General features: G+C 59.1%; 462 protein-coding genes, 3 tRNA genes and 13 pseudogenes (1 of these 478 only partly in view). 230 read left to right on the top strand and 248 right to left on the bottom strand.

From position 1 onward, the window contains the following. The 4 genes from ACN2TU_RS04365 to hpt form a co-directional block, all read right to left on the bottom strand. A protein-coding gene (locus tag ACN2TU_RS04365; protein ID WP_435153275.1) for a hypothetical protein crosses the window boundary here: on the bottom strand, window positions 1–238 show its 5' portion. The gene continues 140 nt to the left of window position 1, outside the view; only the first 238 of its 378 coding nucleotides appear in the window; it begins with the start codon at window positions 236–238; its stop codon lies off the left edge, out of view. A 153-nt stretch (window positions 239–391) separates the two neighbouring features. After that, a complete protein-coding gene (locus ACN2TU_RS04360) occupies window positions 392–643 on the bottom strand; it encodes a hypothetical protein (RefSeq protein ID WP_435153273.1) in 252 nt (83 codons plus the stop codon). A gap of 45 nt (window positions 644–688) precedes the next feature. After that, window positions 689–1,033: a hypothetical protein gene (locus ACN2TU_RS04355; protein ID WP_435153271.1), complete on the bottom strand. Its 345-nt coding sequence runs from the start codon at window positions 1,031–1,033 to the stop codon at window positions 689–691. 1 nt (window position 1,034) lies between these two features. Next, window positions 1,035–1,601, bottom strand: a complete 567-nt coding sequence (gene hpt / locus ACN2TU_RS04350; protein WP_435153269.1) for a hypoxanthine/guanine phosphoribosyltransferase — start codon at window positions 1,599–1,601, stop codon at window positions 1,035–1,037. 535 nt (window positions 1,602–2,136) lie between these two features. On the opposite strand from hpt, the gene ACN2TU_RS04345 reads away from it, so the two are divergent. The 3 genes and pseudogenes from ACN2TU_RS04345 to ACN2TU_RS04335 all read left to right on the top strand — a co-directional run bounded on the left by ACN2TU_RS04345 (window position 2,137) and on the right by ACN2TU_RS04335 (window position 3,675). Continuing rightward, window positions 2,137–3,075: a homing endonuclease associated repeat-containing protein gene (locus ACN2TU_RS04345; RefSeq protein ID WP_435153267.1), complete on the top strand. Its 939-nt coding sequence runs from the start codon at window positions 2,137–2,139 to the stop codon at window positions 3,073–3,075. Between the two features lie 15 nt (window positions 3,076–3,090). Beyond that, window positions 3,091–3,213 (top strand): annotated as a pseudogene (locus ACN2TU_RS04340) (homing endonuclease associated repeat-containing protein); the annotation flags it as partial. A 24-nt stretch (window positions 3,214–3,237) separates the two neighbouring features. Next, window positions 3,238–3,675, top strand: coding sequence for a homing endonuclease associated repeat-containing protein (locus tag ACN2TU_RS04335; protein WP_435153658.1), 438 nt, complete (start codon window positions 3,238–3,240; stop codon window positions 3,673–3,675). Window positions 3,676–3,695: 20 nt separating this feature from the next. Here the strand turns inward: ACN2TU_RS04335 and ACN2TU_RS04330 are convergent, their stop codons facing one another. Continuing rightward, a complete protein-coding gene (locus tag ACN2TU_RS04330) occupies window positions 3,696–4,172 on the bottom strand; it encodes a type IV pilin domain-containing protein (protein ID WP_435153265.1) in 477 nt (158 codons plus the stop codon). 632 nt (window positions 4,173–4,804) lie between these two features. Between ACN2TU_RS04330 and mbhE the strand changes: the two genes are divergently transcribed. From mbhE to mnhG, 7 genes are read left to right on the top strand one after another with little or no spacing between them, the layout of a single operon-like run. Then, the gene (gene mbhE, locus ACN2TU_RS04325) at window positions 4,805–7,165 is read left to right on the top strand and encodes a hydrogen gas-evolving membrane-bound hydrogenase subunit E (protein WP_435153657.1); all 2,361 of its coding nucleotides are present in this window, start codon (window positions 4,805–4,807) and stop codon (window positions 7,163–7,165) included. Further along, window positions 7,162–7,626, top strand: coding sequence for an MnhB domain-containing protein (locus ACN2TU_RS04320; RefSeq protein ID WP_435153264.1), 465 nt, complete (start codon window positions 7,162–7,164; stop codon window positions 7,624–7,626). The genes mbhE and ACN2TU_RS04320 overlap by 4 nt, the downstream gene beginning before the upstream one ends. Beyond that, window positions 7,623–7,982 carry a sodium:proton antiporter gene (locus tag ACN2TU_RS04315; protein ID WP_435153262.1) on the top strand — a complete coding sequence of 120 codons (360 nt, stop codon included), beginning with the start codon at window positions 7,623–7,625 and terminating at the stop codon, window positions 7,980–7,982. The genes ACN2TU_RS04320 and ACN2TU_RS04315 overlap by 4 nt, the downstream gene beginning before the upstream one ends. Further along, window positions 7,979–9,547 carry a complex I subunit 5 family protein gene (locus ACN2TU_RS04310; RefSeq protein ID WP_435153261.1) on the top strand — a complete coding sequence of 523 codons (1,569 nt, stop codon included), beginning with the start codon at window positions 7,979–7,981 and terminating at the stop codon, window positions 9,545–9,547. The genes ACN2TU_RS04315 and ACN2TU_RS04310 overlap by 4 nt, the downstream gene beginning before the upstream one ends. Beyond that, window positions 9,544–10,191, top strand: a complete 648-nt coding sequence (locus tag ACN2TU_RS04305) for a Na+/H+ antiporter subunit E (RefSeq protein WP_435153260.1) — start codon at window positions 9,544–9,546, stop codon at window positions 10,189–10,191. The genes ACN2TU_RS04310 and ACN2TU_RS04305 overlap by 4 nt, the downstream gene beginning before the upstream one ends. Continuing rightward, window positions 10,181–10,474, top strand: coding sequence for an MrpF/PhaF family protein (locus ACN2TU_RS04300; RefSeq protein ID WP_435153259.1), 294 nt, complete (start codon window positions 10,181–10,183; stop codon window positions 10,472–10,474). Before ACN2TU_RS04305 ends, ACN2TU_RS04300 begins: the two co-directional genes overlap by 11 nt. Beyond that, the gene (gene mnhG, locus ACN2TU_RS04295) at window positions 10,471–10,812 is read left to right on the top strand and encodes a monovalent cation/H(+) antiporter subunit G (protein ID WP_435153257.1); all 342 of its coding nucleotides are present in this window, start codon (window positions 10,471–10,473) and stop codon (window positions 10,810–10,812) included. Before ACN2TU_RS04300 ends, mnhG begins: the two co-directional genes overlap by 4 nt. Here mnhG and ACN2TU_RS04290 read toward each other — a convergent pair. The 3 genes from ACN2TU_RS04290 to ACN2TU_RS04280 all read right to left on the bottom strand — a co-directional run bounded on the left by ACN2TU_RS04290 (window position 10,809) and on the right by ACN2TU_RS04280 (window position 15,022). After that, window positions 10,809–11,834 (bottom strand): NAD(P)H-dependent flavin oxidoreductase, encoded by a 1,026-nt coding sequence (locus ACN2TU_RS04290; RefSeq protein ID WP_435153256.1) that lies wholly within the window; start codon window positions 11,832–11,834, stop codon window positions 10,809–10,811. The two genes, mnhG and ACN2TU_RS04290, sit on opposite strands and share 4 nt — an antisense overlap. 62 nt (window positions 11,835–11,896) lie before the next feature. Further along, on the bottom strand, window positions 11,897–13,066 hold the full coding sequence (gene coaBC / locus ACN2TU_RS04285; RefSeq protein ID WP_435153254.1) for a bifunctional phosphopantothenoylcysteine decarboxylase/phosphopantothenate--cysteine ligase CoaBC: 1,170 nt from the start codon (window positions 13,064–13,066) through the stop codon (window positions 11,897–11,899). Between the two features lie 33 nt (window positions 13,067–13,099). Next, on the bottom strand, window positions 13,100–15,022 hold the full coding sequence (locus ACN2TU_RS04280; RefSeq protein ID WP_435153253.1) for an ABC transporter ATP-binding protein: 1,923 nt from the start codon (window positions 15,020–15,022) through the stop codon (window positions 13,100–13,102). Window positions 15,023–15,144: 122 nt separating this feature from the next. Here ACN2TU_RS04280 and sugE point away from each other — a divergent pair, with 122 nt between their 5' ends. Then, entirely contained in the window at window positions 15,145–15,471 is a 327-nt protein-coding gene (sugE, locus tag ACN2TU_RS04275) for a quaternary ammonium compound efflux SMR transporter SugE (protein ID WP_435153656.1), read from the top strand. A 252-nt stretch (window positions 15,472–15,723) separates the two neighbouring features. On the opposite strand, the gene ACN2TU_RS04270 is transcribed toward sugE, so the two are convergent. Then, window positions 15,724–16,461, bottom strand: coding sequence for an FAD-binding protein (locus tag ACN2TU_RS04270; RefSeq protein WP_435153251.1), 738 nt, complete (start codon window positions 16,459–16,461; stop codon window positions 15,724–15,726). A gap of 76 nt (window positions 16,462–16,537) precedes the next feature. Next, on the bottom strand, window positions 16,538–16,807 hold the full coding sequence (locus ACN2TU_RS04265; protein ID WP_435153249.1) for a C2H2-type zinc finger protein: 270 nt from the start codon (window positions 16,805–16,807) through the stop codon (window positions 16,538–16,540). A gap of 115 nt (window positions 16,808–16,922) precedes the next feature. Between ACN2TU_RS04265 and ACN2TU_RS04260 the strand changes: the two genes are divergently transcribed. After that, on the top strand, window positions 16,923–17,453 hold the full coding sequence (locus ACN2TU_RS04260; RefSeq protein WP_435153247.1) for an SRPBCC family protein: 531 nt from the start codon (window positions 16,923–16,925) through the stop codon (window positions 17,451–17,453). Window positions 17,454–17,685: 232 nt separating this feature from the next. Here ACN2TU_RS04260 and ACN2TU_RS04255 read toward each other — a convergent pair whose 3' ends face one another. The 3 genes from ACN2TU_RS04255 to ACN2TU_RS04245 all read right to left on the bottom strand — a co-directional run bounded on the left by ACN2TU_RS04255 (window position 17,686) and on the right by ACN2TU_RS04245 (window position 20,911). Beyond that, complete coding sequence (locus ACN2TU_RS04255; RefSeq protein ID WP_435153246.1) at window positions 17,686–19,032, bottom strand: alkaline phosphatase family protein; 1,347 nt, start codon at window positions 19,030–19,032, stop codon at window positions 17,686–17,688. 60 nt (window positions 19,033–19,092) lie between these two features. After that, window positions 19,093–20,205 carry a DHH family phosphoesterase gene (locus ACN2TU_RS04250; RefSeq protein WP_435153245.1) on the bottom strand — a complete coding sequence of 371 codons (1,113 nt, stop codon included), beginning with the start codon at window positions 20,203–20,205 and terminating at the stop codon, window positions 19,093–19,095. A 172-nt stretch (window positions 20,206–20,377) separates the two neighbouring features. Then, window positions 20,378–20,911 carry an inorganic diphosphatase gene (locus tag ACN2TU_RS04245; protein ID WP_435153244.1) on the bottom strand — a complete coding sequence of 178 codons (534 nt, stop codon included), beginning with the start codon at window positions 20,909–20,911 and terminating at the stop codon, window positions 20,378–20,380. Window positions 20,912–21,126: 215 nt separating this feature from the next. Between ACN2TU_RS04245 and ACN2TU_RS04240 the strand changes: the two genes are divergently transcribed. Further along, window positions 21,127–21,483, top strand: a complete 357-nt coding sequence (locus ACN2TU_RS04240) for a PadR family transcriptional regulator (protein WP_435153242.1) — start codon at window positions 21,127–21,129, stop codon at window positions 21,481–21,483. On the opposite strand, the gene ACN2TU_RS04235 is transcribed toward ACN2TU_RS04240, so the two are convergent. Next, entirely contained in the window at window positions 21,464–22,027 is a 564-nt protein-coding gene (locus tag ACN2TU_RS04235; protein ID WP_435153241.1) for a DUF7108 family protein, read from the bottom strand. The genes ACN2TU_RS04240 and ACN2TU_RS04235 overlap by 20 nt on opposite strands. After that, on the bottom strand, window positions 22,020–22,613 hold the full coding sequence (rnhA, locus tag ACN2TU_RS04230; RefSeq protein WP_435153239.1) for a ribonuclease HI: 594 nt from the start codon (window positions 22,611–22,613) through the stop codon (window positions 22,020–22,022). The genes ACN2TU_RS04235 and rnhA overlap by 8 nt, the downstream gene beginning before the upstream one ends. Window positions 22,614–22,742: 129 nt before the next feature. Here rnhA and ACN2TU_RS04225 point away from each other — a divergent pair, with 129 nt between their 5' ends. Further along, window positions 22,743–23,708, top strand: coding sequence for a transcription initiation factor IIB (locus ACN2TU_RS04225; protein WP_266076485.1), 966 nt, complete (start codon window positions 22,743–22,745; stop codon window positions 23,706–23,708). A gap of 73 nt (window positions 23,709–23,781) precedes the next feature. Here the strand turns inward: ACN2TU_RS04225 and ACN2TU_RS04220 are convergent, their stop codons facing one another. Further along, window positions 23,782–24,375, bottom strand: coding sequence for a hypothetical protein (locus ACN2TU_RS04220; RefSeq protein WP_435153237.1), 594 nt, complete (start codon window positions 24,373–24,375; stop codon window positions 23,782–23,784). Window positions 24,376–24,524: 149 nt separating this feature from the next. Here ACN2TU_RS04220 and nreA point away from each other — a divergent pair, with 149 nt between their 5' ends. Next, window positions 24,525–25,784 (top strand): DNA repair protein NreA, encoded by a 1,260-nt coding sequence (gene nreA / locus ACN2TU_RS04215; protein ID WP_435153235.1) that lies wholly within the window; start codon window positions 24,525–24,527, stop codon window positions 25,782–25,784. A gap of 121 nt (window positions 25,785–25,905) precedes the next feature. On the opposite strand, the gene corA is transcribed toward nreA, so the two are convergent. The 7 genes from corA to ACN2TU_RS04180 all read right to left on the bottom strand — a co-directional run bounded on the left by corA (window position 25,906) and on the right by ACN2TU_RS04180 (window position 30,721). After that, window positions 25,906–26,886, bottom strand: a complete 981-nt coding sequence (gene corA / locus ACN2TU_RS04210) for a magnesium/cobalt transporter CorA (protein ID WP_435153233.1) — start codon at window positions 26,884–26,886, stop codon at window positions 25,906–25,908. Then, a complete protein-coding gene (locus ACN2TU_RS04205) occupies window positions 26,883–27,053 on the bottom strand; it encodes a hypothetical protein (RefSeq protein ID WP_435153232.1) in 171 nt (56 codons plus the stop codon). The genes corA and ACN2TU_RS04205 overlap by 4 nt, the downstream gene beginning before the upstream one ends. A 61-nt stretch (window positions 27,054–27,114) precedes the next feature. Continuing rightward, window positions 27,115–27,750 carry a DUF6517 family protein gene (locus ACN2TU_RS04200; protein ID WP_435153231.1) on the bottom strand — a complete coding sequence of 212 codons (636 nt, stop codon included), beginning with the start codon at window positions 27,748–27,750 and terminating at the stop codon, window positions 27,115–27,117. A gap of 74 nt (window positions 27,751–27,824) precedes the next feature. Beyond that, window positions 27,825–29,318: a cysteine--tRNA ligase gene (gene cysS / locus ACN2TU_RS04195; protein WP_435153229.1), complete on the bottom strand. Its 1,494-nt coding sequence runs from the start codon at window positions 29,316–29,318 to the stop codon at window positions 27,825–27,827. Between the two features lie 43 nt (window positions 29,319–29,361). Beyond that, window positions 29,362–29,859, bottom strand: a complete 498-nt coding sequence (locus ACN2TU_RS04190; protein ID WP_435153227.1) for a DUF7523 family protein — start codon at window positions 29,857–29,859, stop codon at window positions 29,362–29,364. A gap of 76 nt (window positions 29,860–29,935) precedes the next feature. Further along, the gene (locus ACN2TU_RS04185) at window positions 29,936–30,502 is read right to left on the bottom strand and encodes a DUF7524 family protein (protein WP_435153225.1); all 567 of its coding nucleotides are present in this window, start codon (window positions 30,500–30,502) and stop codon (window positions 29,936–29,938) included. A gap of 33 nt (window positions 30,503–30,535) precedes the next feature. Further along, on the bottom strand, window positions 30,536–30,721 hold the full coding sequence (locus tag ACN2TU_RS04180; RefSeq protein WP_435153223.1) for a methytransferase partner Trm112: 186 nt from the start codon (window positions 30,719–30,721) through the stop codon (window positions 30,536–30,538). Between the two features lie 100 nt (window positions 30,722–30,821). Between ACN2TU_RS04180 and ACN2TU_RS04175 the strand changes: the two genes are divergently transcribed. Next, window positions 30,822–31,238, top strand: a complete 417-nt coding sequence (locus ACN2TU_RS04175) for an EamA family transporter (RefSeq protein WP_435153222.1) — start codon at window positions 30,822–30,824, stop codon at window positions 31,236–31,238. Window positions 31,239–31,262: 24 nt separating this feature from the next. Here ACN2TU_RS04175 and ACN2TU_RS04170 read toward each other — a convergent pair whose 3' ends face one another. Then, on the bottom strand, window positions 31,263–32,576 hold the full coding sequence (locus tag ACN2TU_RS04170; protein WP_435153220.1) for an adenylosuccinate synthase: 1,314 nt from the start codon (window positions 32,574–32,576) through the stop codon (window positions 31,263–31,265). A gap of 233 nt (window positions 32,577–32,809) precedes the next feature. Between ACN2TU_RS04170 and ACN2TU_RS04165 the strand changes: the two genes are divergently transcribed. Beyond that, window positions 32,810–33,109, top strand: a complete 300-nt coding sequence (locus ACN2TU_RS04165; protein ID WP_266076468.1) for a hypothetical protein — start codon at window positions 32,810–32,812, stop codon at window positions 33,107–33,109. Here ACN2TU_RS04165 and ACN2TU_RS04160 read toward each other — a convergent pair. From ACN2TU_RS04160 to ACN2TU_RS04140, 5 genes are all read right to left on the bottom strand, one after another. After that, complete coding sequence (locus tag ACN2TU_RS04160; protein WP_435153218.1) at window positions 33,106–35,073, bottom strand: DUF7527 domain-containing protein; 1,968 nt, start codon at window positions 35,071–35,073, stop codon at window positions 33,106–33,108. The two genes, ACN2TU_RS04165 and ACN2TU_RS04160, sit on opposite strands and share 4 nt — an antisense overlap. Before the next feature lie 56 nt (window positions 35,074–35,129). Next, a complete protein-coding gene (locus tag ACN2TU_RS04155; protein ID WP_435153216.1) occupies window positions 35,130–35,918 on the bottom strand; it encodes an MBL fold metallo-hydrolase in 789 nt (262 codons plus the stop codon). Window positions 35,919–35,936: 18 nt separating this feature from the next. Next, on the bottom strand, window positions 35,937–36,215 hold the full coding sequence (locus ACN2TU_RS04150; protein ID WP_435153215.1) for a UPF0058 family protein: 279 nt from the start codon (window positions 36,213–36,215) through the stop codon (window positions 35,937–35,939). Window positions 36,216–36,285: 70 nt separating this feature from the next. Further along, window positions 36,286–36,501: a ribbon-helix-helix domain-containing protein gene (locus ACN2TU_RS04145; protein ID WP_066142210.1), complete on the bottom strand. Its 216-nt coding sequence runs from the start codon at window positions 36,499–36,501 to the stop codon at window positions 36,286–36,288. Between the two features lie 180 nt (window positions 36,502–36,681). Next, window positions 36,682–36,972, bottom strand: coding sequence for a hypothetical protein (locus ACN2TU_RS04140; RefSeq protein WP_435153212.1), 291 nt, complete (start codon window positions 36,970–36,972; stop codon window positions 36,682–36,684). A 181-nt stretch (window positions 36,973–37,153) separates the two neighbouring features. Here ACN2TU_RS04140 and ACN2TU_RS04135 point away from each other — a divergent pair, with 181 nt between their 5' ends. From ACN2TU_RS04135 to ACN2TU_RS04115, 6 genes and pseudogenes are all read left to right on the top strand, one after another. Beyond that, the gene (locus tag ACN2TU_RS04135; RefSeq protein ID WP_435153210.1) at window positions 37,154–37,750 is read left to right on the top strand and encodes a sulfite oxidase-like oxidoreductase; all 597 of its coding nucleotides are present in this window, start codon (window positions 37,154–37,156) and stop codon (window positions 37,748–37,750) included. A 33-nt stretch (window positions 37,751–37,783) separates the two neighbouring features. Then, window positions 37,784–39,112: an isochorismate synthase gene (locus tag ACN2TU_RS04130; RefSeq protein WP_435153209.1), complete on the top strand. Its 1,329-nt coding sequence runs from the start codon at window positions 37,784–37,786 to the stop codon at window positions 39,110–39,112. Then, on the top strand, window positions 39,109–40,860 hold the full coding sequence (gene menD, locus ACN2TU_RS04125; protein WP_435153207.1) for a 2-succinyl-5-enolpyruvyl-6-hydroxy-3-cyclohexene-1-carboxylic-acid synthase: 1,752 nt from the start codon (window positions 39,109–39,111) through the stop codon (window positions 40,858–40,860). Before ACN2TU_RS04130 ends, menD begins: the two co-directional genes overlap by 4 nt. A 62-nt stretch (window positions 40,861–40,922) precedes the next feature. Then, window positions 40,923–41,081 (top strand): hypothetical protein, encoded by a 159-nt coding sequence (locus ACN2TU_RS04120; RefSeq protein ID WP_435153205.1) that lies wholly within the window; start codon window positions 40,923–40,925, stop codon window positions 41,079–41,081. Continuing rightward, window positions 41,018–41,234 (top strand): annotated as a pseudogene (locus ACN2TU_RS26935) (DUF7522 family protein); the annotation flags it as partial. The gene ACN2TU_RS04120 and the pseudogene ACN2TU_RS26935, both read left to right, overlap by 64 nt. A 129-nt stretch (window positions 41,235–41,363) precedes the next feature. After that, entirely contained in the window at window positions 41,364–41,813 is a 450-nt protein-coding gene (locus tag ACN2TU_RS04115) for a DUF302 domain-containing protein (protein WP_435153203.1), read from the top strand. 74 nt (window positions 41,814–41,887) lie between these two features. Here the strand turns inward: ACN2TU_RS04115 and ACN2TU_RS04110 are convergent. The 4 genes and pseudogenes from ACN2TU_RS04110 to ACN2TU_RS04095 form a co-directional block, all read right to left on the bottom strand. After that, a pseudogene (locus tag ACN2TU_RS04110) lies at window positions 41,888–43,105 on the bottom strand (tripartite tricarboxylate transporter permease). 118 nt (window positions 43,106–43,223) lie between these two features. Beyond that, window positions 43,224–43,556: a 50S ribosomal protein P1 gene (rpl12p, locus tag ACN2TU_RS04105; RefSeq protein ID WP_435153201.1), complete on the bottom strand. Its 333-nt coding sequence runs from the start codon at window positions 43,554–43,556 to the stop codon at window positions 43,224–43,226. A 6-nt stretch (window positions 43,557–43,562) separates the two neighbouring features. Beyond that, window positions 43,563–44,591, bottom strand: a complete 1,029-nt coding sequence (locus ACN2TU_RS04100; protein WP_435153199.1) for a 50S ribosomal protein L10 — start codon at window positions 44,589–44,591, stop codon at window positions 43,563–43,565. 1 nt (window position 44,592) lies between these two features. After that, window positions 44,593–45,231: a 50S ribosomal protein L1 gene (locus ACN2TU_RS04095; protein ID WP_435153197.1), complete on the bottom strand. Its 639-nt coding sequence runs from the start codon at window positions 45,229–45,231 to the stop codon at window positions 44,593–44,595. Window positions 45,232–45,397: 166 nt separating this feature from the next. Between ACN2TU_RS04095 and ACN2TU_RS04090 the strand changes: the two genes are divergently transcribed. Further along, on the top strand, window positions 45,398–46,108 hold the full coding sequence (locus ACN2TU_RS04090; RefSeq protein ID WP_435153195.1) for a hypothetical protein: 711 nt from the start codon (window positions 45,398–45,400) through the stop codon (window positions 46,106–46,108). A 21-nt stretch (window positions 46,109–46,129) separates the two neighbouring features. Here ACN2TU_RS04090 and ACN2TU_RS04085 read toward each other — a convergent pair whose 3' ends face one another. Then, on the bottom strand, window positions 46,130–46,606 hold the full coding sequence (locus tag ACN2TU_RS04085) for a 50S ribosomal protein L11 (RefSeq protein ID WP_435153194.1): 477 nt from the start codon (window positions 46,604–46,606) through the stop codon (window positions 46,130–46,132). Window positions 46,607–47,176: 570 nt separating this feature from the next. Further along, a complete protein-coding gene (locus ACN2TU_RS04080) occupies window positions 47,177–47,380 on the bottom strand; it encodes a VNG_1110C family protein (protein WP_435153192.1) in 204 nt (67 codons plus the stop codon). A gap of 111 nt (window positions 47,381–47,491) precedes the next feature. On the opposite strand from ACN2TU_RS04080, the gene ACN2TU_RS04075 reads away from it, so the two are divergent. From ACN2TU_RS04075 to ACN2TU_RS04060, 4 genes are all read left to right on the top strand, one after another. Continuing rightward, entirely contained in the window at window positions 47,492–48,601 is a 1,110-nt protein-coding gene (locus tag ACN2TU_RS04075; RefSeq protein ID WP_435153190.1) for an OBG GTPase family GTP-binding protein, read from the top strand. Beyond that, entirely contained in the window at window positions 48,598–49,056 is a 459-nt protein-coding gene (locus ACN2TU_RS04070; RefSeq protein ID WP_435153189.1) for a TIGR04206 family protein, read from the top strand. Before ACN2TU_RS04075 ends, ACN2TU_RS04070 begins: the two co-directional genes overlap by 4 nt. 109 nt (window positions 49,057–49,165) lie before the next feature. After that, window positions 49,166–49,924, top strand: a complete 759-nt coding sequence (locus ACN2TU_RS04065; RefSeq protein ID WP_435153187.1) for a VOC family protein — start codon at window positions 49,166–49,168, stop codon at window positions 49,922–49,924. 473 nt (window positions 49,925–50,397) lie between these two features. After that, window positions 50,398–52,350: a DUF7827 domain-containing protein gene (locus tag ACN2TU_RS04060; protein ID WP_435153186.1), complete on the top strand. Its 1,953-nt coding sequence runs from the start codon at window positions 50,398–50,400 to the stop codon at window positions 52,348–52,350. Window positions 52,351–52,523: 173 nt separating this feature from the next. Here ACN2TU_RS04060 and dph5 read toward each other — a convergent pair whose 3' ends face one another. Beyond that, window positions 52,524–53,330: a diphthine synthase gene (gene dph5, locus ACN2TU_RS04055; protein WP_435153184.1), complete on the bottom strand. Its 807-nt coding sequence runs from the start codon at window positions 53,328–53,330 to the stop codon at window positions 52,524–52,526. A 77-nt stretch (window positions 53,331–53,407) separates the two neighbouring features. Then, window positions 53,408–54,145 carry a hypothetical protein gene (locus ACN2TU_RS04050; RefSeq protein WP_435153183.1) on the bottom strand — a complete coding sequence of 246 codons (738 nt, stop codon included), beginning with the start codon at window positions 54,143–54,145 and terminating at the stop codon, window positions 53,408–53,410. A gap of 370 nt (window positions 54,146–54,515) precedes the next feature. Here ACN2TU_RS04050 and ACN2TU_RS04045 point away from each other — a divergent pair, with 370 nt between their 5' ends. The 3 genes from ACN2TU_RS04045 (at window position 54,516) to ACN2TU_RS04035 (ending at window position 56,110) form a co-directional block, all read left to right on the top strand. Further along, window positions 54,516–55,496 (top strand): class I SAM-dependent methyltransferase, encoded by a 981-nt coding sequence (locus tag ACN2TU_RS04045; protein ID WP_435153181.1) that lies wholly within the window; start codon window positions 54,516–54,518, stop codon window positions 55,494–55,496. Window positions 55,497–55,644: 148 nt separating this feature from the next. Next, a tRNA-Thr gene (locus ACN2TU_RS04040) sits at window positions 55,645–55,719 on the top strand. A 145-nt stretch (window positions 55,720–55,864) separates the two neighbouring features. Continuing rightward, the gene (locus ACN2TU_RS04035) at window positions 55,865–56,110 is read left to right on the top strand and encodes a hypothetical protein (RefSeq protein WP_435153179.1); all 246 of its coding nucleotides are present in this window, start codon (window positions 55,865–55,867) and stop codon (window positions 56,108–56,110) included. 39 nt (window positions 56,111–56,149) lie between these two features. Here ACN2TU_RS04035 and ACN2TU_RS04030 read toward each other — a convergent pair whose 3' ends face one another. Next, window positions 56,150–57,289, bottom strand: a complete 1,140-nt coding sequence (locus ACN2TU_RS04030; RefSeq protein WP_435153177.1) for a GNAT family N-acetyltransferase — start codon at window positions 57,287–57,289, stop codon at window positions 56,150–56,152. Between the two features lie 201 nt (window positions 57,290–57,490). Here ACN2TU_RS04030 and ACN2TU_RS04025 point away from each other — a divergent pair, with 201 nt between their 5' ends. The 3 genes from ACN2TU_RS04025 to ACN2TU_RS04015 all read left to right on the top strand — a co-directional run bounded on the left by ACN2TU_RS04025 (window position 57,491) and on the right by ACN2TU_RS04015 (window position 60,495). After that, the gene (locus tag ACN2TU_RS04025) at window positions 57,491–59,035 is read left to right on the top strand and encodes a class I adenylate-forming enzyme family protein (RefSeq protein ID WP_435153175.1); all 1,545 of its coding nucleotides are present in this window, start codon (window positions 57,491–57,493) and stop codon (window positions 59,033–59,035) included. A gap of 106 nt (window positions 59,036–59,141) precedes the next feature. Continuing rightward, window positions 59,142–59,855, top strand: coding sequence for a DUF2270 domain-containing protein (locus tag ACN2TU_RS04020; protein WP_435153173.1), 714 nt, complete (start codon window positions 59,142–59,144; stop codon window positions 59,853–59,855). A gap of 256 nt (window positions 59,856–60,111) precedes the next feature. Beyond that, entirely contained in the window at window positions 60,112–60,495 is a 384-nt protein-coding gene (locus ACN2TU_RS04015) for a hypothetical protein (RefSeq protein WP_435153171.1), read from the top strand. A 19-nt stretch (window positions 60,496–60,514) separates the two neighbouring features. Here ACN2TU_RS04015 and coxB (ACN2TU_RS04010) read toward each other — a convergent pair whose 3' ends face one another. After that, complete coding sequence (gene coxB / locus ACN2TU_RS04010; RefSeq protein ID WP_435153169.1) at window positions 60,515–61,303, bottom strand: cytochrome c oxidase subunit II; 789 nt, start codon at window positions 61,301–61,303, stop codon at window positions 60,515–60,517. A 142-nt stretch (window positions 61,304–61,445) separates the two neighbouring features. On the opposite strand from coxB (ACN2TU_RS04010), the gene ACN2TU_RS04005 reads away from it, so the two are divergent. Both ACN2TU_RS04005 and ACN2TU_RS04000 read left to right on the top strand, forming a co-directional pair. Beyond that, entirely contained in the window at window positions 61,446–63,710 is a 2,265-nt protein-coding gene (locus ACN2TU_RS04005) for a DUF6789 family protein (RefSeq protein WP_435153168.1), read from the top strand. Beyond that, window positions 63,707–64,264 carry a hypothetical protein gene (locus ACN2TU_RS04000; RefSeq protein WP_435153166.1) on the top strand — a complete coding sequence of 186 codons (558 nt, stop codon included), beginning with the start codon at window positions 63,707–63,709 and terminating at the stop codon, window positions 64,262–64,264. Before ACN2TU_RS04005 ends, ACN2TU_RS04000 begins: the two co-directional genes overlap by 4 nt. 3 nt (window positions 64,265–64,267) lie before the next feature. On the opposite strand, the gene ACN2TU_RS03995 is transcribed toward ACN2TU_RS04000, so the two are convergent. Both ACN2TU_RS03995 and ACN2TU_RS03990 read right to left on the bottom strand, forming a co-directional pair. Then, entirely contained in the window at window positions 64,268–65,107 is an 840-nt protein-coding gene (locus ACN2TU_RS03995; protein WP_435153165.1) for a cytochrome c oxidase subunit 3, read from the bottom strand. 67 nt (window positions 65,108–65,174) lie between these two features. Continuing rightward, a complete protein-coding gene (locus tag ACN2TU_RS03990) occupies window positions 65,175–65,954 on the bottom strand; it encodes a GHMP family kinase ATP-binding protein (RefSeq protein ID WP_435153163.1) in 780 nt (259 codons plus the stop codon). A gap of 179 nt (window positions 65,955–66,133) precedes the next feature. Between ACN2TU_RS03990 and ACN2TU_RS03985 the strand changes: the two genes are divergently transcribed. Then, window positions 66,134–66,328 carry a DUF7501 family protein gene (locus tag ACN2TU_RS03985; RefSeq protein WP_435153161.1) on the top strand — a complete coding sequence of 65 codons (195 nt, stop codon included), beginning with the start codon at window positions 66,134–66,136 and terminating at the stop codon, window positions 66,326–66,328. 28 nt (window positions 66,329–66,356) lie between these two features. Here ACN2TU_RS03985 and ACN2TU_RS03980 read toward each other — a convergent pair whose 3' ends face one another. Together ACN2TU_RS03980 and ACN2TU_RS03975 are read right to left on the bottom strand one after the other, a co-directional pair. Next, window positions 66,357–66,995 carry a hypothetical protein gene (locus tag ACN2TU_RS03980; RefSeq protein ID WP_435153160.1) on the bottom strand — a complete coding sequence of 213 codons (639 nt, stop codon included), beginning with the start codon at window positions 66,993–66,995 and terminating at the stop codon, window positions 66,357–66,359. Between the two features lie 66 nt (window positions 66,996–67,061). After that, entirely contained in the window at window positions 67,062–67,403 is a 342-nt protein-coding gene (locus ACN2TU_RS03975; protein WP_435153159.1) for a DUF7344 domain-containing protein, read from the bottom strand. A 99-nt stretch (window positions 67,404–67,502) separates the two neighbouring features. Here ACN2TU_RS03975 and ACN2TU_RS03970 point away from each other — a divergent pair, with 99 nt between their 5' ends. The 4 genes from ACN2TU_RS03970 (at window position 67,503) to ACN2TU_RS03955 (ending at window position 70,343) form a co-directional block, all read left to right on the top strand. After that, window positions 67,503–68,345 carry an ArsR/SmtB family transcription factor gene (locus ACN2TU_RS03970; RefSeq protein ID WP_435153157.1) on the top strand — a complete coding sequence of 281 codons (843 nt, stop codon included), beginning with the start codon at window positions 67,503–67,505 and terminating at the stop codon, window positions 68,343–68,345. 56 nt (window positions 68,346–68,401) lie between these two features. Then, window positions 68,402–68,686, top strand: a complete 285-nt coding sequence (locus tag ACN2TU_RS03965) for a hypothetical protein (RefSeq protein WP_435153155.1) — start codon at window positions 68,402–68,404, stop codon at window positions 68,684–68,686. 298 nt (window positions 68,687–68,984) lie between these two features. Beyond that, window positions 68,985–69,299 (top strand): spore germination protein GerW family protein, encoded by a 315-nt coding sequence (locus ACN2TU_RS03960; protein ID WP_435153153.1) that lies wholly within the window; start codon window positions 68,985–68,987, stop codon window positions 69,297–69,299. A 96-nt stretch (window positions 69,300–69,395) separates the two neighbouring features. Continuing rightward, entirely contained in the window at window positions 69,396–70,343 is a 948-nt protein-coding gene (locus ACN2TU_RS03955; protein WP_435153152.1) for a phytoene/squalene synthase family protein, read from the top strand. A 15-nt stretch (window positions 70,344–70,358) separates the two neighbouring features. Here ACN2TU_RS03955 and cruF read toward each other — a convergent pair whose 3' ends face one another. The 3 genes from cruF to ACN2TU_RS03940 are packed head-to-tail and all read right to left on the bottom strand — an operon-like array spanning window position 70,359 to window position 73,517. Then, window positions 70,359–71,192 (bottom strand): bisanhydrobacterioruberin hydratase, encoded by an 834-nt coding sequence (cruF, locus tag ACN2TU_RS03950; RefSeq protein ID WP_435153150.1) that lies wholly within the window; start codon window positions 71,190–71,192, stop codon window positions 70,359–70,361. Beyond that, window positions 71,185–72,012, bottom strand: a complete 828-nt coding sequence (locus tag ACN2TU_RS03945) for a prenyltransferase (RefSeq protein WP_435153149.1) — start codon at window positions 72,010–72,012, stop codon at window positions 71,185–71,187. Before ACN2TU_RS03945 ends, cruF begins: the two co-directional genes overlap by 8 nt. A 23-nt stretch (window positions 72,013–72,035) precedes the next feature. After that, the gene (locus ACN2TU_RS03940) at window positions 72,036–73,517 is read right to left on the bottom strand and encodes a phytoene desaturase family protein (RefSeq protein ID WP_435153655.1); all 1,482 of its coding nucleotides are present in this window, start codon (window positions 73,515–73,517) and stop codon (window positions 72,036–72,038) included. Window positions 73,518–74,025: 508 nt separating this feature from the next. On the opposite strand from ACN2TU_RS03940, the gene ACN2TU_RS03935 reads away from it, so the two are divergent. Then, window positions 74,026–74,181 (top strand): hypothetical protein, encoded by a 156-nt coding sequence (locus tag ACN2TU_RS03935; RefSeq protein ID WP_435153147.1) that lies wholly within the window; start codon window positions 74,026–74,028, stop codon window positions 74,179–74,181. On the opposite strand, the gene ACN2TU_RS03930 is transcribed toward ACN2TU_RS03935, so the two are convergent. After that, on the bottom strand, window positions 74,165–75,427 hold the full coding sequence (locus ACN2TU_RS03930; RefSeq protein WP_435153145.1) for a heme ABC transporter ATP-binding protein: 1,263 nt from the start codon (window positions 75,425–75,427) through the stop codon (window positions 74,165–74,167). The genes ACN2TU_RS03935 and ACN2TU_RS03930 overlap by 17 nt on opposite strands. After that, window positions 75,424–76,533, bottom strand: a complete 1,110-nt coding sequence (gene btuC, locus ACN2TU_RS03925) for a vitamin B12 ABC transporter permease BtuC (RefSeq protein WP_435153144.1) — start codon at window positions 76,531–76,533, stop codon at window positions 75,424–75,426. The genes ACN2TU_RS03930 and btuC overlap by 4 nt, the downstream gene beginning before the upstream one ends. Window positions 76,534–76,596: 63 nt before the next feature. Here btuC and ACN2TU_RS03920 point away from each other — a divergent pair, with 63 nt between their 5' ends. Genes ACN2TU_RS03920 through ACN2TU_RS03910 form a run of 3 tightly spaced genes read left to right on the top strand, consistent with a single transcriptional unit; the run spans window position 76,597 to window position 78,225 of the window. Then, window positions 76,597–77,676 carry a PGF-CTERM-anchored ABC transporter substrate-binding protein gene (locus tag ACN2TU_RS03920; protein ID WP_435153142.1) on the top strand — a complete coding sequence of 360 codons (1,080 nt, stop codon included), beginning with the start codon at window positions 76,597–76,599 and terminating at the stop codon, window positions 77,674–77,676. 40 nt (window positions 77,677–77,716) lie between these two features. After that, the gene (gene srp19, locus ACN2TU_RS03915; protein ID WP_435153140.1) at window positions 77,717–77,998 is read left to right on the top strand and encodes a signal recognition particle subunit SRP19; all 282 of its coding nucleotides are present in this window, start codon (window positions 77,717–77,719) and stop codon (window positions 77,996–77,998) included. After that, window positions 77,998–78,225, top strand: coding sequence for an H/ACA ribonucleoprotein complex subunit GAR1 (locus ACN2TU_RS03910; protein WP_435153138.1), 228 nt, complete (start codon window positions 77,998–78,000; stop codon window positions 78,223–78,225). The genes srp19 and ACN2TU_RS03910 overlap by 1 nt, the downstream gene beginning before the upstream one ends. A gap of 501 nt (window positions 78,226–78,726) precedes the next feature. Here ACN2TU_RS03910 and ACN2TU_RS03905 read toward each other — a convergent pair. From ACN2TU_RS03905 to ACN2TU_RS03885, 5 genes are all read right to left on the bottom strand, one after another. Beyond that, entirely contained in the window at window positions 78,727–79,026 is a 300-nt protein-coding gene (locus ACN2TU_RS03905) for a hypothetical protein (protein ID WP_435153136.1), read from the bottom strand. A 40-nt stretch (window positions 79,027–79,066) separates the two neighbouring features. Next, on the bottom strand, window positions 79,067–80,047 hold the full coding sequence (fen, locus tag ACN2TU_RS03900) for a flap endonuclease-1 (RefSeq protein WP_435153134.1): 981 nt from the start codon (window positions 80,045–80,047) through the stop codon (window positions 79,067–79,069). 41 nt (window positions 80,048–80,088) lie between these two features. Further along, a complete protein-coding gene (locus tag ACN2TU_RS03895) occupies window positions 80,089–80,703 on the bottom strand; it encodes a YIP1 family protein (RefSeq protein WP_435153132.1) in 615 nt (204 codons plus the stop codon). Between the two features lie 93 nt (window positions 80,704–80,796). Beyond that, window positions 80,797–81,783, bottom strand: a complete 987-nt coding sequence (locus ACN2TU_RS03890) for a DsbA family protein (protein WP_435153130.1) — start codon at window positions 81,781–81,783, stop codon at window positions 80,797–80,799. A gap of 87 nt (window positions 81,784–81,870) precedes the next feature. Next, the gene (locus ACN2TU_RS03885; RefSeq protein ID WP_435153653.1) at window positions 81,871–82,386 is read right to left on the bottom strand and encodes a GNAT family N-acetyltransferase; all 516 of its coding nucleotides are present in this window, start codon (window positions 82,384–82,386) and stop codon (window positions 81,871–81,873) included. A 174-nt stretch (window positions 82,387–82,560) separates the two neighbouring features. Here ACN2TU_RS03885 and ACN2TU_RS03880 point away from each other — a divergent pair, with 174 nt between their 5' ends. Continuing rightward, window positions 82,561–82,974 (top strand): DUF3054 domain-containing protein, encoded by a 414-nt coding sequence (locus tag ACN2TU_RS03880; protein WP_435153128.1) that lies wholly within the window; start codon window positions 82,561–82,563, stop codon window positions 82,972–82,974. Here the strand turns inward: ACN2TU_RS03880 and ACN2TU_RS03875 are convergent. Beyond that, the gene (locus ACN2TU_RS03875; RefSeq protein ID WP_435153127.1) at window positions 82,964–83,605 is read right to left on the bottom strand and encodes an SdpI family protein; all 642 of its coding nucleotides are present in this window, start codon (window positions 83,603–83,605) and stop codon (window positions 82,964–82,966) included. The two genes, ACN2TU_RS03880 and ACN2TU_RS03875, sit on opposite strands and share 11 nt — an antisense overlap. Before the next feature lie 394 nt (window positions 83,606–83,999). Here ACN2TU_RS03875 and ACN2TU_RS03870 point away from each other — a divergent pair, with 394 nt between their 5' ends. From ACN2TU_RS03870 to ACN2TU_RS03840, 7 genes are all read left to right on the top strand, one after another. Further along, on the top strand, window positions 84,000–84,215 hold the full coding sequence (locus ACN2TU_RS03870) for a DUF8015 family protein (protein ID WP_435153125.1): 216 nt from the start codon (window positions 84,000–84,002) through the stop codon (window positions 84,213–84,215). A gap of 50 nt (window positions 84,216–84,265) precedes the next feature. Beyond that, window positions 84,266–85,264 carry an ornithine cyclodeaminase family protein gene (locus ACN2TU_RS03865; protein WP_435153123.1) on the top strand — a complete coding sequence of 333 codons (999 nt, stop codon included), beginning with the start codon at window positions 84,266–84,268 and terminating at the stop codon, window positions 85,262–85,264. Window positions 85,265–85,909: 645 nt separating this feature from the next. Next, a complete protein-coding gene (locus ACN2TU_RS03860; protein ID WP_435153121.1) occupies window positions 85,910–86,944 on the top strand; it encodes a presenilin family intramembrane aspartyl protease PSH in 1,035 nt (344 codons plus the stop codon). 93 nt (window positions 86,945–87,037) lie between these two features. After that, window positions 87,038–88,360 carry an ATP-grasp domain-containing protein gene (locus ACN2TU_RS03855; protein ID WP_435153119.1) on the top strand — a complete coding sequence of 441 codons (1,323 nt, stop codon included), beginning with the start codon at window positions 87,038–87,040 and terminating at the stop codon, window positions 88,358–88,360. Window positions 88,361–88,414: 54 nt separating this feature from the next. Beyond that, complete coding sequence (locus ACN2TU_RS03850) at window positions 88,415–88,678, top strand: hypothetical protein (protein WP_435153117.1); 264 nt, start codon at window positions 88,415–88,417, stop codon at window positions 88,676–88,678. 157 nt (window positions 88,679–88,835) lie between these two features. Beyond that, window positions 88,836–89,069, top strand: a complete 234-nt coding sequence (locus ACN2TU_RS03845) for a hypothetical protein (RefSeq protein ID WP_435153115.1) — start codon at window positions 88,836–88,838, stop codon at window positions 89,067–89,069. Window positions 89,070–89,175: 106 nt separating this feature from the next. Beyond that, on the top strand, window positions 89,176–89,421 hold the full coding sequence (locus ACN2TU_RS03840) for a BolA family protein (protein ID WP_435153113.1): 246 nt from the start codon (window positions 89,176–89,178) through the stop codon (window positions 89,419–89,421). A 19-nt stretch (window positions 89,422–89,440) separates the two neighbouring features. Here ACN2TU_RS03840 and ACN2TU_RS03835 read toward each other — a convergent pair whose 3' ends face one another. From ACN2TU_RS03835 to ACN2TU_RS03820, 4 genes are read right to left on the bottom strand one after another with little or no spacing between them, the layout of a single operon-like run. After that, entirely contained in the window at window positions 89,441–90,598 is a 1,158-nt protein-coding gene (locus ACN2TU_RS03835) for an ABC transporter ATP-binding protein (protein WP_435153111.1), read from the bottom strand. Between the two features lie 39 nt (window positions 90,599–90,637). Next, window positions 90,638–91,573, bottom strand: a complete 936-nt coding sequence (locus tag ACN2TU_RS03830; protein ID WP_435153109.1) for a carbohydrate ABC transporter permease — start codon at window positions 91,571–91,573, stop codon at window positions 90,638–90,640. A gap of 25 nt (window positions 91,574–91,598) precedes the next feature. Next, window positions 91,599–92,597 (bottom strand): carbohydrate ABC transporter permease, encoded by a 999-nt coding sequence (locus ACN2TU_RS03825; protein ID WP_435153107.1) that lies wholly within the window; start codon window positions 92,595–92,597, stop codon window positions 91,599–91,601. 19 nt (window positions 92,598–92,616) lie between these two features. Next, on the bottom strand, window positions 92,617–93,948 hold the full coding sequence (locus ACN2TU_RS03820) for an ABC transporter substrate-binding protein (protein WP_435153105.1): 1,332 nt from the start codon (window positions 93,946–93,948) through the stop codon (window positions 92,617–92,619). Between the two features lie 232 nt (window positions 93,949–94,180). Here ACN2TU_RS03820 and ACN2TU_RS03815 point away from each other — a divergent pair, with 232 nt between their 5' ends. Then, window positions 94,181–95,593, top strand: a complete 1,413-nt coding sequence (locus tag ACN2TU_RS03815; protein WP_435153103.1) for a class II fumarate hydratase — start codon at window positions 94,181–94,183, stop codon at window positions 95,591–95,593. A 57-nt stretch (window positions 95,594–95,650) separates the two neighbouring features. Here the strand turns inward: ACN2TU_RS03815 and ACN2TU_RS03810 are convergent, their stop codons facing one another. Then, the gene (locus ACN2TU_RS03810; RefSeq protein WP_435153101.1) at window positions 95,651–96,583 is read right to left on the bottom strand and encodes a hypothetical protein; all 933 of its coding nucleotides are present in this window, start codon (window positions 96,581–96,583) and stop codon (window positions 95,651–95,653) included. A 177-nt stretch (window positions 96,584–96,760) separates the two neighbouring features. Here ACN2TU_RS03810 and ACN2TU_RS03805 point away from each other — a divergent pair, with 177 nt between their 5' ends. Together ACN2TU_RS03805 and ACN2TU_RS03800 are read left to right on the top strand one after the other, a co-directional pair. After that, window positions 96,761–97,222 carry a PH domain-containing protein gene (locus tag ACN2TU_RS03805; RefSeq protein ID WP_435153100.1) on the top strand — a complete coding sequence of 154 codons (462 nt, stop codon included), beginning with the start codon at window positions 96,761–96,763 and terminating at the stop codon, window positions 97,220–97,222. Next, window positions 97,219–98,697: a PH domain-containing protein gene (locus ACN2TU_RS03800; protein ID WP_435153099.1), complete on the top strand. Its 1,479-nt coding sequence runs from the start codon at window positions 97,219–97,221 to the stop codon at window positions 98,695–98,697. The genes ACN2TU_RS03805 and ACN2TU_RS03800 overlap by 4 nt, the downstream gene beginning before the upstream one ends. 10 nt (window positions 98,698–98,707) lie before the next feature. On the opposite strand, the gene ACN2TU_RS03795 is transcribed toward ACN2TU_RS03800, so the two are convergent. After that, window positions 98,708–99,877: a PAS domain-containing protein gene (locus ACN2TU_RS03795; protein WP_435153098.1), complete on the bottom strand. Its 1,170-nt coding sequence runs from the start codon at window positions 99,875–99,877 to the stop codon at window positions 98,708–98,710. A 290-nt stretch (window positions 99,878–100,167) separates the two neighbouring features. Here ACN2TU_RS03795 and gatE point away from each other — a divergent pair, with 290 nt between their 5' ends. After that, the gene (gatE, locus tag ACN2TU_RS03790; RefSeq protein ID WP_435153096.1) at window positions 100,168–102,036 is read left to right on the top strand and encodes a Glu-tRNA(Gln) amidotransferase subunit GatE; all 1,869 of its coding nucleotides are present in this window, start codon (window positions 100,168–100,170) and stop codon (window positions 102,034–102,036) included. A gap of 16 nt (window positions 102,037–102,052) precedes the next feature. Here the strand turns inward: gatE and ACN2TU_RS03785 are convergent, their stop codons facing one another. The 5 genes from ACN2TU_RS03785 to ACN2TU_RS03765 all read right to left on the bottom strand — a co-directional run bounded on the left by ACN2TU_RS03785 (window position 102,053) and on the right by ACN2TU_RS03765 (window position 105,796). Beyond that, entirely contained in the window at window positions 102,053–102,613 is a 561-nt protein-coding gene (locus ACN2TU_RS03785) for an HPP family protein (protein ID WP_435153651.1), read from the bottom strand. A gap of 243 nt (window positions 102,614–102,856) precedes the next feature. After that, the gene (locus ACN2TU_RS03780; protein WP_435153094.1) at window positions 102,857–103,231 is read right to left on the bottom strand and encodes a DUF389 domain-containing protein; all 375 of its coding nucleotides are present in this window, start codon (window positions 103,229–103,231) and stop codon (window positions 102,857–102,859) included. A 421-nt stretch (window positions 103,232–103,652) separates the two neighbouring features. Continuing rightward, window positions 103,653–104,411, bottom strand: a complete 759-nt coding sequence (locus ACN2TU_RS03775; protein ID WP_435153092.1) for a phosphatase PAP2 family protein — start codon at window positions 104,409–104,411, stop codon at window positions 103,653–103,655. 114 nt (window positions 104,412–104,525) lie between these two features. Next, a complete protein-coding gene (locus ACN2TU_RS03770) occupies window positions 104,526–105,275 on the bottom strand; it encodes an RNA methyltransferase (RefSeq protein ID WP_435153090.1) in 750 nt (249 codons plus the stop codon). Next, window positions 105,272–105,796, bottom strand: a complete 525-nt coding sequence (locus ACN2TU_RS03765) for a DUF8114 family protein (RefSeq protein WP_435153089.1) — start codon at window positions 105,794–105,796, stop codon at window positions 105,272–105,274. Before ACN2TU_RS03765 ends, ACN2TU_RS03770 begins: the two co-directional genes overlap by 4 nt. A gap of 175 nt (window positions 105,797–105,971) precedes the next feature. On the opposite strand from ACN2TU_RS03765, the gene ACN2TU_RS03760 reads away from it, so the two are divergent. From ACN2TU_RS03760 to ACN2TU_RS03715, 10 genes and pseudogenes are all read left to right on the top strand, one after another. Next, entirely contained in the window at window positions 105,972–106,322 is a 351-nt protein-coding gene (locus ACN2TU_RS03760; RefSeq protein WP_435153088.1) for a hypothetical protein, read from the top strand. Then, window positions 106,301–106,846 carry a methyl-accepting chemotaxis protein gene (locus ACN2TU_RS03755; RefSeq protein WP_435153087.1) on the top strand — a complete coding sequence of 182 codons (546 nt, stop codon included), beginning with the start codon at window positions 106,301–106,303 and terminating at the stop codon, window positions 106,844–106,846. Before ACN2TU_RS03760 ends, ACN2TU_RS03755 begins: the two co-directional genes overlap by 22 nt. A gap of 98 nt (window positions 106,847–106,944) precedes the next feature. Beyond that, window positions 106,945–107,640, top strand: coding sequence for a DUF7504 family protein (locus tag ACN2TU_RS03750; protein ID WP_435153085.1), 696 nt, complete (start codon window positions 106,945–106,947; stop codon window positions 107,638–107,640). Continuing rightward, a complete protein-coding gene (locus ACN2TU_RS03745) occupies window positions 107,637–107,912 on the top strand; it encodes a hypothetical protein (RefSeq protein WP_435153084.1) in 276 nt (91 codons plus the stop codon). Before ACN2TU_RS03750 ends, ACN2TU_RS03745 begins: the two co-directional genes overlap by 4 nt. A 134-nt stretch (window positions 107,913–108,046) precedes the next feature. Next, entirely contained in the window at window positions 108,047–109,741 is a 1,695-nt protein-coding gene (locus ACN2TU_RS03740) for a hypothetical protein (protein ID WP_435153082.1), read from the top strand. 39 nt (window positions 109,742–109,780) lie between these two features. Continuing rightward, window positions 109,781–110,593, top strand: a pseudogene (gene folP / locus ACN2TU_RS03735) (dihydropteroate synthase); the annotation flags it as partial. Between the two features lie 8 nt (window positions 110,594–110,601). After that, a complete protein-coding gene (locus ACN2TU_RS03730; protein ID WP_435153081.1) occupies window positions 110,602–111,291 on the top strand; it encodes a 6-hydroxymethylpterin diphosphokinase MptE-like protein in 690 nt (229 codons plus the stop codon). Between the two features lie 71 nt (window positions 111,292–111,362). After that, window positions 111,363–111,927, top strand: a pseudogene (locus ACN2TU_RS03725) (sugar O-acetyltransferase). A gap of 82 nt (window positions 111,928–112,009) precedes the next feature. Continuing rightward, complete coding sequence (locus ACN2TU_RS03720) at window positions 112,010–113,419, top strand: FAD-binding oxidoreductase (protein WP_435153080.1); 1,410 nt, start codon at window positions 112,010–112,012, stop codon at window positions 113,417–113,419. A gap of 242 nt (window positions 113,420–113,661) precedes the next feature. Further along, window positions 113,662–114,312, top strand: a complete 651-nt coding sequence (locus tag ACN2TU_RS03715; protein WP_435153078.1) for a class I SAM-dependent methyltransferase — start codon at window positions 113,662–113,664, stop codon at window positions 114,310–114,312. Between the two features lie 23 nt (window positions 114,313–114,335). On the opposite strand, the gene ACN2TU_RS03710 is transcribed toward ACN2TU_RS03715, so the two are convergent. Then, window positions 114,336–116,021, bottom strand: coding sequence for a thiamine pyrophosphate-binding protein (locus ACN2TU_RS03710; protein WP_435153076.1), 1,686 nt, complete (start codon window positions 116,019–116,021; stop codon window positions 114,336–114,338). 166 nt (window positions 116,022–116,187) lie between these two features. Between ACN2TU_RS03710 and ACN2TU_RS03705 the strand changes: the two genes are divergently transcribed. The 3 genes from ACN2TU_RS03705 (at window position 116,188) to ACN2TU_RS03695 (ending at window position 117,620) form a co-directional block, all read left to right on the top strand. Continuing rightward, window positions 116,188–117,177, top strand: a complete 990-nt coding sequence (locus ACN2TU_RS03705) for a DMT family transporter (RefSeq protein ID WP_435153074.1) — start codon at window positions 116,188–116,190, stop codon at window positions 117,175–117,177. Between the two features lie 69 nt (window positions 117,178–117,246). Beyond that, complete coding sequence (locus ACN2TU_RS03700; protein WP_435153072.1) at window positions 117,247–117,390, top strand: hypothetical protein; 144 nt, start codon at window positions 117,247–117,249, stop codon at window positions 117,388–117,390. Continuing rightward, window positions 117,390–117,620 (top strand): hypothetical protein, encoded by a 231-nt coding sequence (locus ACN2TU_RS03695; protein WP_435153070.1) that lies wholly within the window; start codon window positions 117,390–117,392, stop codon window positions 117,618–117,620. Before ACN2TU_RS03700 ends, ACN2TU_RS03695 begins: the two co-directional genes overlap by 1 nt. A gap of 16 nt (window positions 117,621–117,636) precedes the next feature. On the opposite strand, the gene ACN2TU_RS03690 is transcribed toward ACN2TU_RS03695, so the two are convergent. The 3 genes from ACN2TU_RS03690 to ACN2TU_RS03680 form a co-directional block, all read right to left on the bottom strand. Next, window positions 117,637–118,044 (bottom strand): luciferase domain-containing protein, encoded by a 408-nt coding sequence (locus tag ACN2TU_RS03690; protein ID WP_435153068.1) that lies wholly within the window; start codon window positions 118,042–118,044, stop codon window positions 117,637–117,639. Then, window positions 118,041–118,361, bottom strand: a complete 321-nt coding sequence (locus tag ACN2TU_RS03685; RefSeq protein ID WP_435153066.1) for a 2Fe-2S iron-sulfur cluster-binding protein — start codon at window positions 118,359–118,361, stop codon at window positions 118,041–118,043. The genes ACN2TU_RS03690 and ACN2TU_RS03685 overlap by 4 nt, the downstream gene beginning before the upstream one ends. A gap of 232 nt (window positions 118,362–118,593) precedes the next feature. Next, window positions 118,594–119,595, bottom strand: a complete 1,002-nt coding sequence (locus ACN2TU_RS03680; RefSeq protein ID WP_435153649.1) for a TIGR04024 family LLM class F420-dependent oxidoreductase — start codon at window positions 119,593–119,595, stop codon at window positions 118,594–118,596. A gap of 96 nt (window positions 119,596–119,691) precedes the next feature. Between ACN2TU_RS03680 and ACN2TU_RS03675 the strand changes: the two genes are divergently transcribed. After that, the gene (locus ACN2TU_RS03675) at window positions 119,692–120,036 is read left to right on the top strand and encodes a hypothetical protein (RefSeq protein ID WP_435153065.1); all 345 of its coding nucleotides are present in this window, start codon (window positions 119,692–119,694) and stop codon (window positions 120,034–120,036) included. A gap of 123 nt (window positions 120,037–120,159) precedes the next feature. Here ACN2TU_RS03675 and ACN2TU_RS03670 read toward each other — a convergent pair whose 3' ends face one another. Next, a complete protein-coding gene (locus ACN2TU_RS03670) occupies window positions 120,160–120,939 on the bottom strand; it encodes an SDR family NAD(P)-dependent oxidoreductase (RefSeq protein WP_435153063.1) in 780 nt (259 codons plus the stop codon). A gap of 313 nt (window positions 120,940–121,252) precedes the next feature. Here ACN2TU_RS03670 and ACN2TU_RS03665 point away from each other — a divergent pair, with 313 nt between their 5' ends. Together ACN2TU_RS03665 and ACN2TU_RS03660 are read left to right on the top strand one after the other, a co-directional pair. Further along, entirely contained in the window at window positions 121,253–122,206 is a 954-nt protein-coding gene (locus ACN2TU_RS03665; protein WP_435153061.1) for a DUF7504 family protein, read from the top strand. A 75-nt stretch (window positions 122,207–122,281) separates the two neighbouring features. After that, the gene (locus tag ACN2TU_RS03660) at window positions 122,282–124,348 is read left to right on the top strand and encodes a hypothetical protein (RefSeq protein ID WP_435153059.1); all 2,067 of its coding nucleotides are present in this window, start codon (window positions 122,282–122,284) and stop codon (window positions 124,346–124,348) included. Here the strand turns inward: ACN2TU_RS03660 and ACN2TU_RS03655 are convergent. Then, window positions 124,345–124,485, bottom strand: a complete 141-nt coding sequence (locus ACN2TU_RS03655; RefSeq protein ID WP_435153058.1) for a DUF7503 family protein — start codon at window positions 124,483–124,485, stop codon at window positions 124,345–124,347. The two genes, ACN2TU_RS03660 and ACN2TU_RS03655, sit on opposite strands and share 4 nt — an antisense overlap. 295 nt (window positions 124,486–124,780) lie before the next feature. On the opposite strand from ACN2TU_RS03655, the gene ACN2TU_RS03650 reads away from it, so the two are divergent. The 4 genes and pseudogenes from ACN2TU_RS03650 (at window position 124,781) to ACN2TU_RS03635 (ending at window position 128,612) form a co-directional block, all read left to right on the top strand. Beyond that, window positions 124,781–125,179, top strand: coding sequence for a DUF7344 domain-containing protein (locus ACN2TU_RS03650; RefSeq protein ID WP_435153056.1), 399 nt, complete (start codon window positions 124,781–124,783; stop codon window positions 125,177–125,179). A gap of 124 nt (window positions 125,180–125,303) precedes the next feature. After that, window positions 125,304–126,489, top strand: a pseudogene (locus ACN2TU_RS03645) (lactate 2-monooxygenase). 37 nt (window positions 126,490–126,526) lie between these two features. Further along, entirely contained in the window at window positions 126,527–127,486 is a 960-nt protein-coding gene (locus ACN2TU_RS03640; RefSeq protein ID WP_435153054.1) for a PrsW family intramembrane metalloprotease, read from the top strand. 49 nt (window positions 127,487–127,535) lie between these two features. Then, complete coding sequence (locus tag ACN2TU_RS03635) at window positions 127,536–128,612, top strand: YihY/virulence factor BrkB family protein (protein ID WP_435153052.1); 1,077 nt, start codon at window positions 127,536–127,538, stop codon at window positions 128,610–128,612. Window positions 128,613–128,634: 22 nt separating this feature from the next. On the opposite strand, the gene ACN2TU_RS03630 is transcribed toward ACN2TU_RS03635, so the two are convergent. Continuing rightward, window positions 128,635–130,188, bottom strand: a complete 1,554-nt coding sequence (locus ACN2TU_RS03630) for a long-chain-fatty-acid--CoA ligase (RefSeq protein ID WP_435153051.1) — start codon at window positions 130,186–130,188, stop codon at window positions 128,635–128,637. Between the two features lie 121 nt (window positions 130,189–130,309). Between ACN2TU_RS03630 and ACN2TU_RS03625 the strand changes: the two genes are divergently transcribed. The 3 genes from ACN2TU_RS03625 to sod all read left to right on the top strand — a co-directional run bounded on the left by ACN2TU_RS03625 (window position 130,310) and on the right by sod (window position 133,449). Then, a complete protein-coding gene (locus ACN2TU_RS03625; protein ID WP_435153049.1) occupies window positions 130,310–131,707 on the top strand; it encodes a cryptochrome/photolyase family protein in 1,398 nt (465 codons plus the stop codon). A 409-nt stretch (window positions 131,708–132,116) separates the two neighbouring features. Continuing rightward, window positions 132,117–132,719 (top strand): superoxide dismutase, encoded by a 603-nt coding sequence (locus tag ACN2TU_RS03620; RefSeq protein ID WP_435153047.1) that lies wholly within the window; start codon window positions 132,117–132,119, stop codon window positions 132,717–132,719. A gap of 118 nt (window positions 132,720–132,837) precedes the next feature. After that, entirely contained in the window at window positions 132,838–133,449 is a 612-nt protein-coding gene (gene sod / locus ACN2TU_RS03615) for a superoxide dismutase (RefSeq protein ID WP_435153045.1), read from the top strand. A 61-nt stretch (window positions 133,450–133,510) separates the two neighbouring features. On the opposite strand, the gene ACN2TU_RS03610 is transcribed toward sod, so the two are convergent. Then, on the bottom strand, window positions 133,511–133,948 hold the full coding sequence (locus tag ACN2TU_RS03610) for a DUF7522 family protein (RefSeq protein ID WP_435153043.1): 438 nt from the start codon (window positions 133,946–133,948) through the stop codon (window positions 133,511–133,513). 136 nt (window positions 133,949–134,084) lie between these two features. Between ACN2TU_RS03610 and ACN2TU_RS03605 the strand changes: the two genes are divergently transcribed. Together ACN2TU_RS03605 and ACN2TU_RS03600 are read left to right on the top strand one after the other, a co-directional pair. Continuing rightward, entirely contained in the window at window positions 134,085–134,351 is a 267-nt protein-coding gene (locus ACN2TU_RS03605) for a DUF5827 family protein (protein WP_435153042.1), read from the top strand. Next, window positions 134,348–135,136 (top strand): ATPase, encoded by a 789-nt coding sequence (locus tag ACN2TU_RS03600; protein WP_435153040.1) that lies wholly within the window; start codon window positions 134,348–134,350, stop codon window positions 135,134–135,136. Before ACN2TU_RS03605 ends, ACN2TU_RS03600 begins: the two co-directional genes overlap by 4 nt. A 25-nt stretch (window positions 135,137–135,161) precedes the next feature. Here ACN2TU_RS03600 and ACN2TU_RS03595 read toward each other — a convergent pair whose 3' ends face one another. Both ACN2TU_RS03595 and ACN2TU_RS03590 read right to left on the bottom strand, forming a co-directional pair. After that, a complete protein-coding gene (locus ACN2TU_RS03595; protein WP_435153038.1) occupies window positions 135,162–135,740 on the bottom strand; it encodes an MBL fold metallo-hydrolase in 579 nt (192 codons plus the stop codon). 67 nt (window positions 135,741–135,807) lie between these two features. Then, window positions 135,808–136,293, bottom strand: a complete 486-nt coding sequence (locus ACN2TU_RS03590; RefSeq protein ID WP_435153036.1) for an Lrp/AsnC family transcriptional regulator — start codon at window positions 136,291–136,293, stop codon at window positions 135,808–135,810. 250 nt (window positions 136,294–136,543) lie between these two features. On the opposite strand from ACN2TU_RS03590, the gene ACN2TU_RS03585 reads away from it, so the two are divergent. Beyond that, window positions 136,544–137,443 (top strand): DMT family transporter, encoded by a 900-nt coding sequence (locus tag ACN2TU_RS03585; RefSeq protein ID WP_435153034.1) that lies wholly within the window; start codon window positions 136,544–136,546, stop codon window positions 137,441–137,443. A 42-nt stretch (window positions 137,444–137,485) separates the two neighbouring features. Continuing rightward, a complete protein-coding gene (locus tag ACN2TU_RS03580) occupies window positions 137,486–140,590 on the top strand; it encodes an FAD-binding and (Fe-S)-binding domain-containing protein (protein WP_435153032.1) in 3,105 nt (1,034 codons plus the stop codon). On the opposite strand, the gene ACN2TU_RS03575 is transcribed toward ACN2TU_RS03580, so the two are convergent. Next, on the bottom strand, window positions 140,591–141,331 hold the full coding sequence (locus tag ACN2TU_RS03575; protein ID WP_435153030.1) for an SDR family oxidoreductase: 741 nt from the start codon (window positions 141,329–141,331) through the stop codon (window positions 140,591–140,593). Between the two features lie 110 nt (window positions 141,332–141,441). Between ACN2TU_RS03575 and ACN2TU_RS03570 the strand changes: the two genes are divergently transcribed. The 4 genes from ACN2TU_RS03570 (at window position 141,442) to ACN2TU_RS03555 (ending at window position 145,341) form a co-directional block, all read left to right on the top strand. Then, a complete protein-coding gene (locus tag ACN2TU_RS03570) occupies window positions 141,442–142,593 on the top strand; it encodes a metal-dependent hydrolase family protein (protein ID WP_435153648.1) in 1,152 nt (383 codons plus the stop codon). 51 nt (window positions 142,594–142,644) lie between these two features. Continuing rightward, window positions 142,645–143,802: a helix-turn-helix transcriptional regulator gene (locus ACN2TU_RS03565; protein WP_435153028.1), complete on the top strand. Its 1,158-nt coding sequence runs from the start codon at window positions 142,645–142,647 to the stop codon at window positions 143,800–143,802. Window positions 143,803–143,931: 129 nt separating this feature from the next. Continuing rightward, window positions 143,932–144,006: transfer RNA gene (locus ACN2TU_RS03560), tRNA-Glu, on the top strand. 375 nt (window positions 144,007–144,381) lie between these two features. Beyond that, complete coding sequence (locus tag ACN2TU_RS03555; protein ID WP_435153026.1) at window positions 144,382–145,341, top strand: PDDEXK family nuclease; 960 nt, start codon at window positions 144,382–144,384, stop codon at window positions 145,339–145,341. 169 nt (window positions 145,342–145,510) lie between these two features. On the opposite strand, the gene ACN2TU_RS03550 is transcribed toward ACN2TU_RS03555, so the two are convergent. Continuing rightward, a complete protein-coding gene (locus ACN2TU_RS03550) occupies window positions 145,511–146,620 on the bottom strand; it encodes a mechanosensitive ion channel family protein (protein ID WP_435153024.1) in 1,110 nt (369 codons plus the stop codon). Window positions 146,621–147,868: 1,248 nt separating this feature from the next. Here ACN2TU_RS03550 and ACN2TU_RS03545 point away from each other — a divergent pair. After that, window positions 147,869–148,150 (top strand): annotated as a pseudogene (locus ACN2TU_RS03545) (glutamine amidotransferase-related protein); the annotation flags it as partial. 403 nt (window positions 148,151–148,553) lie between these two features. Next, the gene (locus ACN2TU_RS03540; protein WP_435153022.1) at window positions 148,554–148,871 is read left to right on the top strand and encodes a DUF7718 family protein; all 318 of its coding nucleotides are present in this window, start codon (window positions 148,554–148,556) and stop codon (window positions 148,869–148,871) included. 28 nt (window positions 148,872–148,899) lie between these two features. On the opposite strand, the gene ACN2TU_RS03535 is transcribed toward ACN2TU_RS03540, so the two are convergent. Both ACN2TU_RS03535 and ACN2TU_RS03530 read right to left on the bottom strand, forming a co-directional pair. Further along, the gene (locus tag ACN2TU_RS03535; RefSeq protein WP_435153021.1) at window positions 148,900–149,226 is read right to left on the bottom strand and encodes an HVO_A0114 family putative DNA-binding protein; all 327 of its coding nucleotides are present in this window, start codon (window positions 149,224–149,226) and stop codon (window positions 148,900–148,902) included. A 465-nt stretch (window positions 149,227–149,691) separates the two neighbouring features. Next, entirely contained in the window at window positions 149,692–151,758 is a 2,067-nt protein-coding gene (locus ACN2TU_RS03530; RefSeq protein WP_435153019.1) for a pentapeptide repeat-containing protein, read from the bottom strand. An 87-nt stretch (window positions 151,759–151,845) separates the two neighbouring features. Here ACN2TU_RS03530 and ACN2TU_RS03525 point away from each other — a divergent pair, with 87 nt between their 5' ends. After that, window positions 151,846–152,340 carry a hypothetical protein gene (locus tag ACN2TU_RS03525; protein WP_435153017.1) on the top strand — a complete coding sequence of 165 codons (495 nt, stop codon included), beginning with the start codon at window positions 151,846–151,848 and terminating at the stop codon, window positions 152,338–152,340. Window positions 152,341–152,644: 304 nt separating this feature from the next. On the opposite strand, the gene ACN2TU_RS03520 is transcribed toward ACN2TU_RS03525, so the two are convergent. The 5 genes from ACN2TU_RS03520 to ACN2TU_RS03500 are packed head-to-tail and all read right to left on the bottom strand — an operon-like array spanning window position 152,645 to window position 155,909. Continuing rightward, window positions 152,645–154,711, bottom strand: a complete 2,067-nt coding sequence (locus tag ACN2TU_RS03520; RefSeq protein WP_435153016.1) for a minichromosome maintenance protein MCM — start codon at window positions 154,709–154,711, stop codon at window positions 152,645–152,647. Then, window positions 154,708–155,283 carry a hypothetical protein gene (locus ACN2TU_RS03515; RefSeq protein WP_435153014.1) on the bottom strand — a complete coding sequence of 192 codons (576 nt, stop codon included), beginning with the start codon at window positions 155,281–155,283 and terminating at the stop codon, window positions 154,708–154,710. Before ACN2TU_RS03515 ends, ACN2TU_RS03520 begins: the two co-directional genes overlap by 4 nt. Next, window positions 155,276–155,641, bottom strand: a complete 366-nt coding sequence (locus ACN2TU_RS03510; RefSeq protein ID WP_435153012.1) for a hypothetical protein — start codon at window positions 155,639–155,641, stop codon at window positions 155,276–155,278. The genes ACN2TU_RS03515 and ACN2TU_RS03510 overlap by 8 nt, the downstream gene beginning before the upstream one ends. Next, the gene (locus ACN2TU_RS03505; RefSeq protein WP_435153010.1) at window positions 155,638–155,781 is read right to left on the bottom strand and encodes a hypothetical protein; all 144 of its coding nucleotides are present in this window, start codon (window positions 155,779–155,781) and stop codon (window positions 155,638–155,640) included. Before ACN2TU_RS03505 ends, ACN2TU_RS03510 begins: the two co-directional genes overlap by 4 nt. Beyond that, window positions 155,778–155,909 (bottom strand): AbrB/MazE/SpoVT family DNA-binding domain-containing protein, encoded by a 132-nt coding sequence (locus tag ACN2TU_RS03500; protein ID WP_435153008.1) that lies wholly within the window; start codon window positions 155,907–155,909, stop codon window positions 155,778–155,780. Before ACN2TU_RS03500 ends, ACN2TU_RS03505 begins: the two co-directional genes overlap by 4 nt. 70 nt (window positions 155,910–155,979) lie before the next feature. Here ACN2TU_RS03500 and ACN2TU_RS03495 point away from each other — a divergent pair, with 70 nt between their 5' ends. Further along, a complete protein-coding gene (locus ACN2TU_RS03495) occupies window positions 155,980–157,323 on the top strand; it encodes a hypothetical protein (RefSeq protein ID WP_435153006.1) in 1,344 nt (447 codons plus the stop codon). 29 nt (window positions 157,324–157,352) lie between these two features. Here ACN2TU_RS03495 and ACN2TU_RS03490 read toward each other — a convergent pair whose 3' ends face one another. Both ACN2TU_RS03490 and ACN2TU_RS03485 read right to left on the bottom strand, forming a co-directional pair. Then, window positions 157,353–158,546, bottom strand: coding sequence for a tyrosine-type recombinase/integrase (locus tag ACN2TU_RS03490; protein ID WP_435153004.1), 1,194 nt, complete (start codon window positions 158,544–158,546; stop codon window positions 157,353–157,355). Between the two features lie 218 nt (window positions 158,547–158,764). Further along, window positions 158,765–159,388, bottom strand: a complete 624-nt coding sequence (locus ACN2TU_RS03485) for an STAS domain-containing protein (RefSeq protein ID WP_435153002.1) — start codon at window positions 159,386–159,388, stop codon at window positions 158,765–158,767. Between the two features lie 204 nt (window positions 159,389–159,592). Here ACN2TU_RS03485 and ACN2TU_RS03480 point away from each other — a divergent pair, with 204 nt between their 5' ends. The 3 genes from ACN2TU_RS03480 to queC are packed head-to-tail and all read left to right on the top strand — an operon-like array spanning window position 159,593 to window position 161,531. Further along, window positions 159,593–160,030, top strand: coding sequence for a 6-pyruvoyl trahydropterin synthase family protein (locus ACN2TU_RS03480; protein WP_435153000.1), 438 nt, complete (start codon window positions 159,593–159,595; stop codon window positions 160,028–160,030). Between the two features lie 2 nt (window positions 160,031–160,032). Further along, window positions 160,033–160,797: a 7-carboxy-7-deazaguanine synthase QueE gene (locus ACN2TU_RS03475; protein WP_435152998.1), complete on the top strand. Its 765-nt coding sequence runs from the start codon at window positions 160,033–160,035 to the stop codon at window positions 160,795–160,797. Window positions 160,798–160,808: 11 nt separating this feature from the next. After that, window positions 160,809–161,531 carry a 7-cyano-7-deazaguanine synthase QueC gene (queC, locus tag ACN2TU_RS03470; protein WP_435152996.1) on the top strand — a complete coding sequence of 241 codons (723 nt, stop codon included), beginning with the start codon at window positions 160,809–160,811 and terminating at the stop codon, window positions 161,529–161,531. 56 nt (window positions 161,532–161,587) lie between these two features. On the opposite strand, the gene ACN2TU_RS03465 is transcribed toward queC, so the two are convergent. The 3 genes from ACN2TU_RS03465 to ACN2TU_RS03455 form a co-directional block, all read right to left on the bottom strand. Further along, window positions 161,588–162,553, bottom strand: a complete 966-nt coding sequence (locus ACN2TU_RS03465) for a DMT family transporter (RefSeq protein WP_435152994.1) — start codon at window positions 162,551–162,553, stop codon at window positions 161,588–161,590. A gap of 76 nt (window positions 162,554–162,629) precedes the next feature. Beyond that, window positions 162,630–163,286 (bottom strand): CPBP family glutamic-type intramembrane protease, encoded by a 657-nt coding sequence (locus ACN2TU_RS03460; protein ID WP_435153646.1) that lies wholly within the window; start codon window positions 163,284–163,286, stop codon window positions 162,630–162,632. Between the two features lie 26 nt (window positions 163,287–163,312). Next, window positions 163,313–163,603: a DUF5789 family protein gene (locus ACN2TU_RS03455; protein WP_435152992.1), complete on the bottom strand. Its 291-nt coding sequence runs from the start codon at window positions 163,601–163,603 to the stop codon at window positions 163,313–163,315. Between the two features lie 492 nt (window positions 163,604–164,095). Between ACN2TU_RS03455 and ACN2TU_RS03450 the strand changes: the two genes are divergently transcribed. Both ACN2TU_RS03450 and ACN2TU_RS03445 read left to right on the top strand, forming a co-directional pair. Next, window positions 164,096–164,458: a cell division protein CdpA domain-containing protein gene (locus ACN2TU_RS03450; protein ID WP_435152990.1), complete on the top strand. Its 363-nt coding sequence runs from the start codon at window positions 164,096–164,098 to the stop codon at window positions 164,456–164,458. 76 nt (window positions 164,459–164,534) lie between these two features. After that, window positions 164,535–165,266, top strand: a pseudogene (locus ACN2TU_RS03445) (cell division protein CdpA domain-containing protein); the annotation flags it as partial. A gap of 28 nt (window positions 165,267–165,294) precedes the next feature. On the opposite strand, the gene ACN2TU_RS03440 reads toward ACN2TU_RS03445, so the two are convergent. From ACN2TU_RS03440 to ACN2TU_RS03430, 3 genes are all read right to left on the bottom strand, one after another. After that, window positions 165,295–165,672, bottom strand: a complete 378-nt coding sequence (locus ACN2TU_RS03440; protein WP_435153645.1) for a Mut7-C RNAse domain-containing protein — start codon at window positions 165,670–165,672, stop codon at window positions 165,295–165,297. Between the two features lie 68 nt (window positions 165,673–165,740). Next, complete coding sequence (locus tag ACN2TU_RS03435) at window positions 165,741–167,480, bottom strand: helix-hairpin-helix domain-containing protein (protein ID WP_435152988.1); 1,740 nt, start codon at window positions 167,478–167,480, stop codon at window positions 165,741–165,743. Beyond that, window positions 167,477–167,914, bottom strand: coding sequence for a DUF5788 family protein (locus ACN2TU_RS03430; RefSeq protein ID WP_435152987.1), 438 nt, complete (start codon window positions 167,912–167,914; stop codon window positions 167,477–167,479). The genes ACN2TU_RS03435 and ACN2TU_RS03430 overlap by 4 nt, the downstream gene beginning before the upstream one ends. 117 nt (window positions 167,915–168,031) lie before the next feature. Between ACN2TU_RS03430 and ACN2TU_RS03425 the strand changes: the two genes are divergently transcribed. From ACN2TU_RS03425 to ACN2TU_RS03400, 6 genes are all read left to right on the top strand, one after another. Continuing rightward, complete coding sequence (locus ACN2TU_RS03425) at window positions 168,032–168,721, top strand: class I SAM-dependent methyltransferase (protein ID WP_435152985.1); 690 nt, start codon at window positions 168,032–168,034, stop codon at window positions 168,719–168,721. Between the two features lie 70 nt (window positions 168,722–168,791). After that, entirely contained in the window at window positions 168,792–169,232 is a 441-nt protein-coding gene (locus ACN2TU_RS03420) for a hypothetical protein (RefSeq protein WP_435152983.1), read from the top strand. A 58-nt stretch (window positions 169,233–169,290) separates the two neighbouring features. Beyond that, window positions 169,291–170,196 (top strand): rhomboid family intramembrane serine protease, encoded by a 906-nt coding sequence (locus ACN2TU_RS03415; RefSeq protein WP_435152981.1) that lies wholly within the window; start codon window positions 169,291–169,293, stop codon window positions 170,194–170,196. Further along, window positions 170,196–170,996 carry an endonuclease V gene (locus ACN2TU_RS03410; RefSeq protein WP_435152979.1) on the top strand — a complete coding sequence of 267 codons (801 nt, stop codon included), beginning with the start codon at window positions 170,196–170,198 and terminating at the stop codon, window positions 170,994–170,996. Before ACN2TU_RS03415 ends, ACN2TU_RS03410 begins: the two co-directional genes overlap by 1 nt. Before the next feature lie 25 nt (window positions 170,997–171,021). Then, a complete protein-coding gene (locus ACN2TU_RS03405) occupies window positions 171,022–171,873 on the top strand; it encodes an SDR family oxidoreductase (protein ID WP_435152976.1) in 852 nt (283 codons plus the stop codon). Continuing rightward, the gene (locus ACN2TU_RS03400) at window positions 171,870–173,195 is read left to right on the top strand and encodes a glycerate kinase type-2 family protein (protein ID WP_435152973.1); all 1,326 of its coding nucleotides are present in this window, start codon (window positions 171,870–171,872) and stop codon (window positions 173,193–173,195) included. Before ACN2TU_RS03405 ends, ACN2TU_RS03400 begins: the two co-directional genes overlap by 4 nt. A gap of 74 nt (window positions 173,196–173,269) precedes the next feature. On the opposite strand, the gene ACN2TU_RS03395 is transcribed toward ACN2TU_RS03400, so the two are convergent. Together ACN2TU_RS03395 and ACN2TU_RS03390 are read right to left on the bottom strand one after the other, a co-directional pair. After that, a complete protein-coding gene (locus ACN2TU_RS03395) occupies window positions 173,270–174,307 on the bottom strand; it encodes an ArsA family ATPase (RefSeq protein ID WP_435152970.1) in 1,038 nt (345 codons plus the stop codon). A gap of 786 nt (window positions 174,308–175,093) precedes the next feature. Next, complete coding sequence (locus ACN2TU_RS03390) at window positions 175,094–176,194, bottom strand: pyridoxal phosphate-dependent aminotransferase (protein ID WP_435152968.1); 1,101 nt, start codon at window positions 176,192–176,194, stop codon at window positions 175,094–175,096. Between the two features lie 74 nt (window positions 176,195–176,268). Here ACN2TU_RS03390 and ACN2TU_RS03385 point away from each other — a divergent pair, with 74 nt between their 5' ends. The 3 genes from ACN2TU_RS03385 (at window position 176,269) to ACN2TU_RS03375 (ending at window position 177,720) form a co-directional block, all read left to right on the top strand. Beyond that, window positions 176,269–176,628: a nuclear transport factor 2 family protein gene (locus tag ACN2TU_RS03385; protein WP_435152966.1), complete on the top strand. Its 360-nt coding sequence runs from the start codon at window positions 176,269–176,271 to the stop codon at window positions 176,626–176,628. Window positions 176,629–176,698: 70 nt separating this feature from the next. After that, on the top strand, window positions 176,699–177,202 hold the full coding sequence (locus ACN2TU_RS03380; protein ID WP_435152964.1) for a CinA family protein: 504 nt from the start codon (window positions 176,699–176,701) through the stop codon (window positions 177,200–177,202). A gap of 41 nt (window positions 177,203–177,243) precedes the next feature. After that, the gene (locus ACN2TU_RS03375) at window positions 177,244–177,720 is read left to right on the top strand and encodes a metal-dependent hydrolase (protein ID WP_435152961.1); all 477 of its coding nucleotides are present in this window, start codon (window positions 177,244–177,246) and stop codon (window positions 177,718–177,720) included. Between the two features lie 20 nt (window positions 177,721–177,740). Here the strand turns inward: ACN2TU_RS03375 and ACN2TU_RS03370 are convergent, their stop codons facing one another. After that, window positions 177,741–178,475, bottom strand: a complete 735-nt coding sequence (locus ACN2TU_RS03370) for a PHP-associated domain-containing protein (protein ID WP_435153643.1) — start codon at window positions 178,473–178,475, stop codon at window positions 177,741–177,743. Between the two features lie 109 nt (window positions 178,476–178,584). Between ACN2TU_RS03370 and ACN2TU_RS03365 the strand changes: the two genes are divergently transcribed. The 3 genes from ACN2TU_RS03365 to ACN2TU_RS03355 are packed head-to-tail and all read left to right on the top strand — an operon-like array spanning window position 178,585 to window position 181,596. Continuing rightward, a complete protein-coding gene (locus tag ACN2TU_RS03365; protein ID WP_435152959.1) occupies window positions 178,585–179,220 on the top strand; it encodes an HAD family hydrolase in 636 nt (211 codons plus the stop codon). A 47-nt stretch (window positions 179,221–179,267) separates the two neighbouring features. Beyond that, on the top strand, window positions 179,268–179,579 hold the full coding sequence (locus ACN2TU_RS03360; RefSeq protein WP_435152957.1) for a DUF7565 family protein: 312 nt from the start codon (window positions 179,268–179,270) through the stop codon (window positions 179,577–179,579). 46 nt (window positions 179,580–179,625) lie between these two features. Beyond that, window positions 179,626–181,596 (top strand): AMP-binding protein, encoded by a 1,971-nt coding sequence (locus ACN2TU_RS03355; RefSeq protein WP_435152955.1) that lies wholly within the window; start codon window positions 179,626–179,628, stop codon window positions 181,594–181,596. Window positions 181,597–181,682: 86 nt separating this feature from the next. On the opposite strand, the gene ACN2TU_RS03350 is transcribed toward ACN2TU_RS03355, so the two are convergent. Together ACN2TU_RS03350 and ACN2TU_RS03345 are read right to left on the bottom strand one after the other, a co-directional pair. Next, window positions 181,683–182,450, bottom strand: coding sequence for an aldo/keto reductase (locus ACN2TU_RS03350; RefSeq protein ID WP_435152953.1), 768 nt, complete (start codon window positions 182,448–182,450; stop codon window positions 181,683–181,685). Between the two features lie 48 nt (window positions 182,451–182,498). Next, window positions 182,499–183,203 (bottom strand): hypothetical protein, encoded by a 705-nt coding sequence (locus ACN2TU_RS03345; RefSeq protein ID WP_435152951.1) that lies wholly within the window; start codon window positions 183,201–183,203, stop codon window positions 182,499–182,501. A gap of 131 nt (window positions 183,204–183,334) precedes the next feature. Between ACN2TU_RS03345 and ACN2TU_RS03340 the strand changes: the two genes are divergently transcribed. Next, the gene (locus tag ACN2TU_RS03340) at window positions 183,335–183,652 is read left to right on the top strand and encodes a hypothetical protein (protein WP_435152949.1); all 318 of its coding nucleotides are present in this window, start codon (window positions 183,335–183,337) and stop codon (window positions 183,650–183,652) included. A 50-nt stretch (window positions 183,653–183,702) separates the two neighbouring features. Beyond that, the gene (locus tag ACN2TU_RS03335; protein WP_435152947.1) at window positions 183,703–185,142 is read left to right on the top strand and encodes a short-chain fatty acid transporter; all 1,440 of its coding nucleotides are present in this window, start codon (window positions 183,703–183,705) and stop codon (window positions 185,140–185,142) included. Window positions 185,143–185,472: 330 nt separating this feature from the next. Here ACN2TU_RS03335 and ACN2TU_RS03330 read toward each other — a convergent pair whose 3' ends face one another. The 5 genes from ACN2TU_RS03330 to ACN2TU_RS03310 all read right to left on the bottom strand — a co-directional run bounded on the left by ACN2TU_RS03330 (window position 185,473) and on the right by ACN2TU_RS03310 (window position 190,501). Then, on the bottom strand, window positions 185,473–186,114 hold the full coding sequence (locus ACN2TU_RS03330; RefSeq protein ID WP_435152945.1) for a cupredoxin domain-containing protein: 642 nt from the start codon (window positions 186,112–186,114) through the stop codon (window positions 185,473–185,475). Window positions 186,115–186,188: 74 nt separating this feature from the next. After that, window positions 186,189–187,334: a molecular chaperone DnaJ gene (gene dnaJ, locus ACN2TU_RS03325; protein WP_435152943.1), complete on the bottom strand. Its 1,146-nt coding sequence runs from the start codon at window positions 187,332–187,334 to the stop codon at window positions 186,189–186,191. 42 nt (window positions 187,335–187,376) lie between these two features. Next, entirely contained in the window at window positions 187,377–189,284 is a 1,908-nt protein-coding gene (gene dnaK, locus ACN2TU_RS03320; protein WP_435152942.1) for a molecular chaperone DnaK, read from the bottom strand. 168 nt (window positions 189,285–189,452) lie between these two features. Continuing rightward, on the bottom strand, window positions 189,453–190,121 hold the full coding sequence (locus tag ACN2TU_RS03315; protein ID WP_435152940.1) for a nucleotide exchange factor GrpE: 669 nt from the start codon (window positions 190,119–190,121) through the stop codon (window positions 189,453–189,455). A 32-nt stretch (window positions 190,122–190,153) separates the two neighbouring features. Next, on the bottom strand, window positions 190,154–190,501 hold the full coding sequence (locus ACN2TU_RS03310; protein WP_435152938.1) for a DUF7344 domain-containing protein: 348 nt from the start codon (window positions 190,499–190,501) through the stop codon (window positions 190,154–190,156). 313 nt (window positions 190,502–190,814) lie between these two features. On the opposite strand from ACN2TU_RS03310, the gene ACN2TU_RS03305 reads away from it, so the two are divergent. The 8 genes from ACN2TU_RS03305 to ACN2TU_RS03270 all read left to right on the top strand — a co-directional run bounded on the left by ACN2TU_RS03305 (window position 190,815) and on the right by ACN2TU_RS03270 (window position 196,445). After that, entirely contained in the window at window positions 190,815–191,189 is a 375-nt protein-coding gene (locus ACN2TU_RS03305; RefSeq protein ID WP_435152936.1) for a hypothetical protein, read from the top strand. 89 nt (window positions 191,190–191,278) lie between these two features. Further along, window positions 191,279–192,583, top strand: a complete 1,305-nt coding sequence (locus ACN2TU_RS03300; protein ID WP_435152934.1) for an MFS transporter — start codon at window positions 191,279–191,281, stop codon at window positions 192,581–192,583. 51 nt (window positions 192,584–192,634) lie between these two features. After that, entirely contained in the window at window positions 192,635–192,778 is a 144-nt protein-coding gene (locus ACN2TU_RS03295) for a hypothetical protein (protein WP_435152932.1), read from the top strand. 231 nt (window positions 192,779–193,009) lie between these two features. Beyond that, on the top strand, window positions 193,010–193,375 hold the full coding sequence (locus ACN2TU_RS03290) for a DUF7541 family protein (protein ID WP_435152931.1): 366 nt from the start codon (window positions 193,010–193,012) through the stop codon (window positions 193,373–193,375). Window positions 193,376–193,454: 79 nt separating this feature from the next. Continuing rightward, window positions 193,455–193,667, top strand: coding sequence for a DUF6684 family protein (locus tag ACN2TU_RS03285; protein WP_435152930.1), 213 nt, complete (start codon window positions 193,455–193,457; stop codon window positions 193,665–193,667). A 51-nt stretch (window positions 193,668–193,718) separates the two neighbouring features. Continuing rightward, a complete protein-coding gene (gene ctaD, locus ACN2TU_RS03280) occupies window positions 193,719–195,491 on the top strand; it encodes a cytochrome c oxidase subunit I (protein WP_435152928.1) in 1,773 nt (590 codons plus the stop codon). Window positions 195,492–195,755: 264 nt separating this feature from the next. Then, window positions 195,756–196,022, top strand: coding sequence for a DUF7520 family protein (locus ACN2TU_RS03275; protein ID WP_435152926.1), 267 nt, complete (start codon window positions 195,756–195,758; stop codon window positions 196,020–196,022). Between the two features lie 24 nt (window positions 196,023–196,046). After that, window positions 196,047–196,445, top strand: a complete 399-nt coding sequence (locus tag ACN2TU_RS03270; protein WP_435152924.1) for a universal stress protein — start codon at window positions 196,047–196,049, stop codon at window positions 196,443–196,445. Window positions 196,446–196,514: 69 nt separating this feature from the next. Here the strand turns inward: ACN2TU_RS03270 and ACN2TU_RS03265 are convergent, their stop codons facing one another. From ACN2TU_RS03265 to ACN2TU_RS03215, 11 genes are all read right to left on the bottom strand, one after another. Beyond that, window positions 196,515–197,174, bottom strand: coding sequence for a thioredoxin family protein (locus tag ACN2TU_RS03265; protein WP_435152923.1), 660 nt, complete (start codon window positions 197,172–197,174; stop codon window positions 196,515–196,517). Then, window positions 197,164–197,910, bottom strand: coding sequence for an ABC transporter ATP-binding protein (locus ACN2TU_RS03260; RefSeq protein WP_435152921.1), 747 nt, complete (start codon window positions 197,908–197,910; stop codon window positions 197,164–197,166). The genes ACN2TU_RS03265 and ACN2TU_RS03260 overlap by 11 nt, the downstream gene beginning before the upstream one ends. Then, the gene (locus tag ACN2TU_RS03255; RefSeq protein ID WP_435152919.1) at window positions 197,907–198,665 is read right to left on the bottom strand and encodes an ABC transporter ATP-binding protein; all 759 of its coding nucleotides are present in this window, start codon (window positions 198,663–198,665) and stop codon (window positions 197,907–197,909) included. Before ACN2TU_RS03255 ends, ACN2TU_RS03260 begins: the two co-directional genes overlap by 4 nt. Next, on the bottom strand, window positions 198,665–199,798 hold the full coding sequence (locus ACN2TU_RS03250) for a branched-chain amino acid ABC transporter permease (protein WP_435152917.1): 1,134 nt from the start codon (window positions 199,796–199,798) through the stop codon (window positions 198,665–198,667). Before ACN2TU_RS03250 ends, ACN2TU_RS03255 begins: the two co-directional genes overlap by 1 nt. Next, window positions 199,795–200,730 carry a branched-chain amino acid ABC transporter permease gene (locus ACN2TU_RS03245; RefSeq protein ID WP_435152915.1) on the bottom strand — a complete coding sequence of 312 codons (936 nt, stop codon included), beginning with the start codon at window positions 200,728–200,730 and terminating at the stop codon, window positions 199,795–199,797. The genes ACN2TU_RS03250 and ACN2TU_RS03245 overlap by 4 nt, the downstream gene beginning before the upstream one ends. 128 nt (window positions 200,731–200,858) lie before the next feature. Then, window positions 200,859–202,214 (bottom strand): substrate-binding protein, encoded by a 1,356-nt coding sequence (locus tag ACN2TU_RS03240; protein WP_435152913.1) that lies wholly within the window; start codon window positions 202,212–202,214, stop codon window positions 200,859–200,861. 163 nt (window positions 202,215–202,377) lie between these two features. Continuing rightward, a complete protein-coding gene (locus tag ACN2TU_RS03235; RefSeq protein ID WP_435152911.1) occupies window positions 202,378–203,988 on the bottom strand; it encodes a long-chain-fatty-acid--CoA ligase in 1,611 nt (536 codons plus the stop codon). Window positions 203,989–204,237: 249 nt separating this feature from the next. After that, on the bottom strand, window positions 204,238–206,211 hold the full coding sequence (gene acs / locus ACN2TU_RS03230; RefSeq protein WP_435152910.1) for an acetate--CoA ligase: 1,974 nt from the start codon (window positions 206,209–206,211) through the stop codon (window positions 204,238–204,240). 164 nt (window positions 206,212–206,375) lie between these two features. Further along, window positions 206,376–207,128: a competence/damage-inducible protein A gene (locus ACN2TU_RS03225; protein WP_435152908.1), complete on the bottom strand. Its 753-nt coding sequence runs from the start codon at window positions 207,126–207,128 to the stop codon at window positions 206,376–206,378. Between the two features lie 102 nt (window positions 207,129–207,230). Further along, the gene (locus ACN2TU_RS03220) at window positions 207,231–208,931 is read right to left on the bottom strand and encodes an acyl-CoA mutase large subunit family protein (RefSeq protein WP_435152906.1); all 1,701 of its coding nucleotides are present in this window, start codon (window positions 208,929–208,931) and stop codon (window positions 207,231–207,233) included. 62 nt (window positions 208,932–208,993) lie between these two features. Continuing rightward, window positions 208,994–209,509 (bottom strand): DUF8009 family protein, encoded by a 516-nt coding sequence (locus ACN2TU_RS03215; protein ID WP_435152904.1) that lies wholly within the window; start codon window positions 209,507–209,509, stop codon window positions 208,994–208,996. Between the two features lie 50 nt (window positions 209,510–209,559). Between ACN2TU_RS03215 and ACN2TU_RS03210 the strand changes: the two genes are divergently transcribed. Then, complete coding sequence (locus ACN2TU_RS03210; RefSeq protein ID WP_435152902.1) at window positions 209,560–209,826, top strand: hypothetical protein; 267 nt, start codon at window positions 209,560–209,562, stop codon at window positions 209,824–209,826. A 27-nt stretch (window positions 209,827–209,853) separates the two neighbouring features. Here the strand turns inward: ACN2TU_RS03210 and ACN2TU_RS03205 are convergent, their stop codons facing one another. From ACN2TU_RS03205 to ACN2TU_RS03130, 16 genes are all read right to left on the bottom strand, one after another. Next, window positions 209,854–210,606 carry a CBS pair associated ParBc domain-containing protein gene (locus ACN2TU_RS03205; protein ID WP_435153641.1) on the bottom strand — a complete coding sequence of 251 codons (753 nt, stop codon included), beginning with the start codon at window positions 210,604–210,606 and terminating at the stop codon, window positions 209,854–209,856. 183 nt (window positions 210,607–210,789) lie between these two features. Then, the gene (locus tag ACN2TU_RS03200) at window positions 210,790–212,277 is read right to left on the bottom strand and encodes a DHH family phosphoesterase (protein WP_435152901.1); all 1,488 of its coding nucleotides are present in this window, start codon (window positions 212,275–212,277) and stop codon (window positions 210,790–210,792) included. A gap of 310 nt (window positions 212,278–212,587) precedes the next feature. Next, the gene (locus tag ACN2TU_RS03195) at window positions 212,588–214,078 is read right to left on the bottom strand and encodes an NADH-quinone oxidoreductase subunit N (RefSeq protein WP_435152900.1); all 1,491 of its coding nucleotides are present in this window, start codon (window positions 214,076–214,078) and stop codon (window positions 212,588–212,590) included. Further along, window positions 214,078–215,628 (bottom strand): complex I subunit 4 family protein, encoded by a 1,551-nt coding sequence (locus ACN2TU_RS03190; RefSeq protein ID WP_435152898.1) that lies wholly within the window; start codon window positions 215,626–215,628, stop codon window positions 214,078–214,080. The genes ACN2TU_RS03195 and ACN2TU_RS03190 overlap by 1 nt, the downstream gene beginning before the upstream one ends. Beyond that, a complete protein-coding gene (gene nuoL / locus ACN2TU_RS03185) occupies window positions 215,629–217,662 on the bottom strand; it encodes an NADH-quinone oxidoreductase subunit L (RefSeq protein ID WP_435152896.1) in 2,034 nt (677 codons plus the stop codon). A 2-nt stretch (window positions 217,663–217,664) separates the two neighbouring features. After that, window positions 217,665–217,973, bottom strand: coding sequence for an NADH-quinone oxidoreductase subunit NuoK (gene nuoK, locus ACN2TU_RS03180; RefSeq protein WP_435152894.1), 309 nt, complete (start codon window positions 217,971–217,973; stop codon window positions 217,665–217,667). Next, window positions 217,973–218,329, bottom strand: coding sequence for a proton-conducting membrane transporter (locus ACN2TU_RS03175; protein ID WP_435152892.1), 357 nt, complete (start codon window positions 218,327–218,329; stop codon window positions 217,973–217,975). The genes nuoK and ACN2TU_RS03175 overlap by 1 nt, the downstream gene beginning before the upstream one ends. Further along, a complete protein-coding gene (locus ACN2TU_RS03170) occupies window positions 218,326–218,592 on the bottom strand; it encodes an NADH-quinone oxidoreductase subunit J (RefSeq protein WP_435152889.1) in 267 nt (88 codons plus the stop codon). The genes ACN2TU_RS03175 and ACN2TU_RS03170 overlap by 4 nt, the downstream gene beginning before the upstream one ends. Window positions 218,593–218,648: 56 nt before the next feature. Beyond that, window positions 218,649–219,110: a NuoI/complex I 23 kDa subunit family protein gene (locus tag ACN2TU_RS03165; RefSeq protein ID WP_266076142.1), complete on the bottom strand. Its 462-nt coding sequence runs from the start codon at window positions 219,108–219,110 to the stop codon at window positions 218,649–218,651. Continuing rightward, window positions 219,107–220,201, bottom strand: coding sequence for a complex I subunit 1/NuoH family protein (locus ACN2TU_RS03160; RefSeq protein ID WP_435152887.1), 1,095 nt, complete (start codon window positions 220,199–220,201; stop codon window positions 219,107–219,109). Before ACN2TU_RS03160 ends, ACN2TU_RS03165 begins: the two co-directional genes overlap by 4 nt. After that, entirely contained in the window at window positions 220,198–221,850 is a 1,653-nt protein-coding gene (locus ACN2TU_RS03155; RefSeq protein WP_435152884.1) for an NADH-quinone oxidoreductase subunit D, read from the bottom strand. The genes ACN2TU_RS03160 and ACN2TU_RS03155 overlap by 4 nt, the downstream gene beginning before the upstream one ends. Beyond that, window positions 221,847–222,551, bottom strand: a complete 705-nt coding sequence (locus ACN2TU_RS03150; protein ID WP_435152882.1) for an NADH-quinone oxidoreductase subunit B — start codon at window positions 222,549–222,551, stop codon at window positions 221,847–221,849. The genes ACN2TU_RS03155 and ACN2TU_RS03150 overlap by 4 nt, the downstream gene beginning before the upstream one ends. Continuing rightward, entirely contained in the window at window positions 222,548–222,955 is a 408-nt protein-coding gene (locus tag ACN2TU_RS03145) for an NADH-quinone oxidoreductase subunit A (protein WP_435152880.1), read from the bottom strand. Before ACN2TU_RS03145 ends, ACN2TU_RS03150 begins: the two co-directional genes overlap by 4 nt. A gap of 187 nt (window positions 222,956–223,142) precedes the next feature. Further along, on the bottom strand, window positions 223,143–223,763 hold the full coding sequence (gene purE / locus ACN2TU_RS03140; RefSeq protein ID WP_435152878.1) for a 5-(carboxyamino)imidazole ribonucleotide mutase: 621 nt from the start codon (window positions 223,761–223,763) through the stop codon (window positions 223,143–223,145). Continuing rightward, window positions 223,760–224,950, bottom strand: coding sequence for a 5-(carboxyamino)imidazole ribonucleotide synthase (locus ACN2TU_RS03135; RefSeq protein ID WP_435152877.1), 1,191 nt, complete (start codon window positions 224,948–224,950; stop codon window positions 223,760–223,762). The genes purE and ACN2TU_RS03135 overlap by 4 nt, the downstream gene beginning before the upstream one ends. Window positions 224,951–225,014: 64 nt before the next feature. Then, on the bottom strand, window positions 225,015–226,766 hold the full coding sequence (locus tag ACN2TU_RS03130; RefSeq protein ID WP_435152875.1) for a flippase activity-associated protein Agl23: 1,752 nt from the start codon (window positions 226,764–226,766) through the stop codon (window positions 225,015–225,017). An 81-nt stretch (window positions 226,767–226,847) separates the two neighbouring features. On the opposite strand from ACN2TU_RS03130, the gene ribH reads away from it, so the two are divergent. Both ribH and ACN2TU_RS03120 read left to right on the top strand, forming a co-directional pair. Next, the gene (gene ribH / locus ACN2TU_RS03125) at window positions 226,848–227,249 is read left to right on the top strand and encodes a 6,7-dimethyl-8-ribityllumazine synthase (protein WP_435152874.1); all 402 of its coding nucleotides are present in this window, start codon (window positions 226,848–226,850) and stop codon (window positions 227,247–227,249) included. After that, the gene (locus ACN2TU_RS03120) at window positions 227,249–228,397 is read left to right on the top strand and encodes a pyridoxal phosphate-dependent aminotransferase (RefSeq protein ID WP_435152872.1); all 1,149 of its coding nucleotides are present in this window, start codon (window positions 227,249–227,251) and stop codon (window positions 228,395–228,397) included. Before ribH ends, ACN2TU_RS03120 begins: the two co-directional genes overlap by 1 nt. Here ACN2TU_RS03120 and ACN2TU_RS03115 read toward each other — a convergent pair. The 3 genes from ACN2TU_RS03115 to ACN2TU_RS03105 all read right to left on the bottom strand — a co-directional run bounded on the left by ACN2TU_RS03115 (window position 228,394) and on the right by ACN2TU_RS03105 (window position 231,647). Next, window positions 228,394–229,734 (bottom strand): sodium:solute symporter family protein, encoded by a 1,341-nt coding sequence (locus tag ACN2TU_RS03115; RefSeq protein WP_435152871.1) that lies wholly within the window; start codon window positions 229,732–229,734, stop codon window positions 228,394–228,396. The two genes, ACN2TU_RS03120 and ACN2TU_RS03115, sit on opposite strands and share 4 nt — an antisense overlap. A 94-nt stretch (window positions 229,735–229,828) precedes the next feature. Then, the gene (locus tag ACN2TU_RS03110; RefSeq protein ID WP_435152869.1) at window positions 229,829–229,972 is read right to left on the bottom strand and encodes a hypothetical protein; all 144 of its coding nucleotides are present in this window, start codon (window positions 229,970–229,972) and stop codon (window positions 229,829–229,831) included. Window positions 229,973–230,456: 484 nt separating this feature from the next. Beyond that, a complete protein-coding gene (locus ACN2TU_RS03105; protein ID WP_435153639.1) occupies window positions 230,457–231,647 on the bottom strand; it encodes a threonine synthase in 1,191 nt (396 codons plus the stop codon). A 76-nt stretch (window positions 231,648–231,723) separates the two neighbouring features. On the opposite strand from ACN2TU_RS03105, the gene ACN2TU_RS03100 reads away from it, so the two are divergent. Both ACN2TU_RS03100 and ACN2TU_RS03095 read left to right on the top strand, forming a co-directional pair. After that, window positions 231,724–232,164: an NUDIX domain-containing protein gene (locus ACN2TU_RS03100; protein ID WP_435152868.1), complete on the top strand. Its 441-nt coding sequence runs from the start codon at window positions 231,724–231,726 to the stop codon at window positions 232,162–232,164. 171 nt (window positions 232,165–232,335) lie between these two features. Beyond that, entirely contained in the window at window positions 232,336–233,592 is a 1,257-nt protein-coding gene (locus tag ACN2TU_RS03095; RefSeq protein WP_435152866.1) for an NAD(P)/FAD-dependent oxidoreductase, read from the top strand. Between the two features lie 17 nt (window positions 233,593–233,609). Here the strand turns inward: ACN2TU_RS03095 and ACN2TU_RS03090 are convergent, their stop codons facing one another. Both ACN2TU_RS03090 and artA read right to left on the bottom strand, forming a co-directional pair. Further along, window positions 233,610–234,296 carry a metallophosphoesterase gene (locus ACN2TU_RS03090; protein ID WP_435152864.1) on the bottom strand — a complete coding sequence of 229 codons (687 nt, stop codon included), beginning with the start codon at window positions 234,294–234,296 and terminating at the stop codon, window positions 233,610–233,612. Further along, window positions 234,283–235,191 (bottom strand): archaeosortase A, encoded by a 909-nt coding sequence (gene artA / locus ACN2TU_RS03085; protein WP_435152863.1) that lies wholly within the window; start codon window positions 235,189–235,191, stop codon window positions 234,283–234,285. Before artA ends, ACN2TU_RS03090 begins: the two co-directional genes overlap by 14 nt. A 376-nt stretch (window positions 235,192–235,567) precedes the next feature. On the opposite strand from artA, the gene ACN2TU_RS03080 reads away from it, so the two are divergent. Further along, the gene (locus ACN2TU_RS03080) at window positions 235,568–236,350 is read left to right on the top strand and encodes a DUF7839 domain-containing protein (protein WP_435152861.1); all 783 of its coding nucleotides are present in this window, start codon (window positions 235,568–235,570) and stop codon (window positions 236,348–236,350) included. A gap of 29 nt (window positions 236,351–236,379) precedes the next feature. Here the strand turns inward: ACN2TU_RS03080 and ACN2TU_RS03075 are convergent, their stop codons facing one another. Continuing rightward, window positions 236,380–236,946, bottom strand: a complete 567-nt coding sequence (locus ACN2TU_RS03075; RefSeq protein ID WP_435152860.1) for a J domain-containing protein — start codon at window positions 236,944–236,946, stop codon at window positions 236,380–236,382. Window positions 236,947–237,170: 224 nt separating this feature from the next. Between ACN2TU_RS03075 and ACN2TU_RS03070 the strand changes: the two genes are divergently transcribed. Beyond that, window positions 237,171–237,698, top strand: a complete 528-nt coding sequence (locus ACN2TU_RS03070) for a DUF7344 domain-containing protein (RefSeq protein WP_435152858.1) — start codon at window positions 237,171–237,173, stop codon at window positions 237,696–237,698. Here the strand turns inward: ACN2TU_RS03070 and ACN2TU_RS03065 are convergent. From ACN2TU_RS03065 to ACN2TU_RS03045, 5 genes are read right to left on the bottom strand one after another with little or no spacing between them, the layout of a single operon-like run. After that, window positions 237,695–238,453, bottom strand: a complete 759-nt coding sequence (locus ACN2TU_RS03065) for a proteasome assembly chaperone family protein (protein WP_435152856.1) — start codon at window positions 238,451–238,453, stop codon at window positions 237,695–237,697. The genes ACN2TU_RS03070 and ACN2TU_RS03065 overlap by 4 nt on opposite strands. 5 nt (window positions 238,454–238,458) lie before the next feature. Beyond that, window positions 238,459–238,641 carry an RNA-protein complex protein Nop10 gene (locus ACN2TU_RS03060; RefSeq protein ID WP_435152854.1) on the bottom strand — a complete coding sequence of 61 codons (183 nt, stop codon included), beginning with the start codon at window positions 238,639–238,641 and terminating at the stop codon, window positions 238,459–238,461. Beyond that, window positions 238,638–239,438: a translation initiation factor IF-2 subunit alpha gene (locus ACN2TU_RS03055; RefSeq protein WP_435152852.1), complete on the bottom strand. Its 801-nt coding sequence runs from the start codon at window positions 239,436–239,438 to the stop codon at window positions 238,638–238,640. The genes ACN2TU_RS03060 and ACN2TU_RS03055 overlap by 4 nt, the downstream gene beginning before the upstream one ends. Then, window positions 239,435–239,608 carry a 30S ribosomal protein S27e gene (locus ACN2TU_RS03050; protein WP_076428182.1) on the bottom strand — a complete coding sequence of 58 codons (174 nt, stop codon included), beginning with the start codon at window positions 239,606–239,608 and terminating at the stop codon, window positions 239,435–239,437. Before ACN2TU_RS03050 ends, ACN2TU_RS03055 begins: the two co-directional genes overlap by 4 nt. 4 nt (window positions 239,609–239,612) lie before the next feature. Beyond that, on the bottom strand, window positions 239,613–239,894 hold the full coding sequence (locus ACN2TU_RS03045) for a 50S ribosomal protein L44e (RefSeq protein WP_435152850.1): 282 nt from the start codon (window positions 239,892–239,894) through the stop codon (window positions 239,613–239,615). Window positions 239,895–240,064: 170 nt separating this feature from the next. On the opposite strand from ACN2TU_RS03045, the gene ACN2TU_RS03040 reads away from it, so the two are divergent. The 5 genes from ACN2TU_RS03040 to ACN2TU_RS03020 all read left to right on the top strand — a co-directional run bounded on the left by ACN2TU_RS03040 (window position 240,065) and on the right by ACN2TU_RS03020 (window position 244,158). Continuing rightward, on the top strand, window positions 240,065–240,970 hold the full coding sequence (locus ACN2TU_RS03040) for a twin-arginine translocation signal domain-containing protein (protein ID WP_435152848.1): 906 nt from the start codon (window positions 240,065–240,067) through the stop codon (window positions 240,968–240,970). Between the two features lie 117 nt (window positions 240,971–241,087). Further along, on the top strand, window positions 241,088–241,987 hold the full coding sequence (locus tag ACN2TU_RS03035; protein WP_435152846.1) for an alpha/beta hydrolase: 900 nt from the start codon (window positions 241,088–241,090) through the stop codon (window positions 241,985–241,987). A gap of 66 nt (window positions 241,988–242,053) precedes the next feature. Then, complete coding sequence (locus tag ACN2TU_RS03030) at window positions 242,054–242,320, top strand: HAH_0734 family protein (protein WP_435152845.1); 267 nt, start codon at window positions 242,054–242,056, stop codon at window positions 242,318–242,320. Between the two features lie 303 nt (window positions 242,321–242,623). Further along, complete coding sequence (locus ACN2TU_RS03025; RefSeq protein ID WP_435152844.1) at window positions 242,624–243,790, top strand: thiolase domain-containing protein; 1,167 nt, start codon at window positions 242,624–242,626, stop codon at window positions 243,788–243,790. Then, on the top strand, window positions 243,787–244,158 hold the full coding sequence (locus tag ACN2TU_RS03020; RefSeq protein WP_435152843.1) for a Zn-ribbon domain-containing OB-fold protein: 372 nt from the start codon (window positions 243,787–243,789) through the stop codon (window positions 244,156–244,158). The genes ACN2TU_RS03025 and ACN2TU_RS03020 overlap by 4 nt, the downstream gene beginning before the upstream one ends. Here the strand turns inward: ACN2TU_RS03020 and ACN2TU_RS03015 are convergent. From ACN2TU_RS03015 to ACN2TU_RS03005, 3 genes are read right to left on the bottom strand one after another with little or no spacing between them, the layout of a single operon-like run. After that, the gene (locus ACN2TU_RS03015) at window positions 244,135–245,073 is read right to left on the bottom strand and encodes an alpha/beta fold hydrolase (RefSeq protein ID WP_435152841.1); all 939 of its coding nucleotides are present in this window, start codon (window positions 245,071–245,073) and stop codon (window positions 244,135–244,137) included. The genes ACN2TU_RS03020 and ACN2TU_RS03015 overlap by 24 nt on opposite strands. Window positions 245,074–245,131: 58 nt before the next feature. Beyond that, window positions 245,132–246,130 carry a methylmalonyl Co-A mutase-associated GTPase MeaB gene (gene meaB, locus ACN2TU_RS03010; protein ID WP_435152840.1) on the bottom strand — a complete coding sequence of 333 codons (999 nt, stop codon included), beginning with the start codon at window positions 246,128–246,130 and terminating at the stop codon, window positions 245,132–245,134. Next, a complete protein-coding gene (locus tag ACN2TU_RS03005; protein ID WP_435152839.1) occupies window positions 246,127–246,543 on the bottom strand; it encodes a cobalamin B12-binding domain-containing protein in 417 nt (138 codons plus the stop codon). The genes meaB and ACN2TU_RS03005 overlap by 4 nt, the downstream gene beginning before the upstream one ends. Window positions 246,544–247,043: 500 nt before the next feature. Between ACN2TU_RS03005 and ACN2TU_RS03000 the strand changes: the two genes are divergently transcribed. The 3 genes from ACN2TU_RS03000 (at window position 247,044) to ACN2TU_RS02990 (ending at window position 248,788) form a co-directional block, all read left to right on the top strand. Continuing rightward, the gene (locus ACN2TU_RS03000) at window positions 247,044–247,631 is read left to right on the top strand and encodes a DUF420 domain-containing protein (protein ID WP_435152837.1); all 588 of its coding nucleotides are present in this window, start codon (window positions 247,044–247,046) and stop codon (window positions 247,629–247,631) included. Between the two features lie 63 nt (window positions 247,632–247,694). After that, window positions 247,695–248,237: a hypothetical protein gene (locus ACN2TU_RS02995; RefSeq protein ID WP_435152836.1), complete on the top strand. Its 543-nt coding sequence runs from the start codon at window positions 247,695–247,697 to the stop codon at window positions 248,235–248,237. Next, complete coding sequence (locus tag ACN2TU_RS02990) at window positions 248,234–248,788, top strand: hypothetical protein (RefSeq protein WP_435152834.1); 555 nt, start codon at window positions 248,234–248,236, stop codon at window positions 248,786–248,788. Before ACN2TU_RS02995 ends, ACN2TU_RS02990 begins: the two co-directional genes overlap by 4 nt. A 13-nt stretch (window positions 248,789–248,801) precedes the next feature. On the opposite strand, the gene ACN2TU_RS02985 is transcribed toward ACN2TU_RS02990, so the two are convergent. Genes ACN2TU_RS02985 through cyoE form a run of 4 tightly spaced genes read right to left on the bottom strand, consistent with a single transcriptional unit; the run spans window position 248,802 to window position 252,619 of the window. Next, window positions 248,802–249,602 carry an ABC transporter permease gene (locus ACN2TU_RS02985; RefSeq protein ID WP_435152832.1) on the bottom strand — a complete coding sequence of 267 codons (801 nt, stop codon included), beginning with the start codon at window positions 249,600–249,602 and terminating at the stop codon, window positions 248,802–248,804. Beyond that, window positions 249,599–250,537, bottom strand: coding sequence for an ABC transporter ATP-binding protein (locus ACN2TU_RS02980; RefSeq protein ID WP_435152830.1), 939 nt, complete (start codon window positions 250,535–250,537; stop codon window positions 249,599–249,601). The genes ACN2TU_RS02985 and ACN2TU_RS02980 overlap by 4 nt, the downstream gene beginning before the upstream one ends. A 43-nt stretch (window positions 250,538–250,580) precedes the next feature. Beyond that, window positions 250,581–251,243 carry a DUF7546 family protein gene (locus tag ACN2TU_RS02975; RefSeq protein WP_435152829.1) on the bottom strand — a complete coding sequence of 221 codons (663 nt, stop codon included), beginning with the start codon at window positions 251,241–251,243 and terminating at the stop codon, window positions 250,581–250,583. Beyond that, a complete protein-coding gene (gene cyoE, locus ACN2TU_RS02970) occupies window positions 251,240–252,619 on the bottom strand; it encodes a heme o synthase (protein WP_435153638.1) in 1,380 nt (459 codons plus the stop codon). Before cyoE ends, ACN2TU_RS02975 begins: the two co-directional genes overlap by 4 nt. A gap of 106 nt (window positions 252,620–252,725) precedes the next feature. Here cyoE and coxB (ACN2TU_RS02965) point away from each other — a divergent pair, with 106 nt between their 5' ends. The 3 genes from coxB (ACN2TU_RS02965) (at window position 252,726) to ACN2TU_RS02955 (ending at window position 255,240) form a co-directional block, all read left to right on the top strand. Further along, entirely contained in the window at window positions 252,726–253,520 is a 795-nt protein-coding gene (coxB, locus tag ACN2TU_RS02965; protein WP_435152828.1) for a cytochrome c oxidase subunit II, read from the top strand. A 125-nt stretch (window positions 253,521–253,645) separates the two neighbouring features. After that, window positions 253,646–254,509, top strand: a complete 864-nt coding sequence (locus tag ACN2TU_RS02960) for a cytochrome c oxidase subunit 3 (RefSeq protein WP_435152826.1) — start codon at window positions 253,646–253,648, stop codon at window positions 254,507–254,509. A gap of 446 nt (window positions 254,510–254,955) precedes the next feature. Beyond that, window positions 254,956–255,240, top strand: coding sequence for a DNA-directed RNA polymerase subunit L (locus tag ACN2TU_RS02955; protein WP_435152825.1), 285 nt, complete (start codon window positions 254,956–254,958; stop codon window positions 255,238–255,240). 52 nt (window positions 255,241–255,292) lie between these two features. Here ACN2TU_RS02955 and hisF read toward each other — a convergent pair whose 3' ends face one another. Further along, window positions 255,293–256,108, bottom strand: coding sequence for an imidazole glycerol phosphate synthase subunit HisF (hisF, locus tag ACN2TU_RS02950; RefSeq protein WP_435152823.1), 816 nt, complete (start codon window positions 256,106–256,108; stop codon window positions 255,293–255,295). Window positions 256,109–256,851: 743 nt separating this feature from the next. Here hisF and ACN2TU_RS02945 point away from each other — a divergent pair. Then, window positions 256,852–257,016 carry a DUF7550 family protein gene (locus ACN2TU_RS02945; RefSeq protein ID WP_435152822.1) on the top strand — a complete coding sequence of 55 codons (165 nt, stop codon included), beginning with the start codon at window positions 256,852–256,854 and terminating at the stop codon, window positions 257,014–257,016. 46 nt (window positions 257,017–257,062) lie between these two features. On the opposite strand, the gene purL is transcribed toward ACN2TU_RS02945, so the two are convergent. Next, complete coding sequence (purL, locus tag ACN2TU_RS02940) at window positions 257,063–259,183, bottom strand: phosphoribosylformylglycinamidine synthase subunit PurL (protein ID WP_435152820.1); 2,121 nt, start codon at window positions 259,181–259,183, stop codon at window positions 257,063–257,065. 354 nt (window positions 259,184–259,537) lie between these two features. After that, window positions 259,538–259,828, bottom strand: coding sequence for a hypothetical protein (locus tag ACN2TU_RS02935; RefSeq protein WP_435152818.1), 291 nt, complete (start codon window positions 259,826–259,828; stop codon window positions 259,538–259,540). A gap of 5 nt (window positions 259,829–259,833) precedes the next feature. Here ACN2TU_RS02935 and ACN2TU_RS02930 point away from each other — a divergent pair, with 5 nt between their 5' ends. Together ACN2TU_RS02930 and ACN2TU_RS02925 are read left to right on the top strand one after the other, a co-directional pair. After that, window positions 259,834–260,520 (top strand): PHP domain-containing protein, encoded by a 687-nt coding sequence (locus ACN2TU_RS02930; RefSeq protein WP_435152817.1) that lies wholly within the window; start codon window positions 259,834–259,836, stop codon window positions 260,518–260,520. Next, complete coding sequence (locus tag ACN2TU_RS02925; RefSeq protein ID WP_435153636.1) at window positions 260,520–261,590, top strand: asparagine synthase C-terminal domain-containing protein; 1,071 nt, start codon at window positions 260,520–260,522, stop codon at window positions 261,588–261,590. The genes ACN2TU_RS02930 and ACN2TU_RS02925 overlap by 1 nt, the downstream gene beginning before the upstream one ends. A gap of 372 nt (window positions 261,591–261,962) precedes the next feature. Here the strand turns inward: ACN2TU_RS02925 and ACN2TU_RS02920 are convergent, their stop codons facing one another. The 3 genes from ACN2TU_RS02920 to ACN2TU_RS02910 all read right to left on the bottom strand — a co-directional run bounded on the left by ACN2TU_RS02920 (window position 261,963) and on the right by ACN2TU_RS02910 (window position 263,705). Continuing rightward, window positions 261,963–262,106 (bottom strand): hypothetical protein, encoded by a 144-nt coding sequence (locus ACN2TU_RS02920; protein WP_435152815.1) that lies wholly within the window; start codon window positions 262,104–262,106, stop codon window positions 261,963–261,965. Between the two features lie 51 nt (window positions 262,107–262,157). Continuing rightward, the gene (locus ACN2TU_RS02915; RefSeq protein WP_435152813.1) at window positions 262,158–262,652 is read right to left on the bottom strand and encodes an NUDIX hydrolase; all 495 of its coding nucleotides are present in this window, start codon (window positions 262,650–262,652) and stop codon (window positions 262,158–262,160) included. Window positions 262,653–262,721: 69 nt separating this feature from the next. Continuing rightward, a complete protein-coding gene (locus ACN2TU_RS02910; protein WP_435152812.1) occupies window positions 262,722–263,705 on the bottom strand; it encodes a transcription initiation factor IIB in 984 nt (327 codons plus the stop codon). Between the two features lie 282 nt (window positions 263,706–263,987). Here ACN2TU_RS02910 and gatC point away from each other — a divergent pair, with 282 nt between their 5' ends. Together gatC and gatA are read left to right on the top strand one after the other, a co-directional pair. Then, window positions 263,988–264,266, top strand: a complete 279-nt coding sequence (gatC, locus tag ACN2TU_RS02905) for an Asp-tRNA(Asn)/Glu-tRNA(Gln) amidotransferase subunit GatC (protein WP_435152810.1) — start codon at window positions 263,988–263,990, stop codon at window positions 264,264–264,266. Continuing rightward, window positions 264,263–265,531, top strand: a complete 1,269-nt coding sequence (gene gatA, locus ACN2TU_RS02900) for an Asp-tRNA(Asn)/Glu-tRNA(Gln) amidotransferase subunit GatA (RefSeq protein ID WP_435152809.1) — start codon at window positions 264,263–264,265, stop codon at window positions 265,529–265,531. Before gatC ends, gatA begins: the two co-directional genes overlap by 4 nt. A gap of 170 nt (window positions 265,532–265,701) precedes the next feature. Here gatA and ACN2TU_RS02895 read toward each other — a convergent pair whose 3' ends face one another. Together ACN2TU_RS02895 and ACN2TU_RS02890 are read right to left on the bottom strand one after the other, a co-directional pair. After that, window positions 265,702–266,052, bottom strand: coding sequence for a helix-turn-helix transcriptional regulator (locus ACN2TU_RS02895; protein WP_435152807.1), 351 nt, complete (start codon window positions 266,050–266,052; stop codon window positions 265,702–265,704). 25 nt (window positions 266,053–266,077) lie between these two features. Beyond that, window positions 266,078–266,779 (bottom strand): NRDE family protein, encoded by a 702-nt coding sequence (locus ACN2TU_RS02890; protein ID WP_435152805.1) that lies wholly within the window; start codon window positions 266,777–266,779, stop codon window positions 266,078–266,080. A gap of 108 nt (window positions 266,780–266,887) precedes the next feature. Between ACN2TU_RS02890 and ACN2TU_RS02885 the strand changes: the two genes are divergently transcribed. Continuing rightward, entirely contained in the window at window positions 266,888–267,484 is a 597-nt protein-coding gene (locus ACN2TU_RS02885) for a CHRD domain-containing protein (protein WP_435152803.1), read from the top strand. On the opposite strand, the gene ACN2TU_RS02880 is transcribed toward ACN2TU_RS02885, so the two are convergent. The 4 genes from ACN2TU_RS02880 to ACN2TU_RS02865 all read right to left on the bottom strand — a co-directional run bounded on the left by ACN2TU_RS02880 (window position 267,472) and on the right by ACN2TU_RS02865 (window position 271,934). Continuing rightward, on the bottom strand, window positions 267,472–268,980 hold the full coding sequence (locus tag ACN2TU_RS02880) for a class I adenylate-forming enzyme family protein (protein ID WP_435152801.1): 1,509 nt from the start codon (window positions 268,978–268,980) through the stop codon (window positions 267,472–267,474). The genes ACN2TU_RS02885 and ACN2TU_RS02880 overlap by 13 nt on opposite strands. 16 nt (window positions 268,981–268,996) lie before the next feature. Then, window positions 268,997–270,019: a mandelate racemase/muconate lactonizing enzyme family protein gene (locus ACN2TU_RS02875; RefSeq protein WP_435152799.1), complete on the bottom strand. Its 1,023-nt coding sequence runs from the start codon at window positions 270,017–270,019 to the stop codon at window positions 268,997–268,999. A gap of 1 nt (window position 270,020) precedes the next feature. Beyond that, window positions 270,021–270,962: a 1,4-dihydroxy-2-naphthoate polyprenyltransferase gene (locus tag ACN2TU_RS02870; RefSeq protein WP_435152797.1), complete on the bottom strand. Its 942-nt coding sequence runs from the start codon at window positions 270,960–270,962 to the stop codon at window positions 270,021–270,023. A 213-nt stretch (window positions 270,963–271,175) separates the two neighbouring features. Continuing rightward, on the bottom strand, window positions 271,176–271,934 hold the full coding sequence (locus ACN2TU_RS02865; protein ID WP_435152795.1) for a DNA-directed RNA polymerase subunit epsilon: 759 nt from the start codon (window positions 271,932–271,934) through the stop codon (window positions 271,176–271,178). A 322-nt stretch (window positions 271,935–272,256) separates the two neighbouring features. On the opposite strand from ACN2TU_RS02865, the gene ACN2TU_RS02860 reads away from it, so the two are divergent. Further along, a complete protein-coding gene (locus ACN2TU_RS02860) occupies window positions 272,257–272,406 on the top strand; it encodes a hypothetical protein (RefSeq protein WP_435152794.1) in 150 nt (49 codons plus the stop codon). 100 nt (window positions 272,407–272,506) lie between these two features. Here ACN2TU_RS02860 and ACN2TU_RS02855 read toward each other — a convergent pair whose 3' ends face one another. Beyond that, complete coding sequence (locus ACN2TU_RS02855; protein WP_435152792.1) at window positions 272,507–273,403, bottom strand: 1,4-dihydroxy-2-naphthoyl-CoA synthase; 897 nt, start codon at window positions 273,401–273,403, stop codon at window positions 272,507–272,509. Between the two features lie 134 nt (window positions 273,404–273,537). Here ACN2TU_RS02855 and ACN2TU_RS02850 point away from each other — a divergent pair, with 134 nt between their 5' ends. The 9 genes and pseudogenes from ACN2TU_RS02850 to ACN2TU_RS02810 all read left to right on the top strand — a co-directional run bounded on the left by ACN2TU_RS02850 (window position 273,538) and on the right by ACN2TU_RS02810 (window position 282,766). After that, on the top strand, window positions 273,538–274,701 hold the full coding sequence (locus ACN2TU_RS02850) for a pyridoxal phosphate-dependent aminotransferase (protein ID WP_435152790.1): 1,164 nt from the start codon (window positions 273,538–273,540) through the stop codon (window positions 274,699–274,701). 161 nt (window positions 274,702–274,862) lie between these two features. Next, window positions 274,863–276,212, top strand: a pseudogene (locus tag ACN2TU_RS02845) (DUF7286 family protein); the annotation flags it as partial. Continuing rightward, window positions 276,181–276,609 (top strand): DUF5791 family protein, encoded by a 429-nt coding sequence (locus ACN2TU_RS02840; RefSeq protein WP_435152788.1) that lies wholly within the window; start codon window positions 276,181–276,183, stop codon window positions 276,607–276,609. The pseudogene ACN2TU_RS02845 and the gene ACN2TU_RS02840, both read left to right, overlap by 32 nt. A 37-nt stretch (window positions 276,610–276,646) precedes the next feature. After that, complete coding sequence (locus ACN2TU_RS02835; protein ID WP_435152786.1) at window positions 276,647–277,498, top strand: SDR family oxidoreductase; 852 nt, start codon at window positions 276,647–276,649, stop codon at window positions 277,496–277,498. A 53-nt stretch (window positions 277,499–277,551) separates the two neighbouring features. Further along, a complete protein-coding gene (locus ACN2TU_RS02830) occupies window positions 277,552–278,733 on the top strand; it encodes a DHH family phosphoesterase (RefSeq protein ID WP_435152784.1) in 1,182 nt (393 codons plus the stop codon). A 66-nt stretch (window positions 278,734–278,799) separates the two neighbouring features. Further along, window positions 278,800–279,939, top strand: coding sequence for a DUF373 family protein (locus ACN2TU_RS02825; RefSeq protein ID WP_435152782.1), 1,140 nt, complete (start codon window positions 278,800–278,802; stop codon window positions 279,937–279,939). 37 nt (window positions 279,940–279,976) lie between these two features. Then, window positions 279,977–280,681 (top strand): diphthine--ammonia ligase, encoded by a 705-nt coding sequence (locus ACN2TU_RS02820; RefSeq protein ID WP_435152780.1) that lies wholly within the window; start codon window positions 279,977–279,979, stop codon window positions 280,679–280,681. A gap of 124 nt (window positions 280,682–280,805) precedes the next feature. Beyond that, a complete protein-coding gene (locus tag ACN2TU_RS02815; RefSeq protein ID WP_435152778.1) occupies window positions 280,806–281,792 on the top strand; it encodes an alpha/beta hydrolase in 987 nt (328 codons plus the stop codon). A gap of 8 nt (window positions 281,793–281,800) precedes the next feature. Continuing rightward, on the top strand, window positions 281,801–282,766 hold the full coding sequence (locus tag ACN2TU_RS02810) for an alpha/beta hydrolase (RefSeq protein ID WP_435152776.1): 966 nt from the start codon (window positions 281,801–281,803) through the stop codon (window positions 282,764–282,766). Between the two features lie 316 nt (window positions 282,767–283,082). Here ACN2TU_RS02810 and ACN2TU_RS02805 read toward each other — a convergent pair whose 3' ends face one another. Both ACN2TU_RS02805 and ACN2TU_RS02800 read right to left on the bottom strand, forming a co-directional pair. After that, complete coding sequence (locus tag ACN2TU_RS02805; RefSeq protein ID WP_435152774.1) at window positions 283,083–284,060, bottom strand: sugar phosphate nucleotidyltransferase; 978 nt, start codon at window positions 284,058–284,060, stop codon at window positions 283,083–283,085. Window positions 284,061–284,232: 172 nt separating this feature from the next. Continuing rightward, window positions 284,233–286,191: a bacterio-opsin activator domain-containing protein gene (locus ACN2TU_RS02800; RefSeq protein WP_435152772.1), complete on the bottom strand. Its 1,959-nt coding sequence runs from the start codon at window positions 286,189–286,191 to the stop codon at window positions 284,233–284,235. Between the two features lie 133 nt (window positions 286,192–286,324). Here ACN2TU_RS02800 and ACN2TU_RS02795 point away from each other — a divergent pair, with 133 nt between their 5' ends. Next, window positions 286,325–286,621 (top strand): transcriptional regulator, encoded by a 297-nt coding sequence (locus ACN2TU_RS02795; protein ID WP_435152770.1) that lies wholly within the window; start codon window positions 286,325–286,327, stop codon window positions 286,619–286,621. A gap of 31 nt (window positions 286,622–286,652) precedes the next feature. Here the strand turns inward: ACN2TU_RS02795 and ACN2TU_RS02790 are convergent, their stop codons facing one another. The 6 genes from ACN2TU_RS02790 to ACN2TU_RS02765 form a co-directional block, all read right to left on the bottom strand. Beyond that, entirely contained in the window at window positions 286,653–287,063 is a 411-nt protein-coding gene (locus ACN2TU_RS02790) for a Rieske (2Fe-2S) protein (RefSeq protein ID WP_435152769.1), read from the bottom strand. 36 nt (window positions 287,064–287,099) lie between these two features. Then, window positions 287,100–287,951: an aminotransferase class IV gene (locus tag ACN2TU_RS02785; protein WP_435152767.1), complete on the bottom strand. Its 852-nt coding sequence runs from the start codon at window positions 287,949–287,951 to the stop codon at window positions 287,100–287,102. After that, entirely contained in the window at window positions 287,936–288,547 is a 612-nt protein-coding gene (locus ACN2TU_RS02780; protein ID WP_435153634.1) for an anthranilate synthase component II, read from the bottom strand. The genes ACN2TU_RS02785 and ACN2TU_RS02780 overlap by 16 nt, the downstream gene beginning before the upstream one ends. 456 nt (window positions 288,548–289,003) lie before the next feature. Continuing rightward, complete coding sequence (locus ACN2TU_RS02775) at window positions 289,004–290,482, bottom strand: anthranilate synthase component I family protein (protein WP_435152765.1); 1,479 nt, start codon at window positions 290,480–290,482, stop codon at window positions 289,004–289,006. 7 nt (window positions 290,483–290,489) lie between these two features. Continuing rightward, a complete protein-coding gene (locus ACN2TU_RS02770) occupies window positions 290,490–291,167 on the bottom strand; it encodes a helix-hairpin-helix domain-containing protein (protein ID WP_435152764.1) in 678 nt (225 codons plus the stop codon). A gap of 26 nt (window positions 291,168–291,193) precedes the next feature. Then, a complete protein-coding gene (locus ACN2TU_RS02765) occupies window positions 291,194–291,991 on the bottom strand; it encodes a shikimate dehydrogenase (RefSeq protein WP_435152762.1) in 798 nt (265 codons plus the stop codon). A gap of 79 nt (window positions 291,992–292,070) precedes the next feature. Between ACN2TU_RS02765 and ACN2TU_RS02760 the strand changes: the two genes are divergently transcribed. The 6 genes from ACN2TU_RS02760 to ACN2TU_RS02735 all read left to right on the top strand — a co-directional run bounded on the left by ACN2TU_RS02760 (window position 292,071) and on the right by ACN2TU_RS02735 (window position 297,797). Next, window positions 292,071–293,036 carry a calcium/sodium antiporter gene (locus tag ACN2TU_RS02760; protein WP_435152760.1) on the top strand — a complete coding sequence of 322 codons (966 nt, stop codon included), beginning with the start codon at window positions 292,071–292,073 and terminating at the stop codon, window positions 293,034–293,036. A 46-nt stretch (window positions 293,037–293,082) separates the two neighbouring features. After that, window positions 293,083–294,360: a sodium:calcium antiporter gene (locus ACN2TU_RS02755; protein WP_435152758.1), complete on the top strand. Its 1,278-nt coding sequence runs from the start codon at window positions 293,083–293,085 to the stop codon at window positions 294,358–294,360. A gap of 61 nt (window positions 294,361–294,421) precedes the next feature. Further along, window positions 294,422–295,765, top strand: a complete 1,344-nt coding sequence (locus ACN2TU_RS02750) for a D-aminoacyl-tRNA deacylase (RefSeq protein WP_435152756.1) — start codon at window positions 294,422–294,424, stop codon at window positions 295,763–295,765. 135 nt (window positions 295,766–295,900) lie between these two features. Continuing rightward, complete coding sequence (gene ftsZ / locus ACN2TU_RS02745) at window positions 295,901–297,058, top strand: cell division protein FtsZ (RefSeq protein ID WP_435152754.1); 1,158 nt, start codon at window positions 295,901–295,903, stop codon at window positions 297,056–297,058. A 124-nt stretch (window positions 297,059–297,182) separates the two neighbouring features. Further along, window positions 297,183–297,350, top strand: coding sequence for a protein translocase SEC61 complex subunit gamma (locus ACN2TU_RS02740; RefSeq protein WP_266075971.1), 168 nt, complete (start codon window positions 297,183–297,185; stop codon window positions 297,348–297,350). A gap of 9 nt (window positions 297,351–297,359) precedes the next feature. Then, complete coding sequence (locus ACN2TU_RS02735) at window positions 297,360–297,797, top strand: transcription elongation factor Spt5 (protein ID WP_266075969.1); 438 nt, start codon at window positions 297,360–297,362, stop codon at window positions 297,795–297,797. A 124-nt stretch (window positions 297,798–297,921) separates the two neighbouring features. On the opposite strand, the gene ACN2TU_RS02730 is transcribed toward ACN2TU_RS02735, so the two are convergent. Both ACN2TU_RS02730 and lonB read right to left on the bottom strand, forming a co-directional pair. Continuing rightward, window positions 297,922–298,815, bottom strand: a complete 894-nt coding sequence (locus tag ACN2TU_RS02730) for a CPBP family intramembrane glutamic endopeptidase (RefSeq protein WP_435152751.1) — start codon at window positions 298,813–298,815, stop codon at window positions 297,922–297,924. A 288-nt stretch (window positions 298,816–299,103) separates the two neighbouring features. Further along, window positions 299,104–301,095: an ATP-dependent protease LonB gene (lonB, locus tag ACN2TU_RS02725; RefSeq protein WP_435152749.1), complete on the bottom strand. Its 1,992-nt coding sequence runs from the start codon at window positions 301,093–301,095 to the stop codon at window positions 299,104–299,106. A 166-nt stretch (window positions 301,096–301,261) separates the two neighbouring features. Here lonB and ACN2TU_RS02720 point away from each other — a divergent pair, with 166 nt between their 5' ends. Further along, the gene (locus ACN2TU_RS02720; protein ID WP_435152747.1) at window positions 301,262–301,780 is read left to right on the top strand and encodes a nicotinamide-nucleotide adenylyltransferase; all 519 of its coding nucleotides are present in this window, start codon (window positions 301,262–301,264) and stop codon (window positions 301,778–301,780) included. After that, entirely contained in the window at window positions 301,777–302,523 is a 747-nt protein-coding gene (locus tag ACN2TU_RS02715; protein ID WP_435152745.1) for an SAM hydrolase/SAM-dependent halogenase family protein, read from the top strand. The genes ACN2TU_RS02720 and ACN2TU_RS02715 overlap by 4 nt, the downstream gene beginning before the upstream one ends. 80 nt (window positions 302,524–302,603) lie before the next feature. On the opposite strand, the gene ACN2TU_RS02710 is transcribed toward ACN2TU_RS02715, so the two are convergent. From ACN2TU_RS02710 to thsA, 3 genes are all read right to left on the bottom strand, one after another. Continuing rightward, window positions 302,604–302,873, bottom strand: coding sequence for a hypothetical protein (locus ACN2TU_RS02710; protein WP_435152744.1), 270 nt, complete (start codon window positions 302,871–302,873; stop codon window positions 302,604–302,606). Window positions 302,874–302,911: 38 nt separating this feature from the next. After that, window positions 302,912–303,172 (bottom strand): DUF7520 family protein, encoded by a 261-nt coding sequence (locus ACN2TU_RS02705; RefSeq protein ID WP_435152742.1) that lies wholly within the window; start codon window positions 303,170–303,172, stop codon window positions 302,912–302,914. A gap of 96 nt (window positions 303,173–303,268) precedes the next feature. After that, a complete protein-coding gene (gene thsA / locus ACN2TU_RS02700) occupies window positions 303,269–304,831 on the bottom strand; it encodes a thermosome subunit alpha (RefSeq protein WP_435153632.1) in 1,563 nt (520 codons plus the stop codon). A 159-nt stretch (window positions 304,832–304,990) separates the two neighbouring features. On the opposite strand from thsA, the pseudogene ACN2TU_RS02695 reads away from it, so the two are divergent. Then, a pseudogene (locus ACN2TU_RS02695) lies at window positions 304,991–305,808 on the top strand (amidohydrolase family protein). 56 nt (window positions 305,809–305,864) lie between these two features. On the opposite strand, the gene ACN2TU_RS02690 reads toward ACN2TU_RS02695, so the two are convergent. Together ACN2TU_RS02690 and ACN2TU_RS02685 are read right to left on the bottom strand one after the other, a co-directional pair. Beyond that, the gene (locus tag ACN2TU_RS02690; protein ID WP_435152740.1) at window positions 305,865–306,773 is read right to left on the bottom strand and encodes a glycosyltransferase family 2 protein; all 909 of its coding nucleotides are present in this window, start codon (window positions 306,771–306,773) and stop codon (window positions 305,865–305,867) included. Window positions 306,774–306,819: 46 nt separating this feature from the next. Continuing rightward, window positions 306,820–307,527 (bottom strand): class I SAM-dependent methyltransferase, encoded by a 708-nt coding sequence (locus ACN2TU_RS02685; protein ID WP_435152738.1) that lies wholly within the window; start codon window positions 307,525–307,527, stop codon window positions 306,820–306,822. A 129-nt stretch (window positions 307,528–307,656) separates the two neighbouring features. On the opposite strand from ACN2TU_RS02685, the gene ACN2TU_RS02680 reads away from it, so the two are divergent. Next, a complete protein-coding gene (locus tag ACN2TU_RS02680; protein ID WP_435152737.1) occupies window positions 307,657–307,827 on the top strand; it encodes a hypothetical protein in 171 nt (56 codons plus the stop codon). A 14-nt stretch (window positions 307,828–307,841) separates the two neighbouring features. On the opposite strand, the gene ACN2TU_RS02675 is transcribed toward ACN2TU_RS02680, so the two are convergent. Then, window positions 307,842–308,240, bottom strand: coding sequence for a PPOX class F420-dependent oxidoreductase (locus ACN2TU_RS02675; protein WP_435152735.1), 399 nt, complete (start codon window positions 308,238–308,240; stop codon window positions 307,842–307,844). Between the two features lie 145 nt (window positions 308,241–308,385). On the opposite strand from ACN2TU_RS02675, the gene ACN2TU_RS02670 reads away from it, so the two are divergent. The 3 genes from ACN2TU_RS02670 (at window position 308,386) to ACN2TU_RS02660 (ending at window position 310,238) form a co-directional block, all read left to right on the top strand. Next, entirely contained in the window at window positions 308,386–308,637 is a 252-nt protein-coding gene (locus ACN2TU_RS02670; RefSeq protein WP_435152733.1) for a MarR family transcriptional regulator, read from the top strand. Window positions 308,638–308,773: 136 nt separating this feature from the next. After that, on the top strand, window positions 308,774–309,523 hold the full coding sequence (locus tag ACN2TU_RS02665; RefSeq protein WP_435152731.1) for an MBL fold metallo-hydrolase: 750 nt from the start codon (window positions 308,774–308,776) through the stop codon (window positions 309,521–309,523). A gap of 28 nt (window positions 309,524–309,551) precedes the next feature. Next, the gene (locus ACN2TU_RS02660) at window positions 309,552–310,238 is read left to right on the top strand and encodes a YkgJ family cysteine cluster protein (protein ID WP_435152729.1); all 687 of its coding nucleotides are present in this window, start codon (window positions 309,552–309,554) and stop codon (window positions 310,236–310,238) included. A gap of 34 nt (window positions 310,239–310,272) precedes the next feature. Here the strand turns inward: ACN2TU_RS02660 and ACN2TU_RS02655 are convergent, their stop codons facing one another. Together ACN2TU_RS02655 and ACN2TU_RS02650 are read right to left on the bottom strand one after the other, a co-directional pair. Beyond that, entirely contained in the window at window positions 310,273–310,704 is a 432-nt protein-coding gene (locus ACN2TU_RS02655) for a TRAM domain-containing protein (RefSeq protein ID WP_435152727.1), read from the bottom strand. A gap of 351 nt (window positions 310,705–311,055) precedes the next feature. Next, window positions 311,056–312,825, bottom strand: a complete 1,770-nt coding sequence (locus ACN2TU_RS02650) for a radical SAM protein (protein ID WP_435152725.1) — start codon at window positions 312,823–312,825, stop codon at window positions 311,056–311,058. Between the two features lie 282 nt (window positions 312,826–313,107). Between ACN2TU_RS02650 and ACN2TU_RS02645 the strand changes: the two genes are divergently transcribed. Further along, on the top strand, window positions 313,108–313,266 hold the full coding sequence (locus ACN2TU_RS02645; protein WP_435152723.1) for a DUF7559 family protein: 159 nt from the start codon (window positions 313,108–313,110) through the stop codon (window positions 313,264–313,266). Further along, entirely contained in the window at window positions 313,263–313,640 is a 378-nt protein-coding gene (locus ACN2TU_RS02640; protein WP_435152721.1) for an Hsp20/alpha crystallin family protein, read from the top strand. The genes ACN2TU_RS02645 and ACN2TU_RS02640 overlap by 4 nt, the downstream gene beginning before the upstream one ends. Before the next feature lie 27 nt (window positions 313,641–313,667). On the opposite strand, the gene ACN2TU_RS02635 is transcribed toward ACN2TU_RS02640, so the two are convergent. From ACN2TU_RS02635 to ACN2TU_RS02595, 9 genes are all read right to left on the bottom strand, one after another. Then, on the bottom strand, window positions 313,668–314,792 hold the full coding sequence (locus ACN2TU_RS02635; RefSeq protein ID WP_435152719.1) for an NAD(P)/FAD-dependent oxidoreductase: 1,125 nt from the start codon (window positions 314,790–314,792) through the stop codon (window positions 313,668–313,670). Further along, the gene (locus ACN2TU_RS02630) at window positions 314,789–315,553 is read right to left on the bottom strand and encodes a creatininase family protein (RefSeq protein ID WP_435152718.1); all 765 of its coding nucleotides are present in this window, start codon (window positions 315,551–315,553) and stop codon (window positions 314,789–314,791) included. The genes ACN2TU_RS02635 and ACN2TU_RS02630 overlap by 4 nt, the downstream gene beginning before the upstream one ends. Before the next feature lie 68 nt (window positions 315,554–315,621). Next, the gene (locus ACN2TU_RS02625) at window positions 315,622–316,404 is read right to left on the bottom strand and encodes a DUF7388 family protein (protein ID WP_435152716.1); all 783 of its coding nucleotides are present in this window, start codon (window positions 316,402–316,404) and stop codon (window positions 315,622–315,624) included. 297 nt (window positions 316,405–316,701) lie between these two features. Then, complete coding sequence (locus tag ACN2TU_RS02620; protein ID WP_435152714.1) at window positions 316,702–316,854, bottom strand: hypothetical protein; 153 nt, start codon at window positions 316,852–316,854, stop codon at window positions 316,702–316,704. A 233-nt stretch (window positions 316,855–317,087) separates the two neighbouring features. After that, the gene (locus tag ACN2TU_RS02615) at window positions 317,088–317,684 is read right to left on the bottom strand and encodes an NUDIX hydrolase (protein ID WP_435153630.1); all 597 of its coding nucleotides are present in this window, start codon (window positions 317,682–317,684) and stop codon (window positions 317,088–317,090) included. Window positions 317,685–317,708: 24 nt separating this feature from the next. Next, a complete protein-coding gene (locus ACN2TU_RS02610; protein ID WP_435152713.1) occupies window positions 317,709–318,191 on the bottom strand; it encodes a DUF7109 family protein in 483 nt (160 codons plus the stop codon). 26 nt (window positions 318,192–318,217) lie between these two features. Beyond that, window positions 318,218–319,321, bottom strand: coding sequence for a glycosyltransferase family protein (locus ACN2TU_RS02605; RefSeq protein ID WP_435152712.1), 1,104 nt, complete (start codon window positions 319,319–319,321; stop codon window positions 318,218–318,220). Between the two features lie 61 nt (window positions 319,322–319,382). After that, window positions 319,383–320,522, bottom strand: coding sequence for an MFS transporter (locus ACN2TU_RS02600; RefSeq protein ID WP_435153629.1), 1,140 nt, complete (start codon window positions 320,520–320,522; stop codon window positions 319,383–319,385). A 92-nt stretch (window positions 320,523–320,614) separates the two neighbouring features. Next, on the bottom strand, window positions 320,615–321,970 hold the full coding sequence (locus ACN2TU_RS02595) for a polysaccharide deacetylase family protein (RefSeq protein ID WP_435152710.1): 1,356 nt from the start codon (window positions 321,968–321,970) through the stop codon (window positions 320,615–320,617). Between the two features lie 214 nt (window positions 321,971–322,184). Here ACN2TU_RS02595 and ACN2TU_RS02590 point away from each other — a divergent pair, with 214 nt between their 5' ends. After that, window positions 322,185–322,328 carry a hypothetical protein gene (locus tag ACN2TU_RS02590; RefSeq protein WP_435152709.1) on the top strand — a complete coding sequence of 48 codons (144 nt, stop codon included), beginning with the start codon at window positions 322,185–322,187 and terminating at the stop codon, window positions 322,326–322,328. A gap of 5 nt (window positions 322,329–322,333) precedes the next feature. Here the strand turns inward: ACN2TU_RS02590 and ACN2TU_RS02585 are convergent, their stop codons facing one another. The 3 genes from ACN2TU_RS02585 to ACN2TU_RS02575 all read right to left on the bottom strand — a co-directional run bounded on the left by ACN2TU_RS02585 (window position 322,334) and on the right by ACN2TU_RS02575 (window position 325,795). After that, window positions 322,334–323,422 carry an aldo/keto reductase gene (locus ACN2TU_RS02585; protein WP_435152708.1) on the bottom strand — a complete coding sequence of 363 codons (1,089 nt, stop codon included), beginning with the start codon at window positions 323,420–323,422 and terminating at the stop codon, window positions 322,334–322,336. 434 nt (window positions 323,423–323,856) lie between these two features. Beyond that, window positions 323,857–324,873 carry a signal peptide peptidase SppA gene (gene sppA, locus ACN2TU_RS02580; RefSeq protein WP_435152706.1) on the bottom strand — a complete coding sequence of 339 codons (1,017 nt, stop codon included), beginning with the start codon at window positions 324,871–324,873 and terminating at the stop codon, window positions 323,857–323,859. Window positions 324,874–324,931: 58 nt separating this feature from the next. Next, a complete protein-coding gene (locus tag ACN2TU_RS02575) occupies window positions 324,932–325,795 on the bottom strand; it encodes a coiled-coil protein (RefSeq protein ID WP_435152704.1) in 864 nt (287 codons plus the stop codon). 413 nt (window positions 325,796–326,208) lie between these two features. Between ACN2TU_RS02575 and ACN2TU_RS02570 the strand changes: the two genes are divergently transcribed. The 3 genes from ACN2TU_RS02570 to ACN2TU_RS02560 all read left to right on the top strand — a co-directional run bounded on the left by ACN2TU_RS02570 (window position 326,209) and on the right by ACN2TU_RS02560 (window position 327,918). Then, window positions 326,209–326,370, top strand: a complete 162-nt coding sequence (locus ACN2TU_RS02570; RefSeq protein WP_435152702.1) for a hypothetical protein — start codon at window positions 326,209–326,211, stop codon at window positions 326,368–326,370. Window positions 326,371–326,396: 26 nt separating this feature from the next. Then, complete coding sequence (locus ACN2TU_RS02565) at window positions 326,397–326,813, top strand: DUF371 domain-containing protein (protein WP_435152700.1); 417 nt, start codon at window positions 326,397–326,399, stop codon at window positions 326,811–326,813. 301 nt (window positions 326,814–327,114) lie between these two features. Further along, entirely contained in the window at window positions 327,115–327,918 is an 804-nt protein-coding gene (locus ACN2TU_RS02560) for an endonuclease III domain-containing protein (RefSeq protein WP_435152698.1), read from the top strand. On the opposite strand, the gene ACN2TU_RS02555 is transcribed toward ACN2TU_RS02560, so the two are convergent. Beyond that, window positions 327,919–329,310: an NAD-dependent succinate-semialdehyde dehydrogenase gene (locus tag ACN2TU_RS02555; RefSeq protein WP_435152697.1), complete on the bottom strand. Its 1,392-nt coding sequence runs from the start codon at window positions 329,308–329,310 to the stop codon at window positions 327,919–327,921. It lies immediately after the preceding gene. Window positions 329,311–329,929: 619 nt separating this feature from the next. Here ACN2TU_RS02555 and ACN2TU_RS02550 point away from each other — a divergent pair. After that, on the top strand, window positions 329,930–331,156 hold the full coding sequence (locus tag ACN2TU_RS02550) for a cation:proton antiporter (protein WP_435152695.1): 1,227 nt from the start codon (window positions 329,930–329,932) through the stop codon (window positions 331,154–331,156). Window positions 331,157–331,186: 30 nt separating this feature from the next. Here ACN2TU_RS02550 and ACN2TU_RS02545 read toward each other — a convergent pair whose 3' ends face one another. Beyond that, entirely contained in the window at window positions 331,187–331,720 is a 534-nt protein-coding gene (locus ACN2TU_RS02545; protein ID WP_435152693.1) for a DUF7097 family protein, read from the bottom strand. Between the two features lie 153 nt (window positions 331,721–331,873). Here ACN2TU_RS02545 and ACN2TU_RS02540 point away from each other — a divergent pair, with 153 nt between their 5' ends. Next, entirely contained in the window at window positions 331,874–332,128 is a 255-nt protein-coding gene (locus tag ACN2TU_RS02540; RefSeq protein WP_435152692.1) for a DUF192 domain-containing protein, read from the top strand. Between the two features lie 16 nt (window positions 332,129–332,144). Here ACN2TU_RS02540 and ACN2TU_RS02535 read toward each other — a convergent pair whose 3' ends face one another. After that, entirely contained in the window at window positions 332,145–332,573 is a 429-nt protein-coding gene (locus ACN2TU_RS02535; protein WP_435152690.1) for a CopG family ribbon-helix-helix protein, read from the bottom strand. Window positions 332,574–332,612: 39 nt separating this feature from the next. Continuing rightward, complete coding sequence (locus ACN2TU_RS02530) at window positions 332,613–333,668, bottom strand: S66 family peptidase (protein WP_435152688.1); 1,056 nt, start codon at window positions 333,666–333,668, stop codon at window positions 332,613–332,615. 162 nt (window positions 333,669–333,830) lie between these two features. On the opposite strand from ACN2TU_RS02530, the gene ACN2TU_RS02525 reads away from it, so the two are divergent. After that, a complete protein-coding gene (locus tag ACN2TU_RS02525; RefSeq protein WP_435152686.1) occupies window positions 333,831–334,229 on the top strand; it encodes a hypothetical protein in 399 nt (132 codons plus the stop codon). Between the two features lie 366 nt (window positions 334,230–334,595). Here the strand turns inward: ACN2TU_RS02525 and ACN2TU_RS02520 are convergent. Beyond that, window positions 334,596–334,680, bottom strand: a tRNA-Ser gene (locus ACN2TU_RS02520). A 102-nt stretch (window positions 334,681–334,782) separates the two neighbouring features. On the opposite strand from ACN2TU_RS02520, the gene ACN2TU_RS02515 reads away from it, so the two are divergent. Then, entirely contained in the window at window positions 334,783–335,733 is a 951-nt protein-coding gene (locus ACN2TU_RS02515) for an AAA family ATPase (RefSeq protein WP_435152684.1), read from the top strand. Between the two features lie 46 nt (window positions 335,734–335,779). Here the strand turns inward: ACN2TU_RS02515 and ACN2TU_RS02510 are convergent, their stop codons facing one another. The 5 genes from ACN2TU_RS02510 to ACN2TU_RS02490 are packed head-to-tail and all read right to left on the bottom strand — an operon-like array spanning window position 335,780 to window position 339,776. Continuing rightward, a complete protein-coding gene (locus ACN2TU_RS02510) occupies window positions 335,780–336,307 on the bottom strand; it encodes a GNAT family N-acetyltransferase (RefSeq protein ID WP_435152682.1) in 528 nt (175 codons plus the stop codon). Window positions 336,308–336,362: 55 nt separating this feature from the next. Then, window positions 336,363–337,007: a DUF7519 family protein gene (locus ACN2TU_RS02505; RefSeq protein WP_435152680.1), complete on the bottom strand. Its 645-nt coding sequence runs from the start codon at window positions 337,005–337,007 to the stop codon at window positions 336,363–336,365. Then, on the bottom strand, window positions 337,004–338,275 hold the full coding sequence (locus tag ACN2TU_RS02500) for a DUF58 domain-containing protein (RefSeq protein ID WP_435152679.1): 1,272 nt from the start codon (window positions 338,273–338,275) through the stop codon (window positions 337,004–337,006). Before ACN2TU_RS02500 ends, ACN2TU_RS02505 begins: the two co-directional genes overlap by 4 nt. Next, window positions 338,272–338,841, bottom strand: a complete 570-nt coding sequence (locus ACN2TU_RS02495; RefSeq protein ID WP_435152677.1) for a DUF7269 family protein — start codon at window positions 338,839–338,841, stop codon at window positions 338,272–338,274. Before ACN2TU_RS02495 ends, ACN2TU_RS02500 begins: the two co-directional genes overlap by 4 nt. Beyond that, complete coding sequence (locus ACN2TU_RS02490; protein ID WP_435152675.1) at window positions 338,838–339,776, bottom strand: DUF4129 domain-containing protein; 939 nt, start codon at window positions 339,774–339,776, stop codon at window positions 338,838–338,840. Before ACN2TU_RS02490 ends, ACN2TU_RS02495 begins: the two co-directional genes overlap by 4 nt. Window positions 339,777–340,006: 230 nt before the next feature. Here ACN2TU_RS02490 and ACN2TU_RS02485 point away from each other — a divergent pair, with 230 nt between their 5' ends. Next, window positions 340,007–341,527, top strand: a complete 1,521-nt coding sequence (locus ACN2TU_RS02485; protein ID WP_435152674.1) for an Hvo_1808 family surface protein — start codon at window positions 340,007–340,009, stop codon at window positions 341,525–341,527. Here the strand turns inward: ACN2TU_RS02485 and ACN2TU_RS02480 are convergent. Next, entirely contained in the window at window positions 341,524–342,558 is a 1,035-nt protein-coding gene (locus ACN2TU_RS02480; protein ID WP_435152672.1) for a transcription initiation factor IIB, read from the bottom strand. The two genes, ACN2TU_RS02485 and ACN2TU_RS02480, sit on opposite strands and share 4 nt — an antisense overlap. 223 nt (window positions 342,559–342,781) lie before the next feature. Between ACN2TU_RS02480 and ACN2TU_RS02475 the strand changes: the two genes are divergently transcribed. The 4 genes from ACN2TU_RS02475 (at window position 342,782) to ACN2TU_RS02460 (ending at window position 345,368) form a co-directional block, all read left to right on the top strand. After that, on the top strand, window positions 342,782–343,999 hold the full coding sequence (locus ACN2TU_RS02475) for a polysaccharide deacetylase family protein (RefSeq protein ID WP_435152670.1): 1,218 nt from the start codon (window positions 342,782–342,784) through the stop codon (window positions 343,997–343,999). Window positions 344,000–344,132: 133 nt separating this feature from the next. Beyond that, a complete protein-coding gene (gene msrA, locus ACN2TU_RS02470; RefSeq protein ID WP_435152668.1) occupies window positions 344,133–344,666 on the top strand; it encodes a peptide-methionine (S)-S-oxide reductase MsrA in 534 nt (177 codons plus the stop codon). A 58-nt stretch (window positions 344,667–344,724) separates the two neighbouring features. After that, entirely contained in the window at window positions 344,725–344,916 is a 192-nt protein-coding gene (locus tag ACN2TU_RS02465; RefSeq protein WP_435152667.1) for a 30S ribosomal protein S17e, read from the top strand. A 38-nt stretch (window positions 344,917–344,954) separates the two neighbouring features. Beyond that, on the top strand, window positions 344,955–345,368 hold the full coding sequence (locus ACN2TU_RS02460; protein WP_435152665.1) for a hypothetical protein: 414 nt from the start codon (window positions 344,955–344,957) through the stop codon (window positions 345,366–345,368). On the opposite strand, the gene ACN2TU_RS02455 is transcribed toward ACN2TU_RS02460, so the two are convergent. The 3 genes from ACN2TU_RS02455 to ACN2TU_RS02445 form a co-directional block, all read right to left on the bottom strand. After that, window positions 345,306–346,598 carry an MFS transporter gene (locus ACN2TU_RS02455; RefSeq protein ID WP_435152663.1) on the bottom strand — a complete coding sequence of 431 codons (1,293 nt, stop codon included), beginning with the start codon at window positions 346,596–346,598 and terminating at the stop codon, window positions 345,306–345,308. The genes ACN2TU_RS02460 and ACN2TU_RS02455 overlap by 63 nt on opposite strands. A gap of 102 nt (window positions 346,599–346,700) precedes the next feature. After that, window positions 346,701–346,961, bottom strand: a complete 261-nt coding sequence (locus tag ACN2TU_RS02450) for a HalOD1 output domain-containing protein (RefSeq protein ID WP_435152661.1) — start codon at window positions 346,959–346,961, stop codon at window positions 346,701–346,703. 80 nt (window positions 346,962–347,041) lie between these two features. Next, window positions 347,042–347,689, bottom strand: a complete 648-nt coding sequence (locus ACN2TU_RS02445; protein ID WP_435152659.1) for a helix-turn-helix domain-containing protein — start codon at window positions 347,687–347,689, stop codon at window positions 347,042–347,044. Window positions 347,690–347,800: 111 nt separating this feature from the next. On the opposite strand from ACN2TU_RS02445, the gene ACN2TU_RS02440 reads away from it, so the two are divergent. Next, entirely contained in the window at window positions 347,801–348,775 is a 975-nt protein-coding gene (locus ACN2TU_RS02440) for a WD40/YVTN/BNR-like repeat-containing protein (RefSeq protein ID WP_435152657.1), read from the top strand. 1 nt (window position 348,776) lies between these two features. Here the strand turns inward: ACN2TU_RS02440 and ACN2TU_RS02435 are convergent. The 3 genes and pseudogenes from ACN2TU_RS02435 to ACN2TU_RS02425 form a co-directional block, all read right to left on the bottom strand. Beyond that, window positions 348,777–350,585: pseudogene (locus ACN2TU_RS02435) on the bottom strand (S9 family peptidase). Window positions 350,586–350,750: 165 nt separating this feature from the next. After that, a complete protein-coding gene (gene katG, locus ACN2TU_RS02430; protein ID WP_435152655.1) occupies window positions 350,751–352,922 on the bottom strand; it encodes a catalase/peroxidase HPI in 2,172 nt (723 codons plus the stop codon). Window positions 352,923–353,206: 284 nt separating this feature from the next. Further along, window positions 353,207–353,440, bottom strand: coding sequence for a hypothetical protein (locus ACN2TU_RS02425; RefSeq protein ID WP_435152653.1), 234 nt, complete (start codon window positions 353,438–353,440; stop codon window positions 353,207–353,209). 89 nt (window positions 353,441–353,529) lie between these two features. Between ACN2TU_RS02425 and ACN2TU_RS02420 the strand changes: the two genes are divergently transcribed. From ACN2TU_RS02420 to ACN2TU_RS02390, 7 genes are all read left to right on the top strand, one after another. Continuing rightward, on the top strand, window positions 353,530–354,417 hold the full coding sequence (locus tag ACN2TU_RS02420; RefSeq protein WP_435152651.1) for a sulfurtransferase: 888 nt from the start codon (window positions 353,530–353,532) through the stop codon (window positions 354,415–354,417). A 55-nt stretch (window positions 354,418–354,472) separates the two neighbouring features. Continuing rightward, complete coding sequence (locus tag ACN2TU_RS02415) at window positions 354,473–354,754, top strand: DUF8152 family protein (protein ID WP_472850200.1); 282 nt, start codon at window positions 354,473–354,475, stop codon at window positions 354,752–354,754. Window positions 354,755–354,820: 66 nt separating this feature from the next. Next, window positions 354,821–356,536, top strand: a complete 1,716-nt coding sequence (gene ilvD, locus ACN2TU_RS02410; RefSeq protein WP_435152648.1) for a dihydroxy-acid dehydratase — start codon at window positions 354,821–354,823, stop codon at window positions 356,534–356,536. A gap of 414 nt (window positions 356,537–356,950) precedes the next feature. Continuing rightward, on the top strand, window positions 356,951–358,279 hold the full coding sequence (locus ACN2TU_RS02405; protein ID WP_435152646.1) for a dicarboxylate/amino acid:cation symporter: 1,329 nt from the start codon (window positions 356,951–356,953) through the stop codon (window positions 358,277–358,279). A gap of 30 nt (window positions 358,280–358,309) precedes the next feature. After that, window positions 358,310–359,626, top strand: coding sequence for an aspartate aminotransferase family protein (locus tag ACN2TU_RS02400; RefSeq protein WP_435152645.1), 1,317 nt, complete (start codon window positions 358,310–358,312; stop codon window positions 359,624–359,626). Window positions 359,627–359,672: 46 nt separating this feature from the next. Beyond that, the gene (locus tag ACN2TU_RS02395; protein ID WP_435152643.1) at window positions 359,673–360,665 is read left to right on the top strand and encodes an ABC transporter ATP-binding protein; all 993 of its coding nucleotides are present in this window, start codon (window positions 359,673–359,675) and stop codon (window positions 360,663–360,665) included. Further along, window positions 360,662–361,447, top strand: a complete 786-nt coding sequence (locus ACN2TU_RS02390) for an ABC transporter permease (RefSeq protein ID WP_435152641.1) — start codon at window positions 360,662–360,664, stop codon at window positions 361,445–361,447. Before ACN2TU_RS02395 ends, ACN2TU_RS02390 begins: the two co-directional genes overlap by 4 nt. 152 nt (window positions 361,448–361,599) lie before the next feature. Here ACN2TU_RS02390 and ACN2TU_RS02385 read toward each other — a convergent pair whose 3' ends face one another. From ACN2TU_RS02385 to ACN2TU_RS02350, 8 genes are all read right to left on the bottom strand, one after another. Beyond that, window positions 361,600–362,580: an isocitrate/isopropylmalate dehydrogenase family protein gene (locus ACN2TU_RS02385; protein ID WP_435152639.1), complete on the bottom strand. Its 981-nt coding sequence runs from the start codon at window positions 362,578–362,580 to the stop codon at window positions 361,600–361,602. Beyond that, on the bottom strand, window positions 362,577–363,176 hold the full coding sequence (gene leuD / locus ACN2TU_RS02380) for a 3-isopropylmalate dehydratase small subunit (protein WP_435152637.1): 600 nt from the start codon (window positions 363,174–363,176) through the stop codon (window positions 362,577–362,579). The genes ACN2TU_RS02385 and leuD overlap by 4 nt, the downstream gene beginning before the upstream one ends. Then, complete coding sequence (leuC, locus tag ACN2TU_RS02375) at window positions 363,173–364,594, bottom strand: 3-isopropylmalate dehydratase large subunit (RefSeq protein WP_435152635.1); 1,422 nt, start codon at window positions 364,592–364,594, stop codon at window positions 363,173–363,175. Before leuC ends, leuD begins: the two co-directional genes overlap by 4 nt. After that, window positions 364,591–364,842: a DUF7989 family protein gene (locus ACN2TU_RS02370; RefSeq protein ID WP_435152634.1), complete on the bottom strand. Its 252-nt coding sequence runs from the start codon at window positions 364,840–364,842 to the stop codon at window positions 364,591–364,593. The genes leuC and ACN2TU_RS02370 overlap by 4 nt, the downstream gene beginning before the upstream one ends. Further along, on the bottom strand, window positions 364,835–365,869 hold the full coding sequence (ilvC, locus tag ACN2TU_RS02365) for a ketol-acid reductoisomerase (RefSeq protein WP_435152632.1): 1,035 nt from the start codon (window positions 365,867–365,869) through the stop codon (window positions 364,835–364,837). Before ilvC ends, ACN2TU_RS02370 begins: the two co-directional genes overlap by 8 nt. An 11-nt stretch (window positions 365,870–365,880) precedes the next feature. Further along, window positions 365,881–366,591, bottom strand: coding sequence for an acetolactate synthase small subunit (ilvN, locus tag ACN2TU_RS02360; protein ID WP_435152630.1), 711 nt, complete (start codon window positions 366,589–366,591; stop codon window positions 365,881–365,883). Then, complete coding sequence (ilvB, locus tag ACN2TU_RS02355) at window positions 366,588–368,396, bottom strand: biosynthetic-type acetolactate synthase large subunit (protein WP_435152628.1); 1,809 nt, start codon at window positions 368,394–368,396, stop codon at window positions 366,588–366,590. The genes ilvN and ilvB overlap by 4 nt, the downstream gene beginning before the upstream one ends. 424 nt (window positions 368,397–368,820) lie before the next feature. Further along, window positions 368,821–370,047, bottom strand: coding sequence for a LeuA family protein (locus tag ACN2TU_RS02350; protein ID WP_435153627.1), 1,227 nt, complete (start codon window positions 370,045–370,047; stop codon window positions 368,821–368,823). 476 nt (window positions 370,048–370,523) lie between these two features. Here ACN2TU_RS02350 and ACN2TU_RS02345 point away from each other — a divergent pair, with 476 nt between their 5' ends. Next, a complete protein-coding gene (locus ACN2TU_RS02345) occupies window positions 370,524–371,489 on the top strand; it encodes a S8 family serine peptidase (protein ID WP_435152627.1) in 966 nt (321 codons plus the stop codon). Continuing rightward, entirely contained in the window at window positions 371,423–373,426 is a 2,004-nt protein-coding gene (locus tag ACN2TU_RS02340; RefSeq protein ID WP_435152625.1) for a carboxypeptidase regulatory-like domain-containing protein, read from the top strand. The genes ACN2TU_RS02345 and ACN2TU_RS02340 overlap by 67 nt, the downstream gene beginning before the upstream one ends. A 119-nt stretch (window positions 373,427–373,545) precedes the next feature. Here ACN2TU_RS02340 and ACN2TU_RS02335 read toward each other — a convergent pair whose 3' ends face one another. Then, complete coding sequence (locus ACN2TU_RS02335) at window positions 373,546–374,907, bottom strand: hemolysin family protein (RefSeq protein WP_435152623.1); 1,362 nt, start codon at window positions 374,905–374,907, stop codon at window positions 373,546–373,548. A gap of 432 nt (window positions 374,908–375,339) precedes the next feature. On the opposite strand from ACN2TU_RS02335, the gene ACN2TU_RS02330 reads away from it, so the two are divergent. Then, window positions 375,340–375,798 carry a thiol-disulfide oxidoreductase DCC family protein gene (locus tag ACN2TU_RS02330; protein ID WP_435152621.1) on the top strand — a complete coding sequence of 153 codons (459 nt, stop codon included), beginning with the start codon at window positions 375,340–375,342 and terminating at the stop codon, window positions 375,796–375,798. An 18-nt stretch (window positions 375,799–375,816) separates the two neighbouring features. Here the strand turns inward: ACN2TU_RS02330 and ACN2TU_RS02325 are convergent, their stop codons facing one another. The 3 genes from ACN2TU_RS02325 to ACN2TU_RS02315 form a co-directional block, all read right to left on the bottom strand. Then, on the bottom strand, window positions 375,817–377,016 hold the full coding sequence (locus ACN2TU_RS02325) for an NAD(P)/FAD-dependent oxidoreductase (RefSeq protein WP_435152619.1): 1,200 nt from the start codon (window positions 377,014–377,016) through the stop codon (window positions 375,817–375,819). A 174-nt stretch (window positions 377,017–377,190) separates the two neighbouring features. After that, window positions 377,191–377,820, bottom strand: a complete 630-nt coding sequence (locus tag ACN2TU_RS02320; protein WP_435152617.1) for an SOUL family heme-binding protein — start codon at window positions 377,818–377,820, stop codon at window positions 377,191–377,193. Window positions 377,821–377,888: 68 nt separating this feature from the next. Beyond that, the gene (locus ACN2TU_RS02315; protein ID WP_435152615.1) at window positions 377,889–378,956 is read right to left on the bottom strand and encodes an ABC transporter ATP-binding protein; all 1,068 of its coding nucleotides are present in this window, start codon (window positions 378,954–378,956) and stop codon (window positions 377,889–377,891) included. Window positions 378,957–379,099: 143 nt separating this feature from the next. Between ACN2TU_RS02315 and ACN2TU_RS02310 the strand changes: the two genes are divergently transcribed. The 7 genes from ACN2TU_RS02310 (at window position 379,100) to ACN2TU_RS02280 (ending at window position 385,497) form a co-directional block, all read left to right on the top strand. Further along, window positions 379,100–380,260, top strand: a complete 1,161-nt coding sequence (locus ACN2TU_RS02310) for an ABC transporter substrate-binding protein (RefSeq protein ID WP_435152613.1) — start codon at window positions 379,100–379,102, stop codon at window positions 380,258–380,260. A gap of 3 nt (window positions 380,261–380,263) precedes the next feature. Continuing rightward, on the top strand, window positions 380,264–381,190 hold the full coding sequence (locus tag ACN2TU_RS02305; RefSeq protein ID WP_435152610.1) for an ABC transporter permease: 927 nt from the start codon (window positions 380,264–380,266) through the stop codon (window positions 381,188–381,190). Window position 381,191: 1 nt separating this feature from the next. Then, complete coding sequence (locus ACN2TU_RS02300) at window positions 381,192–382,073, top strand: ABC transporter permease (protein ID WP_435152608.1); 882 nt, start codon at window positions 381,192–381,194, stop codon at window positions 382,071–382,073. A gap of 142 nt (window positions 382,074–382,215) precedes the next feature. Then, entirely contained in the window at window positions 382,216–383,232 is a 1,017-nt protein-coding gene (locus ACN2TU_RS02295; protein WP_435152606.1) for an ABC transporter substrate-binding protein, read from the top strand. Window positions 383,233–383,274: 42 nt separating this feature from the next. Further along, window positions 383,275–383,991 carry an ABC transporter permease gene (locus tag ACN2TU_RS02290; protein ID WP_435152605.1) on the top strand — a complete coding sequence of 239 codons (717 nt, stop codon included), beginning with the start codon at window positions 383,275–383,277 and terminating at the stop codon, window positions 383,989–383,991. After that, window positions 383,988–384,767: an ABC transporter ATP-binding protein gene (locus tag ACN2TU_RS02285; protein ID WP_435152602.1), complete on the top strand. Its 780-nt coding sequence runs from the start codon at window positions 383,988–383,990 to the stop codon at window positions 384,765–384,767. Before ACN2TU_RS02290 ends, ACN2TU_RS02285 begins: the two co-directional genes overlap by 4 nt. A 22-nt stretch (window positions 384,768–384,789) precedes the next feature. Next, the gene (locus tag ACN2TU_RS02280) at window positions 384,790–385,497 is read left to right on the top strand and encodes a TOBE domain-containing protein (RefSeq protein WP_435152600.1); all 708 of its coding nucleotides are present in this window, start codon (window positions 384,790–384,792) and stop codon (window positions 385,495–385,497) included. 3 nt (window positions 385,498–385,500) lie between these two features. Here ACN2TU_RS02280 and ACN2TU_RS02275 read toward each other — a convergent pair whose 3' ends face one another. Together ACN2TU_RS02275 and ACN2TU_RS02270 are read right to left on the bottom strand one after the other, a co-directional pair. Next, a complete protein-coding gene (locus tag ACN2TU_RS02275; protein WP_435152598.1) occupies window positions 385,501–386,724 on the bottom strand; it encodes a glycosyltransferase family 4 protein in 1,224 nt (407 codons plus the stop codon). 149 nt (window positions 386,725–386,873) lie between these two features. Next, complete coding sequence (locus tag ACN2TU_RS02270; RefSeq protein ID WP_435152596.1) at window positions 386,874–388,145, bottom strand: hypothetical protein; 1,272 nt, start codon at window positions 388,143–388,145, stop codon at window positions 386,874–386,876. Between the two features lie 344 nt (window positions 388,146–388,489). Between ACN2TU_RS02270 and ACN2TU_RS02265 the strand changes: the two genes are divergently transcribed. Continuing rightward, on the top strand, window positions 388,490–390,016 hold the full coding sequence (locus ACN2TU_RS02265; RefSeq protein ID WP_435152595.1) for a flippase: 1,527 nt from the start codon (window positions 388,490–388,492) through the stop codon (window positions 390,014–390,016). Between the two features lie 75 nt (window positions 390,017–390,091). Further along, on the top strand, window positions 390,092–391,222 hold the full coding sequence (locus ACN2TU_RS02260; RefSeq protein WP_435152593.1) for an NAD(P)/FAD-dependent oxidoreductase: 1,131 nt from the start codon (window positions 390,092–390,094) through the stop codon (window positions 391,220–391,222). 13 nt (window positions 391,223–391,235) lie between these two features. Here ACN2TU_RS02260 and solA read toward each other — a convergent pair whose 3' ends face one another. Next, window positions 391,236–392,360 carry an N-methyl-L-tryptophan oxidase gene (gene solA / locus ACN2TU_RS02255; protein WP_435152591.1) on the bottom strand — a complete coding sequence of 375 codons (1,125 nt, stop codon included), beginning with the start codon at window positions 392,358–392,360 and terminating at the stop codon, window positions 391,236–391,238. A 112-nt stretch (window positions 392,361–392,472) separates the two neighbouring features. On the opposite strand from solA, the gene ACN2TU_RS02250 reads away from it, so the two are divergent. The 4 genes from ACN2TU_RS02250 (at window position 392,473) to ACN2TU_RS02235 (ending at window position 395,675) form a co-directional block, all read left to right on the top strand. Continuing rightward, the gene (locus ACN2TU_RS02250) at window positions 392,473–393,678 is read left to right on the top strand and encodes an outer membrane protein assembly factor BamB family protein (protein ID WP_435152589.1); all 1,206 of its coding nucleotides are present in this window, start codon (window positions 392,473–392,475) and stop codon (window positions 393,676–393,678) included. A 148-nt stretch (window positions 393,679–393,826) separates the two neighbouring features. Then, window positions 393,827–394,441: a cell division FtsX domain-containing protein gene (locus tag ACN2TU_RS02245; RefSeq protein WP_435152587.1), complete on the top strand. Its 615-nt coding sequence runs from the start codon at window positions 393,827–393,829 to the stop codon at window positions 394,439–394,441. A 79-nt stretch (window positions 394,442–394,520) separates the two neighbouring features. Further along, on the top strand, window positions 394,521–394,916 hold the full coding sequence (locus tag ACN2TU_RS02240) for a DUF7344 domain-containing protein (RefSeq protein WP_435152585.1): 396 nt from the start codon (window positions 394,521–394,523) through the stop codon (window positions 394,914–394,916). Between the two features lie 45 nt (window positions 394,917–394,961). Then, on the top strand, window positions 394,962–395,675 hold the full coding sequence (locus ACN2TU_RS02235) for a DICT sensory domain-containing protein (protein WP_435152584.1): 714 nt from the start codon (window positions 394,962–394,964) through the stop codon (window positions 395,673–395,675). Window positions 395,676–395,693: 18 nt separating this feature from the next. Here ACN2TU_RS02235 and ACN2TU_RS02230 read toward each other — a convergent pair whose 3' ends face one another. The 3 genes from ACN2TU_RS02230 to ACN2TU_RS02220 all read right to left on the bottom strand — a co-directional run bounded on the left by ACN2TU_RS02230 (window position 395,694) and on the right by ACN2TU_RS02220 (window position 397,766). Further along, on the bottom strand, window positions 395,694–396,917 hold the full coding sequence (locus ACN2TU_RS02230) for an RNA-guided endonuclease InsQ/TnpB family protein (RefSeq protein ID WP_435152583.1): 1,224 nt from the start codon (window positions 396,915–396,917) through the stop codon (window positions 395,694–395,696). Continuing rightward, window positions 396,918–397,061, bottom strand: a complete 144-nt coding sequence (locus tag ACN2TU_RS02225; RefSeq protein ID WP_435152581.1) for a DUF2080 family transposase-associated protein — start codon at window positions 397,059–397,061, stop codon at window positions 396,918–396,920. 222 nt (window positions 397,062–397,283) lie between these two features. Next, a complete protein-coding gene (locus ACN2TU_RS02220) occupies window positions 397,284–397,766 on the bottom strand; it encodes a histidine kinase (RefSeq protein ID WP_435152579.1) in 483 nt (160 codons plus the stop codon). 155 nt (window positions 397,767–397,921) lie between these two features. Here ACN2TU_RS02220 and ACN2TU_RS02215 point away from each other — a divergent pair, with 155 nt between their 5' ends. From ACN2TU_RS02215 to ACN2TU_RS02205, 3 genes are all read left to right on the top strand, one after another. Then, entirely contained in the window at window positions 397,922–398,299 is a 378-nt protein-coding gene (locus ACN2TU_RS02215; RefSeq protein ID WP_435152578.1) for a helix-turn-helix domain-containing protein, read from the top strand. A gap of 95 nt (window positions 398,300–398,394) precedes the next feature. Then, entirely contained in the window at window positions 398,395–399,816 is a 1,422-nt protein-coding gene (locus ACN2TU_RS02210) for an arylsulfotransferase family protein (protein ID WP_435152577.1), read from the top strand. 113 nt (window positions 399,817–399,929) lie between these two features. Next, window positions 399,930–400,709 (top strand): hypothetical protein, encoded by a 780-nt coding sequence (locus ACN2TU_RS02205; RefSeq protein ID WP_435152574.1) that lies wholly within the window; start codon window positions 399,930–399,932, stop codon window positions 400,707–400,709. 87 nt (window positions 400,710–400,796) lie between these two features. On the opposite strand, the gene ACN2TU_RS02200 is transcribed toward ACN2TU_RS02205, so the two are convergent. The 6 genes from ACN2TU_RS02200 to ACN2TU_RS02175 form a co-directional block, all read right to left on the bottom strand. Then, on the bottom strand, window positions 400,797–401,777 hold the full coding sequence (locus ACN2TU_RS02200; RefSeq protein WP_435152571.1) for an AbrB/MazE/SpoVT family DNA-binding domain-containing protein: 981 nt from the start codon (window positions 401,775–401,777) through the stop codon (window positions 400,797–400,799). A gap of 14 nt (window positions 401,778–401,791) precedes the next feature. Beyond that, window positions 401,792–402,697: a phosphate ABC transporter ATP-binding protein PstB gene (pstB, locus tag ACN2TU_RS02195; protein WP_435152568.1), complete on the bottom strand. Its 906-nt coding sequence runs from the start codon at window positions 402,695–402,697 to the stop codon at window positions 401,792–401,794. Beyond that, window positions 402,690–404,312 carry a phosphate ABC transporter permease PstA gene (gene pstA / locus ACN2TU_RS02190; RefSeq protein ID WP_435152565.1) on the bottom strand — a complete coding sequence of 541 codons (1,623 nt, stop codon included), beginning with the start codon at window positions 404,310–404,312 and terminating at the stop codon, window positions 402,690–402,692. Before pstA ends, pstB begins: the two co-directional genes overlap by 8 nt. Further along, on the bottom strand, window positions 404,309–405,373 hold the full coding sequence (pstC, locus tag ACN2TU_RS02185) for a phosphate ABC transporter permease subunit PstC (protein ID WP_435152562.1): 1,065 nt from the start codon (window positions 405,371–405,373) through the stop codon (window positions 404,309–404,311). The genes pstA and pstC overlap by 4 nt, the downstream gene beginning before the upstream one ends. A gap of 59 nt (window positions 405,374–405,432) precedes the next feature. Continuing rightward, entirely contained in the window at window positions 405,433–406,584 is a 1,152-nt protein-coding gene (locus tag ACN2TU_RS02180) for a PstS family phosphate ABC transporter substrate-binding protein (RefSeq protein ID WP_435152559.1), read from the bottom strand. A gap of 338 nt (window positions 406,585–406,922) precedes the next feature. Continuing rightward, complete coding sequence (locus ACN2TU_RS02175) at window positions 406,923–408,767, bottom strand: cation:proton antiporter domain-containing protein (RefSeq protein WP_435152556.1); 1,845 nt, start codon at window positions 408,765–408,767, stop codon at window positions 406,923–406,925. 486 nt (window positions 408,768–409,253) lie between these two features. Here ACN2TU_RS02175 and ACN2TU_RS02170 point away from each other — a divergent pair, with 486 nt between their 5' ends. Genes ACN2TU_RS02170 through ACN2TU_RS02150 form a run of 5 tightly spaced genes read left to right on the top strand, consistent with a single transcriptional unit; the run spans window position 409,254 to window position 415,315 of the window. Then, window positions 409,254–410,840 carry an ABC transporter substrate-binding protein gene (locus ACN2TU_RS02170; RefSeq protein WP_435152553.1) on the top strand — a complete coding sequence of 529 codons (1,587 nt, stop codon included), beginning with the start codon at window positions 409,254–409,256 and terminating at the stop codon, window positions 410,838–410,840. A 37-nt stretch (window positions 410,841–410,877) separates the two neighbouring features. Continuing rightward, a complete protein-coding gene (locus ACN2TU_RS02165) occupies window positions 410,878–411,876 on the top strand; it encodes an ABC transporter permease (RefSeq protein ID WP_435152550.1) in 999 nt (332 codons plus the stop codon). Between the two features lie 2 nt (window positions 411,877–411,878). After that, window positions 411,879–412,868, top strand: coding sequence for an ABC transporter permease (locus tag ACN2TU_RS02160; protein ID WP_435152547.1), 990 nt, complete (start codon window positions 411,879–411,881; stop codon window positions 412,866–412,868). 6 nt (window positions 412,869–412,874) lie between these two features. Beyond that, window positions 412,875–414,005 carry an ABC transporter ATP-binding protein gene (locus ACN2TU_RS02155; protein WP_435152544.1) on the top strand — a complete coding sequence of 377 codons (1,131 nt, stop codon included), beginning with the start codon at window positions 412,875–412,877 and terminating at the stop codon, window positions 414,003–414,005. Between the two features lie 5 nt (window positions 414,006–414,010). Continuing rightward, window positions 414,011–415,315, top strand: coding sequence for an ABC transporter ATP-binding protein (locus ACN2TU_RS02150; protein ID WP_435152541.1), 1,305 nt, complete (start codon window positions 414,011–414,013; stop codon window positions 415,313–415,315). A 21-nt stretch (window positions 415,316–415,336) separates the two neighbouring features. Here ACN2TU_RS02150 and ACN2TU_RS02145 read toward each other — a convergent pair whose 3' ends face one another. After that, window positions 415,337–415,810, bottom strand: a complete 474-nt coding sequence (locus tag ACN2TU_RS02145; protein ID WP_435152538.1) for a DUF7974 family protein — start codon at window positions 415,808–415,810, stop codon at window positions 415,337–415,339. A gap of 171 nt (window positions 415,811–415,981) precedes the next feature. Between ACN2TU_RS02145 and ACN2TU_RS02140 the strand changes: the two genes are divergently transcribed. Both ACN2TU_RS02140 and ACN2TU_RS02135 read left to right on the top strand, forming a co-directional pair. Continuing rightward, a complete protein-coding gene (locus ACN2TU_RS02140; RefSeq protein WP_435152535.1) occupies window positions 415,982–416,107 on the top strand; it encodes a hypothetical protein in 126 nt (41 codons plus the stop codon). A 94-nt stretch (window positions 416,108–416,201) separates the two neighbouring features. Then, window positions 416,202–416,834 carry a LysE family translocator gene (locus tag ACN2TU_RS02135; protein WP_435152532.1) on the top strand — a complete coding sequence of 211 codons (633 nt, stop codon included), beginning with the start codon at window positions 416,202–416,204 and terminating at the stop codon, window positions 416,832–416,834. A gap of 32 nt (window positions 416,835–416,866) precedes the next feature. Here the strand turns inward: ACN2TU_RS02135 and ACN2TU_RS02130 are convergent, their stop codons facing one another. Continuing rightward, complete coding sequence (locus tag ACN2TU_RS02130; RefSeq protein ID WP_435152529.1) at window positions 416,867–418,705, bottom strand: hypothetical protein; 1,839 nt, start codon at window positions 418,703–418,705, stop codon at window positions 416,867–416,869. A 228-nt stretch (window positions 418,706–418,933) separates the two neighbouring features. On the opposite strand from ACN2TU_RS02130, the gene ACN2TU_RS02125 reads away from it, so the two are divergent. The 3 genes from ACN2TU_RS02125 (at window position 418,934) to ACN2TU_RS02115 (ending at window position 421,123) form a co-directional block, all read left to right on the top strand. Continuing rightward, on the top strand, window positions 418,934–420,157 hold the full coding sequence (locus tag ACN2TU_RS02125; RefSeq protein WP_435152525.1) for an MFS transporter: 1,224 nt from the start codon (window positions 418,934–418,936) through the stop codon (window positions 420,155–420,157). 69 nt (window positions 420,158–420,226) lie between these two features. Beyond that, complete coding sequence (locus ACN2TU_RS02120; RefSeq protein WP_435152522.1) at window positions 420,227–420,496, top strand: hypothetical protein; 270 nt, start codon at window positions 420,227–420,229, stop codon at window positions 420,494–420,496. A gap of 372 nt (window positions 420,497–420,868) precedes the next feature. After that, entirely contained in the window at window positions 420,869–421,123 is a 255-nt protein-coding gene (locus tag ACN2TU_RS02115; protein WP_435152519.1) for a hypothetical protein, read from the top strand. A gap of 341 nt (window positions 421,124–421,464) precedes the next feature. On the opposite strand, the gene ACN2TU_RS02110 is transcribed toward ACN2TU_RS02115, so the two are convergent. Continuing rightward, on the bottom strand, window positions 421,465–421,674 hold the full coding sequence (locus tag ACN2TU_RS02110) for a hypothetical protein (RefSeq protein ID WP_435152516.1): 210 nt from the start codon (window positions 421,672–421,674) through the stop codon (window positions 421,465–421,467). A gap of 2 nt (window positions 421,675–421,676) precedes the next feature. Then, window positions 421,677–422,111 (bottom strand): annotated as a pseudogene (locus ACN2TU_RS02105) (oligopeptide/dipeptide ABC transporter ATP-binding protein); the annotation flags it as partial. Between ACN2TU_RS02105 and ACN2TU_RS02100 the strand changes: the two are divergent. Next, window positions 422,110–422,292 (top strand): annotated as a pseudogene (locus ACN2TU_RS02100) (amidohydrolase); the annotation flags it as partial. The pseudogenes ACN2TU_RS02105 and ACN2TU_RS02100 overlap by 2 nt on opposite strands. Window positions 422,293–422,315: 23 nt before the next feature. On the opposite strand, the gene ACN2TU_RS02095 reads toward ACN2TU_RS02100, so the two are convergent. Continuing rightward, a complete protein-coding gene (locus ACN2TU_RS02095) occupies window positions 422,316–422,747 on the bottom strand; it encodes a universal stress protein (RefSeq protein ID WP_435152513.1) in 432 nt (143 codons plus the stop codon). Window positions 422,748–423,287: 540 nt separating this feature from the next. Between ACN2TU_RS02095 and ACN2TU_RS02090 the strand changes: the two genes are divergently transcribed. Then, a complete protein-coding gene (locus ACN2TU_RS02090) occupies window positions 423,288–424,094 on the top strand; it encodes a tyrosine-type recombinase/integrase (protein WP_435152510.1) in 807 nt (268 codons plus the stop codon). Between the two features lie 411 nt (window positions 424,095–424,505). Here ACN2TU_RS02090 and ACN2TU_RS02085 read toward each other — a convergent pair whose 3' ends face one another. Beyond that, the gene (locus ACN2TU_RS02085) at window positions 424,506–424,877 is read right to left on the bottom strand and encodes a DUF7344 domain-containing protein (RefSeq protein ID WP_435152507.1); all 372 of its coding nucleotides are present in this window, start codon (window positions 424,875–424,877) and stop codon (window positions 424,506–424,508) included. A gap of 82 nt (window positions 424,878–424,959) precedes the next feature. Beyond that, entirely contained in the window at window positions 424,960–425,592 is a 633-nt protein-coding gene (locus tag ACN2TU_RS02080) for a helix-turn-helix domain-containing protein (protein ID WP_435152504.1), read from the bottom strand. Between the two features lie 337 nt (window positions 425,593–425,929). On the opposite strand from ACN2TU_RS02080, the gene ACN2TU_RS02075 reads away from it, so the two are divergent. Continuing rightward, window positions 425,930–426,406: a hypothetical protein gene (locus ACN2TU_RS02075; RefSeq protein WP_435152501.1), complete on the top strand. Its 477-nt coding sequence runs from the start codon at window positions 425,930–425,932 to the stop codon at window positions 426,404–426,406. A 194-nt stretch (window positions 426,407–426,600) separates the two neighbouring features. Here the strand turns inward: ACN2TU_RS02075 and ACN2TU_RS02070 are convergent, their stop codons facing one another. Beyond that, complete coding sequence (locus ACN2TU_RS02070) at window positions 426,601–427,023, bottom strand: hypothetical protein (protein WP_435152498.1); 423 nt, start codon at window positions 427,021–427,023, stop codon at window positions 426,601–426,603. Next, the gene (locus ACN2TU_RS02065; protein ID WP_435152495.1) at window positions 427,020–427,589 is read right to left on the bottom strand and encodes a hypothetical protein; all 570 of its coding nucleotides are present in this window, start codon (window positions 427,587–427,589) and stop codon (window positions 427,020–427,022) included. Before ACN2TU_RS02065 ends, ACN2TU_RS02070 begins: the two co-directional genes overlap by 4 nt. A 62-nt stretch (window positions 427,590–427,651) precedes the next feature. Between ACN2TU_RS02065 and ACN2TU_RS02060 the strand changes: the two genes are divergently transcribed. Next, window positions 427,652–428,053 carry a formate/nitrite transporter family protein gene (locus ACN2TU_RS02060; RefSeq protein ID WP_435152492.1) on the top strand — a complete coding sequence of 134 codons (402 nt, stop codon included), beginning with the start codon at window positions 427,652–427,654 and terminating at the stop codon, window positions 428,051–428,053. Between the two features lie 88 nt (window positions 428,054–428,141). Here the strand turns inward: ACN2TU_RS02060 and ACN2TU_RS02055 are convergent, their stop codons facing one another. Together ACN2TU_RS02055 and ACN2TU_RS02050 are read right to left on the bottom strand one after the other, a co-directional pair. Then, the gene (locus ACN2TU_RS02055) at window positions 428,142–429,290 is read right to left on the bottom strand and encodes an MBL fold metallo-hydrolase (RefSeq protein WP_435152489.1); all 1,149 of its coding nucleotides are present in this window, start codon (window positions 429,288–429,290) and stop codon (window positions 428,142–428,144) included. A 104-nt stretch (window positions 429,291–429,394) separates the two neighbouring features. Next, window positions 429,395–430,261, bottom strand: a complete 867-nt coding sequence (locus ACN2TU_RS02050; RefSeq protein WP_435152486.1) for an NmrA/HSCARG family protein — start codon at window positions 430,259–430,261, stop codon at window positions 429,395–429,397. Between the two features lie 335 nt (window positions 430,262–430,596). Between ACN2TU_RS02050 and ACN2TU_RS02045 the strand changes: the two genes are divergently transcribed. The 4 genes from ACN2TU_RS02045 to ACN2TU_RS02030 are packed head-to-tail and all read left to right on the top strand — an operon-like array spanning window position 430,597 to window position 436,228. Continuing rightward, window positions 430,597–432,528, top strand: a complete 1,932-nt coding sequence (locus ACN2TU_RS02045; RefSeq protein ID WP_435152483.1) for an asparagine synthetase B family protein — start codon at window positions 430,597–430,599, stop codon at window positions 432,526–432,528. After that, window positions 432,525–434,168: an alkaline phosphatase family protein gene (locus tag ACN2TU_RS02040; RefSeq protein ID WP_435152480.1), complete on the top strand. Its 1,644-nt coding sequence runs from the start codon at window positions 432,525–432,527 to the stop codon at window positions 434,166–434,168. The genes ACN2TU_RS02045 and ACN2TU_RS02040 overlap by 4 nt, the downstream gene beginning before the upstream one ends. Window positions 434,169–434,171: 3 nt before the next feature. After that, complete coding sequence (locus ACN2TU_RS02035) at window positions 434,172–435,188, top strand: GNAT family N-acetyltransferase (protein ID WP_435152478.1); 1,017 nt, start codon at window positions 434,172–434,174, stop codon at window positions 435,186–435,188. Further along, on the top strand, window positions 435,188–436,228 hold the full coding sequence (locus ACN2TU_RS02030) for a hypothetical protein (RefSeq protein ID WP_435152475.1): 1,041 nt from the start codon (window positions 435,188–435,190) through the stop codon (window positions 436,226–436,228). The genes ACN2TU_RS02035 and ACN2TU_RS02030 overlap by 1 nt, the downstream gene beginning before the upstream one ends. A 67-nt stretch (window positions 436,229–436,295) precedes the next feature. On the opposite strand, the gene ACN2TU_RS02025 is transcribed toward ACN2TU_RS02030, so the two are convergent. Continuing rightward, window positions 436,296–437,630: a sodium:calcium antiporter gene (locus tag ACN2TU_RS02025; protein WP_435152473.1), complete on the bottom strand. Its 1,335-nt coding sequence runs from the start codon at window positions 437,628–437,630 to the stop codon at window positions 436,296–436,298. 7 nt (window positions 437,631–437,637) lie between these two features. Between ACN2TU_RS02025 and ACN2TU_RS02020 the strand changes: the two genes are divergently transcribed. Continuing rightward, entirely contained in the window at window positions 437,638–437,784 is a 147-nt protein-coding gene (locus ACN2TU_RS02020) for a hypothetical protein (protein WP_435152470.1), read from the top strand. 4 nt (window positions 437,785–437,788) lie between these two features. Further along, complete coding sequence (locus ACN2TU_RS02015) at window positions 437,789–438,679, top strand: universal stress protein (RefSeq protein WP_435152467.1); 891 nt, start codon at window positions 437,789–437,791, stop codon at window positions 438,677–438,679. A 38-nt stretch (window positions 438,680–438,717) separates the two neighbouring features. Here ACN2TU_RS02015 and ACN2TU_RS02010 read toward each other — a convergent pair whose 3' ends face one another. From ACN2TU_RS02010 to ACN2TU_RS02000, 3 genes are all read right to left on the bottom strand, one after another. After that, the gene (locus tag ACN2TU_RS02010) at window positions 438,718–439,341 is read right to left on the bottom strand and encodes an archaellin/type IV pilin N-terminal domain-containing protein (RefSeq protein WP_435152464.1); all 624 of its coding nucleotides are present in this window, start codon (window positions 439,339–439,341) and stop codon (window positions 438,718–438,720) included. Window positions 439,342–439,576: 235 nt separating this feature from the next. Then, entirely contained in the window at window positions 439,577–440,827 is a 1,251-nt protein-coding gene (locus tag ACN2TU_RS02005; protein ID WP_435152461.1) for an MFS transporter, read from the bottom strand. A gap of 446 nt (window positions 440,828–441,273) precedes the next feature. Then, a complete protein-coding gene (locus ACN2TU_RS02000) occupies window positions 441,274–442,173 on the bottom strand; it encodes an alpha/beta fold hydrolase (protein ID WP_435152458.1) in 900 nt (299 codons plus the stop codon). A 198-nt stretch (window positions 442,174–442,371) separates the two neighbouring features. Here ACN2TU_RS02000 and ACN2TU_RS01995 point away from each other — a divergent pair, with 198 nt between their 5' ends. Then, on the top strand, window positions 442,372–443,037 hold the full coding sequence (locus ACN2TU_RS01995) for a sugar phosphate isomerase/epimerase family protein (RefSeq protein WP_435152455.1): 666 nt from the start codon (window positions 442,372–442,374) through the stop codon (window positions 443,035–443,037). A 24-nt stretch (window positions 443,038–443,061) separates the two neighbouring features. Here ACN2TU_RS01995 and ACN2TU_RS01990 read toward each other — a convergent pair whose 3' ends face one another. Further along, complete coding sequence (locus ACN2TU_RS01990) at window positions 443,062–444,870, bottom strand: IucA/IucC family protein (RefSeq protein WP_435152452.1); 1,809 nt, start codon at window positions 444,868–444,870, stop codon at window positions 443,062–443,064. A 2-nt stretch (window positions 444,871–444,872) separates the two neighbouring features. Continuing rightward, complete coding sequence (locus ACN2TU_RS01985) at window positions 444,873–445,097, bottom strand: hypothetical protein (protein ID WP_435152449.1); 225 nt, start codon at window positions 445,095–445,097, stop codon at window positions 444,873–444,875. Window positions 445,098–445,140 lie beyond the last annotated feature (43 nt).

Below are 445,140 nucleotides of genomic sequence, written 5' to 3'. Positions count from 1 at the left end.
ACCGAACGTGGGAATCGTGAATCGTCATAAGCCACTCGTTTGGCAGTTCATCGTGAGTGCCCTTATACGTCACCCGAAAAAGATATTTGAACGTTTCATCGGTTCGCCAACGGATATCCTCCCCGGCTTGTAGTTCGGGAAATTGCGGTGTCCCGAACAACTGCGTAAGACGGTAGTACGGAACACCGATGTTGTCGGTTTGTAGAGCGTCCGGATCGCCGCTAAGGTAGGCAACCACGTTTAGGTCGTCTCGCTCACGGACGTTATCTTCAACTAAAACCTCCCCGTCAGCCCTGCGTGTCTCGATTTCAGTTTAGGAAATCGGTTCGACAACGATGTCCTGTAGGTCGTCAAAATCCGGTGCGTCTGGATGGTTTCGAATGTCCATAAATTAGTACGCGAAGTAGTTGAAACCACGCCAACCGGCGTAGCCGGTAAGGACGAAAACGACTCCTCCAGCGATGACGATAAGCGATTCGGTGGTCGTCATCGTGCTTTTCATCTGTGGAATCAGTTCGAAATACAGCGATAGGCCGAACAGCAGATAGATATATCCAATGACGACACTGAGCAGTGCGACAACTATCGAAAGTAGTCCAACCGGACCGCGGAGCGATTTCGGGACACTATTCTTTAACGCCATGGTTTGTGCTAATGCGGCACAAGCATAAAAGTTCTGCAATGAGCGTTAGTTGTTTTCGTCGACTTCCCGCTCGCGCGCTTCGAGGTTTTCCATCGAATCGCTGGAGAGAGGGGACATGCGTTCGTCGAACTCCCCGTCCCCAGAGTCGTCGGATTTCGCCGCCGCTTCTCGTCCGGCGAAGTAGGCGGAGACGAATTTCTCGTGATTTTCTCGAAGGGTGTAACCCACCCAGATGAGCGCAATACCGGGAAGCACTCGAAGGACAAACGCCACCGACGTAACTCCGTACGTGCCCGTGACGACCGACCCATTGAGCGCGTCACCGACGAGGAGGGCACCCGTTACGAGCGTAAACGTCGAGACCATCGCCAGGAACTGACGGGAGAACATCTCAGCCGTCGCCGTGTTCGTCCTCAATGACGACTTCGCCGTCCTGAACGTCCACGTTGATGAGCGTCTTCACCTGATAGTCCGTATCGTCGAGTTCGTTCGCACCCACCTTTTTGATGACGGCACACACGTCCACGACGTCCGCACCGATGTATTCGAGCGCCTCGGTGACGGCTTTCATCGTCCCACCGGTGCTGAGCACGTCGTCCAGCAGGAGAACGCGGTCGCCCTCGTGGACGTTATTGATGTACATCTCGTTCTCCGAGTAGCCGGTCTGCTGGGAGAGTGCAACCTCACCCTCCAGGCCGTACTGGCGCTTGCGGATGACTACCAGCGGAATATCGGTCATCAGCGAGACGGCAGTCGAGATATGAATCCCCATCGCCGCGGGCGTGACGATTTTATCGACGTTTTCCAGATCCGCTTTGCGGATGATTTTGATAACGATTTCACGCAGCAGTGTCGGTTTGAGCATCGGAATCCCGTCGCTAATGGGATGAACAAAGTAGTGGTACCCGTCTTTCTCGATAATCGGAGCTTCGAGAAGCGACTGCTTCAACTGGTCCATGTTGGGGGTATTCAACCCAGCAGTAAAAGGTGCCGGTATTGTCGGCGAGGTAGGCACTCTCTGGCGTAACGTGGGCTTCGGAGCGGAAAGGTGGAAGAACGGCGGACGGAATCGAAACGGTGGCGAACGCCACGAGCAAGCAACGTCTTAAACGCGAGGAACCCTCATCGTTGTTACGGTGTACTGTGTTCGGTCATAGCAGTCACGTTTCGGTGCTGCCTCCCGACCGAACTCACTGGTACATCCGACCTTACCTCGCCACTTTCACTTTCACTGCGGATAAGGCTCATTTCTTTTACCATCCCGACCATCTGAGCAAATGCGGGTGGGAGAGACCCGCACCTCAGCAAATCGATTGCCAAAACCCTACTCAAACCCCAGCAAGGTTCGATTCGTTTCCAGCCCCCTTCCCGGGGGCAGCCCCTGAAATCATCGCTGATGGCTTTTTCGGTGAGTCGCGGTATTCGAGAGGTTCATTTTCCCCTCTTCGAGCGACAATTCAAATACGATAGTCGAAATAGTCACTAGTGACGATATGGCGAGCAAACTGTCCGCCGAACAGTTGATTTCGGATTTGCAAACGTTCGCGGAGAAATTGGGCGAGGTACCGAAACAGACTGCGATGAACGACCGAGGGCCACACTCCTCTACACTCTACTACAATCAGTTCGGGTCGTGGAACGATGCATTACGGGCCGCCGGATTCAGCACGAACCACGAAAACGGGATTTCAGAAGATGAGTTGGTTCTCGCTCTTCAGGAGTTAGCTGAGGAACTAGGTCGTCCGCCGAAGTTCGAGGAAATGAACGGGCATGGTGAGTATTCCGCTTTCCCGTACTTCCGGCAATTTGGTTCGTGGCCGGAAGCGAAGGAGGCGGCGGGACTTGATCCGAAAACGACGACGAGTCGAAGGATTTCGCGGGAGGAGTTGATTGATGCATTGTCTGAATTGGAACAGGAACTCGGGGAAACTCCTTCTCAAAAGGATATGTGTGAGCACGGTCAGTATTCACATAGGCCGTTCTATCGAGAGTTCGATTTATGGAATGAGGCACTCAAAGCTGCAGGGTTTGAAACAAATCATGAAAATGAGATTGCGAAAGAAAAGTTATTACAGGAAATGCAGAGGATGGTCGAAAAGTTCGGTCGCGCTCCAACAATGCAGGAAATGAGGGACGAAGGGCGATACTCGCCACGTCCCTACCTCCATGCTTTCGATTCATGGGTGGGGGCATGGAATGTTTCCGGACTCAAGTATCATGCAACACGACCCAATAATCAAATTGATTCAGGGGAATTGTTTGCAGCACTTCGAGAAATCGCTGACGAACTCGACAAGATTCCTTCGAAGATTGAAATGGAGCGATACGGTGCGTATTCCGCAGAACCCTTCAAACGTGAATTCGGGTCATGGAATGATGGATTGGAAGCTGCAGGATTCAGTCCCTCAATGGAACACGATATTTCCAAATAAAAACTCCTCAATGAATTACGCTCGTTAGCGGATGAGTTTGACCGTGCTCCAACGCAACCAGAAATGAACGAGTGCGGTCGGTATTATTCCACCACATACGAGACGAAGTTCGAATCGTGGAATACCGCGTTGGAAGAGGCAGGATTAGATGTGCAAAAGCACATGAACCTCTCCAAGGAGGAGTTGTTAGCTGATATCAAAAGACTTGCAGAGGAATTAGACCGACCACCAAAATGGTCGGAATATAGAGAGAAAGGTGAATTCTCCCACGAACCATTTATCAGTCGATATGGAACGTGGTCCCACTCACTTGTGGAAGCCGGGTTTGAGCCATTTCGACGAGGAACTGGTGAATCGGAACCCATCGATTACGGGCCGAACTGGGGAAGACAAAGAAAACGATTACTCGAACGTGATGGATTCGTCTGTCAAGACTGTGGATTATCGAATCGTGAGCACCTGAAAATGAACGAACAGAGTCTGCACGTTCACCATCTTACAAAACGTCATAGATTCGACAACTACGAGGAACCGAATCGGTTAGAGAATTTAGTAACGTTATGTCGGTCGTGTCACTACGAGTGGGAAAAATACAGTTAGAAGAAATCGAGTTAGTGGCGTTATGCCGTGATCTCAGTCCTGTAGATGACTTTTTGGCTATTCGTGTCTATAATTTTGACCTCGACCACATCACCTGTACTGAGAGCAGATAGCGTCCCTGATGCCGCACTGTTGGAATAATCGCTCCAAGCGTTAGAGGCAGGTAAATCGATTTTATCATTTGTGTCGTCAATTGTGAAGGTTGCACTTCCACCAACTGTTAAAGATGTACCCGTGCTTGCAGGAGCAATTTCTGTTTCTACTCCTGCAACACTAATTACTAACTTGGTACTGTCCGCGTGCAGTGCATCTCCACCATTGTGTTCAATCGTAATCGCTCCGTCGGTCGTTCCGTCATCCGCAGTAGCACTGACTCCAAGAGTTGCCTGAGGCCCTGACTCTCCAACCTGATTCCCAAGACCCATGACAAACGTCCCTATTACTTCGGCTAATATCACAGTAATGGCCATTATAAGAATTATACCGATGACTGCCAAAACAAACCTAATTTCTGAGTTTTTAACGTTGGATTTTTACTTGAGTGTCATATGTTGTGTTCTCCTGCGACGTGCATTATCACCGACAAGAATTGTAGGGATGCTAATTTTCTCGATAGATGCTTTCTAATGTCGAATTTAGCATGATTTCGTCCCCTGCTCAATTCTACTTTCTTCGAATGATGAGGGCGTTACAACAGGCTTTGATACTTATACCTAATAAAGATATAACTATATATATATATTCCTGTATCAGAATCGACAATTTATATAGAAATAATAAAATTTGAAATATAATTTCTGTGAAATTATTCGCTGTCATTAATCTCAAAAAATAGATACATATGTGTTGCCATTTCGGGCGTGAGAACTGGCTGGCCATCGCAGATCGACTGCGACCCGAATCGACCGCGGGTCGGGAACCGCTTTTCCGGTGGAATCGGCGACGCATCGAGACTATCGCACCGATTATTTTTATTTGGTCGTTTTTTAAGTGATTTACTGGACAGACATCCGGAAATTTTCGGTGCGGGAGTCGGAGGTATTGAGAAGCGTTAAGGTGAGTCCATCGCTCACATTCGAGTGTGCAATCACCATCTGACCCGGTAGCCGTGGTTGTGCTTGCGCTGGTGATGCTCCCCTTCGCGGCGGCGGCGCTGACGCCGCTGGTCTACCGCGTGTTGGGAGAGCGCACCGCCTACTACGCGTCGGCGGTGGCGCTCGCCTGCTTTGGGATGGTAGCAAGCCAGTACGGCACGCACGGCGCCGTTTCGTTCGAGTGGATACCCGCGCTCGAAGTCTCGCTCCGGTTCTACGTGGATGGGCTCGCGCTCCTCATCGGCTTTCTCGCCAGTGGGGTCGGCGTGCTCATCCTCGCGTACTCAGGCGCGTACATGCATGACGAACCGGGCAAGGCGAAGTACTACACCGCACTGCTGGCGTTCATGGGGTCGATGTTGGGGGTCGCGTTCGCGGCGGACCTCGTCTCCCTCTTCGTCTTCTGGGAACTGACGAGTCTGTCCTCGTTCATCCTCATCGGCCACTACACCGACCAGCGGTCGTCACAGTACGCAGCCCGAAAATCGATGATTATCACCGTCTCCGGCGGATTGTTCATGCTCATCGGCTTTCTGCTGTTGGCGAACACGGTGCCACAGCAACACGCCTTCGACCTCGCGTGGATGCTTGAACATCCCACGCAGGTACACGAAGGACTGGTGGACGCGGGCATGTTGCTTCCCGTCCTCGGCCTCGTCGCCATCGGCGCGGCGGCGAAATCCGCACAGGTGCCGCTCCACATCTGGCTGCCGAACGCGATGGAAGCGCCGACACCCGTCTCGGCGTTTCTCCACTCCGCGACGATGGTCAAAGCTGGCGTCTACCTCATCGGTCGATTCCGACCGCTTTTGCTCCCCGAAGTAACGGAAGGAGCACACGGGATTCCCGACTGGATGACGCTGTTCACGATACTCGGACTCGCAACGATGACCATCGCGGCCATCCTCGCCGTCGCGGCAACCGACATCAAGGAACTGTTGGCGTACTCGACAGCGAGCCACCTCGGCCTCATCGTCGCCGGATTCGGATTCGCGTCACATCTCGGGGCGGAGACCGGCGCGTTCCACATCCTCAACCACGCGATGTTCAAGGCTCCGCTGTTCCTCGTCGCCGGAATCATCGCCCACGAGGCCGGAACGCGGAAAATCAAACACCTCGGCGGGCTTCGTCACGACCTCCCGATTACCACCGCAATCACCGTGATTGCCGGATTGGGAATGGCCGGAGTTCCGCCGTTCAACGGATTTTACTCGAAGGAGTTCCTCTTCCACGCTGCGTACGAGGCCGCCCACGTTCACGGCGGCCTTACGTGGCTTTACCCGATTGTGGCCGTCTTCGGGAGCGTCTTCACGTTCCTCTACTCCATCAAGTTCGTGATGCTCTTCTTCGGCGAGAAGCCGAAAGGATTGGGACACGTCCATCGCCCACCTGCGATGATGCTGGTGCCGACGGCCATTCTCGGCACCGTCGCGGCGCTCATCGGACTCGGGGGCGTCGCCTCGACGCTCCACTTCGCGCCCGCGTCGCTCGACCATTTCGTCGCAGGGGTCATCGAGAGCGTCGTTCCGCCGGGTGCACACGGCGAAGGATTCCACTACGGCCTCCCGACGCATCTCAGCCCCGCCGCCATCATGAGTGCGACGACCATCGCAATCGGCGCGGCGGCCTACCCGTTCTACGACCGACTGCACGACGGCGTGAACCGCCTGCTCGCTATCAATCCGCTTCGTGCGAACTGGTGGTACGACAACACGGTGTATGGCCTGAACGACGTGAGCATCGCGATGGTGCCTCGCGTTCAAACCGGCCTGCTCCGAACCTACGCGACGTGGACGCTGGCAGCAGTTTCGGCCCTCGCACTCGGTGGTTACGTCGCCGCGGGGGTTTCACTGCCTTCGTTCGGTGGGTTGGCAATCACCTACCCGATGTTGCTCGTCCTGCTGGTCGCGGTCGTCGGTGCGGTAGCGGTGAGCATTGCCCCGTCGCACGTCGCAGGAGTGCTCACGCTCTCGATTCTCGGGTTCATGGTCGCCATTTTCTACATTTTGGCAAAAGCACCGGACCTCGCACTGACGCAACTCGTGGTCGAAACGCTCGTCCTCGTCATCTTCCTGCTCGTCTTGGACAGGCTTCCGACGTTCTACGGGGAGATGAGTCGCAGTCGAGCAGTCCGCGACGGCGTGCTGTCGCTCGCCGTCGGTGCAACCGTCTTCGTCACAGTGCTTCTCACGACGGCGGCGAATCCGAACTCGATTGCCACGTTCTTCACGGAGTACAAGAACACCGTGAAACTGGCAGGCGGTCACAACATCGTCAACGTCATTCTGGTGGACTACCGTGGCTTCGATACGATGGGTGAAATCTCGGTCGTCGCCATGGCTGCGCTGTCAGTGTTGACACTCATCGCCATGCGTGAACGAGGTGAGATACAATGACGACGGTCATCACGCGAACGATTACGCGCGCTGTGGTGCCGCTCATCTTCGTCACCGCGGTGGCGCTGATGTTGCAGGGCCACAACCTGCCCGGCGGGGGGTTCATCGCCGGCGTCCTGACAACTACCGCGTTCGCCCTCATCTACATCGTCTACGGGATGGACTTCCTCGAAGATGAACTGTTCCACAACGTCGTCCGCGGCCCGGTCGAGCATCTCCAACACGGCATCGTCGAGAACTACCGTGCGATGTTCGCAATCGGACTGCTCATCGCAGCGGGGTCGGGAATCGCGTCGATGGTAGCGAAGAAGAACTTCCTATACCAGACGTACACCATCTTGGAGGGCATTCCACTCTACCCGCATTTCGAGGTGGCGAGCGCGCTCGCGTTCGACACGGGGGTCTACCTCGTCGTCGTTGGCGCGCTCCTGACGATTCTCTCGGTGGTGGGTGCAGAATGAGCGAAACGGCCGCAGCACACCCCCAGTTCGTCCTCGCGGCGGTGCTGGGTCTGCTGTTCGCACTCGGCACGTTCCTCGTCCTGCGGCGGGACATCGTCCGCGTCGTTTGGGGAATCACCATCATCAGTCAGGCGACGAACGCCTACCTCGTCACGATGGGTGGCTTCGCGGGAAGCGTCCCCATCATCTCGGGGCACGGAGGTCACGGCAGCACAACCGACCCGCTCGTGCAGGCGCTCGTCCTGACAGCCATCGTCATCGGGTTCGGAACGACCGCGTTCGCGCTCGTACTGACGTATCGAGTCTACGAAGAACACGGAACTATCGACATGAACGAACTGGGTGAGTCCACATGAATCAGTTGGTCATCGCACCGTTGCTCGTCGCGCTCATGACGGCGATTTTGACGCTCGTCGTCCGGCGATTCCCGAACGTCCAGCGAGGTGTCAGCCTCCTCGGCGGCATCGCCTACGTCGTCTCAGTCGCTGCTCTCTGGACGGAGATCGACCCGCTCGGCGCGTCGAATGTCATCGCGTATCAGGTCGGGAACTGGAAAGCACCGTTCGGCATCACGCTGGTCGCCGACTCGCTTTCGATGTTCATGCTCGCGCTGTCGGCGGTCGTCTCGCTGGCCGCGCTCGCCTTCTCGGTGCAGTACGTGGACGAGTTCGGGCAGCGACTCTCCTACCACCCGCTGTATCACTTCATGCTGGTCGGCGTGACGGGAGCGTTCCTCACGGGCGACGTGTTCAACCTGTTCGTCTGGTTTGAGGTGATGCTCATGTCGAGTTACGTCCTCGTCGTTTTCTACAGCGGGCCACAGCACACCCGCGCGGCGCTCCAGTACGTCGTGCTCAACCTCATCGGAAGTGCGGTGATGCTCCTCGCAATCGGTGGCATCTACGCCACGACGGGAACGCTCAACATGGCGCAACTCGCGGAGCGACTCGCGACGGGTTCGGAGAACATAGCTCAACTTCCCGTTCTCGGGCTGTCAGCGTTGCTCTTCACCGTATTCGCGCTGAAGTCGGGCATCGCGCCCTTCCAGTTCTGGGTGCCCGCAGCCTACCGCGCCGCACCCGCACCCGTCTCCGCGATGCTCGCGGGCGTCGTGAAGAAGGTCGGGATTTACGCCATCATCCGCCTCTACTTCACCGTCTTCGCGGGGCTGACGATTCCCGGTGGACTCACGCTTCCCGGACTTTCGGGGAACTCCGCGCTCGCCTTTTTCGGACCGGTACTGTTCGTCATGGCCAGCGCGAGCATCCTGCTCGGCGGTATCGGTGCAGTCGGGCGAGACGATGTCGATGGCTTGCTCGCCTTTTCGAGCATCGGGCAGGTCGGATTCATTGTCCTCCCGCTGGCAATCGCGGCGACGGTGCCCGAAGTGCGAATCCTCGGGATTACGGCAGCCCTCATCTACTCGCTGAACCACGCGCTGGCGAAAGGACTGCTGTTTCTGGCCTCCGGGTCGGTGTTCTCGGCGGTCGGCACCGACCGATTCGCCGACCTTGGTGGATTGACACGAAAGACGCCCGTGCTGTCGGGTATCTTCTTCGTCGGCGCACTCTCGCTTATCGGCATTCCGCCGCTTTCGGGCTTCTTCGGGAAGTTCCTCGTCTTCCGAGTCGCGGGTGACGCCGGTGCCACGCTCGCGCTCGCCGTTGCTTTGGCGGGGGCGATTCTCACCATCGCGTACTTCTCCCGGGCGTGGAATCGCGCCTTCTGGGGGCCGGAAAGTTCGATGGTCGAACAGGGCGGTACGCCGACTGGAATCGTCGTCCTCGGCGCGTTGGCGGCGCTCGTTCTGCTGGTCGGCATCGGCTTCGACCCGGTGTATTTGGCCGCGGAATCCGCCGCACGGGCCGCGACGGAACCACAAACCTACATCAACGCGGTGCTAGGAGGTGCCGGTAAATGAAGAAATGGCCCGTCATCGGTGTCGTACTCGCTATCCTCTGGTTGTTCGTCAGAGGTGTCGTACTCGAACCGGTGGCCATCCTCGGCGAGTTCCTCATCGGACTCGCCTTCGGTCTGCTCATCGCGTTCACCTTCCGGAAGTTCTACACACCGGAGACGAACGTCGCACGGAGTCTCAAGGCCGCACCGTACGCGATTCTCTACGTCACAGTCTTCCTCAAGGAACTCGCGACGGCGAACATCGACGTGGCATACCGCGTGCTCGCGCCGAGCATGCCGATAGAACCCGGCGTCGTCGTCGTCCCGCTCCGTGTCAAAACGGACGGTGCGATTACGACGATTGCCAACAGCATCACGCTCACGCCGGGAACGTTGACTATGGATTACGACGACGAAACCAACGCGCTCTACGTTCACAGTATCGATGCCCGCAACCCCGACGCAATCGTGGAACCGATTCGGACGTGGGAGGACTACGCCCTCGTCATCTTCGACGAGGAGGGCAAACCCGGCGACCCGATTCCCGAGATTCCTCGGGAACAGCCGGAGGTGAGTTCGACGCAAAGCGAGAACAAACCACCACAAGAAGCGGAGCAACCGGACGGCGGCACACGACCCGAGGGAGGTGAGGGTCATGGCAACTGAGTCGAGCCTCATCGACCTCCATCTCGTCTATCTGGCGGGACTGATAATCGCCAGCGGACTCACCCTGCTCGCGGGCTACCGCGTCATCAAAGGACCGACAGTTCCGGATCGGGTCGTCGCACTGGACACCATTGGAACCAACGTCGTCGCAATCGCGGCGCTGTTCGCGCTGTATCGCGGCGAAGGACTGTTCGTGACGGTGAGCCTCGTCCTCGCCATCATCGGGTTCATCAGCACGATTGCGGTCTCGCAGTACGTCATCGAGGGGGACATTATCAAATGAGTACGATTCAACTGGTTCAGGAAGTCGTCATCGCACTGCTCGTCGTCGTCGGGAGTTTCTTCCTCGTGGTCGGGACGCTCGGCCTGCTGCGCCTCCCCGATGTGTACAACCGAATGCACGCCACCAGCAAGGCGACCACACTCGGGGCCGCTTCGCTGTTCCTCGCCCTGTTCGTCTCCCACGGTCCACAGGGGGCGGGACTCACCTCGTTGGTCGGCATCGTCTTCCTGTTCATCACCGCACCGACGGGAGCGCACATGATTTCGCGGTCGGCCCAGAAGATGGGCATCGAGTTCTTCGGCGACGCGGAGTGGCCGGAGGAAGACGGAGACGCTTAATCGACGCTCACCCGGTACCCGTCTACCCGTTCGAGTGCATCCATCGTTTCTTCGGACAGTGTCGCCACGAGTTCGTCCGCGGGTTGCACCGTCTGCGTCAAACCGACGCTCTGCCCTGCATAGAGTGGGAGGGCTTCGACATTCCCTTTCATGCCGGGTACTGCCAGCGAATCCTCGTATCGCCGGACGTCTTCTCCCGCCGCGGACTCCGCGACGATGTCTCCCTCTCCGGGGCGTTCGTCCGGTGGTCTGCCCGCGGCATCCCACTCCGCGACGGTCGAGTTTTCGATGACGCGGTGAGGAACGTCCGGCCACCCTTCGTCGAAGAGGGTAGAATAGATGGTTTCGGTCTCGCTCGCTTCGAGGACTCGACGACGGTAGCGTCGGTGTACGTGTGCTTCCTCCGTCGCGAGAAATCGCGTTCCGAGCCACGCGCCATCCGCGCCGAGGGAGAGCGCGGCCGCGATGCCCCGCCCGTCCGCGATACCGCCGGCGGCGATGACCGGTGTGTCGGAAACGGCGTCCGCGATGCGTGGTACCAACGGCATGGTCGCAACGTCGCTCTGAACGTGTCCGCCCGCCTCCCTCCCCTGTGCGACGACGATATCTACGCCGCTTTCCACCGCATCTTTGGCCTCTGTTGCACTCCCGACGGACTGCAGGACGATTCTCCCTTCGGCGTGAATACGGTCTACGAACGGTGCGGCCTCGCCGAACGAGAAGGAAAACACCTCGATGCCTTCGTCGAGACAACTATCGATGTGAGTGGTCGTCGGAATCCCCTTCGCGTTCGAATCCACGACGATGTTGACTCCGAACACGCCATCGGTTCGGTTCGCGGTTTCGACGAGCAGTTTCCGCGTCGTCGCTTCGTCTCGCCACGTCAATGCGAGCATGCCGAGCGCACCAGCATCGGCGACAGCGGCGGCGAGCGACGGACACGTCGCGCTCCCGACCGGTGCCTGAACGATAGGAACGTCGATGTCGAGAACGTCCGTAAGCGGTGTCGATAATCCGGACATTGGAATTCGAGTGCAACCACGGGCGAACGCGCTATTACTCTGGTGACGTGGTGTCGTGGCCATTACGAATCGTCCGCAAGTTCCTCGGCGAGTTCGGTAGCGACCTGCAATCCGAGTTCCGTCTTGCTCCCGCTGTACGTTCGAACGCTGTTCTCGCGGACGAACAGCGTTCTCGTCTCGTCTTCTCCCATCACGCTCGCGTCGTTTGCGACGACGAACGAGCACTCCGCACGCGAGAGCGTTTCGCGGGCTGCGGTCACCATCGCCGAGTCGTCTCCGCTCGTCTCGGCTTTGAAGCCGACGATTGGGAGGTCGGGATAGTCCGCCCGAACCGTGTCGATGAGCTTTCGCGTCGGTTGCAGGTCGAGCGAGAGGTCTCGTCCGGACCGAATCTTTTCTTCTTCGGTGTCTGCCGTGTAGTCGCTGATTGCGGCCACGGAAATCAGCGCATCCGCCGGGAACGCAGTCACGAGGTCGGTCACGGCGTTCGTCATTTCCTCGGCGGTTTCCACCTGCACGCCGGTCGCGTAGGGAACGTCCGGGGCGTCGTGGACGAGTGCGACGTTTGCACCCGCGATGTAGCAGGCGCGGGCGACTGCTCTGCCCGTCTTGCCCGAGGCGCGACTGGTCAGCACTCGCACGGGGTCGATGGGTTCGCTGGTCGCACCGCTAGTGACGACGACGCCCTTTCCGGCAAGTGGTTGGTTTCCGGTCGCTCGTGCCACATCGAGCGCGATCATGTCCTCGGTGGCGATTTTCGCCTTCCCCTCTTCGATTCGCGGTTCGACGAAATCGACTCCCCACGATTCGACGCGCTCGATTGCATCGAGGACGCCGGGGTGGTCGTACATCGGTTCATGCATCGCTGGTGCGACGACGACCGGAACGTCGGCACCGAGGGCTGTCGTCGCACAGGTCGTCACCGGCGTGTCGTCCACCGCACCGGCGATTTTGCCGACCGTGTTCGCGGTCGCTGGTGCGATGAGAAGCACGTCGGCCCACTCGCCACGACCACAGAGTTCGACGTGCTCGACTTTCCCCGTGATTTCGGTGACGACCGGGTTCTCGGTCGCGAACTCGACGGCCCACGGATGGATGATTCCCTGCGCACTCTTCGACATTACTGCCCGGACGTTCGCGCCCCGCCTGCGCAGTTCATGTGCCAACTCGACTACTTTCACCGCCGCGATGCTCCCCGTCACCCCCAACGCCACGTTCACTCCGCTAAGCATTACCCGCTACTGGGTGCGGTATCCCGTAAAAGGTCACGGGTTCGACCCGTAGGTTGGCTGACTCGCGCTCGCCCGTCGGGATGCTTCCTCCACGAACTCCTCTGAAAGCGCGTCGATTTCGCCCGCTTGCACCCGCCAGAGATCCGCGTACAACCCGTCGTTGTCGAGCAGCTCCTCGTGGGTTCCGCGTTCGACGATTTTTCCGTCCTCGATGGAGAGGATGGTGTCCGCGCCTTTCACGGTCGAGAGGCGATGGGCGATAATGAACGTCGTTCGATCCTCGGTGAGGCGGTCGAGGCTGCGCTGGATAAGCATCTCCGTTTCGGTGTCCACCGCGCTCGTCGCTTCATCCAGCACGAGCAGTTCGGGGTCGGCCAGAATCGTTCGTGCAATCGAGATTCGTTGGCGCTGCCCGCCGGAGAGTTTCACGCCCCGTTCGCCGACTCGGGTGTCGTAGCCTTCGGGCAGGTTGGTGACGAACTTGTGGGCTTCCGCGGCTTTCGCGGCGGCGACGATTTCCCCCTCGCTCGCATCGAACGACCCATATTTGATGTTCTCTTTCACCGTTCCGTCGAACAGGAACGTATCCTGTCCGACGTAGCCGATATGTTCGCGGAGGCTTTCGACGGTCAGGTCGCGCACGTCGGTTCCATCCACGCGAATTTCGCCGCCCGTCACGTCGTACAGCCGCGGCAGGAGTTTGCAGATCGTAGACTTTCCGGCACCAGTCGGGCCGACGAGACCAACCGTTTCGCCGGGGTCGGCGGTGAAGGTCACGTCATCCAGCACCTGCTCGCCGTCGTCGTAGGCGAAATTCACGTGGTCGTACTCTACTCTGCCTCCGACGGAATCGAGTGCGGTTGCGTCCGGACTGTCGGTGATGCTGGGCGGAATCGACATGAGGCCGAAGATGCGTCGGGTCGAAGCTTTCGCGTCCTCGTATCTGTCCACAACTTCGCTCATCTGCGTGAGCGGTTCGACCATTCGCTGGGTGAGGAGGAGGAAGATGACCAAATCCCCTGCAGAGAGGTCACCGGTGAACCAGAGCGGTGCTGGTTCGGTCAGAAGCCAGAAACCACCCGCGACGAAGGTGGCGATGAACGCGATTGAGGTGAGCAGTTGCAATCCGGGGCGGTAGATGAAGTTCATCCGGAGCGCCTTCCAGTCGCGTCGGAAATACTCATACGAGGCCTCTCGGACGCGCTCGTCTTCGTAGGATTCGGTTCCGGCGGTTTTGATGACTTCGACTCCGGCGAGGTTGTTCTCCAGTCGAGTGTTCAAATCACCGACCGACGACCGAATGTCGGCGTAAAACGCTTCGACTCGTCGCATGAACCACCACGTGAATATCGCCGAAACCGGAACGACGGCGAGCGTGACGACTGCCAAATCGGGATTACGCCAGAACAGAATCCCACTGATTCCGATGATGAGGACGAGGAGTTGAATCGCACTCCCCATCATGTTGTCGAGGAACAGTTCGAGGCGATTCGTATCGTTGTTCAGGATGCTCATGAGTTCGCCCGTCTTGTGGTCGTCGAAGAACTCCATGTCGAGTCTCTGCATCCACTGGTAGGTCGCCGTCCGAACCTCGTGTTTCACGCGATGGGAGAATAGATTCAGTGTCGATGAGCGCGCGAAGTTGCTGATTGCCGTAAGCACCATCGAGACGGCCATGATTTCCGCGGAGAACCAGAACTGCCCCATCGTCGTCTCCGGAATCCACGTCGCAGGAACGAGGGGAAGTTCGTAGCCCCGATTGTTATTGAACACCGAATCCAGCGCGACACCGAGGATGACTGGCGGGACGAGCGCGAGAAATCTGGCGCACATACTCGTCAGAACACCGATGATGAACCAATGCAGATGGTCATCCCCATATTCGGTAAAGAGTCGATACATCGGTCGTTCGACTGACTTCCCCAACTCGTCCGGGTCTACCTCGTCATCACTCATTTCTAACCCTATTCATTTCGTAGACGGTTCAGAAGGATTTGATAAAGAGACTTGGTTTTCGGCAGGGTGGGAAGCAAGGAAGTGAAAGCGGAACCCATTCCGTTTGTCGCTTCCAAAGCGAACTGAGGTCGTGGAAAATTCTGATTATTGCTGGTGTGTTCGAAGTCGCATGGGCCATCGGATTGGAATATTCGGATGGTCTCTCGAAGTTCTGGCCCTCTGTCGCCACCGTCATTGCACTCATTGTCAGCATGGTTTTGCTGGCTGAGGCCCTCAAAACGCTCCCCGTTGGAACAGCCTACGCAGTTTGGACGGGCATCGGCGCGGTCGGAACCGCAACCCTCGGCATTGCCCTGTTCGATGAACCCGCCAACCTACTCCGGATCGTCTTCATCGGCGTTATCGTTGTCGGAATCGTCGGTCTCCACATTTCGTCCGGTGGGCACTAATTCGAGCGAAGGATCGGTGACGGAATCGAACTACACCATCTCGGAGCGCGTTGGCATGGCGGCGAGGACAGCGCGGTTTCGGAGAAACCGCGAATGCGGTGCGGAGGCGGTTTTCATTGGAGCGGAAGATAAATAGTTACCGCTCACTCGCGTTATCGACTCCGTTCAGTTGTCTCTCCCGCGTTTCTCGCACGCGTCGAAACGAAATGTGTGATATTATGAAAGAGAACGTTCCTTGCCAACCCAGCCTCCTCACTCCATCTCTTCGAAAAAACTCGGATGCGGGACGGGAGTCTCGTCCTCCCACTCCTCGACATATTTCCGAAGTCGGTCGTGCGCTAGACGCGCGCGACGCTGGCGTTCGTCCTCCGATATCTCCTCACAGCCGACCGGTACCTCGCGGTCGCGGTTGGTGAAGTAGCCCTCCGGGGCGACCCAATCGTGGTAGAACTCGGGGGCGGCGTCGTGAACCACAGTAATCCCGACTTGCGACCCGTGGCCCGCGGAAACGATAGCTTGGTGATACTGCTCGGCGAGTCGCCCCGCGGCGTAGAGTCCCTCGACGCCGGTTTGCCCCGTCTCGTCCACGGACACGTACTGCTTGCTCCCAGACTCCTCGAAATCGAGGTCGAGGCCGTCGAGGTACGAGGAGTCGAACCACGATGCCGCGATAACTCGCTCGGCGTGAACGGTTTCATCGGGGGTTTCGACCGCGAATCCGTCGCCGTCATCGGCGTGGCTCACGTCCGAGACTTTGGCGTCGAGTCGGGCACATCCGGCGCGTTCGGCCTGCTCTTCGAGCATGAGACAGAACAGACGCGAATCGATTCCGGCCGGAAAGCCAGGGAAGTTTTCGAGAATCGCGTTTCGGTGGAGGATGGAAACCCCGTCGTTGACGACCAACGTGTCGAGGTCTGCGCGGGCGGTGAAGACGCCAGCGGAGAGACCCGCGACGCCGCCACCGACGATTACGACGTCGTAGCGTGTCATGGTCGAGGATTGCTCGTCGGCTGTATAAACTGCTGGTATTGGCGGCCGTTCGAGAGAAAGAACTGTTGTCGGTAATTTACGAATCTTCTTCGTCGGGACGAACGTCGGCATCGCTCTCGGATGGACCGGCGGCCTCGGACGGTTCCGCCGCCGAGGGCGAGTCGTTCGTCTCCTCGGTGATGGAACCAGTCGAACCGCTTGCGTCCGACCCTGCCGCTGCGGCGTCTTCGCTCTCCTCGTTCGGCGCGACCTCGTGAGCCTTCTCCATGTGTTCGTTCAACTGCTCGCGTCGCTCGAACGTTTCGTCGCACTGTTCGCACGTGAACTCCTCGTTTGGTTTCGCCATGCGACTCGGTTTTCGCGCCAGCGTTGAAAGGATTCTACTGGCGTATGCAACCTCCGCACCTGCACCCACACCCTTCGCCGGAATGTTTACTTTCAGCCACGCAAAACCGAAAGGCGTGGATTCAGTCGAACTCAGCACCGTCGTCTACGTGCCGCCGGAGGAGGCCTACGAGTTCCTCATCGACTTTCCGAATTACGCGAACTATTCGAAGCACCTCACGGGCGTCACACACGAGGGCGATGGTGGGCCGGGAACGGAGTACGACATTCACCTGCAATGGTGGAAGATTCAGTACACGGTTCGCTCCGAAGTGGTCGAACTCGACCGCCCGAATCGCATCGACTGGAAGATTATCAAGGATATCAACGCCCACGGCCACTGGCGTGTCGAGGAGGTACCCGAGGAAGCACCGGAGGGGGGAGAAACCGCCTCGCGGGTGTGGCTCTCCATTCAGTTCGATGCGGACTCGGCGGACTCCGGCATGCTAGACTTGCCGATGTTCGTCTCGCTTGGCTGGGTCGTGAACAAGGTGAAACCGCTCGTCCTTCGGGAAGCAGAGACCGTGGTGGAACGAATCGTCGCGGATCTGGAAGGCGAACCGCGCGACGTGAACCTCGTCATTCACGACAAACCAGATTCCGTCTGAGTATTGAGTTTCGTCTCGTTCGACCTGCATCATCATTATTCCCGTACGTATCGACCCGACTGAGACAACTACGAGCAGGACACCGACTCTCTCGCTCGTTTGTCCCGGGATTTGTAGGTGGGCGAAAAAATCTGCGAGCAGTAATCGGAGTTGTGTGGCAGTGTTCACTCGATATACACCAACGTCGCAGTCGCTCCGCGAACGTGTCTCCAAAAAAATCGAGTCGATATTTCTACGCCAGGCTTCGCCCGTCGAGTTCGCTCGCGGAGTACTCGACGTTCATCAGGTCGAGGATGGTCGGCGCGATGTCAAGCAGGTCAACGTCCTCCGGGACGGTCACGTCCGCGTCATCCACGAACAGCGAAGCGTTGTCGAAGCTATGCATGCCGTTTCGCGGGCCGACGCCGAACACGTCGTCGTGACCCTTGAATCCGGCCTTCAGGTCGAAGCCGTAGTTCGGGATGGCGACGAGGTCGGGTGCGATATCCTCGTGGTCGCCCTGGAAGGCGTCTTCCTTCTCGACGACTTGCGCACACACCTTCTTGCCGTTCGGCCCTTCGAGGGCTTCGAGTTTCTCCTTGAGTTCGGCTCGTTTCTCCTCGTATTCGTCCTCAGGGACGCTTCCGCGCGGCTCGCGCCCTTCGAGATTGATGTAGAAACGACCCGGAATGAGCGAGTAGGCAACGGTGTCGTCGGCGATGTCGCCGAGTTCCTCGTGGTCGTCATCCTCGTAGGAAAGCCAGCCTTCGTTTTCGAGCCATTGGTTGAAGTGAACTTCGTGGTCGAGGCTGGTGAAGCCGTGGTCGCTGGCGACGACCATCGTCACGTCGTCGGCGAGCGCGTCACGAAGCTTCCCAAGGTACTCGTCTACCTTCTTGTAGAAGTCGATGAACTCCTGTTTGTACTCCCCGTCCTCCTCGTAATGCTTGAAGAGGAAGTGGTTCACGCGGTCGGTCGTCATGAAGACGCCGAAAAAGAGATCCCAATCGTCCTGTTCGATGTAGTGGCGGAACGCCTCGTAGCGCGCTTTGAGCGTCTCGTGGGCGTTCTCCATGAACTCGGATTTGTCCTCTTTGTGTCCTAACTTCGCGTTCGCGTCGATGCGGTAGTCAATGGAGTTCAGGTAGTTTCGGAGTTCGTCGGGGTACGCCGCCTTGTCTACGCCCGGCGAGAGGAATCCAGAAACCATGCGCTGGACGTTTCGCTGTGGCGGGAACGTCACGGGGACGTTCATCACCGTCGCATTGCGTCCCGAATCCGCGACGCGGTCCCAGATTCGCGTGGCCTGTACGTCCCGGCCCATCGGAACGTAGGTGTCGTAGGACCCGACTTCGCGGTCTTGGAAGCCGTAAACGCCCGTCTCACCGGGGTTGACACCCGTGGTGAGGGCGGGCCAGCAGGCGGAAGACTCGGGTGGGACGATACTGTCTATCGCTCCGGCGCTCCCCTCCTTCGCGAGGGACGCGATGTTCGGGAACTCCGAGGCGTTATCTTTGAGAAAGCTGTACGGCACGCCGTCGATACCAAAGAAGGCTACCCGGGGGTCGTCATCTCCACGGAGCCTATCGAAGAGACCCATACGCGGCCCTACCACAGGCGGCTACAAGAACCTTCGTTTCCGTGCCACACAGTGTCGAACCTACGGCGTCTCGAACGCAGTGAAAAGTGCCTTGCGCGTACTCGCATCGATGAGCGAATCCAACGTGTTTGCATGTTTTCCATCGACTTGCGCGAAAATACCGAGCGGAACTCGCGCCGTCGCTGCATCCGTGTTTCCACCCGTGGTCGCGCTTGCATCGAACGCCCCATCGAGAATATCCATCGCGCTGGAGCGAACGTCTTCCGCCCGACAGGAGACGACGATGGTTTCCTCGTGAATGCCGAACACTGCCGCAGTCGAGACGCCTTCCAGCCGAAGGAGCGAATCCGCGGCTTCCTCCAATGCACTCACCGAGGGAACGATGCCGACGTTCGTCACGGCGAAACTGGCACGACGTTGCCTGTTGGCGATGGCTTCCCCGAGCACATCGAAAGTGTCGCCGCTGACCCCCGGCGACCGCAAATCCTCGATACGTCCGAGATCCGCGAAAGCGTGGAGGAATCCGGCCGTGCCGTAATCGTTTTTTCCGTTCGCGCGGCGGAACTCCCGAGTTCCAGCGCGGATGCCGTACAGGAGTGCCGTGACCACTCGTTGGTCGGGAATGAGCCCCGAATCGCGAACGAGTCCCGTGACGACGGTGGACGTTGCTCCGTCGTCCGTCCGCGTGACGGTCAAAATGTTCTCCTCCGCGGTGGGTCGATGGCGGATGACGCCGACGACCGGCGGATTGTTCGACAGTCGGGGAACTGCCCCGCCACCACCGATCGCGAGTGCGGCGTCACAGTCTTGCAGACGTTCGCCTCGCTCGTCGATGGTCGTCAAATCGATATCGAAGATGTTACAGAACGCTTTGCTATCCTTGCCCGTTACCTCGCCTTCTGCGGTGATTCGTCCCGCGATGCCCCAATCCTTACAGAGCGCTTGCAAACCGACTGCCGCGGCGAGCGAATCGATGCTCGCACCTTCCGGAAGGACGAGCGCGATTCGGTTCTGGCCGGCGACCGACTCCCGAAGCGAATCGACGGGTGCATTGTCGTTTCCGCGGCGTAGGGAGCAAAACTGAACGGCGTAGAGGACGCCACCGCCGGAAAGGACTAACACCATTGCTGTGAGCACGACTTGGCCATTTTCGGCGAGGAATCCGATTGGCATTGGAATCACGTGTTCGTGTCCATTAGTAAATATATGCGGCTGGATTACTGTAGCAGTTATAAGACACGTTCATCTCCACAAGGTAGCGACAGTGCTGATTTTGGTCGTGTAACTCGCGAACGACGACGGTTCGAAAAAACCGGTAGTTGTAGGAAACCGGACAGCGAGACGGTTAGGCGAAGTTCTCTTCGTACAGGTCTTGTGCGTGCTCGATTGCGTCGAGTGCGGATTGATTGTCCTCCCAACCCAGCGTCTCGACTTCCTTGTCCTTTTCGAGGTTCTTGTACGTCTGGAAGAACTCGTCGATTTCGTCCTTCTGCTGCTGGGTGATGTCGTCGACGTCCTCGATGTGGTCGAAGCGTGGGTCTTCTATGGGGACGGCGATGACCTTGTCGTCCTGTTCGCCGTCGTCATCCATCTTCATGAGCGCGACGGGGCGGACTTCGATGACGCAGCCGGGGAACGTGGAGTCCTCGACGAGGACGAGCACGTCGAACGGGTCTTCGTCGTCGTAGTAGGACTGCGGGATGAACCCGTAGTCACCGGGGTAGTGAACGTTGCTGTGCAGCACGCGGTCGAGCATGACGCCGGGGATGTCCTTGTCGTACTCGTACTTGTTCCGGTCGCCTTTGAGACACTCGACGACTGCGTAGATTTCTTCGGGGGCATTCGGTCCTGTTTCCAGGTCTTCCCAGAGATTCGTCATGGGTCGTTTGCGACTGCACGGGAAGACCAAAAAGTCCTTTCGGCATCGACTCAAACCCCCCTCTATCGCTCGATGAAACCACCCAAAATCGAAACACACCTCCGCAATCGACTAGTGGTGTTTCAACCGTAAAATCGAGCGAAAGCGGAGAGAAACACCAAGAAACTTGAGAAGGGTTAAATATCTCGGTTACATATTCCTTCCTGTCAAAGCCAATGTCAGAGGCACAAACACTCACCGAAAGCAGTACCGCCCGCGACCTCACCGCTTTCCAGCGTAACATCCTCATCGTCCTCACCGAGGAACCGATGTACGGTCTCGCTATCAAGCGTGAACTCGAAAACTACTACGACGAGGAAGTGAACCACGGTCGCCTATATCCCAACCTCGACACCCTCGTCGAGCGCGGACTGGTCGAAAAGAGCGAACTCGACAAGCGAACCAATCAGTACGGCCTGACCCAGGACGGTCTCGACGCGGTCGAAGACTCGTTCGCGTGGTCGCTCTCGAAGTTCGTTACCGACGACGAGCGCGCAGAACAGGTTCGTGCGCTTATCGAGAAGAACAGCTAACACAGTCGAACACGAGTTCGACCGACTGTTCTACGACCGTTTTTTGTTTATCACTCGGCCAGGCGTTCCGCGGAAAATACTCCGTACAGAACTCGGTGACTTCGTCGTCGGTCGCTGACTCTACCCGTCGGGCGTAATGGTTGCTCATGAAGTCGGCGAACGACTCGGCATTCGCACCGTGAACGTCGCCGTGATTCTCTCGAACTGCTGCCGCAACCGTTCGATTGTGCGCGTCTATCTCGTCCCAGTTGTCTGGGTCGCCGGGGCCGTCGAGTGGGATTTCGATCGCTCGTTCCGTATCCTCGATTCGTTCGACCCGAATCGTTCCATCTGCGAGCCACTCGTCGGGATGAAGGACGAGAACGGTTCGAGTATCGTCCTCCCGAGTCCGCGCGACAAAGTCATGCTCTGCGAGCAGTCTGTCGCGTTCGTCACGGTACGTGTCCGCCTCGTCGCCGTCAGCATCGCGTGCAAGGTGGGTCAGTCGCTCCGCTTCTTCGACGGTCTCGGTCGGTAGTTCGCGGTCGTCCGGCAGATCAACCATCGTCTAACGCCTCGTTTACGAGTTTGTCCGCGCGCTCGTTTACCTCCCGCGGAACGTGCTTGAGCGACCATTTGTTGAATCCGTCGAGCAGTTCGCGGACGCGAACCCGGCGCTCGCGAAGGTCGGGGTCGTTCGTCTTCCACGCGCCGGTGACCTGCTTGATGGCGAGTTGGGAATCCCCCTTTACGTCGATGGTGTCAAATCCGTAATCGCGGGCGGCTTCGAGTCCGGCGATGAGCGCGTCGTACTCGGCTTGGTTGTTCGTTGCGCGCCCGATTCGCTCGTTCCCCTCTCCGGCGATACCGTCGCTGGTGACAATGACCCAACCGATGGCCGCAGGGCCGGGATTGCCGCGACTTCCACCGTCGAAGTAGAGATAGGCGTGCCCGCCCGAATCGCGGAGAAGCGCTTCGATAGACTGCGGGTTTGACCCCTGAACCACGAGTTTGTCGTCGTATGCGATGGCGACGGCGTCGTCGTATCTGGCCCGCCAGTGCTCGTATTCGCTCTTTCCATCCGAGATGACCACCCCGGCGTCGGCGAGCGTCTCGCGCGCCTCGTCCACATCACACTCGATGACTGGCATTGCAAGGAAGTCGTCTGTGGGCGAGTAAACAGGTTCCGATATACGGGAAAAGTGTGGCACCGGTTGTCAAGTATATATGGCTTTTGCCCAAGGGTTTAAGTGAATCGAAGTTACTACTATAAAAGTGCGATGACACGGTCTACTCGCCAGCGTGAGCGCCAACTTGAAGGGGAGCAAACGGCGAATGAACGAGAGGGAGAGCGTGCTTGTCCTGAATGTGGGTCCGACAATTTAGTAAAGAGCAACGACCGCTCCGAACTCATTTGTGACGACTGTGGGTTAGTCGTCGAAGAAGAAAAGATAGATCCAGGTCCGGAATGGCGTGCGTTCAATCACCAGGAACGCCAGCAGAAATCTCGCGTGGGTGCGCCAACCACGCAGACGATGCACGACAAAGGGCTGACGACGACCATCGACTGGAAGGACAAAGATGCCTACGGTCGTTCTATTTCTTCGAAAAAGCGCAGTCAGATGCATCGACTGCGAAAATGGCAAGAACGTATCCGGACGAAGGACGCGGGCGAACGCAACCTCCAATTTGCCCTGTCCGAAATCGACCGAATGGCGTCCGCACTCGGTGTACCGCGGTCGGTACGGGAAGTCGCGTCCGTCATCTACCGTCGAGCGCTCAAGGAAGACCTGATTCGGGGACGGTCTATCGAAGGTGTCGCAACGAGCGCACTGTACGCCGCCTGTCGAAAGGAGGGAATTCCGCGAAGCCTCGAAGAGATTTCGGAGGTATCCCGCGTCGAACGAAAAGAAATCGGTCGAACGTATCGCTACATCTCACAGGAACTCGGCCTGGAGATGAAACCCGTCGACCCGAAAAAATACGTCCCGCGGTTCTGTTCTGAACTCGAACTCAGCGAAGAAGTCCAGTCGAAAGCGAACGACATCATCGAAACGACCGCCGAAGAAGGCTTACTCTCGGGGAAATCCCCAACGGGGTACGCCGCCGCCGCGATTTACGCCGCGTCACTTCTCTGCAACGAGAAAAAGACGCAGCGCGAAGTCGCGGACGTTGCACAGGTGACCGAAGTCACCATCCGAAACCGGTATCAAGAACAGATAGAGGCGATGGGAATCCACAGCTAATCACGCTTACTTTTTTGGCAGTCTGCTCCCCCGAGCGCCTGCTGTTTCCGAACCTCGATTCTCACAACCCACGCTATCGCGTGTAGATGTCTACCGGACAGCCGTTCACTTCTCCACCCCGCATCCCGTCCGCGACCCAGTAGATGGAGAGGAAAATCCACAGAAGGGCCACGACTGCGATACCGAGTCCGTCGAATGGGAACAGCGTCGCGGACGCGGTGACGCCGAATAGGGAGAGAACCCCCGCGAGGAGCACCGACCCGCAGGCCGCACAGCCTGCACCGAGAGTGCCAAAAACGATGCCGAGCGTTCCGGAACCACCCTGTTGGATGGAGATGCCGTGTTCGCGGAAATAATAGGCGACCATGGCGAGATTGACGCCGACCAGCACCGCGACGAGCAGGATGATGACGCCCTGTTCGACGGTGAAGTTCGTCCCGACGAACGGATACTGGTTGATGAGGATAATCACTCGATTTTCGAGCGGAATCGTCCCACGCAGGAGGAACTGGACAAGCGTCGGATTCTGCCCGAGTGAAAAGGTTGTCAGAGCAATCACTGCCGCAAGGAGCGCGATGACGGCGTACAGCGGAACCGTCAGCACGAGGCACGCGGTGCGACCCATCAGTCGCCAGTCCGTCGGTCGAATGGGTAATCGAATCGTCACCGGACGACACCGTCCCGTCGGTACGCGCTTCCCATGTGCAGTCCTCCGTCGGGAAATAAAATAAACGATTCCCGGTTGTGCAGGGACGGTACACAGGACATCGCACGGTGTCCGAACGTTGAAGCCATTCCCGTCCCTAACTCGACCGAATGCGGTTGGACGAGTACATCGATGACCTGCGGCCGGACGAGGAAGAGCGCCGCCGCCGTCTCGCCGAGGAGAAGTCATACGAGATTCTGGACTACGTTGACGACTTCGAAGACCGGTTTTCCGAGGTCGCACAAGGCGACTCGCTGTTCGGAAGCACCTCGCCCTCGGTGTTCGTTGGGCGGTCGTCGTACCCCAACGTCTCGACTGGGATTCTCTCGCCGGTTGGCGAAGAAGAACGCGCCTCGGAGTTCGCAACGAGCGGCGACTGGTACCAACGTGGCCTCGATATCGACAACGTCCTCCAGTACCGAACCGGCCTGCTGAATTCGAATCGCTCCGCGAAAGTCAACGTCGAGGACGTGTGGGACGGCTTCGTCGGCGTCCAGCGCGAAATCGCCATCGCCGACCGTCCGGTGGACGTGGAAATCGGGCTCACCGAGAAGCTCGATTTGGACGTGAACGTGGACGACATCGCAACGCCGACCGGCCCCTCAGCCCGGGCGTCCTCGGCGAATCTCGCGGAAAATCCCCACGTCCCGCGTCCAGTCAAGAAAACGCTGGAGGACGACGACTGGCAGGCACAGGGCGCGATGACCTATCTCTACCGTCGCGGCTTCGACGTATACGACATCAACAACGTCCTCTCTGCTGGGGCGCTCGGACAGGGACGAAACCGGAAACTCGTGCCGACGCGCTGGTCGATTACGGCGGTGGACGACACGGTCGGACAATACCTCCGCGGTCGAATCCGGAACACCCCGAGCATCGACGAGACGCAGGTGTGGGTGAACGAGTATATGGGCAATCGCTACTGGGTCGTCCTCGCACCGGGGCAATGGGAGTTCGAACTGGTGGAGATGAAAGCGCCGGGGAGCATCTGGAATCCATCCACGACGGGCGACATCTGGATGGGAAGCGCCCACGAGGGATTCGAGGGCCGAACGAAATACGTCGATGAGACGGCGGGCGCGTACTACGCCTCCCGACTCGGCGTGCTGGAACATCTGGAAGACATCGGTCGGCAAGCCAAAGCCCTCGTCCTCCGCGAGGTCAGCGACGACTACTGGGCACCCGTTGGCGTCTGGCAGGTGCGCGAGAGCGTCAGAAACGCCTTCGACGGCGAATTCGGCGAGTCCGAGTCGTTCCACACCGCGGTTCGAAACATCGTCCCCGAACTACCGATTTCGATGAACACGCTTCGGAGGAAATCCGAGATGGTCTCCGGCGTGCAGGCTAACCTGTCCGATTTCGGTCTGTAAAGCGGATTCGATCCGGGTTGAGACGAAGCTTCGCGGTTCGATGGCTGGCGATACGGTACTCGAACTGGGTGTTATCTCGTATCGACAACGGCTGGTAGGCGAATATTACGCCGAGTGCTCATCACAACCAGCCCTCCTTCCGGAAGTACGCCACCAAAATCACGGTCACGAACAGCATACCAATCATGACGGCGGGATAGCCGTACGTCCAGCCGAATTCCGGTATGTTGTACGGGCTATCCCGGAAATTCATCCCGTAGAGTCCGACGACGAACGTGAGCGGCAGGACGATGGTGGCGACCACGGTGAGCTTTTTCATCACCTCGTTGGTCGAGATGGAAAGTGAGTTGAGATAGATGTCGCGCGCGCCGCTGGCCAAGTCCCGATAGGTCTCGGTCAAATCGACGAGTTGCACGAGGTGGTCGTACACGTCGCGGAAGTATTTTTCCGTCTCCAAGCGCACTTCTTCGGGGTCTCCTCGGGACAAAGAGCCGACCGCCTCGCGGGTCGGCCACGCGAGTTTTCGAAAGGAGAGGAGTTCTCGCCGGACGCGGTTTATCGACTCCAACGTCTCGATGCTGGTGTCGGTGATGACCGCATCCTCCACGTCCTCGATTCTGTCTTCGATTTGGTCGAGCACGTCGAAATAGCCGTCCACGATGCCGTCACAGATTCGGTAGGCGGTGAAGTCCGACCCCCGACCGAGAACGCGCCGGTCACCGGCGAGTGCGGCTTGCCAGACTCGGTTGACGGCGTCCACGTCGTGTTCCGAGAGGGTGACGAGCCAATCCTCGCCAACGAATACGCCGACGGGTTTGACGCTGATTTCCTCTCGAAACGTCGTATCGCCGGAGACGAGTTCGGCGGTTTTGAGCAGTACGAAGGTATAGCCATCGAACTCCTCGGTTTTCGGACGAACCCCGTTTCGAATATCCTCGACCGAGAGGGGATGGATGTCGAACAGGTCGGCGACGGAATCGAGTTCCGCGGGGGTCGCATCGCTCGCACGCACCCACACCGTTCCGGGTTTTTCGTGGGCCGTTTCGATGGCGTCGAACGTCTCGACGGTTCCGTCGGAAAACGCGAGGGCTTCGACTGTCACGTCGATTCCTCCGGCTGCGTCGCGTTGCCGATGGCGATCAGCGTGATTCCGACCATCATTCCCGTAATCGAGAACGCTCGTCCCGGATACGGCGTGACAACCCCGATTAGATAGCCTAGCAACCCAAGAGCCGTGAGAATTATTCCAACGAGAGGGGTACGATTCATGCAGTTCATACCAGAAGCAAGAAGAAAAAATATTGCCCGGCAGTCGCTCGGCGTGGGGTGGCTACTTTTCGTGTTCGACGCCCTCGATGAGTCGATAGACGTTTTCGGTTTCGTCTAGCTGTTTCGGGTACACACCCATCACGACCACCACGTCGTCACCGTGTTCGACCTTCGTAACGTGGATGTTCACCTCGACCTTCGCGCCGTTCGTCTTCGCTTCAGCCGAAAACATCGAGACCTTGGTCTCGGTTCCGAGCATTGTCACGTTTTTCGCGCCGGTTTCCCGGACGTCGTTGACGTTGCCGTACTTCGAGACGAACTTCTCGACCAACTGTTTGTTGTTGTAGCGCGCAATCGGGTTTATTGGCTCGTCAGCGATTTCGAACGTTGGACTGCTGAGTACCGTGACTTGCGCCACTGTCCCCTCGGCAACGCCGGAAATGCCGATGGATTTCTCGTACTGGGTGACCCAGTTCGTCACCTTGACCTCGCGGCTCTCTCCCGCGACTTCGAACGACCGCTTCGTCTCCAGTTGCTTTTCGTTCGCCTTTTCGTACTTCGTATCCGAAAGCGTCCCGTCGCCGACAGTCGCTTTGTTGGCGCTGAACGCCAACGTATCTCCGAGAATAAATCCGAGACAGCCACTCGTGAGGACGAGTACTGCCAGAAACGTGCCAGCGAGTAGTTTGCGTGCCATGTCGAAACCCAGTACACAATCCCGGCGTATAAAACCGACGACTGTAGCGTGGGTTCGAGGTTGGGTTACGCCGATTACGGGAACGTAAACGACGGCCCTGAGTCGGTGTCCTGCACTTCGACACCCAACGCTTCCAACTCGTCTCGAAGCTCGTCGGCACGCTCGTAGTTGCCCGCACCGCGTTCCTGTTCTCGCAGGTCGAGGACGAGTTCCACGATGTCTTCCGCGAGTCGCACGTCGCCGTCCGTTTCGCTATCGAACGCGAATCCGAGGACGCCGCCGCCCAACTCCTCGAACGTCTCGACCGCTCGATTGAGCCCGTCGTAGTCGTACTCCTCGTGGTCGTCCACGTGGCGATTGACCGCTGTCACGAGTTCGAGCAGGGCCGCCAGCGCGCGACGAGTGTTGAAGTCGTCGTTCATCGCCGACTCGAACTCGTCCCGAGCGGTGTCGACTTCCTCGCGCAGGTCGTCGTCCTCGACTTTGGTTCGGGCGTCGGGACTATCGAGTGCGTCCACTGCGCGCTCGTAGCCGCCGGAAAGCCGTTCCCAACGGTCAACTGCCTCGCTCACCGTCTCGTCGTTGAACGTCTGTCGATTGGAGTAGGAGGTCGAGAGGAGGAACATCCGAACCGCGTTCGGGCCGATTTCCGACATCGCGCCACGAACTGTCGAGTAGTTCCCGAGACTCGAACTCATCTTCTCGCCGTCGGTTTCGAGCAGACGGACGTGAAGCCAGTACCGGGCGAACTGGTGGCCGGTGGCGGCCTCGCTCTGTGCCACCTCGTTCTCGTGGTGCGGGAAGACGAGGTCTTGCCCGCCGACGTGGATATCGATGGTCTCGCCGAGATGTTTCATGCTCATCGCCGAGCACTCGATGTGCCACCCCGGGCGACCTTCGCCCCACGGCGAGTCCCACGTCTGGCCCGACGGATTGGAAACCGCGTACTCCGTGTCCGCGTTTCGGTGTTCCTCAATAGACCCTTCGTCCACGCCGTTCGCCTTCCAGAGCGCGAAGTCCGCGGGGTTATGCTTCTCGCCTCGTTCGTCCGCTTCGTCATCGCCCTGCGATTCCATCTCCTCGACTCGCTGGTTCGAGAGTTTTCCGTAATCCTCGAACGTCGTCACGTCGAAATAGACCGACCTGTTCGATTCGTACGCATATCCTTTCTCGACTAGCGTCTTGATGAGGTCGATGATTTCCGGGACGTGTTCGCTAACCCGTGGATACACGTCCGCTCGCTTCAGGTTCAGGTCGCGCATGTCGCGGATGACTTCCGTCATGAAGGTGTGTGCGACTTCGCTTTCGTCGTCGCCGAGGTCATCTTCCCCTGCGCGTGCCGTGATTTTCTCGTTCACGTCCGTGAAGTTCTCGACGTGGCGCACGTCGTAGCCGAGGTGTTCCAACCAGCGATGCATCACATCGGTGTGAATCCATCCGCGAGCGTGGCCAAGGTGTGCGTAGTCCGAGACGGTCAACCCACAGTAGTAGAGGAGAACCGACTCGGGGTCACCCGGTTCGAACGATTCCCGCTCACCCGAGAGGGTGTTCGTTACGGAGAGTGTCATGGGAAAGCGTAGTATCAGCAACCGTTTTAAATCGTCGGAAGCGTCATCGTCCGCCGAGTTCCGGCACCGAGTCGAGTGCGAGTTCGACATCCCGAACCGCGTTTGCGCCGTCCCGTCGCTCGACGACCACGACGAGCGACTCCTCGGCGACTGCGGCCGCGATGACCGAAATACCGTCCGTTACGAGTCGTGCGAGGACGTGTGAGAGAGCTGCCGCATCGACATTTCCTGTGGCAATCACCGCGGTAAGCGACCCCGAATCCGGGGTAAATCCGGCATCCCCAACGACGAGCAGCGGGTCGTCGTCCGCCATTCCGAGCCCGCTCTGCATAACGACACGAACGTCTCGCTTCTCGGCGTGGAAGTCCGGAACGTCGTCCGCAAACCGCGTCAGTGCCGTCGAAATCGCGTCGGTGTCGTCGCCGACCTCGTCCGAAAGGAATCGGGCAGTGGCGGTGTAGTTCAAAATTCCAGCGCGGAGGGCAGAGTAGAGAAACGGCCGACTCCGAACCGCCTCCCGTGTGGTTTCGGCAAGTGACATTATCGACGTGCACGAAGGGAGCGTGCAAAAGGAATGCGATTACCGAAACGGTATATCGATGCCTCGGGAGGCACGATTATCGTGTTAGAAAGTACGTTGCCACGCCGAGACCGATCATCACCACGAGGCCGCCGAATAGTGCAACGCCGTTATCGACGAGGAATCCCGCGCCGACCACGAGCACCAGTGCAAAAAGGCCGAGAAGAACGAGCGGCAGGTTCTTCAGCGTGTCAGACTGCGTCGATTTCGATCCCTGCCTTGGTTCCGTGGGACGACCCCCCTGTGGTTTCGAGAGTGCCTCGTCTACCGGAATCGAACTGCTTCGTTCCTCGGGTTCGAGGATATTCGTGTCCACATACGTCGTTTCGGCCCCGTAACCGGTGACGATTTTGAGCTTTCCGTGAGCAGGAGCATCGTGGACCGTCACAGGGACGTGACGGATGTCTTTGGCTTTGACGTAGTGGTTCGTCGCACCTAGTGACGCGACTTCCGAGAGGTCGTCGTCGAGATGAAGATGGGCATGGATCGGTGCTCCGTGGTTTTTGAGCGCGATGGTGAACGAGCCGTCGGTTTCGAACGACTGCGCTACGTCGATATGATGGAGGCCATCGCGATTGACGTGAACCGATACCGTCTCAGACACGATACAGTCCTCTCTCTACCAGTACAAAAACGTTCAGGCTTCGCGCATATCCGGCGGAAGAAGGTTCGGAATTCCGTCTTCGATAGGGTACCGTTCGCCGCACTGGGTACAGGTAAGAGTCCCGAAGATGACCTCTTCGTCCTCTTCCTGTCGAGCGTCGAGTTCGAGTTCCTGTTTATCCAGCGGACAGCAGATGATGTCCATCAGGGATTTCTTCATATCCGGGTGGACGAAGGGATGGGGCAAAAGCGTGACGGGTTCGGTGGTTCGGGCTAGCCGGTTTCGAAACGATTCTCACCACTGGGACGAAATTCCTCCCATGAACTACATCGGTTGGGCGGTCATCGCCCTGATCGGTTACACAGCACTCCCGCCACTCGTCAGCACCGCGACGCAGGACATTCCGGATACAGTTGCCGCGGTGGTGGCGAACACGATGCTGGTTATCGCGGCCCTCGCCGTCACGATATACGAAGGCGAACAGATCGTTCCGTACCTCACGAGCGAGAAGGCACCGTACATGTATGGCGCGGGCGTCTCCCTCGCCATCGGTATCCTCGCCTACTATCGTGCGTTGTCAACCGGACCGGTCAGCATCGTCGTGCCGATTTTCGGACTCTTCATCGCGACGAGTTCCCTCATCGGAATCATGTTTCTGGACGAGCCGTTCACGGCGCGAAAAGTCGCGGGAATTGGCTTTGCACTCGCCGCGATTTACCTCACCGCGGTCGAATAGGAAAAACGGGACGATTGCGAGCGGTTATTCCATCGGGTTCGTCAGTACGATGGTCTCTTCTCGGCCCGGACCGACACCGACGGCGTAGACGGGCGCGTCGAGTTCGTCGCTGATGTAATCGAGGTAGGCACGTGCGTTGTCCGGAATAGCGTCGTAACCTTGCTCGACGACTTCGCTCCAGTCCACTTCCGGCCAGCCCTCGAAGCTCTTGAGATTCGGTTCACAGCGACCCCAGCGTTCCGTCGTGGAGGGCATCGTGAACAGTTCCTCGCCGTCCAACTCGTAGCTGTGGCCGACTTTCAGTTCGTCGATACCCGCCAACACGTCGAGGTGGTTGACGGCGATGCCGGTAAATCCGTTTGCACGTGCGGCGTGGCGGAGCATCGGCATGTCGAGCCAGCCGATTCTTCGCGGTCGGCCGGTGACGGTACCGAACTCGCCACCTTCCTCGCGGATGTATTCGGCCGTCTCGTCGTGCAGTTCGGTCGGGAGCGGTCCCGTACCGACGCGCGAGAGGTACGCTTTCACGATACCGACGACCTCACCCTGTCCGACGACGCCCGGGCCGAGACCGGTTCCGGTTGCCGCACCGCCAGCGGTCGGGTTCGAGGAGGTAACGTAGGGGTAGATACCGTGGTCGATGTCGATGGACGTTCCCTGCGCGCCCTCGAACATGATGTTCTTGCCGCCGTCGTTGTATTTGCCGAGGAAGTCGCCGGCGTTGACGGTCATGTCCTCGTCTTTCATGCGCTCGCCGAACGCTTTGTACTGCTCGTAGAGGGCGTCCACGTCGAACTCCTCGCCAGTTTCGATGCCGAACACGTCCTCGGCCAGCGCGCGCTTTTGCGGGACGACGTACTCCAGTCGGTCGCGGAGCACGTCGGGGTCGAGGAGGTCGCCGACTCGGATACCGCGTCGACCTGCCTTGTCCTCGTAGGTTGGGCCGATACCGCGGCCGGTCGTTCCCGCTGCGAGGTCGTCGTCTTTCTTTACGTCCTCTTCGATGCCGTCGAGAACGCGGTGATACGGAAGAATGACGTGTGCGCGTCGTGCGAGTCGAACATCCGGTTCGAGACCGCGCTCGCGGAGGGCGTCGATTTCACTGAACAGCGTTTCGGGGTTGACGACACAGCCGTTTCCGAGGACACCGACTTTCCCCCGAATGACCCCGCTTGGAACGAGAGAGAGTTTGTATTCGGTACCGTCCTCGACGACAGTGTGGCCTGCGTTGTCGCCACCCTGATAGCGAACGACCACGTCAGCGGCGTCGCCGTAGAGGTCGACGACGCGACCTTTGCCTTCGTCGCCGAGTTGCGAACCGACGATAGTTACGGTCATACCGGAAATCTCTTCTTGCGCACTTCCTAAACCGATTACGGTCTTCGAAGCAGGATAATACACGAACATGTATATCGACGAGTTGTCGATGGTCGATTTTTTGCAATTTCGGCGATACTCTCGTCCGAAAGCCGGAAGTGTTAACTCGTCTCACTGGAAAACCCTTCTCTGCACTTCTGCTTGCGATGCGGACAACAACCTTTAAAAGGTTCAAAGACAAGTTAACACATGCCATGATAGATCGACTGGAGAAGGAAGTCGATATGCTGGAACGCCACTTGCAGGTCCTGAAGATGGTTATCGAAAACGAGCCCATCGGCATCGTCAAGATGTCGAACGAGACGGGCTACCCACACCACAAGGTTCGATACTCTCTCCGTGTCCTCGAAGAAGAAAATCTCATCTCGCCCTCGAATCAGGGCGCAATTACGACTGACCGAACTGAGGAGTTCGTCGCCGAACTCGACGAGAAACTGTCGGAGATTACCGACAAACTCGACACGATGAAAATCGGCGAAAAACCCGAAGCTTAGAGTTCTGGAACAGTTAGGTGGAATTCGCCGTTACGCGATTCGACCAGACATAGGTGATATCCCCGCTTACGGGATAGCTTGACGAAACTTTCTCGTTTTTCACGCGTCAGCAGCCCGCCACTGGTTGCGTCCTCCGTCGTCTCCAACGCCGCCGGTTCGAAGAAACTCTTCGTGACCTGGAACGCCGCACTGAGTTCGTTGTTCGCGGTGGCGACGTCGCTCGACGCATCGACGAGCGACCCGAGCATTTCGCCGGTCGCCGGGTCGCGCGAGTCGTTGATGTTCGCAACAACGAGCGGGTTACCCATTCGGTCGCGAAGGATAACGTCGAACGACACCTCGCCCTCCTCGCCCTCCTCCGTTTCCGCGGTCAGGTTGCCGTGAAGTTCTGCTCGGTCGATTTGCTGAATCGCATCGAAGAGGTCTTTCAGTCCGCGCTGGTGGCCGGTCTCCAAGATTTCGTACAGCAGGTCGACGACGAGCCACGAGACGAACTGGTACTCCATCGACTCGTGGAGAAACGTCTCGTACTCCTGCCCATCGACGGCGACGCCCTCCACGTCGAACTGCGTGTGGTGTTCGAGTTTCAGGTTGGTTTCGACCGTCTCTCGGTCTGTGTCGCCCGCCGCCGCATCGGCCAGCGTCCCTTTTCCTTTCGACCCGTATCGAACGAACAGGTTCGTCTCCGAGAGCGCTTGCTGCGGCGTTATCTGTCGCTCCGCGGTCGCGCCGGGACTGTTTTGCTGAACCGTTTCGAGTTCGGCACGCAAACTTTCGAGTTCACTCTGGAGGCGGTTGCGTTCCTTTCTGAGTTCGTCACGTTCGACCTCGGTACTCTTGAGTTTCGTTTGAAGCGCTTCGATTTTCTCCGCACGTGCGGCGAGTTCGGCTTCCAACTCCTTCGACCGGGTCGAACCGTCACGAGCGCCACGGCTTTTGGGCTGTCTCTGTGGTGGCTGTCGCGTATTTCGTCGCTGTTTGACACCGGTTTCGCGCGATTTCGTGGAGCTACTTTTGTCCGGGTCGAGCGACGGAATCGTCGTCGTCTCCCGCCACTGTTGTTCGTCCGAGAACGTAACTGGCGTATCCTCCGTCTCGCTCTCCGACGTTGACGATTGTGGTTGTCGCGGAGTCGGTTCCGTTTCTTGCTCCGTCTCCGAAGCAGGCCGCTGACTCGGTGGCGCTTCGGAAGCGGTCGTCCCTGATGGAGTCGGCTCGGACGCTTGGGCCGATCGTGCTGGCTGGGAAGACTGGGTCGGCTGTCCCTCGCTCGGCGCGGACGATGCGGACTGTGGTTCTGCGTTCGCCGATTGACCCGCGCTTGGCGTCGGCTGTGAGACCTCCGACGCTTCTTGCGTCCAGTCCGCTGTCTCACCAGTCTCTTCGACCGGGGTCGGTGTCGGTTCCGGCTCGGACGGTGTTTCGGGTTCGGGAATGTCGATGATGTCCACATCCGCGGCGACGACTTCGTAAATGCCGACTTCGTCGTTCGCGCGTTCGAACGCTTCGTCGCCGGTTAGCAGCTTTTCGCTTTCGCCGACGTAGGCGACACTCATAGAGCGCCCGGAGTGATAGACGACGTAGTAGTCGCCGCTCAGGACGTTCTCGCTGAGTTCGACGTATCCCGTGAAGTTCTTCGAAGCAAGTGTGTCAGTCGCCTCGGCGAGGGGTGTATCGTTGGTGTAGTATTTCGCCTGCGTCTTCCCACCGTGTTTCTGCATACTGAACAACAGCGGAAGTGAGGGGTGTGGTGCTTCGAAGACTGTTCCATCCGAATCCCCGAAATCGGCGAGTTCGCCGTCATAAACGCCGACAACGCGGCCGTTCAACATGAAGAGCCACGCGCCGCCCGCTTTGACGGCACCGGAAAATTCGGCGTCGGCGAGATCTCGGAGTGCGTCGAAGCCTCCGTAGAAGGGACGTGAATCCCAATCGGTTATCTGTTCGACCGTGCGCGCATCCATATTTACGTCAAAACGGAATCCTCCTCAAATAGTTTCGGGTTGCCGTAGTACGTCCGTCAGATGCACCTCATCGAAATTACTTGTCCATCAATCGCGATGTTGAATCCAGCTTTGACCACGCTTCGGTGGGCCGACGAGGTCGAATTGGCGACCGGATTTGTGTGATTCAGATGCGTGAAATATAGCTCGGTGTCACAGCCCTCGAACCGCTTCATCGTCTCCGGAATCGGCGGATGGGGAACTTCCCTGCCATCGACTTCGCTCATCGAAAAGAACGTTCCATCGACCAGTGCAACGTCGCTTTCCACAACCATGCGCTCCGCTTTCGGTGTCCAGTAATCGATGTCCGGAATGTAGACGAACGACGAACCACCGTCTTCGAACCGTAATCCGACCGTGTCGGCATCTTCGTTCCGATGCGGGACGGAAATCGGGTGGCAGGTCACGCCGCCGACTTCGAACGAGTCGTCGGGAACGAACGGCCGCAGTTCGACGTTTTTGCGCGCGACGAGATGATAGTAGGCTTTGTTCCCGTCCCGAAACCAGTCGGCCATCGTTTCGGAGCAGTAGATCGGTTTGCGGTCAGTGTCGTATCCTTCCCGTCCGAGATAAAACAGGCCACCGTAATGACCGACGTGGGCGTGCGTCAGGACTATCGAATCGACCGTCGATAACCCAATCGCCCGCTTGATGTCGGGCGGTGCATCAACCAGAATCGTCGCGTCGTCCGCTTCGAGGCTGATTGCTGGTCCGTGGCGAACGACGCCCGATGTGCACTGATTGCACTCACAATCACATCTAGGGATACCTTCGTCCTGTGCCGTACCGAGAACTCGAATCTGCACGTCGCTACGCCCGAAAAATCAGATTTTGCTTTCGGCGTCGTCCGCGAGTTCTTCCATTCGCTTGCCGATTCGACCGGCTTCACTGAATTCGTCCTCGCTCATCACGCTCGCTAGCGAGTTTCCGAGCACGAAAACGGCGTGCTTGTGCTCGCTCTTGGATTTGTGTACGTGCGAGGGGTCAACGTCCAGTTGGTCGTACGCTTCGAACGAACCGTTCGGAATGTCGTTTTGCTCCTTGAAGTACTCCATGATGGTAACCATCTGTTCGTGAAGCTCAAGGAGGTCGTCTTTATGCATAATCGCGCATTGGTAGTTATTCGGTTTAAGAGTTTCTGAGAACTGTTCACACGTTGAGGCGAAAACGGCGTTAGAAGACGTACTCGTCTTCGTGCCCCATCATCCCCTCATCTTCGAGACCCGGTTCTCGGTCGTTGTCCATCGGCCCACTCGTCTTGTATGCCTTGAGACCGGTTGCGAGCAAGTCCTCGATAGCTTCTTCACGGTTGACGAACTCGCCCTGTTCGACCATCTGGGCGATTTGCATTTCGAGGTGCTCCGGGACGGTGATCTCTACCTTTGGCATTGGAACAGTTGCAGGCTTCGGGAGGGGTGTTCTTAAGTCTGACGGGTAGATAGTACGACGGTTGTGAAACGTAGCTTTTTGTTTTGTAAATTCATTTTTCGAGACCAAACAGAAATATCTGCATTTTTTGAAACCCCTCTGGGCGAGGGTATTGAAAAAAGGAAAATTTTCCGTTGGCGCTCACCGGTTACCGAACATCTGGTCGAGCGAGTCGATGATACTGCTAGGCTTCAGCGATTCGAGGCGCTGTTCCATCCGCTTCTGGTTGAAATAGCTGGCGAACGCGAGGATGGTCGGCGGCCACAGACCGATAAACAGACCGCGTTCTCGATTCCCTCTGATGAAAAATTGGTGCCATGCGAGAAGGACTGATACCCCGGACGCGAGTATCGCTACGTCTCGTGTCGATTCCTCTGCGGCTTCCATCGCTGGACGCTCCCGCATTCTCGTTTGTTGCTCTGTCTCGGACATGCGTCAGTCGATTACGCCACGCCGTTCTTTGTTATTCAGTGAGTACCGCCCTCTCGAAGCGAGATATGAAGATTACGCGCGGATAACCATACATTACTGGCACCACTTTCCGATTAGTTTTCCCTCCGCATACCTCTCCGCAGTCGTTAGACTGACGTTTTTGCTCACCCAGAGTTCGGACATGAGCGTTAGGGACGTTACGCATCTCCACGAAGAGTACGACGGCGAGCGATTGCCACCGGGACAGCGGGAGACGAGCAAGTTTCCCGTCCTCTCGAAAGGAAGCACGCCCGACTGGAATCCCGAGACGTGGGAGTTCTCCGTGACGGGCGCGGTCGAAACCGAGTTGACGTTCTCGTGGGACGGGTTCCGCGACCTGCCGAGCGAAACACAGCGACAGGACTTCCACTGCGTCACAGGCTGGAGCAAGTTCGACTGTACATTCACCGGCGTGACGTTCACCACCCTCGCGGAACTGGCGGGCGTGAAAGACGACGTGGTTCACGTAATGTTCTCCGCACTCGACGAGTATACGACGAACCTCCCGCTTTCTGCCTGCATGCGCGACGAAGTTCTATTCGCGTGGGGATACGACGACGAATCGCTTCCCCGGGAACACGGTGGCCCGCTTCGAGTACTCACGCCCCACAAATACGCCTACAAAGGGGCAAAATGGGTGAACGGAATCGAGTTCCTCACCGAGTCTGAACGCGGATACTGGGAAAGAAGAGGTTATTCTAATACGGCAAATCCATGGAATGAGGAGCGATATAGTTAGGCTGAAGGGTTATCGCTCCTGAGTTGTCTCTCAATGCCACCGCACCGTGACGGTCAACTGTCGGCGGGTACCTCTCTCGCAACCCGATCCTGCCGAATATCCGACGTTTCGTTTCGCTCGTTTCTCGCTGGGCGGCCGGCACCGAGAATCTACTGGACGACCCCGGACGGACTCGAAATCGCCGCGAGTGGTGCCGTCGCTCGCCTCACCGCCAACAGGGTATCTCGTTTCGACTCCGTCCGCGAGCAAGCGCGCGACCTGTTCGTGTCGCTCGATTCGGACGGAGGGCCCGAAGCTACACGCCCGCGACTGTTCGGAGGGTTCTCGTTTCACGCCGAACACGAACCGACACCGCCGTGGGATGGGTTCCCCGGCGCGGAGTTCGTCCTCCCACGCGTTCAGTTGACTCGAACGGACACCGAAACGTGGCTCACGGTTTCGTGCCGGGATGCGACGCGCGACGAAATCGAAACAACGCTAACCGACCTGCGAGCTGAACTGGCCGAACTGCCCGAGATGCGCCCGCGCGGCGAGGCACCGGGCGTCGAATCGACTCGTCACACCACTTCGCGGGAAGAGTGGGGCGAACAGGTGCGGCGAGCGACCGAGCGAATCCGGGCCGGGGAGCTACAGAAAGTCGTACTCGCCACCGCACTCGAAGTCGAACTGGAGAATCCAATCGCCGTGCTGGACACCCTCGAACGACTGCGAACGTCCTATCCGGACTGCTATCGATTCCTCTTCGAACCCTCCACTGACAGCGGATTTTTTGGCGCGCCGCCCGAACGTCTGGTTTCGCTCACAGGGCAGACCGTCGAAACGGAGGCGCTCGCCGGGTCGATTGCGAGAGGCGAAACCCCCGAAGAAGACGACGAACTCGCGGAACAGTTGGCCGACAGCGAGAAAGTCCGTGAGGAGCATGAACTCGTCGCCGAAACGATCCGCGACGGACTCGAACCCCTCGCTTCCTCTGTTCTCGTCGGCGACCGGCGGCTCAAACGCCTCTCGAACATCCAGCATCTGCAAACACCGATTTCGGCCGAACTCGACGGTGACAAACACGTTCTGTCGGTGGTCGAAGCCCTCCACCCGACGCCCGCTGTCGGCGGTCTGCCACCCGAAAATGCCAAACGAACCATCCGCGAGACGGAAACGTTCGACCGTGGCTGGTACGCCTCACCGGTCGGTTGGTTCGATGCGGACGGCGATGGGGAGTTCGCAGTCGGGATTCGCTCCGGCGTCGCCGCTGATTCGCGCGTGACGCTGTTCGGTGGCAACGGCATTGTCGCCGACAGCAACCCGGATGACGAGTGGGACGAGGTACAGTTGAAATTCCTGCCGATATTGGACGAACTCGAATGAGCCACCCGAACCGAAACACGCTGTGGGCCGATACGTTCGTGGACGAGTTGGCCGAAGGCGGCGTCGACGCGGTCTGTCTCGCTCCTGGTAGCCGTTCGACACCGCTAACGGTCGCGTTTGCGACCCACGACGACATCGAGGTGTTCTCGCATTTGGACGAACGCTCCGCGGCCTTCTTCGCGCTCGGTCGGGCAAAGCGAACCGGGAAACCGACGCCACTCGTCTGCACCTCGGGGACTGCAGCGGCGAACTTCCATCCGGCAATTATCGAGGCCGACAGGGCACGAGTGCCGATGCTCGTCTGCACGGCAGACCGTCCGCCTGAGCTTCGGGACAGCGGCGCGAACCAGACGGTTGACCAGGAGAAGCTGTACGGGGATGCGGTTCGATGGTATGCCGATATCGCAGAACCGGCGGCAGAACCACGAAAACTCCGATATCTCAGAACGACCGCCGCACGCGCACTCGGGTCGGCTACCGGAACACCGCCCGGCCCGGTGCACCTCAACTTCCCGTTCCGAAAACCGCTCGAACCGACCGAGGTTTCCGGCGACGTTCCCGACGATTTCGCGGACGAGCATCCACTCGCCGGGACGGGACGGGAGGGCCCGTTCGTCCACGTATCCCAAGGTGTCCCTGAACCGGATTCCGCATCGCTCGCCGAAATCTCGAACGCGGTTTCCGACGCGGAGCGGGGCCTGCTCGTCGTTGGTCCTGCCGACGCACCAATGCCAACACGAAGCGCGCTTTCGGAACTGGCGGACGAAACAGGATTCCCGATTCTCGCCGACCCGCTATCGGGCCACCGATTCGGTCACGACCGAACGGTCGTCGGTGGCTACGATTCCTACCTCATTTCGGACGTGACCGACGAGTGGCCCGACCCGGATGTCGTCCTTCGGTTCGGCGCATCGCCGACTTCGAAGGTGCTCCGACAGTATCTCGAACGAACTGCTGCGCGGCAGTTCCTCGTCGATTCGGCGGGTGGTTGGCGCGAAGCAACGTTCACGGCGACCGACCTCGTCGTGGCCGACCCGGCGCGGTTCGCCCGACGGTTGGCGGACGAACTCACAGGGCAAACCAAAAACGACGATTGGTTCGCTCGCTTCGAACGCGCAGAATCGTGCCACTGGAAACTGGTCGAAGGGACGAACGAGGATTTCGAAGGTGGCGTCCTTTCGTCGGTCGCCGAACTCGCCCCCGACCCGGCGACCCTGTTCGTCTCGAACAGCATGCCCGTTCGTGATATCGACCGATTCGGGAAACCGCGCTCCGCCGACGTGACGGTTCTCGGCAATCGCGGCGCGAGCGGTATCGACGGTATTACCAGTAGCGCGCTCGGGGCAGGTAGCGCGACGGATGACCCATTGGTGCTCGTCACTGGCGACATCGCCTACTATCACGATATGAACGGGTTGCTCGCACTCGCGCGCTGTGGCGTCGACGCAACCATCGTGGAAATCAACAACGACGGCGGGGGGATTTTCCACACGCTACCCATCGAATCGTTCGACCCGCCGTTCACCGGCCAGTTCAGGACGCCACACGGCCTCGATTTCGAAGCGACGGAGGGACTCTACGACCTCGATTTCGACCGTGTAGAGACGCTTTCCGAGTTCCGAGAACAGTTCCAAACGTCCCTCGACACCGCTGGAACACAGGTCATCGAAGTCATCACCGATGCGGAAGCCAGCCATCGGATACGGGAATCGTTGCAAAACACCCTCATTCGAGAGCTCTCGGACTGATTTTCATCTGGGATAATCTGAGGAAGATTAATGCTGTCGTCGTGCGAACACATGATATTCTCATGACCGGGACAGCCACCGAATCCAAAGAGTTGTTCACGTTCCTACTGGATCGAGTCGGTGACCACCTCGAAGCGTGCTGTACTACGACGACGAGGTGTCCGACTTGCTGTACATCCGCGATGACGTTGCTGACGCGTACGACGAACGAGAACGCGTGAACGTCCTTCGCGACGTGCGTCTCGAAGCTATCGGAAAAAGCCCATCAAGAAGTTCTCTACATTCACGGGTTGCTGGACTGTACAATTCGATGTTTCGACGACGCCGTCGAGATGCATTTCATCCACGGCGAGACGTGTGGAACCGCAGTCGCGCTGGACAGCCAAGTGTTTGCCGTACACAACACGTTCGTCGGCCGCTGCCTCGAAGTTATGGGCCAGTATTCGCCGAGAGTGCTTTTCGGACAACAGTCCTTTTATCAACCGCTGAGTATGCGATTTTGTATGAGCCTCGCAATCGATCCAGAGAAGTTGAACGGTGACGACATCGGCGAAAAGCGAACGACGTTGAACATGGAACACGAAGCAGCAGTCGAGCACGTCCGCGAGGCGTTCACGGACGCGGGGTTTGGCGTCGCGACCGAATTCTCCCCCTCGACATTGCTGGCGGAGAAAATCGATGCCGACCGGGACGACTATCACGTCCTCGGCGCGTGCAACCCGTCGATGGCGAATCGAGCGCTCGATGAAAGCGACCACCAAATTGGCGCGCTGTTCCCCTGCAACGTCGTTGTTTGGGAAGAAGAACCGGGCGTACAAACGGTGTACCACGTCAGCATCATGAAAATCGCTCGTCTCGTCGGGATGACACCCGACACGGAAGGATGGGCGGAAATCGTCGCAGAAACCGGCGACTACGTCGAGGACGCGTGGGCGAATCTCGACGCGGCCTAACCGCCGGTCTTTCTCCGCGACCTGTTCGCGCAATACACTCCTCGTGTGCCTTCCGCCACGGCTTTTTTCGACAGCTATCCGCCGAGAGCGAGCGGGCCCATCAACACGCCCATCACATGAACGCGACGACAACCGACTCGCGGCGGGAGCAGTCCGAGGAGCACGCTGACGAGGAAGATCCCGATACCGACGATACCCGCGAACAGGAACGACGCCACGACCAGCAGTGAGAGCACACCGACCGAGAGTTTTCGGTAATCCGCCCGTCCGACCGTTCGGAGGTAGGAGTCGCCAAGCACGAGAACGAGGACGAACCCGACGATTCCGGCAATCGCGACGCTAACGAGGAGCGTCGAGAAGTGAAGTGGCGTGTTCGTTTCTCGGAGAGCGACCATCACGCCGGTTCGCGGTGTGCCGAGGGCGACGAGCGCAAACAGCGCAAAAACTGTATTCGCCGTGTTGACGCCGCTCGTTGCGACGACGAATCCGCGTGCCCCGGTACGCCCGGGAACCAGTGCGAGCGCGATGACGGCGGCAATCGAGCTCGAAACGCCGGGGAGATAGCCGACGATTGCCCCGGCAATCGCACCGGCAAATACCGTCAGAACGACATCCACGCGTGCGGTGGCGAGCCCCGCATCTGACTGTTCCGGTATGCCCGCGCCATCCATCGCATCGACCAGTACCGGGGCACCGAACAGTCCGGCGAACAGCGGTGTCAGAACGCCACCCGCGTCCAGCGGTGCGGCGGGAGATAGGTCGAGCGTCACCACGCCGAGAACGACGCTCGCACAGAACGCGACGAGGCCACCGACTTTTCCACGCATTGCGGGTTCCGTAACGATGAGAAATCCTGCGACCCCGACGAGAACGAACGGCAGGTTTCGTCGAACGAACGGGTACGCCGTCGTCATCACCTTCGTCACCGGAATCGCAAGTGGAACCGCGAAGGCGACGGCCAGACAGGCGAATCGCCTCGCGGCCACGGCCTTCGATGACGAGTCGATGGGCGGGAAGCGCCGACACCGCGATCACCGGGTCTGGAACGCCGAGCGCAAGGGTCGGTATGACATCGAGAAACGAATGGACGACCCCCGCGGCCAGCATCGATGCACCGACGAATTCCAGTGATCCGGGTATCGCCGGGGCCGCCGATACGAGCAGTAGGGCGAGGTTGTTGACGTGAATCCCCGGCGTCAGTCCGCTCACCGTTCCGAGCCACCAAGAATGAACGCGAGTGCTGTCGCTGTCGTTGCCGGAGCTACAACGAATCGTGTTCCGAACACCTCCATCGAGGCGGACTAGTTCCGTATTCGTATTTAAACGTTTGTGACCTCTCGACAGTACCACCCCACAGCCGTCGCTGTCCGATTTGCACGCGAAAGAAAAAAACTGGTTTGATGTTGCCGTTTAACCAAAGAGTTCGCCGAGGCCTTCGCCGCCTGCCTCTTCGTCTTCGTCGTCGTCTTCTTCTTCTTCTTCAGCGGCCTCTTCCTCTTCGACACCTTCGTCGCCACTCTCGTCGCCACCTGCGGCACCGTCTGCGGCGGCTCCACCGGCGGGGACGGCTGCGGCCTGTTCGACGGCCTCGTCGATGTCGACGTCTTCGAGTGCGGCGACGAGCGCCTTCACTCGGGACTCTTCGACCTCGACGCCGGCGGCGTCGAGCACGTTGGTGAGGTTTTCTTCGTTCAGTTCTTCGCCCGATTCGTTCAGGATGAGTGCAGCGTAAACGTATTCCATTGTTAGTTATCCGAACATTGCGCCGAGGCCTTCTCCGCCTGCGTCTTCATCATCGTTGTCGTCGTCATCGTCGTCTTCGGGCTCGGCGTCAGTTGCTTCTTCGTCAGTCGATTCTTCTTCCTTAGCACCGCCCGCGGCAGGTGCTTCGATTCCGCGAAGCTCCTCGGGGAGTGCGTCTTCGTCGTCGATTTGTGCAGCCAGGGTACGAACCTGTGCGTCCGCCTTGCTCACGAGATCCGGAGCGAGATCCGGGCTCTCGATGGCGGCTTGAAGACCAAGGCTCTTGGCCTCGCCAGTCGCCTTCGAGACGAGCAGGGGAACGGTCTGTTCGGTCGGGTAGACCGCGTTGACGGAGAGGTTGCGACCGAAGGCGGCCGCTCGCTCGATGTCCGCGCGGTACTCGTCCACGTCGATGGCGAGTTCGTCCGACTCGAACATCACGCCGTCGGAGTAGACGGCGCGCAGGTCGAGACCGACCTCTTTCGGCTCCATGCCGAGTTCGGCGAGCACGTTTGCGAGTTCTTGGGAAACCTCGTCGCCTTCCTCCGCGACAAGGCTGTCCTCGGTCACGTGGATGGAGCCATCCATGATCCGTGCGGCGGCACCGGCCTGCTGGAGTTCACCAACGAATGGGCCGGGGTCGACGCCCGTGTCACCTTCCGGGATGGTGATTTCGTTCGGGGCGATTTCGCCCGCCGAAATCGGTGCCGGACTTTTCGATTCTTCGAGTTCCTTGTATAGGCCGAACGGGTTGTCGTTCGTTCCAATAAGGCCGACCTGTCCGGAGATGTACTCCTCTAGGTCTTCGAAGCCGCTTCCGACCGATTCGATCGCCCGTTCCACGAGGGTGTTTCGGCTGACGCGGAGTTCCGCGCTCCCGTGGAGACTGCGACGCATGTTCTGGAGCTGTTTGCTCGGGATGCCGGTGATGTTGACGACGCCGACACTGCTGTAGTTCTCGACGAAATCCGTCAACTCGGCGACTTCCGCGCGCTTCCACTCCGGAATCGTCTCGGTCTTCCGTTCTGCGGACATCTTAGGCCACCTCCACGGACGGTCCCATCGTCGTCTTCACGAAGACCGTATCGACGTTGAGCGGGCCTTTCTCCAAGTTGGAGTGAAGACGCCGGATGATAACGTCGATGTTGTCGGCGATTTCCTCCGCCGACATGTCTTCTGCACCGACACGCGTGTGGAACGTACGTCGGTCACCGCTTCGAAGCTGGACGGTGTTTTTCATCCGGTTGACGGTTTCGACGACGTCGTCGTCGGGTTGAAGCGGCGTCGGCATCTTACCGCGTGGACCGAGCACGGTACCGAGGTATCGACCGATGTCTTGCATCATCGACGCCTCAGCAACGAAGAAGTCGGTCTCGCCGGCAAGGTCTTTTGCCGCGTCGGTGTCGTCACCCAGCTCTTCCAACTCGTCGCCACCGAGAACGTCGTCCGCGACATCCTCGGCGCGGAGGGCGGTTTCACCCTCCGCGAACACGACGATTTGGGTTTCTTGTCCAGTTCCTGACGGGAGTACGATACTCTCGTCTACACGATTCGACGGATCGTTTAAATCGAGGTCGCGCAGGTTAATCGCGAGGTCAACCGTTTCGCGGAAATTCCGCTCCGGGGAGTCCTCGAGTGCGCGAGAGACTGCTTGCTCTATCTCATTATCTGCCATCGTTCACCTCCGTAGTACGCAGGAATGCTCCTACGGGTCAGTGAAACAGGCGATGCCTGTCTCACCGGAAATTGACGCATGTCGAACTTAAACCCGTCGAACCAGTACGCGTTGTGGTACTCACCGACACCGGTTTGTGTCATGCTATCGAATTAACCTATTCCATATGGTCTCCCTTTCGGGTCTGTTGGCGCTTCTCCTCGCGCTGGTACATCTCGTGGCAGGAAGCGTGCGGTCGTTACGTTCGAGTCCACGGAGTCGGTGGCTTTCCGTAGCGGGTGGCGCATCGGTCGCCTACGTTTTCGTCCACATCCTCCCTGAGTTGGGCGAAGGCGAGACGGTTCTCAAGTACGTCACCTTCTTGACGCAGTTTATCGAACGACACGTCTATCTCGTTGCACTGGTCGGCTTCATCTTTTTTTACGGATTGGAGCGCCTCGTGAGAGTGACCGAGGACAAACCCGAAAGGCAACAGAATGCGGTCTTTGTGATTCACATCGGTTCCTTCGCGGCTTACAACGGACTCATCGGCTATCTACTCGTGCATCAGGAGGAACCGGGGGCGGTAAATCTCGTTCTCTTTGCCGTCGCGATGGGTTTGCATTTCGTCGTCAACGATGTCGGGTTCAGAGAAGACCACGAGGAGAGTTACAATCGGCTCGGTCGTTGGTTGCTCGCCGGAGCGGTCATCATCGGATGGTCCATTGGATACGCCACGGAAATCGATGAGCCCCTCGTAAATACGTTGTTCGCGTTTTTGGCCGGTGGCATCATCCTCAACGTCATCAAAGAAGAACTCCCCGAGGAGCGCAAAAGTCGTTTCTGGACGTTTACAGTCGGCGCTGGTAGCTATTCGCTACTCCTGCTGTTCGTCTGACTTCGAAAGGAATAACCCGGATTAGGCTTCGAGTGCGTCGTCGTACTCGCCAGCGTCGACCTTCGCTTTGAACTCTCGCGCGTCGTCGCCTTCGATGGTGACGCCGAGCGAGGCACAGGTACCGACGACTTCCTTCGCCGCGTTCTTCGTGTCGTAGGCGAGGAGGTCGGGGTGTTTCTGTTCCGCGATTTTCTTCACTTGGTCGATGGAAAGGTCAGCGACGAAGTTCTTCTGCGGTTCGCCACTGCCTGTCTCGAATCCGGCTTCGTCCTTGATGAGCGCCGCCGTCGGCGGGACACCGATTTCGAGTTCGAAACTGCCGTCTTCCTCGATGGAGATGGTGACGGGAACTTCGGTGCCGTCGAATGCGGCAGTCTGTTCGTTGATTTCGTTGACGACTTCCTGCACGTTGACCGCGGTTGGGCCGAGTTCCGGGCCGAGCGGTGGGCCGGGGTTGGCCTGCCCTCCGGGTACGAGGACTTCGATTGTATCAGCCATACCCGAACGAAATCTCGCTGGAGTTTTAAGGATTTTCTTTTGCGGCGTTCAACGGCGGTCTGTGTGAACCATCGGGCGTGCCACTCGTTCCCGTTGCTACTCGTTCTCGTCGCCGAACCGGTTCGCTCATGTTTTCGCTAACGGTTCGTGACAGCCAGAACCGGAGTCATAAGGAGTGGCGTGAGTGAAATCGTCGCGTCGGGCGTTGCCTCGCCGTCAGCGTTTAGCGGTCGGAGCAAAGTAACTTATAATCTCCGCGCGTGGACGGGGAATTCCGGATGAACTCTCCCCAGCGTTCGCCGTTAACTTCTTTCGTGAGTTGACTTCTTTCATGAGTACTGTTTCCACGCGATGGCCGCAGAATACGCATTGCTCGCTCCCGCTCGTATTCACTCTCTCACTCATTACCAATAGTCGAACGCACGAACGGGAACGTGAAGAGCAAAAATGTGAAATACAGGACGAATCCGGCCAGTAGAAATCTCGTAACGGCAGTGACTCGACTCTACTATGTCGAAGACGCGGAACAACCCCGATTCCGGTCAGTCTACAACGGGTTCGATGCAGTGATTACGGCAAGCTCACGCCGTGGCGTCCGAGAAACTTGCTCGCCTGCTTGATTTCGACCGGGCTTCCGACGATACGGAGATATCCCTTCTCCAGCGGGACGATACTGATCATGAACTGGCGTTCCAGTTCAGCTCGAATCCCATTGAGGGCATCGCGGGGGAGGACGATTTGGGTGCTGTCGCGGAGGCGGGCGGGGTTCGGCATCACGTGTAGTCGTTACGATAGCCGAAACGTATTAACGTACCGAAATCAACGGCGGTGTTCCGTTGACGCGAAGGAACAAGTTTTTCGGCAGTCACGGCTGACGTGTTGCTAATGGGACTGGAGGAGGAAATCGAAGCACTCCGCGAGGAGATTACCAACACGCCGTACAACAAGTCGACCGAGTCGCACATCGGGCGACTGAAGGCGAAACTCGCGGAGAAAAAGGAAAAGTTGGAAAACCAGTCCTCTGCTGGCGGTGGCGAAGGGTACGCGGTCGAAAAAACGGGCGACGCGACGGTTGCGTTCGTCGGATTTCCGAGCGTCGGTAAATCCACGCTCCTGAACTCACTCACCGCCGCAGAGAGCGAGGTTGGCGCATACGAGTTCACGACGCTGAACGTCAATCCGGGCATGTTGCAGTACAACGGCGCGAACATCCAACTGCTCGACGTGCCGGGACTGATCGAAGGTGCGGCCCACGGACGCGGTGGCGGACAGGAAGTCCTCTCCGTCGTCCGTGCCGCCGACCTCGTGGTGTTCGTTCTCTCTGTCTTCGAGATCGACCAGTACGAACGACTCCGGAAGGAGTTGTACGAGAACAAGATTCGGCTGGATTCCACACCGCCGAGCATCTCGATTGCGAAGAAGGGACGAGGCGGAATTCGGGTCACGTCCAGCGCTGACCAGGATATCTCGGAGAACGTCATCAAAGAAGTCCTCCGTGAGCAAGGGTACGTGAACGCGAACGTGACGCTCCGAGAGAAGGTGGACATCGACCGTCTCATCGACGGCATCATGGACAACCGCGTGTACATCCCGTCGATGGTGACGGTGAACAAAGTCGACCTCATCGAACACGACTACGCCCAGAAGGTCAACGAAGAACTGCGCGACCACGATATCGACCCCGACGAGGCGGTGTTCATCAGCGCGGAAAAGGAGAAAGGACTCGATGCGCTGCGGGAGAAGATCTGGGACGAACTCGGGCTGATGCGCATTTATATGGATAAACCGGGGCGAGGCGTCGATTACGAGGAACCGCTCGTTCTTCCGTATGGCAGCACCATCGAGGACGCTTGTGACCGACTCGGCGGCGAAATGCGCGAACGATTCCGATTTGCGCGCGTCAGCGGCCCGAGCGCGAAACACGACGAACAGCAGGTCGGAGTGGAACACGAACTCGCCGACGAGGACGTTCTCAGGATGATTCTTCGGAAGTGAGCCCTGTTTTCGCGCGTTCTGTCTTCGCTTTTGCGACCAAACCTCGACGCCTCGTCCTGCTTTCGTTGTTGGTCGTTCCGTGGACCGTTCTCGCCACATCCGGTGGAACGACGCTGGTCTTCCCGTGGGGGCTAGCAAATCCGATAACGTTGCACGTCACGACGCTTCCCGAGTATCTGTATGCTCGAACTGCTGGGTTACCTGGACAGCTTCTCGCGTGGCCCCTCAGTGTGGTTTTCTATCTGCTCGCACTGATGAGTGCGTTCGCCGGTCGGTTCGAAGACCGACGGGTGACTGCTGGCCTCCTCGTATTGGCTGGAGTGACCCACCTGAACTTCACACTCAGGTTCGTGGGATACGATGGGTTGGTGGTTCCACTCGGTTCGATCGCGCTTTTCGCCGTCGTATGGTGGTTTCATAGGCCCGACGTGCGTGATTCGCTGAACCGGGAGTAAGGGTAACTACCGAACGTGCGTAAACTAACATATCGAAAGTCGTTTTCACGACTACACAACACTTCCGCGAACGGTACGTTTTTCGCTCCGGAGCGGGTTTTTCGAACGTATGAGCGGCACAATCGACCACGTGATGATGCGCGTAGAGGATTTGAACGAGACGCTCGACTGGTACGGCACGCACCTCGATTACGAGGAGAAAGGTCGATGGGAGGCGGACACGTTCACGAACGTCTACCTCGGCCCGGAGGACGTTCACAAGGAGGGTGCCGTCCTCGAACTCACGTACAATCACGACGACAGAACCTACGAGATGGGCGACGCGTGGGGGCACATCGCCGTCCGTGTCGAGGACGTGTACGATGCTTACGAGGAACTGATGGATGCTGGCGTCGAGGATTACCGCGACCCCGATTCCTGTGGCGGGCGTTACGCCTTCGTCAAAGACCCCGACGGCCACGAAATCGAAATCGTCCAACGAGACCACGGTGCCCGATGGAGCATCGACCACACGATGATTCGCGTTGAAGACGCGGACGAAGCGCTCGGGTTCTGGACGCGCAAGTTCGAATACGAACACACCGGTCGATGGGAATCAGACACCTTCGCCAACTACTTCATGAAACCCGAGGACGCCGCCGAGGAGTCGATGGCGGTCGAACTCACGTACAACTACGACGGTCGGTCGTACGAGATGAGCGATGCGTGGGGACACCTTGCCGTGCGCGCGGACGACCTCCACGACGATTGGGAGACGCTAATGGAGCGAGAAGCGACGGACTTCCGCGACCCGGAATCCTGCAACGACCGGTACGCGTTCACCAAAGACCAGGACGGGCACGAAATCGAACTCGTCGAGCGCAACTGAGCGAACGGCTGCGTATTTTAGCGGGAAATTTTGCCGTTAGACTGGCAAAGAGGACAGATATATAATTTTTCTTTCAATGATGTTTTGAAGTCATAGTCGACATGAAATCATATCTTCGCTCGGATTTGTTTTCCGATGCCACTTAAAGACTGGAACTGTGAATCTCCACGTTAATCCCCCTTTTCTCCGAGCGACCGATAGCAGCACAACCTAATTATAGTCTGTTTTCTTACCTATTTATTGAATCTCCCTGAAATGCTCTATTGCCTGAATACGCGCGCGAGAGTCCGCAACGACGGATTCACAGACCACAAAGAATTTATAATGATAGCATTACTTTCTTCCTGTTCCCCCTTCCCATGGTGACAGATGAAGTACCACATTCATCCCAAAATCGGTTTGGGTTGGACAAAACACGAAAGTGGTCGTGGGAAAGAAAATATCGCCGACCAAGAAACAACTAACGAGAAAGCATGACAGGAAATATCACAAAGGTTCGCAGCTTGCTCCTGACGGCGCTGATGGTTATCTCGGGGGTCGCCGGCGCAACCGCGTTCGCAGGTTCGGCTGCCACAGCCGATGTGGAAGTCGGTGTCGACTCGCCGATCTTCCAGGGCCAGGACGCGAAAGCGACTGGCTTCGCTAACGATTCGGATGTAACGCTCGAGAAGAAAGTAGACGGCAATTGGATCTACCAGGATCAGTACACCGCTGACGAGAACAGTACTATTGTTGACACTTCCGATCTCGAAGGGCAGTTTCAGCTTGACGACGGAAGCAGTACTGCGTCCTTCCAGGTCGTCGAACAGACGCTCGACATGAGCACTGACGCGACCGAAGTGAAGAATGCAGGTTCGGACTCCAAAATCATGTTCACGCTCGAAAACTCGAACCGAAACAACTTCGACGTCCACGCGACGTCCGAAGAAGCATTCGGTGAGGACGTCGGTACCTTCAGCGACGACGGTGACGAGGCAACTCTCGACTTCACTGACGTCGACGCAGGTACGTACAACGTTACTCTCTCCGTGAGCGACTCGGACGCAAGCGAAACCTTCGAAGTCACCGTCACGGACGCAGGCGACATCAGCGCGGACTTCGAGGAGTCCTCCTACAGTGTCCCACGCGGCGACATCGTCCCAATTACGGTCGACCTCGACAACACCGACTCCGCGACCGTTCAGGTCGGTAGCAACGAGTCGAACTTCAACATTTCCGCCGACGTGACGGACGGTTCCGGTGACGCTGACGACGGCAAAGTCACGTTCTACCTGAACACGTACAAAACGACCGACAACGATGCTGACAACGTTATCTACGCAGGCGCCGAAAGCGGCGACAGTGTCGACGCTACGTGGGTCACTGACAGCCTCGACGAGCCTGTTGCAGTCACCTCGGGCGACAACATCTACCAGCTCCGAGTCGACGCTGACGCCGACGGCACGCCGGAGAACGCCGCCGCGCTGAACGTCAACGGACGGAACACCGGTAGCGCCCAGACGTGGATCGCGCCTGCCAACCTCGACGCCGATAACCCAACGGATCTCATGGATGCAGTCACCCAGCGTAGCAGCGTCGCACACGGTGACTACGTTGTGGTTCAAATCAAGGACACGACGGGGATCTACGGTGCTGTCAGCGATGCTAGCGACCTGTCGAGCGTCAACGGTCTCTCGATGACGGTCACCGAGAACGACCCTGAGCCAAACACGAAGGCTGACTCGTTCGACACCACCAACTCGGGAGTTAAAATGATTGACGATGGTGCCAACGAGTCGCTCTACCTCCTCGTCGAAACCGATGCAGTCAATGGTATCGACAAGGACGACCTCATGGGCGAATGGACGGCAGAGTTCACTGTCGATTCGGATTACGCAGTCACGCCGGACGACGACCAGTCCGTCTCGACTACGTTCTCCGTCGAAGAACCGACCATCGAAGTGAACGACGGTAACGACGTCTCGGCCGCACCCTCCGACAACCAGTCCGTCTCGGGTACGACCAACTTCGCACCAGGCACCTCGGTAAGAATGCAGGTTAGCTCCGGTGTCTTCTTCAAGAACCTCAACGACCTGACGGTTGGCGAAGACGGTTCCTTCGAAGGCATGATGGACTTCAGCGAATACGAGAACGATACCGAATTCACGGTCAAAGCAATCGCCAACGGTCAATCGTCCTCCGTCGAGGGTGTCCTGAACCAGAACGCTCAGGAAGACCCAGAAACCACGACGACGACCACGATGACAACCACGACGACGACTACGTCCGAAGCAACGTCGTCCACGACGTCCACGTCCGACGAGCCAACCGACACCACGACGACCACGACGACCTCGAACAACGACGGTCAGCCTGGCTTCGGTGTCGCAATCTCCGTTGTCGCACTCCTCGCCGCTGCGCTCCTCGCGCTCCGCCGAGAGAACTAAATCAGATACGCGTCTGATTCCAACTGAATAATTCCTTCTTTCGCGCACTCGACCGGTGAGCGACAGCGCTATCCAAATCGAGTAGCGACGCTATGCAACGCGACTGACGACGCTATTCAATGCGAGTGACGATTCAACGAGGATACTGAAATCGCTGCGTGTCGAAAAAACGGCTATTCGACGCTGAGAAGCTCACTCGGAGCGCCCGCGAGAGATTCGAGGGCGTCCGCTTCGATATGATGTAGGTCGCCCGGAACCACGAGAAGGTGGAGCGGGTCGCCGAAATCGCGCGTTGCGAGTTCCGACAGTCGGTTGGCCTCGACCAACGGGTCGGGACTTCCTGCACGCGCGACGACGACGGCGAGCACGTCCTCGTATCCCTCGGCGAGCATTTCCGCAGCAACGTCGGCGGTCATGTACTCGTCCTCCGCATCGGCGTCCCCTTTTCCCGACGGGTTCCACCCGACCTTGATGTCCAGATAGATGAGCGTGTGGAGACCACGGTCGCGGTTTTCGTCCAGTACGTTAGTGACGCTGGCCGGAAGTCCGTCCGCGCCGTGGGCGTAGTCGAACGGCAGCGTCGTGGCTTTACCGAACCGATAGTTTTGGAGGCCGGTAAGACCGCTCGCCGCCGACTCGGCCGTCGGTGCGTGAATGACGCGGGTGTCGATACCGCGCTCCTCGGCGCGTAGTCGGAGGTCAACGTGCGTGGTGGAAATCATGGTATCGCCAGCGGTGAGGAAAACGGCGTGGCCGGATTCTGCGGCGGCGAGGATCTCCGCCGGATCCTGTTCGACGCCGGCACGGTCTCTGACTTCGATGTCTTTCCCGTGGAACGCTTCGAGGTCGGCAACGTCCGCGCCGATGAGTTTGCTGGTGTAGAACTCGGCGAACAGGTCGTCCGCGTCGGCGATTGCGTCGCGGCCTTCGACGGTAATAGAACGCTTGTCGTACAGGCCGAGACCGATGAAGGTGAGCATATCGACACTCCGCATTCCCCGGGGTTAAGGGGCGCGGAACGCCACGGTCAAAAAAAGACTCGTCAGTCGCGGTTCGTTCAGTACTGCTGGCCGGGGAACTGCCCGGATTGTTGCGTGCCGAACTGTTGACCCATTCCACCGACCTGCGAGCCCATCTGCCTGCCACTCTGCTGACCCATCAGTCCCTCGCTCCGTTGCCCCATTTGACCGCTCCCGTGGCCCATCTGTTCACCGGTTTGCTGGTCGCCAACGGACTGGAGCGCGGTGAGGCCCTTGTTGATGGAGTCGAGCGATTGTTGGACTTTTTCGATGGTGTCTTTCACCTCAGGCTCGTTCATATGCTGCTGTAACTGCTGCAAACCCTCTTGGATAACCTGCTGTGAGCACTGCCCAACGACGTGACTGAGTGGTGACTGGCGGATGATGAGTTTCTTCTGAAGCTCCGAAATCTCCTGAATGTCATCACAAATGGTCGCCACGCGGGGAAGGCCACGCTGCGTCGCCTTCATCTTCGCCCACTCGGCCGTCGTCGAGACTTTTTCTAAATCCTCGACGGCGAGACGAACTTCACTCGGAACCGATTCCTGGTACCGGTTGCGAATCTGCTGACCGATCTGTCCGGGCTGTTGCTGGAACTGCTGTGTTTGTGGCTGCTGTGTTTGCTGTCCCTGCGGCTGCTGGAACTGCTGTCCTCCTTGCGGCTGTGGCATCTGCTGTTGTGTTTCCTGACCGGACGGTCGGTATCGCTGTGGCTGTGATTGTGACTGCTGGCTTGTTCCGTACTGTTCTGGCCGTTGCTGGAGTTGTTGTGCCATGATTTTCCTCCGGCTCGACGAGAGCCAAGCGGCGCTACAGCGAGACCGGGAATAAAGTGGGGCCACCGTTTGGAATCGTTCATTTTCAGAATTCGATAACTGCGCCGTTGGTTCTCGTGATGAAACCGAACCGCACCCGGTTTTCGACTCGCGCGCTATTGGACGGCGAATCGAGAGTTACGTGTGAGGCACGGACGTTTCACCGTAGATGGAAGCGTCGTCGTTCAATTACCGTGTCAATAGTGAACACCCGGGAGGAGGGGCAAGCAGCTGTTTTCGATTCACAAGTGTTCGTTGGTGTGAATGAATTCGCTCGACGCTCGCGGCTGGAAGCGTCAGCGTTAACGCCCGCTTCCGGCAAGAAGGAAGTATGAAAGCGCCCTGCGTGCGCGTCGAGCGGGAACGAGGCGAGACGACGCGCCGCGAACTTGCGGAGTCCGATCTGATCGCGGACGACCTTGAAATCGTCGTCGAAGACGACTGGCTCTACGTTCCGATCACCGACCCCGATGCCGTTCCGGATGGGTTCAAAGTCGTCGAACACGACGTACCGACCCGTGAGACGCCGGACATGCCGGCCGATATCCTCGGATTCGAACCGACGTACGAGCGACTCGGTGATATCGTTCTCATCGACGAAGACGACGCCGAGCGCGCGCGAGACATCGCCGACGCAATCGTGGCGTCTGCATTTCCAGTCAAAACCGTACTCAACCGTGCATCGAAAATCAAGGGTAAAACCCGCGTGCGAGACTGGGACGTGCTCGCAGGAGATGTCACCGAAACGGTTCACCGAGAATACGGCTGTGAGTTCGCGCTCGACGTGGCCCGAGTGTACTTCTCGCCTCGCCTCGCCACCGAGCGCCACCGTGTCGCCAAACAAGTCGAACCCGACGAACGGGCCTTCGACATGTTTGCAGGTGTCGGCCCGTTCGTCATCCCGTTCGCGAAGCGTGATGCACGGGTCGTCGGGACGGATCTCAATGACGTTGCAGTCGAGTATCTTCGAGAAAATGCACGCCTGAACGGGGTCGAAGACCGAGTGACGGCGATTGCCGGAGACGTGAGAGAAACCACGTCGGAGTACGAGGATTGGGCTGACCGACTCGTGATGAACCTCCCGCACAGCGCGGACAAATTCCTCGATACCGCAGTCGCCCTCACGGGAGACGACTGTGTCATCCACTACTACGACATCCAACACGAAGACGATCCGTTCGGGCCGGGTGAAACGGCGATTCGCGCCGCGGCGGAACCGGAGTACGACGTATCGGTCGAGACGCGCCGAGACGTGCGCTCGTACGCGCCACACGAACTGAACGTCTGTTTGGACGTGCGATTAACGCGGTAGTTCGTGATGGATTAACCCGGAAGTCCGCAGGCATTTCGCAACCCTTATGCACTACGTGGTGTCTACAAATGAATGTAGTTAGAAGCCCTGTGCCGGCGTCCGACAGAGTGTCGCGGAGTCGGGCTCGGGACGCGAACGCAGTACGCGTGCCGGTGTAGCTCAGACTGGCTAGAGCGATTCCTTCGTAAGGAATAGGCCGAGGGTTCAAATCCCTCCACCGGCTTTTTGTCACGACTACTTCGAGAGTGACGATTTTGTTTTCGAAGTTTCAAACGGGAACGGACGGTCAGCGATTATTGAAACTTCTCGATGAAGCGGTACAACCGGTCTAAATACTTCCGTGCCCTACTACACTGTAGGTGATTTCGATGGAGGGACCGCTAGTTGGGAAACGACGCAGTCGGTTAGCCAAGGAGATAGAAGAACTCCAACGTGAGATCGAACAGCATCGAGAAGAATTATCCACGCTCGAACTGCTACAGAGAGAATCCAGAACGAGAGTCGTCCGTTTCGACGCACACGAAGGAATCTGTGTGAGTTGTGGCGACGGCATCATCCTGCGCACCGCAGACCGCCTCTCCTGCACGTCGTGTGAGTATCAACGATATCTCTAAACAGTGACAAAGATGCGGTAACAGTATCGTGGGTAACGGCTATCCGATTTCCAACTCACAGAATGACAGGTTCCAGCGTTCTTCCTCGGCCAACGGTTGTCCGTTCACGACCCACCGTTCGTCGGAGGTCTTTTTCGTTCCCGGCTTGACCAGTGGTCGCGCCGAGAACCAGTATGCGGAGGTAAGTTTCGAAAGTGGAAGTCGGTCGGTTCCGAAAAAGCCGTGTCGGGCCAATACCGACCGCGGAATCGTCGTTCCGGCGGCGACAATGACATCCGCATTCCGATTGTCGGCCACGATTCGACCCAGCAGTGCGGAAAACGCCTTCGTCCGCGACCGTCCCCCAGTCACCGGGAGTGCGTCCGAGAGATGAACGATGTTCGCGTCCGCGTTTAGCTGTTTCCCGACGACGATTGCGACCGGTCCATCTTTCCCCCGGAAGACGTAGGTCGTGTAGTCATATCGCGGGTTGGCGAAGCGCCACGCGAAAAACACCTCGTCGCGCACCGCATGGACGCGTGAGGTTCGGTGACAGGCAGCTATTTCTTCGAGAAGCGTCGCTGGAACGCCGGTATAGCAATCGGTTTCATCGTCGGGTGCGGCGGGTGCCATCCAGTCTCGGGAGGCGAGATACCCGCGAGCACCGGGCGCTGCGACCTTTCCGAGGACGGAGTCGGTCAGCGCTCGCGGATTCTGGACGCGATGAAACTCAGTGAACTCCGACATGATGCCGTCTCGGAGCGACAGCGTTTCGGCCATCTTTTCGAGGCCAGATTTCACGGCTTCGTTGGGAAAGCCGACGACGATCGATGGCTCACGCGGCCCGTAGTAGTCGTACACTTCCTTCGCCATTCGAGTGAACAGTCCTTGTCGGCGGTGGTCGGGATGTACCATCGGGTCGACCTGCACAAGTGCGAGTTCCCGCGCTCCGCCGACACATAGCGGAATCGGCAGACTCGGACGCGCACCGACGACCTGTCCGTCCTGTTCCGCGACGCAGATGGGAACGCGTGACCGATACGGATTGTCCGCGAACTTCCAATCGAACCAATCGCCGCGTCCTCGGCGGTTGTCGAAAACCGTCTCGTACAGCGCCAACACTCCCGCTCTGTCTCTGGGTTCGTACTGCCGAATCCGGTACGAATCAGCCGTGGATGCCCCGTACGTTCTGTCGGCCATCACGGGAGGGACGGCGACAAAACTCCTAAATAGCGGTGTTCGTTCGACCGATAAGCCGTGTCGGCGTGTCGCCGCAATAATCGACAAAAGTCGGTACGTCGGGCTTATTCGAACCGAAGCAACCCGCTAATCGGATAGTTCGACTCTGTGGAGAGTGAACGGTTTGCCGTATTTTTGGTTTCGACCGGCGGCACGGTTCACATGGAGCCCGACTCGTTTTCAGTCGCCGCCCGTTCGGGAAACGTCGCGCGACTGTACGACGAAACCGCGGAGACTCATCCGGAAAAACTCGCCCTCGAAATGAACGGGGAGCGATACACGTACGCCGAACTCCGCGACCGCTCCGCGCGCTTTGCTGGCGGCTTGCATGCCCGGGGACTGCAACCCGACGAACGAATCGCCCTGTTTCTACCAAACTGTCCGGAGTTCGTCGTTGCCGCACTCGGGGCGCTCAAAGCGGGAACGCCGTTCATCCCGATGAATCCGCAGTACCGCACACGGGAAGCTGTGTATCGATTAGCGGACGGCGACGCCGCGGCTATCGTGACTGACGAATCGCTCCGGGACACAGTCGAAGCCGCGGTGAACGAATTGGAACACGACCCACTGGTCATTAGCCGCGATGATGGATGGAATCACTCGTTCGAGGAAATCGACGACGACCCGATTCTCGTCGAGCGGTTGGACGATGATATCGCCATGCAACCGTACACGAGCGGAACGACGGGGAAACCGAAGGGTGTCCTGCTCACGCATCGAAACCTTCGGGCGCAGTCGTTCATGGGATTCGAACGGACGACCCTCGACGCCGAAGACGAACGGTTTCTGTCAGTGCTACCGCTTTCACACATCGCCGGATTCGTCAACCGGACGTGGCAACCGCTCATTCGTGGCGCGAGCGTGTATCTCCGCGACCCCGAATCGTGGAACCCGGAAGATGCCATGGCAACTATCGAGTCGAAACGAATCACGAAATTCGGTGCGGTCGCCGCGATGTACGTCGATATCATCGAACACGACAGCTTTGGCGAGTACGACCTGTCGAGTTTGCAGGAGTCGATGGAGGGCGGGACGACCATGCCGACCGCCGTACAGGAGACGTTCGAAGCAGTTGCGGGGCTGGAACTGTTCGAAGCCTACGGGCTGACCGAAACCGGCGGCGGAACGCATGCCGGAATCAACGCAACGTTCGGGCCGCGCTCCGGAACCATCGGACAGCCGTTCCGCGCGACCGATTGCAAGCTCGTAGACGAGGATGGTAACGAAGTCAAATCGGGTGAGTCGGGAGAGCTGCTCGTTCGTGGCCCACACGTGATGAAAGGATATCACAACTTGCCGGCAGAAACCGCCGAGGCGTTCACCGAGGACGGCTATTTCCGAACCGGCGACATCGTCCGTCGGGACGACGACAATTACTACGAAGTGCTCGGCCGAAAATCGGACGTAATCCTCACTGCGGGGTACAACGTCTACCCGCAGGAAGTAGAGGAGACACTCCACCATCATCCGACCGTCGCGGATGCCGCCGTGGTCGGTGAACCGGACGAGCGACGCGGCGAGACGGTCAAAGCGTACGTCGTTCCGAAAGCGGGTGAGACACCCGATGCCGACGAACTTCGGAAACACTGTTTGGAGACGATGGCGGCGTACAAACATCCGAGAGTCATCGAATTCGTCCGGACGCTCCCCCGAACGACGAGCGGAAAGGTACAGCGGTTCGAACTCGGCGCGCAGTCGGATGACTGACCGCCGTCGAATCGGCCCGAAATGCGGCGACCACCGATTTGCTCCGTTCTTCGAGCATCTGTAACCGAAAGACACAGTTAACCGCGCTGACCGACTACCTCGACTGATGGTCGATCAGGGGGAGGAGGGGTTCGACCCGACTGAGCACGAGGCACGGGAGGTTGCCGGGGAAGCGGCGGACGACCGCGAGGAGTTTCTCACGATGATGCCACACTTCTACCGCGGTGCGGTGTCCCAATCCGGCCGATACCTCGACCGACTCGACCTCACCGTCGACTGGGCGATTGCCCTCGTCACTGCCGTGTTGGCGCTCGGTTTCCAAAGTAGCGACTCGCCGCCGTATCTCATTCCAATCGGGATGGTTGCCATTTCGATGTTTTTGCTGTTCGACGTTCGGCGGTATCGGGCCTACGACGCCATCCGTGCTCGCGTCCGCCTCATCGAGGAGAACGTGTACGCAAACGCGTTGAATCCGGTCGGCGTGACGCTCAGTGAGTGGCGCGAAGAGTTGGGTGATGACCTTCGAACGCCGAAGCTCAAGGTGTCCTTCCGTGAGGCGCTTTCGCGCCGACTCAGACGGGTGTACTACCCGCTCTTTTTGCTGTTGGGGGTCGCATGGCTGTTCCGGATAACCATCTTCGTGCCGAACGAAACGTGGCTCGAGACTGCGTCGATTCCGGGCGTTTCCGGCGAGGTCGTCATCGGCATCGTCGGCGCGTATTACGCCCTAATGACGCTTCTTACCTTCTGGCCACAGGAGCGCGAAGCCAAGGGGGAGTTTCACGGCGAAGAACCGGGCGACTGGAAGAAAGACGACTGAGTGGGACGTCAGGCAGTCCATATCACACGTCTGGCTCCCCCTACGTCGTTGAAAACGATTCTAACGACCGATACGAGTAACACAATATTTTTACGCTCACTGCAACCACATCAGAATCGAGAAAAACAATTCTAACGAGTCCCGAACAATTGTTTATGTTTTTAGTGTACGATATAAACTTCCGATAATCCAGCCGAACCGCTCCCAACCATCTACCCGGTTTTTGGCGTTTCCGGCGAATGAAGATAACTGTATCATGCGAATATCATCGCGACGACTCGTAGCAAGCATGCTCGTCAGCATACTGCTTATCAGCGGCGGGTCGACCGTCGCACTTGCGGACGGACAGTCCTCTGGCGATTCGTCAGAAACCGCTTCTGACGCGGTTCACGAAATCGGCAGTCAGGAGATAACCATACAGGATGCGACCATAACCATCTCGGATACTACCGTGAAAGGGCCGGGGCTACCGGACGCCACCATCGAAGAACGGAACTACACCGTAGCGGAGTCCACGACGACTATCGAAGGACTCACGCTATCGATAAATGGAGAGACGTACGAAATATGTCGAATCACCATTTCCGTCGAGGAAGTCGGTCTAACGCTGGAAAACGTCGAACTCTCGAACGGTAGCTAACTCCAGCTTTTCTTTCCGCTCACCCGGTTACGACCCGTGAGCTCGCGGTTCCCTGCAGCGTCGAATTGGGAGGCCCAGCGGTCGCGTTTCCTCGGAGCCACTGCCGATACTCGTCCTTTGGAAGCACCCTGACGGTCGTTCGCATTCGCGCATGGCCTGCGCCACAGAACTCGGCGCAGTAGCCGCGATACGTTCCGGGTTCGTAGACACGCGTGTGAATGACAGTCGTTCGACTGGGGAATACGTCCTGTTTGAGGCCAAGTTCCGGGACGAACATGGAATGGATGACGTCCGCGGATGTCATTCGAACGTATACATCACGATTCGCCGGAACAACGAGTTCGTCCTGTGTCGTGCGGTTCGACTCCGGATACCGAAACTCCCAGCCCCACTGATAGGCGAGGCCGCGCACCGTCATCGCGTTCGACGCTGATGATTCGTTGCTACTGGTTGCACCTATATCGATCGGATCTCCCGGTTGATTCGGCGTGATGTACGGACTCGCGAGAACTGTGTACGCCGCGATACCGACGAACAGGAGGATGATTGCGGTTGCGATGGTCCACGTGATTTCGAGGGCCGGGTCTTCCGCCGTCGGGAGTGGGTCGTCGTTGTCCCGAAACCGGACAACAGCGTAGATGAGAATGACTTCGACGAAGAGCGTCAACGGGAGCGCCACGTAGATGAGTTGGAAGTTTAACTGGTCGATGAGCCGTTTGTTGACCGATTGTGCGGTCGCTGGCGTGACTGCGACGACTCCCACCGCGCCCAAAAGACAGGCAAATATCCACACGCGACGAAGTCGCATTGTACCGGAGTCAACTGACGCTCTGATATAGTTTATCGCTAACTCGGGGAATTTGTCAAATAGAATTTCTTTCTGTTCGGCCTTCGTATTTATCGTGCTGGCTCCCGACGCGAGTACGTACCATGTACGAGGGGTGGGAACCGTGAACCGCGCAGTAGTCGAGCTGACTATCCTCGGGGCGGTTCTCTGTGGCTGTTGGATGGTTTTCCGGCTGTCCCGCCGACGCGCCAGGAGGCCGGATGGGGGCTATCGGTCACGGCGTGAGTTCGATATCGATGTGACGACGCTCAGGAAAACGGTGGCACACTGGACGACGACCACGAACCATCGTGAAATCGGAATACTGTACATCCTCTTCGGGACGTTCGCCGCGCTCTGGGGCGGAACGGATGCGATGATGATGCGAACCGAACTGCTCACGCCGAACGCGGATATCTGGTCGGTGGAAACGTACAACGCCCTCTTTACGGCTCACGGAATCACGATGCTCTTCTTTTTCGTGACGCCGGTGTTTTTCGGCATCGCGAACTACTTCGTTCCGCTCCTCATCGGGGCCGATGATATGGCGTTTCCGCGACTCAACGCCATCGGTTTTTGGCTCCTGCCACCGTCGTTGCTCCTTGCTCGCGGCGGACTGCTCTCACAAGTTATCGGCCAGTTTCTCAACCTCTTCGGGATTCATGGCGATATTTTTCGGTTCTTTTGGACGCTTCGGGAACCGGAACTCGGGTGGACGCTGTACACTCCGCTCTCGATACAGTCGCCGAATCCACAGGTGAACTTCCTCCTCCTCGGGTTACATCTCTCCGGCATCGCGACGACGCTCGGAGCTATCAACTTCATCATCACAATCGTGTACGAACGCGGGAAGGGCGTCGGGTGGGAGAATCTCGACATCTTTGTGTGGAACATACTCACGACGAGCGGCATCATCCTGTTCGCCTTCCCACTGCTCGGGAGCGCACTCATCATGCTGCTGTTGGATCGTAACTTCGGCACGACGTTCTTCACGTCCGGCGGTGGCGACCCGATTCTCTGGCAACATCTGTTTTGGTTTTTCGGCCACCCGGAGGTGTACATCATCTTCCTCCCCGCAGCGGGATTGATGAGCTTTATTCTGCCGAAATTTGCGGGCAGAAAGCTGTTTGGCTTTACCTTCGTCGTCTATTCGACCCTCGGTATTGGCGTCCTTTCGTTCGGCGTCTGGGCACACCACATGTTCGCGACGGGTATCGACCCGCGCCTCCGAGCGAGTTTCATGGCCGTCTCTATCGCCATCGCTATCCCGAGTGCTATCAAAGTCTTCAACTGGATAACGACCATCTGGTCGGGGAATATCAGACTTACCGCACCGATGGTGCTCTGTATCAGTAGCATCGGACTGTTCGTCGTCGGGGGTGTAACAGGGGTGTTCCTCGCGACGATACCTGTCGACATTCTCTATCATGGAACGTACTACGTCGTCGGCCATTTCCACATGATCGTCATGGGAATCATCCCGTTCATGATGATTGCGGCGAGTTACTACTGGTACCCGATTCTCACCGGTCGGTTGTACGACCGCCAACTCGCGCTGTTTCAGTCGATTTTGTTGGTGTTCGGTTCCGTAGTGACGTTCGGGACGCTCATCCTGATGGGATTGCTAACCCTCCCGCGTCGGCACGCTATCTACCCTGCTACGTTCGCTACGCCCCAACGAGTGGCTACTATCGGTGCATTCCTCATCGGCCTCAGCGTTCTTCTGTGGCTGTACAACATGCTCTGGTCGTACTGGAGCGGAACGCCGGTTCGAACCGCCGACGTCTGGGGGTTAAAACGAAGCCAGCAGTTCACCCGGGAGTGGCAGTGGTTCGAGCGACGGTTGCAGGAGCGGTACGGCGTCGAACCGTCGGAACCGGAGATAACGTATCCGTCTTCCACGACAGTTCCCGGCGAAGGAAGCCCGACTATCCTTCGAACCGTCGAACCGCTGTTGACCGCTGTTCCACGAATCGCTCTGGCCGCCGGAACCGGCGGACTCGTGGGAACGACCCTGATGTCCGGCGTCCTGTTCACCGCGACGGTGCTGGGCGTGTTCGACCTCTCGTCGTTCTCCGAACTCGCAGAACTGGTCGGTGCGCGGGGCGTTTCCTTCGGCTACCTCCTCTTTCTCGCCGGGGGCATGACGACGTGGGCGCTCCTGTTCGCCGTGTTCGCGGAGTACCTACCGGGACGGCCGCGAATCATCACCGGACTCGCGTTCGCCACAATCATCTCCGTCGGGTTCGCGCTGGCGTTCTACACTGGACAGACCGGCCTCCAACTCCTTGGCTACGTCGTGTTCGTTCTCATCGCTCACTGGTTCTACGGCTTCGGATTGGCACTCACGTTCGAATACCTCAGTTCGCGTTGGCAGGTCGAAGGATGAGCGGGGACGAACGATACTCGAGTCCGCTGTCGGACGAGAATATGACCGGTTCCGTCGTGTTGACCTACGGTGCGCCGTTTCTCGGCACACTCCTCGTCGCCATCGGAATCACCGCTGGTGTGCTGAGTGGGTACGCCATCGCCCAGTCCGAATTAGGGTTGTGCGGGAATCCAACCATCGTCGTCTACTCGTCCGCAGAAACCGCACAGTACACGATTCCGGAGAGTCCAACGCTCGATAAACTCAGCACCGCGGAACTGACTCAGGGGGAACGGCGAGCGTTCCAGGAAGCCGTTCGGAGTCCAAGAGGAGTCGCAGACGTGCGGGGACGGTTCGTTCACCGTGGTGCGTTTCAGCGCGGCGTCCTCATCACGTCCGGCGGAACCGTTCGGTATGCGACCATCACCTCGGTGAATTCGTGTCTCACCATCGACCCGCTCCTTCTCCCGCTCGGCATCGTCTCCATCTTGCTCGGCATTCTTGGAATTCTCACGCCCCCACTGTACCGAAAGCTCCTCGAACGAGAAGAACGAGCGGGACGGACGTCACGGTGACCTTCACAGAGTCATCTCGGCACCGACGTACAGGACGAGAACGAGGAAGAGCCAAACGATATCGACGAAATGCCAGTAGTACGAAACCGTGGCGACTGACGTGTCTCGATCTGCGTCGTACTGGCCGCGCACACCCCGCCAGAGGACGATACCGAGCAGAATCACGCCGAGCGTGACGTGTAACCCGTGCAGTCCGGTCAGGCCGAAAAACGCGCTTCCGAAGATGCCGGATGCGAGCGTAAACCCTTCGTCCACGACGAACTCGTTGTATTCGAGAACCTGTCCCGCGACGAACGCAACTCCGAGAGCAATCGTTAGGCCGAGCAGAGCCAGAAACCGATTCCGACGCCCGTGTTCGAGCGCTTCGTGCGAGAAATGGAGGGTGAAACTGCTGAGGACGAGGAGTACGGTGTTGACCAGCACAAGCGAACTCACCACGTCGGGGAGGTTCGCCGGTGACCATCCGTCGATGCGGATGAAAAAGTAGTATGTGAATCCCGCGCCGAACGTCGCCAAATCCGTTATCAAGAACAGCCCCATCGTGGCACGATACGCCCGTCGCTGTCGGGTACTCACCTGTTTGCGCCAATATCCCTCGAGATAGGCTTGGTCGAGCCACCCGACCAATCCAGCAACGAACACACCGCCGCCACCGACCGCGATTACGAGACCGGCAATCGGCGGAACGACATCGGTAGCTCTTCCCAGGAGTGCGAGTGCGACGCCCGCGTAGAGCACTCCGGCCCCAACTGCCGAGACGACCGGCCATCGACTACGCTCGTGATGCGCCGACTCGTGTGCATCCGCGGCCGTCTCGTCGGTACCGGTCGCCGAGTCAGTCATGGCACCGATAGAGACAGTCCGTCGAGAGGCAAAAAGACGACGGGCGGACTAAGTGGCCCGACGACGACTACAAGCGATGTGCTCCGTGGTGTGACACGGTCGTCCTGTTCGGAAGGACACCGTCTACGCCCACGGCGAACACCGTTTCGCCGAGCATCGCCATGCTCGCCACGCCACCTTCCGCTTCGACTTCGAGGACGGTTTCCCGAACTCGACCGGTCGGGAGTTCCAGTTCGCGGGCGAACTCCCACGCATCGCGTGTCACTCGTTCGAGCGACGGGTTGTCGGGAAGCGACGTGAGGATTCGCCCTCCGACTGACCGGACGCGACCCATGAGTTCATCGTCGCCGAGGGCTTCGCTCGTGGAAACGCCACCGAACGAAACGTACTCGACGGCGTCGGTCGGTTTCCAGCGCCTTCGCCCCGACCCATCGTCCATTAACAGGCCACCTGCGGACTGAATGAACACGTCACCGAGGCCGGTGCCCGCTTCGACTTCCGCGACGTGCGAGAACCCAACCAGTTCGTCACGCGAGTGGCCGAGTTCGAACACCTCGTTGGCGGCAAGTGCGGTTGCGAGCGTTGCCGCGCCGCTCGCGCCGAATCCACATCCGATGGGGATGTCGGCATCGAGTTCGACGCGTGCCGTGACATCGAGTTCGGCGAGCACGCCCTCAACGGGTTCGAAGTTGGTACTATCACCGCCGAGCACAACCTCCGTTCGGCCGGCGGTCTGCACGTCGGAAACGATACCGTCCTCGATCGCCATACTAACGCCCCTCGATTCGTCGCCCGATTCGGTCGGTGCGAACACCGCCGTGACGCTTCCGGGTGCGAACGCTTTCATGAAACTATCGACGCGGAAACAGGCCTTCAATCCGCCGTCTGCGGTGTTGGTACCATGAATAGACGAACACTAACACGAATGCGAAATTTATGGACGTTTAGTCACAATAGGCCTAAGTAGATATTAGAATGTCCTCTTTGGCCCAAAATATTTTATAATATGTTGTTGTAGTGCTGTCCATGTCGTACCAAACGCAAACAACGGGAACGACTTCCTGGACGAATCCGGAGCGGTGTCCGTTCTGCGACGCCGGACTCGAAGACGGCGGATGGGGATTCATCGCTCACGTTCGAGCGAATCCACAGTGCAGCACCGAATACGATATGTGGCGCGAGCAAATCGCCGGCGACATGGGCGGCGAATGGGGCGGATAAGGGGGCGTCGCCCAAAAAAGAGGCTCAGCTAGACTCCACTCTCGGTGGTCGTCGTCGCACTCTCACTCGTAGTCGTGGTGTTTTCGTTTGTCGTTGTAGTGTTTCCGGGTGTCGTCGTAGTCGTCCCGCTTGTCGTCGTCTGAGTGGTCGTTGTTCGTGTCGTCGTAATCGTCTCGCTGGCGGTCGTCGTTTGCGTCGTCGTGCTCTCATTCGTGGTCGTCGTCCCGGTTCCGCCTTCGGAACCGTCTTCTTGCTCGTCTTCTCCTTCATCCTGGTCTTCCGAATCGTCATCGGTGTCCGAGTCGTCGTTGTTCCTCTCGTCTCCTTTTTCGTCGTCTTGGTTCCGTTCCTGGTCACTGTCTCCCGAATCGGATTCCGTTTCGTCGCCATTCCGGTTGTCTCCGTCGCTACTCCGCTCGTCGTTGTCTTTCGCTTCGCTTTCACCCGAACGCTTGTCGTTCGAGTAACTACCCTCGCCGTCCTGCGTCTCGTCGCCAGTGCTGGTCGAATCGTCCTGCCCCTGGTTCGCACTCGTCGAATCCGAGTCGATGGGGTTCGTGGCTTTTGCGTCGGTCGCTGGTGACCAAAGTCCTCCGGCAGTGACCGCAATGCCCGTTACGAAGAACGCGGTGCCAGTAACGAGAAGCACTTTCTGCATCCGATCCATTACGACCGACAGTTCATCGACTAGATGATTTATTAGTAAACGGGTAAATCCTGCAACGATGACGGATCAGCTTTCTTTGTCGTCGTATTCAAGGGTCACGTCGAGCAGGCTGCTCAACATCTCGGGGAACTGCACGACTTCTAGCCGCTCGTCATCTTCGTGGAGTTGAACGATTTCCGCGGCAGTGAGCTTCGGAATGTCAGTGTGGTGAAGTTCGGTATATATCTGGACATGTGCCTGCGCCGACAACGGTTCGCTTTGAACCGCGTCCATCCATCCCGCAACGTTATCCGCAAGCCGCGTTACCGTGGTTTCGTCGTGTCGCCGAAGATGATATAGCGCATATCGTCGCCGTGGCTCCGCGAGAATCTGTAGCAACGTTTGCAACGAATTCGACTCACCGTCCATGACTCGTCCTATCGGAACAGGCGTTTTCGCTGGGGGGTAATAAAACGCTGGGAAACCCCAGTCGGGCAGAGTTATTATCGCCGACTGAAATGGTAGGATATGGTCGACTTCTTGCCCTCCACCGTCGACTCCGTCGCGGACGAAGAGCGTGACCCGCGCGTCGTCGGCGTCGATAGCGAGGACGCCGACAAACTCGTCTCGGCGCTCTCCTCGGAAACCGGCCGGAACATCCTTTCGACCCTCTACGAGGAACCCGCAACGCCGGCAACCATCGCGGAGCGAGTCGATACATCCCTGCAAAACGTCCAGTACCATCTCGAAAAATTGGAAGAAGGCAACCTCGTCGAGGTCGCGGACACGGCCTACTCCGAAAAGGGCCGTGAGATGAAAGTGTACGCTCCGACGGCTGGGCCGCTCGTCCTGTTCGCCGGAAACGAGTCGGATACGGTTGGACTGAAATCCGCCCTCTCGAATTTACTCGGTGGACTGAGCGTTCTCGGCGTGGCGAGCCTCGTGGTTCAACGACTCTCCACGGGAAGCCTGCTTCCGTTCGGCACGACATCGAACAGTGATGGCGGTGGCGACAAATATTCTAGTGGAAATGGCGCCGGTGATGCCGCATCAGGCACGACTGCGAGCAGCAATTCGGGCAACGGGGCATCGACCACCGTAAGCGGTGATGGAGGGAACGGTGCGACGACGGAAGCCATGACGCGTTCCACCGAAACGACGACCCAAACATCGAGGGAAACCGCAACGACCGCTCTCGACCAGACCACCGACCTGATGCGGGAAAGCACGACGACAGCGGTTCAAACGGTTGCCGAAGGGTCTGCCAACGCTGGTATTCCACCCGGACTGCTCTTTTTCCTCGGTGGTGCTCTAATTCTGACACTTGGGTTCGCGGTCTGGTACGCCCGCGTCGGCCGAAAATCGGTCTGACGGCCGCGAGACAGCATTAAGTCTCATCACATGGTAGCATTTTACGAGGTGGATGCGTGGTCGAGCAGCGAACGATTCATACTATCGGCACGCTGTCAATAGCGTCGGGAGTGGCACTGTTCGCGCTCTCGATACCTGCAATCCTGGTTGGAACTGCCGAAATCGTTTCGCATACCACGACTCCGGGTGAAGCTGTGACGGTTCTCTTGCAGTCAATTCCGGCGGATGGGTTCGTCCTGGGGGAAACACGGACGACGCTCACGCTCGGCGTTCTCGGATTGGGCGTTAGCTGTTGGTTGGTCGGTATCGGACTGCTGTTGCAGGGACGAACCGAGCGCTAACTAGTTCGGATGCTCAGTACGGAGATGACGTGTGGCGCGGTGTGCTGGCTGGCGGAGTATGGATGACGTTCCAATGTATTGTCACGGCGACACCGCGTCGCGTCACGTTTCGACTACGGTAGTGGACGATCAAAAGCGTCGCTAATTGTCCTATATAAATATCCGTAGATAAACAGAAATCCGCCACAGTGGTCACTGCGACGCATATCCATCGGTCGCCGTTGCCGATTCGGTTCGACGGGAAAACCCATTCCCACGCCCCGAAAAATCTTGTCGCTGCTTGGCGTATTCGCGGGACATGGGCTCCTTCGAACGAATCGAATCGTTAACGGAGCGACTCCGCCGGAGTGCGACCGTCGAAACGGTGTACGGTGACCCGATTTCGGTCGGCGACAGAACCATCGTCCCGGTCGCGAGCATTGGGTACGGATTCGGTAGCGGGGGAGGTGAAGACGGCTTCGGGATGGGTGGTGGCGTCGGTGCGACCCCCGTCGGTGTGGTCGAAATAACACCTGACGAAACGCGATTCATTCGGTTCGAAGAGTCGCGTCGCGTCGGATTAGCGCTCGTCGTTGGTTTCATTTTGGGCGTACTCCTGAACGGACAAAAGTAGCACCTCGACCGACTGTCTGCACAAACGATTTATCAGGTAGGACATCGTATTCAGGTGCCACGAAGTCGCCGAACCTCGAAACCGGAGACTCACTGAATGGTCACAGAACGCCAAATTACTGCTAGCAAATCGATACATCGACGAACCGGGCGGACGTTCTACGTCGCGACTCGTCTCCTGCCGGAACGAGTGCGCCACCCGACCTACGTGTTGTACGCCTTCTTCCGAACCGCGGACGAAATCGTGGACGACGCGGCAGGTGTCCCACCCGACGAACAGTACGCCGAGTTGGAACGACTCCGAAACCAAGCACTCGGTCGTGAACCGACTGACGACGGCGTACTCGCCGCCTTTCACGAGGTCGCCAATCGACACGGCATCCCGGATGCCGAAATCGAGATGTTCATCGACGCCATGCAGATGGACATCGAAACGGCGCGATACGAAACGTACGACGAGCTGGAGACGTACATGCGCGGTTCGGCCGCCGCCGTCGGTCAGATGATGCTCGCGATTATGGACGCCGATGACCCCGAGCGCGCCAGTCCGCACGCGATAGCACTCGGGGAGGCGTTCCAGTTGACCAACTTCCTTCGCGACGTGCGCGAGGACATCGTGGAACGAAACCGCATCTATCTGCCACAGACGACGCTCTCACGCCATGAAGTGTCCGACAAAGCGATCGAAAATCTCGACCATTCCGAGGCGTTTTCCGCGGTGATTCGCGACGAACTTCGCCGCGCGGAATCGCTGTACTGGAAGGGAGTAAACGGTATCCAATATCTTCCCAAGGATTGTCAGTTCGCCGTCCTGTTGGCGTCGGTGCTCTACGCGGAGCATCACCGACTTATTCGAGGATGTGAGTACGACGTTCTGTCCGCGACGCCGCAATTGAGCCTCGCTCGGAGACTGTGGGTACTCATCAGAACACGCTGGCACTGGCGACTGACCAGCGACCCGGAATCGGTTTTCAGAGCGGTGAGCAGTATCCCCGAGGAAAACGGCCACCGAACCGGAACGGGGTCGCCGTCGCCGGTTCGCTGAGCGAAACACCGGGCCTCATCGGGGCGTTCCTCGCGCCGAGCGAGCGACGGCGAAGTCGAACCGGTCGATTCGACGGAGTCCAGCGAACAGAAACAGCGCAATCAGGACGGGAATCCAGTTCCCGAAGTAGGCGTTCATCGCACCCCAGAGGATGACGAAGCTGACCATATCGTCCAACATGAACTCACATCCGTCGAGACGGGTACGGAGCGCACGCCAGTCGAAACCGAGTTCGACCAATCCAACCGCGACAGCCCCACTCAAAACCCAGCCACGATAGTTCGAAAGTGGGACGCCGTAGTACACGCCGCCACCATCGTAGGCCCAGAAGCCGAGGGCGACCGCGGCGGGGTCTAAGACGAGGTCGATGACGAGAACGACGACGAGCGAGGCCGTAACGCGGGCGAGCCGAGAGTCCGCCCGCGGGCCGAGCAGCAGGAGACAGAGCAGATAGCTGTTCAGAACGAGCGGGAAAAAGAAGACGGGCAGACCCGCCGGAACCGTCCCGAACAGCATCGGCCCGAGTTCGAGTTGGTAGTGGAACTCGCCGTACGGAATCCCGGTCGTCACGCCGACGAACTCGATGGCGTAGGTGTACACTGCGAGTACGACGAGAGCGATTCCCGCCCGGCGGTCGATTTCCGGCACGAGTCCGGCGACGAGCGGCGAGCGCATGACGAGCGTCCCGAAGATGATGAGCACCGGATTTCGCGCCAGCCACGCCGGAAGCCATGCCTCGTGACCGGCCACGAACAGCAGAGCACCGACGAGTGGGAAGATGACGGCGATGGTAAACCGGTTCTCGCGGATGAGCGCCGACAGTTTCGCTTCGGCAGTCAGTCTATCCACGGAAGACCCTCCACAGTCCGCCAACGGTCAGAACCATTCCGATGGCAGTGTTGATGGCGGGATACCACCAGTAGGCCCGGTCGATGTCCACGTCGCGGACGACCCACGCCACGACGAACGCGGGATAGCAGAGCAACAGCACGCCTGCTCGCGGGTCGAGGAGGAAAAAGAGGAGTGCCGAACTCAACCAGCAAACGGCACAGTACGCGAGCGTTTGGCGCTCCCCGAGCATCGTTGCAGTGGTACGAATTCCGGCTCGCCGGTCGGGATCGATGTCCGGAATCGCGGAGAACGTATGCATCGCCATTGCCCAGAGCCATCCACCAACGACTGCGAGTAGGGGTGGACTGCTTCCGGAGAGTGCGGCGTAGGCCGCGGCACCCGGAAGGATATACAGCCCGTTCGAAACCGAATCGAGCAGTGGGGTCGTCTTGAATCGCAGTGGCGGCGCCGAATACTCCGCTCCGAGGATTAAAAACCCGATGAGCCACGGCCAAGCGACTCGGGGGATGATGGGGAGAAGCCCTACCCCGAGAAGCACGGAACCGGTGACCGCGATTGGCACGACTGCGCTCCCCCGATAGCGAACCTCTCGGTCGTCCTTTTTCGGGTTCTCCTCGTCAACGTCGGCGTCGAAGATGTCGTTGACGCCGTAGAGAAAGACGTTCGCCGGAAGCAGGAAGTACGCGAAGAGCGCGACTGCCGGAACGGAGAACAATTCGTCGAGACTCGTCGCCCCGTAGGCAACACCGACCAGTACCGGCCCCGCCAAGTAGAGCCAGAACCGCGGACGCGACAGTTTCAGCAGGTATCGAATCATCGTGTGTCGAATGAATTGCTGGTTTAGTGGTCTTCTAAAACGGCGTCGGCAGTGTGTTGCCCGCTGATGAGACACATCGGAACGCCGATTCCCGGCGTCGTGTACGACCCGGTGAAGTACAAGCCATCGACCTTCGGTGAGCGATGACTGGGTCGCATCGGCCCGGTTTGCAACAGCGTGTGCGCCAGTCCGAGGGCTGTGCCCTTCGTGCTGTTATAGCGGTCGGCGAAATCCGAGACGCAGAACTGCTTCTCGAAGACGATTCTGTCACGCAATTCGACGCCCGTGTTTTCGGCGATATCGTCCAAAATCTTCTCGCGATATCCCTCACGGATGGCTTTCCCATCCGGTAGTCCGGGGGCGATTGGGACGAGGGCGAACAGGTTGCTATGTCCGTCTGGGGCCACGCTATCGTCCGTTTTGCTGGGGACACAGAGGTAGTACGCCGGGTCGTCCGGCCACGCCGGATTCTCGAAAATCTGGTGGAAATGCTCGTTCCAATCGGTCGGCAGGACGAGCGTATGGTGGGCGAGTTCGTCAACGTCCCCCTCGACGCCGAGATACAGCAGGAACGCCGACGGTGCGTAGGTGCGTGACTCCCAATATTCGGCGTCGTATTTGCGCGCCTCGGGCGGCAGCAGTTCCTGTTCGGTGTGGGCGTAGTCAGCGTCGCTCACCACGAGGTCTGCGTACATTGAATCGGTTCCGCTGTGGACGAGGAAATCGCCCTCGTGTCCCGTGATTCCCGTCACTTCGTAGTCGGTGACGTATTCGACACCCAACTCATCGCCGAGTTCGACGATACCGTTCACGACGCCGCCGAGGCCGCCCTCGGGGTAGTACACGCCGAGATTGAAATCGACGTGGCTCATCAGATTGTAGATTGCGGGCGTGTTGTTCGGCGACCCTCCCAGGAAGACGAGCGTGTACTGCATTATCTGCTGGAGTTTCGGATGGTCGAAAAAGTCCTCGACGTGGTCTTGCATCGACCCCAGAAGGTTTAGCCCGCGGGCGTTTTTCGCCACGTCCCAGGAGACGTAATCCCGAAACCGGGAGCGGTCTGTGTAGACGAAATGCTCCATCCCGACGCCGTAGTTTTGCTCCGCACGGTCGAGATAGCGTAGCAGTTCCTCGCCCGCACCCGGTTCGTAGGATTCGAACAGTTCCTTGTTTCGTTCGAGGTCAGGAAGGATATCGACTTCGTCCCCATCCTTGAAAAAGATACGATAGTGTGGGTCGAGTCGTTCGAGGCTGTAGTAATCGCTCGGCGTTCGGTCGAAGTGGCCGAAAAACCGCTCGAACACGTCGGGCATGAGGTACCACGACGGCCCCATATCGAACCGAAAGCCATCCTGTTCGAGTTGGCTTGCACGTCCGCCGAGCTGTTCGTTTTTTTCGACGACCGTCACATCCGCACCCGCGTCAGCGAGATAGCAGGCCGTCGAAAGCCCCCCAAACCCACTGCCGACGACGACAATCTCCGCCTGATTCATACTGGTTGTCAGGGCGCGAACCTGATAAAAACGACTCCCCGACCTGTAGGGTTTTATCACTGGATAAGGTCGTCTCTGTGGTGGTTTAGCTGGCGTATAACAAAGGGGCCAGGGGTTCTTCGTCCAGATGCGCCTGCCTGACTCGGGCGCGCAAGCGTGCTAGTGTGAGCGTCGTATTCCGGCGGTGCCGGAGGCTCTGGCGGAAGGTTGGCCTCCTTCCAAAGTGTCACCAATCCTCCCACGAAAGTTCTCATCCCGGGGTACCACAATTCCCGCACTGCACTCCTTTACTTCGGAACGATACACGTGTCGTTCGGTAGACTTATGACATTACACGACAGGTTCACTGCCAACAGAGGCGAATATCGTGGAAGCCGTCGTATTCTCATTACTGCTCGGTGTCGCCTTCCTCTCGTTTCTCATCGTCCTCTCGCTCTACGTCGTCTGATCTCGAATCGTCGGTCTCGACCCGACTGTCGCACAGCGTTTCGTCTCCCTCACGAAGATAAAACGGTTCGCCATGGCGCTGCTGACCGGTGCATTCCTCGGAACCGGCGTCGTCGTCGCACCCTCGGTTCGTGTGGGGGTCGCGGCTATCGTCATGGTTGCGGCGAGCATCTTCGCCGCGCTGATGCTATTCGAATTGATGCAGTATCGGTCTACTGCCGACTCGTGACGTGATTTTCCCCAGCGGCGTCGAGCGCCTCCTCGACCGCCGACAGCAAACCTTCCGGCGAGACGACAGTCCCGCGTTCACACAGTTCTCGATAGCGAACCGCAGCGGTGCTTCCGGCGTAGTTTCGCGTTTCGAACGGACGTTCTTCGACGACGACGACCGAACCTGCGCCGCACGCGACTTCGAGGTTCGCCAGATTACCCGACCCGATTTCTACGTCTGCGAGAACGGTCAGGTCGGCCTCTCGAATTTTCGCTTCGAGCGCGTCCCGCGACTCGGAACTAATGGGTGCAAACGGTTCCTCGACGACCGTCTCCAGTCCGAGCAGTCGGGCGGTTTCGAGGTCGGAATCACCCTCGTTCAGGACGCCGACCGAAACCTCGTATCTCGCCACGGAGAGCAAGTAGAGAAGGCGTGAGACGGTTCCGCCGCCCCCGACGACGTGAATTTTCGCGTCGTTGTCGCGTCCGGTCGTCCGCTCCGGGAGGGCGGTCACATACGTCGAACCCGTGACAGGATGACTGGAAACGACTGCGCGGGCATCGAATGCCTCACGGAGGGTTTCCTCGGCCAGTACTTCCGTCGGCGTTCCGGCCGAAAGCACCGACCCGGAATTGAGAAGCAGGAGTTCGTCGCAGTAGTGTGCGGCGAGATTCAGGTCGTGAATCGCGCCGACAACGGTTTTGCCGTCGTGAACGAGTTCGCGGACGAGTTCGAAGGTTCGAACCTGATGGTTGATGTCGAGACTGGCGGTCGGTTCGTCCAGCAGAAGAACGGGCGTGTCCTGTGCGAGTGCGCGAGCGAGGAGGATTCGCTGGCGTTCGCCGCCGCTGACGGCGGTAATCGGTCGGTTGGCGAACTCTGCTACGTCGGTTCGTTCCATCGCCCGGTCTATCACGTCATTTTCATCGCCGTCGCCAGGGCCGAACCGTGACCGATAGGGATTTCGACCCATGGCCACCACGTCGCGCACGTGGAAATCGAACGAGAGGGTCGTGTCCTGCGGGACGGTCGCCACCCGGCGACTGGCGGCCTTCGAGGAGAGGTCGGCTATCGCCTCGCCATCGACCAGCACGCGGCCTGAATCGGGCGAGAGGACGCCGTTCATCGCCCGAAGAAGAGTGGTCTTTCCGGCCCCGTTTGGCCCGACGAGGCCGACGAATTTTCCGTCCGCAATGTGGGCGTTTACCCCGTCGAGCACCTGCGACTGGCCGAGTGTAATCGACACATCGTCGATTCGAATCACAGCGAATGCACCTCGCGTTTGCGGAGCAGGTAGAGGAAAAACGGCGCGCCGAGAAAGGCGGTGACGATGCCGACCGGAAGTTCGGCCGCACCCGTCGCAGACCGGGCGACAGTGTCGGTTGCGACGAGGAAAACGGCCCCCGCGAGGGCGCTGGTCGGGAGCAGGATTCGATGGTCTGGTCCGACCAGCAGTCGCATTACGTGGGGGACGACGAGGCCGACGAACCCGATGACGCCGGAGACCGAGACGGCAGCGGCCGTAACGACGCTCGCGACGGCGAGGAGGAGACGCTTGGTTCGTTCGACTTCGACGCCGAGGTTGTGGGCATCTTCCTCACCGAGGAGGAGGACGTTGAGTTCCTGTGCGAACAGAGCGAGGACGAAAAAGCCGAGGAGTGCTACCGGAAGGGCAATCCACACTTTCGTCCACGAGGCGAAATGGAGATGTCCCATTAGCCAGTAGACCGCCTCGCGAAGGCTCTTCCCGCTTTCGAGAAGGAGGTACGAAACGACCGCACCGAGGAGCGTCTGTATCGCTACTCCGGCCAGCAAGAGCGTGGCAACCGGTGTCCGGCCGTCTTGTGTAGCTAGCAGGTACACACCAAAGGCGGCGGTTATTGCGCCGACGAAGGAGAAGACGGGAAGCGCGAACGGAACTGAAATCGAGAAGGCGATGGTCGCCACCGCACCGACTGCGGCACCGGACGAAACGCCGATGATGGAAGGGTCTGCCATTGGATTCCGGAAGAAGCCTTGCATGACGACACCCGCTGTGGCGAGGGCAAACCCGACGACACCAGCGAGGACGATTCGCGGCATTCTGAGTGTTACGACGATCGTTTCGGTGGTTTGCGGAACTGGAAACGAAAATAGCGGCGTGTACGTGAATTCCGGCAATGGCACACCGACGGAGAGGACACCCGGAACGGAAAGCGTGTGCTCCGCAAGTCGGATTCCCGTCGGTGCTGCTATCTCGTTGAGCAGGGCTTTCGCGACGAGAAAGGGCGAAAGTGAAACCGATCCGGTCGCGGCACTAAGTAGTACGACAACGATGAGCGCCGCCACCAATCCCCCACACCACGTGGTTACGCGCGTCCCATATCGCATCGGTATCCAAGTCTGGTTGCTTTAGGTAAATATTTATTGAATACGCTCGACGTGCCGATTGTCATGAAACAGCTATTGTTGTCGGCGATTCTCGTCGTCGCAACGCTTTTCGGTGGTATCGCAGTCGGTTCCGTTGGGGTTGCAGGGGCACAGGAAACCTGCTCGTTCCCGGTAACGAAAACCGACGCGACAGGTACTGACGTGACGATAGAGAAGGAACCACAGCGCATCGTTACGCTCTCGCCGAGTGCGGCCCAGACGATGTGGGAAATCGGCGGAAAGCAGAAGGTCGTCGGCGTGACCAAATATTCGGCCTATCTCGACGGTGCGAACGGGAAGGCGAACGTCTCCGGTGCCGGAACGACCACCGTTGTCGCGGAAAAGGTCGTCGCACAAAACCCGGATCTCGTGCTCGCGCCAAACATCATTCCCGACCAGACCGTCCAGAAGTTGCGGGATGCAGGGTTGACGGTGTATAAGTTCCGCGAGGCGAAATCCCTCGAGGACATCTACGCGAAAACCGAACTGACCGGGCAGCTCACGGGTGAGTGCCAGGGTGCCACGGAAACCGTCTCGTGGATGAAAGACCGAATCCAAACGGTTCGACAGGCGGTCAAAGGCGAGGATCGCCCGAAGGCACTGTACGTCATGGGCGGCGGATTCACTGCTGGAGAAGGAACGTACATCGACACCATCATCCGGACGGGCGGCGGAACGAACGTCGCCGCGGAAGCCGACATTTCCGGTTACGAGCAGATAAGCAGTGAGGTCGTTGTCCAGCAAAAACCGGAGTGGTTCGTACTCTCAGGGAGTATGAAAGCGCCCGGCACGTACAGCGACACCCCCGCCGCCAAACGGAACCGGACGGTGTCTCTGAACCCGAACTACCTGAACCAACCCGCGCCACGGATCGTCTATCCTATCACGAAACTGGCGAAGACGTTCCATCCCGAGGCGTACAAGCAAGCGAATGTGACGACTACGACCGAGACGGACGAAACGATGACCACCACGACCGAGTCGATGAGTAGTACGACCACCGCGACTACCACGGAATCCGGTGGTCAACCCGGTTTCGGAGCGATGACTGCAACGTTCGCGGGCGCACTCGCTCTGCTCACGTTCCTCGCTCGACGGGAGTGACACGAAAAGGCGTTTAACGGGTCGCAACAGAGGGAGGAGTATGGTCGAAAAAGTCATCTGGCCCGCATACATCGACGCGGGGTTGACACGCGGTCAAGGACGGCGGGTACCGGAAGCTTCCGCCGTCGAGGAACCGACGGTTGACGAAATCGCTCGGGCCGTCCAACAGGTCGGCTACGACACCGTCATCGAACGCGACAAAGCCTATTCACGCGAAGGGTGGGAGGAGCGCGGCCGCGTACTCGTCAAGAATGCGGACGACGCGTCGAAAAACGACCTCATTCAGGCCGTCGCCGCATACGTCACGGCCATGCGCAACTGATGCGTCGGTTGGGGCAGGTCGTCCGGACTGCACAGGGTCTCGCAATCGTGCAATCGCCGAGCGAGGAGTACCCGGACATCGGAACCATGGTCGTCGATGAAAGCCTCCAGAGCGTCGGCAGAGTAGTCGACGTGTTCGGGCCGGTTTCGCAGCCATACGTGGCGGTGTCGCCCGACGACGACACCCGACTCGCGATGCTCGTCGGGTCGAAACTCTACGCTCGATAGCCACTAGCAACACGGTTTTGTCGATTATACGCAGTTTTCACAGTTGTTTGAACCGTAATCGAACATCGATCATTCACTGCTGACGACTTTGCTAGCAACAAAACCGTTCGAAAGCCCTCGCTGGCTACGCTTGCCCTTTCATCCCACCAGGCCGAGGGAAGGACGAGCGAGCGCGCCTTTCACATATGATTGGTGTAGACGCTTTTCGGCTGGTTGACCTACTGTCGCGGTGGCGCGCGAAGGCGAACCTCCGATAGAGGTTTGTCCGCGCGAGGTTGTCGTGAACGAAGTGAGCGACTGCTCGGAAGTCGCACGCCCGCGGAGCGAAGCGAGCAGGAACGTCTTCCGGTGGACGAAGTGACGAAGGAGTGAGGAGGGTAGGGAGGGTGTGATGCGGTTTCATTGGAGTCGCCAGTAGCTAACAACGCAGTAAAAAGAATCCACTGTGAGCGCAAATCGCACAAAAACAGTGCTGTCGAAACCACCAACCACAATCCCAAATTACCGACTTCGGAGAACGATCCGTTCCATTCGACCGACCGTCTGGGCCTCGGGTTCGTTACCGCCCGCTTCGCCAGCACTCACTTCAACCCGTTCCACCGGCGGTTTTCGATACTCGGTGTAGACGTTCCAGTTGGTTTCGTCGTCCCGTACTGTGAACTCCCGAACGTCGTCCTCGGGTCGCCATACACGCGTCACGGTTCCTTCGACGGTGCCGCCGGTTCCCGGTCCATTCGGTGCCCATTCGAGTTCGACGGTCATCCCCTCCGCCAAATCGTTCGGCGACAGTTCCTCGCTCATGCCTCCGGCTACCGCCTGGGATTCCGTCAACGTACCGGCCCTACGTCCACTGGTCGAGGCCGGTTTGTGTCACGCTCTCCTCGATTCGCTCGAACCCGCGCTCTACTTCGTCTTCGTGCACTTTCCACTCTTCCGTGACGTACTCGCGGGCAGCGTCGATATCGGGGTTCATCCCGGCATCGAATTCGTAGTCGTCGGTCACGTTCGGATCGAGGAACATCTCTCGAATTCGATCCGCGTATTCGATGTGATCGCCGCGCTCTTCGAGGACGCCCCAAAGGTCGCCGTGTTCTTTGACTCCCTTGAGGGCTGTCTTCGGGCCGACGCCGGAGATTCCCTCGTTGAAATCGGTGCCACAGAGGATGGCGATATCCACCAACTGTTCCCACGTGATGTCGTGTTCTTCGAGCGTCGCGTCGAAATCCATCAGTTCCGGATTGCCCTTGCTCGTGAGTTTGCGGAGCGTGAGCGGTGCCCCAAGGAGAAGGGCGTCGTAATCCTCGGTTCCGGCGTAATCGACCGCGCCAGTTCGGGCCATGTGCGCCGCCTGTGCTTCGCCCTCGGCGGGTGCTTCGACAATCGGTACGTCGAGCAGATCGAGCAGTTCGCGGGTCGTCTCCTGTATGACCGGCGTGAGTCGTTGCGTGCTCGCTTCGAGACGCGCGACTTCGATGGCGTCGCCCTCCTCGCGTGCGTCCTCCAGTTGGTCTTCCAGTTTTTCGCGCTGTTCGCGCCGACTCTCGATTTCGTCGCTCTTCAAGTCGGTGACGCTCCCGTCGAAGACGAAGACGGGAGTCAGGTCGTGTTCGAAGAATTTCGGTAATCCCTGCACCACGCCGACGAGGTTCGCCACTTCGGTTCCGTCCGCGGTGGTGTACACCTCGTCACGGGTCCATTTCACCGTCGTCGTGAGATAGCGGTAGAGCCAGTTGTGCGCGTCCACTGCAACCAGCGAGCCTTCCACGTCGTCGAAGCTGATGTCTTCGAGCGCCGCGAGTTGGCGGAGTGCGGAGTTTCCCATTTGCTGGCAGTAGGTCGTGCGGTGGCTTGAAGGCTCTCTTCCTACACCGGAAACGAGACACCGAGCAGACTCGGAATGATAACGATGGCGACCGGAATTCCGACCGAGACGATGGCCTGTCTACGAGTGACGTTGCGAACGTGTTGTACCCCCGCCACCCAGATGTAGGCTCGCCAGAGCGCGAACAGGAGGCCGACGAGTCGGAGGAGAAGGGAGCCAACCGCTCCTCCCGCAAGCATCTCCATCGTCGGCTGAGGGCCCGCAATTCCGGCACTCGATGGGTCGAGCTCGACGGCAACGACGACGAGCATCAACGCGCTGTGGATGATTGACGGGAGATACCCCCAGCCGGTAACCGCCATCGTGTCGCGCAGGGAACCCTCAGCATCGAACAGCGACGAGATGGCGTAAAACGCGACGCTGTAGAACAGCCACACGACGAACGTCAGTACGAATCCGACACCGACGACCGTCGGTAAGAAGTTCTTCGGGTCGTTCGCGTCGAGCACCACCATTGCAAGGAGCGGTTCCACAACGTCGAGGAGGCCAACGCACGCCACGACGAGGACGGGTAACACGAGCGCGGGAGCTGATTTCCGACGAGCAAAGAACGAGTCGGGAGAGAAGAGGACTGTTTGTATCGTGTGGAGGGTCATCGTTATAAAGTAATGTATTTCGTAATTTGATATAAATTCAACCCAATCGGCCAGTCTGAGGGAGCGGAGTCGCTTGAGAACACCGAACTGACGTTATCCGGAAGTCGTTGTCGTGGTAGTAGTGGAGTCTTTGCTGGTCGTGGTAGTGTCCTCGGAAGTCGTCGTTGTACCGTCGGTGGTACCGTCACTCGTCGTGGTCGTTCCGTCAGTTGTCGTCGTAGTTGACCCGTTATCCGTCGTTGTCGTTTCCGACCCCGATCCCTTTCCGAGGGCGGCATCCAGCTGTGCAATCGTCCGATCCGGATGTGCCGTGGGTGCCGTCGTCTCGCCATCGACGACAACCCGGGGGACGGCGGAGATGGGAATTTCCTGAACCTGCGTCATCGTTTTCTCGATTTGTTGCTGGTACTTTCCGCTCTCGATCTCCGAGCGAATCGTATCGAGGTTTTCCACACCCGCCTTCTCCGCGATTCGCATGAGCGTCTCCGTCGTGGCCCAGCCATCGACCCCGCTTCGGTTTTGGAACATGTATTCGAAGTAATCCCAGTACGATTCGGGGTCGTTGTTCCAGACTGCGAGTCCTGCTCGTGCCGCTCGGGGTTCGTCAGGGCCGTGGAACCCTTCGCCGTCCCTGTACGCAACTGCACGGAATTCGAGCGCCACGTCGCCGGGTTTGACGTATTTCTCGACGATGTCGCCCAAAAAGCCGAGCACAAATTTCTGTGTGTGTGGGCATTTCCACGCACCATAGACGGTTGCGGTGACGGGGGCGTCATCCGAACCCATTCTTGCGTAGGTAAATCCACTCGGGTCGCTCGGAACGGTCACCGAGTCGTAAAGCCCCTTCGGGGATTCGATTTCCTCGGGTTCCTCTTCCTCGTCCGTCGTTTCCTCAGTGGTCGTCTCCTCGTCGCCGATATCTACATCGGCCGTCGTTGTTTCTTGATCCACCGATGTTCCGCCCGGCGCAGAGGTTTCTTTCGGGTTCGAGCTGCTGTTCGAAAGGGCTGAACAGCCTGTCGTCCCGACTGACAGTCCCGCGCCGACAAGACCGAGTATTTTTCGCCGACTCGTCTTCATAGATGTATCTCATCGTACCCAACCTTCGTTAATCGGGTGTTAAAGGGTAAAACGAAGGGAACAAGCACGAGCAGAATTCGCTTCCGTTCAGCGTGGAGAGGGCGGTGCCGAACCGCGTTTTTCGGCTAAAAACGACTCCTCATCCGCCGAGAGGTCACGGTCGCGAAATACGTCTAGTCCGGATTGATACTTCATGGGAGACTGCGCCGCCGGATATTCCAACACGAGTTCCGCCAACCCGGTCTCCTCACCCGTCCAACTGAATCCCGCCCGGTAGAGTGCCTGATACGCGAAGGGGTTGTTTACCGCGATTCGAACGCGGCGGTAGCCTCGCTCGTGAATCCGCCCCGTGGTGAATCGGGCGAGTTCCGACCCGATACCGTCTCCCCGCCTGTTTATTCGAACCGTCACGTATCGAAGCCACATCGTCCCCTCGTCCGTTCGGTCTTCGTTGAACGCGATTGCGGCGAGGAGTTCGCCGTCCTGCCGAGCGACTGCTTTTCCCGAGTTCGACATCACGAACTTGCCCGCGTAACTGAACTCTTCGTGATCGAGGCGAAGGGTTGGCCCGTCCTCGGGCCAGCCCAGTATCGCATACTCCATAGCGATGATTTGGACGCAACCCACATCCATCCGTCGGGTGTCTCCCGCTGAGCATCCATCGGGCCTTTCTGGCTGAGTCATATCGCGCGTTCGAAACCGTGGATTCGACTGCACCGTTGCGGGCGTCAAACGCACATCGGGAACGACATAACCCCGGCGTCCTGAGTACACCGTATGAGCAGTGCCTTCGCCACCGGGCGCTTTGACCGCTCGCCAACCACGGCAGGATTGGGTATCGGTGATCTGCTGGTAATTCTTGGACTCCTTTGGATGGGAAGCCTCCGTCACAACGAGAATCCGATAGCGACACCGCTGCTGTTCGCGGATACGGTCGCTCCGTTTCTCATCGGGTGGATAATCGCGTCACTCCTCGTCGGAGCCTACAGCACGCAAGCGCGCCAATCGGTTCGTGACGCAGTTCGGTTCGGCGGCGGAGCGTGGATCATCGCATCCCTTATCGGAGCGGGGCTGAGAGCAACGTCGCTGTTTCACGGCGACGCACCGCTTTCGTTCGTCCTCGTCGTCACCGGAATCGGACTCGTTTTCTTGGTCACCTGGCGGGGACTGGTGGCGGCGGTTACACCGTAACGCGTCGGTATTCGACGTACGAGTATACGGTGAGGTAGATGGAGGTGCCGACCGCCGGCACGACCATGAAATATATCGCGTACACGGGGACGAACGCACCGAGAACCGCGATGATACCGGCGAATTTAAACAGCGTTCCGGCTCTACTATGCGTGTTTTTCCACACTTCGTCGTTCGAGAGCGTCCAGGGGGTTTTGACTCCGACGAACCAGTTGCGCTCGACGCGGTTCATCAACGTTCCGATGAAGTAGAACAGGACTCCCATCGCGGGTGCGAGCACCGTCGTGAATTCGAACCGATAGCCGAGATTCCATAGGATGACGAGCGAGTGGACGTACAACATGAACGCCACGAACAGGACGACGAACAGTTCGTACTGTTCGCGGAACATCTGGATGTTCTCACTCAACGGGTCGATTCGTGGAATCACAGCGAACAAGACGAGAAGCCCGGCGGTGAGGGTCGGGAGTAAAAAGAGGCCCCAAAGCTTCGACATCGTCCCGTCGGCATCGCCACTCGCGTTCCAGTGAGTGGCCATCCGGTCGGGCATCTGGGGATAAAAATACGCACTGACGCCGAAGGCAATGACGACGAGCAGGAGTGCGACGAGATACTGTGTTCGCACCTTCATACGTACACTTTAAGCTTTTATCCTTATAAACCTACGCGGAACGTCCAAAGGACAAACACGACTGACGTTCGGTTGTGGAAAACATAGGGTCGCAGATTTACCGCCGTCCAATGACGATTACTCGTGGGTATCTTCGACCTCTGCTTTCCGTCACCAACACCCGTGGTAATTATTGACAAGGGGTTTCGATAGGGGAAATAATTCTCAGTCATATCCAAAATTGGCTCAAACTGCTGTAAACTAAGGCCTCCTGCCCTGTATCCTCAGTTGATTCTCATAACTTATGAGAAAGCAATGCGTCAATGAGTCTGTGAATATAGAGTAGATACACAGAACGACTGGCTCTCATATGGGGAAGAGTTATATACCCTCCCCGCATATTCTATAATAGATTATGACTGGATACTACGACCTCATTTTGGGCCTGATTCCGCTCGCACTGGTAGGCGTAACTGGAGCACTCAGCGTTGCTGGACTCGCACTGACGACGGCAATTCCGCTCGGCGCAACCGCGTCGGTGCTCCTCATCGGCCACGCATTGTTCGTAAACGGCCCTGTCGATAACGCCCCACCTGCCCAGTCTTCTACCCCAGTCAACTCCGCAGATTAATCTTCTTCGTTTCCTCAACGGTTTTGTCGCTGGCTGTTTTCTTGCCAATCATGACAGATGCGCTGTTTCTGACGAGCGACGACGTTGCCGGACTGGCAACGCCGCATGAGCACGTTGAGGCTGTCCGTAAGGGCTACCGCCAGCGAGGTGCGGGCGCGCCCGCAAAACCGCGTACCACACTCCCGAACGGCGAACCAGCGGGGATGCTGACGAGTTACTCCGCGATTCTTCCCGAAACCGGGGCGATGGGCGGCTACATGTACTCCGCCGGGTTCGGTGCGGGCGATGCCTGGTTCATGACGCCCCTGTTCGATGCCGACAGCGGCGAACCCCTCGCCCTCATCGACGGTGCGAGCATGAATCCGTTCAAAACCGGCGCGGTGGGTGCGGTTGGCGTGGACGCACTCGCCCGGGAGGACGCGACGAAACTCGCCATCATCGGAAGCGGCGCGCAGGCGCGCGGGCAACTGAAGGCAGTAACAACCGTGCGCGACATCGAAACCGTCTCGGTGTATTCACCAACCAAAGAGAGTCGCGAATCGTTCGCTGGCGAGATGAACGAAGCACTCGATGCCTCGGTCGCCGCCGTGGCCAGCAGCGCCGCCGCAGTCGAGGACGCCGAAATCGTGATTACGGCGACCACGGCCAGCGAACCGGTGTTCGACGGCGACCTGCTCGAAGACGGTGCCCACGTTACCGCGATGGGACAGTACCACCCGAAAAAGCGTGAACTCGACGCGACAACTATCGAACGCGCGACGTACGTTCCCGATTTACGCAAACGAGCGACACAGGACGCCGGGTCCTTCCTCGCCGCGCTCGAATCGGGTGCCGTGACGGAAGACCACATTCACGCCGAACTCGGCGAAGTCGTCGCGGGCGAAGTCGTCGGACGGGAGTCCGAGAACGAAATCACCCTCTTCGACAGCGGCGGAACAGGAATCGAGACGGTCGCTTCGGCGTATATGTTGTACGAGAAAGCTCTCGATGAGGGACTGGGTTCGACGATTTCGCTCTCGCCTGCGAGTGAGGCGTTGACTGGGGAATAGCAAGTAACGTCGGTAGTTGCGGACGAGAAGTGATTCGAGCGGGTTTTAGTTTTGGGTGGTCGTTGAGTTGCTGTCAACAAATCACGACAACACATGTCCGCACCCGCGGGCTACACCCTCCCCAACCGATTCACTTCGTTCGTTGCACTCACTCCGCTCATCCCTTGCACGCTGTCAGCCCGATCCTCCGGGCGGTCTGCCCTCCGGAACGCGCCAGCGGGCGCCATGTGGAAAACGTAGGGTTCGGAAATCGACGCAAACACAGTGGCGCATGCGTTTGCAAGCCCGAGGACTTGTCGTCCGAAGGCTTGCGGGTTATCACGCGAGGGACGAGTGCGCGAACGAAGGTGAGCGCATGAGTCGGATGGGGAGGCATTTGGGCGATTGCGGTACGGTGGCGGGTTTTGGAGTCGTGACTTCGTTAAGACATCGTCAAAATACTATGAATAGCAACTCACGTACTCACCAAAGTCGGAGGACGTCAGCACTCCGACCACCAGTCACAAAACGTGCAGACTCGCCGACCAGCGAAAGCGCCATTCAGTCGAACGCAATCATGGGTACCGAATCGAAGAACAAACCACGACACTCCTCCAAAATGTCGAACCCAAAACCACAAAGAGGGGTCACTTCATTGCTTCGGCCATGAACAAACGAACGCGGGTGCTCTTTGCGTCCGGGTTGACCATCGCCATCTTCCTCGGGGTGCAACTCGGCGCGTTGGCGCTGGTCGAACCGTTCGAATCGGCGGGCTACCAGACGGTCGAAGACCCCTCCGATCCGACGAACAGTCTCGTTTACGTCGGCGTCATCCTCGTCTTCACGGCCGGAATGCTCGCCGTCATCAAACTCGGCGTCGAATGGATTCTACGGGCTGTCATCATCCTCACGAGCGGCATGCTCTCCCTGTTCGTCTTCAGCGTGGTCATTCCCTCGGTAGTCGAAGTGACGGTCGGCGGTGCACCGGTGAACGTCATCGCGTGGATTGCGGCGGGATTGGTCGCGCTTGCCCTCGCGGTTTACCCGGAATGGTACGTCATCGACACCGCCGGGGTCGTTATGGGAGCGGGCGCGGCGGGGTTATTTGGCATCAGTTTCGGTCTCCTCCCGGCAATCATCCTGCTCGCGGTGCTCGCGATTTACGACGCCATCAGCGTCTACGGCACCGAACACATGCTCACGCTCGCCTCCGGCGTGATGGATTTGAAAATCCCCGTCATTCTCGTCATTCCGATGACGCTCTCGTACTCCTTCTTGGAGGATACCGCACAAGCAACCAGTGAGGGTGCGGTCTCGCCGGACGAGGAATCGACCGAGGCGAGCAAATCGGATGCGACAAGCGAATCGGACGACCCCGCGGAAGCCAGCGAATCCGACGACGGTGAGGATGTCCGTGACGCCTTCTTCATCGGCCTCGGTGATGCCGTGATGCCGACCGTGCTCGTCGCTAGTGCGGCTTTCTTCTCGCCTGCCGACCCGCTCGTCTCGGGGCTCGCGCTCAACCTGCCCGCACTCACCGCGATGGTCGGCACGCTAGCCGGATTGGTCGTCCTGCTCTGGTTGGTGCTGAAGGGTCGTGCGCACGCTGGACTCCCGTTGCTCAATGGCGGCGCAATCGGTGGCTATCTCGTCGGCGCGCTGGCGAGCGGGATTTCCCTGGTTCAAGCGGTCGGATTGTAGTCGAAGCCGCCACTTTCGTTTTCCTCGATATCCACCTGCCGTACTGAATATACGTGGCGAAACCGACACGCTCGTTCCGCACCTAACGTATGTATGACCGTCTCGAGCGACGATTCCGTCCGGGTGGGTGTTCTGAGTTTTCACAACAGCAAGGAGACGAAGGCTATCTTGAACGCGGTCGAAGGACTGGGGCATACGCCCGTCTGGTTTCGGAAAGCGAACACACGCATTCGGATAATCGGCGACCAACCATCCCTCGTACCGGATGCGGACGTGCTCGTGAATCGACTTCTGTTGGCGACTATCGACGACCCGCTCGAAGAGCTAGAGATAGCCAATGTTCTCGCCGGTATCCGCCCGATGGTCAATCACCCTCGTGACGTGCTGACTGCGATACACAAGTACGCGACTGCTGTCCATCTTTCCAACCACGGCGTTCGGACGCCCGACTCCTATTTCGCCTTGAGTGGTCATTCGTTTGCAGACGGACGCGACCACATCGGGAGTCAGATGGTATTGAAAACGGGCATCGGAACGCACGGCGAAACGGCGTGGAAACTCCACGAAACAGAGCGGCCGAGTCATCTCGTCGGGCGACGGCACACGTTTCTCCAGCGGTTTCTCAGACAGGACGACCGACAGTGGGACGTTCGTGCGTACGTGGTAGGCGACGATGTCGTCGGGATGATGCGCCGTTCCGCCCCGAACGGTGACTGGCGAACAAACGTCGCTCGCGGTGGTGTCCCGGAGAACGCCACCGACGAACTGCCTAATGAGGTTCGAGCTATCGCCAGAAAAGCAGCACACGTCGTCGGTCTCGATATCGCCGGCGTCGATCTGATGGAGTGGAACGGAGACTGGTACGTCCTCGAAGTGAATCCAACCGCGGGGTTCACCGGCCTCTATCACGCTACGGGAACTAGCGCTGCACCCTTCATCGCACGACTCGCCATCGAGCGGGCAGGCGGGACGGTTTCGGACGAGCGAGTAAAAGTACTCGCCGAAACGCTCGACGATTCCGTCCCTGGCTGCAAGCCTGCGCGGGCACAGGCGAATCCCGGCAGTGGCCCCTTGACGGTCGGCTACACCGAACGCGTGCTGGTCAACGGATTGTTGGGAATCGAATCGGCCGTCGCCAAAGCCGACACTGGAGCGAAACGGACGAGTATCGGAATCGACCTCGCAGCGAAGGTGGGTGCCGGCCCGATAAAAAGCAGTACCACGGTCAGGTCGGGAAGTCGGCGGTCGAACAAAAAGCGCCCGCTGGTGGATGTCGATATCGTCCTCGGCGACAACTGGCATCGAACGACCGCCAGCGTGGTAGACCGCAGTCATATGCGATACCAGCTCATCATCGGTCGGGACGTGCTCGCCAACTATCCTGTGGATTTGAAGCGCCGAGCGGAAGAGGACTGACACGTTCGTTTCCGGCCGACAGACGTTTGTCGTTTCCGGGCACAGAAACGAACCATGCCAGACCCCGATCTCGGTACGGCGACTATCGTCTACGACGGCCCGGACGGAACCACCGAACGCGAAGTCGATAACGACGATATCGTCTATTTCGACGACCATTGGCTCGTGAAGGTCGGCGAGAACGACGACGGTGACGACATCGTCCGCCGGATTCCCCGTGACCGGGTGCAATACGTCGAACGCTCCATCGACGAACTGGAAAAGAAAGTCGAGGGAGCGATCGAACAGGCCAAAGAGCAGTTCGGCTGGTGGAGCTAGCGAACAGGAAAAGAGTGAATGTCGGTATTTTCGTTATCGCCACCGGTTGCTGTTTCATTGTTCCCGATGTGCTAGGTCTCGCCGACTCCAAATAACCGCCACCGTAAGCCGCCACGACCACCCCAACCGATTGCGTTCCTCGCTCCTTTCAGTCGCTGTGGTACTCATCCCTCACGCGACCCCAGACAGTCCGTCGGCGGTGAACGCCTCGGGCTTGCTGGGGAACGCGCCACAGTGGTTCGTAAAAATTTGTGGTTTGGGCGGGTCGCGTGGCGCGCGATGGCGCATCTCGTTGTTCGCCCGCGCGAGGGACGACCAGAACGAGCGTCAGCGAATGACAGGAGTCGGTTGGGAGGGTGTGATGCGGTCATGTGGAGTCGGCACCACCTAGCGCTCCTACTGAATACACGTAGGTTCAAATTTGAAGACGTACAAATCGAACTCTCCACGCATCCCGTTCCTCCGACTTTTTAACCCTTCACGCGATATCACCATCCATGAACGCGGACGAAGTCGCGGAACTCATCGAATCGGAACTCGAAGACGCCGACGTAACGGTTACGCACCCGCGCGGAGAGCACGATGAAGATCATCTCGCCGCACTCGTCGTCTCGCCTGCCTTCGAAGGAAAATCGCTGGTGCAACAGCATCAACTGGTGTACGACGCGCTGGGCGACCACATGACGACGAACATCCACGCGCTCGAACTGAAAACCTACACGCCCGAGGAGCACGAACAGTAGCGAGTCGTATCGAGGGAACTCAGCGGTTCGGAATCGATGCTTCGGCAAGGTCAAGCGTTCGATTTCGAAGCGCGTCTCCCGTCTCGGTGTCGAACAGGTGTATCGCGGTTTCAGGAATTCGCGCGACGACCTTGCTTCCTTCTTCCACCTGTTGCATCCCGCCGACCGTGACGACGAACGTCGGTCGCTCGTCTACCGGTCGGTCGTCCGCGGTCGAGAATCGGAGGTAGACGTTGTTCTCGTTGCCCATCGGTTCGACGACGTCGACGATGGTTCGAAACTCGTGGGATCCCTCGCCGCTGGACACGAGTTCGATGTCTTCCGGGCGGACGCCGAGCGTCACGCGCTCCGTGTCGCCGACTTCGTCGAGGGTTTCCCCGGAAAGCGGATACTCGAAGTTCTCGCCGACGAGCGTATCGCCGTCACGTCGCATCTCGAAGAAGTTCATCGAGGGGTCGCCGATGAATCCGGCGACGAATCGGTTCGCGGGCCGGTGATAGGCCTCGATGGGGGTGGCAACCTGCTGGAGTTTTCCGTCGTTCAGGATGGCGATTCGGTCGCCCATCGTCATCGCCTCGGTCTGGTCGTGTGTGACGTATACCGTCGTCACGCCGAGGTCTTCCTGCAAGCGTTGGAGTTCGGTACGCATCTGCGACCGCAGTTTTGCGTCGAGGTTCGACAACGGTTCGTCCATCAGGAACACCTCCGGGTCGCGGACGATGGCCCGACCGAGCGCGACGCGCTGTTGCTGGCCGCCGGAGAGTTCGCCAGGTTTGCGGTCGAGTAGGTCGGCAATACCCATCATCTCGGAGGTCTTTTCGACATGGCGACTGATTTCGTCGTTCGACAGGTCGGTCGACTCTTCCAGCCCGAAACTCATGTTCTCACGAACAGTCATGTGCGGGTAGAGCGCGTAGGATTGGAACACCATCGCGATATCCCGCGTCGTCGGCGGTTGGTCGTTGATAACCCGTCCGCCGAGGCGAACGTCTCCCTGCGAGACGGTTTCAAGTCCCGCAATCATCCGAAGCGTGGTCGATTTTCCACACCCCGAAGGGCCGACGAGGACGAGGAACTCCCCGTCCTCGATATCGACGTTCACGTCGTCCACGGCGACGATACGGTCGCCGTCGTCATCGAACCATTTGGTGACGCTGTCGAGCGTTAAGTTAGCCATCGTTCGTACTCCTCCGTCGTGTCGTGCATATTCCTATCATTAGCTTGCAACTCCTTTTGCGAACTGTTCCCCGAACGCGATGTAGACGATGAGCGTCGGCACCGCCGCGACGAACGCGCCTGCCATCTGGAGGCCGAACGACTGGATGATGCCGCCACTCAGGTTCGTCAGAGCGACCGTCACCGGTTCGCCCGCCCCGGCACCGCCGGGGAGGATGACCAGCGCGAACAGCAGGTCGTTCCACACCTGCGTGAACTGGTAGATGAGCGTTACCGCGAACATCGGCTTCGACAGCGGAAGCACGATGTTTCGGTAGATGCTGAACACGCTTGCGCCGTCGAGACGCGCCGCTTCCAGCATCTCCTCCGAGAGGTTCCGATAGTACGACCGGAACAGCAAGAACGTGATGGGAATCCCGTACGCAGTGTGTGCGATGATGAGATTCACGATGTTCGCGTAGTGGGCGTGCATCAGCGGCAGTCCCCACAGCGGCGAGAGGAGTGCCTGCGTGTCCACGATAGCGAACAGGCGCGACAGTGGCACCAGCACTGCCTGATACGGGATGAAGATGCCCGCGATGAACAGCGCGATAATCGGCATCTGGTACTTCCACTCGACGTTCGTGATTCCGTACGCCGCGAGGCTTCCCAACGTCGCCGACAGTATCGTCGCCGGAATGGCGAGGATGAGGCTGTTCACGATACCGTGCGTGAGTTTGTCTATCGCCACCCGCCACGGTTTGAGCGTGAAGCCGTCCGGCGCTGGCGGGACGAACGGAAGCGTCTCGTTGAACGCGCTGTTCGTCTTGATGGCGGTCATGATGGCGGCTTCCAGCGGAGCCAGATAGAACGCGACTATCGCTATCAGCGCCGCGTACAGCGCCAATCGCCGCGGCCCCGCGTTGCGGAACGCGGTGACTGCTCGCTCTCGGCGAGTTCGTCCGTCCGGTTCCGGCGTTGCAGATGGACTGCTCATCGATGCCTCCGTGTCGCTGTCGTATTCATAGTTCACCTCGTCTGTATTCGCTGTAGAGATACGGACCGACGACAGCGAGCGCCATCAGGAAGAGGATGATGGCGATCGCCGAACCGTACGCCCAGTGGTTGGATGCAAACGCTTCGCGGAACATCATCGTTGCCAAAATGTCCGCCGCCGGGCCTGGGTTCGTCCCGAACATCACGTACAGGAAGTCGAAGGCCTTGAGCGCGAACACCATCAGCACCACCGCCGCGCCCATCGTGGACGAGCGCAACTGTGGGATGATGACTCGACGGTACATGCGCCACGAACTCGCGCCGTCTACGCGCGCCGCCTCGTAGTGGTCGTCCGGAATCGCTCGCAGTCCCGCGAGGTAGACGACCATCGCGTACCCGCTGAACTGCCAGATTAACGCAAAAATGACCGCGGCGAGTTTCGTCGTCGGGTCGCTAATCCAGTGCTGAGCGAGTCCGCCCAGTCCGAACTGCCGAAGTGAGACGTTTATCATTCCGCTCTCGAAGTTGTACATCCACGCCCACACCTTCGCCGTCACAACGAACGAGAGGCTCATCGGCAGGAGATAGATGGTTCGGAATCCGTTCTCGAACCGGATTTCCCGGTCGATGAGGATGGCAAGTGCCAATCCGACCACGAGACAGAGCGTCGTGAACACGATGAGCAGAACCACCGTGTTTCGCGCCGCCGTCCAGAAGTTCGGGTCGTTTATCGCCTGCCGGTACATCTCCAAGTCGAACGTCGCCGGGTCGTAGGTCGGAAGCGTGAGCGAGGCGAAGTCGGTAAAGGAGATGACGAGGTTCCAGCCGATAGCGCCGTAGACGAAAAAGCCCATCAGCAGGAACGGCGGGAGCCAGAACGGAAGACTCTGGACGAACTCGCTCTGGAGTATCGACTGATCGGTCTCACGGTGCCGTTCGACCGTTTCGCCACCGTCGGCTCGAAGCTCCCCCTCACGATTCGACCCGCGTCTGCCGTTTTTCAGTAATTCGCGTATTCCTTGCATGGAAAGTCGGGCGTCGAAATCAGTTCGATTCGAACGCCTTGACGAACTTGTTGTAGGTCTTGTCCACGTTCCAACTGGAGTTGAACGACGTCGCGGCGTCCTTGAGCGCCGTCAGTGTCTCCGGACTCGTCGCCAGACCGTGCGTGATGGACGGAGGCTGTGATTTCGAGTTCTTGAACTGGTCCATCTGGCGCGAGAGGAACGGCCCGAACTTGTCCTTCGGAACGTCAGTACGCGGCGGAATGGAACCTTTCTTCGGGTTGAACCGCTCCTGTGCGTCCACGGAGCCGATGTACTGGAGGAATTTCTTCGTCGTCTCCGGCGTCGGGTTGTTCTTCGGGAACGGGAACGAGTCCATGACCAGCGTGTATTTCCCCTTCGTACCGGGGAACTGCACCATGTTCCACTGCTTTTCGAACTCGAAGCTATCCTGACCGCGATACATTCCGGCGGCCCAGTCGCCCTGATGGAAGAACGCGGCCTTGCCGTTGATGAGCTTCTTGTTCGCCTGTTGCCAGTCGAGCGAACCGGCGTCGCCGTTGAAGTGGTTGTGGTACTGCTTGACGATGGATAGAGAGTTCTTGACAGCCTGCTTGTTCGCCTTGACGTTCCCCTTAATGAAGCCGTTGTACGCTTGCTCGCCGTGTTCGCCGAGGAGAACCTGCGACCAAAGTTGGAGGGTCGACCAGCCGGATTTCGTCTGCTGGGCCATCCCCACAGCATCCGTTTTGTTCTCGACCGTTTTCATCAAGCCCACGAGGTCGCTCGGCTTCGAGATGCTTTTCGGGTCGACACCCGCCTTCTCGACGACTTTGGCGTTGTAAAAGAGGTTGTTCAGACGGTGGATGTTGAGCGGCACCGTCACGAACTTCCCGTCCGGTTTCGCGACGTCTTTCGGCCCTTTCAGGTAGGCGTTTTTCATGTCGTTTTTCGACCAGACGGAACTGCTGATGTCTTCCAGTTTGTCCGCCTCAACGTAGGGCTTGAGGTTCTTCCCCGGCCACGCCTGCCACGTGCTCGGCGGGTTGCTATTGAGCACACGCTTTTTGATGACGTTTTTCAGGTTCTGTCCCGCACCGCCGGAAACGGGGTTCGATTTGATTTTGATGTCGTGTTTCTCCTCGAATCCTTCGAACAATGCCGTGATAGCCGCGTTGCCGTCACCGCCCGTCCACCAGTGTTGGACTTCGACCTTGTTCCCGCCTTTGTTGTCGTTTCCGCCGTTATTTCCGTCTCCGCTTCCACCGCCGCCGAGACAACCGGCAAGCCCCGCGGTGCCAGCAACACCCGCAAGACCGGTGTATTTCACGTAGTCTCGCCGTGACAGCTCGTCATTTCCATTGTTTGTCATAGTCACACCTCGTAAGTGTGTCATAACTATGCGGAAAGACCCACTTAATTATTGTTAAGTTAATTCTCAGTCGAGTTAATTATTTAAAATAGGGAATGTTTGGCGTAACCACGCTCGAATCGATACAGCGACGGCGAGAACGTGTTGATATTAATACCGTATACTTATTACGAACCTGTTCGGCGACTCCGATTGAGCACATTATTTATTCGTGGCTGGAGACCCCACGCACATGAGCGACGAGGAATACCGAATCGAGGAGGACAGCCTCGGGAAGATGAAAGTGCCTGCTGACGCCTACTGGGGCGCACAGACTCAGCGCGCGGTACAGAACTTCCCGATCTCGGGAATCACGTTCGGGCGACGGTTCATCCGCGCCCTCGGCATCGTGAAAAAGGCGGCGGCACAGGCCAACCGCGACCTCGGAATGATCGAAGCGGACGAGGCCGAAGTCATCATTCAGGCCGCCGACGAAGTCATCGCGGGCGAACTCGATGACCAGTTCCCCGTCGACGTGTTCCAAACCGGCAGCGGCACGTCCTCGAACATGAACGCGAACGAGGTCATCGCCAACCGCGCCGCCGAAATCTACGGCAGCGAAGTCGGTTCGCGCGACATCCACCCCAATGACCACGTCAACTTCGGCCAGTCCAGCAACGACGTGATTCCGACCGCGATGCACGTGTCGGCGCTCGAAGCGGTCGAGAAGGACGTGCTTCCGGCACTCGATACTCTCCGTGAAGCACTCGCCGAGAAGGAAGAGGAGTATGACGATGTGGTGAAGACGGGTCGCACTCACCTACAGGACGCGACCCCGGTTCGCGTGGGACAGGAGTTCGGTGGCTATCGAACGCAAATCGAGAAAGGACTCGCCCGCATCGACCACACGCGCGACCACCTTGCCGAACTCGCCCTCGGCGGAACCGCGGTCGGAACCGGTCTGAACACGCACCCTGATTTCCCGGAACTCGCCGCGGAGTACATCAGCGAGGAAACCGGTATCGAGTTCCGCGAGGCGGACAACCACTTCGAGGCGCAGGCCGCCCACGACGCGATGGCCGAAGCACACGGTGCGCTTCGAACCGTCGCCGGGTCGCTCAACAAAATCGCGAACGACCTCCGCCTGCTGGCGTCCGGCCCGCGTAACGGACTCGGCGAAGTCGAGCAGCCGGAAAACCAGCCTGGAAGTTCCATCATGCCTGGCAAAATCAACCCCGTCGTCGCCGAGGCGGTCAACCAGATGCACAAACAGGTCGTCGGCAACGACACCGCCGTCGAATACGGCGCAGGGGAAGGACAACTCGACCTCAACCTCTACAAACCGGTGTTGGCGCACAACTTCCTCCAGTCCGCCGAACTCATCTCGAATAGCAGCACGGTGTTCGCGGAGAAATTCGTCCAGAAGCTCGAAGTCGATGCGGAACACTGCGAGACGCAGGTCGAACAGAGCATGGCGCTCGCCACCGCGCTCAACCCACACATTGGCTACGACAAAGCCTCGAAAGCGGCGAAGGAGGCGTTAAAAGAGGGTAAAACCGTCCGGGAAGTCGTCGTCGAAAAGGGCTACCTGAGTGAGGCAGAAGCCGACGAAATCATCGACCCCGAAGCGATGACGCACCGCGGTATCCTCGGACAGGACGAGTAAGCCGTTTCGCGTTTCGTTTTTTCGACCCATCGACTGCGACCGAAACCGTCGGCGGGGTCAGAACAGGCTGGTGAAAAACGACACCACCGAGTTCAGCACGGATGCGATACCGTCCCAGAGCTTGGCGAAGAACGATTTTCCACCGCTGTTCACGTCCGAGGGACTCGAAGTAGTCGTCGCTGGCGTCGTCGTCTCACCGCCGCCACCGTTCGTCGTCTTCTTCGCCGACGTCTTCGACGTGGTCTCCGAACTACAGCCTTTGCTCGTTATTTTGACTTCCTTGTTCATGTTCAGCTTCGTGCGCGTCGGGTTGTTCGGGTTGCCCGACAGCACTTCCCACTTCTTCACGTCACCCTGATATTCGCCGCCTTCGTCCGACAGAAGGGCCTTTTTGTTGAACTGGGGATGAATCGTGAACTCGAAATCGTTCCCCAGACCGCGGTACACAGCGCCGTCGGAGCGACCACCCTGCCACGTCCAGTGAACGACCGCGTTCGCGGATTTGTTTCCGTTCCAGTCACGGGTGACGGAGTAGTCGAACGTATCGCGGTTCGTCGATCCATCGTACTGGTCGTCCTTGATGATGAACTTTCCTTTCACCGGGAGGCTAGTGATACGGAACGAAGCGGCACCGCCGTCGTCGCTGTCCAGCTTGTCGTGAATCATGACGAGACTCAGTCCCTTCGGTCCCTCATAGAGGAAGAGGATACTGGTGTCGTCGCGCTGGAGATTTTCCGTTCCGAAGGAGGCGTACTTGTACGACATCGGGTCGGTATCGGGCGTCCGATAGTCGTAGAACTCCTCGACGGGAAGACCCGACAACGAGAGCGGTTCGATTGGAATGCACTTACCGTCCTGCTCGATAGCGAACTGTTTGTTACCGTCCGACTGAAGTGCACCTGCCGACGAGACGCCTCCGAGCACAGCTGTCGAGGCGATGGTCGCCTGAATGAATCGGCGACGGTCGATAGTGGGCGAGTTCTCGGTCATGCTGTCCACGAATGCTACGGTTTTCTGGTATCTTTGTTCCATGCCGACTGATTCGAATCAGAGCAAACCGAACGAAACGGTATGGGTGTCCTTCAAAGAGAGTAGGACGACAGTAGCACCGAACCACGAACCTATGCGACGCCTACTTTTATACAGCGCTGCTCCGGATATGCAAGCATGGAGACACTCAACTCCCGCGTCCGAATCGTCTGGTTCGCGGGTGTTCTCATCACGACAGCGCTCGTCGGGGGAGTACTGTTCGTGGCAGGCCGATTTGTGGTCGATAATGCAGTATGGCTCCCCGTCGTGGTCGCACTCGTGATACTCGCTTCCGGCGGCGCGTACGTCGTTCTCAAATATCGCTCGTGGCGGTTCGAAATCCGTGACGACGACCTCTATCTCGAACGTGGCGTGTTCACCCGTGTAACGACCGTCGTCCCCTTCGTCAGGGTTCAGCACGTCGATACACAACGTGGCCCTGTCGAACGTTTGGCTGGCCTTGGCAGCGTCGTCGTGTACACCGCCGGGTCACGTGGTGCGGATGTGACGATTCCAGGTCTGACGCCGGAACGGGCGAGCGACCTCCAGCGTCGTCTTCGGAACCTCGCAATCGAAAGCGAGTACGAGGATGCGGTATGAAACTCCACCCGCTCTCGCTTCCCTATCGACTGGTTACGCGGAGTATGAGCGTCGCGGTTTCGCTCTTTTTCGTCGGGACGACGCTCGCGGGCGCGGTGGAGTTCATCACGTTCGGTATCGCTTTCGTGCTCGTCGTCGCCGGACTCCTCGTCGCGGGACTTTGGGAACTCACCTATTATCGACGGTTCGAGTACATGCTCACCGACAATTCGCTCGACATCGATTCCGGCGTCATCTCGCGGCGACGACGGGAGATTCCGCTTCGCCGGATTCAGAACGTGGATATTCGGCGAAACGTCGTCCAGCGCTTCCTCGGAATCGCATCCGTAGGATTCGAAACGGCGGGTGGCGGCGAAACCGAAGCCAATCTCCGATTCGTCGCCTATGAGGAAGCGAGACGGCTTCAACGCGAGATACAGCGCCGAAAACGAGGTGCCGAGGAACGCGACGAGGGTGACGGCGAAATCCAACCGGATCTGTTGTACGAGATCAGTTCGCCAGAACTGCTACTGCTTTCCGCCATCTCGATAGAACCTCGCGTGTTCGGTCTGGTCTTCTTCGTCGTGCCATTTCTCACGAGCGCGAACGACTCACTCGGCGGCTTGTCGGTCTTGTTCGGCGTCGTTCAACTGTTGGTCTCAGCGCTAGTGCTCTGGGTTGCCAGCGCGATGGTGACGTTCGCGCGATATTACGATTTCACACTGCTACGCGTGGACGACGAGCTCAGATACGAACGCGGCTTGCTCCAACGGTACGACGGGTCGATACCCCTCGACAAGATTCAGACGCTCACGCTTCGGGAAAACCCAGTCATGCGACTCACGGGATACGCCACGCTTTCCATCGAAACCGCAGGATACGCACCCGGGCAAGGTCCATCCGGTGGGTCGGAGGCTGCGATACCCCTCGCGACTCGCGGTCGCGTCCGCAGGTTAGCCCACTCCATCGAATCCTTCGATGAACCGGAGTTCGTTCGGCCACCGAAACGAACCCGACGCCGGTACATCGTCCGGTACGTGCTGGTCGTTTTCGGTATCGCGGCTGTAGCATACGCCATCGACTGGTTCACCGGACTGCTTGGTTTCTGGTACGCCACGCTGGCGTTGCTCCTACTCGCACCGGTCGCCGGACAGTATCAGTGGAAACATCGCGGCTATTACGTCGGGGACGACCACGTCCAGACCCGAAACGGGTTCTGGCGAAGGAGAATTCACATCGTTCCCTACTACCGGGTGCAGACCGTCATCCAGCGCGAGACGCCGTTTCAGCGAAGGTGGGGACTCGGAACGGTTATCGTTGACACTGCAAGTTCAGTCGGGTTTGGAGGCCAGGAGGCTCACGCCGCTGACATCGACGTGGACGACGCAAGCGAGTTTCGGGAAATCGTCGTTCGACGACTCGGACGGCAGATTCGAAAACGGGCAGACTCCGCCCGTGGTGATGAAACCGAGTCGAAGCAGTTCCCCAGCGAATGAGCGGCGAGGCTCAAGTTTCGGAGACGGCTTTCACAGCGACGACGACACGTTCTAACTCGCCATCCTCGTCCTGGATGGGCGCCGCACTAATCGAGTACATTCCCCACTCACCACTGGGACTTTCGTAGCCGATTCGTTCGTCGTGAACGGGTTCGTTCTCCTCGAGCACTGGCCGCACCGGGTACTCTTCCCTCGGGAGAACCGTTCCGTCTTCGTCCGTAATCCGCCACTGAGAGGAATCGTACGGTCGGTTCGTGATTTTTTCCTCGTTGACTTCGAGCAGTTCGACGGCTCGATTGTTCGCCCGTGTGATCCCGCCGTCGCTATCGAGCACGAGAATACCGACCGGACTCGTCTCGAACACTCGCTCCAGTACCTCCTTCTCGCGCCGGTGTTCTTTCCGAATCCGGTTCCCAGCGGTGATGTCTCGGAAGAAGACGGACAATCCTTCCTCGGATGGGTACGCGTGAACCTCGAACAGCGTCTCTAACGGATCGAAATACGCCTCAAACGTCGTCGGCTCCTGTGTCTCCATCGCCCGACGATACTCCGATTCGAACTGCGAGTTGACGGCGTCCGGAAACACGTCCCAGACGTTCTTCCCGAGCAGTTCCGTCTCGGATCTATCCAGCAGTCGTTCTCCATGCCCATTGATGAACGTAAACTGCCAGTCGTCGTTGAGGGCGAAAAAGGCGTCAGTCACCCGTTCGTACACCGTATTCATCTGGCGCTGGTACGACGCTGCGGCCTTCTCTGCACGATATTGGCTGACGGCGTTTTCGATGCGGTTCGCGAGGACGGCGTAGCAGTGGGTTCCAGCGGATTTCTGAAGATAGTCGGTGACGCCGGCGGAAATCGCCTCGCTGGCGATTTCCTCGCTCCCCTTTCCGGTAAAGAGGATGAACGGAAGTTTCGGATACTGCTCGCGCACCGCTTCCAGAAAATCGAGTCCGTCCATCGAACCCATATCGAAATCGCTGACGATACAGTCCACCACGAGGCCCTCGTTGAGACGGGTGCACGCCTCCATTGGGTCGGATTCCGTATATATATTGATATCGGGAAGGTATTCCGTGAGTAACAGGACAGAAAGGCGTGTTCGTGCTGGGTCGTCGTCCACATGCAGGACGCGAATCGGCGTATTTTCTATGAGATTTCCTGGGCCGAGGAAATCAGTCATATCACCATATCTCTCGTCTTTAGATTTATATTTACGGTTTGTTCAAGAATCAACACTTTTCATAATTCATGGAAATCAGAACAATAATCAAGATAAATTCAAATTAAATGTGTTAAAATACTTGATTCCGCTGTATAATGGAGATGGATAAATATATCAAATATGTTGTATGACTGGCGATGGAACAGTCGGTATCCTTTCGCAGTGACTCCCCTTTCTCATCTGAGCGACTCCAATCGACCCGTGCGAACTGGACGGTTTTTTACCCTTCCGCGTCTCAGGTTCGACCAATGAGCGAGTACGACTACGAGGACCTCGGTCTCGTGGCAGGGCTGGAAATCCACCAGCAACTCGACACCGAGACGAAACTGTTCTGCAAATGTCCGACCGAACTGCGTGAACCCGAGGAGTCGTCCCGAACGTTCACTAGATTCCTTCACCCGACCCGAAGCGAACTCGGCGAAATTGACAAAGCCGCACTCGAAGAGAGTCAAATCGACCGCGAGTTCGAGTATCTGGCTTACGACTCCACGTGTCTCGTAGAGGAGGACGACGAACCGCCGCACCGATTGGACGAGGAAGCCAGAGAAGTCGTCCTCGAAATCGCCCAACTGCTCGATATGGACGTCATCGACCAGGCCCACCTCATGCGGAAAATCGTCGTCGACGGGTCGAACACCTCCGGTTTCCAGCGTTCGACGCTCGTCGCCACGGACGGCGAAATCCGGACGAGCGACGGCCCGGTCGGTGTCGAAGACCTGATGCTCGAAGAGGAAAGCGCCCAGCGCATCGAAGAGCGCGAAGACGGCGTCCTCTACAGCTTAGACAGACTCGGCATCCCGCTCGTGGAAATCGGGACGAAACCGGATATCAGCTCGCCGGAACAGGCTCGTGAGGCCGCCGAACGAATCGGCATGCTCCTGCGCTCGACCGGCCACGTAAAGCGTGGACTCGGAACCATTCGACAGGACGTGAACGTCTCCATCGCGGAGGGCGCCCGCGTCGAAATGAAGGGTGTGCAGAGTTTGGACGATATCGACGACCTCGTCCGCCACGAGGTCGGGCGACAGGTCGAACTTCTCGCCATCCGCGACGAACTCCACGACCGAGACGCGGAAGTCGGCGAGGTACAGGACGTGACGAGCGTGTTCGAGGACACCGACAGCGGCGTTATCCGCGGCGCGCTCGACAAGGGTGGCAAAGTTACGGCGGTTCCCCTCTTCGGCTTCGACGGTCTCGTCGGGCGGGAAATCCAGCCGGATCGCCGCCTCGGGACGGAACTCTCAGACCACGCCAAACGCCACGGTGCTGGCGGTATCTTCCACACCGACGAACTCCCGGCCTACGGCGTCACCGAGGACGAAGTCGCGGCACTCCGCAATGCCGTCGGTGCGGGTGACGATGACGCAGTCGCCATCGTCGCCGCGAGTCCGAACGTCGCCGATGGCGCGATTGCGGCCGCCGCCGAGCGCGCCGAAGTCGCGCTCGAAGGCGTGCCGGAGGAAACCCGCGGCGCGAAGGAGGACGGAACCTCGCGCTATCTCCGCCCATTGCCGGGTGCGGCGCGGATGTACCCCGAAACCGACGTTCCGCCGGTCGACCTCGACCCGACCGAAGTCGAGACGCCGGAACTGCTCACCGAGAAGGTCGAACGCTACCAATCCGAGTTCTCGCTCGGTGCGGGACTCGCCGAACAGGTGGCCTACGGTCGCCGGATGCCGTTGTTCGAGCGCGCAGTCGAAACCGGGGCAGACCCGACGTTCGTCGCCGGGCTGCTGGAAAGCACGGTGACGGAACTCCGGCGTGAGGACGTGCCGGTCGAGAACCTGACCGACGACCACTTCCTCGGCGTCATTGATCTCGTCACGGATGGCGACTTGGCGAAGGAGGGCGTCAACGACGTACTGACACTGCTCGCGGAGAATCCGGAACTGTCCCCCGAGGAAGCAGTCGAGGAAGCAGGCCTTGCTGGTGTCGGCGAGGATGAAGTCCGCGAAGCGGTCGTTACGGTCGTCAAGCGAAACGAGGAACAAGTCGAGGAAGAAGGCATGGGTGCCTTCTCCGGCCTAATGGGTGAATGCATGGGGCAACTGCGCGGAAAGGCGGACGGCGACCTCGTGAGTCAAGTGCTCCGCGAAGAGATCCAACAGCGCGCCTGAGGATCGACTTTCGCTTTCAATCGCTTTTCGGCCCCGTTTCTTCTCCAGCGTTCCCTCGGTAGAACACGTCGGGCGCTGGCGGCACCGTTTCGAGATACGCGAGCGCCTGTTGTACCGTGACCAGTATGACGATGGCGGTGATGACGACCACACCCTCCGCCGGTTTAGTGAGAAGGCCCAGCGCGACGATGAGCGTCGTCGCACACGCTGGCGGGTGTCGGAGGTCGGTGATGACCATTCCCGCCGTTGTCAACCCAACCGCGAGAATACCACTCAGCGACAGTCGGAGTGCCGCTATCGAGAACGGTGGTGAGGGTTGCATTACGGTGAGACCCGGCGCGACGAGATGGTAGGTAAGGAGTCCGAAGACGACACCGATGACATGTCCACCGACGACTCGTCGCGGTTCGCTCACCCGTTCACCGACCTTCGAAGAGAGCAAAAACGCCGACGGCCCGAGACTGGGGAAGAGAAACGGAAGCCCGCTGGCCCACGCGAGCGCGCCGAGAAGAACGAGGAGGATGCTCGCGACGAACGCTACGCGCGGCGTTTCTCCCCGTATCTTCAGTTTAGACATCGAATCCATAGGTGTCGATTTCGGAACCGCGTACAAGTGTTTGACCGTTTGTTACCGGAACGGATCGGACTGAATCGTCCCCGTAGTTCTGCTTTCGCCCGGAGCTCTCGTCCTGTTTCCCGGTTCCTTCGAAGGTAACGAAGTGAACGCTGACCTCCACGCGACCGTCAACCCTCTCGCTGACCCAAGCGTCCAGGGTTCGTGCTAACTACGGATAGTTCCGTTCGGACGTTCGGATGACGGTCACGGTGACGGATTTCGACCGCGGGAGCAACATGCCCTCGTTGTACTCGCCGCGATGGCGACTCCCGCGGACAGAAAGCTCGGTGTCATGAAAAGCGTGTACTGCGAACTCCGGGTTAGCACCATTCCGGGGGGAACGAACCCCATTTCACGGGCAATCACGGCGTACACCGCCGATCCGAGAACCGCGACAGAGACTCCGAAAAACTGCGAGCGGACGCCGTCGAAGAACAGCTTTTCCTCGCCACAGCAGACGCCAGCCGCGACCGAAAGTGCGGTACCGAAAAACGGGGCGATGACCATCGCCCCGACGATCGCCTCCGGCGAACTCCGCAGTAGTCCGGCGGCGGCGATGATCGTACTGAAAAACGTCATCGCGTAGTACGTCCGACTGTTCGGGTTCAGCGCTCGCGCCTTTGTGACGAGTTCTTCCTCCGGAAGCGTATCGTCGATTCGCTCGTCCGTCTCGGCGTATCGCTCCTCCAGTTCGTCTATGTTTTGCGTTGTCGCGGTTTCGGCGTCGGTGACGACGGTGTAGGCGTTTTTCCCCGATGTCGGCTTCGTCCCGGAGTTCGTCTAGGAGGTCATCTACTGCTTCCGTCGGCAGCGGAAAGTGAACGAGGGTGGACTCGTTGCGCTCTCCGGCCTCTTCGATGACGGCGTAATCCACATTGTGGTCGTCTAAGACCGTGAGCGCCGAGTCTCGATGCTCATCTGCAACGAGCAGTTGTATTAGCCGCACGGCAATACGAACGAATAGCTCGATAAAAGCAATGGTGGCTGAATATGCAGCGTTCTATCGGCCGGCGGTTCGGCGAACCGCGGCGAGTGCTTCGCGTGAGACGACCGACCAGCGCGGTTCGCTAACTCGCTGCGAGAGATAGTAGGCGCAGGCGACGAGGACGACAGCAAACACCGCGTCCGTTACCCAGTGAACGCCGAGGTATAGCGTCGAGAAGACGATGGCGACTGCGAGAACGCCGATGGTGTACGAGTACGCCGCATCCGCCTTTCGAGCGTACAGGGCCGCGAGGACGGACAGTCCGGTGTGAAGGCTCGGGAACGCCTTTACGAGCGTATCAGTCGAAAAAATACCGTACTTAATCGCGGGGTCGAGTTCGTACATCAAGGGTTCGACTGTCGTCAGATACAGCGACGATACCTTCACCGGGAAGAGAATGAAGAATGGCACCGCCAGCAGGACGAGGAAGACGTACGCCAGCGCGTACCGTTTCGCCTCTTCCTCGTCGTGTGCTTTCAGCTTGAAGTAGGTGAACAGTACGACGAATGGGAACCCGACGAGATACACCGCGGTGAACGCGAGCGTCAGCGGTGTCGAGGCGATTCCTTGAAACGTGGCGACCGTCGCGCCTTCGATGGCGTAGACGAACTCGGTGAACGTTCGCCCCGCGTGGAAGTGCAGTGCGAGAGTGTTCACGATGTTTGTGACGACCCACGCGACGCCAAGGTACTTCCAATCCGTCTTGAAGAAATCACGGAACAGGGTTCGGATACGAGCATCCGGAAGGAACACCTGTTTGCCGACGAGGAGCATTAGGACACTCGGAACCGCTACGATTAGCGTAAACTGAGTCCCGAGTGGAAGGGAATGAAAGTGGAGGGAGGACAGCATTGCTACCAGTTACTCTGACGACACGACATAAAGTAGTTACCTATCATTTCGGGTCGTTCGACGAGCGTCAGACGCCGTTGCGCGCTGGTTCGCTCGACGAACGATACCACGGAGTGTCGTTATTTCCCGTCCAGTGGGGTGTGCCCGTCCGATAACTCTGCGAATCATTCGCATCGCCTTGGGGCGTTTTTCCGCCGGATGCCCGCTGCTTTCGAGCAGGTCGGCGAACGTATCGTAAAAGCCTTCGATTTCCGATTCGGTCGCGCGTTCCCGCTCGACATCTGGCAGTTGGCGCTCCGTAACCGTCAAATCGCGGAGTTCGTAGAGCGTGACGGTGGCGGCTTGTCCGAGGTTTAGCGCGGGGTACTCAGCGCTGGCCGGAATCGAACAGAGTTCGTCTACGCGCGCTAGTTCGTCGTTCGTCAGACCGTTCGCCTCGCGTCCAAAGATGAGGACAGTTTTCGTCTCGACTTCGGCCAGGCTGTCGGCCAATTCGCGCGGCGTTTTGAACGGAAACCGGACGTGGCGACTGGCGTCCTCGTTCGTCGTCGCCGTCATGCCGACGGTATGGTAGTTTTCGACCAGTTCATCGAACGTCACCTCGTCGTGGTTTGGTAGGACGTCGTTTCGAGCCTGCGCGGCGAATCCATAGGCGTCGCCGTCACGCTCGATTTCCGGGGGATCCACGAGTTTTAGGTCGTCCATGCCGAAGTTTTTCATCGCACGCGCGATGGTTCCGATATTGCCGGGTGTCTTCGGTTCGACGATGGCGACTGCGGGTTTCATTTGGGATACTCTTGGGAGATGTCTACGTCTCGGAGGTCGATTTTCTCCTTTTCGTCCTCGGGCAGTTCGACGTTCATCGCTTCAAGGTCGGGTTCCGGCGGTTCCGGAAGGTCATCGGGGTCGGTATCGACGTGTTCCATCCCGCCGTAGCCGTCCGGTGCGCGTCCGCCGTCTGCAAACCATTCGTGGAACTCGTCTTGGAGTTCGTCTTCGCCGCGGAACCGTTCGCCGCCGTTTTCGAAATACCAGTAGAGGAAGTCCGTTTCGTGTTCGGAACAGACCGAGACTTCGGACAGTGGTTCGCCGTACACCACTTCGGTCACGTTACAGTCCGGGAGGTTCTCGTCGCCGTGAATCAGCCAACAGGCGTCACAGGGCGACCCAACGAGGGCCGACAACCGTCCAAGCCGCTTTTGCGTGTCGGCGGAAATCTCGTCCATCGGTCGGTAGTTCCCGTCCTCGGTGAACACCTCTTCTTCGTCGAATCGCCAGCCGCGAAGCCCGATACTCACTTTACCCATCACCCGTCCGTAGCGACTGGAAGGACAAAAAGAGCGTGTCTGTGCGGCGGCCGATTCGATCGGTCAACCACGTTTCGCGCTCGAAATGATCAATACAATATAATAATTTATACCGAACGGTACTCCTCCGATAATATATCTGATAAGATACACCATATGAGTAAAATACTACGCCATGGCACAACAGTTGGGGCGGGAAACGGCGGCGGTGGAACTCGATTCCGACATCGAAGACGAACTCCTCGAATCAGACTTCGAGGACGACGACGCGGACGAAGCACGCGAGGGACTGCTCGAACTGTACGAGTCGTCGGGAGAAATCGCGGAAGGCATCGGCGAGATTGCAACCCTCTCCGACGAACAGTCTACCGGAATGCGAACCGTTGCGACCGAAGTGTCGGAACTGAGCGCGGCCATTCAGCAAGTGGCCGCATCCGCCGAGCAGGTTTCAACGGCGAGCGAGCGAAGGACGGCCAAGATTACGCGGCGGACGTCGTCTCGGCGATGGAAACGATACAGGAGCTAACGGCGAACGTCAGCCGTGACGTGCACACCATTCGAGAAGGAATCGAGGAAATAGGTAAGATAACCAAGATAATCAACGCCATCGCCGACCAGACGAATCTCCTCGCGCTGAACGCTTCGATCGAGGCGGCGCGAGCGGGTGAAGCAGGGAGTGGGTTTGCAGTCGTCGCGGACGAAATCAAGGAGTTGGCGACACAATCACAGGAACAGGCCGGGGACATCGAGGAGATGGTCGACCGAATCCAGAACGACGCGGAAAGAGCAGTCACGCGATTGGACGAAGGAGAAGAACAGATAGACACGAGTATCGAGCGAGTTGATGTCGCGATGGACAGCCTCGACGAAATCGGCGAGCCGTCGAGGAGGCGTCGCTCGGTATCGAAGAGGTCGCGGATGCGACCGACGAGCAAGCCGCCAGTGCGGAGGAAGTTGCATCGATGGTCGACCAAACCGCACAGAACGCGAGCACGATCGGCGAGGAAACGAGTGATGTCGCCGCCGCCGTGGAGGAACAGACCATGGTGATTCGGGATATCAACGACGCGATGGACGACATGGCGAAGTAACGGTTTTCGAGACCATCCCAATTTTTATCTTCATTCGATTCCATCAGTTATCTAACAATGGGCTCCGCAGAGATTTCGTTCCGCGGCGGGGGTTCCTCGCCCGAGTTTCAGGATGTTCTTTCCGAGTTTAAGCGGCGAGGTTGTAATATTCTCGTCACGGGAAGGGTCTCTGAGACGACGACGAATCGGACGACGATTCAACTCCTCGGAGCCTCGACGGAAGAACGAAAGCGCGTCCTCGTCCTCACGGGAACGACGGCCCGATACGCGAATTCGAAACTGCCCGCCGGTACGACCACCGACGATCCAGACGTGTGGGTTATCGACTGGGGTGACGACGAACGTGCAATCATCGACGCGGTGCCAATGCCAACCGTCCCGAAGCCGACTTCCGGAGATGGGCTCCGCGAACTTCGCTCGGAAATCGTCACCGCCGTCAGTTTTTACGACGAGTGGGCCGATGGCCTTGGCTCGTCGGAACTACGCCTCTCTTTGGACTCCCTTACCAAACCGCTCGAACAGCACGAACAGCCCGCAGTCGAACGATTTCTCCGAACGGTTACGGCGCTCGTTCAAGGGGTTTCCGGAATGGCTCATTACCATCTACCGCTGCCTGACGACGCGGAAATCGTCCAGGAACTATCGCCGCTGTTCGACGCTCGTGTCGAACTTCGACAGACGGAGAGCCTCGTTCCGGAACAACGGTGGCACGTTCCGAAGTATGACCATATGACGAACTGGGTACGACTATGACGGACACGATGTTCACACTCGATGCAGGTGAATCACCCCGTCCGGAGTTCGAGACGATTACGAATCCATCAGGTGTGTTGGTGTACGACCCCATCGAGAACGTTCGATTCGAACTCCACACGCCAGATGAACCATCCCTCCGCTCGGAAGATGTCGAGAGGGTTCCGTTCCCGGTAACGGCAGCGACGACGTTCTCGGCCGAGACGATCATCGTTCCGAAGTTGCTCAACATTTATGTGAGAGACCGGAACTTCGACCTCGTCTTCAATTGATCCGCTAACTTGGGTCGTCCCCTCTCCTCCGGCGACGTCGCTCATTTGGAACTCGATATCGGCTCTATCAAGCTGTATCTCGCCGTCAACGTCCGGTTACGGTCTCTTCCGATGGCCCGAACACTGTCATCGAATTGGATTCGGAGACCCCCGTTACGCTCGGTGCACGGTCGCTCCACAAACAACCAGCGGGGACGATTACGGTACCGGACGACATCGACGCAACGATGGGTGCCGTTTCACTCCTCGGGTCGGCACTAAAGACGACCAGTCCGGAGCGGTCGTTTCCGAGTCTCCGTGGCCATCCACCAACCATCGAACGTGCGGACGAGTTCTCCGTATCCGGGGGTATCACACCACCGGACACGGGCGTCGAACTCGTCGTTCCGCCGACCCGCGAATACGTGTATCCTGCGACATCCCTCGCATACTATCTCGGTGCCGAGGTCGTTTCCGGAACCAATCCGCGCCTCGTCGTCGACGAGTTCGAACACTCGCTCGATGGGAAAGCGGGTTACGAAGTCACGGTCGGTCGCACACTTCAGCAGGTGTTTTTCCTCGATTGCCTCACACGAACGGAAGGGCTGTATCGGCCACGACTTCACGAGCGACAGCAGGTCGAATCGCGCGTCGACCTCGATTTTGCTGCGCTGTACGACACCCCGCTTGTGGAGCGATTGCGCGACTATCTGGCAGTCCCGTTCGAAACGCTCGAACCACACATCCCCGAGTGGCCGCTCACGACTGACGTGATTCCCACGCCCCAAAACGTCGAAATGCTGCCGTTCGTCGCGGACGACCTCTCACTCGTTCGCTGCCCGACGACGCCGACGAAAAAGCCGACTCGCCCGTCGCCCGCCACAATCGGAGAGTTCTGTCGGAGTTCCGCGACGGAATCGAGTGCGCCCACTCCCGGTCGGCAAGTCGTCGAGCCGAAGCCCGCCGAAACGATCGAACACGCGTGGGTCGGCGATGGCTGTCCACTCGGGAGCAACAAGGTGACCGTCGAATCGCGGCGTCGGCGTATCGAACGAACAGCACCCGAACAGTCGAATATTCAAATTCGCGTTGTTTGCAACGACGAGAACATGAAAGCGGAGGGTACCGTCAAAGAACTGTACGGCTTCCGTGAGTTGGTGGAGTACGATGTGGATATCGAATACGACCTCACGACGAACGAACTTCGCGACTTGCTAGCGAGACCGATCGATTTCCTCCACTATATCGGCCACGTCGATCACGAGGGAATCCAGTGTTCCGACGGGATTCTCGACACGCGCGATATCGATGACGTTGCGGTCAGAACGTTCCTGCTCAACGCCTGCCGGTCGTACGAACAGGGGTCCGAACTGATAGCGAAGGGAAGTCACGCAGGTGTCGTCACGCTCTCTGACGTCTCCAATCACGCGGCAACGAAAGTCGGTCGCACCCTTGCCCGCCTGCTGAACGTCGAATTCCCGCTCCGTGTCGCGCTCTCTATCGCTCGAAAGCAGATGCTCTCGGGCCATCAGTACGTTACTGTCGGCGATGGTGGAACGGCACTCTGCCAGCCACAGTCGGGGATGTGCTACCACGCTCACGTCACACGAAACGAGGAGTCGTATCTGTTCGACCTTCGTTCATACACGACTCAACTGTGCGCTATCGGCGCGCACACCGCCATCAACCTCGATGCAGCGGAGTATAAATATCTGAGTTCGGGAACGTTCGACACGTTTGAGCGGACGGCAGACGAACTGGACGGGTTCTTCGAACTGGAATCGATGCCGATAGAGTACGATGACACCCTATATTGGAGCGACGACATCGCCACGAGCGATCTCGCCTGAAAGGGCCGACTTTTATTCCTGCACTCCTCTGGTTCGAGTATGCAGAACGTCTCCGCTGGAGGGTTACAAATCGGGCCGGCACATCCACCCCGAATCATGGGCGTGTTGAACGTCAGCGAGGAGTCGCCATACGACCCGAGCGTGTACGACGATCCGGAAGCTGCCGCCGAATATGTCGATTCGGAACTCATCGGCGAAGGTGCGAATATCGTCGATATCGGGCTGGAATCGGCGAACAAGCGATTCGAAGTGCTCACCGCCGAGGAGGAACTCGACCGTCTCGACACCGCAATCGAAACCATCGAACACGCAGGCGATGCGGTTTTCTCCATCGAAACGCGCTATGCCACCGTCGCGGACGAAGCGCTTTCGCGTGGATTCGACATGGTAAACGACATCTGTGGCTTCGCCGACCCGGAGATGGCGGCCGTCTGCGAGCGCCACGACGCGGCCGTCGTGAAAATGGCCAGCCCATCCGATTTGCAACGCCCCGGCGCAATAGAGCGCGTTGACGACATCTACGACGCGTTGGCACGCGAACCGCTGACCGACAAAACCATCTTCGACCCAGCGTTCGGCGGGTGGAGCGAGGAAAAAACGCTGGCGGACGACAGGGAGACGTTCCACCGACTCGGCGAGTTCCGAGCGCTCGAACGACCGATTCTCGTCTCCATCAACCGGAAGAACTTCCTCGGGGAAGTCGTCGGCAGGGACACCGACGACCGCCTGCCAGCGAGTCTCGCGGCAACGGCGCTGGCGGTCGAACGCGGTGCCGACGTGATACGAACGCACGACGTATCGGAAACGCTCGACGCCGCGATAATCGGCCACGAGTTCGGACGCGAGCGTACGTAATTCACATGAACTTCAGCGATTGGAAACCGGTGTACGCCGAAATCCGCGAGGATTTCGGGTTCCCCCGAGCGGACGACGAACACGCCCGCGACGTGCTCGCCGACCTGGTGCGACCGTTCGACCATTCCCGGTTCGACGCGCTCGCTGGAGCGACGGTCGCCATCGCAGGTGCAGGGCCGTCGCTCGAAAGCGAACTCGACAGGGCGAGGGATGCGGACGTAGTATTTTCGGCATCGACTGCCACTGACGTACTCCTCGATGCCGAAATCGATGTGGACTGCATGGTGACTGATCTCGACAAAAATCCGACAACTGCCCGCGAACTGTCCGAACAGGGCGTTCCGGTCGCGGCGCACGCACACGGCGACAACATCCCGGCAGTCCGGAAATTCGTCCCGACGTTCGACGCGAATCACGTGTTGGCGACGACGCAGGCCGAACCTCGCGGCCCCGTCGAGAATTTCGGCGGGTTCACCGACGGCGACCGGGCGGCCTTTCTGGCCGACCATTTCGGGGCCGATGAACTCGTCTTCCTCGGGTGGGATTTCGACGACCCGGGCGTGGACGCGATGAAAGGGGAGAAATTGCAGTGGGCGGAGCGTCTGCTGTACTGGTTGGAAGGGCGACGCGGCGAGCGGTTTTCGATCCTCGACGGTCGGCGCGAGAAAATCGACACGGGGTGGATTCCGCGGTAGCGTCGTCGGATACCACCGCTGTCGGAACCACGCCAACGTATTTACCTTCGAACAGTAAATCAAACTGTAGAATGGTCTCCGAGAAGGAAAAGATGTTGCGAGGCGACCTGTACGACGCGGACGACCCAGCCTTGGAAGCGGAACACGAAGAAGCGAGGAAGCTCACCCGGGAGTTTAACGACACTATCGAAACCGAACATGAAAAAACGTCGGTCACTGTTGCGGAAGCTGTTCGGGTCAGCAGGGGAAACCGTCGAAGTAAAACCGCCCTTTCGGTGTGACCACGGCTACAACATTCACGTGGGGGACGGGTTTTTCGCAAATTTCGACTGCGTGATTCTCGATGTTTGCCGGGTGGAAATCGGTCGAAACTGCTTGCTCGGCCCCGGTGTCCACATCTACACCGCGACACATCCCATCGATGCTGAAACGCGAATCGAGGGGCCGGAGTACGGCAAACCGGTCACTATCGGGGACAACGTTTGGATCGGCGGACGAGCGGTCATCAACCCGGGCGTCACGGTCGGTGACAACGTCGTCATCAGCTCCGGCGCGGTCGTCACCGACGACGTGCCGAACGATGTCGTCGTCGGTGGAAACCCGGCGCGAGTCATCAAGGAGTTGGAAGCGGAGTAGCGTAGGGACTGTTCGAAACTGGAGCGATCCGACGGTTTTCCGGTCGAACAGTTTTATTTCACAGCACGACGAGTGCTATCGCATGACGCACGATTGCTCGTTTCTCCGCGACCTGACGCTCGGTGAGAACCAGATTTCGTTCGGCGACTCCCATCGCTCCGGACATGCGGGCGATTGGGGGACACCGGAGGACGAGCAGGTTCGGCCGGATGCGGTCGTCTGGCCGGAATCGACGGCGGATGTGTCGGCGGTGCTCGCGGCCGCGGACGAACACCGTGTTCCCGTCACTCCTTACGCCGCGGGGACGAGTTTGGAAGGCAACGCGACACCTTCGCGCGGTGGCATCAGTCTCGATGTGACGCGGATGGACGGCGTTCTGGACGTCCGTCCCGACGACTTTCAAATCGATGTGGAACCGGGAATCCTCGGGAAAACCGTGGACGAAACGGTTGCAAGGCATGGACTGTTCTTCCCGCCGCTTCCGTCGTCGGGCGATATCTCCACGGTTGGCGGGATGATAGCGAACGACGCCAGCGGGATGAAGACCGTGAAGTACGGCGAAGTGCGCGATTGGGTGCTTGAACTCGAAGCAGTGCTGGCGGACGGGTCGGTCATCACCGCGGGGAGCAAGGCGGTCAAAACATCCAGTGGGTACAATCTGAAAGACCTCATCGTCGGTAGTGAGGGGACGCTGGCAGTCGTCACGCGGGCGACTCTCGAACTCGCCGGACTGCCGGAACAGATTCGCGGGGGACGAGCCATCTTCGAGACCCTCTCCGACGCCGTCGAATCGGTTTCCGACGCAGTTCGCTCCGGTGTTGACGTGGCGACCATCGAACTCGTAGACGAGACGAGCGCGACGATGGCAAATGCCTACACCGGGTCTGCCCTGCCGGACGCGCCGATGGTGTTCGTGGAGTTCCACGCGAATCACGGCATCGAAGAGGAAATCGAATTCTGTCGGTCGGTGTTCGAGGCGCACGATGTCGCGCGGTTCGAGGTCGCGGAAGGCAACGAGATGGACGAACTGTGGCAGGCACGCCGGGAACTCGCCTTCGCGGTACAGGCCTACGACCCGGAACTCTCGCCGCTTCATCCCGGGGACGTGACGGTCCCTATCAGCCACTATCCCGATATGGTTCGGCTCGTCCGCCGACTCGCCGACGAACACGACCTGCTGATTCCCTGTTTCGGTCACGCCGGGGACGGCAACCTCCACTACTCCGTGCTGGTGGACGAATCGGACGACGACCAAATCGAGCGGGCGAAGGACGTGGGGATGGAAATCGTGGAGAAGGCGATCGAAGTCGGAGGCACCTGCACGGGCGAACACGGAATCGGGCGCGGAAAACGCGAGTATCTGGAACTGGAACATGGCGAGGAGAGCGTCGAAACCATGCGTCGGATAAAGCGCGCACTCGACACGAACGACACGCTGAATCCGGGGAAACTGTTTCCAGAAACGATAGATGGCGGCCGACTTCGGAACTGACGCTTCGATTGCTCCGCGTCTATCCGTCGATGTCGGCACCACACGCCGGACAGACGTGCGTTCCGTTACCGTCGTTTTTCGATCCGGTCCAACCGCATTCTGGGCACAGAAGGAGGTTCGACATTCCATCCCGATCTTTGGTATCCACCCAGTTAACGCTGGTTGCGCTTCACCCACGACATCCCGTCACGAATCGCGTATCCGTCGCCGGAGTTTTACGGACAGTCGCCATATCCATAGGAGTGGATTCAAATGAAGTCCGAAAACGATGGGCGGAACGGTCGGGGGAGTACTCGCCGGACTACTACGCCTACTACGGGCCGAACGAAACGAGTGACCTGATTCGCGAATATTTCGATTCTGCTCTCGGTTCAGATGCATCGATATTGGAACTCGGATGCAGTTCCGGACGACATCTCTCACATCTTCTCGATAACAGCTACGACGACCTGTCCGGCATCGAAATCAACGACGAAGCGTTCGAAGTGATGGATAACACGTATCCCGAACTCGCCGAACGAGGAACGTTCTACCACGATGCAATAGAGAACGTCGTGGATGACTTCGAGGACGGACAGTTCGACGCCGTGTTTTCCGTGGAGACGCTTCAGCATCTCCATCCCGACAATAAATGGGTCTTCGCTGAACTCGCCCGGATTACCGATGACCTGCTCATCACGGTGGAAAACGAGGGCGGTGAAGACAGTGACGCGGACGAGAACACCGATGGCTCGGAAGACGACCCAGAATCGCCGGAACTCGGCGTGAACTACATCAACGACGAATTTCCCCTCTACTACCGAAACTGGAACCGGATTTTCACCGACCTCGGCCTCGCCGAGATCGATTCCGAAGCGAGAGAACGGGACATGTTTCGGGTGTTTCGAAAGTAATCGACCGAGATACGAACGGAATTTCAGTCGTGAACCAGCACATCGATCACGCTCGGTCCATCCTCAGCGAGCGCGGTTTCGAGCGTTTCCTCGATGTCTTCGGCTGATTCTACGAGATAGCCGGTTGCGCCGTGGCTTTCGGCGTTCTTCGGGATATCGACCGGCGGGTCGAAATCCATGCCGACGAACTCGTGGTCGTCGTCCTCGCCACCGAACAGCTTTTTCGTGTTGTCCTTTAGAATGCGGTAGTTGCGGTTGTCCGAGACGACGACGGTCATATCCACGTCGTACCGAGCCGCCGAGTATAGCGAGTGTGGATAGTAGAGATACGACCCGTCGCCGATGAATCCGAAAACTTGCCGAGGATCGTCTTTCTCGGCCTCGGCCATGCCTGCGCCGACCGCGGCGGGCAGGCCGTAGCCCAGCCCACCACCCTTGTTCGAGATGTACCCTTCGCGCTCGAAGGGCCAGCGTGTGAGCATGGCGTACTTCGCGGTGACGCCCTCGTCCACGATATAGGGGTTCGATGCGGCGGTACGCAGGGTGTCCACGAGTTCGGCTTTCGAGGCGCGAGGATCGTCCAACTCGTCTTCCCCCATCGACGCCATCTTCTGCTGGGCGAACGTCTTGAACTGCTGGACGCGCTCCAGTCGCCCCTCTAACTCGTCGTTTCCGAGGTCAACTCCCTCGGCGATTGCGTCCATCACGAGTCCGAGGTCACCCGTCACCGCAACGTCCGCGGGAGTGTTTTTCCCGACCTGCCACGGGTCGTCGTTCAGGTCAAGAATCGTCGCGTGGTCGGGAACGAGGTCGCGCTCGTGGCGAGTGAGCGTCGTGTTCGTCGAACACCCCGCGAAGACGACCGTATCGCTGTTCATCACCGCCGCCGCGAGGTCTTCGTCCGGCGGAATATGGGACACCCACTGGTCGTGCGTTCCCGGGAAGGAGACTTCACAGGACAGGATTTCGGCGTGAACGCGTGCCCCCGTTGCCTCCGCCAATCCGACCGCCGCGTCCACCGGGTCGGTATCCGAGTGTGCACCGTGACGCGGGACGTGGTCGCCGACGACGAGCACCGGGTCGTCCGCTTCCGTAAGCAATTCGACGGCCTCGGAGATTGCGGCGGGGTCGCCAGCACCGACGTTCTGAATCCGACCGATTCGCTCGGGTTCGGCGTCCGTCTCGGTCATCATCACGTCAAGCGGGAGGGAGAGAAACACCGGGCCGGTCGGTGGCGTCTGGGCCACACGAAACGCCCGTCGGAGCATCGTCGGGAGCGTCGAAACGTCGGTCACCTCTGCACTCCATTTCGTGAACTGGTCAGTCATGGCGAGCAGGTCGCCCGATAGAATCGGTTCCTCGTGACGGAAATCGAGGCTGTGTGCCCCCGCCGTCACGACGAGTGGCGCGCCCGTCACCGACGCACCGTAGAGGTTCCCGAGTCCGTGTGCAATACCCGGCGCAACGTGGAGATTGACGACACCGACGGGACATTCCTCGTCCGGCTCGTACTGTCGAGTGCTGGCGTACCCTGCGGCCATTCCGACCGCGATATCCTCGTGGGGGGCGAGGACGTACTCCAACTCGCTGTCGCCCAGTGCGCGCATGACGGGCAGTTCCGTCGTTCCAGGGTTGCCGAAGACGTATCGGACGCCGTAGGACTCAATGGTCTCGGTGAACAGATCGCCCCCCGTGCGTGAAGTTGCCATAGCGATGACTGAACGCGAGGCATTAAAACCGTTTCCGAGGGGGCGATTTTATCATCATATTTGATGCATGTGTCTGTGTGAATTGGTATCGCGGTTCCGAGAATTTTGAAGTATCACAAGCTACTATCCGTATTCCCCAACCACAAGGAGTGTTTCACGACATCTAATGAATGTAGCACGCTATCGGAATACGGTTCTGTTCGTTCTCCTGTCGCTCATCTGGGGGTCGTCGTTCGTCGCCATCGAAACCGGCCTCCGCGCGTTTCCGCCGGTGCTGTTCGCAGCACTTCGGTACGACGTTGCCAGCGCGGTGATGCTGGCCGTCGTAGCCGGACTCGGCATCCGCCGCGACGACTTCCAGTGGCGACCAGCGATGCGCACCGACTGGCTCCTCGTCGTCATCGGCGGCGTCTTCATCTTCGGCCTCTATCTCGCGCTCATCTTCACCGGCCAGCAGTACGTCACGAGCGGCGTCGCCGCCGTCGTCCTGAGTTTGAAACCGGTCGTCACGCCGCTGTTCGCGGTCACACTCCTGCCGAACGAGCGATTCGGACGCCTCCAAGTCGCTGGCGTGCTGATCGCACTGCTCGGCGTCATCGTCGTCGCAAATCCGACGTCGCTCGGCGGCGGAACCGTCGGCGTCGGTTTGCTATTCGTCGCCGCGCTCGTTTTCGCCGTCGCGTCGGTGCTGACGCAGAAAATCGGAACCACGCTCCCGACACTGACACAGCAGGCGTGGATGATGGTCGTCGGCGCGCTCTTCCTCCACGCGACGAGCGCTGTGATTCGCGGGGTTCCGAGCGTGTCGCCGACGCCGTCCGCGCTCGTTTCGCTCGCGTATCTCGCCTTCGTCGCCAGCGTTGTGGGCTACTTCGTCTACTTTGACCTGTTGGAGCGAATCGGCGCGAGCGAGGCAAATCTCGTAAACTACGTTGTCCCGGTCGTCGCCACCCTATTCGGCTGGCTGCTACTCGGTGAACCCATCACCGACAGCACGATACTCGGCTTCCTCGTCATCGTCGCTGGATTCATCTTGCTGAAGTGGGCGACGTTAAAACGCGGCGTCGTCGCAGTTCGCAGACCGTCGCGCTCGGTTCCAGGTGGTTCTTCGTCCGATACGGTGGTCGTCTCGGGGAACGTCTACTATCGACGATAGTCGGCCATCGACGAAGGGGTTCGATACGTCGCCCTAACCTACAAGTCAAACAGCGTCGTCACGGTGTGCATGGCTATCTGTCCGCACTGCGAGTCCGACATTACCGACTGGGCACAGCGGCTCGAACGCGGGGCTGCGGCCAGCACGCCGAAAGTCTGGACGTGTCCCGACTGCGATACGGTTCTCGGCATCACCGATTGGGGGTCGTCGTAGTGCCGATTTCGGGATGGCGACGCCGGGAGGATTTGGAGGGGGGAAAGCAAATTCGAATCTGGCTCAGTGAGGACGGCAGCAAGGAGTTGTACGTCGAAAATCTCACCTACAGGGACGAAGGGTATGCGGTGTTCTCCTACGAGGTGCAAACCGACGAGTGGGAAACCATCGCCGAAACGGATTCGAGGGCCGACGCCGTGGAAAAAGCGACCGAGTGGGCCGAACGCTGACCGCGACGACACCCCGCTACAGCACTGCCCGCAGTTCCTCGCTCGGTTCGAGCGACGCGAGTTCGGAATCCACAGCGAGTCCTGAGAGCACGTTGTCTGTCACCGTCCGTTTCACCGCTTTCGCGTGGCTCAGATACGACAGTCGCAGCAACCAGAGCGCGTCTTCGACATCGTCTGCCTCCTCGATCCGAAACGTCGTCCATCCCGATTCGGGAAAGATGTGATGCGGTTCCGTCCTTCCCTCTTTCACCAACTGGTCGCGCACTCGGCGTGGAAAGGCAATGTCGAGGATACCCCACTGATGTACGTGACCGACTTCGCGCGGGCCGAGACGAAACTCGGCGCCGCCGAACCGGTGTTCTCCCGCTTCGATTCCATCCCACCCGGATACCTCCGTGACAATTATCTCGACTGTCTCATTCATCGGTTCACCTTCTGTCCCCAGAATCCGTCGTGTTTTTCGACAGCCACGTCGCCGAGAACACGGGTTTGACACGCGAGCCGAAGCCCGGATTCGAGGTTGTGTGGCGTTTTCGAGAGTCGATTCTCCTCTTTCGCGTTTCGGTCGCTCACCGAACCATCTAGTTCGACCGCGCAGGTTCCACAGACGCCGTTCCCACGGCAGTTCAGATGATGAGACGTGCCGTTGTGTGGCGTCTCACCCGCGTCGAGGAGCACGTTTCGGAGTACTGCACCTTCTTCGCACTCGATCGTTTTCCCACGAAATCGGACGGTCGGCATACGTGTGTTAATTGTGCGCAAGCGACTTCTCTTTTTCCGCAAAATCGAAAACCGGTCTCGCAACGGTCGAACTGGAGAATGGCGGGCAAGGCGGAGGTAGTCTACCGCCGAAGACTACCTCTCTCCCAGTCGTCGTGACTGTGCTCTGGTCGAATAGATGCGAAGGGGAATGCCCCGTTCACCCCCGGTACCCGTTTCGACCCTGCAAAAAATGTGTCTACGGCCTAACTCGTTAGGGAGACAGCGCGGCCATCGTCTCGCGGGCATCCTCAACCGTCGCACCGCGAGGGAAACCAACTGCGACCGCATCGACGCCGTCGATGTCTGCGAACTTCCGGAACTCCTCGCGCGCGCGTTCGGGCGTTCCCGCGGCACAGAGGTCGTCCAACAGGTCATCCCCGACGAGCTCGGTTGCCCGTTCCTTGTCGCCGCTTCCCCACGCCGACGAGATGTCGTTTGCGAGTTCCTCGTAGCCCTGCCGGGCCAGCGAATCGCGGTAGTAGGTACCCATCCCACCGATGTAGAAGGCCGAGTGGTGTCGAGCGAGTTTTCGTGCGCGCTCGCCGTCTTCCAACGCACAGCACGTCAGCGAGAGGGTTACTTGTACGTCGTCAGCGTCGCGGTCGCCGAGTTCGGCACCGCGGTGCAGGTCTTCGAGTCGGTCGCGCATTCCATCGGGGGTGAAGACGGTCGCGTGCCACCCGTCGGCGAATCGGCCAGCGAGTTCCACCGATTTCGGCCCCATCGCGGCGGCATCGATCGGCGGCGGGGTTTCGGGCGGGTCACAGCGCAGACGGAATCCGGCCAGCGTGAAGCAGTCGCCGTCGTAGTTGACCGTCTCGCCGGACAACACCGTGCGGACGATGTCGATGGTCTCGCGAGTACGCCGGAGTGGTCGGTCGAACTCCGCACCGTGCCACCCCTGAATGACGACCGGCCCGCTCGGACCGAGACCGATTCGAACACGACCGTCCGCAACTTCCTGGAGCGTGGCCGCGGTCTGGCCGATGAGCGCGGGTGACCGCGAATAGACGTTCAAAATCGACGGCCCGAGCCCGATTTCCTCGGTTCCGAGCGCCATCGCGGTCAAACTCGTTACCGCATCCCGTCCCCACGTTTCGGGGAGCCACGCATGTTCGTATCCTAACCGTTCGGCTTCCTGCGTGAGGTCTACGAGGGTTTCGACGCTCGGCTGTGCCGCGACCGGGAGGTGAACCGTTCTCTCTGCGGGCATATCGTAGTTGATGATTTTTGTGTGCAGGTTCCTATCAGTATCGGTGTTTTCGACGACGAAGGGATTCACGGGAGAATGGGATGTTGAGCGGTTTCGATGGTACAGTACGGTCAACAGCGGTCATTCAAACGGTCTGCCAGTGCTGTCAGCAATTCTCGACTCCAAATAACCGCCTCCGCAGTCTCCCCACTCCTCCCCGTGAGCGCAGGGTTGCGCTCGGTGTTCGCTTCACTCTCGACTCACGGCTTCGCCGTTGTCTCGCGGCATTGCCGCTCGACAGTCCGCAGAACTCCGTTCCGCGCTATTCGCTGTCGAGACGACGCCGTCGCCTCGCTTCCCCTGACGTTAATTGCGCCGCCGCAACCGTTCGGCTGGGTAGTCAAGCGAGGTGGCGCGCGCTGGCGAGGCTTCGAGGACTGCGCGGTTTCATTGCAGTCGTGACTTCCTACCTATCGCGTCACACCTTCCTCCTTACCGTGTGACACAGACTTCAGGGATAGACTAACGAGATGAAAAAACTGACGGCCAGTCATAAAACACCCGGCTCCTCGTACTGCACTTTCCTCAGAGTTCAGGCGATTCCATGATGTCGGGCACGCCCGCCGCGGTAATCGTCTCGCCGACGACGTAGGAGGAGGCTGGACTGGCCAAAAACTGCACCACGTCGGCGATTTCCTCGCACAGGCCAACCCGACGCTCTACCTCCTCGCGCTTCACGTCATCCGCGCTGATTCCCATCTGGGATTCCAGCCCTTCGGTGGCGACGAATCCCGGCGCGACGCAGTTCACCCGGACGCCCGACCCGGCCCACTCGAACGCGAGTGAGCGCGTGAGATTGATAACTCCCGCTTTCGCCGACCCGTAGTGGCTCATGTACGGCGACCCCTGCTGGCCCGCGACGCTGGCGATGTTGATAACCGACCCGCCGGTTCGTCCGCCCTCGGAATCCTTTTTAAGCGCCTCACCCGCCGCTTGAGTGCAGTGGTAGGTTCCGGTGAGGTTGATGTCCACGACTTTCCGCCACCCGTTCGGGCTGATATCGTCGAATCCCGCCATGAAACTCGCACCGGCGTTGTTCACCAACACGTCGAGTCCGCCGAACTCGGATATGGTGGCCGAGACGAGCGAATCTACCGCCTTGCGGTCGGTTACGTCGCATTCAACCGCGAAGGCGTTCTCACCGATTGCCTCGGCCACTGGGTCGACGTTGTCCTGTTCGCGCGAACAGACCACGACGTTTGCCCCGTCTTCGGCAAACCGTTCGGCGACGACCCTACCGATTCCACTGGATGCCCCGGTGACGATGGCTATCTTTCCCGTGACGCCGAACTGGTCGGTCGTCACCGTTGCTCGCCTCCTGCGCGGAGTGTGAACATGACTGTCGCTACCCGAGCCGAAACGAAAACTCTTGTCGTGTCGGAAGAGACGACGAGACCGCGATGAAGCCGTTGTTCGTGATCAAAAGTCGTGTTACGATGCGGTTTCGTCGGTATAGCCGTAACTTTCCCGTCCGTTGAAACGCATCCTTTGAAGACGGTAGACTATCGTTTGACGGCTGTAGACCCGATGAAACCGTTTTGAGACCGTACGAACGGGGACGAACGATTCAAAGAATAGGGAGAACTTATACGCCTGAATCCATTACGGGAAGAGAGATATGGGTAAAGAGGACAGTGACGGCCGGCCATCGACGACGGGTGTCACGAAAGTACACGAATCGAACGCATGGCAGGACGGGCGAATGCTTGGAACGACCGTCGTGGAGACCGTCGCCGAGGCAGCTGGGGTAGCCCCCTCGGATATTCAGACGTGTCTGTACGACATCATCGAGCCCGATGCTCTCGACGCGCTTTTCGCTCCGAAAGAGAACGGAGAGGAACGGGCCAACGGAACGGTTTCGTTCTCGCTTCACGGCCATTACGTGACCGTCTCCGCGGACGGTATCATCGAAGTCGAATCCGAACTCGCACGCATCAAAGAACGGGGCGGAAATCTCCTGTTGACGGGACTCGTCCCCGATTCCGTCATAGATACAGCGAGCACACGACTGTTGGGTGAAAACGGAACGAATAGAACACGCTTTATTGCCCTCCTCGACCGCAACGTGGAGACCGCGATGGCTCGGCTTCCGGCGACCGATACACCAGGGGAGGGGTTCGTACTCGACTTCGCCGCAACGGCTCGGTCGGCCGCGTCGCAGACACCGTCCGCGCCCATCGCGACCGACTACTCGGTGACCGATGTGGCCGGTGACCACTTCGATTTCCTGGAAGCGATTGAACGAACGCTGTGGGACGTCGTCTCGGAGCGAAAGGGGATGAATCCAGGGGAACTTCGGTTCTGCTTCGATTCCCTGCGACCACTCCTCGACGAACACGACGAGGACGATGTGAGACAATTCCTCGACTGCTGTTTCGACACGGTGTCGCAGTTCTCCGGAATGGGACACTACATCCTGTCGGCAGACCGCGATAGTGACGTGGTTTCGACCGTCGAACCACTGTTCGATGCGACTGTCGAACTCCGTGTCGGCGAATCGGGGCCGGAACAACGGTGGCACCTGCCGAACACGAAGTTTACGACGGACTGGTTCGCACTCGGTGTCGAATAGCGTGGTCGAGAGAGCCATGTCCGTCGGGGAATGTGCGGCCGATAAGCGCACGGACGCCGTATCGGGGGCCGACACGTGAATCCCACGTTTTCAGCGACGAAGCGGCCGGGAATTACGCTCTTTGACCCGATTCAAGACCGTCGGTTCGAGTTCGAAACGTCGTCTACAGTGCAACCGACTCCCGTCGACGACGACCGGTTTTTCGTCCCGACCGACGCCGCGGTCGGGATGGAAACGGCCGAACTGTTGCTCCCCTACTTCGTAGAAACGCACGTTCGACACGCGGACGGAGCGTTCGTGTTCGAAGTCGGGCGAAACGTTCGAGAGGAACTTCCCGAAGGGGAGTACTGCATCGAACTGCACGCACCGATCAAGATATATCTGAGCGTGGAAAGTGCGATGACGATTACAACATCGGTTGACCGCGTCGCGTTCGATTTCGACGGGAAAACGACCGTCCGAATCGGCGCGCGTTCGTACCACGAACGTCCCGCCGAGACGGTGACAACGACGGACGACCCAGCGGACGTGATGGCGGCCGTTTCGACGTTCGGATCGGCGTTGAAGACGACAAGCCCCGAGCGGTCGTTTCCGACGCTTCGCGGGCATCCACCCGCCGTCGAACTGGACGACGAATTGGACATTCCGGACGGTCTCACGACGCCCGAGACGGGTATCCGAATCGAAGTCCCCCCTCGACGGGAGTACGTCTACGTCGCCGCACCACTCGCATACTACCTCGGCGCAGAGATGGTCGGGGGAACACCCCCACGAATCGTCACCGACGACGGATTCGAACATCCACTCGACACTACGTGTGGATTCGACGCGGAGGTAGAGCGCGTGCTCAAGCAGGTGTTGTTCTTGGACTGTTTGGTTCGAACCGAGGGACTGTATCCGGTCGAACTCCACGAACTGTCGCTCGTGGGTGACGATATCGAACAGTCCCTTTCGAAGCAGTACGATGCACCGATTGCGGAGCGTCTCGCTTCGTACCTTGCGATACCGTTCGACTCGATTCGAACCGCGATTCCAACCTGGAGACTCTCGGTCTCCGTCACTCCGGAGGCGGAAAATGCCACACTGCTTCCATACCTCATCGACGAACTCGCGGTCATCAGTCGAGCAAATCCGTCTCCAAGCAAACGTCCGAATTCGACGCCGTCGTACGTGAACGACTTTGTCCGGTTCGCCGGAGAGCACCGTGGGGAAACCTCCGCGGAGGAACCATACGTCAATCCATCGGAAACCGACACGTTGGAGCAAGCATGGCTTGGAACTGGTCGCCCGTTCGGCGCGAACAAACTGCTCCGAAGCGCGTTCGACCACCGTCACGACCGACTCGCGACCGGGGGTGATATCGACATCGACATCGTCTGTAACGACAACCAGATGCGTGCGGAGTACGACGTTGACGACGGCGTTTTGTACGGTCAACGGGACGTGCTTCCGTTCGATGTCGATGTACACGAAAATCTCACGACCGCCGAGTTGGAGCGACTACTCGCGTCCGAGATGGACTTTCTGCACTACATCGGCCACATCGATGAACACGGATTCGTCTGTTCGGACGGGACACTCGACGCACAGTCGCTCGGCGAATCCAACGTCAAAACGTTCTTCCTAAACGGCTGTAACTCCTACCGCCAGGGACTCGGTCTCGTCGAAAACGGAAGCGTCGGCGGAATCGTCACACACGGCGATGTCGGAAACGACGGTGCAATCGCGGTCGGTCGTCACATCGCACGCCTGCTCAATGCTGGCTTTTCGCTTCGCTCCGCGCTGTCGGTCATGGAGGAGCGCCGAATCGTCGCGAATCAGTACCTCGTCATCGGTGACGGTGGCGTCGAGGTCGCACAGAGCGAAAGCGGTACGCCGACACTGTACCGACTCCGCACCACCGCTGAAGGCGATTACCGTGTCGAGATGATGACGTACCCGACAGCAAAACGTGGAATCGGCTCACTCTACGTGCCGTATCTGGATTCGGTCGATACGTACTTCCTCGGCGGTGGATCGATTCCCGAATTCTCCGTTTCGGCCACCGAGCTCGTCTCACTCTTCCAACTGGAACAGCTTCCCGTGGCCTTCGAGGGCGACCTTCGTTGGACGTCCGACCTTGTCTTCGACCTCCTGATTTAAGGTCCGCCGACGGTTCCGGCGTGGGCGGCAGCAGTGTTGCCAGCTTCTGCTAGTAGCAGCAGGACGGCGAACACGACGCCCATCATCTTGGGATTCTCTGCGAGATACGATTGTAACGTCTCGTTTCTATTCGACATTGCAGGCATACCTGGGTGGCAGGGGGGCATATATTTATCTTATGTATTAATACTCTGAAGTAATTGAGGCATGTCACCTCACGATACCGATAATCGTGCGTATGTTTACCGATATGGTCTGCTTATTCCGGGGAAATACTCCGTTTCGTGGTAACCGCCGGGGAAACGACCGATTACTTCACGACGACTCGCACTCATCGTTCATTCACGGCGACGGAAGGATGCTTTTTCGCGAATTTGTTTCAGACAAATCTAACGTGTAGTTTTACTCGTTGACCGACGAAGGGTGGATGCGATGTCCGACGATGGGTTCGAGTTACTGATCCGAAAGGAAGGAGCGATACGGCCACTCGACGAAGCGTCGCTCGATAGCGATCAGCCGATGAAGGCAATTCTAGAAATCCTCGCCAACGAGCGCCGCCGGTGCATCATCTACTACCTTCGAGAGCACGAGAGTGCGGTCGTCGACACACTCATCGACCACGTACGAGCGCACGAGTGGGGCGGAAGCCCGGTCAGTCCCGACCCATCACAGCGGGAACGGCTGCGCGTCGAGTTGCTCCACGCCCACCTTCCGAAACTCGAGAACGCCGGTGTCGTCGAATTCGAGCGAACGGGAGAATACGTCGAGTACGTCACCGCCTCCGAAACGTTCGAACTGTTCGTTCAACTCGCCGAGAGCGCCGAACGCTAGGACGGTATCGCATGAACGCGTTGTATCTCGACCGAATGACTGATGTCACAGCAGTTTACGGCGGCTGCGGGGTAATCGGAACGGTCGGAGAAAGCTATAATCGGCGTGCGACTGTTTCACACCCATGGATACGCCATCCGAACCGTTCGGCCCGAACCGCCAGAAAGAGGTGTAGCCAGTGGGATGCTCGCCGACCGGACGCCGAACCTTCCGACATCACCCGAAGAACTCGCTGAATTCGCCCACGAATCCCTCTCCCCGGAAGCTCACGCCTACGTGGGGGGTCGGCAGGGGGAGAAAGTACCGCCGACGAAAACCGCTGTGCATTCGACCGCTGGCGAATCGTCCCGCGGATGCTTCGCGACGTGGCCGAACGCGATTTATCCGTCGAACTGTTCGGACAGAATCTCCCGGTTCCGGTACTGCTCGCGTCAATCGGTGTCCAGTCCATCATCCACGAGGAGGGCGAGTTCGCCACTGCGCCAGTCGCCGCGGATTTGGACGTTCCGCTCGTCCTCAGTTCAGCATCCTCGGAGACGATGGAGGACGTGGCGGACGAACTCGGTGACACTCCCGGCTGATTCCAACTATATTGGAGCGCCGACCGCGACGTAACCGCGAGTTTCCTCCATCGAGCCGAAGAGGCGGGCTTCGAAGCAATCGTCGTCACCCTCGACACGCCGATAATGGGCTGGCGGGAGCGCGACGTGAAGCACGCCTATCTTCCCTTCCTCGACCGAGAAGGTGTGGCGAACTACTTCAGCAACCCAGCGTTTCGGGCATCGCTCGACGCACCGCCCGAGGACGACTCGACCGCCACAGTCTGGCAGTTCACCGAAATCTTCGGCGACACCTCCCTCACGTGGGACGACCTCGATTTCCTCCGCGAAGACACCGACCTCCCGATCGTGTTGAAGGGCATCCTCCGGGTGGAGGATGCCCGCGAGACGGTCGAACGCGGTGTCGATGGCCTCGTCGTTTCGAACCATGGCGGGCGACAGGTGGACGGTGCGATCGGCGCACTCGACGCACTTCCCGGCATCGTGGACGAAGTCGGCGACGATGTTCCCGTACTCTTCGACAGTGGCATCCGCAGGGGTGCGGACGTGTTTCGCGCAATCGCACTCGGCGCGGATGCGGTTCTGCTCGGGCGACCATACGTCTATGGCCTCGCAATCGACGGGGAAGACGGCGTTCGAGAGGTGCTTCGGAACTTCCTCGCCGACTTCGACTTGACGCTCGCGCTCTCCGGTCACGACTCGGTTTCGGATGTCGATCGGAGCGTGTTGGTTGATACGACCGAGTCGTGACCGAACCGATTTGCATCTGGCACACGTAGCATGGACGATGGACGAACAGGAGGACACGATTAACCCCCAAGAGGACTCCTATGACATCGAATCGTGGGAACCACGAACGATAACCGACCGACTCGCGCTTCGACTCTATCGGCTGCTCACGGGTGCGACTCGGGGGATGACGCTGGCTGTCGCGCTAACATTCGTTCTCATCGAGTTGGCGCTCGTCGGTGCATCAGTCGTCGAGCGCCCGCTGCTCGGGGTGCTCTCTTTCCTGTCGGTGATTCCGGCACTCCTGCTTGCGGCCTACATCTGGCGGGCCGACCCGACGGAACGGGAACCGCTTCCCACGCTCGTCATCACGTTTCTCCTCGGCGTGATTTTCGCCGCGTTCGCCGCGATATTTAACACCGTCGGAGGGTTCGTACTGTCGGGACTCGGCATCGGTGTTCTCGCCATCGTTCCGTTTTTCTTCCTCATCGTCGGACCGGTCGAGGAAACCGTGAAATGGCTCGCGGTGCGGTTTCACGCCTACCGAACCTCACACTTTCAAACGGCCGTCGATGGCGCGGTGTACGGCGCGATGGCCGGACTCGGCTTTGCGACCATCGAAAACCTGACCTACGTCGTCGGGTCGGTGGACGTGAACGGCGGTGTCGGAACCGCGGTTATGGTTTCGGGGGTCGCAGTTACGCGGGCAATCGTCGGGCCGAACCACGTCCTCTGGGCCGCCATCTCGGGCTACTACCTCGGGTTGGCGAAAATCGTGCCGTCCGATCGCGGGCCGATAATCATCAAAGGAATCACCATCCCCGCACTCCTCCACGGCTTTTACAACTCGACTGCCGGATTCGTCACCGAAACGATGGCCTCGATTACCGGGGCCGACCAACTGTTCTGGTTGCTCGTTTACGTTCTCGTTTTTTCGGGACTCGTCGGCGGGTATCTGTTCCGAAAGATTCGGCGGACGCGGGAGTATTACGAGGATCAGATTCGGTTGGGTTGGTAGGTGTTTCCCCGGCCACACCTATCTTTAGGCTTCTCGTTGATTGACTCCTATGACCAATCTCGACCGAGTGACCGCGACCGGACGTCAGGTCGCCTCCGACTTCTCGGAAAAGAACGTGACGCTCATGGCGGCAGGTATCGCGTACAACGCGTTCATTTCGCTCGCGCCGATTCTGTTGTTGCTCCTCATCGTCGTGAACGTGGTCGGTGGCGGCCTCGAAGATAGAATAATCGACGTTGCCAGCGGGTCGCTTCCACGCCCTATTTTCAACGTCATCGAGCAGGTGTTTCAGGGAGATTCCGCCGCCACCGGGGCCTCATTCATCGGACTCGTCGTCCTTGTTTGGGGGTCACTGAAGATATTCCGGAGCCTCGACACGGCTTTCTCCGAGATTTATGACTCCGAGGCGGAAAACTCCCTCACCGACCAATTGAAGGACGGCATCGTCGTCCTCGGTGGACTGACGTTCGCCATCATCGCCACGGTCGCCGTCAGTGCCGTGTTCAGCGCATTTTCGAACACGGTTCCGTATCTCGGTCTGCTGACACCGCTGGTGCTCGTCGGCGGATTGATTCTCGCGTTCTTCCCGATGTACTACCTGTTTCCGGACGTGGAACTCGATTGGAAACACGTTCTCCCGGGAACCGTCTTCGCGGCCGTTGGCTGGGCCGCACTCCAGGCGCTTTTTCAGGTGTACTTGACCTTCAAAGGCGGCGGCTCTGCCAGCCTGTTCGGCGGCGTCATCGTCATCATCACGTGGCTCTATTTCTCCGGACTCGTTCTCCTGCTGGGTGCGGTCATCAACGCCATCATCGGCGAGCACGCCGCACCCGTTTCCGGAACGGCCGACCGAAGCGCGACGAGTAGGCCCGTCGAACGCGAAACGTCCTTGACCAGCGACGAACTCGCCGAGTACCTCCGTTCTCTCCGCGAAGAACTCACCGGTCGCTACGAAGGAATGCGTCCGACCGGGGAGTATGCTGCTGACAGACTCCCCAAACCAAAGGGCAATGTCGAATTGGTCGAACAGTCATCCGAAACGGACGACGAATCGGAATGGACAGTAACGCTTCGGTGGCACGCATCCGAGGACACGGACGACGTGCCCATTGCGACCGAAAAATAAAATCTACCAGCGAACTCTCCGATTACGCCTGCTCTACCAACTCGAACTTCTGTACCTTTCCGGTCGTGGTTCGTGGCAGTTCCTCCACGAGCGCGATCTCACGCGGATGTTTGTACGCCGCGAGTTTGTCCAGACAGAACTCCTGAATCTCCTCGGGTGTAACGTCGGTATCCGGAACTGGTACGACGAAGGCTTTCACCGTCTCGTTCCGGCGTTCGTCCGGGATGCCGACCACTGCCGCGTCGGCGACCGCTTCGTGTTCGAAGAGGAGTTCCTCGACTTCGCGCGGATAGACGTTGTAGCCCGCGGTGTTTATCATGTGTTTCTTGCGGTCGACCACGTAGAAAAAGCCGTCTTCGTCCCAGTAGCCGATGTCTCCCGTGTGGAACCACCGGTCTCCGTCGGCCTCACTGAACGCGTCCGCCGTGGCATCCGAAAGCCCGGCGTAGCCACGCATGACGTTCGGCCCTGCGATGACGATTTCCCCGGTCACGTCGTCCAGTTCCGCGTCATCTTCGGCCAGCGGGCCTTCCTCGACCGGTGGCAGTTCTTCGAAATCGTCGTCCACGACGCGGGCACTGACACCCTGAATCGTCGTGCCGATACTGCCGACACGTCGCCCCTTCTCGGGTGTGTTGAAGTGCGTCACCGGACTCGTCTCGGTCAGACCGTAGCCCTCGTAGATTTTCGCGTCGTATAGCTCTTCGAACCGTCGGAGGACTTCGATGGGAATGCCCCCGCCGCCGACGCCAGCGAGTCGCACCGAGGAGAGGTCGAAATCCGCCGCATTGGGTTGGTTGATCACGTCGTTGTACATCGCGGGCACGCCATGCATCAGCGTCAGTTCGGCATCCTGAACCAACGAAAGTGCTTGCTGTGCATCCCACGTCGGGAGCGGATAGAACGACCCGCCGCGGAACAGGGTCGCGTTCATACAGACCGTCATTCCGTAGATATGGAACAGCGGGAGGACGCCCAACTGGGAGTCGTTTGGCGTGATGCCACCCGGAACGAGTTCCGCCGCGGCCTCGGCGTTCGTGGTGAGGTTTTCGTGCGTGAGTTCCACACCTTTCGGCGTCCCGGTCGTCCCGCTGGTGTACGGTTGGACTGCGAGGTCGTCGTCATCCCTGTCGGCGATTTCGCCGTCCCCCCGGGCGAGGAAGTCACCGAAGAAAATCCCGTCACCCTTGCCAAGCGTGACGACGTGTTCGACATCGGTATCCTCGCGAACTTCGTCCACGAACGGAACGAGGTCGGGAAGCGTCACGACTACTTTCGCGCCGCTGTCGGCGAGCAGGTGGCTGATTTCGCGCGCTCGATACTGTGGGTTCATCGGGACGACGACGCCACCAGCCATGAGCGTCCCGTGGAACGTGACGACGAACTGTGGCACGTTCGGGAGATAGATCGCGACTCGGTCGTCCTTCCCGACACCTCGCTCTGCTAATCCACCGGCAAACCTGCTAATTTGCGCCCACAGATCCTCGTACGATAGCGTTTGGTCTGCAGTGACGATGGCCGGTTTGTCCGGGTGCTTGCTGACCGTGTCTGCAACCGACGCGGTAAGATTTACCATGGTGGTTTGTAACGAGGGGTACCATCATAAAACATCACTGAAAACTGTGTCGGGAATCGTTGTTTGAGGAACCCCACAAAGTGGGTTTGGCTCTTAAGAGGCTGCTCGTCGTTTTCCAGGCATGAACCTTCATTGGCACCGCCGCGACCTTCGGGTCGAAGATAACCGAGCGCTCGCCTCGGACGACCCCGTCGTTCCTGTGTTCGTTTTCGACCGAGACGTGCTCTCCCACGCGGCCCCGCCGCGCGTCTCGTTTATGCTTTCGGCGCTCGAATCGCTCCGCGAGTCCTACCGCGAACAAGGCGGCGACTTGGTGGTCGTCCACGGCGACCCACGCGAGGAACTCCCACGAATCGCCCGAGAACTCGATGTCGAACGAGTCGTCTGGAACCGGGATTACTCTGGATTGGCAAAGCGCCGCGATACCGAGGTTCGGGACGCGCTGGACGAGGAGGGAATCGTGCATCAGAGTTTCCACGATTCCCTGCTTCATACACCCGGTAGCATAACCACGAATGAGGGCGACTACTACTCCGTTTTCACCTATTTCTGGAAGAAGTGGCGCGACCGGGGGAAGGACGATTCGTTCGACGCGCCAGGGGACGTGGTCGATACAGCGGACGTCGCAGCGGTGGATCCCGACAACCTGCCGACCCTCTCCGACCTCGGCTTCGATGAACCGGAAGCCGAGATTCCGCAAGCGGGCACCGACGCTGCCCGTGATTTGCTATCCGCGTTCTGCGAGGGTGATGTATATTCCTACGACGACGAGCGCGATTATCCCGCCCGTGAGTGCACTTCACTTCTCTCCCCGCATCTCAAGTTCGGCACCATCGGGATTCGTGAAGTGTGGAAAACGACGGAGCGGGCGAAAAACGATGCCGAGAGCGCGGACGATGCCGATTCGGTCGATGGGTTCCAGCGCCAACTCGCGTGGCGCGATTTCTACGCACACGTCCTCGACAATCAACCCGACGTCGTCGTGGAAAACTACAAGGACTACCAGTACGAAATCGCGTGGTACGACGACCCCGAGGGCGTCCAGGCGTGGAAAGACGGCGAAACGGGCTACCCCATCGTGGACGCTGGAATGCGCCAACTGCGCGAGGAAGCATGGGTTCACAACCGCGTTCGGATGATAGTCGCGTCCTTCCTGACGAAAGACCTGCTGGTGGATTGGCGCGAGGGATACGACTGGTATCGCCAGAAACTCGTCGATCACGACACCGCGAACGACAACGGCGGGTGGCAGTGGGCCGCTTCGACCGGCACCGACGCCCAACCCTACTTCAGAATTTTCAACCCGATGACGCAGGGCGAGCGGTTCGATTCCGACGCCGAGTACATCAAACGATTCGTTCCGGAACTGGAAGACGTTCCCCCGAAGAAGATTCACAAGTGGAACGAACTGGACGAGGACGAACGCAAAAGCCTCGCTCCGGACTATCCCGCACCCATCGTTGACCACTCCGAACGCCGCGAAGATGCGATTGCGATGTTCGAAAACGCGAAGGGATAGTCGGGAATTCGAGAATATTGGCTAACAGTTTCGTTTCGGAATTCTCGCAGGGAACTTGCTGTCCTGGTGGATGGAGGGCGAAGGAGGAAGCGTAAGTGGTGAGCGTCAGCGAACCACGAACCTACGACCAACTGAGGGCTCCGTTTGAACCAGCATCAGCTAGCGACACTGCGAGATTGTCAGAGACGAGTGTAACGATGACCGAGAGTTTCTGGTTCAAACGGAGCCCTCGGTCGGTTCTCGCTCCTTTCAGTCGCTCATCCCCCCTCGCCCTCCATCCACCAGGACAGCCCGTGGTCGGTGAAAACTCAGCAAGAAACGTGTTCGATAGGTGTGTCTCGGAACCCCTCTGACGTTCGCCTCAACACTTAACACCACCACCGTTGACCAGAGTTGACGGGGGTTAGCAATGGCAACCTACGAACTACCGGACTTACCGTACGACTACGACGCATTGGAACCGGCAATCGACGCGCGAATCATGGAGCTGCACCATGACATCCACCACCAAGGGTATGTCGATGGTGCAAACTCGGCACTCGACACGCTGGAGAGCATGCGAGATAACGACGAGTGGGGAGACGTAAAGGGTGTCGAGCGGAACCTCGCATTCAACCTCTCTGGCCACGTCAACCATTCCGTTTTCTGGGAGAACATGTCGCCGGACGGTGGCGGCGAACCCGACGGCGAACTCGCCGACGCGATGGACGAGCATTTCGGCGGCTTCGACCAGTTCAAAAGCCAGTTTTCGGCGGCATCCAAGGGTGTCGAAGGCTCCGGCTGGGGAATGTTGCTCTACGACCACGTCGCGGACATCCCAATCGTGAGCATGGCTGAAAACCACCAGAACCAATCACCACAGGGAACTACGCCGCTGCTCGTGCTGGACGTGTGGGAACACGCCTACTATCTCCAGTACGAGAACAAGCGCGGTGACTACGTGGACAACTTCTGGGATGTCGTGAACTGGGACGATGTGGCGGAGCGATTCGATGCCGCACAACGCATGTAAATCGCTCAAACCACCGCAAAGAGGCCTTTTTTGCCGGAACATCGTGATATGTGCTAGCGAACTTCTCCTCAAGGTTTAACAGCAAGTGGTGAGATGTATTCCACGGAGGTATACATTTATGCCAGAACAATCGAACGCGGAACTGCCACCACTTCCGTACGACTACGACGCGCTGGAACCCCACATCTCCGAGCAGGTGCTCGAATGGCACCACGATACGCACCATCAGGGCTACGTAAACGGCCTCAACAGTGCGGAGGAAACCCTCGCGGAGAACCGTGAATCCGGCGACTACTCCAGCACGGCGGGTGCACTAGGCAACGTCACCCACAACGGCTGTGGACACTACCTCCACACCCTCTTCTGGGAGAACATGGACGAGAACGGCGGCGGCGAACCCGAGGGCGACCTCGCAGACCGCATCGCCGAGGACTTCGGCTCCTACGAGGGCTGGAAGGGCGAGTTCAAGGCCGCCGCGAGCGCCGCAGGTGGCTGGGCGCTTCTCGTGTACGACCCGGTCGCAAAACAGCTTCGCAACATCAAAGTTGGCAAGCACGACCAGGGCGCACTCTGGGGTAGCCACCCGATTCTCGCAGTGGACGTGTGGGAACACTCCTACTACTACGACTACGGTCCAGACCGCGGCGACTTCATCGACAACTTCTTCCAGGTTGTCGACTGGGACGAGGTCGCTGACAACTACGAGAACGTCGTATCGCGGTTCGAATAAGGGCCGAATCAACCGATATTTTTCGCCGAGAAAGACGACAAGCGCCCGCTGTACCGAATCGCTATTCCAGTCCTACTTCGCCCGGTTCCACCGTCGGTACGTCGTACCCGGACGCGATGTCGGTCACGTGCCGAAAGAGCGATTCGTAATCGTGGCCGCCCGGTTGCAAGTCGAGGCTCGTGAACATTCCGACGTTTCGCTCGTCGTCCGCGAAGAACATCCGGAACTGCTCGAAATCGTCGAATCCCCGAACCGTGTACTGGTAGGACGCATAATACAACTGATCGTAGGTGTCCCGAGTGACGAACCCGAACCGTTCGTTATCGACGAATTTCGAGACGTTGATCTCTTCGAGTTTGTCCGAGACATCGTCTCGGAGATAGAGCATCTCGTAGTCGGACTGGCCGAACAGCCAAATGTCTCGGAGGTTTTCGCCGCCGAACTCGGCAAATGCCGACACGAGCGCCTCTTTCGCTTCACTCCCCTGTTCCCTGCGCATGTCATTTTCTATCTTTATCGCTCCATTACAAAAACTCGGTTATGATTATACCCCGTTATACTTAGAAAGAAATGGCGGAAATATTCTCCCACACCGATTCGTGAAGTTTTACGCCGAGACGTGCGTATCCGCTAGTATGCCGAGACCGAAAGACGACTTCGAGCAGCTATACCCCTGTGATTTTTACGAACCGGACGAACTGCTCGACACTGACTCGATGTACAGCGTGTACGAAATCGCCCGCCTGTTGCAGGGACTCGACTCCGACGCGGAAATCGATGTCGAGACCGAGGATATCCTCCTCGATTGGGCGATTCCGTGGATTATGCGCAACGCGGACGAACTCGTCGTCGCGGAACCGCCGAGCGAGGAGGAACCCGGCTACTACGGTCTGAAGACATGACGATACTCGTCGCAGGAAGCGACCGAGTGGACGCGGGCAAGACGACGTTCACCGTCGGACTGCTCTCGCATCTCGACGCCGTCGGGTTCAAACCACGCGCTGGCAACGACTTCTGGTTCGACCACGACGATGCCATGGCCGCCATATCGGAGGGACGACTGTACGGCAAGGACGCGGCCGGACTCGCGGACGCGAGCGCGGGCGACCATTCGCCCGAGGAAGTCAATTCCGTCCACCGTCTCTGGTGGCCTGCACCGGGGAAAGGAAAAGGCCTGTTGGGTCAAACCCATCGCGAGTTCCTCGTTGACCGCGTCGGCGAGAGTTTCGTCGTGAACGGAACGACTGACCTTCCGGAGACCGTCCGCGAAAATCTCCCTCTGTCGGATGCGGTTACCATCGAATCGGTGTCGGAACTGAACGACCAGACCGAACGGCGCTATCTGCCCCACTTTCGTGCACTGGCGGAACGAATCAACGACGCGCACCGTGCCGTCGTGGAATCCTACAGCGACATCGCACGACCGATACAGGGCGTCGAGTTCGACACTGTCGCCGTGGTCGAACCACGGCGATTCCGGGTGTACGACGGCGCGCGCTACGCGAAGGCCTGCGAAGTCGCGGACAGCAGCGCCCGCGATGGCTCACTGGAAAAGCGGGTGGAAGACGTGGTGAACCTGCTCGACCCTCGCGAAACGCACACGCTCGAACCGTTAACGGAAGCGGAGCGCGCCGACCCGGAAAAAATCGCAGCAGTGTACGAAAGTGCATACGAAGCACTTCGGTAACCCCGCAGGTCGGATTTCAATCGATTCAGTACATCCGGGCAGCTTTCGACGCGAGTTCGATGTCGTGATGCGGATTCGTCGTCACGCTTGGCCCGTGGCCGGTGTGCATCTCTTGTAGTTTCTCGTCCGTCGTGGCAGCCACGCGGTCGATGCTCTCGATAAGGGTATCTCGGTCTCCCTCTTCGAGGTCGGTTCGGCCGAAACTCCCGTTCTGGAAGATGAGGTCACCAGCGAACAGGACGTGGGCAGATTCGGAGTAATAACAGAGATGGTCGTTTTTGTGCCCCGGGGTGTGAAGCGCGAGGTAGTCGTTGTCGCCGAGCGTCACGGGTTCCTTGTCCGCGATTGCAAGGTCTACGCCGGGTTGGTCGGTGTCGAAACCGTATGCGTCCACCCCGAACGCGTCTTTCACGGTTTCGAGGTTGCCGACGTGGTCGGGGTGGGTATGTGTCAGAACAACCGCGTCGAGGCCGTCCGCTAGTTCCTCGATTTTATCCACCGCATCGAAGTTCGAACCAGTATCGACCAGCACACATCGTTCGCCAGTCACGAGGAACGCGTTGCTGGTGAACGACTGGACGCCCGCCGCGATGTTTCGAATCATGGCTGGTGGTACAACGAGGGTGGCTTTCCGGTTTTCGTTCCGCTCGTTCGCCTCCCCTGGGAACTCCCTACTCCTCGGCGAGCTCCTCGACCAGCGTATCGAGACTGTAGCTTTGGAGGACGCGATGGGAGTCCCGGAGCGTGGAGATGACGAACGTCGAGTTCGTCCGGTCTACTTCCTCGATGCTCTCGAAATCGCTAATGAGTCGTTCGACCATCTCGCGCCCACTCAGGTGTGCGATGACGATGAAGTCCGTCTCCCCCATCGTAAAATACGCCTGCGTGACGCCTTCGATTTCGAGGATTTTCTCACCGAAATCGGCGTACGACCCGGTGTAATCGGCGAACACTTCCACGACGACGGTGACGCCGAGACCGAACTCCTCCAAATCGATGTCGTAGAGGTCGTTCTCGATGACCCCCGCATCCCGGAGGTTGTTTAATCGATAGTGGATGGTCGAAACCGGGATGCCGGTTTCCTCGTGGAGTTTTTCGGGGCTTCCGGTTTCCAAATCCGAAATCGCCTTCAGCAGTGTAACGTCGCGCTCGTCCATTGGTCTGAATTATTGGTACCAATACTTAACAGCTGGATTTTTCCGAGAGAGCGAGTCACACTGACTCGCCAAATATTCCAGTATACCGTCAGTTAGAGAATTTTGATTCTACCTGTAGTTCAAATATTGTTTGTGATTCAGTATCGAACGATAATGTTGTAGAAACATTTAACAACCCGTGGAGAATAGGATTGGATAGAAATACATGATTGCGACTAAACTTGGTAGACAACTACCACGAACTGAGGTGATGTTCGTATTACTAGCCGGATTCTGGGGGGCATCGTTCCTCTCCATCGATGTCGGTCTCCACCACTTTCCGCCCATCCTGTTTGCGGCGCTTCGCTACGACGTGGCCGGACTGGCGATTCTCGGCTATGCAATGTTCACGACCGATAGCTGGAAACCGGAGAGCAGAGCCGACGTGCTGGCCATTTTGGCCATCGGCGTGTTCATCATCGCGGGCCATCACGGCTTTCTCTATCTCGGCCAGCAATACGTCCGAGGCGCGCTCGCGGCGGTTATCATCAGCCTCTCGCCCGTCTTGACTGCCGTCTTCGCGAGTGCGATGCTCGCAGACGAACACATCACGGCACTCGGCGTTCTCGGCTTCGCATTCGGTGTCGCTGGCGTCGCCATCGTTGCCGACCCGAACCCGGAAAACTTCCTTTCCGTGGGCGTCGTCGGAATCGCCCTCGTCTTCCTCGGTGCGGTGTGTTTCGCCCTCGGGTCGGTGCTTACCCAGCCACTCAAAACCGAAATTTCGCTCCCCGCGCTACAAGGCTGGGCGATGATTCTGGGCTCCGGTCTTCTCCACCTCCTCAGCTCCGCACGCGGTGAATCTCCCGCCGCAATCAACTGGTCGCTTCCGGCCATCGCCTCGCTGGTGTACCTGACCCTTATTTCGGGGGTCGTGGCCTTCCTACTCTATTTCCACCTGCTGGACGAAATCGGTCCGACGGAACTCAACCTCGTCGGCTATCTCGAACCCGTGGTTGCGACGCTCCTCAGTTGGGCGCTGCTCGGCGAACTCGTCGCGACGACCACCGTCGTCGGATTCGGCGCCATCTTCGCCGGGTTCGCCCTCCTGAAACGGAATACCCTGTTCGCAGTCGTGCGCTCGCTCTCGCCGACCGTGCGTCGGGCCTGAATCCCCACATCATTTTTCGCCCCCCTCGCCCTACGCTCTGGCATGGCAACACGCGACGCGGGCGAGGCGGATGACCCGTCCCGCGACGACCGGGCGAACTACGATTACCACGACGACAGTGTGACACGTCCCGGACTCGTCGCGGACCTCCGAAGTCGGGTGGAGGGAGCGGTTCGATTCGACGAGTACTCCCGGCAGTTGTACGCGACGGACGCAAGCGCCTACGAAGTGACGCCGATCGGCGTCGTCTTTCCGGCCTCGACCGAGGACGTCGCCGCGGTGATGACCTACTGCGCGGACCGCGAGATTCCGGTTCTCCCGCGTGGTGGCGGAACGAGCCTCGCCGGTCAGTCGGTCAACGAGGCCGTCGTGCTGGATTTCAGCCGACATATGGACGGGCTCCTCGATTTCGATTCCGAGAACCGAACCGCTCGCGCACAACCCGGAATCGTCCTCGGCGAACTGAATCGAACGCTTGCAGACCACGATTTGAAGTTCGCACCCGACCCCGCGTGGGGTGATAAAAGCGCCCTCGGCGGGGCAATCGGAAACAATTCGACTGGCTCTCATTCGCTGAAATACGGCAAGACGGACGCCTACGTCGAAGAGTGTGAGGTCGTCCTCGCGGATGGAACCGTGACGCGATTCGGCGAAATATCGATGGACGAACTTCGGGAGAAGGCGGATTCGGAGTCGTTTCACGACTCCGAATCAACGAGCGAAATGGACCTCGAAACCAGAATCTACACCGAAATCCTCCGAATCATCGAGGATGAATCCGACGCGATTCGGGACGTGTTCCCGCAGTTAAAGCGCAACGTTTCGGGCTACAATCTGGACAGGTTGGTGGAGGAGAGCGAGACGCGGAGCGCCTCGAATGCGAGTGGTGAAACCGCGAGCGAATCGGAAACCATCAACGCCGCCAGACTGCTCGCCGGAAGCGAAGGAACGCTGGCGATTATCACGGAAGCGACCGTCAGCCTCGAACCGATTCCGGAAACGAAGTCGATGGCACTTCTGACCTACGACAGCCTCATCGACGCGATGGCGGACGTGGCACCGATTCTCGACCACGAACCGTCCGCCGTCGAGGTGCTGGACGACGTGCTCATCTCGCTCGCCCGTGAAGCCGAGGAGTTCCACGACGTGGTGGAGATGTTGCCCGAGGGAACCGATTCGGTGCTGCTCGTGGAGTTCTACGCCGAGGACCACGAAGACGGCCGGGAGAAGGTCGCGAAGCTCCGGGACGACCGCGAGGGTAAATCCGCGCTCTCCGCGATGGAGGCCCACGACGAGGCCGACCGCGCTCGGTTCTGGAAACTCCGGAAATCCGGGCTTCCCATCCTGCTCTCGCGCACTTCCGACGCGAAACACATCTCGTTCATCGAGGACGCCGCGGTTCCCCCCGAGAACCTGCCCGAGTACGTCGGGGATTTTCAGCACGTACTGGAGGAAAACGACACCTTCGCCAGCTTTTACGCGCATGCCGGGCCGGGTTGTCTGCACATCCGGCCGCTCGTCAACACGAAGAGTCCGGCGGGCGTAAACCAGATGGAAGCCATCGCGGACGCCGTCACCGACCTTGTGGTCGAATACGGCGGCAGCGTCTCCGGGGAACACGGCGACGGCCGTGCCAGAACGCAATGGAACCGAAAGCTGTACGGCGACCACGTCTGGGGTGTATTCCGCGACCTCAAATCCGCTTTCGACCCCGATTGGCTCCTCAACCCGGGGCAGGTCTGCGGGGACGTAGATATGACGGAAAATCTCCGTTTCGACCCCGGATACGAGTTCGAGTCCGGGTTCGACCCCGTGCTCGACTGGGACAACGAGAACGGCTTTCAGGGGATGGCCGAACTCTGTCACGGCTGTGGTGGCTGTCGCGGCGGGCAGGAGACGACCGGCGGCGTGATGTGTCCGACCTACCGCGCGGCGGACGAGGAAATCACGAGTACCCGAGGCCGGGCGAACATGCTCCGGCAGGCGATGAGCGGGTCACTCCCCGAGGACGAGGCGTTCGACGTGGAGTTCATGCACGAAGTGATGGACCTCTGTATCGGCTGTAAGGGCTGTGCTCGGGACTGCCCATCGGGCGTCGATATGGCGAAACTCAAAGCCGAAGTCGAACACGAACACCACAAGCGACACGGTACGAGCCTCCGCGACCGACTCTTCGCGAACATCGACCGCCTCTCCGCACTCGGGAGCAAACTCGCCCCGCTCTCAAACTGGGCGACGAAACTCCCCGGTTCGCGCCTCGTCACCGAGAAGACGGTCGGTATCGCCAGCGAGCGAAGTCTGCCGACGTTCCACGCCGAAAGCCTCGAAGACTGGTTCGAGGCTCGCGGCGCGCGCGTGTCGAAGCAGGACGCGACTCGGCGCGTTCTGCTCTTTCCGGACACCTACACCAACTACAACCATCCTGCGGCCGGAAAGGCCGCAGTCAGAGTACTTGAAGCGGCTGGCGTTCACGTCCGGATTCCGGACGACGTGGCGGCGAGCGGACGACCGGCCCATTCGAAGGGGTTCCTCGACACCGCGCACGAGCAGGCCGAGACGAACGTCTCGGCGCTCGCTTCCTACGTCCGAGATGGCTGGGATGTCGTCGTCGTCGAACCCTCCGACGCCGTGATGTTCCAGTCGGATTATCTCGATTTGCTCCCCGCAATCGACGAATCCGGTTCGTCCAGCGGGCAGTACACCGAACCGCGCTCCGCCGATCCGGAAGCAGGTGGCCTCCGAACCGAGGCCGAACGACTCGCCGCGAACGCCTACGGGATTTGCGAATATCTCGATAGCTTCGACTTCGACCTTCCGTTCGGCGGAGCTGGCTCGCTGACCTACCATGGCCACTGTCACCAGAAAGCGACGAAGAAGGACGGCCACGCGGTTCACGTCCTGCGCGAGGCGGGCTACGAGGTGGACGCCCTCGATTCAGGGTGTTGTGGCATGGCAGGGAGTTTCGGCTACGAAGCCGAACACTACTCGATGAGCCGAGCAATCGGCTCGATATTGTTCGACCAAATCGTCGAGAGCGACGGAACCGAAGTCGTCGCGCCCGGCGCGTCCTGTCGAACACAGCTCGGAGACTGGCAGGGTGAGGAACCGGCCCATCCAATCGAGAAGATCGCCGACGCGCTCCGGTAATCAGAATCCCGAAAACTTGTCGCGGCGGTACACGTCGAGTTCGCTGATGGTCGAGTTCTCCATCGTCGCCGCAAAGGCGATGGCCTCCGCGACTTCCTCCGGTTCTGTCACCTCGCCTTCAGCGAATCGTTCTTCGAACGATTCGCCGTACACTGACCCGAACTCGGTACGAACTTCTGACGGGTTGACCACCGTAACCGCCACGTCATCTTCACCGACTTGTCCTTCGAGGCTGTGGGCGAATCCACGAACCCACCACTTCGTCGCGGCGTAGACGGGATTGAACGGGCGCGGATACTGCCCCGCGAAACTGCCGACGAAAATCAAGTTTCCCGACGATTCGCGGAGATGCGACAGCGCGGTTCTCGTCGCGAAGAAGACGCCATCGACGTTCGTCTCCTGCATCGTCCGGAACTCCTCGGTCGAGAGGTCATCGACCCGTTTGCCGCGAGCGAGTCCGGCGTTGTTCACGAGGATATCGAGCCCGCCGAATGCCGATACCGTCTCCTCGACCATCGACGCGACGGCGTCCTCATCGCGCACGTCCGTCGGGTGGACGAGCGTTTCGGTGCCGTACCTCGATTCGAGCGTTTCCGCGATGTCGTGCAACTTCCCTTCGCGCCGTGCCGAGAGCGCGACCTTCGCCCCGTCGCGCGCGAGGGCGTGTGCGGTCGCCCGTCCGATGCCCGAACTCGCACCCGTTATCAGCGCGTTCCGTTCGGAGAGTGGTTTCTCTGTCATATGCCCCATTCGTCCTCGGAGTGGTTCGTTCTTTCCCCATCTCGGCGTCCCCGACTTCGCTCCCTGCCGCGACCGCGATACTTTTCTTGTCAGGAGATCTCATGGCAGTAATGCTCGTACTCCGCGGTGCAGACGTGGTAGACGCAAACGGGATTCGCGAAGCTGATGTGGCGGTCGAAGGCGGTCAAATCGTTTCCGTGGGAGATGTGCCCGCCGCCGACGAAGAAATCGATGTCAGCGGGAAGTTTGTCGCACCGGGTCTTATCGACGCGCACGTTCACATGATGATGGATGGTCGCCCGGATGTCATCTCCGTCGTCAGCGAGAACGAAACCATGCTCGCCTACCGCGCGGCCGCAAACCTCAGGTCGGCACTGGAATCCGGCGTGACAGCCGTTCGTGACCTCGGTGCACCCACCTCGCTCGCCATCGACGCGCGAGACGCGGTCGATGAGGGGATTATCGACGGCCCGCGCGTGGTCGCCTGCGGTGAAAACGTCGTCATGACCGGTGGGCACGGCCATTGGTTCGGGCGTGAAGCCGACGGGCGTGCCGAGGTGAAAAAAGCAGTCAGGGAGCAACTCAAACGCGGTGCGGACGTTATCAAATGCATGGCGACTGGCGGCGTTCTCACCGAGGGTGCGATTACTGGTGCACCCGAGTTAGACGAAGGCGAACTCACTACACTCGTGGAGGCCGCCAGTGCGAAGCGCGTTCCGACCGCAGCGCACGCGCACGGAGCCGATGGTATCAAAAACGCCGTCCGGGCCGGGATTTCGAGCGTCGAACACGGAACGTTCATGGATAGGGAGGCGGCGGAACTGATGGCCGAACGGGGGACTTACTGGGTTCCGACCGTCAAAGCGTCGCATGGCATTCTGACCGAAGGTGTTGAGGCTGGAATCCCCGAATACGTCGTCGAGAAAGGCGAAGAAGCCGCAGATTCGATGGCGGATGCGTTCGAATACGCACTCGACGCAGGCGTGAAGATTGCGATGGGAACCGACGCCGGAACACCCTTTAACTTCCACGCCGATATTCCCGAAGAACTCGAATTGATGGTCGAATACGGGCTGACGCCGGAGGACGCGTTGGAAGCCGCGACGGTCAACGCCGCCGACTTGCTCGGATTTTCGGATGTCGGATCGATCGAAGAGGGGTATCGAGCGGATATCGTCGTCCTCGATGCAGATCCACGTGAGGACGTAACTGCATGGCAATCGCCAACACATGTCGTGTCACATGGGAACATTGTTCGTTGACGCGCGCACGTCACAAGGTCTTTTATATCCGGGCATGGACGAATAATGTACATGAGACGGCTCCTGGCTGTCGGCCTCATCGCGGTGCTGCTCATCGGGTCGTTACCCGCGCTCGGGGCGACTCAGAGCGATGCACCGACAACTCCACGGACGATCACCACCTCCCAGGAGTTCGACGATGTCGAGTTTCACATTTATGTCTTCGACAACGGTTCCGCTCAGTGGACGTTCCGGTACGAACGGACGTTGAACAACCAACAGGAACGGAACCAGTTCCAACAGTTCGCAAATGAGTTCAATAACTCGAAAACGGAACTCTATACGGACTTTCAAACGAATGCCGTCGAATTGACTGATGCAGGTGGGAACGCAACTGGGCGAGTGATGAAAGCCGAAAATTTCTCGAAAAATGCCTATATCGGCGGTCTGAATAAGAATCGCGGCGTGGTGGAGATGTCGTTCAAATGGACTGCCTTCGCCGCAAAGGACGACGGGTCTATCGTCATTGGCGACGTGTTCAAGGGCGGTCTCTACCTGGGAGAAAACCAAACACTGACCGTCGAGGCGCAGGAGGGGATGAAGTTCAAATCCGCGAAACCGATGAATCGGCTGAACAAAACCCACGATACCCTCCCGAAGAGCGACACCGTTTCGTGGAGCGGACCACGCGAGTTCAACGACCAACGGCCAATGGTGGAGTTCGCGGAATTCAAGGACAACCCGGCAGAAACCACCACGACGACGCCTCCCGGCGGGGCGTCACAACCGGGCGACGGCGAAAACCCGAACGCCGAATCACCGATGATGCTGTTCATCGCCGCCGTCGTCTTGCTCATCGGCTTGGCTGCGGTGTTCGCCTGGCGACAGGGGAACTTCGGCACGTTCTCGTCCGGTCAGAGCACGCCAGGCGGTGGTGGTGGGGCTGCAACGCCAACCGAGCCGAGTGCTGGCACGTCCAAACCGGCCGTGAGCGACGAAGAACTGCTCACCGACGAAGCACGCGTGAAGAAGCTGCTTCGCGAGAACGGCGGCCGGATGAAACAGGTGAACATCGTCGAGGAGACCGGCTGGTCGAAATCCAAAGTGAGTATGCTCCTCTCCGAGATGGAGGACGAGGGCGAAATCAGTAAGCTTCGCGTCGGCCGCGAGAACATCATCAGTCTGGACGGACACGAACCGGACGCAGCCGGGTCGCCGCTCGACCGATAGCGGTCGTCGTTTTTTACGGGCAGTCTCACTTCCGAGCCATGCGTGTTCGTGCTTCTGGATGTGTCATACCGGGCCACAGCGTGTCCGAAACGCAACTGTTAAACAGTCCGTGCGATTACTCAAAAATGCGCTCCGTTGGTGTAGTCCGGCCAATCATCTTGCCCTCTCACGGCAAGGACCAGGGTTCGAATCCCTGACGGAGCACTGCAACAAAGGGTTCAACGCCCGCTTCTGCGATTCCTACATTCCAATAGTGAACAGCCAGTCCACGGTTTTCATATCTGCAAGCAAGCGGGCGATGGCATACCGGTGTCCAGTTGTATTTCATCACACGCCATTCGGCGGGGGCTATCACGCACTGGTTACAGCAGGATGTACCCCTACGGGTAGTGAGCGACCGGGCGAACGTCTCCCAGACTGTTATTGACGAGCACTACGACCGGCGGATGGAGCGGGAGAAGATGGAGCAGCGACGATAGTTTCTGAATGACGTCCAAGCAAGCGGTCTTCAGCACAAATGAACGGCCAAAATGAGTTCTACACTCATTTTTTATCCAACGGGATTCCAGTAGTACATTCATGGAAGTCTATCGGATTGACGATGATAACTTGCATCGGATAGCCGAAACCGAACTCACCCGGGAGAAGACGTTAGAAAACTATCTTATCCGTGCAGATGGGGCGGTTATCGGCGGTATCGAAATTCTCTACATCGACCAACAGGGGAGTCCCGGCGAAGGCGGCATTTTTGATATTATCGGGCTCGACAGCAATGGAGACATAGTAATCATCGAACTCAAGCGAAACCGAACACCGCGTGACATCGTCGCACAGGCTCTGGAATATGCGTCGAGTATCCGAAACGAGCAGTACGAGGAGTTAGACGACCGGTATCGTAGCTTCATTGATGACGAGGGGGCATCACTCCGCACGAAACATTCCGAGTTCTTTGCGCGCACGGACGACCCCCTGTCGAAACGCGAGTTCAACACCGACCAGCGGCTGATTCTGGTCGGTCGTGAGTTCTCCGACCTCTCGCTCGAAATGGCTGATTTTCTCCGCGAGCACGGTATCGATGTTGTGTGTGTCACCTACAGTGCATTTGCGTCCGATGATGATGAGCTCCGACTCCTCACGACGGAGAACGTTCGTCGCCCGCTTTCTGAAGAACCCGAGACCGTCTCTGGGTCTGAATCCAGACCACGTGAGTGTACAGTTGACCTCCGCAAGGACGGAGAGGTCATCAAGACATTCGAGAAGGCTAACCAGAGTGATGCGATGCAAGCCGCCGTCGAATTCCTTATCGACGACTACCAACTTTTAGAGCGAATCTCGCTTCCATATCTTCCTGGAAGAGGGGACGGAGATCGGGCCTTACTGAACGACACACCGACTCACCCGAATGGCAACGAAATGATGGCCTATCGGGAACTGAAGACAGGACACTATCTCCTCACGAAATTAGGCGCATCTGCCAAGCGTCGATACTTGGACGAACTCGCCCGCCAGTGTGGACTGGAGGCTCACCTCTCCAGATAACTCCGCATAGTTCGTAAAATAAGCGTGATTATTTAAGTGCAATAATTGTGAAAACCGAAATATTACTCACCAACCGAATTTTCTGAGAGATGATTGACTATCACTATTTGTGATAGAGTTCACTTGTCGCTTCCGACTGGCGTGTATGCATCTCATCGAAATCAATTACTTAGTCATCACTGGGTTGGGCAGTCGACCCCCCCGGATCTTGTTGTCCTTGACCCATTAAATATTCAACATTTTCGGCTACGTAGACGTGGCTACCCCAACCAACCGCGATCCCAACCGCTATCCCGGCTGCGATAGCTATTCCCCAGACGAGAGCTCGAGCGAAGATATACAAAAGCTGAACATCGAAACCTATCGTGTCGAGTCCTATTACCATGACAGTAAAGTACAGAAATATACGAGTTCCTGCTGCAAACCATGCCATATAGTAAGATTGAGCTGCTGCACGTGTTCGCATGAGTAGGTCACCGATAAAGTCCGCCACATAGAAGCCGAACACGATAATGAATGATCCTGCAATCAATGCGGGGAAGTATGAGACGGCCATTGCAATCCATTCCGAAAGCACTTGAATTGCAAGCACATCTGCGGCCGTAAGAATTGCAAGTACATAGATAAACCATGCAGTGAGCTTCCCCAAGGCGTTCAGTATCGCACTCTCACTCCTGCCGATTACGCGACCAAATAAGGAATCAACGATGATGCGATCGAAATTGCTTTGGTCTGCGATACGACGAACGACGGTAGCAGTAACTCGCCCAAGAGCCCAACCCAACAGCAGGATTACTATTGCACCAGCTATACGCGGAAGTAGAGATTGAACTTCGGTCAGTGACATTAAGTACAGAAGAAAAATACTCGCTGCCAAGTAAGCTATAATAGCACTCCCGAATAAGAGCACAATTGGTGTGATGGATTTAATAAATGAATCTCTGATAGTTTCTTCGGTGCCAAGATGCTGTTCTCCACCATGCCGTTCTCCGCCACCCGGTCCCCCACCTGGGCCACCGTAGAATCCAGAGTAATCTAAAATAAGAACGGATAGGGAAATTCCAATAGCAAAAGGAGCGATTACAAATCCCCAAAAATGTAGTTCGGAAGGTGGAATTGCAGGGATTTTTTTAAGGGCATAAGCAAGTCCACCAGATGCACCAGTAATACCACCTATAATCTTGAGATAACTTTTTACCATTACCTCTTCCCTAATATAAATTATTCCAAGCAATACACCAATAGTAAATGTTCCAAAATGAATTCCCTCTATCTGCATTGTCCATATATATTGAAACATCGATTGCCATTCCCCCCCTGACCCAAATATTAGATACACTACACTGCCTATTAGCATTTTCCAAATGTCAATTACCAGCCATTTTGCCCTTACTCTTTGTCATCAATATTCAAATTGCTGATAAGAGATATTTTCAACGCGTTACTGGCAGCCCATCCGCACAATTCGGTTGAAAGTGGTCAGAGAACGTCGTTAGTGGCACTTTTAACTTCGATGATGAAGAGATAGAGATTCTGACGATTGGAAATGTCGCGAAGACGCTTGGGAAGTTCGCACTCATTGGTGGACTGGCCGCAGGAAGCACAATTGTCACCACTTCTGTCTATCCTCCGGGAGTCGTTGCAGGAGTTGCGGCTGGTGGGCTGGTAGCAGAGAAAGTCATTGTCTCAATCGATCCGTAACACCAGAACAATACCTGATTTTTGCCCGAGATGAGAATAATTCCATTATGCGAACGGGGTCTATACTGTCCTTTCCGGTTCCATCTGCTCTCATCATGACACGCGAATAAATACACGCTTGGCCGGTTCATGGTTTCACAGAAGAGGCAATTTGGTTTGCATCTCACCCTCACGTTTCCTGTCCTGATCCGACTGCGGAGTTTGCGTGTTTACTGTTACTATGAATAGAACCGACGATATTTGGATCGCTGACTACCACATGATATCAGAACGGAAACGGCCGTGTCGCCACTACGTTCCGATTGCGCCTTCGAAAATGGTTCATCGCGATCAGATGGTGCCACCGGTGGGCCATCGATATCGATGTTGTCACCGATACTGATGACGAAGCTACCGTTCGTACTGTGCCAATTCTGCTGTCCCACCTTCTGATACTGGCTGACCTCTGAGGTCGCTCATTGGGCGCGGGTCTGGCTTTGGTTCATGTCGCCCCTCCAGTATATTTCCCCGTTCGTGCTCGCCGTCAACCCTCATTTTGCGGAGGTTTTTATCTCGACGCTCTCTACAGACTGTTGTCGTGAAACGACCCCCGGTTAATGGGAATCGAGTTTCTGATACGATTCCCATTTTGTCCAACATATCTGAAGTATAGTGACGGACTCTGATGACTTCGACGCCGTGTGTGTTGCGTTCCCGACGGAAACATGGCCCAGTGCGCCGAATCTCCGGAAAATGGCGATGATCCACGACTCCAAAGAAAATCTATGAGGTGTTCGTCGGCGATGTCGGATACGTCTCGCGGATCGGCGTCGCCGACTTTGCCATCATCACGAAGCACGTCGAATCCGTTCGAGACGAGGTCTGCGACATGATGGAAGGCTTGTCGTTCATCCCGAACTCGCCCACGCTGATAAACGCTGGCGACGATCTCCAGCAGTTGTCCGCCTGTTTCGTTGACTCCCCGGGCGACGAACTGGTGATGGGTGTCCGCCACCGCGAATACCCGATCGAATGCGTACAGTTCCATCCGGAGAGCGTGCTCACGGCGTGCGGTCGGGAGATACTCGAAAATTTCTTGTCGCGCTACACCAGCACGCCCGCTGCGTAACGTGCGGCGACGACGACGAGGGCGAGCACCCCGAGACACCAGATGAGTTTGACGGTGAACCGGATGGCGAAGATGAGTAGGATGATTGCGACGATACCAACTGGTTCGATGGCGAGGTGGGTATTATTTGTGAAATGACTGCGTGCTGAATGGTAAACGTATCGGCAGTGTCAGGTTCACTTTTCCTGGTAATCGAAAGACGACGGGAGATTATCCACTCGTTACGGTGGGAGATTTCCCCATAACGATCACTTTCGCTCCGGTCTGAACACTCTTATATTACCCCGCGTATTAAGGTGAAGTAGGAAGGGAACGTTTTCCAGAGGCGTCACTATACAAACAAACTTGCGCTAAAGAAAGTAAACTTAATTGGGGTTGGGTCAAATGCATTCTTCAACAATAAATGAAGAAAATAGAATACGAATTAGACGGAGATTACAAAGGACGAACTTACCGACTAATGATTAGGTGCGACCCGAGTTATGATAATCCAGAGAGCTTCGCAGTTACAATGTACTATAAAAGTGCTGAAAAGGGAGAGTCAATACAAATCGTACGCATCGATAATTGCCATGGATATTCTCATATCGATGAGCTATATAAAGGAACAGATGACAGAAAACCAGAAGTAGAGTTGAATGTTTGGGAGGCCGCAAATTATCTGGAAAATAACTGGACGATATACGCACGAAAACACGAGGAAAATCGAGACAATATTTGATCTCTTGTGGTTTGATTTGGTTTTCTACTCAATCTACCACATCCCCATTAAATACAATTGGTTTGACGGCGATATTTTTGTGAGAGAGAATTGGCCGCTTCGACTGTCCTTTTGTTTCATATTCAATCACACCAGCTTCATAGAGAATGTCAAGGTCTCGCTTTACTATGCTAATATCCCGATCAACGTGGCGTGCAAGGTCGCGCATAGATTCGATATTGTTTGTTGAAATTTGTTCGACCAGTTCCATCCGTTTTTGCGTGAGTACGTGCTCAGCAGTTTCGCGCGAGAGTAGCAGGAGGTCATCTATGCCTGCTTCTGCGAGCCTCCGCATGTAATCAATTGACGTTGTCATAGTGTTGTAGGAGTGCTTTACCGTATTTAACTTGCAACACGTGAATATTTCATTGATAACCGATTACTCCAGCTGAACAATTATCGGTTCTCAAAGCTACTGTGATGACATAGAAGGTCAACACATATAATAATAACTGAAATCATCTTGACGGGGAACTACCATAGACTGTCACAACGCAATAGCACCAGAATATGTACCAGTGAATTAGGATATGAATTTAAGAGAGTAACTAAAATATTTTGTATGAGAGAGGTGATGAGCACTAATTATCTTGGTACAGACGTGCCAGCGGACAAGGACCCTACCAACTACACATACGTCGAGTGGAGAGCTGACTTACTTGACCGGATAGTGGCAGCAGTCTCCCGAAAGAACATCCACCAAGCCCGTCTCGCCAATGGCATACGGGCCCCTAAGACAGCAAATTTCCCCACAGTCATAGATATGTTTTGGAATTTGTAATCACCAAGTCGATCGCCGACCAAGTACAAATACAAAGAGTGCCAGCATAATTGCACCAAGTAATGATTCAATTCCGACAATAAATTTAGACAAATTCATAACTGGATACCAACTACTGGATCCAATCGAAGTGAAGGTGACAAGACTGAAATAGAAACTTTCAAACGACGCATTAATACTTCCTGGAAATTTAAAATATAATGTAGAACCATTCGTTGAGTTAGAAAGCTCTGTTAATGGATAGATTGATGAGAAGATGAGAACGAGAAACAGTGATGAACCAATGATTCGAATCGGGTTGTCACCGTATTCGAATATCATCCATGAAAATTCGTCCCAAAGATTATTAGGTGGATTTCTACTCTGTCGACGAATGTCCTTCTTCCGGAGGTAGTAAGTTCGCGCCTGATTAGGAAGATTATTCTTTTTTGTGAGCTCTTCGAGAATACCATAGACACTGCCAGTTTTCTCAAAATCAGTGACTGGATCTAACTTTCGTTGAGACCACCTTTTTTTCAGCTGACTGAATATAGTTTTCGAAGGGTCATAGACGCAATTCTTATCTTCATAGGGAAGGCAATCTCCAATGAGTTTTGTCTCCGAATTAAGTTGTGCGCCGTCAAAGGTTGTTCCGAATATCTTGGCATCCTGGAGATCCGTACCCTGTAAAGATATATTTTCCATCGCAGCATGCTCTAAGTTTGCTTGATTGAATGATGCATCTCTGGCATCACTATCCCGAAGTGTAGCTCCATCAAACTTGCAATTATCAAAGTTTGCCTGTCGAAGGATTGAACCAGTTAAATCCGCCATTGAGAAATGGGCATTCACATTTGTGTCGAATAAATTTGCCCGAGTTAGATTTGCCCGCCAAAAGCTCGTCTTATCTAATGTTGTTAATTCTAATGTAGATTTGGATAAATTGGCTTGCCCAAAATCTGTTTTAGATAAATCCGCGCCCAATAAATTCGCATCAGCAAAATTTGCTCGTGAACAAGTTGCATTTGTTAAGTCTGCATGTGTTACTTCTGCATGTGAAAAATCAGCATCGCTAAGATCACAATCAGTAAGATTAGCATGCTGGAGTTTTGAATCAGTAAGATTGGCACCTTGCATAGAAACACCGGTAAGCGTCCGCCGTTGAAGATTTGTTTTTTGTAGATTAGCTTCATCAAAAACCGCAGACTCGTTTATTGATTTCGGTAATTTAGCACCTCTGAGATTTGCGTGATTAAAGATAGTGTCTTCCAAATTTACTTCTGTAAATTTACAATTTTCCAAGTCACACCCGCTGAAATCTACGTTTGATAAATTCACATCCTCAAATGTACAGCCAGACAACTCAGCTACCGGGAACCTATGACTCGATAGATCACATTTGGAAAATGTACACTGACTAAAGTTGGTCTGTCCAAATTGATTTAAGACTATGAACTGAGTTTTGTCAAATCCACACCAGCTAAAAGACGCTCCTAAGAAATTTGTTCGATATAATGTAGTTTTATCAAATTCTACATATTGAAAATGTGCATTATGGCAATCTGCTCCCTTGAAGTTTGCTTCGTATCCAACGACAGCTACCAACTGAGCATTAATGAAGTCACTTCCTTCCAAGTCAGCACTTCTAATGGTCGCATCTATTAATTCACTATTAGTAAATTCGCAGTGAGAAGCCTTTGCTCCGAAAAAATTAATTTTAACAAGTTTTGCATTTTGTAACGACGAATTCCGCAAATCAGCCGATTGAAATTCAACCGAAGTAAGGTGAGAGTGGTCGAAACGAGCGCGACGAAGTGAGCAATTCTTAAACGTGATTTCTGATAAAGAGATGCCTGATAAAAATGCGCCATCGATCCGTTCTGGTGTCGATTTTCGGGCGTTTAGAAGATCTTCGGAGTTTTTATCAGATGTTTTAGCATGCCATACACAATGGTTATCGGGGCTTCTTTTCCATGGGGGACGCTGGCAAGTCAGTGTAGTTCCAGTTACGTTCCATTCATTCGTGGTATATTGATTCAATGACGTGGTGGGTACATTTATAGTATATCCACATATTCGTGAATTCATTTACCCTATTTGTAAATAGCAGCGATGAAATAGTTTGGGGTGTCAATCGAATTTTAATACCTCGCAATAGAATACTATTTTAGGAAAATGAGCGCGAACTACCTCGCCGCGAACGTACCACCAGGTAAAAATCCCGCCGACTACACATACGTCGAACGCCGAGCGGATTTACTTGACCGCGTGCTGGCGGCGGGCTCCCGAAAGAACATCCATCAAGCCCGTCTCGCCGATGTGTACGGTGTCTCCTCAGCCCAGATTTCGAAGGATATGGCGCGCATCGGTGACGAGGTGGCCGACCATCTTACGGACGATATCGAACTCCAAACCGTTGCGATGTACGAACATACGGTCGAACAGTTGCGTGCCGAGGGGCGCTACAAGGCGGCGTGGGACGTGCATATGGAATTTCTCGACTGGGTTGATTACTCACCCGAGCCACCAACCACCGAGACAGACACGACCGAAATGGTGCAGGACGACGTCCGCAAGCTACCGCCGGAAACCAAACGCCTCATGGACCAGTGGGCCGGTACCGACCACGAACCGCACGAGGAGACGAAACCACACGTCTCACAAGAGTAAATCTGCACACGGCAGATTAGTCGGAATTCTCGTCCTTCGGGGCAAATAAACCAGTAAAGGGTGGGCTTGGCGGAGAGAAAATTAACCTCACTTTCCCCTCAGTGACCGGCTGAAGTTCGGCACTATCGCTGTCTGACCAGATGAATAGAAAAAGAAGCCACACGATGCGAATGATATCATCGTGTCAATAATGATATCAGATTCTCGACGGTGGTACCGAGAAGGGCCAGTTCTTCGAGAAAGACATTCGAGCTGAACGGTACCAACGTACCAAAAATGGTACCATGGTACCAACGGTCCGTCCCTACTCTTTCGAGAGACGGAGAGCCTTGTCGGTGCCATATACTTTACCGTTGCTTCTCAGTTTTTGAATAGCGTGAGCCGCCGCTTCGTCATCGATTCCGTGTTTCTGGGCATCAATTAGGACATCGCCAATGTTCGCACCGTTGCCAGAGTCATTCTTACAGATAGCGTCTATGACGATGCGATAGCGTTCTCGTTGGGTTTTGGACGTCCCGGTTTCGATAACGTCTACGTCCATCTCTCCGGTGACAGGGTCGACTCCGACGTCTTCGAGTGACTTCTCAATCAGTCGGATTGCACGGGTGACGTCTTCGACTTCTACGGACTTTGAGAGTCGAATGCGGGCTGATGCTTCTGCCACGCGAATTATTGCTTCGAGTTTGCGAGCAGTTACCGGCACCGGGGCGTCTCTGTTCTTGTACCCCTTCTCTCGTATTCGCTTGTAGAAGTCGACTATGTGGTCGTTCGCCTCATCGGTTGCTACTGGTTCGATTGTCCGTTTTGCATGCGCAACCCAAGTACGAATGACTTCTGGCGAAACGGGTATATCGTCGACATCGTCTTCGCCCTGACGTTGTTTCCGCACTGCGTTTCGTTTTGATTCTAAGATATGCCGGGCGATATTCTCGTCTTTCGCTTCGCCGGGGGCGTCCTTGAGCGTGAACATGAGGTCAAACCGAGAGATGAGTGCCGGATCAAGGTCTATCTGTTCGATTTTGGGGTCATATTTATCAAACCGTCCATGTTTCGGGTTGCCTGCCGCGAGGAGTGAGGTTCGTGCTGGAAGCGTGGCGTTAATCCCGGCCTTGCTTACACTGACGGTCTGTTGTTCAAGTGCTTCGTGAATTGAATCGCGTGCGTCTTCACGGAGTTTGTCTAACTCGTCTACGGTTGCCAAACCGCCATTTGCTAAGACGAGCGCACCTGCTTGGAGTGACCATTCTCCATCGCCAAAGTCATCTTTGACTGCTGCAGCAGTAAGGCCGGCACGTGACGAACTTTCACCAGTCGAAACCGACCGCGGGGAAAGCTTTCTCGCCGCTTCGAGCAAGTTGCTCTTGCCAACGGCCGGGTCGCCAAGAAGAAAACAGTGAAAGTCGCCACGAATATGTGACCCATCGGCAGCAGTTCTGGGGACGCCACCAAACAACTGGAGGATAAGTGCCTTTTTGATGGCTTCATCACCGTAGTGTGATGTGGCGAACGAGTCGACCAACAGTTCATACGGGTCGCCGTGTTCGCCAGCTGCCAGCGCCTCTATCTCTTCTTTGTGCTTACTGATGTCGAGTTCCTCATAGTCCTGTTCTTCGACCTCTATCGACTCCGCATCGAGAAATTTGTCAAACGCACCCTTATGTTCTGAGTGCTCGTCGATTCGCAAGATACCGTTTACCGTCACACGCGCACCGGCACCGAGGTTACGGTCGGACACCCACTTCACCAGTTCGTCGGAAATGACGACGGGGATGGTTTCACCGGTTCCTCCAAAGGTCTCTTCGGGCGGTCGCTGGAGCTGCAGATACTGTTGGTCGCCGTGTTCGGAGTCTTCCCAGATGAGGTCGAACGGCCCTTGTCGGTCACATCCTTCGCATTGTTGTGGCTCTTGAAACGTCCCGAAGGACTGTGGGATGTGGTTGAAGGTTCCGCATCGCTGGCACTGAAATACGATTTCCGTCGGGACGACTTTCACGGCACTCGTCTTCGAGATTTGGCCGCGAACCCCGACGAAGTCCGTGACATCGTCTGCACGAGTCTCACCGACTCTGAACACCCTGTCGTCCGGGAGGTTATATATCCGGACGTCGATGTCGTTGAGGTCGATGTCGATCGGGTTATCGAAATTCTCGATAGCGTACTGAAATACCGTCGTGAACGTGGCATATGCATCCAGAACGTCGTCCGCGACGTTTGATTCCCATTGAAAGACATTTTGCCAATCGATCCAGAAATCCGATTTTTCGTTGGGATACTGCTGCAGCAGGTCACCCAACTCGTCCTCGCAGTATCGCCGAATGAACGTCTGCAGTTCACCGCCATATTCCCGATAGATGCTCTGGGGGTCGTTCATTCGTCGTCGTTCCCGAAGTCGTAACGGGATGTATTTATCGTCTGTTCATGCTCAACCGCACCGTCAGCAGCAACTGCCGGGGTATTTGCAGTTACACTACTTTGCAACTGATTGGATCGAATCTCGATTCCGTTTTCGCGGGCACGTGTGCGAATATCTGCGATAATGTCCTCACGGGAGTCTGTGACGCCCGTACGTGAGAGGAGATCGTTCATTTCGGAATGGAATCCCTCGATAGTCCGTTCTGGATTTGCGGCCATCTCATCAGCGATTTGGGCGACGATGGTGTCGTAGGACAACTGTTCACTCCGTCGATGTTCGAGCATCGTCGTGAGTTCATCGCGCCGTTTCTGTTTCTCCGCTATCTCTTCGTTCGCTGCTTTGCGGATGTCGTTGATGTCCGTGTCTACCTGGCGGATTTCCCGTTCGATGCCGGATTCGCTTTTCAGTCCCTGCGCATCAAGCCACATCCGCATCGCCTTCTCTACATTCTCGGTGTTCGTTCCGGGGAGGGCTTTGAATCTCGCGAGAAGTTCTTCCGACTGGCGAGTCTTGAACTGCTTCTTAGTCATCACTGTCTCTCCCGGTACGACGTGGTGATGGCGTCCTGTCTTGTCTGCTGGCTTCGTATTCGGCGACGATGGCGGTAAGACGAACGGGTCGGCGACCCCGAAATGCCGCAAGCCGTTTCCATCCGTCTGGTTCGCGTACCCATGCTCCGGTCCATCCGGCGTGGACAATTCCGAACGCGTCGAATGCGCCGGTCATATGGGGATCGACGGATTCCCATGTTGGTTCGACGCGAATGTCCTCAACGCCGTCGCGTGCGTAGAGGTAATCAAGTTCGAATGCCGATAGCGGACGGTTCGGAAGGGTAACTTCTGAGACAGACAATAAAGCGGTGTCGGGTGCATCACTCGGCACCGTCATTTGTTCTCCGTCAGTAGTCCTTCAAGGTAGTCGCGCTTATCCTCGTGTTCGGCGAGCTGGACGGCAGCGAGCCATCGGATAAGGTTACTACTTCCGTGGCGCGCAACGAGCGCCAAATCGTCAGCACTGGGGTCGGTCATTCGGCATCCTCCCGAACACGGCGAATATCCAGTTCCACGAGGTCACCGTCTTTTAGTTCCAGTTCTTCACGGATATGCGCAGGTATCGTGAGTTTTCCGCGTGCGAACAATTGTCTTGTGAGACGCATTGTAGTTACTACTGGGAACTGCTGATAACATTGAAGTACTCCGAAAGAGTACTCTATCTCGACTATAAATATGTCTTCGGACAATACTGACACGAAAAAGCGCGGGCGAAAGGCGTACCATCTCAGCGAAAGTCAGCGAGTCTACCTCGAGACCGGAGATACTGGCACATACCGAGAGTCGAGAGTTCGTGAGGATATTACCACAAAGGTAAACCGCCTGGCTACCCGCCTGAACCTCCTATGTGAGGATGTGAGACTCCTCGCCAACGGAGTTACTAATCTTGGATCTATGGATGCGGAACATGATGAGACAGACGAACACGTATTCGACGTGCGCGATGGATTCCTTACCCCAGACACATGGCTGGATGGATGGTTACAACTCCTTGGCATCGAGGGACGACCTTCGGCCGAGGAACTCGCTTCGGAGTTGACGAGCACACCAGCGCCGGGAGGGCAATCACGGGCGACCGTTTTCGGTGCGAAACTCGGAGCGATGGTTCGCCGAATGATGCTCTTTCCCAATATTCGCGACGTTGAACAATCAGATATCGCCGCGGATGTAATCTGGGGAGTATTCACGGGTCTCTGGTTAAATCAGTGGAAACTGGGAGAACGTACCGGGGAGCGAGTCCGCAACGAATCCACGATGCTCTTAGAGAAACTCGAAGAGCGAGCAGGCCAAAGTGTGATGCGCGCTGATGCCCAGCTCGATATGGCTGACCGTGAACTCGTCCAACCGATCCAACGAACCAATGAACGACAAGCAAAAATCCGTCAACATGTGGACAACATTCTCGACAGGAAGGAGCTTGCTTCATCGACGTGGATCGTTGAACAAGTTACCAACCATGTTTTGGAACAACTCGGCGAACGATATAACTTCGATATGGGGGCACCAAGTTCACCAGTGGTACTTACTGGGTTCGCGTCCGACGCGCAAGTCGAAAAAATTCTCACTGACAACCAACTGATAGAGAAGAATGAGATAAGACAGAGATTCGAGCAGGATATAGCATCCCTGAACAACAAAGAATGGCGAGGCGTTCCGGCCCGCGATGTCTTCGACAAAATTGCTAATCACGACGGGAGTATCTCTTCGTCAGAACTCGATTCGAAGGTTCGACGAGAACCAGATGACGAGAGGGCAATCACCCGGCTCGCCCGAGACTTTGCAGGTATCGATTGCGAGAAACGCCCAGAAAGCACCGCTACATGGACTGAAGTTCCGCTTGTTCAGGACGTTGAACCCAGACAGAACAAATCGCGGTGGACAACCACACTCTACGGTGATGCATTACACGCGTATCTCGAGCAAATCGAAGCACCATCTCTCCTTAGGGGTGGACGCGACATCCCCGCGGGGGTGAATCTTGAAGATGTATTGAAAGAAATCGGCGACAAATCCGTCTGAGACTATGGAGATAAACCCAGAACACCTCCTTATCGACCTACCTCTGCAAGGAAAGATTCGAGCGCGTCACGGTCGTCGGTCATGGCCTTGCTGAGCTTGAGAGCAAACTGGAGGTTTTCCTCACTCGTAGTCTCGACCCGCTCCACGGCGGTCTCCAGCTCTGCCGCGACATCTATATCAAGTGCTTGCCCGCACCGCGAACAAAACGACGCTTCGGGGGCGTTCAACTCCTCACAGCGGGGACACTGTTCAACTGTCTTTTCAGTCTCATCCTCTTCCGGGGAGCGCAAGCCATGGAGTTCGGTGTAGGCAGCGTCGATATCGCGCCCCGAAAGGTGGACGTACTTCGCCACCACGTCCGACCCCTGTACCCATCCAAACCACTCGCAGAGTTGGGCCTCGGTGAACTCGTTGGCGAGGTAGGTCGCGCGACTGTGCCGGAAGTGGTGGGGGTTTACCGGCTTCTCCAGTTCGGCACGCTCTTTGGCGCGTTCCAGCAACCGTTGGCGAATGTAGTTATAGCTCAGTGGGTCAGCGTCGTCCGCCTGCTGAATCTTACACCAGAGCGGCGCACCACGATTCGGCTGTGGATGCTTGTTCAACCAGTCGTTCAAATACGGAGTCGATTCCAGCAAAGGAAGGCGGCGTGCCCCCGTCTTGCCATCGATAACCAACTTCTTTCCGTGTTGATGGTCTTCGATACTTCCAACGGTAAGGTCAATCAGTTCGCCGATACGCGCCCCGCTCTCCCAGAGAAGCGCGATGAAGGCCGCGTCACGGGGATTTCGACACCCATCGAGCAGCGCACGCACGTCCTCTCGGGTGAGCAGGTCTTCCGGCAGTGTCTCACTGGTTCCGCGTGCACCGACCGTAATCCAGTCGGTCATTTCGGATGTCTCCTCGCCGTGTTGCCACTCCCAGAAGTTCTTGATTATCTGTTTGTAATCGCTGATAGTGCTCTCGGCGAGGTCACGGTCGTGCACCCATTCGACGAGTGATTTCACGTCGTCTTTCGTCATGTCGTCGAACGGCTGGTCAACATGTTCGGCGACGATTTTGAGGTGTGAGAACACTTTCTGTAGGCGAGCGTAACTCAGACCATCGAGTGTCCGGTCACGCTTGTAGTCGGTGAGTAGCCGTTTGTTTCGCGGGTGAATGTCGTCCGATGCCTGGATGTTTGCGAGGGTCTGTTTTACTCGTTCCTCGTAATTGGCGGTCGGCATACGTGCTAACATAGTGTTTAGACAATAATGAACTTTTGCATTGAACCCTTTGGTATAATGCACTGACGGAGCATACAACTTCTTCCCGTCTCCCAGTTTCGAGCGGTGGCAGTAGGTATATCACCAGGGCCCGGCAAGGGCAATCACGAATATTGCTCACCGCTCATCGACAATGGAGCTGATCGCCTCCCCCTCCCTGACATTCTTGATCGTCGTGTCTAGACCAGCCGACTCGAAGAGTTCGATGACTTGCGTGTCCGCGCCCGCGAATCGTAACTCGACATTGCGTGACGCAAGCGGACGTGGAGTTCCGCCAGCGTCTCCGCGGCACTTAGGTCAATCGTTGGAGAGGACGAGAGGTCGAACACTACGAGGTCGACGGGTCTGTCAAGCGCGTTGAGTCGGCCCATGAGATCCTCGCGGACGCGAGACGCGTTGGCGTAGAACAATTGGGCGTCAACGCGATAGACGAACACACCAGGCACCACTTCCGCCTTCGGATGGCGATCGATCGGCACGTACTGGTTGGTGCCTTGCATTCGGCCGAGTGTCTCGGTGTGAGGGTTACTGATCCGGCCAATAGTAAGCAGCGGCGAGAGTGTGATTCCGATGAAGATACCCCAGAGCATCCCCACAACCAGTACACCGAGAAGCGACGCCATCGCGACGGTGAACTCCATCATGCTCACGAGGTAGAGTCGCCGGAGTGCAGGGATGTCGACAAGATCCAAGCATGCGACGATGACGACCGCAGCAAGGGTAGCGTGGGGAAGTTTGGCGAATACGCCAGTCAGGAAGAACAAGACGGTTAGAAGTATCATACCAACGATTCCTCCTTGCATGTGCAACCACAACGAACAGTCTCTCCGCGACTAATTTCAAATCCATGCTGTCGATACTCACGCCAATCCGCTCGGTGCTCCGCTCGATAATCAACGTCGTCATCGCAATCATCACGCTGCCGCTTCGCATCCTGCGCCGACTGCTGTAGTCACTCACCGGCTCCGAGTGACACAGCTTAAGTATTCTCTCGATAATCTTCAGATATGCCTGAGTCTGTACTAGAATCATCTCCGAAACGAACGCTTCACATCGGACGCGACCGTCCGATCCGTATCAGTTCCGGTCATCGACTGCTTCACCACGACGGGAAATGCAGCCGACCGCACGGCCATAACTACGAAATCGAAGTGACCGTCACTGGCGAACTCACCGAGGAGGGGTGGGTCGTCGATAAGGGAGCGGTCACCTCGATAATATCCGAGTGGGATCATCGGTTCCTGCTGGAGGTGGATGACCCACTCATTGATGCCTTCGAACAAAGTGGCGATTCGGACGCCGTCGTCGTGTTCGATTCGCCACCGACGGCGGAAGTCATGAGTTTGGAACTCGAACGCCGACTCCGAGAGGAACTGCCGGACACCGTTTCGGCCGTGGAAGTGGCAGTCAGCGAAACCGCGGAACTCTGTGGCGGCCCGGTGTAATCATGCCAGTCAACGCCGATACGAGTGGTGATACGAACGCCGACGTCAAGTCGCTTCCCATCAACGAGTTGTTCTACTCGCTTCAGGGGGAGGGCAAACTGGCAGGAACGCCGAGCGTCTTCATCCGAACCAGCGGCTGTAACCTGCGGTGTTGGTTCTGCGATTCCTATCACACCTCCTGGGAGCCGACGCACGCCCGAATGACGCTGGATGAAATCGTCGAAGAAGTCGAATCCTACGGCGCGAATCACGTCGTCGTGACGGGCGGCGAACCGCTGGTTCACGACGAAACGTCTCGTCTGCTCGACCGTCTCGCGGAGGACGGATACCACACGACGGTCGAAACGAACGGGACGATTGTTACTGACGCGGCTATCGACCTGGCGAGTATCAGCCCGAAACTCGCGTCCTCGACGCCGACCGCCGAACGCGACCCGAAAGGGGACGGCGAGTGGGCGGAGCGCCACGAGGAACGTCGAATCGATATCGACGCCCTCACGGCGTTCGTTGACAGCGTCGAGACGCAACTGAAGTTCGTCGTCACGGACGAATCCGATTTGAACGAAATCGAAACGCTCGTCGCCGAGATTCGTGATGCCGCAGCGACCCCCGTCCGCGATACGGACGTACTCTTGATGCCGGAAGGCGCAACTCGCGAACGGTTGGACGAAAACCGCGAACGAGTCGCGAAACTGGCGATGGAATACGGCTATCGATACACTCCGCGACTGCACGTCGACCTTTGGAACGACGCACCCGGAACCTAACGACACAGGCTATGACACGAACTACTGCAACCGACACGACCGATGATGCATCGACGACGAAACGCGCCGTGATTCTCGCCTCCGGCGGGATGGACAGCGCGACTGCCGCATACGAAGCGCGTGAGCGAGGGTACGAGCCGTATCTCATGCACACGTCCTATGGCCAACGAACCGAGGGCAAGGAGTTCGACTGTGCGAGACGGCAGGCCGACGAACTCGGCGTCGAATTCCTCCACGTCGAAACAAGTCATCTCGCGACGATTGGCGGATCGAGTCTTACCGACGAGGAGATGGCCGTCGAAGACGCGGATTTGGACAGCGATGACGTGCCAGCCACCTACGTCCCGTTCCGCAATGCGAATCTCCTCTCAATGGCCGTTTCCTGCGCGGAAGCGAACGACTGTGACGCCGTCTTCATCGGTGCGCACAGCGAGGATTTCTCGGGATACCCGGACTGCCGTCCCGCTTTCTTCGAGGCGTTCCAACAGGTCGTCGATATTGGGACGAAAGACGACACGACCATCGAACTCGTCGCGCCTTTCGTCGAATGGAGCAAGACTGATATCGCCGAGCGAGGAGTCGAACTCGGCGTTCCGTACGAACACACGTGGAGTTGCTACCGCGAGGAGGAACCCGCCTGTGGAACCTGCGATGCCTGTGCCTATCGCTTGCAGGCGTTCCAAAATATCGGCGTCCGCGACCCGATTGCCTACGAAGAACGACCCGACTACTGACCGGGATTTCGGCGTTCGGATATTTGGTGTTCGGTGTTCGATTATTCGACTTTCGACTAGTCCGGGTTCTCCGTGGTTTCCTGTTTTACCTTCCGCTCGTTAGTTTCGACCGTTTCGTCCTCCGCAGTCGATGTGACGTAGATACCCGCGAGGACGACAATTCCCCCGAGAATCGTTGCGCTCCCCGGAACTTGGTCGAGTACGAAAAGCGCGAGCAGAGTGCTTCCAACGGGTTCACCGAGGAGTGAGACGCTGACGACACTTGATTCGACGTACTTCAGCGCCCAATTGATGACCGTGTGGCCGAAGATTCCCGGCCCGACCGCCATTCCGAGAAACAGAAGCCATTCCCGCGTTCCATAGGCAGTGAGTGCGACCTCCGCCTCGCTCGTTAGCGCAACGAAAAATAGAACGGCGGTACAGACGCTGTAGACGACGGTGACGTATGGGACGAGCGAGACACGCTGGCGGAGTGAGCGCCCCGCGAGAACGTATCCCGCCGCGGCGATTGCACCAATGACCGCCAGTGCGTTGCCGTAGAGCGGGTTCTCTCCGGCGACCACCGCACCCGAAAAGACATCTGCAAAGGACATTCCGACCATCCCGACCAGCGCAATGCCGATACCGATAACGGTTCGTCGAGTGACGCGCTCGTCCAACAGTGCCCACGCGCCGAAGGCGACGAACAGCGGTTGTGATTGTACGAGCGTCACGGAGGCGGCGACAGTCGTCCACTCCAAACTCTCGAACCACGTCACGAAATGGGCCGCAAGCGCGACACCGGTGACGATAGCAACGAAGAAATCCCGACGCGAAAAGTTTCGGAGATCGTCCCGATAGCGCGTAAGAGCGAGCGGAGCCAGCAGGAGCGTCGTGAACAGCACTCGGTACAAAGCCTTGATGATGCTGGGCGCGCTACTCAGTTCGATCAGAATCGCGCTCGTGCTCACGGCGACGATTGCGACGGCAAGCGCGGCCATCGGAGGGACTTCGTCCTCGATCTGCTCGGCCACATGTAACATTACTCGTCAACCAGTGGTTCCGGCATCCGATTTAACCTTCCGGGTGGAAACGGTATCGATGGGTCGGTTCCGTCTTCTACAGAGGAATCGGCAGCCACGAGAGCCAGTCGAGAACCGTCTCGGGTCGTATCAGTGGTTCGTGTAGCACCAACCAATCGAGCAAGATGAGTCCGAGTCCGTGCGCCACGACGGAGGGGAGAAGCGAATTACAGTCGTAATCCACCGCCCCGAACAGCACGTCGGTCGGTCCCGAAAGCATGAGTTCTATCGGCGGTTTGCCGAGATGGTGAAACGCATAGACGATCGGACTGATGAACACGCTCTTGAAACCGATTTTTCGAACGCCGACACAGAGCAGTCCCCTGTAGTACGTTTCGGCGGCGAGAACGACGATGAACTGCTTTGCCGCGTGGGGAACGAAACTCCCGAGCGCGGGTGATGCACCCCACATCGGATAGTAGGCACGAATCGACGGGAGCGACGACCCAACGACATAGAAAGGAATCACGATTGCGGCCAGAAGGAGGCTGTTGCGAATCGCTCGGCGGTCTATCCGATAGCCGAGGTGTCGCCCGTGGGTTACAGCCAGCAGGCCGGGAATGGCGATGTACAGCGTTACGTCGCGAACGAGTCGTGCGTTCAAATTCCCGCCCGGAACCGTCCACCACGACCATGCGACGGTCAGCAGTGCGCCGAGGAGAAGCGACAATTGCACCCACGTCAGTCCGAACATCCGCTCTTCGACCGACCGTGTGACGCTCACGAATCGTCCGCGGTCGGAATCGGGCCGGTGCCGATGGCGTCCCGGATGTTCGCGATGAACTCCTGTTCACTCTGGAAATACGTTTCCTCCACATCTTCCAGCACGTCGGCCAGCGTCCGTGGGCCGTCGGGCGTTCGAATCGTCTCGTCACCGTCCCGTCGGATGACTTCGCTCTTCTGAATGGGCCAGTACAGTCGGGAGGAGATACGTGCGACCGGAATACCATCGACAGGTTCGCGGTCACCGAGTTCGACGGCGGGACTCTCGTCCTCGTTGTCGTCAGCCATACCGGGGCGTTTGACAGCACGGGGATTATGCTTTTCGACACGACCTTTTACTACGGTCGCGGGGCAGGGCCAGCGCAATTTGCGCTGGCCCTGCCTGGCTCCCTGTAAAAGGTCGACCAAAAGCACCGTCAGAGACATGCTCTGACGAGCCATTCGTTCGCTTCGCTCACGATGACACTCCTCCCTCACTTCACTTCGCTCCGTTCAGTCGTCGGCCCGCTCACTCGTCATACCACTCCTCGCTCGCGGAGAGTGAACTTGTCTTGGCGGTCGTGTTGTTTGCTAAGTTCAAGTAAGCGTGGCGATGACGAAATTCGGCGGTTGGTTTGTCTGCTGATTTCCATCGTTGTCATGTTTTGCCAAAAGTATCGAAAATTCGACTTCAGTTTGAATCCCTTACGTCCGTCCCTTTTGCTCGTTTTTACCTAAAAACAATATATATGACATACATCTGACGCAGTAGTTCTGTATGAGTGGTTCAATGACGGACACATGACAAGCCTCGGGGAAACCTACCAAGGGCGTGACGGGGTCAAAAAGCGTCCGCGACGCCTCTATCTCGGCGTCGGCCTCTTCCTCGCCGGGTCATTGCTCGTCGTTGTCGGTATCCTCGCTGGAACGACGGACCTCTTTTCGGCAGTCGGACTTGACAAGTGGGGGTCTCTTGACATCCACCCCGCCTTCAAGGGCGAGGATTCCCACCGCCAGAGCCACAACAAAGGCGGCTGCGTTGGGAGTTTACGGTTCGCACACCGACGAGGTGCTGGCTCTGCCACGGAGCCGTTACTCCTATCTACCGTACTACTCACGCGCCCACGGGCGCAACAGTCGATTCGGAGGTACTTGGTTGTTTAACGTCGGTACCCAACCTCTCCCGAAGGGATACTTCGAGCCTCGGTTGGGAGGTCCGAATTTGTCCGATTGTCCCGGGATGGGCGCGGACAGGCCGCGTCGGATGGACATAGAGACGACGGGAGGGAACCTAAGATTTTACCGGACAGTGAAAGTGACCAAAGACGGCGATTCATCCCCGCCCGCAAGGGCGAGGCTTTCTCGCCTACAATTCCGTAAATTGGCAGGAATGACCGCTGGACTGGGTGTTCCGGCCGTGTTCGTCGGTATTTTCGCCGTCCTTCCGGCGACGAGCGACCGCATCCGCGCGGCAGTCGCCATCGGGTCGAGCATCTCCGTCTTCGGCGTCGCCATGTTTTGGTACGCCTACCCGTCTCACTGGGCCGGATACGGACAGAATCTCACCCTCCCGGTCGTCGCGGTGTACTTCGTCGGCCTCATCACCACGTTCTGTTGTCTGTTCGTCGCCGTCGTGAACTTCAAAACGCGCAACGACCCCGGCGGAACCGTCACGATGGGAGTGACGCGCAAGGGCGAGACGAAAATCGTCGAAGTCGAGCGCCAGCGCGGCCTCGGTAGCATCGGCGTCTTCGGCGACCACCCGGCGGACAGCGTGGACGCCGTGAGCGATGGCGGCGCGACGACGAACGATATTTCGTCACCCGCGGACCCGGAGCACGGCCAAACCACACCGACCGACACCTACTGCGGCAACTGCTCACACTTCGATTACGTCCCAACTGACGACGGAATGACCCCCTACTGTGGCTTCCACAACCAGCGAATGACCGACATGGACGCCTACGACCAGTGGCAGTCGAATCGCTGTTTCCGAATCTTCACAGCTCGGCGAGCGTCTGTTCGACTGACTCCCAGTGACTCCCTTTCCAGAAGCGCTTTCCACAGTTCTCACACCGCCAAATCCGTTTTCCGTCGGGTACGTGGTCGGGCGACTCGCCGTCATCCAGGGTCAATCGACCGTTGCACGACGAACAGCGCACGGGCTGAGACAGCGATAGCTCGAATCCTCGTTCGCGGAGCTCTCGCAGCTGGTCGGTCACGTCGAGCGATTCCAGCAAAATCGCGCCATCCACTCGTTTCGCGAGTCGTTCGTCGCGCGTGACGAGCGTTCTCCCTTCGTTTTGCGCCAGTTTCAGGATCCTATCATCGTCCTCGACACTTCTATCTAGCGCGTAGCCCGTATCGTAGCCACACATCCGCAGATAGGTCGTGAGTTTTCCCAACATCACGTCGAGAAAGAGCGCCGGTCGTGTCGAGGAAGCCATCAGTGAACGAAGTCGCGGACTTCCGCAGCCTCCCACGCGTTGAGCACGTCCACCGCTTCGGCCCATCCCCGGCGGGCAGTATGGACGCCGTACCGAACGTTTCGGTACTCTCCAGGGCTGTGGGCGTCAGTGTTGATAGCGATGGTCGCCCCCTCCTCGACTGCGACCTGCACCGCGGCCCCCCACAAATCGAGTCGGCTCGGATTGCTGTTGATTTCGAGCGCTACGTCGTTGTCAACTGCGGCCGTGGCGACTTCACGTACATCGAAGTCGAGTCCGGGTCGCTGGTTGATGAGTCGTCCGCTCGGATGGCCCAAAATATCGACGCTCGGGTGTTCGATGGCACGAACGAGGCGTTCGGTCTCGTCACCGTCGAGTCCGCTGTGTGGTGACGCGACGACGATGTCTAATTCGGCCAGCACGTCGTTCGGAACGCTGATTCCGCCATCGGCGTCGATGTTCGCTTCGACGCCCGCAAACACGTCGATTACAGCGTCGTCCGCAACAGTCCTGATTTCGCCGATTTGCTCGCGGAGTTCGTCGTCGTCCAGCCCGACGCCGCCGACCATTCCCGGCCCCGTCGCATGGTCGGAGATGGAGATGTAGTCGTGGCCAAATTCGATGGCTCCTTCGACCATCTCCTCGATGGTGTTGTTTCCGTCCGACCAGTTGGTGTGAAGATGAAGGTCACCGCGAATGTCGCCCTCCTCGATGAGGTCGGGGAGTTCCCCGGCGAGTGCGGCGTCGATTTCGCCGTTGTCCTCGCGCATCTCCGGTGCAATCAACGGAAGGCCGAGGGCTTCGTACATGCTTTCCTCGGTTTCGCTCGCGATTTTCTCGCCGATTCGCTGGCCTGCATCGGGGTCATCCACATCGGAAACGTCGAACACACCGTACTCGTTTACCTTCAAATCGCGCTCGATGGCGTGGTTTCGAAGCGTGATGTTGTGGTTCTTGCTTCCCGTAAAGTACTGGAGTGCGCTGCCAAACTCCTCGGGAACGACGACCCGAAGGTCGATTCGCATGTCCGAGACGCGAATCGCAGCCTTGTCGGTGCCCGCTTCGATGACTTCCGCCGCCCGTTCCCAGTCGGTGAACGCATCGATGACGGCCTGCTTGTCCTCGCTTTCCGCCAGCACGTCCACGTCGCCGATGGTTTCACACCAGCGGCGGATGGAGCCCGCGAGTTCACAGCGTCCGACGCTCGGCACGTCGGAGACGAATGTTCGCACCTGTTCACCGACCGGCCGGGCGTTTCCGAGCAGTTCCCGTCCTCGAACCGTGCGGGCGAACTCGATGCCATCGATGATGTTTTTCTCCGTCTTCGGTCCGAATCCCTTGATTTCCCGAATTTCACCGGCACGGGCAACTTCCTCCAAATCGTCCAACGTCTGCACCCCGAGTTCATCGTAAAGGGTTCCGACGGTTTTGGGGCCGACACCCTCGACGCGGGTTAGTTCCCCTATCCGGACGGGGAGGTTGGCGCGTTCTTCCTCTAGAGCGTCGATTTCCCCCGTCTCGAAGTATTCGACGACCTTTCCGGCGATGGAGTCGCCGACTTGCGGAATCTGCTCTACGGCTTCCGAGCCGTCCGCTGCCAACGCCTCGATATCCTCCGGATACTCTCGGATGTTGTCCGCGGCCCGGCGGTAGGACTGGGGCTTGTACTGTACGTCCTGTGCTTCGAGTAAGTTCGCGTACTCCTCGAACAGATCCGCGATTTCGGCGTTTCGAGTCATAATCGTGACCGTTTGCTGGCGTCTTTGTTACCCAGTGCTTTCTGAAGGAACGACATCCACCGTTTCTGGTCGGCGGCCTCCTTCGCTCGTTCCTCAGCTTCGAGATTCGTCGGCCCGAGGCTCTCAAGCGCGTTTAACGCCCGGTCGATACCGATAATGCTCTCGACCAGTCGTTCGCCCTCCTCGCTGGTGATGTCGTCTTCCTCAAGTTGCTGTTTTCGTTGGAGTCGCTCCCGTCTGAGGTTCGTCTTCGCCTGCTCCACCCGGTCGCGCTCGCCCGGTGGAATCGTATCCCGTCGCTTGATTTCGAAGACGAACTCGCGCAGGTCGATATCCTGTCCCTGAACCGTGATTTCCTCCGGAATGGACGCGCCGATAGTCGCCCCTTCGCGCTCGACGCGCTCCAGCAATCCTTTACGCTCGTACTCCTTCACGTCCAATACTCGTCGTCGTGGAAGCAAAAACCTCCTGCCCTATGCGCTCGGTGAATAATTCGCGGCACGGGAATGAGGCTTGAGAAAGCATTAACCGCTCGAACCACAACAGGAGGCATGAAAAAACCCGGAGAGGTCTTTGAGGACTCTCGCGTTTACGACCCCGGTATCGAAGCGATCGTTCCGCGGTACGACGAACTTCACGACGCGATTTTGAATGCGCCGCCACAGCAACGTGACGACGAGATTCATGTTCTCGAACTCGGTGCTGGCACCGGCGAACTCACCGCCAAATTGCTCACGCGGTTTCCCGAAAGCACCGTCCTCGCAGTCGACCACAGCGAGCGAATGCTCGCCGAAGCGAAGCGCAAACTGGAGACGTTCGGAGACCGCGTCCAAATCGAACAGAGGACGTTTCCAGACGACCATCCCGACGGTCACGAGGAGTTCGACCTCGTCATTTCCTCGCTCGCGGTTCACCATCTCTCGTCCGACGAAAAGCAAACTCTGTTCGGTGCTATCCACGAAGCACTCGTTCCGGGTGGCTGGTTCGTCAATGGCGACGTGATTCGATTCGACGCCGACCATCTGGAAACGCTTTCCGATGCGATGATCAAAAACTGGGTTCGCTCGAAAGGGTGGGAAGAAGAAGAGTTCATGAACCAATGGCAGGCCAGCGACGACTACGACGACCCCGACACGCTGACCGACCAACTGGTGTGGCTCCGCGACGCCGAGTTCGATTCCGTTGCCTCCCTCTGGCAGTACTACAATTTCGCCGTCTACGGCGGCCGGAAGCCGGAATAACCTTCAACCGCGTTCGTTTGACCGGCCGTAAACTGCTTTTAGGTGAACCCTCGAACTAGGCACAATTAGTATGGGTTCGCGCACTTCCGACGCAACGGCGACCGTGTCTCCGATGGTTCGAAACGAGACGATCAGCATCCTGTTGTTCGCCTCGGGGCTCGCACTGTTGACCCGTGGCATCGCCCCACCGTCCGCTGTCGATGGAATCGTGGGCCTGTTGGGAGTTCAGGTGAACTCCCTCACGGCTATCCTCGTGGCGTTCGCGTTCGTGGTAGCCGTCGCCCACGTGACCCATGGTGGGTCACCGCTGGACTGCTGGATTCTCACGACGGCACCGTGGGTCGGTCTCTTCCTCGCGGTGCCCGGCGGCGAGCAGGTGTCTGACCTTCGATTCGCGGCGGTGGAACCGTTCGGGGTCTGTCTCCTCGTCGGGACGATGTTGAGTGCGTTCGCGTATTTCACCGGACTCAGTGTTCCGATGCTCGTCGGCCGAAATCGAAGCCGAGCGTAACCGGCGACGGGCACGCTCACCCAAACCCATTTGACCTGTCGGTTCAAAAGTCGGAACAATGGCGCAATGCGACGAGTGTGGGGAGCACGAGAACATGCCGTACCAGTGTCGAATGTGCGGCAACACGTTCTGTGGCGACCACCGCCTACCGGAAAATCATTCGTGTCCGGGGCTGAACCAGTGGAACGACCCGAAAGGGGTCTTCGACAGTGGCTTCGACGATAGCGTGAACAACCAAAGCCGCAGTCGAAGTTTTGGCGTGGATACCAGTACGGGCGGGCCACTGGCGTACTTCCGCGGGAACATGACGTTCGTCTTCCTCGGCTTGATGTGGCTGACGTTTCTCTTCCAGTACGGTATCGTGCCGTTCCTGATTGGAATCCCGGCGTATTCGACCGAGTGGCTGAACATCTTTACGCTGAATACTGCACACCCCGAATACGTCTGGACGTGGTTCACGTCCATCTTCGCTCACGGCGGGTTCGGTCATATCGCCATCAACAGCCTCGTGCTGTACTTCTTCGGTCCCGTCGTCGAACGTCGTATCGGGAGCGAGAAGTTCACGGCCCTGTTCCTGATAACCGGCGCAATTTCCGGTCTCGCGCAGGTCTGGGCGACCATTCTCACCGAACCGGGCGTCTTGGTTCCCGTCCTCGGCGCGAGCGGTGCGATTGCGGCAATCATGGGCGTGTTGACGGTATTGAATCCGAACCTTCGCATCTACCTTTACTTCATCATCCCGATGCCGCTCTGGCTGGCGACGCTCGGCTTCGCCATCTACTCGGCGTTCACCAGCGTCCTCGGTGGTATCGGCGCGGGCGGCGTCGCACAACTCGCCCACCTGACGGGGCTCGGACTCGGCCTCCTCTATGGCGCGAAACTGAAGAAAGAAGGCGAGCGCGCCCCGCAACAGCTCGAATTCGGTGGCGGCGGACGCGGCGGCATGGGCGGTAAACGGTTCTAATGCGCGCCGTTCGTCCCGAATTCGCACCCGACGCGTCCCTCTCCCGCGAGGAGATGGAAGCGCTCCAGCACGAGGTGGCCGAAACCGCGATTTTCGAAGACCGGTTCGATTTCGACCCGAAGCGCGTTCGTGCCGGGCCTGTCGATGATGCTCAGTCGGAACTCCCAACCGGGAAAGCGGACGACGACCCGATTGTAGTCGGGGTTGACCAAGCCTTCGTCGGCGAGAAAGCAGTGAGTGCAATCGTCGCGGCCCGCGGCGGCGAGGTTATCGAACGAACCCACGCGGTGGTCGAGACCGAGATTCCGTACATTCCCGGCTTGCTGTCGTTTCGGGAGGGTACTGCGATTTTGCGGGCGTTCGAGCGACTTTCCCTCGAACCCGACCTCGCCATCGTGGACGGAAGCGGTCGAATCCACTACCGGGAGGCCGGTATCGCCACACACATCGGCGTCATGCTCGACCTGCCCGCGATTGGCGTGGCGAAAAACCTCCTCTGTGGAAAACTGCACGACCCGCTACAGGGCCACATGCGCAAAGGCGAGCGCGTTCCGGTTCTCGCGAACGAGCGCGTCAGCGCACCTGACGGGACGGTTATCGGATATGCGCTTCAATCGCGCCAGTACGACAACCCCGAAAAGCGCCACGTCAATCCCCTGTACGTCAGCCCCGGCCATCGCGTGAGCGCCGAGACGACTGCAGACCTCGTCTGGCAACTCTGTGCGGGGTACAAACTTCCGGAACCGACACGACGTGCGGACGCCTACGCTGACGAGGTGAAGGAAACCGTTGGTTCTTAGCCACCCCCGTTCGAAAGAAGGGCCAATGACTGAGACTGTGCTGATTACGGGTTGCTCGTCGGGAATCGGTCGGGAAACCGCGCTCTCCTTCCTCGCGGACGGATGGGACGTGTACGCGACCGCTCGCAACCCCGCGGATATCGAAACGCTCGGCGAGAAAGGCTGCAACATCGCTACCTTGGACGTAACCGAAGACGACGATATCGAGCGCGTCGTCTCCGAAATCGTGGACGACCACGGCCACATCGACTGCCTCGTCAACAATGCGGGCTACGCTCAACCAGGTCCGGTCGAGGACGTACCGATAGAACAGGTTCAGGCGCAGTTCGACGTGAACGTGTACGGCCCGCTTCGCCTCGTCCGGGAAGCCCTTCCGCACATGCGGGAACGTGGCAAAGGAACCATCATCAACGTCTCCAGCGCGGTGGGGCGTGTCTCGGTTCCAGGGATGGGTATCTACAGCGGGTCGAAGTTCGCGCTGGAAGGTATCTCCGACGCGCTTCGGTCGGAAGTCGACGAGTACGATGTCGATGTGGTGTTGGTCGAACCCGGCCCGGTCGATACGCAGTTCTACGACCGCGCGAACGGCGAAATCGAGGGTGTCGAACGCTCCGGTGCCTACGAACGATATTACGAGATGTACGGCGACCGACAGGCGATCGACGGCGGCATGCCCGGCGCAGTTCATCCGAAGGAAGTTGCCGACACGATTCTCGATTCGGCAAACGTCCAACACCCGAAGGCTCGGTATCCGGTCGGAACCGTGGCGGAACTCACCGACTACGCCCGCATCCTTCCCGCCGAATGGCTGGATAAAGTGTACGGGACGGTTTCCAACCTCACGTCCAGTGACTGGGCGAAGAAGCTCCTCGGATGATTTCGAACCGGGAAGCGCTCGCCACCACGCCCGCTCGCGAAACCGCACTGGCGTGTATCAAGGCGGGTATCGAAGCCGCTCACCCGAACACCGTTATCCGGGAAGCGGTAGAACTGGACGAGGATACCGACACCCTTCGAGTCGAAAATCGAGAGTACGACCTCTCGGAGTTCGACGAAATCGTCGTCCTCGGCGGCGGAAAGGCTGCTGCGCAGGTCGCAGCCGCACTGGAATCGCTGCTCGGCGATCACATCGACCGCGGAGCAGTCGTGACCAACGACTCCGAAGAAACCACGCGAATCGAGGTGCTACCCGGCGACCATCCCGTCCCGAGCGAGCGAGGCGTCGAGAGCACCCGGCGGGTGCTCGAACTCGCCGATTCCGCGGACGAAAACACGCTCGTTCTTGCGGCCATCACGGGCGGTGCAAGCGCGCTTCTACCTGCACCTGCGGAGGAAATCTCGCTGACCGATATACAGTCGGTCACTCGTAATCTCCTCGATTCGGGCGCAGACATCGACGACATCAATGCGGTCAGGAAACACTGCTCCGCGCTAAAGGGCGGACAACTCGCGCAAAAAGCAGCCCCCGCGACCGTCGTCGGCCTGCTGTTCAGCGACGTTGTCGGTGACAGTCCCGGCGTTATCGGAAGCGGGCCGACCGCGCCGGACGAAACGAGTTTCGCAGACGCTATCTCCGTTCTCGACCGATACGGCGTGGAATCGGACGAGGCGTCGGCGATTCGAACGCGATTGGAGCGCGGAAATAACGGAGAACTGCCGGAAACTCCCGACGCGGACGATTCGATTTTCGACCACGTCACGAACCACGTTTTGGCGACGACCTTCACCGCCCTCGATGCAGCACGCGAGACGGCGAAGCGACGTGGGTACGATGCGACGATTCTCTCCTCTCGGGTTCGGGGTGAAGCACGGGAATCGGTGAAAACGCACGTCGCCATCGCGGAGGAGATACTCGCAACCGGAAATCCGAGTTCCCCGCCAGCGGTTCTGTTATCGGGCGGCGAGACGACCGTTTCGGTTCGGGGAGATGGCTCGGGCGGCCCGAATCTGGAGTTCACACTCGGCGCGCTTCTCGAACTCGATGGAGAAATCACGGTCGCGAGCGTCGATACCGACGGAAAGGACGGCAGCACCGATGCCGCAGGCGCGCTGGTGGACGGGGAACTATCGACAGCAGGCGGTCAGGAAGCACTTCGGGAAAACGACTCCCACCGATTTTTGGATTCCGTCGGCGCACTCATCGAAACCGGAGCGACCGGAACGAACGTAAACGACCTCCGAATTCTCGTGGTCGAATAACCCCACTACAGAGACGTCGAAAAACAGATTCCGGATCGGAATTACGTTATCACGGGTTACGCTCCCGTTGAACCTTACTCCAGGCAGGCGGCGACGACTCGCAGCATTTCCTCGCCCCGCACCTCGTCGGCGAACAAGGGAACGCGCTTGATGTCGTGGCCGCGGAACACGTCCTGTGCTTCCCGCAGCGCACCCTGTTGGACGTCCCATCGCTTCTGGCAGAACTCACAACTGTCGAGATTCGGCGTGACGAACTGACTCGAATCGACGGCAGGTGTCACCTCGGCCAGATTCTCCATCACGCGATTGACGACCACGGTTCCAACGGGGATGTCGAAGTCGTCCAACTGCGCGAGCAGTCGCTTGGATTCGAACACGCTCATCTCCTCGGGAATCATCACGACGCGGAAATCCGTCTTGGATGGGTCGCGGAGGGTCGTTCGGAGGCGTTCGATTTGGGCTTTCATCGCGTCGAGGTCGTCGGTTCCTTCCACAGGGTCGTCTCCGCCGCCGAACATCCCCTTCACGCCGTCCATCATGCCCTGCAATTGTTGGCGGAGCGACACCATCCGGCCCATCATCGTATCCATGATTTCGGGCAGTTCGAGCAATCGAAGCGTATGCCCGGTTGGGGCGGTATCGACAACGACGCGGTCGAATCGGCCGTCATCCAGGAATTCGATGAGTTTCTGCATCGCGGCGGCCTCGTCCGCCCCCGGCATCGCACCGCCGAGCAGGGACGCCATCGGTCCGTCCTCCTCGTCGCCAAGCATTCCACCCAGCGGGCTGTCGCCGCCGAGCATTCCGGCTTGGTCTTCCAGCGCCGCGTCCGGGTCGATTTCCGCGGCGTACAGCGGAATTTCCTCCCGGATTCGCGTCGCTTCTGCCGGAATCTCACGTTCGAACGTATCCGAGAGCGAGTGCGCCGGGTCGGTCGAAACGACCAGCGTCCGGGTTCCGTCACGAGCGCTCGCAAGCCCAGTTGCGGCAGCACAGGTCGTCTTGCCGACACCCCCCTTGCCACCGTACAGTACGTACTCCGGTGCCTCGATACCCGCCGGAACGTCCCCCTCGTCGATGCGTTCGACGGCCTCCACGTCGATTTCGGCCATGATGAGGGGTATCGGGCGGAGGTTTGTGTACCTTCTGTATCTCTCGCCGTTGGGTGAGTCGTGTGAGAGTGGCGTGTAGTAGCGCCGACTTCACCGAAACCACATCCGTGACAGATCGTTTTCGGGAACTGCGAATTTTATTCGAGGTGTTGCTCGCAACTCACGACAACTAATACCGCCTCCGCAGTTTCCCCATTCCTCCCCGCCAGCGCGGGAGTGCATTCGCGGCTCGCTTCGTTCGTCGCTCAAGTGGACGCGCTGGCACATACATGTGACTAAGCCGTCAGGCGACGTGGCGCATGCTGGGCACGAGTCTGAGGACTTCACGTCCGAAGACTCGTGTTGAAGTCGCCCGAGGTCTTCGTGAGCGAACGCGAGCGAATGGCTCGTCGGAGTATGCCTCTGACGGTGGATGAGTACCGGAGCGAACGAATGTGAGTGAGGAACGCAGTCGATTGGGGAGGGCGTGGCGAGCGGCAACGCCGCGAGCAGGCGGTGCGGAGGCGGTTTCATCGGAGTCGTGATTCGTTCAAAAACACTGGAAAGCACCCTGAGCGAGCAACAGCGATTTCCGAACCAGTACAAATCCCGGTACTCCCCGTCAATCACACCCGAGAGTTCAAATACGAAGCCGAGACCAACCCCGGTGGACGTTTCCGGTCGGCAAACGCAAAATCCCCAAAACGCGTCTCAGACCGACAGTCTGTCTAACCCACCGTGCTGAGCTCTGATGGGTGCGCCAATTCAGAGTGGCGATGGATCAAAGAAATTCCTTCGAACCCGCCACTATTCGAAGTAGTCGGCGAGTCGCTCCGCCGCCTCCTCCACTCGTGGCGACACCAGCGCAAACCGAACCCAGTCGTCACGCGACGAGCCGAATGCTTCACCCGGCATGCCAGCCACGCCTCCCTCGTCGATGAGTTTCTCCACGTTGGAGAGCGTGCCGGGGAAGTCGGGGAAGCGCGCCATGACGTAGAACGCCCCGTCTGGTTGCGAGTAGTCCGCACCTGCGGCATCCAGGGCATTGGTAAAGGTCTCGACGCGCGATTCGAGCAGTCGGCGATTTTCATCGTAGTAATCCAGCGTGGTTTCGCGGAGTGCGTGGAGCACGGCGTACTGCGCCGGACGACTCGTCGCCACGTTCGTCAGCATATGCCGAGTCTTCGCCACGTCCACGAGTTCCGGCGGGAAGATGGCGTAGCCGACCCGGAAGCCGGTGATTGCGAGCGTTTTGGAAAACGAGTTCGTCACGATTCGATTGTCGGAGTCGAACGAGAGCGCGCTGGTGAACTTCCCGGAGAAGTCGAAGTGGTCGTACACCTCGTCGCTAATGAGCAGCGCGTCGTACTCCTCGGCGATACTGACGAGTTCGCGCATCGTCTCCTCGTCGTACACCGCACCCGTCGGATTGTTCGGCGAGTTCACGACGATTCCAGCGGTGTTCTTGTTCGCCTGTTCACGAACCGCGTCGGGGGCGAGCGTGCCGTCAGTCTCGGTAGCCACGAACCGTGCCGTCGCGCCGAGCATCTTCGTTTTCCCGGGATAGTAAGGATACACTGGATCGGTCAGGATGAATTCGTCGCCGGATTCCCGCTCCATTGCCCGAGCCATCGCCAGATAGTTCGCCTCGCCGCCGCCGCAGGTCACGATGACCTGTGATCTGTCAACATTGCGGCGGGCGGCGATTTCCTCGCGCAGTTCGAGCAGACCTTCGCTCGGCGGGTATTGGAAATCAGCACCGCCGAGGTCGGCATACTCGTGAAGCCCCTCGGAAATTCCTGGTGGCGACCCCCAATCGGGGTTTCCACTGACCATGTCGATTACATCGCGCTCGGCGTCCATCGCATACGACATCACGTGGAAGAACAACGGCGTATCGTAGTCCATACCGAGGGGTCGCAGTGCTGGCAAGTCTTTCTTTCGCCCGAACTCATTAGCCACCGGAAATCGCAATTTGCGGTATGCAAACGATAGTCAATCCGGATGCAGTTCGGTCGTACTACGACTATATCGACGCAGAAGCGTACGAAGACGTGTTCGCCCTCTTCGCGGAGGATATCGTTTACGAGCGACCGGGCCAACCGCCGCTTTCCGGCATGCCCGAGTTCCGCGAGTTCTACCTTAAAAATCGACCACTCGAAGACGGGAAACACGAAATCGAGCAGGTAGTCGTCGGCGACGATACCGTCGCCGTTCGGGGCCGATTCAGCGGAGTCCAGGACGGGAAGCGCGTTTCGTTCGGCTTTTCGGACTTCCACCGGTTCGATGCGGATGGCAAGATAACAGAGCGCACCACGTACACCGACCGCGATACGGTCTGACTGCGGAGACTATTGACGTATACTGCAATCGACCCGTACATTCTTTCTCACTCGTGGCGTTTTCTCTCCCATGAGCACCGATTCCGCGCCAATCGAGCGCCGACTTGGGGACGTCCTCCGTGATGCGGGCGCGACCATCGCAACCGCAGAATCCTGTACGGGCGGTCTCATCGGGTCGTTACTGACGGACATATCGGGGTCGAGTGATTACTTCGACCGCGGGTTCGTTACGTATTCGTACGATGCGAAGATGGAACACCTCGGCGTCACGCGCGAAGCACTGGACGAGCACGGTGCAGTGAGCGACCCGGTGGCCCGACAGATGGCCCGCGGCGTACGCGATGTCGCCGGAACGACGTGGGGTGTCGCGACGACCGGTATCGCAGGGCCGACGGGGGGGACACCGGAAAAGCCGGTGGGAACCGTCTTCATCGGAGTAGCCTTCGCTGACGAGTGGGAAAGCGGCGGGAGCTACGCGGTCGTCGAACGCTACGAGTTCGACGGAACGCGGGAGGAAATCAAAACGCAAATCGCTCGACAGGCGCTCGCCGACGTTCTCGCAGAACTGAGCTGAAAGGGAAAACCTTGATATTGCAGGGTGGGACGTGCAACCGAATGAATCGGAAAGAGCACGTCCTCAACGCCGCACTTCTGGCTATCGGACTTGGGTACGTTCTGCATCCGTCCGGCGATACGACGACGTTTTATACCATCATCGAGGTTGGAGTTCCCGTCATCCTCGGAGCACTCTTTCCCGACGTGGATACCGCCTTTGGCAAGCATAGAAAGACCCTTCATAACCTTCCGGTGCTTGGGCTGTTCTACGTCTTCCCGATGGTGTTCGGCAACCTCGAATTCGTCTGGATAGGCGTGTTGACCCATTACGCGCTCGATATGCTCGGGAGCAAACGCGGGCTCGCGTGGTTCTACCCGTACGAAAAGGAGTTCGGGGCACCGTTCGGTGTTTCGGTGAGTAGCAAACACGCGAGTATGGTCACGCTCCTCGTCACGGCGTTCGAGATCAGTGTCGCCGCTCTCTTCGTCCACCGGCAGTTTGTCGTGGATGCGAGCCTCTCAGCAATCGGGGTCTAACACGATACGGATTCATAGATTCAGTAGACGCTCACGTCGTCGAACCGGCCTTCATACGCGTCACGATCCGGGTGAGTCGGCTCCATTCCGGAGAGCACTAAGCGATGGAACTTTCCCCACGTATTCTCCCAGCCGAGGTGTGCGAACTCCGCTCGCCGTCGGAGTTCGTGGCCGCGCCCGGTACGATGGACGACGCGCATAATGCCCCCATCTCGGATTCGCTCGACCAGTTCTGCGGCGGTTTTGACGTGCGTGTCGAGCGTGCTCCACGCCTCGCCGACGCTTTGGCGAATATGTGCGTACGACGACCCGAAGGCTTGTTTGTCGGTGTCCTCGACGATTTCTTTCGCTCGATGGTTGTGTCGTCTGAGTTGTTTCGGGTTGTACGTTTCGACGGCGTGAACGACATCGCCGTGGACGCGAATGTCCGCTTCGGAAAGACCAACGTTCAAAAATTCAGGGTGAGGAATCAAGACGGCGGCACTTTGACGGTCGAGTTCCCGTATCGTCCCCGTAAGCGAGATGAAATCCGGAACGGGCTCGGTTAGCCCCACCGCGAGAACGTGCTTGCGGTTGCGCCACGTCCCGGTGAACACTTCACGTGCAGGGACGACGAGCAGTTCGTCGTCCGAAAACAGCTCTGCCTGCCGACGTATCTCCGGAAGGCGGACGAAATGCGGTGCGTACACCAGCGCATCGAGCCCACGTTTTTTTGCTCGTTGGACGACCTGTTCGTCCAGCACTTTCACGTGCATATCGACACGAAACTCGTCGCGGTCGGTCACGCCGTACTCTTCTGAGGGTCGGACGATAGTGGTTCTGGTTTCAGGAGCTAGAAGTAGCATTGGGCGAAATTTCATCCTGATGACCGCTCTGTACTTCGACCTCGACGGGACGGTGGCCCATCACACGATTTCGTTCGAAACGATGTTCGAGCGTGCGCGACGAGAAGTGAACGTCCCCGATTACGATGGGCTCCATAACACTTATGTGTCGAGTTTCCTCGACTATTTCGGGAATTGTCATTCGAAACCGTACCGGGCCGCGTTGGACGACCTTTGTGACGAGTTCGATATCGATATCGACGGTGAAACGTTCGCCGCCGCGCTCATCGAAACCGAATTGGAACACACCGAAGTCACCGACGGTGTGCACGAACTGCTCGCGTCGCTCGCAAACGACCATGTCCTCGGTATACTGACGAACGGTGCAGAACACGTCCAACGGGCGAAACTGGAACGACACGATCTCGACTCGTATTTCGATGCGACCGTCGTGTCCTGTGCGGTCGGCGTCGGCAAACCCGAACAAGGGATTTTCGAGATTGCGAGAGATGAACTGTCAGGAGACGAGTTCGTTTTCGTCGCGGACGACCTCGAACGCGATGTCCTTCCGGCCCAACGAGCAGGATTTACCGGGGTTTTGCTGTCGGAATCGGTGGATTCACGGGCTGAAATCTGCATTGAGGCGCTTTCGGATGTCCGGAGTATCGTCGGCTGACAAGCAGGAAAAGGTTTTATCATCGGGATTACAGAGTCAACACAAGAATGCCCGCCTGGGAATGTGACATCGACGGCTGTGGCGAACGGTTCGACAGCGTCGAGAACGCCATCGTCCACCAGACGACGGAGCACGAGCGCAGGGAGTGCAAGGTGTGCGGGACGGTCGTACCGGACGGCTATTTCGCCATCCGCCACGCCTTCGAAGAGCACTCGCGCGCGGAGTACGTCCGCGCGTACGACGCCGATTCGAGCGACGTTCGGTCGCGAGAGCGAATCCGAGATGAAATCGAAGAGTCCGCGGATCTCCAACACGTGGTCGAACGGCTCGACGAAGTGAAGGGCACCGAACTCCCGTAGCGGGACGAAGTAAACTATTTTGAGGCGGGTGGTCAATCGTTGGCATATGGATACGCTTGCGGACGTAAACGAAATCGTCCACGAACCCTCCGAGGAATTCGTGGAGTCCACGAACGTCTGGCAGTTCATGCAGGAACACGACATCGCGGACTACGACGAACTCATCGAGAGAACCTGTGGAGAGGTCGATTGGTTCTGGGATGAACTGGTCGACTATCTCGGTATCGAGTTCTACGAGGACTACGACACGGTTCGAGACGACACCGACGGGCCACAGTTTTCCGACTGGTACCCCGGCGGGAAAATCAATATCGCACATAACACGCTCGACCGTCACGCGCGAACCGACAGTCCGAACCGGAACAAAGTGGCCTGCATCTGGGAAGGCGAACCGGGTGACGTTCGGGAGATTACGTACCACGAACTCCACCGCGAGTCGAACAAAGTAGCTAACGCGCTGGAAGAGCGCGGTATCGGGACGGGCGACACTGTCGGTCTCTACATGCCGATGGTTCCGGAAGTCAATTCGATTCTGTACGGTATTTTCAAGGTCGGCGCCGTTGCGGTGCCCATCTTCTCCGGATTCGGCACCGATGCGACCGCAACGCGCATCGAAGATTCCGAATGTTCGGTGCTGTTCACCGGCGACGGCTTCTACCGCCGTGGAAGCGACATCGTCCTGAAAGACACGGCCGACGAGGCGATAGAAGCGGTCGGCCACGTCGAACACACTATCGTCTACGAACGGTTGGGGTCGGACGCGGATATTCCGTGGAACGACGAACGCGATGAACGCTGGGACGAGGCAGTTCTGACACAGGACGACGAGTACGAGACGAAGGAACTGGATGCCAGCGACGAGTCCATGCTGTTGTACTCCTCGGGGACGACGGGGAAACCGAAAGGTATCGTCCACACGCACGCCGGGCAGTTGCTGCAGTGTGCGAAGGAGATTTACTTCGGCTTCGACCACAAGGATTCGGATCGCTTTTTCTGGGTCTCCGACATCGGCTGGATGATGGGCCCGTGGACGCTCATCGGAAACCACGCCTTCGGCGGCACCGTCTTCATGTACGAAGGCGCGCCGGACTACCCGGAACCGGACAGGTTCTGGGAGATGATAGACCGTCACGGTCTGACGACGTTCGGTATCTCCCCGACCGCGATTCGAGCGCTCCGGCAGTACGGCGACGAATGGCTCGACGACCACGACCTTTCGTCGCTTCGCCTGCTCGGTTCGACGGGCGAACCGTGGGACCCCGAATCGTGGCAGTGGTTCTACGAAAACGTCGGCGGCGGCGAAGCACCAATCATCAACATCTCTGGCGGCACCGAAATCTGTGGCTGTTTCCTCATGCCGATGCCGATTCAGTCGCTCAAACCCTGTACTCTCGGCGGGCCGGGACTCGGTATGGACATCGACATCGTGAACACGCAGGGCGAATCCATCATGGACTCCCACGAACGCGGCTACCTCGTTGCACGTGATTCCTGTCCGAGCATGACCAAATCGCTCTGGTCGGGCGACGAACGCTATCTGAACACGTATTGGTCTACCTTCGAGGACATGTGGAATCACGGCGACTGGGCGCAGAAGGACGAGGACGGCTTCTGGTTCCTCCACGGACGCTCCGACGACGCCATCAACGTGGCTGGCCGGAAAGTCGGCCCCGCCGAAGTCGAAGGCGCGCTCATGGATCACGAGGGGGTAAATCAGGCCGCCGCAGTCGGCGTGCCGGACGACACAACCGGACAGGCCGTCGTCACATACGTCATCCTCGAACCGAACGTAACGGTCAGCGACGACCTTCGTGCGGAACTGCGCGAACAGGTCGGCGACGAACTCGGCAAACCGTTCCGCCCCCGCGAAATCCTGTTCGTGGACGAGTTCCCGAAAACCCAGTCGGGCAAAATCATCCGCCGGGCCATCGAAGCCAGTTACACGGGCGAGGATTTGGGCGATATGAGCAGTATCGAAAACCCGGATTCGCTCGACAAACTCGAAAAGGCGAAGTAGGAAAGTCGAAGGTCAGAGCGTCGAAAGCCGAAAACCGAACGGAGACGATTCAGCCGTCGTCGGCGGCTGAATCGCACGCTCTTTCCTTATTCGAACAGTTTCTTTTCGCGGTCGATGCCGTCGATTTGCGCCATATCCTCCGACGAGAGTTCGATGTCGGCCGCGGCCAAATTCTGGCGGAGGTGGTCGTCGCTGTTCGAGCGCGGAATCGGAACCGCGCCTTGCTCCACGAGCCACGCAAGGGCAATTTGTGATTCCGTCGCGTCGTGTTTCCCGGCGAGGTCAGTCAGTTCCGGCAGGTTGAACACTTCACCTTGTGCGATTGGCGAGTACGCAACGAGGTTCGTATCGTGACGACGAGCGTGGGAGAGGAGTTCGGCCTGCCGAAATAGGGGGTGCATCTCGACCTGATGGGCGAAAATAGGTGCGTCGAGAACGTCGCGCGCGGTGTCGAGTTCCGAGGGTGTGAAGTTGCTCACGCCGACGTGCCGAATTCGTCCCTGCTCGTGCAGTGCGTCGAAGGCCGGAAGCGTCTCATTGGGGTCGTAGGCGTCGATCGGTCGGTGAACGTAGAGCAGATCGACGGATTCCAAGCCGAGTTTGTCGAGGCTGGTTTCCGTGCTCACGAGCACGTCGTCGGGTGCGAGGCTATCCGCCCAAACTTTTGTGGCGACGAAGAGGTCTTCTCGCGGCACGTCGGCGAGTTCGATTCCTCGCCTGACGACTTCTTCGTTGTCGTAAATCTGTGCGGTGTCGAGGTGTCGATAGCCCATCTCGATGGCGCTGGCGATTCGCTGGGGCTCATCGATTCCCATTGTCCCGAGTCCGATGTCCGGAAGCGTGTTGGTCGGCATGACGGAGGATTCACGGGGCGGGAACCTAACCGATGTGGTTCCCGAAACTCACAGACGAACGTCGTCCAGCGCGATATCCGAGTCTTCCGGCGAGTCGTCGGTATCGCGGACGGAGAACGTACCGGTCTTGGCCGTGTCGAGGACGATTTCGGCACCGGCAGCGAGAGGTGCGACGATTCCGGCAGCGACCGCTCGCGGGTCGGAGAGCGGTGCACGAACGACGACGGAGTCGCCGGGGTCGAGTTCCCATCGTTCCGATACCCGTTCGCCTGCGGCGAGTAGTTCCCCGTGGGATACGTCCGTTTTTCCGGTCAGTGCGACCGTTTCCGGTGAGATGGGGGTTTCGGGGAACGTTGGATTTTCGCTCCACACGTCGGTTTCGAAGTGCGAAACGTTGGGGTCAGTCGGTGGTGTACCGTACGCGACACGTTGGCCGCCCGGCGGCAGTTCGTAGTCACTTACAGCCTCGGTTGGCGCGAGCAGTGCCCGAGCATCGATTTCTCTTAGCGGGTCGAATCTGACGGCAGATCCGAGGAGGGTTGCACCGAGGAAGCCGAGGATGGGTTGGGCGGAGGCCGACGTGACGATGCCGACCGTGACACCTTCTCGAATACCGAGATGGCGAAGGAAGTTCCCCGTCTTCCAGGCAGTCGTACAGAGGCGATGGTAGTCGTACCTCCCTGAATCGGGAACTGCCAGCGCCGGGTCGTCGCTCCGTCGCTCGCGAGCGACGAGATCGCCGAGTGCGTTCATGCCGAATCTCGTTCCGTTGCGCGCAAAAGTCCGACGGTTCGTTTGGTCGCCACACTTATTAAAATTGTCTAACTATTTTGTGAGGGGCACTCACAAACAAATATGCTGGCCGCCACGAATTGGCCGATTGAATGTCCTCATTTCTCGAATCGCTCTCATCGAAACTGCGGCGTTACGCCAAACAGTTCTTCGCACATCTCGTATTCGTCGTCACCACTGTCGCCGTCGTCGCACCGATTATCGTCGGGACGGGTACCGCGCTCATTTGGCTCGGAATCGAAAAGTTGGCGCTCGTCGGATGGATGTTGCCGGTTTATTTCGCCGTCGGATTTTTTCTTTGGATGTTCCAGTTCGCCGTTCTCAGACGAGCGATACTCGCGTGGGGAACCGTTGTCCACTATCTCCTGCTCGGACGCGAACCGGAATCCGGACGAAGGGTTCATCACTGAGCCATCTGGCAACGTTTATATTTCATTGCTAGACACACTCTGTCGAAGCCATGGCAAACGTAATTCGAAAAATGGCGGAAGGAAGTTCTCGAATCGTCGAGCGCTACCTTCCGGACGCATTTCTGTTCGCAATCATCCTCACGCTCGTCGCGTACGGGCTAGCATTTTTCACAGTTGACCCACAGGCCGGGTCTCTCAAACACGCTGAGAACATCCTCGTCACTGGATGGTACGGCGGATTCTGGGGACTGCTCACCTTCGCGATGCAGATGACGCTCATCCTGATGACCGGCTACGGACTCGCGAAGACTGACTTCGTGGACGGGTTACTGACCCGTGCGGCGGCCATTCCGTCCAGCGAACGGAGTGCTGTCGCGTTCGTTCCCATCGTTGCCGCACTCGCGTCGTTCGTTCACTGGGGACTCGGCCTGGTCGTCGGGGGAATCTTCGCCCGAAAGGTGGCCGAGGAGATTCGAACCATCGACTTTCCCATCATCGTTGCTGGCGCGTACTCCGGATTCATCGTCTGGCACGGCGGCCTGGCGGCGTCGATTCCGCTGAATCTGAACTCGACTGAAGGAGACGGGAACTTCCTCATCGCGAGCGGCGTTCTCAACGAGACGATCGGGACCAGCCAGACGATTTTCACGACGGCGAACCTCGTCCTGTTCGTCGTGGTCGGCCTCGTTTTCCTTCCGATTCTGTTCGTCTTGATGTACCCCGAAAGTGACGAGAAAAAGCGAACGATAGACCCCGCAAAACTCGAAACTGCGGCCGACGGAGGCGAGACGGAATCCGGAGGGAAAATGGTTGCCACCACCCAGACGACGTTCGCAGACCGAATCGAACATTCGGCTTTCGTCGCATGGATCATCGGTCTCGGTGGATTGCTGGCCGTTCTCGGCTACTTCTGGCGTGGTATCGCGGACGGGACGATGCCGTGGAACAACCTCAATCTGAACATCGTCAATTTCACGTTCCTTTTCCTTGGGTTGGTTCTCCACGGCACGCCCGCCGCCTACATCGGTGCGATGAAGGAAGCGGTCGAGAACGTCTGGGGAATCATCCTCCAGTTCCCGTTCTACGCCGGTATCATGGGAATCATGGGCTACGCACCCGAGGGTTCGACCAGCCTCGCCACGCAAATCGCACAGGGAATGGTGCAAGTGTCACCCGATGGAACGCTCCCAGCGGTGGCGTTTCTCACCGCGGGCGTCGTCAACTTCTTCGTCCCCAGCGGCGGCGGCGAGTGGGCAGTCGTCGGCGAAACGCTCGTGACGGCCGCACAAACCAGCGGCACCAGCGTTCCCCGCGTCGCCATGGCTGCCGCGTGGGGCGACGCGTGGACGAACATGATTCAACCCTTCTGGGCCATCCCGCTCCTCGCAATCAGCGGTCTCTCGGTCCGTGACATCATGGGCTACTGCGTGCTCGTCCTACTCGGAAGCGGAGTCATCATCGCAGTCGGAATCACCGTCCTTCCGATGTAGAACCAGCTTTTACCACGGTCGAGCGGCAGGGCCAGCGCGAATCGCGTTGGCTCTGCCCGTCTCCCTGTAAAAGCTGAACCAAAAGCACTCCTCGTTCCCGGTGGTCGCTCGTCGGCCCACTCGTTCGTCGTTACACTCCTCACTCGCGGAGAGTGTGCTGGCAGTCGAGCGGGTATGTGAATTCCGATTCTGACGGTTGTGTAACTCGCTGACTTCTGCTGTCAGTGAGAATTCGAGGAACAATTGTGGGAGTGTGGATTGTCGATTTCCGGCGGTTGGTCAACCTGCCAACCGCGCCCTCCTCTGTCGGTCGTCGTGCGCTTTTCTCGTTTAGTCGTTTCGCCGGAGCAGGTAGCCCAGTCCCGCGATACTGCCGAGTGCGGCAAGGAACCCGAATCCCGGCAGACTGTCGCCGTCGGTCGTCGTATCCGTGGTCGTTGTATTCGTCGGGTTCATCGACGTCGTGGTCGTTCGAATCGGCGTCGTGGTCGTCGCAATCGTCGAGGTTGTCGTGGGTGTGGTCGTGGCGGTCGTATTGTTGGTTCCGTTCATCGTCGTGGTCGCCGTGGTCGTCGGCTGCTTCACGACGATTTTCCCACGCATCGTCTCCTCATCGACTTGGGAGAAGTAGGTCGCCATCGCCGGTTTCGCGGTGAATTCGAGCGTCTGAACCTGCCCCTTCGTACTCACGACTTCGGTTTCCTCCATCACGTTGCCCTGCCCGTCCGCGATGGCGATGTTGTGCGGGTTTCCATCCGCGTTCTCCCATGCGATGACGTACTTTCTCCCGGCCACCATCTGAATAGTCGGATTCGTCTTGTCGGCAATCGGTTCGGGAGAGCGGCCGACCCACCCCGACAGCTGGCCGCCCAGTTCGAACGTCGCTGCTTGCCCTTGCGCGACGCCAACCAACGCGCTCGCTCCGACCACCGTCTGAATAAACCGTCTGCGGGAGAACTCAACGTGAGACATTCGTCGTGTGTTACCTATCTCTGGTCGTGCATATGCTTAGCTTATTCGGCTAAGATTAGATGGAAAGAGAGCGATTAGAAGCTGTTTTTGATGCGTTCGAAAAAGCCCTTGCCAACGTTCACGTTCTCGCCGCCAGCTTCCGCGAACGCTTCCAATGCCTCTTTCTGTTCGTCGTTCAGCGACTCGGGCGTGACCACCTGCACCTTCACGTAGAGGTCACCGTTACCTCGCCGCCGGAGATGGGGCATACCCTTCTCCCGCAGGCGGAACGTCTCGCCGCTCTGCGTGCCGTCCGGCACGTCCATCTCAACGGAACCGTCGAGCGTCGTGATTTCGATTTCGTCGCCGAAGACGGCCTGCGGGAACGAAATCGGCTTGCGATAGAAGAGGTCGGCCCCCTCCCGCTCGAAGTCCGGATGCTCGCGCACTCGAATCTCGATAAGCAGGTCGCCGTTCGGCCCGCCGTTCTCCCCCGGCGCGCCCTCACCTTCCATCTGGAGCGTCTGGCCGTCCGCGATACCGGCCGGAATATCGACGTTCAGTTTCGCCTGTCGGTGGACAACGCCGTCACCGCCACAGTCGGCACACGTCTCCTCGTACAGTTCGCCCTCGCCGTTACAGCGGCCACAGGTGCGCGACTGCTGGACGCGACCAAACGGCGTCTGCTGTACCTGTGTGACCTGTCCTTGACCCTGGCATTCCGGGCAGGTCTGTACGTCTGCTCCCTTGGGATGGCCCTCTCCATCGCAGGCCTCACAGTGCTCTGGTCGGCGAACCGACACCTGCTTTTTCGCCCCTTCGAAGGCCTCTTCGAGGTCGATTTCCAGTCCTGTTCGCAGGTTCGACCCCTGTCGCGGACGGTTCGGATTTCGGCCCCCACCGCCGCCGAAAAACTGCTCAAAGATGTCGCCCATACCGCCCATGCCACCGCCGCCGCCGAACGGGTTCCCGTCGCCAGCGCCGGCACCATTGCCGTCGAAACCGCCGCGTTTTTCGGCCTGTTCGAACCGGTCGTGACCCATCTGGTCGTAGGCGCGACGCTTCTCGTCGTCCGAAAGCACTTCCTTCGCCTTTTTGACCTGCTTGAACTTCTCTTCTGCGTCCGGGTCGTCGCTCACGTCTGGGTGGTACTCGGCCGCTTTCTTTCGGTATGCGCTCTTGATATCGCTCTCGTCGGCGTCCCGACTCACACCGAGCACGTCGTAGAAGTCCTCACTCATCAGTTATCCTCTCTAAAGTAGGGAAATACTTGAATCGCCCGTCTATTCGTCGTCGTCTACGTCTTCGAAGTCGGCATCGACGTATTCGTCCGCGTCCTGGCCGTCAGGACCCGCGCCCGCACCTGAACCGCCGCCCATGCCGCCGGGACCAGCACCGCCACCCATTCCGCCGGGGCCTGCGGCACCGGCCTGCTGGGCTTGCTCCTGTTGCTGGTACATCTGTTTCCCGATCTCTTGGAGCACCTTGCTCAGGTCTTCAGTCGCGGATTCGAGGTCGTCTTTCGTCGAATCCTCGTCTTCGAGCGCTTCCTGCACATCCTCGATTGCATCTCGGATGTCGGCTTCGAGATCCTCTTCGATGTTCTCCTCATTCTCCTCGAGGAGCGTTTCCGCGCGCTGAATCGAGCCTTCGGCGGCGTTGCGCGCTTCGATGAGTTCTCGTCGCTCCTTGTCCTCTTCGGCGTGCTGTTCTGCCTCTTCCTGCATCCGTTCGACCTCCTCGTCCGAGAGCCCAGCGCCACCTTCGATGGTGATTTCCTCGCTGTTGCCCGAACCGTGGTCTTCGGCGGAGACGTTGACGATGCCGTTTTCGTCGATGTTGAATGCGACTTCGATCTGCGGCGTTCCGGCGGGTGCTGGCGGGATGCCTGCGAGGTGGAACTCGCCGAGCAGCTCGTTGTCGGCGGCCATCTCGCGCTCACCTTGGAAGACGCGGACCTGCACCGAGGTCTGGTTGGCCGCGGCGGTCGTGAAGATCTTCGATTCTTCGGTCGGGATGGTCGTGTTCTTGTCGATGAGTCGCTCGAACAGGCCCCCCTTCACTTCGATACCGAGCGAGAGCGGCGTCACGTCGAGCAGCACGATGTCGTCCACGTCGCCGGAGAGGACGCCACCCTGAATCGCCGCGCCGAGCGCGACGGCTTCGTCGGGATTGACGTTCTTTTTTGGCTCCTGTCCGGTCAGCTCTTCGACCTGTTCCGTGACCTGCGGCATGCGGGTCGAACCGCCGACGAGGATGACTTCGTCGATGTCGCCCTTGTCGTAGCCTGCGTCCGAAAGCGCCTGCTCGGTCGGCTCGACCGTGCGCTCGATGAGGTCGCTCGTCAGGGATTCGAACTTCGCGCGGGTGAGGCTGTTCTCCAAGTGAACCGGACCGTCGTCCGTCGCCGTGATGAACGGGAGGTTGATGTCCGTCTCCTTTCGCGAGGAGAGTTCGATTTTCGCCTCTTCCGCGGCGTCTTTGAGTCGCTGGAGCGCCTGTCGGTCGTCGCGAAGGTCGATACCGTGGTTCGACTCGAACTCGTCCGCGAGGTAATCGATGATGTCGTGGTCCCAGTCGTCGCCACCGAGGTCGTTGTCACCGTTCGTGGCAACCACTTCGTAGACGCCGCCGCCGAGATCGAGGATGGAAACGTCGAACGTTCCGCCACCGAGGTCGTAGACGAGAACGGTCTGGTCGGACTCGTCGTCCAGTCCGTAGGCCATCGATGCGGCGGTCGGTTCGTTGACGATACGTTCCACGTCGAAGCCAGCGATTTCGCCGGCGTTCTTCGTCGCCTGTCGCTGCTTGTCGTTGAAGTACGCAGGAACCGTGATGACGGCCTTCTGCACGTCGTCACCGAGATACTCCTCGGCGTCGCGTTTGATCTTCTGGAGAATCATCGCCGAAACCTGTTCCGGCGTGTACTCCTCGTCGTCGATTTCGACGGTGTAATCCTCGTCGCCCATGTGCCGCTTGATGGACTGAATCGTCTTCTCGGGATTCTGGACGGCCTGGTTTTTCGCCGGTTTCCCGACGAGACGCTCACCGTCGTCGGAAAACGCGACGACCGACGGCGTGGTTCGGTCGCCTTCCCCGTTGACGATGATTTCGGGGTCGCCACCTTCCATGACCGCGAACGCGCTGTTCGTGGTACCGAGGTCGATACCGAGAATCTTGTTACTCGTCATTTGACGATATCTTGCGCTTTCGCTCCTTTAAACCTTGCTACACGGGACGAATCGGGGAACGAGCTCAATCGGATGCCTGCATGCGATTTCTGTAAAAACCGACACACGGAAAGGAGGGGTATATATATTGACCGCAATCAGATGGTTTCTGTACTACTCGATACGTTCCTAATCGCTCTCCTCGTTCTCCCCACTTCCGTCACTGACAGTGACTTGTGCGGCCTGCAAGACTTTATCGGCCATCTCGTATCCCGGTTGATACACGTCAGCGATGGTGTCTTCGGGATGGTCGCTCTCGACGCGGAGCATCACTTCGTGGCGCTGGGGGTCAACGTCCGCGCCGGGGTTGGGGTCGATTTCGGCAACGTTTTCATCCTCGAACACGCGGTCGAGTTCCTTTAGCGTGAGTTCGACACCACTGCGGAGACTCTCGACATTCTCGTGTTCCTCCTCGACGGCGCGTTTCAGGTTGTCACGCACGTCGATGAGACGGTCGATGACATCCTCGGTCGCGCGCTTTTCGAGTTGTTCCTGTCGCTTTTTCGCACGCTTTTTGTAGTTCTGGAAGTCGGCCTGTTTCCGCTTCAGTCGCGTTCGTAGGTCGTCCACTTCGGCCTCCAACTCTTGACGCTCCGATTGGATAGCGACGAGGTGTTCTTCCACGTCGGTAGCGAGCGTCTCATCAACAGCCGCAACCTCTTCGACAAGGGTCGTCCCTTGCGGGCCGAGCACGTCGTCCGCTGGTGTTTTCTCGTCTGGCCTTGTCTCGTCCGGCGTTTCCTCGCCCCCGTCTTCGACTTGCTCATCCGCTGCTGTCTGAGCAGGCTCTTCGGTCATACATACTGAAAGTCCTTGCGTGCGTTTAAGGGTTACAGAAACGGCCCGAGTTCGATTCGAGTCAGAAAAGATACAAACTGATTCGCTAGAAACGAGTATCGTGGTCGTCCGACCAGTCCACTGAGCGGGTCGTACTCGACCAACCCGCGATAGGAGAGGGCGGGCAAACAGTTTCGAGAAAGGTCGTCCAGTACCGCTTCGAACGCTTCATCGGGAACTGATTCGGGTGACATATCGTTCTCCCATCCGGCAACCTCCCCGGCGAGAACTTCCACCCCCATCGGCGCAGTTTCGGCATGTCTGGCGAGCGAGTACAACACATATCGGTTGCGGCGCTCGCCCAGGCTGACCAGCACTGAACCGAGGGACCCGCGAGCCATTGAAGTCCTTTCCAGAATCGTCACCGTCGAATTTTAACCCTGTCAACCGTTTCCATCGTTCAGCCCTCGTAACGTGAGGCGATTGCGGGACAACGACAGTCCTACCGGAGTGTTCCGAACTACGAAGTCGGATGTGGTTGTTTCGTCGGAACCGATTTGCCGGTAACGACCGCTTTAAGTGTATAAGCCAACGTTCGAGCCGCCGTTTCTGCCCGCGTTCAGTCGCTCGCTTCGAGTATTCACGGGAACCGTCGGTCAACTCGTGCCAGCATGGGACACAACCCTTTTCGGTCGTGCGGAAGAACGGTCGGGTATGGCAGACGAGGAAGCCAACGAAGACGAAAACGGAAACGACGGCGAAGAGAAATCGTTTCGAGAACGAGTCGAAGAAATCCGAGAAAAACGCGCAGAAGAGGGCGACGAAGACCGTGAAGAGCGCCTGAAAGAAGCCCTCGGCGGTGGCGGTCCCGGTGGTATGGGCGGCGGCGGCGGTGGCAACCCGTTCGCGCAGATGATGGGCGGCATGATGGGTGGCGGCCCTGGCGGTATGGGCGGTGGCCCGGGCGGTCGAGGTGGCGAATCCGCCGGAAACGAAGAACTCACGCGTGAGGTTCGACAGCTCCGAGACGAAGTCCGCGACGCGACGCGACAGCTTCAGCGCATCGCCGACGCGCTCGAAGACGACTAAACGGTCACAACTTGTCACCTATCTTTCGGCAATTCACGGACTAAAAACGGGGATTCTTATAGCTCGCTCACCTGTTTCGGTTCGTAACAGTGTCGAGTGAGACGAGTGGCGGTAGTTCACTCCGCCTCTTCAAAAACCGCGAGTTCATTGCACTGGCGAGTACCGCGTTTGCGCGGAGTCAGGCGTACTCGACCATCCTCATCGCGCTGGCGTTGTATGCCGATATGTTCCAGACGACGAGCACCGTCGAGGGGCTGTTCGGCACGGCGTTCGCAATCGTCCAACTGTTCATCGTCCTCCCGCTGGGTCGGTACATCGACACGCGAAATTCGAAGCGAATCCTGCTGTTCGGGCTCCTGCTCAACGTGGTCGTCTTTGTCGGCTTCATGTTCGTCGAAAACGTCACACAGGTCATTTTGGTCCGTGTCCTGCAGGGAACTGCCGCGAGCATCCTCTGGCTGACCGGAATGACCGTCGTCGGTGAAATCAGCGAGGAGAGCTCGCGTGGACTGTGGATAGGGACGTACAATCAGGTCGGTGCGCTATCGAGCCTCATCGGTGACATCTTCGGCGGGCTCCTGCTGTACGTGTACGGATTCCGTGAGACCTACATCGCGCTGAGCGTCGTGACCATTCTGGCGTTCATCTCGGTCCTCCTGTTCCTCCGGGACAACCCCGGCGGGAGAAAAGATCCCGAGGAATCTAGCGGTCGCGAGACCATCGAGATTCTTCTCGGACGGTCAGCCATCAAAGCCCTCGTCTTCTTCCGCCTCTCGTTCAGCGTCGGGAAGATGGCGGTCATCACCTTCCTTCCCATCTACGCCGTCACGGAGTTCGGCATCAACCCGTTCGTCGTTGGCGGCATCATGGCGGGCGGAAAGCTGACCAAATCCATTACCCAGGGAAAGGTCGGCTATTGGACGGACCGGGTGGAAAACATCCACCGGTTCATCCTCGCGGGCGCGTTGGTTTATGCATTAGGAACCGCACTCATCCCACTGGCCGGGTTCGCATACATCTTCATTCCGGATATGACCGTCAACGCCTTCGGCGAGGAGATGGCGCTCCCAGGTGCCTTTTTCGTCCTCTTTGCGGCCTATGCGGTGCTCGGAATCGGCGACAGCCTTCGACTCCCGGCGAGCATGGCCCTGTTCGTCGGCGAGGGCGAGCAGTTCGACGCCGTCGCGTCCAGCCTCTCCCTCCGTTCAATCGCGTGGAAAGTCGGGCAGGTCGGCGGCCCGGTGTTCATCGGCGTAATTTGGGACGCCACGACCGTCCTCGTCGCGTTCTGGGCGGCGGCGGCGTTCATCGTCGTTTCGTCCGTCGTGTTCGCGATGTTGTACAGTGCCGAACCTTCCCCCGGCGAGCAGGTCGATGCCGTCGGTAGCGACTAGAAGCAGTTCGGTGAGCACGGGGTTTTGCGCTTGCACTCCGCGAGCAGCCGATTGGTCTTCCACCACATATCGGGAGTCACGGTTCCGGAAAACGGCCGGTCGAATTGGGATTGGCCGGGCGCGCTGGGAGCGTCCGGCCTCCAGCGGCCTGGTGGGAACGGGCGAACAAAGAGCGAGCGACTGGAAGAAGCATGACAAATGAGGGCGCGGAGGAAAACTTCGAACTCCTGCGGCTGCGGAAGACAGTCCGTCTTCCGCGGGCGTGGCGTGTGTCTAGCAGTTGTGGTCATCTAGCAGTTGTGGTCACAGCTGTTTCGCCCTTTCCCCCAGTGTCCCATCAGAAGCAATCATTTTGTCTAGAAAACCACTTCTGAACGCGCTAGTCGAAGACGGAACGATGAAACCGCTGAAGCCCCAAGCTCGATTATGGACGAACAACCGGGGCTCTCCGACCAGTATCGAAAATCCAGTCCGTGGCCGCTGTTCGTCGCGTTCGGGTTAGCCCTGTTCGAAGTCGGAATCGTGATGGCCGAGTATCTCTTTCCCGTCGCCGTCGGTGGGATGTTGATGTTCGTCGGCAGCTGCGTTGGCATCCTTCGCGAGTCGGAATACATCCACAACCCGTGGAAAGGACTCGTTGTGTCGGCGGGCGTGGCCTTCGTGGTCGGGGGCGTCATCTGGGCATTTACGACCGGGTCGGTCAAACTTCGGGGGACTGCTATCCTGGTCGGTGGCGCTATCCTCCTCTTCGGCGGTATCGCAGGATCACTCTGGCAACCGGAACCGGTCTAATTGGCAATCGTTCGGGAACCATTCTTCCTACCACGAACCATTAACCTATTTGGTACCCCCTTCGTTACCTTCTCCTACTATGGCAGAACGCGTCTTCGACCGGGAAACGCTCCTCGACATCACGGTCAACGTCGTCCCACTCGGGATAATGGCATTTTTCTTCGTCCTTTTCCTCGCCTTCAGCCCGTGGAGTAGCGGCAGTTCCCTCGTCGGCCTCATCAGTTTGGGCCTCGTCGTTGTCCCCTTCATTGGGCTGGCATTGCTAACGTATCTCGCGGCGCGAGAAATCTAGCGCGAAGTCGTAACCTAACCTTTCTTTACCCCGCAGTCCTCACCTTATCGCATGGCAGCTACAGGGCAGATAGCACTCACCGTAGTTATGGGTGTGTTTTTGCTGGCGGTCGCCACGTTCCTCGCTCGAATCGAGGACTGGCGGTCTTACACGCCTCTCACTGGGGGAGGCTATGGGTATGCAGAACCGACCGGGCAGGCCCACGAAGAGAAACCTGCCGGAATCATTCGCTGGTTAACGACGGTTGACCACAAGGATATCGGCCTCCTATACGGTACGTATGGTATCATTGCGTTCGCGTGGGGTGGCATTGCCGTGCTTCTCATGCGCGCGGAACTCGCCGGGGCGGAACTCGACTTCATGAGCGGGAACCTCTACAACGGTCTGTTGACCACCCACGGCATCACGATGCTGTTCCTGTTCGGGACGCCCATCATCGCGGCGTTCGCGAACTACTTCATCCCGCTCCTCATCGGTGCGGACGACATGGCGTTCCCGCGTATCAACGCCATCGCATTTTGGCTCCTGCCACCTGCGGCCATGCTCATCTGGCTCGGCTTCCCGCTCGCGATGCTCGGGTTCAACGTCGAACCCGCTCAGTCAAGCTGGACGATGTACACGCCGATTTCCGCGGAGCGCGGGCTGTCGTCCAACCCGGAGATACTGAACCCCGGGATGGACTTCATGCTCCTCGGCCTGCACCTCTCCGGGGTCAGTGCGACGATGGGGGCAATCAACTTCATTGCCACCATCTTCACCGAACGTGGCGACGATGTCGGATGGCCTGACCTCGACATCTTCTCGTGGACGATGCTCACGCAGTCGGGACTCATTCTGTTCGCGTTCCCGCTCCTCGGGAGCGCACTGCTGATGCTCCTGTTCGACCGCAACTTCGGCACGACGTTCTTCGCCGCGGAGGGTGGCGGACCGCTGCTGTGGCAACACCTGTTCTGGTTCTTCGGCCACCCCGAGGTGTACATCCTCGTCCTCCCGCCGATGGGACTGGTCAGTCTCATCCTCCCGCGGTTCTCGGGCCGGAAACTGTTCGGGTTCAAGTTCATCGTCTACTCGACGCTCGCAATCGGTGTGCTTTCGTTCGGCGTCTGGGCACACCACATGTTCGCGACGGGTATCGACCCGCGCCTCCGAGCGAGTTTCATGGCGGTGTCGATGGCAATCGCGATACCGAGCGCCGTGAAGGTGTTCAACTGGATCACGACGATGTGGAACGGTCGGCTCCGCATGACTGCGCCGATGCTGTTCTGTATTGGCTTCGTCTCCAACTTCATCATCGGCGGCGTCACCGGTGTGTTCCTGGCAGCCATCCCGGTTGACCTCGTGCTCCACGACACCTACTACGTCGTCGGCCACTTCCACTACATCGTGATGGGAGCCATCGCCGTCGCAGGCTTCGCCGGTATCTACTACTGGTTCCCCATCTACACTGGTCGAATGTACCAGAAGACGCTCGCGCACATGCACTTCTGGCTCACGATGATCGGAACGAACGTCACGTTCTTCGCCATGCTGTTCCTCGGCTACGGCGGCATGCCGCGCCGATATGCGACCTACCTCCCGCAGTTCGCGACGTGGCATCAGGTCGCCACGGCCGGAGCGTTCATCATGGGAATCGGTCAGCTGATCTTCGTCTGGAACATCGTCCAGTCGTGGCTCGAAGGACCACACGCTCCTGCTGACCCGTGGAAACTCGGCGAAGACAATATGCTCTCGAAGGAATGGACCTGGTTCGAGAAGAAACAGGAAACGGCGCTTACGGACGGCGGTGAGCAAGCCGACGGTTCGCGAACCTCGTCGGACGAATAGTCCGACGTAAGTCGAGAATCGCACGGATTCTCGAAACAGAAGAAGAGCAGTAGTCAGCACTCTATTTTTCGTTCGTTTTTCATACCCTCAGTCGGCGGAATATCGAACGCCGTCTGTTCACGTCGTCGCGAGGATAATCCCCATCGCAAACATGAGTACGGCAATCCCACCGAGGACGAGCAACAGCAGTTCTTTTTCGGACATACTCGGACTAGGGACGAGTGGATGAAAAGGCTAATCCTTGCCCTGTCGCAAGGTTCGTTCGTGCCCTCTCGATTCAAAGGACGGTGGCTCGTCGTCGGCCTGTACGCCCTCATCGTTTCGTTTGCGGGGTTCGTCGGCGCCCTGCTCGGACTGTTCGGCCCGGACGATTTGACGGCGGTCAAACTGCTCGGCGTCGTCGAACTCCAACCGACACCCATCGGGCTGGCGATTTTTGGGATGGTCACTATCGGACTTTTCCTGGGGGTCCTGCTCTCCCTCGTCGTGTTCGTCTCGGAGCGATACGACGACGCTCACCCGAAGGGCTAAGCCACATCCGTTCGATGTGTCACCATGTACCACGTCTTGGTTGCAGTAGACGAAACCGAATCGCGCGCACTGGCACAGACAACCGCGGTTATCGACCTTCCCGAGTCGGCGACGGCGGTTCAAGTCACGCTTTTACACTCGTTTACGGACAACCCCAGCGGCGCGTCCGCCATGCAGGTTGCGGGCGTTCGGCGAGCGCAGGAAGCCCTGGAAGATGTCGGTATCGAAACAGATGTCGTCGAGACGAGCGGAAGCCCGGCGGATACCATCCTCGATATCGCTGAAGAGCGCGACGTCGATTGCATCTGTGTCGGCGGGCGCAAACGCTCGCCGGCCGGGAAGGCTCTGTTCGGGAGCGTTGCGCAATCGGTCATTCTGACGGCGAAACGACCCGTACTCGTCGCGGGCGAGGGACAACAGTAGCGCCTCGTCGTCCAAAAAACAGCGGAACGATGGGGTCAGGAGCGTTGGAGAAGGCGGGCAGTGACTATCTCAGGCGTACACCGCCCGAAGCGACTCGACGAGCCTTTCGGTTTCGGCAGTTCCCGACACCATTTCCCGGCACTCGCCGTCACGGAAACAGAGGAACGACGGGGCCGCCGTCACCTCGAACTCGCGCCGGAAGGCGACGACATCGTCCCCGTCGATGCCCGCGAACGCCACTCCGTCGGGGATTCCCGCCCGAATTTCTTCGAGGGTGGCGGCAATCGCCTCGCACGGTTCACAATCCCGTTTCCAAACGGAAACGATGCAGTCGGGATTCGCCGTGAGAAAGTCGATATACGTCTCGTCGGAGAGGGTCGTTATTTCGTCGGGAACCGGCGACGAGGGGCCGATTCTCGCGACCATCTCGGACATCTGCCCGAGTTCCGTGCCGGTGTACTCGCCCTCCAACTGCGCACGCAGCGCGAGGTAGTAGCTGAATCCCGCACGAGTTACCTCGCTGTGACGGGCTTCTTCGTGAGATATTTCGAACGTTTCGGCGACACTCTCCTCGAACGCCTCCGGCGTGATGCTCGCGTAGGTGTCGAGATATATCGACCAGCGATGCTCGAAATCGTCCGTGAGCGAGACGGTGCCGTTTTCGGTGACGACGCCCTCCTCGAGGAGGGCGTCGAACAGCACATCCGGGTCGGTGGACTCAGACGCCAAGGTATCGCTCCCTCGTCTCTTCGTCGTCACGGAGTTCGTCCGCCGTTCCGTCGAAGACTATGCCACCTTGATCGACAACGTAACACCGGTCAGCGAGTTTGATGGCGGCCGCTGCGTTCTGTTCGACCAGCAGAATGGTCGTTCCGGTCTCGCTGATTCGACGGATGGCATCCTCGACATTGGCGATTATCTGCGGAGCCAGTCCCTCGTACGGTTCGTCCAGCATCAGCAGGTCCGTGTTCTGTTTCAACGCTCTCGCGATGGCGAGCATCTGCTGTTCGCCGCCCGACAGCGTTCCGGCTTTCTGCGTCTGTCGCTCCCGGAGGCGCTCAAACTCTTCGTACACGTCTTCCGTCGTCATGCCGACGTGTTCGACCTGCGGTATCGAGCGTCCGACCGTGTTCGACTTGTTGTGAACGACCTCCGCGAGGTGGAGGTTTTCCTCGACGGTGAGGTTGGGGAACACGCGACGTTCTTCGGGAACGAGCGAGATTCCCCGCGTGGAGATGTCCTCCGGTTCCATGACGGTAATATCCTCGTCCTTGAATCGAATCGATCCGTGGCGCACATCCGGCGGTCGTGCGCCTGCAATGCTCCTGAGCGTCGTCGTCTTCCCCGCACCGTTTCGACCGAGGAGGGCACACACCTCGCCTTCCTCGACGCGCATCGTCACGTCTCGAAGGATGTGACTCTCGCCGTAGTAGGCGTCCACGTCTTCGAGGCTGAGCAGACTCATAGCTCGACACCTCCGAGATACGCCTCCTGAACCTCCGGATGGCCCTGCACCTCTTCGGGTGTCCCCGCGGTGATGACGCGCCCGCGATTCAGCACGACGATGCGGTCGGAGACGTTAAACACGATTTCCATGTCGTGTTCCACGAGCAGAATCGTGAGGCCGAGTTCCTCTTTGACGTGCTCGATGAGGTCAACCGTCGCGTGCGTTTCTTCGGGCGACATCCCCGCCGTTGGTTCGTCCATCAACAGCAAGTCGGGTTCGCTCGCCAGCGCGATACCGAGTTCGAGACGACGCTTGTCACCGTATGGGAGGTCTGCTGCGGGGACACCTCGCTGGCCGAGCAGACCGACCGAATCCAGCGTCTCGCGGGTCAGCGTATCGACTTCCGGATAGTCGCGCTGGTGCTTGAGGAAGTTGAACCGGAACGAGCCGTGTTCGGCGGCGAAGGCGGCGATACGGGCGTTCTCCTCGACGGTCAAGTCGGGGAAGATGGACGCGGTCTGGAACGATTTGCTGATTCCCGACTGGACGACATCGTGCGGTTCGAGGCCGGTAATCGACTCCCCTTTGAACCGAATGTCGCCTTCGGTCGGGTCGAGCATCCGCGTTATGAGGTTGATGAGCGTGGACTTCCCGGCCCCGTTCGGACCGATAACGCTGACGCGCTCGTCTTCGTGGATGTCGAGGTCAACGTCGTCTACAGCGACGAGTCCGCCGAACTCCTTGGTGAGACCGTTAATCTCCAGAAGCGCCATCAGTTACCACCTCCCTGCTTGGAATCTGGTGACGGCGTCGAGAGTTTATCACGCACTCGTCCGACGATTCCCCAGATTCCTTCGGGGAAGAGCGCGATAACGGCGACGAAGACGAGGCCGAGGATGAGATGCCAGTAGGGCTGAATCGCGGGATTGCCGCTGATGACGTTCTCGACGTACAGGTAGACACCGGCACCGACCATCGGGCCGACCATCGACCCGACGCCGCCGAGAACGGTCATGATGACGATTTCACCGCTGGTCGTCCAGTACAGCGATTCGACGGGAACGTACGACCCGTGAACGACGAACAGGCTTCCGGCGACACCGGCGAACGCACCCGAGAGGATGAACGCCATCAACTTGTATCGCCAGACGTTCAACCCGACGAACGATGCACGCTGTTCGTTCTCCCGAATTGCCTTGAACACTAGACCGTATGGGGAATGGAGGATACGAACGACCACTGCCACGCAGAGAACGGTGATGGCACCGACGAACACATAGAGCCAATCGCCGAGCAGCGGAAGCGGCGTTCCGAGCGGAATCGATTCGAACGCCGCGAATGCATCGAGGAAGCCAAAGAGATTGCCTACTGCCACGTCGGTGAACCCGTTTTCTCCGTTCGTCAACCCTTGCAGGGGTGAAAGCGCGAGATAGTAGGCCATCTGGCCGAACGCCAACGTCAGAATGGAGAAGTAGATGCCGCCACGCCGGAGCGAGATGAATCCGAGTATCCACGCCAGCAGCACGGCGAACAGCGTCCCGAACAGCACCACGAGTATCGGACTGCCACTGACGCTGGCGCTGAAGATACCGGCGGCGTATGCCGCGCCGCCCCAGAAGGCGGCGTGGCCGAACGACAACAGCCCCGTGTATCCGAGGAGCAGGTTGAAGCCGAGTGCGAAGATACCCCAGATGAGAATGAGCGACGCCAACGACTGATAGCCCTGTAACAGGTCGCTGATGACTGGTGCACGCACGAACAGCCACGGGAAGATGGCAACGATAAGCGCCGTGAGGCCGACGACGGAACGCTCGCTGTCGCCGATTCGTTCCCACGTCGAGACGTGACCCGATTCGATGAACGCACCGCCATCATCGGTCGGTTGGTCCGTCGCCTCATCGGTCATGGCGCCACCTCCTCGCTACCGAGCAAGCCCTGTGGTCGTGCCAGCAGGATGATAGCGGCGAGTACGTAGATGCCGACCTGCGACCACTGCGGCGCGACCGCGACCAGCGACGAGAGAGTGAGTCCGATGAGAACACCGCCGACGACCGCGCCCCGAATGCTACCCACACCGCCGATAACGACGACGAGGAAGGAGGGGACGAGCACTTCCATCCCGATGTTCGGGTTCACCGCGTAGAGCGTGCCGCCGACGACACCCGCGATACCTGCAAGTGCTGCGCCGACACCGAACACCATGAGGTACGGTCGCGTGATTTTCACACCGAGCAGGCGAACCATCTCCGCGTCACGGGTTCCCGCGCGCACGACGAGGCCGAAGTCGGTGTACTCGATGAGGAGGTACACCAACGCGACCAGTACGGCGGTGATGACAATGACGTAGAGCCGCCATTTTCCGATCGTTCCCACCAGCGGGAGTGCGATCGGCCCGGACGCCCATCCCGGCCGTGCGAAGTTGTAGCTCTGACCGCCGAACAGTATTTTGAACGTCTCTTGAACCACGATGGCGAGGCCGAACGTGAGAAGGATTTGATCCGTATCGGGGCGGTCGTAGAACGGTCTGGCGACAAATCGTTCCATCAGTAAGCCGACTCCGAAGACGACTATCGGCACGATGATGAGTGCGGGAAGAAATCCCCAGCCGAGACCGACCTGTCCGAAACCCCACTCGGCGAGTTTCCCGTCGCTGATATTGATGTTGAGTGTGATGAGGAGTCCGAGATACGTTCCGAGTAGATACAGCGCCCCGTGAGCGAAATTAACGAACTTCAGCGTCCCCAGAATTATTGACAGTCCGATGGCGACCAATACGTAAATCGCTCCCTGCTGAAGACCGTTCAGCAAGACCGTCGCTAGTTGCGAAACGATACTCACGCCTGTCCCTCCTTTCGATGCGTAGCTGTCATGTGTCTGTGATTTGTATCATCAATGGTAGTCATACTCTATCAAAGTAGTCACGCGCTACCGAATATAAGCGTTGGTGTGTATCCTGACCGAATCGATTATTTATAGGGCCCGAGGTCGCACTGCGCGGCCGGTCCCTGTCCGCATTCGTATCCGAGTTTGTCCCGGGAGGTGATCTGGACGATTTCGAAGTATTTACCGGACTTCTGCTCGGATTTCGGCAGCCCTTTCACGACCGGCACTGCGCGCTGTGCCTGGTGGTCGCATTTGCGCATCGTCTCCTGTTCCATTCCGAGGTTGTTGTACTCGTGACCTTCGAGCTGTTTGATGACCTCCGGGGGATAGAACGTCTCCGCCCGTTCGACTGCCGCTGCGTACTGGAGCGTCTGTGCGTACGCGAGTTGTGCTGGCCCCGAAGGAACCCGACCATTGTACTCCTCCCCGAAGAACTTCGTGAACGAGTTCGAGGGTTCGTTGTCGATTTGGGAGTCCCACGCGACGGTGCCGTAGATGCCCTCGATAGCGCCGCCCGCGGCCTGTGCCATCGGTCGGTTGTAAAGGGGCATCACGATTTCCATGTCCTGGTTCATTCCCGCTTGAATCGCCCCTTTCAGGGAGTTCGCACCGTCCAATCCGTAATGATTCAGGAACAGGGCGTCGGCTCCGGAGTTCGCCGCTTCCGAGAGATACGAGGAGTAATCTTTGGTTCCCAACGGCGTCGCGACGCTTTTGACCTGTGACCACCCCGCCTCCTCGAAGAACTTCTTCATCGATGCCTGCTGGGTTTTTCCCCAACTGTAGTCGGCGTATAGCTGGTAGAATTTGAGGTCTTTTCCGTACTCCTTGGTTACCACGGGCGCGAGTGCTTGTCCCGTCATGTAGGCGTTGAACATCTCACGGAAGCCGTATCGTTCACAGTCCTTCCCCGTCGTGTCGTTGGAGTGGGTCAGACAGGCCATGAACATCACCTTCTCTTTCTGACAGAGCCCTTGAACGGCGATGGCCACCGCGCTCGACGACCCGCCGGATATCATCATGACGTTGTCGCGGCTAATCATCCGCGACGCTTGCTTTCGGGCTTGGTCGGAGTCGGTGCCCGTGTCACCGGTGACGTAATCGACCTGTTTGTCGAGGACGCCGTTGCCCGAAAGGTCACTCCAGTTATCGACCCAGCCACCGCCGTTGTTCAGCTGCTTAACCGCGAGTTTGTACCCTCGAAGTTCGTCTTTCCCTTCCGAAGCGTAGGGACCGGACTGCGGAACGTTGAAACCGAACGTCACCTTGTCCCCTTGAACCGGATAGTTGCCGAGCGCCGGGTAATCTCCGTTACCACTGCCACCACCGCCGCCGCCACCGCTCAAACAGCCAGCGAGTCCGGCAATACCAGTCACGCCTGCTGCACCAGTCATCTTCACGATATCTCGACGGGTTTGGCCCGTGCCATCGTTTGCCATACTATGCAAAGTAGATTTAGGACTATTAATTGTTTCTATGTTATTTCATAACAGCTAGCAGTTAAAATATTTTTAATTCATAATGCCGAGCTATAATAAAACCTGGTAGTACATGATGACGAATCAAAAATCGATTCTGGCACAAGAAATCGATCGCGCCCGGTCAGCCCTGCCCAACCATCCTGTCCTCGTCGTCCCACTCTTGCTCGCGAAGTTCGTACTTCTGTACTTTACCGGTCGCGGTCGTCGGGAGTTCGTCCACGAACTCCACATGGCTGACCGCTTTGTACCCGGCCATGTGCTCCCGTGTAAACTCGCGGATTTCCTCCTCCGTAACGCCCGGTTCGTCGGGGTTCCCAGTCGCCGGAATGATGAACGCCTTCGGTGTCTCACCCCATTCGTCACTCGGTGCCGGAATGACCGCTACGTCGCTCACTTTCTCGTGGTCGAAGAGGGTGTCTTCTAACTCGATGCTGGAGATGTTCTCTCCCCCGCTGATGATGATGTCCTTCTTGCGGTCTTGAATCGACACCATGCCGTGTTCGTCAACGACCGCGAGGTCGCCCGTGTGATACCAGCCCTCTCGGCGATCGTTAAACGCCTCCTCGGTCGCATCCTGTTTCTCCCAGTAGCCTTCCATCACCTGATTGCCCCGGACGACGATTTCGCCGATGGAGGCGTCATCCCGCGCCACGTCCTCGCCATCCTCGTCCACGACGGCGATTTCGGTTCCGAGATAGCCGATTCCCTGTCGCTTTTTCAAGGAGAATCGCTCTTCTCCGTCACCTAACAGGCGTCTGGCGTCGGAGGTGGTGATGAGCGGTCCCGTTTCAGTTGCACCGTAGACGTGTTTCAGATACCATCCGAACTCGTCCTCGACGGTTCGGATGGTCGCTTCCGGCGGGGCGCTTCCGGCCGTGGCCACCCTGACATCATTCGTGCCGGTCGTCTCCGGGCCGTGTGACTCGTAATGGTCGATGAGCATGTTCAACACCGTCGGCGCGGCACAGAAGTACGACACGTCCTCCGCGACCACCGTCTCGAAAATCGCCTCGGCGTCGATGCCGCGGGTGCAGACGTGTTTCGCACCTATTCCGGTTATCGCGTAGATGTGCCCCCAGCCGTTGACGTGGAACATCGGGAGCGTCCAGAGGTAGGTGTCGTCGTCGCGGATTTCCTGATGGATCGTGATGAGATAAGCATGGAGCGTCTCGGTTCGATGGGTTCGCATCACGCCTTTCGGGTCGCCCGTCGTCCCCGACGTGTAGTTGATAGTGATGACCTCGTCTTCGTCCATCGCTGGGCGCTCGTAGTCGGGGTCCGTGTCCGCGATGATTTCGTCGAAATCCTCCCAGTCGCCCTCGGTCTTCGCCGCATCGTTACTAATGAACGTCCCTGTCGGCACTTCGTCCCGAACCGCCTCGATTTTTGGCGCGTACTCGTAATCCGCGATTATCGCGTCGACTCTGGCATCGTTGAGGATGTACTCGAAATCATTCGACGTGAGGCGGTAGTTGAGCGGCGTGTGAATCGCGCCCAACTGCATGATTCCGTAGGCCGATTCGAGGTGGTAATGCGTGTTCGGGTCGAGGACGGCCACCCGGTCGCCCTTCCCGATACCGCGTTCCGCGAGCGCCGTCGAAACGCGGTCTGCGCGGTCGCCCAGTTCGCCGTAGGTGTATCGCTCGCCCGTGGTCGCCACGACTGCTTCCTCGTCGTTGTAGTACTCCCGTGCTCGGTCGAGAAAATCGGTCACGAGTAGTTCCCGCTTCATACAGGGTTTTGCATCACAGTTCATGATATAGATTCGGGTTACAGGAAGATTTGCGGAACGATGGCTCGACATTGGTGACAACGACCGCTAGATGGAGTCTATTCCTTCGATACGTCGCGAAAACGCGTTTTGACGGGATAGCGATTACCGCTACTAGTTGGAAACGTCACGTAGTAATCACGCTCTCGACTCCACTCGTCGGGCGAAATCAATAATCGAGAAATACGGTTATTCGGGTCGTCTTCTGCGCTATTCGGTTTGAACCTTGTCCTGGATGTCTTCGACGACATCCGGATTTCGCAGGGTGGAGGTGTCGCCCAGTTCCTCGCCGTTGGCGATATCCTCCAGCAAGCGCCGCATGATTTTTCCGGAGCGCGTCTTCGGCAGCTCGGGCGTGAAGATAATGTCCTCGGGTCGCGCAATCGGGCCGATAGCGTCCTCGACGCCCGCGACGATTTCGTCGTGGAGTTCCTCGTCGCCTTCGGTACCTTCCTCCGTGATGACATAGGCGTAAACCGCCTCGCCTTTCACGTCGTGGTGACCGCCGACGACTGCGGCCTCGGCGACGCCCTCCACGCCGACGATGGCCGATTCGATTTCCATCGTGCCGAGACGGTGGCCCGAAACGTTGAGTACGTCGTCAACGCGGCCGAGGACGGTGATGTAGCCGTCTTCGTCCAGTTTCGCCCCGTCCTCGGGGAAGTACACCCACTCGTCCGCGTCGGGGTCGGAGTACTCCTGCCAGTACTCGGAGATGAAGCGGTCGTCGTTATTGTAGAGCGTCCGCAGCATGCCGGGCCACGGTTTCTGTACGGTCAAGTAGCCCGCACGTCCTGCGCCGACTTCATCACCTTTCGTATCCACCACCTTCGCGTCGATGCCGGGGAGCGGTGGGCCCGCACTTCCGGGTTTCATCGTCCCGATACCCGGCAGGGTCGTTACCATCATCCCGCCGGTTTCGGTCTGCCACCACGTGTCCACGATGGGGCATTCCTCATGGCCGATGTGTTTGTAGTACCACTTCCACGCTCGCGGGTTAATGGGTTCGCCGACCGTGCCGAGTAGTCGGAGCGACGAGAGGTCGTGTTTGTCAGGGTGCTGGTGTCCCCACTTCATGAACGCTCGAATCGCCGTCGGGGCCGTGTACAGTTGGGTCACCTCGTAGTTCTCCACGATTTCCCAGAGACGGTCTTTGTCCGGGTAGTCCGGCGTCCCTTCGTACATCACGCTCGTCGTTCCGAGCGCGAGGGGTCCGTAGACGATGTACGAGTGGCCGGTAATCCAGCCGATGTCGGCCGAACACCAGTAGGTATCCTCCGGTTTGACGTCGAGGACGGCGTGACTCGTCCACGCCACATACGACAGATAGCCCGCCGTGGTGTGCTTGACACCCTTGGGCTGGCCGGTCGTTCCCGAGGTGTACATCAAAAAGAGCATATCCTCGGCGTCGCGTTGAACCGGTTCGACCTCCGCGCCTTCTTGTTCGGTCACGAGGTCGTCGTAATCGAGTTCCCCGTTTTCCATCGGGTGGTCGTATTCGTCGCCGAGTCGGTCTACCACGACGACACTCTCTACGTCGTGACCCACGTTCGAGAGCCCTTTGTCGGCCTTTTCCTTGTGCTGAAGCGGGTCGCCACGGCGATAGTAGCCGTCACAAGTGACGAGGTATTTGGAGTCCGCACTCTCCATCCGGGTTGCAAGCGCGTCCGCCGAGAATCCGGCGAAGACGACGCTGTGGGGCGCACCAATGCGCGCACAGGCCAGCATTGCGATGGGGAGTTCCGGCACCATCGGCATGTACATCGTCACTACATCGTCCTCGCCAACGCCCTGTTCGCGGAGTGCGGCCGCGAATTCGTTGACCTCGCGGTGGAGGGATTCGTAGCTGTAGGTTCGTGTCTCGCCGAGTTCGCCGACCCACTCGATTGCCGTCTCGTCGCCTCGGTCGTCCAAGTGGCGGTCGAGGCAGTTGTACGAGGCGTTCAGCGTCCCGCCGGTGAACCATTCGTAAAACGGCGCGTTGCTGTCGTCCAGAACGGTGTCGTAGTCCTCGTACCAGTCGAGCAGATCACCCGCTTGTTCCCAGCACTCCGGCCAGTTTTCCTCGAACTCCTCGTAAATTCCTTCGTCGGCGACGTTCGCCTGTGCAACGAACGATTCCGGTGGCTCGAATGATTCCGCCTCTTCGAGCCGTGCTTCGAGTTCCACGGTATCGTCTGGCATATATCCATGCTAGCATGCTTTAACGAAGGTCATAAAGATATGCTATGTTCATCGACCATTTTCGGAACCGAAGTCGAACGATAGTTTATTTTATACGATAACGACTACTGGCGATCCGAATCCGTCACCGAACCCGATTCGGAATTCCTGTCCATCTTCTCATTTTATTTCATATCGGTATCTACCACATTAACCACCTCGACGTGGGTCCGTAACCATTCGACGGCGGCCGAAACTTCGTCCAAATCTGTCGATGTCACCTTCAGGCGACCTGGTGTGTCACCGCGTCCCGGATAGCTTCCGACCGCAACGTCGAACCGGTCTCGGACATCGGAGAGAACGCCTCCGAGCGCACCTTCTGGCGCTGGCGTGTGAATCGTCTCGGAGACGACCGCCCCATCGAACTCGTCCGCGACGAGTTCGAACATCGCTTTCATCTCACGCGGAATGCCAGGGAGGACGTAGACGTTCTCCACCGCACAACCCGGCGCCCACCCCGCATCGGTGAGGAGCGGTCGTCCCCCTGCCGGAAGTTCCGCGGCTTCGTCCAAATCCAGTTTGAGGTCGTACTCGTCGGTTAGTTCGGGGTTTTCCGTCGCGAACTGTCGCGCCTTCTCTTCGAGTCGCTCCCGTGTCTCCGTATCGACCACGGCGTTGCGGTCGAGCGCCATCGAAACGGCATCCATCGTCACGTCGTCCGGCGTCCCACCGAGTCCGCCGGTGACGACCACCGCATCGAACGAGTCGTGCCATTCGCGGACACGGTGGGCGATGATTTCGATGTCGTCGGGGAGTGTCAGGATTCTCCGCACCGACCCGCCGCGCTCGTGGATTTCTTCCGCTAACCACGCAGCGTTCATGTTCACGGTGTTGCCCGCGAGGAGTTCGTCGCCGACGGTGAGAATCGCGACCTGCATCGGAAACCGATAGTCGCTCCCTATCCATAACTGTTGAGGCGATGTACAAACTCTAAATCACAACTGCTAATTCACTGTCAACAGATCGAAAAGGAAATCGATTCAGGCCAGTCCGATTTTTTCCTGATAGCTTCCGTGTTCGGCCTCGAACACGTCCATGATTTCGCCCATCGTCGCGTAGGCTTTCACCGCATTGATGATGGCGGGCATGACGTTGTCGTCGTTCTGGATGGCGTCATCCAGTTCCGCCAGTGCGGCCTCGACGGCTTCGTCGTCGCGCTCCGCTTTGACCTCGGCGAGCCGTGCGAGTTGGCGGTCTTGGGTCTCCTCGTCCACCTTCAGAATCTCGGGTTTCGTGTCCTCCTCCATGTCGTACTTGTTGACGCCGACGACGATTTCCTCGCCGTCCTCGACGCGCTCTTGGTACTCGTAGGAGGCTTCCTGAATCTCGCGATGGAAGTAGCCGCGGTCGATGCCTTCGAGGACGCCGTCGCGAACCGAGCCGTCGCCCATCTCCTTGATTTCCTCGATGTAGGCCATCGTCTTCTCCTCAACTTCTTCCGTCAGGGATTCGACCGCGAAACTGCCGCCGAGGGGGTCGATGATGTCCGCGGCGCCACTTTCTTCGGCGATAATCTGCTGGGTTCGCAGGGCGACCCGAACCGCTTGCTCGCTCGGCAGTGCGAGCGCCTCGTCGAAGCTGTTCGTGTGAAGACTCTGGGTGCCGCCGAGGACCCCAGCGAGCGCCTGAATCGTCACGCGAACGATGTTGTTGAGCGGTTGCTGTGCGGTCAGCGACTGGCCAGCGGTCTGGGTGTGGAACTTGAGCTGTTTCGATTTCGGGTCTTCCGCACCGTACCACTCGTCCAGCACGGTCGAGTAAATTTTTCGGGCGGCGCGGAACTTGGCGATTTCCTCGAACAGCGAGTTGTGGGAGTTGAAGAAGAACGAAAGCTGTGGTGCGAACTCGTCAACGTCGAGGCCGCGCTCCATCGCATCCTCGACGTAGGCGAAGCCGTCGGCGAGGGTAAAGGCGAGTTCCTGTACGGCGGTCGAACCAGCTTCGCGGATGTGGTAGCCCGAAATCGAGATGGGCTTGATGTTCGGCGTCTCCTCCACCGCGAACTCCACGGTGTCGGTGACGGTGTGGAGCGACGGTTCGGGCGGGATAACCCACTCTTTCTGCGCGATGAACTCCTTCAGCATGTCGTTCTGGAAGGTGCCCCGGATTTCGTCGCGGGGGACGCCCTGCTGGTCGGCCAGCGCGACGTACATCGCGAAGATGACCGGCGCGCTCGGGTTGATGGTGAAACTGGTCGAAACTTCATCCAAGTCGATGCCGTCGAAGAGGATTTCCATATCGCGGAGGGTGTCCACCGCGACACCCTCCTTGCCGACTTCCCCGTCGGAAAGCGGGTCGTCCGAGTCCTTGCCCATCAAACTCGGCATGTCGAACGCCGTCGAGAGCCCCGTCTGTCCGTTGTCGGTGAGGTAGTGGAATCGTTCGTTCGTCTCCTCCGCCGTGCCGAACCCGGCGAACTGGCGCATCGTCCACGTTCGGCCACGGTACATCGTCGGGTAGACGCCGCGCGTGTAGGGGTCTTCACCGGGGAAGCCGAGGTCCTCCTCGTAGTCGATGTCGGCCACGTCGTTCGGGTCGTACAGGCGGTCTACTTCGAGATTCGAGACCGTCGCAAAGCGGTCTTTCCGCTCGCCGAACCGTTCCAGCACGGGCGAGAGGGTGTCTTCGTCCCACTCCTCTCGTTCCTGCTGAATCTTCTCCAAGTCGTCCTCGTCGTACATGTACGTCATTTCTTCCGGGCAATCCATTAAGGATTCGGTGGGTGATTTTTGAATCGGATCACTCAGCCCAGAACTGCGACTGCTACCCGGTGTCGCCCTGCCACCGTCTCAATTTCAGCAGTCTCTACGATATGCTCCCGAACCCCCTCGCGCCACGCTGACACCCCCGCCGTGTGGCGCTCGTGGTGTGCCTCCACGTCGTACTCGCCTGTGGAACCTCTCACGCTCGGGTCGGTGTCATCGACCTGTGGATACGGCGGTACCTCGGCGGTGACGAGCGTCCGCGGCGGGATTCGAATCGGGGCGGAACCACCACGGCCGTCGTCCGCCGGTTCCGTCGCCTGCACCACGTGGAGTCGGGCACGCACCCGTCCCGCGAACGGAGCCGTGATTCGAAGCACGGCCTCCCGGCCCCGTTCGGTCGCTTCGAGCGCGGTCACAACGTCGTCCGCATGAACCACGACGACGCGGATGACCGTCGGGTCGTCGCTCTCGCCGGGCATGGATTTCGATGGGTCGCCGAGCAAATTGTAGATGTCGGTGGACGGCGGAGAGGTCAGACGAACTCGCTTGTCCATGCCAAAACCCACCACAAAGCGTTTACCACGCTGAATGAAATCCCGAATCGATGACCTCCGATTCGAAGTTCCTCACCTTCTTCTGCTACACGTCGCTCGCCCTCGGCGTACTCACGGGATCCAACGCGATTCGGATTCTCGCCGAACTCCTCCTCTGGCCCTCGGCACCCTCCAGTTGGTACATCGCCGCCCTGCTACCGAACGCCTGCATCGCTATCATCGCGCTTAGTATCGGATTGATGGTTCGATATACGCTGAACAATCCACACTCCTACGGAGCCAGTGACACCGTTATCGGCAAGTGGAAACAGTGGTAGACCAGGACAGCAACAGGATAGAGCGAACTACTGCAATCGCTTGGTCGTCTCTACGAGCGGATGCCGGGCGTAATCGACCACCTGAATGTCGTCGATCGTTTCGAGTCCCTCTTTTTCGGCCGTCTTCGACATCCCGAGTTCGAGGCGATGGTCGGTAACGATGACGTAGGCGTCCATCTCTTCGATATCGAGGCGGTCTGCGGCTTTCGCGCGGTGGTGACCGTCCGCCAGTAGGAGGGTGTGGCCGTTCTCGATGACGACGAGGGGTTCTGCCAGTCCGCGCTCCATCTCGTATACGCGGCCCTCCAGTTCGTCGGCGTACACCTTCCCCTGTGTCGGCACGAGGTTGGCGAGTTTGATTTTCCGCCGTCGCTGTGAGACTTCGGTGTCGTGGATGGATTCGAGCGTCCGCATCAACTTGCCCACTTTTTCGGGTGTCACGCGCTCGATTTGACTCCGAATAACGTCCGTGTTGCTGATGATGCCGACGAGGTTGCCCGCGTCGTCAACCACCGGGAGTTTCTGAATCCCGGAGCGGAGAATGACGCGCGCGGCGTCGTTCACGTCCATGTCCGGATGGGCCACGATGAGTTCCTGGCTCATCACCTTGAAAATCGGCTCCTGGTCGTTTGCGAGCAGAAGGTCACGCGCACTGACGAACCCCTCGACGCGTCGTCCGTCGCAGACCGGAAATCCGTTGTGACCGTCGCTCTCCGCGATTCGCCGGGCAACCGATTCGACGGTTGCGTCGGGGGAAACGGTCGCCACGTCGCGCGTCATGTAATCCTTGACTTTCGCTTTGATACCCTCCGTTCCCCCGTCGGAGAGGGTACGAACCGTGGGTGACGTGCGGCGACCGTTTTCCTCCTCGGCCTCGTCCATGCAGAGTACCCATGCTGTGACGAGCAAAAAACTTCCCGACCGTCGATTCTGATTTGCCGAACCGGACTGATTGAACGGCCGCTATTCGTCGTCGCTCTCCGCGAGTTGAATGTCGAACGCGGCGACGTGTTCCCTGCCCGACTCGAACCCGTCGGAGTTGGGACGAGAGCGAACCGTCTCGAAGAAGCGATCCGTAACGATTTCGCCGACGATAGTCGAAAGCGACGCCTCCTCTTCGTCCTCGACTTCGCCCAGCAGGCCGAGCGGAATCTGTGCCCCGGCCATATCGGCGTGCCCACCCGCGCTCCCGATTTGACCGAATGCGGCCCGCATGGTTTCGCCGAGGTCAACGTCGGTACCACGGGCGCGTGCGGAAACGTACACAGTTCCATCCATAAAGCCGAAGACGAGCGTCACGTTGACGCCGTCCATGTTGAGCAGGCGGTCTGCGGCCTGTGCCAGCGCGTCCCTGTCCGAGAGCGCGCCGACGCAACTCGCCAGCACCGTCCCGTCGAGTTCGCGGTTTCGTATTGCCCGGGAAATCGTATCGAAGGTGTCGGGGGTGATGGACGGACTTTCGACGCGCTCCAACGTGCCGGTATCCGCGTGTGGGAGCAAGAACGCCGCGGCCTCGAAATCCGCTTCGGACACTTCCCGAGTGAAATCCTTGGTGTCCACACGAATTCCGTAGAGGAGACCAGTTGCGACCCGCTCGTTGGGGTCGATTCCGAGGTGTTCCAAGTGATCCGCGAGCAGCGAACTCGTCGCGCCGACGCGACTGCGCAGGTCGACGAATCGCGCCTCCACCGGGTGATTCGGCGGGTGGTGGTCGATAACCACGTCGACCGGCGTATCCTCGGGCAGTTGGTCGTTAACACCCGGACTGGAGTGGTCGACCAGCGCGATACCCGCGAACTCCGAGAGGTCGTCGTCCGGTTCCAAATTTCGAAGGTTCAGTTCGAGCAGGTTGACGAACGCCCGGTTCTCCTGATGGGAGATGGCGCCGTAGTAGCACGTTTCCGCTTCGGTGCCGACCGATTCCGCCAATCCCTCTAGCGCGACTGCACTGGCGATGGCGTCCGGGTCCGGGTTGTCGTGCATGAAAATCCCGAGTTTGCCGTCGATATCGCGGAGCACACGCTGAAGTTCGTGCGTACGAAACGCCGTCTCCCCGTCCGTCGTCGACAACACCTGATCGACGATGAGCGTACCGGGGTCGATAACGCGGTCGGCGAGGTCGGACAACTCCATAGACACCGTTTCCGACGGATTTTCACCCGCGTAGGCGACCAGATAGACGTTCGGGTATGCATCGCGAACGACGCGTGCCGAGTCCCGATTCAGTTCGGGGTCGTCACCCGCGACGAACGCGATATCGACATGCGGCCGTCCGGCAGTGACCGCCGGGTCGGCGGGGTCAGCGCGGGTCGCCGAGATGCCCTGGGTGCGGAGCGTTTCGACCCTGCTTTCGTTTTCGTCGACGACGACGAGGCTACCGGGCCACTCGGCCACCTCCTCGACGATTGCATGCCCGACGGAGCCACAGCCGAGCATGAGCCGCGAAACCATTCTACCACCGATTGCTAGTCGGAGACCTAAAACCTGTTGGGAATCCTTTGGAGTGTGTCAGTGGTTTAAATGGGCGCTCGTGATGGTTGGGGGAACGTCGTAGAGTGTGATTGCTACTGTGACGAACGTTCGCGGTGAGCGACTGATGACGGTCCTGCCTGGCTGACGTTTGTAGACTCAGAGATCTAAGCGCGCTCTCAAACCATCTCGGGGCGTCAGTTCTCATGTTGGTAACTCGATGAACGGCGTCTCTACTCCAAACGAAACGTCGTCAAAAAATCCGCAAAAATCGAATTCGGTTTCGCGGCGATTACCCGAGCAGCGTGAGCGCGGCGTTGATGGCCGTGTCGGCAACCGGGTTGAATGCCGGAAGCAGCAGAACTGTCGCGGCGGCCGCCGCGAGGACGGCAACGTAGAGTCCGGTTGGCGTGCTGCGAATCGTCAGTTCGGATTCCGGTTCCTCGATCCACATCGCCTTGACGACGCGGCTGTAGTAGTACAGCGACAGCGCGCTGTTCACGGCACCGACGGCCGCGAGCCACCAGAATCCGGCACCGACCGCGGCACCGAACAGGACGTACTTGCTCATGAACCCGGCACCGATCGGCAGGCCGGCGAGGTTGAACATGAACACCGTCATGGCGACACAGGCTATCGGGGCCTTCGTCGCCAATCCGTTGTAATCCTCGAACGTCCGACCGACGCCCCAGTTTTCGACCAGCGCAATGAACAGGAACGCGCCCGTGTTCATGAAGCCGTAGACGAGCAGGTGCATCATCGCACCGCCCATCACCCAATCGTCGTTGCCGCCGGTGAGGGCGGCGAGACCGATGAGCACGTAGCCCGCGTGTCCGATCGAGGAGTACGCGAGCATGCGTTTGACTTTGTCCTGCGTCGCCGCGGCGAAGTTCCCGAGCGTCATCGTGATGACGGCGAGAATCTGGAACGCCAGCACCCAGTCCACGGTGGCCGCCACGTCCCCGATCGGGAACGCGGTGACGAACACGCGGAAGGCAACGGCGAACCCGGCGGCCTTCGAAGCCGACGACAGGAACGCCGAGATGGGTGCGGGTGCACCTTCGTACGCCTCGGGTGCCCAGAAGTGGAACGGCACGGAAGCCGTCTTGAACGCGAACCCGCCGAGAACCATCAGCACACCGAGGCCGAGGATGCCGGGCAACGCTTCCACGTTCAGGTTGCTCGCAACCTGTTCGAGTTGCAGGTGTCCAGTGACACCGTACACGAGGCTGATACCGTAGGCGAAGATGGCCGACGAGAGCGCGCCGATGAGGAAGTACTTGAGACCTGCCTCAACGCTCCCGCGGTTTTTCTTCAGGATTGCGACCAGCCCGTAGGACGGAAGGCTGGCCAGTTCGAGGCTGACGAACACCGTCGCCAGACTGTTCGAACTCGCCATCAGCGTCATCCCGGTTGCCGCGAGGACGACCAGCGAGTAGAACTCGGCCTGATACGGCTGGCCTTTCATGTAGTCGTAGCTCGCAACACAGACCAACGCGGTGACGCTCGTGAAGATGAGCGTGAAGAACAGGCTCATCGTGTCCACGACGAGTGCGCCATCGTACAGCATAATCGCCTCTTCGCCCGTGCCGGAAACGATGGACAACGCGGCGAGGCCGCCCGCGATGACTGCACCGAGCGTCGAGATGCCCGCGAGGAGCGGACGGTTGCTCGTATCCGGGGAGACGCTGTCAACGACGAGCAGTATCAGTGCCGTCAGACCGAGGACGATTGCGGGAGCCATCGTGGTCCAGTCGGCACCTGCACCGAGTGCTTGTGCCATCAGTGACCACCTCCACTGCCGATAAGGGCCATGTCACCCACGGCGTCCTGAATCATCCCGTAGAAGATGTCCGGTTGGACACCCAGCAGGATGACGAGCAGGATGAGCACCACGAGGGGTGCCACGTCGTGGAAGTCGGCTCGCCCGACCTTGTAATCGGTTTCGAGGCGGAACGGGCCGAACAGGGTTCGCTGCATGGCGAACAGCAGGTAACCCGCGACGATGACGATACCGAACATCGCCGCGCCCGTGAACAGTGCAAGCGCGTTGCCCGGAATGACGGTGGACTGGAACGCGCCGACGAAGATGAAGAACTCCGCCGCGAAGCCAGCCATCAGCGGCAGTCCCATGTAGCCGAACGCGCCCGCGACGAACACCGCGACGGTAATCGGCATCTTGTCCGCGAGTCCGGACATGTCCGAGACCATGCGGGTGTGCGTCGTGTTGTAGATGACGCCGACCGCCATGAACATCAGTCCCGAGATGAGACCGTGGGCGATCATCTGGAACGTCGCACCGCCGACGCCGTACATGTTGTACGCGACCAATCCGAGGATGACGTACCCCATCGAGGACACAGAGGAGTACGCGACGATGCGTTTCAGGTCGGACTGGGCCAACGCGAGCATCGCGCCGTAGATGACGCTCACAACCGCCACGATGGCGATGATGAGCGCGAAGTCCTTCGCAACTCCCGGCAGCATCGTGAAGTTGAATCGCAGGAGCGCGTAGGTACCCATTTTCAGCATGACGCCCGCCAGCATAATGGACACCGGCGTCGGTGCCTCAACGTGAGCGTCGGGCAGCCACGTGTGGAACGGGACGATTGGAACCTTCACGCCGAAACCGGCGAACATGGCGAAGAACGCGACCACTTTCAGCGTGTTCGCGTCAATTCCGCCGAGGCCGCTAAGTTCGCCGTTGTTGAGCGCGCCCGTAATCGCTGGTAAATCGAGCGAGGTCACCGAATCACCCAGTCCGAAGACGAGGGCGATGAACCCGATGAACATCACCAGCGAGGCGACGTTCGTGTACACGAAGAACTTGATAGCCGCGTACTTCCGGCGTGGGCCGCCCCACACGCCGATAAGGAAGTACATCGGTACCAAGACCATCTCCCAGAAGATGAACCAGACGAAGAAATCGAGCGCCGAGAAGACGCCGAGTAGGCTCATCTCCATGAAGAGCATGAGACCGTAGAACTGGCTCTGGCGCGACTGCACCGGCGTCCACGCCGCCAGAATCGAGAGGGGCGTGAGCACCGTCGTCAGCACCAGGAGCGGCATGCTGATGCCGTCCAGTCCAACGTGCCAGTTGAGCGCGTACGGGCCGATAGCGACCCATTTTGCCATCGTTTCGAAAGCGAGGGTACCGCCCAACAGGGCGTTACCCTGCGCTCCCGTCGCCTCGAAAGAGCTGTACATCCAGAGGCTCCCGCCGAGCGGGAGCAGGCTCAGTACGAACGCGAGTTTCCCTGCGACCTTATCGGGCGCGAGGAACACCACGAACGCGCTGAGGAGTGTAACCGCGAGAAGTGCTTCGATCATCATCTAGAACCAACCTCCCGTAAAGCCGATGACGAGAAGCAGGACGAGGAACGACGCCGTGAGAAGCAGCGCGTAATTCGTCACGATGCCGCTCTGAATCCGCTTCATTCTGCTTCCGCCAAACAGGCTCACGCTGGAGATGCCGTTGACGACGCCGTCGATGACGCCGCCGTCGAACTTGTCCGCCGCCCGCGCGAGGGGGAGTGTGATGCCAGTTGCGAGCCAGACCTGCGACTCGTCGAGGTAGTAGTTGTTGAACAGCACCGTTTTCGCGCCACCGAGCTTGTCGGTGTGTGCGACGGGTTCCGGGACGTTGTAGAGCGTCCACGCGAGTCCCGCGCCCGCGAGGGCGAGGGCGAGCGACACCACTCCGGGGAGGAGCGGGCCGATGTTTTCTGCCGGTGCACCGTAGGCGAATTCCTCGATGAGGTGTTCGTAGTGGTGCGCGCCGGTTGCCTCGACCGGGCCGTTGAGCCACGAGTGGAGGAATTCGATGTTCTCCATGTGCAGGAGTTCCGCGACCGGCGTCATGTTGACCAGACCGGAAACGGCGGCGAGGATGCCGAGCACGACGAGCGGGAACTTGACGTTCCAGCCGACGCCGTGTGGGTTGCGCGCCGTTTCGCTCCGCGGCTTGCCGTGGAAGGTCAAAAAGACCATCCGGAACGTGTAGAAGCCGGTGAAGAACACCGCGATGAGACCCATCACGTATGCGCCGAGCAGGATTGGGTTTTCCACCCCGTGGATGAGCGCCTCGTAGAGCACCTCGTCCTTCGACCAGAAGCCGGAGAACGGAACAATGCCCGCGAGTGCGAGCGAACCTGCGAGGAACGTCCAGTACGTGACCGGCATTTTCTCTTTCAGACCGCCCATGTCCCACATGTTCTCGTTGTGGTGCATTGCGATGATGACCGACCCCGCTCCGAGGAACAGGAGTGCCTTGAAGAAGGCGTGGGTCATCAGGTGGAAGGTCGCCGCGACGTAGCCACCGGCGCCCAGTCCGAGCATCATGTAGCCGTACTGCGAGATGGTGGAGTACGCGAGCACCTGTTTGATTTCGCGTTTGACGACGCCCATCGTCGCCGCGAACAGTGCCGTGAACCCACCAATGAACGCGATGATGGCCAGCACCTGCGGGAGCAGGGCGTAGAAGCCGTACATGCGCGCGACGAGGTAGACGCCTGCCGCGACCATGGTCGCCGCGTGAATCAGCGCGGAAACGGGCGTTGGGCCTTCCATCGCGTCCGGAAGCCACGTGTGCAGGGGGAACTGTGCCGACTTACCGACGACACCGCCCAGCACCAGCAGGCCGACGATGGAGAACCACGCTCTCGGGTCGAGTCCGAACAGTGTGGTCACTTCGCCCTCGCCGCCTTCGGCGAGCGCCATTTCCGCCATGTGCGCGAACGAGTGGTCGCCCGCGAACTGCGCCGTCCCGAAGGTGGCGAACACCGCCACCACGCCGATGAGGAAGAAGTAGTCACCGAAGCGGGTGACGAGGAACGCCTTCTTCGCGGCGCTCGGTGGGCCGGGTTGGCGGAACCAGAACCCGATGAGCAGGTACGAACACAGCCCCACGAGTTCGAAGAACATGAACGCCATCAGCAGGTTGTCCGCGAACACGAACGAAAGCATGCTGAAGGTGAACAGGCCGAGACCGGCATAGTACCGTGGCAGGCCGGTTTCGCCCTCGTCGTTCATGTATCCGAGGCTGAAGATGTGGACGAGCACTGCGACAAGTGAGACGATGACCAGCATCATCGACGACAGCGGGTCGAGGAAGATGCCGAAGTGCAGGTCGAACGTTTCGAGCCCGTTCACCCACACGATGGTCTCGTGGTAGGACTCGCCGCCCGACACCGTGATGAACACCCACAGCGAGAGGGCAAGCGACCCGGCGGTCGCGAGAATACCCGGAAGCGCGCCACCTTTCGGAAGCATCTTCCGCGCGAACTCGCCGCCGAGCATTGCGATCAGGAACGATACGAACGGCAGGAGTGCGATTACCGGTGCCAGTTCGAATGCTGTTGCCGCCATTGTTACCACCTCATAGTCGTCGCTTGGGTTACGTCCACGTCCTTGAAGTTACGATACAGCACGAGGATGATGCCGATTCCCACCGCGACTTCCGCGGCACCCAGTGCCAGCGTGAACAGACTGAACGTCTGGCCGGTCAGGTTGCCGTGATAGTGTGAGAACGCGACGAGATTGATGTTCGCGGCGTTGAGCATCAGCTCGACGCTGATGAGGAACATCAGTGCATTCCGTCGCGTGAGGATGCCGAACAGTCCCGTGCAGAACACGGCGGCCGAAAGCAGCAGGTAGTATTGGACTGGAATTGCGGCCATTACTCGTCGTCACCTCCCGTATCTTTTCCTCCGTCCGTCCGGAGTGGCGAGAAGACGCCACCGCCTTCGCGGCGGGCCAGCATCACTGCGGCCACCAGCGCCGCGACGAGGACGAGGTCAATAATTTCGAACGCGATGAGGAACCCTTCGCTCGAGACGATATTCTGGCCCTCAACGCTGACGATGTTGAACATCGCGTAGCCGATGCTCGCGGTGATGTTTGCCCCGTTCTGGAACCCTGCTGGGTTTTGGAACGACGCGCCGAGGAACACCACGGCGAGGACGCCAAACAGCGCGACTGCGACGATGCCGGGAAGCATCGTCGATGGATCACGCATGCGTGGTCGCGATGTCATGCGTTAGTCACCTCCTCTGTACTTGTATGACGTGTGAGCATGACGGCGAACGTTATGAGGATGAGAACCCCGCCGACATAGACGAGGATCTGCATCGCCGCAACGAACTCCGCCTGCAACATAACGTAGTGGACTGCGAAGCTCAGTAATGAAACACCGAGCAACAGCGCCGCATGCCACACGTCCCGCACCAGGACAGCGCCCAAGCTACTCACCACTGTTACCGCGGCGAACAACCCGAACGCGATGGTTTCGTATGCCATTTCGGTTACCTTTGGGTTTGGATAAACGCCCTTTTAAGATTTCGAGACGGGCGCGTTTACTGGTAGTCTACTGCTCCCTCGCCCTCTCCGATCCACGCGGAACGGTCGGGTTCGCGCGATTCGAGCGGGTCGATATCTTTGTACCAGGGGACATTCTTCAACTGTTCTTTGTTGTAGACGAGATCGTCCTTCGTGTCACCCGTGAACTCGAAGTTCTGGGTGAGCAGGATGGCGTCAACGGGGCAGACCTCCTCGCAGAGTCGGCAGTAGATACACTGCCCGACGTGGAGGTTGTACTGCTCGCCGTTGCGCTGGTCGTCCTGAACGATCTGAATCGTGTCGTTCGGACAGACGTTCTCGCACTGGCGACACCAGATACAGCGCTCTTGGCTGAACTTGTGGATGCCGCGGAAGCGCGGACTGACTTCGGGTGCCACGTCGGGATATTCGACCGTGAACGTAGACCCGTCCAGTGCGTGCTTCATCGTCGTTGCCATTCCTTTGAGTAGTCCGATCATAGCATCACTCCCACGATAACGGCCGTGAGAACCAAGTTTGCGAACGAGAGCACGAGCATGCCCTTCCAACCGATTTCGATGAGTTGGTCGATACGAACACGCGGCACTGCCGAACGTGCCCACTGCGTGAACAGGAACACAGCCCAGATTTTGACGGTAAACCAGATGAAGCCGATCGACCCGGAAGCGGGGCCGTCGGGGCCACCGAGGAAGACGGTGGCGATGATGGCACCGCCAAGGAAGATGTGCAGGAACTCACCGAGGTAGAACAGCACGAAGTACACGCTGGAGTACTCGGTCTGGTATCCTGCAACGATTTCCGTCGGTGCTTCCGGGATGTCGAACGGGTTCCGGCCGATTTCGGCGAGGTTCGCCGCCATGAACAGCACGAACGCGAACGGGTTAACGAACGCGTACCATGCCGGGATGCCGAAGCCACCGATCGAAATCAGCGTCTCCTGCTGTTGGGCGACGATTTGGCTCATCTGAAGCGACCCCGTGAAGATGACGACGGAGGCCGCCGTCACGACGAGCGGAATCTCGTAGGCAATGTTCTGTGCCACCGCACGAAGCGCGCCGAGCAGCGAGTATTTGTTGTTCGACGCGTAGCCACCCATCGTCACGCCGAGCGTGGCGATGGATGCGACGGCAAACACGTACGCCAGCCCCGTCTCGGGATCAGCGAGTTGCAGATTGATGCCGAAAAGGGAACCCATCGGGATGACCGCGAAACCGAGCAGCGCCGACGACGCCATGACGATTGGCGCGAGGTCGTAGGCCGGACGGTCCGAGCCGTCCGGAATGATGAGTTCTTTGCCGAGCAGTCGCACTGCGTCCGCGATGATGATGAGCAGTCCGAACGGCCCGACACGGTTCACTGCAATCCGGTCGGTGAACGCCGCCGTGATTTTTCGTTTCGCCCACGGACCGGCGAACGCCGTCATCGTCATCATGATGGTGCCGATGATGGCCGCGCCGATGAGCGCCGATAGCAGTTCCTGCCACGCGGCAGGGTTGTTCCCGAACAGCGCGCGAGCGATCTGTTCCGGAAGAACGACCGGGCTTTGTCCCTGTAGCGGAACGAAGCTCATCGATCGACCTCCCCGAGAATTACGTCCAGGCTGCCGAGGGTGGCGACGAGGTCGGGGATGTACTCCCCATTGGACATCTCGCCGAGTGCCGACAGGTTACAGAAGCACGGACTGCGAATCTTGAACCGGCCCGGTTTGTCCGTCCCGTCCGCGCGGATGTAGATACCGAGTTCACCCTTCGCCGCTTCGACGGCGCGGTACACTTCGGTGTCCGCTTCCGGTTTGAGCGTCCGGGGCACGTTCGACTGAATCTCGCGTTCGTCTTCTGGCCAGTCTTCGAGCAGTTCGACACATTGCTCGATGATTTTCGCCGATTCCTCGACCTCGCGCATCCGAACGAGCAGTCGCGCGTAGTTGTCACAGCCGTCTTCGGTGACGACGTTCCAGTCGAGTTGGTCGTAATAGCCGTACGGGTCGTCACGACGCAGGTCGTAGTCGATGCCCGACGCTCGGGCAATCGGTCCGGTTGCACCGTACTGTTTGGCAACGTCCGGTTCGAGGACACCCGTGTCGATGGTTCGAATCTGGAAGATTTCGTTGCTCGTGATGAGGTCGTGGTACTCCTCGAGCGTTGGCGGGAGGTCGTTCAAGAAGTCGTGAATCTTCTCGAAGAACTCCTCGCGCGGCTCCGGAATGTCCCAGACGACACCGCCGAGGCGGAAGTAGTTGAACATCATGCGCTGACCGGTGAGGTCTTCCAGAATGTTCTGGACGATTTCTCGGTCACGCATCGCGTACATGAAGATAGCAGTGAAGTCGCCGTAGATGTCGAGACAGAACGTCCCGAGTGCCAGCAGATGCGATGCGATACGACAGAGTTCCGCACCCATCGTCCGGATAATTTGTGCGTACTCCGGCACGTCGAGGTCGTTCAAGTCCTCGGCGACGCGCGCGTACGCCCACTCGTTGAGCAGGCCGGCGGACGCGTAGTCCCAGCGGTCGGGGTACGGCATAATCTGGTGACGGTACGTTCCGTTCTGGGCCATCTGCTCCTCACAGCGGTGGAGATAGCCGATGTCCGGGTCAACGTCCGCGACCTGTTCGCCGTCGAGCGTCGTCTTCAGGTGTAACACACCGTGCGTTGCCGGGTGGTGTGGACCGATGTTGAGGAACATCGTGTCCGACTCCTCGTCGAGGTGGTCTTCCTGAATCGGATTTTTGTGCTCGTTGAACGAGACGATCTGTGGCTGGTCTTGGTCGTAGTTCCGCGACAGCGGGTGACCCTGCCACGTCTCGGGCAACAGAATCCGACGAAGGTCGGGGTTGCCCTCGTAGTCGATTCCGACGAGGTCGTACGCTTCGCGTTCGTGCCACTCCGCCGTGCGATATACGGGTTCCGCCGACTGGTGTGTCGGCGCGTCGAGCGGCGTCGGAACGACGACGCTCGCTTCCTGCGTCGGGTCGTCGTACTTTTTGAGGTGGTAGATGCTCTCGTAGCGGTCTTCGTAATCCTGTGCCGTGAGCATCGAGAGGTGGTCGAATCCAGCCTCGTCGCGGAGCGTTCTGAGTGCGTCTTCCACTTCGTCGGGGCGAACGACGAACCCGGGCGCGTTCAGATGTTCCTCGCGCCCGATGACGTGGTCACTGAGCAGTTCGGCGAGTTCGTCCCCATCGACGCCTTCGACTGCGGGAACTTCTTGCGAGCTCATGGTGAATCAGCCCAGTTATAGCGCATGACGAGGTCGTCCTCGTCGATTTCCTTCGACAACTTGTCGACGATTTCGTCTCGCTCCAAGTCGCCGAACTGCTCCAGTTCGTACGGTTTGACCGTCACCGGACTGGTTTCTCCGTTGGCGACGCGCTCTTGCAGTTTCACGACGCCGTAGACGAGTGCCTCCGGGCGTGGCGGACATCCGGGGACGTGAATGTCGATCGGGATGACCTCCTCCGCGCCCTTGATGACGTTGTATCCCTCTTGGAACGGACCGCCGCTGATGGCGCACGAACCCATGTTCACGACGAACTTGGGTTCCGGCATCTGGTCGTAGACGCGCTTCATCCGCGGCGCAAACTTCGAGACGATCGTCCCGGGGACGATCATCACGTCGGCTTGTCGCGGCGATGCGCGCGGCACACCTGAACCGAAACGATCCAAGTCGTGTTTGACCGCATAGGTGTGCATCATCTCGATGCTACAGCAGGCGATACCGAACTGTAGCATGAACATCGACGACCCCCGTACCCAGTTCATGAACTTGTCGAACTTCGTGAGGATGAACGGGGATGCGCCGAACGCTTCTCGAAGTTTCGAGTTGAAGCGGTTATCGACGCCATCGCCCATTCGGGCCTCACGAGTTTTGGTCTGGGGTGCTGTGCTACCCTGAATAAATTCCCGTGGTTCGTTGCTCATTGTTCCACTCTCCGTTGCGTTCCGCGGGGGCTCCGAACCCACCGCACCGCACCGTTACGCCAGGCCCAAACGAGGCCGACGACGAGAACCGCGATGAAGACCAACATCGGAGCGAGCACCGTCGCAAGGCTGACGCCACCTTCGATGGCGTTGCGATAGATGACCGTCCAAGGGAAGATGAGGACAGTCTCGATGTCGAAGACGACGAACAACAGCGCAACCATATAGTATTGGATGTTGAACCGAATGCGCGTCGTCCCGGTTGGAATTTCACCGCTCTCGTAGGTGGCGGATTTTCCCTGTTCTGGCACGGTTGGTCTGAGGAGACTCGAAACTACCATCATACTCAATGGAATTGCAAGTCCCACCAGAGCCAGCGCGCCAATGGCTACCCATGGATTCATACCGGTATTCTCCTAGCAGGCGGTGTTTTGTGAGCGCACCCCTATAAGCGTTGATTCTTGCGATTCCGGGCAGTCAGGGCCACTTTGAACCGTCTCGTGGCAACTGACGCTTTCTTTTCCGTAACGTCACGTTTCCTGCGACGGCCGAAATTCTCCACCGCTACGGAATAGACAGAAAAAGGGGAAGTTAGGATTCGTCCAGGAAACCCTGGGTTCCGCTTTCGTGCAGTTTTATCGATACCTCTCCGACGCTGGATTGTAGCTCGTCGTGATACGCAACCAACTGTTTCCGGATGTCGTCGTGTTCACGGGCCAGTATCTGCGCCGCCGAGAGACCGGCGTTGAACGACTTGCCCGCATCCACCGCGACGATCGGTGCGCCGGTCGGCATCCCGATGACCGACGAAACCGATTTTTCCTGTACTGGAACCCCAACGACCGGAAGTGGGTAAGCAAGCGACGCGGTCATGTTCGGCAGGTCGGCGGATTTGCCGCCCGCGCCCGCGATGATGACATCCAAGCCGCGGGCTTCCGCCGTCTTCGCGTAGGCGTACATCAAATCGGGCGTCCGGTGGGCCGAAACGACGTATGTTTCGAAGGTGAACCGTGCTTCCGGCGGGTCGTCGTAGTCGGTTGCTTCCTCGAACCCGAGCGCGGTGAGAGCGTCGTAGGCACCCGACATCACGTCCAAATCGGAGTCGCTTCCCATGATGATTCCGACCTCGGGGGTCGCTTCCGGGTCACGGTCGCGTTCCGCCTCGGCTTCGAACTGTTCGATGAGTCGCTGAACTGAGTCTGCGTTCTTCATTGGAATGTGAGTGTGTCTGTGAGCGAGCGTGCATCTGCGAGCAGGTCGGCAGTCGATGATTCGACTGCCGACGCCTCATCGGTCGGCGAGTCGTTCGCGAACGACCCGCCGACGAGGGTGACGTGGCCCATCTTTCGAAGCGGGCGAACCTGATGCTTGCCGTACCAGTGGAACGACGCGCCGTGAGTGGAAAGCACCTCGTCCACGCCGGAGAGGTCTGCGGGTTGGCTTTCCGCAACGTCCCCGAGGATGTTCGACATCACCACCGGACTTCGGAGGTCATTCGCCCCGAGTGGATAGCCGAACACACCGCGAACGTGCTGTTCGAACTGCGACGTCAGCGCACCCTCGATGGTGTAGTGGCCCGAATTGTGGGGTCGCGGTGCGATTTCGTTCACCGAAATCGCACCGTCCTCACCCTCGAACAGTTCGATTCCGTACACACCGCGTCCGGACAGCACCGACAGAACGTCGCGCGCGACGTCCTCCGCTCGCTCGCGCACCGGTTCCGATGCGCGAGCGGGAACCACGGTTTCGCGCAGGATTTCGTCCTCGTGGACGTTCTCACCCACCGGGAAGGTGGCAATCTCGTCGTCTCCTTTGACCGCGATTACCGAGAGTTCGCGCTCGAAGGGGACGAACTGCTCGACCATCAACTCGCCCGAGACTTCGTCGAGGACGGAATCCACGTCGTCCGGCGATTCGACGGGAACGTTTCCGCGCCCGTCGTAGCCGCCCTTTCGGGCTTTCAGCATCATCGGGTAGCCGAACTCCTCCCCCGCCGCCAACAGGTCGTCGCGGTCGTCCACGGGGCGGAAGTCGGGCACCGGAATCCCCTGCTCTTTCAGCGCGCGCTTCTGGACGAGTTTGTCCTGAATCATCCGCAAGGTGGCCGGGTCGGGATGCACCGGCACGCCGTACTCCTCCTCGACCGCTTCGAGAACATCCGGGTCGGCGAGTTCGATTTCGAACGTCAACGCGTCTGCCGTCTCCGCGAGTTCCCGAATCGCGTCCTCGTCATCGAAGCCACCGACGATCTGCTCCCGTGCGACCGAGGATGCAGGACAGTCCGGCGTCGGGTCTAAAACGACCAGTTCGACGCCGAGCGGGGAGGCAGCCTCCGCGAGCATCCGACCGAGTTGTCCGCCACCGACGACGCCGAGAATTGGCGGTGAAGCCGTAACCATGTCATCCGCGAGTTATGGCTGTGAGTGCATAAAATTTGCCAACCCCAACCGAGAATATGCACGATTATGCAGACATATCTGCGTTTCGGAGCGCGCTCTTTTTGATGTACACCGTCGTCTCGCTCCCGTACAGCGTGAGTTCGTGGTCGTACGCCACGTATCCGGGCAGATGTTTGTCGAGGTCGGGTTGCTTCTCGGTTCGGCTGATAACGACTGGGGGTTTTCGATTTTCGAGGGTTTCGTTCTGCATCGTGCTATCGACGTTCGCGTCCGCCAGTTCGGTGTACCACGGCAGCGGCAATCGATTGTACCACCCGTTTGCAGGTTTCCAGTAATCGTTGTCGCTCTCGTCGGGGACGTAGAAGATGTAGCTACTCTGTTCGTTGACGTAGCCGTAGTACAGCACGTCCGTCCCCTGCTGATTTGCCTTCGATACGGCCTGCATCTTCTCCAGCGTCGGGCCGATTCCGTCGGCCGGTTGGCCGAACTGCACGAGGTAGTTGTCCTGCTGGCCGCCGAACATGCCCGGAACCTGATGGTCTTGCGGGTGCATGTAGACGAAATTGACCGCTGGAAACGCGACTTGCGCAACCACGAGTAGGGCCACGAGCGCGGCGGCCGCGGTTCCCGTATCGTCGTCGTCTTCGTACGCTTCACGACCCCAGCGGTAGAGGAGCGCCACACCGACTGCCGCCGGGATGGCGAGAGGCGCGACGACGTGGGCGGTGACCCATCCCGCTTTGATGTCCGTCACGAGCGGGTAGCCGAGAATGCCGACTGCACCCCAGTAGAATGCGAACGAAACGAGGTCACGAGGTCGCTCGTCCACGTATCGTGCCGCGAGGAATCCGATCACCGCAAAGACGAGCAGTGGAAGCGCGCCCTGTTCGAGCACGGAAACGAAGTGTTCGAAGTAGGGAAGATAGGCGTGCCCTTGACTCTTGACCCATTGGTTATTGAGTTCCGCCCACGACCCCACCGTCGCTTCCGAGATGACCGCACCGAACATCGACGGATTGCCGACGGCCTTCCAGAGCCCCGGCCCTTCGACGCCGCGCGCCCGCGGTGCGTAGAAATAGACGATGATGGCGAAAAATTCGAATAGGCAGAGGAGGATGTGAGGCGCGAATCGCGAGATACCGCGTCCCGCCCGCTTTGCGTACTCGATGAATACGCCGGTCCATCCTCGTTCATGATTGCGCGCGAGGAACAGTCGGTGGTCGAGCAACAGCGCGCCCGCACCGACCCACGAGAGAAGGTAGAGCAGGACGTTCTCCTTCGTCGTGAACCCGAGTGCCATCGCCGCGGTTCCGGCGTAGAGGTAGCGAGCCTTTCCGGTCGCGTGCGCGCGAAGGAAAAATCCGAGCGCGAACAGCATGAACGCCGCGAGGAGCACGTCGTTCCGCATAAATCGCGAGTAGTAGAGCAGGATGGGATTCACAGCGAGAAAGAGCGCGAGGGCGACCATCTCCGATTCGCAGAGATGGTCGCGGTAGAGCCATGCGGCAAGCGGAAGCAAGCCGGTGATGAGCGCGACTGGAAGCCGCGCCATGAAGTCGCTCGCGCCGAACAACTGAAAGAGGATGCTGTTCACTTGGGGGAAAAACGGCCCGTGGATGACCGCGTGATACTCGAACACGCCGGTTTTCTGATAGCGGAGAATCCAATATCCAACTCGGGCTTCGTCCCAGTGAGCGACCCTCGAACCGAGACCGAAGAGGCGGAGCGCTATCGACAACACCGTGATAGCGAGAAGGCCGGAAAGCGCCCGGTTTCGGGGTGCCCACGCAGAAAAGGGGCGTTCGCCTAAACTCATTGTTTTTGCTCAATACGGGGGAGGGATACAAGCGTTGCGGAGAGCGGTAGTTCTTTTAGTCGCGCTGGCCTCCCGCCACACATGGTAACGCTCGGTCTCGTCGTCGCGGAATTCAACGCGACGGTCACGGAGCAGATGGAGGCGTCGGCACGCGAAGCTGCCGCCGAGCACGACGTAGAGATAGTCGAAACGCTACACGTCCCCGGGGCGTACGACTCGCCCCTTGCGGCGGACAAACTCGCCCGGAGGGACGACATCGACGCCGTTGCGGTGCTCGGAGCCATCGTCACCGGGGACACCGACCACGACCAGGTCATCGCAACCGCCGCCACGCAGAAACTAACCGACGTGAGCCTCGAACGTGACAAGCCCGTCACGCTCGGTATCATCGGCCCGGGGATGTCGGGAGCGGAGGCCCGCGAACGTATCGGCGCTGGCGCACAGGCGGTCGAAGGAGCAGTTGACCTCGTGGAGGAACTCTAATGACTATGAACTTTTCAGACCGAATTCAGCGCGTCGAACCCAGCGCAACGCTCGCAATCAGCAGTCTCGCCTCACAACTCGAAGCCGAGGGCGAGGACGTTATCGACCTGAGCGTGGGCGAACCGGATTTCCCGACGCCCGAAAACATCGTGGAAGCGGGCGAAGAGGCGATGGAAGACGGCCACACGGGCTACCCGCCGTCGAAGGGGGTTCCGGAACTCCGCGAGGCAGTCGCGGAAAAGCTCCAAGCCGACGGGTTGGAGTACGAAGCGGACAACGTCATCGTCACGCCCGGCGCGAAACAGGCGCTCTACGAAACCGTACAGACGCTCGTAGACGACGGCGACGAAGTCGTCCTCCTCGACCCGGCGTGGGTCTCCTACGAGGCGATGGTGAAACTTGCGGACGGCGACCTCACTCGGGTTGACCTCGCACCGCACGATTTCCAACTCGAACCCGCCCTCGACGACCTCGGCGATGCCATCTCCGATGACACCGAACTGCTCATCGTCAACTCGCCGTCGAACCCGACCGGAGCGGTTTACTCCGACACCGCACTGCAAGGTGTCCGCGATTTGGCGGTCGAACACGACGTGACCGTCATCAGCGACGAGATCTACGAGAAGATCACCTACGGCGTCGAACTCACGAGTCTCGCGACGCTCGACGACATGTACGAGCGCACGGTCACAATAAACGGCTTCTCGAAAGCCTACTCGATGACCGGCTGGCGACTCGGCTACCTCGCTGGACCGGAGGAACTGGTCTCACAGGCCGCGAAACTCCACTCACACTCGGTTTCCTCAGCGACGAACTTCGTCCAGCGTGCAGGCGTCGAAGCCCTTCGCAACACCGAGATAGAGGTCAGCGAGATGGTCGAGGCGTTCCACGAGCGTCGAGACCGCCTCGTCGCGTTACTGAAACAGAACGATGTTGACGTTCGAACACCCGATGGAGCGTTCTACCTGATGTTGCCCGTTTCCGACGACGACCAGCAGTGGTGTGAGGACGCGCTGGAAGAGGCCCACGTCGCTACGGTTCCAGGAAGCGCCTTCGGCGCGCCGGGCTACGCGCGGATTTCCTACGCGGCAGATCTCGGTCGAATCGAGGAAGCCGTCGAGCGACTGGTCGCAAACGACCTGCTCTAATCAGCCGACGAAACCGCTTCTTTCGTTCCGTCCGCCAGTAGTACGTGCCAACCGACAAGCGTCAGCGCTCCCACGCCGACACCGGCAATGGTCGGAGCGACGCCGAACGGACTCCCGGCGAGACGGAGGGCGACCCCGATGACGGTGCCGGACACCATCGACGCGACGAGCGCACTGCCCGCGACGCCGCGCCAGTAGAGTCCCGCGTAGACTGGAAGGAGGAACGCACACGTGAGCAGGACAGCCCGGAATTCGTAGAGGCTGATGATGGCTCCCGGCGGATTCACGGCGACGACGGTCGCCGCGAGACCAAAGAAAATCGTCGCGTAGCGCGACACGTCGAGTTGCTTCGATTCGGGCGCATCCGGGGCGAAGTAGCCGTAGATGTCGCGGGCCGTCGTGACGCCGGTTGCGTGAAGTCGCGTGTCCGTCGTCGAGAGGATGGCGCTCATCGCGGCGAGAATGATGAACGCGCCAACTTCGGTCGGGAGGTACTCCGTGATGAGCACCGGGAACGCACGGTCGGTGTTCTGAATCGCGAGTCCGACGTTGTGCAGCGCGACGCTCGTTGCACCGCCGAGGAGGACGAGGATGACCTCGAACGCGCCGAGCAAAACGCCCGCGGCGGCGAGGTGGAACTTCGCGGTTTTGATGTCCCTCGTCGCGTTGATTCGGATGATGTTGCTCTGACTCGTGAACACCGTTCCGAAGAAGGCGACCATGGAGCCGACGATGCCAACCACGGTGTACACGCCGTTTCCGAGGGGCGCGGTGTTCGCGGCGTCGAGCGCGGCGAATTGCGTGTTGATGGACGCGAGACCGCCGAGGTCGAAGGTGAGGTAGACGAGCGCCAGCACGACCATCGCGTACATGACGATTCCCTGCAGGAGATCGGTCCATGCGACACTCACCAAGCCACCCATGACGGTGTAGGCGATGAACACGAAGCCGAGAAACCACACCATGTAGCGGTAGGGGACGCCCGTGATGGTCGTCACGAGGATACTCGCGCCGACCAACTGCATGATGAGGTAGAGCCACGCGTTGCCGAGCAGAACGACGGCGGCGACCGGACGTGACCACTCCTTTCCGGTCACATCGGCGATGATGTCGGGGAACGTGACGTGGTTCAGTTCCCGAACCCGGTGGACGACGAAGTACAGACAGCTGATACCGAGCATGAGGCCGAACGAGATGCCAGCCATCACGGCGTAGCCGACGTCGTAAATCGCGCCGATGAATCCGACGACGGCGACCGCGCTGACGAAGTTGGCGACGTACGACCACGTGGCCAGCCACGATCCCAAGTCGCGCCCGTACACCCAGAAGTCCTCCACGTCGTTCGTCCGGGTGTAGCCTCACGCGCCGACCGCGAGAACGACGAGAAGGTAGGCGGCAAAGGTGACCAAATAAACGGTGTTGACCGCCATTCTATAGCCTCTCCGTCTCGTATCGGTCGAATGACTCGCCCCCGACGACGTGGACGGCGAGGTAATGAATCATTCCGATACTCCCGGCGACGAACGTTGCAACGAACACGAGAAACGTCGAGAGCGGGAGTCCGAGAACGCTCATGGATATCCTCCGATACTCGTCAAATCGTTCGGACGGTGGGTTTCGGGGTCGGATACGTGTCTCATCGTCCGTTCGTAGTCGCGTCGTCTGTAAACGGGAACCGCTGGAGGCGAATACTCCCGCACCCTCGGAGTAGTGGCAAAACGGGTCTGAGAACCAATTTCGTTCGGTTCGAGCGGAACGACTCGAATCGACCGTCCGAAACCGCGTCAGCGATCTCGGAAATACTTGCAAGAAGCACGAGACCATCGGGATTTGGGTGCCGCCACCCGTCGAAAACCGGGTCGCGTGATTCGATTACGATTCGTCGGTCACGATGAACCGATTCGCGATATAGACGCCGATAGCGGATCCGACCGAGGACTACAAACTCTGCCGAAGGTCGTATCCGAACACGAACAGCGCGATCGGAAACACGACGACGAATCCCACGACGAGGGCGAACAGTGCCTTTTTGCGAGGCGAGGTAGCCATGTGACCCGTTTCAGACGCCCATACCCATCAGGTGACTGCGGAGCACGTCATCGTCCTTGTTCCCCGCGCCAGTGTTGAGCAGGACGACGGTGTCATCCTCGTCGAACTCGCCCTGCTGGGCGAGTTCCCACGCGCCGCTCGCGGCGGCGGCACAGGTCGCGCCCATCTCCAGGCCTTCCTGCTGGGCGACTGCGACCGCGGAATTGAGGATATCCTCGTCGCTGGTTGCGACCGCACCGCCGTCGCTATCGCGCAGAGCGTCGAGAATCATCGGACTCGCGCCGGGGTCAGGAATCTCGATACCGCCGCAGATGGTGTCCGGCGTTTCCCACGCTTCGTGAACATCCTTGCCCTCTTCCCACGCTTTCACGATTGGCGCACAGCCGGTCGCTTGGGCGGCGTACATCGCCGGAAGGTCGTTGGTTAGGCCCAACTGGCGGAACTCCTTTGCGGCCTTGTGCATGCCGACCAGTCCGACCCCGCCGCCGGTCGGGTAAACTACGGCGTCGGGAACCTCCCAGTCCATCTGCTCCGCGATTTCGTAGAGCATCGTTTTCTTCCCTTCGTGGCGATAGGGCGTGACGAACGTCTTGACCGAGTACCAGTCTTCGTCCGCCATCGCGTCGGCGTAGGCTGCGCCCGCGTCGCCGATTCGCCCCTCGACGACGGTCATGTCGCCGCCGTGGACGTTCACCATCGCTTTGTTGGTGAACCCGGCACGCGTCGGGAGGAAGACGTGCGATTGGAGGTCAGCGCGGGCGGCGTAGGCTGCAGCGGCCTGTCCGGCGTTTCCGGCGGAGGCAAGCGCTACGTCGGTCGCACCGTGTTGGGCCGCCGCCGTCACCGCCATCGTTTGGCCGCGGTCTTTGAACGTCCCGGTCGGATTGCGTCCCTCATCCTTCAGGAGGACGCGCCCGACGCCCATCTCCTCCGCGAGGTTCGGGCATTCGACTAACGGGGTCGCACCCTCGTCCATCGTCACTGCCGAGTCGCGGGTAAAGGGGAGCAGCTCCTCGTACTTCCACATCGTATCGAATCGTCGGGATTCGAGGTCGCTTCGCGAGAGGTCGATTTCGTCGTAGTCGTAATCCGGGTCGAGGATGCCGTCACAGTCAGGACAGCGATGGGTTCCGACCTCGGCGTCGAACGTTTCGCCGCAGTCCACACACGTCAGGCCGATGAATGCGTCCGTCGTCTCCATAATCGGTGGTTCGTGGGCTGGCACTAAGCCCTGTTCATCCCCCATCTCTTTTGCTCCCAACTGATAAGTGTCACCCATGGAACTGGACTCCGTGAAATCGCTGCTTGCCGAACGCGCAGAAACCCTACGCAGTTCGCTGACAAGACGCTGGAGCGACGTTCCACACCGAGTTCGTGACCCGATTCGGGTTACTGACTACGAATTCCCGGTGACGCCGGACGAGATGTTTCCGTGGGTCGCAGTCTGCTTCGTCGTGGACGACGGGCGGGTTCTGTTGGTGCAGGACTCGAAACACACGTCCGCGTGGGAACCACCGGGAGGGAAAGGTGAACAGGGAGAACGACCCGCCGAAACCGCGGAGCGCGAAACCCGCGAGGAAACCGGAATCGACTGTGAAGTGACCGACCTGCTGTTCACCGAGACGTTGCGGTTCGATTATGGCGGGCCGGTATTCGCGCCGGTTTTGCAGGCCGGATTCGTCGCGCGGGGAGCGGGCGGTGATGTTCAGGCAACATAGGACGCTATCGAAGACGTGGCCTGGTTTTCGCGGGGCGACATGCCGGAGGGGACGCAGTTTCGTGAGGATGTGAAATCGATGTGGGGTCGGTGAATTCAAGTCGGTGCGGTAGGTCGCTTCCCCAACCAGATAGGCCAAGAGACGTTTACGCGACACGAACGACTACCCTCTATGACAACCGTCATCGTTGCAGGTGCGGGACTCGCGGGACTCATCGCCGCCCGTCATCTCGCCAAACTGGGTGTACACGTTCAGGTGTTCGAACGCGAGGACGAGGCCGGTGGCCGAGTCCGAAGCCGGAAACAGGACGGATTTATCCTCGATAGAGGCTTTCAGGTTCTCTTCACGTCCTACCCCGCCGCGAAGCGCGAACTCGACTACGACGAACTCGATTTGCGGTACTTTTCCCCCGGCGCGGTGCTGGCCCGCCCGGGTAGTCGGTCGGTGCTAGCCGACCCGTTTCGTGACCCTCACGCGCTGTTCGAATCGGCGACGAACCGCGAGGTGAGCATCGGAGACAAGATTCGAACTGTGCAACTCCGGCAGGAACTCACCCGGAAACCGAACCGCGATATTTTCGACGGGGACGACGAATCCATCGAAGAATACCTCCACAAACGAGGATTTTCGGAACAGTTTCGAACTCGCTTCGCCGGGCCGTTTTACGGCGGCATCACGCTCGACAGGTCGCTTTCGACCTCGAAGAAGGTGTTCGAGTTCACGTTCAAGATGCTTTCCACCGGTCGAACCGCGATTCCGGCAGATGGAATGGGCGCGATTGCCGAGCAGTTGGCCGACAACGCACGGAAAGCGGGAGCACGAATCCAGTTCGGAGAAAGCGTTTCGGCAGTCGATGTGGACGGCGACATGGTGGAGGTCGAAGTCGGCGGTGAAACCATCACCGCCGACGCCGTCGTCGTCGCAATCGACCCGAAATCCGCCCGTGAGTTGACCGGCGCTGATTCGATTCCGACCGACGCTCTCGGCTGCGTGACACAGTATTTCGCCCACGATGCGCCGCTCGATGCGGGAAAACGGATCCTACTCAACGTCGCGGACGACGCGCCGAACGAAATCGTTCCGCTATCCGCAGTGGCTCCGGAGTACGCACCCGACGAGCGAGAACTGCTCTCCGCAACGTTTCTGGGCGTGCCGGACAAGTCGGACGACGAACTCGCCGAACGGGTCGGAGAAACGCTCCGAGCGTGGTATCCCGAGCGAACGTTTCCGAACCTCGAACGCCTCCACACCGACCGAATCGAATTCGCGCAGTTCGCCCAACCGCCCGGAATCTTCAATAGCTTACCCGGAAATCGAACCGGTCAGGACTCGGTGTATCTCGCGGGAGATTTCACCGAAGCGTCATCGCTCAACGCCGCGATGGAGAGCGGCCGGAAGGTCGCACACGCAGTGTACGAGGATTTGTGACCCCTCGTCAACCACCGTTACAGCATCTCTCGAAACTTCCCGAGCGCTGGAAACCGATACGTTTCGTCCGCCTCGTCGTCGTGGACGATGGGTCGGAACGCGGACGAACTGCCGACGAGTGGCGTCTGAAAGTCGCTTCCCCACATTCGGTTGACAACCGCGCCACTCGCAAGCCGCGTGAACGCGGGAAGCACGAGCACATCCGAACCGCGGAAGGTGTCCGGCCCCCACAGATAACAGGGTCGGCGCTTTCCTTCGATTTCTATCGCGGGATGGTCGTGGCCGACGATGTATCGCGGCGCGGCTGAGCCGGGTTCCTCGTGGCCATGACAGACCAGCGTCCCGTCGTTGAGACGGTGGTGGTCGAGCGGGTCGACCAGTCGGTCGAGAACTGTATCGTGATTTCCGCGAACTGCGATGAAATCCGCGTCGGCGTCCTCGGCGAGTGTTCGAAGGTCGGCGAAGGTTTCCGTCGCTTCGTCCGGTAGCCGGTCGAATGCGTGGAGCACGTCACCCGCGAGAACGACCTCTTCGGGTGAGAATCGGTCGAGAAGCGCGTCGAACCGGGCGGTCAAATCCTGCCGTTCGCCGAGCGGGAGCGAAACGCTGGATGTCGCATCCCTGCCGATATGGAGATCCGCGAGGACCAGCGCGTTCGCTTCGGGAAGGAAAACCGCCCGGTCTGTGAACTCAGCGTCCTCCATCGGTTCGAACCGTTCGATGGAGGTCGTATTCGTTGCCGGTGACGAGGTAGGCCACGTCCTCGATGACCGTCAGCAGTTCCGGCAGGTCGCGGAGCACCAGCCAGAGGATTGCGACTAGGGCGACCACCGCGAGCAGTTGGGAGAGCACACGGTCGGCGATGAAAAACGACACCATCCCAGGGTCTCCGTAGCCCACCATCGACATGATGGGGTCAACGAAGAACTGGAACCACTGATTTCCGAAGGCCAGCGCAATGAAGACGTTTCGAGCGACGTTCAACATCCAGATGATCGAAACGGCGATCGTGAACGCCTTGAGTTTCCGGCGAAGCGGTGCCTTGACCGCGGCGATGAGGCCGCCGAAGATGCTTATGCTCCCGATTCCGGTGCAGGCGAGCACGAGGTAGGTGTAATAAGAGTGGCCCGTCTCGTCCGTGAAGATGAACGCGCTGTGGTAGCCGTTTTGCTCGGCAATCGTGAACTCGGGGTTGTAGCCGAGCGATTCGATGACGAAATTCGTCTGGTAGCTCACCAGTTCAACGAGCCATTGACGAAGGAATCCGACGCTCGAAAACGGGACGTAAATGATGCCCATTGCTGCAACCGCACGGGAGAGCACGAACAGCGTGTCCCGTCCGGAATAGAGTTGATAGCCCGCGTAGGCACAGAGCGGCACTGCCGCGAGGCTCAGCGCACCCTCCACGAAGCTCTTCATTTCGAAGGCGAACCGGGGAAAGAGAACGCCCCAGAACACGCCGAAGAGCACCCACGCCCCGGCACCGACGGTACGGGCGGTTTTACGGTCGTATCGCTCGAGCGCCGCGGTGGCGACGAAGGAGGCGATGACCAACCACGCGAGCACGTCGGGGAGGGCGTCGGGGACGACTGCAGCCACGGTTCATCACTTGTCGGCCCGTAATATAGACCTGACGCTCTCTCGAAACGGATGCCACGTACTTTTTCGCCAACAAGCATCGGTTTCTCCTCGCCGTAGGAGTGTTCAAATCGGGGCGGTCATCCTGTCTTCGCTTCTCATCGTATGCCTCCAAGCCGACGCGTTCCGCGTCGTCCACGACAGAAAATGAGTCACCATCGTAACCGGACCGACCGTTACCGACGTTCGGGACATTCGACTAAACCACGCCAATGCATCCGAAGGTCGACATGGTGGTGCGAGTAGCGTTCAATAACGAATCGATCAGTATCGCTGAACGGGTTACTCGAATCACTCGACCGCTGGTGTTTTTATCGTCCCGCCCGACTGTCCGAATATGGCCGACGTGCTGGAGGACAAGCGTGCCGCAACCCGGTTTCGCATTCTCGCCGAAATCGCGGACCGTCAACCGGCAGTGAGTCAAGGCGAAATCGCAGACGCCGTCGGCGTCACGAGCCAAGCCGTCAGCGAGTACACCCGTGGACTCGTCGCCGACGAACTGGTCGAAAAGAAAGGGCGCTCGCGCTACAGCGTGACCAAGGAGGGCGTCGATTGGCTCTTGCAATCCGCGACCGACGTGCGCCGATTCGCGGATCACGTCACCGACGACATCCTCGGAAACGTCGGGGAAGACGCCGCGATAGCGACGACCGATATCGAAGAGGGAACGACGGTAACCCTCTCGCTCGAAGACGGGTTACTTCACGCGACGCCGGGCAATGAGGGCCCGGCAACCGGCATCACCACGACGGATGCGACCGAGGGAACAGAAGTCGGCGTCACGGAGTTCGAAGGTATCATCGACCTCGAACCCGGTCGAGTTACGGTGTATCAAATTCCGCCGGTTCGTTCCGGCGGGAGCCAAGCAGTCGATTCGGAGGCCCTGGCGGCGGCCTGCCGGGATAGTCCGGTTCTCGCCGCAACCGGCGTCGAAGCGGTCGTGGCTCTCCGCTCCGCGGGAATAAAACCGGATACGACGTTCGCCGCGGGCGAAATCGCGGCCGAGGCCGCGGAGCGCGGACTCGACGTGGTCATCGTTGCAACCTCGGACAGTGTCGGTCGGGTCACCGACGCGCTTCGCGACGCTGGCGTAGCCTACGAAGTGGCAAACGTCAGTTAATCACCGAAGCAAGCCGCGAGAAAAACGATTCAGCCCGCGTGGTTTTTTGCGGTCGTGTAGGCCTCCCGGACGCGCTGGAACTCCTCCTGCGTCCCACCGTGGTCGGGATGGACAACTTTCACCTTCTCACGGTACGCGGATTTGATTTCCGCGAGGGTTGCCCCCGTCGGCACGCCGAGGATGGCGAATGCGGCCCGCGTCGTGTCCACGTCTTCCTCTTGCTCCAACGTCGGCGTTTCGAATGGAAGTCGGTCGCCGAGATGGTACCCCGGCATCTCGTGTTCGACGAGAACCGCGTACGTTCTGGATTTCTCGATGCGGAAGAACGCCCGGGCGTCGAACGTGATCGCGACGTCACGCTCCGGGAGATAAAAGGCGACATGCTGGCCCGCGACGAAGTGGTCTTCGGCGAAATCTTCACCGATAGCTCGCAGATACTGGCGAATTTCGATTCGGCGCTTTCCCTCGCCGAATACGTACGTCGCGTTCGTTGCCTGCTGGGTCGGAAAGAGGCGGGCCCCTACGACAAAGATTCCAGCGATGACAACGGCGACCGCCAGCGAGAGCCACAGACCGGAGACCAGCCAGTCGGGCATGATACTTATGTAGGGTACGAACAATAAAGAAACTCCCGCCGAAGCAGTCGAAAATGGCACATTTACAACCCAATACACCAAGTACTACTCGTTATTTATTTCTACTCAAATATTTGGTAACAATGACAAAGTTAATACCTCACAGATTATTATCTATATGAACGACGAACTCTGACGAGAATTCAAACAACACTCCCCGAAAGACGCCACAATAGTCCCCTGCCATGAAACTCACCGACCCGGAGACGGAACAGGAACTCGACGAGAGTCAGATTCACAACGTCTTACGGAACGATAGACGGCGAGAAGCCATTCGACATCTTCGGGAGTCCGGCGGGTCGCTGACCGTCGATGACCTCGCGGAGCATATAGCGACGCTGGAAACTGACGAGTCGCCGGCACCACGGAACGTCAGAAAGAGCGTCTACGTCTCGCTCCACCAGACTCACCTCCCGAAGTTGGACGACCTCGGTATCGTCGAGTACGACCAACGGTCGAAAGAACTCACCCTCAAAGACCGAGTCCGAGAGGTCGAGGTGTATATGGAAATCGTCCCCCAACACGACGTTTCGTGGGCGACGTACTATCTCGGTCTGGGACTGTTGGAATCCATCGTTCTGCTCGCGGCGGAGTTCGAGTTGTTCTCGGTTCGAATGCTCGACTTCGAATTCTGGACGTGGTTTTTCCTCACGTTGTTCGTCGCCTCCGCACTGTACCACGTGTACAGAGGGCAGGAAAAATCGCTGTTTTAACCGATGTACCGAAGGTCGTCGTCGGTCGCGACCGCGCTCTGCTGTGCTTCCATCTCCTCGATTTTCCCAACGACTTCCTCCATCTCCTCGGCGCGGTCTTCGAGCGAGCCGAAATCGACCTCGAACCCGAGCACGTCCTGTAGTACTTCGAGTACCGACTGTGCACTCTTCGGGTCAACGAGATAGCCGCTCGTCTCGCCCATCAGACAGGCGGATTCGATACCTCGTCGCCCACCGAGGCCGAGAAGGAGTCCACTCGTCCCGACGATACCGCCCGCGGGTTCGTCCTCTCGGAACTCGACATCCACGTCTTCGAGTTCCGCGACGAACTCGGCGGTCGTCGCCGCGCCCAACACGGCGTACTCCTCGATGAGTTCGCCCGTCGGAACCCCACCGAGCGCGAAGATGCGTTCGACGCCGAACTCCGCGGCGATATCGAGAAACGCATTCGTGAGACGATAATGACCCGCGTTGTCCTGTGCCTGATAGTCTCCCGTGAGCACGAGCACGTCTTGACCGTCGAGCGTCAGTGCGTAGAGTTCGACACAGACCAACTCGGTCGTACCGTCATCCTCGACGCTCACCTGCGGGGGCAGATATTCGGAGTACACTCGTCGGACGAGTTCGCTCTCTTTCTCCTCAAGCAGATGTTCAGCGACGAGTTTCCCGACGTGGCCGACGCCCGGCAATCCTTCGATAAGAACTGGCGACTCTAGCGTCGGATCCGCGACTACTTCGATGTCAACTTCGTCCATGTGATTTAGTCGCGGGCGCGTCGCTTAAGAGCGCGTCGGTACTCGCCGTAAGGGTCAGCCGGGTCGAACGGAGCGGGTGCACTGTTTACAGCGTCTGCTCCACACTCCGGGCAGGTCGCAGAAAGGGTGTACACCGGACGGTCGTGTTCTACCTCCCACGCAGAACACAGCCGGATGTCGGATCTCATTCGTCGTCAGTGTGTCGCTCGCGGTGGAAATCGGCGGTGCCGCCGACCTCTTCCATGGCGACTTCGGCGCGGGCGACGCTCTCTTCGAGTTGTGCCTCCGCGGTTTTGTAGTTCGGCGCGCGAACTTTGATTCGGTACTCGGGCGCACCCACGTAAGTTACGTCGAGTTCGACTTCGTCGGGAATGTCGCCGTTTCCTTCGGCAGCTTTCAACGCCTCTTTGATGCCGTCAACGCCGTCTTTCCCCGGACTTCGGAGATCGACGTAGCCGGTTACGTTGACGTACGGAACGGAGACGTTCTCACGAGCAGTCTCGACGAGGGCATCGATTTCCTCATCGGAGAGTTCGGTGGTTTCGAGCGCCTCCGAACCGTGGATGGCAGCCTGTTCGAACCCGTCGTAGATGCTTCCGAACTCGGCGTAGAGTTCGTTTGCGACCTGTGTATACTTCTCGTCGGTCATCTCCTCGCCGAAGGCGAGGGACATCCACTTGTCGGCCTTCTGCTCGTTCTTCCAGTCCTGGATCTTGTCGCTTCGCTGGTGTTCGTTAACGTCCTTGATAGAGAGATCTATCTGCTGTGACCCCTCGTCGACATCGAACACCTTACAGACGACCGTTTGGCCTTCGCTGACGTGGTCGCGGACGTTCTTGATCCAGCCGCTGGCGACCTCGCTGACGTGGACGAGTCCACGTTTGTCCTCGTACTCTTCGAGGTCGATGAAGACCCCGAAATCCTCTATCTCATCGACCTTACCGACGACGAGTTCGCCAGGTTCGGGCCAGCCACTGTATTTCATCGGGATGCTACTGTCTCTGTAACGTCGCCGTCGATTTCAGCCTTGCCGCCGGTTGGCGAGGCGAGGCGGTGACCGCAGACGACGCAGTTGACTTCGCTCGCGGCCTTGCTGAAGACCGTCTGTTCGTTCTCGCAATCCGGGCACTGAACCGTGTAGAAGTTTCCTGCCATGATTTTACTCCTGGAATTCGAGTCGGCCAGCTCGCCATCCCTGACGGAGATGGGCTTTGCCACACTCGCTGCAACGGTATTTGAGGTCGGTTTTCTTCGTCGGTTTGTCCCCACCGGGAACTTTGGAGAAGCCACCAGCGTTACCGATGACGGCTTTACCGCGCTTCTGCTGGCGGGCGTCCCACTTCATTCCGGTTCGACGACCGGTTCGAACTTTCTCGACTTCGTGTTCGTGATGGGAATGGCAATGCGGACAGTACGTGTTAAAGCGTCGTGGCATCTGCATAGATATCGACCTTACGGACGACTTGCGCCCCGGTGCTTAAAACCCGTTTGGTTTCGAATCCGATAGCACGAGTTCGTGACTATATATCCATCCGTATGAGATAATTTCATTCTATTACAAAAATAAAAGTTTATAAGCTATTATAGTGGATGATTATGGTTGTAGTTACCATGACAAACGTTAATCGACGGCGATTTCTCAAGCAGACAGGCGTTGCGGCGACCGGACTCACGACACTCGGCGTGGGGAGTGTGAGTGGACAGCGATACGGAATTCCGATCGTATCCACGCGCGGCCATTTCAACGACGACGGAAACCTCGTCGCGAGCGAGACACAGACGAGTTACGATACGACGGGCGACGTTCCAGGCGTCGATACTTCGCACGTGAACGACCTGACGGTGTTCATCCACGGGTGGCACAAAAAAGGAGACAACCCCGAACAGGACGCGAAGGACAAGTTTCTCTCGGCGAAAAACAACCTCGAAGCCGCCGGATACAACGGCACCGTCATCGGCTACTCGTGGGACAATGACGTGAACAGCGGCAGCGCCGACTTCGGTTGGGGAACCGCACAGGACGTTGCGCAGAAAAACGGCGTGAAACTTGCGCAGTTCGCAGTGTATCTCAAATACTACTGCCCGAACGCGACACTTCGATTCGCCAGTCATTCGCTCGGCGCGCAGGTGTTGTTGAGTTCGCTTCGCTCCCTCGACGTGACTTCGTGGTGGAACGACAACGGCCACGAGGTGTACTCGACGCACATCCTCGGCGGTGCGACGGACAACGAGGCACCGACGCAAGAGTGGATCGACACCTACAACGCCATCACCAACCAGACGGCGGCGACGTTCAACTACCACAGCCACGAGGACGACGTGCTCCAGTGGGTGTACAACTCCTTCGAATTCGACCAAGCACTCGGCGAGACGGGCTACGAGAGCGGTAACACGCCCGCACCGAACTACAACGAGTTCGACGTGACTTCACAGGTCGGCAACAACCATTCGGGTTATCTCGACAACCTCGGCGACGACGTCGTCTACCACATGAACAACGTCCCGTCCTACGACTGATCGCGGGGTAACTGACCGCACAGCGGTCATATCGCTTATTACCGGCGCACGAACCGCATCCGACGGCATCGACTCACCAAACGACTGGCGAATACACGACTACACCACGGACAAACCATGACACGATTCACCCGCAGACAGTATTTGAAAAGTACAGCAGTGACAACCGCCGGAATCGGCCTTCTCGGAACCGCCGGACTCGCATCGGCACACGGTTATTCGGTCATCTCGACGAGAGGCCACTACAACGGCGACGGTGACCTCAATTCCGGCTACTCGAAATTCGACTACGAGACCAACGGGACTGTCCCCGGCCAGGACACCGCCTGCGCCGACGAGTTGACGATTCACGTTCACGGCTACGATAACGACGAGAAGGGCGCGCTGAACAACTTCGACGAAGCCTACCATAATCTGACCGGCGCGGGCTACGGCGGCGAAGTCGCCGGGTTCTCGTGGGACTCGAACGCCCCGAGCAAGTACGACCCGGGCGACTGGGGCGGGTTTGGTACCGGTCAAGAAATTGCGCAGAAGAACGGCTACGCCCTCGCACAGTTCGCGCTCAACTACAAGACGTGGTGTCCGAACAGCGACTTTCGAATCACGTGCCACTCCCTCGGTGCGCAGGTCGTGCTGAACGCACTCCGCATCCTCGACCGGAGTGCCGACTGGGACGACCCCTACTATCGGCTCTCTAGTGTTCACTTCCTCGGCGCGGCACAGGACAACGAAGCGCCGACGAAGGAATGGTCTGAGACCTACTACGCCATCCTGAACGAAACCGTCGCCACGTTCAACTACCACAGCGACGACGATAGCACGCTCCAGAACCTCTACTGGCCACGAGAGTTTGACCGCGCACTCGGTGAAACGGGCTACGAGGACGGAAACGAAGTTCCGGGTAACTACAATGAGTTCGGCGTGACTTCGCAGGTCGGGTCGAACCATTCGAGCTACATGGTCAACTGTGCGGACGAAATCGTCTATCACATGGCCAACGACTCCTCGTACAGCTAATCCGCATCGAACCCCTGCGTGTCACCCTTCGAAGCGCTTAATTGACCGCCTTCCGAATCGTCGGGTATGAAGCGGCTCATCATCCACGGGGACCCCGGCATTCGCAAGAACGCCATCATCGAATACGACGACGAAGAACAGGTCTGCTTCTCCATCAGCCGACAGGGCGACTGGCACGGTCCGGACGAACCCCAGCTTTGGTGTGTCATCGGAACCGAGGACGAGCGCGAGGACTTCCAGACGCGAAACTACGTCCCACACTGGCTCGACACGGAGGCAATCGACGCCGGAGCTGTCGAAGTCGTCAAACACGCGGACGACCTCGCGGTCTAACGCGACGCAACTCTGCGGGCACGGGTTCTTCTCTCGATTTCTATACCGTAGTTTCGACGTTCTATTTCGATTCGTGCCGTTAGTGTGGCACACGATGGACTCGCGTTCGCGTCACTCGTGGGAACGTAAAAATATATTTTTCACTCGAAAACTGTTCCAGTTCGAACATTCATGAAAGAGGAACCGATTCAAAACTAAACATTCGGTCAGTCATATGCGAGAGATACCGGACGAAACCCAGCGAATTTCGCCTTGAAATCGAAAGGAGTGGCTTTCTTAACCGCGCCGGTCGTAGGTTCAGTCATGACAGGCGTTCGGATTGCGGGAGTCGGGTTAACCCACTTCGGGAATCATCCCGAGCGAACGGGCAGAGACCTCTTCGCCGAAGCGAGCGAACACGCGTTCGCGGACAGCGGCGTCTCCCACGACGACATCGAAGCACTCTACTACGGTAATTTCATGGGCGAACTGGCCGAGCATCAGGGCCACCAGGGGCCGCTGATGGCCGAGGCCGCAGGGGTTCGCGCACCCGCCACGCGCTACGAAAGCGCGTGTGCATCCAGCGGGGTCGCGATTCGGCAGGCGGTCAAAGACGTTCGAAACGGCGAGGCCGACGCCCTGCTCGTTGGTGGCGCGGAGCGAATGAACAACCTCGGAACGGCGGGGACGACGGAAGCCCTCGCCATCGCGGCGGACGACCTCTACGAGGTTCGGGCTGGAATGACGTTCCCCGGTGCCTACGCGCTGATGGCGCGCGCCTACTTCGAGCAGTACGGTGGTTCCCGTGAGGATTTGGCCCATATCGCGGTCAAAAACCACGAGCACGCCCTGCCGAACGAACACGCCCAGTTCCAGAACGAAATCAGCGTCGAGCAGGCACTCGACGCGCCGATGATTGCGGAGCCGCTCGGCCTGTTCGACGCCTGTCCGATTACAGACGGGGCGTCCGCAGTCGTCCTCATCAGCGACGAGTACGCCGAGGAACATGGCCTCGATGCGCCGGTTTCCATCACGGGAACCGGACAGGGCGGCGACCGAATGGCGCTTCAGGGCCGCGACTATCTCGCGCGCTCGCCCGCCGCGGAGGAGGCCGCAGAAGAGGCCTACGCCGAGGCAGGCATAGACGCGGGTGACGTGGACGTGGCGGAAGTCCACGACTGTTTCACCATCGCGGAAGTCCTCGCGCTCGAAGCGCTCGACTTCTACGCGCCCGGTGAAGGAATCGGTGCGGCCCGCCGCGGCGAAACGACCCGCGATGGCGAGCGTCCAGTCAACCTCTCTGGCGGCCTGAAGGCGAAGGGTCACCCTGTCGGTGCCACCGGCACGAGCCAACTGGTCGAGATGACGCGAATCCTACGCGGAGACCACCCGAACAGCGATGCCGTGCCGGACGCGAAAACCGGCGTGACCCACAACGCGGGTGGCACGGTCGCGAGTGCGACTGTCCACGTTCTGGAGGTCCAAGAATGAGCAACCACGAGAACGCGGGCTACGACGAATGGCTCGACGCGATTGCCGAGGGCGAGGCGTACTTCCTCGAATGTGCAAACGGCCACGGGTCGCTTCCCCCGCGTCGAATCTGTCCGGAATGTGGCGAAACAGACCTCGAAGCGACGGTGCTTCCCGAGATCGGAACCGTCGAAACGTACACCGTCGTTCACGTTCCGGCACCATCGTTCGCGGAGGATGCACCGTACACCACCGCGGTCGTCGATTTCGGCCAGGTTCGACTGACAGGCGTGGCTGACGACGACGTGGAGGTCGGCACCGAAGTTTCGGTAAAAATCAGCGAATCGGAAACGACCGGCGACCGACTACTGCGGTTCGAGCGGCGCTAGTTCGTCGAACAGCACGTCCAAGAACGGACCGGGATGTTCGACGTGTGGGAGGAGTCGCGCTTCATCGAAGACGATGAGGCGGGTATCGCCTTCGTCCGCGAGTGTCTGCCCGTCTTCGAGGGGCGTGACTTTTGCGTCCCGACCCCAGACCAGCGTAACTGGCACGTCCACCTGTGCGAGTTCGTCACCGAGGTCGATATCCGGGTTCAGATACCCCGAAACGAACGATGCAGGTGCGAACCGCGCGCCGGGTTGGTGGGCGGTTTGCCATTCGAATTCTACGTCCTTCTCGGTGTACGACGCTTCGCTGAAGTAGCCGTCGCGCTCGTTGAACCGGCGAATCGAACGTTTGCTGGCGAGGGCGTTGAACAGCGCAGTGCCGACGAGCGGCGAGCGCAAAAGCGCGCGAAGCCATCCCCGTCGCGGCCCGGTATCGGCGGTCGGGCAGATGAGTTCCAGCCGTGAGAACGCGTCCGTCTCGTTTTGAACGACTGTAGCATAAGCACCCGACAGCGACGACGCCAGACAGATTGCATCGTCCGTCATGTCTTCAGCGAAATCCGTGACGAACGAGGTGTAAAGCGTTGCCGAGTAGTCGACCGGTGGACGCGAGGAACGACCGAATCCGGGCAAGTCGGGCGCAATAACGTGGTACTGGGTCGCGAGTTGCTGGAAGATCCGCTCGAACTCCTTGTTCGTGCCGGCGGCGTGCAGTCCGTGAAGGAGAAGCACGTCGGGGTTGTCCGGGTCGCCCGCCTCGGTGTAGGCGATGTCGAACCCCTTCCACCGGTAAGTTCCCTGGTAGCCGTCCAGCGGTGAGTCGAGGGGTTCTGCACGCTGGGAAAGCGTATTGTTAACGAGCGCGGCCAGTCCGATTCCGCCTGCCGTCGCTGTGGCGAGTCGTCGGAGGTTCATACGTAGAAAAGCGAGCCGGATTGGTTTATCCGTTGTGCCGGATTTCGGTCGTGTTCGGTCAGTCGTGGAGACAGTTTTCGATGGGTGTGATTACGTCGGCTGCGACGGTGTAGGGGTCGGTCTCCCGTTCGTGGACGGCTTCGACCAGTTCGGCGATGCCGCCCTGTGCCTCGATTTCCTCGGCGATGAGTCGGTTGGCATCCTCGCGCAGGAGCGCTCGGATTTCTTCGGCGTAGCGCGTTCGAGCCTTCGCTTCGAGCATCCCGGTTTGTTCGAGCAGTTCGTGGTGTTCGTCGAGCAACTCCACGAACTCCGCGACACCGTCTCCTTCCTTCGCAATCGTCTCGATGACGTCTGGCGTCCAGTTGTACCCCTCGACGTCGTCCGCGAATTCGGGCGTCGGTTCGTGTCCGCGCATGTGAATCATCTCCTTGAGGTCGGACACCGCGCGGTCTGCACCAGGGAGGTCTGCCTTGTTCACGACGAACACGTCGGCGATTTCGAGGATGCCCGCCTTGAGCATCTGGACGTTATCCCCGCTTTCGGGCGGCACCAGCACCGCGACCGTGTCCGCGGTTTTCACGATATCGATTTCGTTTTGCCCGGCACCGACCGTCTCCACGATAATTTTGTCCTTGCCGAAGGCGTCGAGGGCTTTTACCGCATCCGTCGTCGCGGTCGAGAGACCGCCGAGACTGCCGCGGGCGCTCATCGACCGGAAAAAGACGTCCATGTCGCCGACGTTGCTGGCCATGCGAATCCGGTCGCCGAGGACGGCCCCGCCGGTAAAGGGCGAGGATGGGTCGATTGCGATGACGCCCACCGTCTCGCCCCGGTCACGGTAGTAGTTCGCCACCTTGTCCACGAGGGTCGATTTCCCTGCCCCTGGACTGCCGGTGATGCCGATAACGTCGGCACTCCCGGTGTGGCCGTGGAGCGCCGAGACGAGGTCACGGTAGCCCGGATCGCGGTTTTCGATCTTCGTGATGACGCGGGCGAGTGCGCGGTGTTTGCCGTCGAGGAGGTCGTCCAACAGGTCGGCGTGCTTCGCGCTCATCGTTCGGGCGCGTTTTCGCGGACGAACTGAATAGTCTCTTCCATCGGCGTGCCCGGACCGAACACCTCCGCGACGCCGAGTTCTTTGAGTTCTTCTTTGTCGTCGTCGGGGACGACACCGCCGACGAGGATGAGGGTGTCACCAAAGGCGTCGTACTCTTTGAGGCCGTCGATGATTTTCGGGACGAGCGTGTCGTGTGCGCCCGAGAGAATCGAGATTCCGAGGACGTTCACGTCCTCTTGGACGGCGGCCTGTACGATTTCGTCAGGGGCGTTGTGAAGTCCCGAGTAGATAACTTCGAACCCGGCGTCGCGGAAGGCGCGGGCGATGACGTGTGCGCCGCGGTCGTGACCGTCGAGGCCGACCTTTGCGACGAGACAGCGAACCGACTGCGATTCCTGATCTGCGCTCATACACCACCCTTCCCCGCGTTCGGGTTTCACTTTAACGGAAATGCATGAGAAACCGAAATTGTTTAAGCGCAAGTCGGGTTGAATGGCTGGATGATACACAGATTTCGTGCAGGGTGAACAAATAGTCATGGCTCGAATTTGAAAAACGAAAGTGGCGCGCGCTGGTACAGGCCTGAGGATTTCACCTCCGAAGGCCTGTGCTGACAGCGTGCGAGGTCTTCGTGAGCGAACGCGAGCGAATGGCTCGTCGGGGATTGCCTCCGACAGTGGATGACTGAAACGAGCGAAGCGAGTGAGGAAATCGGTTGGGGCGGGTGTGGCTGTCGCGGTGCGGTGGCGGTTATTTGTTGTCGGCAGTTGCTAACTGCAGGTCTGTTGCAGTATCCATTACCACCAATTCAACAGTCACTGCCAACACTCCAGCACCACCATTCCACCGACGAAAACCCGCTCGACGTAGAAGCGAAGGCACCTTACCCCACCAATCCTAATCACGACGCATGGCCACGGCGGACGCACGACAGCGCGCGCGGGAGAGTCCGGTAAAGGTGACAGCAGTGCTTTCGGCAGTCGGGTACGTGCTCGTCCTCGGCACATTTGCCGGTGTCATTCCGATTTACCCGGACATCAGCATCGGTACGGTGAATCTGCTCTCGGATGCCATCGCAGTCGTCAACAGCGTGGCGACGGTTTCGCTCGTTCTCGGTTGGTACTGGATTCGTAAGGGGGACGTCAAAAAACACCGCGCCGCGATGCTGACCTCGTTCGGTCTCATCATCGTCTTCCTCGTCCTCTATCTGACGAAAGTCGGCGGGGCGGGCGGCGAGAAACACATCCTCGTGGATGGATTTCCGTACTACGCCTACCTCATCATGCTCGCGGTGCACATTGTCCTCTCGGTGGTGTCGGTGCCGGTCGTGTTGTTCGCCCTTGTCCTCGGTCTCACCCATACCCCCGCCGAACTGAAGCAGACGGCCCACCCCAAAGTCGGGCGAATCGCGGCCTCGGCGTGGATCGTCTCGCTCGTCCTCGGCGTCGTCACTTACGTGATGTTAAATCACATCTACCACTGGGAAATCCCGGCGTGACGCGGCACTTTTTCTCGATTTTTCAGCAATTTTAAACCCCTAGACGGCGTCGTTTTTTTTCTGATGCAGAACGAGTGGAGCGTTCGAACCGAACGGGGAATGCTTTCGGTACGCGACTGTTACTTACGGGTTCGGACGACTCCTGCGAGCGTTCTCAAGGGGTTGCACCGCCAGAAATGGCAACAGGCGAGTGTCCTCCGACGCGGACTGTTTCTTTTTTCAATCGTCGGAACTGGATGGAGTGTGGAGCGACTGCTTCGAACGACACAGGGTGGTGTCCCGGACGAGCTGATCCCGTTCGTGCTCCTTTGGGGTGGATTCGCGTTCATGACACTGGGCTTTTTGAGAGACTTACAGGGCCGAAACGTGCGAATTCCGGTTCGCACCATTTCGGATGTACAGCGGAGCTCCGACGAACAGACCCTCCGCGTGACGCACACTACATCGGAGACAACCGGAGAAACGGAAATCGAGTTCCTCTCAGCATCGAACGTCGAAAAAGCGGTCGAACAGCTTCGATACACGGGTGTCCGTGTTTCGGGGTCGGACACAGACGAGTCGCTATCGACGGCGAACAGCAGGACAAGGATGGAACGTGAGAGATGACGAGCCGTGATGGGGTGCCGACACAGAGTGGGACGCTCAGCATCCAGAGCGGCGAGCTTCGCGTTCGGACGACACCCCGGGGCATCATCCGATCCCAGTATCTCGACAATTGGAAGGGGAAAGATAGGCTGCAGAAGGGATGGTTTCTCTTCTCGAATCTCTTCGCGACGATAACGTTCGGACAGATTCTCAATGACTGGCTCGGGTTCTCCGGCGGACTGGTCTCCGTGGGGTTTCTCCTTTCCGGCGTTCTCGTCCATTTCATAGCTGGCGGATTGCGATTTGTGAACAAACGGTTTCGAAGTGGTATCTCGATTCCGCTCAGAACCATCCGGAAAGCCGAGCACAAAAGCGACCCGAAGAAACTCGAAGTCGTCCATGGCGAGCTCGAGGACGTCGAGACCACGGAAATCGAGTTTCCGACCGAATCCGACGCGGAGCAAGCAATCGAACTGCTCCGCTGGAAAGGGATTCGAATCGGCGAACTCGGAACCGAAAAAGCGAATCTCCGCGCCGAAATCGACCAGGAATTGGAAACGGAGATGAATTGAAACCCCTACCGAGCTAATCCGTCTGCGGAATCGCACGTGCCCCGGCGGCGAAAAACGCTACCGACAGCACCGCGAGCACGACCAGATTGAGTTCCCACCCGTTCAGCGGACTTGACATACCGACCACCGCTATCGAAGGAGCATCGTAGGTCAAATCCCGAACACCGCGGGCGAAGTAGGTTAGCGGCGAGAGGTTCATCACCGGCCTGAACCACTCCGGCAGGAGGTTCGGCGTGACGAACGTGTTCGAGAGGAACAGGAGCGGAAGGGCAATCGCGTTGCTCGCCGCGATGACGCCGTCCTGTGACCCCGCGAAACTTCCCAGAAGTGCCCCAACGCCGCAGAACAGTGCCACTCCGAGCGCGATGAAGATGGCGACCAGCGGCAACACGGCGACCGAGATGCCCGCGTTCGTCACAAGCGCCATCAGCGCGAGGATGATGATACCCGCTAAGCCGATGATGACGACGTTGACGAGCGTGTGCGCCAGCAACCATTCCGCGCGGGTGAGCGGCGTGGTCGCCAACTTCTCGTATCGGTTCGACTCGCGGTGGCGAGACACCGAACTGCCGACGCGCGAGAGGGGAGTGAACAGCACGACGACAGCGAGATACCCCGGCAGATAGTACGCTGGCGGTTCGGCGAAGAGGCCGCCGCCCGTCCCGCCATCTCCCGGGTTCGTCTTTACCAGCACCGCGAAGATGAGGATGAGGATGACCGGGAAGAAGAACGTGAAGAAAACGGCAGTGCGCCGTCGGAGGAACGACCGCCACGCCGCCCCCGCTTCCGAACGTACCCGTCCGATCGAGGTCATTGGTCGCCTCCCGCAATCGCTGGCTGTCCCGCCTTTCGAGTTACTTCGGGGCCGAGCGACGCACCCGTCAGTCGGAGATACACGTCCTCCAAGTCGGGTTCCGTCCACGTCAGTGCCTCGTATTCGATACCGCGGTCGTTCAGCTCGGCGACGACATCGCCGATATCGGCGGGCGTAACCCCGTCGAACACCAACCCTGAATCGGTCTCCTCTATCGTGAACCGCGTTTCGATAGCGGTTCGCCGCGCGTCGGTTTCGACCACGAGTCGACTTTCGCCGCCGTGGTCTGCGATAAGTGCGTCAGGAGTGCCGACGGCGACGAGTTCGCCGTCGGCCAGCAGCCCGACGCGGTCTGCGAGGCGTTCGGCTTCGGCCATGTAGTGAGTCGTCAGGAAAACTGTCGTTCCACCCGCGGCGAGATCTTCGACCAGCGACCAGAGCGCGCGCCGTCCGGCGGGGTCGATACCCGTCGTCGGTTCGTCCAGAAAGAGCACGTCCGGGTCGTTGACGAGCGTGGCCGCGACGCAGGCGCGGCGCTGCTGGCCGCCGGAAAGGTTCTCGTACCAGGTGTCGCCGGTATCCGCGAGTCCGACGTCGTCGAGCGCGTCGTCCGGGTCGCGTGACTCGTCGTACAGACCGGCGTAGTAGCGGACGAGTTCCCGCGCGGAGAGTCGTGCCGGTGGGTCGAACGACTGCGGAAGCAAGCCAACCCGTGACTTGTCGGCGACGGCGGGCGACCCACCGAGGACGGACACGCGACCCTCGTCGGGTGTGGTCGTTCCCGTCAGCGACCGAATGAGGGTTGTTTTTCCCGCGCCGTTCGGCCCGATGAGCGCGAACACTTCGCCTGCACCGACCGAGAGCGAGACGCCGTCCAACGCGACGGTGTCGCCGTATCGCTTTCGAAGGTTCTCGGCGACGAGTGTGTCGGTCATATGCGGAGGTTACGCTCGTTCGCAGGTAAGGAGTTCGATTCGTTCACCGAATCGTTGGACGCCAGTACAGCAGGGCGACAGTAACGACGAACACGGCGGTCGAAATATCGTAGGAACCCGATGCGACCATCGTCGCGAGTCCAGACCCTGCCCCGGTGATACCCGTGACGAGGGAGGCGACGACGGGCCACGTGCAACTCACGCACGAGAACAGGCCGAGGATGCCCGAAATCGCCGACCCCGCCGCATCCAACACGGTGGCATAGACGAGATATGCGAGGGCGAGATACCCAATCAGTTTGAACGGAAGGATCGACAGACGAAGCAAGTCGCCGTGATAGAGGAGTGCTGGTCCCCAGCCCGGCGGAAGCCACGAAATTCGAAACACACCCGATGGCATCCCCGGCATCGAGTGACCCGGACCGAACAGGCCACCGACGTAGGCGAGGATGAGGAAGTACATGATCGCGACGACGATACCGACGAGTCGGTCGCGGTCGTTTCGCGCGATTGGGTTCGTCTTCCAGACCGCGAACAGGGCGACGTTTATCCAGATGAACGGATAGAGGAGGTACCGAATCTCACCCGTCGTATAGTTCGACGTGGTGAAATACAATAAGAGCAAGAACAGTTCGGCGTTCAGCACTGCCGCTCCCCACAACAACGTTTCGCCACTTGGTCGGAATCGCGCGAACTGCGTGCTCATAGGACGAGTGCGTCGGCGACGATTGCGACGAGGAGCGACCCGAGGTAGGCGTTCGAGGCGTGGAACGCACGGAAGGCCGCCTGTTCGTCGCGGTCGTTGTGTAGCTGTACGACCGCCAGCAGGAAAACGGCACCGAAAACGACCGTCGTGGCCGCGTACAGCCAACTCAGCGTCGTCACGGTCGCGAGACCGCCCGCCGCGAGCAGGGTTGCGCCCAACCACAGCAGGATGTGTTTTCGAGTTTCAGCCTCCCCGCGGACGACAGGCATCATGGGGAAGCCCCCGCGTGCGTAATCGTCCTTGTACGCCAGCGCAAGGTTGTAGAAGTGTGCTGGCGTCCAGAGGAAGATGACGCCTGCAAGCACCAGCGCCGGAAGACCGACATCGTTCGTCACGGCGGCCCAACCGATGAGCGCCGGGAGCGACCCCGCGAGTCCACCGATAACCGTGTTCTGCACCGTGTTGGGTTTCAACAGGAGTGTATAGACGACGCTGTAGAATACGATAGCCGTCAGGCCGAACACGGCGACGAGGAGGTTCACTGAGAGGAAGACGACGAGCGAAGCGAGCGACAGCAGGACGCCGAACGCCACCGCGTTTCGAATCGGGATTTGGGACGTTGCAGCGGGACGGTCTGCGGTGCGGTTCATCCGTTTATCAACGTCGCGTTCGAGGATGTGATTGAACGTCCCGCTCGCGCCGATGGAGAGGACACCACCCGTGAGTGTCGCGACGACGGTTTCGATTTCGAGATTCGGTCCCGCCGCGAGCGCCATGCCTGCCGAGGCGACGAGACACAGGAGCCACATCAGCCGTGGCTTCATCAGTCGGAAGTAGGCGTAGGCGGTCGCTTTGATGCCCGAAAGCGCTTGTGCATCGGGCGAAACGTCCACGGGTTTCTGTTCGATACCCATCTCGACCGGACCGTCCTTCGTCTCCGGTTCGAGCGTCCACGCGAGCGCGAGGACGATACCGGTGAAGATACCCATTCCGATGACGAGGTGAGTGGCAGTGAGAACTGTCGTTATCGGTGTCGTAGCCGCCAGCGCGCCGAGACCGACCTGTACCGGATACAGCACTGCGGCGACGGCGAGTGAGAGTTGAACGCGTTTGCGCGAGTCGCGGAGCCACGCGAACAACGTCGTGGCGAGCAGAAGCACGCCGACGACGAGCGCGACGACGCGGTGTCCCCACGCGATTGCGAGTTTTGGGTCGTCCAAGGGGACGACCCAGCGGCCGTTGCAGGCGGGCCACGTCGGGCAGGCGGTCGCGGCGTCGGTGAGCGACGTTGTCGCCCCGACGACGACGAGCAGATAGACGCCGACAGCAGTCGCTGTCAGCGCGCGTTCGAACCGACGTGAAGAGAGACCCTGCAATGCCACCGTTGTCCGACGGTTACGGCCCCGCGTACTTAGACCATCCGACTTCCCACGACGACAAAGACAGCACATATTTATGGGCTGTTTCCTAAGCCTAATGCATATGGATTCAAAGCGGATAGCGTTCGTCTCGGTGCTCGGCGCGGCGCTTCTTTCGGTCGCTGTAGACCCCGTGCTGGCACAGGGCTACAGTTCGACGACCGAGAGACTCATCCGAACACTGAACACTCAGTTGCTGTATGCGGCGATTCCGATCACGGTGCTCGTCGAGGGAATCCTCATCTACACCGTGTGGAAGTTCCGCAACAACGAGAACCCGCTCCCGACGAAGGAGAACCGACGGCTCGAAATCACGTGGACGGTCGCGACCGCAATCGTCCTTCTGTTCGTCGGCTACGCCTCCTACGGCGTGATGGCGAACGAGTACGTCACCACGACGCCGGACGACGCGAAACAGATCGAAGGAAACGCGGTCGAAGTCGAAGTCGTCGCCCAGAAATACATCTGGTCGTACAACTACCCACAGGAGAACGTCACGGGTGCGAGCACGCTCGTCATTCCGAAAGACCGCCCGGTGTATCTCAATATCACCTCTAAGGACTGGCTTCACGCCTTCCATGCCCCACAACTCGGTCTGAAACAGGACGCCATCCCGGATCAGCACAACGTCATCAAGACGAAACCGACGGAGGAAGGCACCTATCAGGTCTACTGCGCTGAGTACTGTGGTGTCGGCCACTCGAACATGCTGAGCAAGGTCGAAGTCGTCTCCCAGAGCGAATATCAGCAATGGCTCCAGGAGCAGAAACAGGGCCAACAGGGAAGCGGTAACAACAGCAGTTCCGGCGGGAACAACAGTTCCAGCGGGAACAGCACTACGACGACCGCGTCGGCATAACTCGTTTTTCCTTTTTAACCCTCGTCACGTAGCGATAGCGCTACTATCCGTTATCCGAAACGTTCGGGAACACCAGCGAAGGGTTTTGGGTGCATTTTTAGTAGTCGGCCCGTAACCCTCTCAGTATGACGGTAACGGACGATTCGACAGAGGAGCACGGCCATCACCTCCCGGCCGTCGAGGACTGGCCGAAAGGCTTCGGCGAGGCGTCGTGGTGGCCCTTCATCACCGCGGTCGGTGGGGCAGGGTTTTACATCGGTGCCGCACTGTTCGTCCTCGGACACGGAGGAACCAACCTCGTCGGCCCGACCATCGGCCCGGCAGTATTCATCGGGAGCACCGCGGTTTTCCTCGCGGGACTGTACGGCTGGGTGTATCACGCGTTCGTCAAGCATTTCTGGAGTAGGGATACGCGAGAAGCGGGCGTCAATGCACTTCGCTGGGGGATGATAGCGTTCCTCGGTTCCGAAATCGCAACCTTCAGCGCAGGGTTCGTGTATTTCTTCTTCATCCGCGTGGGAACGTGGCCCCCGGCGGGTGACGAACTGCCGGAACTGCTCGGCTCCCTCGTAGTCATCAACACGGCCCTGCTGGTAGCGAGCAGTATCACGCTCCACTGGGCGCACGTCGAACTTCGGAAGAACAACCGGAGTCGCTTCCTCGCGGGACTCGCCGCGACGCTCCTCCTCGGAGCCATCTTCATCGGCGGGCAGGTGTACGAGTACTACGAGTTCATCGTTCACCACCACTTCACCTTCACGGGCGGCGTGTTCAACAGCGCGTTCTTCGGCCTGACCGGTCTTCACGGACTGCACGTTACCATGGGTGCGGTGCTCATTGGTATCGTCTTCATGCGCGCGCTCTACGGACAGTACTCCGCCGAGCGTCACCTCTCGGTGACGACGGTGTCGATGTACTGGCACTTCGTGGACGTCGTCTGGATTTTCCTCGTCGTCGTGCTGTACGTCGGCGCGGAAGTCCAACTCTAAACGGCGACTTTTTCCGTTTCGCTTCGATTGTAGACTGACGAGTGTCTGCAGTTTTGAATTTCTGACCAGCGGTTGCACGATACTGAACAACTGATTTCTGACGACGGGTGAACAGGTAACAGGACGCGCGACGAGGACGGTTCGCGCCACCCGCGCGAACCGTCCGAGGGCCCGGGGAGGTCAGGGGAGTACGAGGCAAGCGTTCTGCCTCGATTTCGAGTGGGAGGGACGACCTGCGAGCGCGGACGAGTGCACCGACCGCTGGCGCACTCGTCCGCATGGGGTGGCGGTCATGTGGTGTCGTGATTCCTATTTCAGTAGCGCACTTGGAGACACTGACCGAAAGCCGACGAATTCGACGACGAACTCCAAATCATGATAAATACCTCCCTCGCCGAAACCCGTGCTTCGCAAGATTGAAACGCGACAACAAAGAAGGAACGCCCATGGAACTGCGGGTTATCGAGAAGAGCGACACCGAACTCCAGATAGAAATCGGGGGCGAAGACCACACGTTCATGAACGTGCTCAAGGGTGCGCTCCTCGAAACCGAGGGCGTCGCGGCGGCTACCTACGACCTGAATCCCGAACAGTCCGGTGGCCAGACCGACCCGATCCTCTCGCTGAAAACCGAGGACGGTATCGACCCCCTCGACGCACTGGAGTCCGGCGCACAGAACGTTAAAGACAAAGCGAACGCATTCCGCGATGCGTTCACGTCTGCGGCATAATCGGTTTATCCTCTGCTTTCAGTTCGACACCCGAGCAACAGCGTCTTTCAAACTACAACCGAACCGGTACGTCGCGCTCGGCGAGATACTCCTTGACTTCCTGAATCGAGTATTCGCCGAAGTGGAAGATGGAGGCCGCCAGCGCCGCATCCGCGTTCGCCTCGGTGAACACCTCGTAGGCGTCTTCCGGCCCACCACAACCGGAGGAGGCGATGACAGGCGTCGAAACCGAATCGCAGACCGCCCTCGTCAGCGGTACGTCGTAGCCGTCCTTCGTCCCGTCCGCGTCGATGGAGTTAACGAACAGTTCGCCAGCGCCGCGCGACTGCGCTTTCTTCGCCCACTCGACCACGTCGATGTCGGTTCCCTCCCTGCCACCTTTGACGGTGCACTCGAACCAGCAGGATTCGCCATCGACTTGCTCGTACTGTTCTCCTTGTTCATCGAACCGCCTGCGGGCGTCCACGCTGATGACGATGCACTGACTGCCGAACGCCGTGGCACCCTCCGTCACCAGTTCCGGGCGCTCCAGCGCGGCGGTGTTGATGGAGACCTTGTCCGCGCCCGCACGAAGGGTTTCCTTGATATCCTCGCGCGTTCGGATGCCGCCGCCGACGGTCAGCGGAATGAACACCTCGTCGGCGACGTTCGAAACCACATCGAGCATGGTTTCCCGACCGTCCGCGCTGGCGGTGATGTCCAGAAACACGAACTCGTCCGCGCCCGCCTCGTTGTATTGGCGGGCCATCTCCACGGGGTCGCCGGTGTACTGCAAATCCTCGAAGTTTACTCCGGTGTACACTGCGGGGTTCCCGTCGTCGTCCAAATCCACGTCGATGCACGGGATGATTCGCTTCGTGAGCGTCATTGAGTGGGAGATGGTTGGGAGTCTGGCGTCAAAAGGAATCGGGTTACGGGCAGGAATTGGGCGAGGGAGTGTGGAGAATCGAGATGAGGGTATTCCCTAACTAATCACTCGATATTTGCAAGTAGTATGCAGCCCGAACGAGAGTGGTTTGTCGGTAGCAAGTCACGATAATGGAGAGTAGCATGTCGGTTACAAATCACGACACCACATGACCGAAACCGCGACTGTCACACTCTCCCCAGCCGATTTCTTCGCTCGCGCGGCTCGGTTCGTTAGAGCGCGTCACGTCGATTGATTACTCAACGGCATGGTTGCGCCAGCGCGTTCACACGAGCGCCGAACGTCAGTGAGGCGCGAGTGCAGTCCCGCGGTTGGCGGGGAGGAGTGGGGAGACTGCGGAAGCCGTTCCTTGGCGGATGAAGGGCGAAGGAGGAGCGACCAACGGGAGCGACAACTGAGGGCTTCGTTTATTGTCGTGATTTGCTCACTCCCGTTTGGTTCGATTGTGTTGAAGCAAATCACGACAACAAATAACCGCCTCCGCACCCGTCAAAGCCACACGCCTCCCCAACCGATTCCTTCGTCACTTTGTTCCTCAGTCACCTCTCGCACGCTTTTACTCGACTTCTCGGACGACCGCGTCCTCAAACTCTCGTCAGCGCGCGCCACCGTGGCTTTTTCAGCTTCACGACTTGCATCTGAACACCGATACACCGAAGTACCGCGCAAACCGATGTCGCCACATGACCGGCCAAGACACGGATTCGGTACAGCATTCGAACGGACTGGAGCGTGTAACGTCCCCGATGCAGAAGTTCACCATGAGCCAAGTGACGACCGGACTGCTCGTCACGGTTATCGGACTGGCAATCGTCTTTGGCGTTCCATTCCTGCTGTTCAGCCCGTAGAGCGCGCTTTTTCGTCTTTCCAAAAAATATCGACGAGAGCGACCGCTTAGTCCAGTTCTCGAACGAGTACGTCCCGCAGTTCCGCGATGTCTTCCGCCGACCAGCGGACTGTTTCGTCGCCAGCCTCGATTTCCAGTGCGCCCGACCCGTCCGCGATTCCGAGTTCGGTGACCGATGCGACACCCTCGAAAACCCCACTCACTGCTTCAGGTGTCGTCGTCTCGATGACTGCGCGGCCCGGCAGTTCGCTGAACAAGGATTCCACAATGGAACCGTCGCCCGAAACCGACACCGACGCACCCGCATCGTCGGAAACCATCTCGGCCAGCGTCACCGCGAGACCACCGTCGCTCACGTCGTGAACTGCAAGCGTTCCGTCCTGCGTGGCAACTTCAGAAAGCGCGGAAACGATGTCCGATGGGTTCTCGGGCAGTGCCGGGAATCGGTCGCTGCCACCCATCTGTGCGAGGTACTCCGACCCGCCGAGCGCGCCGGACAGTTCGCCAACGAGAAGCAGGGTTCCCTCTCCAGAGAGTTCCGTTGGCGGGGCGTCGTAGTCCGCGGTCGTTCCCGTCATCGCCAGCGTCGGGGTCGGCGGAATCGGGCCGCTCGGCGAGTCGTTGTACAGCGAAACGTTCCCGCCCACAACCGGTACGTCGAGTTCACTACACATATCCGCGAGGCCGTCCACGATTCCCTTGAAGCCGCCGTACACGTCCGGCTTTTCGGGATTGCCACCGTTCAGGCAGTCCACCGCGGCCAGCGGCGTCGCGCCTTTCGCCGCCAGATTCGTCGCGTTTTCCAGCGCGACCGCACAGGCACCGTCGTAGGGCGCGACGGTCGTCCAGTGGGGGTTCGCGCCGGAGGAGAACGCAAGTCCGAGTTCGGCCCGCCGAATCGCCATGACTGCCGAGTCGTCGCCCGGTGGTGTCGCGGTCCGGGTCTGGACTTCGTGGTCATACTGGCGATAAACCCAGCGTTTGCTCGCGCAGTTCGGTGACCCGACGACCGTCTCGAATGCCGCATCGAGGTCGAAATCGGGGAGGTCGGTTTCGGGTTGCGTCGGTTCCTCCGCTGGCAAGTCGTTCATCGGCGCGCCCTCGCCGATGAACTCGGCCGACACGTCTACGACGGTTTCGCCCTCGAACGTGCAGACGTAGTTACCGTCGGTTACGTCGCCGATGATCGAACAGCCGAGGTCGTACTTCTCGGCGATGTCGGCCACCCTATCGACGATTTCGGGGCGAACCTCGTAACACATGCGCTCTTGGGATTCGGCGAGCAGAATTTCGAGCGCGTTCATGTTCGGTTCGCGCTGGTGAACTCGGTCGAGTTCGATATCCGCACCGAGGCCGCCTTTGGCGACCAATTCGCTGGATGCACCGCCGAGTCCGGCCGCGCCGAGGTCGCGGGCCGACTCCACGAGGTCGCCGTCTACGAGTTCCTCGTTGGCCTCTATGAGCAGTTTCTCGGTGTACGGGTCACCGACCTGCACTGCGGGGCGGTCTTCGGTTTCGGCGTCCTCCGAGAGGTCTTCGCTGGCGAAACTCGCGCCGCCGAGTCCGTCTCGCCCGGTTGCGTTCCCGACGAGAACGAGTTTGTTGCCCGGTTGCTGTGCGTTCGCCGTGACGAGTCGGTCAGCCGAAAGCAGGCCGACGCAGGCCACGTTGACCAGCGGGTTGCCCTCGTAGTCGGGGTGGAACTGCGTGCTTCCCGTCACGGTCGGCACCCCGATGGAATTGCCGTAGTCCGCGATACCCTCCACGACTCCCTCCAACAGGTAACGAGAGTGTTCGCGGTCGAATCCACCGAAGTAGAGGCTGTCCGCGAGTGCGATGGGATAGGCACCCATCGAGAGCGTGTCGCGGACGATACCGCCGACACCCGTCGCCGCGCCGTCGTAGGGGTCGACGTAGGACGGGTGGTTGTGGCTCTCGATTCCCATCGTGATGTAGGTATTCTCATTTAGCGCGACGACGGCGGCGTCATCGCCGGGGCCGATAATGACATCCTCGCTTTCGGAATCGAACGCCGACAAGAGTGGGCGCGATGACCGGTACGCACAGTGTTCGCTCCAGAGGTTCTCGAACAGCGTTTCCTCGGCCGGAGTCGGGTCGCGGTCGAGTTCGGCGACGACGAGTTTGCGGTCGGACTCGGAGAGACTCATTCACTGTTCTGTACAGACAGGGCGGATTAATGCCTTTCCATATGCACGAACATGAGTTTTCGGCCAATGTACTCGACGGGGCGACTCGGCAGAAAAGCACGGCCGTCGCGACTGAGCAGTCGTTTCGATTAGTGATCGGTGGGTGGTTACAGTGTTAAAAAGATACCGGCGCATGCATCAGGAACACGTTATTACAAGTATATTTGGCCAACTGATTTTCCCGAGACTTTGCGATTGTGATCCGTGTTCAGTTCCAAACGATATATGTTCCATTCAGTAGACAATACAGTCATAATGAGGAATAGTTCCAGAAAGCATTTACCGAACTCCGGCCACTCACATACCTGACGCCCCCTACCCAACAAAAGAACCATGAGCCTCCATCACACTCCCTTCGAATAAATCGTCCTCAAAACAGTTACGTTCAGCCTCACGCCGTTCGTTGTCGTCTTCGTTGGACTGGCTTTGCTGGCCAAGGGTCGTCCACGCGACGCCTACAGTTGGCTCACGCGGGAATGGCGTGAACCGCTCTAAGTACACCAATCGATTTTCGTCCATCGATTTCGAGAACAATCGTCGGTACAACGAATACCGAGTTCGCCCGAATGCGTACCGAGTCGCTTTTGCCGCCCCCCTCCCAACCATCGGCCGTGCTTTCGGTCGAGTTGCATTGTCATTCCGCGCTCTCTCACGACGGTCGTGACCCGGTAGAACTGCTCCTGGAGCAGGCGAAAGCCGTCGGACTCGACGCTCTCGCCGTCACGGATCACGACGAAATCGATGCCAGCCTCAAAGCCGCAGAACTCGCCCCCGAATATGGGTTGGTGGGGATCCCCGGCATGGAAATCACCTCTCGTGCCGGCCACGTCCTCGGATTAGGTATCGAAGAGCGTGTACCACCGGGACTGCCGTTCGGTGAAACACTCGACCGCATCCGAGAACAGGGCGGCGTCGCAATCGTTCCCCACCCCTTCCAGAAATCACGGAGTGGCGTCGCTCCAAACGTCACCCGAAAGGAACTTGCGCAGGCGGACGCCATCGAGGTGTACAACTCGCGCCTGCTAACCGGGCGCGGCAACCGCCGTGCGAAGTCGTTTGCCCGCGAATACGACGTCCCGATGACGGCAGGAAGCGACGCTCACATCAGCGAAATGGTCGGCCAAGCCGTAACACAAATCGACGTGAACACCCGCGACAGCAGGGCGATTTTGGGCGCAATCGTCGATGGCCGAACGAACGTGCAGGGCAAGCGAACCCCGTGGCGAATCAGCTTTCGACAGGCGGCGGGCGGCGCGAAACGCCGAGTCGTCAGCCGGGTCGCACAGTACTTCGGATGATGCAGGGCGCAGATTCCGACTTCGTCCGCCGTGCAATCGACGACAACGACCCGCTGCCCGGAACACGAGGATTTGCGGGGGAACTCGATGGAAGACTCGTCCGGGACGTTCTGGGCCGTTACCCGCTCTTTTCCGAGAACGACGACCCGTCCATCTGGCGTTTCGACCCACGCGATTTGGATGACCCGAATCCGGTTCCAGCGGGCTTCGCTCGCACGCAAGAGGGGGACGAACGACTCTGGGAGCTTCCGGATCCGCCGACCTTCGAAGACGAGGACGAAGCCATCTCCGCAGTCAACGCGGCGGTTCGGGCGAGTCTCGACGAGATTTCATCGGACTCCCTCGCCGTCGCATTTTCGGGCGGTGTCGATTCTGCAGTCGTCGCTAGCGCCTTCGACTGTCCGCTGTACGTGACCGGGTTCCCCGACAGCCACGACGTGGAAGCCGCGAAGACTGCGGCAGAACGGATGAACCGTGAGGTACAGGTGGTCGAACTCACACACGAGGATATCGAACACGCCGTTCCCGAGGTGGCTCGTGCAATCGACCGAACGAACGCGATGGACGTGCAAATCGCGCTGCCGCTCTATTTGACCGCCGAACGAGCATCCCATGACGGCTACGACCGACTCGCGGTCGGACAGGGTGCCGACGAACTGTTCGGTGGGTACGAGAAAGTCGCCCGAGCAGACCACCGTGTCGAAGCTGAAACGGTTCGCGGGGCGGCACACGAAACGATTCGAACACTCCCCGAGCAGTTGACGCGAGATGTGTGCACCCTTCGAGCTGCAGGTGTCGGACCCGTCGCACCACTACTTTCCGACCGTGTCGTTCGGACTTCGCTCCGACTTCCGGGTAACATGTTGGTCTCCGACGACGGCGTGCGTAAGTGGGCGTTCAGGGAGTCTGCCCGGTCGTTCGTCCCCGACGAGGTAGCGACTCGGGACAAGAAAGCGGTGCAGTACGGCAGTCTCGTAGCGCGCGAACTCGACCGACTCGCGCGACAGGCAGGATACAAACGGCGGATGGACGACCACGTGACGAAATACGTCCGTTCTCGACTCGAATAGCGCGGCTGACCGTCGAACTGCAGGAAGCGGACTCAGTAGGTTTGCTGCCGTGGCGTTCGCTCGTCGAGTTTACTCTGCAACCACGATTCGTGATAGCCGATACAGTAGCCACCGCACTCGGCACACGCCTGCCGGTTGAGTTCGTTTCGTGTCCCACACGTTTTGCATTCGAACCGTGCCGGGTTTGCACGGATACGTTTCAACCCCAATAAGTTGACAAATATCATTTCAGATCTGTCTGACCCCCAGCAGTACCATTATTATACACGGCCCGAGACGTCGTAAACGGTGTTTGAGCGGGAAATAGAGAGTTGCATATGGATGAGACACGAAAACAAGTCAGTTATTGATAACCAATATATAATTTTCTTATCAATACTGTGGTGTGACGATTCTATCGCTTCCGCAGTCGGGACACTGTCTTCGCTCGTCGTCGAACGCCTTTCCGCAACCGGTACAGACGTAGGTCGGTCGAGGGTCTTCGTCACTGCCGAACAGTCGGTCGATGATGCTCATGACCTGCTGAATCCACCGGATAGACCTTATTATACGCCTCCTAAACCCGGCTCAGTCGCGCTGTTTCGTGTTTTCGTTTCGCCGTCCGACTCGTTCGATCGCCTCGGTTCCGAGCGTTACGACTTCCGCGGAGAGACCATTATGGCTCAGCAGTTCCTCGGAGGAAAACCATTCCCAGCCGTCCACTCCGATTTCCTCCTCGCTCGGCGAGAGATTCCGATTCGTCGCCGCGGCATAGTAGACGAAATCGATATGCTGGTGGGCGACCTCCCCCTCGAAACTGTCGATATCGTAGAGCATGGTGTGTTCCGCGGGCGGAAGTTCCTTGCCGAAATCGGCGGTAACGCTCGTTTCCGGTTCGAGAAGCGTCACGTCCAGTCCCGTCTCCTCGCGCACCTCCCGCAGGGCAGCCTCGCGTGGGAGTTCGTCGCGGTCTACGTGACCACCTGGCGGGAGCCACATGTCGAGTCGGTCGTGCTCGTGGAGCAGGCACTCACCCTCGTGGACGACGTAGCTCGTCGCGGTGAAATGTCGCGTCGTCTCCATGCAAAAGGAGGGTTTGCGACGGGGGTTCACGGTTTCGGTCGGCGACGAGAGGCGGATTCGATCGGAGGTTCAGGGCGTTATCGTTCCTTCCTCCGCATCGAGCAGTTCGTGATACCGATTTCGAATCGTGACTTCGCTGATGTTCGCAACTTCGCTGACTTCGTTCTGTGTCACCTTTTCGTTGGTCAGGAGGGCGGCGGCGTACACTGCGGCCGCGGCCAGCCCGACCGGACTCTTGCCGCTGTGAATTCCCTGTTCGGTCGCCGTATCGAGCAGCGACCGCGCTCTGCGCTCGGTCTCGTCCGAAAGGTCGAGTTCCGAGGCGAACCGCGGGACGTAGCTTTTCGGGTCGGCGGGCTCGATTTCGAGTCCGAGTTCGCGGGCGACGTAGCGGTAGGTTCGGGCGATTTCGTCCTTTTCGACGCGCGAGACGGCGGTCAGTTCGTCCAAACTGCGCGGCGTTCTGGCCTGTCTGGCCGCGGCGTACAAGGAACCGGTCGCGACGCCCTCGATAGAACGTCCCGGAAGCAGGTTCTCGTCGAGCGCTCTGCGGTAGATGACGCTCGCCATCTCGCGAACCGAATCCGGCAGACCGAGGGCGCTCGCCATCCGGTCGATTTCGCCGAGCGCCTGTTTGAGGTTGCGCTCCTTGCTGTCGCGCGTTCGGAAGCGTTCGTTCCACTTGCGCAGGCGCTGCATCTTCTCGCGCTGGCGCGACCCGAGCGAGTTGCCGTAGGCATCTCGGTCGCGCCAGTCGATGTTGGTCGAAAGTCCCCTGTCGTGCATCATCGTCGTCGTCGGCGCACCAACGCGGGATTTTTGTTCGCGTTCGCTTGCGTCGAACGCCCGCCACTCAGGGCCGCGATCGACGGCGTTCTCTTCGACGACGAGACCGCAGTCGTCACAGACCCGCTCACCACGCTCTTCATCGGTCACTAACTGCCCCCCGCATTCAGGACAGCGCTCCTGCTCGTCGGACTGTCGTTCGTCGGATTCCGTTCGCTCGCCACTGGTCTCCGTTTCGTCGGTCGGTCGAGTACGTGTATCAGTCATGGGCGCGTGCTGTCGAAGAAAGGCAGAGGGTCGAAGGATCGATAGACATATTGCATAGGATACACAGCAACTTAACTCTAGTGGCATTTTTGAACAATACATTCGGATGATTTTTAGAACAATTATCTGTTTTGAGCTATGAAGGAATAATGTCTATAAATCGAAGCTCCCCTGTTGGTTTCGCACACTCGTCACTGTCGGAGTCCGTAGATTGGTTCATCGACAAACCGGGAGAGATAGTGTATCGAAACCCTTACCGCTCGTCCGCGGGTTCATCGATATATGAGCGATACGTCTCCCGGGCCTGACGAGGTTCGGCACGTCGCACGGCTGGCTCGTGTGGCTATTTCCGACGAGGAGGCCGAGCAGTTCGCCGGACAGTTCGCGGATATTCTGGGGTACTTCGAGACGTTAGACGAGGTTCCGGAAGTCGAACGCGACACCGACCTCGTGAACGTCATGCGTGAAGACGAAGTTCGAGACAGCCTCGAACAGGAAGACGCGCTGTCGAACGCACCGGAGTCCGAAGATGGCTATTTCAAGGGGCCGAACGTCTCATGAGTGGAGATATTTTCATCACCGAGGAAACCATCGAGGGCGAAGGAGATGGCCCACTCACCGGAAAATCGGTCGCCGTCAAGGACAACATTAGCACCGAAGGCGTCCGAACGACCTGCGGGTCTGCCATGCTCGAAGAGTACGTCCCACCGTACGACGCAACCGTCGTGACGAAACTGAAAGGTGCCGGTGCGACCATCGTCGGCAAGGCCAACATGGACGAATTCGGGATGGGAACGACCACCGAAACCTCCGCCTTCGGCGCGACGGAAAACCCGGTCGCGGAGGGCCGCGTTCCGGGCGGGTCGTCCGGTGGCAGTGCCGCGGCAGTAGCGGCGGGCGAAGCGGATCTCGCGCTCGGAACCGACACCGGTGGCTCGATTCGCTGCCCCGCCGCGTTCTGCGGCGTCGTCGGTATCAAACCGACCTACGGACTCGTCTCGCGCTACGGACTCGTGGCGTACGCCAACAGTTTGGAACAAATCGGCCCGATTGCACCGACGGTCGAAGAGGCGGCCGAACTGTTGGACGTCGTCGCCGGAGCGGACGAGCACGACGCGACGACGCGGGACGAGGGTAATAACAGCGACTACGCGAACGCCGCCGACGGCGACGTTGACGGACTCGACATCGGTGTCCCAACGGAACTCGTCGAAGGCGCTGAGGAGGGCGTCGTCGAGCAGTTCTGGGACGCCATGGACGACCTCGAATCACAGGGCGCGACTGTCCACGAAGTGTCGCTCCCGTCGGTCAAACACGCGGTCGAAGCCTACTACGTCATCGCCATGTCGGAAGCCTCCTCGAACCTCGCGCGCTACGACGGCGTACGCTACGGCCACTCCGGCGGCTACGACGGCAACTGGAATGAAGTGTTCTCGGACGCTCGCGAGGAAGCCTTCGGCGACGAGGTAAAACGTCGTATCCTGCTCGGAACCTACGCCCTTTCGGCGGGCTACCACGATAAATACTACAAGAAAGCCCAAGACGCCCGCGCGTGGGTGAAACAGGACTTCGATTCCGCGTTCGAGGACGTGGACGTGCTGGCCAGTCCGACCATGCCGGTACCGCCGTTCGAACTCGGCGAGAGTCTGGACGACCCGCTCCAGATGTACCTCGCGGACGCGAACACCGTCCCCGTAAATCTCGCCAACCTCCCCGCGATTTCGGTTCCTGCGGGCGAAACCGACGGTCTCCCCGTCGGCGTGCAGTTCATCGGCCCGAAGTTCGGCGAGAAGCAAGTGATTCGAACCGGAAGCGCGTTAGAGTAATCGCGGGACGAAGGCGATTTTTCAATTTCATAGATAGCTGCGATTCCTGGATATACCTCTTCATTTAGGTATACTCACCAAAAATTGGTGAATAAATTGGTGAAGCGAATCAAAATTGAAACTAGTCGTTATTTTCATTCCTTCCACTCGCAAAACTCCTTAAACCCACCTTACTCCTCGTAGGCGAGGTTCATAATCCACTGCGAGAAGGCGTCGCTTTCGGGATCGATTTCCTCCTCGCCGATGAACGGCGAGAGCATGTCGCCCGCCATTAGCAGCGAAAAGTCGAGGTCTTTCGCGGCGGGCGTGACGAAGTAGGTGTTGTGCCCGTCGTAGACGGTCTTTTCTCGCTGGACGAGTCCCTTCGCGACCAGCGATTCGATGATGCGGCTCCCCTTGCGGGACGAAACGTCGAGCTGCTTCCAGAAATCGCTCTGGTGGATGCCGCCCGTTTCGCGGACGAGTTCGAGTCCTGCGAACTCGTCCTCGGTGAGTTCTTCCTCGGACGTGGCCGTGCTCATGTTCCATACAGGGACGGGCGGGCGTTTAAAGGTGACCTTCCACGTTCCGGTACGCCGTCTCGCAAGGGGAACCATCGGCGAACTCGTAGATGCCAGCACCCTCGTCATCAATGGTGATGACGGATGACGAGCGAGTTCCGTAGCCATTCCCGTGGACACACGCCCCGATATCGTGATTCCGGAGCACGGATTTTACCTGTTTGCGCCACTCGGCGACCGAAACGTCCGCTCCGGGCTCGGGATGTACCGCATCCCGAATCCGCTTCGATTTCGGGGCATGGGCGTTCATCCCCTCGTTCACGACGACGTGGATACCCCGGTCGAGATGCGTCGTTTCGAGAACGCCGTCCCATTCCAACACGGTCGCTTCGCTCGAATCCGCGAGTAACAGATTGAATCCGGCGAACTGTCGCTTCGCGAGTTCGTCGTGGACAAACTGGAATGCGTCGGCCTGCGATTCGTGAGCCAGCGCGTCCCGAACCAGCAGTCCACGGGAGCGTTCGCCGTCGATTTCGGCCCGTCTGTTCGTCACGCCGACGAACAGGCCATACTCGTTGTATCCTATCCACGTTCCTCCCGCTTCCTCATCCTGCGGGGCAATGACGGTCGGGTCATGGTCGAGCACTCCGGGAGAGACCGACGGACGCCCCAACGCTTCGTCCCGGTTCGCGGCGGCGACGATCGGTGTTCCGTCGAACACCCGCCACGCGACGATAAGTGTACACACAATTAAACGTAGCCTGTGAATGGATAAAAGCGTTCGTCGGGGGAGTTGCGTATCGCGCGGCCCCGTCGTATATACGACAGCCAGTTGACCATGGGTAGGGGGAGAGAGATGTTCAACAGACGCGATATGCTCAAGACTGGGGTCGCACTGAGCGTTGGAAGCGGCGTCGTCAGTGCACAATCGGAAGACGGAGTAGCATTCAGCGCCGGACGACTGTCCGGCCAACAGCAATCACCAGCCGTCGAGACCGATGCGCAGGGAACTGCCATGGTCGTTCAAGAAGGGGAACGGATGCGATTCGTCGTCCTCGTGACCGAAATCCAGAACGTCACACAGGCGCACATCCATCGCGGCGGAGAGGGGGAGAATGGTCCGGTCGTCGTATGGTTGTATCCCGATCCGAAGCGGATGAACCAGCAGTTGATAGCTGGTCGATTCGACGGTGTCCTCTCGTCGGGTCAGTTCACGGCAGAAGACTTCGTCGGGCCGCTCGAAGGGGAACCTCTCGACGCACTCGTAACGGCTATCGAAAACGGCAACGCCTACGTCAACGTTCATACCGAGTCAAATCCCGAAGGAGAAATCCGAGGACAACTGTCGCCGACCTCGGATGCGCGCGTTCGTTTCCGGCAAAACATACAGATAAACGCGAGTAACGGGCTCAACGTCAGTAGGTCGTCCAGCCTGCAGATTCAGGAATCGTAGCGGAGTCGCTCACGGACTGCGTCGCGGTCGACAGTCCCTGACGCGGTTCGCGGCAGTTCCGCCGTGACATCGAGGAGTCGTGGCTGTTTGTACCCGGCGAGGCGACCGTCGCAGAACGCGCGAATCGATTCGAGAGTCATCGTCTCGTCGGCCACGGGGACGACCAGTGCTCCGATTTGTTCGCCCCACTCTTCGTCCTCGACGCCAACGACGGCGGCGTCTCGAATCCCAGGATGGTCACGCAGAACCTCCACGACTTCGCCGGGATGGACGTTCTCGCCACCGGTGACGATGCGGTCGGAACGTCGGTTCAGCACCCAGATTCGATCCCCTTCGTCGCGGTAGCCCACGTCGCCCGTGTGCAGGCCGTATTCGCCGAATGCATCCGCAGTCGCCTTGCGATTGTCGTAGTAACCCGCCATGACGGTCGGCCCGGCGACGACGAGCTCACCCGATTCGCCCGATTCGACCGGATTTCCATCACCGTCCACCACGGTGAGTTCGGTGAACATGAGCGGCCGACCGACCGTTCCACGGTGTTCGAACGCTTCCGTGGGACGAGCGGTGGCGATTTGTGATGCGGTTTCGGTCATCCCGTACGTTGGGCAGACCGGAACGGCCCGGTTTTCACACTCCTCGATGAGCTCGTCGCGGGCAGGTGCACCGCCGAGGAGGACGAATCGAAGGGAGTCGAGACGAGATCCGTCGTCCGATTTTTCTGCATCCAGCATGCGGCGGAGCATCGTCGGAACGAGCGAGATACCGGTCGCGTCGTACGCTCGAACGGTTTCGAGCGTCTCCTCCGGGTCGAATCCGCTCCCCGATTCGAGGACGACGGTCGTTCCGTACAGCGTCGAACGCAGCAGGGGAGCGAGTCCACCCATATGGTATGTCGAGAGGCAGAGATGCCAGCGGTCGTCCGGGAGGACGCCCAGCCGAAACGCGGAGGCGGTTGCACTCGCCAATAGGTTCCCCATCGTGAGGACGACAGCTTTCGGATTCCCCGTCGTCCCCGACGTGAACAACATGATTTGCGGGTCGTCGCGCGTCCACGCGTTGGGGTCGAACTCGGCTCGTTCGCACTCGCCGAGCGTCGTGTCGATCGATGCATCGACCGACACGACCGGAACGTCCACGGCAATTTCGCGCGCCGTCGCTTCGGTATTGGCCTCGCAGACGAGTGCCGACAAGTCGGTCACACCGACTTGTCGGCGAAGTTCGGGCACAGCGAGACGGACGTTCAGGGGAACGAGCACACAACCGAGTCGCATCGCAGCGTGGACGAGCCGAACGGACTCCATCCGCGTCTCCATCAAGACGCCGAGATGGTCTCCCTCACGGAGGCCAAGTCCGGCGAGCCTTCCTGCGGTTCGCTCGACTGCCGAATCGAGGTCGGCGTACGTCCATTCCGTCCCGTCTTCGGCTTCTATGAGTGCAGTCGCACCCGGCGACACTGCGCTTCGGTGTGCGAGCCAATCGTTCGTGGTTCCGTTCATCGCCATCCCTCCGTTTTCATCGTCGCCCCCACGTGTCCGCCACGCCGTTTCCGGGAACCTGTGGAACGCTGACCGAACCGTCCACGATGCGTGCGCGGTCAGGTCCCAAATCGCGGGCGAGCATTGTTCCGGTTGCGAGCCCGCACGCCGGTCGGTCGGGAATCGCGGCGGCCGCGTGAATTGCGGCCGTTCGGGCAACTACGCCGTCGATGGTGGTCGTCACGACCGGCGAGACGCCAGCGTCGCGGGCGCGGTCAGCGATTTCGACGACCCTATCCGGGCCGCCGAGTACCATCGGCTTGCAGATGAGAACGTCAGCGGCCTCGGCGCCGAGCACCGCATCGACCGAGGTTTCGGCTATCGATTCGTCCGCTGCGATGCGAACCGACCGACCGCGAAGGTCGGCAAGCCCCTCAATATCGTCCCCTGGTACCGGTTGCTCGACGTAAGCTACCCGAAGGGGATCGAGTTTGTGGAACACTTCGCGCGCTTGCGCTCGCGACCAACCGCCGTTCGCATCGATCCGAAGTTCGATGTCGGAACCGACCTCGTCGCGGACGGCCCGGAGTCGGACGACATCGTCGGTGACCGGGCGCGCACCGACCTTTACCTTCACGCATTCGAATCCCGCTGCGACCGTTTCGCGCACGGCATCGACCGTTTCGGCGGGTGAGCAGTCACCGACGGTCGCGTTCACCGGGATGACTTTCACATGTTCTGGCCCGTCGAGGTATCGATAGAGCGGAACCCCGTCGCGCTTTGCGTGCATGTCGGCGAGCGCGAGCGAGAGTCCATGTCGGGCCGCTGGCGTCGGCTCGAGGGATTTGAGTGCATCTTCCGGGGATTCCACGTCGGCGAGCGCGGCACGACAGGCTGGGAGCGATTCGGTCCATCCCGGCAACGGGGTCGCCTCACCGATACCGACCTCGTCACCGTCCTCGATTCGAACGAGGATGCCCTTGCGGTGCTCGATCGACCCGTGAGCCGTTTCCAGCGGCGATTCCAGCGGAAGCGAGAACTCGCGCGTTTCGACTCTCATCTCAAAGCACCATTCCGAGGGCGAACAGCGCCGAGTGGATCGCAAGCAGTTTTCCCGTCTGTTCGAGCGCAGGGTTGAGCGCCTCGCCCGACGTTTTCGTCAGAAGCGTTCGGGCAATCATCACCGCGTATGGGCCGGTGAGAAGAGGGAGAAGGACGAGCGTGCCAAATTCGCTACTCGTAAAGAAGTAGATGGGGACGAGATACGAGAGCGCCAACATACCGACGAATTCGGCGCGACTGGCAGTGTAGCCGATGAGCACTGCGAGCGTCTTCTTGCCCGCTTTTTTGTCGGTTTCCAAATCCCGGACGTTGTTCACGACGAGGATATTGGTGGAGATGGCCGCGACGGGTAAACTCGCGAGAAACGCCTGCCACGTGACGGTTCCGTCGGGAATTCCGAGCGCAAGGGGCGCGGCGAGCAGTGCCGCGGCTTGCACGTAAAACGTCCCCATCACCGCGATGACGCCGAAGAAGAGAAAAACGAACAGATCGCCCAACCCGTTCGAACCGAGGGGGAACGGCCCCCCTGCATAGGCGATTCCGCTGATAACGCTGGCGAGTCCGATAAGGAGAATCGGGAGGCCGCCGACGTAGACCAGATAGACTCCCACGAGGATGGCGAGCAGAAACGTGCCGTACATCGCGCGCTTGACCTCGTCGGCTGTGATGAGACCGGATTGAGTGACTCTGGTAAATCCTTTCCGTTCGTCGGTATCGACGCCCTTCACGGCGTCGTAGTAGTCGTTGGCGAAGTTGGTGCCGATCTGAATGAGCGCTGCCCCGACGAAGGCGGCGAGCGCGGGAAGCGGGGCGAACAGACCCTCGTGGACGGCGAGACCAACGCCGACGAAAATCGGCGCGGCGGCGGCAGGGAGGGTGTGCGGTCGGGCTGCCATGAGCCACGCTTTCGTGCGAGAGACCTCGGTCGCCGTTTCGGTCATTACCGTGATTGTTCTAGCGAGCGGTGTATAGCGTCTACGGTTTTCACGGGATTCGGTGAACTGCGTCCGCTGTGTATTTCGGGAAATTGCGAAAATTCCGGCGACAGTCATTTAAGTAGTTCTCGCGACAAGGAGTAGATACGAGGAAGGTCGGCGCGGGTTCTACCGATAAATTTCCACTCATCAGCCTCCGCGTTCGCCAATTTGTTTCGTTCAATCTCCCGCTTCAGCCTCCGACTCTCCCCGACTCGTGAGACTCGGTAGGTTCGGGTCTCGGTGAGGGTTCCGCCCGTGAACGGCGTACTCCAGCCCGTGCTCGTCCAGTTGCTCTTTGAGCACGCGCCGGAGTCGGTTCAGGCTCGTCACGTCGAGACCGTGTTTTTCCGCGAGATTTGTGAACTGGTCTTCGTCGGTGAGTGACCGGAACTGGTCGTACAGATCCGTTAGTCGTTCCGGTGGCAGACCGCGTATCCATTCGTTGTCGTGCAGTCCGAGATGGTGTTCGCGCTCCCTATCGACGATGTGACGGATGACGACCAACGCAACCTTCGGAATGGCACGTTGGCTTCCGAACGCGGTCAAATCGAGTTCCGACATGATGCCGAGGACGCAGTCGCGTTGCCACGGCGTCAGAGAGAGGTCGTTGCAGAGCGCGTGGCTCACCCGAAGTTTATCGAGGTGGTGCATCCGGCTGCTGTGTCCGGCCATCGCCGAGTGGCGCTCCTCGTGCAAGCGGCGGATACTGTCGCTCAAATCCGAATCCGGGGATGTCGCTCGCCCGATTATCGTCGCACTCGGCGTCACCGGCCCCCACCGTCGAATCGATTGGTCACGCTGGAGATCCGCCCGTCGAACTGAACCATCTCCCGGTAGTTGGCTCAGTTCACGCGATTCTCGGTCGCTCTGCTCGGCGTTCGCTTCGGAATGCCACTGCCAGCTGGCCGACCGCGAACCGCCATCGCCTCGATACATCACCCCCGTCTACTCGGGCGAGATAGTTCAAAGATGGGTTTGCAGAAGAAATAATGTCAGAATTCCTATATATCGCTGATGTCCGTGTGAGATTACAGTCAGAACTCGTCCCGCTTTCCGTCCGTATCTTCACCTCATCGCGAGAACCACTTAAATAGAGATGAGCCGGTAAAAAGATTCGACCCGGTTCTCCGAACGGACAGCAATCGCTAGCGAAGATGTAGATGCGTCAGGCCAGAATACGACCCGTCTTCCGTCCATATCTCTATCTTATCGCGAGAACTACTTAAAGAGAATAGAACACAGCGACACTACTTTCAACGTGAATTTACGCAACCGTTGGCGGTTAGCGACTCACCGCGAGCGAGGAGCAACGCGACAAGCGAGCGGGCCGACAACCGAGCGGAACGAAGTTCTCATAAGCGACGCAGGAGCGAACGAGAGCACGGAAGAGCTTGCTCTTCCGGAGTGAATCGAGGGAGGAGTGCTTTTGGTTCAGCTTTTACAAGGAGACGGGCAGGGCCAACGTGATTCGTCTGGCCCTGTCTCTCGACCGTCGTAAAAGGTGGGTTCTAGTAGTGCCAGGGGTAGTCCGAGAAATCAGGGTCGCGCTTCTCGACGAACGCGTCTCGGCCTTCCTGCGCTTCGTCGGTCATATACCCGAGTCGGGTAGCCTCACCTGCGAACACCTGCTGGCCGACCATGCCGTCGTCGGTCATGTTGAAGGCGTATTTGAGCATCCGCATCGCGGTCGGACTCTTCGAGTTGATTGCTTCGGCCCACTCCAAAGCCACGTCTTCCAGTTCCTCGTGGGGAACCGCCTCGTTCACCATGCCCATCTCCGCGGCTTCCTCGGCGGAGTAGGTCTTCCCGAGGAAGAAGACTTCGCGGGCTTTCTTCTGGCCGACCTGCTTGGCGAGGTAGGCAGAGCCGAACCCGGCGTCGAAACTTGCCACATCGGGGTCGGTTTGGAGGAACTTCGCGTGTTCCTCGGACGCGAGCGTCATGTCGCAGACGACGTGGAGGCTGTGACCTCCGCCGACGGCCCAGCCCGGAACCACGCAGATGACCGGTTTCGGGATGTGGCGGATGAGACGCTGGACTTCGAGGATGTGGAGACGACCCGCCTCGGATGCCGACTCGCTGTCCGCATCTTCCCCCTGATATTCGTAGCCTGCGCCGCCGCGAACTCGCTGGTCGCCACCGGAGCAGAACGCCCAACCACCGTCCTTCGAGGACGGTCCGTTGCCGGTTAGCAGGACACAGCCGACGTCGGTCTGGCGTTTCGCGTGGTCGAGTGCTCGGTAGAGTTCGTCAACCGTCCCGGGGCGGAAAGCGTTTCGTACGTCGGGGCGGTCGAAGGAGATTCGAACCGTTCCCTGCTCTTTTGCTTTGTGGTAGGTGATGTCGCGGAAATCAAATTCGGTGATTTCCTCCCAGCGTTCCCCATCGAAGAGTTCGGATACCATGCCGAAAACTGAATCCGGAGCTACCTAATAGGTTCCCGTCCGGTTCCGATTTTTGCCCCCGGATATCCGTATAACCCGGCAAAGCGGGGTAGGTCTGCGAAACTACTTGCATCGAGCGGACGACGGTGGAAATCATGAGCAGAATCACGTCACGGGCGGCTGGGTTCGAACGCTCAAAGATTCGCGTGATGTTCGAACTCGCGGAGGAACAGGGCGGCGACCTCGTCCGATTGGAAGTCGGCGAACCGGATTTCGACACACCGGAACACATTATCGACGCGGCCGAACGAGCCGCACGAGACGGAAAAACGCATTACACTTCCGGCGCGGGAATCCCCGAACTTCGCAGTGCAATCGCCGAGCGGATGACCGACGAAACCGGCGTTTCGGTCGATCCCGAACGGCACGTCTCGGTGACGACCGGCGCGATGGAGTCGCTGTTTTTGGCACTCGAAGCGATCGCGGAACCGGGCGACGAGGTGCTGATTCCAACCCCGGCGTGGCCGAACTACCGAAATCAGGTGCGACTCGCGGAAGCCACGCCGGTCGAAATACCGCTTTCCGCGGACGACGGGTTCGACCTCGACCCGAACCGTATCATCGAGCATCTGAACCGGGATACCGCCGCGGTTATCCTAACAACACCCTCGAACCCGACGGGACAGGTGTACGACGAGGATGCAGTCAAAGCAGTCGTCGAGGCGGCGGAGAAACACGACGTCTTCGTCATCGCGGACGAGGTGTACGCTCGCCTGACCGATGGCGACCATCGACGCGTTGCGGCGTATACCGATTATCCTGAAGGATTGCTGACCGTCGATTCCTGCTCGAAAACATATGCGATGACGGGATGGCGACTCGGTTGGCTTGTCGGCCCCGAGGACGTAATCGAAGCCGTCACGAACCTCGGCGAAAGCACGACTGCCTGTCCGTCGAGCGTCGGCCAACACGCCGCACTCGCCGCACTGACCGGGCCGCAAGACCCGGTTCGGGAGATGCGAACGGCGTTCGTGGAACGCCGCGACTATCTGGTGAATCGCGTCGAAGAGGTTCCGAACATCTCGTGTCCACGTCCGGACGGTGCATTCTACGCATTTCTCGACGTGAACGAACTCGACGGAAACAGCGAGGACGTGGCCAGACGACTGCTTTCGGAGTACGGTGTCGTCACAGCACCTGGTTCCGGTTTCGGCGACGCTGGCGAAGGATTTGTTCGACTGAGTTTCGCAAACAGCATGGAACGTATCGAACTCGGTCTCGACCGGTTGGAGGAGATGGTCGAAGACGAGCGAAACTGATCCGAAACCTCTCGGTGACGGTTTCCCGCGGCGCGGTCGCTGGCGGTGAAACGAACCCGGCAGCGACGCTTGCGCGGAACGTTCGGGCGCGGTGAGACGTGTTCGTGAACGCTCCCACAACCTACGATAGTGCGGCGGAAAGAGCGTGATACGCAGTCCGCGCGGCGTACATCGAACTCGAACGGGTCATTTCGCGCCTCGAGAGCAGGGCGAAACGCACCAAACGGACACAGAAGGGATTCAGCTCGACAGTCCGTGACGCGACTGGCGTGCCCCTCGAACGAATACAGCGGATACTCGAATCGCGAACGAAAGTCGAACAACCGTCTCGAACGCCGCTTCCGACGGGTGGTCCCGGCATGCCGACGATTCTCAGCATCGATGGCGCACCCGCGTATCTCACGCTCTCTGCGGTCGAACACGACCACGTCTCGGCAGTTCCACAGGGTGAGCGCGCCTATCCGATGGCCGCACGGAACATCAACGTGTTCGCGGTGCCCTCGGGGGACGTGACAGACGGTATCGTCTCGCTGCTTCCCGATGCACGGGACAAAAAACGCGTGAGCCTCAGAAACGGTGCGCTCGCGCTCCGCGCCGTAAACAGGACGCTCGTGGCGATCGAAAACGAGACGTTGAGACAGCAGCGGGACAGATTACATCAGTCGCTCCGGCGGTCGGTCGGTGACGTGAAGCGAAACCTCATCGCCGAACTCGAATCGACCGACCTGACGCGACGAGAGCGACGAACGGTCGTTCGTCGCGGACTCGCTCGATGGAACACGGTCGCAGACCGTGCGCTCGCTCTCTCGAACGGCTCCGCGGCGCGACCTATCGCGTCGGAAATCGAGAAACGACGGACTGGACGGTCGGAGGAGACGTCGCAGTGGAGTCAGATGCGAGGCGACGAAGCCAGACTCCGGATTCGTGTCGGCCTCGAGACTGCCCGTTCGGAGGCGGACGGCGTCAAAGAATCGATTATCGAACCGACGACGAAGACGGTTCGACAAATCGTCGAATACGAGACGAAGCGGTTGACGAAGCAAGCGATAGAGAAGGGTGTCGCCGTCGCTCGGAAAAAGTGGATGAACGAAACGATGGGCACCCTCGCGGCAGGACTGCCCGTTGCCCCCGTTCCCGGCTACTGATACGCGACGGTCAATGTTTGGCAAGTGGACGTGTCGGGACGGTACGCCCGATTTACGGTTCGGGCGCGTCAAGGCTCGCCCGTTTCGCCGGGAGCATCGACAGCGTACACCCGGCAATCGCAGGTGGTTCGACTGGATGTGGATGACGATGGGACGGCCGAAACAGTTGGCCGGACGACGTCTATCACGTTCGATACGTGCACTACCGTTATCATCGCGGTACCATCGGGGAAAACCGGCGTCGGCGACGTAAACGGCGACGCAGACGAACGGTCGCCGGGGTTGGCGAATCGGAGTAACAACCCCTTTGACTCGCGCTCCCTTCGTGGCGACCATGCTCTACGACGAGATAGAAAATCCCGGTGAGTTGACGCCAGAAGAAGTACACGCCCAGTACATCGCCGAACTCGCGGAGACGGTCGAGTCGGTCGGCGTCAACGACGTAGTGGCGGCGACGGGACTCGACCGTTTCGCGGTCGAGTCCGTCGTGGACGGTGAGAAACCGGAACTCACGCTAGACGACGCCGCAGCCATCCTCTCGACGGGGGACGCCCCACCGAAGGATACCATCTTGCTCGAAGTGCGCGACCACCTGTTGATGGGGATGACGACCGGTCTCCTCGATGTGGATACGTTGGCGTCCAGTATCGACAGCGACCTCGGTGCGCGCGCAATCCAGCAGAAAATCGAAGGTCGGTCACCGATGACGCTCGAAGAGTACGCGTTGGTTCACCACTTCATCGCCACACGGAACGACCGTTAGACGGCGGGGTTTTCACCGTCGCATCCGAAGGACACCTATGAACGTCGCAATTCTCGGCTGTGGCTACGTCGGTCTCGAACTCGGTCGGCAGTTGGTCGAATCGGGACACGACGTGGTCGGCGTCCGTCGCTCCTACGACGGGGTGCAAGCAGTCGAAAGTGCGGGACTCGACGGCGTGCGTGCGGACGCGACCGATGAAGAATCCTTATCCGCGATTCCCGACGTGGACACACTCGTCTACGCCGTGAGCGCGGGTGGCCGCGATTCGGACGCCGCACGGACTGCCTACGTGGATGGACTGCGAACGAGCCTGTCACACTTTTCGGGTCGCGACGCGCCTCCAAAGCGAATCGTCTACACGTCGAGTACGGGTGTGTACGGCGACCGAGACGGAGCATGGGTCGACGAATCGACACCGCTAGAGCCGAAAACGGAACGACAGGAAATCCTCGCCGACGCAGAGCGAATCGTGCGCGAGAGGGGAATGGATTGGACGATTGCTCGGTTCGCGGGACTGTACGGGCCGGACAGATATCGACTAGAACGGTATCTGGAGGGGTCGGTGTCCGAACGGTACCTGAACCTGATTCATCGCGACGACGCCGCGGGCGCGGTTCGGTTTCTGTTGGATGCCGATGTAGGTCGAAACGAAATCGTGCTCGTCTGTGACGACGAACCGATTTGGAAGCCAACACTCGTGGAGTGGCTCGCAGACCAGTGTGGTGTCGAGCAACCCTCGCGAGGGGAAGCAACGTCCGAGCGCGGGCGATCGAGCAAACGCTGTTCGAACAGGAAACTTCACCAGTTAGGCTACCGTTTCCGGTATCCGACGTATCGAGAGGGGTATCAGGACGCGATTTCGGCATACCGAAAGGCCGAAAACGTCTGACATCTGTTACCGTTGGGAAAAGTTCTTGTCACCCCCTATCGACAACTCGGTGTATGGAGTTTCCGGCCGACCAGTCGGTTCAGGGGCTATTTCGGACGGCGCAAGTCTATGGTTCTGAGAATCCGATGCTCATCGTCGGTGCGGCGCTCGGAGCGGTCGTCCTTGCGGTTTCTATCTGGCTGGTCGTGCGCTGGATTCGGCGGCCGATGGGTGCCAGACTCAAACGGGCGCTGGCGAAACGCGACGAAATCGTCGTCCTGATGCATCCGAATCCCGACCCGGATGCGATGGCTTGTGCCATCGCCGTCGCATATCTGGCTGAAACGGTCGGAACCGAGGCCACACTACAGTACGCCGGTCAGATACGACATCAGGAAAATCGCGCGTTTCGAACCATTCTCGACCTCGAACTGAAACGGGTAAAACACGTAACCGACCTCACCTCTTCTACCATCGTCCTCGTCGACCACAACACGCCCCGCGGTTTCGACGGAGCGGAACGAATCGAACCGTACGCCGTTATCGACCATCATCCTGGAAACGGGACGGGGGAGGTGTTCACCGACAAACGGACGAACTACGGCGCGTGTTCGACTATCGTGGCGGAATACTTCGGTGAACTCGGTGCAACGCCAGTCGGCCCGGACGAAATCCCGCCCGAAGACGAGTTCGTCCTGCCGTCCGATATCGCAACCGGCCTGCTGTACGGGATTCAGTCAGACACGAAACACCTCACGAACGGCTGTTCCGAAGCCGAATTCGCGGCATGTGCGTACCTGTATCGGGGCGTCGATGAACACCGACTCGACAGAATTGCGAACCCGCAGGTGAGTGCCGAAGTACTCGAAATCAAATCGCGGGCCATCTCCGAGCGCGAGGTTCGCGGGTCGTTCGCGGTTTGCAACGTTGGGGAACTCACAAACGCGGACGCCATCCCGCAGGCAGCGGACGAACTCATGCATCTGGAAGGTGTGACGGCAGTCGTCATCTACGGTCAGAAAGAGGAAACAATTCATCTCTCGGGACGGTCGCGCGACGACCGCGTTCATATGGGAAAAGCACTGCAAACCGCCGTCTCTGAGATACCGGGTGCCGACGCAGGGGGGCACGCGCGCATGGGCGGCGGCCAGGTGCCCGTCGAATCGGCGGTCATCGCGGGCGGGATGGAACTCGGACTGTGGACGAAACGGGAGTTCACCGACGGTATTTTCGACGCGCTGAACGGAAACATCTGACGAACGACAGCCAGTTGGCATAAAGAAGACCTTTTTATCCCCTGCCCGTCTGGAGTGAGATACCGAATGAGCACGCTGGTGGTGTGTGTCGATAGAAACAACGATATCGGACGCAAAACCGGGTTGGAGATGCCCGTCGCGGGATGGGAGGCAGTCCGGTCGCTCGTCACCGATGTCGGACTCGCTGACCCCGAGGATTCGAGTGTCAACTGTATGCTCGAAGCCCTCCGCGTGGCCCGCGACCTGCGTGATGGGGACGAGTCGACGACTGTCGCGGTTATCTCCGGCACTGCCGAAACGCGAGTCAGTGCAGACCGTGCCGTAGCCGCGCAAATGGACGAACTCGTGGCGAAATACGACCCCGATTCGGCGATCATCGTTATCGACAGCGCAGAAGACGAGCGGTTGGTTCCTATCGTGGAGAGTCGCGTCCGGGTCGATGCGGTCGACCGCGTCGTCGTCCGACAGGCCCGCGACATCGAATCCACCTACTACCTACTGAAGCAGTTCCTCGCGGACGAGGAACTGCGACAGACTGTACTCGTCCCGACGGGTATCGCGCTCATCGCCTTCCCGGTGTTGTTGTTGCAGTTGGGACTCGCAATGGCAACGTCGGCCATCACCGCGGTTATCGGCCTGTTCGTCCTGTACAAGGGTCTCGCTATCGGCGACTACCTCCGAGACTTGCCTGCCGAGGCGCGCGACGCATTGTACTCCGGTCGGGTCTCCATCGTTACCTACGTCGTCGGACTCGGATTATCGCTCATCGGGGTGTTCGCTGGCGCACTCCGCGCTGCCCCGCTCCAGTCCTCGGAAGGGGTACTCATGACGGCGATGGCGTTCACGTTCGAGAGCGTGCCGTGGATTGCGGTTGCCGCCCTCACCGCGAGTATGGGCCGACTGCTGGACGAAGCCATCCGCAACGACCGCGTGCGAAACTCCTACCTGAACCTTCCGTTCGGCGTGCTCGCAGTCGGATTGGTCGTCCGCGGGTTTTCGGCGTACTTCCTCCAGCGGGACGGGAAAATCCCTGCAGTCGTCGTCCCGAAGATTTCGGTCGGCCAGACGACCGTTTCCCAGTTCACGCTCGACCCCGGCACGCGGCTGGCAGTGTACGTCCTTCTCGGCGTCTTCGTCAGCCTCTTCGGCGTGCGCGTGGCGTCCTACATGAGCGGGACGACGTTCGAAGAGGAGTTCGTCGAGTAACCGAGGGCCATTTATTCGCCCACTCGAAAATCACACCATGAACCAGCAGGCGTGGGTGAGTCTCTTTTCAGGCGGGAAGGACTCCTCGTGGGCGCTCTATCAGGCACTCGAAGAAGGCTTGAACGTCGAGCGACTGCTCACCGTTCACCCGGCGGGCGACTCGTACATGTACCACGTTCCGGCGACCACCCTCACGACGCTCGTCTCCGAAAGCATCGGCATTCCACTCGTGAACGTCGAGGGGGAGTTCGACGCCGAATCAGCCGAGGACGCGGGTGAGCAGGGGGACAAGGAGACCGAAACGCTAGAAACCGCACTACGCGACCTCGACCTCGATTTGGCGGGCGTTACGGCGGGGGCGGTCGAAAGCGAGTTCCAGACGAGCAGAATCCAAGCCTTATGCGACCGCCTCGACATCAACCTGTTCGCGCCCCTCTGGCAGGAAGACCCCCGCGAACTCGGTCGAGCGATGATCGACGCGGGCTTCGAAATCAAAATCATCCAAGTCGCAGCCTATGGGTTGGACGAAACGTGGCTCGGTCGGACGCTGGACGAGAAAGCGCTGGACGAGCTCGAAGCTCTCAACGAGGAGTACGGCGTTCACGTTTTGGGGGAGGGCGGCGAATTCGAGACGTTTGTAACGGACGCGCCGCACATGGAACGGCCAATCGAATTGGAATACGACACCGAATGGGATGGAAACCGAGGTCGATTGCGAATTTCGGACGCCTATCTGGGCTGAGTGTTCCTACCGCGAACGGACATCGTGAGTGAGCGGGCTGTTTAGTGCGGAACTACATCTGTCGCATCGGTTGATTTCGTCGTGGGCCAGCGAGACTATGAAGAGTGGTGTCGTACCGCATTCGATGAGTACTCCAATAGACGAGCGACGAGCGGCGGAACTCGATTCGGACGCACAGGAACTGTTGAACACGCTGGTCGAAGAAGGAGCGCCCGACCTCACCCACCAATCGCCCGAACAAGCCAGAGTACTGCTCGGCGGCCTGTTTACCCCGGATGTCGAGCCAGAACCGGTTGCGAGGGTAGCAGAGCGCAAGATTCCGGCGTACGCACGGGATATCCGCGTACGAATCTACGACCCCGACCCGAGCAAGGCACTCCCAGCGACCGTCTACTTCCACGGTGGGGGGTGGGTCGTCGGCAATCTGGATACCCACGACGGTGTCGCACGCTCGCTCGCGAACGAGGGCAACTGCGTCGTCGTCTCCGTCGATTACCGGAAGGGACCGGAACATCCGTTTCCCGCGGCCGTCGAAGACGCGTACCTCGCGGTGAAGTGGACTGCCGACAACGCCGACGAAATCGGGGCGGGTGAGGGACTCGCCGTCGCCGGTGAGAGTGCAGGCGGGAACCTTGCAACCGCCGTCGCACAAATGGCCGTCGAGAAGGGAATCGACGCGCCGGATATCGACCAGCAACTGCTGTTGTATCCGGTGACCAACCACGCGTTCGACACACGCTCCTACGAGGAGAACGCCGACGGCTACTTCCTGACTACCCGAGGAATGGTGTGGTTCTGGAATCACTACCTCCGCGACGATATCGACGGGGCGAACCTTCGAGCCTCGCCGTTGCGTGCTCCGGAACGAACTCTCGCCGAACTACCACCAACGACCCTGTTCACCTGCGGGTACGACCCACTGCGCGACGAACAGTTTGCGTACGGTGAGGCGCTCGCCGATGCCGGTGTCTCCGTCGACCATACCCACTACGATGACATGATTCACGACTTCGCCAACATGCGTCGCCTCTCCGAACCGTTTCCAGGCGTCGAAGCGGCCAACGACGTGCGTGAGCGTGCTGGCGAGGCGCTTCGAGAGGCGTTCGAATAGGTGTCGCGATGGCGCAACACGACACGATTCGGGGCGAATCTGTAGAGTTCGAGAGTGAAGGGACACGATGTGCGGCCTCGCTGTACCGTCCTCGCGAACCGGCGACTACCGACGCCGAAAATCCACCGGTCGTGGTGATGGCGAACGGGTTCGGGTTACCACGTTGGTGCGGACTCCCGGCGTTTGCCGAGCGGTTCGCCGAACGGGGACTGGCCGTGCTCGTGTTCGATTACCGGTCAATCGGTGAGAGCGACGGCGAGCCCCGAAACGTCGCGCTTCCCTTCGCGCAGATCGCCGACTGGCGAGCGGCGGTCGAATACGCGCGCACCATCGACGGCGTCGATGGCAATCGAATCGGCGTCTGGGGATTTTCACTGGGAGGTGGTGGTGCCTTCGTCACGGCCGCCCGCGAGAACGTCGATGCCTGCGTCGGACAGACGCCGATCTTCGACGGCGGCCGAACCCTCCTCTACATCGTCCGACAGATGGGGCCGACCTACGGCCTCCGCACCACGGCAGCGGGGTTGCGGGACGCTGCCAGGAAGTACACCCGGCAAGATCCGTATTACATTCCAATCTGGGGTGACTACCCCGACGAACTCCCGGCGCTTCCCCCGCCGGGTTCGAAAGAAGGACACGAAGCCGTCGTCGGTACGGACGCGAACAACGAGGAACTGAACGACAACGAGGAACTGAACCGATGTGCAGCGCGCGCGTTCCTCACGTTCGGTCGCTACCGCCCCATCAAAGAAGCCACCAACGTCGACTGTCCGACCTTGGTCGTGGAAGCGACTCACGACCAAATCGCCCCCGGTAGCGCCATCGAGGCCACGGTTTCGAGGCTCACCGACGTGAGTTGGGTATCCTACGAAACCGACCACTTCGGGGCGTTCTTCGGCGATTTGTTCGAGGAGGTCGTCGACAGGGAAGGCGCGTTCCTCAAACGGCATCTAATCGGTTTGACCGGGCCGTAACACGACCGACACGAGCCAGCAGAGTGCGAAAGCAACTCGGTCAGGGCGGCGGCGACAATGTGCTTGGTGTTGCAGAAGACACACTCGCCAGCATTTATCGAACTGCACGTCACGTCCGAACGTGGATGGAAATACTTGGATGCATCGGTGGAGGCGAAGAAAGCTGTTCGGTCAAAGTCGATACGTACGGAAGATGAGTTCGTGAATCAGCTTGTGTCCCCCCGAACAGGTGCAATGACTCCTTTGGGGAGATGTTCAGCGAATTTGGCCGTCGCTACGAAGATGGTTCAACGGAGAAGGGATTCGCGATTCCTCGCTACTCGTCGTGTGCCCCGTTCGTAATCTGGGTGTGCGCACCGATCAGCGCGCCCGCGAGATCCATGTTTTCGATGTGGGTTTTCTCGTCGATGATGGAGTCACGCACGTCACAATCCCGAACCGTCGCGTTCGAGAATATGATGGCGTTGCTGAGGCTAGCGTTGACGAGTTCCGCGCCGTCCATCACGTGGACGTTCTCGCCAACGTCCGTGTCGTCGAGACTGGCACTGTCGGCGACGTACGATTCGCCATCGAGATACCACGCAACCGCATCGAGATAGCTTTCGGGCGTGCCGATATCGAACCACGCTTCCTCGAACGAGTAGGCGAACACCGGCTCTTGAGCTTGCAACCATTGGAGGAACCATCCCGGTTCGTCCGGGTTGTTGCCATCCTGGAGGTACTCCTGGAGAAGTGGCAGATTGTCCTGCGTGAAGGCATAACAGGCGATGGAGACCAGCGTCGAGTTGGGATCCTCCGGTTTTTCTTGGAAATCCACGACGCGGTCGTTGTCCAGTTCCACGAGGCCGTAGGATTTCGCGCGTTCCTTACTTCCCACATCGTACGCGGCCAGAATCGGCGATTCTTTTTCGTCGAAAAAGTCCACGAAGTCGCTCACGTCGAAGCTGATGAGGTTGTCACCAGCGATGACGAGGAGGTCGTCGTCCACTTCCTCGCGCTCGACCAGTTGGGCCAGCGCGCCGACGACGCCGAACTTCTCGTCCTCTTCCGAGGTGTCTTCGACGCTCAGCGTGGGCTTTTCGAATTCGCTTGCTTCGAGATGCGTGCGGAACTCGTCCGCGAAGCGCTCGTTCGTGCTGACGTACACCGTGTCGATACGGTCGTCAGCTTCGAGGTCGGCAAAGATTCGGTCGATGACCGTAGTCTCGCCAATCGGGAGAAACATCTTCGGCCGGTGTTTCGTGATGGGCCACAGGCGCGTCGCGTATCCGCCCGCGAGGACGACGGCTTTCATGGAAGGACCGTCACGCCCGCCCCCTAAGTCCTTTTTCATTGTAGTGCCAACAGGCTCGATGCGACATCCGCCGCGAGGATTCCACGAAGAATCCCCACACGCGAGGGAATACCCCGGTTCTTCGTGTTCACGCGGGTGAATACGACTCCCCAGGAACTATTCAGCCCACACGTTACCCGTCGAAGAAGGCGGAAAGTAGTTCGTTCTGTGCCCGTCGAAGATGGTAGTGAAGCGTCGCCGACGCGATGTCGAGCGACCCGGCAACCTCCTCCGCGTTGCTTCCGCGAGGCCAGTCGTAATAGCCCGCGAAGTACGCGGTTCGAAGTGCCGTCACCTGCCGCTCGGTAAGCCGTTCGGTAATCGACTGGCGGAAATCCTGCTCAGTTTGGGTCGGTCGGTCGATCGTCCGCTTTCCGATCAACTGGGAGTTTGGATAGGCCGACTGAAACGTATCGACAACCTGGCGAACGTCCGTATCGTGTGGCACTTCCGCGACGAGGGACACCTCACCACTGTCCGCAGTCGCGGATTGCACGGCGGCACCGGCCTCGATCAGTCTCTTGACCGTCGATTCAGACATCACGGTTTCGAGGACGAATCCGACATCGTCGATGTCGATGAGTCGGCACTCCTCGACCTGCCTTGCGTCGGACACCATCTCCTCGACACGCTTCGGTTCTGCATCGTCGACTCGAACGTAATGGAGCAGTTTTCCGTCCGAAGCGGGGACGAGACCGTGCAAATGACATTGGCAGTCCAACTGGCGAGAGACTTTCAAAAACACTTCCCGCGGGTCGGTGACCCGAAATTCGAGTTCGACCGAACTATCCGATAGCAGTATTTTCTTGTTTTTCGCAGCGTTGATGGCGAATCCGATGGTGTCGCCGAGAATTTTGAGGGCCGCTTGTGCTTGTTTCCCCAGCACCCCGTCACGTGTCGAAACGAGGGAGAGCGTGCCATAAACCGTGTTGCCGTACGAGATGGGGATGGAGATTCCGGATACGATACCGCGGTCGAGTGCTTCCTCGCAGACGAACTGCGGGAGCTTGTCCGTTTCGCGAACGTCTTGGATGACCTGTAGTTCGTCGGTTCGCATGGCCATGTCCGTCGGGTCATCGGCGATGTCCTTTCCGAACTCGATGAGCGTGTCGAGATACCCATCGATACCCCCGGCGCGGGTTCGGGGTGTCACTCCCTCCCGACTCACTTCGCTTTCGTCGGTCCACGCGAGTTCGTACAGGCCGGATTCGACCAGTCGCTCGCAGACCAACTGCTCGATATCGTCCCGCGTCGCAGCGTGAACGAGTTCGTGGATAACCTCCTGAATCACCCAGTGAATCTGATTCAGCGTCTCCAACTCATCGTGCTGCCGTGCCAGTTTTCGCTCCCGTTCCCGACGGTCAGTGATGTCGCGGGCAACCCAGACGACGACGTCTCGTCCGTCGATTTTCGTCCCGAGCGCGGTCGTCCGTGCTTCGAACCAGCGCTGCCCTTTCTCGACTTCCAGCGGATATTCCATCGTCTCGATCTGGCCAGATTCGAGCGTCCGATGAATGTGTGCTAAAAATCGATCGGCTTGCTCCTCGGGGAACACGTCGTGAAGTCGTCGGCCGACGAGATTTGTCGGGGAGCTAGCGGCCAGCTTTTCGGTGTTCGGACCGACCAATAATTCACGGTAATATCCCTTCTCGTCGATGAGAAAGGCAACATCCGGAAACGCTGTCGTGAGTGCCTTGATACGACTCTCACCGCGTCCACCGAGATGTTTGCCGATGGCATTCGTGATTCGTGTCCGAAGGTCATGTACGTCGTCGATCGCTGTCGTCGGGAGATAGTCGCTGACGCCCGCCGCGATTGCTTCGCTGGCGACGTGTTCGCATCCGTCCCCCGTGAGCAGGACGAAAGGGAGATTCGGATACGTCTCGCGCACCGATTCGAGGAGGTCGATACCGTCGCTGTTCGGCAAGTTGTAATTACTGACGACGCAGTCTATCGCCCCGTATTCGAGTTGAGCGAGGCATTCCGATGCGGACGATTTAATGTGTACCGTCAGATCGCCGTGGGCGTGAGAGTACTCCCGTGCGATGTCGGTTTCGTGTTCCACGAAGAGAACGGTTCGGTTACTCGACATGGTTTCCTCATATCCGTGCGGCACTCGGGTTCACCCCCATCTTACGTTAGCACATGTACCGCTACGGGAAAACACTTTACGTCGTCACATTCCTCGCGGTAGAAATTTGAACGAGCAACGCCAACCCCGAAATATGACCGACGACGAAACGACACGGGAGCGGATTACGGCCTTTCTGCGGGCGGAACCCGCCTCGCCCAGTAGCCTCGCGGCGGAGTTCGATATCACGGCCGGTGCAGTACTTCGACATGTTAGGCACGTCGCCAAATCGGTCGAATCAGGCGGCGAGCAACTGCTCGTTGCCCCACCGGAGTGTCGGGACTGTGGGTTCAATCGGTTCGATGACCCCGCAAATCGCCCGTCCCGCTGCCCGGAGTGCAAGAGCGAAGCCATCGATGAACCTACGTTTATGATTCGGAGTGCGGAGTGAACGAAACACCTCCCATCGAACCACGAACTCGCTACTCGAATCCGAGCGACCGATTCGAGGACAAATCGTACTCTATCGACGACCCCTGTTGGACAAATTCGTAGTCGGGGTCGGTCAGATACACCGCACCGTTCTCGACTGTCACATCAACGGAATCCAGCACAGCATCCTCACAGGGACCGTAGGAGCAGACACCCGAATCGGCCTCGAACAGTGCACCGTGTTTGCCACAGACGAGTTCGCCGTCGCGCATGGTTGCTCCGTTACCTTTGTCGAGGCGCACGTCGGTCCAATGCTGGCAGTAATTTTTCCACGCCAGCACGTCGTCGTCCTGCGTCACCAACACGGCCTCTTCCTCGTCGAATCCGTCACGAATCGTAAACAGGAAGGTGCTGTCGTCGGGGATTTCGGCAAGCGTGGCGATGCTGCTGTTCTCTTCCATCGGCGGGAAATTGCCGACGAAGCGGCTTGAGGCTTTTCAATAGTGGCGCGATTCGACGTGCTGGTCGAAGGCCACGGCGAGGTCGCGGGTGACGGGGCCGACTTCGAATTCGGTATCGTCCAATCGCGTGAGTGGACGAACTTCCCACGTCGTGTTCGTCAGGAACGCTTCGTCTGCATCTCGAACGTCCCCGGGGTCGTACGAACCAGTCTCGGTCGGAATTCCGGCCTCGTCTGCCAGTTCGAGGATGACTCTTCGAGTGATACCGGGTAGCACTGGCCCGGAGAGCGAGGGCGTGTGAAGCACGCCCTCGCGGACGAAAAACAGGTTGCTCGTCGCCCCCTCCGTGACTGTGCCATCCGAATCGAGCATGAGTGCTTCGTCCGCCTCTGTTTCGAGGCGGGCGAGAATCCCGTTCAGATAGTTGTGTGTCTTCGCGTGTGCGGGAATGGCTTCGGATGGCATGCGCCGGGTTTCGACTACCTCGGCGTGTGCCGGGACATTCCACACCGATTCGCCTTCCGTTCCGCCGCGTGGGAGGTCCGAAACGATGATTACGAGCGTCGGGTTTTCGGCAGGCCCGGGCGTGAGTTTCCCGGGTTGGACGCCCCGCGTAATCGAGCATTTGACGTAGGCTTCCCGCAGGTCGTTCGCGGCGAGCGTTTCGTCGATTCGCGCCCGGAGGTCGCCGTCACCGATTCCGTGGTCGATGGAAAGCGCCTCGCAGGTCGCCCGAAGGCGCTCGATGTGGGCGTCCCACTCGAACACCGTCCCGCCGTAGGCGCGTAGCGTCTCGAACGCGGCATCGCCGTACATAAATCCGCGGTCGCGCACGTTGACGGTCGCTTCCTCGGCGGGGACGAGGTCGCCGTTTACGTGGTACTGCATTGGTCTCCCACTTTCGTTTCGCCGTTCGTTTCGCACAGTTCACAGAAATTTCGAATCAGTTGCTTCCCCTCGTCCGTCAGGATGCTCTCGGGGTGGAACTGCACCCCGATGTGGGGACGAGTCGCGTGTCGAACCCCCATCACGGTTCGGCGGTCGTCCGCGGTTTGGGCGGTTTCGACCAGCACGTCCGGAAGGTCGCCACGTTCGACTGCCAGCGAGTGATAGCGCCCGACGTCGAAGGACTCGGGAAGTCCCGCGAAAATCCCCTCCCCGTCGTGGGTCACGGTCGAGGGTTTCCCGTGAACGACTTCGGGGGCGTGAACCACGGGCGCGCCGTGGGCCGCACAAAGTGCCTGATGGCCCAGACAGACGCCGAGCGTGGGATACGTCAGTTCCGAAAAGATGGGAATCGAGACGCCGGCGTCGTCGGGCGTACCGGGGCCGGGGGAGACGACGATGCCGTCCGGGTTGAGGTCGTGGATGCCCGCGATGTCGATGGCGTCGTTTCGCCGGACGACCACCTCGTCGGCGAACTCGCCCACGAACTGCACGAGATTGTAGGCGAACGAGTCGTAGTTGTCGATGACGAGGATCATTTTCGGGAGGTCGGTTTGGGTTTCGGGCCTTGGCTGTGGGTTTCGCGGGTCGCGGGTAAACCCTGTTGGTTTGTGTGGTTTTTGAAGGGTGGCAGTCGGACTGTGGTGATAGTGAAGAGTATGAGGAGGGATGGTCGCGTGGGACGTGAGCAGTTTCCGACTCCAGTAAAACCGCCCCGCCACCGCAACCACACGCCTCCCCAACCGATTCCCGTCATTCACTCCGTTCGTTCTAGTCACCCACCGTCGGAGACGAACTCCGACAAGCCGTTCGTTCGCTCCTACGTCACTCACGAAGACCTCGCGGGAACCCAACAGACCCTCGGCGGTGAACGCCTCGGGTCCGCTAACTCAGAGAAAAGGCGACGACGGATTCAACGGTGTAGCAACACGGAGGAAAATAAAGCCTTGAACGAAAGTTTACTCCCAACTTCGACAACAATGCAGTAAAAACAACTACTCCACGGAAAACCAATCATCACGCTCTAACGCTTCATCAATCGCCCTAACTAGCGCCTTCCCCTTCGCCAACGTCTCCTCGTATTCCAGTTCCGGCACCGAATCGTGGACGATTCCGGCACCCACGCGAAGATGGTACTCGTCGCGATACCGAACCAGCGTTCGGATGACGATGTTCAGTGTCGCCCGGTCGTCGAAGCCCAGAATACCGATGCTGCCGGTGTACGGCCCTCGTCGGGTCGATTCCAGTTCGTCGATGATTTCCATCGTCCGGGGTTTGGGTGCACCCGTAATGGTGCCACCCGGAAACACCGCCGCGATTGCCTCCGTCAATCCCACGTCGCCCCGCCGCATCCCGGCGACTTCGGAAACGAGATGCATCACCTCCGAATATTTGTCCACTCGGCGGTAGTCGGTCACTTCGACGCTTCCATACTCGGCGATTTTTCCGAGGTCGTTCCGTTCCAAATCGACCAGCATCGCGTGTTCGGCGCGTTCTTTCTCGTCGCCGAGCAGGTCGGCTTCGAGTTCCGCGTCCGCCTCCGGCGTCCTCCCGCGTTTTCGGGTTCCCGCGATGGGTTCGGTCAGGACGCGCTTTCCGTCCACGTCGAGCAGGAGTTCCGGACTGGCGCTCACCAGATCGACGCCCGGAAATTCGAGCAGCGCGGAGTAAGGCGCGGGATTCACTCGTCGAAGCGCATCGAACGCTTCGACCGGATGGACGCTTGCAGGCGCTTCGAGTCGCTGAGAAATGTTCGCCTGAAAGGTCTCGCCGTCGCGGATGTAGCGTTTGACGGCCTGCACGCGCTCCGCAAAGGCCTCCCTGCCGCAACTGCTGGCGAACGACCCCTGTTCGTCGGTGGGTGGGTCACCGACGGCATCATCTCCATTCATCGCAGCATGTGCCAGCGACAGTGCCGTGCTTCGTGCATCGTCGTAGCTCACGTCGGGGTCGCCGAGTCGTGGACAGGCGGTCACCCGGAGCGTCGTCTTCGCTGAGTCGTCGGAATCCGACCCATTCGTCTCCCACGCCGCAACGCAGTCGTACAGACCGAACTGGAGTCGCGGTAGATTTCGGTCGTCCGTGGCGAACCCCGGAAGCGTTTCCAGTTCGCGCACGAGGTCGTAGGAAAGCCAGCCGAACAACCCACAGGGGTACGGAACGGTGCACTCCCCCCGAATCAGTTCCTCGCCGTCGAGTACGCCCGCGAGTGCGCCGAGGCTCGATCCTGGCCCGCCGGACAGGGATTCGGCCTCGGGTCGCGTTTGCAGCCGCTCGGTTGGTTCGATACCGAAGTATCCCCACCCGGACTGTCCGCCCGTCGTCGCCAGATAAAAGCCGCCAGTTCCGTCCCGTGCGCGCCGATACGCGAGGTATGGGTCGGACACATCGACGCGAACTTCGACGGGGATTCTCGGATCGCGCGGTGCGTCGTGGGCCACCTCGCGGTACGCAGACCGCGACGTGACGACCACTGGTTTCTCACATCGATTTCGCACGTTCTATCCAGCCTTCGATTCGCTTCGCCGAGAGGTCGGTTTCCCGCGCGAGTTCCTCGGAGTCTGCGACCGCCAACTGCGCCGCATCGTCCACGCCCGCGTTCCGAAGTCGCTCGGCGTACGCCGGGCCGATTCCCTTCACGTCTTCGAGCGGGCGACCTGGTTCCACGTCCGGTTCGTCCGTCGTCTCAGATTCGTCGGCGGGTTCGGTTTCTTCCTCGTCCGGCTCCGATACTGCTTCCGTCGGTTCCTGCTCTTCGGTCTCGGTTTCCGCTTCGACTTCCGCCTTTTCTTCGCTAACTTCGTCCGGTTCCGGTTCGGGTTCTGTTGACTCGGTTTGCGCCGGTTGTCCCGCTTCCGCAGTCGGCCCGGTTGCTTCTGCCGGTTCCGCGGCGGTGTCGGGTTCGGCTTCCTTGATGTGGTCAGTGGGTTCGACATCGTCCACGAGGTCTTCCGTCGAAACACTTGTGTCGGATTCCGGGGACTCGTCGGTTTCTAGTTCGTTCTCTGTCTGTTTTACCGCCCGCTCGCTCGTCGCATCCGGTTGCTCTTTCGTCTCGGTCGGTTCGCGCTCTATCGTCACGCCGGAGTCGCACTGGCGTGTCTTCGACCGCTCATCGCCAAGACCGAGCAACGATTTCAGCCGTGTGATAAGCCCCATTACAGGACTGTACAAAGCCCCATCACTTAAAGGCGTCTTCGCAAGGCGGCGTCCATCCGCTCGACGGGGGCGGGAAACCCAGTCCAAATTTCAAACGCGGCGACTCCTTGAAACAGGAGCATCCACGCGCCATCGATGGTCGTCGCTCCACAGTCGGCCGCCTCGCGGAGCAGTCGGGTTTCGAGGGGACGATACACCGCGTCCATCACCGCGAGGTCTCCGTGAAGCGCCGCCGTCGGAACCGGCGAAACGTCGTCTTCCATCCCGACGCTCGTCGCGTTGACCAGCAGGTCGGCCTTCGGAACGAGTTCCTCCAACGCGTCCAGTCCATGTGCGCTTGCGCTCGGGACGTCGTCCGCCAGCGACTCAGCGCGCGCGACGGTTCGGTTGGCAATCCGAACCGTCGCACCATCATCGGCCAGCATGAACGCGATTGCCCGGGCCGCGCCGCCCGCACCGACGACGGCTGCTGATTTCCCGTCGCGGGACACGTCGTGGTGCTCGAACGCGCGACGTGCGCCCTCCGCGTCGGTGTTGTGACCGGTCGGGGCGGACGAGTCCGAAAAGTCGATGGTGTTCACCGCGCCGATTCGCTCCGCGAGAGAATCGGGTTCGACATGGGAAAGCGCGTTCTCTTTGAACGGAATCGTGACGTTGAGTCCGTCGATTCCGAGCGCTTGCGCACCTTCGATTGCCGGGCCGATTTCCTCGGGTTCAAAGGTGACGTAGCGCGCATCGATTTCGAGTTCGTCGTACGCGGACTCGTGCATCGGCGGCGATAGCGAGTGGCCGACGGGGTTGCCGACCAGTCCGTAAACGTCCATACGCTTTCTGTGGTCTGCTGTCGAATAAGCCCATATGTCTTAAGTAATATATATTAATGGTGAAACAATCAATAAGGATATGTACTCGCCGCAATTTACGCTCGGACTGTCCACCGACCTGCTGTTGCTGCTCGGTGGTATCGTGTTTCTCTATGTCGGTGCAGAACTGCTCGTCGATAGCGCGTCGTCGCTCGCGCTCGGGGTCGGTATCGCCCCGGTGACCATCGGCGTCACGATAATCGCCTTCGCCACGACCGCACCCGAACTGTTCGTCAGCCTCATCGGGGCCGTCTCCGTCTCCGGCGACATTGGCCTCAGCAACATCGTCGGGTCGAACATCGCCAACATCGGTCTCGTGTTGGGGGCGTCCGCACTCGTTCAACCGCTTGCAGTCAACCGCGACTTGTTGTGGCGACACGGGTCGTTCATGCTCGCCGCCGTCGTTCTGCTCGTCGTCCTCGGTAGCGACGGATCGCTCGCCACCGCCGACGGCGCACTCTTGCTCGTCGTTCTCGGCGTCTTTACTGTCTACATCCTTTGCCACACGCGACACGACGGTAACGCGTCCGCCGTCACCGACGAGCTGGGTGACGATGGAACCATCAACGCCCGCACCGTCGGTATGTTCGTCCTCTCGGTTGCCGTCCTGCTGGCGGGGTCACGCCTGCTCATCATGGGAAGCGTCTCGCTGCTCCGCGGGTTTGGGTTCTCGGACCTGTTCATCGGCCTGACCGTCGTCGCGTTCGGTACCTCGCTTCCCGAACTGGCCACCTTGATGGTCAGTTCTGCCCGCAACGAAGCAGACCTCAGCATCAGCAACGTCATCGGGAGCAACATCTACAACATCCTCGCGGTCATCGGCGTGCTGGCGTTGGTCGTGCCGGTGAACGTTCCGGTGACCACGCAGACGTTCGAATTCCCGTTCCTCGTCGCCTTCACCGTCGCGGCGATGGCGCTGATGGCTCACCGACACCACGTCTCGCGGTTCAACGGCCTGCTGCTCGTCGGCGGCTACGGCGTGTTCGTCTTCTTCCTGTTCCCCTAATTTTGGAACGCAAGCGTTACTTGCGGGGGGAAGAAACTCAATTTCGATGACTGGACGATTACGGCACCCTCTTACAGCAGTCCTGTTCTCGGTGCTCCTAACAGCACCGTGGATGGGATTGTGGGCGACTGGACACGGTCACGCTCTTTCGACGCTCCCGACAGTTGCTATCACGGGAATTTCTATACTCGGTGCGTCGTTTCTCCTCGCGTGGGCTGCCGAAACGGCGGAGGAGGACGTTCCGCGCGCATTCGCGCTCGCCATTCTCGCCGTTCTCGCCGTCGCCCCGGAGTACGCGGTTGACGCACTATACGCCTGGGAAGCTGGTGCCAACCCCGAGTCGAATGCCGCGGCCCTCGCCGTGGCGAACATGACCGGTGCGAACCGAATTCTCATCGGCCTCGGCTGGTCTGCGATCGCGATATTCGCCATCTACAAAGCGCGCTCGACCAACGACCCCGCGATCGAGCAGAAAAGCGGCTTCCTCGCGAACCGCGTTCGACTGGACCGCGACATCTCGACGGAAATCCTGTTCCTGTTCATCGCCACGGTATACGCTTTCTTCGTGCCGTTCGGTGGCGGCATCGGGCTGACCGACACCGTGTTCCTCGTCGGGCTGTACTTCACGTACATCATCTTTACGCTGAACGCACCGCACTCCGAGGAGGAGCAGGTCGGTATTCCGGCCTATTTCCAATCGTTCAAGAAGAGTATCCGCGTTCCGATTTACCTCAGTATGTTCGTTTTCGCGGGATTGGTCATCTACACCGCGGTCCACCCGTTCGCATCCGGGCTGGAGGAGTACGGAAAGCACATCGGTATTCCCCCGTTCCTGATGATTCAATGGATTGCGCCGCTCGCCAGCGAGAGTCCCGAACTCATCGTCGTCGCTTACCTCGTCAACAAGGCGCGCTCGACGGCGGCGTTCAACGCGCTCATCTCCTCGAAGCTGAACCAATGGACGCTCCTCATCGGTACCCTCGGCATCGTCTACAGCATCTCGCTGGGTAGTCTCGGGACACTCCATCTCGGTCAGAAACAGATGGGTGAAATCTGGCTCACCGCCGCACAGAGCTTCTTCGCGCTGGCCATCCTCGTCAATTTCAACATCAGCATCCGTGAAGCGATCGCACTGCTGGTGCTGTTCGCCGTCCAGTTGTATCCGGACTTCCACCACTACGAGGCACTCATTGCGTTCAGCGCCGTCTACATCGTTCTGGGTCTCGTTCTCCTCGCAATGCGACGGGAGCAACTCCAACTGCTCGTCGGTCGTGTCTACCACCGCGTTAAAGGCGGCGAGCGAACGCCGGCCGAACAGGTCTGACGGTCTCGGCGTTTCCGACGGCATCGACGCCCTTTTTCGATTTTAGCACGGAGTCGTGTACATGATTGCCGTCGTCGTCAGTCGCGCCGATTACGCCTCGGAGCATATCGGCGAACACCTCCGGTCGGAGACGGAGTGGACAGTGCACGAAGACGATTCCCGCCCGGACGCCGACGGTGGGGGTCGATACTATCGAACCGACGGATTCGAACTCCGCGAGTTCGAATCACTCCATCTCGACATCGAGAACGTCGCAGACGCGTTCTCGAATCCCGACGTTCTCGTCTTTGCCTCCCGCCATTCGGGCGACACCGGGCCACTGCTGACCGCCCATTTCACGGGTAACTTCGGCCCGGCGGAGTACGGCGGTACCGACGGAACAGTGGCCGAAACCTGCCCGAACGCACAGGCCGAACTGCTCCGCGCGTTCGACGACCACGCGCCCGACTCGTACGAGGTGGGCATGGAGTGTACCCACCACGGGCCGAGCGAAGTCGGCGTCCCGTCGATGTTCGTGGAACTCGGCAGCGACGAGGAGCAGTGGCACGATTCGAAGGCGGCCCGTGCAGTCGCCCGCGCCATCCTCGACCTTCGCGGCGTCGAGCCGACCCGCGAACGACAACTCGTCGGTTTCGGCGGTGGCCACTACGCCCCGCGCTTCGAGCGAATCGTCCGCGAGACGGAGTGGGCGGTCGGCCATATCGCGTCCAACTGGAATCTGGAAACGATGGGCGCGCCCGCGGAGGCACGGGAGACGATTCGGCAGGCGTTCGAACGAAGCGGCGCGGAGTACGCAGTGTGCGAAGGAGAGTACCCCGAACTGGCGTCGGTCGTCGCCGATCTCGGCTACCGACTCGTGAGCGAAACGTGGGTTCGGGAGGTGTCCGGCGTCCCCCTGTCGCTCGTGGCGGAACTGGAATCCGAACTGTCGTCGGTCGAGTCCGGACTGCGATTTGGTGCGTCCGCGCGTCCGCTGGACGACTCGGACGACAGCGCGCACGAGTACGAAATCGTCTCGCTCCCGACCGACCTGCTCGACAGTACGACAGGTATCGACCGCGACGAGACGCGGGAAGCAGTTGCAAAACACAGCATTGCGTTCGAAACTGAGCAGGGTGGCACGCGTGTCGCGGGACGCGCGGCGGTTCGCGGGACGAACGAGTACGACGCCATCATCGACGCGCTCGCGAAACTCCTCGACCGGAAATACGAAGCAGTGGATCGGACGTCGGACGAAATCAAGGCACACGAAGTCGCCTTCGACCCGGAAAAGGCGCGAAAACTGGGCGTCTCGGAAGGGCCTAAGTTCGGAAAACTTTCGTCAGGCACGACGGTTACAGTGAACGGAAGGACTATCTCGCCGGATGCAGTGAGAACCGAACGGACGCACACGTTCCCAATCTGATTTATCCTTCCTGATAAATTTCTTTGAAATTCGAAAGGTAATAAATCTTGCTTTGTGGCGTCGCTATATGCGTCTGACATGCGTCATTCAGAGGGGAAAGATAATTAATCTGCGTTGGTAAACCAAATCTCAAGGATGGACTCCATTGTGGAAGACGCCATTGAGGAGGCGGAAGGGGAACAACAGACTTCTCCCCAGTCGCAGCTCAGTGGTGCCAGAGATGACGCGGCACCGTCGGGGACGAACCCGTCGGGAACCATGACCGACGACCAACTGCAGGACGTACTCAAAGACCTCCAGACCAACATCACGGTCGTCGGCTGTGGTGGTGGCGGTGGGAACACGGTCAACCGGATGGCCGAAGAGGGTATCCACGGCGCGTCGCTGGTCGCGGCGAACACCGACGTCCAGCACCTCGTGGAAATCGAAGCGGACACCAAGATTCTGATGGGCGAGCAAAAGACCAGCGGACGCGGCGCGGGGTCGCTTCCGCAGGTCGGCGAGGAAGCCGCGCTCGAAAGTCAGGAGGACATCTACGATGCCATTCAGGGCTCCGACATGGTGTTCGTTACTGCCGGACTCGGCGGTGGCACCGGAACCGGAAGCGCTCCGGTCGTCGCAAAGGCTGCGCGCGAGGCTGGCGCGCTCACCATCGCCATCGTTACGACGCCGTTCACCGCGGAGGGTGAAGTCCGTCGCACCAACGCCGAGGCCGGATTGGAACGACTCCGCGACGTGAGCGACACGGTCATCGTCGTTCCGAACGACCGACTGCTCGACTCCGTGGGCAAACTGCCCGTCAAGCAGGCGTTCAAGGTCGCCGACGAAGTGCTCATGCGCTCGGTGAAGGGAATCACCGAACTCATCACGAAACCCGGACTGGTCAATCTGGACTTCGCCGACGTTCGCACCGTCATGGAAAAAGGTGGCGTGGCCATGATCGGCCTCGGCGAGAGCGATTCAGACCAGAAGGCACAGGACTCGGTCAAAAGCGCCCTGCGCTCGCCACTCCTCGACGTGGACATCAGCGGCGCGAAATCCGCGTTGGTCAACGTCACGGGTGGTAACGACATGTCCATCGAGGAGGCGGAAGGCGTGGTCGAGCAGATTTACGACCGCATCGACCCCGACGCCCGCATCATCTGGGGAACCTCCATCGACGAGAATCTTGAAGGTACCATGCGCACCATGATCGTCGTCACGGGGGTTCAGTCTGCTCAAATCTACGGCCGTAACGAGGAAGCGCAGGCACAAGCCAAAAGTCGAATGGAAGATATCGACTACGTAGAATAATCCGTTCTATGGGGGTGCGGTCTTCCCGCTCGTTTGCCGACTGGTGAGTCTCGGAACTGAACGCGGTCGCTTGAGGACTGCCTTGGAAAGATAGAAAAAGCCCGATAGCCAAACACAACTAACTATGGATGTTAAACTCGACGTTGCGTCGTACGTTCGCGTACTCAAACTGGCGAGTACGCCCTCGTGGGACGAGTTCTCGAAGATTTCGAAAATCGCTGGCGCGGGTATCGTGCTCGTCGGTCTGCTCGGGTTCGTCATCTTCGCAGTGATGAGCTTCCTCCCCGCATAGGTGACTACGATGCCAATTTACGCAGTAAAGACCACGGCAAGCCAGGAACGAACCGTCGCGGACATGATCGTCAACCGCGAGGAACCGGAGATACACGCCGTTCTCGCCCCTGACTCGTTGACGAGTTACGTGATGGTAGAGGCGGACGACGACGCGGTCATCACCCGCGTACTGGAAGAGATTCCGCACGCCCGGAGCATGGTGCCCGGTGTGAGCAGCATCTCCGAAGTCGAACACTTCCTCTCGCCCACGCCCGACGTGGAGGGCATCGCGGAGGGGGACATCGTCGAACTCATCGCCGGACCGTTCAAGGGTGAAAAGGCGCAGGTGCAGCGTATCGACGAGGGCAAAGACCAGGTGACGGTCGAACTGTACGAGGCGACCGTCCCGATTCCGGTTACCGTACGCGGTGACCAGATTCGCGTGCTGGATTCCGAAGAACGGTAAGCGAACTGGGCACGGCGAAGCAGTGAGCAGACACGGCGAAAAGCGGTGGCTCTTTTTACTTCGTTCCTTCGTCGCTCACGAGAACAGCGAGGAGCGGTAATTGCTTCAACTTCGAATTCAGGGACTATCTCGACCGTTCGCCGTGGGCGTGAACCACGAACTCCAGCGCGTTGACGAGATAATGCGCGACGACCACGACCAGTAGACTCCCCGAGAGGACGAATGCTGCGGCGAGCACGCCACCCAGCGTGCCCGTCACGAGGACACCGCCCGGCCCCTGTGCACCGTGGCCGACTGCGAATGCGACTGACGAAAGAACGGCGAGGAGCCACGGTGAGATACCGTACCCGCCCGCGAGCGCGCCGACGAGTGCCGACCGAAATAGCAGTTCCTCGAACCCGGCGATAATGGGAAGGACGACGCCGAGCAGGAGCGCCCACCCACGAAACGAATCCGGCGTCAGTAGTTCGCGCAGACCGTCCTCATATTCGATTCGCAGGGCGTCGGCTACCCGTTGACCGATTTCGTTCGCCACAAATAACGCGACACCGAGGACGATTCCAACGCCGAGTTGGAAGAGGGTCGCCGATTCGACACCGAGCGCGGAGCGCGGAATTCCCGCGAGCATCGCCGAGATGACGAGAATCACGCCGAACAGACCCTGACTCAGCGCGACGTTCAGCAGGAGCACCCCCGTCGTTAGTTCGTCTTCCGGGTTGGGTTGCGTATCGATCTGGTTGATCGGCTCGTCTGCCTGATCGGTCGGTTCTGATGCCAACTCGGTCGGTTCCGGTTCGGACGTTGGCCGTCCGTCTTCGAGGAGGGATCGTCCCGCCCCGAGAGGGGACGATTCCGGGGTGGAGTCATCGGAACCTAACTCCCGACTCGGTTCCGAGGTGGGTTCCAACTCGCCACCATCCCCAACCACTATCGATTGCGAGGCTCGCGCCAGCGCGATAAGGATGACGAGGACGACCAACGTGACGGCGGTGAACGCGTTCCAGTTCGGCGCAGGCATTCGGTTTTCTGTAGGATATCGGGGAGGGAAAAGGTATCTGCTTACGAGGTTGCAGACGTACCGTTGGCTTTCTCCACGCTTGAGACAGCGTTTGAGTGTATTCTGTGTCTCCAAATCACGGCTACAAACCACGCCCTCGCATCTGCAATCGTCATAGTCTCAAAACAACCGGATTTTACTGAAAAATCGACTCATCGTCGCTCATCCTCGACAACAGCACAAAAATCAACGCGGTGTCGCAACTCACGACTGCGAAAACATACAAAAAAACGAATTCCGCGAATCCGACTACTGCGGGCTGGGGCGACCCGTACTGCCGCCGATGTCGTGCTCCAGCGCGCTGCCGGTGATGTTCTTCAAACGGTCGATGAGGCTGTCCTTCTCGGGTTCGCCCGAGAGGGCCACTTCGAGCACTTCGCTGATGTGCGAGACGGGGATGATTTCGACCATCTCCTCGTACTCTTCCTCTATCATCACGTCTTGCTCGTTCGCCTTCGGGATGATGACCGTCTTGATGCCCGCCTTCGCGGCGGCCTCGATTTTGTGGGTCACACCGCCGACGGGGAGCACGTCGCCGCGCACCGACAGCGAACCGGTCATGGCGACGTCCTGTTCGACCGGCGCGTCTTCCAGCGCGCTGATGACGGCGGTAGCCACCGTAATGGAAGCGGAGTCGCCGTCAACACCCTGCTGGCCCGCCTGGACGAACTGGATGTGAACGTCTTTCTCGCTGATGTCCTCGTCGCTGAACTTCTTGATGATGGCGGAGACGTTCTTCACGGACTCCTCTGCCATCTCCTTCAGCTGACCGGTGGCGATGACCTGACCAGGACCCTGCGACGGCGTCACTTCAGCCATCACGGGGAGCATGATACCGCTGTCCTCGCCCATGACGGCAAGCCCGTTGACACGCCCGACGACGTCGCCGTCGGAGACGGTGAGTTCGTAGTCCTTCCGGCGCTCGATGAAGTCATCCGCGATCTGTTGCTCGATGGAGCGCGAGCGGCGCTTTGCCTGCAACACGTGGTCGCGCGTGGTGAACTCCGCGTCCTCCGCACGAGCGATGTCGCCTGCGACGCGGACGAGTCCACCGAGGTCACGCAGTTTGAGCGTGAGGTGGTCTTTGCGTCCGGCGCGGCGCTGGGCTTCGAGAATGACTTCCTCGACCGCATTCTCGTTGAAGTGCGGGAGGCGACCGTCCTTCTCGACTTCCTGCGCGATGAAGCGCGCATACTTGCGTCGCATCTCCGGCGTGTCGTCGATGGTGTCGTCCATGTACACCTCGTACCCGTACCCCTTGATACGGGAGCGGAGTGCCGGGTGCATGTTCTCCATCGCGTCCAGGTTCCCTGCCGCGACCATGACGAAATCGGTCGGGACGGGTTCGGTCTGCACCATCGCGCCCGAGCTGCGTTCGGACTGACCGGTGATGGAGAACTCGCCCTCCTGAATCGCCGTCATCAGCTTCTGCTGACTGCGGATATCGAGCGTGTTGATCTCGTCGACGAACAACACACCTTTGTTGGCCTTGTGAATCGCGCCGGGTTCGACGCGGTCGTGGCTCGGCGTCTCCATGCCGCCGGACTGGAACGGGTCGTGACGGACGTCGCCCAGCAGCGCACCCGCGTGTGCACCCGTTGCGTCCTCGAATGGCGCGCTGGTCACGTCGCTGTTGTTCACCAGCAGGTTCGGAATCATCGCGTCGGTTCCGCGTGAACCGTAGCGGAACGCGAGGTAGATGACACCCGCGGCGAGAATGCCCAGCAGCGGTTTGCCAGCGATGAGGAGCGCGTATCCTACCACGATGGCGATGATAACCCACATCAGGAACGACCGCATCTGATTGCGCTTGCGGGCTTCTTCCTTGTGGGCTTCGATTATCTGCTCGCCCTTTCCGGCGGGAACCGTCCGAACCTTCGGTTCGTTCCCGTCGTCGGGGTTGTGGTAGACGAGGACGTCCTGCAAATCCTTCTTGGGGAGGAGTTGGCTCATCGCCTTCGCCAGCATCGACTTCCCAGTACCAGGCGTACCGATCATCATCACGTGACGGCGCTGCTTGGCCGCCTTCATCACCACGTCACGGGCGTGATCCTGCCCGATGACCTGATCGACCAATCGGTCGGGAATTTCGACCTCTTCCGTGCTTTCTATCTCCAGACCACCGAGCAGATCGTCCTCCGAAACATCGTCGGAAATTTCGGTTTCGACTTCGCTGCCGAGACTGTCTATCTCCTGCTCAGTTTCCTGCTCCGGTGGCGGAGCTTCGGTGTCGTTACTCATAGAATTCGTTCTGTGTGATTCAAACGAAGGCAGGCGAACTGATATACTTTCTCCCTGCGACCCTGCGTGCCGGTTTCTAACAGTCAGCCGTAAACGTGTGAAACGCGGCGGTTTTGCCCGGGCGCGACTCGTCACTCTTATACAACCGCTGGCCGACGAATCGACCATGACCCGCGGGTTCTACATCGGGCGCTTCCAACCCTACCACAACGGCCATCACAGCGTGGTCGAGACGATTTCAGAAGAAGTGGACGAACTCGTCCTCGGCATCGGGAGCGCCGGGGATTCACACACTCGGCACGACCCGTTCACGGCGGGCGAGCGAATCATGATGATAACCAAATCCCTCGTCGATTCCGACTTGGTAACCTACGCGGTTCCCATCGAGGACTTGGATAGAAACTCCGTGTGGGTGAGCCACGTCCAGAGCATGAGTCCGGAGTTCGACGTGGCCTACTCGAACAACCCCCTCGTCATCGAGCTGTTCACGGAGGCAGGCGTTGAGGTACGTCAATCGCCGATGTTCAACCGCGACGTGCTCGAAGGCACCGAAGTCCGCGACCGAATGGTCGAGGGCGGCGACTGGCAGAAACTCGTCCCCGACGCCGTCACCGAAGTCATCGAGGAAAGCGGCGGTATCGAGCGCATTCAACGCGTCAGCCAGACCGACTCCAACGGCGTATGATAACGCTCTCGTCCGACTTCGGAACGCCGTACCCGGCGGCGATGAAAGGCGTCCTCCTCCAGCACGGCGACGCCCGACTCGTGGACGTGGCACACGACTTCCCCCGGCAGGACGTGCGCACGACGGCGTTCTGGCTCCGCGAAGTGCTGCCGTACTTCCCGCCCGCAGTCCATCTCGTTGTCGTGGATCCCGGGGTCGGAACCGACCGCGCCGCGATTGCGGTGCGAGCAGGCGACCACGCGCTCGTCGGGCCAGACAACGGCGTGTTGCTCCCAGTCGCTCGCGAACTCGACGACCCCGAAATCTTCGAAATCGAGTACGAAAACGCGGATAGTTCGACGTTCCACGGACGGGACGTGTTCGCGCCCGCCGCTGGTCGTATCCACGAAATCGGCGTCGATTCGATAGCAGACCTTCCCGACATCGAACCTACGAGCGAGTTCGAAGACTTGCGATTTCCGGAACCGACCGTCACCGAGTCAGACGCGGTGGGCGAAATACTGGTCGTGGATGATTTCGGCAATGCCATCACAAACCTCCCGGGCGACTTCCTCGACGGTCTAAACGAAATCGAGATGAACGGAGAAACTGCACCTGTCAAGCCCTCCTACGCGCACGTCGAGCCCGGCCAGCGACTCGTGACGGTCGGAAGCCACGGCAACGTCGAACTCGCGGTGAATCGAGGCCGCGGCGACGAGGCGTTCGGCGTCACGGTCGGCGACGAGATTCGATTTGAAAAATAGCGATATTCGTTCTGGTACTTCGTCTGCTGGCGATTCGCTAGCGAGTGGTAACTACCGACGTGTAGCGTCGGTTCCAAGATTTATCGCCGATTCCACGACCCTGCCAATGCCGGGCCGAACGCGAAGAAGACGATACCAGTCCAGAGAATAGCGAAGATGAGTGCACCGCTCATCGTCGTCGTCAGATAGCGGAAGAACCCCACTCCGCTCGCCGAACTGTACGTGTCGAGCGTGACATAGAAGGCAAAGAGCGTCGGCATGTTCGCCAACAGAATGGTGAGCGTCACGGCCAGCACGTCACGGATCGGATTTCGATTGTGACCCGTTCGGGTGGAGGATTTGGTTGCCATGTTCGTGTGGAGTCATTCAATCAGAATAACAGTTTTGTTCAGGCCGCGTCGGTATTGTGTCGCGATGCGTAGGAAACGAGGCTAAACAGCAGTGCCAGCACGCACGTCGTGAGAAGCATGCCGAACAGCGCCATCGTAATGGGCGTCATCTCGAACAGCGGGACGCCAAACAGGTTCATCGTCGTGCCACGATTCTGGCCGGTGGTTCCGACAACAAACCCGATTCCACCTGCGACGAGAACGACGACCGTTGCGGTCGCGAGGAAGACGGGGCGGCTCGAAATAACGCGCTCGCTCATCGGAAGTGAGTTGGTGCTCCCGGTGGTTAGGGTTTGCTACTTGGAACAACTCCGACGCGGGGAAAATCGAAAAAACCTGAAACGAGCGTTCGACGCTTACTTCGCGGCGATAACGTCGTCGATGCGGGCGATCATCGTCGCGGCTTCGGTCGCGCTCTCGACTGCCTCGCGTTTGACTGCGGCGGGGTCGATAACGCCTTCCTCGACTGGGTTTGCGATTTTGCCCGTTTCGCCGGAGGAGATGACTCCTGCGCGGCCTTCTTCGTCGTCGTTTGCAGCGCGGAGGTCAACGAGGGCGTCGATCGGGTCCATGCCTGTGTTCTCGGCGAGCGTGCGTGGGAGCACTTCGATTGCGTCGGCGAACGCCTCGATGGCGAGTTGCTGGCGGCCCTCGACACCCGCGGCTTCGTCGCGGACACGGCTTGCAATGTTGATTTCGGTCGCACCTGCGCCGGGGACGACGCTCCCGGAATCGGCGGCGGTCGAAACGACGTCAAGTGCGTCGTTCAGTGCGCGCTCAAGTTCGTCAACGACGTGTTCCGTTCCACCGCGGACGAAGAGCGTGACGGACTTCGCGGCCACGCCACCCTCGATGAAGGCGAGGTTCTCGTCGCCGTACTTTTCGACGCGGATGCTGTCGGCGTGGCCGAGTTCGTCATCGTCCACGTCGTCCGGTTTACCCGTACGCTTGCCGCCCGTTGCCTGTGCGATTGCGGTCGTCAGGTCGTCGTCCACGTCCTCGAAGGCGAGGATACCGTGGTTGGCGAGGTACGAGGCGGTGCGGTCGTCGATGGAGGAGTGCGAGAAGACGACATCGACGCCGGCGTCGGCGATTGCGTCAGCGAGGTCGCGGAGCTGGTTTTCCTCCGCGTCCATCGCGGCGGTGAGCTGTTCGACGTTGTCCACGGAATATTCCGCGTCGATTTCCGTCTCGCGGACGCTGAACGTGCCGTCGGTGCAGAGAACGGTGGCGTCTTCGACCGAGCGCGGCATGTTCTTGTGTGCGGGTTCCGCGTCGGTGACTGTTCCCTCGATGAGTTCCGTCGCGCTGGAACTCGAACCGACCTGTGTGTGAACGCGAATATCGTCACGTTCGACCTTCTCGTCGCCCTCGACGTGTCGGACGGCGTTGACGACGACTTCGGCGAGTCGCTCGGTCGTGATGTCGCCGGTGCCCTTGCCGGTCATGCTGGATTCGGCGACCTGCTTGAGAACTTCGTCGTCGATATCGGCGTCGAGCGAAAGGTCATCGATGGCTTCGAGCGCGATGTCGCGTGCGCGAGCGTAGCCTTCTACGATGGTCGTCGCGTGAACGTCCTGTTCGAGGAGGTCTTCGGCCTTGGCGAGGAGTTCACCCGCGAGGACGGAGGCCGTCGTCGTTCCGTCGCCGACCTCGTCTTCCTGGGTCTGGGCGACTTCGACGATCATCTGTGCGGCGGGGTGTTCGATATCCATCGAGTTGAGGATGGTTGCTCCGTCGTTGGTGATGACGACGTCGCCGTCGTCGGAGACGAGCATTTTGTCCATGCCACGCGGGCCGAGCGTGGTTCGTACTGCTTCGCTTACTGCTTTGCCTGCGGCGATATTGGAGGACTGAGCGTCTCGTCCGTGTGTTCGTTGGGAATCCTCGCTGAGGATGAACATCGGTCGTCCGCCCATGCGTCGCTGTCCGAAGCCTGATTCTGACATCACTACAACGAATGATTGATGTTCTATATAAATTTTTCCACTGCGTTCGGAGGATGACACGCTATCACACATATCGGAGACGAATATCCCGACCGATAGATTCAAATAATATTATGGGGGAATTTTCAGATGTTGGAACTGGAGCACCGTTTTCGCGTCGTTGACGTTCATTCCCGCCTCCCCGTCGAAGAGGCCGTTACGGCGCGCGGACGGGCCATCTCGCCCGAAAAGCTGGAGCGCGAGATGCATCAAGCGGGCGTCGTGTCTTCCGTCGTTTTCCCCGGGCCACAGGACGGCGAGAGCTATCTCCGAGCGAACAACGCCGTTGCCCGACGAAGCGTCGAACGTCCGTTCGTCTCGTTCGCGCGAATCAATGGCCCTCGCGACCCGACGGGGAGCGCCACTGCGCGACTCCGAAACCTCGGCGTGCGTCGGAAGGAATGGCACACGTCGCCCGAAGATATCGAGCAGTACGCATACGACGACCGGTTTCACGGATTCAAACTCGACCCGGTTCAGGACGGTCTGCCGGACGAAGTCGTTCTCGACCAACTGGAAGACGTTAGTCTCCCATTGCTCGTCCACGCGGGCGAAGGATTACTTCGCCAACCGACACGACTGAAACCCTTCTCGACCGGTCGTTCCCCGTCATCCTCTCGCATTTCGGTGGCTACCTGCTGAATCGGGATTTGATGGACGACGCCATCGACTTGCTCGATTGTTCCGACGACTGTTATCTGGACACGAGTTTCATAGGCTACCGCGACCAGTTGGAGCGCGCCGTCATGGAACATCCAGACCGCGTGCTGTTCGGCAGCGGTGCTCCGAACGCCCACCCGAACGTCGCCGTGATGGAGATCCTTACCTTGGACGTTCCCGAGGACGCCATGCGGAAGGTGTTCACTCGGAACCCGTCGCGAGTTATCGAAGCGCTTTCCGTAGATTGAGAACTTCTTTGGGGAGTTATCCCAGAACCAATCGAACGTCGAAACCTGTTCTCGCTCTATGCGTCCCGCCAATCGTATCGCTCGACGGCTCGGTTCGCTCGTGACGACAATCCAGCGGGATTCCGAGCATCGCTTCGGTCACGGATGCGGGCGAGGGCACCGTCCTTCGTACCGATGGCGATGCCTTTGCAGACGCGCTTTCCGCAACTCGCCCAGAAGGAGGGTTCGGCATCGCCCGACGCCACGTCTCGCCCCGCTTCGCGGGCGTCGGCGACGGCATCCTGTATCGTCCGTCTGAAAACCGTCAGGCGGGGGCCGTAGTTTTTCGTCATTCGGTACGCGAGCGAGCGATATTTGACGCCCCAGTCACGTTCGATTCCTTCGTCGTCTCGTTCGTCCAGACTGACGCTGACCATCGGCGACCACGTCACCGACTGATCCAAGTTAGCGAGACGATGAGCGCAGTCGCGCGCACCGCCGGTTTGGAGGGTTTCGTCGAAGCCGTCGACGGTCTCGATGGCTTCGCGGGTGAACACCGCATTCTGTCCCGAGAAGTAGGTCACGTCCCGCCCCGCAATCGTCCGCGTTTCGACCGTTTCCGTCGTCATCCCCGCCTTCACCAGTCGATGAACCGGGCCGGTCACCACGTTCACGCCATTCGATATCGCCTGTTCGACGCCGTCGTGCCACGACGCCTCGATCGCGACATCCTGGCCGACGAATGCGATGATGTCGCCCGTGGCCTCGGCGATTCCGGCGTTTCGAGCGACGTTTAGGTTTCGGTCAGAGATTTCGACCAGTGCGCTCACGTCGTCGCGCTCGCACACCATGCCGGTCGTTCCGTCCGCGGAAGGACCGTTGACGACGACCACCTCGGCGTCCGGCGCGTGCCGGGAGAGCGCGTCGAGGCTCGCTCTCAGGGGGTCTCGCCCATTGAGCGTCGGAACCACCACGGACAGGTTCATACCCGCTTTTCAGATACCGGATACGTAAAAGTAATTCGGCACGCGTCTATTCCACTTGGGCATTCCAGTACGAAACGGACGCGAGTTGGTCGCCGATAGCCGAGTCGACGATAGCCGTATCCATCTCGCGAATCCGCTCCGCGACGGCGTCCGGAATCTTGCGATAGAATCCGTACGGGAGAATCCAATCGTGATCCGAACCGACCAAGCTGAGTCCGGTTTCGGCGAGCAGTTTCTCCACATCGTCGAGGGAGTAAAGTCGCGACCCCATCGGTAGGAGCCAGTTGTAGAGGCTGCGCGTACTCGGCCCGGCGAACGTATCAAAAAAGACCTGCTCTTTGGACACTCTGCGCATCTCGCTCAGGAAGGAGGCCGGTGTATCCGCGAGATGGAAAAATCGCATCGCAAACACGGTATCGAAATGGTCGTCGGGGAACGGAAGGCGTGCCGCGTCACCGCGCATGAACTCCAGATGGTCGGCAACCCCAGCGTTACGCGCTTTGTGTCGACCCTGTTGGAGCATCGCCGTCGAAATATCGAGACCGACGATTTCGGCCCCGCGTTCGGCGAGCATTACGGTGAATCGGCCAGTGCCACAGGCGATTTCCAGGACGCGTTTTCCCTCGACCGGCCCAATCGCGTTGAGAACTGCCTCCTTCTCACGGCGGTCGATGAGTCTGCCGCCACGAGAGAATCGCTTCTCGTCGTATTCCTCGGCCACCTCTGTAGCCTGGTACCATTCCTGTCCCTTCACACTTTCTTCACACGGGTGTACCTCGCCGGGGGGATAAAACGGTACTGAAAGCGGACAGGCGAGCGACGTTGGCAACGGGTCACACGAACGATTTTGCACTTTGCTCACGTACCGCAATCGGTGGTATCGATGCCGACGTGCAAACACTGTGGCGGCGAGTTCACCGCCGAAGAACTCGTCCGCCACGAGTACGAGCGAGTGATTGTCGTTCATTGTCCCGACTGTGGGTGCGTGCTTGGTCAGTACAACCGCCACAGTGACGCGCCGAAAACCGACCACGGGCCGAGAACGAACCGCTAAATCACGGGGCGAAATTAACCATTGGTCACCACTCGATTCGGCCGAATTCGAATGATAACGCGTGGACCCTGTTCCTCGCCGAGATTCGGGTATTCGTCCCGTCCCATATATCGCTTGGTGAGTTCGTTGATGTGTTCGACTGCACCCTCTTCGGTCACTTCCTCCACTTCACCGCGAATCGAGACGAATCGATACGGGTCGTCCGGATCGTACATGTCAAGTCCGACTTTCGGGTTACGCTGGACGTTTCGTTCCTTCTGCCGACCCTTTGCAGTGTTCACGAGGATGTAATCGTCCTGGTACCCTACCCACACTGGCGTCACTTGCGGCGTTCCATCCGGCATGACGGTTGCGAGGTTGGCAAAGGTCTTTCGCTCGAACAGGTCGTGAAAATCGTCCGGAATCGGTTCCATAGATGGTTCACAACGAGGCGCATCCTGTAGTTTCTGCCCGACCTGTCACGTTGTTAAAATGTGATATAATCACGATTAAGGAGTTGATATTGTATGAACACCCATATAGCCAACTTTTACCACGTCCGTCGGGCGCACTGTTAGCATGAGCACGACCGCGACCAAACCAGCAGGTAATTTTCGTGAACGACTGCGCGAACTCCCACCCAGCGCGAAACTCGTCGCCAAGGTGTTGGAGACCGAAGAACCACTGACGCAGGGCGAACTCGCCGACGAATCGCTCCTTCCCGACCGAACTGTCCGCTATGCCCTGACCCGCCTCGAAGAACAAGACCTCGTCGTCTCGCGCCACAGTTTCCGCGACGCGCGAAAACAGGTCTACCTCCTAAACGACTGATTCACGGATTCAGTCGTTCGACTCCTGACCTCCCACGTTTCTACTTTCGCTCACTGCCTTGTTCCTGTTCTGCTTTCATTCATGATAGTCCAGCACGAACGAGGTGTTTTTCATTTGACCATCCTTTCACCACGGTATGAATCCAATCCCCGTCCCAACCGACACGGCCGCCCCACATGGAACGACGAACGCCTACGTCGTCGGGAGCGTCCTCGTTGACCCGGCGGGACGAACCGACGAACTCGACCGAAGCGTCGAGGAAAACGAAATCGAACATGTTCTCGTGACCCACACGCATCCCGACCATGTCGGCGGTGTCGCCCACTACGCCGAAGCGTGCGATGCGACCGTCTGGGCGCGACAGGGGCGCGAAGGGCGATTCGAAACAGCGACCGGACTCACGTCGGACGAAACGTTCCGAGAGGGAACCGAAATCGGCTCTCTTACCGTCATCGAAACACCCGGCCACGCGCCGGACCACGTCGCACTCGAAGGGCGTGACGGAGTCCTCGCGGGCGACCTCGCCGTCAAGGAAGGAAGCGTGATGGTTGCCGCCGGAGAAGGCGACCTGCGCGCCTATCTTACCTCGCTCCGGCGACTGTACGCTCGGAATCCGGACGCACTGTATCCGGGGCACGGCCCGGTTATCGACGAGCCGCGAGAGACGATTCGACGACTCATCGAGCACCGACGTACCCGCGAAAAGCGTGTCCGGTCTGCAGTGCTGTCGGGTGCGAGCACCCTCGGCGAAATCACCGACTCGGCATACGAAAAGGATATCTCCGGCGTTCGGGAGTTCGCCGAGCGAACCGTCGCCGCTCACCTCGAGAAGTTGGCAGTCGAGGGGGATGTAGACTGGAACGGCGAGCGCGCCGTGCCGCAATGATTTTGCTCGCTCGGCCGAACCGGAAACCGTGCAGAGTCTTGAAGCCGAACTGGAGCGCGCCAAAGCACTCGACGTAGCCGACCTTGCCGATGCAATCGAGGACATCGGATTCGAGTGTACGCGCTGTGGGGCCTGCTGTACGAGCGAGTCGGATGATCCCCACACCGCGACGGTGTTCCCCGGCGAGGTGCGCGAGTTACAGGACGCGACCGAGTACGACTTCCGTGACGTGGCGCGACCCATGCCATATGGTCTCACGGAGAATGGGGGCGAAACGTTCGAATGGGCGCTCCAGACCGACGATTGTGGCGACTGCCGATTTTACGAAGCGGACGATGCTGGCATGGGGGCGTGTTCCGTGCATCCCGACCGGCCGCTCATCTGCCAGACCTACCCCTTCAGCGTCGAACTGGACGGAACCAGTCAGCCGATGGGTGAAGCAGTGGACGAATCCGGCATCGTCCGAGCGCACGAGTGTGAGGGACTCGGGCGGGACATCGACCGGGAACACGCCGAGGAACTCGCGGATTCGCTCAAGGAACGAGCAGTCCGCGAACTCGAAGAAGCAATCGGGGTGCGCGACAACTACGAACCCGCGAATCCCAATTCGGGCGAAGTCGTCGTCCACGATTCGGAGGGTGCGAAAAACCCTGGCGGAACCGAGTACAGGGGTAGCCGAGTCGAAGACACGTCCAACTCGAACGACGACGAGTGATATCCGGTCACACCACCGCAGAAAAAGGTCGTTCTTAGAACTCTTCGTCGATGATTTCACCGACCGCGAAGTTCGATTTCACTTCTGTGATTTCGACTTTCACGCGCTCACCGATTTCCGCGCCGGGGACGATGATAACGTAGCCGCGCTCGACGCGGGCGATACCGTCGCCCTGCTTGCCGATATCCTCCACTTCAACGTAGCGGACTTCTCCGCCTTCGACGGGTGGTTGTGGCTCCGACGAAACAGGGGTCGGACCGCCACTGTCGCTAGTCGTCGTCTCTTCGCTCTGGTTTTCGCTCGGTTCAGTTTCCGTTTCGCGCGAGATAAGCGCAACACGGTAGGTTTCTCCCGGTTCGACCGAACCCGTGTCGATTTCGCGTCGTGGAATCGAGACGACGTACTCGTCGCCTTTCAGAGTAACATCAGCGCTGAACAGACACAGGAGTTTGTCAGAGATTTCCAAGGTCGTAGACCTCCAGTTGAAACCAAGTAGTCAACCATTAAAGAATTATCGACACCCACCTTTTGCTGCATGAGCGCGGCGGTGCCGCGCTCACTGGCAAAATCTGAACCAAAAACACTCCTCACCCCCTTCGGGGGAGTCGTCGGCCCGCTCATTCGTCGTTGCACTCCTCACTCGCGGTGAACTGCTGACCCGCCCGCAGCTGTGTCGTTCGCTGACGTTCTGTGGTTCTGTCAGTTGTAGGTTCCCGCCGGTTGCGTCACCCGCCTATCGCTCCTTCGCGCCGAGAACTCGACTCGCTCGTCGTCGGCGCTCGGTCGCTATCGAAAACTGAAAATCGGTTTTCGGCGTTCAGTCCGCACTGCCAGGTTTTTCGGCTCGTGCGAACTTGCTCAAATCCACGTCTACCGTCTCGGCGAGGTCAGCTGGCGTTTCGTACGGTCGGTTGACGATGACGTTTCCGGCGCGCTGTTTGCCCAATCCGGGAATCGCGGTGAGTTCGTCCATCGTCGCGCTGTTCACGTCCAGCGGGTACGGAACGCCAGTGACGGAGCGGAACCCGTGGTCAACCACGGCCACGTCGATGGTTCGCCCAAGTTCGCGTTCGCCCGGAATCCCGACGAGCAGGGGGTAGGTGCCGAGTTGTCGCCCGAAGGTTCGGCCGTCCTTGTGGTACTCCAGATGGACGTTCGGCAGGACGGTTCCCGGCGGGGCGACACGCTGGAGCATCGGGTTGTCGATTTCCTCGCGAACTTCGCGCTTGTACTGCTTGAACAACTTCTTGTGGTCGTTCGCGATGTCCGCACCGACGTCGTTCATTTCGGTACCCGAGAACGCCATGACCTGCCGGATGTTCACTCGGCGGAGCATCAGCCCCTCGTCGTACACTCGCTGGAGGAACTCCCGGTTGTGGTCGAAGGTTTCCCGACGCTCGCCTTTGAGACCGTGGAGCAGGTTGATTCCCGGCAGGAGTTTCGGCAGTCGGTTTTCGGCGTCCTTCCCGAAGGTCGGCGCGTTTTCGCTCGCGGCTTCACCGCTCGCAATCGAGGCACGGTGCGCCTCGCGGTCCTCACCGGGTCGCCAGCCCGCCTCCTCATTGACGATTTTCACCGCCTCGAAACACTCCTCGGCGGTGACGTTCAGGTTGTTTTCCTCCTGTACGACAGGGTCGGCAGATTCGAGGCCAAACGCCGCAGTGTCCCCCGCCGTGTTGTGCTCCGCAATCACTCGAATCCCCTCGCGGGAGAGTTCGGGCCACTCCACGATGGTGATGGGGTTCATGTTGTCCAGGTGGAGCGTCCCGATGTCGGGCGCGACTTCGCGGATTCCACCGTACAGTTCCCGAAGCGCATCGGGATTGGGTTTTTCGCCGTTTCCGCCGTAGGCCAGAATGTCGGCCTGTCGCCCGAGTCGGAAGTGCCGAGCACCGCGGTCGTAGAGACCCGAAACTTCCGAAATCACGGAGTCTGGCTGTCGGAACGAGGGATTGCCGTACAGCGGTTCCGTACAGAACGAACAACGGTAGGGACAGCCCCGCGAGGTTTCCATCTCGCAGATGAGGTAGTCCGGGTGATTCGGATGCTGTTCGACCACGAACGCGCCCGCTTCGGCCCAGCGGTCGATTTCCTCGTTGTCCCGCATTCGGTTGCCGAAGCCCTCCAGTCCACTTTCCACGAGGTCGAAGGCCGCTGCTTCCACGTCGCCCTTCGCCACGAAATCGAAATCGAGGTCATCGCGTTGGGTTTCGGTTCCCCCCGCGTTTTCGTCGCCGACGCCGAATTTGACGGGGCCGCCCATCAAACTGGTTCCGTCGGCCGTCCACGCCATCTTGCGCACTTCGTCCGGTTCGGCGGGCGTCCCCCCGACATACTTTCCGGGGACGGTCATCCCGCCGATGTAGATAAACAGGTCGGCGTCGGCCACGTCGCCCCACTTCGCGTTGTCCTCCCGAAGTTCGTCGATGGTGTGATACGTAATCCGCTCGGCTGGCATTCCCGCGTCCACGAGCGCCCCGGCGGTGTAGCGCGGGTACGTCGAGATGTACGGCGGCACGCCGAAGTGAGCCGGTTCATCGACGTAGCCGTCCACGAGCGTCACGTCGAGGGTCGTGGGGTCAATCATACCCGTTTTTGCGACTCGATAGGTAAAACGGTGACTACACTGGTTTCACACGAGTAAGGCGCCCCGTTTTTCCTACAGCACCTTCGGCGCGTGCGAGAAACGCCCGCGAGGGATGACTGAGCGAACGAAGTTCTCGTTAGCCAGCGAGGCGACGTCGTCGCCTCGTCCCGCTGTGAAGGTACTGGCGCAACCGTTCGGCTTAGGTAGTCAAGCGACGCAACGCGCAGTCGGAAAACGACCGGAGTCCACGCGTTTATTTTCATCCAGAACGTATCGCTTCCTATGCCCGCGACGCTTGAGGTCAAATGCACCGACGACGACTGCGAACTGGACATGTTCGAAATGCACTACACCTACGACATGCCCGACACCGTCAGTGTGATGGATTTCAGCTGTCCGTACTGTGGTAAAACCGATAGCTTGGACGAAATCGAACTATGACCCTTCGCGATATCGGTCGCTCGACTGCGACAGCCATCGCGTCGCGCGTCGGTCGTGCCGCGAGTAAGGTGCAGGAAAAACGACCGATTCCGTCCGACCTGCTGGAAAGCGAAGACGCCTACCTCGTCGTCTTCGACGCGGCGGGTGCGACGGGAAGCGACGTACAGGTTCGATTCGCCGAGCAGGCCGTCCTCGTACGAATCGACCGCTTTCGCGAGTTCCACGAGGGCTACGACATGGTATATCCCGGGCGAGGGATGTCGCTCGACGGGCGCGTCGAACTCCCGGCAGATGCCGAGGTAGACGCAAAGAGCGCAACGGCGACACTGACCGATTCGGGGTCGCTCGAAGTTCACGTCCCGAAAACGGCGTAGCGTCGAACCAATCGAGATTCCGTCTCGTTACTCGACCGCCATTCCTTCGACGATTTCGAACTCTTCGTCCCCAGTGAAACGAGTCGGGTCGAACTCCGGGATATCACCCTCTCCGAGGACATCCTTCGCAATCGCCTCGCCGAGCCCGGGCGCGCGCATAAATCCGTGGCCTTGCCATCCTGCTGCGACATAGAGTCCCGTTCGAAGTTCTCCGAGAAGGGGGTCGTAATCCGGCGTCGCGTTACAGAGTCCGGCCCACGACCGTTCGATGGTCGGAGCAAACGTCTCGGTGTTTGCTCCGAGTCGATGCGTGAGTCGGTCTTCCATCGCGGAAACGAACTTGTCGTCGCTCTCGCGTTTCCACTCGTCTGGGTCGCTCTCGACTTCCTCCGTGCCGTCACCGGCCAGCAAGCCCTTGGGATGCGGACGCAGGTAGTATCCCTCGGTGGCGTCGTACACCATCGGCACGTCGGCGTCGAACTCGCAGGTGAGCGCCTGTACCCGGTAGGGTTTCAGCGGCACGGCGATTCCGGCGTCCGCGAGGACTCGTTTGGTGTGGACACCCGTCGCGACGACCACCGCGTCGAACTCCTCGTCGCCGTCCTCGGAAACGATGCGCGGCGGGTCGAATTGAACGCCGACTTCGATGCCGGTTCGAATCTCGGCACCCGCTCGTTTCGCTTCCTCGGCGACGGCGTTCGCGTAGCTACCGGGGTCGGTTCGGCCTGTATTCCGGGCAATTGCGGCGACGTTTATGTCCGCCGTGTTCAGCGACGGATAGCGCTCCGCAAGTTCCTCGGCGTCGATAAGCGACACGTCCCGACCCTGTTCCTGCATTCGCGGCACCTGTTCGCGGATGGCCGTCGCTCGCTTCTCGTCGCCGGTTCGGGCGAACCAGACGTACGGCGTTTCGACGAATTCGAACTCGCCGGTTCCCGAAAATTCGCGGAATCGCTCGATTGCTCGGTCGCCGATGCGGGCATCTTCGGGAGCGGCAAACGCGTCGTACAGCACCCCTGCGGCCCGTCCCGTGCTCGCATCTTCGTTCGGAATCTCGCCTTTTTCGAACAGCACCACGTCCTCGCCGTGAACTGCGAGGTCATAGGCCGCCGTCACGCCGACCGCGCCACCGCCGACGACTGCGATTCTCATCGGTGTGCCTCCGGCCAGAGGGCGGCCATTTCTTGCTCACCGAGCCAGTCAACGAGCGCGTTGAGTTCGTCGCTCGAACTGACGAGCAGTCGCTCACCTGCTTCCCGTGAACCTTCCGTGGGATGGCCCACGACGCCGCTCTCCGAGAAGTCGATGGTGTCGAAACCGACGTTCGCGCCGTGAACGTCTTCACCCCATGTCTCGCCCGCGCCCGTCTCCGCCTCGTCGAGTGCCGCCTCGCGCACGAGGTTGTCCGCGATGGCGAGGAGCATGCTCGTCTCGATTTCGTCGGCATGGGTGATTCCCGTGCCGAACTCGTCGTCCAGTATCTCGCCGATTCCGCTCCACCAGTTCCACGGGACGGCGAAGGCGACTTCCTCGCGTCGGAGGCGGCGCGCGACGCGCTGGAGCGCGCCGCTGTTACCGCCGTGTCCGTTGACGACGACGACTTTCCGCACGCCGTGGCTGGCGATACTGGCGACGATGTCGCCGATGTAGTTCTCGAAGGTTTCGGGCGCGATCCAGAGCGTCCCGTCGAATTGGCGGTGATGTTCGCTGACACCGACTGGAATCGTCGGCAGGCAAACCACGTCGTCGCGGTCGGAAATACTGTGCGCGACCGCTTCTGCAGCCATGAAGTCGGTTCCCAGCGGGAGGGCGGGGCCGTGCTGTTCGACGCTTCCAGTCGGAAGGAGTGCGACTTCCGTTTCGGCGAACTCCTCGTTCGCCGTCGTCGTCGTGTGTTCGTGAAGCAGACTCATGCAGTGGGGATTGCGTTCGCAGTATTTCAAACTGGGTGTCACGGCGAACGAGAAAAAAGAGGAATGTGTCAGTCGAGAAACGGGTCGATTCCCCTCGCAGGGTAGCCGACAACGAGATTCGCTCCGGCAGCTTTCAACTCGGCGACGCGCTCGCTGACTTCATCGCCCGACCCGACGAGCGCGAAGTCACGACTCGCCGTCGAGAGCACTTCTCGGGCACGACCTGTGGCGCGAGCGTCGGACGCAGCGCCGTCGGGAAGTGCCCGAGCGACCGGTTTACGTCGGGAGACGTACTCGCCGACCGCGTCGAGGATGACATCCTCGTCCTCCTCGAGAACGGTCGGTGCGTACACCGCAATCGTCCCTTCGAATCCGGCGGCGCGAAGCGCACGCAGTTGGCGGTCGGTCGAACGCGAGAGCAGTTCGAACTGTGTCGCGCCCGTCGCGGTGGCGATTCGTTCGACACCCTCCGTGCCGACCCAGGCATCCGGTTCGCGGTCGAGCGCCGTGCCGAGTCGCGGGGCAATCGCCCGGGTTCGCTCGTTCTCGGACAGATACGCCGGATGACCAGCCACCAGCACGTGGCCCGCATTCTCCGGGATGCGGTCGAATAGCGAATCGTCACCGAGGGGGTCGAACCCGTCGGCCCGGACGGGCACGGTCAGGCGGAGGTTCGTCTCGTCGGCGAGTTCGGCCAGCGTTTTTTCGTCGGGGAGGTGTTCGCGCCCCTCGTAATCGATAGTGACCGTATCGAGGGGTACTGCCAGCGCGCGGCGCACGTCACACTCGGTCGGTTTCAGTGCAACTGCATCGAGGCCGGTTCGTGTGATGGCGTGGCTACTGGTTAACATCGATTTCCTCCCATGGTCAGAACTATGCTACTGTACACGCGGAACGCGATCCATCGTCTGTGCGACCATGTGACTTTCCGTTGTTCGGTTGTATTGAAAAGGCTGTCGGCGACGGCAACTATCAGATTGCGCGTTGTGGAGAGGTGTGTTCGTTTCAGCGCTTCGCGTTTGTGGTTTGGAAGGGGGTTCCGGAGATTTTCGTTGCTATTCCGCTAGGTATACCCGACAACAAATACCCGCCACCGCACCGCATCCGATCACAACCCTCCCCAACCGATTCCTTCGTCGTATTGCTCCTCAGCCATCCCTCGCGCAGTAATCGGCAGGGCTTCGGACGTTCTTCAACCCTGCCAACGCGCGCGCCACGAAGTGTCGCGTCGAATCGAGATTGTAGCCGACCACATAGCGCGCGCTGGCGTGAGCCGGAGGGCAGTTCGCTCGGAGGCTCATGGTCAAGCCGTGCGAGGGACGACCGCAGGGAGTCGGCTGGGGAGGCGTGTGGGCGGGTGCGGTGGCGGTCATGTGTTGTCGTGACTTGCTACTGACAGACCGACACTGACGTAACTCACGTACTGTTCGTCTCGCCGAGTAACTGTTTTGATTGGGGTCGTGATTCCTTCGAGCTTCAGAAGCGACCAAAATCAGCAGAATCAACCGGCACCAACCCCCGAAAAACCAGTTCGCTACCCCAAATCGGGGTCTGTGTCAACGTATTTATCAATCCGATCCGGAGCGCGCCAGTCGGTCGTCAACTCGAACAACTGGACGACGATGCGCCCGGTCGCCCCCCAAACGGTGTAGCCATCAACATGGAAGAAATGGATGACGATATCGCCGTAATGCGGATGGTCGCGCTGTTCGTTTTCGTAGTTTTCGGGGTCTATCATCGCCGAAACGGGAAGCAGTGCGATTTCCGCGACTTCGCGCTCGTCGGGTTCGTAGGTTCGGTCGGGAATCCGGACGACGAAGGGGGTGACGGCGTAGTTCGTTATCGTTCGAATGTCGTCCAACTGGCCGACGTGCTCGACCTCGTCGGGCAACAGCCCGATTTCCTCGTTGGCCTCGCGGAGGGCGGTGTCCCAGAGGTCGCCGTCCCGGGGTTCTCGACCCCCGCCGGGGAAACTCATCTGGCCGGGATGCTCGCCGAGGTGGTCGGCTCGCTTCGTAAACAACAGATACGGACCGTCCTCACGCTCGACGATTGGAACGAGCACGGCGGCGTCGCGCTTCTCGTCCGTGACCGACCGCGGTTCGTAGTCGGCCACGCGACCCAATTCCATGTCCATTGGTTGCTCTATTTGACCTTAATTTGCCCGGTCGTCGAGCGATTCGTCCAATCGGTCGCGCACGTCGTCGGCCGAAACGGGTGCCCACGCTTCGAGGTCGTAGCTCACGTCCAGCAGATGCCCCGCACGTTCCCCGTCCGCATTTTTTGCCTCCCGTTGAAGGTGGGATTTGACTCGCTCGCCGATTCGCTCGCGGTTCACGGAACGTTCCGGCACATCCATGATGTGTGGCAGATCCTCGCCGTTTTCCGGCAGGGTGGGAAACGCGACCGGCCCGGGAACGAGCACGGTTGCGTCATCGCCGTCCGCGTTTCCGTCGCTTTCGGCCTCCACGAGATAGAAATCCTGGACGGCGTCCTCGATGACCGATTCGAACGTCGATTCATCGACTACCTTGCCCTGCTTGTACGCCAACTCGGTGAGGGCTTGGGCCAGTTCGTCGCGGGAGAGCGCGTCAAAGAGGTCAACCACCCCGGCGAGTTCGTCCTTCGTCTTGCTCATTACCGGGAAGCGTCGGCCCACCGATATTAGTGTTGGCGTTCGGGCAGGGATAGCCGTGCTGTCTTCCGAACCACAGCAGGGTCGATTGGTGCATCCGTCCACACCGGGAGCAGTTCCCAACCCATTTCGTCAGGCGACCGAATCGCATCTGCATACGTCCCGACCTGTCGGCGCTCCGCCGCCGCGTCGTATCGAAGGTCGTTGAACTCGGCATCGGCGGCGTACTGCCGAATACACCGGTTTGCCGCTTCTCGATAGCGCGCCGGCAGGGTTTCGTAGGCCGGGACGACGCCGTTCGATTCACAGACCCGAAAGAGTGCGCGTCCCACTCCCTCGCTCATCGCGGAGAGTCCGCCCGACCCCGAGACGCCACGATGGTCGTGCTCGTACCGGCCCAGGTCTACCTGTGCGGTTCCCTCGAAACCGACCCGTTTGAACGCCTCGCCGAGAGTGCCGACTTCCAGCCCCCAGTTGCGCTCGATACGGAGATTCGACGCGAGTTCGGCGGTCATGCCGAACTCGCCCGCCAGCGCGTATCTGAAGGCACCGAGATAGGAGAGAACCGGTGCGTCACTGGCTTCCCGCAGTGCCCGGACGAGCGGCGCGTAGAAAAGTCGAAAGAGACGCCCATACAGTCGTTCGTCCTCGACACGGGCGTAGTAGCCCTTCGTGAACTCGAATCCTGAATCGAGCGGAGAGAGCAATCGCGGAACGATTTCGTCGGTGTACGTCTTCGCGTCCGCATCGTGACAGACGACGAAATCCGACTCTGCCGCCGCGACCCCGAGGGCGAGCCAAACGTCCCGCCCCTTGCCCGACTCGCCGTTCAAACCGTGTTTCGCCAGCAAATTCGTGACGCGAGGGCTGTTACACCAGAGCAGGGTGAGCGGGAGGTCGAACTCCCCGAGCCAGTCGTGAACTGCGCCGACGCGGTCGCGCGGTGCGCGAAGCGGGACGACGACCTTCCCCGGGCCGACCGATTCGAGGGTCGAGAGAATCCGACTCGCTGTCCGTGACCGATATTCGCGGGCGGTCATCGGGATGACCACGGCAGTGCGATCCGTGGGGGCGTCGGGAATCCGACCCGTCAAGTCGTGGAGCGTCGTCACCTGCTCCTGCACGTACTCCATTGGAGTGAGCTTAGCGGAGCGGGATGAAAAAGGACGTGAAGTCGGCAGGGGTTGTGGTCGGTCAACTCGTCACCGCGTCGGTCGGCAGTCGATCCGACCGGTGCAAAACGAGTAGCACGGCGAGAATGACGAACAGGCCAACAGCAAAGGCACGGAACACGTCGTTGAACACGAAGCCTGCATCCCGCAGCGCGCCGACGACCGAACTACCGGCCGCCTGCACGACCATCATGATTCCGCTGTAGAGCGCGTAGGCACTGGCTCGATTTTCGTCGGGAAGCGAATCCAGCATGTAGGTGTCGAGTGCCGGAAAGAGGCAGTGGATGACGTATCCGAGGACGATGGTCACGACGAGGATTGCGACGAACCCTTGCACAGCGGTCATCGCCAGCAAGCAGGCGGCAAACGCTCCCAGAATGGTGAGCATGAGGGGCACGTGTGGCAGACGGTCCGCGAGTCGCCCGGTGAACCAGAACGCCGGAACGCCTGCCGCGAAGATGACGGTGAGCATGTTTCTCGCCGTGCTTGGTTCGAGTCCCTTCGCTTGCAGGTACGTCGGATAGAAGTTGAACAGGCCGTTCCAAACGAATCCAGTTGCGCCGACGATAGCGACACCACTCAGAATGAGGGGCCACTGGCGGCGGAACGCTGCCAAAAGGTCGCGGTCTGCCGACCCCGCATCGGGGAGTTCGGTACGGCGAGCGATGACGAAGAAGACGACCGTAGTAATCGCGGCAATAACACCGACGAAGCCGAGAACGCCCCGCCAACCGACCGGTGCCAGTGCGACGCCGACGAATAGGGGGGCGGCGACGGCCGCAAGTTGGCTCGCCGTGCCGTGAATCCCGATCGCTCGTCCGACGCGCTCGGGGTACAGCTCGCTCACCAACGGATTCGCCGCGATGAAGTATGCACCGCTCGAGACACCCATCAGGAACCCACCCACCCCGAGCATCGGTATCGAGTCGGCGAGTGCGGTGAACCCGGCGGCACCCGTCAGAAGGACGCCGGTTCCGAGGATGACGTGGTGGCGCGGAACGCGAGTGAGTAAGTAGCCAGTCGGTATTCGCGGTAGCGCACTTCCAAGCCAGACCAGCGTGGCTATCAGTCCAACCGTGGCGTCACCCACCGGAAAGGCATCCTTGAGCGGTTCGAGGAGGGGTGCGAACACCACACGTGCAAAATTAACTAAAAAGACCATCGAACTGAGCGACGCAAAGAGGCGACCACGGGACACGTGATGTGGTTTCGGGAGGGGACAGTCAAACCTTCCGAAACGGGGAAGAGAGTCCGTCAGGCCGTGGTGTCCGTTCGCATCCGCCAGAGGTCGGAGAAAGTGATGACTTCGACACCCGACGTGCTATCGATGTGTGCAAGGAGTTTTTCGTACTCGGAGACCGACATCGTATTGCCGTTCGTGAAGTCGTGGAAGTTCAGAATACCGCAGTTGCGATGATTCGCGACGTTATCGACCACACGTTTCGAGATTTCTAAATCGTGACCGGTGGTTCGGGGTAGAACGAGCGGGTCGAAACCGTGGACGCCCGTCGTGTTGACGTTACCCGACTGGTTCATCCCGCCCATGTAGTGATATTTCGAGATACCCTCGAGTGCGGTTTTGTCGAAATTGTTTCCGGGGTAGACGATAAAATCGGCTCCGCCGAACTCGTTGTTCAGGAGCCACTGTTTGTTACGTCGGAGGATGCCGTCGAGTTTCGACGCGGAGATTTCACCGAACGGATTCTTGACGCTCCCGTGTGCCGCGATTTCGTCCCCCTTCGACTGTCGTTCCTGTAGTTCCTCGATAGACATGAAAATGTCATGCTCTACGGCTTCGGGTTGCGGTGGCTGGGTCAGGACGGCAGGTAAATCGTATTTGTCGTCAACCGGCGCGGCATGTTCGTAGTAACTCCGTTTGCCGTCGTCCCAACTGAGAACGATGTATCCTTTTTCGGGCTTCGGATGGAATCGAACGTCGTCCACCCACGCTTCCACGTCGTCGCTCGTCGCATTGGTGACCTGGAGTTTGATTCGGGTGATGTTGGTCAAATCCGGCTCCGTTTCACTGGTCTTGAAGACGCCTGGACACGTGCGGAACCACCCGATATCCGGTTTCCGATAGGTAATGTCACGCAGCTCCAGTACAGCGTAGTTGCCTGCTGCATCGAGGAGGTAGATGTAGAATCCGATCTTGTCGAGCGTCGTCGTTCGAACCATCGCCGACATATCGTGGTTCGAAAAATCCATCGCCTCCGTGAATTCGCGCTGAAGAATGACGTGGTGACCATCCGTACCGACCAACCGGAGGCACTGTGGCCCCGTGTGTTTCGTCTTCCTGTCGGGCGTTTTCTCGCCCTCCAGTGTCTTCCAGTGTGACGGGTTTTCGAACGCGTCGAAACTCGTTCCAGGGGAGCCGTATCGCTCTCTGCTGTTGTACTTTGTTCGGAGCGTCGGTTTTGGATTGGTGGTCGTTTCGGTTGTCCCGGTCGTCTCTGCCGTCGTTCCACCCGTAGCCGATGTCGTCCCCGTGGTCGTTTCGGTCGTCGAACGAGAGGTGTCGCTGGTACATCCGGCGAGGAGGGCAGTGGTAGTGGCACCAGCTAAAGAAAGGAAGCGGCGGCGAGGAGTTTCTACAGGCACATTATCCATAAGAGTGGACAACTCAGTATAGTTGAAAAATATATTAATCGAGTATTTTCAATATGGATTAGAATCTTTAATTGAAAAACCATCTCACGTTCAGTTACGGCATCAATCCGATCTGCTAATAAGCATTTGCCATATGACAATAAAATGATAATTTGATGTAATCAATCCGAAGTGGTCTACGAAAAGGAACGTCGAGAAAGACACGTACGGGCGATTGTCGTGCTCTACGTGCCGGAAATCACTCAAAACGCATAACGATCCGGCCAAACCTTCTCGATTCGTTCATGTCTGGGATGTGGTAGCGAGTGAGAAGTATTGTGAACAAGAAAGTAGCTCACCAGACCATATATCGATTTGACATTCTCATTCGAAGACAGCATCGAACGCGTTCGCACCCATTGGATCGTAGCGGCCTGCATCCAGATTCTCTCGAACGTGGCTCGACGTACTCGCACCGACGAGCGAACAGGTCACGCCGGGGGCACTTCGTGCGAAGTTGATGGCACGTTGTGCTGTCGTATCTCCCTCTAGTCGTTCGGCCACGTCGCCCGGCAGTTCCTTAGCGAGGTCGCCCTGTGCGATACTCGCGCTGGTCATCACGTTCAACCCTGCTTCGTGGGCGAACCAGAGCGCACTCTGGTCACCCTCTGGCCCATCCTGTGATTCGATGGTGAACGCATCGGCCATGACGACGTTGAAGGGAAGTTGCACGACGCGGAAGTGCGTTGTCGCGTTTTCCGCCGCTTTCGCGGCGTTTCGTGCGCGAGAAACGATTTCTCGAAGCGAGAGGTAGTCGTCGTGCCCCCGTGTAACCCGTAACCCGGTCCACGTTGCGATACCGTAGTGGCGGATATCTCCTTCGGCGGCACGTGCTTCGAGTCGGGTGAAGGTCGCTTCGAGTTGGTCGTACAGTTCCTCCTCGGATTTTTCGAGCAGTTGCGTTTCCGGATTGTGCACGTAGTAGCAGTCGATGGTATCCAGGCCGAGATTGTCGAGCGACCGATTCAGTTGGTCGTCGATGTACTCGGGTGCAATGCAGTGACTTCCGCGAACGAGGTCGTCTCGATCGATGAGGCCCGAATCCAAATACTCGGCTTTGACGAACGCGCCCGGATTCTCCGGTCGTTCCCGGTCGAACGGGACGAACCCGCCTTTCGTGGCGATGAATACGGAATCCCTGTCAACCTCGGCGTCTTCGACGGCCTGCCCGACCACGCACTCGCTCCGCTGGCATCGGTAGTTGATGGCGGTGTCAATCACGTTGCTGCCGCCCGACAACGCCGTCGTAATCGCGTCGTGGTATGCCTCGTCTACCTCGTCGGTCGGATCGCCGAGATAGGTTCCTACCCCGATGCTCGACACCGCAAAGTCGCCGAGTCGGCGGAAGTAGGTTCGCCCGAACTCGTCGCCGTGTTCGTTTCGATAGGCGTGGGTTCCCGATTCTGTGGCCATGGCTTGTGGTTGTCGTTTGGGAGGTAAAAGCACGGGGTGTTGGCGGGTTCACGGTGTCCGTTGCCATCGATGTCAGTTCGAGTTGATGATGTCCGTTTCGAGATGATGAATTTGGGACGAAGGTTTTGGGATGTCGCTAGCTACTGCCGACTACAAATAATCGCCACCGCAACCGCAGGCGAGCGAGTGCGACGCACTCGCTCGCCAAGTGATTGGACAGGTTTGCATTGCATCCAGAAAAGACGCATTCCCACGCAAAATCGGATTACCAAATTTGGATTGGGCGGGCAGGCCTCAACCTGCCCGCCCTGCGGTTGCGGAGGCGGGTTCATTGGAGTCGGCATCAGCAGTCGTCATCGAAACAAAATCGACCGTGTCCCTACACGACCAAATCCAATCACGTAACTCGTCTCTCCAAGTCATCCCTGTCGTCGCTAGCGAACTCGAAATTCGAATCCTTCGACTCGTTTGCCCTCGTCCCCACTGAGAACGCTCGCAACACCAGCGCCGAACGAGTACGCCACGCTTTGCGCGCCGACACTGAATCGCTCCCGCAGTGGCCTTCGCGGTTCGAACTCCTGTACCGAAACCTCGGGGACGCCCAATCGCTCCGCGAGTCGCGCTTCCACGTCCTCGTGCGTACCGATTTCGTCCACGAGACCGAGTTCGTGAGCCTCGTCGCCGAGGTAGACTCTGGCTTCCGTCTCGCGCACCGTTTCAGAGTCCAAGTCCCTGCCCGCGGTCACTCGCTGGACGAAATCCTCGTACAACCCGTCTATAAGACCCTGGAGGTACTCGCGTTCGTCCTCCCCCATCTCCTTCAACGGGATGCCCGCGTCCTTGTATTTGCCAGCCGCGAGTCGTTCGTAGGAGAGGCCGAACCTGTCGGCCAACTCCGCGGCGTTCACCCGTGACCCAATGACGCCGATACTTCCGACGAGGCTTGCATCGCGGGCAAACAGTTCGTCACACCCGCTGGCGATCCAGTAGCCGCCGCTGGCACACACATCGGTCACATAGGCGATGGTCGGCCCATCGAAACGCTCCGCGGCGAGGCGGATATCCTCGCTCGGGACGACTTCGCCGCCCGGCGTGTTCAGTCGAAGCAAGAGTGCGCTCGCGTTCGAATCGTCGTCCGCCCGGTCGATTTGCTCCACGATGTCGTCAGCGGGCGTTCCACCCGCCGAGGGAACCCTTCCGCGGCCGTCCCTGCTGATTGGGCCGTCGACGGCGACTTCCGCAACATCGTACTCCGGAAATCGGTGTGCTGCGAATCGGCCAGCGAATCTCGCGCCGATGACGCCCGAGATGAGGATGAGGAGGATGCCGAACAGTTCCTCGAGCGAATCCGGGACGGCGAAAAACAGCCACCATGCGACCGCCAATGTTAGGACTATCCCGACGAGGACGACGAGACGGCGCCGTCCCTGTGAGTCAGTTCCGTTTGCCATACGGAGAAAATGCGTGTTCGACCGCGTTAAACGTTCGCTACGAGAGAATCAACAGAATCTAGAGCAGACCCGTCTTCTGGAGCTTCATCAGGTCCTCGGTGTCGAGGGTCTCGCCTTCCTTGAACTGCTGGTAGATCTCCTCGGCCTCGGCCTTGGCTTCTTCTCGCTCCTTGGCCTTCTCGGACTTGCGCTCCTTTTCTTCTTTCTTGTCGAGTTCGCGCAGACGCTTCTGGACGCGGACGAAATCCTCGTGGTGCTGGTCGGCGGCTTCCTGGGCCTCCACGAAGCTTTCGTGCATCTCGTCGGCGTCGTCACGGATGTCGTCGGCCTCTCGGTAGGCCTCGATCATCTTGTTGTGGTGCTGCTGGGCGTTGTCCGCGAGCTCCGTCACCTTCTCGTGGTGGGTGCTCGCTTCGGCGCGAACCTCCTCGGCTTCTTCGACGAGTTCCTCGAGGTCGTCGCTCTGTTCGAGCTTGTCCTTGCGACTCTGGTATTCGTCGCGCTTTGCCTCGATTTTCTCGATGAGTTCGCGCTCGTCCTCGGTGGACAGCACTTCGGTCTGCTGTTTGAACTCAAGCTCTTCGATTTCTTTCTTGAGCTGCTCCAGATCCTTTCCCTCGTCGAGTTCGAGGTCGGACTTGCGGTCTTCGACCTGCTCGAACAGTTCGTTCGCTTCCGCGTTGAGTTCGTTGCGGAGCTTCTTGTGTTCCTGAACCTGTTCGTTCAGCTCGTCGCGCTTCTCGCGGTGTTCTTGCGCCTCGTCCACCTTCTCGCGCGTCTTCGCGTTGAGATCGTCACGCTTGGACGCACGCTTGCTCGCCTTCTGATTCAGCTCGTTTCGCCGGTCTCGGAGCTGTCCTGCGAGTTTAATAAGTTCACCTTTCGACTTGTTCTGAAGATCCTCTTCTGTTACGCTTACCATTCTTAGTTAAACCTCGGTTCCTTCCGCTCCGGGGCACGAGAGCATCGCTACTGTTTGTTGATAACCAACCAGTCGAGTACAATATTCCCGTATCATTGATTGACGCGCGGTGCTACCGTGACGCCGGAAGCGTTCAGGTACTACCAGATATTCGGTATAGCTATTTAAAGATTGTGCCCTCAAAATATGTGTAAACGCTTAGCACACGCCCCAAACCCCGTGGAAACGGTTGACACACACCGATACAGATGTATATAAATAACAGCGGACATACGCGAGCGATTATCAGGAATTGTTGCGAAAATTCAGTTCGATAGTTGCCGAAACCACCGAAGAATCGGTTCTCGCCTATACTTTCACTTTCACTCCGGACACGGGTCGGTTTAACATGGGTGGCACACGGAGAGGAACGTATGATAGAAACCCTGCGTTGCGCGTGTGAAGCGGCCGGATGTGACCGCGACCTCGCCGAGCATCAGTTGATGCTCACGATGGAAACCAGTGCAGGTGTTCGGCACGCCTACGAATGTGACTGTGGAACGGTGACGGTGACCGTCACGAAACAACGGCCCTGAAGTAGCCCCCGCGAAAAGCGAAAGGCATGAAAGAAGTTGTTCATGCGCGCGGGAACGAGAACGTGACCGCCGAGCACGCGAGTACGTTCGAGGTCACGACGGACGATTTTCTCACACCTGCCGGTGACTGTATCCTCGCTATCGAGGCCGACCGTTCGCCCGCCGACTTCGGCCCCGAATTTGTCGAGGCGTGTCGAGACGCAGACGCCACGATCACGATGACCATCGAAGCGGACGGGCACGAAGAGACGGTTTCCGGGCACGGACACCCCGACCTCGAACTCGACAGCGACCGAAGTATGGTCGGTCGAACCAGCGACTACATCGACGAGCGAACCTTCGTTCTGGGGTGTGAGTTCGCCGCTGAAGGTTTCGACAGGGAACTGGTTTCGGCGTTGGGCGAGGGTGCGGACGTGACGGTGACAGTACAAGTAGAGGTGTGAGGGGACGGTTACATTCGAATTTGCTCATTTTGTCGCCACTTTGCCAGCAGTAGCCGACTCCAATCAGACCGCACCACGTCCTCCCCAACCTCCTCAGTCACTTGCTCGCGGATAAACCGCAAGCATCGAGACGCGACTGGGTCGCGTCTCGAATCATTCCCTCGTCCCTCGCACGAGTCGTTCACGGCTTCGCCGTTCACATCGAGGTACTTCGCACCTCGCAATCACTCCCGAGCGCTAAGAGCGGGTGGGAATCCTGTTCGCCAGAATCTAATTGAGAATCGTGTTCCAACACAATCTTATGGGCGACAACCGCGAGCCAATAGAAAACATCAGTGGTGGCCCCGAAGGCGGCGGTATCGCGGATACCTTCGACCCCAGCGAAGCCAAAACGCGCGCCGAGGAGGTCGTTGACCAACTCGGCGAACGATACTGGCAGAAAACCTACGGTGGGCAGGACGCCTTCACCTGCCTCGTTCGAACCGTATTGAGCCAGAACACGAGCGACGTAGCCAGCCAACCGGCTCACGACGACCTGATGAACCGATACGGCGGCGACGACCTCGCCGAATCGCTTGCTCACGCGGAACACGACGACCTCGCCGACACGATTCGCTCTGCCGGACTGTACAACCAGAAAGCCGACGTCCTCATCGAAGCGGGCGAAGAGGTTCTCGAGAAATACGGCAGTGCGGCGGATTTCGACCGATTCGTTACCGAGGGCGAACCCAGCGAGGTTCGAAGCGCCCTCCTCGACATGAACGGCGTCGGCCCGAAAACGGCGGACTGCGTCCTGCTGTTTTCGGGTGGGCAGGCAGGCGTTTTCCCCGTCGATACGCACGTCCACCGAATCTATCGCCGACTCGGAATCGCGCCCGCGGACGCCGACCATGAGGAAGTGCGGGAAGTGCTGGAGCGCGAGATTCCGGCGAACAAATGTGGATTCGGACATACGGCGAGCATCCAGTTCGGGCGAGAGTTCTGCACGGCGAGAAAACCCGCGTGTTTGGACGGCCCCGAAGCCTGTCCGATGTCGGATTTGTGTGAGCAGGTCGGAGTAGATGTGGAAAGTGGTGAAGTGGTTGATCCGGCAGACGCCGACTGATTACTCGATCATCTCGTCGGTGCTCGACATCTCCGCCAGCCACGTCGTCTTTTTGTTGACGAACTCGTGGATACCTTGCTTCGAGAGTTCGCGCCCGTAGCCCGAATTTTTCACGCCGCCGAAGGGCACTCGTGGGTCGGATTTGACGAGTTCGTTGACGAACACGCAGCCGGCTTCGACATCCCTGGCGACCTGCTTCGCTTGGCGCTTGTCCTGCGTCCAGATGCTCGCACCGAGTCCGAACGTCGTGTCGTTGGCGCGCCGAATGGCTTCCTCGGTGTCCGCGACTTTGAACACCGACGCGACGGGGCCGAACAACTCTTCGTTCGCGGCGGGACTGCCGTCCGGTATGTCGGTCAGAATCGTCGGTGGGTAGTACGGCCCCACCCTGTCCATGGGTTCGCCCCCGATTTCGAGCGTTGCGCCCGCCTCAACGCTCGCTTCGACCTGCTCGTGAAGGTCGTTCATCAAATCCTCACGGGCCTGCGGGCCGATGTCGGTATCCTCCTCCATCGGGTCACCGATGGTCATCGACTCCATCGCTTCGGTAAACTGTTCGATGAATTCGTCGTGTACGTCTTCCACGACAATGAAGCGTTTTGCGGCGATGCAGGACTGGCCGGAGTTGATACAGCGAGCCTGCGCGCCCGTGGTCGCGGCGTCCTCGATATCGGCATCCGAGAGGACGACGAAGGGGTCGCTTCCGCCGAGTTCGAGAACGGTCTTTTTCAGATGTTTCCCGGCGGTTTCGGCCACTGAACGTCCCGCGGGTTCGCTCCCTGTGAGCGTGACTGCCGAAATTCGGTCGTCTTCGATAACCGACTCCATCTTGTCGGAGCCGACGAGGAGGGTGGTGAAAGCCCCCTCCGGGTAGCCCGCCTCCTCGAACACCTCTTGGATTGCGAGGGCGCACTGCGGGACGTTCGAGGCGTGCTTGAGCAGGCCGACGTTGCCCGCCGTGAGGTTCGGTGCGGCGAACCGAAACACCTGCCAGAACGGGAAGTTCCACGGCATCACCGCGAGCACCGGGCCGAGCGGTTCGTAGGAGACATAACTATCCACGCCGGGTTCGGTGCCGATACGTTCGTCCTGAAGGAACTCGCCGGCGTGTTTGGCGTAGTAGTCACAGACCCACGCGCATTTTTCGGCCTCCGAAACTGCACTGTCGATGGGTTTGCCCATCTCCTTCGTCATCAATTCGGCGTATTTCTGCTTGTTATCACGGAGGACATCGGCCGCGTTCGAGAGCAGTTGCTGGCGTTCCTCGATGGTCCATTCGTGCCATTCTTCGTAGGTTTCGTGTGCTCGTTGGAGTTTCCCATCCACCGACTCCTCGTCGTCTCCGTCGAACGTTTCCAATACCTCCCCAGTCGCTGGATTGAGACTTTCCATGGTCGGTGGACATCGTCAAGGACTATGTACGCTCTGGCGGGAGACGCCACCCCTGCTCCGAATCCATATTCTAATAAATTTAAGATATTATTAAGTAAATTAAAATTTGACAAAACCATGGCACCCAATGCCACTGGAGGAACAAATATGAAAGAAGACACAACCGACGTTACTCGGAGAACGGTTCTTTCGAGCATCGAAACTCAAATTCATTCTGTTCCCTGAATTGGACGAATCGTCGGCAACGCTTCGACCCGACGGCGATTCGAACCGTTCATTCGGGGTTGAAGCGGGCAACACCGAGGCCGATATCGCTTCAGGTATCACGCCACAATGTTTCTGCCAACCGGATTGTGACGCCTGGTGGGACGGCGGCGCCAGCGATGGTGCGTCGGCGTCAGTTACTGCACCTCCTCGTCCTGCGCTGGCCATTGTACCTCGGAGAACAACACCTGTTCGTCCTGCTCTGACCTCTGCTAACCCCCTACCCTCTCGTTGTTCTCGAAATCAATGCCTCATTGACGGGCATACGCGCCGCATACTTATGGTGACAGTCGACGACCATTTCCGTCACATGAGATCCGAGCGTGGCGGAAGATTCATTGTGAGGGCGTCGTAGATGTCCTCGCTCGAACTGTTCCTCGTCATCGGGGCGAGCCTGTTGCTCGCGCTGATTCTGAGTGAGGGGTTCGAACGACTCGGTGAACCGGGATTCCTCGGCGAAATCGTAGCAGGAATCGTGCTCGGACCCTCCGTTCTGATGCTCATCAGCAACACGAATCAGAACAATCCCTTCATTCTCATCGCGACCATCGGCGGACTGCTGTTGTTCTTCGACGCGGGATACCAACAGATCAGTTTAGACCAACTGCTCGCAGCGTTGCGACCGGTGTTGATAATCGGACTTTCTGGCGTGATAATCCCATTCATCGTCGGGTACGGTCTCGGAACCGGGTTCGGATTTAGACTCGAATCGAGCCTATATCTCGGCCTCATCCTTTCGGTAACCTCCGTTTCCATCGTCGTTCGCACTCTCCTTTCGCTCGACAAACTCAACACGCAGTACGGTCGTTGGATTCTCGGCGCATCGGCGGTAGACGACATCATCGGCCTCCTCGGAATCTCGATTCTCCCGTTGTTCTTCGTCAGTGGCGGGGCGACTGCGACCATCTCAGCGCTCGGACTGGCTGCACTCTTTTTCGTCGGATTGGGTATCTTCTACAAATTCCTGCTGGATCCGATCGCAGATCTCCTTGCGAAGTCCGAAGTCGACAAGGCAGATTTCATCGGCATTCTCGGACTGCTCTTCGTGTTCGGCTACGTCTCCGACGCGGTGAACCTCTCGTATTTCATCGGTGCGCTCGCTGTCGGACTCATCGTCTCGACGAACAAGCGACTCGAAGGGAAAAGCCTCCAGTCGAACATCTACGGCATTGCCTACGGGGTGTTCATCCCGCTCTACTTCGTCGCAATCGGGGCGCGGATGAACCTCGGTGATTTGACGCTCAATACGTTCATTATCGTGTTCGCCGTCCTCGGCCTCCTCTCGAACTTCATCGCGGGATACGTTGGAAACCTCCTCGCTGGAGGCCCCCGAGAACACTCCCTGATTTTCGGCTTCGCATTGCTCCCGCGTTCCGAGTCCGGTATCGCCATCGTCGCGCTCGGTGTCTCCCAAGGAATCGTCGGCAATCGGATTTTCGTCGCCTATCTGGTCGTCTTCGTCATTTCGGTGCTCCTGACGCCATCGCTGTTGAAGCGGGCGGTCAACCGCGCAGAAGCGAAAAAATCGAAGGGGTCAGGACAGTCCGAGACGGGTGGAAAACAGTCAGATACGAGCGGGTGAACGAGCTGCCACAGTAGTCGAGCGAAACGGCTACTCCGTCGAATCGTCGTCGTATCGATTTGCCGCGGTCTCGAATGCGGTTTCGACCTGTTCCTTGCTCCGGCGACCTTCGGCCTCCGCGAGGGCTTCCGGGTCGGGATTCACGTCGTCGTCGATTCGTGCCCACGATTTATGCACCTTCGCGTGGCACCATCGACAGAGATAGACCGTAATCTCGTGGCTGAGAGTTTCGCCGTCACTCGCGTACGAAAGGTGGTGTTCTTCGAGCAACGGTCGCTCGTCGGAATGGGCCATTCGGCGCTCTTCGAGGCCGCATCGGATACACTGGCGCTTTCGATTTCGGCAGCGGAAATGCGGGCAGTCATCCCAGTTCCAATCACCGTCCGGGTTCGCTACTGGGCAGACGAACTCCTCCTCCCGGCGCTCCGCTGCAAATTCGGGGTCGTGCTGTGGATACTCGAAGGCGTATCGACACCGTCCCTCGTCGGTCAGGTGGTCGCAGAGTCCGGCGTGGTCGTAGGGGTCGTCCACGCCCACGGCGGTTCCCGACGGGGTTTTCTCCATGGTTGAATCGTGGCGCTTCCCTCGCACAAAAGTTTTGTCTCCCTCCTGAGGAGAGTGGAGCGTGCGCGTTGTACACGAATCCGATGAACCATCGCAAACGCTGGCACGAAACGTCGAAACGGCCGATCGTTTCTCTCACAAGCCCGTGGGCTGATGTTCCGGCGGTCGATTCCGGAGGATTACGTCCTCGCATTTCGGTTCGACGATGTCGCCTCGCGGGACGTACACATGGTGTTCGTCCCGTTCCCGCTCGACGTGATTTGGACACGCAACGGAGAAGTCCAGCAAGTGAAACGACTGTCGGCGTGGACTGGGTTGGCAAAAGCACGAGCCGATACCCTGTTCAAACTTCCGGCGGGAACTGCATCGAACGTAAAAATCGGCGATTCGGTTCGCTTGGTGGAGTAACTCGTTCGACCCTCGATTAGCTCGAATCGGAGAATGGCGTGAACCCATCGACAGGTGTCACGGAGTAATCGACGGTGAGTGTGTCCTGTGTCGCCCGAATTTTCCCGACGAAGGTAGAAATCTCTTCGAGTTCGCCTTCGAGGACGAACAGTTCCATGCAGTAGTGGTCGCCGACGTGGTTGTGAAAGTTCGACGCGACGAGCCCTTCGTGTTCGTGGCGCAGTTGCATCATTCGCTCTTCGACGCTCGTCGTCTCGTAATCGAACATCACCGTGACGACGCCCATGAGTTTGCGGTCTTCGAGTCGGCGGTCTTCGAATTCGCCGAGGAGGTTTCGACTAGCCTCGCGGACGACCTCGCTTCGGCCGGTGTAGCCGTGTTCATCGGCAAACTGGTCGATTCGCTTGAGGAGTTCGTCCGGCATGGAGACGCTTACGACGGTCATGTATTAACTGAGACCCGAACCGCTATTAGAATCTTGTTATCAGTATTCGAACTCGATTCGCTCGTTCGCGGGGTCAACCGTCACCGTTCCCCCGACCGGAATCGGGACGACGGGCGCAGTGTGGCCGAAATCGAGGTCGAAGACGACCGGCGCGTCGGGGTTGTACTCCGACACGAGGTCGGCAATCGCGTCACGCTGGCGCTCGCGGTATGCCGCTCGTTCCTCGGGCGGTCGTGGAACTTCGCGCGACCGCGCTTTTGCCCGTCCGACGAGCACCGCTGAAAACCGTGAAAGCAAGCCACGCTCGCCCATTCCCATCAGTATCCATCGTACGTCGGACTCGCTCGGCAGTTCCTCGGAGGTTTCGAGGAGTAGGACTCCCCCGTCGAGGTTCTCGGGCTCAGGAAGGTAGCGGCCGACCGACAACTGGAGGTCAACGACTTCCAGACTGCCGCCCCACGTTCGGCCCGTGACTCGTTGGTCACCGCCGCGCCACTGCCATCCCGAGCTGGGTTCCATCTCGCGCTGTTTGTCGAGATTGTCCGGGTCGTCCCACTCCAAATCCTCGTCGGTGAACTGCTCGGCGGGGCGGACCTCCCCGAACGAATCCTCGAACATCGCACGCTCCAGATATTCGACTGTGTAGTCGTGCATCGACCCCTGCATGGCGAAATCGGTGAAGAGGGTGCCGCCGTAGAAGGAGACGACGCCCTCGTTCCAGAGCACGGTCAGGAGGTTGGTGTTGTCACTGATTCCGAAAAATCGTGTCGGATTCTCACGGAGAACGTTGGAATCGAGATGCGGAAGGATGCGAACTTGGTCGGCCCCACCGAGGACAGTGATGACTCCCGAAATTTCAGGGTCAGAAAACGCGTCCATTACGTCCTTTGCCCGCGCTTCGGGATGGTTGTATAGCCATTCAGGGGACTTCGTCGCGGTCGGATATTCGATGGGGTTTAGTCTGAACTCCGATTCGAGACGCTCGAGGCCCAGTTCGTAGACGTGCGGAAACAGGTCTGCGAGACTGGTTCCGGGGGCGACGATGGCGACGTTGTCACCCGATTCGAGCGCTGGCGGAACGACGAAATCACTCATTCGTGACAGTTTATCTGAATCCGACAAGTAGCTTTCCCCAGCCTCTTCGATTACCGTCTACCCGTCCTAACTAGCTGTTAACCCACAATACAGCCGACAGTGCATGCCTATTTCGCGCTTAACCGTGCCATAACAAAGTCGGGGTCGGCCGTTAGTGAATCCATGTCAAACCGTTCCGTGGGAGGCTACGAGTCCGCCGAGCAGTGGTCCACGCTCGCCCCGAAGCGAGCGTGGCTGTTGGCGGTACTCATCGCTGGGAAGACGCTCGACGCCGTGAGCACCGTCACGGTTCTTCACCTCCGAAATGACGTCTTCGAGTCGGTCTGGCTCACCAGAACGCTGATGGAATCCTTCGGACGGGTCGGCGGGTCGCTCATTACGCTCATCCTCGCCGTCGTCGGCGTGGCGATTCTCGCGGAAAGCGGGCTCGTCATCAAACGATTCCTCCCCGACGACTGGACACCGGACGGCTATCCCGCCGCATTCCGAACCACGACTTATCTCGCTGCGGGCGCATGGTACGGCTTCCTCGGCGTGCATAACTTCTTGTTGTTGTTCTAAAATCTGGGTTGTTTTTCCGTCTCTGTCGTGCGAGAAACGCGCGAGGGACGAGCGAATGCAATGAGCGAGGAGGTTGGGGAGGAGGTACGGTTGCGGCGTTTGGAGTCGTTATTTATCCAGTATCCTACAGATTAGGAGCGTCGATGGGCGCTTGTTACGGTAATCGTTTCCTCGCATTCACTCGCAAAATTTTGGCGCGTCGGGATGGGGATTTGAACCACCTGAAGACGCTTCCTTGCCTTCGGCAAGACTGCCGCTTCCGTCATTCAAATTTTCTCGAGCACGTTTCCAAACACAGTGACGTGTCTCAACATTTGCTCACCTTCGTTCGTAAAGTCTCGACTGATCGTATTGAGTTTGGAAAAACGCCGAGAGGGAGATTTGAACTCCCGTGTCCGTGAGGACAGCAGATTTCGAATCTGCCGCCTTGGCCGGGCTAGGCTATCTCGGCTCATCTCACAGTACCGCGCTGTTGCCTTTATGGGTTTCGATTTATCGAACCCAAACCCTACTGACCATCACATTAAAATCACTGGCCGTCGCGTGATATTTCATGGACGTTACACATGCGAACGCGAAAAGCGATTCCGTCCTCGACGCGATCGGAACCGCCGTCATCGCCGACCGCGAGTTCCTCGAAACGGTTCTCCTCGGCGTGATGGCACAGGGTCACGTCCTCCTCGAGGACGTACCCGGAACCGGAAAGACCCTCACCGCCCGGAGTTTTGCTTCCGCGCTCGGCCTCTCCTTTAGCCGTGTGCAGTTCACGCCCGACCTCCTCCCGGCGGACGTGACGGGGACGCACGTCTTCAACGAACAAGACCGCCAGTTCGAGTTCAACGAAGGCCCCATCTTCGCCAACGTCGTTCTCGCGGACGAAATCAACCGCGCACCGCCGAAGACGCAGGCAGCGCTCCTCGAAGCGATGGAGGAGCGACAAGTGACCGTCGATGGCGACACGCGCGAACTCCCGAAACCGTTCTTCGTCATCGCCACGCAGAACCCCGTCGAGCAGGAAGGTACCTTCCCGCTTCCCGAGGCACAAGTCGATCGATTCGCCGTCAAAACGAGCCTTGGCTACCCCGAGTTGGACGGCGAAATCGAACTCCTGCGCAGGCGTGCTAATCGCCACAGCCAGAGTCCGAGCGTCGAAACCGTACTCGACAATCAACTCGTCAGTGACCTCCAGTCCGTCCCCGAGACGGTGCACGTGGAAGAAGACCTCATTGAGTACATGGCCGCCATCGCCCGCGAAACCCGCGAAGACCGCCGGGTCGAAGTCGGCGTCTCGCCCCGTGGTACCCAGCGCCTGTTCGAGGCCACCCGCGCCCGCGCCGCCATGCAAGGCCGAGAGTTCGTCACGCCCGACGACGTGAAGCGAGTTGCGTACCCAGTCCTCGCTCACCGTGTCGTCCTCACCCCGGACGCCAAGGTGAACAACGTGCGAAAGGACGAAATCATCGAGTCGGTGTTGGACAGCGTGCCGGTGCCGACGGTGGAATAACACGAAACCGCGCGTCCGAATGAGCAACAGGTCGCAGTGCGTTCCCTTATTCTCGCTCAACCCATTCTTCGCGGAGGAGTCCGTACTGAATCATATCGCGGTGTTCGCCGTCGATGAACATGTATTTGCGGCGGCGTCCCTCCTCGGCGAACCCGAGCGACTCCAGTAAGCCACGGGAAGCGTCGTTGAAATCGAAGGCTTCCGCACCGATAGCTGGGGTATCGTACGTCCGAAAGGCGTAGTCGATAACTATGGAAACGGCCTCCGTGCCATACCCTTGGCCGTGTACCTCCGGGACGAGCCAATAGCCGAGTTCGGGCCGTTTCCAGTCGAAATCGGTGATGGTCACGTCCGGTTGGTTTGATTCTGCCTCCGACCCGTCGAGACAAACAAGAAAATGGTCGGAGTCCTCGTCTTCGACGTGTTCTTCGAGTCGTTTCCGACTCATGACCGGGTTGCCTATCGGATACCGGAGTTCGGGGTTCGTCAACGAGCGCTGGACGAACGGTACATCCTCCCGTTCGACCGTCCGAAGCGTGACTCGCTCACCACTCTGGATGGATGCCCCCGGCATGAATCCAGAGTTGGTGGCGGGTGTGAAATGTTTTCTGCAATCTCACAGACAACAGCTATGCCCGCAGTGCCGAGGTAAGCGCCAGCGCCGCAATCAACAGGAACACCAGCGCGGTCATCGGTTGCCCGCCGCTGCCGAGCAAGTAAATTCCGTAGCCGACGCCGCCCGCCGAGATGGCGACCACGGTGCTCGCCGCGGCGTGCATCAGTTCGAGGGTTTGGGTGTCCGCCTCCCGGCCCAACTGCTCGCCGACGTTGATGGCCTGTTCGCCGAAGTCCCACGCCAGCACGGTCGCTATCGTGCCGGGAATCAGGAGTTCGGGCGGAGCCGTTCCCAACCCACCAGCAAGCACACCGACGAGGAGGGCGAAACTCCCGGTCGTAACGATTTTACGCGACCCGCGGACGACACCGAGTGCGACCAGCACGAGGCCAAGGACGCCGCCAGTCACCCCGACACTTCCTAAAAAGGCACTCGACCCGAGAGCGACGGACGCGGCAATGGTTGCGAGCAACTGGCTCGTTCGTGCAGGCGACCGGTCGATTTCGCTCGTCGGTCGCGTCGTTTCGTCCGTGGAATCCATCTCGGCATGTTCATCCGTTTCTTGCTTGCTCGTCTTCGTCACGGTTGGCCCCGGTTTTCTCGTCTCGTTCTCGTTCGTTTTCGTCGCCCGCTCCACGCTCGTCTCCATCTCGCTCATCGACGCCACCTCCGGTTCGCCCGTACCAGCGTCACGCCGAGCGAATCGTCGGTGTTCCAATCGACGACGCGGATACCGGCCGACCGAAGCGACTGCATTCGTTGCTGGCGTTCCGCCCACGCGAGTCGCTGTCCGGTTGTCGTGTCGTTGGTCGAGTCGGGACTGATGACGGTCACGGCATGCCCGCTCGCGTCGAGCCGCCGCGCCACCTCCGGTGCAAAGGGATCACAGAGTGGGGAGAAAAATACCACCTGTGCGTCCGCTGGCAATCGTCGTCTGAGCCACCGCAGTTTCAGCGTCGAATAGAAGGTACCCTCGGGTGGGTTCTGTGAGAACGCATTCGCATTTGAAAGCAGTTCTCGCGCCTCCGCGCGGTGGTACGCACCGGTGCCGGGCGAAAGCCATAGTTCGTCGGGCCCGAACGCCGCGATTCCGACTCGGTCGCCGTTGTCGAGGAGCGCACTGAACGCATCGCCGGTAGCACGAACCGCGTGTTCAACCGCACCGGGGTCGTCCGCGTCGTGAGACAGGTAGGCGTTCGAGCGAACGTCCACGACCAGCACGACAGTCGCGGTTTGTTCTTCCCGGAACTCGACCGTCGTCAGTTCGCCGGTTCTTGCTTTTCGATTCCAGTCGATACGCGAAAGCGGGTCACCGGATCTGTACTCGCGGGTAGCGAAGAATTCGATGCCGGAACCACCCTCGCGGGTTGCGAGCAGGCCAGTGTGTCGAATCGTCTGCTCGCGAAGTGGAACGTCTTCCGCCGTGGTTTCGAGCTGCGGCATGCAGGTAATCGTCGTCTCGTCCGCGAGTTCGAACTCGTGTTCGACCGCCCCGCTGAAATCGCGGGCCAACACTTGCGCCGGGTCGAAGGTGTGTTCGCCCCGAACCGCTTCGACCGTGTAGGCAAACACGGCTTTCTTCCCGGGGCGGAGCGCCGTCCCGAGACGAGGCGACCCCGAAACGACACGAAGACTTTCGGGCACGCCATCGACGACTCGCAGGTCGGGGGCGGTTTTCGCTCCCGTATTTTCGACCGTCACCTCGACCAACACGTTGTCACCGGGTTGTGGGCCGGGGTCGCTGACGACCCGCGTCAATTCGAACTCCGTCGCCGGAGGCGTCGCAGTTCGCGCGTACGCCGCGAACGCGACGCCGATAACACCTGCGAGGAGCGTTACCGGACTGCCGACGATGGTTCCGACCGCGGCGGCGAGAAGCGCGATCGCGCTTACGCCGTACCACCGATTCGTCTCTCGAACTGTCATCGGTTGTCCTCCACGTAGTCGGCGACGGCGTTTGCAGCACGGCGTGCCCGCAGTTGAAACGTCGTCTGGCCGCCGAGCGACCGACGGAACCACTCACGCCACGACCGACGTGGCGCGGATGGCCCGCCGAGGAACGCCGCAGCCTCCGCATCGTCCGTCCAACTGCCGGTTTCCAACCGGGTTCGTGCCTCGTCTTTCGAACAGCCGTCTCGTTGGACGATTGCTTCGATGAGCGACGATTCGAGGGTTCCTCTGAGCTGCTTTCGCGCTCGAAACCGATCCTTTCGCCGTCCCGTGTGAACGATGCGGAGGCGCTCGTCGAACTCGGCTCCCGGCGTCGGAAGCGTCACGTTCGTTTCCGGGTCGCCGGTTTCCGCCTGGAGAAGGTCGCGCTGTCGTCTGCTCTGCACGACGCGCAATCCCTGGACGAGCGTCAGCACCCCGATGAGCTTCACGAAGATCGCCCCGGTCGAGAAGACGGTTGCGAGTTCGGGGGCGAACACGATCGCGAGTCCCCATCCCACTGCGAGAATTCCGACGACGGTCACCAGCGGCCTGTCCTTCATTCGTCATCCTCCGCGTAGGTTTGCTCGATTCGACGGAGCGCGTCTACGGCCCGTTGTTCGCGTTCACCGGTCGCGTCCTCGCCACCGTACCGCACTTCCTCGAAGATGTTCGTCAATTCGGTTACGTCGTCGCAGGCGATTCCCGCGTCTACTGCGGCCACGGCGAACTCACCCGGCGTGCTCGATTCGGGAGCGGAAACATCCAAATGCTGGGTCATCTCTCGCCAGGCTCGGTACACCTCGTTTTCGACGCTCGCGTCCGATTCGATTCGATCCGCCGCTTCCCCCGCCGCGCGTCCGACGGCGGCGATATCCTCGTCCTCGAACGGTTCCTCGACTGTCGTTGTCTCGGGGTCGTCCCCGCTGGAACTCTTCACGAGGAGTGCGAGTGCGCCGACGAGAGCGATACCAAGGACGACGAACAACACGACAGATGGTGCCGTCACGCTCGTTGCACCGTCGCCCGGGCCACCGAACCCACCGGGTGGGAGCGAAAAGTTACTCTGGTTGTTGCCGGGGAGAATGGTACTCGATTGGTTCCCTGATGGGACGACACACGCGGTGAGAATCGCGTGCAACAGCAGTATCGGAACGCCGACCGGGCCGATGATGGCAAATGAACCGAGCAGCCCGATTCGCCAGTACGCGAGCGCCACGAGGAGGAGAAATCCGCCGATAATCGCGAGAATCGCGGGTGTCGTCGCGAGGACGGGATAACAGGGCAGTTGTATCGGGACGGGCGGGCCGAGAGCGACCGACCCGTTTCTCGATGACTGGTCGGTTTCGCCGATACCAGCGCCGCCGGAACCCATGCCAAACCCGGTTCCACCCCCGCCGTCGGTCGTTACGGCGGAGTTCAGCGTCGCGGCGGCGAGGGCAATAGCGAGCACACAGAGGAGGGCGATTGCGAGGGGGCGAGCAGTGTCGAGATCCACGGTACCGAGTAGCGGGATTGAAAACTTAGGCTTTCTGTCTTCTTTCTGAACGACATATTTGTTGGAAATTGGTTTCTATTCGCCACACCGGTCGATATCGGAAAACATTCGCTCTCAACCGCACTCCCCGACAGTCGCGGGAAATCTTCGATAGAATGCGACCAAATTCGACCGTTGTCGTGTGGTAACGAACGGCAAACCGTTATGACCCGCGCGTCCGTGTCACAACTATGCGAGGTTTGTGGACGATTTTCGTCGTTCTGCTCGTATGTGCTGCACCAGTGTTCGCGGTGACTGGTGGCGTAACTGACGATGTGAGCGATGCAGGCGTCGAAGCAGTCGGTAAGCTGACCGGTAGCAACGTGGATACCTCCCCGAACGTCCGACAGCAAGCTGATCCGCAGTCGGACGTAATCGGTTGGGAGAACGGCCACTGGCACAACGAGAGCATCGCGGTAAATCAGAGTGATGGTTTGACGGACGCCGAGTTGAAAGCCTACGTTGGCCGAGCGATGGCCCGCGTCGAGTTCATCCGGAAACAGGAGTTCAAACGACCGGTGCAGGTCGAATCATTGCCGCGAGCGCAGTACAAACGGCTCGTTCGCGCACAAGCCCGGAGCCAGTACACACCATCCCAGCGCGCGTGGGAGAATCAAATCTGGGAGGCGATGTTCGTGACAGGTGAAAAACCGGACGCCGCTCGCCAACAGACGCGTCTCTTCCAGCGACGCGTCGCCGGATTCTACCTCCCTGATAGAGACGAGATTTTCGTCATCTCCGACGAGAACCTCGTCGTCGACAACGCGACGCTGATTCACGAACTCACACACGCCCTGCAAGACCAACACGTCGGTCTGGCCTCCTCACAGTTCGAAGCCAAAACGATGGACGGCCAGCGAGCGCGGGATGGCTTGACCGAGGGAGAAGCGTCCTACGTCGAGGAGCGATACAAAAATCGGTGTGGTAACGAGTGGAGCTGTGTCGAGATGCCCGGCCCACCACGAGCAAAAACACCGTACGGTGGCGGGTCACTTCCGAATTTCAATCTTGGCATGCAAGTTAGCCTGATTCAACCCTACGCCGACGGTCCCGCCTACGTCGCGTCGAACGTCGAATCGGAGGGATGGGAAGCGGTCGAACGGAAGTACCGTAACCCACCGAAATCTTCCGCGCAGGTTATCGACCCCAACAAGGCGAACGAGGAGCCAACGACGCTCCAACTTGGGGAACAAGCGCGAAACGGCTGGAAACTCTACGGCAAAAAGGGTGAGAATGGGTCGGAAACGGTTGGCGAAACCGGGATTTACACCATGTTCTGGTATCAGGGTCGCGTCTACGACAATCCGATAATTCGATGGCGGACGTTCGAAGACCCGGAATCGGGCGAGTTCGACATGTTCAACTACACCAGCGTCCCGTCGGAGGGGTGGGCGAACGACCGACTCTGGCCGTACCACAAGGGCGACAAGCGCGGCTACGTCTGGGAAACGAACTGGCGGACGAACGAGGACGCAACCGAGTTTCAGCGCGCCTATCGCGACCTCCTCCGGGGCCAGAACGCGACACGAGTCGCTCCCGGTACGTGGGTCATCGAAAATGGAGAGTTCGCCGACGCCTTCCGTATCGTTCGTGACGGCCGAACTGTGACGATAGTGAACGCCCCGACGAGGGATGATTTGAGCGATATCCGGCCCGGCATCGAGGACGGTCGCTCCAACTCACGAGACGTTCGGCCTGCAATCCACGATTAGGCCGACGCTTCATCGGCGGCGACGCTCGTCGGAAGGACGTCAGTTTCGCCCGCGACGGCCAACAGGTCGTGATAGCGGTTGCGAATCGTGACCGTACTTACGTCAGCGACTTCACTCACGGCGTCCTGCGTCAACGTTTCACCCTCGAGGAGGGCGGCAGCGTACAGGGCCGCGGCGGCGAGGCCGACAGGCGATTTACCGCTGATGATGCCCGCCTCCTTCGCCAGCTTGAGGAGGTCGTGAGCGCGCCGGTTCGTCGCCGCTTCGAGGTCGAACTGACTCTCGAACCGGTTCAGATACTGTTCCGGGTCTGCCGGTTTGACTTCAAGACTGAGTTCGCGGATGATGTAGCGGTAGGTGCGTTTGAACTCCATCTCGTCGATTCGACTGACGGTGGCCACCTCGTCCATGGTTCGGGGGACGCCCGCCTGTCGCGCCGCGGCGTAGACGCTCGCAGTTGCGACGCCCTCGATGGAGCGACCCGGCAGGAGGTCTTCGTTCAGCGCGCGTCGGTAGATGACACTGGCCATCTCCCGAACGTTCTCCGGGAGGCCGAGGGCGCTCGCCATCCGGTCGATTTCGCCGAGCGCTTGCTTGAGATTACGCTCTTTGCTGTTTCGCGTGCGGAACCGTTCGTCCCACGTGCGCAGGCGCTGCATCTTCTCGCGTTGGTTGGGGCTCAGCGTTCTCCCGAAGGCGTCCCTGTCCTGCCAACCGATGTTGCTCGACAGGCCTTTGTCGTGCATCATCTTCGTCGTCGGCATGCCGACGCGTGATTTCGAATCTCGTTCGTTGGCGTCGAACGCTCGCCACTCGGGGCCGCGGTCTATCGCGTCCGTCTCGACGACGAGGCCGCAGTCGGCACAAACGGTTTCGGCGTGTTCCTCGTCACTGACGAGGTTGCCACTACATTCTGGACAGACGTTTTCTCGAACCGCCTCGTCCGTGTTTTCGCGTTCGTCTTCACCCTCGCGTTCTCGCTCGGTGTTCGCTACGACGGGCTGGTCGGTATTTTTGATATTCGTACTCATGATGGGAATGAAGCGGGAATCGACCCCGGTAAAAATGGGAACCGAGGGCGAACTCACTAACTACAGGTTAGTACGAAAGGTATATAAATGTTTCGCTTGAAAAAGCAAGCACTGGTATCACACCGCAAATTCTAGCGAATGAATCCGTATTCAATTGCAACAAATGAGTCTCAGATTAAACTATTCATAAGAATATACCAGTCGTTCTTCGAGAGCAATAGAGATGAGACGACAGACGCGACGAACGTTCGTCGCCACCGTCGGTGCGCTCGGTCTTTCGGGATGTTCCTCGCTGGCCGAGAAAGCACTGTTTCCGGAAAGCGATACCGAACGGAAAACGCGACAAAAAGGGAAATCGAGTGCCCCAGTAGCGGTTGCTGACGATTTCGAAGACCTCAGTTATTGGCAGGCAGTCGAACGACAAGGGTCACTATCGAAGTCGACCGACGCATACCAAGGTTCTCAGTGTGCTCACGTTGTAGGTAGTCAAAAGACGAAAGAGGGACACCTCATTCGATCCGTCTCCGATGCAGACCTGCGCGGGACGAACCTTTCGATGGCTGTCAAAGTCACCAGCCACGATTTTTTCAAAATTGCTATCGATCTCTACGCACCCGACAGCGACCATACGATATCGTTCAAGCGAACCTTCCTCGGCCCGAAAAATCGCTGGGTTCGGGTCAACTTCGGCGTCACGAGCGTCGCTAATGACGTTGACCTCTCGAACGTGAAGAAACTCCACATCGTCGCCCGACCGGTAGACGTCAACGCTAAGGAACCGGTCGAATTCCTCGTTGACGACCTCAAAACCGCTGCTCAACCGAACACCGGCTCCGTGATGTTCACCTTCGACGACAGCCACATCAGCCACTACCGTGCCTACGAACTGATGCAGGAGTACGGATTCGCTGGCGTCGAGGGCGTCATTCCGAAGAGCATCGGACGCGACGACCGCCTGAGCGAAGACCAACTGGCGACGATGGCCGGAGACGGGTGGGACATTTCCGCCCATCCCAACGTCCAAGCCCACTACTTCTCCGACTATTCGCCGGACGAGCAGGAGCGTCTGATGAAGAAAACGCAAAACTATCTCGAAGACAATGGATTCGATGACGGAGCACGACACCTACTCGTCCCGAAAAACGTCGTCGGCTCGGAGACCTTCGACCTCGCACGAAAATACTACGACACGGTGTTCAGTTTCGGTGGCAGTCCGAACGCGATACCGCTCGAACGAGAGGACGCCATCGTCTCGCGGGTAAACGGCAAAAACGTCGAGGAGACGAAACAATTCATCGACTATGCCGCCGACTACGGTCAACTCGTGGTACCCCTCTTCCACGAGGTCGGAAACGACATCAGCGAAAGCGATTTCGAATCGCTGTTGAAATATGTCAAAAAGAAAAACATGAACGTCATTACCGCCTCCGACTTGTTGTAATCATAACACTCGACACCGTTCATTTCGTTCAAACCGCAAACGGAGATCACAGTACGGTTTTTGTCGGTAGTGAGAGGTCACAGAACTGACCGCCATCGGTGAGTCTTAACATCTCCGACGCCAATGAGTATGCATGACGGAGAAAGCGACGCTCGGTGGCGGTTGTTTCTGGTGTACTGAGGCCGCGTTCAAGGAACTGGACGGCGTCGAATCGGTTACGTCGGGCTACGCCGGTGGCTCGGTCGAAAACCCGACCTACGAGGCAGTGTGCTCCGGCGAAACCGGCCACACGGAAGTGATACAGGTCGAATACGACCCGGAGACGGTGAGTTACGACGACTTGCTGGAGGTATTTTTCACCATCCACAACCCGACGACGCTCAACAGGCAGGGTCCCGACGTTGGGTCGCAGTATCGCTCCGCGGTCTACTACCACGACGACGAACAGAAGGAAATCGTCGAAACGTTCATTGACCAACTCGAAGCGGCGGAGGCATACGACGACCCGATCGTCACGGAAGTCGAACCGCTGGAGACGTTTTACGAAGCCGAGGAGTATCATCAGGACTACTTCGAAAAGAACCCCAACGACGCCTACTGCACGATAAACGCCGGGCCGAAAATCGAGAAAGTACGAGAGCAGTTCAGCGAGAAAGTGAAACAGTAGCTAACCGAAGCGCGGTTCCCCCGAACCGTTTTGTTTTGTGGCGTTGAGGCTCCTCTCGATGCCAGTTCGACCAGCCTACGTGAAGAAGGTGGGAGACATGTTGTTGGAACGCTATCCCGAGGCGTTCACCGACGACTTTGACCAGAACAAAGAGAGCGTCTCGAAACTGACGAACATTACGTCGAAAGACGTTCGAAATCGCGTTGCGGGATATATCGCACGAAACGAAGGAAAAGTACGGCAACAGTAAGACAAAACTTATGGCGCGGTCTCAGCAAACCGCCAGATATGGTCTCACGAAATCATTTTGCCCTCTTTTTCGTCGGTCTACTCATCATGGTCGCCTGGGTCTATCCCTTCTTTGTCTTCGCGGACTACGACTACCGCTACGAATCGGTCGGTCAGTCCAAGGATTCCCCGGACGGGCGACAATGGTGGGTCTTCGACGAACTGTCGCCGAGCGACCAAAAGACCGTGCAGAATATGATTGAAGGACAGGAGTACACGTTCGAATCGAAAGTACAAGCTCCACCTACAGTCGTAAAAAAGGGTGAAAAGTACTACTACTTCGATGATACACAAACCCCGGATTGGTCGAACCCGCGAACACCGGGGACGCTCCTCGTGTCCCTGATGGGACTAATCACCGTCCTCCAGTCGATTCGCCTCGAACTCGTCAGTCGTGACCCGGCGAGTCTCTAATCGGAAACCAAGTTCCGTCCGTTTTCTCGTGAAAACGCATTCTACGAAGGCGTGGAGAAATCCCACGCAGAAGCCGCCGTGAATCCGGCGAGTGCAGTGAGTCCGACGAGTGCAACCCCACCCAGCGAAGCAACCGCAACGAGCGGCGAGTACGCGTCGGCGATAAGGCCACGCAATCGTGAACGGCAGTTTGACCAGCGCGTACACCATCGACGCGGCGCTGAGAACCGTCGCTCGGCCAATCGACGCCGAATGGTCGTTGATGTACTGGTTGACCAACGGCCGGAGTAACGTCCGTGACCCGGTTCGAACGAAGAACATCGGGAGCGCGAAGAGTGGAGCGAACACCGGAATGACGAGCGAGACGGCGAATATGAGGGGAACGACCGTTGTCGTCGCCCGGACACCGAACGCGTCCTCAACCGTTCCGGCGTGATAGCTCACTCCGGCGGAGAGGAGCGAAAATCCGGCGTACAGCGGGCCAATCCATTCGACCGGGATTCCGAGCATTTCGGTCGCAATCGGGTGGACGTAACTTTCGACGGCGGCGGTGAGGGCGAAAAACAGCGCAACGTACGCGACGAACGACCGAAGTGGCGATGCCGAGAGATGGTTCCGAACGAATCGAATCGCATCGATCGGGGAGAGCACGTCACGATCAGGGTCGGAGTATTCCGGATTCCGTGGGAGCGTGAACAGGACGAACACGCCAGCGCCGTTCAGCAGACCGGAGACGAGAAACGGAAGGGTCGGGTCAAGTTCGTACAGTACCCCGCCGATGAGCGCTGCCACAACGGTCACACCCTGATTGACCGCCGTTCCACGACCCCCGACGTGTGCGAACCGGTCGGTGTCGAGTTCCGTTTGCAACGTCTCGTAGAGCCACGCATCGTCACTGCCGGAGCGAAAGACGAGCGCGAACGTCCAGAGGACGTACAGCACCGCGAGCGCGAGAAACGAGCGAGCGACTACGAACCCCAGAATCGAGGCGGTCATGCAGACGGTGCTAACGATGAGGCTGTCACGGCGACCGATTCGGTCGCCGATATATCCGGTCGGAACCTCGCTTACGACAGTCAGACTGGCATACAGGGTGCTGAGCAGGGCGATTTGTGTGTAATCCAGATTTCGGTAGAGCAAGAACAGGGTGAAAATCGGCGATATGAACCCCAGCGAGAGGGTTGCCTGATAGCAGTAGTATTTCAGTACGACCGCCGGAGGACGCGACATTTCGTTTTCGCATCCGAACGATACCCAGAAAGCAGTTTGCTGACAGCAATTAAAGTTAGATATTTTTCAATAATGGGGTCGGCAGCGGTACGTGCCTACCAGTTACGAATCGACCGAAATGTAGCCATCGGACTGAACGACGACCTCGACGCCGGAGTAGGTAAACGAGAGGGACGCGACCGTGTTGTCGGGGTCACCGTCGAGACGAACGAGTCGGTCGAGGATTTCCGGGTCGATAACGTCGTACAGTGGGGGATGGAGTTCGTATGGTTCGACATTGACCATCTCCGCAATCGCCTCGATGACGAGAAGACTCCCTGTTTGCGGGCTACTGGACGACTTGGAGACATCTGTTTCGGTCATTTACATACTCTCCGTTCGCGCAGTGGAGGCTTTCCCGTGTGTGTTTACTATGCAATGAAACGACACCAGTCTCCACCGGGTTACTCCCGCACGATAGTTTTCCCGAGGAGGGAGTACAGTCCCCGTCGAATTCGTTTTGCAAGCGCCTGCCGCGAGATGTCCAGAACTGGAGCGATATCTTCGAGCGATGACTCGCGCGGGTCGTTGAAATAGCCGAACTGGTAGGCGAGGACGAGCGCTTCGTACTGGGCTTCGGATAGTCCGAAGTTGTCGGCAAAGGACGGAGCATCGACTCCATGAATTCGGACGAGTTTCGTCCGGACATCCCGCTCTCGACAGTATTCGAGGAATTCGCGAACGTCGTCGTTCGTTTCCGTTCGGAACTCGAACTTCCACTCCGTGTCCGACCCGTGGGCGGACAGAACGGTGAGATTCATCTCCACGAGCGTTGCAAACGTGTTTTCGACCGATCGACTCCATTCGATACGAAACAGCATTCGGTCGTTCCCGACTTCATCTATCTTCCGAATTGCGCTAATCGCCTCGTGGGTGCTCGCCGCTCGCTCGACCGATTCGGCACTCGTACCACGAATCCAGACGAACGGAACGACGACATCCGGCATTGGGATGATTCGCTCGAATTCGACCGAGACACCCGGTAGATCCGCGAAGACACGACCGACATCGAAATCTTCGGCTGGAATAACGAATTCGGCGATTGCGACCATGCATCTATGGGATGGTCGGAACTGGTGTAAACGTTCCCACAATTGTTCACAGGGAGGGCTGATGAAACAACGGGCCATAGATTCAGGCATCTACAGCGCATCGCTATTGGTATGGAACTGTACGCCGCGATGCGAGGTGGATTGCTCGTCGCCGACGAGGCGGGGACGACGGAAATACGTCTCGACAGTCACGACCTGGAGTGCGTCGCTGCGACGCCCGACCACGTCTTCTGCGGAACGTTCGACGCCGGACTGTTTCGGAGCGACGACGGTGGCGAGACGTTCCACGCGGTCGGACGCGGGACGATTCGAGAGTCGGTGATGTCGCTCGCCATCGACCCGACTGACCCGAAGACGGTCTGGGTCGGGACGGAACCAAGTGCAGTCTATCGAAGCGAAGACGCCGGGGAGTCGTGGGAGCAACGCGAGGGGCTGACGGATCTCCCGTCCGAACCGCACTGGTCGTTCCCGCCACGTCCACACACCCACCACGTCCGCTGGATAGAACCCGACCCGCATGACCCGGAACATCTCTATGTCGGCATCGAGGCTGGCGCACTCGTCCAAACTCACGATGCAGGTGAAACGTGGGAAGACCGCGTTCCGGACGCCCGGCTGGACAACCACTCGTTAACGACGCACCCCGAAGCCCCGAACCGCGTTTGGTCTGCCGCCGGAGACGGCTACGCCGAGTCCGTGGATGGCGGCGAGACGTGGGCATACCCGCAGGATGGCCTCGACCATCGCTACTGCTGGAGCGTCGCAGTCGTTCCCGACGACCCGGACACCGTCCTCGTTTCCAGCGCTACCGGCCCACGAACGGCACACAACGCCGACGCCGCCGAATCGTACGTGTATCGCAAACGGAACGGCAAACCGTGGAAACGTCTCGACAGCTTGGAGACCGGTGCAAGCGTCACTCGGGCGGTGTTCGCAGTCGATGAATTGAACGGAAAACTGTACGCCGTGACCAATCGCGGTATCTTCCGAACCGAGGATGCGGGAACAACGTGGGAGCCGCTCGATTTGGAATGGCCGCCGGAGTTCGAACGCCAGACAGCACGCGGATTGGCGGTGGTTCCCTAATTCACTCCGTCGAAACTCGTCGGTCGAAGAAGTCGTCGACGAGTTCGAACGAGCGAATCGTCTGTTCGATGTCGGTGCTTCCGTGACCCTCTTCGCCGAATTCTTCGTACTCGTAGTCTTCGCCCTCTTCGAAGCCGTCGGCATCGAGGGCGTCGTGGAACAGTCTGGCCTGCGAGACGGGCACGCGGGCGTCATTGACGCCGTGAATCATCAGTAGCGGCTCGCTCAGGTTGTCCGTGTATTCGATGGGACTTCGCTCCCGGTAGAGGTTGTGGTTTTCCTCCGGGTCGCCCATGAACTTCTCCATGAGGCCGGTTTGGTAGTGTGGCATCGTGTTTTCGTAGATGTCGTGGAGGTCGGTGACGCCGACCGACGCGATGCCTGCGGTGTACAGTTCCGGATACTGCACCATCTGCCAGTAGGCGCTGTACCCGCCGTAGGAACCGCCGTAGGCGACGACGCGCTCCTCATCTATCTCGTCCTTCTGCTGGAGCCATCGAACACCCTCGGCAATATCGTCCTGCTCGGCACCGCCCCAGTCGCCGATGAGGCTGTTTTTGAACTCGCGCCCGCGACCAATCGAGCCGCGATAGTTGATTTGCAGGACGGTGTAGCCGCGACTGGCGAAGAACTGCGCGCGCTGGTCGAACTCTCGACGGTCGTTCAACGTTGGGCCGCCGTGAATGTCCACGACCGCCGGAGAGGGTCGTTCTCCCGAGTCGTACAGCAGGCCGCCGATTTCAAGTCCATCGTGCGATTCGAAGCTGACGTACTCCGCGTCCGCGAACGAGTCGGGGTCGATGTCGCCGTACTCGGGTTCGAGGAGCGTTTCGGTCTCGCCGGATTCGAGGTCGTACACGAGCAGGGCGGGACGCTGCGTCGGCGTCGTCTGTTTCACGAGTACTCGCCCGTCACCGAGCAGGGCGGCGTCCCCGTACTCCGGGAACGACGCGACGCCCATCGGCAAGTCGAGTTCGGTGGCGTCTCCGCTCTCCATGTCGTACACGAGCGGGACGACTGCGGCGTCACGGGGTCGGAGCACGAGGAAGCCGTTTTCGTCCGGAAGAAAGCCGACTGGGTCTTCGACGTAGTCGCCGAATCCGAACCACTCGATGTCCCCTGTTTCGAGGTCGTAGATGCCGCACCGAATTTTGTCCTCGGTATTGTCCGAGACGAGCAGTCGGGTTCCATCCGGCGACCAGTCGGCGAATCGGGTTTCGCTGCCGTCGGTGCCGAGTTCGAGGTTTCGTGGGTTCGACCCATCCGCGTCGGCCACATACACGTCGTCGTTGTTCAGGTCGTCGGACTCGTTCGTCGTGTACGCGAGTCGGTCGCCGTCGGGAGCGAATCCGCCGTTCCAGACCGCGCGCTCGTACTCGGTCAACTGCTCGTTGGGTCCCGCCTCGCAGTCGTAGCAATAAAGGTTCAACTGCCCGCCAGCACTACTCGCGTACAGGAGTTCGTCGTCGTGAACGTCGTTGAGGAAACACTGCCCCGAATCCTCGACAACGGGAGAGACGTTACCATCGAGGTCGATTTCCCAGATGTCGTTCTGCTCGTCGCCCGCGTCGTCGCGGTGGAAGTAGAGACTGTCACCGTCGGCAGTCCACATGAATGGTCAGCGGGCGTCTCGCGGGACGTTTTCGTCGCTGATCTGTGTCGTCTCACCGGTCGCCACGTCGATAACGTGGAGTTCGTTTCTGCCGGTGGTGTCGTAGTAGACCGCGACTCGCTCGCCGTCGGGGGAGGCGGCGGGATGGTGAAACTCCGGAAGTCGCGCGAGGGCTTCCAGCGAAAATCCGTCTGTCATCGAGTCATATTCGCAAACGTCAACATATTAGTCTTTTCAAGCCAGCGAAATAGAACTGGACGGCTCGAAAAAGCGGGACTCAGTTGCGAGACCGAATTGGGAACCGTGACGACACTCCATCGAGACGTCGTACACGGCCACCGAGCCGAAGGGTCTCTGCCGAGATTATTCGAGGTCGAAGCGGTCGAGACTCATCATTTTATCCCACACACCGACGAAGTCGTTGACGAATTTCTCCTCTGCGTCGTCGGAGCCGTAGACGTCCGCGATGGCTCGAAGTCGGGAGTTCGAACCGAAGACGAGATCCACGCGGGAACCCGTCCACTCGATTTCGCCCGTTTCACGGTTGCGCAGCTCGTAAATCTCTCGGGCTTCCGAGGACGCTTCCTGTCCCATGATGTCTTCGGATTCTGAGGACGCTTCCCACTCGTAGTCCATATCGAGCAGATTCACGAAGAAATCGTTGGTCAGCGTCTCCGGCTGGTCGGTGAAGACGCCGAGATCGGAACCCTGGTAGTTCGCATTCAGGGCGCGCATGCCGCCGACCAGCACCGTCATCTCAGCAGCCGTCAGGTTCATCAGATCCGCCCTGTCCACCAGCAACTCCTCCGCCGACTGGTCGGCCTCGTCTCCGAGGTAGTTACGGAACCCGTCGGCTTCCGGTTCGAGCGCCTCGAAGGACTCGACGTCGGTTTGTTCCTGCGAGGCGTCGGTACGGCCCGGTTCGAACGGCACGTCCACGTCGTACCCGGCATCCGCCGCCGCCTGCTCGACGGCAGCGTTGCCGCCCAGTACGATCAGGTCAGCGAGCGAGACCTTCGTTCCGTCGGATTGCGAACTGTTGAACTCCTCCTGAATCCCTTCGAGGGTTTCCAGCACCGTCTCCAGCTGTTCTGGCTCGTTTACCTCCCAGCTCTTCTGCGGTTCGAGGCGAATGCGGGCCCCGTTCGCCCCACCGCGCTTGTCGCTATCTCGGTACGTCGATGCCGACGCCCAGGCGGTCTTGGCCAGTTGGGAGATGGACAGTTCCGAGTCGAGAATCCGCTCTTTGAGTTCGGCGACCGCTTCCTCCCCGACCAGTTCGTGGTCGACGTCGGGGATGGGGTCTTGCCACAGCATCTCCTCGTCGGGAACCTCCGGGCCGAGGAATCGAACCGGCGGGCCCATGTCACGGTGGATCAGCTTGTACCATGCCTTCGCGAAGGCGTCCTGGAACTCGACCGGGTTCTCCTGGAAGCGCTCGATTATCTCCCGGTACTCCGGATCACGCTTCAGGGCGACGTCCGTCGTAAGCATCATCGGGGTCTGCTTCTTCGACGAATCGTGGGCGTCCGGAACGGTGTCCTCCAACTCCTCGCCCACCGGCCGCCACTGCCACGCGCCGCCGGGACCTTTCTCCGGTTCCCACTCGTAGTCTAGCAGGTTGTCGAGGTAGCCCATATCCCACTTGACCGGCGCTTGGGTCCAGGGGCCCTCAATTCCACTGGTAATTGTGTCGGAGCCCTTGCCGGAGCCGTGCTCGTTCTCCCAGCCGAGGCCCTGTTTCTCGATAGATGCGGCTTCGGGCTCAGGGCCGAGGTTGTCACCGGAGTCGGCACCGTGAACCTTTCCGAACGTGTGTCCGCCGGCGATGAGCGCGACGGTTTCCTCGTCGTTCATCGCCATCCGGCCGAACGCCTCGCGAATGTTCTCCGCCGACCCCTCGGTGTCCGGCTCACCGTCTGGACCCTCCGGGTTAACGTAGATGAGGCCCATCACGGTGGCACCGAGCGGCTCCTCGAGTTCTCCGTCGTCGAATCGCTCGGTGGCCTCCATCTCGTCCTCGGGCCCCCAGTAGACGGCCTCGTCGGGCTCGAAGGCGTCTTCGCGCCCGCCGGCGAAGCCGAACGTCTCGAATCCCATCGACTCGAGGGCGACGTTTCCGGTTAGGACTAGCAGGTCGGCCCACGAGAGTTTGCGGCCGTACTTCTGTTTGACCGGCCAGAGTAGTCGGCGGGCCTTGTCGAGGTTCGCATTGTCGGGCCAACTGTTGAGGGGGGCAAAGCGTTGGGTACCGCCGGATGCGCCGCCGCGGCCGTCCGTGGTGCGGTAGGTACCGGCGCTGTGCCACGCCATTCGAATGAAGAGCGGCCCGTAGTGGCCGTAGTCAGCGGGCCACCACTCCTGTGATGTCGTCATGACCTCTTCGATGTCCGCCTTTACCGCGTCGAGGTCGAGTGTCTCGAACTCCTCGGCGTAGTCGAAATCCTCACCCATCGGATCGACTTGGCGAGCGTTCTGGTCAAGGATGTCCAAGTTCAACTTGTTCGGCCACCAGTCGTGATTGGAACCACTCATCGTCGGGGAACCTCCGAAATCTCATCGTTCGCGACTGTGAACGTTCCATTTTCGACGTCGCCCGTTCCGCACTCGGGGTCTCCCATACCATGCTTGGGTGTATCCTCAGACATTAACAGTATCTCCTGTGGATAAGTGATACAAGGTAATCTTAATAAACATACCGATGATGTTCTCCATCCCTTTCCATTAATTTCTGTTATAGGACTGCATTTTCACTATTTGGAAAATAATTCTCCAATATCGCCATCAAACTAGCTAGATTCCGTTTCGTTCTACTGCTGTTATGGGTCGTCGCCGAGGTCGAGTGTTGCGAATAGACGCCGAAGGTCGGTCTCCCGCCCGTCGGTTCGAAGCAGTTCCACGGAGCGCTCGACGCTCTCTATTCGTCGCAAATTTCGTTCGTATCTCCGTTCGAGTTCGATCCGTGCCTCCCGAATCGCGGTTCCACCTTCGCGAACTGCCGCTCGCGATTCGCGGAAAACCGCCACCGTTTCGCGTGTCCGCTGGAACACCATGTTCCACCCGACGTGGGTCGAGAAAGTAGTCCTACCGGCGGGGCGAACTGGCCGCGAACGTTTTGGTTTTCCCCGTCGTCCACCCTTCGATGCCAGACTACGCAAGCGACGTACTCGTCTCGGCGGAATGGGTAGAAGACCACATCGAGGAGTTCGAAAGCGACGACTCAGACTATCGACTCGTGGAAGTGAACAGTCCCGAATCGCCCGACAGCGATTTTCCGTCACGCTACGACGAGGGACACATCCCCGGCGCTATCGGCATGCAGTGGGACGAAGACCTCTCCGACGCGACGGAGCGCGATATCCTCAAAAAAGAGGACTTCGAGCAGGTGGTCGGCGAGGCCGGAATCAGCGAGGATTCCACCGTCGTCTTCTACGGCGACGGCTGGATTCCGAACTGGTTTGCGCTGTTCGCTTACTGGGAGTTCAAATACTACGGTCACGAGGACGCTCGCGTGTTAAACGGCGGGAAGGATTACTGGGTCGAAAACAGCCACGAACTTACCAATGAGGAACCCGACCATCCGGCAGTGGAATACCACGCCCGCGGCCCGTTCGAGGGAATTCGGGCGTACAAAGACGAGGTAGACAAAGCCATCGAGTCCGGACTTCCCCTCGTTGACGTTCGCTCGCCCGAAGAGTTCACCGGTGAAATCATCGCCCCCGAAGGGTTGCAAGAGACGGCACAGCGCGCAGGCCACATCCCCGGCGCGAGCAACATTCCGGTCGCGCAAGTTCTTGCAGACGACGGCCGATTCAAATCCGCCGACGAACTGCGTGACCTCTACGCCGACCACGACGTTGACGGCGAGGAGTCGGTCATCGCCTACTGCCGGGTTGGAGAACGGTCGTCAATCGAGTGGTTCGCCCTGCACGAACTGCTCGGTTTCGACGACGTGCGAAACTACGACGGGTCATGGACCGAGTGGGGGAATCTGGTTCGCGCGCCCATCGAAACTGGCGAGGAAGATTAGCGAACGGGAACGCGCGGAACAAGGGGAGCGACAGGCCGAAGGGAGTCGCTCACGAATCCCCAGTATCACCGATACTCAACAACTCGTCGGCGACCTGTACGGCCATCTCGAAGCGACTGCCTCCTTGCCAGTGGCGACCAGACCGAGCCAGTATCTCGGGGAGGCGGAAGCAGTCGTTGGGGATGCAAGAGGGGCACCAGAATCAGTCGTGAAAAAGCGCGTCTCGCAGGCGGCTGAACTGCTCTCGCACGTTGATGGGACGGGGAGCGACGAGGCGAACGAACACGTCAAGCAGGCGCGGAAACTGACGGACGAAATTCTGTCCAAAATGGAATAGCGATTCGACAGCAAGGTCTGTCGCTTGGCGAGTCTTTAACCCCCCGCGCCACCCTTACCCACAGTCATGAGCAACAGTGGCGAGAAAGACGACGGGTTACGAAGCCGTGAAGTCACCGAAGGGCCGGAACGCGCGCCGCACCGGGCGATGTTCCGGGCGATGGGATTCGACGACGATGACCTCTCTTCCCCGATGGTCGGAGTGGCGAACCCCGCCGCGGACATCACACCGTGTAACGTCCATCTGGACGACGTAGCCGACGCCGCCATCGAGAGCGTCGATTCGGCGGGCGGGATGCCGATCGAGTTCGGCACCATCACAATCTCCGACGCGATTTCGATGGGCACCGAGGGGATGAAAGCCAGCCTCATCTCGCGCGAGGTCATCGCCGACAGCGTCGAACTCGTCGCGTTCGGCGAGCGCATGGACGCCCTCGTGACGGTCGCAGGGTGTGACAAGAACCTCCCTGGCATGATGATGGCGGCCATCCGCACTGACCTGCCGACCGTCTTCCTCTACGGCGGGTCGATTCTTCCCGGCGAACACGAGGGACGCGAAGTGACAGTCCAGAACGTCTTCGAGGGCGTCGGCGCGGTGGCCCACGGTGACATGACCGAAGAGGAATTAGTCGAACTCGAACACGACGCCTGCCCCGGTGCGGGGTCGTGCGGCGGGATGTTCACCGCCAACACGATGGCATCCATCAGCGAAGCCCTCGGACTGGCTCCGCTCGGTTCCGCCAGTCCGCCCGCCGAGTCGGACGAGCGATACGAAGTCGCGGAACGGGCGGGGGAACTCGTCCTCGAAGCGGTCGAAAACGACCGCAGACCCTCGGATATCCTCTCCCGGAAATCGTTCGAGAACGCCATCGCGGTGCAGGTCGCCATGGGCGGTTCCACGAACGCAGTGCTTCATCTCCTCGCACTCGCCGCGGAGGCCGGAATCGACCTCGAAATCGAGGACTTCGACGAGATTTCCCGTCGGACGCCGAAAATCGTCAACCTCCAACCCGGCGGGTCGCGGGTGATGCAAGACCTGCACGAAATCGGCGGCGTGCCGACCGTTCTTCGCCGATTGCTCGATTCAGGGCACGTCCACGGCGATGCGATGACCGTGACGGGCCGAACCGTTGAGGAAGAACTCGACCATCTGGGTGTGACGGGAGAGGTGGACGAGAACGCCGACTTCATCCGCCCGGCAGATGACCCGTTCCACGAGGAAGGCGCAATCAAGATTCTGACCGGCAATCTCGCGCCGGACGGTGCGGTGCTGAAGGTGACCGGCGACGACAAATTCCACCACACCGGCCCGGCCCGCGTTTTCGAGAACGAGGAAGATGCGATGAAATACGTGCAGGAGGGTCACATCGAATCCGGCGACGTACTCGCGATTCGCAACGAAGGACCGCGCGGCGGCCCCGGCATGCGTGAAATGCTCGGCGTCACCGCGGCGGTCGTCGGCCAAGGTCATGAAGACGACGTGGCGCTTCTCACGGACGGACGGTTTTCGGGTGCAACGCGCGGTCCGATGGTCGGTCACGTCGCACCGGAAGCCCGCGACGGCGGCCCAATCGCGGTTCTCGAAGACGGCGACGAAGTGACGGTGGATATTCCGAATAGACGGCTCGAAGTCTCGCTCTCGGACGAGGAAGTCGCGGCGCGACTGAACGACTGGGAACCCGGCGAAGCGCCCTACTCCTCCGGTGTCCTTGCCAAATACGGCGCATCGTTCGGGTCGGCGGCAAACGGCGCGGTGACGAACCCGAGTGCAAAGCGGGAGTAACAGGACGATTTCCGACTGCGAAGCAGTCGGGCCGAGGAACCCCAACCAGGGGTGACGACGGCTTTTGGTTCAGATTTTCCCAGCGAAGGAGTTGGTTTGCGGTGTTGAACTCGTCGATACTGCTCGTAATCGAAACGCGCCCGAGAAAGTGATCTCGACGCACCTTATAAATAATCGGGGTCGAACTCCGCTGTGTCAATTTATCACAATAGACTTTCGACTCGAAAGTCCGTGAAATGAACACTCGATTCGACTGAACAGGTTGAAGGGAGTTGTCCATCAGTGGTCGGATCAGCCAACATCATCCTGAATACATAAATTTACAAATTTAACCGAAGATGCTGTTGTTTACCACAAGATACTGCGAAAAATCGAAAGTGTTTTTGAATGGTTGTCGATGTACATTGGTATTGTATGACGAGTAGTGTAACACAAACGTGGCAGCGCTATCGGTCGGTACCCATCATCTACCGTATCGCGGCTGCATTCGTTCTCGGCTCTATCGTGGGACTCGTGGTTGGCGAGCCGGCGACGAATCTCCAGCCCCTCGGCGACTTGTTCGTCCGACTGCTGAAGATGGTTATCGTCCCCATCGTGGTCTTCACGCTAATCATGGCCGCGCGGAACCTCTCGCCGAAGAACCTCGGGAAGGTCGGCGGTCAAGTCATCCTCCTGTACCTCTTCACGACGATGATCGCGATCGGACTCGGTCTGGTCGTGAGCAACGTCATCGACCCCGGTGTCGGCCTTCTGCTCGAAAATGCAACAGGCACCGTCGAGACGAAGCAGTCGCCGGGTCTCGGACAGGTCTTCCTCAACATCGTCCCGGAGAACCCGTTCGGTGCGATGGCGGAGGGGAAAATCCTCAGCGTCATCTTCTTCGCGCTGGCGTTCGGCGTTGGCCTGACGGTGGTTCGTGACGAAGCCGAAGAAGGGTCGAGCGTCTACAACGGCGTCGAGACGATCTTCGACATCGTCGAAGCGGGCGCAGAAGTGATGTTCAAAGTCGTCTGGGGCGTTATGGAGTACGGCGTCATCGGCGTCTTTGCCCTGATGGCTGCGCTGTTCGCCAACACCGGTGTCGAGGCCATTTTCTCGCTGTTCAAACTGTTCGCGACGCTTGCCATCGCCATCGGTATTCAGATTTCGGTCGTCTATCTCCTCTTCATCATCAGCGGACTGGTCGGTCAATCCCCAATGTCGTTCGTCCGCGGGAGCAAAGACGCCATGATGACGGCACTGAGCATTCGTTCGTCTAGCGGGACGCTCCCCGTGACGATGTCCAACGCGGACGAGAACCTCGGCATCGATCAGGAGGTGTACAGCTTCTCGCTCCCCCTTGGCGCGACCATCAACATGGACGGGACGGCGATGTACCTCGGAATTGCCGCCATCTTTACCGCGAACGTCGTCGGGAAATCGCTGACGATGGCGGAGCAGTTGAGCGTCCTCGTGACGGCGCTCATCGCGAGCGTCGGTACTGCGGGCGTCCCGGGCGCGAGCATCGTCATGATGACCGTCGTGTTCACGCAGGTCGGCCTCCCGGTTCAGGCGATTGCCCTCGTCCTCGGTATCGACCCGCTTCTCGACCGGATGCGCACGATGAACAACGTTACCGGTGACCTCGCCGTGACGACTCTCGTCGCGAAATGGAACGACGCCATCGACTTCTCGACCGGCGTGTGGGCCGACGATGGTGTCGAATCCGGCAGTGTGACGAGTACCTCGACGACTGACGACTGACGAACGACGAACCCAGATTTCCTTTCAGCAATGAATTCGAATTCGACGAGTGACGCGACGGAAAGCCACCGAATCGTGGAACGCGCCCGGGACGTGATTCCGGGTGGTGCCCAAACCGGACTCCGGGCACAGGCGTACGACACGGGCGAAGTCGCCTTCGAGCGCGCGGAGGGCGCGACGCTTACGACGGTCGATGGCGACGAATACACCGACTACCATCTCGGCTTCGGCCCCATCATTCTCGGGCACGCCCACGAAGCGGTGGACGACGCGGCCCGGAGAGCCATCGACGGTGGCGTCCTCTACGGCGCGGGGACGGCCCCACTCGAAGTCGAAGTGGCTGAACGACTGGTCGAAAACCTCCCGAGCATCGAGCAGGTCAACTTCTGCAACAGCGGAAGCGAGGCGACGTACCACGCGATTCGACTCGCCCGGGCAGCCACGGGCAACGAGAAAATCTTGAAGTTCGAGGGCTGCTACCATGGTTGGCACGACTACGTGGATATCAGCGTCTATCCGCCGGAAGACCAGCTCGGCGAGCAGTACCCCGAGTCGGAGGGTATGCTCTCGTCCGCGGTCGAAAACACGCTCGTCGTTCCGTTCAACGATTCGGAGGCCGTTGCGGAGGTTTTCCGCGAACACGGCGACGACCTCGCGGGTGTTATCTTCGAACCGGTTCCACACTCGGTTGGCTGTCTTCTGCCCCAACAGGGATTCTTGGATACGGTCCGTGAACTGACCGCTGAGGCCGACGTACCGCTCATCTTCGACGAGGTGATTACGGGGTTCCGTCACTCGCCACACGGCGCGCAGGGCGAGTTCGGCGTGACGCCCGATTTGACCTGCGTGGCGAAGGCACTCGGCAACGGCTACCCGGTCGCGGCAGTGGGTGGGCGCGAAGACCTGCTCTCACAGGCGGGCGGGGACAACAAGAGCGGTGTCGTCATCAGCGGCACGTACTCCGGAAACCTGCCCGGACTCGCCGCGGCACGCGAAACCATCGACACTATCGTGGAGGAAGATGTACAGGGCTACGTCACTGGCCTCGGCGACGAATACCGCGACGGACTCCGTGACCTGCTGGCCGACCACGGCATCGAGGGCCGCGTCGTCGGCCACCGGAGCATCTTCAGCCTCCAGTTCGGCGTCAGCCAGGAACCCGAAAACTACGAGGACATCCTCGGCCTGGACGAGGAACTGTTCCGCGAATTCGCGGCCGGGATGCGCGAACGCGGCCACTTCTTCACGCCGAACCCGTACAAACGCCACCACCTCTCGTTTGCCCACGGAGCGGAGCATCTGGCGTCGTATCTCGACGACGCCGACGACGTGCTTGCGAACCTCTGACCCGGTTCAGCAGGCTTAACCCCGCCCGGTTGTTACGAAACGCTCAATGGATTCTGCGATACGTATCAGGGATTTAGAGAAGCAGTACGGCGACGTACGGGCACTGAAGGGCGTATCGATCGACGTTCCGGAGGGTTCGTTTTTCGGCCTGCTCGGCCCGAACGGCGCGGGCAAGACGACGTTCATCAACATCCTCGTCGGACTGGTGAAAAATTCGGGTGGCACCGCGGAAGTGTTCGGCGCGGACGTAGAAGACGACTACCGTGAGGCCCGCGACCGAATCGGTCTCGCGCCACAGGAGTTCAACGTTGACCGATTCTTCCCGATTCGGGAAGTGCTCGAGCACAAGGCGGGCTATCACGGGATTCCGAAATCCGAGGCGAAAAAGAAGGCGGACGAGGTGCTGAAACGGGTCGGAATCTACGACAAGCGCGACACGCGATTCGACTGGCTCTCCGGCGGGATGAAACGCCGATTCATGCTGGCACGGGCGCTCATCACCGAGCCGGATTTGCTCATTCTTGACGAACCCACCGCTGGCGTGGACGTACAAATCCGGCATGAACTTTGGGACACGATTATCGAACTCAACGAGTCGGGAACCACCATTTTGCTCACGACGCACTATATCGAGGAGGCGGAACGACTCTGTGATGAAGTCGCGATTCTCGATTCGGGCGAAATCGTCGAGGTGGCGAGTCCCGACGAGTTGATGAACCAAGGACCCGACAAAATCACGATTACGCTCCGCAATCCGCCCGAATCCGCGCCGCACCTATCGGCGGGACGCGACAAGATTCAGGACGTGGAACTGGATGGCGACGCCCTCGTCATCACGGCACGAGAGGCCGGACTGCTCGCCCCGGAACTCGTCCGCGAACTCGACCGAAAAGGATTCGATATCGAGTATTTCGACATCTCCCGAACCTCCCTCGAGGAGGTGTTCGTGTCGATGACGCGGACTCAAGAGGGTGGGACAGGTACCGAAGAGGACGAACGAGAAACGGTTTCGGCGGTCACTGACGGAGGGGAACGATGAGCGGTCATGGCCTGACCGGATTCGTGACACTCACGCGCCGTGAAATCCTCCGATTCCTTCGTCGGCCGAGGAACACCTTCGTCCCGCCGTTCGTCACGAACGTGCTGTATTTCGCCGTCTTCGGCGTCGTCCTCGGCGAGCGCGTCGGGACGATGAAATTCGATGGATTGACCGTGGAGTACATCACGTTCATCCTCCCCGGTCTCGTGGTTCTCGGCGCGATTTCCAACGCATTCGAGAACTCCTCGTTTTCCATCTTCCACGGGCGCTGGAACCGCTACATCGAAGAGACGCTGACCTCGCCGATGTCCTACTCACGGATGGTCGCGGCGTACATCGTCTCCGGTGCAGTCCGCGGACTGCTCGTCGGAACGCTCATCGCCGGAATCGGTGCGTTCTTCACCAGCGTCGGCGTCGCCCAACCGCTCTACCTCGTCGCCTTCGCCCTGGTCATCACGCTCCTGTTTTCGAGCGTCGGCGTGGTCGGCGGCCTCTGGGCCGACGACTGGGACAATTTGACGATGATGAACCAGTTTCTCGTCCGCCCGCTCGTCTTCTTCGGCGGGGTCTTTTACACCGTCAACAGCCTTCCGGATGGCATCTTCCGCGACATCACCCTACTCAACCCGATGGTGTACATGGTTAACGGGATTCGATACGGATTTCTCGGTGCCTCGGAGGTCAATCCGAACCTCTCGCTTGCGGTGTTGTCAGGCCTGACGCTGGTGTTCATGCTGGTCGATGCGTACCTGTTCCGGCGTGGCTATGGGTTGACTGACTGAGCTTCGACGTAGAATACGCATTTTTCACGTCAGGAGTAGCCGTTTCGGTCGGCGGTTAGGGGGAGATCAACGAACTATTTCGTCCCATTTTACGACAGAAAACATATATCGCAAAGCACGAAACGGCAGATATGGCAGACTGTCGAGAGAAATCACAGTCGGTCGATGACTGCCTCGGTGACCTCTCCAGTTCCGGCATCGCCGCCCAAGTCGGGCGTCCGTGGGCCGTCTTCCAGCACTGACTCGACAGCGCCGCGAACTGCTTGTCCGTCCTCATCGTAGCCCAAATACTCGATCAACATTGCCGCCGAGAACATCGTCGCGCAGGGGTTCGCTACGCCCTCGCCTGCGATGTCCGGGGCGGTGCCGTGAACCGGTTCGAACAGGGCGTTTTCGGGGCCGATGTTGGCCGAGGGGAGAAGACCAAGACCGCCGACCAATCCGGCGGCGAGGTCGGAGAGCACGTCGCCAGCGAGGTTGGGACAGACGATGACCCCGTACTCCTCCGGGCGCAGACAGAGGTGGGTCGCCAACGCGTCCATCAGGGCTTCGTCGTGGGGGACACCGCGAACGTCGGCCACGCGGTCTACCGTGTCGCGGAAAAGACCGTCGGTCTCGCGCATCACGTTGGCCTTGTGCGCGACAGTGAATCCATCTTCGTCGCGGTCCTCGACGTACTCGCAGGCGAACTCCGCGAGCTGTTCCGAGGCGGATTCGGTGACGACGCGCGTCAGGGTTGCTACGTCGTCCGACAGTCTGGACTCGTGGCCAGCGTACACGCCTTCGGTATTCTCGCGGAGGAAGACGAGGTCCGTTTCGGGGCGCAGGGCGTCAGTTCCCGGGTAGGCCCGCGCGGGTCGAACGTTGACGAACGAATCGACCGTTTGGCGGAGCGGAAGGATAACGTCCGCCGCCGTCTCGCCCGCCGCGCCGAACAGGGTTGCATCTGCTTCGGCCACGAGTTCGCGCGTTTCGTTGGGAAGCGCGGTTCCGGTTTCTTCTTTCACCGCATCGCCCGCCGCCGCCTCCACGAACTCGAATTCCGGTTCGACTGCTTCGAGAACCTGCCGAGTCGCGGGCACGACTTCCTGACCGATTCCGTCGCCGGGAATGACTGCGATTTGCTCGGTCATGGTTTGACGTAGGGGAGGTTTTCGGCCGTCTTCGCAATCGCTTCTTCGTTCGACTTCATCAGTGCAGTGGTGTCCCAGATACCCTCAACGAGGGCCTTCTTCTGGGCATCGTCCACGTTCACCCCGACCTCTTGACCGGCGTAGCGAATCGTCTCGTTCGCCACGTCTACTTCGACTTCGGTGTCGGGGTTGGCTTCGACGTAGTCCTGGAGTTCTCCGACCGTCTCCGAATCTGCCGTTACGGTCGGTATCCCCAGCGCGAGACAGTTTCCTGCGAAAATTTCGGCGAAGCTCTCGCCGACGATGGCGTCGATTCCCCAGCGAGCGAGCGCCTGCGGCGCGTGCTCGCGGGAGGAACCACAGCCGAAGTTCGCGTTGACGACCAGCACCGAGGCGTCTCGGTGCTGGTCGTGGTTGAACGGATGGTCTTTCTGTTCGTCATCGTCCGTAAATCGCTGGTCGAAGAAGGAAAACTGACCCAGTCCGTCGAAGGTGACAACCTTCATGAACCGCGCCGGAATTATCTGGTCGGTGTCGATGTCGTTGCCGCGAACTGCCACGCCAGTTCCTGCCGTTGATTCGATTTCGTCAGTCATGCACTCGCCACCTCCTGCATCTCTCGCACGTCGGTCACTTCACCGTGAATCGCTGCCGCAACAACCATTTCCGGACTCATCAGTACGGTTTTGCCGTCCGGACTGCCCTGTCGTCCGACGAAGTTGCGGTTCGAGGACGACGCACAAACTTCGTCCCCATCCAGTTGGTCGTCGTTCATCCCGAGGCACATCGAACACCCGGCGTTTCGCCAGTCGAAGCCTGCCTCGCGGAAGATTTCGTCCAATCCTTCGCGCTCCGCGGCGGCTTTCACGCGCTGACTACCGGGGACGACCATCGCGCGAACGTCGTCGTGGACTTCGCGTCCCTCCACGATGTTCGCGGCTCGGCGCAAATCCGGCAACCGGGCGTTCGTACAGGAACCGAGGAACGCCACGTCTACGTCGTAGCCAGCCATCGTTTCGCCGGGTTCGACGCGCATGTGTTCCTGTGCCTGTCGGGCCGTCTCGCGTTTGTCCGCCGGCAGTTCGTCGGGTTCTGGAATCGGTTCCGTGATGCCGACACCTTGGCCGGGCGTCGTTCCCCACGTTACCATCGGTTCAAGGGCGTCACCGTCGATTTCGACCACATTGTCGTAGGTGGCGTCCTCGTCCGACCGAATCGACTCCCAGTAGGGCTTCAGCCGGTCGAACTCGTCGGAGTCGTCGCGGAAGGCGTCCGTCTCGCGCAGGTACTCGTACGTCGTCTCGTCCGGATTAACGTAGCCAGCGCGAGCGCCGCCCTCGATGGACATGTTGCAAATGCTCATCCGGCCCTCCATGCCCATGTTTTCGATGGCTTCGCCCGCGTACTCGTAGACGTAGCCGACGCCGCCGTCGGTTCCAAGTCGGCGGATGATTTCCAAAATCACGTCCTTCGCGGAGACGCCCGCCCCGAGTTCACCCGTGACTCGAATCTGGCGCACGTCCTGTTTCTCCATCGCAATCGTTCCGGTCGCCAGCACATCCCGAATCTGGCTGGTTCCGATACCGAACGCCAGCGCGCCGAACGCGCCGTGCGTGGCGGTGTGGCTGTCGCCACAGACGATGGTCATCCCGGGTTGCGTGAGTCCTTGTTCGGGCCCGATAACATGGACGATACCCTGGTCGCCGGAGTCGGGATGCGAGAAGTCGATACCCGCTTCACGGACGTTTTCTTCCAACTCGGCCATCATCTCCTCGGCCGAGTCGTCGCTGTAGGGTCGCGACTGGTCGGCAGTCGGGACGATGTGGTCGACCGTCGCGTGTGTTCGGTCGGGATAGGCGACTTCAATGTCACGCTCCTGTAACATCCCAAACGCTTGCGGACTCGTCACCTCGTGGATGAGATGCAGGCCGACGAACAGTTGGGTTTGCCCGGTCGGCAGGTCGGTGACGCGGTGTCTGTCCCACACCGCGTCGTACAGCGTTCCCTCGCTCATCTATTTCCTACCCGATGTTCGTAACCGCGTTCGAAGACCTCGGAGGAGTCACCTGCCCCTTCCGGAGGGGAGTGCGACACCTCCGCCATCGTGTCGGGCTCGTTTTCGTCGGTCGCGTCCTCCGCAACCCCGCCGTCTGCCACGGTTGGGCCACGGTTGAACAGGCGCGTCATCGCTCCTTGGTCGGCGTAGGGATGGACGTGACTCACGTTCGCCATCTCCCGGTTTTTAGGTGGATTCTTAGTCATCCGCTGGCACCTCCTGTTTCTCCTTCTCGTCCGTTTCTTCCGCATCCGCCCACGCGAACAACTCGCGCAGTTCCGAACCGACCTCCTCGATTTCGTGATTCTTCTCGGCCTGTCGCTTCTGGCGGTAGGCCGGGCGTCCGGCCTGATTCTCCAGAATCCACTCGCGGGCGAACTCGCCGTTCTGCACGCCCTCCAACACCTTCTCCATCTGTTCACGGGCGTGGTCGTCTACGATGACCTCGCCGCGAGTCAGGCCGCCGTATTCGGCGGTGTCGGAGACCGAATCCCACATTTCGCCGAGGCCGCCCTCGTACAGCAGGTCGACGATGAGTTTCACCTCGTTCAGGCACTCGAAGTAGGCCATCTCCGGCGAGTAGCCAGCGTTCACGAGCGTCTCGTAGCCCATCTTGATGAGTTCCGTGACGCCGCCACAGAGCACGGCCTGCTCGCCGAACAGGTCAGTTTCCGTCTCCTCTTGGAAACTCGTCTCGACGACGCCCGCCCGGGTACAGCCGATAGCTTTCGCGTAAGCCAGCCCCTCGGCTTTCGCCTCGCCGCTAGCGTCCTGATAGACCGCGAGCAAGCCCGGTGTCCCCTCGTCCGCTTGGTAGTTCCGCCGAACGAGATGGCCCGGCGACTTCGGCGCAACCATCGTCACATCCACGTCCTCCGGCGGTTCGATTTGGCCGTAGTGGATGTTGAAACCGTGTGCGAACTGGAGGGTGTCGCCCGATTCCAGTTCGGATTCGATGTCGGCGTACACCGCCGGTTGGACGGTGTCCGGCACGAGTACCGAGACGACGTCCGCTTGGCTGGCCGCTTCCTTGGGTGTCGCTACGCGCAGGCCGTCGGCTTCCGCCGCCTTCCGCGAGGACGACGATTCGCGGAGGCCGACGACCACGTCCACCCCGCTTTCCGCGAGGTTCTGCGCGTGGGCGTGGCCTTGACTGCCGTAGCCCAGGACGGCAACCGTTTTGTCTGCTAGCTGTGCGTCGTCTGCGTCGTCGTCGTAGTATATCGTTGTCATTGTCGGAATCCTCAGTTGGTCTCCGTCGTCGATCGATTCGTTTCGTCGCGTTCCTCTTCCGTCTCGTAACCGCTGTCGGTCGGTTCCGTGGAGTGTCCCGGTTCCTCGCCGGGTGTCGTCGGCGTGTCGCCGCGGGCCAAAGCGGTCTGTCCAGTCCGCGCGATTTCGATGATACCGAACTGTCGGAAGGCGTCGATTGCGTCGTCTATCTTCCGCTGGTCGCCGGTAATCTGCACCGTGATAGTTCGTGGTCCGGCGTCCAGCGTCTGGCCCTCGTACATCTCGGTGATGGCATGAACCTTGTCGGGTTCGTCGCCGCGAACTTTCAGGAGGACGAGTTCCGCACGAACCGCGTTGTCGTCCAGTTCGCCCACCTGAATGACGGTCGGCAGTTTCGCCAACTGCTTTCGCGCCTGTTCGATGCCGTGGTCGGTTTCTTCCACGACGAGCGTAATTCGGGCGTGGCCATCGACCGTCGTTCGGCCGACGGTCAGACTCTCGATGTTGAACTGTCGCCGGGAGAACAGGCCCGACACCTGCGAGAGGACGCCGGGTTCGTGCTCGACCAGCGCGGAAATCACCGCCGTTCGTCGCGCGGCTTCCGCCTCCGCCTCGGGGTCGATTCGGACGCCCTGCGCGTTCCGCCGCCCGTCGGGGTGCGGCCGCTCCTCCGGCGCGGGGCCGGGCATTCCCGCCGACGGCGCTGAATCCTCGCCGCTCATAGTTGCTCCTCCGACAGAGCGAATTTTCCGTTGGCACCGCCGCTTGCGACCATCGGGTAGACGTTTTCGCGCGGGTCGATGTGGAAGTCGATGACGGACGGGCCGTCGTACTCCAGCGCAGCCTCGACCGTGTCGGCCACTTCGTCCGGGTGGTCAACCGTGAACCCGTTCGCGCCGAAGGCTTCGGCGAGGGTGCCGAAGTCGGGACACCAGTCGTACTCCGAGGCGACACGATTGCCGTCGAAGAAGGCGTCCTGCCACTGTCGAACCATGCCGATGTAGCGGTTGTTCAGGACGGCCACGGTGATATCCATGTTTTCACGGACTGCAACCGACAGCTCCTGCACCGTCATCAGGAACGACCCGTCGCCTTCGAAGCAGACGACCTGCTGGTCATCGTCGGCCGCCGTTCGCGCACCGATCGCGGCGGGCAGGCCGTAGCCCATCGTTCCGAGACCGTGCGAGGAAACCCACGTCCGGGGTTCGGTGAACGTCCAGAACTGAACCGCCCACATCTGATGCTGACCGACGCCGGTCGTGACGATGGTATCGTCCGCAGTCGCGGCATCGAAGGCTTCCACGACGAACTGGGGTTTGACCGGTCCGTCTTCGGACGCGTGGTAGGTCATCGGGTACTCATCCTGCCAGTCCGCGACCTGCTCGCGCCAGTCGTCCGCGTTCAGCAGCGATTCCACCTGCTTGCCGATTTCGGCGAGTGCGGTTCCGGCATCGCCCACGACGGGAACCTCGGCGTAGACGTTCTTCGAAATCTCCGCCGGGTCGATATCGATGTGGACGACGGTGGCTTCCGGAGCGAACGACTCGACGCCACCGGTCAGTCGGTCGTCGAAGCGACACCCGACTGCCAGGAGGGTGTCGCAGTGCGTGACGGCCATGTTCGCGGGGCCGGTTCCGTGCATGCCAACCATCCCGACCGACTGCTCGTGGTCTTCCGGAAACGAGCCCACGGCGGGCATCGACGTCGCGACCGGGATGTCGTGCTCGGTGGCGAACGCGCGCAGTTCCGCACTTGCGTCGCCTTTGATGACGCCGCCACCGGCCAAAATCAGCGGACGATCAGCTGATTCCAGCGTCCGGGCCGCCTCCGCGACGGCGTCGGCGTCCGGTTGTTCCTGCGGATTGTAGTGTTCCGGCGTCTCGGACGTGGCGTCCTCGGAATCGGTTTCAGCCAGCGTCACGTCCTTCGGCAAATCCACGAGGGTCGGCCCGGGCCGACCCTCGCGGGCCAGCGCGAACGCTTCGCCGACCGTTTCGCCGACGGATTCGGTCTCCCCCGCGAAGTAGTTCGCCTTCGTGACGGGTGCTGTGACGCCCGTGGTGTCCGTCTCCTGAAACGCGTCGTTGCCGACGAAGTTCGTCGGAACCTGTCCCGTCAGGGCGACGACCGGGTCGGAGTCCATGTCCGCGTCGGCCAGTCCGGTGACGAGGTTCGTCGCGCCCGGTCCGGACGTGGCGAGACAGACACCCGGCGTGCCGGCGACGATGCCATAGGCGTCGGCGGCGTGGGCGGCTGCCTGTTCGTGTGCCATCGTGACGTGGCGCAAATCGGATTTGCCGATCGCGTCGTACACCGGCATGATTGCGCCACCTTGGACGCCGAAAAGGGTCTCAACACCCGCAGATTCGAGCGCGCTGACGACGGCGCTCGCGCCCGTTCGTGGGCCGCCGGATTCGGTCGACTGCTGACTCGTCTCCGACTCCTTGGGGGTCGGTTCATCGTCACGGGCCGGTTTCTCACTCGATTCCTCGGATTCGGAAACAGTGCGAACCGCGTTTTCGCTCATGAATCCGTCACCTCGGTTCGTGTGTTGGTGTTCGGTCGGTTGGATTCAGTTTGTAGGTGCTGTTCGTCGATCGGTCGTCGGTGCGGGTCGAACTGCGGTCGATACCGCTTGGCTGTTGGTCGTGTTTTTGACATGGATTTGCGCGTAGACTCGGTGCTGTTGGATGGCGGTTCAGGGGTCGGGGGTGAAAAGGGTGTAGGGGTAGCTAGACCCCTACAATAATGAGTACGCGCTCGACAGCCGCACCGCTCGACTCCTGTGAATCGAGGGTTGTGTGTGACTGTCGCATCTGTGTTTGCACTCTTCCTACGGCGACGGAAATAGGCCTTACGCGTTGGGCAACTTTTGCCCCGAAACCGTGCCACGCACGATTTTCCGTTGTACCGTCGCTGGTCGATGGTGAAACGAACGCGGGAAGGCATGGTTACGCTCTGGCCTCCTCGCGAGAATCGACACCCAGTTCGCGGGCGAATCGACGGACATCGCTGACAGTGACCCGGGACTTCTCCGCACCCTGGTCTTTGACTCGACGCGTGATTTGCCGGACTTCCGTTTCGCTCGGGGCGAATCCGTCCTGCGTGAGATGCTTCCGAACCGCGTGCGTCCCGGTGTGCTTGCCGAGGACGAACTCCCGGTTCGCGCCGACCATCTCGGGCTTCATGACGCCCGTTTCGAACGTATCACTGTTCTCTATGACGCCCGCTGCGTGAATCCCGCTTTCGTGGGCGAAGGCGTTCGCGCCCACGACGGGTTTGTTCACCGGAACCGAAACCTCGCTGTACTCGGCGACCATCTCGGAAACCTCCGTGATGCGCGTCGTGTCGATTCCGGTATCGACGCCGTAGACGCCCTCCGCGGCCATGACGACCTCCTCGAAGGCGGCGTTTCCGGCACGTTCGCCAATGCCGTTGACGCTGACCTGCACTTGTTCCGCACCCGCTTCCAACCCGGCCATGGCGTTTGCCGTGGCCATTCCAAAGTCGTCGTGCGTGTGCACGTCGATTCGGGCGTCCGTGTGCTCGCGGATCTGTTTCACGAGGTCGGCAAACCGAGCGGGCGTCCCCACGCCGCAGGTGTCAGGGACGTTAATCCATTCGACACCTGCCTCGGAGACCGCCTCCACGATTTCGGCCATGAACTCCGGGTCGGTTCGCGTCGCGTCCATCGGCGAGAACATCGGACTCGCGCCCGCCTCGGCGACACGTTCGACGGCTTTCACGGCGCGTTCTTTCACGTCTTCGCGCGTGGCGTGCATCGAATCCTCGATTTGCACGTCGCTGGTCGAAGCGAAGATGTGAACCATTCCTGCACCGGTATCCAGCGCGGTTTCCACGTCGCCGTCCACGACACGGGCCAGCGCGCAGGTCGTCGCCCGCGTCGATTCGGCGATGTCGCGGACAGCCTTGAATTCGGCGTCCCCGTTGGCCGGGAATCCCGCCTCGATGACGTGGGTTCCCATCTCGTCCAACGCGGTCGCGATTTCGCGCTTCTCGTCCGGCGTGAACGAGGTGCGTGGCGTCTGCTCGCCGTCGCGGAGCGTCGTATCGAAAACTCGAACTGTCTCAATCTCGTTGGTGTGGGCTAACGTGCCCTCGAAGAACTCGACCCCCCCTCTCGGAGGTGCTGTCGTTTTCAGACATTGTACTCGGATGAAGTCGCGACCTCATACTTAAGCGTGGTGGTTAGACAGGTCGTTTCAGAAAAGAATGATTTTCGAGAGAGGATTTTAACAGAAAATCGCCACCCATCGACGCGGTTGTGTGTGATTATACTGATTAAGGTAGTTTAATCGGGTTCGACTGCGCAGCAGCGTCGTTGGCAGAGATTACCGGTAAGTCGGAGTAAATCGAAGCGAAACGCGCTGGGCCGCGCGACAACGAGACGCATCGCCTCGTGTGAGGAGTCCCGACGGTCGGTGTTCCGTACACCGACCACCCGACGTAGAACCCATCCCGTTTGGAATTGTTGAATAGATAGTAATTATTCTTCGCATACTGGAATAGTTCTCCGATATTTTATTTAATAATCTAAGTAATAATTATTAGTTATATATTTTCTAAATTAATATATTATAGATATTTATATTTTATATATAGTTATTGTGTGAAATATAAATGGGACGAAAAAATGAGCAGGGGAAGTAACCACATCGACGCGATCTTTCTGTCGCTGCTACTGATACTGTCGGTAATCGGAACCGGCGCTATCGGGCTCACAGGAGCCACGACAGCACAGGAAGCAACCCCATTTGGAAGTATCGACAGCGAGACAAAACAAGACCCCAACGACGTACAAATCGACCCTGCATTGGAAGGCGCGGAGGGGAAAGTACAGGTACTATTGCTTTTCGACCAAACGTCGGTCGATCCGGAGATGGACGAAAAAGCGGCGATACGACATCTCAAGGAACACGCCACCGAGGCGAGAAAGCGGGCTATGACCCAGCTCGATTCTCGGAACGGTGTCGAAGTGGAGAACACGTTCTGGATCGTGAACGCCGCCTCGGTTACGGTCGACATTAACGCGGTCGAAATCAACGAATTGGCCACCATCGACGGCGTGAAATCGGTCGTCAAAAGTCGGGAATACACGGTTCCCAAAACCCCCAAACCCAAATCGAGCGCGGACTCGAAAGTGTCCCCGGACGATACGACGTACGGGTTAGACCAGATTCGCGCCCCGCAAGTCTGGGACGAACTCGGAACTCGGGGTGACGGGGCAAAAATCGCCGTCCTCGACACGGGCGTCGATATCACCCACCCAGACATCGAACTGTACACCGAAGACTCGTCCGACCCGACCTACCCCGGCGGATGGGCGGAGTTCGACGACAGCGGAAACACTGTTCCCGGTTCAGAGCCACGAGATAGTCACTACCACTGCACGCACACCAGCGCTACTGCCATGGGTGGTGCCAGCAGCGGTACCGCAATCGGCGTCGCACCCGAAGCGGACCTGATTCACGGGATGGTCATCCCCGGCGGCAGTGGGTCGACCGACCGCACGAAACGACCGTCACGTTCCAGGTGGATACGTCGAACCTGCCGGGCGGAACGGTTCACTACAGTGTGTTCTCGGAGAGCGGTCAGATGACCGTCCTCGGTTCGTTTTTCGAGGTGTCGAACCTGCAAGCCTCGGACGAAGTCGAGCAGGGTGAAACTCTCACCGTGAGTGCGAACGTCACGAACACGGGGAACCAGCAAGACACGCAAACCGTCGAATACCGCTTTGACGACCTCGACACACCAGCTCAGACGAAAAACGTGACGCTCGGTGTCGGCGAATCCACCACGGTGGAGTTCGCCGTCGATACGAGCGGCATCGATAACGGCACGTACGAACACGGCATCTTCACCGAAAACGATTCCGCGACCACGAACGTTACGGTGCTCGAAGGGTTCTTCGACGTGACCATCATCGACGCACCCGCGGAAGCCAGCGCCGGTGAGACGGTCAACGTTACCGCTGAAATCGAAAATACCGGTGAAGCGACCGACGAACAGACGGTCGAATACGACGTGACTCAGTCGGAACAGACGGTCACAGTCGTCGATTCCGACGAGGACTTCGGCGGACAGGTCGTCTCCGCACTCGAAGACGAACTGCCGGAACAGTACAACGTGACGCTAGTCGAGGACGAGAACGCGATGGACGCGGTCGGGCAATACGACGTGTTCGTTATGGAGGACGTCGACCCGTCCGACCTCGACGTGCAGGCATTCGTCGGAGCCACGAACGCCCCCCAGACCGGTGTCGTCTGGCTCGACGGATGGGGTTCGGACAGCGACGCCATCCCCGAACTATCGGACGCGACCGGTAACCCTGCGAGCACCGACTACGAAGACGACGGCGACTCGCCCGTCTACTTCGAAGTCACGCAGAGTCACCCGATATTCGACGGCGTGGCACAACCCGGTGAAACGGTCGATATCCACACCGCGAGCTACGCCGACCGAAGCTGGTTCGGCGACTACGACGGACAGGAAATTGCAACCGTTGCTGCACAGAACACCGAACAGGGCGGTTCGGCGGTCGCCGTCGATGCTGCGAACTCGACGGTGCTCGCGTCCTCGCTCGCTCGGGAAACCTACGTCGAGAACCCCTACTTCACCGATGCCGTGAACCAGATACTGGCGAACTCGGTCACGTACGCCAGCGGAGGGTCGATCAGCGCTGAAGACGCAGTGAGCGCTCAGGACGATACGGCCACGAACGTTACGCTCGCCCCCGGTGAAAGCGAGACGGTCGAATTCACCTACACGCTCGACGATGGACGAGACCCCTCGGCCGATTGGCTCCACACCGTCTCGAGCGAAGACGACCGGAACGAATCGCCGCTCGACATCACCATCGACCGCGGAAACCTCACCAGCACCATCACGGACAGCGAGACCGGCGAACCGGTCGAAGGTGCAACCGTCGCGGTTGACGTTGAAATCGGCGGCGGGAACTACACCGCCGTGACCGACGAAAACGGCGAGTACGCGATCGAGGACGTGCCATCCGGCACACACGAGGTTACGATATCGGCCGACGGATACGACGACGCGACCGACGACAACCAACAGGAAGCGACCATCTCCATCGTCGAGAGCGACCCCGCCTACTTCCAAGTGTCGAACGTAAACGGCCCTGCCGAGGCGGAACAAGGCGAGGAGATTACCGTCTCCGCAACGGTGACCAACACCGGTGATGAAGCGGCGACGCAGACGATTTTGTCGACTTCGAGCGTCAGCGACCAGGATTTCAGCGCGCTTGGCGCGCAGGAGATGATGGTGAAGTATAAGCCACAGAGTTCACAACAGGTGACGCTCGCTGGCGGCGAACAAACGACCCTCGAGTTCACCTACTCCATCGAGGAGGCTGTGAATCCCGACGAGTACGAGTTCGCGGTTTCCAGACTTCAGGAAACCAAATCCGGTTCGGTGACCGTTCTCGCGGCAGGAATCCAATCCGCCTCACATCAGGACGGCCCCGGTGAAGTGCCGGACACGGTGACCGAAAACAGGCAGTTCGAGGTGGTCGTCTAGGCCGGATATCGACGCTGCATAGATTTCGAACAGTTGCATGGACGACGGCGGACTCGGCGGGAAGACCGCCGAGTCCGCCTGTTTCTTTTTTTCGAGACGAACGTCGCACAGCGGAGTTGCTATCGGTCACCAGAGCGCTCGGGGGTAGACTCGCGCTCTCGATGGCCGGAAACCTGTATCGTGAGCCTTGAAATCCGAGTGTTTTCGACGCTATCCACGCGGAGAGAATAGCCATCCAGTTCGACGCTGTCATCGGTTTCCGGGGCACGGCCCAGTTCGCTCAGCACCAATCCACCGATCGTCTCGAAGTCCGCGCTCTCGAAATCGGCACCGACGGCCTCGTTTACCTCCTCGATAGGAACGTGCCCATCGACGGCGTAGGTGCCCGCATCGAGTTCGGTTATCGACGGTTCCAACTCGTCAGTGTCGAACTCGTCCCGAATCTCGCCGACGATTTCCTCCAGAATATCCTCGATGGTGACGATTCCCTCGAACTCGCCCCATTCGTCGATGACGACGGCAATCTGACTCTCGCGTCGTCGGAACTCGGTCAGGATGTCGTCGATGCGCCTGTCTTCGGGGACGAACAGGACTTCCCGCGCGAGGTCACGAGCGGTCGGCTCCGCTCCCTCGGAACTATCGTCTTCGACGGCCCGCAGTACGTCCTTGACGTGGACGAAACCGATGGGTTGGTCGTCGCTTTCCTCGTCCAATATCAGATACCGCGTGAAATTCCCCGCGGCCGTAACCGACCGGAGTTCATCGAGGGCCATTCCGGCTGGGACGGTTGCAGTGTCGGGCCGCGGAACCATGATTTCCCGGGCGATTGTGTCGCCGAGTTCGAAGATGCCTTCGATCATCTCCACCTCGTCGAGGTCGATGTGACCCTGTTCTTCGGACTGAGCAAGCACCATCATGAGTTCGTCCTCCGTGTGCGCCTCTTCGGACTCGGAGGCGGGCGAGACGCCCGCAAGCCGCGTGAAGAAGTTCGCCGTACCGTTGAACACGACGATTCCCGGCAGGAAGAGGTAGTAGAACAGTTTCATCGGCGGGGCGACGAGCAGTGAAATCCGTTCCGCCTCCTGAATGGCGAAGGTCTTCGGCGCGAGTTCGCCGAACACGACGTGGAGAAACGTGATGAAGCCGAAACCGAGTGCGAAGGCGACGAAGTGAATCGTCCCTTCGGGAACGAACGACCCCAGAACGGGTTCGATGAGGGCCGCAATCGCAGGTTCGCCGATCCACCCCAGCCCCAGCGAGGAGAGCGTAATGCCAAGTTGGCAGACCGCCAAGTAGTCGTCCAGATTTTCCACGGCTTCCTTCACGAAGTTCGCGCCGGGCTTTCCCGCCTCGACGAGTTCGTTCACTCGCGTTCGGCGAATTTTGACGAGCGCGAACTCCGTTGCCACGAACAGACCGTTCATGAACACCAAGAAGAACGCGACGAGGAGTCGGAAAAGCGAGAGCGCTAAGTCGACCATCGCTCACCTCGTTCGTCGTTCGGAGATGACGTGGTCAGGGAATAGAAACCGAGACTCCGACGGAGAACCATACTCTCCCTACTCGCCGAAATCGCAAAATCGTGTCGCCACTCATGGTCAACGGTGCCCCATCGAACCGTCCGTCGCCGGGTCGCATGGAAACCACCGTTCTCTCCGTTCGAATCGTCGTGGTGAAAACGAACTGTGGGAACACCGACTGCGGTTGCGCACTATACTCAGAACAGGCACTTGCTCGCCGCGCCGAATTCGTGGCTAATAGTTCTGCGATTCTATAGCCAAAACAGATTGTCATGATTGGTAATATTGAAACAGTTGATTTTGAGAGATGTCGAGAACCTCGAGTTGCGGGGAAAATACACCGTATTTCAGACACCTCGTGCTTATCCCACACGAGTTCGTAGGTCGAACTACATGACGGTCGATGAATCCGACCCCGCCGAAGTCGCCGACCGCTTGGACGCTCCCGTCCTCCTCTTCGACGGCGTCTGCAACCTCTGCAACGCCATCGTCCGTTTTACCGTCCGATTCGACGAATCGGGAACGTTCCGGTTCGCCCCCCTCCAATCCGAAATCGGGCAAGAAATCCTCTCTCGATTCGACCTTCCGACCGACGATTTCGACTCGTTCGTCCTCGTGGAAGGCGACGACTACTACACTCGCTCGACCGCCGCGCTGCGTGTCTGTCGCCGTCTGGACGGGCCGTGGCCGCTCCTCTATCCGCTCGTCTACCTTCCCGAGCGACTGCGCGACCCGGTGTACAACTTCGTCGCGACGCATCGCTACCGGGTGTTTGGGAAGAAAACGGAATGTCCGATGCCCGACCCGGAAATCCGCGAGCGGTTCGTCGAACGCGCGCTCGATACGACGTAATGCCGACGTTCCCCCCTCTTACAACTCCCGAACCAGTTCGGGCACCTTTGCCAAATCCGTGACCCTGAACGGGTACAGTTTCGCTAAATCGAACAGGCCGAGGTCGTACTCCTTCAGTTGCTTCGCCTTGGTCGCGGAGAGGCGACCAACCCGTTTCACGAACGAATCCTGTTGGTCCTCACTGAAATCATAGAGCAGGTCGCTCAGAACTCGTTGCAGTCGCCATTTCTGCCCCTTCGTTTCGTTCCATCGACGTTCGTACGCACGAAGGCGGTTTTCGGACACATCGTCCGCAGAGAGTGCGTTCCGGGCGACGGTGGCGGCCATCCTGGCCGATGCCATCCCCGGTCGGATACCCTCGCCGAGCAGGGGGTTGATGCTCGATACCGCATCCCCTACGGCGACAAATCCGTCAGTGGTTCGCTGATTTATCGAGTTGTTCCAGACGCCCTTGCCCGCGTGTTTCGCCCTGATTTCGTCGACGTTCCAGCGCGGGTCGTCGTGTACCCATCGCTCGACGTACTTGTGAATCGAATCCCCGTTTCCGCGGGGGGCGTGGAAATCGTCCACCCAGCAGACGCCCGCCTTGTACACGGTTTCGCCTCCCGGAAACGTCCATGCGTATCCGCCCGGTGCGAGTCCGTGGTCGAACTTGAACAGCATCGTGTTACCCGTTTCGTACTCGCCTTCGATTTCGTATTCGAGGCCGATTCCCCGCTGTGCGGCGTCCGTGTCGAAAAAGCCCAAATCGGAGGTGATGACGGCATTCGGTCCCGTGGCATCGACGGTTATCTTTCCGCGGAGTTCTTCCCCGCCGTCCGAGTCAATGTACCGAACCCCGCGAACCCCGCCGCGTTCGACTATCGGTTCGGTGACGGTCGTTCCGGTGTAAATATCGGCTCCGCCGGACATCGCATCGTTCCCCAAGAACTCCAGAAAACGAGGGAAATCGAGGATATGTCCCCCTATATCGAGACGACTGCGCTCGTTCGGCCCCTCGAACGTGATGGTGTCGTTTTCGTCCATGACGACTTCCTCCGAAATGTCGTACCGGTTGATGACTTCCTCGAAGGTTCCGCCAGTCGATTTGTCGTTGTCTCGGATATCGTCGTTTCGTTCCAAAACGGCGACGGAGAAATCGGAAAGGGAGACGATTTCTCTCGCAAACTGGAGACCCGCTGGCCCACCGCCGACGACGATACAATCGTAATCGACCATGGCATCTGCATCGAGATGGTTCTATTTAAAAGACACTTAGTTGATGGATTGCGGGTCAGTGCGAGGGAGTCGCCGAGCGTGATGACAGACTAGCACAAGTGTAAATTGGGTGAATTCATATCCCGGGCCACCAACGGAAGGCCGTCTCGGTCGAATTATTTCCGATGACTGCGTTCAGGTAGCCAACTCGACCGCCACTTCATTCGTGCGCATGAACGGCGGCGTCCGCGGGTCATCGTAGCGAAGCAGGAACGGTTCGCCCGTCGGCGTTATCTCGTGGGCAGAGAGAGCGTCGAACAGTCGTCGCCGGTATCGCTCGATTCGGCCCTCGGTCGCAAACCACGAAAACGGCTGGACTGCCAGCGTTCGCGCGCCGACGTGTTCGATGGTCACGCCGTCGGTTGCCGGTTTCGGTGCACCCTCAGCGGTGTACTCACCCGGTAGGAAGAACGCCATCTCGACGCCCGTTGCCGATTTCTCCGATGCGACCGGTGCAGTCATGGCTATCTTCTCTGGTTCGGTGGTGACCGGCGCAGTCATCGAAATGTTCTCCCGCGACTGATTTCCGCCGTCGATGTACTCGAACAGTCTGCGGAACGCTTCTCCTTCGCTGTCGGCGGTCGTGCGTGCGACTACCGCGTCCGGGTAGCGCCGAATTTCGACGCCATCGAGTGTCAAAGCTGTGGTGTATGGAATCCGTTCGGTCGTTCGCTTGCTGTAGAGGCCCCACCCAACCCACGCGAGTCCGAGGGCGGCAGCGGCACCGACAACGAATTTGACCGGTCTGCTAACAGTGCGTGGCATATGATACCATTCGACTGGGAGAAGCAAGTAGCTACTCCCCCACTGTGTGGAGTACGTCGGACGGTCGCCTACCCCTCGAAGACGACCGGCGCTCCGTCCTGAACCTCGAACGACGCACGGTCACCGCGTGAAATCGGCGTGTCGCGCCCCTGCATGACGACCCGAACGTCGGAAAGCGATTCGGAATCCGGTTCAACGATGTAATTCGTCTGGTCGCCCTGGAAATAGCGTTCGATGACGACGCCTCCCACTCCGCTCCCGTTGCTCGCCAATGAGAAATCCTCCGGGCGAATCGAGACGGTTACGTTGCCGTCGCGCACGCGCTCATCGGCGGTAAACGAAACGTGGCCGTCGTCGATTTTGACCGTCGTGGTTCCGTTCTCGGTTCGTGCCATCCCATCGAACAGATTGGTGTCGCCGATGAAATCGGCGACGAAGGCGCTCGCGGGGTTACGATAGATTTCCTCCGGCGTTCCGACCTGTTCGATGTGCCCGTCGTTCATCACGGCCATTCGGTCGGAAAGCGTCATCGCGACTTCTTGGTCGTGTGTGACGTAGAAAAACGACCCCTCGGTTTTCTCGTGAATTTTTCGGAGTTCGACCTGCATCTGTTTGCGGAGTTTGCGGTCGAGACTCGACAGCGGTTCGTCGAACAGGAGCACGCTCGGTTCGTTGACGAGCGCCCGTGCGAGGGCGACACGCTGTTGCTGACCACCCGAAAGTTCGTTCGGGTTGCGGCCTTCGAACCCACCCAAATCGACGAGTTCGAGATACTCCTTTGCCTTCTCCTTTCGCGTTGATTTTTCGACGCCGGACTTCTTGAGGCCGTATTCTACGTTCTCTCCGACGGTCATGTGGGGAAAGAGGGAGAGATGCTGGAAGACGAGATTCGTATCTCGCTCGTTCGGCGGAACGCCGGTCATATCCGTTCCGTTGAGCGAGACCGTTCCCGTGGTCGGCGTCTCGAATCCACTTATCATCCGAAGCGTCGTCGTCTTGCCACATCCCGATGGCCCGACGAGCGAGAAGAACTCGCCTCTTCGAATCGAGAAATCGATTTCGTCGACCGCCGTCACCTCATCGTACTCCTTGCTGACGCCTCGAAGGTCAATGAGCACATCGTCATCACCTGCCATATGACAGCGTTTGTCATAATGCAGTATAAACGTACTGGGAACAGGAATTAAATAACAGATATAGACAATCGATTTATCTACGAATTGGTTACCGTTTTCTACCGAAGATTTAATTATATACGAACTACTCATTCGTTATGAGTATGGCTAACAAAGACAAGGGTAGTGCTGACACGACGAAAGGTAGTAGTCACACGAAGCGTCGGTCATTTTTAAAAGCAACGGGTATCGCGGGAGCGACCGGTATGACGGGCCTCTCGGGATGTCTGCTCGGAGGCAGCGGAGGCGGCGGCAACAAAACCATTCAGATTCTCACCTGGGAGGAGTACGCGGATCTGAAGAAGCAAATCGAGAGCCGACTGGACGTAACCGTCAAGTTCACCAAATCTACGTCCTCGTCGGACATGTTCACCGGGTGGAAATCCGGCAAGGACAAACAGTTCGATATCGCCGTCCCCAACAACAACTACGTGCCGAAGATGATGGACGCCGGGCTGCTCGACACGGTTCCGAGCGACATCGTCAACAATCAGAAAAACATCTACGACAAGTTCCAACAGTTCAGCAAGAATCAGTTCACGAAAGATGGCGATACGTACGGCGTCCCCATCCGGTTCGGTTGGTACGGCTACTCCTACGATTCCCGAGAGATTCCGGAGAGTCACGAACAGAGCTACGACGTGCTGTTCAGTGACAAGTACAAGGGAACGAACCTGAATGGGAAGGTCGTTATGTACGACAACCACTTCAAGGCGATGAGCGCGACGGCGCTCTACCTCGGCTACAACAAGGCGTTCGAAGGGAACAAGGTCTCCCTTTCCGAGAAGCAGATCAAGAAGGTGAAAGAGACCCTCAAAAAACAGAAATCGAAACTGCACGGCTACATCGCGGCCGACCCATCGTACATCAAGTCGTTCAAGCAGGGCAACTTCGTCGTCGGCCAATCCGGCCGGAACGAAATCGTCGAGATGTGGTCGAATGGCACCGACTGGCCGAAGATGGCGGCACCGAAAGAGGGGTCGCTCGCTTGGTTCGAATCCGCCGTGGTGTCGAAGAAATCGAAGAACAAAGACCTCTCTTGGAAGGTCATCAATGAGTTCATCGCGCCGAAACTCGGCGCGAAACTGGCGAAAGTGGGCTATTCGCCGAGCTGTAACCCGAAGACACAACAACACCTCTCGAAGGAGCAAAACGACATGTTCGGCTCCATCAAGCCATCACGGCTGGAGAGCTTCATCCCGTTCAAAGCCGTCGAGAACGAGGACGCGTGGCAGAACGCGTGGGACGAAGTCAAAACGGCCTGAACAATGTCCACCGACACGTCAGATTCCAAGCGGCAAGCGCTCATGAAAGCGTTTGTCGCACGGAAAGCAAAACTCGGGCTCACACTCGGACCGAGCCTCACGTGGCTGTTGTTGTTGTTGATGGCACCGTTGACGTTCATGGTCATCATCAGCTTCATGAGTGTCAACAGCGAGACGTACAGCATCGTCTGGGAACCGACGATGAACAACTATTCGGGCCTGTTCAGCGGGCCGGGGCCGTTCTGGAAGTCGCCGTTTTTCGACGCGCTCGTCCTCTCGTACGCCGTCGCCGCGGTGACGACCATCCTCTGCCTGCTGATGGCGTTCCCGCTCGCGTACTTCCTCGCACGCAGGGACGGACAGACGTTCAAAATCGTCATCTTCCTCGTGTTGCTCCCGTTCTTCACGATGTACCTCGTCCGCGCCTACTCGTGGTACCTCATGTTCGGGCCGAGCGGCATCATCAATCGGACATTGATGAAAACCGGTCTCGTCGGCGGGCCGGTGTCGCTGTTCGATTACGGAATTCCAGCCATCGTAATCGGTCTCACACATGCCTACTTCCCGTACATGCTGTTGTCGCTGTACGCGAGTATGGAGGGAATCGACTTCAGCCTCGTCGAGGCGGCCCGGGATTTGGGTGCGAGTCGGGTCGGAACGCTCAAAGACATCATCTTACCCCTGACGCTTCCGGGAATCATCAGCGGCGGACTGTTCGTGTTCGTTCCCGCGATGGGAGCGTTCGTCACGCCACGCTTCCTCGGGCAGGGGAAAGTATTGATGATTGGACAGCTTATCGAAGGGCGAATCACGGGGCAGTACGCCATCGACTACGGGAGCGCGGCGTCGATGTTCATCGTCGTCTCCATCGTCTTGGCGTTCGCACTGGCGTTCCGCTACGTCAGCATCGAAGAACTCGGAGGTGTCTGATATGGCGACCGAAACCGGAACCACGGCAGAGCGAGGCGACGAAGTGACCGGGTCGACGCTGCTCGACCACCCACGGAAGCAACGACTCCTCCAGCGAGGACTGTACGCTGTCGTCGTCCTCCTGTTGGTGTTCCTGTGGATTCCGCTGGTCGCCATGATATTCCTCTCGTTCGCCGTCAACTCCAGCACCTTCTTCCCGTTCCAGGGATTCACGCTCGCTCACTACTCCGCGACGTTCGCGGACGGCGGGCTGATGACGGCACTCCTCAACAGCGTCCAAGTCGCGACGTACTCGGCAACCATCGCGACGGTGCTCGGCGTGCTTGCGAGTTTCGCGCTCGCTCGCTACGACTTCCCGTACAAGGAAGCCTATCGAACGTTCGGCATCCTCCCGATGGTCATTCCGGGAGTCGTGTTGGGAATCGCGCTCATCATCTACTTTCAGACGATAGTGGGCATCTCCACCGGGCCGCTGACGCTGATACTCACCCACAGCATCTACGGCTTCCCGTTCGTCGTGCTGATGGTGACGGCCCGTCTCTACACCTTCGACAGGTCGTTGGAGGAGGCGGCGCGCGACTTGGGTGCCGACCCACTCACGACGTTCCGCGACGTGACCTTCCCCATCGTCGCGCCGGCAATCGGCGCGGGATTCCTGTTCGCGTGGATTCGCTCGTTCGAGGACTTCATCCGCGCACACTTCGTCCAAGGGACGACGGACGTGCTCACGACGGCGATGTATTCGATGATAAAGTACGGCACCGCACCGAAAATGAACGCCATCTCGTCGTTCATCGTCTTCCTCATCGCGGTGGTTCTGGCCGTCGCGATGAACGTTGGAAACGTTACGGGCTACGTCGCCGGAACGCAAGAAGAAGAGTAAGGAAGGCGCATTTCGTTCGAATTCGAACTCTGTTCGTTCTTTTTTCTACGGTTGAGTCGTTCGCTCCGATTCGTTTCCGGTAACCACCAGTAGGTACGTGCATGGCGAAATCCTTATGAAACGTTCACACAACGTTGTTCCCATGCCGATACAACGACGCAAATTCGTCCACGCGATGGGTGTGGGCGCCCTCGCTGGACTCGCCGGCTGTACCGGGTCGTTCGGGGCACAGAAAGAGAACCAGAATCAAAACCAGGGCTCGTCCGGAAACGGGAAAATAGGCGACGGCGAACTCGTCCTCGCGACGACGACCAGCACGTACGACACGGGGCTGCTGGACGAACTCAATCCGCCGTTCGAGGAGGTGTTCGGCGTCACCATCAAGACGCTCTCGAAGGGAACCGGCGCGAGTATCCGAACCGCGGAAGACGGGGACGCCGACGTGATTCTCGTCCACGCCCGCGGGGCGGAAGACGAGTTCCTCAAGGCAGGGCACGGCGTCAATCGTCGAGACGTAATGTTCAACGACTTCGTCATCGTCGGCCCGAAAAAGGATCCGGCGGGTATCAACGGGATGTCGAGCGCGACGAAGGCGTTCTCGACCATCGCCAAGCAGAAGGCGACGTTCCTCTCGCGCGGCGACGATTCCGGCACGAACAAGAAAGAACTCGCAATCTGGGAGCAGTCCGGTGTGAAACCGAGCGGCAAATGGTATCGAGAAATCGGAAAGGGGATGGGCGATACGCTCACGCAGTCGAACCAATCGGACGCCTACACGCTGGCCGACCGCGGAACGTTCCTCTCGATGAAGAGCGAAATCGACCTCACGATTCACGTGCAGGGGCCGCTCAAGGACGGTCCAGTCATTCTGAAAAACCCGTACGGCGTGATTCCGGTCAACCCTGCGAAACACGACAACGTCAACTACCGAGCCGCGATGGCATACGCCGGCTATCTGACCAGCCCGAAGGCACAGAAACTCATCGACAACTACACTGCAAACGGGTCGCAACTGTTCTTCCCGAACGCGCTGTCGAAGAAGCCGAACTTCGGTCAGTACGTCCCGCAGGGCTACTCCGCACAACAGGCGAAAGCCCTCTCGCGTGAGGACAAGGAGTTCCTCTCGTGGGTCGAGCAGGAAGTCCCCGCGGACTACTGAACGAACATCCGCAGGCAATGAAATCACACCATATCGGTCGTCATGCTCGCACAACTCATCCCCGGCGCGGACTGGCAGTACTTCGTGAGCATCGCAATCGTTTCGCTGTACGTGAGCACGACCGCAGTCGCGCTTTCGACGCTGGTCAGTCTGCCAATCGCGCTCGCCGTCGGCTTTGCTGAGTTTCCGGGCAAACGCGCCGTCACCGCGGTTATCAACACCGGGATGGGCTTTCCGAGCGTCGTCGTCGGCCTGCTCGTCCTGTTGACGCTCTCGAATCAAGGGCCGCTGGGCGAGTTGGGACTCGTTTTTACACCGACCGCAATGATCGCCTCGCAGTTCGTGCTGGCGACGCCCGTCATCATGAGCATCAGCCTCTCGGCCATCGAATCGGTCGGACAGGACGTTCGTGACGCGGCATTCACGCTCGGTGGGACGGATACGGATGTCGGCCTCCTCGTCATCAAGGAAGCGCGATACGGCATCATCACCGCGGTACTCGCTGGTTTCGGACGGGCAGTCAGCGAAGTCGGATCGATTCTCATCGTCGGCGGCAACATCGTCTTGAACGACCCAACGGGAGGAAAAACATCGTACACCAGAACGCTCACGACGGCAATCACGGTCGAAGCGCGGCAGGGACACTACGAGACGGGACTCGTTTTGGGCGCGATGTTGCTCGTCCTCGTCCTTTGCGTGAACGTCCTCGGGTCGTGGGTTCGCAGTCGGAGCAGGGGTCAGGGTGAGGTTCAACGATGACGTTGACGGCAAACCGCGTCTCGCACGGCTTCGACGGCGACGGTGTTCTTTCGGACGTGTCGCTCTCGGTCGAACCGGGCGAAGTCGTCACGATAGTTGGTCCATCGGGAACCGGAAAAACGACGCTTTTGCGCCTCCTCGGGATGTTTCATTCGCCGGATTTCGGTCGCGTCAGGTGGCAAGACCGGGATGTGTGGCAACTGTCGGAGGACAACCGACTGGACGTTCGGCGGCGGGTCAGCATGGCGTTTCAGGAACCGTCGCTGTTCAACGCGCCGGTGGAACAGAACGTGACCTACGGCCGTCGAGTTCGACAATCGTGGTCGGAACGGATTCGCGCGACTGTCGCGCGAATCTTCGGCCGCGGAACGACGACTGCCCGAACCGATTCGGGTGTGACCGCCGCGCTCGAAACCGTCGGTCTGACGGACAAACGCGACCAGAACGCTCTGTCGCTTTCGGGCGGCGAAGCGCAACGTGTGGCCTTCGCGCGAGCGCTCGCAACCGATCCCGAGATACTCCTACTGGACGAACCGTCGTCGAACCTCGACCCGCGAAACACGGCGGTTATCGAGGATGCGATCGCCGACGCGAGGGGTCGTGGACTCGGCGTCGTCGTGGCCACCCACGACATGCATCAGGCGGAGCGGATTTCGGACAGGGTCGGCGTCTTGCTCGACGGTACGATAATCGAATCCGGCCCGCCCGAACAGGTGTTCGAGACGCCCGACGACGACCGAACGCGGAAGTTCGTCGCCGGAGAACTGATGTACTGACGGACGAAAGCGAGGGACGACGATGACGGACGACACACCTCGGCCCGCATTCGACACACAACTCGTCGCGGGAGAAGTCGCTTTCGATGCGCGGGATGCGCGCTTGCTCCGAGCAATCAACGACGAGGGGTCACTGAACGCGGCCGCGGACTCCCTCGGGCGCTCCTACGCTCACGCACAGCGGCGAATCGTGGAACTGGAAGCCGAATTCGGGTCGCTGGTGCACCGGGAGCGAGGTGGGTCACGGGGCGGGGGGAGCACCTTGACTGACGGCGCACGGGGACTGCTCCAGCAGTTCCGCCGACTCACCGCGGAGTCGTCCGGTCTGGCCGAGGTGGACGAGACGGTGCTCGATGGAACCGTTCTCGAACGAGACGGTGAGTTCGGATTCGTAGAAACCGACGCGGGCGTCGTTCGGGCGCTCGTCCCACCCGACAGCGAGCGCGTCGAAGTGACCGTTCGCTCGGACGTGATAACGCTCTACAGTCCGAACTCGGCCCCGCAGGGTAACGAAACGAGTGCGCGAAACCAGTTCGAAGGAACGGTTCGGCAGGTCGAACGAGGTGAACGCATCGCTCGCGTCACGGTGGCAGTCGATGGGTCGGCGTCGTTCCTCGCACTGGTGACGACGACGAGCGTCGAGCGATTAGAACTGGAACTCGATACGGAAGTCGTGGTGTCGTTCAAGGCAACCGCGACGCGAGCGGTTCCGTGTTCGGCGCGGGAGTGAGAATCAGGAATCCACGACGATTTCCGAACAGGTGTCCATCAGTTCGTTCGCCGCCATCGCCCACGAGTAGCGTTCCGCAATCGCTCTTCCGTTCGCTGCGAGTCGTTCCCCGAGTTCGGGTGACGAACGGAGGGTTTCTATCGTCTGCGCAAATTCGTCCGGTGATTTCGGCGGGACGAGCATGGCCGTCTCGCCGTCGACGGCGTACTTCGTGATACCCTCCAAACTCGTCGTCACGACTGGGGTGCCACAGGCCATCGCCTCCACGTTGACCATCCCGAAGCTTTCGTACCACGAAGGCAGACAGAACACGTCCGCGGCGGCGTAGTAGCCCGGCAGTTCATCGTGCGGAACTGCTCCCTCGATAGTGATTTTGGAATCAACACCTCGGGCTTCGATTCGTTCGTTCAGCGTGTCGGTATCACCACGCCCGACGAGATGGAGATGCGTGTCCGCTGGGAGTTCGGCGACGGCATCCACGAGGTCGAAGATTCCCTTCGCCTCCACGAACCGACCGACGAACAGCATCGTCCACTCGTCGCGCTCGAACGCCGGTGTCGCGTTCGGATGGAATCGGTCGATATCGACACCCGGGTAGACGACGCCGTCGGGTTCATATCCGAGGTGGTCGATAAATTCTCGTCTCGTCTGCTCCGAGTTCACGACCGAGTGACCGGTCGAGAGCAGTTCGCGCACTTGCATTCCGATTCCTGCCCGTTCGAAGCCGTGAAAGATACGCACCACGGGAATATCGAGCAGATTCGAGAGGACGAGGTCGTCCAGAAAGTCGTGTGTCACCAGGATATCGAGGTCCTCGTTCATGTGGCGAACCGTGCCGTCACGAACCGCGCCGAGGAGGGGACACAATTTTTCGTCGAATATCGACAACAATGTGGAACTTTCGTTCGGAAGGCTCCGACGGAGCCTTCCGAGCGGTTCCGATTCGGCGTCCATCTGGACGATGTCGGCCGCCGTGTCCTGCATTTTCGGGGTCAACTCGCCGGATTCGGTGTAGAGATACGCCGGGTTGTGGTTTGCCAGGGCGTCCACCAACTCCTGGACGTACATCACGACGCCGCCTGCGTCTCTCGTTCCGGCTTTTCTGTAGTACATTCCGACGGTCAACTGCTCCGACTGGGGTTCTCCCCGACCAGCCAGTTCATCGTGGATGTTTCTCGTTTTTTGTGTCTCCTCGACAGGTCGATACACCTGATTTCCGTCGCTCATTCTCGAATTCGAGGCGTTGATTTCATTTTGTTATGAGCCAGCAGTAACACCGTATCGAGTCCGTATGCAGTCCCTACCGGAGGGTACACGGTATCTGGACAACAAAAAAGGAATGATACCGAATCGGTCACTGCTGCACTGACCGGAACTCAGAAGTAACGCTTCACCAGCGTCGAGAGGTTGCTGAAGTCGAAGCAGTATTTGCGCCCTTCGTAGGTGACACAGAATTCATCGGCGGAGCCGGGAGACGCGGCAATCCGCTGTTCGTTCACGGCGTCGTCGGCGGAGGGTGCCGTCTTCGAGGAATTGCCACTTGCGTTGTTCGAGGTGGTTCCGGAGTCGGTGGAGTTACCCGAACCGCTCGAACCGGAGCTGTCGTTGCTTCCGGAGTTGCCACCCGTTGCGGAGTCGCCCGAACTACCGGAATTTCCGGATTTGCCGCCGGTCGACCCCGACCCGCTCGCGGCCTGCTCTGCGGTCGTGGGTGCACCTTTCGGCGGTTCGTGTGACGGATTCTCGCCGACGTTCGTCGTTTCGACGTTGCCGATGAGTTGGCCCTTGACCTGCGAGTTTGTGACGCGGAACGTCGTCTTCGTCGCAGCCAGGGCGGATGCGCCGCCGTTCGTGTTCGCGTCCGTACAGTCGATGTGGCAGTTCTCGAACTCGATGACGTTGCTCTCCGTTCCGTAGCCGTCGTAGACACCGCGGGAGTTCACGACGCCGCCGTTGATGGGATGGAGCGGAACGTCCTCGGTGTTGTAGATAACCGTGTTTTTCACCGTGGTGCCGTCGGTCGCGATGCGAAGGTGACTGATGTTGTTGTTCTTCAGGAGACAGCGGTCGAAGGTGAGCGACCCTCCGCCACCGCTGGATTTTGCCGCGCCGCCCGCGTAAATCGCGTTGCCAGTCCAGCCGTTCATCGTGACTTCGTTCAGGTCGATGTGGCCCGAGTGGGAACTGGAGACCCCGATTGCGCCCTTTCGAACCATGTCACCGGAAACGCCGTCGCCGAGATAGACGTGTTCGATGGTGCCGGTCCCCGAAGCAGCGATGAGGTTCGGATACCCACCCAGATTCTCGCCGGGCGAGTGCGGACCGCTCATGTCGGCAGCACCTTTGAAACCGATGTTGCGAATCGTCCAGTCGGAACCGCTCGCGACGATTCGGGCATCCGCCTCCGCTGCGCTAATATCGATGAGCTTGTTCTCGAACGTTTCGCCGCTTCCGACTTGGAACTGCTTTTGCGTGCCAGCCGGGATTTTGATGGTTTCGTACTCCGCCGCAGATGCGCTACCTGCGGCCATTCCCGCACCCGCAATCGTGAGCGCGGTTGCCCCCGTCAGTTCCAGATACGAGCGGCGGTCGATGAGACTGCTACAGATTTGTCTATCGCGTTTCGTTGTACTGCTGTCGCGTGCCATGCAGGTTTCAATGCAAACCCGCCTGTTAATATTCTTGCGGTATTCGTTCCGTTCTCTCAAAACCGTAAGAGGATTGTGTGAAACTGTGTCCCACCCCTCGTTGTACTGTTCGGACAGGCATTAATAACGGATGGTTCCGAAAAATAAGTTGGAAATGGAATATGACGACGACGGTAATCGAACCGTTCGACGTCGATTACGCTACGGTACGCCGCTCATAACAAAGCCCGTTTGACGTGTTGATTGTTCCACCGTGATTTCGAGAACGCAATCAAGACGCGAGCACCAGGTGCGACCGACCGAACGGTTCCCTTCGGTGTCTCCGCACGGGTATTTCCCTTCGCATGTCAGAGAATAATAGCCATCTCTCGGATCTGCTGTCGAGTTCGGTGCTCATCGTCCTCGGTGTCGCCGTCGCCTCCGTCGGTCGGTTAGTCGAGAGGATGATCATCGCCCAGCGGTTTTCACCGGAGCTGTATGGGGAGGTGACCATCGCGTTCGCCATCATGACCGTCGGTACCACGATATCGCTCGTCGGGTTGAACGACGGAATTCCGCGATTCGTCTCCCGATTCGAGGACGACCGAGATGTCCGCGGCGTCTGGATTCTGGGGTTGGTCGTCTCGCTCGCGGTCAGTCTCGTCATCTCCCTCGTGCTGTTGCTGAACCTTGAGTTGATTACGGACGCGCTTTTCGAGACGGAGACGTCTGCCGAACTGGTGCGACTGTTCGTCCTGACGATACCCGTTAGCGTCGGATTGACCGTCGGTGTCAGCGCGCTTCGTGGATTGGAAAACACGCGGTACAAACTGTACACCAAGGACTTTCTCCATCCTGGCCTCCGAATCGTGCTCTTGGTTGGGTTGCTCGGAACCGGCTTCGACCTGCTCTCAGTCGGCTACGCCTACTTCGTCGCGACGCTCGGAACGCTGGTCGTCGTCTACCTGCTCTCCAATCGACTCGTCCGACTCGTCGGACCGATACGAACCCACGCCCGGGAACTGCTCACGTATTCGGCCCCGCTCATCGTCACGATGGTGCTGTCGATACTGCTCACGCGGATGGACACGCTCATGCTCGCCGACATGCGAACCTCGGCCGAAGTCGGCGTCTACAACGCGGCTTACCCCCTCGCCAACAGTCTATTGATGGTCATCTCCTCGTTCGGCTACCTTTACCTCCCGCTCACGTCGCGACTCGACGCGGACGGCGAACACGATGAAATCACCGAAATCTACCGCATTACGACCAAATGGATTTATGTGTTCACGTTCCCCGCGTTTCTGGTCTTCACCGTCTTTCCGGGCGACGTGCTCTCGATTTTCTTCGGCCAGCAGTACGTTGGCGGTGGCATCGCGCTCGCTATTCTCTCGGTTGGCTTTTTTACCAGCGCCGCGGCCGGTCGAAATCGGACGACGCTCGCCGCGCTCGGGTACACGAAATCCATCCTCTGGGTGGACGTGGTTACGCTCGCGCTCAACTTCGGCCTGAACGTCCTCCTGATTCCGGGCTACGGATTCGTCGGTGCCGCGATCGCGTCCGCCGGTGCCTACGTCCTCCGCAACGTCGCATTTAACGTCGTCCTCCAGTTGAAATCCGGTATCAACCCGCTTTCGACGTACACGACTCGAACGTACCTCGTCCTGCCACTCGTCCTCTTTCCCGTCGGCATTCTCGCCTCGAACTGGTTGACACTGACCGCCGTGACGCTTCCCGTGTTCCTCGTGCTGTCTGGGATACTGGGATTGGTCGCCGTGGCCCTCACTGGGAGCCTACAACCCGAAGACGGAGCGTTCATCGAGTTCATCGAGGGAGCAATCGGCATGGAGGTTCCTGGCATTCAGCGATACCTGCGAGCGCGGGGGGAGTGAGGTAGTAACGATCGAGAACCCCGCCCGGATTGTCGGAACCGATACGACCGAGATAGTTGCCGTTCGAATACGGCCATGTACGACACTATCATCGTCGGCGGCGGCATCGTCGGCGCGTCCGTCGCGTACCATCTCGCTCGGGATGGCGTGGAAACGCTGCTCATCGACCGTCACGACGAAGGACGTGCGACCGACGCGGGCGCTGGAATCATCTCGCCAGCGACGAGCAGTCGAACCGCATCGAGCGAGTGGTTCGAGTTGGCCCTCGACGCAGCGGCCTACTATCCAACCCTCGACGAACGGTTGAAAGACGAACAGGACGGCGACACTGGCTACTCGAACTGTAAACTCCTCTCGGTAGCCCTGGACGACGACGAGATTTCCGAGTTCGACGCCGCCACCGAACGAATCGAGAAACGGAAGAAGAAATACGACCGACCGAAGCCGGGAACGACGACGGAACTGTCTTCGGACGAGGCACGGGAAAAATTCCCGGCACTCGCACGGACGAAACGGTGTCGTGCCTACAGCGATGCGGCACGGGTGGTCGCTCGGACGTTTACGGCTGCCTTGCTTCGTGCGGGGAAAGGTCACGGACTCGAAACCGTCGAACGAGACGTGACGGATATCGCCCACGAAGCAGGAGTCGTCACCGGTGTCGAAACCGCGAACGGCGACAGCTACGACGCCGATACGGTGGTCGTCGCCGGAGGGGCGTGGTCGCAGGCGTTCGAAGCGTCGCTCGGCGTCTCGATTCCGGTCGAACCGCAGCGTGGGCAAATCATCCATCTCGATTGTCACGATACCGATACGGCGTCATGGCCCATTCTCGGTGCTTTCCGGGGGCACTACGTGGTTCCGTGGCCGGACAACCGAATCGCGGTCGGAGCGACCCGGGAAGTCGGCTCCGGATTCGAACCGCGAACGACGGTGGAGGGCGTTCACGAAGTGCTCGACGAAGCACTTCGCGTCGCACCCGGCCTCCGGGACGCCGAGGTAGCGGAGATTCGAATCGGACTCCGTCCGCGCTCGGCAGACCAACTGCCGGTGTTGGGACCGATTCCGACCGTCGAAGGGGTTCACCTTGCGACCGGACACGGGGCGACAGGACTGCAACTCGGCCCGTACAGCGGAAAGGTGGTCGCCGACGGAATTCAGGGGAAAACAGCCGATATCGACCACTTCAGTGTGAATCGGTTCGAGTGAGTCGGCTCACTCCTCAAAACCGGTTCACCGAGAACAGGTCGATGTCGTGTCGGCTCTCGCCGTCGATGGCCAGTTCCGCCAGAATCTCGCCGATGACGCTCGACAACTTGAACCCGTGGCCCGAAAAGCCCGCACCGACGACGACCTGTGGGTGGTCGGAAAGCGTATCGACGATGAAATGCTCGTCGGGAGAGTTCGTGAACAGACACGTCTCCAACCGCATCGTCGGTCCCGCCGCGTCCGGGAAGTAGCGCTCGGTAAAGTCGCGGAGGACGCGTTCGTCGGCCCGATTCGGCTCCGCCATCTCGTCCGGGTTCACCTGCTCGTGGAAATGGTTGTACTTGCCAACCTTGTATCCCGGCACGCCGTACTCAGGAAAGCCGTAGAAGTAGCCCTCCTCGCACTCCACCATGAAGACTGGGAATTTATCAGGCTGATAGCGCTCGGGCAATTTCGGCTGGAACCAGCCGAGTACTTGTCGTTCGGGAACCGCCTGCGTATCGAGCATCGGGAGCAAGTTCGCGGCCCACGCACCCGCCGTGACGACCATCGTGTCGGCGGTATAGCTTGCCTTGTCGGTCTCGACTCGGACACCGCCGTCTGACGTGGGTTCCCAATCAAGCACTGCCTCCCGAGCGCGAATCGTCGCGCCGTTCCGAAGGGCCGATTGAACGTGCGCGACCACACACTGTTCGACGTGGAGAAATCCACCCTCAGGTTCGACGACGGCCACGAAATCGTCGGGCAGTTCGTAGCCGGGATAGCGGTCATTGATTTCCGCGGCCGAGAGCAGTTCGTAGTCGATACCGTGTTGCTCGCAGGATTCGCGCGCGCCAGCGACTTTCTCGCTTCCTTCGGGGCCTGTAACGACACAGCCGGTCGTATGCAGGAGTTGGGTCGGATGCACCTCGTCGAGTTCGTGCCATAGGTCGTAGGTGCGTTCGAGGAGGGGAACGTAATCGGGATGTTCGTAGTACGCTTTCCGGATGATGCGCGTCACGCCGTGTGACGACCCTTGTGCGTGCGGCACGTCGTAGCGTTCGAGTCCGAGCACATCCTGCCCCCGCTCGGCGAGATGCGAGGCCGTCGCGCTGCCCATCCCGCCGACGCCGACGACGATGGTGTCGTAGTGAGCCATTCGCTCGCATGGTGGATGGCGACGATAATGAACGCCGGTGCTTCCGATCGAATTTTCCAACTTGTCGAAGCGTTCAGAAAGCTTATGCCGTCACTGAGCTAATCCGTTCAAAATGCCCTCCAGACGACATTTTCTCGCCGGAATCGGCGGTGTGGGTTCGGTTGCGCTCGCCGGTTGTCTCGGCGAAACAGTCGAGACTTCTCCCGGCACCGACGGCAACAGCGACTGGTCGATGTCCAGATTCGACACCGAGAACACCGGCTACAACCCCGATGCGAAGGCTCCGAGAAAGGGCGTCCGAGAGCGGTGGACGTTCTCGGATGGTATGGCGTCCGGAAGCCCGGCAATCGTCGATGGGACGGTTTTCCTACCGACGGCGGACGCGCTGATCGCGCTCGATTCGACCTCCGGGAAGGAAAAGTGGCGGTTCGAACCCGGACAGGGGCCGTGGCCGTCGTCGCCGGTCGTTCACGACGGCCTCGTCTGCTTCACGATGATTGACGAGGACAGCGTCGTTGCTCTCGACGCGAAAACGGGGAAGAAAGTGTGGACGCTCGCGGACTATGGCCACGTCCACGCCCCGCTTCACCTCGTCGCTGGCGAACACGTTCACAGCCCGCATCTCTACGCTGGCACCGAGAACGGGATGGTTCTCCGTCTCGATCTGAAAACGGGCGAAGTGCTGTGGCAAACCGACTTGTTCGGGGATGTTTCGGCGTTCGCCTACAGGATGTCCTCGCTCTACGTCGGAACGCAGGGTGGAGAAGTGTACGGCTTCATCGACCACGGCGACGTTCGTGACCCCTTGGGCGAAGCGTGGCGGAGCAAGGTCGGTTCCGCGGTGGAGGCGATGGTTCCGACCTCGGAAGGCGTCATCGTCCACACGTTCGCCGACCCGCTCACGTGTTTGCAGACCGGTGCTCACGCGGGAACGACGCGATGGACGGTCGATGAAAAGGCGGCCAACTCGGCACCCGTCTACGCCGAATACACGCTCTTCAGCGCGGGCTACGACCGATTGTCGGCGATTCGAGATTACGATAAAGAGATCAAGTGGCAAGTCAGAAAGCGGTTCGATTCGACGGCCCCGGTCGCCGCGGGTGATACCCTCTACATCAGCAGCGGCACCGCCGTCCACGCATTCGCGCTCGACGGCGGTTCCGGCGTCGGTTCGTTCCGTCTCGATGCGAAACGCTGGTCACATCCGACCCCGGCGGCGGCGGTCGAAGGACTCGCCGTGGGTGACGGTGCGCTGTTCGCGGCCTGTGAGGGAACGAAACGAGATCATACGACGCTTTACTGTCTCGAACCGGCCTGAGTCGCCTGACTTCCGACTGTAGTTCCCGACTGCAAACCATTGCTCCGTCCATCAAACAGTCCGAAAAATGGCCGATTGACGTTCCGATAATGGTATAACCACGAAGCGAATACCGATTGGAAAACACCTGCTCAGCAAGGTGCGTATCGTGACGGGACAGACAGACTACATCGACGACGACATCGCGGACGCAATTCTCAACGGCTCGAAGTACGAGCGACTGCGCGTCCGTCGGCACAGTATCTTTGACCAATCCATTCCGACGAAACTGGCGTGGCAGAGCGTCCTCCTGCTCGCGCTGGCGCTCGTGGCACCACTCACGCTCGCGTATCCATCGGAAGTCGCCGCGCTGTTTCCGGGCGGAGACCCGCTCACATCCTCGCCGACGGTGCTGATGCCGGGCGCGGTCGTCCTCCTCCTCGAACTCGGGACGGCAGTCGGACACGTTGCGGTTGCTGGCGCGATACTCCGTGGCGAGTCGAAACTCAGCGAGCGCCGGATGCGACGCCTCCTCAGCGTTGAGGAAATGGCGTCGTTCTACGGGTTCGTCGGTGGTGCCCTGCTCCTCGGGATAACGCTCGTCTTCTTCCTGCTCGGATACTCTGGCGTCGAAACCATCCAACAGTACTCGACGGCCGGAAAACAAGGACCGTTCGACCCATCGGGCACCGGGTTCAGCGTGGCCACCGTCTCGCTGCTCGCGTTCGTCGGGAGCGGCCTGCTCTTCGCGGTGAGTCGCTATCTCGCTGTCAAATTGGACTGAGTATCAGCCCGAATGCCCCATGCCAACATGAGACACAAAGTTTACTGACGTACATAGCCAAACCTCGACGTAGGGTATCATGGGGGAAGACACGTGGGACAGCCTGTATAAACTCCTGTTAGACACTTCGATAGACGACCGAATCTATCGGGCGCTGGCGGACACACGACGACGGTACACGCTGTACGTGCTCGAAGAGTGGGGGCGCGTCCCCGTGGACGAACTGGCCGATATTCTCACTGGGTGGATGCATTCCGAAGAATATCGAATGGCCACGGTCAGCGAACGTGAGCAGTTGGCCGTGGAACTCCGCGAAATACACATTCCCGTACTCAAAGATGCGGGTCTCGTCCGCTACGATGACGGAAAAGGCATCCTCGTCCTCGCGGAGTTGTCACCACCCGTCGCTCAACTCATCGACTGGGCACAGCGGAACGATCGCCAGAACAATCAGGAACCGAACGTCGAATCGTAACACGAGCGTCGGACCGTGCAAACAGTCCCACAGGAGACGAAACTGATGTCTCTCCACGAGAAAATCGCCGCGGTCGAACGCGAGCAAAAGACGCTTACAGTGTACACCGCTGAACCGAATTCAGACCTCGCAGAGCGGTTCGAAACGAAGAACGTCGCGGTTCAGTACAAGCGACTTCGAAGCGTGGGAAAGAACGGATTTCTCGTCATTCGAGACCGTCGTGGATTCCGCGGTGCGATCGGACTCACTGCATTCGAGGAATTTCTCACGCCCCCCGTTCACGTTCCGTGGAATCCCGAGTTCGATTCCTCGAACTTCCGTGACCTGTTGGCCCTCCTCGATCGAACGCTGTTTTCGTCTTTCGACCGCAGGCAAATGCTGGGCACGAGCCGAGAGATCGAGGATCGCGCGTGGCGGGTCGGACAGGGTGAACTGCACGTCGGCTTTCAATCGTTTTCGGTGTTTCGCGCACAACTGCCCGTTTATCGCCGACTCGCTGAGGATACGAACCTGACAATTCACATCTACGGGGAGGAAGATTGGCAACCGCCGGAGGTTCAAAATGTTACCTATCACGCCGAGACGATGGACGAAATCGGTACCGTCTGGTTTCTCGTCTACGACGGTGGTGGCGACGACGTGCAAAAATGTGCTTTACTGGCTGAAGAGCGCGACCCGAACCAGTTCTACGGGTTCTGGACGTACGACCCGGTTACTGTGGACGAATTGCTCGTCCACCTGCGCCGGACGTATGGGTGACTTGTGAACTACCGCACCCTACCGCTCGCCTGACGGCTCGCGCTTGAGGGTGGGGCTTCCTGCTTCGACGACGCGCTTTGCAGGAACCGTAGTGATCCCCGTAGGGAGCGCAGTCTCCACAGGCGTTGATTCGGAGCGTCCCTCTCCTAACCGCTTGATACCGCGAGAAAGAATGTTCCACGCCGCGTTCCAGTCACGGTCGGCGGTGAACCCGCACGCCGGACACGAGTGTTCACGGACCCAGAGCGGCTTGTCCGTTGAGATACCGCACGCCGCGCACTCCTTGGTCGTCCCTGCTGGTTCGACCGCCACGAAGTGCGTTCCTTCGCGCTCGCACTTGTACTTAAGCATCCGCAGGAACGTTCCCCACGCCGCGCCTGCTCGGGTCCGGGAGTTACCGGGGAGTTCAACCAGCCCGGCGGCGTCCAAGTCCTCTACGGCCACGAGGTCGTATTCTCGGGCATAGTGGTTCGACAACTTGTGGAGAAAATCCCGGCGCTTGTGCTTGAGGTCGGCGTGGCGTTCGGCCACGATACGGCGCTGTTCCTCCCAGTTGTTCGACCCGTGTTCCTTCCGCGAGAGGTCGCGTTGGGCGCGTTCCAGTCGCTCGCGTTCGTCCGAGAGGTCGAGCGACCCCACGGCGGTCCCGTCGGTGTCGTGGGCGTACGTGAGAATCCCCACGTCGATACCGACGCACCGCTTAGGCGTTTCCGGTTTCTCGGGTGGGTTGTCGGGCGTCTCGACGCCGAGGATGGCGTACCACTTGCCGGTGGGTTCGCGCTTGACCGTGACAGTCTTGATGTCGGCGTTGTCAGGCAAGTCGCGGTAGAAAGTGATGGGAATTTCACCGATTTTCGAAAGCCACAGTCGCGTCTGGCCGCTTGTGTTCTTAAGCTTGAAGCCAGATTGACTGTAGGTGAAACTGCGGTACTCGTGTTCGCCCTTCCACTTGAGTTGGCCGATCCTTCGACCGGAGTTCTTGGCGTCGGCCAATCGAGAGAAGTTGTCGTACAGCCGTTTCACGACCTTCTGGAGTACCTTTGAGTGAACCTGTTTCAGCTCGTTCCACCACTTCTTGAGGTCTGGGAGCTGCTTCTGTTCGGAGTACGCCGAGGTATCGTCGTGCCGGTTGAGTCGGTGAAGGAAGTGGTTGTAGACTTGTCTACAGGTATCGACCGTCCACGCTAATTGCTCGCGGATGTCGTCGGACGGTTTCAGTCGATACCTGTAGTTGTAGTTCATCTATTCGTCGTCGGGGTCAGAAGTGCGGACGACTTTCACGTCCGCGCCACGCCAGCGTTTCGGGACATAGACGTGAGCGCCGTTGCCGGTGGCTTTCACGTCGCCGTCCATGACTTCGTGGCCGTTGATTGTGAACTGTCCCATGTACGATGTAGATACATTGTACAGACATATACACGCTGCGGTGGGCCTGTGGGCTGGTCGTCGCGGAGTGTATGTGAGACGATGACGGCACTGTATCCCCGCCCTACTGCGCTACTCGGTCGCTTCGCTTCCTGTGTTACTCCTTGAGGACGGGCCATTAGCGCCTGAATTTAGGTAAAAGCTGAATCGAAACGGACGAAAACGAAGTTCGGCTACCGAACGTTACCGGTTCCGGATGACTGGATACAACGCCCCCAGCACCAGTCCGAAGACGACGTGACCCATCAGGCTCTGCATGCTAATGTTTGGAACGCTCGGTGCCATCGGGAATCCGACTGCCTGCAACCAAATCGGCATTACGATGACTGCGGCGACGACCCAGACGAGGACGCCGTAGCCGATACCGATTGCCGTCGATTTTCCGACCGAGTCGGCCGAACTGCGGAGTCCGGTAAGCGAGACCATCGCGGCGAACAGGACGCCGAAGATGGCGGAGTTTATCATGTGAATCGTCCATCCGGCGGCCCCGCCGTCGAGACCCCACAAGGCGGGAATCGCATGTTCGATGACGGGTCGCATCTGCATCGTCAACATGACGCCCATGACGGCACCCGCGATGAGTCCCGAGAGGACGCCGGACTGCCATGCGTTTTCCCGATAGTTCGATACGTCAGTTACGGATTCGGTGGTGGTCTCTGTCGCCATTGCAGGTTTCCCTACTCCAACACCCGATAAGGCGATTTGGCGTGCATGCGGGCCGAACGCACGTGCGAGCGGCGTGCACAACCGTCGTGCCTAACGACCGCGGTGAGTTCGAAGTAACTGGGGATTTTATCAGGAATCGTGCGAACAATTCACACATGACCGATCCCGACCCGGAACGGTTTCGGAACCTGATGCTCGGCGACGAGCCGAATTTCGAAAACGTGTTGACCTGTGTGTTCTCCATCCAGCCACACGAAAGTCACACCTATCGCGTGTTGTTGGAACAGCCGAACAGTACGACGGAGGAACTCGCATCGAAAACCGACCGCGACCGAAGCAACGTCTCCCGGTCGCTGGCAACCCTGCGCGAAAAGGGATTGGCCAGCAGACGGCGACATCTACTCGACGGTGGGGGGCACGTCTATCGACACGAACCGACGCCGCTTTCGGAGGCGAAGGAGCTGATGCACCGGACGTTGGACGAATGGTGTGCGTACGTCCACGGTCGAATCGACGAATTTGAGGAGTTGTGACCCTCGTACCGTGAGAAACCGGATCCAATACTTTTTCGAGCGGCGGAGAAACCAAATCAATTGGATTTATGATAGACGTGCAAAAATCATAACGTATGCCCTCCCGCACGCACGTTCGTCTCCTCTTTGCCCTCCTCCTGGTTTGCTCCTCGGTGGTACTCGTCTCCGGGTTCGCGACCAGCGTAACCGGATCGAACAAAGTTCGTGCGGGAATGGAAGACGGCCCACGCGGCATTCAGGACATTCCGGCGGACGAACTGACGGTCGCCACTGACCACAAAAGTCCATCAGTCGGCGCGAAACTCGTCGCCTTCGATTCCGAAGGGGCAGTTCGATACTACAACGACACGCTCGATTACTACTCGGATGTAGACCCGAGTCCGGCGGGAACGCACACGGTGACGTACGTCGGAACCGAAGATCTGAGCGCGAAGCAGTGTGACGGCGCGACGGCGTGCCGCCGAATGGTCATCGAGCGCCTCAACCTCTCGACAGACCGCACGACGCGACTCTACAGTCGAATCGTCCCGACGTACAAAGGGTATACGCTCCCGTACACGAACCGATGGCACGACGTTGACCGAATCAACCGAACACATTTCGCCGTCGCCGACATCGAACGCGACCGCGTCTTCGTCGTCAACACGTCGAGCGGCATCGTTACGTGGGAATGGCTCGCCCTGTCCCACTACTCGCACAAAAGCGGCGGCACGTATCCCTACGACTTCACCCACGTCAACGACGTGGAAATCCTCGACGACGGGCGAATCATGGCGAGCATCCGCAACCAAGACCAAGTCGTCTTCCTCAATCGAACGACCGGCGTCGTCGAAGACTGGACGATTGGCGAAGAAGGCAATCACACGTGGCTGTTCGGCCAGCACAACCCCGACTACATTCCCGAATCGCAGGGCGGCCCGGCGGTCATTATCGCCGACTCGCATAACGACCGAGTCATCGAATACCAGCGCGTGAACGGGGTGTGGGAGAAAAGTTGGGTCTGGCAAGATACGCGACTCCAGTGGCCCCGCGACGCCGACCGCCTACCGAACGGCCACACCCTCATCACCGACACGCACGGCAATCGTATCGTCGAAGTAGACAAGAGCGGCGAGGTAGTGTGGAGCGTCGAACTCCACTTCCCCTACGACGCCGAACGACTCGGAACTGGCGACGAGAGCGCGGGCGGCGAAAGCGCCCAGCGTGCCGGTCTCGGGGGGCGGGAAGCGATTTCAGGGACGGACGACGACGCGAAACCCGGAGACCAAAAGAGCACGGGCAGCGGAGTCACTCTCCTCGATCTGGGTGGACAGGCCATCGACGCCGTCGAAGAAGCGATTCCGGAAATGGTTCTCAATGCGGTGCTGTACGCACTCCCCGGCTGGGCGGACGTGGACGACGTGTTCGCGCTGGTCGTGCTGCTCGGGGTGCTAACGTCGTGGGGTACCGTGGAGGCGTACTGGCGAGGATACCGGATTCGAAATCCGATTTCCCGAACCGAACTCGACCGGCCGTGAACCGCTTCCACGGACGCTCGATGGACGAACAAGTTCAAACGAGCTGATTGGTTTACCCCGATTCCACGTGCCAGTTCACTTAACCATATTCGCGGAACACTATCCGACACTGGATGAGCTATCGAGACGCGGTCATGGCGGCGAAGTACGCTGGTGGGTCGAACGAACAGGCGACGGCGCTCCACGAGCATCGTCTGGAAACCATCATCGGTGGCGATGGCTACTTCGATTTCGGCGCACAGCGGGGCATCGTCGTCCACATCGTTCCGGATGCCGTCTACGACGACGGGTATGCAATCGACCTGGCGGAACACTCGATACTTCCGGAAGCCAACCCCGCACGGCCGACCCAGCTACCGGTACTCGGTAATCGGGAGGGGGCACGTGGAATGTGGACGGCGGACGGGTTCGGCGCATGCGTCGAGCGCGAATCGGGTGGTGAGCACGACGGCGACTGTGTCGGCTACGCGCATCTCTTTTCGAACGGCGTCGTGGAATCCGTCTCCGCGCTCCCGTTCGGCGAACCGTGGAGCGATGACGAATCACTCGACGGGCGAACACTTGAAATCGAAATGACAAGTTGTGTTCGGCGGTATCTCCGCGTTCTCGCGTACCATCAACAGATGTCCCCGATTCACGTCGCACTCACGATGTACGGTGTGGGTGGGAAACTACTCAACGCGGACGAATCCGTCCGGTCGGACGACGGGGGCCGAATCGGCGAAAGCACGCTTGCGCCGTTTCCCGTCAGCCTGTCGAACTTCGACGCCGACGTTCGGGCCGAACTCGCCGACCCAATCGACGCGCTCTGGCGCGGTGCGGGCTATCCAGGGTCGCCGTTTTTCGATAATGGCGAGTGGTCGCTTCGCTCGGCCTACGACAACGAACGCTAACGGATACACCGCGGTTTCGCTCGTCCGCGACGCACCAGTGTCACTTTCCAAGAATTTCGCGTTTCTGAACCGTCGGTGAGGTCATCGCTACGCCCGGAGGGCGGCCTGTACCGCGCGCTCGGCGATCGCTTCCGAACATCTCACCGTGCGTTCGAGAGAATCCACCGCGACCGTTTGCACGTACGATTCTCCGTTCTCGCGGCACACATGTCGGCGCAACTCGATGACGTCGTTAACGAGTGACCGACAGTTTCGAACCGTCTCGTGAGGTGGTCTGCCTGCCTCCAGAACGTAATCGACGGCCCGTTCGGTAAGCTGCCGTGACGCACGGGCAAGTCGTTCGAACTCATCGGGCCACGGTTGACGCTCGGTCTCCTCACATGTGTCCACCAAGTCTGCCATCTTCCACGCCTGCTCAGCGATGTCGGCGAGGCGCTGTGCTGTCGTGTACTGGTCGAACATGGTCGGACGGGTGTGTCCCAGGCGGTCGAGTTCTTCGACGTCCGTGAGCGTCCGCTGAAAACTGCTTTCGGCGACTCTGAACCGCCGTTCGGCATCTTTTCGTCGTCTGAGCACCCGAGCCGCGATATCCTCGTTTCCGTCGATGAGTCCCTGAACGGCGTCCTGATGCATCGAAAGGGCGGTGTACTGCAACTGGAGCACCGTCCGTTCGATAGAGACTGTTGCCGTGTCGAAAACGGTGGTGAGAACGAGTTCCGTCTCGGATTCGCTATGAACTTCCAGCCCAACCAAATCCGTCGCGGCGGTCGCGACGGCACGACGTTGCGCTCGTTCGAACCCACTATCGGCCGCGAGGACGAACATCTCGTTACCGATGGCGTACAGCGCTTTGACCGTCTCCCGGACGTCCATCTCCGAATACTCCTCGACGCCGACTCGCGGTGGGTCGTCGTCCTCAGTCTGCTCGGCACCGATTATCAACTCCCCGCTCTCGGCCGGATAGAGCGCCAACTGCATTCCGGCCTCGACACCGTGTTCTTCCGCCCACTCCTTCGGTAGGGAAATCGTCCTCGAACTTCCGGTGTATTGGACTTTTCTCGTTTCCATACCTGGCACCAGTGTCATCCGAACTTCCCGCTGACGTAGTCTTCGACGCGTTGGCTCTCCGGATTCTCGAAGATTTTCTCCGTCTTGTCGTACTCGACTAGCTCGCCGCCGGTCAGGAAGACCGCCGTCTGGTCGGAAATTCGGGCGGCCTGTTGCATGTTGTGCGTGACGACGACGACGGTGTACTTCTCGGCGAGGTCTGTGACGAGATCTTCAATCTTCGCCGTCGCGATGGGGTCAAGAGCGCTCGCCGGTTCGTCCATCAGGATGACTTCGGAATCGACCGCGAGACAGCGAGCGATGCAAAGCCGCTGTTGCTGGCCGCCGGAGAGACCGAGCGCGTTGTCGTCGAGCCGATCTTTTACTTCGTCCCACAGCGCGGCGTTCCGCAATGCTCGCTCCACGAGTTCGTCTTCTTCGTCCTTGTTGGCCCTGCCGAGCATTTGTGCGACGAGGCCAGTTTTGATGTCACCGTGCTTGCGCGGTCCGTAGGAGATATTATCCTTGACGGATTTCGGGAACGGGTTGGGTGACTGAAACACCATCCCGACGCGCTTTCTGAGCTCGACGAGATTAACCCTGTCCTGGTAGATCTCTTCACCGTCGAGTTCGACGGAACCATCGACTTCAGCGGCACTAATTCGGTCGTTCATCCGATTGAGACATCGGAGGAACGTGGACTTTCCACAGCCGGATGGGCCGATGAGAGCGGTCACGCTCTCTTCGGGAATTTCCATCGAGACGCCCTTCAGTGCGTGGTCGGCACCGTAGTGGACGTCGAGATCCGAAACCGACAGCTTCGCCTCACCCTTGAACTGGTAGTCCGTCCAATCGTCTTGTATTTCCTCTTCGGTTTCGCCCGTGGTCGTCGTGCTCGTAGACTGTGCTTCGCCCGATTGATTGAACTTGACGTTACTCATGGTGTAACTTCCTCCGGAAGTAGAGCCGACTACCAATACCGATCGCGTACAACCCCAAGACGACCAGCAAGAGAACGAGGGCCGTCCCCCAACCGAACTCTGTCACGGAGAAGGGCGCTCCCTGTCCGGGAAGTCGCCCGCTGGTAATCGACGTGTATAGTTGGTACGGAAGCGCGCTCCCTCTCGTCATCAACACTTCGTTCGTTACGAACGGCGGTGTCGCCGATAACTCGAACGAGCCGAGCACGTCCGGCGTCGAGTTGGCGAACGGTGCTCCTCCGTAGGTCAGCAAGAGGGGTGCCGTCTCCCCGGCGATGCGACCTACACCGAGGATGATGCCGGTGATGATGCCGGGCATCGCCGCCGGGAGGACGACGCTCCGTATCGTCTGCCACTTGGAGACACCGAGAGCGGCGCTCGCATCCCGATACTCGTCGGGAACCGCCTTGATCGCCTCTCGGCTGGTGATGACCACCAGCGGAAGGAGCATGAACCCGAGTACCAGTTGCCCACCGAGCAGAGACTTCCGCCCGCTGCTCACGCGGGGGAGCAGGAACGCAAGGCCAAAAAGACCGAACACGATGCTCGGGGTGCTCCAGAGGCCGTTCGTCGCGATTTCGACGACCTGCGTGAACCTACCTTCGTCGGCGTACTCGGTGAGGAACACCGCTGCCCCGACGCCGAGTGGCACCGCGAACACCACAGCACCGACGACGAGCCAGAGGGTGCCGACAATAGCCGGCAACACCCCAGGAACGTCCACGAACAGGCTCTGGCTGACGTTCATCACGAACGGGATTACTACGTCTATCATCGGAACCGAGACGCCAAGCTCCTTGATGTAGTGGGTGCCGAGTCCGACTGTCACGTCGGTCAACACGGTATCGAGACCGTTGATGACGATGAACGCCACGAGCAGGCCGAGCACGGCGAGCATGCCGAAAACACTCACGCCGATGAGGAGAAACGCCGCGCTCTGGCGGCCTCGGGCACCGAACCCGGAACGCGGTTTCGCCGCACTCCACACACCGACGAGCGAACCGAGGATGGCGAGCGTCGGAACGATGACCGGGCCAATCAGAGTCACCGATAGGTTCTTCGGCGACCACGACCACCCGGCATCGATAATCCCAGCGACGAATACGACACCAACGAGCGCCAAGAACACGCCCGACGGAAGCGTCGAGCCGATATCCTCGCGAGAGACGACCGCCACCGCCGCCGTTCCGAGGCCGAGCACCAGTCCTGTGACCACGCCGCCGGCGGTTCCCAATCCGAGCACGTGCGACCCGACGAGTCCACCGGTTGTGAGCCCGATAAGACCGAACGTCACTCCGACGAGCAATCCGGCTGATTCGGCCGGTTCGGTGTCGATAGCGCCGTATCTGGACGCGAGGCCGATGCCTGCGATACCGAATCCCATCAGGAGCAGACCGAGGCCCAACAGCTGGAACAATGAAACACCGAGCAGGCGAATCCCCTCGCCGACCCATTGGAACAGCGTCATCCAGCTCGTCACGAAGACGAGGAACCCGACGGCGATGATGCCGGACGCGACGCCGTCTGCGGCGGTCGTGTTGTCCGAAACGAGCGCGGTTCGTTGGACGTTGTTCATCGTTTCCCTCCCAACTTCTGTTCCATCCGCTTCTCGATGTACTGTGCACCGACGCTCATTACGAAGACCGTCAAAAACAGGATGACGCCGCCGGCGAAGAGGGCACTTAGATGTATCCCCTGGGCGTTCCCCGCTTCGAACGCGATGACCGTCGTTAGCGTCTCACCCTTCGAACTGAACACGTCGTAGAGCGGACTCGGAAACCCGCTTTTGTTGTGTGTTATCATTACTGTCGCGGCCATCGTCTCGCCCATCGCACGGCCGACGCCGAGGATAACCGCGGCAGAAACGCCCGAGAACGCCGCCGGGATGGTGACGCTTTTCATCGTTTGCCAGTCGGTCGACCCGACAGCCAACGACCCGCTTTTCATCGACTCGGGCACCGCCGAGAGGGCGTCCTCCGCGACGGTGACGATGGTCGGCAATGCCATGATGCCGATCACCAAGCCGACGGTGAAGAGGTTGCCAATCGTCGGTGTCGAAAGCTCCTGATAGAAGTAGCCGTTGATGATGACGAATCCGATGAACCCGTACGTAATCGAGGGGATACCCGCCATTATCTCGATACTGGGCTTGACGACCTCACGAACCGACCCCGGCGCGATTTCGCTCAGGAACAGCGCCCCAGCGATGCCCAGCGGAGCCGCGATGATGGTCGCGATCGTCGTCGTGACGACCGTCCCGAAGATCATCGGCGTCAGGGAGTACGTTCCGCCCCCCCACAGCGGCGCGTCCGTCTTCAGGACGAGGTCGAGCCCCATCTTCTGCATCACCGGCCACGCCTCAATGAAAATGAACGTGATGATGAGGCCGAGTATCGCGACGGTCAGAATGGTCGCCAGGAACGTGAGCCCGCGTGCGGTCTCCGGTTGGTGCGCGTACCAGCCGATGGCGGCGAGCGTGACGAAGAGGAGTACCGGCACGGCCGTCCAGCGCGAACGGTTCAGGAACATGAGGAACGCCGCGAACAGGACGAGCGAGCCGACTCCCCATAGTACCAACGCCCCGTCGTCGTGCTGTGAGCGGTAGTTAGTTGCGCGTGTTGAAAGTACGTCTAGCATTGTGAACAATGTAATCGAAGGTGGTTACGGTGGCTGTTCGCACGTCGCGGCTGTCTCGATCAGTTGTACTCACCCGGCTTGACCTTCTCGCGCTGCTTTTTGAGACGGTCTTTCGGGAGTTTGAAGTAGTTGTTCGCCTCGACGAAGTTCTTCTGTCCGAAGTCACTGAGGATGAAGTTGATGAACGCCGCTTCCTGTTTCGAGGTGTCTTCCCACGTGTACGCGTGGAGGTCACGGGAGAGCGGGTAGTCCTTTGCGCCGAGGTTCTTGCCGTACTTGTACACCGTATCCTTAATTTTCAGCGCGAGCGGCGGCACCTGTCCGTCGGGCTGGACGAACGCGAGCGCGATGTACGCGATGGCGTTGTCGGCCTGTGCGACCGCTTGCTGAAGTTGTTGGTTTTTCCCGTAGCGCTGGTCGGGCTTGATAGGTGCCTCGGGATTGCCGTATACGTTCTTTCGGAACGAGGTGTCGGTACCGGATCCCTGGGCACGACCGAGCGCAAGAATTTCTTTGTCGGGACCGCCGACCTCACTCCAGTTCGTGATGTTGCCTTTGTAGATTTTCTTGAGCTGGTCGAGGGTAATTTGTTTGACCCCTGCATCTTTGATTTCCTTGCTGACGACGATGGGCTGGCCGTCCACGCCGACGACGTGGTCGACGAACTTCTTCATCTTGGAGTCCGAAACGTCCTTGCCAGCGAGTTCGGCCTCAGCCGACGCACTGGAGTCGCCGATATCGACGCGCCCCTTCATGACTCCTTCAACACCGGTTCCTGAGTGGCTGAGTGCGACGTTCACGAGGAACGGCGGCGTACTTCGTTTGCCGGTCGCCTCGTAGCCGTACTTTCCAGCGAAGTAGTCGGCGAGTCGTTTGTCGGTGTTGTACTCCTTTTTGGCCCACTTCTTCGGCCAGTAGTCCTCGTCGCCGGTCTCCGGGTTCGAGTTCCAGTAGCTTGCCCCGGAGTTGGTGATTGGGAACACCGTCGAGGAACCGTCGGCGGTGAGTGCCTGCATCGAACCGCTGTTATTGTTGCTGTTGTCGTTGGTGTTCCCACCGGAACCCATCGTTCCCGTCCCGGAGGTAGTCGTCCCCTCCTCCGATTTCGTTCCGCTACATCCTGCGAGTGCTGCCGCACCTGCAGCACCGGTCAACGTGATAAATTTGCGCCGTGATGCCCCATCGTTCGACTGTTCGAAGTCTCGCGTCATTCACGTGGGAGTGGCCGTCTTTCGCTAAAAACTACTTATAATATTGATATATCTCATTGGTAAACGGAACAGCCCCATACAAACTGATACTATTCGAATAATCCCACTATATATCGATAATTATCCACCCGCCGAGGCGTGAGGACGACGGGAAATCCCGGAGAGGATTTCGAACCGGTCGGGCGTGCGGAGGGCTGAATCGGAACCGGGGGAAGTTTTCGATGATATATTCGGGGACTCAACTCCACTTATTAAGAATCTTTCCCGAAACACACTCCAAATGAAATTTTATATACGACAACCGGTTCGAACCACACGACGACTGTTTTCGATACTCATCACTCCAGTACCGACGCCGCGTCCTTGACAGCGCCGGTTTTCCCGAGGAAGGTAACTACATCATCCTTCCGGAGAACCACGTCGGGTTTCGGGATAACGTACTCCCCGTTTCGCTGAATGAGTACGACCATGCTTTCGTCGGGAAACGAAATATCGCCGAGTTGCGTTCCATCGACGGCCGAACCCACGGTCACCTCCGTAATCTCGTTCTCGTCTCCGACGCCGGACAGCCACTCGAACAGGCTCGGTCGAAGGATGATGTCGTCCATCGTATCGACGGTGGCGAGCGTCGGCGTCGTGGTTCGCACCCCGAGGTCTTCGAAGGCGTCCGCGTTTTCTTGGTCGTTCACCCGTGCGAGCAGGTTTTCGATACCAAACTTCGTCCGCGCGGTTTGACAGGCGAGGATGTTCTGGTCGTCTTCGCTCGTCGCTGCGACGACCATCTTCGCGTCGTCCGCCCCCGAATCTTCGAGAACGGAGGCGCTCGCGCCGTTGCCGTGAATGACCGAGTGGCCTTGCGCTCGGAGGTCGTTCACGATGTCCGCGTCGCGTTCGATGATGATCGGATTCTCACCGCGGTCATCGAGTCGCTCCGCGAGGGTTCGTCCAACTTGATTGCCGCCGATGATGAGTATCGTCATGGGTACGATGTCGAGTCGTTTTGCGATGAACGGTGCGCCGCCCGCTTGGAAGACGACGGTGACGAGGATGATAAGAAAGACGACGCTCACGACGCTTTCAGCGTTTTGTACGTTCGCCGTCGAGAGTTGGATCGAAAAGAGGGTTGCAGTCGATGCGGGAATGATTCCGCGAGGGCCGACGGCCGAGATGAACAGTCGCTCGTTGCGCGTGAAATCGGAGTTGACGGTCGAAAGGAGAACGGAAAGTGGTCTCACAACCAGTATCGCGATCAGTACGACAGCGAGGCCAGCCAACCCAAATTCGACGAGTTCCTCGAACCGAAGCAGTGAGGCGAGAATGAGGTAGACGACGCTCAGGACGATGGCCGTGATATCTCCACTGAACCCCGCGATTTCTTGATCGTACGGGATATCCGCATTGCCCAACAGCAGTCCGGCAACTGCGACCGAAACGACGCCCGCCTCAGAGGCGAACAGGTCGGCGACGGCGAACGAGATGAGTGCCGTCGCAAGCACGGCGAGCCGCGAATCCTGTGGCTTTCGGCTGAGATTTCGAAGCACGTACGCGAGCCCGACTGCGGCGAGGATACCGATGAGGACGCCGACGCTGAGCGTGGTGACGAATTCGATGATGACCTCTTCCTCTACCGGTCCGCCGCGAGTGAACGGTTCTTCGCCGAGCGCCGCCGCGCTGAAGATGACCGCACCCAGCACAGAGGCGACGGGGTCGTTGACGATACCTTCGGTTTCGAGCGTCGTTTTCAAGCGCTCACGGACGTTCGTCTGTTCCAAAATCGGCGTTACCACCGTCGGCCCGGTCGCTACGAGCAGCGCGGAGATGAGAAGGGAAAGACTCCACTGCAAGCCGAGGAGTGAGTGAATCGTCACCCCCAACCCGAGGAACGTGATCGCGGAGCCGATGGTGACGAGTCTAAGTGTCGCGTTCGATGCCGTGCGAATCGTGGTGAACGAGAGGCTGAACGCGCCTTCGAAGACGATGATTGCGACCGCGAGCGAAACGATGGTCGAGAGCGCTCCGTCATACAGCGACGGGTCGAGGAGGCCGATTACTTCCGGCCCGAACAGGATGCCGAACCCGAGCAGAAAGACGACGTTCGGAATCCTATACCGGTCGGCGAGTAGCTTCGACAGGGCACCGAGCAGGATTATCGACGCCGAAACGAGCAGTCCATCAGTTGCCATCGCTCACCGAAACACCGTAACCTCGCAGAGCACTCACAGACCACGTGTTCGATCGAACAGCCACGAGCAATGGAATGTCAACTGAATCCACAATAAACCTCGCGGCCGTCATGTCGGCGGTTCGGCCGGTGAGATAATCATTTTCCGCGACTACTTCATATACTGATCCACCAATCGTGTCCGATCAAGTTTCGACGCTGAAAGCAATCGTATTTCTTCGCAGTAGAATAGATATCATTACATGAACCACTGATTATCGGAGTCGTCAAAACAGGTTCAAAAGACACTAGGGGGCCTAAAATCCCCGAAATAGGACACGGCCATATCCAAACATAACTATTGTTAGTCGGTTACAGTAAGGGCAGACTACCGATCAACGCAGAAATCTTCAGACACCCAATAACAATGGTTGGTTCGGTCAAAAGACGCCACAGTTGCTCGATACGATTCATCGATTTCGAACGAGCGGCCAAAATACGAACCATAATGACTGAACACGACACAATTCCAGATGCGATAAAGCGCCGACGGCTCCTCCAAGGCCTCGGCGGAGCTGGTATCGCGGCACTCGCCGGTTGTACGGGGAGCCAACAGTCGAACTCCGGCGGCAAACTCACGCTCGCTCAGGTGAAGAGTCCGCTCGAGTTCGACCCAATCGTTCTGAACGACGTACCATCCCAACAGGTGGCGGGCCGCGTGTTCGAGGGGCTGTATACGTACGACAGCGGCATCAACGTCGTCCCGAAGATGGCCGCCGGCAAGCCGGAGGTCAAGAACAACGGGAAGACGTACATCGTCGAGATGCAGAAGGGCCTCAAATTCCAGAACGGCGACCCCGTTACGCCCGAGGACGTGAAATATTCGTTCGAAGCGCCGGTCAAAGAAGAGACGGAGAACGCCGCGGAGGTGAACATGATACAATCCATCTCGAAAATGGGCAAACGGAAGGTCAAGTTTGACCTGAAGTATCCGTACGGTCCGTTCATGAACACCTTGACGTGGTCTATCGTCCCGAAAAGCGTTCGGGAGAAGAACAAACAGAAGTTCAACAAAAAGAATCCGGTCGGTTCCGGTTCGTTCAAATTCGATAGCTGGCAGGAAGGGAAAATGGCCACGGTCACCCGGTGGGACGACTACTGGGGCGAACCCATACCGAACCTCGCGGAAATCGAGTTCAAGCCCATCGAGGAGCCGACGACCCGGTTGACGAGCCTCCAAACCGGCGAGAGCAACGTCATCGAGGAGATCCCGCCCAAACTCTGGCAACAGGTGAAAAGCATGGGGGATGCCAAAATCAACGCGAAAGTCGGGATGGGCTACTACTACCTCGCGTTTAATTGCAAAAACGGCCCGACGACCGACCCGAAGGTTCGGGAAGCCATCGACTACTGCTTCGATATGGATCAAGCGGTGTCGAACTTCGTGGAACCGAGCGGCGTTCGTCAGTACAGTCCGCTGCCGGAACAGATCGCCAAAAAATGGGGAATGCCATTAGAGCAGTGGAAGAACATCCCGCACGACAAAAACATCGACCAGGCGAAAACGATTCTCGACGAGGCGGACTCCGTCCCGGACAACTGGAACGCGAACATCATCGTCCCGCCGGACGACAAGCGTGAACAGTTGGGTGTTACGGTCGCGAACGGCCTGAAAGAGGCCGGGTACAACGCCAACGTCCAGCGACTGGACTGGGGTGCGTTCCTCAACAAGTACGTCTCGGGCAACCCGAAGGATTACAACATGTACACCTTGGGCTGGTCGGGAACGCCCGACCCCGACGCCTTCACGTACTACTTCTTCACGAAGGAAGCACACGGCACGACGGACGGCACGTTCTACAACGGCATCAACAAGCAGATCAATCAGGCACGACGGTCCGCTAACCGACAGAAGCGCAAGAAGCTGTACAAGAACGCCATCACGAAAATGCTGAACGACCGGGCGCATCTTCCGGCCTACAACCTGAAAAACAGCTTCGGGATGAAAAACGACGTCCACGGGTTCGATGCACACCCCGTCTCCAGCTTCGTTGTCGCGACCAACTACACGAACGCATCCATCGGGTCGAACTAACCACCCGACCCCGTTTCGATACGATTCAACGACATACATGGGAATCCTCCGTTACACGATTCGACGGTCACTACAAGCCATCCCGGTTCTAGTCGGTATCGTCACGATTACCTTCCTGTTGACGAACGCGATTCCGGGCGATCCCGTCCAAATCATGCTCGGGCCGTCCCCGAGTGCAGAGATGGTTCAAGAAATCCGGGCACAGTACGGACTCAACCAACCGCTCCCGGTACGGTACGTGAACTATCTCGCCGCGGTGGCGCAGGGTGACCTTGGGCAAAGCATCTACTATGGGGTGCCCGTCATGACGAAGATCATGGAGCGACTGCCGGTGACGCTCCTGCTCATGCTCTCCAGTTTCACGTTCGCGCTGGTGACGGCCATCCCGCTGGGAATCATCTCCGCCAGACGGCGGAATCAACCGACCGACCACGTTTCGCGCGTTATCGCGCTCTTTGGGGTCAGTACGCCATCGTTCTGGATCGGGCTGATGCTCATCATCATCTTCGCGTACCATCTGAATTGGTTCCCGGCGACGGGACTGATTCTGCCGTGGGCATCCCCGAGTTCGGTCGAAGGGGCGTCGTCCCAACTCGATGTGTTCTGGCAGACAGGGATGCACCTGCTCCTGCCGACGCTCTCGCTCGGAACGCTCCAGATGGCCGCGATTACTCGAATCGAACGGTCGTCGATGCTGGAAGTCCTCCAGCAAGAGTACGTGAAGCTGGCGCGAGCCTACGGCGTCTCCGAACGGAAGATTTTGCGGAAACACGCTTTCCGCAACGCACAACTGCCCGTCATCACCGTCGTCGGACTCCAACTTACATCGGCACTCGGCGGGGCGGTGCTGACCGAGACGGTGTTCAACATCAACGGGATGGGACGGCTCATCATTACGGCGATCAACAATCAGGATTATCCGCTGGTCATGGGGACGACGGTCTTTTTCGGCCTGACGTTCGTCGTCGGCGTCATCCTCACTGACCTCTCGTATGCGTACATCGACCCCCGCGTAACCTACGACGAGGTAGACTAACGATGGGAACAGGTGAAACATCATCCGACAGATTCCATGAATCGCAGTCGAACGAGGGGTACAAATCCGAAGCAAAGGTCGAATCCCGTGTCGGGTGGCGATACACGGTTCATCAGATACGCCAGGACACGACCGCAAGAATCGGCCTCTACACCATCGGATTCATCCTCGCTATCGCAATCTACGCGTACATCGACGCGAAACTGCTCGATTACGCCATCGCCAGTCGGTTCTGGTACAATCCGGTGAACGACCCCGCGAACGCGAAAATCCTCCTCCCGCCGGTCGGGATGGAAAACACGTTCGGAAGCGGGATGCTGAAATACCCGCTCGGAACCGACCACCGCGGACGCGACATTCTCGTCCGACTCGTGTACGGCACTCGAATCGCCATGCAGGTCGGCATCGTTTCGACCGGCTTTGGACTCGTCTGCGGAACGCTCGTCGGTGCCGTCGCGGGCTACCACGGCGGATGGATAGACGATGCGCTGATGCGCCTCGTCGAGACGCTGTACGCGATTCCGTTCCTTGTGCTGGTCATCGCGTTCATGGCCGCGTTCGGGCGGGATTTGACCTTCGCCATGATCGGCGTTGGTATCACCACGATTCCGGTGTTTGCCCGCTTGATTCGGTCGCGGGTGGTGAGCGTGCGCGAGGAAGAATACATCGAGGCGGCGCGGGCCGCCGGGGTTCGTGACCGTAACATCATCCTTCGGCACGTTATCCCGAACAGTTTCGCGCCCGTCCTCGTGCAGGCGACCCTGCAAGTCGGTATCAGCATCCTCATCGTGGCCGGACTCTCGTTCCTCGGCTTCGGTGCCCAACCGCCGACGCCATCGTGGGGACAGATGCTGAACCAGTCGCGGGGTTACATGCTTCCCGACCCGTGGTTCAGCCTATGGCCTGGCATCGCCATCCTCATCACCGTGATGGGGTTCAACCTGCTCGGTGACGGCCTGCGCGACGCGCTCGACCCACGAATCAAGAACTAACCAACAATGACAGAGACGATACTCCAAATAGACGATCTGAAGACACAGTTTTTCACCGAAGAAGGCGTCGTCCGTGCGGTCGATGGCATCTCGTTCGACGTGACTGAGGGCGAAATCGTCGGCCTCGTTGGTGAAAGCGGGGCCGGAAAGAGCGTCGCCGCCCAGAGCATCCTCCGGCTTATCGACCAACCTGGCGAAATCGTCGGCGGCGAGGTTCGATTCAAGGACGAACTGCTGTTCGGTCTCGAAGAAGACTCCGACGGCGAACTGGAACCGCGCGACGAGATGCTGTCGAATGAGGACATGAGACGCCGGATTCGTGGGAAGGAAATCGCCATCATCTTCCAAGACCCGATGGAGAGCCTGAATCCGGTGTTCACGGTCGGCAACCAACTTAGGGAGTTCATCGAAATCAATCGCAACCTTTCGAAAAACGCCGCGAAAGAGGAGGCGATGCATATGCTCCGCGAAGTCGGGATTCCGGAACCGGAAGCCCGCTACGACAACTACCCGCATCAGTTTTCCGGCGGGATGCGCCAGCGCGTGCTCATCGCCATGGCGCTTGCCTGCGAACCGAGTCTCATCATCGCGGACGAACCGACGACGGCCCTCGACGTGACCGTCGAGGGTCAAATCCTCGAACTGGTGAACGAGTTGCAGGACAAATACGACACGAGTTTCATCTGGGTCACCCACGACATGGGCGTCGTCGCCGAACTCTGTGACCGCGTCAACGTGATGTATCTAGGCGAAATCGTCGAACAGGCGACGGTGGACGACCTGTTTTACGACACGAAACATCCCTACACGGAGGCCCTCCTAAACTCGATGCCACGACCCGACCAGACGGTTCACGAACTGACCCCCGTCAAAGGCGTGATGCCGGAAGCCATCGACCCACCTCGTGGTTGTCGGTTCCATACGCGGTGTCCGGACGCCCGCCAAGCCTGCGTCGAAGTACATCCCAAGTGTCGGGAAGTCAGCGACAGGGACGACCCCGAAACGAACTCGCACCGGTCGGCCTGCATCAAACACGACGAGTTCGACGCCGGATACTGGTTCAGCGACCCCATCGAGGTTCAGGCGAAAGCGGGAATCACCGGCGATGTCGTTAGCGACCCATCGGAGGGGGGGTGACTGAGATGTCCGATTCGATGTCCGCCTCACGGTTCGATGATGACGATACGGCGATGGGCGAACCGCTCCTCGAAGTGGAAGGGCTCACGAAACATTTCTCCGACAGCGGCGGCTTCCTCTCGGGACTGTTCGGCGAGTCGGAGTCGGTTCGCGCGGTCGAGGACGTGTCGTTTACGATTCACAAGGGCGAAACGTTGGGGTTGGTCGGCGAGTCGGGCTGTGGCAAGAGCACGCTGGCGCGAACCATCCTCCGACTGCTCAAACCGACGGACGGCACCGTCTATTTCAAAGGCCGAGACCTGACCGAGATGAGCGACAAGGAGGTGCGAAGTCAGCGCAAGGATATGCAGTTGATCTTCCAAGACCCCCAATCCTCGCTCGACCCGCGGATGAAAATCGGTCCTATCGTGGAGGAACCGATGAAAGCCCATGGAATGTACGACGCTGAGGGACGCGAGGAACGAGCGCGTGAACTACTCGAAAAAGTCGGTCTCGACCCACAGCACTACAACCGTCATCCACACGCCTTCTCGGGCGGGCAGCGCCAGCGCGTGAACCTGGCCCGCGCCCTGAGCGTGAATCCGGATTTCATCGTCTGTGACGAACCCGTCTCGTCGCTCGACGTGTCGATTCAGGCGCAAGTGTTGAACACGATGCGGTCGCTCCAGGACGAGTTCGGATTGACCTACCTCTTCATCGCCCATGACCTCTCAGTTATTCGTCACATCTCCGACCGCGTGGCGGTGATGTATCTCGGGCAGATGGTCGAACTCGCCGACAAGGAAGAGCTGTACGAGAATCCACAGCATCCGTACACAGAAGCACTCCTAAAATCGATTCCGGTTCCAGACCCCCGCGAAACGGGAACCCGCGGCGTCCTCGAAGGCGACGTTCCGAGCCCCATCAACCCGCCGAGTGGCTGTCGGTTCCGAACGCGATGTCCGAAACTCATCGCACCACCGGAGTACGAGATTTCGCCGGACGAGTGGGCGGATATCCGCCGATTCCTTCGGGCGGTACAGCGTCGGTCGTTCGAACCGACGGGCGAATCCGACATCGTCGTCGAGTTCTTCGACGGTTCCGTGCCGGGTGGCGAGGCCGGGGAAATCGTCGGGGAGACGATTGACCAAATCCTGAACGACGATTGGGACGGCGCGAAAACACGACTAACCGAATCGTTCGCCGAACGAAGCATCTGTGCGAAACAGATTCCCGACTACGAGGTACCCGCGGAGTTCGGCACCGAACCTCACGATTCGGCGTGTCATCGACATCGCGACGACGTAATCGAAGGTCGACAGGAACGGTAATCGGGCTACATTCGATCCTCGCTATTCGAGCACGATAGTCGTCTCGTCGCGTGGCGCTCCGTTCTCGGTTGCGAGATATGCGCCGACCGTGTACTCTCCCGGGTCGGCGGGGATGCGAGCCGATTCATCGCGTCGCTCGAATCGGCCATCCCAGGTCACACGCGCCCGTTTTTTCTCCCGTGCTCGAAAGTAAAACGCGTTCGGTGTGTCGCGAACGTAATACACTTCGTCGCTGGCTTCGAGTTCGCCGTCCACGTCCCATCCCCACAATCGCTGGCGCGGTGTCTCGACGACCATCGGAACCGGGAGTCGATTCTCGAACGTCACGGTTATCCGTATCTCGTCACCGATTTCGTATCTCGAACGGTCGGTCGTGACGGTGGCAGTGATGCTTCGCCGGGCCACCCACTGCGGGACGATGGCTCTGAGCGCGCGGCCGAGGTAATCGACGTTTTGGTCGAACCCTAGTTGGTCGTCGGAATCGGCACGTGACATGAGGGAGTCTTCTCGTTATACCAACCCGTGCTCCGTGGTGTCTTTTGTGGTTCATTTCGGAATGAAAATCCGTTCACACGACCAAATCTATTTATCTGTAGATGTTTTAGGTTGGCCTAAATAAAGTGTCGGTGGGCGAACCGGCGTGATGGCAAAGCAATGAAGTTGAAAATGGCACGAAAAAAGCGGGCGGAAGCGTGGGCCTACGTCCATCTCGGACTGTTCGGTCGTTCCGACGAACCGGAATCGACGGATTCGGAGAGCGAACCGACCGACGAATCCGAAACGCGTTCGTAGACCGCGTCGCGAGTGAGCCGAGGTCAATCCGTCAAACGAGTCGTGACTGAGTCACTCCACCAGCGTTTATATCGAGCGTGGACGTTCGTCCCGTATGATCAACCCGAGCGTTCTGCTCGCCTTCGTTCCGGCCGCGCTCGCGCTGAACGTCGCGCCTGGGCCGGACAGCCTCTACACGTTGAAACGAAGCGTCAGCGACGGCCGAACTGCGGGCGTGGCTGCCGCCGCCGGAACGTCTACCGGGTGTCTCGTGCACACCACCGCCGCCGTGCTCGGTCTGTCAGCCGTCCTGAAAGCGTCCGCGCTCGCGTTCACGGCCGTCAAAACCGTCGGTGCAGCCTACCTCGTCTACCTCGGCATCCGAACCTTCCGAAACCGCGAGGAGTTCGAAATAACGCCGGAAACTACCAGCCAAACGCACGGCGAGTCGTACCGGCAGGCGTTCACCATCAACGTCCTCAACCCGAAAGTAGCCGTGTTCTTCCTCGCGTTTCTCCCGCAGTTCGTCCAACCGAGCGGCAGTTTCGCCGTCCAAATATTCACGCTCGGCGTCCTGTTCGGGACGCTCGGCTTCTGCTACCAATCGATTCTCGCCGTCTTTTCCAGTCGAGCACGGCGGGCGATAACCGAACGGAAGCGCATTCGAGACGCGCTCCGATACGTGAGTGCCAGCGTCCTCGTTGGCTTCGGCGTCAAACTCGCGCTCGAAGAACGACCGGGCGTGTGAGAAAATGAAGCGGCTTCGAATCGGATACCCGATCAGTCGTCTAGCGAAATTTTGGCGATTCGCGTGTGATACGGGTCGCGCTCCTCCACATCCGGGTCGATATCGATATCCGGCGAGTACTGGCTCACGGTCCAGAACGTCTCCTCGTCGGGGTCGAGACTAACGCCGTTGTAGTCTCCCCAGCGCATCACTTCCTCGCCCTCGCCGTAATCGTAGCGCGATTCGCCATCCTGAACGACGACCGACCGCCATCCGCTTTCACCATCGTCTCCGTCCTCTCCTTCGTCATCCCAGTCGTCGCTTCGGCCAGCCACGTCCATCTGTGGGAACGTATTTGGCCCGCTCACGTTGTGTGTGATGACCGTCGAATTGCCGTCCGAGCCAACCGTTGGGATGAAATAGGACGTATCCGGTTCGCCGTAGACACCGCTTTGAACGACTTCGCGGGAGTCGGTGTCGATTTCGTACCATTTGATGGCGGCGACGGCACTTCCGTCGCCGTTCCAGTCGTACTGAACCGTGTGGGCGGTCCACAACGACCCGTCGTTGTAATCGGCATTCATGAGTCGCGTGCCGAGGGTGTCGATACGCTTGTCCGAGTTCGGCTGTCTGGCCGCAGGTGGGTAGGCGAACTCCTCAACATCGACGGTGAAGCAGTCGAGCGAGGGGTCGTCCACCGGGTCGGTCACCTCCCAGAGGGTGAATGCGCTCGCGGTCGGCGACGGGAAGACGCTATCGACGAGATAGAAGGTTACGTCGCTGCCGCCCGAAAATGGCTGTAGCGCGGGTTGTACCGTGAAGTCGGTCTTTTCGACCTCGGGGTTGTCGAGGGCAGTGAAGTGGTTTGCTGTCACGTCTCGTCCTTCGTACATCGCTTCCTTGTCGAGGGTCACCATCGTCACCTCCAACTCCTCGCCGAAGAAGTTCTGAGTGAGGTAGATGGCGTCCCGATCGAGACCGAGCGTCGGGTAATCGACGAGCCCCTCGTTGTTCAGGGGCGGGATACGGTAGACGTGCCATTTCCCGTTCGGATTGCTGTTGTCGGAGACGGCGATACACCACCAGCCTCTCGGGGGTCGTTGGAGGGGTTCCGCGTCGCCCTCTTCATCTTCCTCCCCCTCCTCGCCCTCACCCGGTTCTTTGCCTTCTTCCTGGTCTTCCCTATCGACGATTTCGCCGTCTTCAGTGATGCCAGGTTCGTACTGTACCGCGGCGATGACGAACCGATCCGCGTTGCGGTCGTACCGCGCTCGCGGGTCGAAGACGAAGGGATCGCCGTAGGCGAATCCACCGTCAGGTTCGTCGATAACCGGCTCGAAGAGGTCTTCCAGTTGAACCTTGCGCTGCTGGTGTCCCGACCGTTTGTTGAAGATGGCGACCTGCCGGTTGAGGGCGTGGACGTTCTTGCTCCTCCCCGTTGCAATCTGTGAGTCAGAGGGGACACCGCCCCGAGTTCCTTCCGCACCGACGCCGTCGTATTCGGTACGAATCGACACGTCGCCGTTTTCGTCATCGACCGCTCGTTCCTCGTTTCGCGACGGCCGTCCGTGCTGTCCCGCTTCGGCAGCCGCCCGCAACGATTGTATTTCCTGCTCGCTCGCCGGAGACGCCGAACCGCTTTGCTTGCTCGTACCGCGCTTTCGCCCTCGATTACCATCCAGTCGCGCGATGTTGACCGTCGCTCCCGAATAGGTTCGTTCGAACGGCCCGTTCGCGCAGTTTTCGGCCGCGCGAACGTCGATGGAACTCGCTCCCGGAACCGCCAGACTCCCAACCCCGATTCCTGCGAGTTGTAACGCCTGCCGCCGATTCATCGTCAATCCGTCGCTCGACTTTTCTTCCGGCTCATGGCTGCTGTTTTTGTCTGTCATAGACAGTAATTAAATAGTAGAAACTAACTTGCATTTATTTAAGCAGATATTATATAAATATTCTGAGAAATGTTCCGCAGGTGTATCTCGTAATATCATCGAAATACACCGATGATATCGAAATGAAGTCCGACGTATCCCTCCAACGCGAATGACGAGTCGAGCGAACCGGCTGTTTCAGCAATTCGGTTAGATAACATTTTCCGGCCGCAACACCAACCACCGACGATGGGTCAGTCGATGGACGGCGTCCGCGGCGAGCGCGTCCGCCTCGCCGCGGTGATATGGACGGTGCTGCTCGCACAGGTGCTGCTCTATCCCGGTGTCCCAGACCTCGTCGTCCATTTCGGCGCGACCGACCAACTCAACGGTGGAACGTGGTTTCTGGTCGCGGAATTCGCCGCGTTCGTCATCTGTGCGGGCCTATGGGGATATTTGAGCGACCGTCTCGGCAAGCGCGTTCCGTTCGTCGTCGCTGGTGCATTCGGCGGCGCGATTGGGTACGCCGCGCTCGCCGTTGCTCCGTCCCTCGACCTCTCGTTCGGCGCGGTGTTAGCGCTCCGAGTCGTCCAAGGTGCTGCGACCATCGCCGCGTTTTCCCTTTCGATGACGATGCTGATGGACCTTCGAGGTGGCCACGGCAGAAACATGGGTGCGGCGGGTATCGCCATCGGCCTCGGAACCGCGATGGGGGCACCGATAGGCGGACAACTCGCCGAAATACACCCGACGACGCCGCTCGTCGCGGCGAGCGCACTCATGTTCGGCACTGGACTGCTCGCGGTGACGATACCCGAACACGTCCCGTCCTCCTCGCGAGCGACCGTCGCAACCGCCATGGCGCGCCTCCGCGACAGGCCGGAGCTATCGATTCCGTACGCGTTCGGATTCATCGACCGGCTCACGGCGGGATTCTTCGCCCTGGTCGGCACCCTGTATTTCCAGACTGAGTTCGGCTTGGATGCGGGCGCGACGGGATTGATGCTCGCGCTGTTTTTCGCGCCGTTCGCCCTCCTCCAGTATCCGATGGGGCGACTGTCGGACCGAATCGGTCGGTTCATTCCAGTTATCATCGGCTCCATCTGCTACGGTATCACCGTCATCGCCGTCGGCCTCGCGCCGTCGATTTCCATCGCCGCGGGAGCGATGGTCGCGGTCGGCGTCTGCGGTGCGCTCGTTTCCCCGGCGACGATGGCACTCGTGACCGACGTGGCTCCCGACCACGACCGCGGCGTCGCCATGGCCGGGTTCAACGCGTTCGGGAGCCTCGGATTCCTCACCGGCTTTCTCGTCGGCGGCGGCCTCGCCGACCGACTCGGGTTCACGACCGCGTTCGCGGTCACCGGCCTGCTCGAAGTCGGCATCGCGCTGGTCGCGTTCCGCGCCGTCTACCGACTTGGCGACCGTATCGAGCAGGGAAGGAGAGAGTCGGAGACGGCTTCGGCGGAGTAGCAACGAAGCAGAGACACAGCACGGCAATGAACACTAAATACAGTCCACATCGAACTACTCCAACGTCGAATGGAACGAAATGATGCACTCACCGCTGGGCAACGAATCGAAGGTGTCGTCGTCTTTTTGCTGTCCGGCCTCTCGTACTTTGTCGTCGTTGCTCCACTACTCGGTGACATTCATCCCACATTCGCGCTTCCGGCCGGGGAAGGCGTCGGCAACCACCTGCTCGACACGCCGCGCGATTGGCTGGCCATCCCGTACCTCGTTCTCACGATATGGGCGTACACGAAAATCAGGGAGCGACTCGTCGGGCCAATTCGTGACTCCCGAGCGTAAGCGGCGACCGATGTTCTTCGGTCGTGTTCATAAAACAAGGCCGATATATTGCGGGAATCAGTTCGAAACGGTGACCTGTTGTGCCCAGCACTCCCGTCGTATCGGATTCGACGTGTGTTCTATCAGTGAGGAATGGACTCCCTGTTTCGACACATCCGGCAGAAACCGAAACTCACAGTCGCTCTCACGGCGACCAGTACGAACCGGTTGGTAGACGAAGGCGAGACCTGCTACGCATAGTAGAGGAAATCAATTTAAACCGGATGACTGATGTGTACCACCGTTTACGGTGTATGGCCCATACCGGTTAGCGAACTCCAGATTATGCAAAAGGTAAGAATAGTTGAAATACAAAACTGGCGACATATTTGAGTGAACATCGATGCCTCCGACGTCAACCAAGACCAGTGCGTCGCACAGGGCAACTCCAACAGCAAAGGCGCGGCCGTTGCGTTCGCGTTCGGCGGCGAAGCGGAAGCCGAGCAAGATAGCGAACAGTCGAACCAGAACGTCCAGTACGCGGATTCCGAGGCCGAGAACGAGAACCTGCAAGCTCTGTTCCGAGATTGCGACTCTCGAACGTGGTCACCCGTTTTTCTGCTCCAAGCACGTTCATGCAGCGCATAACAATGGTGCTTGCACCCATCGAATCAAATGCGAACCTCGTCCCGTCCATTCGGACGTGAACGAGTTCGCAACACTGATAGAACACAGGTTGTCTATCCGTCATACCCTCCGGAATCAGGCAGGTACGACCCTGCCCGACGGAGGTTTCTAAGCGTCTGTATTGCCGGTCGGGGTGACGAAACCGTCACTCCACCCGGTTTACGGCCGTGAATGGGTCGCTCGCTGGTAAGAGCATCATCGACGCGCCGTGGTATTACCTAGTCGATGGCGGCCACCTCGGTGGCCCCGGTGGTTCGACTCCACCCCCATTCGTTTGCTTTCTGCCCCCGTCAGTAATGCCCTCACCTATCCCACTTTTCCTCGACCAGTGGTTCCGAATCGTCCACCGGGAACAGCGCGCGACTGACGACGAGCCACGTGGGGATGCCGAGTACGATGGTCACGAGCACGCGTACCCAGCCGTCGAACCATGCCCCCGTCAGTCCCAGATAGAACCAGACGATGGCGAACGTCAGCCCGAGCCGCAAGAGCGGTTTCAGTGCGAGCGACATGATCAGTCGTCCGCGTTCCCATCGACTCGATTCGCGTGAGCGAACGAGTCGATGCTGTAGCGTTCGTCAACGGCGACCTCCTCCGTGGCGATACCGGTCTCCGGTTCGAACTCCGTGACGTGGACACAAGCGGTTTGATGCCCCTCCGTCGCGCCTTCGACCTGTTCGAGCGGGGGGTCAACCGACCGGCACTCTTCGGTCGCGTTCGGACACCGAGGGTGGAACGAACACCCCTTCGGTGGGTCGATGGGTGACGGCACTTCACCCTACAACACTTCGCGCTGACGGGCGAGCACTGGGTCAGGTTCGGGAATCGTTTCCAGCAGTGCTTGCGTGTAGGGATGCTGTGGACTGGCGAACAGCTCGTCTGTGTCCGCGACTTCGACGATTTCGCCAAGATACATCACGGCAACCCTGTCACAGACGTGGCGGATGATGGGCGGCAGCGAAGACGTCTCCTATCTCATTCGGCGCGTGCAGGAGAACGGCGGGCAGGCAACCTACGTCGGTATCGGAGCAAACAACCCCTACAGCCACCACACCGCCCGGTTCGACATCGAGGAAGAATCGCTTCCGATTGGTGTTGGTGTCGTTTCCGAAACGATTCGGCGGGTGTAGATTCGCCCCCCCGCAGACAGCAGTCAGTTCTCGTGGTCACGAATCGTCAGCACCGGAACGCTGGCCGACCGTACGACGCGCTCGGTGACGCTCCCGAGGAGATACCGATCGAGCCCCCGTCGGCCGTGGGTTCCCATCACGATGAGGTCGATGTCGTGGTCGTCCACGTAATCGAGGATTCCGCGATAGGGATGCCCGTCGATAACGACCTCTCCGGTCGCGTCAACCCCCGCGTCCGCCGTTCGTTCGAGCACGTTTGCGACCGCTCTGTCGCCGAACGCTTCGAGGTTGTTTTGCACCGCACCGTCGTACGTTTCTATCCCTATCTCGCCGTAATCGACCACGTAGATGGTGTGGAGCGTCGCGTCGAACGCATTCGCCAATCCGATGGCCTCCGCCACCGCTTTCGTTGCCGATTCGCTCCCATCCGTCGGTATCAGGATGTTTTGGTACATCGAAACCCGGTACGCGAGGACGGAGAATAATAAAAATTGTAACATATCTGTCATAGTTAGCGAAAAGTGTGTAGAGAAATATCAACAACAAACATCGTCGTGCAATAACCGTTTGAAGTGTTCTCAACGAAATAACCAACAGCGCCTGCTTCGCGGAAAACAGGAGTGGCAAACTTTGAATCCACCATCGTAGCAAAACCGGAATCTATCGTGCCTGTCATCGTTATACGCCCGTTTTGATGGCGGCGGCCAATGGGGAGGCAGCCGCACAGATTTGGGCAAAGAAAGTCGAACGACACCACAACCAGAGGAACACGGATGAGTAAACCGAAAAACTCGAACAGTATCGAGGAACAGAAAAAGCAATTCACAGAAGAATACAACCGTAGCCGCGACCCACTTGCACAGCTTGAATCGGAATATGGGGACTCCGATGCAGATTTCTTCGAGTGATTTCTGGACGACGTAGCTAACGCCAGAGGGTATGAAAAGTCAACGCGCCAGATGTATCGGAGCGTGTTCGACCAGTGGCGGAACTTCATGCACAAACGAAACCGTCACCCAGCGTATCCTGCCGAAAAACACGTTACTGCGTTTCTCAACCACTTGGTTACCGACGAAATCGATGGAGGACGAGGGAACGCGGTTCGAATCGCGAAAGAAAAGTGCCGGAAACTCAACCAAACCTATGAACACTGGCAGCTTTCGGACCTATACCCCCATGAGCAGGACTACAACCCATTCAAAGCTGCACAAGCAAGGATGCACTACGATAAGGATGAAAAGAAAGAGCGGAATTATCCCCGTATCTTCCTTCCAGACCTCCGCGAGAAAGTGGCAGACGTAGCCCATTCTCGTCGGCTGGCAATAATCTGTCACCAGTTGAAACTCGGCCTTCGAGCAGGCGAAGTGACGAATATCAAATTGGCGGACTTTGACATTCAGAACGCAGAACTACACAGCCATTACGACGAATTGGGAACCCACGATAAGCTTAGGAACCGGGAGAACGGCATCTACATCCCATCGAAATACGAACGGAAGGGAAACAATTCGGAAAATGGCCGCACCCTCCCGTTGGACGACGAACTTCGAAGAGTGATAATTGACAGCCTATTTCCCCGACCAGATAACGGAGAGCCGTGGTTGTTCCTCTCGGAGACGAGTAACACGAAGCTCAAGTCGAAGACGGTGAACGAGGACTGGAAGAAGGAATTCCACCCGGACTATGCCAATCTGGAGGTATACGACGATGTGACCAGCCACTTCGGTCGCCACTACTTTTCGACCTATTGGCGCATCGAAGAAGGCATCGACCGCGAACGCATCTTCAAGCTAAACCTCTGACAGAGTACTTTAACAAAGGGGTTTAACGCCCACTTCTACGATTCCTACATTTCGATAGTGAGCACGTTTAGAATGTAAGTGGCTTTCTGGTATGTTTATTGGACTCAATAACTTATTATACTCAAGAATCAAGAAGTACAACAAATAGATGGCTTCTGACCTTGCCAGCATTTTACTTGGTGGTGTACTCACACTGAGTGGAACGTTTTTCGTCCATGCCTATCAGCGCTATATCGAACGAAAACGGCTGTGTTCCGCTTTGAGCGTTGAAATTCAACAAAACTACAAAGAGCCAATCACCGCTCTTTACGGGGTCACGCAGAAGGCTGCACACACGCCACGGGATTGTTCGGATACTCCCTCGTGGTGGGTAATGAGACGGGACGACCATAGGCATTTGGAGCAAACCACCTACTCGTCGTGGTCTGCGGCCGACTCGCTTGGGACACTCTCGGTGAGCGATGCCACGTGAGAGAGGAGTGACTCCAACCGTGGGCGCTCGGTATATTGCACCATCTGTGCCTCCGCATCATAGGCGAGGAGGCCAACGTCTTGCAGTTTCGGGAGATGCACGTGATGCAGTCGCTGCCGCAGTTGGCGTTGTGACTGGTCGGTCTCAGTGGCCTGTGTCTGGAGATGGTCGACGAGCTCGGTAACGGAACAGTGGATCTCGGAGTTGGACGACAGGTAGGAAAGAATGTGACGGCGCTGTGGGTCAGCGACAATTTTTATAACGTCATCAATAGCTACCGAGCAGCGTTTCGCGCCAGTGGGTTGGTCCATCGTCTATGGACAATAGCGTCATCCGAATTAGTGGATGGGTTGTTATTACTGGCTATTTATAAGTGGGGATGGGGGCTACAAGCTAATCTCGGTCGGGGGTCTCCTCCACGTCGAGCAACGTCTGTTTGAGCAGGGTTTTGTTCCCGCGTCGAATCCGTTCGGAGAGCGCCTGTTGACTGATGTCCAGTTCCTCCGCTAACTCGGTGAGCGTCACGGGACTGGGTGACTCAAAATAGCCTCGCTGGAGCGCGAGCAGCAGTGCCTCGCGTTGTTCGTCGGTGAGCGACACTGCTGATTGCGTCTGTCCCGCCTCCCGGAGCGTAAACACACGCCCGAGCGTGTAGTCGACGTCGTTGTTCAGAGAGTAGTTGTGGAACGCAGAGAGGTCATCATACGAGGGAAAGAGCAGCTCGAATGACCAGTCCTCGCCGTCGTATCCTTCTGCATTGCGGATGATTCCGTTCGTCTCTTGGAGCCCTTCGAGGAAGGCTTCGTCGGGAACGTCCCAGTTCAGCAGATAGAGGATGCGGTCCTCGATGCGGTCAAGTTCCGAGAGGTCGGTGACGTGCCGATTCTCTCGCACGCGCCGTTCGAACTCCTCGTCATCGAAGTCCTCACCCCACACCCAGAACAGCGGGACGACGTTCCCACCGACCGGGACGACCCGTTCGAATTCGATGTGAGTGGTCGTCCCAACGGTAAGGAGCTCTCCCATTGGGAAGGCACGTGGACTTATGCTGAGTTCTGTTACGACCGCCATGTCCTGTTAATCGGTAGCCGAACGGTCTTAGTAACTCCGGGACAGTGACTACCAAGGACACGCAGGGCGCGATGCTATGCAAACGGCGTTCGGGCGGTGCGCTTCGGCTCTGAATCGGCGTACGCTTCGCGACCCACCTGCGCCTACCGTAGACAAATACTCGTCATACTGACCGTCGGTAGCGGTCGTTCCCAGCGTTACTGCCACCAACTCACTACCGTCGGGAGTTGCACCAGCACTCTGCGCCATGAATTTAAGAGTCTACCACCCGTCTATCCCTACGAGAGCGGCAATGAGCACGAATTATCTTGATACGAACGTGCCACGGGACAAAGACCCAGCCGATTACACGTACGTCGAACGCAGAGCAGATTTACTCGACCGAATCATCGCAGCAGGTTCCCGAAAAAACATCCACCAAGCTCGTCTTGCAGAAGTGTACGACGTTAGTCCCGCACAAGTATCGAAAGATATCGCACGCATCGGGGAAGAAATCGCTGACCATCTAACGGACGATATCGAACTTCAAACGCTGACAATGTACGAACATACCGTTTCGCAGTTACAAGACGACGGAAGATATAAGGCAGCATGGGATGTCCACTGCGACTTCCTTGAGTGGGTCGGATACGAACCTACGACGGAAAAAGAGACGGAGCCCACACCAACTCACCAGGATGATATCCGCGACCTCCCACCCGAAACGCAGCACCTCTTTACGCAATGGGCGGGCCAAGAACCAACCGATGAACCGGCACTCCAAGGGTAATCAACGCTTAGCCAGTTTCGTCTGCTTCACCGTTCTCTGACCCCAGGAGACCGGAATTTGGGTAGACAGACACGGCAAATCTTAACCGAGATTAAATGGCAGGTCCCAGACTCCTACCGCATCGTAGTCATTTTGGGTGCGCGAACGTCCAATTCTGGAATGGATGTCGCAGACCGACACACCACCCGGAGGAGCTATCGGAGGTCGCTTGCCGGACGAAACCCGTCGAACTGCTTCTCGGTACACATCGACGCAAGCTGATGTTCTTCGACGGCAGCAGCGGATTGTCGATGGTTTTCAATTGCTTCCCACGCGACCGTGACGACCTCCGCGTCACTGGTACTCTCTGCATCAGAATGGGAAACCAACGGATACACCCGTTGCCAACTCCGCCTCCATCGACCGTACCAGTAGGCCTTGACCCCCATCTCTGTGATGAGGACAAACGCATCGAACGTTCGGAAGGTATCGAATGTGCCGTCGTCAGTACGACATGCTTCGTCAAGTCGGCAATTGTCGGCAACACGAATCTCACGGACGTGTGGCAACTTCGTGAAGTCGGCCAGGCGGTCAGCAGTAATCGGACTGGTCGGTAACTGATTCGTTGGGAGTATCATTGGTTAGTGCGGACAACGGGAGCTACTGCTGGAGCGGAGTGGTCGGCAGACGATGCCGGTGCTGACGTGGGATTCTCCGGTGGGTCAGTTCCCCGCATGACCGCCGACGCTGGTCGCGACCGTAACTGTGAGACACGAACGGCCCGGTCGGTCACGTACTCCGGGAATTGGTCGTACCGGGCCACGCCCACGCGCCGATAATGTGGTACGGGGTCGGTTGCCGGTGCGGGCGTCTGAAGCGTCTGCGAACGCGTCCACGCCCGCATTCCGGTTGCCCAATAGAGTGTAAGTTGCCACCAGTCGCGCCAACTACCGTCGGCAAGGTCGTCTTCCAACTCCGACGCCGACCGGGCTGCTGTTTCGCGAAACGTCGCGAACATCTTCGAGATGTAGGCACGAACTGACCGTGGTTCACCGGGCGACCCCGGCCCGAACTCCAGTTGGTTGCGGTTCGATGATGGAACAACATACCACGCATCCGTTTCCCGGGATTCGAGCCGAGAACGGGTATTTTCGAACCCGCAGTGGCCGAAACGGCCTACCGATTCGGCGAACACGCGATGCACACGTCGTGATCCGCGCTCTTCTACAAAGGCATCTTCGCTGGCGGCCTCGTCGCGACGATGGTATGGTTGGTTTACGCCGCGCGCGAGACGATTTTTCGCGACTCCTCATCGTGTACTCGATCATGATTATCATCCCCGTCGCAGACCTCTTTCACTGCGTGGTCGGGGCGTGCGAAGTGCTCTTTTTGGTTTTTATCGGGAGCGCGAGCATCGAAGCCGCATTCGCAGATTTTTTCGTTCCAGTCGTCCTCGGAAACACCCTCGGTGGTATCGTGTTCGTCGCACTCGTGAACTTCAGCATGACCGAGAATCGGCGCTTTCCGGAACACGACCGACGCCGATTCGAACTGTCGTGGTCGGAGTGGCTCTTCGGGTCTCGTCTGCGCGAGTATTTCCGAGAACGGGAACGCGACGAGTCGTCCGAAGAACGGACGGGAACGCCCTCGACCGAACGGCGGGATTAGTGTTGAAATTCGCTTTCGTTTCGGCTACTCATCGTCGGTTGTATGGGTTCGCATGAGTCGGAACTATCGACTCACAGACTACCTTCTCTCACGCCGCACAGTTGTTCGGCCCGACTTCGAGTTCCGTCGCGGCCTCCTCGCTTTCGGGTGATTCCGACCCCGTGTTGATGGCGATGACCGTCTCGTAGTTCGGCGGTTTCTCCGGAACGTTCTCGGTCAGTCGAGTGACGAACGGCTCTTCGTCCAATTGAAGGAGGTCGAGGTCGTCGTGGAGGTCGTCAAGGCGAGCCTGAACCGGCTCGCCCGACTCGCCGCCCTCGTACCGACCGTCGCTCGTGACCGAAACGTGTCCCGGTAGAATTCGGGTGTCATCCGGTAGGTCGAGAATTGTTCCGTGGAGCGTGTCGTACAACAACGCTGCCCCCGTAGACGCATCGCGCTCGCCGAATGGGAGTTCGGTACGACCCACCGAATCGACGAACAGCGTATCGCCCGTGAGGAGGTACTCGCCGTCGATGCGGTAGTTCATCATTTCGGTCGTATGGCCGGGCGAGTGAAGTGCCGTTATCTCCACGCCATCGAGTTCGATGACGATCCCATCTTCGAGCGGTTCGTAGTCGTACTCGACATCGCGCTTGCTGGCTGCTTCGCCGAGGTAGTACGGGACGTCCAGGATTTCGGCGAGTCGGGAGCCACCCGAAATGTGATCGGCGTGGATGTGGGTATCGAACACGCACGAGATGAGCAATCCGGCTTCTTCGGCGACAACCTCGAACACGTCGATTTGACGCGTCGCGTCCACGACCACGGCCTCGCGGGACTCGGCGGAACCAACGACGTATCCCAGACAGCCTTTTCCTCGCCGCTGAATTTGTCGGATAACGAGTTCCTTGTCGTTCGTCGCTATCGGGACGACATCGTACACTTTGCTCCAGTCTTCCATCCCGCCTTTGACGACGGTCACGTCGTCGTACCCCTGTGCTTCGAGTTCGAAGGCGAACGGCGTCGATGTCAGGCCTTTCCCACAAATGGTGACGAGCGGTTCTTCGTCGGCGATTTCGCGTACTCGGTCGCGGTGTTCGTCCCCGACGCCCTCACGCGGGTCGAATGGAACGTTCTCCGCGCCGTGCAGGTGCCACGCCTCGAAGCTATCTTCGGGACGGGTGTCGATGAGCGTCATCGATTCACCTGCATCCAATCGGTCTGCCAACTCGTTCGCGGTGATTTGATCTACCATGGAACCCCCACGCGATCTGGGTCGCGTGGACGGTTAGCAGTTGTCGCTTGGCGGTTGCCGAACCAGCGACGCCGAATAATCCATCTCGTTCGAGTCGTCGCTGGCTATCTCCAGTCGTGCTCGCGGAGGTACGCGTCGAGTCGCGTGAAATCGACGTCGTGATTCGACCAGAGTTCCTCGATGTCGGCCTCGTAGCCGTGTTCGTTGAACCACTCAAACATGACGGCGTACTCGTCGCCCATCTGCTCACGAAGGTCTTCGATGGAAAGGTGCTGAGCTTCGACCTCGCGGCCGAGCACATCGGAGAAAACGTTCGCCGCGCTCTCCAGCGTGTGTTCGTCGCTCGCGAGTTCGAACGTTTCGCCCTCGTACTGGTCGGGGTTCTCGAACGCTCGCGTGACGAACGCGCCGATGTTCGCCGCGTCTATCATCTGTAACGAAACGCTCTCGTCCAGCGCCATCGTCAACGTGCCGTTTTCGATGGGTTCGCGCATCCCCTCGAAATTCTGCATGAAGAACACCGGACGAACGATGGTCGCGGGCAGGTCGAGTTCGCGAATGCGTTTTTCGATTTCGTGCTTGGAGTCGAAATGCGCGATACCGGTGTTGCGGTCTGCACCGCCGACGGAACTGAACACGAAGTGTTCGACGCCAGCATCTGCGACGACTTCCGCGAGATTCGTCCCCTCCCTCACTTCGTCGTCGTAACCTGCCTCCCAAAAGTTGGTCACGCCGAAGACGGCATCAACGTCCTCCAGAACCGGCCGAAACGTGTCTTTCTCGTCCAAATCCCCCTCGTGTATCGTGACCCCACGGTCGGCCAACCGTTGGGCGGCGTCGCTTCCCGAATTCCGCGTCAACCCGTGTACGTCGAAATTCTCGTCGGAATCAAGCAGGTAATCGACGACGGCACCGCCCTGCGTTCCCGTCGCACCGACGACGAGGATGCTCGCCGAAGTTGACTGTGACATAGAATGACATGGACGGCGTGCGTTTCCTTAAGTGTGAGCCACGAGCGATGACCGTCTCGTGGAGACGAAAATCAGTCTCTTTCGCGTCGAAAGGGACTCATTACTCCCGAGTAGGAGTTCATAATCGGCTTACAGGCCGCTTATAACAATACCACAAGGAATCGACTTAATGAATCGTGAAAATCGATGGGGACAAAAGCGAGACAACTAGAGTTACGCCGTCACATCCGACGCGGTGAATCGGTTCCTTCAGCGATTCATGGAGTGCTTAGCGAGATATATCGCGACACTACGGGGACGGAGGGTGACCGAAGCACACGACCGTGGAGACGAATATGGTAGGACTGTTCGGTGTCTTTGGAGAACGAATCCACAACTCCGCGGCGGTTCCGACGATGCAATGGGCGGACGACGACCGAACCGCGACGTTCACCGACGACCGAGTTACGGTTTCGAGCGCTTTCCACGCCTCGCTCGCGGACGACCAACCGGTGGCGACGACCGACGGTGCCGCGCTGGTCTGGATTCAGGGCGAAGTACACGGAATCGAATCGAACGGTTCGTACACGCCGCGTCCATCGGAAGTGGACAGTCCGTCGTACTGCGCACGGTTGTACGAGTCGCACGGAATCGATTTCGTCGAACACGTAAATGGGCAGTTCGCTGGCGTCATCTACGACCGCGACGCGCGAACCGTCTTCTTCGTGACCGACCGACTCGGTTCGTATCCGCTCTTTCACACGCGAACTGCGAGTGGCACCGTCGTGTGTTCGACCGATATTCAGGCACTGCCACGCTATCCCGACGTCGAAACGTCGTTCGACCGGGAGTACATCGCAGAATATCTCACGTACAAACGGTCGTTCGGGGTGACGACACCGCTCGAAGGAATCGAGAAGCGTCCACCAGCGAGCGTGACGACCCTCGACCTCGACACGATGACACAGCAGTCACGTTGTTACTGGCGGCCGGAGTACACACCGGTAAACAAGCCGTTTCGCTATTTCGTCGATCGATTCTCCGACATCCTTCGGCGCATCTTCGACGAGTGGGTACGTGACGACCGCAACTACGGATTGTTGCTGAGCGGCGGGAGCGATTCACGCCTGATACTGGCTGCGATGGAACGGCCGGCCGTCTGTTATCATATGAACGATTGGCGAAATCGTGAGGTAAAAACCGCGAAACGGGTCGCCACGACCGACAGGAGCGAGTTCGTCTTCCTCCACCGCGACCGGGAATATCGGCGACGAGCGCTCGACCAAAACCCGCCGCTCTCGAACTTCGACGGCTGGTTCACACAGGCATATCCGACCGGATTTGCCGACGAGATAACGGATTCAGTGGACGTGCTCGTGTCCGGGCTGTACTCCGATACGCTGTTCAAATCACACGGGTTCTCGTCGCCGCGGGTGTCGCTTGGTGGTCTCGGAACGGTGACGCTCCCGGTCGAAACCATGCCGGAATCGATAGACGAGTTCATTGACCAACTCGGAGGTGAGACGCCGACGTATCTCGACGGCGATGTCGATGTCGAACGGGTGCTTCGGAACAACATCGGGTGGGATGGCGACTGTATCGACCATCACGGGGTTCGATACGGGTCAATTCGGGAACTCGCCCTTTGTAGCGATTACTACCCGCTTTCGAACGATACGGAACTCATCTTCACGAACAGCCTCCGACAGCTTCGGCCATACCGAACACCGTTCCTCGACAACCGCCTCATCGACCTCCATCTCACGATGCCGGTTCGATATCGGGTTCGACGAAACATCGTTAACCGCGCCGTCGAGCAGCTCGATTCGGAACTCGCCGCCATCCCACACTCGGAATCGGGCGTTCCGGTGAAATATTCGTTCCCGGTTGAGTACGTCGGAAAACAGCTGAACGCACTCCGGTGGAAGTTCTTGGAGGGCGAGCAACCGCCCGAACCGTGGATGACGCAGGGTCCGTGGTCGAACGACGAGAAGCATATTCGACACCACGGGATGGTTGGGGATGCTCTCGACGAAAACCGAGAAACAATCGACGACCTCCCGTTTCTCGACCGGGATCGCGTTCAACAGAGTTACCGCAACCACGTCGCCGGGATGGACAACACTGTCGAACTCTACACGCTCCTCACGATGCTGGAGCTGCCGGTCACGGAGGAACTCACCAGCGGATCAGGGGACGAAAACACGTCGGCCGAAATCGTCGATCACGGCCAGCTACAACGACGCTCACCGATGGCCACGACCGAAGACGGCGGTGATGCTCGATGAGTGACTCGGACGGTGTTCGCGTCCTCTTGCTCGGCCTCGACGGTGCCTGTCGCTCGGTGCTGGAATCGCTCTTCGAGGAGAGGTCGCTCCCGAATCTGGAACGGCTGTTCGACAGTGGGGTCGCCGGGTCGCTGGAATCCCAGATTCCACCGTGGACGCCGAGCGCGTGGCCATCGTTGTGCACCGGCGTCAACCCGGGAAAACACGGCGTGTTCAGTTTTCTCGATTACGATGGCTACGATTGGGACGTGGTCAACGGCTCGCACGTCCGGACGGCGACCGTCTGGGAACTCCTCTCCCAGCACGGGTACACGAGTGTCGTTTGTAACGTTCCCGTCACCCATCCGCCGCGCGAGTTTGACGGCGCGCTCGTGCCCGGCTACATGGCACCTGAATCCCCGGACTGTCATCCATCGGGACTTTTGAGCGACCTCCGCGACGAAATCGGCGAGTACCGCGTCTACCCGGACAGCGACGACCTACCCCCTTCCGAAGCGGCGGCCGCGTACCGATCGGTCATCGAGATGCGAGGGGACGCGTTCCGATATCTGACCGACCGGTTCGACCCGGATTTCGGCTTCGTGCAGTTCCAACAGACCGACACGGTTTTTCACGAACATCCGGGCGAGCGAGAAACCGTACAGGCAGTGTACGAGGCGGTAGACGAGCAAGTCGGTCGAATCCTCGCCGACTGTGACCCGGACACCGTCCTCGTCGTCAGCGACCACGGAATCGGTAAGTACGAAGGGTACAGCTTCTATCTCAACGAATTCCTCGCCGAACACGGGTACATGACGGTCACCCAAGGTGGGGCAGGAATGCCATCGTGGATCCCGGTTCGCGACAATCATCTCCGGGATGGCGACGAAGCAACGTCCGGAGCCGGATTGCTGGAAGCGGCAACCGCCATCGCCGCTCGCTGCGGTTTCACCACCCAGCGGGCAGGAAACCTCCTGGAATCGATCGGGCTCCGCGAAGTGGCGACTCGATTCGTCCCCGACGAAGTCGTCCGGGCGAGCAACAGGCAGGTCGATTTCGCCGCCTCGAAGGCGTACATGCGCGCTCGAATCGAGTGTGGCGTTCGCATCAATCTCGACGGGAGAGAACCGAACGGTGTCGTTCCGCCTGAACGATACGAGGAACTTCGAACGGAACTCGTCGAGCTCCTTCGCGATGTCGAAACGCCCGATGGAGAGCCGCTATTCGAAGCGGTCGGTCGTCGAGAGCAGTACTTCGACGGGCCGAACGCCGACCGTGCCGTCGATATCGTCACGGTGCCAGCCGATTTCGACCACTTCCTCTCGGCCGAACTCGCCGGACACCAGTTCGCAGCACCGGGTCAACCGTGGAACCACAAGCGTGACGGCGTGGTCGCCGTGACCGGGGACGACGTGGCTGAAGACGCCGCGGCAAGGAACGACGTTCGAGGGACGCTTTCCGACGCCCATCTCTTCGACGTGACACCGACGATTCTTGCACTGTTCGGCGTCCCCACGAGCGCCGAGATGGACGGCTCCGTTCTGTCGTGCGTCGAACCGACAGACGTGCGACAGTACTCAACCCGACGGCGACAGTCCACCCGAGAGACGGACGACGAATCGATCGCAAATCGACTGACTGCACTTGGTTATTTGGAGTGAACGATGACGATAGAAATCACCGAAGTGGAAAACGAAAACGAGTGGAATCAACACGTAGACCGAGCGGAACATACGACGCCGTTTCATCGGTACGAGGCGCTGTCATTACTCGCCCGAACCGCCGACGCCGATGGACGATTCCTCGTCGGCTACAAAGGACAGGAGCCGGTCGGTATCTTCCCGCTCTTCGAGACGACGACCGGGCCGTTTCGGACGGTGTACTCACCGCCACCGCATCTCGAAGTGTACTACCTCGGTCCGGTTCTGCTGAACTTCGGAAAGCTCAAACAACGGAAAGCGGAGCGCCGACACCGACGGTTCATCGACCAGTGCCTCGACTGGATAGCGGAACGGATCGCCCCGGACTACATCGACATTCGAACGGTAGACCGCTACACCGACCTTCGGCCCTTCTCGTGGGATGGGTTCGACGTGTCGCCGTCATACACGTACCTCGTAGATCTCACCGACGACGACCTGCTCATGCAGTTCAGCCGTGACGCTCGGAGCAACATCCGAAATCGAGACGACGAGGACTGCACGATTCGAGACGGTGGCACCGACGGCCTCGAAGCCATCATTAGTCAGGTACAACAGCGCCACGAGGACCAAGGAAAGGAGTACCGAATCGACCCTGCGTTCGTGACCGAACTGGCCGAATTGCTCCCCGAGGGGTGTGTCAGACCATACGTCTGTGAGTGCGAGGGAGAAATCGTCGGCGGTATCGTGACGCTCGAATACGGCGACACCATCTATCGATGGCAGGGAGGAACGAAACGGGACGTCGATTTCCCGATCAACGATCTGCTGGACTGGCACATTATGCAGGACGCACGAGCACGGGGTCGGTCTCGCTACGACCTAGTCGGGGCGAACCTCCCCCGTCTCTGTCGGTACAAATCCAAATTCGGGCCCGAACCGGCAACGTACTACACGGCACAGCAAAAAACGTCGAGGATGAAAGCGGTGACCGGCGTGTATCGACGGCTGCCAACTGCGGTCAGGTTGGTTTCGGAGTGATGACTGGGGACGACGAGTCGTCTGGACTGGAGAAACGACCGTCGATATATCGACGGTCGTTTCTCCACGCAACTGCCAGTGTCGTCGGGTCTGTCGGTGGTGCGACGAGCGTAGTAACCGCGTCGAATCGTGCGGAAGACCGGCTTTCGGACGCGACAGTTCGGCCATCGGCATACGTTCTCGAACAAGGGGACACCTGTCTTCCCCTCGGGATGGTCACGTCGGACGGGAACGAGACGGTCGAGGAGTTTTACGATTACCGGTCGTCTGATACCTCCCCGAGCGGGTGGTACAGTTCGTACGGTTCGGCACAGGAACTCCAGCGCAACAGCGAGAGCGTTCTCTATTGCTACGACGGTTCACGCGGAACGAGTCTCGTTTTCATGCACGGAATGCGGGGAGGGGAGAGCGGTGGAGCGGTCACGTTCTCCATTTCGGGTCTGCCGTCCGATGGAGAGTGGGCAGTCACGGACGACCAGTACGACGCACCGACAAACTACGACCGGTTTACGCAGGAAGGCAGCGAGTGGGTCGTAGATTGGACGTGGGCCACCGAGCCTGATAGCGGAGGTGGGGCTGATGGCGGTGCCTTCCGCGGAATCACCCGTGACGATGTCGTCCGAATCGACCCCGCATTCAACGAGGACGCGCGATTGCACGGCGACCATTATCCGGGTGAGGTCGAAGCGTGGCGCGCACTCTCCCCGGACTCGGCCGGCTTTCGGTGGGTTTCCCTCCGACGGGATCAGCCGGTCGTCATTCGAGGCGGAACGTGCGACGACAACGACTCTGCACCGAGTGAGACGACTCCGGCCGGGACGACGCGAAATCGCACCGCTTCGAGAACCGCACGCGCGACCACGCAGGCGGCATCGACCACCGGTCGATCACCTCCGACACGGCGTTCGACAACCAACGTCGTTGCTGGCGAGTCGCCAACAACGACATCGACCAAAGGACAGAACGGGTTCGGCGTGGCAGTCGCAGTCGGCAGTCTGCTCGGCAGGCTGTTTTACTCGGTCACTAGCCACGACGACTAATCGTCGCTCGAACGCTCGGTATTGAATAGGGTGATGGTGGATGAAACCGCAGTCATCTCGCGAGGGGTCAGTCCTGTGACTCCTCGGCCCGACGGATGCGTGCGCGTCGAATCTTCGCGGCAGTCAGGTGGAGTATTTCCCGAAGCGCAGTATGGCGTTTCCACAGCAAGAGCGCGCCCAAAACGATGTACAGAACCGAGTATGCGATGAGCAACCAGTAGGAGTATGTCGCCGCCTGGGCAGGCGGGAGCGTCTGAAGAAACACGAACTCCAACACCACTTGCGAAAGAAATAGCGTGAGAAGCGTCACGGCCTCACGGATGCTGATGGTGAAGTTGACGAGCACCGCGATGGCGAAGAAACTCTGTGCGGCGGTGAGCCAGATTTCGGCCATCTGTTTCCGGTCGAACGGAAGCGTGCCGTACTGCCCGAGCGCGAGGCTGTAGACGACCACGAGCGTGCCGATAAGGAGCGTCCACTGGTTAAGTTTCGAGGATATCAGGGCGTTGAACGCTGCCGTCGCGCGCGCTTTGTTCACCAGATACGCCGTCACGATGAGTTCCGGACTCTCGCTCGCCAAGGGTGCGATCCATTGGAGCATGAAAAACGGTGGAATGTCGAATTGGAGGCCGAGATTTTCGAGGCCGTGTGCGAACGGTTCGACCGCAGTGAAGATGAGGAATCCGGAGTAAGAAAACAGGACGAACACCACCGGGATTCGAACCGACCGCGGTTGACGCTGAAAGTAGGCCGGGACGCCGACCTGTTCTTCGGCGCTCACCTCGCCCCGGATGATGATGGCGATGTAGACAACGTAGAGACTGACCAGCACGAACGAATCGATGGCGTTGATACCACCACCCAGCGGAATGAAAAACGCGTAGACGGTCGCGGCGAACAGAAACAGAATCTCCGTTGCAATGTCCCGGTCGAGCGAAATCGCGTCATCGAGGAAGCCGTCCCGCTCGATGTACTGCCCGTCCTTTCGCTTTCGATGTTGGTGAATCGAAAAGAGAGCGATACCCGACCAGCCCAAACCGATCAGGATGCGGTTCGCTCCCGTCATGTTCGCGACCGCGAGATTCGCAGCCTCCCGTCCGGCCTCCGTTCCGGCGTTCGCCCCGGCGGTCCACGCGAAGTAGGCGTCCACCGCATACTCGGGAGCGACGGCGAGTACCGCGAGAACGGCCAACGCGAACGCTCGCGGAACATCCTTTTCGGCGGTTTCTGCGCCCCACGCGAGCAGGAACGACGCGCCGAGGATGGCGAGTCCGCTCACGGCGACGACGACGAGCGTTCCAAGCGTGTGGTGGGCGTTCGTCACCCAGACGGCTACCCACGCGACGGTGAGGAAAACCGCTCCGACGACGGCGGTGAGTGGATGTCGCACCGGAGAGCTCATGGCTTCCATGAACAACGATCAACAACGTAACGGTTCCGTCGGCTGGGAGTTTCGACGGCGTATACAAACGACCGGGATGGAATCGACGAACGAAAGTGCAGACCGTGGCCCGCGAGGGACGGTTTATGCTCGTCTCCCGCGTATGGTCGTGTAGAACCATGTTCGACCGAATCCTCGTCCCCATCGACGGAAGCAACTGTGCGAAGCGGGCCGCGAAGTACGGACTCGAACTCGGGAACATGTACGGCGCGACAATAACCGTGCTGTACGTACTCGAACGAAGCCGATTTCGCCGACTCGATGCGGATGCACAGGCCGAGCGAAGAGAACGGGGGATGGAACTCCTCGCCGAAATCGAAACGATGGCCGACGAAATCGGCGTCCGGTTCGATAGCTCGATGGTCGAAGGAAAGCCACACGAAACCATCGGCGAGCAAGTGACGACGATCGGCGCGGACCTCATCGTCATGGGCCGTCGCGGGCGGTCGGGACTGGGAGGACAACTACTCGGAAGCGTTACCGACCGCGTGCTCAGAACGGTCAGCGTCCCCGTGTTTACTGTCCCCGGCGGGGACATCTCGGCCGAGACAGGGACAGCCTACGAAGAAATTCTCCTCCCGACGGACGGGAGCAAAAACGCAGAAAACGCGACATCGTACGGCGTGAGTGTCGCTGAACGGTACGATTCGACGCTACACGTCCTCAACGTCGTGGACGTACAGCAGGAAGGCGGATTGTTCAGCGCGGGGGGCGTCTCGAAGACGTTCATCGACCGACTGGAAGAACGGGGAACGGCCGCTGTCGAGCGAATTGCCGACCGCGTCCGCGAGACGGATTCGGATATCGACCTCGAAACGGCGGTCGTTCGGGATCCACTGACGGCCGGTATCAGAAATTACATTCACGACGAAGATATCGACCTCGTGGTGATGGCATCCCGGGGCGAAGCAAATCTCAGTGGACAACTGCTCGGAAGCGTTACGGACAACGTACTCAGCGTCGTAGACGTCCCCGTCCTCGTCGTGACGCGAACCGTAGAGACGGAGTGATTGTCGGGGCGGGAAAGAAAAAGCCTGTGCGTCGGTCGTTAGACCGTTACCGCGCTCTTCTGTGCGAGCGACTGCGGAATGGAGACTTGGTAGACCGCCGTTGAACCGTACTGCGTGGTTATCGTCACTTCCGCCGTTTCTCCTTCCATCAGACCCTTTCCGTCGTCGCTGATGAGATAAGCCGGAACTGTCAGACGAAGTCGGTCGTCCTGCGAGTTGAGGACGGGACGGGATTCGTCCGTGTCCTTGATGGGGCTGATAGCGAATTCGTCGTCTTCGGGCGCGATGATGACGGTGTTACCGTCCATCGAGGAGTTGTTACCGACGAGGGTGGTCGCGTTGTCCGGTCCGGTCCACTGAATCGTCGCTTCGGAGAGATTGATGTCGTCCGATCCCGCACCACGCATGACGGTGAAATTGACGAAATTGACGTTCTGGTTGTCAGAGACGTTTCCGTACGTGCTGACGACCTGGACGCAATTCGAGACCTGTGCACTGCTGTCCTGTCCTGTCTGTTCGGATTTCGACTGGAGGAACCCCGCCGTGTTGATAAGTACGCCCGCCGCAATCGCGGCGACCAGCACCATCGCGATGAACACGATAAGTGTCCCAATACCGACTTGACCTCTGTCATCGAGGCGCGTTTCGAGTGTGTCTTTCATTATTTCTCGTGGTTCGAGAAACCCCGAACACCCCTGAGCAGGGTGATAGAATATTTTTAAATCTTTGCTTTTATTACCATAATTTTATCAATAGATTTCTGGACTGATTCAACAGATTATGGGCCCAATACTGTGTTTTTCAGACAGTAATTAAAAATCGGTAAAATACATTATATTTACAGATACTGCACTTCGGTAGCGATGGGGTGGTCGTCAGACGACACATCCGGAGTTCTCACTCGGCAGGTGAATTCTTCACCGATGTCGTCGTTTCCCCGACTACGAATGCAGATGCCAACACGAGCACGTCGAGTCCCCAGACGACGGCCACGCTCAGATACGCAGCCTGATAGCTCATCGCCGAAGCGATAGCCCCGCTGGCGAGGGGACCGATAGCGTGACCGACGGACGAAAACGTGGAGTATACACCCAGAACCGTCCCATCGTTTCCATCCGGTGCGGTTTCGTATCGAATCGTCCCCAACGCCGGGCCGGAGAACGCACTCCCGACGGCACCCAGCATGTATAGCAACGGCGGCACGAACCAGATGTGAACCGACCCGACGACGACGATAACCGCCGTCCAGATGGTTTTACCCACCAACACGCCTCGTCGTTTTCCGAACGAGTTGACGAGCGACCCGCCGACGGGCATGACGACCGTGAGGGAGATGCTGAAGAGACTCCAAAACATCCCCATGTACGCCGACCCTGCGCCGATCGTTTCCTGTAAGAGCGGTGCGATTATCGGACTCGTCGCGCCGAGTCCGAGACCGCTGAGCAACGCGCTGAGCGTGAGCGCGATAAACAACGGACTGCTTTGTCCTCGAACCGCGCCGAGCGATATCTTCGGGCGAAGACGTCGGTTCTCGCTCTCGGATTCGATGCTGGGGAGGAACGCCGCGAGAAGGCTGCCGCCGAGGAGTGTGCATCCGCCGAGCAGGACGAACGGCACCGAGAACGACCCGACTGCGGCGATGATTCCGCCGAACGCGGGGCCGATTGTCGCGTCCAGCGTACCGGTGCTTTGGTAAACGGACAACACCTGTGGACGGGTTTCGTCGTCCGAAATATCGCCCAAATAGGTGGTAGTCGGTGCGTTCCGCATTCCCGCTGCCACACCGTCGAGCGCCCGGAGTGCCAGTATCAGCACCGGGTCGGTAACGAAGCCCAGTGTGATGATGCTCAACGCGCCGATTATCATTCCACACGCGATGAATGGCCGTTTTCCGTATCGGTCGGCGAGATAGCCGCAGGGTGCCGAAGCGACGGCACGCGTCGCCGTCAGCAGTGCGAACATGACGCCCAGCAATAACGGATTCAGCCCTAATCGGACGGCGTAGATCGGGAGGAGCGGGACGAGAATCGACTCCGACATTCGGTCGAGGACGTTCGATACACAGAGCAGGAGGACTGTCCGGTCTTCTAGCAAGGACAGCGAACTGTAATACGTCGATAGATTTCGTTTCACGTTTTTTTCAATCATATTCCATCTACTATTTCGCCCGACGTCCCTCCACAACTGGTTTCGAGTACCCGACGTCGGAGCGCTCCGAAAGAGAGCGCTCACACGACGACCTGCGATATCGTCAGGTCGTATCCCGGGATTGGCAAACGACTCCCGACCCGTCCGTGAGACGCGATAGCTGGTCGAAAACGACCGTTCCCGAGGAGAAGGGTATCTCGAATACACCGGGTGGCGGACGTGACAGGTAGCACCCAGAGAAGGCGTTCGGTCGAACGCCTCCCATCCCAGCACGCCGCGAAGAAAAAGCGGTCTACTGACCGATTTTCCCGGTTATTCGAGATTCATTATCAAATAGTTGTCAAACTTCTTAATAAATGTTACGCCGACACTGGTGTTCGATTACGCACTGTTGGTCGTCACCAGGTCAGTTCGAACACATCGGTACGCATCGGTTCGGCGCAGAGTCAATCTCCCTCTTCGGCCAGAAACGTCTGAATTTCCGGCACCAGTTCGGGGCCTTTCTCCTCTTGAATGTAGTGACCCGAATCCTCGAATTCGACGGTTCGAGCGTCCGGAAACAGTGCTTGCCATCGTCGCAATTCCTGAATCCCAAACCCGACATCCCCCATCGGCCAGAGCAACAGCGCGGGAATCTCCCCGAGATTCGCGCGACGGTTCCAGAGGCTTCGGAGCCACTCCTCCGAGCCGGTGATTTCGCGGGGGAAGACCCAACTCGCTTCACGGTCGTCCGGCGTCGCCAGTGGTTCCAGATAGTGACGATGGATTCTCGGCGTCAGTCGCGAGCGCTCGGCAAAGGAACGTTTCACAACCTGGTCGGCGAACAGGTTGTACTTCCGGATAAGATACCGTCCGAAGGGACTTCCGAGAATCGTGCTGAACGCTCGCATCCGCCGATTTTCCGCCGGCCACATGAACGTATTCATGATAACGAGCGACGAGACTTTTTCCGGATGCGAGAGCGCATACGAGAGTCCTATCGGACCGCCCCAGTCCTGTACGATGAGCGTGAAATTTTGGAGTCGTAACTCCTCGACGAACGCCTCGAAGATGCGAGCGTGGTCTTCCGGGCGATACGACCATCCACGTGGCTTGTCCGAGAGGCCGAATCCGAAATAGTCGGGCACGATACACCGATACTCGTCGGAAAGCCCGCGGACGAGGTCACGGTACAGGAACGACCACGTCGGGTTTCCGTGGAGCATGACGATGGGATGTCCCTCCCCTTCGTCGATGTAGTGGAGTCGTCCCGGGCCGAACGCCATGTAGTTCGACTGAAACGGATACAGTTCCCGATCAACCCACGCTGGTGTTCGGTCATCGGCCGTCGTATTTCGACTGCTCATTCACACGCCCCCGATGGAAAACGGAGACGACTCGGACACACGATAACCTATCGGCCGAAGGAGCTGGGGGTAGTGGCGCAGAAGACACGGGTCGGACTGGTTGGGTTGAGAAGTGGGAGACAAACTGGTGGAACGGGATTGTGTCTAATTCACATACCACAGTACGTATTTGCAGTCGCGCGCCGATACTCGGAACCGATGACCGTCGTTGGAAAATGTCCACCCTCCGTCGACGAGTTAGAGGCGGCCGCCGAGCGTGGATTCGACGCAGTCGAACTGCACCTCACGACCGAGGATTTGAACGAGTTCGAAGAAACGGTTTCAGTCTGCCGCGACGCACCGGTCGATATCGCGTCCGCCCATACGCCACACGTTGGCCTCGAAAGCGCCGCCTACATCCAACGGACGAACGATTTGTGTCACCGACTCGACGCAACGCTCGTCGTTCATTCTTCCAAAATCCCGGTTAGCAACATCGGCAGCGTCATCGCCGCCGTCGATTTCACCGTCCCACACGGGTTCGAGAACTCCACGGGACACAGCGTTCACTTTCTGGAAACTGTCCTCCTCGACCGGAACCGACCGCTCGTCCTCGACACCGCACATCTCTACATGGCAGAGCCGGACTACCTGTCTGCCCTGAGAGGCCTGTTGGACGAGTACGCCGACCGAATTCCGGTGATTCACTGCTGTGACGGAACGAAATACGAAGACGGACTGGCGTTCGGCACGGGAACGATGCGGATGGAGCGAGTGATTTCCATCATCGATGATTTCTATGACGGTATCGTCGTCCTCGAAGTGATGCCGGACGAGCAAGTGCATGGACTGGAAATGTATCGAGAAGTGATACGGGAACAGTGAGTGCAAGCACCCACCGGAAAGACCCTATTTTTCAGCGACGTCGTGAAGTGGATTCGGAACCGTCCCGTGTTCGGAGGCGTGCGGTCGGCCGTCCGCGTCCTCGTAGCCGTAGTCCAGCAGACGGTTTCGGTTCAGGCAGAGTTTCGTGAATTCGGGTCGAAGCAGGTCGAACAGTTCGAATCTGTCTTCGAGTTCGGGGAACTGCGACTGATAGTCGAGAATCGCGTCCCGAACGCCCGTCCAGAACTGCTCTTCCGAGTAATCCGAATGGGTTGCCAGCGAATCCGAAACGTAGCGGAAGACACAGACGAACAGTCCCGAGAAGATGAACTGACAGAGGCCCTCCGGCGGTTCGGAGCGAAGCACCGCCGAGAGGTCGTCCGGCAGCGATTGGAGTTCGGGAAGCGGCTGGTCGCTGACGTTCACGTCGTCCACGAAATCCTTCACGGCGAGGCGGTGCGGTCGGCCATCTTTCAACACGAGAATCGTGTTTTGGCCGTGGGGTGAGAACACCGTCCCGTAGCGATAGAGGTAATGGAGAAGTGGCGGGAGGACAGTTGCGAACAATTCGTCCAGCCATTCCTCCATCGTCAAGCCGGATTCATCGACCAGCGATTCGAGGAACGGTGTACCGTTTTCCTCGTGCATCAGCGTCGAAAGAGTGATGGCCTGTTCGTCGTCTTCGAGGAAGGAGTAGATGCTCTCGCGCCAGACACAGCCGAGCAGTTCGTCGTACTGGTAGGCGGAGCCATCCAGCCGTGAGAAGTCCGGATGGTCGTAGTTCAGCCCCGCGATTTCACCGGGGAGAATCAGGTCACACTCCTCGCGCAGGAACTCGTCGTCCTCGTAGATGTCCTTGATGTATTCGGTGACCAGCGGTGCGGCCTCGGTTCGCTCGCCGGGCAGACCGCGGTAGACGAGCGTGTTGAGGATTCGAAGCGGGAGTTTGACGTGGTGGCGCTCCTCTTCGTCCACGTTCACGAAGGTTCGAATCGACTGCTGTGGCAGGTATTCGTCCGGCCCATCGCCGAGAGGAACGATGTTCCCCGAGGCGATTTCGTCCGCGAACAGCTGGACAATGCTGTTCTCCCACTGCCACTCGTGAATCGGGAGGTAATAATAATCGTCCGGGTCGTAGCCCTTCGATTCGAGTTTGTTGTCGAATTTCTCGCGGAACTCACCGAGTTCGCCCGCAACCAGCGAGTCGTGGTCGAGGCCGGATACCGCCTCGAACGTCGCTCTGTCGCGCGAAACCGCGACCCACGAGAGGGTCACTGGCTGTTTCCGTTCGGGCGCGTAATCGAGATAGTCGTCGTAGCCGAAGCCCAGACGACCCTTGTTGTAGGTAATCCACGGGTGGCCCGTCATCTCGCCTTCGAGTTCGGCGTAGTCGAGGTTCGAGAGGTCGATGTCGCTTTCGTCGGCTTCGATGTGTGCGTCCGCGAGCATCGTGTTTCGATACTCCCGAATCAAATGGCCCGTCGTCATGTCCGAGACGCTGATGGTGTCCTGCGCATCGAGCAGGAATTGAACCGGGTCTGTCGCCGGTTGCCAGTCGCCAGCACCTCGACGCTCGAGCGATTCCGGTTCGACGTGCAGCCAGTCGAACGTCCGTTCTTCGGCCTCGAATTGGTATTCGACGCCCGCTGTCAGGCCGAGGTGGTAGACTCCGTCGTCGACTTCTCCGGGCGACACGAGTTCCTCGTAGCCGAATTCGGCCAGCATCTTCGCCAGTAGGTTTCGACCGACCTTCTCCCAAATATCCGTCGAGAGGGCGTCCTGAAGCTGTTCGTGTTCGATTCGTCCGTCGGTGTCCGGTGTGAGTTGCTGCATCGTTAGTCCTCCTGAAGTGGTGCGTGTTCGCTCCGCAGTCGTTCGCTGTTCGGTGCGTTCGAGACGAATCGCTCGACCGAGAAATCCTGAAAGACGGTGTCTTCATCGACGGAATAGACTTCCTCTCCGACGAGCGATTCGATTATCTGTGCGTTTCGATAACAGCCGAGACCGAGGTCGGGCGTCCCGACGCCGTGAGCGTGCATCCCGGCGTTCTGGATGAACATCCTCCTCGGGGCGTCGAATCCGAAGAGCCGATCTTAACCGAGT

It is taken from the genome of Haladaptatus marinus (assembly GCF_051194195.1).
The sequence above is the reverse complement of the archived record's forward strand: the minus strand, read 5'-3'. Positions and strand labels throughout refer to the sequence as shown.

Coding starts and splice junctions, on each gene's coding strand:
- ACN2TU_RS03340 (WP_435152949.1), top strand. CDS start 183,335: ATGTCCTCATTTCTCGAATCGCTCTCATCGAAACTGCGGCGTTACGCC.
- ACN2TU_RS03035 (WP_435152846.1), top strand. CDS start 241,088: ATGACACGATTCACCCGCAGACAGTATTTGAAAAGTACAGCAGTGACA.
- ACN2TU_RS03840 (WP_435153113.1), top strand. CDS start 89,176: ATGAACGCGGACGAAGTCGCGGAACTCATCGAATCGGAACTCGAAGAC.
- dph5 (WP_435153184.1), bottom strand. CDS start 53,330: ATGCTCACCTTCATCGGTCTCGGCCTGTACGACAAGCGTTCTATTACC.
- ACN2TU_RS04165 (WP_266076468.1), top strand. CDS start 32,810: ATGATAGATCGACTGGAGAAGGAAGTCGATATGCTGGAACGCCACTTG.
- ACN2TU_RS02005 (WP_435152461.1), bottom strand. CDS start 440,827: ATGATTGAAAAAAACGTGAAACGAAATCTATCGACGTATTACAGTTCG.
- ACN2TU_RS03495 (WP_435153006.1), top strand. CDS start 155,980: ATGTCTTCGGACAATACTGACACGAAAAAGCGCGGGCGAAAGGCGTAC.
- srp19 (WP_435153140.1), top strand. CDS start 77,717: ATGGTCGAAAAAGTCATCTGGCCCGCATACATCGACGCGGGGTTGACA.
- ACN2TU_RS03260 (WP_435152921.1), bottom strand. CDS start 197,910: ATGAGTCTGCTCAGCCTCGAAGACGTGGACGCCTACTACGGCGAGAGT.
- meaB (WP_435152840.1), bottom strand. CDS start 246,130: ATGAGCGCGAAGCACGCCGACCTGTTGGACGACCTCCTCGACGGCAAA.
- ACN2TU_RS04090 (WP_435153195.1), top strand. CDS start 45,398: ATGGTCTCCCTTTCGGGTCTGTTGGCGCTTCTCCTCGCGCTGGTACAT.
- ACN2TU_RS02450 (WP_435152661.1), bottom strand. CDS start 346,961: ATGACCGAAACAGATGTCTCCAAGTCGTCCAGTAGCCCGCAAACAGGG.
- ACN2TU_RS02285 (WP_435152602.1), top strand. CDS start 383,988: ATGACGTTGACGGCAAACCGCGTCTCGCACGGCTTCGACGGCGACGGT.
- ACN2TU_RS02585 (WP_435152708.1), bottom strand. CDS start 323,422: ATGGCCACAGAATCGGGAACCCACGCCTATCGAAACGAACACGGCGAC.
- ACN2TU_RS02640 (WP_435152721.1), top strand. CDS start 313,263: ATGACCCTTCGCGATATCGGTCGCTCGACTGCGACAGCCATCGCGTCG.
- ACN2TU_RS03120 (WP_435152872.1), top strand. CDS start 227,249: ATGACTATGAACTTTTCAGACCGAATTCAGCGCGTCGAACCCAGCGCA.
- ACN2TU_RS02980 (WP_435152830.1), bottom strand. CDS start 250,537: ATGACCGACACACTCGTCGCCGAGAACCTTCGAAAGCGATACGGCGAC.
- ilvB (WP_435152628.1), bottom strand. CDS start 368,396: ATGAGCGAAAACGCGGTTCGCACTGTTTCCGAATCCGAGGAATCGAGT.
- ACN2TU_RS03170 (WP_435152889.1), bottom strand. CDS start 218,592: ATGGCATACGAAACCATCGCGTTCGGGTTGTTCGCCGCGGTAACAGTG.
- ACN2TU_RS02840 (WP_435152788.1), top strand. CDS start 276,181: ATGCTCTACGACGAGATAGAAAATCCCGGTGAGTTGACGCCAGAAGAA.
- ACN2TU_RS02835 (WP_435152786.1), top strand. CDS start 276,647: ATGAACGTCGCAATTCTCGGCTGTGGCTACGTCGGTCTCGAACTCGGT.
- ACN2TU_RS02215 (WP_435152578.1), top strand. CDS start 397,922: ATGACCGATCCCGACCCGGAACGGTTTCGGAACCTGATGCTCGGCGAC.
- ACN2TU_RS03800 (WP_435153099.1), top strand. CDS start 97,219: ATGAAACTCCACCCGCTCTCGCTTCCCTATCGACTGGTTACGCGGAGT.
- ACN2TU_RS02210 (WP_435152577.1), top strand. CDS start 398,395: ATGCCCTCCCGCACGCACGTTCGTCTCCTCTTTGCCCTCCTCCTGGTT.
- ACN2TU_RS02420 (WP_435152651.1), top strand. CDS start 353,530: ATGCCAGACTACGCAAGCGACGTACTCGTCTCGGCGGAATGGGTAGAA.
- acs (WP_435152910.1), bottom strand. CDS start 206,211: ATGCCAGACGATACCGTGGAACTCGAAGCACGGCTCGAAGAGGCGGAA.
- ACN2TU_RS02710 (WP_435152744.1), bottom strand. CDS start 302,873: ATGGCAACCAAATCCTCCACCCGAACGGGTCACAATCGAAATCCGATC.
- ACN2TU_RS03250 (WP_435152917.1), bottom strand. CDS start 199,798: ATGACCGATGAGGCGACGGACCAACCGACCGATGATGGCGGTGCGTTC.
- ACN2TU_RS03520 (WP_435153016.1), bottom strand. CDS start 154,711: ATGAACGACCCCCAGAGCATCTATCGGGAATATGGCGGTGAACTGCAG.
- ACN2TU_RS02975 (WP_435152829.1), bottom strand. CDS start 251,243: ATGAGCACGCAGTTCGCGCGATTCCGACCAAGTGGCGAAACGTTGTTG.
- ACN2TU_RS02325 (WP_435152619.1), bottom strand. CDS start 377,016: ATGGTCGATTACGATTGTATCGTCGTCGGCGGTGGGCCAGCGGGTCTC.
- ACN2TU_RS04130 (WP_435153209.1), top strand. CDS start 37,784: ATGCCACCGCACCGTGACGGTCAACTGTCGGCGGGTACCTCTCTCGCA.
- ACN2TU_RS03465 (WP_435152994.1), bottom strand. CDS start 162,553: ATGTTACATGTGGCCGAGCAGATCGAGGACGAAGTCCCTCCGATGGCC.
- ACN2TU_RS03875 (WP_435153127.1), bottom strand. CDS start 83,605: ATGAAGGTGCGAACACAGTATCTCGTCGCACTCCTGCTCGTCGTCATT.
- ACN2TU_RS02280 (WP_435152600.1), top strand. CDS start 384,790: ATGACGGACGACACACCTCGGCCCGCATTCGACACACAACTCGTCGCG.
- ACN2TU_RS02200 (WP_435152571.1), bottom strand. CDS start 401,777: ATGGAAACGAGAAAAGTCCAATACACCGGAAGTTCGAGGACGATTTCC.
- ACN2TU_RS04180 (WP_435153223.1), bottom strand. CDS start 30,721: ATGAAGAAATCCCTGATGGACATCATCTGCTGTCCGCTGGATAAACAG.
- ACN2TU_RS02400 (WP_435152645.1), top strand. CDS start 358,310: ATGAATTCGAATTCGACGAGTGACGCGACGGAAAGCCACCGAATCGTG.
- ACN2TU_RS02920 (WP_435152815.1), bottom strand. CDS start 262,106: ATGAGCATCATCGACCGACTGTTCGGCAGTGACGAAGACCCTCGACCG.
- ACN2TU_RS02545 (WP_435152693.1), bottom strand. CDS start 331,720: ATGGAGAAAACCCCGTCGGGAACCGCCGTGGGCGTGGACGACCCCTAC.
- menD (WP_435153207.1), top strand. CDS start 39,109: ATGAGCCACCCGAACCGAAACACGCTGTGGGCCGATACGTTCGTGGAC.
- ACN2TU_RS04075 (WP_435153190.1), top strand. CDS start 47,492: ATGGGACTGGAGGAGGAAATCGAAGCACTCCGCGAGGAGATTACCAAC.
- ACN2TU_RS03935 (WP_435153147.1), top strand. CDS start 74,026: ATGGCGCTGCTGACCGGTGCATTCCTCGGAACCGGCGTCGTCGTCGCA.
- ACN2TU_RS02945 (WP_435152822.1), top strand. CDS start 256,852: ATGACCGGCCAAGACACGGATTCGGTACAGCATTCGAACGGACTGGAG.
- nreA (WP_435153235.1), top strand. CDS start 24,525: ATGCGGTTGGACGAGTACATCGATGACCTGCGGCCGGACGAGGAAGAG.
- ACN2TU_RS02140 (WP_435152535.1), top strand. CDS start 415,982: ATGGCACGAAAAAAGCGGGCGGAAGCGTGGGCCTACGTCCATCTCGGA.
- solA (WP_435152591.1), bottom strand. CDS start 392,360: ATGGCTCACTACGACACCATCGTCGTCGGCGTCGGCGGGATGGGCAGC.
- ACN2TU_RS02690 (WP_435152740.1), bottom strand. CDS start 306,773: ATGAACCTGTCCGTGGTGGTTCCGACGCTCAATGGGCGAGACCCCCTG.
- ACN2TU_RS03005 (WP_435152839.1), bottom strand. CDS start 246,543: ATGAGCGCAGATCAGGAATCGCAGTCGGTTCGCTGTCTCGTCGCAAAG.
- ACN2TU_RS02060 (WP_435152492.1), top strand. CDS start 427,652: ATGGTTGGTTTACGCCGCGCGCGAGACGATTTTTCGCGACTCCTCATC.
- ACN2TU_RS04290 (WP_435153256.1), bottom strand. CDS start 11,834: ATGTCCGGATTATCGACACCGCTTACGGACGTTCTCGACATCGACGTT.
- ACN2TU_RS03830 (WP_435153109.1), bottom strand. CDS start 91,573: ATGAGCAGTCCATCTGCAACGCCGGAACCGGACGGACGAACTCGCCGA.
- ACN2TU_RS03605 (WP_435153042.1), top strand. CDS start 134,085: ATGCCGAGACCGAAAGACGACTTCGAGCAGCTATACCCCTGTGATTTT.
- ACN2TU_RS02740 (WP_266075971.1), top strand. CDS start 297,183: ATGGATGTTAAACTCGACGTTGCGTCGTACGTTCGCGTACTCAAACTG.
- ACN2TU_RS02160 (WP_435152547.1), top strand. CDS start 411,879: ATGGGAACAGGTGAAACATCATCCGACAGATTCCATGAATCGCAGTCG.
- ACN2TU_RS03070 (WP_435152858.1), top strand. CDS start 237,171: ATGAAACTCACCGACCCGGAGACGGAACAGGAACTCGACGAGAGTCAG.
- ACN2TU_RS03290 (WP_435152931.1), top strand. CDS start 193,010: ATGGACGAACAACCGGGGCTCTCCGACCAGTATCGAAAATCCAGTCCG.
- ACN2TU_RS03225 (WP_435152908.1), bottom strand. CDS start 207,128: ATGCAGGTCGCGATTCTCACCGTCGGCGACGAACTCCTCGCGGGCAAC.
- ACN2TU_RS03000 (WP_435152837.1), top strand. CDS start 247,044: ATGGCCACGGCGGACGCACGACAGCGCGCGCGGGAGAGTCCGGTAAAG.
- ACN2TU_RS02665 (WP_435152731.1), top strand. CDS start 308,774: ATGAATCCAATCCCCGTCCCAACCGACACGGCCGCCCCACATGGAACG.
- ACN2TU_RS02530 (WP_435152688.1), bottom strand. CDS start 333,668: ATGAGTGATTTCGTCGTTCCGCCAGCGCTCGAATCGGGTGACAACGTC.
- ACN2TU_RS03990 (WP_435153163.1), bottom strand. CDS start 65,954: ATGAAAGCGTTCGCACCCGGAAGCGTCACGGCGGTGTTCGCACCGACC.
- ACN2TU_RS03620 (WP_435153047.1), top strand. CDS start 132,117: ATGGCAACCTACGAACTACCGGACTTACCGTACGACTACGACGCATTG.
- gatC (WP_435152810.1), top strand. CDS start 263,988: ATGAGCGATACGTCTCCCGGGCCTGACGAGGTTCGGCACGTCGCACGG.
- ACN2TU_RS02320 (WP_435152617.1), bottom strand. CDS start 377,820: ATGCCACGCACTGTTAGCAGACCGGTCAAATTCGTTGTCGGTGCCGCT.
- ACN2TU_RS03760 (WP_435153088.1), top strand. CDS start 105,972: ATGGCACAACAGTTGGGGCGGGAAACGGCGGCGGTGGAACTCGATTCC.
- ftsZ (WP_435152754.1), top strand. CDS start 295,901: ATGGACTCCATTGTGGAAGACGCCATTGAGGAGGCGGAAGGGGAACAA.
- ACN2TU_RS02455 (WP_435152663.1), bottom strand. CDS start 346,598: ATGTCGCGTCCTCCGGCGGTCGTACTGAAATACTACTGCTATCAGGCA.
- ACN2TU_RS04140 (WP_435153212.1), bottom strand. CDS start 36,972: ATGTCCGAGACAGAGCAACAAACGAGAATGCGGGAGCGTCCAGCGATG.
- ACN2TU_RS02825 (WP_435152782.1), top strand. CDS start 278,800: ATGAGCACGCTGGTGGTGTGTGTCGATAGAAACAACGATATCGGACGC.
- ACN2TU_RS03045 (WP_435152850.1), bottom strand. CDS start 239,894: ATGCAGATGCCACGACGCTTTAACACGTACTGTCCGCATTGCCATTCC.
- ACN2TU_RS02180 (WP_435152559.1), bottom strand. CDS start 406,584: ATGACGCGAGACTTCGAACAGTCGAACGATGGGGCATCACGGCGCAAA.
- ACN2TU_RS02735 (WP_266075969.1), top strand. CDS start 297,360: ATGCCAATTTACGCAGTAAAGACCACGGCAAGCCAGGAACGAACCGTC.
- ACN2TU_RS02020 (WP_435152470.1), top strand. CDS start 437,638: ATGAACAACGATCAACAACGTAACGGTTCCGTCGGCTGGGAGTTTCGA.
- ACN2TU_RS02765 (WP_435152762.1), bottom strand. CDS start 291,991: ATGGACGTTTACGGACTGGTCGGCAACCCCGTCGGCCACTCGCTATCG.
- ACN2TU_RS03370 (WP_435153643.1), bottom strand. CDS start 178,475: ATGCACGTGAAAGTGCTGGACGAACAGGTCGTCCAACGAGCAAAAAAA.
- ACN2TU_RS03920 (WP_435153142.1), top strand. CDS start 76,597: ATGAAACAGCTATTGTTGTCGGCGATTCTCGTCGTCGCAACGCTTTTC.
- ACN2TU_RS02395 (WP_435152643.1), top strand. CDS start 359,673: ATGGATTCTGCGATACGTATCAGGGATTTAGAGAAGCAGTACGGCGAC.
- ACN2TU_RS02230 (WP_435152583.1), bottom strand. CDS start 396,917: ATGAACTACAACTACAGGTATCGACTGAAACCGTCCGACGACATCCGC.
- ACN2TU_RS02560 (WP_435152698.1), top strand. CDS start 327,115: ATGGGCGACAACCGCGAGCCAATAGAAAACATCAGTGGTGGCCCCGAA.
- ACN2TU_RS02755 (WP_435152758.1), top strand. CDS start 293,083: ATGACTGGACGATTACGGCACCCTCTTACAGCAGTCCTGTTCTCGGTG.
- ACN2TU_RS03765 (WP_435153089.1), bottom strand. CDS start 105,796: ATGGGTAAAGTGAGTATCGGGCTTCGCGGCTGGCGATTCGACGAAGAA.
- ACN2TU_RS02865 (WP_435152795.1), bottom strand. CDS start 271,934: ATGTATCGAGGCGATGGCGGTTCGCGGTCGGCCAGCTGGCAGTGGCAT.
- dnaK (WP_435152942.1), bottom strand. CDS start 189,284: ATGACGAGTAACAAGATTCTCGGTATCGACCTCGGTACCACGAACAGC.
- ACN2TU_RS02510 (WP_435152682.1), bottom strand. CDS start 336,307: ATGCCGGGGGCATCCATCCAGAGTGGTGAGCGAGTCACGCTTCGGACG.
- ACN2TU_RS04315 (WP_435153262.1), top strand. CDS start 7,623: ATGAGCGAAACGGCCGCAGCACACCCCCAGTTCGTCCTCGCGGCGGTG.
- ACN2TU_RS03380 (WP_435152964.1), top strand. CDS start 176,699: ATGAGCACCGATTCCGCGCCAATCGAGCGCCGACTTGGGGACGTCCTC.
- ACN2TU_RS02050 (WP_435152486.1), bottom strand. CDS start 430,261: ATGTCACAGTCAACTTCGGCGAGCATCCTCGTCGTCGGTGCGACGGGA.
- ACN2TU_RS02795 (WP_435152770.1), top strand. CDS start 286,325: ATGACCGACGACGAAACGACACGGGAGCGGATTACGGCCTTTCTGCGG.
- ACN2TU_RS02805 (WP_435152774.1), bottom strand. CDS start 284,060: ATGAAAGCCGTCGTCCTCGCGGGCGGATACGCGACGCGCCTGTGGCCC.
- ACN2TU_RS02810 (WP_435152776.1), top strand. CDS start 281,801: ATGGCGCAACACGACACGATTCGGGGCGAATCTGTAGAGTTCGAGAGT.
- ACN2TU_RS03415 (WP_435152981.1), top strand. CDS start 169,291: ATGGCGCAATGCGACGAGTGTGGGGAGCACGAGAACATGCCGTACCAG.
- ACN2TU_RS03025 (WP_435152844.1), top strand. CDS start 242,624: ATGACAGGCGTTCGGATTGCGGGAGTCGGGTTAACCCACTTCGGGAAT.
- ACN2TU_RS03565 (WP_435153028.1), top strand. CDS start 142,645: ATGAGACGGCTCCTGGCTGTCGGCCTCATCGCGGTGCTGCTCATCGGG.
- ACN2TU_RS03625 (WP_435153049.1), top strand. CDS start 130,310: ATGAACCTTCATTGGCACCGCCGCGACCTTCGGGTCGAAGATAACCGA.
- ACN2TU_RS03040 (WP_435152848.1), top strand. CDS start 240,065: ATGACAAACGTTAATCGACGGCGATTTCTCAAGCAGACAGGCGTTGCG.
- ACN2TU_RS02090 (WP_435152510.1), top strand. CDS start 423,288: ATGCACAAACGAAACCGTCACCCAGCGTATCCTGCCGAAAAACACGTT.
- ACN2TU_RS02035 (WP_435152478.1), top strand. CDS start 434,172: ATGACGATAGAAATCACCGAAGTGGAAAACGAAAACGAGTGGAATCAA.
- nuoK (WP_435152894.1), bottom strand. CDS start 217,973: ATGGCCGCAATTCCAGTCCAATACTACCTGCTGCTTTCGGCCGCCGTG.
- ACN2TU_RS03500 (WP_435153008.1), bottom strand. CDS start 155,909: ATGCGTCTCACAAGACAATTGTTCGCACGCGGAAAACTCACGATACCT.
- ACN2TU_RS02270 (WP_435152596.1), bottom strand. CDS start 388,145: ATGGCACGCGACAGCAGTACAACGAAACGCGATAGACAAATCTGTAGC.
- ACN2TU_RS03410 (WP_435152979.1), top strand. CDS start 170,196: ATGCGCGCCGTTCGTCCCGAATTCGCACCCGACGCGTCCCTCTCCCGC.
- ilvD (WP_435152648.1), top strand. CDS start 354,821: ATGAGCAACAGTGGCGAGAAAGACGACGGGTTACGAAGCCGTGAAGTC.
- ACN2TU_RS02540 (WP_435152692.1), top strand. CDS start 331,874: ATGTTCCGGCGGTCGATTCCGGAGGATTACGTCCTCGCATTTCGGTTC.
- ACN2TU_RS02620 (WP_435152714.1), bottom strand. CDS start 316,854: ATGAGCCTCCGAGCGAACTGCCCTCCGGCTCACGCCAGCGCGCGCTAT.
- ACN2TU_RS03880 (WP_435153128.1), top strand. CDS start 82,561: ATGAGCAGTGCCTTCGCCACCGGGCGCTTTGACCGCTCGCCAACCACG.
- ACN2TU_RS04310 (WP_435153261.1), top strand. CDS start 7,979: ATGAATCAGTTGGTCATCGCACCGTTGCTCGTCGCGCTCATGACGGCG.
- msrA (WP_435152668.1), top strand. CDS start 344,133: ATGACGGAGAAAGCGACGCTCGGTGGCGGTTGTTTCTGGTGTACTGAG.
- ACN2TU_RS02265 (WP_435152595.1), top strand. CDS start 388,490: ATGTCAGAGAATAATAGCCATCTCTCGGATCTGCTGTCGAGTTCGGTG.
- ACN2TU_RS03425 (WP_435152985.1), top strand. CDS start 168,032: ATGAAAAAACCCGGAGAGGTCTTTGAGGACTCTCGCGTTTACGACCCC.
- ACN2TU_RS02460 (WP_435152665.1), top strand. CDS start 344,955: ATGGTCTCACGAAATCATTTTGCCCTCTTTTTCGTCGGTCTACTCATC.
- ACN2TU_RS03750 (WP_435153085.1), top strand. CDS start 106,945: ATGGGCTCCGCAGAGATTTCGTTCCGCGGCGGGGGTTCCTCGCCCGAG.
- ACN2TU_RS03575 (WP_435153030.1), bottom strand. CDS start 141,331: ATGACAGAGAAACCACTCTCCGAACGGAACGCGCTGATAACGGGTGCG.
- leuC (WP_435152635.1), bottom strand. CDS start 364,594: ATGAGCGAGGGAACGCTGTACGACGCGGTGTGGGACAGACACCGCGTC.
- ACN2TU_RS04255 (WP_435153246.1), bottom strand. CDS start 19,032: ATGGGTCTCTTCGATAGGCTCCGTGGAGATGACGACCCCCGGGTAGCC.
- ACN2TU_RS02550 (WP_435152695.1), top strand. CDS start 329,930: ATGTCCTCGCTCGAACTGTTCCTCGTCATCGGGGCGAGCCTGTTGCTC.
- ACN2TU_RS03080 (WP_435152861.1), top strand. CDS start 235,568: ATGGCCGACGTGCTGGAGGACAAGCGTGCCGCAACCCGGTTTCGCATT.
- ACN2TU_RS03515 (WP_435153014.1), bottom strand. CDS start 155,283: ATGACTAAGAAGCAGTTCAAGACTCGCCAGTCGGAAGAACTTCTCGCG.
- ACN2TU_RS03685 (WP_435153066.1), bottom strand. CDS start 118,361: ATGCCGACCGTCCGATTTCGTGGGAAAACGATCGAGTGCGAAGAAGGT.
- ACN2TU_RS04300 (WP_435153259.1), top strand. CDS start 10,181: ATGGCAACTGAGTCGAGCCTCATCGACCTCCATCTCGTCTATCTGGCG.
- ACN2TU_RS03730 (WP_435153081.1), top strand. CDS start 110,602: ATGAACTTCAGCGATTGGAAACCGGTGTACGCCGAAATCCGCGAGGAT.
- ACN2TU_RS02485 (WP_435152674.1), top strand. CDS start 340,007: ATGCGAGGTTTGTGGACGATTTTCGTCGTTCTGCTCGTATGTGCTGCA.
- ACN2TU_RS02465 (WP_435152667.1), top strand. CDS start 344,725: ATGCCAGTTCGACCAGCCTACGTGAAGAAGGTGGGAGACATGTTGTTG.
- ACN2TU_RS04150 (WP_435153215.1), bottom strand. CDS start 36,215: ATGCATAAAGACGACCTCCTTGAGCTTCACGAACAGATGGTTACCATC.
- ACN2TU_RS02205 (WP_435152574.1), top strand. CDS start 399,930: ATGAGCTATCGAGACGCGGTCATGGCGGCGAAGTACGCTGGTGGGTCG.
- ACN2TU_RS03155 (WP_435152884.1), bottom strand. CDS start 221,850: ATGAGCTCGCAAGAAGTTCCCGCAGTCGAAGGCGTCGATGGGGACGAA.
- coaBC (WP_435153254.1), bottom strand. CDS start 13,066: ATGCTTAGCGGAGTGAACGTGGCGTTGGGGGTGACGGGGAGCATCGCG.
- ACN2TU_RS04030 (WP_435153177.1), bottom strand. CDS start 57,289: ATGGCCGACAGAACGTACGGGGCATCCACGGCTGATTCGTACCGGATT.
- ACN2TU_RS02130 (WP_435152529.1), bottom strand. CDS start 418,705: ATGACAGACAAAAACAGCAGCCATGAGCCGGAAGAAAAGTCGAGCGAC.
- ACN2TU_RS04050 (WP_435153183.1), bottom strand. CDS start 54,145: ATGGCACAACAACTCCAGCAACGGCCAGAACAGTACGGAACAAGCCAG.
- ACN2TU_RS03145 (WP_435152880.1), bottom strand. CDS start 222,955: ATGAATCCATGGGTAGCCATTGGCGCGCTGGCTCTGGTGGGACTTGCA.
- ACN2TU_RS02330 (WP_435152621.1), top strand. CDS start 375,340: ATGACGGTCGATGAATCCGACCCCGCCGAAGTCGCCGACCGCTTGGAC.
- gatA (WP_435152809.1), top strand. CDS start 264,263: ATGAGTGGAGATATTTTCATCACCGAGGAAACCATCGAGGGCGAAGGA.
- ACN2TU_RS03820 (WP_435153105.1), bottom strand. CDS start 93,948: ATGACAAACAATGGAAATGACGAGCTGTCACGGCGAGACTACGTGAAA.
- ACN2TU_RS03975 (WP_435153159.1), bottom strand. CDS start 67,403: ATGGACGGTGAGTCGAATTCGTTGCAAACGTTGCTACAGATTCTCGCG.
- ACN2TU_RS02650 (WP_435152725.1), bottom strand. CDS start 312,825: ATGATTGACCCCACGACCCTCGACGTGACGCTCGTGGACGGCTACGTC.
- ACN2TU_RS03050 (WP_076428182.1), bottom strand. CDS start 239,608: ATGGCAGGAAACTTCTACACGGTTCAGTGCCCGGATTGCGAGAACGAA.
- ACN2TU_RS02850 (WP_435152790.1), top strand. CDS start 273,538: ATGAGCAGAATCACGTCACGGGCGGCTGGGTTCGAACGCTCAAAGATT.
- ACN2TU_RS03190 (WP_435152898.1), bottom strand. CDS start 215,628: ATGATGATCGAAGCACTTCTCGCGGTTACACTCCTCAGCGCGTTCGTG.
- ACN2TU_RS03450 (WP_435152990.1), top strand. CDS start 164,096: ATGACAAGCCTCGGGGAAACCTACCAAGGGCGTGACGGGGTCAAAAAG.
- ACN2TU_RS03365 (WP_435152959.1), top strand. CDS start 178,585: ATGACCGCTCTGTACTTCGACCTCGACGGGACGGTGGCCCATCACACG.
- ACN2TU_RS02630 (WP_435152718.1), bottom strand. CDS start 315,553: ATGAGTCTGCTTCACGAACACACGACGACGACGGCGAACGAGGAGTTC.
- ACN2TU_RS04305 (WP_435153260.1), top strand. CDS start 9,544: ATGAAGAAATGGCCCGTCATCGGTGTCGTACTCGCTATCCTCTGGTTG.
- ACN2TU_RS04320 (WP_435153264.1), top strand. CDS start 7,162: ATGACGACGGTCATCACGCGAACGATTACGCGCGCTGTGGTGCCGCTC.
- queC (WP_435152996.1), top strand. CDS start 160,809: ATGACACGAACTACTGCAACCGACACGACCGATGATGCATCGACGACG.
- ACN2TU_RS04145 (WP_066142210.1), bottom strand. CDS start 36,501: ATGCCAAAGGTAGAGATCACCGTCCCGGAGCACCTCGAAATGCAAATC.
- ACN2TU_RS03195 (WP_435152900.1), bottom strand. CDS start 214,078: ATGGCACAAGCACTCGGTGCAGGTGCCGACTGGACCACGATGGCTCCC.
- ACN2TU_RS02300 (WP_435152608.1), top strand. CDS start 381,192: ATGGCGACCGAAACCGGAACCACGGCAGAGCGAGGCGACGAAGTGACC.
- ACN2TU_RS03885 (WP_435153653.1), bottom strand. CDS start 82,386: ATGGAGTATGCGATACTGGGCTGGCCCGAGGACGGGCCAACCCTTCGC.
- ACN2TU_RS03270 (WP_435152924.1), top strand. CDS start 196,047: ATGTACCACGTCTTGGTTGCAGTAGACGAAACCGAATCGCGCGCACTG.
- ACN2TU_RS02055 (WP_435152489.1), bottom strand. CDS start 429,290: ATGGTAGATCAAATCACCGCGAACGAGTTGGCAGACCGATTGGATGCA.
- ACN2TU_RS02500 (WP_435152679.1), bottom strand. CDS start 338,275: ATGACAGTTCGAGAGACGAATCGGTGGTACGGCGTAAGCGCGATCGCG.
- ACN2TU_RS02085 (WP_435152507.1), bottom strand. CDS start 424,877: ATGGACCAACCCACTGGCGCGAAACGCTGCTCGGTAGCTATTGATGAC.
- ACN2TU_RS03980 (WP_435153160.1), bottom strand. CDS start 66,995: ATGGATCGGATGCAGAAAGTGCTTCTCGTTACTGGCACCGCGTTCTTC.
- ACN2TU_RS02310 (WP_435152613.1), top strand. CDS start 379,100: ATGGCTAACAAAGACAAGGGTAGTGCTGACACGACGAAAGGTAGTAGT.
- ACN2TU_RS02475 (WP_435152670.1), top strand. CDS start 342,782: ATGAGACGACAGACGCGACGAACGTTCGTCGCCACCGTCGGTGCGCTC.
- ACN2TU_RS03420 (WP_435152983.1), top strand. CDS start 168,792: ATGGGTTCGCGCACTTCCGACGCAACGGCGACCGTGTCTCCGATGGTT.
- rpl12p (WP_435153201.1), bottom strand. CDS start 43,556: ATGGAATACGTTTACGCTGCACTCATCCTGAACGAATCGGGCGAAGAA.
- ACN2TU_RS02495 (WP_435152677.1), bottom strand. CDS start 338,841: ATGAAGGACAGGCCGCTGGTGACCGTCGTCGGAATTCTCGCAGTGGGA.
- ACN2TU_RS03610 (WP_435153043.1), bottom strand. CDS start 133,948: ATGCGCAGGGAACAGGGGAGTGAAGCGAAAGAGGCGCTCGTGTCGGCA.
- sod (WP_435153045.1), top strand. CDS start 132,838: ATGCCAGAACAATCGAACGCGGAACTGCCACCACTTCCGTACGACTAC.
- ACN2TU_RS03455 (WP_435152992.1), bottom strand. CDS start 163,603: ATGGCTGACGACAACGAGGACGAGAGTCCCGCCGTCGAACTCGGTGAC.
- ACN2TU_RS04205 (WP_435153232.1), bottom strand. CDS start 27,053: ATGAATCGTACCCCTCTCGTTGGAATAATTCTCACGGCTCTTGGGTTG.
- ACN2TU_RS04190 (WP_435153227.1), bottom strand. CDS start 29,859: ATGTCACTTGCCGAAACCACACGGGAGGCGGTTCGGAGTCGGCCGTTT.
- ACN2TU_RS03090 (WP_435152864.1), bottom strand. CDS start 234,296: ATGGAGGACGCTGAGTTCACAGACCGGGCGGTTTTCCTTCCCGAAGCG.
- ACN2TU_RS02135 (WP_435152532.1), top strand. CDS start 416,202: ATGATCAACCCGAGCGTTCTGCTCGCCTTCGTTCCGGCCGCGCTCGCG.
- ACN2TU_RS02870 (WP_435152797.1), bottom strand. CDS start 270,962: ATGACCGAAACGGCGACCGAGGTCTCTCGCACGAAAGCGTGGCTCATG.
- ACN2TU_RS03255 (WP_435152919.1), bottom strand. CDS start 198,665: ATGGCGCTTCTGGAGATTAACGGTCTCACCAAGGAGTTCGGCGGACTC.
- ilvC (WP_435152632.1), bottom strand. CDS start 365,869: ATGACAACGATATACTACGACGACGACGCAGACGACGCACAGCTAGCA.
- ACN2TU_RS03095 (WP_435152866.1), top strand. CDS start 232,336: ATGACAACCGTCATCGTTGCAGGTGCGGGACTCGCGGGACTCATCGCC.
- ACN2TU_RS03220 (WP_435152906.1), bottom strand. CDS start 208,931: ATGTACGACGAGGACGACTTGGAGAAGATTCAGCAGGAACGAGAGGAG.
- ACN2TU_RS03755 (WP_435153087.1), top strand. CDS start 106,301: ATGGAAACGATACAGGAGCTAACGGCGAACGTCAGCCGTGACGTGCAC.
- ACN2TU_RS02425 (WP_435152653.1), bottom strand. CDS start 353,440: ATGGTGTTCCAGCGGACACGCGAAACGGTGGCGGTTTTCCGCGAATCG.
- ACN2TU_RS03855 (WP_435153119.1), top strand. CDS start 87,038: ATGACCGTCTCGAGCGACGATTCCGTCCGGGTGGGTGTTCTGAGTTTT.
- ACN2TU_RS04080 (WP_435153192.1), bottom strand. CDS start 47,380: ATGCCGAACCCCGCCCGCCTCCGCGACAGCACCCAAATCGTCCTCCCC.
- ACN2TU_RS02730 (WP_435152751.1), bottom strand. CDS start 298,815: ATGCCTGCGCCGAACTGGAACGCGTTCACCGCCGTCACGTTGGTCGTC.
- ACN2TU_RS02480 (WP_435152672.1), bottom strand. CDS start 342,558: ATGAGTACGAATATCAAAAATACCGACCAGCCCGTCGTAGCGAACACC.
- ACN2TU_RS03395 (WP_435152970.1), bottom strand. CDS start 174,307: ATGGCCGAAATCGACGTGGAGGCCGTCGAACGCATCGACGAGGGGGAC.
- ACN2TU_RS03955 (WP_435153152.1), top strand. CDS start 69,396: ATGGTCACAGAACGCCAAATTACTGCTAGCAAATCGATACATCGACGA.
- ACN2TU_RS02925 (WP_435153636.1), top strand. CDS start 260,520: ATGCAGGGCGCAGATTCCGACTTCGTCCGCCGTGCAATCGACGACAAC.
- ACN2TU_RS03400 (WP_435152973.1), top strand. CDS start 171,870: ATGATTTCGAACCGGGAAGCGCTCGCCACCACGCCCGCTCGCGAAACC.
- ACN2TU_RS03375 (WP_435152961.1), top strand. CDS start 177,244: ATGAATCGGAAAGAGCACGTCCTCAACGCCGCACTTCTGGCTATCGGA.
- ACN2TU_RS02675 (WP_435152735.1), bottom strand. CDS start 308,240: ATGGAACCGATTCCGGACGATTTTCACGACCTGTTCGAGCGAAAGACC.
- ACN2TU_RS04225 (WP_266076485.1), top strand. CDS start 22,743: ATGACACGGTCTACTCGCCAGCGTGAGCGCCAACTTGAAGGGGAGCAA.
- ACN2TU_RS03105 (WP_435153639.1), bottom strand. CDS start 231,647: ATGGAGACGACGGACGCATTCATCGGCCTGACGTGTGTGGACTGCGGC.
- ACN2TU_RS02820 (WP_435152780.1), top strand. CDS start 279,977: ATGAACCAGCAGGCGTGGGTGAGTCTCTTTTCAGGCGGGAAGGACTCC.
- ACN2TU_RS03200 (WP_435152901.1), bottom strand. CDS start 212,277: ATGGTTTCGCGGCTCATGCTCGGCTGTGGCTCCGTCGGGCATGCAATC.
- ACN2TU_RS03235 (WP_435152911.1), bottom strand. CDS start 203,988: ATGAAGCGGGAACTACTCGTGACCGATTTTCTCGACCGAGCACGGGAG.
- ACN2TU_RS03055 (WP_435152852.1), bottom strand. CDS start 239,438: ATGAAATACAGTGGCTGGCCCGAACCTGGCGAACTCGTCGTCGGTAAG.
- ACN2TU_RS03315 (WP_435152940.1), bottom strand. CDS start 190,121: ATGACCGAAGAGCCTGCTCAGACAGCAGCGGATGAGCAAGTCGAAGAC.
- ACN2TU_RS04240 (WP_435153242.1), top strand. CDS start 21,127: ATGTCAGAGGCACAAACACTCACCGAAAGCAGTACCGCCCGCGACCTC.
- ACN2TU_RS03650 (WP_435153056.1), top strand. CDS start 124,781: ATGTCCGACGATGGGTTCGAGTTACTGATCCGAAAGGAAGGAGCGATA.
- ACN2TU_RS02125 (WP_435152525.1), top strand. CDS start 418,934: ATGGGTCAGTCGATGGACGGCGTCCGCGGCGAGCGCGTCCGCCTCGCC.
- ACN2TU_RS02505 (WP_435152680.1), bottom strand. CDS start 337,007: ATGAGCGAGATGGAGACGAGCGTGGAGCGGGCGACGAAAACGAACGAG.
- ACN2TU_RS02595 (WP_435152710.1), bottom strand. CDS start 321,970: ATGGATAATGTGCCTGTAGAAACTCCTCGCCGCCGCTTCCTTTCTTTA.
- ACN2TU_RS03540 (WP_435153022.1), top strand. CDS start 148,554: ATGAAGAAAATAGAATACGAATTAGACGGAGATTACAAAGGACGAACT.
- ACN2TU_RS03435 (WP_435152988.1), bottom strand. CDS start 167,480: ATGACTCGAAACGCCGAAATCGCGGATCTGTTCGAGGAGTACGCGAAC.
- ACN2TU_RS03215 (WP_435152904.1), bottom strand. CDS start 209,509: ATGGACAAGCGAGTTCGTCTGACCTCTCCGCCGTCCACCGACATCTAC.
- ACN2TU_RS02535 (WP_435152690.1), bottom strand. CDS start 332,573: ATGACCGTCGTAAGCGTCTCCATGCCGGACGAACTCCTCAAGCGAATC.
- ACN2TU_RS03030 (WP_435152845.1), top strand. CDS start 242,054: ATGAAGCGGCTCATCATCCACGGGGACCCCGGCATTCGCAAGAACGCC.
- dnaJ (WP_435152943.1), bottom strand. CDS start 187,334: ATGAGTGAGGACTTCTACGACGTGCTCGGTGTGAGTCGGGACGCCGAC.
- ACN2TU_RS04015 (WP_435153171.1), top strand. CDS start 60,112: ATGCGAATATCATCGCGACGACTCGTAGCAAGCATGCTCGTCAGCATA.
- ACN2TU_RS02110 (WP_435152516.1), bottom strand. CDS start 421,674: ATGTCGCTCGCACTGAAACCGCTCTTGCGGCTCGGGCTGACGTTCGCC.
- ACN2TU_RS03480 (WP_435153000.1), top strand. CDS start 159,593: ATGCCTGAGTCTGTACTAGAATCATCTCCGAAACGAACGCTTCACATC.
- ACN2TU_RS02935 (WP_435152818.1), bottom strand. CDS start 259,828: ATGGTTGGGAGGGGGGCGGCAAAAGCGACTCGGTACGCATTCGGGCGA.
- ACN2TU_RS03350 (WP_435152953.1), bottom strand. CDS start 182,450: ATGCCGACCAACACGCTTCCGGACATCGGACTCGGGACAATGGGAATC.
- ACN2TU_RS03550 (WP_435153024.1), bottom strand. CDS start 146,620: ATGCAGATAGAGGGAATTCATTTTGGAACATTTACTATTGGTGTATTG.
- ACN2TU_RS03895 (WP_435153132.1), bottom strand. CDS start 80,703: ATGACCCTCCACACGATACAAACAGTCCTCTTCTCTCCCGACTCGTTC.
- ACN2TU_RS02275 (WP_435152598.1), bottom strand. CDS start 386,724: ATGAGCGACGGAAATCAGGTGTATCGACCTGTCGAGGAGACACAAAAA.
- ACN2TU_RS03510 (WP_435153012.1), bottom strand. CDS start 155,641: ATGACGGTGCCGAGTGATGCACCCGACACCGCTTTATTGTCTGTCTCA.
- ACN2TU_RS02955 (WP_435152825.1), top strand. CDS start 254,956: ATGGAACTGCGGGTTATCGAGAAGAGCGACACCGAACTCCAGATAGAA.
- ACN2TU_RS02290 (WP_435152605.1), top strand. CDS start 383,275: ATGCTCGCACAACTCATCCCCGGCGCGGACTGGCAGTACTTCGTGAGC.
- ACN2TU_RS02440 (WP_435152657.1), top strand. CDS start 347,801: ATGGAACTGTACGCCGCGATGCGAGGTGGATTGCTCGTCGCCGACGAG.
- katG (WP_435152655.1), bottom strand. CDS start 352,922: ATGAGTGGTTCCAATCACGACTGGTGGCCGAACAAGTTGAACTTGGAC.
- ACN2TU_RS04355 (WP_435153271.1), bottom strand. CDS start 1,033: ATGTTCTCCCGTCAGTTCCTGGCGATGGTCTCGACGTTTACGCTCGTA.
- ACN2TU_RS02895 (WP_435152807.1), bottom strand. CDS start 266,052: ATGAGCACGGCCACGTCCGAGGAAGAACTCACCGAGGACGAGTTCGCA.
- hpt (WP_435153269.1), bottom strand. CDS start 1,601: ATGGACCAGTTGAAGCAGTCGCTTCTCGAAGCTCCGATTATCGAGAAA.
- ACN2TU_RS03020 (WP_435152843.1), top strand. CDS start 243,787: ATGAGCAACCACGAGAACGCGGGCTACGACGAATGGCTCGACGCGATT.
- ACN2TU_RS04035 (WP_435153179.1), top strand. CDS start 55,865: ATGGAGGGACCGCTAGTTGGGAAACGACGCAGTCGGTTAGCCAAGGAG.
- ACN2TU_RS03065 (WP_435152856.1), bottom strand. CDS start 238,453: ATGGACGAAGTTGACATCGAAGTAGTCGCGGATCCGACGCTAGAGTCG.
- ACN2TU_RS04020 (WP_435153173.1), top strand. CDS start 59,142: ATGGTCGATCAGGGGGAGGAGGGGTTCGACCCGACTGAGCACGAGGCA.
- ACN2TU_RS03825 (WP_435153107.1), bottom strand. CDS start 92,597: ATGCAAGGAATACGCGAATTACTGAAAAACGGCAGACGCGGGTCGAAT.
- ACN2TU_RS03805 (WP_435153100.1), top strand. CDS start 96,761: ATGGAGACACTCAACTCCCGCGTCCGAATCGTCTGGTTCGCGGGTGTT.
- mnhG (WP_435153257.1), top strand. CDS start 10,471: ATGAGTACGATTCAACTGGTTCAGGAAGTCGTCATCGCACTGCTCGTC.
- ACN2TU_RS03770 (WP_435153090.1), bottom strand. CDS start 105,275: ATGAAACCCGCAGTCGCCATCGTCGAACCGAAGACACCCGGCAATATC.
- ACN2TU_RS02670 (WP_435152733.1), top strand. CDS start 308,386: ATGAGCACGACCGCGACCAAACCAGCAGGTAATTTTCGTGAACGACTG.
- ACN2TU_RS03780 (WP_435153094.1), bottom strand. CDS start 103,231: ATGACGTTTTTCAGTACGATCATCGCCGCCGCCGGACTACTGCGGAGT.
- ACN2TU_RS02315 (WP_435152615.1), bottom strand. CDS start 378,956: ATGGCAGGTGATGACGATGTGCTCATTGACCTTCGAGGCGTCAGCAAG.
- ACN2TU_RS02225 (WP_435152581.1), bottom strand. CDS start 397,061: ATGGGACAGTTCACAATCAACGGCCACGAAGTCATGGACGGCGACGTG.
- ACN2TU_RS02070 (WP_435152498.1), bottom strand. CDS start 427,023: ATGATACTCCCAACGAATCAGTTACCGACCAGTCCGATTACTGCTGAC.
- ACN2TU_RS04245 (WP_435153244.1), bottom strand. CDS start 20,911: ATGACGAATCTCTGGGAAGACCTGGAAACAGGACCGAATGCCCCCGAA.
- ACN2TU_RS02565 (WP_435152700.1), top strand. CDS start 326,397: ATGAAAGAAGTTGTTCATGCGCGCGGGAACGAGAACGTGACCGCCGAG.
- ACN2TU_RS03815 (WP_435153103.1), top strand. CDS start 94,181: ATGAGCGACGAGGAATACCGAATCGAGGAGGACAGCCTCGGGAAGATG.
- ACN2TU_RS04280 (WP_435153253.1), bottom strand. CDS start 15,022: ATGAGTGATGACGAGGTAGACCCGGACGAGTTGGGGAAGTCAGTCGAA.
- ACN2TU_RS02645 (WP_435152723.1), top strand. CDS start 313,108: ATGCCCGCGACGCTTGAGGTCAAATGCACCGACGACGACTGCGAACTG.
- ACN2TU_RS02150 (WP_435152541.1), top strand. CDS start 414,011: ATGTCCGATTCGATGTCCGCCTCACGGTTCGATGATGACGATACGGCG.
- ribH (WP_435152874.1), top strand. CDS start 226,848: ATGGTAACGCTCGGTCTCGTCGTCGCGGAATTCAACGCGACGGTCACG.
- ACN2TU_RS03110 (WP_435152869.1), bottom strand. CDS start 229,972: ATGAGCGTTCTCGGACTCCCGCTCTCGACGTTTCTCGTGTTCGTTGCA.
- ACN2TU_RS03910 (WP_435153138.1), top strand. CDS start 77,998: ATGCGTCGGTTGGGGCAGGTCGTCCGGACTGCACAGGGTCTCGCAATC.
- ACN2TU_RS02960 (WP_435152826.1), top strand. CDS start 253,646: ATGACGGTAACGGACGATTCGACAGAGGAGCACGGCCATCACCTCCCG.
- ACN2TU_RS02235 (WP_435152584.1), top strand. CDS start 394,962: ATGTCTCTCCACGAGAAAATCGCCGCGGTCGAACGCGAGCAAAAGACG.
- ACN2TU_RS03775 (WP_435153092.1), bottom strand. CDS start 104,411: ATGCTCCTCGTCGGCAAACAGGTGTTCCTTCCGGATGCTCGTATCCGA.
- ACN2TU_RS01990 (WP_435152452.1), bottom strand. CDS start 444,870: ATGCAGCAACTCACACCGGACACCGACGGACGAATCGAACACGAACAG.
- cysS (WP_435153229.1), bottom strand. CDS start 29,318: ATGACACTCTCCGTAACGAACACCCTCTCGGGTGAGCGGGAATCGTTC.
- ACN2TU_RS04175 (WP_435153222.1), top strand. CDS start 30,822: ATGAACTACATCGGTTGGGCGGTCATCGCCCTGATCGGTTACACAGCA.
- ACN2TU_RS02995 (WP_435152836.1), top strand. CDS start 247,695: ATGCAGAACGAGTGGAGCGTTCGAACCGAACGGGGAATGCTTTCGGTA.
- ACN2TU_RS03570 (WP_435153648.1), top strand. CDS start 141,442: ATGCTCGTACTCCGCGGTGCAGACGTGGTAGACGCAAACGGGATTCGC.
- ACN2TU_RS03405 (WP_435152976.1), top strand. CDS start 171,022: ATGACTGAGACTGTGCTGATTACGGGTTGCTCGTCGGGAATCGGTCGG.
- ACN2TU_RS03060 (WP_435152854.1), bottom strand. CDS start 238,641: ATGAGATCCGACATCCGGCTGTGTTCTGCGTGGGAGGTAGAACACGAC.
- ACN2TU_RS01985 (WP_435152449.1), bottom strand. CDS start 445,097: ATGTTCATCCAGAACGCCGGGATGCACGCTCACGGCGTCGGGACGCCC.
- hisF (WP_435152823.1), bottom strand. CDS start 256,108: ATGACGCTCACGAAGCGAATCATCCCGTGCATCGACGTGGATTTGGAC.
- ACN2TU_RS02770 (WP_435152764.1), bottom strand. CDS start 291,167: ATGGGGCTTATCACACGGCTGAAATCGTTGCTCGGTCTTGGCGATGAG.
- nuoL (WP_435152896.1), bottom strand. CDS start 217,662: ATGGCGGCAACAGCATTCGAACTGGCACCGGTAATCGCACTCCTGCCG.
- mbhE (WP_435153657.1), top strand. CDS start 4,805: ATGCTCCCCTTCGCGGCGGCGGCGCTGACGCCGCTGGTCTACCGCGTG.
- ACN2TU_RS02990 (WP_435152834.1), top strand. CDS start 248,234: ATGACGAGCCGTGATGGGGTGCCGACACAGAGTGGGACGCTCAGCATC.
- ACN2TU_RS03600 (WP_435153040.1), top strand. CDS start 134,348: ATGACGATACTCGTCGCAGGAAGCGACCGAGTGGACGCGGGCAAGACG.
- ACN2TU_RS02030 (WP_435152475.1), top strand. CDS start 435,188: ATGACTGGGGACGACGAGTCGTCTGGACTGGAGAAACGACCGTCGATA.
- ACN2TU_RS03175 (WP_435152892.1), bottom strand. CDS start 218,329: ATGACATCGCGACCACGCATGCGTGATCCATCGACGATGCTTCCCGGC.
- ACN2TU_RS02555 (WP_435152697.1), bottom strand. CDS start 329,310: ATGGAAAGTCTCAATCCAGCGACTGGGGAGGTATTGGAAACGTTCGAC.
- ACN2TU_RS02025 (WP_435152473.1), bottom strand. CDS start 437,630: ATGAGCTCTCCGGTGCGACATCCACTCACCGCCGTCGTCGGAGCGGTT.
- ACN2TU_RS02885 (WP_435152803.1), top strand. CDS start 266,888: ATGTTCAACAGACGCGATATGCTCAAGACTGGGGTCGCACTGAGCGTT.
- ACN2TU_RS03205 (WP_435153641.1), bottom strand. CDS start 210,606: ATGACGCGCGACGTGGCGACCGTTTCCCCCGACGCAACCGTCGAATCG.
- ACN2TU_RS03970 (WP_435153157.1), top strand. CDS start 67,503: ATGGTCGACTTCTTGCCCTCCACCGTCGACTCCGTCGCGGACGAAGAG.
- ACN2TU_RS04085 (WP_435153194.1), bottom strand. CDS start 46,606: ATGGCTGATACAATCGAAGTCCTCGTACCCGGAGGGCAGGCCAACCCC.
- ACN2TU_RS02305 (WP_435152610.1), top strand. CDS start 380,264: ATGTCCACCGACACGTCAGATTCCAAGCGGCAAGCGCTCATGAAAGCG.
- ACN2TU_RS04025 (WP_435153175.1), top strand. CDS start 57,491: ATGGAGCCCGACTCGTTTTCAGTCGCCGCCCGTTCGGGAAACGTCGCG.
- ACN2TU_RS04100 (WP_435153199.1), bottom strand. CDS start 44,591: ATGTCCGCAGAACGGAAGACCGAGACGATTCCGGAGTGGAAGCGCGCG.
- ACN2TU_RS02175 (WP_435152556.1), bottom strand. CDS start 408,767: ATGGCAACTGATGGACTGCTCGTTTCGGCGTCGATAATCCTGCTCGGT.
- ACN2TU_RS04345 (WP_435153267.1), top strand. CDS start 2,137: ATGGCGAGCAAACTGTCCGCCGAACAGTTGATTTCGGATTTGCAAACG.
- ACN2TU_RS03710 (WP_435153076.1), bottom strand. CDS start 116,021: ATGGCAACTTCACGCACGGGGGGCGATCTGTTCACCGAGACCATTGAG.
- ACN2TU_RS03475 (WP_435152998.1), top strand. CDS start 160,033: ATGCCAGTCAACGCCGATACGAGTGGTGATACGAACGCCGACGTCAAG.
- ACN2TU_RS03535 (WP_435153021.1), bottom strand. CDS start 149,226: ATGACAACGTCAATTGATTACATGCGGAGGCTCGCAGAAGCAGGCATA.
- ACN2TU_RS03705 (WP_435153074.1), top strand. CDS start 116,188: ATGAATGTAGCACGCTATCGGAATACGGTTCTGTTCGTTCTCCTGTCG.
- btuC (WP_435153144.1), bottom strand. CDS start 76,533: ATGCGATATGGGACGCGCGTAACCACGTGGTGTGGGGGATTGGTGGCG.
- ACN2TU_RS03905 (WP_435153136.1), bottom strand. CDS start 79,026: ATGAGCGAGGAACTGTCGCCGAACGATTTGGCGGAGGGGATGACCGTC.
- ACN2TU_RS02915 (WP_435152813.1), bottom strand. CDS start 262,652: ATGGAGACGACGCGACATTTCACCGCGACGAGCTACGTCGTCCACGAG.
- ACN2TU_RS02120 (WP_435152522.1), top strand. CDS start 420,227: ATGGAACGAAATGATGCACTCACCGCTGGGCAACGAATCGAAGGTGTC.
- ACN2TU_RS03525 (WP_435153017.1), top strand. CDS start 151,846: ATGAGCGCGAACTACCTCGCCGCGAACGTACCACCAGGTAAAAATCCC.
- ACN2TU_RS02760 (WP_435152760.1), top strand. CDS start 292,071: ATGTACTCGCCGCAATTTACGCTCGGACTGTCCACCGACCTGCTGTTG.
- ACN2TU_RS02605 (WP_435152712.1), bottom strand. CDS start 319,321: ATGGAGTACGTGCAGGAGCAGGTGACGACGCTCCACGACTTGACGGGT.
- gatE (WP_435153096.1), top strand. CDS start 100,168: ATGAGCGAGTACGACTACGAGGACCTCGGTCTCGTGGCAGGGCTGGAA.
- ACN2TU_RS04000 (WP_435153166.1), top strand. CDS start 63,707: ATGAGCGGGGACGAACGATACTCGAGTCCGCTGTCGGACGAGAATATG.
- ACN2TU_RS03640 (WP_435153054.1), top strand. CDS start 126,527: ATGGACGAACAGGAGGACACGATTAACCCCCAAGAGGACTCCTATGAC.
- ACN2TU_RS03865 (WP_435153123.1), top strand. CDS start 84,266: ATGACAGATGCGCTGTTTCTGACGAGCGACGACGTTGCCGGACTGGCA.
- ACN2TU_RS02525 (WP_435152686.1), top strand. CDS start 333,831: ATGTCAAACCGTTCCGTGGGAGGCTACGAGTCCGCCGAGCAGTGGTCC.
- ACN2TU_RS02095 (WP_435152513.1), bottom strand. CDS start 422,747: ATGTACCAAAACATCCTGATACCGACGGATGGGAGCGAATCGGCAACG.
- ACN2TU_RS04135 (WP_435153210.1), top strand. CDS start 37,154: ATGAGCGTTAGGGACGTTACGCATCTCCACGAAGAGTACGACGGCGAG.
- leuD (WP_435152637.1), bottom strand. CDS start 363,176: ATGACTGACGAAATCGAATCAACGGCAGGAACTGGCGTGGCAGTTCGC.
- ACN2TU_RS03630 (WP_435153051.1), bottom strand. CDS start 130,188: ATGGTAAATCTTACCGCGTCGGTTGCAGACACGGTCAGCAAGCACCCG.
- ACN2TU_RS02610 (WP_435152713.1), bottom strand. CDS start 318,191: ATGAGCAAGACGAAGGACGAACTCGCCGGGGTGGTTGACCTCTTTGAC.
- lonB (WP_435152749.1), bottom strand. CDS start 301,095: ATGAGTAACGACACCGAAGCTCCGCCACCGGAGCAGGAAACTGAGCAG.
- ACN2TU_RS02165 (WP_435152550.1), top strand. CDS start 410,878: ATGGGAATCCTCCGTTACACGATTCGACGGTCACTACAAGCCATCCCG.
- ACN2TU_RS02815 (WP_435152778.1), top strand. CDS start 280,806: ATGAGTACTCCAATAGACGAGCGACGAGCGGCGGAACTCGATTCGGAC.
- ACN2TU_RS04115 (WP_435153203.1), top strand. CDS start 41,364: ATGAGCCTCGCAATCGATCCAGAGAAGTTGAACGGTGACGACATCGGC.
- ACN2TU_RS02875 (WP_435152799.1), bottom strand. CDS start 270,019: ATGAGAGTCGAAACGCGCGAGTTCTCGCTTCCGCTGGAATCGCCGCTG.
- ACN2TU_RS03945 (WP_435153149.1), bottom strand. CDS start 72,012: ATGATTCGATACCTGCTGAAACTGTCGCGTCCGCGGTTCTGGCTCTAC.
- ACN2TU_RS03310 (WP_435152938.1), bottom strand. CDS start 190,501: ATGGCTCGCGGGTCCCTCGGTTCAGTGCTGGTCAGCCTGGGCGAGCGC.
- ACN2TU_RS02855 (WP_435152792.1), bottom strand. CDS start 273,403: ATGGTATCCGAACTCTTCGATGGGGAACGCTGGGAGGAAATCACCGAA.
- ACN2TU_RS03160 (WP_435152887.1), bottom strand. CDS start 220,201: ATGAGCTTCGTTCCGCTACAGGGACAAAGCCCGGTCGTTCTTCCGGAA.
- ACN2TU_RS03745 (WP_435153084.1), top strand. CDS start 107,637: ATGACGGACACGATGTTCACACTCGATGCAGGTGAATCACCCCGTCCG.
- ACN2TU_RS02335 (WP_435152623.1), bottom strand. CDS start 374,907: ATGGTCGACTTAGCGCTCTCGCTTTTCCGACTCCTCGTCGCGTTCTTC.
- ACN2TU_RS03655 (WP_435153058.1), bottom strand. CDS start 124,485: ATGTCGAATAGAAACGAGACGTTACAATCGTATCTCGCAGAGAATCCC.
- ACN2TU_RS02780 (WP_435153634.1), bottom strand. CDS start 288,547: ATGATCCTCGTCATCGACAACTACGACTCGTTCGCCTACAATCTCGTG.
- ACN2TU_RS03785 (WP_435153651.1), bottom strand. CDS start 102,613: ATGTCTAAACTGAAGATACGGGGAGAAACGCCGCGCGTAGCGTTCGTC.
- ACN2TU_RS04060 (WP_435153186.1), top strand. CDS start 50,398: ATGACAGGAAATATCACAAAGGTTCGCAGCTTGCTCCTGACGGCGCTG.
- thsA (WP_435153632.1), bottom strand. CDS start 304,831: ATGGGCGGACGACCGATGTTCATCCTCAGCGAGGATTCCCAACGAACA.
- ctaD (WP_435152928.1), top strand. CDS start 193,719: ATGGCAGCTACAGGGCAGATAGCACTCACCGTAGTTATGGGTGTGTTT.
- ACN2TU_RS03585 (WP_435153034.1), top strand. CDS start 136,544: ATGTTCGTATTACTAGCCGGATTCTGGGGGGCATCGTTCCTCTCCATC.
- ACN2TU_RS02405 (WP_435152646.1), top strand. CDS start 356,951: ATGACGAGTAGTGTAACACAAACGTGGCAGCGCTATCGGTCGGTACCC.
- ACN2TU_RS02785 (WP_435152767.1), bottom strand. CDS start 287,951: ATGCAGTACCACGTAAACGGCGACCTCGTCCCCGCCGAGGAAGCGACC.
- ACN2TU_RS02155 (WP_435152544.1), top strand. CDS start 412,875: ATGACAGAGACGATACTCCAAATAGACGATCTGAAGACACAGTTTTTC.
- ACN2TU_RS04270 (WP_435153251.1), bottom strand. CDS start 16,461: ATGACACGCTACGACGTCGTAATCGTCGGTGGCGGCGTCGCGGGTCTC.
- fen (WP_435153134.1), bottom strand. CDS start 80,047: ATGGGAAACTCCGCACTCCGCCAACTCGCGGCGCTCGAAGACATCAGC.
- ACN2TU_RS03580 (WP_435153032.1), top strand. CDS start 137,486: ATGGCAACACGCGACGCGGGCGAGGCGGATGACCCGTCCCGCGACGAC.
- ACN2TU_RS02220 (WP_435152579.1), bottom strand. CDS start 397,766: ATGGCGACAGAGACCACCACCGAATCCGTAACTGACGTATCGAACTAT.
- ACN2TU_RS04095 (WP_435153197.1), bottom strand. CDS start 45,231: ATGGCAGATAATGAGATAGAGCAAGCAGTCTCTCGCGCACTCGAGGAC.
- ACN2TU_RS03690 (WP_435153068.1), bottom strand. CDS start 118,044: ATGAATGAGACAGTCGAGATAATTGTCACGGAGGTATCCGGGTGGGAT.
- ACN2TU_RS02705 (WP_435152742.1), bottom strand. CDS start 303,172: ATGAGCGAGCGCGTTATTTCGAGCCGCCCCGTCTTCCTCGCGACCGCA.
- ACN2TU_RS04250 (WP_435153245.1), bottom strand. CDS start 20,205: ATGCCAATCGGATTCCTCGCCGAAAATGGCCAAGTCGTGCTCACAGCA.
- ACN2TU_RS02015 (WP_435152467.1), top strand. CDS start 437,789: ATGTTCGACCGAATCCTCGTCCCCATCGACGGAAGCAACTGTGCGAAG.
- ACN2TU_RS01995 (WP_435152455.1), top strand. CDS start 442,372: ATGACCGTCGTTGGAAAATGTCCACCCTCCGTCGACGAGTTAGAGGCG.
- ACN2TU_RS03335 (WP_435152947.1), top strand. CDS start 183,703: ATGGCAAACGTAATTCGAAAAATGGCGGAAGGAAGTTCTCGAATCGTC.
- sppA (WP_435152706.1), bottom strand. CDS start 324,873: ATGGCAAACGGAACTGACTCACAGGGACGGCGCCGTCTCGTCGTCCTC.
- ACN2TU_RS02830 (WP_435152784.1), top strand. CDS start 277,552: ATGGAGTTTCCGGCCGACCAGTCGGTTCAGGGGCTATTTCGGACGGCG.
- ACN2TU_RS03360 (WP_435152957.1), top strand. CDS start 179,268: ATGCCCGCCTGGGAATGTGACATCGACGGCTGTGGCGAACGGTTCGAC.
- coxB (WP_435152828.1), top strand. CDS start 252,726: ATGGATTCAAAGCGGATAGCGTTCGTCTCGGTGCTCGGCGCGGCGCTT.
- ACN2TU_RS02250 (WP_435152589.1), top strand. CDS start 392,473: ATGCCCTCCAGACGACATTTTCTCGCCGGAATCGGCGGTGTGGGTTCG.
- ACN2TU_RS02045 (WP_435152483.1), top strand. CDS start 430,597: ATGGTAGGACTGTTCGGTGTCTTTGGAGAACGAATCCACAACTCCGCG.
- ACN2TU_RS03985 (WP_435153161.1), top strand. CDS start 66,134: ATGTCGTACCAAACGCAAACAACGGGAACGACTTCCTGGACGAATCCG.
- ACN2TU_RS02260 (WP_435152593.1), top strand. CDS start 390,092: ATGTACGACACTATCATCGTCGGCGGCGGCATCGTCGGCGCGTCCGTC.
- ACN2TU_RS03860 (WP_435153121.1), top strand. CDS start 85,910: ATGAACAAACGAACGCGGGTGCTCTTTGCGTCCGGGTTGACCATCGCC.
- ACN2TU_RS03505 (WP_435153010.1), bottom strand. CDS start 155,781: ATGACCGACCCCAGTGCTGACGATTTGGCGCTCGTTGCGCGCCACGGA.
- ACN2TU_RS02370 (WP_435152634.1), bottom strand. CDS start 364,842: ATGACTAAGAATCCACCTAAAAACCGGGAGATGGCGAACGTGAGTCAC.
- ACN2TU_RS03240 (WP_435152913.1), bottom strand. CDS start 202,214: ATGGCAAACGATGGCACGGGCCAAACCCGTCGAGATATCGTGAAGATG.
- ACN2TU_RS03330 (WP_435152945.1), bottom strand. CDS start 186,114: ATGTCTCACGTTGAGTTCTCCCGCAGACGGTTTATTCAGACGGTGGTC.
- ACN2TU_RS02390 (WP_435152641.1), top strand. CDS start 360,662: ATGAGCGGTCATGGCCTGACCGGATTCGTGACACTCACGCGCCGTGAA.
- ACN2TU_RS03165 (WP_266076142.1), bottom strand. CDS start 219,110: ATGATCGGACTACTCAAAGGAATGGCAACGACGATGAAGCACGCACTG.
- ACN2TU_RS02345 (WP_435152627.1), top strand. CDS start 370,524: ATGAGCAGGGGAAGTAACCACATCGACGCGATCTTTCTGTCGCTGCTA.
- ACN2TU_RS04335 (WP_435153658.1), top strand. CDS start 3,238: ATGAACCTCTCCAAGGAGGAGTTGTTAGCTGATATCAAAAGACTTGCA.
- ACN2TU_RS02635 (WP_435152719.1), bottom strand. CDS start 314,792: ATGAGAATCGCAGTCGTCGGCGGTGGCGCGGTCGGCGTGACGGCGGCC.
- rnhA (WP_435153239.1), bottom strand. CDS start 22,613: ATGCCAGTCATCGAGTGTGATGTGGACGAGGCGCGCGAGACGCTCGCC.
- ACN2TU_RS03390 (WP_435152968.1), bottom strand. CDS start 176,194: ATGGACTACGATACGCCGTTGTTCTTCCACGTGATGTCGTATGCGATG.
- purL (WP_435152820.1), bottom strand. CDS start 259,183: ATGAGTCTCTCCGAGTCCGACCGCAAACTCGTCGTCGCCGAACTCGAC.
- ACN2TU_RS03100 (WP_435152868.1), top strand. CDS start 231,724: ATGGAACTGGACTCCGTGAAATCGCTGCTTGCCGAACGCGCAGAAACC.
- ACN2TU_RS02080 (WP_435152504.1), bottom strand. CDS start 425,592: ATGGGAGAGCTCCTTACCGTTGGGACGACCACTCACATCGAATTCGAA.
- ACN2TU_RS03285 (WP_435152930.1), top strand. CDS start 193,455: ATGGCAGAACGCGTCTTCGACCGGGAAACGCTCCTCGACATCACGGTC.
- ACN2TU_RS03835 (WP_435153111.1), bottom strand. CDS start 90,598: ATGGCTAACTTAACGCTCGACAGCGTCACCAAATGGTTCGATGACGAC.
- ACN2TU_RS02680 (WP_435152737.1), top strand. CDS start 307,657: ATGCCGACGTGCAAACACTGTGGCGGCGAGTTCACCGCCGAAGAACTC.
- ACN2TU_RS03130 (WP_435152875.1), bottom strand. CDS start 226,766: ATGAGTTTAGGCGAACGCCCCTTTTCTGCGTGGGCACCCCGAAACCGG.
- ACN2TU_RS04235 (WP_435153241.1), bottom strand. CDS start 22,027: ATGGTTGATCTGCCGGACGACCGCGAACTACCGACCGAGACCGTCGAA.
- ACN2TU_RS02715 (WP_435152745.1), top strand. CDS start 301,777: ATGATAACGCTCTCGTCCGACTTCGGAACGCCGTACCCGGCGGCGATG.
- ACN2TU_RS04160 (WP_435153218.1), bottom strand. CDS start 35,073: ATGGATGCGCGCACGGTCGAACAGATAACCGATTGGGATTCACGTCCC.
- ACN2TU_RS04200 (WP_435153231.1), bottom strand. CDS start 27,750: ATGGCACGCAAACTACTCGCTGGCACGTTTCTGGCAGTACTCGTCCTC.
- ACN2TU_RS03635 (WP_435153052.1), top strand. CDS start 127,536: ATGACCAATCTCGACCGAGTGACCGCGACCGGACGTCAGGTCGCCTCC.
- pstA (WP_435152565.1), bottom strand. CDS start 404,312: ATGAACAACGTCCAACGAACCGCGCTCGTTTCGGACAACACGACCGCC.
- ACN2TU_RS02750 (WP_435152756.1), top strand. CDS start 294,422: ATGATTGCCGTCGTCGTCAGTCGCGCCGATTACGCCTCGGAGCATATC.
- ACN2TU_RS03680 (WP_435153649.1), bottom strand. CDS start 119,595: ATGCCCGCAGAGAGAACGGTTCACCTCCCGGTCGCGGCACAGCCGAGC.
- ACN2TU_RS03530 (WP_435153019.1), bottom strand. CDS start 151,758: ATGAATTCACGAATATGTGGATATACTATAAATGTACCCACCACGTCA.
- ACN2TU_RS02295 (WP_435152606.1), top strand. CDS start 382,216: ATGCCGATACAACGACGCAAATTCGTCCACGCGATGGGTGTGGGCGCC.
- ACN2TU_RS02615 (WP_435153630.1), bottom strand. CDS start 317,684: ATGGAATTGGGTCGCGTGGCCGACTACGAACCGCGGTCGGTCACGGAC.
- ACN2TU_RS02145 (WP_435152538.1), bottom strand. CDS start 415,810: ATGTCACGTGCCGATTCCGACGACCAACTAGGGTTCGACCAAAACGTC.
- ACN2TU_RS02575 (WP_435152704.1), bottom strand. CDS start 325,795: ATGGTAAGCGTAACAGAAGAGGATCTTCAGAACAAGTCGAAAGGTGAA.
- ACN2TU_RS02170 (WP_435152553.1), top strand. CDS start 409,254: ATGACTGAACACGACACAATTCCAGATGCGATAAAGCGCCGACGGCTC.
- ACN2TU_RS04045 (WP_435153181.1), top strand. CDS start 54,516: ATGAAAGCGCCCTGCGTGCGCGTCGAGCGGGAACGAGGCGAGACGACG.
- ACN2TU_RS03850 (WP_435153117.1), top strand. CDS start 88,415: ATGCCAGACCCCGATCTCGGTACGGCGACTATCGTCTACGACGGCCCG.
- ACN2TU_RS03345 (WP_435152951.1), bottom strand. CDS start 183,203: ATGAACGCACTCGGCGATCTCGTCGCTCGCGAGCGACGGAGCGACGAC.
- ACN2TU_RS04360 (WP_435153273.1), bottom strand. CDS start 643: ATGGCGTTAAAGAATAGTGTCCCGAAATCGCTCCGCGGTCCGGTTGGA.
- ACN2TU_RS03305 (WP_435152936.1), top strand. CDS start 190,815: ATGGCAGACGAGGAAGCCAACGAAGACGAAAACGGAAACGACGGCGAA.
- ACN2TU_RS02910 (WP_435152812.1), bottom strand. CDS start 263,705: ATGACTGATACACGTACTCGACCGACCGACGAAACGGAGACCAGTGGC.
- ACN2TU_RS02800 (WP_435152772.1), bottom strand. CDS start 286,191: ATGTCGAGTAACCGAACCGTTCTCTTCGTGGAACACGAAACCGACATC.
- ACN2TU_RS03490 (WP_435153004.1), bottom strand. CDS start 158,546: ATGCCGACCGCCAATTACGAGGAACGAGTAAAACAGACCCTCGCAAAC.
- ilvN (WP_435152630.1), bottom strand. CDS start 366,591: ATGAGCGGCGAGGATTCAGCGCCGTCGGCGGGAATGCCCGGCCCCGCG.
- coxB (WP_435153169.1), bottom strand. CDS start 61,303: ATGCGACTTCGTCGCGTGTGGATATTTGCCTGTCTTTTGGGCGCGGTG.
- pstC (WP_435152562.1), bottom strand. CDS start 405,373: ATGCTAGACGTACTTTCAACACGCGCAACTAACTACCGCTCACAGCAC.
- ACN2TU_RS03720 (WP_435153080.1), top strand. CDS start 112,010: ATGACGCACGATTGCTCGTTTCTCCGCGACCTGACGCTCGGTGAGAAC.
- ACN2TU_RS04265 (WP_435153249.1), bottom strand. CDS start 16,807: ATGGCGAAACCAAACGAGGAGTTCACGTGCGAACAGTGCGACGAAACG.
- ACN2TU_RS04065 (WP_435153187.1), top strand. CDS start 49,166: ATGAGCGGCACAATCGACCACGTGATGATGCGCGTAGAGGATTTGAAC.
- ACN2TU_RS02385 (WP_435152639.1), bottom strand. CDS start 362,580: ATGACCGAGCAAATCGCAGTCATTCCCGGCGACGGAATCGGTCAGGAA.
- ACN2TU_RS02075 (WP_435152501.1), top strand. CDS start 425,930: ATGAGCACGAATTATCTTGATACGAACGTGCCACGGGACAAAGACCCA.
- ACN2TU_RS03385 (WP_435152966.1), top strand. CDS start 176,269: ATGCAAACGATAGTCAATCCGGATGCAGTTCGGTCGTACTACGACTAT.
- ACN2TU_RS02000 (WP_435152458.1), bottom strand. CDS start 442,173: ATGAGCAGTCGAAATACGACGGCCGATGACCGAACACCAGCGTGGGTT.
- ACN2TU_RS03810 (WP_435153101.1), bottom strand. CDS start 96,583: ATGACCGAGAACTCGCCCACTATCGACCGTCGCCGATTCATTCAGGCG.
- ACN2TU_RS03700 (WP_435153072.1), top strand. CDS start 117,247: ATGGCTATCTGTCCGCACTGCGAGTCCGACATTACCGACTGGGCACAG.
- ACN2TU_RS03075 (WP_435152860.1), bottom strand. CDS start 236,946: ATGCCCGACTGGCTGGTCTCCGGTCTGTGGCTCTCGCTGGCGGTCGCC.
- ACN2TU_RS03870 (WP_435153125.1), top strand. CDS start 84,000: ATGACTGGATACTACGACCTCATTTTGGGCCTGATTCCGCTCGCACTG.
- ACN2TU_RS02625 (WP_435152716.1), bottom strand. CDS start 316,404: ATGTTAACCAGTAGCCACGCCATCACACGAACCGGCCTCGATGCAGTT.
- ACN2TU_RS02010 (WP_435152464.1), bottom strand. CDS start 439,341: ATGAAAGACACACTCGAAACGCGCCTCGATGACAGAGGTCAAGTCGGT.
- ACN2TU_RS02600 (WP_435153629.1), bottom strand. CDS start 320,522: ATGGTCTTTTTAGTTAATTTTGCACGTGTGGTGTTCGCACCCCTCCTC.
- ACN2TU_RS03995 (WP_435153165.1), bottom strand. CDS start 65,107: ATGACTGACTCGGCGACCGGTACCGACGAGACGGCCGCGGATGCACAC.
- ACN2TU_RS04120 (WP_435153205.1), top strand. CDS start 40,923: ATGACCGGGACAGCCACCGAATCCAAAGAGTTGTTCACGTTCCTACTG.
- ACN2TU_RS03485 (WP_435153002.1), bottom strand. CDS start 159,388: ATGCAAGGAGGAATCGTTGGTATGATACTTCTAACCGTCTTGTTCTTC.
- ACN2TU_RS03675 (WP_435153065.1), top strand. CDS start 119,692: ATGGTACAGTACGGTCAACAGCGGTCATTCAAACGGTCTGCCAGTGCT.
- ACN2TU_RS02040 (WP_435152480.1), top strand. CDS start 432,525: ATGAGTGACTCGGACGGTGTTCGCGTCCTCTTGCTCGGCCTCGACGGT.
- ACN2TU_RS02240 (WP_435152585.1), top strand. CDS start 394,521: ATGGGGGAAGACACGTGGGACAGCCTGTATAAACTCCTGTTAGACACT.
- ACN2TU_RS02985 (WP_435152832.1), bottom strand. CDS start 249,602: ATGACCTCGATCGGACGGGTACGTTCGGAAGCGGGGGCGGCGTGGCGG.
- ACN2TU_RS02515 (WP_435152684.1), top strand. CDS start 334,783: ATGGACGTTACACATGCGAACGCGAAAAGCGATTCCGTCCTCGACGCG.
- ACN2TU_RS03960 (WP_435153153.1), top strand. CDS start 68,985: ATGGGCTCCTTCGAACGAATCGAATCGTTAACGGAGCGACTCCGCCGG.
- ACN2TU_RS03015 (WP_435152841.1), bottom strand. CDS start 245,073: ATGAACCTCCGACGACTCGCCACAGCGACGGCAGGCGGAATCGGACTG.
- ACN2TU_RS03795 (WP_435153098.1), bottom strand. CDS start 99,877: ATGACTGATTTCCTCGGCCCAGGAAATCTCATAGAAAATACGCCGATT.
- ACN2TU_RS03595 (WP_435153038.1), bottom strand. CDS start 135,740: ATGATTCGAAACATCGCGGCGGGCGTCCAGTCGTTCACCAGCAACGCG.
- ACN2TU_RS03890 (WP_435153130.1), bottom strand. CDS start 81,783: ATGAAGACGAGTCGGCGAAAAATACTCGGTCTTGTCGGCGCGGGACTG.
- ACN2TU_RS02880 (WP_435152801.1), bottom strand. CDS start 268,980: ATGAACGGAACCACGAACGATTGGCTCGCACACCGAAGCGCAGTGTCG.
- ACN2TU_RS02445 (WP_435152659.1), bottom strand. CDS start 347,689: ATGGTCGCAATCGCCGAATTCGTTATTCCAGCCGAAGATTTCGATGTC.
- ACN2TU_RS04170 (WP_435153220.1), bottom strand. CDS start 32,576: ATGACCGTAACTATCGTCGGTTCGCAACTCGGCGACGAAGGCAAAGGT.
- ACN2TU_RS03210 (WP_435152902.1), top strand. CDS start 209,560: ATGACCTCCGATTCGAAGTTCCTCACCTTCTTCTGCTACACGTCGCTC.
- ACN2TU_RS03440 (WP_435153645.1), bottom strand. CDS start 165,672: ATGTGTGGCTACGATACGGGCTACGCGCTAGATAGAAGTGTCGAGGAC.
- pstB (WP_435152568.1), bottom strand. CDS start 402,697: ATGAGTAACGTCAAGTTCAATCAATCGGGCGAAGCACAGTCTACGAGC.
- ACN2TU_RS03590 (WP_435153036.1), bottom strand. CDS start 136,293: ATGGACGAGCGCGACGTTACACTGCTGAAGGCGATTTCGGATTTGGAA.
- ACN2TU_RS03555 (WP_435153026.1), top strand. CDS start 144,382: ATGGAAGTCTATCGGATTGACGATGATAACTTGCATCGGATAGCCGAA.
- ACN2TU_RS02570 (WP_435152702.1), top strand. CDS start 326,209: ATGATAGAAACCCTGCGTTGCGCGTGTGAAGCGGCCGGATGTGACCGC.
- ACN2TU_RS03665 (WP_435153061.1), top strand. CDS start 121,253: ATGGGTAAAGAGGACAGTGACGGCCGGCCATCGACGACGGGTGTCACG.
- ACN2TU_RS03150 (WP_435152882.1), bottom strand. CDS start 222,551: ATGAGCAACGAACCACGGGAATTTATTCAGGGTAGCACAGCACCCCAG.
- ACN2TU_RS02720 (WP_435152747.1), top strand. CDS start 301,262: ATGACCCGCGGGTTCTACATCGGGCGCTTCCAACCCTACCACAACGGC.
- purE (WP_435152878.1), bottom strand. CDS start 223,763: ATGAAGAACGCAGACTCAGTTCAGCGACTCATCGAACAGTTCGAAGCC.
- ACN2TU_RS03135 (WP_435152877.1), bottom strand. CDS start 224,950: ATGGTTACGGCTTCACCGCCAATTCTCGGCGTCGTCGGTGGCGGACAA.
- ACN2TU_RS03460 (WP_435153646.1), bottom strand. CDS start 163,286: ATGTTCGGACTGACGTGGGTGCAATTGTCGCTTCTCCTCGGCGCACTG.
- ACN2TU_RS02790 (WP_435152769.1), bottom strand. CDS start 287,063: ATGGAAGAGAACAGCAGCATCGCCACGCTTGCCGAAATCCCCGACGAC.
- ACN2TU_RS03355 (WP_435152955.1), top strand. CDS start 179,626: ATGGATACGCTTGCGGACGTAAACGAAATCGTCCACGAACCCTCCGAG.